This window comes from Lentzea albidocapillata subsp. violacea (genome assembly GCF_900100275.1).
Classification (GTDB): Bacteria; Actinomycetota; Actinomycetes; order Mycobacteriales; family Pseudonocardiaceae; genus Lentzea; species Lentzea violacea.
On sequence record NZ_FNET01000001.1, the window covers coordinates 632,727 to 1,084,636 of the forward strand.

Below are 451,910 nucleotides of genomic sequence, written 5' to 3' on the forward strand. Positions count from 1 at the left end.
ACATCGGACTCGGTCTGCCGCGGGTGGTGCGATGATCGACATCGAGAAGGAGGCCGCCCGCATCGCCGAACAGGGCGAAAGCGCACCGCGCCTGGCGCGTGACCCGGTCAACCAGCCGATGATCAACAACTGGCTGGAGGCCATCGGCGACGAACACCCCGGCTACACCGAGGTCGCGCCGCCCGCGATGGTCCAGGTGTGGACGATGGCCGGGCTGCACGGCCAACGCACCCTCGACGACCCGCTCGGCGCGATGATGACCATCCTCGACGAGGCCGGCTACACGTCGGTCGTCGCCACCAACAGCGACCAGACCTATCACCGGTACCTCAAGGTCGGCGAGCACCTCTCGGTGACGACGAGCCTGGAGGACGTGACGGGGCCGAAGAAGACAGGGCTGGGCGAAGGCTGGTTCGTGACGACCCGCAGCACCTGGTGGGTCGGGGACGAGGCCGTGGCCGAGATGCGGTTCCGGGTGCTGAAGTTCAAGCCCGCGCGCAAACCCGAACCGAAGCCGGAAACTCCGAGGGCGCAGGCGATCCGGCCGTCCGTCAACCGCGACACCGAGTACTTCTGGGAAGGCACCCGGCTGGGCGAGCTGCGCATCCAGCGGTGCGGCGGCTGCGGCCTGCTGCGTCACCCGCCCGGCCCGATGTGCCCGGAATGCGGTGCCACCAAGCCGAAGTACCTCGTCTCGGAGGGGTACGGCGTGGTCTACAGCTACGTCGTGCACCACCACCCTCAGGTGCCGGGCAGGCAGACCCCGTTCGTCATCGCCCTGGTCGAACTGGACGAGGGCGTGCGGATGCTGGGCGAACTGGACGGCGAGCCCAGCATCGGGCGACGAGTCGAGGTCGTGTTCACCAAGGTCGACGACGAGCTGACGATGCCGAGCTGGAGGCCCCGTGCGGATCGGTGATTCCCTGCCAGAGTGGCACGTCGAGGCCACCCCGACGTTCGTGATCAGCACCGCGCTGGCCACCCGCGACTTCCAGGACGTGCACCACGACCGCGACCTCGCGGTCCAGCGCGGCTCGAAGGACATCTTCATCAACATCCTCACCACCACCGGCCTGGTGCAGCGCTACGTCACGGACTGGGCGGGCCCGGAGGCGTTGGTGCGGCAGGTGAACATCAAGCTCGGCGCCCCCTGCTTCGCCTACGACACGCTGAAGTTCTTCGGCCAGGTCGTCGGACGCGAACAGCAGGACCTGACCATCGAGGTCGTCGGCCGCACCGCGCACGGCGACCACGTCACCGGAACCGTGAAGATCGAGGTGCCCGCGTGAACGCCGCGATCGTCGGGATCGGCGCGACCGACTTCTCCAAGGACTCGGGTCGCAGTGAACTCCAGCTCGCCGCCGAGGCAGTGAGAGCGGCACTACAGGACGCAGGCCTCGAACCGTCCGATGTGGACGGCCTGGTCAGCTTCACCATGGACACCAACGCCGAGATCGCGGTCGCGCGCGAACTCGGCGTTCCGGAGCTGACTTTCTTCAGCCGCGTGCACTACGGCGGCGGGGCGGCGTGCGCGACGGTCCAGCAGGCCGCGATGGCCGTCGAGACCGGCGCGGCGAAGGTCGTCGTCTGCTACCGGGCGTTCAACGAACGCTCCGGGCACCGGTTCGGGCAGGTCCAGAGCGCTGCGGCGGCCAACATCGACAACAGCTGGTCGTACCCGATGGGCCTGGGCACGCCGGCCGCGATGGTCGCCATGTTCGCCCGCCGGTACATGCACGAGTACGGCGCCACGAGCGAGGACTTCGGCCGGATCGCGGTGATCGACCGCAAGCACGCCGCCACGAACCCCCACGCGTGGTTCCACGACCGGCCGATCACCCTGGACGACCACCAGTCGTCGCGCTGGATCGCCGAACCGCTGCGGCTCCTGGACTGCTGTCAGGAAAGCGACGGCGGGGTCGCGCTCGTGGTCACGTCGGCGGAACGCGCCCGCGATTTGCCGAACAAGCCCGCGCACGTCAGGGCGGCGACGCAGGGCAGCAGCGTGGACCAGTTCACGATGACCAGCTACTACCGCGACGACCTGACCCGGCTGCCCGAGATGGGCGTGGTGGCCAGGGGACTGTGGGAGAAATCGGGCATCGGTCCGTCCGATGTGGACGTCGCCGTGCTCTACGACCACTTCACGCCGTTCGTCCTGGTCCAACTCGAGGAGCTGGGCTTCTGCGGACGGGGCGAGGCCAAGGACTTCGTCGCGTCCGGAGCCCTTGAACTGGACGGAACGCTTCCGCTCAACCCGCACGGCGGCCAGCTCGGCGAGGCCTACCTGCACGGCATGAACGGCATCGCCGAGGGCGTGCGCCAGATCCGCGGCACCGCGGTGAACCAGGTCGCCGAGGTCGAGCACGTCCTGGTCACCGCCGGCACCGGCGTCCCGACCAGCGGCCTAGTCCTCGGTCAGGGTTAGCACCGCGTCAGCGAGAACGGGACGGTCCCCGGCCGAAGTCGTCAGCACGAGCCGGGGCCCGTCCCGCCACACCTGCGTCGTCAGCGTCTCGCCGGGGAACACCACGCCCGCGAACTTCGCCCCGAACGACGCCACCTGCTCCGGTCCGTCGAGGACGGCGTCGACCACGGCCCGGCACACCACGCCATACGTGCACAGCCCGTGCAGGATCGGTGCGTCGAACCCGGCTCGCTGTGCGAACTCCGGATCGGCGTGCAACGGGTTGCGGTCACCGCAAAGCCGGTACAGGTAGGCCTGCTGCGGCAAAGTCGGTGTCTCGATCACGAAGTCCGGCTCGCGTTCAGGCACCTCCACCCTGCCCGACGGCCCCCGGTCGCCGCCGAACCCGCCCTCGCCGCGAGCGAAGATGCTGGACCGGGTCGTGTACAGCGCGGTCCCGTCCGGCGCCACGGCCGTCGACTCCTGCACGATGACCGCGGCCTTGCCCTTGTCCCACACGTCCGCGATCCGCGTCCGCAACACCGCTTCGCCCTCGGCGGGGAGAGGAGCGTGCACGGTGATCTCCTGCGTGCCGTGCAGGACCCGGGCCAGGTCGATGTCGACACCGGGGAACGAGACGGCGGGCGGCGCGGTCTCGTGGAAGCGCGGCGCCACCACGCCGAACGTCGGCAGCACCCGCAAGCCCTGCTCGTAGACGTAACGGAGCTCGGTCGCCCCCAGCGCGAGGTGGTAGAGCAGCACGTCGGACTCGGTCCAGGAGAACTTGATCTCGGGCAGCTCCGCCCCGACGGCGACGGAAGGATCGATCGGCATCAGGCGCCCCTCACTCGTAGGTGATCTTCACGGTGTCGGTGACCGGAACCGACTGGCACGCCAGCACGATGCCCTCGGCGATGTCCTCGGAGTCGAGCACGTCGTTGTTGAGCATCTTGACCTCGCCCTCGACCAGCCGGCACGCGCACGCGCTGCAGGCACCCTCGCGGCACGAGTATGGCGCGTCGAGTCCCTTCTCCAGCAACAGGTCGAGCAGCTTCGTCCGCGCGGGCCACGGAAACCGGTGCTGTGCACCGTCCAGCTCGACCTCGACGACGGCATCCGGCCGGTCGTCGATCACCGGGACCACGGCCGAGAACGGATCACTGGACAGCGACACGAACTTCTCGACGTGCACGGCTGACACGTCGTGCAACGCCTTGCGGGCAGCGTCCATGAACGGCCCGGGCCCGCACACGAACGCCTCGTCGCAGTCCCGGACGAACGCCCGTAGCGCTGCCACCGAGGGCAGTCCCTGCACCGACTCCAGCCAGTGCACCACGGTCAGCCGGTCCGGATACGAGCGAGCGAGGTCGGAAAGCTCCCGCGCGAAGATCACCGACGCCTCGTCCCGGTTGGCGTACAACAGGAACACCCGCCCGGACCCCTCACGGAGCACCGCCCTAATGATCGACATGACCGGCGTGATCCCGCTCCCGGCCGCGAACGCCAGCAGTGACCCGTCCAGTGAGGAGGGCGTGAACACCCCGGCCGGCGCCAGCACGTCGAGTTCCATGCCTTCACACAACGACGAGCACATCCAGTGCGACCCGTACCCGTCCGGCGTCCGCTTGACCGTGATCTTCAACGGCTCACCCGGCGCGCTGGACAGCGAGTAGCAGCGCGCCACGTCACCGGCCCGCACGGTCAGGAACTGCCCGGGTTTCACCGCGAAGTCCACCCCCGACAGCACGAACGAGCGCGCGTCGGCGGTCTCCTCGATCACGGCGTCGACCCGCAGCCGGTGCACCTCAGCCATCGGCGACCTCCAGCGTTCCCTCGCGCACGGCCTTCTCGATGCTGTCGCGCAACCGCAGGCACGTCGGCACGAGCGCCGCCCGCGCACCGCACAGTTCAGGGCAGTCACGGGTGTCGGACAGCCACTGCACGCTCGTGTGCTGCGGGCTGTTCTTCTTCACCAGCACCCGGTTCCCGCAGTCGCAGCCCACCGGCACCATGCCGCCGACGAGGAACTCGTCGCGCTCGGTCACGTCGCCGACTCCTGGCGCGCGAGGTTCTCCGCGACCTCCTTCTCCCACACCTCGATCGCCCGGCTCGTGTCGACCTCGAACTCGAAGCGCCGCACCATGTCGTCGCTGACGTCCTCGACGTCGACGTAGAACTGCTCGTACCAGCGGCGGAGCTGGTACACCGGCCCGTCCTCCTCGCACAGCAACGGGTTGTCGACGCGCGACTTGTTCTGCCAGATCTCCACGTCCTGCAGGAACCCGACCCCGATGCCGCGCGCGAACTTCGCCGCGATCTTGTCCGCGTGGATGTCGTCCACACCGGGCAGTTTCTTCACGATCGCGCCCCACTGGAGCTTGAACGAGGTCGGCGAGATCGGATAGTGGCAGTTGATCAGCACCGTCTCGATCTCGATGCCCTTGTAGTCGTTCCACAGGTAGTCGATCATGTAGGACGGCCCGTAGTACGCGGCCTCCGACCGGACTTCCACGTCACCGGTGTAGTTCGAGCCCATCGCCACGTCCGGACGGCCGCGCGTGGTCAGGTACTGCGAGGCGACGTGGCCCTCCATCACGTTCTTGAAGTACGTCGGGAACGCGAAGTGGATGTAGAAGAAGTGGGCCATGTCGACGACGTTGTCGATGATCTCGCGGCAGTTCGCGTTGTCGATCACCACCGAGTCCCAGGTCCAGTTGCTCCACTCGTCGCTGAACGCCGACTCGATGCGCGGGATCGTGATGTGCTCGGGCGGCGGGTTGCCCTGCGGGTCGTTCCACACGAACAGCTGCTTGTTCTCTTCCAAGGTGATCCACGACCGGGTGCGCGCCCGCAGCGGGACCCGCTTGGCGTAGGGGATGTCGACGCACTTGCCGTTGCCCGCCCAGCGCCAGTCGTGGAACGGGCAGGCGATGTTGTTGCCCTTGATCGTGCCCTGGGTGAGGTCGCCGCCCATGTGCCGGCAGTACCCGTCCAGGACGTTGATCCTGCCGTCCTCGGTCGCGAACACCACGAGCTTCGTGCCGAACGCCTCGATGGCATGGGGTTTGCCGTCACGGAAGCTGCTCGCGAGGCCCAGACAGTGCCAGCCGCGCGCGAACCGTGCCGGCGGCGTGCCCGCGTCGATCGTCCGCACGCTGTCCTGCGTCATCGCTCTCCTCCAGAGATGTCGAGGCCGGCGAGGTATCCGAACGTCATCGCCGGTCCGAGGGTGGCGCCCGCGCCCGCATAGGTGTGGCCCATGACCGAAGCACTGGTGTTGCCCGCCGCGTACAGGCCGTCGATCACCGAACCGTCCTCGCGCAGCACGCGTGCGCGGGCGTCGGTGCGCAGGCCGCCCTTGGTGCCGAGGTCGCCGGGCACGATCCTGACCGCGTAGAACGGGCCGGTGGCCAGCGGCGCGAGGTTGGGGTTCGGCTTGTTGCGCGGATCGCCGTAATACCGGTCGTACGCGCTGTCACCGCGGTGGAAGTCGACGTCCTTGCCGTCCACGGCCAGTGTGTTGAACCGCCGGACGGTCTCGGTCAGCTCCGGCAGGTCGGCCTCCTGGGCGAGCGCTTCCAGGCTCGGCGCGGTGAGCACGGAATCCTTCCAGCGCCGGGGAAGCGGGCGGCGGGGCGGGATGCCGCAGAACGGGTAGCGGCTGCGGTAGGAGTGGTCGAAGACGAGCCAGGTGTCGCCGGTCATCGCGTTGACCACGTCGATGTAGGGCGCGGCCTCGTTCACGAACCGGCGGCCGGTCTTGCCGACCAGCACGCAGCCGGGCAGGGACCGTTCCGCGAGCAGGAAGAACGGGCCGCGCGGCAGTGGAACCGACGGGCCCCACCATGCGTCGTCCATCAGCCCGACGGCCGCTCCGGCTCGTTGACCGGCCTCGATGCCGTCACCGGTGTTGGCCTTGGCGCCGACTGTCCACTCCGTACCGATGTCCTGGTGTTGCTTGCGCATCCGTTCGTTGTTCTCGAAACCGCCGGACGCCAGCACCACGTGCTTCGCCAGGATCAGCTTCTCACCGACGAGAACTCCGGCGACGCGGCCGTTCTCGTAGTGCAGGTCGGTCATCGCGGTGTTGAGCCTGACCTCGACGTTCAGTGCTGTGAGCCCGGCGCGCAGCCCTGCGGAGAGCGCCTGGCCCATGGTCAGCCTGCGGCCGGGCAGGAACCGGCGCGCGAACACCTTGGCGGCGGTGACGATGCCGCGTGGATGCCTGCCGATCAGGGTCAGCCACCTGTAGTCGGTCTGGGTGATCACGATGCCCGCGGGCGTCGGCACGTACGGCGGTTCGAGGTCCTTGATCTCGTCGCCGAGCAGCGCCGCGTTGAACGGCAGGGGCTCGACCGAGCGGCCACGTGGTTGCCCGCCCGGCGCCTCCGGGTAGTAGTCGGAGTACTCGCGGACCCAGCGGAACTTCAGCGGCGTGTGGGCGCAGACGAACGCCAGCATGTCGGGTCCGGCAGCCAGGAACGCCTCCCGCAGTTCGGCCGGGACCTCACTCGCGATGTGCGCGAGATAGGTGCTGGCCCGCTCCGGCGAGTCGGGTATGCCGTTGGCGGCGACCACGGCGTTGTTCGGCACCCAGATGCCGCCGCCCGACCGCGCGGTCGAGCCGCCGTAGTGCGCGGCCTTCTCGATGATCAGGGTCCGCAGGCCGTTTCGAGCGGTGCAGAGCGCGGCTGTCATGCCCGCCGCGCCGCTGCCGACGACGATCACGTCGTACATCGCACCTCCCCGGAGTCCAGACTAGAACAGGTTATAGTTCTGAGGCGGTTTGGCGCTATGGTGTAGGAGTTCCAGGCAAGTCGACTCACCAAGAACCTGTTTCTTGCCAAGAACGTGTTCCAGGAGGTTGCGTGGAAGTCACCGCTGACGTGGTCGTCATCGGCTTCGGCGCGGCCGGCGCGTGCGCCGCCGTCGAGGCCGCGACGGCCGGTGCGTCCGTGGTGGTACTGGACCGGTTCACCGGTGGTGGCGCGACCGCGCTGTCCGGCGGCGTCGTCTATGCGGGCGGCGGGACGCGGCAGCAGGTCGAGGCCGGTGTCACCGACTCGGTCGACGCGATGTACTCCTACCTGAGGCACGAGGTCCGGGACGCGGTGTCCCCGGAGACCCTGCGGCGGTTCTGCGAGGACAGCGCCAGGATGCTGGCCTGGCTGGAGGACCAGGGCGTGCCGTTCGACGCGCGGGTCTCGCCGTTCAAGACCTCGTACCCGACCGACGACCACTACCTGTACCTGTCCGGCAGTGAGGACGCCTGGCCCGATCCGGCGCCGCGCGGGCATCGGACCAGGGCGAAAGGCACCTCGGGCAAGGCTTTCTTCACTCGTCTGGCCGAGGAGGTCCGGCGCGCGGGCGCGCGGGTCATGCCGCAGACCCGCGCGGTCGAGCTGATCGTCGCGGACGGCCGGGTGACGGGCGTGCGGTGCCGGACTCTCACCGGTCTTCCTCGCGCCCTGCACAGCGCGTTGTCCAAGGTGGGCGCCAAACCCTGGCTCTACTACCCGCCGCTGGGCAGGAAGCTGTTCGGGCTGGCAGCGTGGCTCGAACGGTTCGGCCGGCCGCTGGTGGTCCACGCCGGGCAGGCCGTGATCATCGCGGCAGGCGGCTTCATCGCCGATCGGGCCCTGGTCCACGAGCACGCCCCGGCCTACCGCGGCGGTCTCGCGCTGGGTACGCCCGGTGACGACGGCGCCGGCATCCGGCTCGGCGTCGCCGCCGGGGGCAGAACCGCGCGCATGGACAAGATCTCGGTCTGGCGGTTCGTCACGCCGCCCAGCGCGTTGCAGCGCGGCGTCCTGGTCGACTCGGCCGGGCAGCGCTTCGGCGACGCGACCCTGTACGGCGCGGCCAACGGAACTGCGATCGTCGAACGCGGTGGCAAGGCCTGGTTGCTGATCGACGACGAGATCCTCCAGGTCGCACGGACTCAGGTGAAGACGCAGACGGCGCCGTTCCAGCGCTGGCAGGTCCGCTACCTGCTGGGACGGGGCCTCGTCACCGCGCCGACGATCGAGGAGGTGGCGGCCAAGGCAGGCATCGCGCCGCCCGAACCGTTCGGGACGCCGCCCTATTCGCTGATCAACGTGTCGGTGCGCGCGGGGTTCGGCTACCCGTGCCCGATGCTCACGCTCGGCGGGCTCGTCGTGGACGAGGACACCGGTCAGGTGCAAGGAGTCGCAGGCCTGTACGCGGCCGGCAGGTCGGCGGTCGGGGTGTGCTCGGAGTCCTACGTCAGCGGCCTCGCGCTCGCCGACTGCGTCTTCTCGGGCCGCCGTGCGGGGCAACACGCAGCGAAGGAGGCCAGGTGCTGACGATCCAGTCCAGGGAGGCGGCCGCCGAGTTGCTGCGGGCGGCGGAACGCGACCGCGTGCCGATCAAACCGCTGGTGGAGCTGTATCCCGAGATCGACGTGGTGGACGCGTACGAGATCCAGCTGCTCAACGTCCGCCACCGCAACAGGGACGTGATCGGCCACAAGGTCGGGCTGTCGTCGCTCGCGATGCAGCAGATGATGGGCGTCGACGAACCCGACTACGGCCACCTGCTCGACGACATGCAGCTGGCCGGCACCGCGGACGCGTCGGCGTACCTCTACCCGCGGGTCGAGGTGGAGATCGCATTCCTGCTGGCCCGCGACCTGCCCGGCGAGGGCTGCACGGTCGAGGACGTGCTGGAGGCCACCGAGTTCGTCGCGCCGGCCATCGAGCTGATCGACAGCCGGATCGAGAACTGGCGGATCGGTCTACAGGACACCATCGCCGACAACGCGTCGTCGGCCGGGTTCATGCTCGGCTCCGAGCGCGTCCGTCCGTCCGAACTGGACATCGGCGCCGTCGCGGCCACGTTGCGGCGCAACGGCGAGCTGGTCGCCGAAGGCCGCGGTGACGCCGTGCTGGGCGATCCGGCGATCGCGGTGGCGTGGCTGGCCGCGAAGGTCGCGAGCTTCGGCGTCCGGTTGCTGGCCGGCGACATCGTGCTGCCCGGTTCGTGCACGCGTGCCATCGACGCCCGGCCGGGTGACGAGTTCCGCGCCGAGTTCGCCGGACTCGGTTCTGTCGACCTGAAATTCGAATGAGGTGACTGGGTGAAGGCGGCCATCGTCGGCTCCGGCAACATCGGCACCGACCTGCTCTACAAGCTCCTGCGCTCGCCGGCGCTGGAACCGCGCTGGATGGTGGGCATCGACCCGGCCAGCGAGGGACTCAAGCGCGCGGCTTCGCTGGGCCTTGAGGTCTCGGTCGACGGCGCGGAGTGGTTGCTGCGTCAGGACGAGCTGCCGGACATCGTCTTCGAGGCGACGTCCGCGGCGGTGCACCGGGCCAACGCCCCGCGCTACGCCGAGGCGGGCATCCGGGCGATCGACCTCACACCGGCCGCGGTCGGGCCGTACGTCGTGCCGCCGGTGAACCTCGGCGAGCACCAGGACGCACCCAACATCAACCTCATCACGTGCGGTGGCCAGGCCACGATTCCCATGGTGCACGCGGTGTCCCGGATGGTTCCGGTGGCGTACGCGGAGATCGTCGCGAGCGTCGCGTCGGTGTCGGCGGGGCCGGGCACGCGGGCGAACATCGACGAGTTCACCCGCACCACCAGCCGGGGCATCGAGGCGATCGGCGGGGCGGGGCGCGGCAAGGCGATCATCGTGCTCAACCCGGCGGACCCGCCGATGATCATGCGCGACACGATCTTCTGCGCGATTCCCGAGGACGTCGATCCGGATCCGATCACGGACTCGATCGCCCGGATGGAGACCGACATCCGTTCGTACGTGCCGGGATTCCGGCTGCTGCGCGAACCGCAGTTCGACGCCGGCCGGGTGGCGATCTTCGTGGAGGTCGCGGGCGCGGGCGACTTCCTGCCCGAGTACGCCGGGAACCTCGACATCATGACGGCCGCCGCGACGAAGGTGGGGGAGGAGATCGCCCGTGCACCAAAAGAATCCAACACTGCGGTTGACCGACACGTCATTGCGTGACGGCTCGCATCACAAGCGACACCAGTTCACGGTCGACGACGTGCGCTCGATCGTCGCGGCACTCGACGGCGCCGGGGTACCGGTGATCGAGGTGACGCACGGCGACGGGCTGGGCGGGTCGTCGTTCAACTACGGCTTCAGCCACACGCCCGAGCAGGAGCTGATCAAGGTCGCCGTCGAGACGGCTCGGCAGGCCAAGATCGCCGTGCTGATGCTGCCGGGTGTCGGGGTGAAGGACGACATCCTGGTGTCGCAGGACAACGGCGCCTCGATCGTCCGGATCGCCACGCACTGCACCGAGGCCGACGTATCCGTGCAGCACTTTCAGCTCGCTCGCGAACGCGGCCTGGAGACAGTCGGCTTCCTGATGATGGCGCACTCGCAGCCGCCGGAAGCGTTGGCTCGTCAGGCAAGGATCATGGCCGACGCCGGATGTCAGTGCGTTTACGTGGTCGACTCTGCTGGCGCTTTGGTGCTGGAACAGGTTTCCGACCGGGTTTCCGCGCTGGTCGCCGAGCTGGGGTCGGATGCCCAGGTCGGGTTCCACGGGCACGAGAACCTCGGGCTGAGCGTCGCGAACTCCGTCGCCGCGGCACGAGCCGGGGCAAAGCAGATCGACGGCAGCGTCCGCGGATTCGGGGCAGGCGCAGGGAACACGCCGCTGGAGGCGTTCGTCGGGGTCTGCGACAAGCTGGGTTTCTCCACCGGCGTCGACTTCTTCAAGATCGTGGACGCGGCCGAGGACGTCGTCCGGCCCGTCATGCCCGACGAGTGCCTGCTCGACCGGATGGCGCTGATGATGGGGTACGCCGGCGTCTACTCCAGCTTCCTCAAACACGCGTACACGCAGGCGCAACGCTACGGCGTGTCCGGCGCGCAGATCCTCGTGAGGGCAGGCGAACGCAAGCTCGTCGGCGGGCAAGAGGACCAGCTGATCGACATCGCACTGGAGCTGAGCAGGGAGAAAGTCCGATGAGCGAGGAAATCCTCGGCAAGGTGCGGGAACTGCTGCCCGCGCTGGCCGACCGCGCGGCCGAGGCGGAGGAACTGCGCAGGGTGCCGCCGGAGTCGGTGAAGGCGTTGCAGGAGACCGGTTTCTTCCGGATGCTGCAGCCCGTGCGGTACGGCGGCTTCGAGTCGCACCCGCTCGACTTCTACACCGCGGTCAGGATGATCGGCAGCGCGTGCGGCTCGACGGGCTGGGTGGCGTCGGTGCTGGGCGTGCACCCGTGGCACGTCGGGCTGTTCGACGTGGCGGCGCAGGACGAGGTGTTCGGCGAGGACCAGGACACCCGCATCTCGTCCTCCTACGCGCCGACAGGCCGTGCGACGGCGGTGGAGGGTGGCTTCCGGTTCAGCGGCAAGTGGAGCTTCTCATCCGGCTGCGACCATGCGACATGGGTGCTGCTCGGCGGCCTCGTGATGAACGACGAGGGCAAGCCGATCGACTTCCGCACGTTCCTGCTGCCGATCGCCGACTACACGATCAACGACGTGTGGGACACGGTCGGTCTGCGCGGCACGGGCAGCAACGACATCGTGGTGGACGACGTGTTCGTGCCGGAGCACCGCGCGCTGAGCATGATGCACACGGCGCGCTGCATCTGTCCTGGCCAGGAGGTCAATCCCGGCCCGTTGTTCCGCATGCCGTACGGGACGATCCACCCGTACGCGATCACCGCGCCGATGATCGGCATGGCGACCGGCGCGTACGACCTGCACGTGACCGCGACCCGCGAACGTGTCCGGGCCGCCTACCTGGGCGAGAAGTCGGTCGACGACCCGTTCGCCCAGGTGCGGATCGCCACGGCGGCCAACGACATCGACACCGCGTGGTGGCAGCTGGAGAAGGACATCAACGACGAGTGGGAGCACGCCGTCGCCGGCACGAAGATCCCGATCGAGCTGCGGCTGCGGGCAAGGCGGGACCAGGTGCTCGGCAGCGCGCGGGCGATCTCCGCGATCGACCGGCTCTTCGAGAGCGCGGGCGGCAAGGCGATCAACGCCGGTCTGCCGTTGCCCCGGTTCTGGCGCGACGCGCACGCCGCACGCGTGCACGCGGCCAACGACCCGGAGCGCGTGCTCGTGCTGTACGGCAAGAACGAGCTCGGCATCCAGGTCCGCGACGGCTTGTTCTGAGGGGGCGTTGATGAGCGTGCGGTTGCACTACCACGAAGCCGGTACCGACAACGCGGAAACGCTGGTCCTGCTGCACGGCGGCGGGCCCGGCGCGTCGGCTCTCAGCAACTTCCGCGCGAACATCCCGGTGTTCGCGAAGTCGTTCCGGGTGCTGGCGGTCGACCTGCCCGGCTACGGCCAGTCGGACAAGCCGGCCGAGCACGACCAGTACTTCTCCTTCGCCTCCAGGGCCTTGAAGGACCTGCTGGACTCGTTGGAGATCGAGCAGGCGCACATCCTGGGCAACTCGCTCGGCGGCGGCACCGCGGTCCGGTTCGCTCTGGACCACGGTAAACGCGCCGGGCGTCTGGTCCTGATGGGGCCAGGTGGGTTGTCTCTGAACGTGTTCTCGCCCGATCCCACCGAGGGCGTGCGCAAGCTCAGCGCGTTCGCTCGCACACCCACGCGGGAGAAGATCGAGGAGTTCCTGCGGATCATGGTGTTCGACCAGTCGCTGATCACCGACAAACTGGTCGACGAACGGTTCGAGGCCGCGTCGAAGCCGGAGTCGTTGCGCGCCATGGCCGCGCTGGGCAAGTCGTTCTCCGGTCCCGACTTCGAGCAGGGCATGCTCTGGCGTGAGGCGTACCGGTTGCGCCAGCGCGTGTTGCTGGTGTGGGGCCGCGAGGACCGGGTGAACCCGCTGGACGGCGCGTTGCTGGCGACGAAGCTGATCCCGCGCGTCCAGCTGCACGTGTTCGGCGGGTGCGGGCACTGGGCGCAGCTCGAGAAGTTCGACGAGTTCAACAGGCTCGCCCTCGATTTCCTGACGGAGGCGTGATGGGCATCCGTTCGCTGGCATATCTCCGGATCGAGGCCACCGACATGAACCGGTGGCGCGAGTTCGGTTTGAAGGTCCTCGGCATGGTGGAGGGCAAGGGTTCCGTCGAAGGCGCCTTGTACCTGCGGATGGACGACTTCCCGGCACGTCTGGTGATCGTGCCCGGAGGGGTCGATCGGTTGCAGGCTTCCGGCTGGGAGGCCGCCACCGAGGCAGAGCTGGAAGAGGTCGCGAAACGGCTGGCCTCGGCCGGTGTCGCGTACGTCGAAGGCTCGGCCGAGGACCTGGCCGAGCGGCGCGTGAACGGGCTGATCCGGTTCGAGGACCCGTCCGGGAACGTGCTGGAAGTCTTCCACGGCGCGGCTTTGGAACACCGGCGAGTCGTGTCACCGTACGGGCACCGTTTCGTGACGGGAGAGCAGGGCCTCGGGCACGTCGTCCTGTCCACTTCGGACGACGAGGCCGCGCTGCACTTCTACCGCGACGTCCTGGGGTTCCGGCTGCGCGACTCGATGCGCCTGCCCCCGCAGTTCGTCGGCAGGCCCGCCGACGGACCGCCCGCGTGGCTGCGGTTCTTCGGCTGCAACCCGCGCCACCACAGCCTCGCGTTCCTGCCGATGCCGACGCCGAGCGGGATCGTGCACCTGATGGTAGAGGTCGAGAACACCGACGACGTGGGCCTGACGCTGGACCGGGCGACGCGGCGCAAGGTACCGATGTCCGCGACCCTGGGCCGGCACGTCAACGACCTGATGTTGTCGTTCTACATGAAGACACCCGGCGGGTTCGACGTCGAGTTCGGTTGTGAGGGACGGCAGGTCGACGATGAGGACTGGATCGCACGCGAGAGCACGGCGGTGAGCCTGTGGGGACACGACTTCAGCGTGGGCGTCCAGAAGTAACGGCCCGCTACCGTTCCGTTCTCGGTCACTTCTGCACCGGGGTGACCGTGGTGACCGGCATGTCCGAGGACGGCCCGGTCGGGTTCGCCTGCCAGGCGTTCGCCGCGCTCTCGCTGGACCCGCCGCTGGTCGTCTTCTGTCCACAACGGACCTCGCGCAGCTGGGCGGCGATCGCGTCGGCCGGTTCGTTCTGCGTGAACGTGCTGGCGGAGGACCAGCGCGAGGTGTCGACGGTGTTCGGGAGGGCGGGTACCGACAAGTTCTCCGCGGTGTCGTGGACGCCGTCCAGCACGGGTGCTCCGGTGCTCGACGGCGCGTTGACGTGGGTCGACTGCCAGGTCACGGTGGTGCACGAGGCCGGCGACCACCACATGGTCGTCGGCTCGGTCGTGGAACTCGGTCCGGTGCGCGAGGCGCAGCCGCTGCTGTTCTACCGCGGCCGCTACGCCTCGCACGCCGAGCTGGATCCCCGCGGCTGGTCCGGGGAGGTCCTGGACAACCTGCTGACCTGGCAGCGCCAGTCAGAGTGGAGTTAGCGCTGTGACCTCCTGCCTTCACCGCGTCTGTCGGCGCTCAGCAGGACACCTCGCGGCACCGGCCCCGCCGGCACCACGATGCGCCCGTCTGCCCGTCGACAGACGGGGCGAAGGCAGACGGTCACAGCGCTCGCGCGGTGACCTGCCAGCAGGCGCCCGGAATCCGCACCTTGTCACCGTGCACGAAACCGTCGAACGCACCCCGGACGCTTGCCATGATCCGGGGCCGATCGGACTCCTCGGCCTCCCGCAGCGCACGGGCGATCGGGCCGAGGTTGCTCAGGTACGGGACCAGCAGCGACTCGGGCACACTGCGGATCTGGTCGATCGGCTGGATGTCGATCCCGGTCCAGCCCGCCTGTTCGAGGATCTTGCGGGTCCTGTCGGGGTCCGCGAGCGAGAACGGTCCGGGCCCGTCCGGATCCGGCGCCGGCGCGTCCGGGAACAGCGGCGCGGCGGCCTGGGTCGCGGTGGTCATGAACGGGTTCTCGTCCGCGCTGCGCCAGGCGATGAAGCACAGTTGGCCGCCGGGTGCCGACGCTCGCAGGAGGTTCCGGAACGCGGCTGCGGGGTCGTTGAAGAACATCACCCCGAACCGGCTGACGATCAGGTCGAAGCTCTCCTCGAACCTGTGCACCTGTGCGTCGGCCTGGACGAACTCCGCCTTTCCGTGCTCACGGGCCGCGGCGAGCATCGTCGGGGAGATGTCGACGCCGACGCAGACCGCACCGGTCGCCTCGGCGATCGCCCTCGTGACGTCGCCGGTGCCGCACCCGACGTCGAGAACCCTGTCGCGCGGTCGTTCGGCCGCTGCCTGCACGAGCAGGTCCTGGAAGGGCCGGAGCATCACGCTCACGATGTCCTGGGCGTTCACCCAGCCCTGCGCCGCGGCGTCCCACCAGGCTGCCTGCTCGCTGTTGACCTCTGATGTCATGCTTGTACCGTCCTACTTCAAGTCGACTTGAGGTCAAGTGTCATGCAGGAACTCGGCATCGGCGAGGTGGTGCGGCGGTCCGGCGTGCCCGCGTCGACCCTGCGCTACTACGAGGAGCGGGGGCTGATCGGCTCGGTCGGGCGGCGCGGGCTCACCCGGGTGTTCGACGAGACCGTTTTCGAGCGGCTGGCGTTGATCACCGTCGGGCGTTCGGCCGGTTTCTCGCTGGACGAGATCGCGCTGATGTTCGCCGCCGATGGGCGGCCGCGGCTGGATCGGGCGATGCTCGCCGGGAAGGCGGACGAGTTGGACGCGACGATCGTGCGGCTGACGGTGATGCGGGACGGGTTGAGGCACGCGGCTGTCTGTCCGGCGGCCAGTCACCTGGAGTGTCCGACGTTTCGACGCATCTTGCGTGAGGCTGGTTCTGGCGGCTGATCGCGGTCCAAGCAGGTTGCCGCGAGTCGTGCGAGGTGCACCTGGGGGCTGCCGAACAGCTGCGTACTGCCGTGCGCGCGCTTGAGGTACAGGTGCGCGTCGTGCTCCCAGGTGATCGCGATGCCGCCGTGCAGCTGGACCATCTCTGCCGCGACCTTGAACAACGCCTCCGAGCAGTACACCTTCGCGACCGCCGCGGACACCTCGTCCGTGGCGGCTAGAGCTGCTGACCGGGCGGTCTCCACGAGGACGTGCATGTCCGCCATGCGGTGCTTCAGCGCCTGGAACGAGCCGATGGGCTTGCCGAACTGGACCCTGGTCTTCGAGTACTCGACGGTGAGTTCGAGGGCCCGAGCGGCGGCGCCGACCTGTTCCGCTGCCAGCGCGGCCAGCGCGATGTCACGAACGTGGCGTGACCACGGACCCAGCAGGGTGGCGGCGCCGGTCAGGTGGATCGTGGCCAGGCGGCGGGTCTGGTCCATCGTCGGTGTGTGCTCGCGGGTGACGCCGGCGAGGTCGATCTCGTACAGGCCGGTGCCGTCGGTGGCGAGGACGATCTCGGCGAGGTCGCCGTCCAGGACGTAGCGCGCCGTGCCGTCGAGGCTGCTCCGGCCGTTGTCCCACGGCCAGACGAGGGTGGCGACGGTTCCGTCCGCGATCCGCGGCAGCAACCGGTCGCACGCCTCCTCGTTCCCCGTCGCCAGCAACGCCCGCGAGGCGATCGTCGAGGCCAGCAGCGGTGACGGGGTGAGGGTGCGGCCGAGTTCTTCCAGCGCGATATGGGTCTCGGCCCGGCCGGCGCCGGATCCGCCGTACCGCTCGGGGATCGGGAGCGCGCCGATGTCGCACAGCCGCGCCCACACGTCCTTGTCGTAGCCGTGCGGGGTCTCGATGGCCGCGCGGACGTCCGAGTGCTTGTCGAGCAGGCTGCGGACGGTGTCACGCAACGCGAGTTGTTCCGGTGTCACAACGCCTCCAGCACGCGTGCTCGGTGCATCGACGGACTGCCCCACGCCGTGCGCAGGGCTCGGGTCTGCAGCAGGAACCGGCCGAGGTCGTGCTCGGCGGTGTAACCGATGGCGCCGTGCACCTGCAACGCGATGCGGGCGGCCTGCCACGCGGCGTCGGACGTGGCGACCTTGGCCGCGGAGACATCCCGAGGCGCCATGGTCACGGCCGCGCCGAACACCAGCGGGCGGGCGAGTTCGAGGCCGATCAGGACATTCGCGAGGTGGTGTTTGACCGCCTGGAACTGGCCGATGGGCCGGCCGAACTGGGTGCGTGCCTTGGCATGGGCGGTGGTCAGGTCGAGCATCGCGCGGCCCAGTCCGAGGAGTTGCGCCGAGCAGGTCAGGACGCCGAGGTCGAACGCGCGGGCGGCGGGCACGTCGGTGGCGATCACCGCGCCGGCGGAGAGTTCGAAGAGGCGGCGGCCGGGGTCGACGGACTGGAGTTCGGCCGTGGGGGAGGCTTCGCGGAGGGTGTCACCCTCGACCAGGAAGTACCGGTCGGCCTCGACGGCGTGGGGGACGTGCGGTGGGAAGGCGACCGAGCCAGGGCCGGCGCCGAGTGCCGGGAGCACCGCGAGCGACTCGATCAGCGGGCCGGCGACCGCATGATGTCCCAACTCCTCGAACACCACCACGAGGTCGACCGGATCGGTCACCTCGTCCAGCCCGAGCGAGGCCAGGTCCGTCTTGCCCGCGGCCAGGAAGCCGTGCAGCACGGAGGCCAGGTCCGTCTGCTCGGACGACAGCGTGAACATCATCGCGGCAGCCCCAGGATTCGTTCGGCGATCACGTTGCGCTGGATCTCGTTGGTACCGGCGTAGATCGGGCCCGACAGCGAGAACAGCCACCCGTCCCGCCACCCCGGCGCGACCTCGCCGAGCAGGTCGAGCGCTGTTTCGTGCAGGGCGACGTCCAGTTCGGACCAGAACACCTTTGTCACGCTGGCCGCTGGTCCGGACCGAGGCTGGGCCAGCGCGCCGAACGTGTGGAGGCGGTAGGCCTGCGCGCCGATCCACGCGTCCACGACGCGGTCACGCAGCGCCGGATCGGGGTTCTTCCGGTACAGCTCCACCAGCCGGGACGCGGCCGCGGTGAAACGGCCTGGGCTGCGCAGGGTCAGGCCGCGTTCGTTGCCCGCGGTGCTCATCGCCACGCGCCAGCCGTCGCCGACCTCGCCCACGACGTCGCGGTCCGGCACGAACACGTCGTCCAGGAAGATCTCGGCGAAGCCCGGTTCGCCGTCGAGTTGGTCGATCGGGCGCACGGTCACGCCTTCGGAACGCAGGTCGAAGAGCAGGTAGGTCAGCCCCCGGTGACGTTCGCCGGGGCCGGTGCGGAACAGGCCGAACGCCCGGTCCGCGAACGCCGCCCGCGAGCTCCAGGTCTTCTGGCCGCGCAGCAGCCAGCCGCCGTCGCAGCGAACGGCCGTGCTGCGCAACGACGCGAGGTCCGACCCGGCCTCAGGCTCGGACCAGGCCTGCGCCCAGACCTCGTCACCACTCGCCATCGCCGGCAGGATTCGCGAACGTTGTTCGTCACTCCCGAAAGCGAACAAAGTCGGCGCCAGCAGGAAGATGCCGTTCTGCGAGACACGGCCTGGCGCGCCCGAAGCGTGGTATTCCTCCTCGAACACCAACCACTGCAGCAACGACGCCTCCCGGCCACCGTACGTAGACGGCCACGAGACCACCGACAGCCGTTCGGAGGCCAGCAGCCGTTCCCAGGAACGGTGCTCCTCGAAGCCGTGTTCGGTGTCCATTGAGGACAGCGGTCGGACGTGCGCCGCCAGCCACGAACGCACCTCGGCCTGGAACTCCAAGGTCTCAGCGTCGAGTGAGAGATCCATCAGCCGGAGGCCTTCTTCATCGCACGGGCGTCCATGCCGGCCAGCGCGTCGGAGCTCACCTCGGCGTTGTGGGCGTGCGCGAAGTGGTGCAGGCCGAACACGGAGTCCATCCCGGCACGCATGCCCATCAGGTCCTCGGACTGGTTGACCGCCTTCTTGGCGAGCGCGAGCCCGAACCGCGGCATCGCCGAGATGCGGGAAGCCAGCTGGAAAGTGGATTCCTCCAACTCCGCGCGAGGCACGACGCGCGACACCATGCCCCACTCGTAGGCGCGCTGGGCCGAGAAGCGGTCGCCGGTGAACAACACCTCCTTCGCGGCGCGCGGGCCGAGCATCCACGGGTGCGCGAAGTACTCGACGCCCGGAATCCCCATGCGCACCACGGGATCGGCGAAGAACGCGTCCTCGGCGGCCACGATCAGGTCGCACACCCAGGCGAGCATCAGGCCGCCGGCGACGCAGGCGCCCTGCACCATCGCGATCGTCGGCTTCGGGATCTCCCGCCACCGCCGGCACATGCCGAGGTAGACCTCCATCTCGCGCGCGAAGCGGAGGTCACCGCCCTCCCGGCCGACGTGGTCCCACCACAGCACGGCCTTGCGCTCGAAGGACGTGTCGACGTCACGGCCGGGCGAGCCGATGTCATGGCCCGCGGAGAAGTGGTCGCCGGCGCCCGCCAGGACGATCACCTTGACCTCGTCGTCGTCCACCGCGCGGGTGAAGGCCTCGTCCAACGCGTAGGTCATCGCCGAGTTCTGCGCGTTGCGGTACTCCGGGCGGTTCATGGTCACGACGGCGACCGCGTCCCGCCGCTCATACGAGACTGTCACGCGTTCTCCTTGCGCAGTTGGATTTTGAGGACCTTGCCCATGGCGTTGCGGGGGAGCGCGGGGTGGAACTCGACGGCACGCGGCACCTTGTAGTTCGCCAGCCGTTCCCGGCAGAACGCGATCACCTCGTCCGAGGTCAGCGCGAAACCGGGCGCCGTGACGATGTGCGCCACCCCGACCTCACCCAGCCGGGAGTCGGCCATCCCGACCACGGCCGACTCCGCGACCCCCGGCAGCCGGGCGAGCGCCTGCTCGACCTCGGCCGGGTAAACGTTGAACCCGCCGCAGATGTACATGTCCTTGAGCCGGTCGGTGATCGAGAGATAACCCCGCTCGTCCAAGGCGCCGACGTCACCCGTGTGCAACCAGCCGTCGGCGTCCACAGCCTCGGCGGTGGCATCTGGATCGTCGAGGTAGCCGAGCATCACGTTCGGGCCGCGCAACAGCACCTCGTCCCGTTCGCCCAGCTGGAGCTCGAACCCTGCCATCGGCACGCCGCACGTGTGCGCGACCGTTTCCGGCGAGTCGCCGGGGCGGCACATGGTGGCGACGACGGCCTCGGTCAGCCCGTAGGCGGTGAGCACGGTCAGCGACAGCTCCGCCCTCAGGCGCTCGATCAGCACGACGGGGACGACCGCGGCGCCGGTGACCACCAGCCGCAGACTGGACAGGTCGAACGAGCCGCGCTCGGGATGGTCGAGCAACGCCTGGAAGATCGTCGGCGGCCCCGGCAGCACGGTGATCCGTTCCCGTTCGATCAACCGCATCGTCTCGGCGACGTCGAACACCGGCTGCGGCACAATCGTCGCCCCGGTCAGCACGCAGGCCAGGATCCCGGCCTTGTAACCAAAGGTGTGGAAGAAGGGGTTGACGATCAGGTACCGGTCGGCGGACGTCAGCTCACCGCAGGCGGCCCAGGCCTCGGCCACCCCGAGCGACTGCCGGTGCGCGCTCATCGCCCCTTTGCTGCGCCCGGTCGTGCCGGAGGTGAACATGACGTCGCAGAGCTGGTCCTCGGTCAGCTCAGGAAGATCGACGTCCGCGGCGACCCACTCGGCCGGTAGTCGCACCACCGAGGGGAGTTCCGACGACAACGCCCGCAGTTCCGCCTCCCGGTCACGCCCGAGGAACTCGCCCTCCACGATCAGGACGCGCGCGGCACTGCGCTGCACCACGTCCAACGTCTCCGTGGCGGTGAACCGCGTGTTGATCGGTACCAGCGCGGCGCCCGCGCGCAACGCTCCGAGCGCCGCGACCACCCATTGAGCGGAGTTGGGCGCGCACAAAGCCACCCGATCGCCCGGCCGCACGCCCATCCCCACGAGTGCACGCGCCGCGTCCAGCGCCGCCGAACGCAACTCGAGCCAGGTGAGGCGAACCTCCCCGTCCACCAACGCCTCCGCGTCGATGTACGAAGCAGCAGCGCGGTCGAGTACGGCTGAAACCGTTTGCCTGCTTGGAACGTCCGCCATCACGCCCTCCAAAGCAAGTGCTTGGTAGGTTAGAGTATGGCCCATGGAGTCCTTCCGGCGCGAGGTGCGGGAATGGTTGTCCGCCAACCTCGTCGGTGAGTTCGCTGAGCTGCGCGGCCTGGGTGGACCGGGTCGCGAGCACGAGGCGTTCGAGGGACGGCTGCGGTGGCACCGGCATCTCGCCAGGAGCGGGTGGACGTGCCTCGGCTGGCCGGGCGAACGCAGCGTGGAGGAGCAGGTGATCTTCCACGAGGAGTACGCGGAGGCCGACGCCCCGGCGAAGGTCGACATCGTCGGCGAGGGTCTGCTCGGGCCGACACTCGTCGCGTTCGGCACGCCCGAGCAGAAGGAGCGGTTCCTGCCCAAGATCCGCTCGCTCGAAGAGCTGTGGTGCCAGGGCTACTCGGAACCGGGTGCCGGCTCCGACCTCGCCTCAGTAACGACCAGGGCCACCCTCGAAGGTGACCAGTGGGTGATCAACGGCCAGAAGATCTGGACGTCGAACGCGCACTACTCCGACTGGATCTTCGTCCTGTGCCGCACCGAACCAGGATCGCAACGGCATCAAGGCCTCTCGTACCTCCTCGTGCCGATGGACCAGCCGGGCATCGAGGTGCGGCCGATCCGCCAGCTCACCGGCACGTCCGAGTTCAACGAGGTCTTCTTCGACGGCGCGGTGACGCCCAAGGAGAACGTCGTCGGGCAGCCCGGCGAGGGCTGGAAGATCGCCATGGCGACGCTGGGCTTCGAGCGCGGCACCGCCATGCTCGGCCACCAGGTCGGCTTCCGCCGTCAGCTCGACGCGATCATGGCCAAGGCACCTCAGGACGAACGCCTCACCAGGGCGTGGCTCGAACTGCACGTCATGCGCTCGCACACGATGAGAACCCTGAACGACGAACCAGGCCCGGAGGCGTCCGTGCTGAAGCTGTTCTGGGCGGGCTGGCACCGCAGGCTCGGCGAGCTGGCGATGGACTCGCTCGGCCCCGAGTCGATGATCGACGACAACGAGTGGCAGCGGATGTTCCTGTTCAGCCGCGCGGAGACGATCTACGGCGGCTCGGACGAGATCCAGCGCGAGATCATCGCCCACCGCATCCTGGGGCTGCCGCGATGAACGGCCACGATCTGCTCGAGGACAAGATCGTCGTCGTGACGGCGGCGGCGGGCACCGGCATCGGCTCGGCGACCGCGAAACGCTGCCTCGAAGAGGGCGCCACGGTGGTCATCAGCGACTGGCACGAGCGCCGCCTCAAGGAGACCCACGAGGCGCTGGGCACCGACCACGCCGTGCCGTGCGACGTCACTAACGAGCAGCAGGTGCAGCAGCTGATCGACGAGACGGTCGAGCGCTACGGCCGCATCGACGTGATGGTCAACAACGCCGGCCTCGGCGGCGAGAAGTCCGTGCTGGACATGGCGGACGACGAGTGGTCCCGCGTCCTGGACGTCACGCTGAACGGCACCTTCCGCTGCACCAGGGCCGCGCTACGCCAAATGGTCGTCCAACGAAGCGGTGTCGTCGTTAACAACTCCAGTGTGATCGGCTGGCGGGCCCAGCAGGGTCAAGCCCATTACGCCGCAGCGAAAGCGGGAGTCATGGCGTTGACCAGGTGCGCCGCGATGGACGTGGCCGAGCACGGCATCCGGGTGAACGCGGTCGCCCCGAGCTTGGCGGCGCACCCGTTCCTGGCCAAGGTCACCAGTGAGGAGTTGCTGACGGAACTGGCGTCCCGCGAGGCTTTCGGGCGCGCCGCCGAGCCCTGGGAGGTCGCGAATGTGATCGTGTTCCTCGCGAGCGACTACTCGTCGTACCTGACGGGCGAGGTCGTCTCGGTGAGCAGTCAGCATCCGTGAGGAAGGAACGACCGATGAGTAGCCGGAGGGCCGAGCTGCTGGAGCTAGCCGCGAGGATGTTCGCCGAGCGTGGCTACGGGCAGACCACGGTCAGGGACATCGCGGACGCGGCGGGGATCCTGTCCGGCAGCCTCTACCACCACTTCGACTCGAAGGAGTCGATGGTGGACGAGATCCTGCGGACGTTCCTGGACGAGCTGTTCACGCGCTACCGGGAGGTCGTCGAGGCAGGCCTCGGCCCGAAGCAGACGTTGAAGGCTCTGGTGGTGGCGTCGTTCGAGGCGATCGACACCCGGCACGCCGCTGTCGCGATCTACCAGAACGAGGCCAAGCACCTCACGCCGCTCGAACGGTTCTCCTACATCGAGGACCGCAGCGTGGAGTTCCGCAAGCTGTGGACGGTGTTGCTGGAGGAGGGCATGAGCACGGGCGTGTTCCGCTCCGACCTCGACGTGGACGTGGCCTACCGGTTCATCCGCGACACGGTGTGGGTGGCCGTGCGGTGGTACCGGCCGGACGGCGGCCTGGCCGCGGTCGAGGTGGCCGACCAGTACCTCGCGATCCTGCTCGACGGCATCGCCACGGGCCGGCGGAAGAACTCCAAGACGTAGAAGGAGGGCCCTCGTGGCCGAGGCGTACATCATCGAGGCTGTGCGGACCCCGGCGGGCAGGCGTGGTGGCGAGCTGAGCCACGTGCACCCCGCCGATCTCGGTGCGCATGTGATCACGGCGCTGCTCAACCGCGTCGACGTCGACCCGACGGACGTGGACGACGTGATCTTCGGTTGCGTGGACACGGTCGGCCCGCAGGCGGGTGACATCGCGCGGACGTCCTGGCTGGCGGCCGGTTTCCCGGAGCAGGTGCCGGGCGTGACGGTCGACCGGCAGTGCGGATCGAGCCAGCAGGCGCTGCACTTCGCGGCGCAGGCGGTGATGAGCGGCACGGCCGACGTCGTGGTCGCGGGCGGCGTGCAGAACATGTCGCAGGTGCCGATCGGCTCGGCCATGACGGTCAGCCCGTTCGAGGGCTGCGAGGGCTGGCGGCACCGGTACGGCGACGAGGAGGTCAGCCAGTTCCGTGCGGCCGACCTGATCGCGGTGCGGTGGGACCTGTCGCGGCGCGAGATGGAGGACTTCGCGCTGCAGAGCCATCTGCGGGCGATCACCGCGATCAAGGAGGGCCGGTTCGACCGCGAGATCGCGCCGGTCAACGGGGTCGCGGCAGACGAGTGCCCGCGTCCGGACACCAGTGCGGAGAAGATGGCGAAGCTGCAGCCGTTGCGGCCGGGCGGGCGCACGACGGCGGCGTTGTCGTCGCAGATCTCCGACGGTGCCTCGGCGGTGCTGGTCGTGTCGGAACAGGCCGTGCGCGAGCACAGGCTGACGCCACGGGCCCGCGTGCACCACATGTCGGCCCGCGGCTCCGACCCGATCTACATGCTGACCGCGCCGATCCGAGCCACCCGGTACGCGCTGGAACGCGCCGGAATGTCCCTTTCGGACATCGACCTGTTCGAGATCAACGAGGCGTTCGCGTCGGTCGCCATGGCGTGGGCCAAAGAGCTCAAGATCGACATGGGACGCGTGAACGTCAACGGGGGCGCGCTCGCGCTGGGCCATCCGATCGGCGCGACGGGCACCAAGCTGTTCACGACGCTGCTGCACGAGCTGGAGCGGACCGGTGGGCGGTTCGGGCTGCAGACGATGTGCGAGGGCGGCGGTCAGGCGAACGTGACGATCATCGAACGTCTCTGAGCCGGTCGATCGCCGCCGCGGCGTCCTTGACGATCCCCTCGATCAGGTCCGCGCACGTGGGCAGGTCGCCCAGCAGCCCGGCGACCTGACCCGACGCGAGCACGCCCGCGTCCGTCCTGCCCTCGACGAGGCCGGCGCGCAGCAGCATCGGCGTGTTCGCGGCCATGATCACCTGCGACCACGTGAGGTCCTTGCCGTGCTTCATGGCCAGGCCCTCGCGGATCATCGCGCGCCAGCTCAGTCCGGTGTGGTGCCGGAACTTGGCCGCGTTGGTCACGGCCCTCGCCAGGCTGCTGACCCGACCGGACTTCTCGAGGTGCTCGACGAGGTCCGACCGCAGGACCCGGTGCGGCAGGCCGTCGACGCGTGTGGTCACGACCGTGCCGTTCAGATCCCGTTGCAGGTACGCGTGTTTCACCGCGTCCGGGACCGTGCTCTCCTGGGTGAGCAGGAACCTGGTGCCCATCGCGATGCCAGCCGCGCCGTACGCGAGCGCGGCGGCCAGTCCCCGGCCGTCGAAGAAGCCACCGGCCGCGACCACCGGGATGTCGACGGCGTCCAGCACGCTCGGGAGCAGCAACGTCGTGGCGACGCCACCGGTGTGGCCGCCGCCTTCGCCGCCCTGCACGATCACGGCGTGGGCGCCCCACTTCGCGACCTTCTCGGCGTGCCGGGCCGCCCCGATCGACGGGATCACGACGACCCCGGCGTCGTTCAGCTTCGCGATCATGTCCGGTTTCGGGGCCAGCGCGAAGGAAGCGACCTTCACGCGTTCGCGGATCAGCAGGTCGATCCGTTCCGGAGCGTCGTGCGCGTCCGCTCTCAGGTTCACGCCGAACGGCTCGGACGTGCGGGAGCGGGTCTCCTTGATCGCGGCTTCGAGCTCGGCGTACGTCATGGTGGCGGAGGCCAGGATGCCGAGCCCGCCCGCCTCGGCGGTCGCGGAGACCAGGCGTGGCCCCGCGACCCAGCCCATCCCGGTCTGCACCACCGGGTGCCGGACGCCGACCAGGTCGGTGAGCGCGGTCCTCACTGCGGGACTTCCCTGTCCCGCTTGCTGCCCGGATCGAGCCTGGTCCGGATCAGCTCCAGCTCCTCGTCGGTCGGGAGCCGGGTCTCGGTGACGTCCTGGACGACGAGCGGGAACGACGTCTGCTTCTGGACCTCGTCGACCGACACACCGGGATGCACGGAGACGACGCGCATCGAGTGATCAGGGGTGTCGAAGTCGAGTACAGCGAGGTTCGTGACGACGCGGTGGACGTCGTGGAACGGCCCGGCCGCACGGTCGTAGCCGACGCCGGACACCACGTCCACGGCCTCGACCAGCACCCGCGTGCTGTGCCGGGGCACCCAGTAGCTGGTGCGGTGGTTGACGGTGTTGCCGGGAGCGCCGCGGAACCCGAGCAACTGCCGGGTGGGCCTCGCGTGGTCGCCGATCGCGGAGATGTTCTGGTTGCCGAACCTGTCGACCTGGTTCGCGCCCATCACGACGTGCCGGCGGCCGTGCGCGACTACGTCGAACACCTTCCGGTACGGCAGCCAGCCCTCCACAGTGGACTGGGGCGTCAGCAGGAACGCCTCGCCGTCGCTGAGCAGGAGGTCGGGCTCGGTGGTCAGGCGGGCGAGTTTCGCGCCGAGGGACGGGATGAGGCCCATCGGGCTGGCGAGCGTCTCCCCGGCCCCGAGGAACAGGTCGGCACACGCGGCCACGCAGACCTCGGCTCTCGTGATGTCGCTCATCCCACGAACCTCTCGTAGAAGTCCGGCCATTTCTCCAGGTCAGAGGCTGCTTCCGCGTACTCGCGCTGGAGAGCCTCGTCGCGGCCGTAGTCGGGTACGCAGCTGGTGAACCCCGCTCCGCCGGGTGCTTCCACCACACCGTCGACCATCATCCGGTTGAGCAGCAACGTCTGCGGCGGCCCGTCGAACGTCTCCACGATCTGCTCGCACGACACGTATCGCCGGTCCGCGGCCAGGCAGAACAGGTCGTCGAAGTACGGGTCGGGCCCGAGGTACTGGGCGTTGCCGTGCCTGTCGGCGCGGTTGAGGTGGACCAGGGCCACGTCGAGCTTCAACGCCGGCATCGCGACCAGTTCTTCGCCGTCGTCGTAGGGCGACCTGATGGTCTTGAGTTCCGGCGCGTACTTCAGCACGTCCGAGCCGAGACCCGCCCTGATCGGCAGGAACGGCAACCGGTGCCCGGCAGCGCGCAGCCCGGTCTGGAACATGCCCTCGTCCAGTTCCAGGACCTCGATCGAGGCGGTCTCGCGCGCCCGTTTGAACCACGGGTCGTAAGGGATCGAGTCGAGCGAGACGAAGCCGTAGACCAGCTTGCGGACCTTGCCCGCCGCGCACAGCAGCCCGGCATCGGGTCCGCCGTACGTAACGACGGTGAGGTCTTTGACGCCGGATCGCAGCAGAGCCTTGACCAAGGCCATCGGCTTGCGCCGTGAGCCCCAGCCGCCGATGCCGACGGTCATCCCGTCCTTGATCTCGCCGACGACCTCGTCAGCTGTCATTCGCTTGTCGCGCATGGTCTCCGTCCAGGAAAGCCTGCCGGGCGTGGTCCGACACGCCGGTGAGGTTCAGCTCGAAGGTGAAGCCCTGCTCGAAGCGGTAGCTCTGGTGCACGCGCTGCGGGTCGATGCCGTTGATGGCCTCCTTGGCCGCGCGGATCACCGACGTGTCCTTCTTCGCGATCTCCTTGGCGATCTCGCGCGCCGCGTCGTCGAGCTGTGCGCGCGGCACGACCTCGACGACGCTGCCGTGGTGGTGCAAGGTCTGCGCGCTGACGTTGCGCGCCGTGTAGTAGAGCGTCCGCATCAGGTGTTGCGGCACGAGCCGGGCCAGGTGCGTGGCCGCGCCGAGCGCGCCCCGATCGACCTCGGGCAGCCCGAACGTGGCGTCGTCGGACGCCACGATGATGTCCGCGTTGCCGACCAGCCCGACGCCGCCACCGAGGCAGAACCCGTTCACCGCGGCGATCACCGGCACCTCGCAGTCGTACACGGCCGCGAAAGCCTTGGCGCAACCCCGGTTCGCCGCCACCAGCGCGTTGTAGCCCTCGGCCCGCTGGATCTCCTTGAGGTCGACGCCCGCGCAGAAGCCACGGTTCTCGGCCCTCAGGATCACCACCCGTGCCTCCGGGTACTCACCCGCGGCCGTGACGGCCCTGGCCAGCTCGAACCAGCCCTGCGAGGGAATGGCGTTGACCGGGGGATAGTCGACGGTCACCTCGATGATGCCGTTTTCGGTGTGGCTGCTGGAGATTCCCATGGAGCCGCCTTCCGAACCAAGCGATTGCTTGGTAACTTAGCAGTGCCGGAGCGAGCGGGGTAGGTGCTGGTGGAACTGGACCTCGACGGAGCAGTGGTTCTGGTGACGGGCGGCGTGCGGGGTGTCGGTCTCGGCATCACCCGTGCGTTTCTTGCCGCCGGAGCTGTCGTCGTGACGTGTGCTCGGCGTCCGGCGGAGGTGGAGGGCGCGTCGTTCGTGCCGTGCGACGTGCGCGATGCGGATCAGGTCTCTGAGCTGGTGGCCGGGATCGTCGCCGAGCACGGCCGGCTCGACGTCGTGGTCAACAATGCCGGTGGGGCGCCGTTCGCGTTGGCGGACAAGGCCTCGCCGCGGTTCCACGCGAAGATCGTCGAGCTGAACCTGCTGGCGCCGTTGCTGGTGTCCCAGGCGGCGAACGCGGTCATGCAGAAGCAGGATTCAGGCGGGGCGATCGTGAACGTGAGCAGCGTCAGCGGACGGCGTCCGTCTCCCGGAACCGCCGCTTACGGCGCCGCGAAGGCCGGGCTCGACAACCTGACCTCGTCGCTGGCCGTCGAGTGGGCCCCAAAGGTGCGGGTCAACGCGCTGGCCGTCGGCATGGTGCGCACGGAGCAGTCGCATCTGCACTACGGCTCCGAGGCCGGGATCGAAGCCGTGGCGAAGACCGTGCCGTTGGGACGTCTCGCTTCGCCGGACGAGGTCGGCGCGTGCGCGGTGTTCCTGGCTTCACCGCTGGCGTCCTACGTCAGCGGCGCGACGTTGGTCGTGCACGGCGGGGGAGAGGCACCCGCGTTCCTGACCGCTGCCGATGGGGGCACTCCATGAACCGGGTTGTGATCGTGACAGGGGCCGGGCGTGGCATCGGCCGTGCCCACGCGCTGGCGTTCGGCGCCGCAGGGGCACGGGTCGTGGTGAACGACCTGTCCGCGGCGGTCGCGGGCGAGGTGGCGGCGCTGATCGGGCCACGGGCCGTCGTCAACACCGACGACGTCGGCACCTGGGCAGGTGCGAAACGGCTGGTCGACACCGCCGTGTCGGAGTTCGGCGGACTGGACGTGCTCGTCAACAACGCCGGCATCGTGCGGGACCGCATGGTCGTCGGCTGCAGCGAGGACGAGTGGGACGAGGTAGTCCGAGTTCACCTGAAGGGCCACTTCGCGACGCTGCACCACGCCGCCGCGCATTGGCGTGCCGTGCACAAGGCCGGTGGCGCGGTGTCCGGCCGGGTGATCAACACATCGTCCGGCGCCGGACTGTTCGGCAGCGTCGGGCAGGCGAACTACTCGGCGGCCAAGGCGGGCATCGCGTCGCTGACGCTGGTGGCGGCCGCCGAACTGGCCCGCTACGGCATCACGGTCAACGCGATCGCGCCGGCCGCCCGGACCAGGATGACCGAGGCGACGTTCGCGGACCTGATGGCGGCGCCGGAGGACGGGTTCGACGCGATGGCCCCGGAGAACATCTCGCCGCTGGTGGTGTGGCTCGGCAGCGAGGAGGCCGGGGACGTGACCGGGCGGATGTTCGAGGTCGACGGCGGACGCGTCTGCGTCGTGCACGGGTGGCAGCGCGGGCCGGAGATCGACAAGGGCGAGCGGTGGTCGCCGGAGGAGCTGGGCAGCGTCGTGCGGAAGCTGGTCGCCGACGATCACCCGACCCCGGTCTACGGAGCCGAGTAGCTTCGATCATGTGACCCGTCTGGACTCTTACAGGACCGTCTCGGCCGCGTTGTCCCTGCTCAGCGACGGCGAACTCGGTGACCTGGTGAACCGCGCCGAGCCGAGAGGGCCGGGAATCGGCGGGCCGACGGCGTTGGCGGACGTCGGCGGGACCCCGGTCTTCGTGAAGCGGCTGCCGCTGACCGACCTGGAACTGCGGCCAGAGAACGTCAGGTCCACGGCGAACCTCTACGACCTGCCCGTGCACGCCCATTACGGCGTCGGGCTGGTCGGGTCGGCAGGCTTCGGCGCCTGGCGTGAGCTGGCCGTGCACACCATGACGACGGACTGGGTGCTGGCGGGTGAGCACGAGGGCTTTCCGCTGACGTACCACTGGCGGGTCCTGCCGCACCCGGACCAGACGTTGTCCGCGGAACTGGATCAGGCGGTCGGCTACTGGGGACCGGAGGTGAGTCCCCGCATCGACGCGCTGAAGAAGTCGACCGCGAGCATCGCGCTCTTCCTGGAGTACGTCCCGCAGAACCTGCACGACTGGCTGAACGGCCAGGACGACCTCGAAACCGCCTGCGAGATGGTCGAACGGGAAATGACGGCCGGGGTGGAGTTCATGAACTCCCGCGGCCTGCTGCACTTCGACGGCCACTTCCAGAACGTCCTGACCGACGGCGAACGCGTGTACTTCGCCGACTACGGCCTCGCGATCTCCTCCCGGTTCGACCTGTCCGAGGAGGAGATCGCGTTCTTCGGCGAGAATCTGGACTACGACCGTTACTACACCGTCACGCACCTGGTGATGTGGTTCGCGTACCAGCTGCGCTCGCAGGGAGTTCCGCCACGGGTCGCGGCGATCCTCAACCGCCACAACGACGTCGCAGCAGTGATGAAGGACTTCTACCGCCGCTTCCAGCACGAGAGCCGGCGGACCCCGTACCCGGCCGCCGACCTCAGATCCGTTCGATGATCGTGCCGGTGGCCATGGCCCCACCCGCACACATCGTGATCAACGCGGTCGAAGCGTCCCTGCGCTCCAACTCGTGCAGCGCGGTCGTGATCAGCCGCGTCCCGGTGCTGCCCACGGGGTGGCCAAGAGCGATCGCACCACCGTTGACGTTGACCCGGTCCAGGTTCGGCCGGTGCACCGCCGCCCACGACAGCACGACGGACGCGAACGCCTCGTTGACCTCGAACAGGTCGATGTCGGCCATCTTCATGCCGCTGCGCTTCAGCAACCGCGCGGTGGCGTCGACCGGCCCGTCCAGGTGGTAGTACGGGTCCGACCCGACCAGGCACTGCGTGACGATCCGTGCGCGAGGGCGCAACCCATGAGCCCGTGCGAACTCCTCGTCGACGACCATCACGGCCGACGCGCCGTCCGAGATCTGCGACGACGTTCCGGCGGTGTGCACGCCGTCCGGTACGACGGCCTTCAAGGCTGCCAACGCCTCCAGTGACGTCTCGCGCAGGCCCTGGTCGGTGTCCACGAGGTCCTCGCCGACCTTCACCGGCACGACCTCGGCGGTGAACCGGCCCGCCGCCCACGCCGCCCGTGCCCGGTTCTGCGACTGGACGCCGAACCGGTCGACCTCCTCGCGCCCGATGCCGCGCCGTTCCGCGACCCGTTCGGCTGCCACGAACTGGTTGGGCAGGTCGATCGTCCACGAGTCGGGGCGCGGCATGCCGGTCTCGCCGATGTTGCTGCGTAACGGCACGCGGCTCATCGCCTCGACCCCGCACGCGATGCCGGCGTCGATGGCGCCGGCCGCGATCAGGCCGGCGATGAGGTGCGTGGACTGCTGGGCCGACCCGCACTGGGCGTCCACGGTGGTGCAGCCGGTGGTCTGTGGCAGGCCCGCGTGCAGCCAGGCCGTCCTGGTGATGTTGTTCGACTGCTCGCCCGCCTGGGTGACGGTGCCGCCGATGACCTGTTCGACGGTGGACGGATCGACACCCGTCCGGTCGAGCAGTCCCCGTTGTGCCGCGCCGAGGAGCTCGGCGGCGTGCAGGCCGGACAACCAGCCGTTCCGCCTGCCGATGGGCGTGCGCACCGCTCCCACGATCACCGGACTGCCCACGCGAGCCTCCTTCGCCAGAAAACTAGAACACGTTCCTGTCAGACTCCAGATTGGCCGCGTGGGGGCTTCAACACAAGCCGCAACCGTGTTTGAATCGGATAGAACGCGTTCCACCTAGGAGGTTCCTGTGGGCAAGCCGCGCATCCCGGATGGCTTCGACTTCACCGACCCCGACATGTACGCGAACCGGCTGCCGTTCGAGGAGTTCGCCGAACTGCGTCAGACCGCGCCGATCTGGTGGAACTCCAAGCCGCTGGGCGAGGGCGGGTTCCCGGACGAGGGCTTCTGGGTGGTGACGAAGCACCGTGACGTCAAGGAGATCTCGCGCAACAGCGAGCTGTTCTCCAGCCGCGAGAACACCGCGATCATCCGCTTCAAGGACGACATGCCGCGCGACAACATCGAGATGCAGCGGTTGTTGTTGCTGAACATGGATCCGCCGACGCACACGAAGCAGCGTGCGATCGTCTCGCGCGGGTTCACGCCTCGGGCGGTGAACAGCCTGCGGGAGGCACTCGCCTCGCGCGCCGAGCGGATCGTCGCGGAGGCGTTGGAGAAGGGGAGCGGGGACTTCGTCACGGACGTGGCCTGTGAGTTGCCGTTGCAGGCGATCGCGGAGCTCATCGGCATCCCGCAGGACGACCGCCGCAAGATCTTCGACTGGTCGAACCAGATGATCGCCTACGACGACCCCGAGTTCGAGATCGAACCGCTGACCGCCGCGACCGAGCTGCTCGGGTACTCGTGGACGATGGCGGAGGACCGCCGCAAGTGCCCACGCCAGGACATCGTCACGAAGCTGGTCCAGGCGGACGTGGACGGGGCCGGGCTGGCTTCCGAGGAGTTCGGCTTCTTCGTGCTGCTGCTCGCCGTGGCGGGCAACGAGACCACTCGCAACGCCATCACGCACGGCATGAAGGCGTTCTTCGACCACCCCGAGCAGTGGGAGCTGTACAAGGACTCCAGGCCTGCCACCGCCGGCGACGAGATCGTCCGGTGGGCCACGCCGGTGGTGTCGTTCCAGCGCACCGCGATGGCCGACACCGAACTCGGCGGCGTGGAGATCAAGCAGGGACAGCGCGTCGGGATGTTCTACTCGTCGGCCAACTTCGACGAGGAGGTCTTCGAGTCGCCGGAGATGTTCGACATCACCCGCGACCCCAACCCGCACCTCGGGTTCGGTGGCAGTGGCGCGCACTTCTGCATCGGTGCGAACCTCGCGCGGCTGGAGATCGACCTGATCTTCAACGCGATCGCGGACGCCATGCCGAACATCAGGCAGATCGAGGAACCGCGGCGACTGCGGTCCGGCTGGCTCAACGGCATCAAGGAGTTCCGCGTCCAGTACGCGTGAGAGACGACTGAGGCCCCTCCACCTGCGGGATGGAGGGGCCTCATGCTGTGTGGCGTCAGGCCTCGACGCGCAGAGTCGCGAGCGCTCGTTCGGTCTCCCAGAACGCCCGCATCGACTTGATCAGGCCGTCCTCGCCCACGTTGTAGACGAACACGCCCTCGGTGTCCACGCGCGCCCCACCGGGCAGGAACGCGCTGATCGTGCCCACGTTCGCGCACTCCGAGCCCGCCGCGAACGAGTCGTGCATCGCGAACTCGAACCGTTCGACGCCTGCGATCGCGAGGTCCCAGAAGGCCGCGATCGCCTCCCTGCCGTGATGGCCCTTGCCCTCCGCGTCGAACATCGACGGGCCCACCGGGTCCTCGACCACGGCGTCCTCGGCGAACAGGGCCAGCCACTCGTCCTTCGCACCGCGCGACACGCAGTCCATCGAACGCCACGAGGCCACGCGGGCAGGGGTTTCGGTCTTGGAAGCCGTCCAGGTAACTGCGGTCACGCGAACTCTCCGATCACCTCGTCGGCGAAGCGCCGAAGTCCGTCCTTCTTGGCCTGCAGGCTGCCGTCGAAGCCGACGCCGTAGAACAGCCAGGGCACGACGATCGTGTCGGTCACGCCGATCTCGTCGAGCTGCTGGTAGCCGTCGAGCCCGAACCGGTCGATGCACACGGCCTGGATCTCGAACGGCCGCTCGAAGCAGCCGAGATCGGTGAGCTGGGCGATCACCGACTTCAGCTCCTCGAACTTGATCATCGCCGATGTCCAGCCGTCGCCGACGCGAGCGGCGCGCTTCAGCGCGGCCGGGGAGTGGCCACCGACGTAGAACGGCACCGGCGAAGTGGGTGCCGGCGACATCTGCAACCGGTCGAAGTCGAAGTAGTCGCCGTGGTACTCGACCATTCCGCCGGCGAGCACGAGCTTCAGCACGTCGATCATCTCGTCCACGCGCGCGCCGCGGTTCTTGAACGGGACGCCGCACCACTCGAACTCCTCCGGCGACCAGCCGAGGCCCACGCCGAAGCCGAACCGGTTGCCGGTCAGGTGCGCGACCGAGCCGACCTGGCGGGCGAGCAGCAACGGGTTGCGGGAGCCCAGTTTCAGGACCTGCGTGTAGAAGCTGATCCGGGACGTCACCGCGCCCATCGCGGCGGCGGCGACGAACGGGTCCACCCACGGGGTGTCGGCGTTCCACATGCGGGAGCCGTCCGGGGTGTACGGGTAGTCCGCGGAGACCTTCTCCGAGAAGAACAGGGAGTCCGGCAGCGCGATCGAGGCGTAGCCGCACTCCTCGGCGCACCGGGCCAACTCGGTCAGCTGGTCGAGCGGGCTCATGGCGATGCCCACGGTGAACTTCACGGCTTCTCCGATCCGACGACCCACATGGCGAAGAACTGCGAACCACCGCCGTACGCGTGGCCCAGCGCGACCCGCGCGCCGTCGACCTGGTGCTCTCCCGCGGTGCCCATGACCTGCATGGCCGCTTCGGCGAAGCGCAGCAGACCGGAGGCGCCGATCGGGTTGGACGACAGCACGCCGCCGCTCGGGTTCACCGGCAGACGGCCGCCGATCTCGGTCTCGCCGGCCTCGGTGAGCTTCCAGCCCTGCCCGATGTCGGTGAAACCGAGGTTCTCGAGCCACATCGGCTCGAACCACGAGAACGGCACGTAGATCTCGGCGGCGTCCACTTCGGACAGCGGGTCGGTGATGCCCGCCTGCCTCCACAACGCCCTGGCGGCGTCCTGGCCCGCCCGCGGGTTGACCTGGTCGCGACCGGCGAACGTCGTGGGCTCGGTGCGCATCGCGGTCGCGCGGATCCAGGCTGCCTGGCCCGACGTCGGTTCCGAGGAGATGACGACCGCGCAGGCGCCGTCCGAGGACGGACACGTCTCGTCGTACCGGATCGGGTCCCACAGCATGGTGGACGCCTGCACCGACTCGACGGTGATGTCCGGTTGTTTCAGGTGCGCATAGGGATTGCGGGCACCGTTGCGACGGTCCTTGGCCGCGACCATCGCGCCGATGTGCTCGGGGGCGCTCGCCCGGCGGATGTAGGAACGCACGTGTGGCGCGAAGTAGCCGCCCGCGCCCGCGTGCACGGGCATGGTGAACGGCGTCGGCACGGACAGCGCCCACATCGCGTTCGACTCGGACTGCTTCTCGAACGCCACGGCCAAAACGCGGTCATGCACGCCGGACTGGACGAGTGAGGCCGCCACGTTGCCCGTGCTGCCGCCGACCGAACCGGCGGTGTGCACGCGCAGCAACGGTTTGCCGACCGCGCCCAGCGCGTCCGCGAGGAACAGTTCGGGCATCATCACGCCCTCGAACAGGTCCGGTGCCTTGCCGAGGACCACGGCGTCGATGTCGGACCAGTCCACGCCGGCGTCGGCCATCGCGCGGTCGATCGCCTCCCGGCACAGGCCGGCCATCGACACGTCGAGGCGCTTCGCGGCGTGGTGCGTCTGGCCGGTGCCGACCACTGCTGCCGGTCGCATCACTCACGCCCTTCCATCACGCAGACGAGGTTCTGCTGGAGCAACGGTCCGCTGGTGGCGTGCCCGAGAACCTTCTGAGCTGTGCCGTCGTGGATCCGGCGCGCGGCCTCGCCGATGCGCGCCAGCCCGGCCGCGAACATCGGGTTGCCCGCCAGCACGCCGCCGGACGGGTTCACGGTCACCTCGTCACCGAGCCCGAGTGCCTGGCGCAGCAGGATTTCCTGGTGGGTGAACGGCGCGTGCAGCTCCGCGACCTGCACGCCGCCGGCGCCCGCCGCTTTGCCTGCGGCCACGGCAGAGGGAGAGGTGGTCAGGTCGCGTGTGCCGAACGACGGCGAGTCGGTGCGGTGTTCGAAACCGGTGATCCACGCCGGACGTTCGCACAGCTCCCGCGCTTTGTCGCCTGCCGCCAGCACAATTGTCGCCGCGCCATCGGTGATCGGCGCGCAGTCGTGCCGCCGCAACGGATCCGCGACGTAGGGGAGGGCCAGCAGTTCGTCGGCGTCGACCTCGCCGGACAGCTGGGCGAGCGGGTTCGACAGGGCGGCGGAACGGCTCTGCGCGGCCACGGAGGCCATCGCGCGTTCGTCCCACAGGCCGTTCTCGATGCCCATTCGCGCCTGGATGCCCGCCAGGCCAAGAGAATCCGGCCACAGCGGTGTCACGAGGTACGGGTCTAGCTGCATCGCCATGACCCGGCGGAGCTGCCCGGCCGACGACTTGCCGAAGCCGTAGACCAGCGCGGTGTCGATCTCACCGCAGAGCAGCTTCACCCACGCCTCGTAGAGCGCCCAAGCGGCGTCCATCTCGACGTGCGACTCGGTGATCGGCGGGAAGGCGCCGATCGCGTCGACCGCCGAGACGAACGAGAACGCGCGCCCGGCCAGGTAGTCCGAGGAGCCCGAGCACCAGAACCCGATGTCGGTCTTGGTGATCCCGAGCCCGCCGAGCACCTCGTGGAAGATCGGCACCAGCATCTCGACACCGTTGGTGGTGCCATCGGTCTCGCGCACGCAGGGCGTCTGCGCGAAGCCGACTACCGCAATGTCACGCACGCGAGCCTCACAGGTGCTGGGAGTAGGAGTCGAACGGCGCGTCGGGCTCGCCGGACGGCTTGAAGTGGTCGATGTTCTGCATCGTGGGGCCCCACTCCTCGCGCGGCTTCCACACGGCCTCCACGCGCATGCCCATCCGGACGTCCTCGGGCGCGACGCCGAGCAGCAGGTGCAGGAACGGGATGTCGGCGCCGTCGAGCAGCACGTACGCCGAGACGTAGGGCGGCGGGATGCGCTGGCCGAGGAACGGCACGTTGACCACGCAGTACGTCGTGATGGTGCCGTGGTCGGACAGCTCGATCTGGTCCGTCGTCGGCACGCCGTCCACGGGACAGGCCGGGCGCGGCGGGAAGTAGACCTTCTCGCACACCGGGCAGCGCTGGGCGATCAGCCTGCCTTCCATGAGACCGCGCAGGAACGGGTCCTCGGTCGGTGACGCCGAGTGGGTGTAGTGCAGGTTCACCGGCGTCGTGACCATGGTGACGTCGTCGGCTTCCGTGGGCGGGTCGGCCGGCTCGTCGGAGATCTCGAAGCACTCGATGTCGGTGATCGCGCCGACGCGTTCGTTGCGCCACCTTGCGCGCACACGTGTTCCGGTCGCCATCCGATCCGGCGAGCCGGCGTCGACGGCGTGCAGCAGTGAGGTGTCCGCGCCGTCGAGCTGGATGAGCGCCCACGCGAACGGCCGGTCGAGCGGCTGCCCTTCGAGGGGCTCGGGAATCCACGACCACCCGCGCACGACACCGGTCGCCGTCACGTCCACGAACTCGTGCAGACGTTCGGCGGTCACGGGGTCGTACTCGAGCGGCGGCACGTGCACACGCCCGTCGCTGCCACGGATCCCGGTCACCCTGCGGCGGCGGAGATCCGAGAGGAACCGGCCCAGCGTCGGGCCGAGGGAGCGCGTGTAGTCGAAGCCAACGTCGAGCGGAGCACTCAGCGGCCGAGTCACAGATCAAAGTGAAACAGGTTCTCGAAATGGTGGCAAGATGGGTGCATGAAGCTCGGTCTGCAGCTCGGGTACTGGGGCGCCGGTCCGCCTCAGAACGCCGCCGAACTCGTGGCGGCGGCGGAGGAGTTCGGCTTCGACGCGGTGTTCGCCGCCGAGGCGTGGGGCTCGGACGCGTTCACACCCTTGGCGTGGTGGGGTTCCGGGACTTCGCGCGTGCGGCTCGGTACGTCCGTCGTGCAGATGTCGGCCCGTACGCCGGCTGCCTGCGCGATGCACGCGCTGACCTTGGACCACCTCTCCGGCGGGCGATTCGTGCTCGGTCTGGGTGTGTCCGGCCCGCAGGTCGTGGAGGGCTGGTACGGACGGCCGTTCGCGAAACCCCTGGCCAGGACCAGGGAGTACGTGTCGATCCTGCGGCAGGTGATGGCCCGCGAAGCGCCCGTGCGCAACGACGGCCCGCACTACCCGTTGCCCTATCAGGGACCCGGCGCTCTGGGGCTCGGCAAACCCCTCAAGCCCATCACCCACCCGCTGCGCGCTGACCTGCCCATTTGGCTCGGTGCGGAGGGTCCGAAGAACGTCGCGCTGACGTCGGAGATCGCGGACGGGTGGCTCGCCATCTACTACGCGCCCCGGCTTGCCGGCATGTACGACGAGTGGTTGGACGAGGGGTTCGCCAAGTCAGGCCGTAGCAGGGAGAACTTCGAGGTCGCGGCCACCTGCCAGGTCGTCGTGACGGATGATCCGGCCTCGGTCAGGGCGATGCTGAAACCGTTCGTCGCTTTGTACATCGGCGGAATGGGCGCGCCTGGCATGAACTTCCACGCGGAGGTGTTCACCCGCATGGGATACGGCGAGGTCGTCGAGGACGTCGGCAGGCTCTTCCAGGCCGGGCGCAAGGACGAGGCGGCACAGGTGGTCCCGGACGAGCTGGTGGCCGAGATCAGCATCGTCGGCAACGCCGAGCACGTGCGCGACGAGGTTCGCCGGTGGGAGAAGGCCGGCGTCACAACGCTGCTCGTCGGATGCCGCGACGTTGCCTCGATCAAGGCCTTGTCGGAGGCTTGTCAGTAGGTGAAACGCGTTCTACTTTGAGGGTGTGGTCACAGGACTCTGGAACATCGCTGCCGATCAGCCGGACCTGACCGCGCTGGTCGATCCGAGTGGTCGAGAGATCACCTACTCGGAGCTCGCGGGCACCGCGAACCGCTACGGACGCGGGTTCCGGGCCCTGGGGCTCGAACCCGGCGACAGCATCGTGCTGATGCTGCCCAACAGCGCCGACCTGGTGGCGGTGTACTTCGCCGCCTACCAGACCGGCCTCTACGTCGTGATGGCCAACTGGCACCTCACCGGGGCCGAGGTCGCGTACCTCCTGCAGGACAGCGGTGCCAAGGCTTTCGTCACCCACGAACGGTTCGCCGCGGCGGCCGTCGAAGCCGCGGCGGGCCTTCCGTCCGAGGCGCGGTTCGCCGTCGGTGAGATCGCGGACTTCACGCCGCTGGCGAAGCTCGGCGAGGGCGAGGAAGGCAGGCCCGACGGCCGCACCGCGGGGTCTCCGATGCTCTACACCTCCGGCACGACCGGCCGGCCCAAGGGTGTGCGCAGGCCGTTGACCGGTGCCGACCCGGACGTCGTGCCGCCGTCCGCCGCCTGGTTCTTCGGCATCTTCGGCATCAAGCCGCACGACGGGCACGTGCACCTGTGCGGGTCGCCGCTCTACCACACCGCGGTGCTCAACTTCGTCGTCATCTCGATCCAGCTCGGCCACACCACCGTGCTCATGGACCACTGGGCGCCGGAGGACATGCTGCGGCTGATCGAACGGCACAAGGTCACCCACAGCCACATGGTGCCGACCCAGTTCCACCGGTTGCTGGCTCTGCCGGACGACGTGAAAGCCAAGTACGACATGGGTTCGCTGCGTGCGATGATCCACGGCGCGGCGCCGTGCCCGCTGGAGGTCAAGCGCCGCATGCTCGACTGGTGGGGGCCGGTCGTGATCGAGTACTACGCGGCCACCGAGGGCGGTGGCACCGCGATCACCGCTCAGGAGTGGCTGCGCAAGCCGGGATCGGTCGGTCTGCCGTGGCCGACGTCCGAGATCAGGATCCTGGGCGAGGACGGCACCGAGCTGCCCGTCGGCGAGCAGGGCCTGGTCTACATGCGGATGGGCGACGCGACGTTCGAGTACCACAAGGACGCGGAGAAGACCCGGGCCGCACGCGTCGGCAAGCTGTTCACGTTGCAGGACATCGGCTATCTGGACGAGGACGGCTACCTGTTCCTGTGCGACCGCAAGAACGACATGATCATCTCCGGCGGTGTGAACATCTACCCGGCGGAGATCGAGGGCGAGCTGATCTGCCACCCCAAGGTCGCGGACGTGGCGGTGTTCGGCGTGCCGCATCCGGACTGGGGTGAGGCGATCAAGGCCGTGGTGCAGCCTGCGGACGGGATCGAGGTTTCCGAGGAACTGACCGAGGAACTGCTGGAGTTCGCGCGGACCCGTCTCGCGAAGTTCAAGCTGCCACGGACGATCGAGTATCTCGCCGAACTTCCGCGCGACCCGAACGGCAAGCTGTACAAGCGGAAGCTGCGCGATGCGTGACGCGATCAGGATGACGGCCGCCGAGGTCGAGACCTTCCTCCAGGGCCAGAAGACGTTGATCGTCGCCACCATCGGCCGCAACGGCCTTCCGCACCTCGCGCCGATGTGGTTCGCGTGGGTGGACGGCGAGCTCGTGTTCTGCACGGACCGCAAGTCGCAGAAGATCCTGAACCTGCAACGCGATCCGCGCTGCAGCGTGCTGGCTGAGGCGGGGGAGAGCTACGACCAGCTGCGCGGCGTGCACATGGAGGGCGTCACCGAGTTCACCCCGGACCTCGGCCGGGTCGTGGACGCCGTGGTGGAGCGCAACTTCGGTGAGGTCGGGGACGATCCCGAAGCCCGCGAAGCCCTGCGCAAGGCGATGTCGAGGCGCGTCGCCGTGATCTTCCGTCCGACCAAGATCGCCAGCTGGGACCACCGGAAGACGATGTCTGGAGTGAACCCGTGAACCTGAACCGCCGTCAGGTGCTCGCCGGAGCCGGTCTCGCGCTGGCGTCCGGACTGGTCAGGCCCGCCACCGCCTCCGCCGATCTCGGCGAGTTCGACGTCGTGGTGGTCGGCGCGGGCGCGGCGGGCATGACCGCCGCGCTGACCGCCGCCAAACGCGGCCTGAGCTGCGTGGTCGTGGAGAAGGCGCCGACCTACGGTGGCTCGGCCGCTCGCTCGGGCGCGGGCATCTGGATCCCCAACAACGAGGTGATCCTGGCGGCGGGCGTTCCGGACACACCCGCGAAGGCCGCGCAGTACCTGGCGGCGGTCGTCGGCGACATCCCGCTCGTGCGGCAGCAGGCCTACCTGACGCACGGGCCGCAGATGATCTCGTTCGTCATGCGCAACAGCCCGCTGCGCTTCCGGCACATGGACGGCTACAGCGACTACTACCCGGAGTACCCCGGCGGCATCGTGAAGGGCCGTTCGATCGAGCCGGAGATGCTCGACGGCCGGGTCCTCGGCGCCGAACTGGCGAACCTGAACGCCCCCTACCTGGCCACACCGGCCGGCATGGTGATCTACGGCGCGGACTACAAGTGGCTCGCGCTGGCCCTCGTCAACGCGAAGGGCGCGGCGACCGCGGCCGCTGCCCTGGCGCGCGGCACCGCGGCCGCCCTGGCCGGGCAGAAGCCGCTGACCATGGGCCAGGCACTGGCCGGTGGTCTGCGGGCCGGTCTGCTGCAGTCGAACGTCCCGGTGTGGCTGAACACCGGTCTGGCAGACCTGATCGTGGAGAACGGCGCCGTCAAGGGAGTGCTGACCTCGCGGGGTGCCGTGCGCGCACGACGTGGCGTGATCATGGGTTCCGGCGGCTTCGAACACAACGCGGCGATGCGCGCCCAGTACCAGCGCCAGCCGATCGGTACTCAGTGGACGGTCGGCGCGAAGGAGAACACCGGCGACGGCCACCGCGCGGGCCAGCGGGCGGGCGCGGCGCTCGACCTGATGGACGACGCCTGGTGGGGCCCGGCGATCCCGGTGCCCGGCACCCCGTACTTCTGCCTCGCCGAACGCACGCTGCCCGGCGGCCTGATGATCAACGCGGCCGGCCGCCGCTTCGTCAACGAGGCCGCGCCCTACAGCGACGTCGTGCACGTCATGTACGACAAGAACCCGGTAGACCCGTGCATCCCGGCCTGGCTCGTCGTCGACCAGAACTACCGCAACAGGTACCTCTTCGCCGACGTGGCACCGACCCTGCCGCTGCCGGACGGCTGGTACCAGTCCGGCGCCGTGGTGAGGAACTGGTCCCTCGACGGCCTGGCCTCGGCCATCGGCGTCCCCGGCGCGAACCTCAAATCGACCGTCAGCCGGTTCAACAACCAGGCCCTGAGCGGTCGCGACCCCGACTTCAAGCGCGGCGACAGCGCGTACGACCACTACTACACCGACCCGGCCGTCTTCCCGAACTCGTGCCTCGCCCCGCTGTGGGCGCCGCCGTTCTACGCCTTCAAGATCGTGCCAGGCGACCTCGGCACCAAGGGCGGTCTCGTGACGGATGCGCGGGCCCGTGTGCTGCGGCCGGACGGCTCGGTGATCCCCGGGCTGTACGCGGCGGGCAACGTCAGTTCGGCCGTGATGGGGCGGAGTTATGCCGGGGCGGGGTCGACGATCGGGCCCGCCATGACGTTCGGGTACATCGCGGCCAACGACGTGTAGGGACAGCGGCAGAGGAGGTCCCAAGCCCAGAAGGCTACCGGCCCTTGAACTCCGGCTTGCGCTTCTCCGCGAACGCCCGCGGCCCCTCCTTGGCGTCCTCACTGGAGAACACCTCCATGCCGAGCCGAGCGTCCACTGTGAACGCCTCGTTCTCGTGCATGACCTCGGTCTCCCGCATGGTCTGCAGGATCTTCCGCACCGCGACGGGCCCGTTGGCCGTGATGAGCGCGGCCAGTTCCAACGCCTTGTCCAAAGCCTGACCGTCCGGCACCACGTGCCCGATCAGCCCGATCTCCTTGGCCTCCGCCGCCCGGATGTGCCGTCCCGTCAGCAGGAGGTCGGCCGCGACGGTGTAAGGAATCTGGCGTGGCAACCGGACCGCCGAGCCGCCCAGGGGGAACAGGCCCCAGCGTGCCTCCGAGACGCCGAACCGCGCGCTCTCGCCGGCGACGCGGATGTCGGTCGCCTGCAGGATCTCCGTGCCCCCGGCGACCGCCGGACCTTCCACGGCGGCGATCAGCGGTTTCGTCAATCGACGTCCTTTGAGCAGTGGCTCGATGACGGAGAAGTCGAACCTGCCGGCGTTCTCGCTGGGGTGGTTGGACGTCATCGCCTTGAGGTCCGCGCCCGCGCAGAACGCTCCGCCCGCGCCGGTGAGGATGCAGACGCGGACGTCCGGATCGGAGTCCACCCGGTCCCACGCCTCCTTCATGATGGCCAGCATCGGGCCGGACAGGGCGTTGCGGACCTCCGGGCGGTTCATCGTGACGACCAGGACGTTGCCGGCCAGCTCCACCAAGGCATGTGGTTCCGTCGTGGTCGTCATTCGCGCGCCTCCTGGATCGAGTCTGACCGCACGGGGGATTGTCGGGAACAGTAACACGTTCTACTTTGTCTGCCATGGCCCTCAACGTCGCAGACCTCGTTGAACACGCCGCCGACACCGTGCCCGACAGGACCGCGCTCGTGTGCGGGTCCAAGCGGGTCACCTACGCCGAGCTTGAGTCGCGAGCCAACAAACTGGCTCACCACCTGGCAAAGAACGGCGTGACGCAGGGTGCGCACGTGGGGCTCTACGCGCGCAACTCGATCGAACTCGTCGAAGCCATGCTCGCGGTCTTCAAGCTGCGCGCCGTGGCGATCAACGTGAACTACCGCTACACCAAGAACGAGTTGCAATATCTGTTCGGCGAAGCGGATCTGACCGCTCTCGTACACGAACGGCGGTACTCGCCGTTGGTCGCGGAGGTCGGCGCGCCCGGCCATACGGTCGTGATCGACGACGAGACGGACGAGGATTTCGCCGGCGCCGCCTACGAAACGGCACTCGCCGAGGAGTCCGGTGAACGGGACTTCGAGCCGCGCAGCCCCGACGACCTCTACATCCTGTTCACGGGTGGCACGACCGGCATGCCCAAGGGTGTGATGTGGCGGCACGAGGACGTGTGGCGCACGCTCGGCGGCGGCATCGACTTCGTCACCGGCGAACGGCTGACGGACGAGTGGCAGCAGGCCAAGGCGGGCAAGGACTACGGGCTGATCAGGCTGTGCCTGCCGCCGTTGATCCACGGCGCGGCGCAGTGGGCCGTGCTGGGCGCGTTGTTCAGCGGCAGCACGGTGGTGCTGGTGCCCAAGTTCGACCCCGCCGAGATCTGGCGGGTGATCGAAAGGGAAAAGGTCCAGGTCGCCGTCATCACCGGCGACGCGATGGGCCGGCCGTTGATCGAGGAGTTCCAGCGCGGCACCTACGACGGCTCGTCGCTGTTCATCCTCAACAGCAGTGCCGCCCTGTTCTCCTACACCGTCAAGAAGCAGTACCACGAACACCTGCCGCACACGACGCTGCTGGAGTCGATCGGGTCGAGCGAGACCGGGTCCACCGGCATCGGCGCGGTGCCCAAGGAGATCGTGAAGACCGACGGCACCAAGGTGAAGCTCAACGAGGACACCATCGTCATCGACGAGGACGGCAAGAAGCTGGAGCCGGAGCCCGGCGTCATCGGCAAGCTGGCGCGCGGCGGGCACATCCCGCTCGGCTACTACAAGGACCCCGAGAAGACCGCGCGGATGTTCGTCGAGGTCGACGGCAGGCGGTTCACCGTGCCCGGCGACTTCGCCCGGTTCGAGGAGGACGGCGACATCACGTTGCTGGGACGCGGCAACACCTGCGTCAACACCGGCGGCGAGAAGGTGTTCCCCGAGGAGGTCGAGGGGGTGCTGAAGTCGCACCCGGACGTGTTCGACGCGCTCGTGATCGGCATCCCGGACGACCTGCTCGGCCAGCGCGTCGGCGCGATCGTCCAGCCGCGCGACGGCACGGCGCCGACACTGTCCGAACTGGACGCCCACGTCCGCGAGACCCTCGCCGGCTACAAGGTGCCGCGGTCGTTGTGGCTCGTCGCCGAGATCGGCCGTACCCCCAGCGGCAAACCCGACTACCAGTGGGCGAAGCGCCACGTGGAGGATCATGCGCACCAGCCTGTGTGACGAGCTGGGCATCGAACACCCCGTCTTCGGCTTCACACCGTCCGAGCACGTGGCGGCGGCGATCAGCCGGGCGGGCGGGCTCGGTGTCCTCGGGTGCGTGCGGTTCAACGACGCGGAGGACCTCGACCGCGCGTTGACGTGGATGGACGAGAACACCGGCGGCAAGCCGTACGGCGTCGACATCGTCATGCCCGCCACCGTGCCGAAGGAGGGCACGCAGATCGACCTGGCCGGGCTCATCCCGCAGAGCCACAAGGAGTTCGTGCAACAGACGTTGCTGAAGCTCGGCGTGCCACCGCTGCCCGACGGCGAGGGCGGCGAGGGCGTGCTCGGCTGGCTGCACTCGGTGGCGCGGTCGCACGTCGACGTGGCCCTGGAACACCCGATCCGGCTCATCGCGAACGCCCTCGGCTCACCACCTGCCGACGTCATCGAGCAGGTGCACGCGGCCGGTGTGCCGGTGGCCGCGCTGGCGGGCAAGGCCGAACACGCTCGCCGGCACGTGGCCAACGGCGTCGACATCGTGGTGGCCCAGGGCTATGAGGCCGGCGGGCACACCGGCGAGGTCGCCACGATGGTGCTGGTGCCGGAGATCGTCGACGCGGTGGACGTCCCCGTGCTCGCCGCGGGGGGCATCGGGTCGGGACGGCAGGCCGCCGCCGCGATGGCGCTCGGCGCGTCCGGCGTGTGGATGGGCTCGTACTGGCTGACCACCGCCGAGTACACGCTCGGGAACTCCAGCACGCAGGAGGCGTTGCTCGCCGCCGGGTCCAGCGACACCGTCCGCACCCGCATCTACACCGGCAAACCGGCGCGGTTGCTGAAGACGCGGTGGACCGAGGCGTGGACGGCCGCGGAGGCACCGGAACCGTTGCCGATGCCGTTGCAGAACCTGCTGGTCAGCGAGGCGCACCTGCGCATCGCCCGGTCCGACGACCCGTCCGTGGTCTCGATGCCGGTCGGTCAGGTCGTCGGGCGGATGAACGAGGTCAGGCCGGTGGCCGAGGTGATGGCGGACCTGCTGGCGGAGTTCGGCGCGACGGTCGAACGCCTCACCAAGCTGCGCTGAGTTTCAGGAGCTGGGCGGTCGCACCGCCCAGCTCGAACTCGTTGCGCTTCGCCGCCGTGAAGTAGCGGTGCACGTCGTGGCTCATGTCGATGCCGGTGCCGCCGTGAACATGCACGGCGGTGTGCGCCACGCGGTGCCCGGCGTCGGCGGCCCAGAACTTCGCCGTCGCCACCTCCTGCGCCGCGTCCAGGCCTTCGGAGAGGCGCCAGGCGGCCTGCCAGAGGGTCAGCCGGATCGCCGCGACGTCGATGTACGCATCAGCCAGACGTTGCGCCACGGCCTGGAAGCTGCCGATCGGCCGGTCGAACTGCACGCGGATGCGGGCGTACTCGGCCGTCAGCTCCAGTGCGCGTTCGGTGACACCGAGCTGCAGAGCGCACAACCCCAGCGTGTACCGGGTGATCAGCCAGTCGGGCGACAGGCCGGGCACCACCTCGCCGGTGCCGGAGAACGCGAAGCACCCCGCGTCCGAGCCGTCGACCAGTTCCTGCGGGGTGATCTCCAGCTGCTCCGCCCCGACGAGGAACACCTGCCCGTCGTGCGCCACCAGGAACGCGGCCGCCTCCGACGCGAACGGCACCGTCGTCTGCACGTCGCCGGCTTCCGACAGCGCCACGGTCAGCACTGTTCCCGGCTTCAGCCAGCGGTCACGCTGGTCCGGGGTTCCGAACTCCGCGAGCGCCGACGCGGCGACCGTCGTGGGCAGGTAGGGCACGGGGGAGACCGCACGGCCCAGCTCGACCAGCACCGAGCACTGTTCCAGCACGCCGAACTCGTCGGGCTGCTCCGGCACGACGCCCGACTTGACCAGGTCGAGCCAGGGTGTGTCGGACGAGTCGAGGATCTTGCGGGTCAGCGCGGCCAGCTCGCGCTGCGCCTCGGTCAGGGTGAAGTCCACGGAGTCTCCTTACCGAGGCACGGCGGGCAACCCGAGGCCCACCCGCGCGATGATGTCCCGCTGGATCTCGTTGGTGCCGCCGCCGAACGTCAGGATCAGCGACGACCGGTGCATGCGTTCCACCCGGCCGTGCAGCAGGGCCCCCGCGGAACCCGTGCGCACGATTCCGTTGGCGCCCAGCACCTCCATCAGCAGCCGGTAGCCCTCGGTCGCGAACTCGGTGCCGAACACCTTGGTCGCGGAGGCCTCCGCCGGTGACGGTGCCTCGTCGGAACCGGACGCGATCCGCCAGTTGATGAGCTTGAGGAACTCGGTCTTCGCGTGCACGCGGGCGAGGTGCAGGCGCACCCACTCCTGTTTCACGGCACCGGTTTCGTCCGCCCATTGACGAACTTCGCGCAGTGCGGTCTGCAGCGGCGCGGCCGAGCAGAGGGCGACGCGTTCGTGGTTGAGCTGGTTGGTGATGAGCTTCCAGCCCTTGTGCTCCTCGCCGATGAGGTTCGCCGCGGGCACCCGCACGTCGTCGTAGAAGGTGGCGCTGGTCGTGGGCCCGGACATGGTCGGCACGGGCGTCCAGGAGAAGCCGGGAGCGGTGGTCGGCACCATGATGACGCTCAAACCCCTGTGCCGCTGCGATTCCTGGTCGGTGCGGCACGCCAGCCAGACGAAGTCGGCGTACTGGATGAGGCTCGTCCACATCTTCTGGCCGTTGATCACGTACTCGTCACCGTCGCGGACCGCCCGCGTGCGCAGGCCCGCGAGGTCGGTGCCCGCCTCCGGTTCGGAGTAGCCGATGGCGAAGTGGAGCTCGCCGGACGCGATTTTCGGCAGGTAGAAGGCCTTCTGCTCGGGCGTTCCCAGGGACATGATCGTCGGGCCGATGGAGTTCAGCGTCAGGAACGGCACCGGCGCGCCGGCCGCGGACGCCTCGTCCAGGAAGATCAGCTGCTCGATCATGGGGCGGGCACGGCCGCCGTACTCCTCCGGCCAGCCGATGGTGAGCCAGCCGTCCAGCCCCATCTGGCGGATGGTGTCCTTGTAGGCCGCGCCGTCGCCGTAGTCGCCGCCACCGGCGAGCCCGGCCCTGCGTTCGGGCGTCATGAGCGCGGCGAAGTACGCCCGCAACTCCTGGCGCAACTGCTCCTGTTCGGGCGTGAAACCGATGCGCATGACCGCTACTCTAGAACAAGTTCTACTTGATGTCAGGAGGCCGCGATGAAGGTCGGCGTCGACCCTTCGCTGTGCGAGGCGCACGGGGAGTGCATGTCCATCCTGCCCGAGGTGTTTGACCTTGACGAGGACGAGGTTCTGCAGATCCGGGACGGTGAGCTGGCCGACGGGGAGGAGGCTCTGGCGGAACGCGCCGTCGCCTCGTGCCCCATGGGCGCACTCCGCCTCTCACGCTGATGGGCCTTGTCACGAACAGGAACAGATTCTAGTGTGCGACAGGCACTAGGCCGTGAGCTCAGCGAGGAGTGATACCGGTGAAGGCAGCCGTGCTCAACCAGGTAGGCGACGACAAGCTCGAGCTCCGCGACGACGTGACCACGGCGCCGGTGGGGCCGCAGGAGATCCGCATCAGGATCAAGGCCTGCGGGGTGTGCCACAGTGATCTGTCCGCAATGGACGGAACGCTGCCGGCCCTGACGCCCGGCGTCGTCGGTCACGAAGGCGCCGGTGAGATCGTCGAGATCGGGAGCGCCGTGACGTCGCTCGCGGTCGGTGACCACGTGGCGATCACGTTCGTGCCGCCGTGCGGCAAGTGCGCCCAATGCGTTACGGGCCAATCGCATCTGTGCCTCGTGCACACCATCTCCGCGTTCACGTCACCGAGGTTCGTCGTCGGTGGCAACCCGGCCTTCGGGTACGCGGGGCTCGGCGCGTTCGCCGAGGAGATGGTCGTTCCCGCGGACGCCGCCGTGAAGGTCGACGACGACGTGCCGTGGGAGATCGCGGCGCTGCTGTCGTGCGGCATCCTCACCGGCGTCGGGGCCGTGCTCAACACCGCGAAGGTCGAACCGGGCTCCAGCGTCGCCGTGATCGGCTGCGGTGGCGTCGGTGTCGCGGTGATCCAGGGCGCCCGGCTCGCCGCCGCCGCACGGATCGTCGCGGTCGACCCGGTGCTCGAAAAGCACGAGGTGGCGCAGAAGTTCGGCGCGACGCACGCGACGACGCCCGACGGTGTCGTGGACCTGAACAACCAGCTGAACTTCGGCATGGGCTTCGACTACGTGTTCGACGTGGTCGGCCTGCCCGCCACGATCCGCCAGGCGTGGGACCTGACCCGTCGCGGTGGCCACACGGTCGTCGTCGGCGCGGGCCGGGCGGACGCGATGGTGTCGTTCAGCGCCCAGGAACTCTTCCTGCACGACAAGACGCTGCACGGCTCGTTCTACGGGACGGCGAACTTCCGCCGCGACATCCCGCGCATGATCGCGCTGTGGCGGCAGGGCCGGCTGGACCTCGAAGGCATGATCAGCAAACGGATCAGGCTCGAGGACGTGAACGAGGGCCTGCAGGCCCTGCGTGGCGGTGGATCGCTGATCCGTCAGGTCATTCTGTTCGACTGACACATCTCTTCTGGGAGTCTTTTGTGGACCTTTCGGGGAAGGTCGCCGTGGTCACCGGCGCCGGTGCCGGGCTCGGCCGCGCGGAGGCGCTGGAGCTCGCGAGGGCCGGTGCGTCGATCGTGCTCAACGACCTGCCGGGCTCGGCCGACTCCGCTGCGGCCGAGATCGGCGAGCTGGGCGCGAAGTGCGTCGTGGTCGAGGGTGACGTGGGCGAGCGGAGTACCGCCGACGCCCTCGTCACCGCCGCGATGGAGCAGTTCGGCGGGCTGCACGTCGTCGTGAACAACGCGGGTGTGCTGCGCGACCGGATGCTGTTCAACATGACCGACGAGGAGTGGGACCTGGTCGTGCGGGTGCACCTGCGCGGCCACTTCCTGTTGTCGCGCAACGCGGTCGCGTTGTGGAAGCAGCAGTCGAAGGCGGCCGGCGAACCGGTTTACGCGCGGATCGTGAACACCTCGTCGGAGGCGTTCCTGCTCGGTTCGGAGGGCCAGGCCAACTACGCGGCGGCCAAGGCGGGGATCGCGGCGCTGACCGTGGCGACCGCTCGTGGCACAAGTCGTTACGGCGTGCGCGCCAACGCGATCTGCCCACGTGCCCGCACCCAGATGACCGCGCACGTGTTCGGTGACGCACCGGCGGGCGACGACTCGCTGGCGCCCGAGCACGTCGCCAAGTTCGTCGCGCACCTGGCCGGACCGTCCGGCGACCGGATCAACGGCCAGGTCTTCGTCGTACATGGCGGCATGGTCGCGCTGATGGCACCACCGACCGTCGAGCAGAAGTTCGGCGCGTTCACCGATCTCGACGGCTACTTCGCCGATCGCGATCCACAGAGGACTTTCGCCTGTACGGAAACGATGGCCCTGTAGGAGGAGCTGTGACGCTCACCGTCCAACCGCACCGCGAGACGCTGGGACTCAAGGACGGCCGGCTGCTCATCGGAGGCGAGTTCCGCGACACCGACGAGACCTGGACCCACCACCACCCCGCCACCGGCGAGGAGATCGGCAGCTTCGCCGTCGCCTCGGTGCAGGACGTGGACGCGGCGGTGCGTGCGGCCCGCAAGGCGTTCGACGAGGGCACCTGGCCGCGCAGCCGGGCGGGTGAGCGCATCAAGGTCCTGCGCAGGTACGGAGATCTGCTGCGGGAGCACTCGGACGAGCTGCGCGGACTGCAGGCACTGGACAACGGCGTGCCGCTGTCGTTCGGGCAGATCTACGCCACCTCGGTCGGCATCGCGGCGGACATCTTCGACCACCACGCGGGCTGGATCGACAAGGTCGGCGGCCAGACCCTGCCGCCTTACCAGGGCGGCGACCACCTCGCGATGACCTTCCGCGAACCGGTCGGCGTCGTCGCGGCGATCCTGCCGTGGAACGCGCCGTTCGTGCTGTTCGCCCAGAAACTCGCGCCCGCGCTGGCCGCCGGCTGCACGGTCGTGGTCAAGCCGTCGGAGTACGCGTCGTTCTGCGTGATCCGCATGGTCGAGCTGCTGATCGAGGCCGGACTGCCGGAGGGCGTCGTCAACCTCGTCACCGGCCCCGGCAACCCGACCGGCGAGGCGCTGATCACCCACCCCGCCGTCGACAAGATCAGCTTCACCGGCAGCCGCGCCATCGGCCGCCGGATCGTCGAGGCCTCCGCCGGGACGATGAAGCGCGTGTCCCTGGAGCTGGGCGGGAAGTCGCCGGCGATCGTGTTCGCGGACGCCCCGAACGTCGGCCTCGCCGCGATGACCTGCATGGGCATGGTCACGATGGGTCTGTCCGGCCAGGCGTGCGTGGCGCACACGCGGGCGTTGGTGCAGCGGGACGCGCAGGACGAGTTCATCGCGATGGCGCAGATGCTCGCGGGCGCGGTGACGTTCGGCGACCCGTTCGACCCCGCCGTGCTGGCCAGCCCGCTGATCAACGGCAAGCAGCTCGAACGCGTGCTCGGCTACATCGAGCGCGGACAGGAGGAGGGCGCCCGCCTCGTCACCGGAGGCACCCGGCTCGACGGCGACTACGCGTCCGGGAACTTCGTGGCACCAACGATTTTCGCCGACGCCAACAACGACATGGCCATCGCGCGTGACGAGATCTTCGGCCCGGTGCTGACAGTCGTGCCGTTCGACGACGAGGAAGAAGCCGTCCGCATCGCGAACGACACCGAGTACGGCCTGGGCGCCGGCGTCTACACCAACGACGTCCGCCGCGCGTTCCGCGTCTCGAAGGCCCTGCGCGTCGGCATGGTCGGCATCAACGGTTTCCAGCTCGAACCGCACATCCCGTTCGGCGGCTACAAGCAGTCGGGCCTCGGCCGCGAGGGCGGGCAGAGCGCCTACGAGGCCTACACCGAGCTCAAGACCGTGATGATGCCGCTGACCGACGAGATGATGTAGATGCGGCTCGACGGAAAGGTCGCCCTGATCACCGGCGCCGCCCGGGGTCAGGGAGCGGCCGCGGCACGCCGGTTCGCCGCCGAGGGCGCGCGGGTGATGATCACCGACGTCCTCGACGACCAGGGCAAGGAACTCGCCGCCGAGCTCGGTGCCGAGTACTGCCACCTGGACGTGTCCTCCGAGGACGGATGGGCGGACGCCGTCGAGTTCACCGTCGCGACGTTCGGCGACATCACGGTTCTCGTCAACAACGCCGGCATCCTGCACTTCTCCGCGTTGGCGGACACCACGCTCGCCGACTACCAGCGGGTGATCGGCATCAACCAGGTCGGCACGTTCCTCGGCATGCGTGCGGTCGTGTCGTCGATGAAGCAGGCCGGCGGCGGGTCGATCGTGAACGTGTCGTCGGTCGAGGGCCTGGGCGGCATGCCGTACCTGGTGGCGTACACGGCGTCGAAGTTCGCGATCCGCGGCATGACCAAAGTCGCCGCGATGGAACTGGGGCAGCACGGGATCCGGGTGAACTCCGTGCATCCCGGTGCCATCGACACCCCGATGGTCAGCCAGGCCCTGGGCCGGCCGATCGACGTCTCGCCGATAGGCAAGAAGCTGGCGTTGCGCCGGATCGGGCAGCCGGAGGACGTCGCGAACGTCGTGCTGTTCCTGGCCAGTGACGACAGCGCCTACTGCACGGGCGGCGAGTTCGTGGTCGACGGAGGGGCGACGGCGACGCACGCGTTGAACGGTTGACGGTTACCCCAGGTGAACTACGTTGGGTTCATGCTGAACCCGCTGACCCAGGTGTCCTTGGAACGGTTACGGCGGCGCACGAGCGTGAAGTGGCGGCAGTTCCCGGACGACGTGCTGCCGTTGTGGGTGGCCGAGATGGACGTCGACCTGGCTGAGCCCGTCAGACAGGCCGTCCTCGACGCCCTGGACCTCGGCGACACCGGCTACCCGGCCGGCACCGACTACCAGGAGGCGCTCGCGGCGTTCGCGCGACAGCGCTGGGGCTGGAACCTCCCGGTGGAACGCACGGCGCTCGTGTCCGACGTGATGCTCGGCATCGTCGAGCTGATCAAGCTGGTGTCCGGGCCCGGTGCCCCCGTGATCGTCAGCCCGCCGGTGTACCCGCCGTTCTACCTGTTCGTCAGGAGCATGGGCCGCGCGGTCGTCGAGGCACCGCTGCGGCACGGCCGCCTCGACCTGGAGGTGCTGGAGCGGACGTTCCAGCACGTCAAAGCCGATCGTCCGGTGTACCTGCTGTGCAACCCGCAGAACCCGACGGGCACCGTCCACACCGCCGAGGAGCTCACGGCCCTCGCGCGGCTGGCCGAGACGTACGGCGTTCGCGTGATCGCCGACGAGATCCACGCCCCGCTCGTCTCCAGGGGCACCCGGTTCGTGCCGTACCTGAGCGTCGACGAGAACGGGATGTCGCTCATGTCCGCGTCGAAGGGCTGGAACCTGGCGGCCATGCGGGCAGCGGTCGCGATCTCCGGCACCGACGACCTCGCGAGGCTGCCCGAGGAGGTCAGCCACGGACCGAGCCACTTCGGCACGATCGCGCACGCGGCCGCGCTCAGGCACGGCGGCGAGTGGCTCGACGCGCTGCTGGCCGGGCTCGACGACAACCGGAAACTGCTGAAGAACCTGCTCGCCGAGCACCTGCCCGAGATCGGCTACGAACCCTCCGAGGCGACCTTCCTGGCCTGGCTCGACTGCCGGGCCGTCAGCGCCGACCCGGCCGCGTTCTTCGTCGAGCGGGGCAAGGTGGCCCTGATGTCGGGCGCCGGGTTCGGCAGCGGGGGAGCGGGCCACGTCCGGTTCAACATCGGCACCTCACCCGAGATCATCACCGAGGCCGTGCGCAGGATGGCTGCCAGCCGCTGACAGCGTGCTGTGCGTGGTCTGTCAGCGGCGCGGCGCACAGTTCCCCCTGAACACAGGGAGGAACGATGGCACTCGCGATCAGGGCAGAAGGCCTGGTCAAGCACTACGGGGAGACCAAGGCGCTGGACGGCGTGGACCTCGAGGTGCCGGAGGGGAAGGTCGTGGGGGTGCTCGGGCCGAACGGCGCGGGCAAGACCACGGCGGTGCGGGTGCTGGCCACGTTGCTGCGCCCGGACGCGGGGCACGCCACGGTCCACGGCCACGACGTGGTGAAGGACCCGCGGGCGGTCCGGTCGCTGATCGGGCTGACCGGGCAGTACGCGTCGGTGGACGAGGACCTCTCCGGGACGGAGAACCTCGTGCTGCTGGCCCGGCTGCTCGACTTCTCCCGTGCGGGGGCACGGGCGAAGGCCGCCGAGCTGCTGGAACGGTTCGAGCTCACCGACGCCGCGGGACGGGCCGCCAAGACGTACTCGGGCGGTATGCGCCGGCGGCTCGACCTCGCGGCCAGCCTGGTCGGCAACCCGTCCGTGCTGTACCTGGACGAACCGACCACCGGGCTGGACCCGCACGCCCGCAACGAGGTGTGGGCGGTGGTGCGCAAGCTCGTCGCGAACGGCGTGACGGTCCTGCTCACCACGCAGTACCTGGAGGAGGCCGACCAGCTCGCGGACTCGATCACGGTGTTCGACCACGGCCGCGTCGTGGCCGAGGGCAGGCCGGACGAGCTGAAGCGGCGCGTGGGCGGGCAGACGCTGCAGGTGCGGCCGACGTCGTTGCGCGATCTCGACGTGGTGTACCGGATTCTCGGTGACCTGACCGGGGTCCGGCCGACGAGGGACGACGACACGGGACTGCTGACGGCGCCGGTGAACGACCCGGTGCTGTTGTCCACTTTGGTCCGCAAGCTCGACGAAGCCGGCATCACCGCGGACGAACTGGCGCTGCGGCTGCCCTCGCTCGACGAGGTCTTCCTCTCGCTCACCGGCAAGCGGAACGAGGGGAGCCTGGTATGAGCACGATCGCGTTGGACAGGGGAGTGCGCCACGGCTTCGCGCTGGCCTGGCGGGGCATCCTCAAGATCCGCAAGAACCCCGAGCAGCTGGCGGACGTGACGATCGCGCCCATCATCCTGCTGGTGATGTTCACCTATCTCTTCGGTGGCGCGCTCGCCGGGAACACCGACGCCTACCTGCAGATGCTCGTGCCGGGCATCCTGGTGATGAACATCCTGCAGGCGAGCATGACCGCGGGCGTCCAGCTGAACACGGACGTCTCCAAGGGCGTCTTCGACAGGTTCCGGGCGATGCCGATCGCGAGGTCGGCACCGTTGGTGGGCGCGGTGCTGGCGGATGTCGTGCGGTACGTGGTGTGCGTCGTGGTGCTGCTGATCATCGCCACGGTCATGGGCTACCGGGTGCAGACGGGGCCGGCGGAGCTGCTGATCGCGGCGGGGCTCGCGATCGCGTTCGGACTGTGCTTCTGCTGGGCGTCGGTGTTCGTGGGCATGCTGCTCAAGACCCCGCAGGCCGTGCAGGGCATCATGATCGTGCTGATCATGCCGTTGACGTTCGGCAGCAACGTGTTCGTCGGCACCGAGACGATGCCGGGCTGGCTCAGGGCGTGGGCGGACATCAGCCCCGTGAGCCTGCTGTCGGACGCGCTGCGCGGTTTGCTCAACGGCGGTGCGATCGCCGGGCCGCTCGTCGGATCGCTGATCTGGATGGCAGGAGCGGTCGCGGTGTTCTTCCCGCTGGCGATGTGGGCCTACCGCAGGCGCGTGTGATCAGGAGGCGGGCCTGAGGCCCGCCTCTTCGCGCACCCGTTGCAGCGCCTCGGCTTTGGTGATCGTCAGCGGTGCGGGCTCGCCCAGTTCGGCGACGAGGCGCCGCACGTCCGGATCACCCAGGTCGAGCCGCCCGCGGATGAGCTGGGCGAGAGCCATCAACCGCCGCGCGGCGTCGTCGCGGCCCTGCAGGTGCCGCAGGTGGGCAAGAAGTTCCGTCACCGTCGCGAGATCCGGCATGTCGCCGCGTTCGGACGTCGTCTCGACGGCCACCGCGGTGAACGCCTCGGCGTCGCCGAACCTGCCGTCGGCGAGCGCGATGCGCGCGTCGAGCATGGCCACCCACTCCGCGACGAACGACCCGAGCAAGGACGACCTGGTGGCGCGCTGGGCGAACGAGACGCTCAGCGCGCGTGCCTCCTCGATCCTGCCCGCGCGCAGCACGACCTCGGCCTTCGCGTAGCCGAGCATCGTGGACAGTTGGTCGTTGCCGACGTCCCGGACGAACTGCTCCGCCGCGACCACCTCGCGCGCGGCCGCGGCGTGATCACCCATGCGCGCGTACTCCACCGCGAGCCGCCACCGCTGCTGCGCGGCGTCGTCCTGCGACCGCAGTTCCGTCGCCGCCTCCAGCCCGCGCTGGTAGAGGTCGATCGCCGCCTGGTTGTCTCCGGTCTGCGAGACGAACGCGGCCTTCATGCCGAGCGTCATCGCCGAACCCCACCGGTCCCCGATGGCCGTGAACTGGTCGTACGCGCGGTCGCGGGCCTGTTCGGCGCCTTCCAGGTCACCTTCGTCGGCCAGCATGAAGCTGTGCGCCCACTCCGCGCCCGCCCTGGCCCACGGGTCCTCGCTCGCCGCCGCCCGCGCCACCTCGCGCCGCGCCAGTTCGGCGTTCTGGCTGAGGAACGCGAGCATCGGCAGCGCGATCGCGAGCGAGGGGTACTTCTGGACGGCGCCGGAGTCCACGCAGTGCTCGATGACCGCCGCGGCCTCCGCCGCGTCCGTCACCCCGGGCAAGGCGGCCATGATGAGCTGCATGGCCCGGAACGTGGCGAAGCGGTCGGCGGGCAGCAGGTCGCCGAGCGCGAGCACGTCGCGCACCGACATCTCCGCGCGTTCGTTGTCGCCCTTGACGAGCCAGTACCAGAACGTGTCACCGAGCAGGTCCGCCGCCAGCTCGACCTCGTGGTCGTCGATCGCTCCGCGCAACGCCGCCACGACATTGTCCTGCTCCGCCTCGTAGACGTCGATCGCCTCGAGCTGCCGCGCGGTGCGGGTGAGCGGCTCCCAGCGCGCGGTCAGTTCGCGGTAGTAGTGCCGGAACCGTCCGACGACCTCCCGCTTCTCGCCGGACGCGTCGAGCTGTTCGGCCGCGTAGACCCGGATCGTCTCCAGCATCCGGTACCGCGGCTCGCCCTCGATCTCGATGACGTCCACGATGGACTTCTCGACCAGCGACGTGAGCACGTAGAACGGGTCCGGCAGGCAGACGGCCTCGATCGCGGCGAGGTCGGCGCCGGCGGGGAACACCGCGAACCGCCGGGCCAGCAGCAGCTCCTCCTCGGTCAGCAGGTCCCAGCTCCACTCGACGACCGCGCGCAACGTGCGCTGGCGCGGCAGCGCGGTGCGGCTGCCCGAGGTGAGCAACCGGAACCGGTCGTCCAGGCGCTGGGTGATCTGCCGGACCGTCATCGACCGCAGCCGCGCCGCCGCCAGTTCCAGCGCGAGCGGCATGCCGTCGAGCCTGCGGCAGATCATCCGCACGTCGTCCACAGTGGACCCGTCCAGCCGGAACCCTGGCTTCACCGCGCTCGCCCGGTCGAGGAACAGCCGCACCGCGCCGAACGCGGACACGTCCGCCTGGCCGTTGGGCACGGCGAGCGGGCCGATCGGGCACAGCGACTCGCCGTCGATCGCGAGCGGTTCCCTGCTGGTCGCGAGCACGCGGAGGTTCGGTACCCGGCGCAGCAGCTCGGTGGTGAACTCGGCCGCCGCCCCGATCAGGTGCTCGCAGTTGTCCAGCACCAGCAACGACTCCCCGGCGCGGAGCACCTCGGCGATCCGGTCCATGCCCTCGCTGGTCCGCCGCCGCGGATCCCCGGCGAACGTCACCTCGAACGCGCTGAGCACCGCACCGGCGAGGTCCTCGGCCGCCCGGACACCGGCCAGCGCCGCGAACCACACGCGGCCCTTGCCGTGCAACGGATGCCGTGCCGCGACCTCGGTGGCGAGCCGCGTCTTGCCCGCGCCGCCCGGCCCCGCCAGCGTCACCAGCCGGGCCCGGCCGAGCAGTCCGGCGATCTCCACGAGCTCGTCGTCGCGCCCGACGAAGCTGGTGAGCCGCACCGGCAACCGGTCGATCACCGGCCGCGGCCCGAGTTCGCCGCGCAGTGCCGCGAGGTGGACGTCCTGCAGTTCCTGGGAGGGATCGACCCCCAGTTCGTCGGCGAGCCTGCCGCGGACCTCGGCGTAGAGGCGCAGCGCGTCGGACTGCCTGCCCTGCGCGCACAACGCCCTCATCAGCAGCCCGGCCAGGCGTTCGCGCAGCGGGTGCGTCTCGTGCAACGCGGTCAGTGCGGCGACGTCGAGTTCGCCACGGTCCTCCTGCGCGGACAGACGTGCTTCCTCGAGCCGTGCGGCCGTCGGCGCGGCGAACGGCGCCTCCCGCACGTCGGCCAGCGCGTCACCACGCCACAGCGCGAGCGCCTCGTCCAGCCGGCCCGCGGCGCGCAGCCGTTCGAACCGGAAGACGTCGACGTCCTCGGTCGTCACGCCCAGCCGGTAACCGCCCGGTTCCAGCGTGACCGGGCAGACCTTGCGCAGCCTCGACACGAGCGACTGCAGCGCGTTCAGGGCGTCGGCGGGCGGCTGCTCGCCCCAGAGGTCGTCGATCAGCGTCGTCGTCGGCACCGGGCGGCCGGGGTCGAGCGCGAGGCGTGCGACGAGCATGCGGACGCGGGCGCCACCGATGTCGACCGGTGTGCCGTCCTCCGTCTCGACGGTCGTCGGGCCCAGCAATGCCACGCGCACGGGTTCCAGCCTTCCAGATCACCTGGGGACCATGCTCAGGATCACCTCTCGTCCGACTGCGACCGGGCATGCAGGGCGTCGAGCACCACGGTGATCGCGGCGCGCGAGTCGCGGCGCACGGCTGCGGTGATCCTCCTCGTCACCGGAAGCTCTCTCGTGACCACGTCGAACCTGCGGTCGACGGCCAGCGCGGGCAGCACCGCGACCGCCAGACCGGCCTCGACGTGCTTGAGCGTGAGCATGTAGTTGCTGAACCGGCCGACCACGCGTGGCTCGAACCCCGACTGGCGGCACAGGCGCGTCGCCAGCTTCGCCATGTACGAGCCGGGGATGTCGAACGCCCAGGGCTCGTCCTTGCACGCGGCGATGTCCGCCGCGGGGTGGTTCGGCGGCGTGACCAGCACGATCGGGTCCTGGCCGAGCGGCACCACGTCGATGTCGCCCGGTACCGGCAGCTCCACGAAGTCGGTGGTCGTGATGATCACGTCGACCTCCCCGGCGAGCAGCGCGGGCATGCTGGCGTGCGGTTCCAGCTCCACGATCTCGACGTCGAGGTGCGGGTGCCGGAGGGCCTGGATCGCGGGCACGGCGAGCGTGTGGATCGAGCTCTGGAACGCGCCGAGCCGGATGAGGCCCGACGGTTCGTCGTTCAGGCCTCGCAGCTCGGCCTCGACGGCGTCCATCTGGTCGAGGATCGACCGCGCCCTCCTGGCCAGGATCAGCCCGGCCGACGTGAGCCGGACGCGCCGCCCGGTCCGTTCGATCAACTGCGTGCGCGTCTCGCTCTCGAGTACCGCGAGCTGCTGGGACACGCTCGAAGCACTCAGGTTCGCGGCCTGCGCCACGGCCCGCACGGTGCCCAGCGCGTCGAGCTGGCTGAGCAGGCGCAGGCGCCACGGGTTCAGCGTCATGCTGTGCAGTATTTCCGAACAGCGAGCGTGGAATTGTGAGATGGACCTGATGCTCGGCGAGTCCTAGTTTTTCCACATGGACACCTTCTGGGACGACGTCGACCGCCACCTCGTCCGCTACGGCGGCACGTTCACGCGCGAGATCATCGACAGCGCGTCGGGGAGCTTCCTGTTCACCGAGGACGGCCGCCGGATCCTGGACTTCACGTCCGGGCAGATGAGCGCGATCCTCGGCCACTCCCACCCGCGCATCGTCGAGACGGTGCAGCGCCAGATCGCGAACCTCGACCACCTGTTCAGCGGCATGCTCAGCCGGCCAGTCGTGGACCTGGCCCGGCGGCTGGCCGGGACGCTGCCTCCCTCGCTCTCGAAGGTGCAGCAGCTCACCACCGGCGCGGAGTCGAACGAGGCCGCGCTGCGCATGGCCAAGCTCGTCACCGGCAGGCACGAGGTGGTGGCGTTCGCCCGCTCCTGGCACGGCATGACCGCCGCCGCGGCCGCCGCCACCTACAGCGCGGGCCGCAAGGGCTACGGTCCCGCCACTCCCGGCAACTTCGCGATCCCGGCGCCGTCCGGTGACTGGCAGGCACAGCTCGACCTGGCGTTCGGCCTGGTCGACGCGCAGTCGGTCGGCTCGCTGGCGGCCTGCATCGTCGAGCCGATCCTGAGCTCCGGCGGCATCCTCGAACCGCCGCCGGGCTACTTCGCCGCGTTGTCGGCCAAGTGCCGTGAGCGCGGGATGCTGCTGATCATGGACGAGGCGCAGACCGGACTGTGCCGCACGGGCAACTGGTACGCGTTCGAGCGGGACGGCGTGGTGCCCGACATCCTGACGCTGTCCAAGACCCTGGGCGCCGGGCTGCCGCTGGCCGCCGTGATCACGTCCGCCGAGATCGAGGCGGAGGCGCACGCCCGCGACTACCTGTTCTTCACCACGCACGTGTCGGACCCGCTGGTGGCCGCCGTCGGCAACACCGTGCTGGACGTGCTGGCCGAGGAACGGCTGGACGAGCGGGCGGCGAAGCTCGGGGCGTTCCTGCGCAACGGGCTGGACGACATCGCCGCCCGGCACTCGCTGGTGTCGGACGTGCGCGGGCGCGGGCTGCTGGCCGGGCTGGAGATCGCGGACGAGTCGCTGAGCGCGCCGATCACCCAGAAGTGCCTGGACCTGGGGCTGCACATGAACATCGTGCAGATCCCGGGGATGGGCGGGGTGTTCCGGATCGCGCCGCCGCTGACCGCCTCGGAGGAGGAGCTGGCCCTGGGGCTCGGCATCCTGGATGAGGCGATCGGCTCGGTCTGACCACCTGGCCGAGCTGGCCTTGGGGCTCGGCATCCTGGACGAGGCCATCGGCTCGGGCTGACCAACTGGCCGAGCCGGCCTTGGGGCTCGGCAATCTGGATGAGGCGATCTCGGCCTGACCATCTGGCCACCTGCCTCGGCTGGACGGTCGAGGCAGGTGGTCGCGCCAGCTCCTAGGATCGGCCGGATGGGGGAACTCCGCCGCAGGCCGCTCGTCATCGCCACCGTCGTCATGGTCGCCGCCGTGTTCGTCGTCACGGGACGGATCATCGGCTTCGGCCGGGCGCTGCACCTGATCAGCGGGCCCGGCGTCGGCGAGACGTGGTTCGACCACCCGGTGTACACGGTCGCCGAGTCGGCGGTCGTGCTGGTTCTCGTGTTCGCGCACGCGTGGCGCACGCCGGTGCTCGTGGCCGTGCCGTCGATCCTGGCACTCGTGCTCGTCGTCGAACACGCCGCGTTCTACCGTCCGCACATTTCGCTGTCCCGCGCGGACGCCGTCCAGCTGATGCTGATCCTGAGCATCATCATGGTCGCCGGCGGCCTGCTGTTGCGGATGCGGGAACGGTCACGGGCGGCGTTGGCAGCGGCCGCGGAGGAACGGGCCCGGCGCGACGAACGCCTCGACATGGCCCGGGAGCTGCACGACGTGGTGGCCCACCACGTCACGGGCATGCTGGTGCAGGCGCAGGCCGCGCTCGTGGTGGCGGCACAGGACAAGGACAAGGCGTGCGCCATGCTGCCGGGCATAGTCGAGGGCGGCACGGACGCGTTGGGGGCGATGAGCGCGATGGTCAGGACGTTGCGGGACAACGGGGCCGCCGGCGCGACCACCGATCTCACGGCCGACCTGCACCGGCTCGCGGAAAGGTCGGGCCTGCCGGTGCGGGCGAACGTCGAACTGACCGCGGACGTGCGGCCGGAGCTGGGACGATCGGTGCTGCGGCTCGTCCAGGAGGCGCTGACCAACGCCCGCAAGCACGCTTTCGACGCCACGAGCGTGGAGGTGGACGTGCGGCTGACCTCGGACCTGGTACTGCTGTCCGTTGTGGACAACGGAACGGTGAGACCTTCGCATTCGGGCGGGTTCGGGTTGGTGGGTATGCGGGAACGGGTGCACGAGCTGGGCGGGCGGTTCTTCGCGGGCCCGACCGGAGAGGGCTGGCTGGTCACTGCAGAGCTGCCGCTGGAGGTGCGCGCGTGATCTCCGTGCTCATCGCCGAGGACCAGGACATGGTGCGGGCCGGGTTCCGGCTGATCCTGGAGGCGCAACCGGACATCAGCGTGGTCGCCGACGTCGCGGACGGGATCAGCGCGGTCCAGCGGGCTCGCGAGCTCGAGCCGCGGGTGTGCCTGGTGGACGTCCGGATGCCGGGGCTCGACGGCCTGGAGGTCACGCGGCAGCTCGCCCCGCACACCCGTGTCGTGGTCGTGACGACGTTCGACAGCGACGAGGTGCTGAACAAGGCGCTGGACCTGGGCGCGTGCGGGTTCCTCACGAAGGACGCGAGTCCCGGTCTGCTGGCCGAGGCCGTCAGGTCGGCGGCACGCGGCGATGTCCTGGTGTCGCCCCAGGTGGTGCTGCGGGTGCTGCGCCGATCGGTGCCGCCGGTGGCGAGCGCCGATGCCCAGGTGCTGAACCCGCGTGAGCTGGACGTGGTGCGGCACGTCGCGAAAGGCCTGAGCAACAACGAGATCGCGGCCTCCCTGAAGGTCTCGGTGTCGTCGGTGAAGGCCTACCTGGCGTCGGTGCAGGCGAAGGTGGGGGCGCGCAACCGCGTCGAGATCGTCGCGTGGGCGTTCCGCGCGCACGTGGTGGCCGACTGACCATGGCCAGGTGGCCAGTTCGGCTCCGCGGGCTGCCTCAACGGCCATGATCTTCGTGCTCTCCGGCCGATCTGGCGGAACGCCGTCGCACAGCAGTGTTCTGTCCTGTGAGAAACCTCTGGGGCGCAACGGTTGCCGGTCTGCTCGTCTGGGTCTTCGTACGGAGCTTCGGCACCGGTGTGCTGGACCTGCGCGTGTACCTCGCCGGCGGTGAGGCGTGGCTCGCCGGCACCGACCTGTACACCGCCGGCTTCCACGGCCCGAGAGGACTGCCGTTCACCTATCCGCCCTTCGCGGCGATGGTCTTCGGCCTTCTGGCGCCACTTCCCCTGGCTCTGACGGCGGTTCTGTTCACGGCAGCGGGCATCGGTCTCTTCACGGCGGCGGCCCGCAGGTGGGCGGGTTTCGGCCTGGTCGCGCTGTGCCTGCTGCTCGAACCACTGCGGATCACTCTCGACATGGGCCAGGTCAACCTGATCCTGTTCGGCCTGGTCGCCGCCGACTGCCTGCTGCCGCGCACCCCGTGGCCACGCGGCCTGCTCATCGGACTGGCCGCCGCGATCAAGCTGACCCCGGCGATCTTCGTGCTGTTCTTCCTGTCCCGCAAGCGATGGCGGCCCGCGCTGACCGCCGCGGCGGCGTTCGCGGGGTGCGGTCTGCTCGCCTGGGTCCTGGCACCGGGGCAGTCGAAGCAGTTCTGGTTCCACGCGATGCTCGACCCGGAACGCGTCGGCGGCCTCGCCTACAGCGCGAACCAGTCGTTGCGGGGCCTGTTGTTCCGGCTCGGGGCACCCGAGGCCGTGTGGTTCGCCGCCGTCGCGGCGGTGCTTGTGCTGACCGTCGTGCTGTTGCCCCGGCTGCGCGACGACCTCACCGCCGTCGTCGCGGTCGCGGCAGCGGGTCTGCTGATCTCGCCGGTGTCCTGGTCGCACCACTGGGTGTGGATCGCGCCCGCGTTGCTGCTGGTGAACGGCCGCGTGCGGATCGCGGTCGCGGCGGTGTTCGCGGTCGGCCCGCACTGGCTGCTGCCCACGGCGGGCGACCGGGAACTGGCGTGGACGTGGTGGCAGCACGTCGTCGGCAACGCCTATGTCTGGCTGGGTCTCGCGTTCCTCGGCTGGTGCGCTTGGCGAAGTGTCGTGCGGGGCAAGGTTGAACGGGACTCCCGCCTGGAACCCCGTTCCGCCGTCGGCTTCTAGCGCGCGAACTGGAACCGGTTCATCGCCGCGGTCGTCCTAGCGGCACCAGGAGTCCACGGTCTCCACGAAGCCGGGGAACTCCTGGCGCGCGGCCGTCAGCACCTCAGCCGGGGTGCGCGGCTCGATCCCGGAGTACTTCTCCGCGACCGCACGCAGTTCCGCGTTCGGCACACCGCTGTCCGCCCCGAACTGGACGGCCTCCAGCGGCCCCACGCCGCCCGCGAGCAACCAGAGGAACTCGCCCAGGCTCGACGCGACGGGCCCGACCTCACCCTCCGACCCGAAGAACATGACGGGCTGTGCGGTCAGCGGCCCCTCCCGCACCAGCCACAGCACGGCGAGCCCGCCGGTGCCGTCCTGCCCGAACGTCCGGAACGCGTCGCCGTCCAGGTCCTTGTTGCCCGTCCACGACCTGATCCAGTCGGTCGTCTCCGCCGCGGACTCGAACTCCTGGTACGGCTCGTAGTCGATGTTGCTCGGTGACGGTTCGTCGGTCTTCTCGTCGTACTCCCACGGGAAGCCGATGCCGCTGAGCGCGGTCAGCGCGGCGGGGAAGGCGCGGTCGTCAGTGATCTGCACGCGCGCACGCTACTTCAACAACTCGGCTCTCGATCGCGTCTTGGAGCAGGAGAGGAGTCCGACATGCCTATGCCCAGATGGTGGGGCCACATCAACAAGCGCCTGTTCAACCCGCGCGCGGTGAAGAGCGGCAAGTGGGCGGTGCTCACCCACGTCGGCCGCAGCTCGGGAATGCCCTACCGCACCCCGATGGAGGCGCACCCGGTCGAGGGCGGCTACCTGGTCGTCCTGGTCTACGGCTCGCGTTCGGACTGGGTCCGCAACGTCCTGGCGGCCGGGCGGGCGAAGCTCACGATCAACGGCGAGGAGGTCGAGGTGACCGCGCCGCGCGTGGTGAGCGAGGCGGAGGCGTTCGAGGCGCTCGCCGTCGACGTGAAACGGCCACCCAAGGCGCTTCGCATCACCGAGTTCCTCCGGATGGACACAGCCCTGGAGCGGGACGGGTGATCCAGGCGATCGGCGACCTGCCCGCTGCCGATATCGTCCTGATCATCTGATCGGGAGGGTGCCGTGCCGGGGTTCGTCGCGGGCTTGGAACGTCACCAGGTCGCCGTCTACCTCGGCGCGTTGGCGGCGGGAGGGGTGGCCGGCTGGGCGGCCCCCAACGCCGGCCCTGCCCTCGAACACGCCATCAATCCCGTGCTGGCGGTCCTGCTGTACGTGACGTTCCTGCAGGTCCCGGTGGCCGAACTCGGGCGCTCGGTGCGGGCCGGCCGGTTCCTCGGGGCCGCTCTCGTCGTGAACTTCGTGGTGGTGCCGCTGGTGGTGGCCACGCTCTTCACGTTCCTGCCGGACGATCAGGCCGTGCGGCTGGGCGTGCTGTTGGTTCTCCTCACACCGTGCGTCGACTACGTGATCGTGTTCAGCGGACTGGCCGGCGGTGACAGCCGGCGCCTGCTCGCCGCCACGCCGTTGCTGCTGCTCGCGCAGATGGTGCTGCTGCCCGGTTACCTGTGGCTCTTCCTCGGCTCTGACCTCGCCATCGTCGAACCCGGGCCGTTCGTGGAGGCGTTCGTCGTGCTGATCGTGGTCCCGCTGACGCTGGCGTGGCTCACCCAGGCGCGGGCGGGGCGGATCATCGGCGCGATCAGCACCACGATGGTGCCGTTGATGGCCGCGACCCTGTTCACGGTGGTCGCGTCGCAGGTGCCGAAGCTCGGCGACGACCTGCCGCAGGTCGCGCGGGTGGTGCCGTTCTACGTGGTGTTCCTCGTGGTCATGGCCTTCGCCGGGCCGGCCGTCGCCAAGGTGTTCCGCCTGGACGTGGCTTCGGGTCGCGCGATCGTGTTCACGGGGGCCACGCGCAACTCGCTGGTGGTGCTGCCGCTGGCGCTGGCGTTGCCCGGTGACGTCGCCGGGGTTGTGGTGGTGACGCAGACGTTGGTGGAGGTGGTCGGCATGGTCATCTATGTGCGGGTGGTGCCGCGGTTGCTGCCGTGAGCCGGTCAGGAATCGAGAAGCACCGGCCCCGGGGTGGCGCCTAGCGTTTCCGGCATGACCTCATTCGACGCGATCACCCTCGAAGTGGCCGACCTCGCGGCCGCCGAACGCTTCTACGCCAACGCTTTCGGGCTCGGTTCCCGGCTGCGCCTGCGGGCCTCGCAGGAACCGGCCACCGGCTTCCGCGGCTTCACGCTGTCCCTCACGGTGGCGCAGCCCGCGGACGTCGACCTGTTGATCGGCGGCGCGCTCGACGCCGGCGCGACGGTGCTCAAGCCCGCCGGGAAGTCGATGTGGGGCTACGGCGGGGTCGTGCAGGCGCCGGACGGCACCATCTGGAAGGTCGCGACCTCGGCGAAGAAGAACACCGGACCGGCCACCGGGCAGATCGGCGACGTCGTGCTGCTGCTCGGCGCGACGGACATTGCCGCGAGCAGGCAGTGCTACGTGGACCAGGGCTTCACCGTGGAGAAGAGCTTCGGCCGCATGTACGTCCAGTTCGCCGCGGCCGGCACCGTGAAGCTGGGGCTGTACCGGCGGCGTGCGCTCGCCAAGGACGCCGGGGTGGCGCCCGAGGGTTCGGGTTCGCACCGCATCGTGATGATCGGCGCCGGCGACTTCACCGACCCCGACGGGTTCGCGTGGGCGTCAGGGCAGCCGGCCGGCCAGCTCGGCGCGTGAGCGGATGCCGAGCTTCGTGTAGACCTTGCGCAGGTGGTACTCGATGGTCTTCGGGCTCAGGAACAACGCGGCGGCGACCTCGCGGGTGGTCTTGCCCTCCGCGAGCAGGAGTGAGACCTGCAACTCCTGCGGGGTAAGGGTTTCGCCCTGGGCGCGACGGTTGATCGTCTCGCCCGTCGCGCCGAGTTCGACCGCGGCGAGGTCCGCCCACCGGGCCGCACGCAGGTTCTCGAACGTCTTTAGCGCGGCGTGCAGGTGCGGCCGGGCGTCCACCCGCCGCCGGGCGCGGCGCAGGCGGGCACCGTAGGCGAGCCGGGTGCGCGCGGTCTCGAAGTCGTCCAAAGTCCTGTGGTGCAAAGCCAGAGACGCCTCGAAGTGGCTGTCGAAGCCGTCCTGGCTGAGCATGCCCAAGGTCCGTTCGGCGCGTCCCATGGCCCACGGCTCGCCCTTCGCGGCTGCCTCGGACCGGTAGCGCCGGGCCACGACCACGGCCTCGTCGCGCCTGCCCAGCCGCACCAGCGCGTCCGCGAGTTCGGGAGCGGGGGAGAGGTCGGGATCGGTGAGCTGGAGCCCGTCGAGCAACGCCGCCAGTTCCTCGAGGTGGGTGAGCGCGCCGGTCGCGTTGCCCAGCCCCAGTTCCAGCTCTCCCAACGCGAACAACGACCAGACCCGGCCGATGTGGATGTCGCGGGCACGGCAGATCGGCAGCGCTTCCGCGACGAGTGCCCGGCACCGTTCCTCGTCGCCCAGCCGTGCCCGCAACCAGGCGAGACCGGCCAGGCACATCGCGAGGTCGGTCTCCTGGCCGGTCTCGCGCGCCAGCCGGGTGGCCTCGTCGTAGGTCGCTTCGGCGCGGACCCACTGGTTCGTTGTCGCCTCGTCCCGCGCGACATGGAACAGCAAGGCGGGCAACGTTCCCACGGCGGCCTGCTCCCGGACGTCCGCGACGATGCGGCGGAGGTCCGCGCCGGAGTCCGCGTCGCGCAGGAACAACGGCCCGATCATCAGCCACGACAGCCTGCGCCGGTCCTCACGGAGTAGCCCGGACGAGCCGAGCAGGTCGACCGCGGCCCGGATCTGGTCGGCGCCACCGCGGTTGGCGAGGATCCGCGCGACGCCCGCCGCCATCTGACCCAGCCCCCGCGCACGAGCGGACGTCACCTGGTGCAGCAGCTGCTCGATCTCGTGCGCCAGCTCGACCCCGGTCGTGGTGTCGCCGAGGTAGAAGCACGCGCTCACGGCGTCCGCCAGCAGCAGGACGCCCGCGTCGGCGGTCGCGGACCCCGTGGCGGCGATTCGGCAGAGGTCGCGCGCCTCGGTCAGCGAACCGGTACGCGCCGCGATCGCCGCACGCAGTTCGACGGCCCGCAGCCGTGCCTCCTGTTCGTGCAGGTCACCGGCCTCGTCCAGCAACGAGACGGACCGTCTCGTCTCGCCGGCCAGCCATGCCGACTCCGCCGCGGCGACGCACAACGAGGCATGCTGCCGGACGTCCGGGCTCAGCCGCGCAGCTCGTCCGTAGGCGGCCGCGGCGACGTCGTAGGCGCTCCGTTCGTGCGCTCGCCTCGCCGCCTGGACGAGAAGATCGGCGACGCGGGCGTCCGGGCTGACGGCTGCCTCGGCGAGGTGCCAGGCGTGCCGGTCGGCGTCGCCGGGACCGATCGCCTCGGCAACGGCGCGGTGGATCGATCTGCGGCGCCGCGGATCCGCGTCCCCGTAGACGGCCGCACGGATCAGCGGATGCCGGAACTCGACGCGGCCGTCCGCCATCCGCACGAGCCCGGCGCTCTCGGCCTCGGCCAGCGAGTCCACGGCGACCCCGAGCACCCGGCACGCATCGGCCACCACCCGCAGATCGGTCCCGGCCACCGAGGCCACCTCGAGCGCCGCCAGTCCCGCCTCGCCGAGCGACCGCGCCTGGGCGGCGAACTCGTGGGCCAGCGCCGCCGACACCGGCAGCGGCGCCTCGGGCGAGACATGCGCCATCCGGTGCGCCCCAGCGGCCAGTTCGATCAGCGCGAGCGGGTTCCCGGCCGTCGCCCGGTGCAGCCGCGCGATCAGTTCGGGCGACGCGGCCACGCCGGACCGGCTCGACACCAGCTCACCCGCGGCGGCGAGGTCGATACCGGCCAGCGGCAGCGTGGGCAACGGCGGATCCGGCGATCGCGTGGTGGCCAGCAGCACGATCGGATCGGCCGCGAGCCGGCGCGCCGCGAACGCCAGCGCGTCCGCCGACGGCCGGTCGACCAGATGCAGGTCGTCGAGCAGCACCGCGACCGGCCGGTCCTCGGCGAACCGGCAGAGCAGGCTCAGCGTGGCGGCCCCGACCGCGAACCGGTCGACGGCGGGCCCGGACCGCAGCGCGAGCGCGACGGACAACGCCTGTGCCTGGGGCCCCGGGATCTCGTCCAGGCGGTCCAGCGCGGGCCGCAAGACCTGGTGCAGGGCACCGAACGGGATCTCGCGCTCGGGTTCGCTCCCCGCCGCCTGCAGGACGTGCATCCCGGTGGCGCACCCGGCCGCGAACCGCAGCAGCGCGGTCTTGCCGACCCCGGGCTCGCCGGTGACGGCGAGCGCGCCACCGTGCCCGAGCCGGGCGCTCGCCACGAGCCGCTCGACCTGTCGACGCTCGGACTCGCGTCCTATCAGCACACGGGGCAGTGTAGGCAGACCGAGGTAACTAGGTGGGGCACCTGATGCGACTGTCCCGTTGGCGCTCATAGGTTCCGACCCTCACTCAGGAGGGAAGAGCACATGACCACGACAAGACCGGAAATGGACACGGACAAGCTCATGCAGTTCGTGTTCCGGGCCGTCGACGAGGTCGGCGCCACGCTCAACGCCGCACTCGTCGTCATGGGCGACAAGCTCGGCTACTACCGAGTCATGGCGTCCGGCGACCCCATCAGCCCCGCCGAACTCGCCGACCGCAGCGGCACCGCCGAGCCCTACGCGCGGGAGTGGCTCAACGCCCAGGCCGCCGGCGGTTACGTGACCTACGACGCCGTGACCAGCCGGTACACGCTGCCGATCGAGCACGCGGTGGCGCTCACGGTCGAGAACAGCCCCGCGTTCCTGCCCGGCATGTTCCAGATCGCGCTGGGCACCGTGCACAACGCCGGGCGGGTGCTGGACGCCGCGCGCAGCGGGTCCGGGGTGGGCTGGCACGAGCACAACACCGACGTGCACGTCGGCTGCGAGCGGTTCTTCCGGCCGAACTACGAGGCGAACCTGATCGAGGGCTGGCTGCCCGCACTCGACGGCGTGACGGCGAAACTGCGGACCGGCGCGCGGGTCGCCGACGTCGGTTGCGGCCACGGCGCATCAACGATCCTGATGGCACAGGCGTTCCCGAACTCGTCCTTCACCGGTTCGGACTACCACCCCGAGTCGATCCGGGTCGCGCGCGAACGGGCCGCGGCCGCGGGTGTCGGCGACCGCGTGACGTTCGAAGTCGCGTCCGCCAAGGACTTCGGCGGCACGGGCTACGACCTCGTGACCATGTTCGACTGCCTGCACGACATGGGCGACCCGGTCGGCGCGGCCCGGCACGTCAGGGACGCGGTGGCGCCCGACGGCACGTGGATGATCGTCGAGCCGATGGCCGGAGACCGCGTCGAGGACAACCTCAACCCAGTCGGCCGCACCTATTACGGCTTCTCCACGCTGCTGTGCACGCCGGCCTCGCTGTCGCAGGACGTCGGACTCGCGCTCGGCACCCAGGCCGGGCCCGCGCGGATCCGTGACGTGGCGGTCGCCGGCGGGTTCACCCGGTTCGCCGGGGTGGCCCAGACCCCGTTCAACCAGGTCCTCGAAGTCCGGCCGTGAACGCCGAGCCGCGCCCGGTGCGCGAGGCCGACCGGAGGGGGCACGCCGAGCGCGCCGGCGTGCGGCTCGCGTTCCAGGTCTACGACAATCCCGGCAAGCCAACAGTGTTGCTGATGCCTACCTGGTCGATCGTGCCGTCGAGGTTCTGGAAGACGCAGGTCCCTTACCTGGCACGGCACTTCCGGGTGGTCACCTTCGACGGCCGGGGCAGCGGCGACTCCGGTCGTCCGGCCGGCAGCGAGTCCTATGCGGACTCGGAGTGCGCGGCGGACGCGATCGCGGTCATGGACGCGACCGACACGGAACAGGCCGTGCTGGTGGCGTTGTCACGCGGCGACGCCTGGTCTGTGCTCGCGGCCGCGCACCATCCGGAACGGGTCACCGGCATCGTCGCGATCGGCCCGGCCAGCGGGTCGCTCATCGGCATCCAGGAGCAGGAGAGGAAAGCCTGGGAATCGGCCGAGGGCAAGTACAACCGGCAGTACTGGCTCAACGGCGGCTACGACGACTTCGTCGACTGGTTCTTCGCGAGGATGTTCGCCGAACCCCATTCCACCAAGCAGATCGAGGACGCCGTGCGGTGGGCGCACGAGATCGAGCCCGCCACACTCGTGGACACGACCGCCGGTCGCCTCAGTTCCGCGTCGATCGAGGACGACTGCCGCAAGGTGCGCTGTCCGGTACTGGTGATCCACGGGACCGACGACCGAGTCCGCCCGCACGCCATCGGCGAACGCCTCGCCGAGCTCACCGGTGGTTCGCTGGTGCTGGTCGACGGCGCGGGCCACGGTGTACATGCCCGCGATCCGGTGCGGATCAACCTGCTGATCAAGGAGTTCGTCGACCGGGTGCACCCCGTGGCCCGGCGCACGAGGACGTCCAGGACCAGGCCGCCACGGGCGCTCTACCTGAGCTCGCCGATCGGCCTCGGCCATGCCCGGCGTGATCTCGCCATCGCGTCCGAACTGCGCAAGATCCATCCGCGCCTGCAGATCGACTGGCTCGCGCAGCACCCGGTCACCGAATTGCTCGGACCCGCGGGGGAGCGGGTCCACCCGGCCTCGGAGTGGCTGGCGAACGAGTCGTCCCACGTGGAGGACGACGCGGGCGAGCACGACCTGCACGTGTTCGAGACGTTCCGCCGCCTGGACTCGGTGCTGGTGAACAACTTCATGGTGTTCAACGACGTGCTCGACGCCGAGCGGTACGACCTGGTGATCGGCGACGAGGCCTGGGACGTCGACTACTTCCTGCACGAGAACCCCGAGCTGAAGCGGTTCTCGTTCGCCTGGCTGACGGACTTCGTCGGCTGGCTCCCGATGCCCGATGGCGGTGCCCGCGAACAATGCCTGACCGCCGACTACAACCTCGACATGATCGAGCAGCGCGCCCGGCTACGGCGCGTGCGCGACAGGTCGGTGTTCGTCGGCAACCCGGACGACGTGGTCTCGCTGCCGTTCGGCGAGGGCCTGCCCGCGATTCGCGAGTGGACGGAGCAGAACTTCGACTTCTCCGGCTACGTCACGGGATTCGACCCGCCGGACGAACGCGAGCGCGCGGCGTTGCGCAGGAGGCTCGGCCTGCGCCAGGACGAGAAACTGTGCGTGGTCACGGTCGGCGGTTCCGGCGTGGGGGAGTCGTTGCTGCGGCGCGTGCTCGACGCCGTGCCGGCCGCGACCGAACGGGTGCCGGGGCTGAGGTTCCTCGTCGTCACCGGCCCCCGCATCGACCCTGACTCGCTGCCGAGCCGCGGTGGCGTCGAGATCCGCGGGTACCTGCCGGACCTGCCCCGGCACCTCGCCGCCTGCGATCTGGCAGTGGTGCAGGGCGGCCTGACCACGTGCATGGAGTTGACGGCCGCCCGGCGCCCGTTCATCTTCGTGCCGTTGCGCCACCACTTCGAGCAGAACTTCCACGTCCGGCACCGGCTCGAACGCTACGGCGCGGGCCGGTGCATGACCTACGACGAGGTCGCCGATCGTGACGTCCTGGCCGCCGCCATGGCCGAGGAGATCGGCAGGGAGGTCGGCTACCGCGAGGTCGAGGCGGACGGTGCCGCCCGGGCCGCCGCCCTGCTCGCGGAGTTGCTGTGAGGAGTCAGCGGCGCCGCGCGAGGTAGACGGTGTTCGTCGAATCCCTTTCCTGCAGTGGATTCGGGAAGGTGACGACCTCGGCCCGCACGTCGGTGAAGACCGTGGCGAGAGTGGCGGTGTACTCGTCCTCGGGCGGGTCGTTGGACCACAACGCGAACACCCCGCCGGGCGTGAGCAGCGCGGCGAGACGCTGAGCGCCTTCGGCGGTGTAGAAGTCGGCATTGGACGGGTGCAGCAGGTGGCGTGGCGAGTGGTCGATGTCGACGACGATGGCGTCGAACAGCCTGCCGGGCTCCGCCGCGTCGAAGCCCTCTCCGGAGCGGGTCAGGGCGAAGAAGTCGCCATGGACCAGCCGGCACCGCTCGTCGGCCGCCAGCGTCCTCCCGGCGGGGATGAGGCCCTGCTGATGCCACTCGATCACCTCGCCGAGGGCGTCGACGACCAGTAGCGAGCCGACGTTCGAGTGTTCCAGCACCGTCTGGGCCGTGTAGCCGAGACCGAGGCCGCCCACGACCACGTTCAGCGAGTCCCCGGACAGTTCCGCGAGTGCGAGGTGGGCCAGTTCGACCTCGGCGACGGTGAACAGGCTCGACATCAGGAACTCTTCGTTGAGCTTGATCTCGTGGATCTCCCTGCCGGTGCCGGGTTCGAGCCGGCGCCGCAGGCTCAACTCACCCAGCGGGGTCTGGCGGTAGTCGAGTTCCTGGAAGCGCGCACTCATGCGGCGGCACGCTACCCCGTGTGCACGAACAGGTGACCGCCGCGCTCGCCGACCTGGCGCCGTTGCTCGATCAGGCGCGGGTGCGCTCGTAGTGCCGGGCGACCCGGGCCCGGTTGCCGCACACGTTGGCGGCGCACCAGACCCGGCGCTTGTTCTCCGCCAGGAACAACATCGAACACGCCGGGTTGGCGCACGCGCGCACCATGTCCAGCCGTGTCCGGTCGGCCAGCAGCCGGATGGCCTCGCCCGCGATCGCGGCCAGCGCGGGGTGGCCGTTGTAGTCGTCGTGCCACCGGACCCCTGCCCGCGCTTCGGCCCCCCAGCCGTCGAGACGCGGGCTCGTGGGCACCGCGGCGGCGACGGCGTTGAGGTCCGCGATCAGTGCCGGATCAGGCGTGCGCTGGGTCAGGTGGGCGTCGAACAACTCCCGCAGCACGGCTCGGAGCCGGCGGGTCGCGCTCATCGCCGGCGGCGTCGTGCCGGGCAGCCGATCCGCCTGCAGCGCCCACCACGTCGCGTGCCCGGCCTCGTCCGCGAGCAGATCCCGGACCGGGTCCACGCACAGCGCGTGCGTGTCCACCAGGTCGAGCGCCACGAGCGGCTCGGCGCCCATGGGGAAGCCTGCCGCCTGGAACTCGGGCAAGGTCGCGGCCACACCGTCTCCTAACGGTTGAAGCAACAACCGAGACGTTAGCAGATTCTCGTCCGGAACGCTTGCGAGGCGTGATCTAACGCGTATACGGTCATTCTACCCATTAGAACGAACCGAGGAGAACGACATGCCCGCGATTCGCCACCGCCACGTCGAGGTCGACGGCCTGAAGGTGTTCGTGCGTGAGGCCGGTGACGCGAGCAGGCCCGTCATCGTGCTGCTGCCCGGCTTTCCGTCGAGCACCCGCGCCTACGTGCGGCTGATCGACCGCCTCGCCTCCGACTGGCACGTCGTCGCGATCGACTACCCCGGCTTCGGCTCGTCCGACCCGCTGCCCGGCGTCCCGACGTTCGACCGGCTGGCCGAGGTCACGGGCCAGGTCATCGACCTGCTCGGCATCGGCGACTACGCCGTCTACATGTTCGACTTCGGTGCGCCCGTGGGCTTCCGGATCGCGCTCGAGCACGACCGGCGGGTCAAGGCCGTGATCACGCAGAACGGCAACGCCTACGTCGAAGGCTTCGGCCCCGATGCCGAGCCGTTGAACGCGTGGTGGAGCGAGAAGGCCAAGTACCAGGACGCCGTCGACTGGGTCGTCAGCCTGGAAGGCACGCGGCACCAGTGGCTGGTGGGCGCGAAGGACCCCGAGAACATCGACCCCGAGCAGGCGCTGGCCGACCAGGCCGTCATCGACCTGCCCGGCCGCGCCGACTACATGTTGTCCCTGTTGTGGGACTACCAGACCAACCCCGGCCGTTACCCGTCCTGGCAGGCCTGGTTGCGCGAACGGCAGCCGCACCTCCTCGCCGTCTGGGGCCGCAACGACACGTTCTTCGTCGCGGCCGGCGCCGAGGCCTTCCGCCGGGACGTGCCCTCCGCCGAGGTCGTGCTGCTCGACACCGGTCATTTCGCCTTGGAGGAGGCCGTCGACGAGATCGCCGATCACGTGCACAAGGCGCTGGCGAAGACGTTCGCCTGACCCGTTACATCAGGATGAAGTAGGGCGAGTACGCCGCGCCGGTGCGATCCTTCCAGTCCTTGCCCTGGACGATCTGACCGTTCTGCGGCTCGATGACCTGAACGGTGCCGCTGGTGTCGATGAAGACGTTGACGGCGTGCGCGCTGGTCGCCGTCGTCCCGAAGATGATGCCGACCGCGTAGCCGTACTCCGGACCGACCGCGTAGGCGTCCTTCGAGGACTGTGCTTTGTAGACGTAGCTGAAGTCGTCGCAGTCGAAGTAGTTGGCCTTCCAGTTGTACTGCGCGAGTCCGGAGTTCTGGTAGGTCGACATCACCTGCGAGGTCGTGACGGCCTGGTAGTGCGAGTCTCCGGTGTTGAGCTTCAGGTCGTAGCTCGCATCGGGCCACGCGGCGCTGAACAGGCTGTCCAGCTTCGTCCTCTGCACGTAGAACTTGTGGAAGGTCAGCGCGGCGGCGGAGTGTGTGCTCGAGACGTACGCCCAGTTCCACGAGCCGGAGTCCGAGCACAGGCTCATGGTCGTTCCGCCGTTGTTCCACGACAGGGTGTAGGTCTGGAAGCCGTCCGCGTTGAGCTGGGCGGCCTTCGCGGACAGGGACATCACCGGATAGCTGCTGCCGTAGTCGGACGGCGCCCAGAAGGCGTACTCCCACGAGGTCGCGGTGCCGTTCGAATGCAACGGCCAGTTGCGCGCCTGCATGGTGATCGAGGAGGGTTTGTCGACCGGGTTCCCGGAGAACCGCAGCGGGAACACGTCGGTCCAATAGCTGTTGTACGCGCCGAAATACGCCCATTCCCAGGCGCCGCTGCCCGCGTCCTGGACGTTCAGCACCCGCCCGTAGGCGTCCTGGATCACGTAGGGCGTGTTCGCGTCGATCTGGTCCGCGGGGATCGGCTCGCTCAGGGTGATGATCGGGCCCTCGCCTCTGACGGGGCCGGACGAGTCCTGGCCTCTTCTCGGGGCGTGGAGGTGGCCGGCGAGCAGATCGCCCGGGTCGGCGTGCGGCTCGCGCTGGGTCGGGACGAGGAGTTCGGTGGTCTCGGTCGGGGTGATGCGCAGAATCGTCATGGCGGCCTCGAAAAGGAAGGGGTTTGGACCCGTTCAACGTTCCGCCGACCGCCGTGGCGCGACAAGATATCTATTGGTGGGACAACGAGGACTCGCGTGAGGTCGCGGTCCGGCAAGCCACCCGGACGTGTGTCGGCACCGGGTGAAATCCGCCTCGTGCCCACTTGACCCGGTCAAGCAGTGCTATCGCAGCGCGGCCTCGATCGCCTCGGTGATCGCGGCGTCCTCGGGCTCGGTGCGCGGCCGGAACCGCGCGATGACCTGACCATCCCGTGAGACGAGGAACTTCTCGAAGTTCCACTGCACGTCACCGGCGGTCCCGTCGGCGTCCGCGTGCTTCGTCAGCTCCTGGTAGAGCGGGTGCCGGTCAGGCCCGTTGACCTCGATCTTCTCGAACAGGGGGAACGACACGCCGTAGGTGGCCGAGCAGAACGTGGCGATCTCCTCGGACGTGCCCGGCTCCTGGCCCATGAACTGGTTGCACGGGAAGCCGACCACGGAGAAACCCTCGGTCCCGTACTTCTCCTGCAACCGCTCCAGACCCGCGTACTGCGGGGTGAGGCCACACCGCGAGGCGACGTTGACCACCAGCGCCACCTTGCCCCGCACCGCGCTCAGGTCGCCGGGCTCGCCCGCGAGCGTGTGGACAGGGATGTCGTAGATCTCCATGCCACCAACGTAGTTCATGCCTCCCGCCCACCGGGAGCGGCCAGTCCTCGACGGTTCGTTGCACAACGAGCACATTCCGCTGGCCGTCCGGCGACATCGCTCGTGAACGCTCGAAGTCGTGACCGGTAAAGGAATTTGGACGGTGCTCCTGCTCGCGATGGTGACGGCCTGCACACCCGCCGGACCGCAGGCGGCGAGCGTCCAGGTGCAGATGACCGACGACGGCAGCATCCCGGAGAACGAGAGCATCTCGCTGGACGACGACCAGCACGCCGCGATCGCCCGCCTCGATCCCGCGCTGCTCACCGCCATGCGGAAGGCGGCGGCGGACGCGAAGCTCGCCGGGGTCGAGTTGCGGGTGACGTCGGGCTGGCGCAGCCCGGAGTACCAGCAGCGGCTGCTGGACGAGGCCGTCGAGCTGTACCGCAGCGAGGAGGAGGCGCGGCGGTGGGTGCACCCGCCGGACAAGTCCGCGCACGTCACGGGCAAGGCGATCGACATCGGGCCGACGAACGCCGACGACTGGCTCATCCAGCACGGCGCGGACTACGGGTTGTGCCAGGCCTACGCCAACGAGATGTGGCACTTCGAGCTGCTGACGACCCCTGGTGGCCAGTGTCCGCAGCCGCAGAGCAACGCCGGCTAACGGCCGTGGATCACGGCCAACGCATGCTCACGGGCCGGTGCGCTCAAAGTGGTGTTGAGCTGCTCGAACAAGGCCTCGGCCGTGACGCCGTTCCAGCCGGGAGGCAGCAGCGAGAGAGGAAGGCCGGGGTCGCTGTACGGCAGGCGGCGCCACGCGGTGAGCATCGGCACGTACGTCTGGAACGCCTGCTCGGGTGAGGTGATGCCGGCATCCAGGACGGGGCGGTGGCGGCGCAGGAAGTCGGCGTACAGGTCGGCCAGTTCGTCCAGGTCCCACCAGGCACGGACCTTGGAGCGCAGGTCGCCGAACGCGAAGTGGTCGCCGGTGAAGATGTCCACGTACTCGGACAACCCGCGGCGCTCCAGCGTGCGGCGGGTCTCGGTGGCCAGGTTGCCCGGTGCCACCCACACGCCGGGGGCCGTGGTGCCGAAGCCGAGCTGGGTCAGGCTGGTGCGCAGGGCGTGGCGCTTCTCGCGTTCGGACTCGGGCACGGAGAACACGACCACGAGCCAGCCGTCCTCGGTGGTGGCCCGGCGGCGTTCGAAGATGCGGGTGTCGCCCTCGGCGAGGGTCTCCAGCGTGGACTCCGAGAGGGCGTAGCCGGCGCCGTCGCGGCGTTCTGCCCGGACGACGCCCCGGCGCTTCAGGCGGGAGATCGAGGACCGGGCGGCCTGGCCGTCCACGCCGAGGTCGGCCATGAGCTGGACGACGGAGGCCACGGAGAGCCAGTTGTGCTCGCCGCGCGCGTAGAGGCCGAAGATCGTGATGATGAGCGGGCCGAGCCGGTCGCGTCCGGCGGGAGCCGCGGCTTCGACGGTCATGTCCGCGACGTTCAGTGCCCTCTCCTCACCTTGATCAGCCGAGCTTAACGCGCGCCGAGGTCGGTCAGCGTGACGGTGTTGCGCAGCTCGCCCAAGCCGCTGACGCGCGTGACCACGACGTCGCCGTCGCGCAGGAAGAGCTGCGGTTCGCGGGCGTTGCCGACGCCGCTGGGGGTGCCGGTCAGGATCACGTCGCCGGCGCGCAGGGTCATGCCGTGGCTGAGCTCGGCGATGATCCGCGCGAAGGAGAACGCCATCTGCGCGCTGGTCGCGTCCTGCAGCAGGACGCCGTTGACCTCGCACTGGACCCGCAGCCCGCCGAGGTCGCCGATCTCGTCGGCGGTGGTCAGCCACGGGCCGAGCGGCATTGTGGCGTCGAGACTCTTGCCCTTGAGCCATTGGCCGCCGTGCGCGCGTTGGAGATCGCGCTGCGATACGTCGTTGGCGACGAGGAAACCGAACACGTGGTCCAGCGCCTTCTCCTCCGGGATCGAACGGCCGTCGCGCCCGATGACCATCGCGATCTCGGCCTCGTAGTCCCACTTCTGGGACAACCCAGGGTCGTAGGCGATGGCGTCGTGCGGCCCGACGACCGTGTCCGGGCCCTTGGTGAAGAAGGTCGGGCGCAACGGACGAGAGACCGGGTCCTGACCCTCGCGCTTGCCGGCGGACTCCTCGAAGTGGTCCCAGTAGTTCCAGCCGGTGCAGAGGACGTCGCGGTTGAACCGGTGCAGCGGCGCCTCCAGCCGCACTTCCGCCAGCGGCAGGACTTCGCCGGTCTCGACCGGAGCGCCCCGCACGACATCGTCGACCGTGCCCGACAGCAGCGCGATCGACTCCCCGTCGACGACACCGCCACGACGGACGCCGCCGACCGTCACAGAAGCGAGCTTCACCCGCGAACCTCCTCGACTATCGCGTTCACGTTGCGTAGATCATGAAAGCGCTATCGATTCAGCTGGGCCTGACCAGCCGGTCTTTCGGGATCACGGCGACGCCGAGGATCTCGATCAGTGCTTCCGGCTGCCACAGCGCGGTGCAGCCGATGCCCGCCATGGCCGGGTAGACGGGGCCGGCGAGCTCGCGCCACACCTTGCCGATCTCCCTGCCGTGAGCCTGGTAGTCCGGGATGTCGGTGAGGTAGATCGTGATGCTGACCAGGTCTTCCGGCTCGCCACCCGCCGCGCGCAACGTCGTCAGCACGTTGCCGAACGCCTGGCGGAACTGCTCGACGATGCCGCCGGGAACGATCTTCATGTCGGCGTCGAGGGCGGTCTGCCCGCCGAGGTGGAGGGTGTTGCCGGCGAGGGTGCCGTGGGAGTAGCCGCTCGGCGCCGGAAGGCTGGCCGGGTTCACTGCTGCTGGCCTCATGAGTATTGACACTATCTGACGGTCGTGAAGAATACGAGATATGGAGCCCGACCTGAGCAAGTACCAGCTCGACGGCGACAACTCGATGTACCGGCTGCCCAGCGGCCTGGTCGCGCCGGTCGTGACACGCGGCGGTGCCGAGAACCCGGACACCGCGAACTCCGGCGGCGCGGTCCGGATCTCGGGCGTGAGCATCCAGCACACCCCGGCGACGAAGCTGTGGTTCGGGAAGGTGACCAACGAACCGGGCTACCGCTCGGTCACCCACCACCACGGCGAGGCCGAGACCGGCGGCTACGTGCTGTCCGGGCGTGCGCGGATCTACTTCGGCGAGAAGTTCGAGGACTACGTCGACATGGAGGAGGGTGACTGGGTGTTCGTGCCGCCGTTCATGCCGCACATCGAGTGCAACCTCGACCGCAACAGGTCGCTCACGTGGATGACCACGCGGACGCCGGAGAACATCGTCGTGAACCTCGACGACGTGCCGGACGAGGACCTGCGCGATTGGCTGACCCGATGACGCCCGTGCCGACTTCGGCGATCTTCACCGAGGCCATCGCGCTGGAGAAGGCCGATCCGGAGCACTTCGACCTCGCCTTCACCGCCGTCACCCAGCCCTGCCCGTGGCCCAAGGCCTACGGCGGGGACCTGGTCGCGGCCGCGGCGGCCGCCGCCATGCGTTCGGTGACGGACGGCAAGACGCTGCACTCGATGCACAGCTACTTCCTGCGCCCGGCCGACATCGGCGCCCAGGTGCGGTACGAGGTCGAGCTGCTGCGCGACGGCCGCGGTTACAGCACCCGGCAGGTCCGCGGTTACCAGAACGGCAAGCCCCTCTACGCCTGCCTCGCGAACTTCGCCGCGGGCGAGCCGGGCGGCGGGTATCGGGCCGAGTTCACGGGCGACCTGCCCGGCCCGGACGAGCTGGCCAGCTCCGCGGACTTCCTCGCGGGACGCTCCGGCGGTTCGATGACCGAGGAGTCGAAGGCCTACTGGTCCGGCGGCCGCAGCTTCGACATGCGGCACGCGCCCGGCCCGGTCTACCTCGCGGTCGAAGGCGAGAAGGTCCCGCACCAGGCCGTGTGGATCAAGCCGTTCGACGCGCTGCGCCCGGTCGACGGCCTGACCGACGCCCAGCGCGACCTCGCCGCACTGGCCTACGTCTGCGACTACACGATCCTCGAACCCGTCCTGCGGGTCCTCGACCTGCCGTGGGCCCGGCCGGGGCTCGTCACCGCGAGCCTCGACCACGCGATGTGGTTCCACCGCGAGGGCCCGGTCGACGACTGGCTCCTCTACGTGCAGGAGGCCGTCGCCGCCGACGCGGGCCGGGGCCTCGGCCACGGCCGCTTCTTCACCCGCGATGGTCTCCACCTCGCCACCGTTGCCCAGGAGGGCATGATCCGCGCTTCCTGACCCGCCGCCCGGGAAGGACTTCACCCATGGACACCTTCGCCCGCGACCACTTACCTCCCGCGGCACTGTGGCCCGCCATCGAGTTCACGACGCCGGAGCTGGACTACCCGGCCCGGCTCAACGCGGCCACCGAGCTCATCGACGTCCCGGTGGCGAGGTTCGGCCCCGACCGCCCCGCGCTGCGCACGCCGGCGGGGGAGACGTGGTCCTACGGCGAGTTGCTGACCCGCGCGAACCAGGTGGCCCAGGTGCTGACCGAGGAGCTCGGTCTCGTTCCAGGACAACGGGTTCTGCTCCGCTCGCCCAACAACCCGTGGACCGTGGCCGCGTGGCTCGGCGTCCTCAAGGCGGGCGGTGTCGTGGTGACGACCATGGCCGCGTTGAGGACTCGCGAACTCGCGCCGATCGTCGAACGCACCCGTCCGTCGATCGCGTTGGTGGACCAGCGGTGCACGGAGGACGTCCGAGACCTGCCGTCGCTGACCGTCGTGGACTACGACGACCTCCAGGTGCTCGCCGCGACCAGGTCGGGGCAGTTCACCGCCGTGGACACCGCCGCCGACGACGTGGCGTTGCTGGCGCCCACGTCCGGCAGCACCGGCACGCCGAAGATCACCGCGCACTTCCACCGCGACGTCCTGTCCATCGACAACACCTTCGGCCGGCACGTGCTGCGGCTGACCGGGGACGACCTCGTCGCCTGCACCGCCCCGTTCGCGTTCACGTTCGGCCTGGGCATGCTCGTCGTCTTCCCGCTGCGGGCCGGCGCCTGCGCCCTGCTGACCGAGGCCGCCACGCCCGCCCAGGTCGCGGACCTCGTGCAACAGCACGGAGTCACGGTGCTCGCGACGGCGCCGACCGCGTACAAGGCGATCCTGCGCGACGGCATCGAGGCGAAGCTCGGCGGCCTGCGGACCGCGGTGTCGGCCGGCGAGCACATCCCCCAGGACACCTGGCAACGGCTGCGGGACCGGCTGGGGCTCAGGGTGATCGACGGCATCGGCGCCACGGAGCTGTTGCACATCTTCATCTCCGCCGCCGGTGACGACATCCGGCCCGGCTCCACCGGCAAACCGGTGCCGGGCTACCGCGCCACCGTGCACGGCCCCGACGGCGAGGAACTCGGCCCCGGCGAGCCGGGACGCCTCGGCGTGATCGGCCCCGTCGGCTGCCGCTACCTCGACGACGAGCGGCAGAAGGACTACGTGGTGGGCGGCTGGAACGTCACCGGCGACGTCTTCCACCGCGACGAGGACGGCTACTTCCACTACCACGCCCGCAGCGACCACATGATCGTCTCCTCCGGCTACAACATCGGCGGCCCCGAGGTCGAGGAGGCCATCGACACCCACCCGGACGTGCTGGAGTCCGCCGTCGTCGCCAAGCCCGACGACGAACGCGGCGCGATCGTGTGCGCCTTCGTGGTGCTGCGCGACGGCGTGCCGGGCTCCGACGCGAAGGCCAGGGAGATCCAGGACCACGTGAAGCGCACCATCGCGCCCTACAAGTACCCGCGCGAGGTGCGGTTCCGCACGTCGTTGCCGCGCAACGCCAGCGGCAAGCTGCAGCGCTTCGCACTCCGCAAGATCGTCGAGGACGAGGTGCGTGCATGAGGATCGCGGCCAGAAAGATCGCCATCGTCGGAGGAGGCCCCGGTGGGCTCTACCTGGCCGCGCTGATGAAGCAGCTCGACCCTTCGCATGATGTCACCATCTGGGAACGCGACGCTGCCGACGTGACGTTCGGCTTCGGCGTGGTGTTCTCCGACGAGACGCTCGGCGGGATCGAGAACGCCGACCCGGAGTTCGCCGAGGCCATGTCACGCCGGTTCGCGCGCTGGACGGACATCGACATCCACTACCGCGGCGAGACCCACACCGTGGGCGGGCAGGGGTTCGCCGCGATGAGCCGCAAGGAACTGCTCGGTCTCCTGCAGCGGCGGTGCCGCGATCTCGGCGTGGTCGTGCACTTCTCGACGCCCGCGCCCGCCGTGGACGTGTTGTGCGAGTCGCATGACCTCGTGGTCGGCGCGGACGGCGTCAACTCACTGGTGCGGCAGTCCTTCCCGGACGTCTTCCGCTCCACTGTGGACCCGCGCCGCAACAAGTACATGTGGCTCGGCACGGATCGGGTCTTCGAGGCGTTCCAGTTCTTCATCAAGGACACGCCGTGGGGGACCATGCAGGTCCACGGCTATCCCTACTCCGACAGCGGTTCCACGTTCATCGTCGAGATGCACGAGGACGTGTGGCGCCGCGCCGGCTTCGACACCGCCCAGGAGTTCGCGCCGGGTGTCTCGGACGAACGCGCCGTCGACCGCGTCCGCGAGCTGTTCGCGGAGGAGCTGGCCGGCCACCAGGTGTTCGCCAACAACTCGAAGTGGGTCAGCTTCACCACCGTGCGCAACGAACGCTGGCACCACGGCAACGTGGTCCTCGTGGGCGACGCCGCGCACACCGCGCACTTCTCGATCGGCTCGGGCACCAAACTCGCGATGGAGGACTCGCTCGCTCTCGCCGCGTGCCTGCACGAACACAGTGACGTCGAGACCGCGCTGACGGCCTACGAGACCGAACGGCGCCCCGTCGTCGAGTCGACCCAGCGAGCCGCCCAGGCGTCCCTGGAGTGGTTCGAGAACATCGGCATGTACGCGGACCAGGAGCCGACCCGGTTCTGCTTCAACCTGCTCACGCGCTCGCGCCGGATCACCTACGACAACCTGCGCACCCGCGACCCGGAGTTCGCCGACCGAGTCGACGCCGCCTTCGCCGCGTCCCAGGGACTCCGGAGCACGGCCCCGGCGATGTTCCAGCCGTTCCGCCTGGGACAGCTGGAACTCAAGAACCGCGTGATCGTCTCGGCGATGGACATGTACTCCGCCGTCGACGGTGTGCCGGGCGACTTCCACCTCGTTCACCTGGGGTCGAAGGCCATGGGCGGCGCGGGACTGGTGATGACCGAGATGGTCTGCGTCTCGCCCGAGGGCCGCATCACGCCCGGCTGCACCGGTCTGTGGACCGACGAGCAGCGCGACTCCTGGGCGCGGATCGTGGCGTTCGCGCACGAGCGCAGTACCGCCCGCATCGGCCTGCAGCTCGGCCACTCCGGCCGCAAGGGCTCCACCCGCCTGATGTGGGAGGGCATGGACGAACCGCTGCCCGAGGGCAACTGGGGCGTCATCGGCCCGTCTCCGCTGCCGTACGGCCCCGGATCGCCCGTCCCCGCCGAGGCGGGTCGCGAGGACCTGGACCGGATCACCGCGGAGTTCGTCGCGGCTGCGGAACGTGGTGCCGAAGCAGGGTTCGATCTGCTCGAACTGCACTGCGCGCACGGCTATCTGCTGTCCTCGTTCCTCTCGCCGATCGCGAATCAGCGCACGGATGAGTACGGCGGCTCGCTGGCCAACCGGCTGAGATTCCCCCTGGAGGTGTTCGACGCCGTCCGCGCCGTGTGGCCGGCCGAGCGCCCGATGATCGTGCGCATCTCCGCGACGGACTGGATCGAGGGCGGCAACACGGAGCACGACGCCGTGGAGATCGCCCGCGCGTTCGTGGCCCACGGCGCGGACGCGATCGACGTCTCCACCGGCCAGGTCACGGCCGACGAGCGCCCTGCGTACGGCCGCAGCTACCAGACGCCGTTCGCGGACCGCATCCGCCACGAGGTCACGGGTGCGGCCGTCATCGCGGTCGGCGCCATCGCCTCCTATGACGACGTCAACTCCATCCTGCTGGCGGGTCGCGCGGACCTGTGCGCGATCGGGCGCACCCACCTGTACGACCCGCACTGGACGCTGCACGCGGCGGCCGAACAGGGCTACCAGGCCGAGTGGCCGGTTCAGTACCGCGCCGGCAGCCGCAAGCCGCCGTCCGCGCGCACCGACGCCGTCCGGCCGCGGTTGTCCCTGCTGCGGGCCGACCCGCCGGACCGGACCGTGCACCTGCGCTGGACCCCGCACCGAGAGCATTCGCTTCTCGCATAGGCACTTAGGCGGCGTTCAGGTGAAACTTGATTCGGCAACGAAATGGAATCTCTTGTCCGGTCAGATGTTCAGCATTCGCGCATTGGTCTGATGGTGCAGACATCCCGTGCACGCGGGTGAGGGGGTTTTTCCCGCACAGAGGACGTCCCTAGCGTCGGCGGTCGGTTCCCGAACGAATCCGCCACCGAAGGGATCATGCTCGTGCGAAGACGTTTGCCGGCGCTGGTGCTAGCGGGCGTGCTCGCTGGCAGCACGCTCACCGCCGCAGTACCCGTGGCCGCCCAGCCACCCGTGTCCACTCTGGCCAAGTCCGTGCAGGGCGTGTCCGATCCCGCCTCCCACGGCGATGTCGCCTCCTGGGTCGTGTCCTACACGAACGGTGCCAACGGTGCCGCTTCGATCACCGACCCCATCGGCGCGGGCCAGACCTTGCTGGCCGGCTCGCTGCAGGTACCGCCGGGCTGGACCGGCACGGAGGGCAACCCGGTCACCGCCACCCACCCCGGCGTGCGCAACGGAGGCAAGTCGCTCTCCAGTGTGCTGACGCCGCCGGTGCAGGCCAGCGCGAGCAGCACCGGCGGTGACGGCTTCATCCCGATGCTGCATCGCACGCCGGACGGGCGCCTGCAGGCGTGGAACGTCTATCACCACCTGGGTCTCACCGATCCGAAGCTGGTGTGCACCGATCTCGCGACGAGCTCGCTCTGTGCGGGCGGTCCGTGGCCGAAGCCGCTCAACACGGCACCCGGCCCGCTCGGGACCGGGTACACGGGCGACCTCTCCAGCCCCCTCGCGCCGCAGTACGTCCGCGACCCGGCGAACCCCGCCCGCGTGTACTACTCGGCCACCACGGCGTCCTCGATCGGCGTCGGCTGCCTCGACCTCGCCGCGCCGGGCAACTGCGGCTACTGGCCGCTGATGAACCGGACCGGGCAGACGTTCGAGCTGGCGGGACTCGTCCAGGTCGGCGGAAACCTCTACGGCGTGGCGAACTCCGGTCACGTGGTGTGCTGGACGGCCGCCACGCAGAGCCCGTGCGGGGGCCAGCCCTACGCGCCGATCGTGCCGTTCACCAACCACGGCGGCTACTACCTCGGCGCGCTGGCCGTCGCCGGAGGCAAGCTGTTCGCGTCGTCGTCGCTGTATGGCAGCGGTGTGCCCGTGATGGGCTGTTTCGACCCCGGTACGACGAGCGTGTGCGCGGGCTGGCCGGCCCCGAAGACGCTCGGTCCCCCGGCCAACTACACCTACAACGCCTACACCGCCTACAGCACAACGGGTGCGGAGACCGGTGCGTGCGCGAGCACGTCCGGAGCCACGAACGTCACCACCTGTTACGCCATCGACGGTTCGCCGTTGTCCGGTGGCATGGGCGCCCTGGAGAGCCACACCTGGGTGTTCACCCCGGAGGTGGTGCGCACCGGAGACCGCGTGCGCAGCTACTTCGGCATCTGGAGCGGCCCGTACGTGGGCGCGACGGTGTGCCACGACTGGAGCACCGGGACGACGTGCGCCGGAATGCCTTCGCGCATCACACATCCGACCGTCAACAACGGCATCACGAGAGATTACGGCTACGCCTACGACGCTCCCACCGGCTGTCTGCTCGGGCTGGGAGACGCGGGCGTGCTGTTCTCACTGGATCCTGACACGGGGGCGTCGCCGTGCGTACGCAGTGGCGCCTCCGTGTCGCTCAACCCCTCGCAGTTCTACTGCGACGGCAAACCGCACGCCACCACCTACAGCAAGGCGCGGCTCGTCGGCGTGACACCGGCGAACGTGAACTTCGGCGCGTCCACCGTGAAGGCCGTGGACGGCGGCGGGAATCCTGTTGCCACACCGGGGTTCGCCCCGGACGGCACGGTGGACCTGACCGGAGTCACCGCCGGTTCGCTGACGCTCACCGCGTCGCTCGTGCTGAACAACGCCGCGGACTTCGGCGGCGGCAACCAGCCGTCCCTGGCCGTGGAGTTCAATGGTGACGCGCCGCAGATGTGCTTCCGCACCACGATCTCCGCGGAGTGCGCGGTCACGTCCGTCGCGAACACGGCGAACGGGACCGACGCGACCGGCGGCTTCTCGTCCAACACGGTGACCCGTCAGGTCGCACCGGGAACGGCGTGCCTGCCGAACGTGGTGGTGAACAAGGAGATCTGCGGTTCGTACACGTCGGCCAACTGCAAGGCGGGCGGCTCTGGCCCGTGGCTGAAGCAGGCACCCGTGGGCGTCCTCGGCCTGCTGAACGCGACCGCGTACTGGCGGGTCACCGTGACGAACAACGGCCCGATCCCGATCGTCGACGCCTACGTGGTCGACGACGTGGAACCGGCCTGCCAGACCGGGCCGTTCACGCTGCAGCCCGGTCAGTCCAAAGTGGTCCACTGCTCGACGTACGCGTTGCTGTCGCTGTTCCCCCTGACCAACAAGGCGAAGGCGAAGTACACGCCGGTCGGGGCCGGCCGCCTGTACAGCGAGTGGTCGTCCGCGAAGGCCTGTTCACTGCTCTGCGTGCTGGGCTGAGGTCGTTCGAGCAGCTCGTGTCAAGCCGCAACTCGGACGATAAGGTAATCTGGATGTTCAGAACATCTCAGTTGCCTTCGGCGAGGAGTGGCGATGGTTCGGCTGACTCGAGTGCAGCAGCAGGCGCGCACGCGTGCCGCGGTGCTGGCGGCGGCACGGGAGGAGTTCGCCGAGCAGGGTTTCCTGCCGGCGAAGGTCGACCGGATCGCCGAACGGGCGGAGCTGACCCGTGGGGCGGTGTACTCGAACTTCCCGAGCAAACGCGCGTTGTACCTGGCGGTGCTGATCGACCTGGTCGAGCAGGCCTCAGAGCCCTGGGTGACGGTGTCGCCGACATCGCGAGTCGACGCGCTCGGGGTGTTCGCGAGGGTCTGGCTCGAACGGCTGCCGCTGGTGGGCGACGCGGCGCCGGGCGGGCGGCTGCGGTTGCGGTCGCTGGACGGTGTCTTCGAGGACGAGCGCGGTCCGGCCGTGCTGGCTCAGCTCGCGCGGCTGGAGGCGTTGCTGCTGGCCATCGCCCTCGAACGAGGTGCGCCGGCCCGGCGGGTGCGGCTGGCGGAGCTGGTGCTGACGATGCTGGACGGCGCCGGTCACCGGGCAGAGACGGCGCCGGGGTTCGGTGACCCGTTCGACGTCGCGCACGCGTGCAGGCACATGGCCGAGATCGACCTGGAGGACACCTGGGCGCCGCCGCACCTGCCGTACGTCGCCCCGGCGCGCACGTGTGCGGACGCCTGGACCGCGCCTGAGGGTCTCGTCGACCAGATCAGCGGTGAGCGGGTCGAGCTCGCGAACGGACTGGTGGTGGTGCTGGGCGCGAGCCGTCTCGGCGCGGCCGAGGAGGCCGTGCGGTCCGCGAAGCCCGGTGAACAGGTCACGCTGGCCGTCGTCACGGGCGATCCGGAGGAGACCGGGCGCCTCGTCCGGCTCCGGGTCACGGATGCCGTCGGCTGTCTGAGGCGGGTGTTCGCGCCCGAGGTCTGGCAGCACGTCCGGCTGGTGCTCGACGACGACGCGCTGGTGGCGTCCGCGATCGGCGTCACCGATCCCGGCGACGACACCGAGTCCGCGGTCAGCGTGCGGGACGGCGTGATCGTCGCGCGTGCCCACGGCCGCGGTGCCGGGTACGCGGCTGGCGCGCGCCGGCGGGAGGCGACGTCGTGAGCAGAGATCTGCTGGTGCTGCACGCGTTGCGCTGCGTCGGTACCACCGGACTCACCCGCGTGGCGTCGTTCACGGGGCTCGATGAGTCCGATGTGGAGTCCGAGCTGATCGATCTGGCGGTCGCCGGTCTCGTCACACACCACAGGGGTTTCGGCGGGTGGGCGCTGACGGAGTCCGGCCGGTCCGCCGACGCCGCCCGGACCAAGGCCGAGCTGGAGTCGGCCGGCACCCGTCCCGCGCTGGCCGAGGCGTTCGACGCGTTCCTCGTGCTCAACCCCGAACTGCTCGACCTGTGCACGGCGTGGCAGGTCCGGTCCGCCGACGGCGTCACGACCGTCAACGACCACAGCGACACCGCCTACGACGCCCGCGTCCTCGCCTTGTTCACCGACTTCCACGCCCGTGCCGTCGTGGTGATCGCCGCTCTGGCCGCCGCCGTGCCACGGTTCGGCCGTTACGACGCGCGCCTGTCCGAAGCCCTGGACCGCGCCCAGGCGGGGGAGTTGGAGCGCCTGGCCGACACCATCGACTCGTTCCACACGATCTGGGCGGAACTGCACGAGGACCTGCTCGCCACGTTGGGAATCGCGCGATGGAGTGGGTAAGGCACCTCTCCGGCGCGCTCGGCGAACCGCCGGAGGTCGTCGGCGGCAAGGCCCACGGCCTCGTGCTGCTGCACCGCCTCGGCCTGCCGGTGCCCGCCGGTTTCGTCGTCACCACCGAGGCCTGCAGGGTCTTCCTCCGCACAGGCCGGTTTCCCGGCGGTCTCGCCGGCGAACTGGCCTCCGCCATCGAGGTCCTGGGACCGTCGACGGTCTCGGTGCGTTCCGGGGCCGCCGTGTCGATGCCCGGCATGATGGACACGATCCTCAACCTCCGCCTCACGCCGGACTCGCTCGACGAGGCGCTGAAGTCGGTGTTCGCGTCGTGGAACACACCCCGCGCCCGCACCTACCGCACCCTGCACGGCATCCCGCACGACCTGGGCACGGCCGTGGTCGTGCAGCGGATGGTCTTCGGAGACCGCGACGACCACAGCGGCTCCGGCGTCGCGTTCAGCCGCGACCCCGGCACAGGCGAGAACGCGCCGTTCGGCGAAGTCCTCTTCGGACACCAGGGCGACGACGTCGTCTCCGGCCGGACGCTGACACTGCCCCTGCACACCATCGCGAACCGTGAACCCGCCGTCTGGCAAGACTTGCTCGACGCCCTGAGCTGCATCGAACAGCACTACCGCGACGCGTGCTACGTCGAGTTCACCTTCGAGTCAGGCGTGTTGTGGCTGCTACAGGTGCGGCCGGGCAGGTTCACCGGCGCCGCCGCCGTCCGCCTGGCCACCGACCTGGCCGACGCCGGTGCGATCACCCGCGCCGAAGCACTCCTGCGGTTGGCACCGCACCACCTCCGGCACGTCCGCGTACCCCGAATCGAACCGGATGCCGACGTCATCGCACGCGGCCTGGGCGTCTGCCCGGGAGTGGCGGCGGGCAGGGTGGCGGTCACGTCCGACGAGGCGGTACGCATGGCCGCCGACGGCCCGGTCGTCCTGGTGCGTCCGGAGACGTCACCGGAGGACATCCGCGGCCTGGCGGCGGCCACCGGCATCGTCACCGCGCGGGGCGGCCCGGCAAGCCACGCGGCCGTCGTAGCCCGCTCGATGGGCAAACCCGCCGTCGTGGGCGTCGCCGACCTCCACGTGGGCAGCGACTCGGTGGCGATAGGCGGGCGCACGGTTGGCGTGGGCGCGATGGTGACCATCGACGGGACCGGCGGTGAGGTCGTCCTCGGCACGCCGCGCGTCGTCACGGGAGGTGCGGACGGGCACCTGCGCCGGTTGCTGGGGTGGGCGGATGAGGTGTCCGGGGATGGGTCGGAGCGGGGCGAGGCCGAGCGCCTGGAGGCGGCGCAGGTTGTGCTTCGGCGGCGTGAGGGTGCTTGAGGGCGGTGCGTTCCGCGGCCTTGGCGAGCAGAGGGTCGGGGGAGGCTCTGGTCGGACGAGTCCGCGTATCTGCCGCGTGGTCGAAGGTGCTCAGGCGGCACGGAAGCGGGGGCATGGCCCCTGCGGGAGTGGCGTGCGGCGGTTGGGTGGCGTGCGCGGGCGGCTGGGTGTGGTCCGGCGGTGTGCGGGGGCGGCTGGGCTGGGGCGTGGTCCAGCGGAGTGTGGCGGCGTGCGCGGGCGGCTGGGCTGGGGGCGTGGTCCGGCAGAGTGTGGCGGCGTGCGCGGGCAGCTGGGTGAGGCGTGGTCCGGCGGAGCATGATGTGGCGGGCGGGCAGCCGGGCACGAGGCGCGCTCTCGCGGAAGTGGAATGCGGCCGCGGCGTGCACAGGCGTCTGGGCGAGTGGGCCTGCTTCGGTGCGGCGGCCGGGCGTGCGGGCGACCAGCCAAGGACGCGCGCTGGACGCGGTTCAAGGCCGGGCGCCTGGGCCGAAGCCCGTCCAGCGCAGCTCCTCCGGCAGGTGGCTCATGTCGTTGTACAGCAGCAAGGCCGGTGGCGTGCCGTCGCGGAACTGGATGACGGTCAGCGCGGTGTTGCCGCAGCTCATCGCCAGCCAACGGTCCGGCGGTGCGCCCAGGGCGTGCCGCACCAGCCATGCCACCTGGTAGGCGTGCGTGACCAGCACCTCGTGGGTCTCGGTCTCGGCCGGACGCGCGAACCGGGTGGTCAAGGACTCGGCGAGGCCCGCGCCCGCGGCTGCTTCTGCCGCGTCGTAGCCGTCGAAGAAGCCTGCCCACGCGGGCGGGGGATCGGCCGGCACGTGCGGTACGTGGTCGACCAGTTCGGGGGCCTCGGTGACGGGGACGCCTGGCAGGTGCTCGCCCAGGAGCTGGGCTGTGCTCTTCGCTCTGGCCAGGGGCGAGTGCAGGACGGCGTCGATCGGTGACCGGGCCAGGCGTTCGCCCAGCAGGTGCGTCTGTCGTTCGCCGGTGCCGGTGAGCTGGCCGAACGGGTCTGCTGCGCCGTGACGGACCACGTAGAGGTGCCGAGTCGCCATCGTTAACCCTCCCAGGTTGTCAACATCGGGATGTTACCAACATCTGGAACGGGCCTCGAATGCGATGGTGCGGACGGGTGAACCGCGGGCCACTCGTCGTGCAGCGCGAGCCCGGTCGTTTGACCATGGCTGAGTTGCGGTGGTGGCAACACAGAATTCAGTGTGCGGGGCGCAGTCGGGGCCGATCGCGAAGGAGACCGGGAGTCGATGCATCGACTCGATGAAGTGCAGGCCAGGGAACTGACCCTGGCCGCGGTGGGTGCGGTCAACAGGCGTGATCACCTGTGGTCCGTCGACGCCGTGCGGTGCCTGGTGTCGGACGAGCGGACGCGGGTGGTCGCGATCGACACGTGTGCGGTGATCCTGCTGCGTGGTGTTCCGCGCGGCTCGCTCGAGCGGTCCGTCCGCATTCCGATCTCTGTGCCGGCGACGCGGGGTGACGCGACCTGCGCGCGGGCCTCCGAGGTCGCCTCGGAGGTGCTGAGTGGACTGGCGTGTGGTGACGATCAGCGCGTCGCCCTGGTGCTGGCGAGGTTGACCGAGGACCAGCAGTTCGACGCGGTGCTGGTGCTGGTTCGTGCCGCTGCGGCGTGGATCGACACCTACGTGGGCATCGACGGTGACACCGTGGACGCCTACTACGCGATCTCCAAGACGGAAACGACCTGACCGCGGAACCTCGATCTGCGCCGTTGTGCAGACTCGTCGCGCCGCCCATACGGTCGTGGTGGGAGGTCGGTGATGCGAAGCCAGTACGAATACCTGATGGTGCTGGGCGTGTGCGTGCTCATCACGCTGCCGCTGGAGTGGATGGGACGCGGTGTCTACCGCCGTGGCCCGGACCTGGCGCGTGCCATCGCGCCCGTGCTGCTCGTCCTCGCCGTCTGGGACGTCGTCGCGATCGTGCGAGGGCATTGGAGTTTTCATCCCGAGGCGACGACCGGGGTGTTGATCGGTGGCGTGCTGCCGATCGAGGAAGTCCTGTTCTTCGTGGCGATCCCGCTCTGCGCGGTGCTGACCTACGAGGCCGTGCGCGGGCATTCGGAGCGCTGGTTGCGTGATGGTTGAGGAGTACTCGTTCGCCGCGGTGGCGGCGGTTGCCGTGGTGCTGCTGCTGGAGTTCTTCTTGCTGCGCACGGGTTTGTTCAAGCGTCCGGCGTACTGGATCACGATGGCGATCGTGCTGGGGTTCCAGGTTCCGGTGGACGGATGGCTGACGAGGCTCGACGCGCCGATCGTGTTGTACGCGGACTGGGCGATCAGCGGGGTGCGGGTGCCGTGGGACATCCCGGTGGAGGACTTCCTATACGGGTTCGCCATGGTCACCGCCGTGTTGTTGCTGTGGGAACGGGGAAGGCCGGCACGTGAACAAGCTTGAGGTACCGGGGAAGTTCGACCGGGCGGCCCGCGGTTACGACTTCCTGGTTGGACTGAACCCCGGCTATCACCAGGCGCTGCGCCTTTCCGCGCGAGCGCTCGGCCTGCGCCCCGGCATGCGGGTGCTCGACCTGGGCTGCGGCACGGGCGCCTCCACCGCCGCGCTGGTCGCGGCCGCGCCCGGCGTGGAGATCGTCGCTGTGGACGCCTCGGCGGGCATGATCGCGCGGGCGCGGGAGAAGCGCTGGCCCGCCACGGTGAGGTTCGTGCACAGCCGCGCCGAGGACGTGGACGAGGGCGAGTTCGACGCGGTGTTCGCCGCGTACCTGGTGCGCAACCTGCCCGAGCCGGATGGCACGCTCATCCGGATCAGGGACCTGCTGAAACCCGGCGGAACGCTGGTGTTGCACGAGTACTCGGTGCGCGACTCCCTGACAAGCGCGGCATTGTGGACGCTGCTGTGCGGGTTCATCGTCCCGGCGGGATGGCTGGTCACCGGCGACCGCTCGCTCTACACCTACCTGTGGCGCAGCGTGATGGACTTCGACGGCGCGACGGCGCTGCGGGACCGGTTGCGGCGCAACGGCTTCGTCGGCGTGCGCAGCGCGCCGCTGCCGGGCCTGCAACTCGGCGTGGTGCACACCTTCCGCAGCCACGTGCCGGAACAGGAGCAGCGGTGAGGGATCGCAAGGCGGTGCGGATCCCGGCCCCGGCCGGTCGCGCGCAGTTCGACGGGACCGCGCCCGTCGTCGCCGTGGTGGGCGGTGGCATCGCCGGACTCTCCGCCGCGACGCTGCTCGCCGAACGCGGGGCACAGGTCGTGCTGTGCGAACGGGAGGACTACCTGGGCGGCCGCGTCGGCGGCTGGAGCACCAGGCTCGCGGACGGCAGCGACGCCACCATGACGCGCGGCTTCCACGCGTTCTTCCGGCAGTACTACAACCTCCGGGCCCTGCTCGACCGCGCCGACCCGGCCGGACGAGCCCTGGTCGGACTGCCGGACTACCCGTTGCAGCACGCCTCCGGCCACCGGGACGGTTTCGCGAACCTCCCGAAGGCGGTGCCGTGGAACGCTCTCGCGTTCCTGCGCGGCAGCCCCACGTTCCGCTGGCGCGACCTGCCCGACGTCAACGCGCGGGCCGCGCTGTCGTTGCTCGACGTGTCGGTGCCGCGGATCTATGAGGAGCTCGACGGCATCGACGCCGCGACCTACCTGGAGCGGATCCGGTTCCCCGAGGCCGCGCACGCCCTCGCCTTCGAGGTGTTCTCCCGCAGCTTCTTCGCCCACCCCACCCGCATGTCGGCCGCCGAGCTCGCGGTGATGTTCCACATCTACTTCCTCGGCTCCAGCGAGGGGCTGCTGTTCGACGTGGCCGCGGACCCGTTCCCGCACGGCCTGTGGGAGCCGCTCGGGCGCCACCTCGCCCTGCTGGGCGCGACGGTGTGCACGGGCACCGAGGTCAGGTCCGTGCTGCCGGGCGAGCACAGGCGGTTCTCCGTCACCATCGGCGACGGCGCGATCGAGGCGGACGCCGTGGTGCTCGCCGCCGACGTACCGGGCCTGCGGACCCTCGTCGGCGGCTCGCCCGCGCTCGGCGACGCCGCGTGGCGCGAGAAGGTCGGCGGGCTGCGCACCGCGCCCCGGTTCCTCGTGTCGAGGTACTGGCTGGACACGCCGGTGGACGCGGACCGGCCCGGTTTCCTCGGCACCGGCGGCCACGACCTGCTCGACAACATCGGCGTGCTCAACCACTACGAGCACGAGGCACGGGCCTGGGCCGCCCGCACGGGTGGCTCCGTGGTGGAACTGCACGGCTACGCGCTACCGTCCGATGTGGACGAACAGGACGCCCGCGCCCGGCTCTGGGAACAGCTCACCGAGGTCTACCCGGAGACCAAACGGGCAGGGGTCGTCGACGAACGCCACGAGCTGCGCGAGGACTGCCCGCTCTTCCCGGCCGGTGGGTACGCGGGACGGCCGGGAGTCACCACACCGGACGACTTCCTTGTGGTGGCAGGCGATCTGGTGCGCATCGACCTGCCGGTCGCGCTCATGGAACGCGCGGCCACCACCGGTTTCGCCGCCGCCAACCACCTGCTGAGCCGCTGGGGCGTCGCGGGCACGGATCTGTGGACGGTGCCGGCCGAGGGCCGCGTTCCGCTGCTGCGCTCGGTCGCCCGACGCTGGCGGACGTTGTGATCGTCATGGCGGCAGCTGGCTGACGACGGCGGTCAGCTCGGCTCGTGGTTCAGCACGAGCCCGATCGCCTCGCACAGGGACTTGGGCCGGCGCACGAACGACGGCAGGGCCACGCCATCCCACCCGGAACCGGCGACCGCGATCACCGCGCCCGAGCGCGTGCCGAGCTCCTCCAACGGAACACGAAGCGCCAGGTCCTGCCGGTGCGCCCAGACCAGCACGACCTCGGGGCACAAGCGGGTCACCGCGTCGCGCAACGCCTCGGCGGGCACCCGTGCGCCGAGGTTGCCCCACCTGCGGTCCTGTTCGGACAGTGCCGCGCCGAGAGCTTCCAGGGGAAGCCAATGCTGCTCGTCCGGTGCGCACGACATCAACACGGAGAGCGGACCGGGACCGCTGGTGCGCGGGATCCCGCGTAACGCGTGCAGGATGCTTCCGCTCGCCAGGTGCTCGATCTCCACGCCCTGACCGCTCGCGACGACCAGTTCGCCGAGTTCGACCAGCGCCGGTACGAACACCCCGTCCCACGCGGCCACGACACCGTGCGCGGCGAGGAGCTTCGCGGCGAGATCGGCCATCGTGGGTTCGTCGAGACGTTTCGCGGCACCCAGGAAACTCTGCTGTGCCATCAAGGCTTCCGCAGAGCCGATCGGAGTGCGTTCGCCCTCGGGCGGAGCCACCGGCTGCTTGCGCGCCAATACCGCCGCGGCGGACGCCGCCACACCCTGTGCGGTCAGCCCCACCATCCGGCGCAGCACCTCGATGTCCGCGTCCTCGTAACGGCGGTGGCCGCCGTCGGTGCGGACAGAGGGCCCCAGGCCGTAGCGCTGGTCCCAGGTTCTGAGCGTGGTGGGGGCGATGCCGAGCATGCCGGCCACGGCGCGAGGCGTGTACGTCACGTTCTACGTGCGCGTTTCGACAGCATCGCCCTCAACTCACTCTCGCCGAGTCCACCCCAGATGCCGAAGGTCTCGTGCACCTCCAGCGCGTGCGCTCGGCATTTTTCCATGACCGGGCAGCGCCGGCAGATGGCCTTCGCCGCGGCCTCGCGCCGGTCACGCGCGGAGCCGCGTTCGTTGGGCGTGTGGAAGAAGTAGGCGCTGTCCATGCCACGGCACAGACCGGCCAGCTGCCAGTCCCACGACTCCACGACCGGCTGAGGCAGACGGGACAGTTCAGGCATGACGAGCACGTCCTCCGGTGAGTCGACCTGGATGGGGACATCATCGTAAAATCGACTCAGAAACGACGCAACTCGGGTGCTCAGTCGGGAAATCGACCCTTCTGGCGTAGTTCGTACCGTCGCTCGGCGTAGGCAAGGTCGTCGCGCCACAGCCGCGCCGCAGCCCAGCGCATGACCGGCCGCAACGCCCCCGCGACCGGCTTGGCCAGCGCGAACCCGGGCCGCTCCGAGTGCGCGATGGTCGCCTCCACCACCGCTGTGCGGCCGTCGCGGATCGGGGTCGCGTGCGTCTCGACGACGCTGCCCTCACCCTCGCCCTCGACGATGTGCATCACGACGGTGCGCGGCTCCGGGCAGGTGAACGCGGCGATGACGGGGACACCGACGCGGCCGGCGAGCCGGAACGTCACCTCCACCAGGAAGCGGTCGTCCGAGTCGGTCGGGGTCTCCAGGACGTGCAGGTTCGCGAACGAGTAGGGGTGGAACCACGCGCCGTGCCACGGATCGAGGCGGTTCGCGACCACGTCCTCGGGATCGCAGCGGCCGATGAGCGTGGCCACCGCGTCGATCGATCCCGCGGGCGGCCGTTCCGGCAGCACCGGGGCGGACAGGGGTTCCTCGCCCCCTGCCTGGTCGAGGCGGACCCACACCAGCACGCCGTCGTCGTGCGCGGGGAACGGCGTCCAGGCACCGAACCGCTTGCCGTCGAGCGCGAGGCCGTGCCAGCGGCAGATCAGCCTGCCCTCGGCCACGGCGCCGTCGCACAGCGGAGCGCCGAGGTGCGGACACGAGCCCGAACCGGCCATGAGCACGCCGTGGGGCCCGCGCCAGAGCACGACCTCCTGACCCGAGATGGTGCGACCATGCGGTTTGCCCTTCACGACGTCGCGGCTCGCACCGGCGACGAACCAGTTGCCGGACGGTCGGGCGGTGGCGCGCTTGAGTGCCGACTCGATCAGCGCGGGTTTGGCGTCCTGCCACGTCGGCCGCTGCTCGCGCCACGGCGGGCTGGAGTAGACCCGCAGCGGGATCCGGTCACGCAGGGACTTCCTCTCAGGCCGCACGGGCGAACACCGCCCTGGCCAGCGCGGGCAGGGCGACGGCGAGGCGCCTGCCGTTCGACACGACCACGCGGCGCGAGAGCACGTCGCAGTCCGCGTGTTCGACGAGGTCGAGGATCCGCCCGTACAGCCGGTACGCGGTGAGCACGCACGGCCTGGAGCGCGGCGCGAGCATGCCGATGCCCGGCCAGGCCCGCTCGTAGACCAGCCGCGCCCTGCGCACCTGGTCCCGCAGGGCGGCCCGCACCTGCTGGTCGGCCTTGCCCTCCGCCCGTGCGCGCAGCAGCCGTTCGCGGTCGACGCCGAACGCCGCGAGCTCGTCGGCGGGCAGGTACACCCGGCCGCGGTCGAGGTCCTCGCCGATGTCGCGGATGAAGTTGGTGAGCTGGAACGCGACGCCGAGTGCGGCGGCCGCGGGCTCCGCCTCCTCGCGGGGCACACTCGTGCCGAGCACCGGCAGCACCTGCAGGCCGATCACGGCGGCGGATCCGTGCACGTACCGTTCGAGATCGGCCGACGTGGGGTAGTCGGTGACGGTGAGATCCATCCGCATCGACTCCATGAAGTCCTGGAAGTGCCGGACCGGGATGTCGTAGCGGTGCACGGTGTCGATCAGCGCCGCCAGTACCGGGTCGTCCGTCGCCCCGTCCCTCAGCGCCGTCTGGAGGCGTCCGTCGATGGCCAGCAGCGCGGCGGACTTCTCGTCCGGTCCACTGTGGAGGTTGTCGACGACGTCGTCCACCCAGCGGGCGAACCCGTACAGCGCGTGCACGGCGGGCCGTTGCTCCGCGCTGAGCAACCTGGTTGCCAGGTAATAGGTCCGGCCGTGCTGCGCGTTGAGCTCACGGCAGCGCCGGTACGCGTCGCGCAACGCCGGCGCGGTGACACCCGCGGCGTCCAGTTCGCGTTCAGCCGACATCAGCGGTCCTTTCGCGGAGGAGGTTCCTCCACGCTAAGTCCGCGAGTTGCCCTTCGCACAACGGCGCCGCTCATCATGCAGACCCCCTGCCGCGCTGCTTAGCTCGAAAAGCCGAACACCGACCCACTCCCAGGGGAACGCCGATGTCGCTGCTGACCAGCGTGGACGCTCGCACGTCGCAGGTGGACGACTTCCGCGTCCTGCTCGACGGCGCACTGCGCGACTTCCTGCTCGCCAGGCAGGACCTTGCTCCCGAGCTCGCCGCCGAGCTGCGGGAGCTGATCCTCGCCGGTGGCAAGAGGATCAGGCCGACGTTCGCGTGGTGGGGATGGCGGGCGGGAGGCGGCTCGCCGCCGGTGGACGCCGTGGTGCAGGCGATGGTGGCGCTGGAACTGCTGCAATGTTGCGCGCTGGTCCACGACGACGTGATGGACCGCTCGGCGACCAGGCGGGGCAGGCCGTCGGTGCACGAGTCCTTCGCGGCGCGGCACCGGCGGGAACGGTGGGCCGCGAGCGCCCGTCAGTACGGCGACTCCGCGGCGATCCTGGTCGGCGACCTCGCGCTGGCGTGGGCGGACGACGCGCTGGTGACCGCGGGCCTGTCCGCCGAGGCGCTGGGCCGAGCCTGGGGTCCGTGGCAGGCGATGCGGACCGAGATGATCATGGGACAGCACCTCGACCTCCTCGCCGTCGCGCGCCGCGAGGAGTCGCTGGAGCATGCCGTTCGTGCGGCGGCGCTGAAGACCGCCGCCTACACCGTGGAACGGCCGCTGCACCTCGGCGCAGCCCTCGCGGGAGCCGACGCCGATGTCGTGGACTGCCTGCGCGCGTACGGTCACGACATCGGCGTCGCCTTCCAGCTGAGAGACGACCTGATCGGTGTCTTCGGTGACTCCTCCGCCACCGGGAAACCGGTGGGGGAGGATCTGAGGGAGGGCAAGCGGACGCCGTTGATGTCCATCGCCCTCTCGCGCGCGCAGGGCAAACCCGCCGCGCAGAGGCTGCTCCGGCGATGCCTGGAAAGTGGCACCGTCAGCGACCGGACCGTCCACGACGTGCGCGCACTGCTCGTCAAGCTCGGAGCGGTCGCCGCTGTGGAGAACCTGATCGAGAGGCTGGCGGGAACGGGGATGGCGGCGCTGGACCGCGCGGCCATCCCCGAAGATGTGCGTGACGAGCTGGTGCGCCTCGCCGGCCGTGCCGTGACGCGAACGACCTGAGGGGAACGCAGTGGTGCACCTGGTGAAGGGCCGCACGGACCGGGTGGTCGTGGTCGGCGCGGGACTCTCGGGGCTCTCGGCCGCGCTGCACCTGCGCGGCGCGGGGCACGAGGTGACGGTCCTCGAACGGCACCCGCACCCCGGCGGACTCGCGGGCCGGCTCGACGTCGGCGGCCACCGGATCGACACCGGCCCGACCGTGCTGACGATGCCGGAACTGCTCGACGACGCGTTCGCCGCGGTGGGTCACCAGCGCGAGGACCACCTGGAGCTGCTGCCGCTGCACCCCGCCTACCGCGCGACGTTCTCCGACGGCACGGCGCTGGACGTGCACACCGACGCGGACCGCATGGAGCAGGCGGTGCGCGACTTCGCGGGGGACCGGGAAGCACAGGGGTACCGCGATCTGCGGGCGTGGCTCACGAAGCTGTACGAGGTTGAACGCGACAGGTTCATCGGCGCGAGCTTCGACTCGCCGCTCGACCTCGTGGGCCCCGATCTGGTGAGGCTCGCCCGGCTCGGCGGCTTCGGCTCGCTGGCGAAGGCGGTCGGACGGTTCCTGCGCGACGACCGGCTCCGGCGCGTCTTCACCTTCCAGTCTCTCTACGCCGGCGTCGCACCGAAGGACGCTCTCGCCGCTTATGCCGTCATCGCCTACATGGACACCATCGCGGGTGTGTGGTTCCCGCGCGGCGGCATGCGCACTGTGCCGCAGGCGTTGGCCGACGCGGCCGCCGAAGCCGGGGTCCTGTTCCACTACGGCGTCGAGGTCGAGGAGCTCGAACGGACCGGTCACCGGGTGAACGCGGTGCGCACGGCCGAAAGCCGGTTCGCCTGCGACGCCGTCGTCCTGGCCACCGGGCCCGCCCAGAGCACCCGGCTGCTGCGCGGCGAACCGCGCCGCGTCGTGCCCCTGCGCTGGTCACCGTCCGCGGTGGTCGTGCACCTCAGCTCCGGTCGGGTGGCCGATGGCCTCGCCCACCACACGATCTCCTTCGGCGACAAGTGGAACGGCACGTTCGACGAGATCATCCGGCAGGGAAAGCTGATGAGCGATCCGTCGTTGCTGCTCACCACGCCCACCCTGACCGACCCCGCGCTGGCGCCGGAAGGCAGGCACCTGCAGTACCTGCTCGCGCCCTGCCCGAACCTCGACGCCGCCCCGCTGCGCTGGGACGCGCTGGCGCACCGCTACGCCGAGGAACTCGTCGACGAGATGGCGGCCCGCAAGCTCCTCGTCGACGCCGAACCGCTCGCGGTCGTGACACCGGACGACTGGGCGCGCGACGGCCAGGCCGCCGGCACGCCGTTCTCCGCCGCCCACACGTTCGGCCAGACCGGTCCGTTCCGGCCGGGGAACCTGCCGTTCCGGGACGGCAACGTCGTACTGGCGGGCAGCGGCACCACACCCGGCGTCGGCATCCCTCCGGTGCTGATCTCGGGCAGGCTGGCGGCCGAGCGCCTCCGGCGGTGACTGGCACGAGGTTCCCGCGGTCAGCCGTCCTGCCGTGCCTCGGTGATGAAGTCGCGGTACCAGTGGTAACTGGCGCGCGGTGTGCGTTCCAGCGTCCGGTAGTCGACGTGCACCAGGCCGAACCGGTGCTTGTACCCGTGCGCCCACTCGAAGTTGTCGAGCAGCGACCAGCAGAAGTAGCCACGCAGGTCCACGTCCGCCGCCCGCGCCGCCGCGATGTGGTCGCGCAGGTAGGAGATGCGCTCGGTGTCCTCGAAGCCTTCCACGTCGGGGTAGACGCAGCCGTTCTCGGTGACGTAGACGGGCGGCAGGGCGGGGTGCCGTGCCTTGAGGTCCGCCAGCGCGGTCGTCATGCCGGCCGGTTCGACGGGCCAGCCCATGCCGGTGCGCGGGACGTCCGGCAGCCGGCTCGTGTCGACGCCGATGTCGTGCGCCGTGCGCTTGGCGGGGTCGGGCTCGCGATGCGGTGCGTCGGCGACGTGCAGCCGGTAGTAGTAGTTGAGACCGACGTAGTCCAGCGGCTGCCCGATGATCTCCAGGTCGCCGTCCTGCCGGAACGAGAAGTCGCTGATGTCGCCGAACATCGACGTCAGCTCGTCCGGGTAGGCGGAGCCGAACAGCGGATCCGTGAACTGCCTGCGCAGCAGGACGTCCTGACGGTTCGCGGCGGCGACGTCGGCGGGTGAGTCCGTCACCGGCACGGCGGGGGACTGGTTGAGCACGATGCCGAACTCCTGCTCGGGCAACCCGTTCGCCCGCATCGACTGCACGGCGAGGCCGTGGCCGAGCAGGAGGTGGTGCACCGCCGCCAGCGCGCCATGACCTTCGCGCGCGCCGGGGGCGTGCCGGCCTTCGCCGTAGCCCACGATCGAGGAGCAGTACGGTTCGTTCAGCGTGGTCCACTTCCTGACCACGTCACCGAGTTCCGCGTGCACGATGGCGGCGTAGTCGGCGAACCTGTGGGCCGTGTCGCGGTTGCGCCAGCCGCCCTCGTCCTCCAGCGCCTGGGGCAGGTCCCAGTGGTACAGCGTCAGGAAGGGCTCGATCCCCTTGCCCAGCAACGCCTCGACGAGCCGCCGGTAGAAGTCGAGACCGCGTTGCTCGACCTTGCCGTGCCCCTCGGGCAGGATCCGCGACCACGACACGGAGAACCGGTAGGAGTCGACACCCAGGCCGGCGAGCAGCCCGACGTCTTCTGTCCAGCGATGGTAGTGGTCCGCGGCCACGTCCCCGGTGTCGCCGGACGCGACGGCACCGGGCACCTGGGCGAAGGTGTCCCAGATGGACGGACCGCGGCCGTCGAGCCGCGCCGCTCCTTCGATCTGGAAGGCCGAGGTCGCCACGCCCCAGCGAAAACTGTCCGGAAAGCTCACAGCAGTCTCCAAAAGAAAGTCAGCCCTTGACGGCGCCGGACATGATGCCGCCGACGATCTGACGGCCGAACAACAGGAACACGGCCAGCACCGGCACCGTGCCGATCGTCGCGGCGGTCAGCACCAGTGTGTAGTCGGTGGTGTAGCCACTGGCCAAAGTGGACAGAGCGGTCTGCACGGTCGGGTTCTCCGGCGTGAGGACGACCAGGGGCCAGAAGAAGTCGTTCCACGCCTGCATGAACGTGAACAGGCCCAGCACGGCCGCCGCCGGACGGGCCGCGGGCAGCGCGACGTGCCAGAACAGCCGCAGCGATCCGCAGCCGTCCATCCGGCCCGCCTCCAGCAGCTCGTCCGGGATGGCCCGCTCGAAGTACTGGCGCATGAAGAACACGCCGAACGCGGTCACGAGTCCCGGCACGATCACCGCGTGGATCTCACCGGCCCAGCCGAACTCGGCCATCATCATGTAGAGCGGGATGATGCCGAGCTCGGTCGGGATCGCCTGCGTGCCGATGATGAGCAGCAGCAACACGTTGCGGCCGCGGAACTTCAGCTTGGCGAACGCGAAGCCCGCCAGCGTCGAGAACAGCACCACCGAGATGGTCACGGTGCCCGACACCACGATCGAGTTCACCATCGCCAGCGCGAAGTCGGTGGTGTCGAAGACGCGGGCGATGTTCGCGAAGAGGTGTCCGCCCGGCACCAGGACGGGCGGCACGCTGTCGATCGCGTCCGGTGTCTGTGAGGACACCACGAACGACCAGTACACCGGGAAGGCCGACCCGGCCAGCACGGCGATCAGGGCGGCGTAGGTCCACGGCCCCCCGACGCGCCGGGCCAGCCTGCGCGCCCTCGTCGCGGGACCGGCAGGCCGCACCGGCGCGGGGCGTTCCAGCACAGCGGTCATGGGGTCACTCCGTCCGGATCCGTTTGGTCGCCAGGTAGCCGAGACCGGCGACGACGACGGTGGCGATGGCCAGCACGACCGCGATCGACGAGCTGTAGCCGAAGTCGTACTTCGTGAAGCCCTGCTCGTAGAGGTACAGCGCGGCGGTCTGGAACTGCCGGTCGGAGCCACCCGTCGCGGCCGCGGCGCCGGGGTTGAACAGCAGCGGCTCGGCGAGCAGCCGCATGTTGCCGGTGGTCGCGATGATCGTCGTGAAGATGATCTGGGGCCGCAGCAACGGAACCGTGATGCGCCAGAACTGCTGACGGCCGTTCGCACCGTCCAAAGTGGCCGCTTCGTACAGAGTCGACGGGATCGCCTGCATGGAGGCCAGGAAGATCAGCGCGTGGTAGCCGGTCCAGCGCCACACCACCATCACGGCGATGGCGACGTGCGAGCTGGCCGTGCCCGCCTGCCAGTCGATCTGTCCCGCGCCGAACAGCTCCAGCACCCAGTTGACCAGGCCGAAGTCCCGGCCGAACAGCTGCGCGAAGATGATCGTGACCGCCGCCACCGAGGTGATGTTCGGCAGGATCACGCCCATCCGGAACAGCGTGCGGGTGCGGACCTTGCGGTTGAGCAGCTGCGCGATGAACAGCGCGAAGAGGATCTGCGGGACCGTGGTGAGCAGCCACAGGCTGAGCGTGTTGCCCATGGCGTTCCAGAAGTACGGGTCCGCCATCAGCTTGGCGTAGTTGGCGAACCACACGAAGGTCGCCGCTTCGGACTCCAGCAGGTTGCGGTCCTGCAGCGAGACCCAGATCGTGTAGAGGAGGGGGAACAGCCCGAAGACACCGAAGATCAGGAAGTAGGGCGCCACGTACCCGTACGGCGCGAACTTCGTGTCCCACCGGTGCCTTCTGGCCGTCTTGTCCATCAAGACCATGTCAGCGCGTCACTTCTGGACGTCGCCGACGAACTGGCGCCACGAGTCCTCGCCGTTCTGCTTGCCCTGCTCGACGCGCTGCATCGCGTTGCCGATCGCGGTCTGGATGTCGCCCGCCTTCGGCCCCTGGTACTGCGGGTTCAGCTTCTTCGCCGCGTCGGTGAACAGCTTGCCGATGGGGGCGTCGTTGAAGTACGGGTTCTTGTAGTCGACGATCGACGGGTCCTCGTACAGCTTCGGGATCGACGGCAGCAACCCAGCGCTCTTGAACACCTTGGCCTGCTGCTCGGGCGCGGTCAGCCACGCCGCCAGCTCCACGGCCTTGTCGATGTTCTTGCCCGACTTGGGAACCGTGAGGTACGAGCCGCCCCAGTTGCCGCCACCGCCCGGCACGGACGTGACGTCCCACTTGCCGGCGGCCTCCGGACCGGCCTGGTCCTTGATCTTGGCCATCTGCCAGGCGGGACAGGTGACGGTCGCGAACTGGCCCTGCTTGAAGCCGGTGTTCCAGACGGGCGTGGAGTAGAGCAGCTTCGAGGACAGACCGGACTGCACGCCGTCGACGACGAGGTCCCAGCCGGCCTTGATCTCCTTGTTCTCGCCGACGACGATCTGGTCGGACCTGTCGTAGTAGCCGACGAACGCCTGGCCGACGATGGCGTTGAGCACGGTCGGGCCGCCGTCGAACCACTTCACGCCCTCGGGCGCCTTCTCCTGGAACTTCTTGCCGGCGGCCATGAAGTCCTGCCAGGTCGGCCACAGCGCGGCGACCTGATCGCGGTCGGCGGGCAGCCCGGCGTTCTGCAGCAGGTCGCGGCGGTAGCAGATGGCCAGGCCGCCGATGTCGGTGCCGTAGCCGATCTGCTTGCCGTCCTTGCTGAGCGAGGCCTCCCACTTCCACGGCAGCCAGCGGTCCTTCAGCTGGCCGCCGCCCTTGGTGTTGAGGTCGACGAACTTGTCCGGCGTGGCCTTGAACTGGTTGACGTAGCCGGTGTCGACCGCCTCGATGTCCGCGGCGCCGCTGCTGGTGGCGAGGTGGGCGGCGAGGTTCTTGTGGTGGTCGGAATACGACGCGGTGCGGTCCGAGATCTCGACGTCCGGGTGCGCGGCGGCGTACTCCTCGAGCAGCTCGGCGTACCCGAAGTTGCCGAACAGCCCGATGGTCAGCTTGGTCTTGCCGCCGGACGCGGTGTCGCTGCCGCAACCGCTGAGCACCACGGCGGTCGCCAGTGCCGCGCAGCCGAGTACGAGTGCTTTGGGGCGCATTTTCCTGGCCTCCGTTGGTTTTTGGGCGCGCTCAACCAGAGAAGTGGTTCTCCGGGAAGATTTGTGTGGCGCCTATGACAGCGGTGTTACGCGCCTCCAGTCAAGTAACGAAACGATAAACAGATCAACTCGCTCGGGCGTTTGACTAGGAGAAGTGCTGCTTCTAGGGTCTATGTAACCGCTTACGGTGAAACGGGAGGTCCGATGGCGACCGGGCGAGAGATCGCCCAGCTCTGCGGCGTGTCCGTGGCGACGGTGTCGCGCGTCTTCAACCAGCCGGAAACGGTGAACGAGGAGACGCGAGAACGCGTGCTGCGCGTCGCGAAAGAGCTGGACTACCGGCCCAACGAGTCCGCGCGGGCGTTGTCTACGAAGCAGTCGACGATGATCGGACTGGTCTGGGACACCGACCACCGCAGGCCCGGCTGGCGGCACCCGTACCTGCAGGACCTGTTGATAGGCCTCAAGTCCGCCCTGAGCGCGCACGGCTACCACCTGCTGATGCTCGCGACCAGCGGCGACGCCCGTGAGGTGGGCGCCTCGCTCGCCGACCCGGTCGGCTACGTGAACATGACCCGCCGCCACCACCTCGGCGGGCTCGTCCTGATCGACAGCGGCTCCGACGCCGAGGCGTTCGAAGCCTTCGCCCAGTCCGGAGTTCCGTGCGTCGCGCTGGACGTGGCCGTCGACGGACCCAGGGCCACCTACGTCACGTCGGACAACTCCGGCGGCGCCCGAGCGGCCGTCGCCCACCTCGTCGGCCTGGGCCACACGCGGATCGCCACGATCACCGGCCCGCCCGGCAACCAGCCGTCCGACGCCCGGCTTTCCGGCTACCACACGGCACTGCGGGACGCGGGCGCCGAACCGCACGCCGGTTACGTCGTCGCCGGCGACTTCTACCGGGCGAGCGGAACCGCTGCCATGCAACGCCTTCTGGCATTGGACGAGCCACCGACCGCGGTGTTCGCGTCCAGCGACGAGATGGCGGTCGGCGCGCTGCTCGCCGCCCGTGCGGCCGGGTTGCGGGTGCCGCGGGATCTGGCGCTGGTCGGGTTCGACGACATCGAGATCGCCTCGGTGGTCGATCCGGCGCTGACGACGGTGGCCCAGGACAAACCGGGGTTCGGGGTGGCGGCCGCCAAGGCGATCATGGCGATGATCACCGGCGGTGGGCCGGAAGGGCCCGTGGTTCTTCCGGCCCAGCTGGTGGTCAGGGATTCCTGCGGAGCACGCTGGCGGCGGTGATGTACGCGGGTGCGGTTCCGCGGTACGAAGGAGCCCTGAGCCCGACGAGAGCCAGATGGTCGCCTGCTGAGCCCGCTTGGTGCCGCACTCGCGGCCTGACGGGCGGCCCTACTGGGCGCGCTGGTCCTCTGTGGACGTTGCCGCCGCGATGAGCGCGATCAGCTGCTGCCGGAAGTGTTCGTAGTCCTCCACGGCACCGAGCAGCGTGTCGGACTCGCGTTCCTCGCGGCGGACGGCGGCGAGGGCGCGGCGGCCCGCCGGAGTGATCTTCACCGACGTCCGGCGGCGGTCCTTGGTGTCCTGGCTGCGCACGACGTGGGCGCCTCGGTCGAGGTGTTCGATCGTGCGGCTCATGGTCTGGTCGGTGACGCGGCAGAGCAGGGCCAGTTCGCGTTGTGAGCGCGGGCCGTCGGCCAGGTGGTGCAGGGTGATCATGCCGGCGTGGGTGAGGCCGCGGGTCGCCAGGAAGTCCTCGAAGCGCTTCTCGACGACGCGGGCCGCCACGGACAGGAGCCTGCCGGTGGGCCAGGTGGCGACGTCCGCGCCCACCTGGTCCGGGCGGTCGGCCACCGCCAGCTCGTCTCCCTCGGCCACGGCCCCATCATCCCAGACCCGCCCGATCACCCGACGGGGGTCCCGAACGGCATGCTGGTCACGGGCGTGTCGCCCGCGATCGCCGACGCGATGGCGGCTGCCGCCGGTGGGTAGGCGAGTTCGCCGAGACCTCCCAGCGGAGCGTTCGACGGCACGATGGTGACGTCGATGTCCGGTGTCTGGCCGATCCGCGCCCACCGGTAGTCGCCGAACGACGACTCCGCCACCCCGCCGTCCCGGACGGTGATCTGCGCACCGAGCACAGTGGACAGCGCGTCGATCACGCAGCCCTCGACCTGGGCGCGGACGCCGGACGGGTGCAGCGCCACGCCGACGTCGACGGCCGCGTGCACGCGCAGCACTCGGCGCGAGCTCGGCTCGGCGACGGCGATCACCGCGATCGCGGAACCGTATTCCTCCAGGCACGCGACGCCACGTGAGGTGCCCGGTGCGGGCGGCCTGGTCCAGCGGGCGCGGTCGGCGACGGTGTCGAGCACCTTGTGCAGGCGCGAGTCGGCGGGCAGCAGTGAGCGGCGCAGTGCGACCTGGTCGAGGCCGGACCTCCTGCCGATCTCGCTGAGGAAGTTCTCCTCGGCGTAGACGAACTGCCCCGCGTAGACGGACCGCCAGAACCCGGTGCGCAGCGGTGCGGGCCGCACGATGACCGAGACGTTCCCCGGCACGGTGTAGGGGAAGTGGTCGCCGCTGGCCTTGATCAGGGCGGGGTTGCCGAAGAACGGCAGGACGGTCAACGGCCAGGTGACAACCTCGTGGGCCCTTCGGATGGGCAGACCATCCGAACCGATCTCCGCGGACATCCGGTGCACGGACATCGGCCGGTACGAGTCGTGACGCATGTCGTCGGCCCTGGTCCAGAGCACCTGGACCGGAGCGCCGGCTCGCCGTGAGCAGGCCACCGCCTCCAGCACCGGGTCGGGTTCGATGCGCCGCCCGAACGCGCCTCCCGCCGCCGTCGCCTCCACCCGCACGGGCACGCCGAGCTGGCGGGTCAGCTGGGTGCGCAGGCCACCGGGATCCTGTGTGGGAGCCCAGATGGTCACGCCATCCGGACGGACGTGCGCGGTGGCGTTCATCGGTTCCATCGGCGCGTGCGCCAGCAACGGCATGGAGTAGACCTGCTGGACTCCGTCGATCGGGCTCTGCGCAGGCAACGCCGCGCGCAGGTCCGCGAGCCACGCGCGGCTGTCGGCGGTGGGTGTGCCGCCGCGCCAGGTGATCCGCAGCGCGTCGCGGCCGCGCAACGCCTGGTGGGTCGACCGGGCGATGACCGCGACGCCGCCCTGCCCGTCGGCCGGCGCGGTGAGCGTGAGGACGTCGACCACGCCAGGCAGACCGCGGGCGGCGCTGTCGTCGATCGTGTCGGGAACCGCGCCGATCCACGGCGGGCGGGCGACCACGGCGACCAGACCTCCAGGTGGCCGCGCGTCGATGCCGTACGTGGTGCGGCCGGTCACGACGTCGCGGGCGTCCACGCGTCCGCCGCGGGTCTTGCCCAGCAGCCGCCACCTCTCCGGTGGCGTGAGCTCGACGGGCACGGTGGCGGGATCGAGCGCGGCCGCGGCCCGGACCAGCGCCCGGTAGGGCAGCTTGCCCCCACGAGGGTGGCACACGAAGCCGTCGCGAGCGGCGCACTCGGCGACCGGCACGCGCCAGCGCTGCGCGGCGGCGGTGACGAGCAGGCAACGCGCGGTCGCGGCGGCCGTGCGAATCGGCATGGCGAGCTGCCGCACCGAGGCCGAGTTCGCCACGGCCTGCGAGCCGAAGCGCTCGGTGTCACCGTGTGCCTGCTCCAGCGCGACGTCGCCGGCCTCGACCGCCAGTTCCTCGGCGACCATCAGCGCCACGACGGTCCGCACGCCCTGGCCGGTGTCCGGGCGGGGCACGGTAGCGGTGATCCGGCCCGCGGCGTCCAGCCGCACGAAGACGTTCGGCACGAGCCCCTCCGCGGCGAGCGCGGGCACCGGCACCGCGACGACCAGCGCGCCGATTCCCGCGCCGCGCAACAACGTCCGCCTGCTGATCACTGTTCCTCCCGTGTGAGCCGGCTCGTGCGGCGCGGCGACGTCGGCCTGCTGGTCACTGTTGGTCCCGCGTGATTCGGTTGGCGCAGCAACGTCGGCCTGCTGGTCACTGTTTCTCCTGCGTGATTCGGCTGGCGCGGCGCAGCAACGTCGGCCTGCTGATCACTGTTTCTCCTGCGTGATTCGGCTGGCGCGGCGCAGCAACGTCGGCCTGCTGATCACAGTTCCTCCCGCGTGAGCCGGCTGGCGCGGCGCAGCAACGTCGGCCTGCTGATCACAGTTCCTCCCGCGTGAGCCGGCTGGCGCCGCGCAGCAACGTCCGCCTGCTGATCACCGTTCCTCCCGCATGATCTGGCTAGCGCGGCGCACGGCGGCGCGGATGCGGGGGTAGCTGCCGCAGCGGCACACGTTGTCGCGCAGGGCTTCCTCGATCGCCGCGTCGTCGGGATCGGGATCACGGGCGAGCAGCGCCGCCGCGGCCATGACCTGGCCCGGCTGGCAGTAACCGCACTGCGCCACGTCGAGCTCCCGCCACGCCCGCTGCACGGGGTGGTCCCCGTCGCGGGACAGCCCCTCGATCGTCGTGATCCGGGTCTGCGCGCTGTCGGCCGCCGTGCGCACGCAGGGCCGCGCCGCCGCACCGTCCACATGGGACGTGCAGGCACCGCACAGGCCGACCCCGCACCCGTACTTGACCCCCGTCAGCCCCAGCTCGTCGCGCAGCACCCACAGCAGGGGAGTGTCTCCGTCTACGTCGACCTCGCGTCGTTCACCGTTGACGCGCAACAGATATCGGGCCACCGCGATACCTCCTGATTTGCTCAGCGCACTGAACGTAGCACGCCGGTCGATGCATAATGCTCAGCATGCTGAACGAATTGCGACGGCGGCCTGGTCGCGGTGTTCTCGTGTGGGGAGTAGTGGCGAGTGCGCTGCTCACCGGCCTGGTCTGGCTGCTGGGCCAGCGGCTGCACGGCGTCGCGCTGCTGCCCGACCAGGGAGCCTCCTGGTACTACTGGAAGCTGCCGGACCCCACCTTCTGGAGCAGGGCGTCCGCCTGGGTGGGCTACGCGGCGCACCAACTCGTGTCGTGGGGCCTGATCTACTACGCGCAGACGCGGATCCGGCGCAACGCCACCGGCCTGCATCGCATCAACGTCGTCGCCCTCGCCGCGAACGGCGCGTTCATCGGCCTGCACGCTGTGCAGACCCAGGTGTTCTACGACGGCCTCGCCCAGGACGTCTCGATCTTCAGCTCGCAGGGTTCCGTCGTGCTGCTGCTCGTCGTCGTCCTGTTGATGGAGAACCGCCGCCGTGGGCTGGTGCTGACCTGGTCCGCGCCGATCTCCGCACAGGTCGTCGGGTTCGCGCGCCGCTACCACGGCTACCTGTTCAGCTGGGCCGCGATCTACACGTTCTGGTACCACCCGATGGAGTCGAGCAGTGGGCACCTCATCGGGTTCTTCTACATGTTCCTGCTGCTGGTGCAGAGCAGTCTGATGTTCACGACATCCCACACGAACCGCTGGTGGACGCTGACCCTCGAACTGCTCGTGGCCGTGCACGGCACGCTGGTCGCCGTGATGAACTCCGGCCCCGGCGGCATGTGGCCGATGTTCTTCTTCGGCTTCGTGGCGATCTTCGTGCTCACCCAGATGCACGGCGTCGGGCTCAGCACGGCGGCGCGGTGGTGGATCGGTGGCACGTTCGTCGTCGGCGCGCTCGCCGTCTACTCGTGGCGCGGTCTCGGCAGGATCGACGAGGTCGTGCGCATCCCGTTGATCGAGTACCTGCTGGTGGCCGTGCTCGCCCTGCTGATCTGGGCGGGCATCAGGCTCGCCCGCCGCTCAGTGTGAGCCGGTGAGCTGGCCGGACAGCTTGGTGTGCAGCTGTTCGCTGCGCGGGTTGAGGCCGATGATCTCCGCTTCGACGCCGCGCGAGGCGAACTTCGCGGTGACCGCGTCTAGGGTGGCGACCGCCGAACTGTGCCAGACGTGGGCGCCGGAGAGGTCGATGACCACTTTGGACACCGCGTCCGTGTAGTCGAACGCGTGCATGAGTTCGTTGGTGGAGGCCAAGAACAGCTCGCCGGTCAGAAGCCCAGCGGCTTCATGCGCATGATCACGCCCAGCCGCTGGACGTCCGGCTCGGTGTAGGGACGGAACCCGCCCTGGCTGCGTGCGCTGGGCACGACCAGGCCGACCTCCTCGTAGTAGCGGATCGTGCGCAGGGACAGACCGATCCGTTCGGCCTCACCGATCTGCATGTGCTCGCCCACCACGTCCCGTTCGCGCCTGCCGTGGTCGCTCATTCTCCTATGCCCGCAGGCTCCTTCTCGCCGCGAGCGACGGGCTCGCCGAACCAGCGGGTGAGGTGGTCGTCGAGGTCCTGCTGGTGCTCGCCGACCCAGGCGACGTGCCCGTCGGGACGCACCAGCAGGGCCGGGACGTCCAACGCGGCGGTGGCATCTGCGACGAAACCGACCCGGTCCGTCCAGCCGTCGGCGGTCAGGCGCCCGGTGCGGTCGAGCACCAGGCCGCGGCCCTCGCGCAGGTGGTCGTAGAGGCGTCCCTGCGCCAGGTCGAGGTCGCGCAGGCGGCGGCCGAGCAGGTCGGGTCCGGGACCGAGGTCGTACCGGATGCCGATCGCGGTGATCTTCTCGATCAGCCGCCGGTTCACCTCGTTGATGTCCATCAGTTCGGTGAGCAGCCTGCGCACGGCCTGCGCGCCCGGTTCGCCGGACGCCAGCGCCACCTGGGCGCGGGTGTTGTCGAGGACGTCCGCGGCGACCGGATGACGTTCGGCGTGGTAGGTGTCCAGCAACGTGCCGGGTGCCCGGCCGCGGACCTGCGCGGCGAGCTTCCAGCCGAGGTTGACCGCGTCCTGGAGGCCGAGGTTCAGGCCCTGGCCACCGGCGGGCGGGTGGATGTGCGCGGCGTCGCCGGCGAGCAGCACCCGTCCGGTGCGATAACGCTCGGCCAGCCGGGTGGCGTCGCCGAAACGGGACAACCAGCGCGGCGAGTGCACGCCGAAATCAGTTCGGGCGATCACCCGCAGCTGTTGTGCGAAATCGTCGATGGTAGGCGGGCCCTCGCTCCTTCCCGTGACCGGAATCACGACGCGGTAGATTCCTTCACCGAATGGCCCGAAACTGAACACCTTGTCGGTTTCGCGGATTTCGGCGACCTTGGCCGCGATTTCCTCCGGCGGCGCGGCTGCCGCCATTTCGCCCATCAACGTGTCGTTGCGGGACGGTTCGCCGGGAAATCCGACGCCGAGGAGTTTCCGTACGGTACTTCGCGCGCCGTCGCAGCCGACCAGGTAGCGCGACCGCAGCCTCTCGCCGCCGGCCAGTTCGACCGTCACGCCCTCGTCGTCCTGCTCGAGCCCTGTCACCGCGCAACCGGGCCGGACCTGCGCGCCCAGTCCGATCGCGTGATCCCGGAGCAGGTCCTCGACGATCGGCTGCGGAATCCCCAGCAGCGACGTGTAATCGGAGTCCAGACCTTCGGGAGTCGGTTTGGGGATGCCGGCGAAGGAGCCTCCGACCGGACGTTGCCTGCCGCGTTCCAGAAAACGGTCCAGCAGCCCGCGCATCGCCAGGATCTCGAGACTGCGGAGGTGCAGACTGACTATTCGAACGAACGACGAAGCGGGCTCGGGCTCCTTCTCCAGGACGAGCACCCGCACGTTGTGCAGCCGGAGTTCGGCGGCCAGCATCGCGCCGGTCGGCCCGCATCCGGCGATGACGACATCGAACATGAACCACCCGTTTTTCGCAGTTTCCGGTGTCAGCCGCACAGTGTGGGACGCCGTGGGAAGTGCCGCAACCGAAATACCTGGGTGAAAACGTGGTCTGCCCCTGCTGGCCGGCAGCCGCATCTGACGTTTTGTTCTTGCCACGAAAGGGTATTCGCCGATCCCGATGAGCAGGACGGTGTGACGTGGCGGGACCGCCATCGAAGGACATGTGGTGTCCCACGGTGGGTGTGGAGGAGGAGTTCCTCCTCGTGGATCCGGAGACCGGTGTCCCCGTGAACCGGGCGGACGAGGTGGTCGCCGTAGCGCGCGAGCAGTTCGGTCTCGAACTGGAGCACGAGCTCACCGGCGCCCAGGTGGAGATCAACACGACGGTGTGCCGCGATGTGGAGCAGGCCCGGCGTGAGCTGGTCGAGGCTCGCCGTTCGGTCGCGCGGGCCGCGCGCACGGTGGGATGCAGGGCCATCGCGGTCGGGGCGCCTCCGCTGGGCGACGAGACGGGGGAGGTGACGGACAGCCTGCGGTACCGGCGGATCGCGCGCGAATTCGGTGCGCTGGCTGAACAACAGCTCATCTGCGGCTGCCACGTGCACGTCGCCGTGCCCGGCCGGGAGACCGCCGTCCAGGTGTGCAACCACGTGCGTCCGTGGTTGCCCGTGCTGGCCGCGGTGACCGCGAACTCGCCGTTCTCCGGTGGCGAGGACACCGGCTTCGCGAGCTGGCGGTCGACGGTGTGGTCGCGCTGGCCCGTGTCCGGGCCGCCGCCGGTCTTCACCTCGTGGCAGCACTACGAGGAAGTCTGCGACACCATGATCGAGGCGGGCACCGCCCTCGACCGCGCGATGATCTACTGGGATGTCCGGCCCGCCACCGACCTGCCGACGGTGGAGGTGCGTGTCTCGGACGTCGCGGCGACCGTGGACGAGGCGGTGCTCCTGGCGGCGCTCGTCCGGGCACTGGTCGCCCAGGCCGTCGCCGACGTCGGACGCGGGGTGCCGGCGGAACCGGTCCCCCAGGAGACGTTGCGGCAGGCGTGCTGGGGAGCGGCCAACGAAGGCCTGCGCGGCAGCACGCTGGACGTGCTGTCCGGCGAGTCCCGGCCGTTGCGACGGCAGCTCGACGACCTGGTGACCCGGTTGACGCCGGTGTTCGAAGCCAACGGTGATCTGCGTGCGGTGCAACGAGGTCTGCGACTGCTGGACGGCCGGGGAACGGGTGCCGACCGCCAGCGCCAGGCGTTCCGCGCGGGGCAGGTGGGGTCGTTGCTGGACCTGCTCGACATCGACAACGCCGACCGCGCCGAACCCTAGGGCACGGCCGCGTACCTGAACCGCTGACCTCACACGTGGGTGTCAGAGGTCTCTTCGTGCTGTGCCTGGGCTTTCCGTCGTCGTTTCCGGTCCAGCAACCACATGACCGGGGACGCGGAGACCCCGTGCAGGAGGATCGAGCCGATCACGACGAGCCCGACGATCTGCCACAGCACGGTCTGCTCGGCGAACTCGCCGTGCTGCAGGGCGTACACGAGGTAGAACAACGAGCCGACCCCACGCACACCGAAGAACGCGATGACGGTCCGTTCGCGTGGACCGGTCCTGCCGCCGAGCAGGCCGATCCACCCCGCGAGTGGCCGCACGAGCAGCAGCACCGCCGCGGCGACGAGGACCTGCCGCCAGCCGACGCCCGCCAGCAGTCCGGTGGCGGCGGCACCGCCGAGCAGGAAGACGATCAGCACGGTGAGCATGCGCTCGGCCTGCTCGACGTAGCGGTGCAGGACCTGGTGGTAGCCGTGACGGCGTTCGCCCGCCCGGACCGCGCACGCGCACACGAAGACCGCGACGAACCCGTACCCCTCCACCAGTTCGGTGATCCCGTAGGCGAGGAACGTCGCCGCGAGCGCCACGAAGCCCTCCGCGTGCTCGGCCAGGCGGAACTTCTCCGACGGCGCCGAGAAGAACAGCTTGCCCAGCGCCCAGCCGATCAGCAGGCCGATGGCGACCGCGGCCGCGAGCCGCCACAGCACGTCCACCGCGAGCCAGTGCCCGAGCCACCGCGACGGCGCCGCCCCGGCCAGGCTGATCGCGATGGCGGCGTAGGTGAACGGGAACGCCAGCCCGTCGTTGAGCCCCGCCTCCGAGGTGAGCGCGAACCTGGCCTCGTCCTCGTCGGACTCCGGGTGCTCGGCGGGTTCGGCGACCTGCACCTCGCTGGCCAGCACCGGGTCGGTGGGCGCGAGCACGGCCGCGAGGAGGACGGCGGCCCCGGCGCCGAGGCCCAGCGCGCCCCAGCCGAGCAGGGCCACGGCGAGCATGGACAGGGGCATGGTGATGGCGAGCAACCGCCAGGTGCTCGCCCAGCCGCGCAGGCTGACCTGGCGGTTCAGCGCGAGGCCCGCGCCCATCAGCGAGATGATCACGCAGAGCTCGGTCAGGCGCAGGAGCACGCCGCTGTGCGCGACGGGGTCCGGATCAGGCAGGTCGCCGGCCACCGTGAACGTCAGGGCGCCCGCGCCGAGGAACAGCATCGGCATGGAGATCGGCGCGCGGTCGAGCAACCGGGGGAGCAGTGCGGCGGCGAGCGTCGCCAAGCCCGCACCGGCGTACAGCAGCGGTCCTGGATCCACCGTCTGCCTTCCGTCGAGCCGTTGGAGATCTGATCAGGTACCCGCGCCGGGCCGGGCGGCAAACGCCGCTCAGCGGAGGGGCCGCGCGGGTACCGGGTCACCATGTCCACTGGAACCCGGCCGGCCGGTGCGTGTTCAGCTCCACTGTGAACCCGACACCGGTCCGCGCGGAGACCGGCGGCAGCGGCAGCGAGGCCAGGCGGAACCTGACCCGGTCGTCACGGTTATCCCGGTCCGGCCGGGGTATTTCGGACCATGGCCACCACACCGTCAGCGCCCCGCGGCGAACCACCCCGGCCGCCGGGCAAGCGAAAGCCGGTATCCGAACGCGGGGGTACCGTCACCGAGCACCTCGAGAACGGTGCCGTCGTGACGTACTTCGATCCCGCCCCGTCCGCCGAGCCGCCGTTCCGGCGTGCGGTCGCGGTCGGGCCGGAGATCGTCGACCCCGGCACGAACCTGCGGTGGATCCCGGTGATCCGCAGCGACCTGACGCTCGACATGGTGATGTGGCCGCTGGTCGTGGACATCGCTCCCAGGTAGGCCGGACCGCGGGCGAGGCAGCGTGGTGCCGCCCCGCCCACGTGCGGTCTCACCGGATCTGCGCACCCAGGACGGGCTCCAGCAGCGCCAGCATCTCCGGCAGGTCGAAGTGCCGGGCGACGTCGAGCGCGGACCTCGGTCCGAGAGCGGGGTCCGCCCCCGCGGCGAGCAGCAGGCGGACGATGCGCTCCGAGCGCCGGAACACCGCGGCTCCCAGGGCGGTCTGTCCCCGGTCGTTGATCCTGCCGGTGTCGGCGCCCCGCTCCAGCAACGCCTCGACCGAGTCCGGATGGCGGTGGTATGCGGCGAGGATCAGCAGGGTGTCGCCCGCACCGTTGGTGAGGTTGACCGGTATCCCCGCGTCGATCGCCTCGGTCAGTCGCGCGGTGTCACCGGCGCGGGCCAGGTCGAACATCGAGCGGAGGAAGGCCAGTTCCTGCTCGGTGAGCGCTTCCTGGCCGCTCATGCGATGGCCGGGGGGAAGCGGTCCCACACGCGGTGGGCGCCGAGCAGCGTGGTGACCTCCGCGAGGACCTTCGACGGGTCGTCGTCGATCACGATTCCCGGTCCCGTCCCACATCCCGCGGCGTCCAGGGCGGTGCGTCCGGTGCCCCACGCCCCGATGGCCTTGGCATGGCGGAAGCACTCCTGGATCAGGAGGGCGACGCGCGGGTCGGTGGCGTTGCCCGTGACCAGCAGTGCGTCGAACTCGATCGATCGCGCGGTGTGGAACGTGCGCTGCGCGACCAGATCGCTGTCGCCGAGCGGCCCGCCGGTCGGAGCGATCAGCAATGGCACCATGCCGCCCGCCAGAACGGTCTCGCGCACCGTGCGCACGCCGTCGAGATCGGCCGGGTCGACCACGATTCCGATGATGCGACCATCCGACGGCCACGTGTGCCCGAGCTGCGACAGGGCCGGACTGGGCGTGACCTTCTTCAGCCTGGCCGTCGGCGGCACCGGCAGTCCCAGCCCCCTGGCCACCTCCGCGCACAGCACGGCGTCGACGCCTGCCAGCACCAGCAGCTCGCGTTCCTTGATCGCCTGCTCGTAGCACTTGCCCAGTTCGAAGGTGAACGCGTTCACGAGGTGTTCCTTCTCGACCGGCGACAGGCTCTGCCAGAACAGCCTCGGCTGCGTGAAGTGGTCCGCGAACGACTTCGGCGCCTCGCGGAGCTTGACGGCCCTCGGCAACGGTTGCGCCACCTCGACGAGCGGCCGGTCCTGGGCCTTCGCGACGAACGGGTTGCCGCCGTCGAGCGTGTTCGGCCGGTAGGGGGCGACGCCCGCGTGCACCGCGTGCTGGTGGAACCCGTCGCGGAGCATGTCGTTGACCGGCGCGTGCGGGCGGTTGATCGGGATCTGGTTGAAGTTCGGGCCCGCGAGCCTGGTCAGCTGGGTGTCCAGGTAGGAGAACAGCCGGGCCTGCAGCAGCGGGTCGTCGGTGACGTCGATGCCCGGCACCAGGTTGCCGACGTGGAACGCCACCTGCTCGGTCTCCGCGAAGTAGTTCTGCGGGTTGCGGTTGAGCGTCAGCATGCCGATCGGCTGCACCGGCGCGAGCTCCTCCGGCACGATCTTCGTCGGGTCGAGCAGGTCGATGCCCTCGAAGGTCTGTTGTGGACTGTCGGGCATGATCTGCAGGCCGAGCTCCCACTGCGGGTACGCGCCGGACTCGATGGCGTCGGCGAGGTCGCGGCGGTGGAAGTCGGGGTCGACGCCGCCGGCCAGCTGCGCCTCCTCCCACACCAGGGAGTGCACGCCCAGCTTCGGCTTCCAGTGGAACTTCGCGAGCACGGTCTCGCCCTCGGCGTTGACGAGGCGGAACGTGTGGACGCCGAAGCCCTCCATCGTGCGGTACGAGCGGGGGATGCCGCGGTCGGACATGTTCCACATGACGTGGTGGGTGGCCTCGGTGTGGGTCGAGACGAAGTCCCAGAACGTGTCGTGCGCGCTCTGCGCCTGCGGGATCTCCCGGTCCGGGTGGGGCTTGCCCGCGTGGATCACGTCCGGGAACTTGATCCCGTCCTGGATGAAGAACACCGGGATGTTGTTGCCCACCAGGTCGAAGTTGCCCTCCCGGGTGTAGAACTTCGTCGCGAACCCGCGGGTGTCCCGCACGGTGTCCGCCGAGCCGCGCGAACCCAGCACGGTCGAGAACCGCACGAACACGGGCATTTCCACGCCGTCGCCGAGAAAGCCGGCCATGCAGACGTTCGACGCGGTGCCGTAGCCGACGAACACGCCGTGCGCCCCGTACCCACGCGCGTGCACCACGCGCTCCGGAATGCGTTCGTGGTCGAAGTGCATGACCTTCTCGCGCAGGTGGTGGTCCTGCAGCAACGTCGGCCCGCGTTCTCCGGCCTTCAGCGAGTGGTCGGTGTCGTGCAGCCGCGCGCCGGTGGAGGTGGTGAGGAACTCACCCTGCTGGCCCCGCGACAGCTGGGATGCTCCGGTCGGGGCGCCCGTCGGCGACACCGTCTCCGGTCCGGTCTGGTCGTGCTTGGGCGGCAACGGCCCCCGCGGCTCGGTCGGCTCGTCGAGTGACGGCGGCTCACTGCCCGGGGCACCGGGGATCGGTGGGTTCACCAGTTCGGTGACCTTGTCGACCGCCTTCTCGAGCGCTGCCTTCACGAGCTTGCCTGGCTTGTGGCTGACCACTGCATCCTCCTACCGCACAGGAATGTCACTCAGGCGTACCCCGCGATTCGCAGACGCCAACCACTCGAACACAAACGTTTGACGCGACTTCGCGGGGGTAAGCCGATCGCGTCCGAAGAGGGCTCATATCTGAGGGAGTCGTCATGTCCCGAACCGAAACGGCGCGACGTGGCACCGTCCAGATCGCCGCGATGGTCGTCGCCGCAGTGTTCACGCTGGTGGGCATCGCCGGGTTCATCCCAGGCCTGACCACGAACTACGACATGCTGGAGGTGGCCGGCCACGAGTCCCAGGCGTTGCTGCTGGGCCTGTTCGCGGTGTCGGTCCTGCACAACATCGTCCACCTCGCCTTCGGCGTGGCCGGCTTCCTGATGGCCCGCACGCCCGGCGGCGCGTACTGGTACCTCGTCGGCGGCGGAGCGATCTATCTGGTGCTGTGGCTGTACGGGTTGGTGATCGACCACGACAGCCAGGCCAACTTCGTGCCGCTCAACAACGCCGACAACTGGCTGCACCTGTTCCTCGGCCTCGGCATGATCGCCCTCGGTCTGGCACTGGGCCGCGGCCGCGTCGCGCGCACGCGCTGAATTCTTGGTGACGGAGAAACGGTGGGCATCGCAATGGCGATGCCCACCGTTTCTCGGCTGCTAACCGGCGGGTTGCAGCAGGACCTTCTGAGCGCCGTGGAGCTTCTTCTGGAACATCTCGTAGGCGCGCGGGGCTTCCTGCAACGGCAGCCGGTGGGTGGCGAAGTCGTCGACGCCGAGAGGATCGTCGGTGCCGGAGAGCAACGGCAGGATCTCGTCGACCCAGCGGTGCACGTTCGCCTGTCCCATGTGGAGCCTGATCTGCTTGTCGAACAGTTCCATCATCGGCATCGGGTCGATCATGCCGCCGTACACGCCGGACAGCGAGATCGTGCCGCCGCGCCGCACGGAGTCGATGGCGGCGTACAGCACGCTCAGCCGGTCGATGCCCGCCTTCTCGGTGATCAGCGCACCGACGGCCTTCGGCAGTGCGGCCACCAGGTTGTGCGTGATCCTCGCGGCCGGTGCGCCGTGCGCCTCCATGCCCACCGCGTCGATGACCGAGTCCGCGCCCCGGCCCGAGGTGAGCGCGCGGACGGCGTCGCCGATGTTGTCGTGGTCTCGTGTGTCGATCACCGTCGCCCCGTGCGCCTCCGCGCGGGCCAGGCGTTCGGACACGAGGTCGATCCCGATGACCAGGCCGGCGCCCTTGTGCAGGGCGACGCGGGCGCACATCTGCCCGATCGGCCCGAGGCCGAAGACCGCGACGGAGCCCCCCGCCGGGATCTCGGCGTACTCGACCGCCTGCCAGGCCGTCGGCAGCACGTCGGACAGGTAGACGAACCGGTCGTCCGGCGGGCCGTCCGGCACCTTGATCGGCCCGTACTGCGCCTGGGGCACCCGCAGGTACTCGGCCTGGCCGCCGGGCACCTGCCCGTAGAGCCTCGTGTAGCCGAACAGCGCCGCGCCCTTGCTCTGGCTGGTGACCTGGGTCGTCTCGCACTGCGACTGCAGACCGTGCTCGCACATGAAGCAGTGGCCGCAGGAGATGTTGAACGGCACGACCACCCGGTCTCCGGCCTTGAGCGAGGTGACCTCCGCGCCGACCTCCTCGACGACGCCCATGGGTTCGTGTCCCAGCACGTCGCCCTCGGTCATGAACGGGCCGAGCACCTCGTACAGGTGGAGATCCGAGCCGCACAAACCGGTGGAGGTGACTCGGATGACGGCGTCCGTCGGAGACACGATCCGGGGATCGGGCACCGTCTCCACCCGGACGTCGCGCTTGCCGTGCCAGGTGACCGCCTTCATCGAGGCTCCTTCCCGAAAAAACACAGTTGTGAGGCGGGTGCCCCCGTAACCGGCTCGCAAACACGCGCTGTCAGCTTGTTTCAAGGCCTTGTGGCAGGCCGATTCCACGTTCGTGATGTTGCTCAGGACGCGGGGCGTGTACGCGCCCCAAGACGACACCGCGCTTCTGCTTGAAGCGCTCCACGCGGCCGCGATCCCCAGGGGCGCCCGCGTTCTGGACATCGGGACCGGCACGGGCGCGCTCGCGCTGGCCGCCATGCGCGCCGGTGCCGCCGATGTGACGGCTGTGGACGTGTCCCGGCGCGCCGTGTGGATGGCGCGGATCAACGCGGTGATGAACCGCGCGCCGATCCGGGTCCGCCAGGGCAACGTGCTCGACGTCGTGCGAGACGAGACCTTCGACCTCGTGCTGGCCAATCCGCCGTACGTGCCCGCGAACTGCGTCGCGCGAGGAAGGGCGAGGGCGTGGGATGCCGGGCTGGACGGCCGCGAGCTCCTGAATCCCTTGTGCGCCTGGTCCTTCGACCTGCTCGCGCCCGGCGGCGTGCTGCTGATGGTCCACTCCGCACTGTGCGGAGTGGACCTGACGTTGCGGCAGTTGCGTGAGTGCGGGCTGAAGGCCTCTGTCGTGCAACGGCGCCGGGTGCCGTTCGGGCCGGTGATGCGGTCCAGGACGGCGTTCCTGGAACGGCACGGCCTGATCGAGCCCGGACAGGTAGACGAGGAACTGGTGGTGATCCGCGGTGACCGAAGCCCGCTCGCGCAGGGTGACGATCGTGCCGAACGGCCCCGTGCTGGTTGAGGGGCCGGTCGAGCTCGTCACCGACGACGGCGTGACCCACACGAGCGACAGGTTCGTCGTCGCGGTGTGCGCGTGCCGCCGTAGCAAGCGCTATCCGTTCTGCGACACCAGCCACCGCCGCCGGGTCCGCAGTGACGACTCACCCGAGTCCCAGGACGACAACAGGTGAGCGGCGAGCCGTGACTCGAGGTGTTCCGTCGCCTGGATGCCGAACACCACGTCGGCCCTGAGCGACGGTTCCTGCTCCAGCAACGAGCCGATGACATCGTTGCGCATGATCTGCTCGTGCACGGCGTCGGCCTCGATGTGCTCGGTGAAGAACTCGACACATCGCGGGTCGGCGCCCAGGCGCTCCAACGCCTGGGCCATCCGCCGGGCACTCGGCGCCGTCGTGATCTCGGCCGCGGCGAAGTGGCCGACCAGGGCGCCGCGCGACGACCGGTGCAGGCCGAACAGCGACATCATGTTGACGATCGCGATGGCGGGCGCCGGCACGTCGTCGAGGTAGTGCAAATAGCCGGCGGACATCCCCGCGCCGTCGAGCAGGTCGGCGTAGAGCCGGGAGTGCATGCGATCGGCCCGTCCGCCGCCGAACTCGTCGAACTCCACCGCCACCAGCGCGGCCTTCGCCCTGCCCCGCAACCGGGGGATGACCCAGGCGTGCGGGTCGGCTTCCTTGTGGTGGTACACCGAACGATGCGCGAAGTACTCGCACATCTGGTCCCAGGTCCCGTTGTCGCGCAGGTGGTGTGACACCCCGCTGCCGGGAACGTGCTCGACCAGCAGGTCTCCCAGAGCCGTGTCGAGGTCGTCGCCGCCGTCCACGTCGGACCGGAGCCGGGTGAGGAACACGTCCTCGATCCGAGCCCGCAGCCGCAGGAGTTCCGGATCCCACTCCCAGGCCGGGTGCACGCCGTCGAAACCGCCGTAATGCAGCTCGTACAACGTGTGCAGGGCGATGGTCAGGTCTTCGCCGTACGGGTCGGCGTCGGCGAACTCGATGACGTGCCCGTCGGGTTCACCGTTCAGCGTGGCGACGACCCGCTCCGACAGGGGGCCGCGCGGCGATGGTAGTTGCACTCCGGTGTCATACCCGCGCGGCGACCAACTCACGCACGAGCACCAGTTCGCGGCGCTCCTCCAACGCGGGCGTCACGTACTCGACCAGGCCGTCCAGCAGCACGGTCGCGGGCACGCGGCACTCTCGCCACGGGTCGACCCCGACACCGTCGATGCCGTACCTGGACGCGGTCCACACGGCGGCGGCGAGCACGTCGTCGCGCACAGCGGGAGGTCCCGCGCCTTTCTGGACGTCCTCGTGGGCGGCGTGGACGAGAGCACGGGACAGTGCGGCTTGCAGCACCGCACCGCCGACCTCCGCGGCGGCGTCCGCCGCGCGGAACTCCACGGTCGGCAGCCGGGATGCCAGCCGCACCAGCCAGAACGACTGCGCCGCGTCCACGAGCGTTCCGCAGGTCACCATCCGGGCGACTTGGGCGTCGTAGTCCCGCGCGTCGCGGAACAGCGGAGGCACGCCCGAGCCGGGAAACCTCGACTGCAGCACCATCCGCCAGCTCGCGTAGCCGTGGCCGGACGAGTTGGCGGACAGCGCCAGCAGCGTCGGCAGCCACGGCCGCACGTGGTTCAGCACGGCCACCGCGGTCTCGCGGTCCGGCACACCGACGTGCACGTGGCAGCCGCACGCCTCGTAGTCCTCGACGACGCCCGCGTACATGTCGAGGACGCGGTGGAACCGGGCGCCGTCCGCGATGACCGAGCGTGTCGCGGCTTCGACCGGCGTGCCACGGGAGATCAGCTCCACGCCTTCCGCACGGGCGGCGTCGGCGAGCGTCGCGCGGGCCTGCGTGAGCGCCTCACCCAGAGCGGCCACGCCGGTACACGGTCCGGTCGCGGCCTCCACCTGCGTTCCGGCCAGCTCCGCGTGGAACTTCGTCAGTTCGGTGTCCCGCACTCGCGCCAGCACGGCGTGCGCGCGCATCACCGTCCGCTGGGACGCAGCGTCGACGAGCAGAAACTCTTCTTCCACCCCAACGGTGTCAGCGCACGCATCCGGCAAGTGCCCATCTCCGCTCTTCTGGACCTCGCCGCCCGAGTACCCGTGCGGGATAGGGGCGAACCACAACGGGGTACTCGGGCCGGTATGGACGACAAGACGATCGAGGCGCTGGGCAAGCTCCGCAAGGCGCTGGAGACCACGGAACGCGCCCGTGGTCACCTGTACTCGTTCCACCAGCTCACCGGCACCGCCGACTTCGAGCTCGGTGACGCGGTCACGGCGCTGCGCGAGGCGGGGCACACCGACCACGCGAACCGCGTCCAACGCGAGCTGCTCGGCCGCAACGTCCTTCCTGGACGGTGGACCTTCCAGATCGTCGAGGACTACGACGACATGTACCACGACGTGTTCCGTGACGTCGAACGTGCCGTGCGGGACGACCTGGCGGACGGCGAGCGGCACGGTTTCGAGAAGCAGCTCAAGCGCGAGCGTCAGCGACTCAGTGCCGCCGCGTACTCAGAGAACACCGACCGGTGAGCGAACACGTCTTTTCGGCCGTTTACACATCGATCTCGGGAAAGTGACCTATCGGGTGATCTTGCCCGCGTCCGGCCGTGCGGATCCGGCGCGACGTTCCTACGGTCCTGCCAGCGGTCGTGAGACCGCCGCACCACCAGGGTTCGCCGTGCGCTCACCTGTCCAGCGGCACGCCCTGTCCATGCCATGGACGAATTCCTCGTCGGACAGGCGCCCCTCGCGGGCGAGAGCGGGACGGGGTTCAAAGGGACATGCGTCATCTCCGTGGCAACTTCACCAGTCGCGCCGTGCTCATCGCCTTCTCCGCGACGGCGCTCGTCACCACAGGCGGCACGGTCGCCTCAGCCTCGGCGCCGGTCGACTGGGACCGGATCGCGAAGTGCGAGAGCGGCAACAACTGGTCGACCAACACCGGCAACGGCTACTACGGCGGACTCCAGTTCAGCCAGTCGACCTGGCAGGCCAACGGCGGCTCCGGCCACGCCCACCAGGCGTCCCGCGAGGAGCAGATCCGCGTCGCCGAAAACGTTCTGCGGACTCAGGGTCTGGGCGCGTGGCCCGTGTGCGGACGACGTGCCACCGGCGGTGAGCAACCAGTGCGCAAGGGGCAGGTCCCGGCCGGTCGCAAGGCCGCGTCGCGCGTGGTGCCGGCGCGCGTGGTGCCGCTGGCCGCGCCGTCCACGAGCAATCCCGACGGCGACTACACGATCAAGTCCGGCGACACGCTGAGCGGCATCGCCGCGGAACTGCGCGTCGACGGGGGCTGGCAGGCGCTGGTGGCCAAGAACGCCCGCTACCTGACCAACCCGGACCTCATCAGGCCGGGCGACAAGATCGCGACGAAGTGACGTCCGGCGCGGGGCCTGTCAGCTGACAGGTCCCGCGCCGTTGTTCCTCAACGAGGTCACGGCCGGGTCGTGCCGGACGGCAGCGCGGCCACGACCTCGGACGGGGAGGAGTAGCGGCGGTGGGGCAGGTGGTGCAGCCGCCGGCGAAGGTCGGTACCGAGGTCGTGGACTTCGGCACAGATGACGATGCGCACCTTGTCGGCCGGGTAGGACAGTTCGTCCAGCACCCGGCGCAACTCGGCCTCCCCGTCGTCCTCCGTGGTCTCCATGTCGGTCGAGTACCCAGCGTTGAACTGCGAAAACCAGCGCGGCCGCACCGCGAAACCGTTGCGCGCGGCGGCATCCTAGGAGTTCGTCCAGCGGACCATGTCCGCGAACGTCACGTTCCCGCCGCACACCACGATGCCCAGCCGCGCGCCGGGACCGACCCGGTCGAGCACGGCGGGCGCCGCCGCCACCAGGCACCCGGCGGCGGGCTCCGCCCACACCTTCTGCGTCTCGGCCAGCGTGACCGACCCCCGCACGGCGTCCGCGTCGGACACCACCAGGACGTCCTCGACCAGCGCGACGGCGTGGTCGTACGTCAGCTGCGACACGTGCGGCGCCGAAAGGGTCGAGACGATCGACGTCGGCGCGATCTCCACCGGACCACCCGCGGCGAGTGCGCGGTGCATCGCGTCCGCGCCCTCGACCTCGACGCCCCACACGCGCACGCCGGGCACCAGCGCGTGGAACGCCGTCGCGACGCCCGCGACGAACCCGCCGCCGCCGATGCTCACCAGCACGTCGGTGACGTCCGGCGCGTCGGTCGCGAACTCCAGGCCCGCGGTGCCCTGCCCGGCGGCCACCACCGGGTCGTCGTAGGGGTGCACGAGCGTCGCGCCCGCCTCCACCAGGTCGTTCAGCAGCGCGAACGCCGCCGCCAGGCCGTCGGTGAGCCGCACGTCCGCACCGGCCGCCCGAGCGCGCTCGACCGAGCGCGCGGGCGCCGTGGAGGGCATCACGACGGTCGCCGCCACGCCGAGTTCATGCGCGGCGACGGCCAGCGCGATCCCGTGGTTGCCGCCGCTGACCCCGACCACACCGGCCGCCCGCGCCTCTGCGGACAGCGAGAGGATCTTCGCGAACGCGCCGCGCGTCTTGAACGAACCGCTGCGCTGCAACAGTTCCAGCTTCACCGTCGTCGGAACGCCCAGCAACGCGGACAGTCCCGGCGAGGGAAGCGTGGGTGTGCGCAGCACCCGTCCGTCGAGCACCTCGGCCGCGGCCCGGACGTCGTTGATGGTCAGCAGCTCCGCCATGAAGCCAGCCTAGGGTGCTCCCAACCGCCACGGCATGCTGCGGCAGCGATCCGCAGAAGCTCCTTCAGGGTGGTCGTTGCATCCGTAGAAGCGGAACCTAAGATGGGGGAGTGCCGAATCTGCGGATCGGCTGTGAAGTCGACCGCCGGGAGGCCGGGACCATGTCCAGAATCGCGAACAGCGTGCTCGTGGGCGCCGCGCTGATGCTCGCGGGGTGCGGCTCCGGCGGCCAGGCGGCCACCGCGTCCGGGACCGTCACCGGTGACGTCACCGTGTTCGCGGCGGCGTCGCTGACCGAGACGTTCACCCGGCTGGGCGAGGACTTCGAGGAGGCCAACCCCGGCACGAAGGTCAGGTTCAACTTCGGCGGCAGTTCGGCGCTCGCGCAGCAGCTCGACCAGGGCGCGCCCGCCGACGTGTTCGCGAGCGCCGCCCCTGCGAACATGAAGCAGGTGACCGACACGAGGACGATCACGGACGCGCCGAGGACGTTCGCGCGGAACAAGCTCGCCATCGTGGTGCCGAAGGGCAACCCCGGCGGGATCTCGCGACTCGCGGACTTCGCCGACGCCGGCAGGAAGATCGCGCTGTGCGCGGAGCAGGTGCCGTGCGGTGCCGCGTCGCAGAAGGTCTTCGAGCTCGCCAAGGTCACGCCCGCGCCGGACACGCTGGAGCAGGACGTCAAGGCGGTGCTCACCAAGGTCTCGCTCGGCGAGGTCGACGGCGCGCTCGTCTACCGGACGGACGTGCGGGCCGCGGGCGACAAGGTCGAGGGCATCGAGTTCGCCGAGTCGGCGCAGGCGGTCAACGACTACCCGATCGCCCCGCTGGCCAAGGCACCCAATGCCGTGGCGGCCAAGGCCTTCGTGGACTTCGTGCTGTCCGGCGAGGGCCGTGCGGTGCTCAGCGCGGCGGGCTTCGACCACCCGTGACGCGCAACCGAGTCCGCGGACGGCTGCCCGTCGTCCTCGTCCTGCCCGCCGTCATCGGCCTGGCGTTCTTGCTGGTGCCGCTCGCCGGGCTGCTCATCAGGACCCCCTGGGCTTCACTGTCCACCTCGCTCAGTGCCGAAGTCGGTGAGGCGCTGCGGTTGTCGCTGATCTGCGCCTCGCTGGCGACGGTGCTGTGCCTGTTCCTCGGCATCCCGCTGGCCTGGCTGCTGGCTCGGTCCGGCCTGCCGGGACGGGGGTTCCTGCGCGCGCTCGTCACCGTGCCGCTCGTGCTGCCACCGGTCGTCGGCGGTGTCGCGCTGTTGCTGGTGCTGGGCCGGCGAGGGTTGATCGGCGAGCACCTCGACGCCTGGTTCGGCATCTCGCTGCCGTTCACCACCGCCGGGGTCGTCGTCGCGGAGGCGTTCGTGGCCATGCCGTTCCTGGTGATCTCGGTGGAGGGCGCGCTGCGAGCCGCCGATCCGCGTTACGAAGAAGCGGCGGCCACGCTGGGTGCGTCACGGTGGCTGACGTTCCGGCGGGTGACGCTGCCGTCGGTGCTGCCCGGCGTGGTGGCGGGGGCGGTGCTGTGCTGGGCGCGGGCGCTGGGGGAGTTCGGTGCGACGATCACGTTCGCGGGCAACTTCCCCGGCGAGACGACGACCATGCCGCTCGCGGTCTACCTGGCCCTGGAAACGGATCCGGACGCGGCGATCGTGCTGAGCATCGTGCTGCTGCTGGTGTCCGTCGGTGTGCTGGCCGGTCTGCGCGACCGGTGGATCAGCGGGCCGACGTGACCCTGAAAGCGGACCTGCGCGTCACGCGCGGCACCTTCACTCTCGACCTCGGCCTGACCATCGCACCGGGCGAGGTCGTCGCGCTGCTCGGCCCGAACGGTGCCGGCAAGTCGACCGCGCTCCGCGCCCTGGCAGGCCTGCTCCCGTTGACGTCAGGGCACATTACCGTCGGTGAGTCCACATGGGACGGTGCGGACGCGTTCTTGCCCGCCGAAAAACGGCCGATCGGCGTGGTGTTCCAGGACTACCTGCTCTTCGCGCACATGTCCGCGCTGGAGAACGTCGCGTTCGGCCTCAGATCGCGTGGCACGCGCCGGCATGAGGCACGGGCCGAGGCGGCGCGCTGGCTCGGACGGGTCGGGCTGGACGGCTACGCGCAGACCAAGCCGCGTTCGTTGTCGGGCGGGCAGGCGCAACGGGTCGCTCTCGCTCGTGCTCTGGCCACCGGCCCAAGCCTGCTGCTGCTCGACGAACCGCTCGCCGCGCTGGACGCGAGCACCCGCCTGCAGGTCCGCTCGGAACTGGGCCGGCACCTCGCGGACTTCGGTGGCCACACGCTGCTGGTCACGCACGATCCGTTGGACGCCATGGTGCTGGCCGACCGGCTGATGATCCTGGAAGGCGGCCGTGCGGTGCAGACGGGGCCGCCGGCGGAGGTCGCCCGCCAGCCGCGCACCGACTACGTCGCCAACCTCGTCGGCCTGAACTTCTACCGCGGCACCGCAGCCGGCACCGAGGCCGGCCTGGACGGAGGCGGCACGTTCACGATCCCGCGGCCCGTCGACGGACCGGTACACGTCGTGTTCCCGCCCAACGCGGTGAGCCTGCACGCCGAACGGCCGGGCGGAAGCCCGCGCAACGTCTGGCCGGTCACGGTCGACGGGATCGAACAGCACGCGCACACCACCCGTGTCCGTCTGGACGGCGCGCCGAACGTGCTCGCGGACATCACCACGGCCACGCTCGCCGACCTGCGGCTGCGTCCGGGAGACGCGTTGTGGGCGGCGGTGAAGGCGACCGAGGTCCACGTCTATCCGGCCTGAACCGCCCGCGCCCCGCGCCGAACTGCTCCGCCTGCGCGGCCGCAGTCCAGCGGCCATGTGATCCAAACCCCGCGGCACGACGGTGGCCGAGGCGGTGCGCCAGCGCTTACGGTGGACGGGTGACGATCACAGCGGAGGTTGTGAGCCAGGCGGACGAGAAGATCCGGCGCCTGGAGTCCCAGCTGGTTCGCGAGTACGGCGACGTGCCACCGAGCCTCGTGCACGAGTGGATCGAACGGGCGCGGGCACGGTTCGGAGGTGCGCGGCTGCAGGACTACGTGCCGCTGTTCGTGGCTCGCGAGGTGCGGGCGTCGGCGCGGGCGTTCCCGGTTGAGGCGACGGCGGGAACGTTCCTGTCGACCTGGGCGCGCAACACCGCCCGCCGCCTGCTCGCCGACGAGCTGCCCCGTCGCTGGGCGCACACGGCCGGGGTGGCACGCCGTGCCGAACACGTGGCGCGCGTCCTGCCCGAAGAGGAACGCGAGCTGCTCGTCGCCGCGGCCTGGGTGCACGACATCGGCTACGCCGCCGAGGTGAGCGACACCGGCCTGCACTCGCTCGACGGGGCCCGCTACCTGCGCAGGGCGGGCGTGTCGGAACGGATCTGCGGCCTGGTCGCGCACCACTCCGGCGCGGCGGCCGTGGCCGAGCTCATCGGGCTGGCAGACGCACTCGGGGAGTTCGCGGACAACCGCGGCCGCCTGCGGGACGCGCTCTGGTACTGCGACATGAGCACCGGTCCCGACGGCAGCCCGACGACGGTGCAGGGCAGGCTCGCCGAGATCCGGCAGCGAAGGGGACCGGACGACCCGGTGGTCCGCGCCCTCGCGATGAACGGCGACGAACGCCTCGCGGCGGTCCGGCGCACCCACCGGCTGCTGCGCCGGGCCTGAGCCGGACGGTCGTCTACGGTGGCGGCATGCTGGACCTGAGCCCACGGCCGGGCGACCTGGAGGCCATCGAAACCGCCTCGATCGACGAGTTGCGGGCGCTGCAACTCGAACGGCTGCAGTGGTCGGTCCGCCACGCCTACGAGAACGTGCCGCACTACCGCGCCTCCCTCGACGCCGGCGGTGTGCACCCCGACGACGTGAAGTCGCTGGCGGACCTGGCGAAGCTGCCCTTCACGGCCAAGGCCGACCTGCGGGACAACTACCCGTTCGGCATGTTCGCCGTTCCGCGCACCGAGGTCGCCCGCGTGCACGCCTCGTCGGGAACGACCGGCAAGCCGACCGTCGTCGGCTACACGAAGGCCGACCTGGACACGTGGGCGAAGGTCATGGCGCGCAGCATCCGCGCGGCGGGCGGCCGGGCCGGGCACGTCCTGCACAACGCCTACGGCTACGGGCTGTTCACCGGCGGGCTCGGCGCGCACGCGGGCGCGGAACTGCTGGGCTGCACGGTGGTTCCGGTGTCCGGTGGCATGACCGAGCGCCAGGTCCAGCTGATCCGCGACTTCGAGCCGGACGTCATCATGGTGACGCCGTCGTACATGCTCTCGATCATCGACGAGATGGAGCGGCAGGGCGTCGATCCGCGCTCGACGTCGTTGAAGGTCGGCATCTTCGGCGCCGAGCCGTGGACGAACGACATGCGCCACGAGATGGAACGCCGCCTGGACATGCACGCGGTGGACATCTACGGGCTGTCCGAGGTGATCGGGCCGGGCGTGGCGAGTGAGTGCGTGGAGACCAAGGACGGCCTGCACGTCTGGGAGGACCACTTCTACCCGGAGATCATCGACCCGGTCACCGGCGAGGTGCTGCCCGACGGCGAGGAGGGCGAGCTCGTCTTCACCTCGCTGACCAAGCAGGCGATGCCGATCATCCGCTACCGCACGCGTGACCTGACCCGCCTGCTGCCGGGCACGGCTCGGACCATGCGGCGGATCGAGAAGATCACCGGCCGCACCGACGACATGATCATCCTGCGCGGCGTGAACCTGTTCCCGACCCAGATCGAGGAGCTGATCCTGCGCGTTCCCGCGCTGTCGCCGCACTTCCAGTGCGTGCTGAGCCGCACCGGCAACCTCGACGACCTGACCGTGCTCGTGGAGCACCGCGAGGACGCCGTGGCCGGCGGCGCGGGGGAGGAGCTGCGGCGGCTGGTGAAGAACTCGATCGGCGTCACGGTCGCGGTGGACGTCGTCGCGCCGGGCGGGATCGAGCGGTCCGTCGGCAAGATGAAGCGGATCGTGGACCGCCGGCCGAAGCGCTGATCGGGGCGTGACGCACGAGGCACAGCATTTACTTGAACATTGAACTATCTTGGACGGCATGAAGAAGATCGGTTTTCTGTCGTTCGGGCACTGGAGCGACAGCCCGCACTCGCAGACGAGGTCGGCGGCCGACACGTTGCTGCAGTCGATCGACCTGGCCGTGGCCGCCGAGGAGCTCGGCGCGGACGGTGCCTACTTCCGCGTGCATCACTTCGCCCGCCAGCTCGCGTCGCCGTTCCCGCTGCTCGCCGCGATCGGTGCGAAGACCGACCGCATCGAGATCGGCACCGGCGTGATCGACATGCGCTACGAGAACCCGATGTACATGGCCGAGGACGCGGGCGCCGCCGACCTCATCGCCGGCGGCAGGCTGCAGCTCGGCATCTCGCGGGGATCGCCCGAGCAGGTCATCGACGGCTGGCGGCACTTCGGCTACGGACCCGGTGAGGGCGAGACCGACGCCGACATGGCCCGCATGCACGCCGAGCTGTTCCTGAAGGTGCTGGAGGGCGGCGGCTTCGCGGAGCCCCACCCGCGCCCGATGTTCCCGAACCCGCCCGGCCTGCTCCGCCTCGAACCGCACGCGCCGGGCCTGCGCGACCGGATCTGGTGGGGCGCGGGTTCCAACGGCACCGCCGCCTGGGCGGCCCAGCAGGGCATGAACCTGATGAGCTCCACCCTGAAGTTCGACGAGGGCGGCGCGCCGTTCCACGTGCAGCAGGCCGACCAGATCAGGGCGTTCCGCAAGGCCTGGACCGAGGCCGGCTGGGAGCACGAGCCGCGCGTCTCGGTGTCGCGCAGCATCTTCGCGCTCACCACGGACCTCGACCGCATGTACTTCGGCGGCGACGGCAAGAGCACCGACCAGGTCGGTTTCATCGACGGCCCGAACAAGGCGATCTTCGGCCGTTCCTACGCGGCCGAGCCCGACGTGCTGGTCGAGCAGCTCGCGGGGGACGAGGCCATCGCCGAGGCGGACACGCTGCTGCTGACCGTGCCGAACCAGCTCGGCGTCGAGTTCAACGTGCACGTCCTGGAGAACATCCTGACGCACGTGGCACCGGCACTGGGCTGGCGCTGACGGGTCAGCAATCTCTATTGCTTCAGTGTTGACCAAAAAGAATCATCGACGACGGTCCCGCACGTAGACCGCCGACTTCTTGCCCTGAACGCGGCGATCGACCTCGAACAGCGTCGTCGCGGTGATCAGGTCGCTGAGCTTGGAGTAGCCGTACGTGCGGGAGTCGAACTCGGGGCGCTGCTTGGTGATGATGCTGCCGACCGCGGCGAGCGAGGCCCAGCCGTCCTCGTCGGACGCCGCCTCGACGGCGTTGCGCAGCAGCTTGACGAGGGTGGTGTCGCCCTTGAGCTGGGCGACGGACACCGTGGACTTCCGCGCCAGCGGCGTTTCGGTGGGGGCTTCGGCCTCGGGGTAGGCGAGGTTCTCGACGTAGATGAACTTGTCGCAGGCCGCGACGAACGGCTTGGGCGTCTTGCGTTCGCCGAAGCCGTAGACGGTGAGGCCTGACTCGCGCAGGCGTGCGGCGAGGCGGGTGAAGTCGGAGTCGCTCGAGACGATGCAGAAGCCGTCGAAGCGGTCGGAGTACAGCAGGTCCATCGCGTCGATGACCATCGCGGCGTCGGTCGCGTTCTTGCCGGTCGTGTAGGCGAACTGCTGGATCGGCTGGATCGACTGGGCCAGCAGGTGGTCCTTCCAGCCCTTGAGGTTGGTGCCGGTCCAGTCGCCGTACGCGCGCTTGACGTGTGCGGTGCCGTACTTGGCGATCTCGGCCAGCAGCGCCTCGGTGATCGAGGGCTGGGCGTTGTCCGCGTCGATCAGCACCGCGAGTTTGACGGCGCTCTCATTGGCAGTGACCACGGTCGTTCGCCTTTCGGATGTCCAGCAGCCGGCTGAGCCACGTCAGCGAGGCGGTGATCTGGTGCGGGGAGAGGCCGCGGCGCCGTTGTTCCTGGTAGATCTCGGGGGCCAGCGGCGCGAGCAGGACCTCGACCAGGCCCTCCGGGCCGGGCACGGCCGCGTCGCGCAGCAGTGTCAGCACGTGCAGCCGCCAGAAACCGTAGGCCCCCGTCCGGAACCGGGCGTCACCGGTCTCCGCTCCGAGCACCAGGTGCAGGTGCCGCTCCAGCAGGCCCGTCATGGCCGTGTAGAACGCCGCGAGGCGTTCGGCGGGCGGTGCCCCTGGTCCCAGTGGTGGCGGGCCGCCCATCAGCTGTTCCTGCAGGACGCGTTCGTGCTCGTCCAGCAGTGCGGCGGCGACGGAGGACGGGTCGGGGTAGCGGCGGTAGAGGGTGGCGCGGCCGACGCCGGCGGCGCGCGCGATCTCGTCCATCGTGACCTGGCGGGCGTCCTTGGCCGCGAACAGGTCCTCGGCGGCGGCCAGGACCCTCGCCCGGTTGCGCGCGGCGTCGGCGCGTTCCTTGGCCATGGGCGGATCATACTCGATCATCAAGTAAGTGGACAGTGCGTCCACTTCATGCCTACCCTGGATTAGCGGACATCGTGTCCACTTATTGGGGGTCGTCGTGCACTTCGTTCTTCTGGGCTCTGCTCTGCTCGCCGGGTGCCTGCTCGCCGTGCAGGCGTCGGCGAACCTGCAGCTGACCAAGGCGGTCGGCACGCCGTACGGAGCGTCGGCGCTGCAGCTCGGACTCGCCGCGGTGCTGCTCGCGGTGCTCGCCGCGGCGACCGGCACGATCGGGGCGGTGGCGCTGGTGCCGGACGTCGAGCCGTGGCACCTGGCCGGCGGACTGGCCAGCCCGCTCTACATCACCAGCGGCATCCTGCTGTTCCCGAGGCTCGGCGCGCTCGCCGCCGTCGGGCTCTTCGTGACCGGCCAGATGTTCGCGTCGGTGGCGCTGGACCTGTTCGGGCTGCTCGGCGTGCCGCAGAAGCCGCTGTCCGCGGGCATCGTGATCGGGGCCGTGGCGGTGCTCGCGGGCATCACCGTGCTCTCCCGGCCGGTGCGGGCCACGCGGGCCGGCTGGATCGGGCTCGGCATCGTGGCGGGCGCGGTGCTGCCCGTGCAGGGCGCGATCAACGCCAGGCTGCGCGCCGACCTGCACGCGCCGATCGCCGTCGCCCTGATCAGCTTCGCCGTGGCGACGCTGGCCATCGCGGTGGTGCTGCTGCTCAACCGCACTCCGGCGCCGAACCCGGTGCCGCTCAAGGACATGCCGTGGTGGGGCTGGCTCGGCGCCGGGTGCGCGGCGGCCTACGTCACCGCGACGTTCCTGCTGATTCCGGAGATCGGTGCGGCGACCACGGTCGCGCTCACCGTCACCGGGCAGCAGATCGCGTCGGCGGTGATCGACCACTGTGGACTCTTCCGGATGCCGCGCAGGCCGTTCACCTCCGCGCGGGTCACCGGCCTCGCGCTGCTCGTGGCGGGCTCCCTGCTCGTCCAGTTCGGGTGACCGGCGGTCTCTTGCGACACGATCGGTCAAAGCGGCACGAACGCCCTGTTCCCGCATTACGGTGGTGGCGGCAACGGGCGTGAGAGAGGCGGAACCGGGCGTGACGTCCTGGGTTGAAGTGATCAACTATGTCCGGCTGCGGTACGAGGTGCTGGAGGAGTCGGACGCCTGGCTGCGCTTCCGCCTCGACACCGACGGCGCGCGGACCCAGCAGGTCTCCGTGCACCACCTGCCGGACCTCGGCGGCGCGGCGTGGGTGGAGATCTCCTCGCCGGTCGGCCGCGCCGCGGACGTCGACCTGCGCCGTTTCCTCGAGCTCGCGGGCGAGTCGCAGGTGGGTGGGGCGGCGGTGGTGGACGGTCTCGCGCTGCTCAAGCACATGGTGCCGCTGGAGGACCTGAGCGTGCGGGAGGAGTTCGAACGCCCGCTCGCGTTGCTGGTCGCCCGCGCGGACGCCATGGAGCACTCGCTGACGAGCGGCGACGACTTCTGAGGGTATAGCACGCCGGCTGGCCGCACTCCTGGTCCGAGGACGGCTGGACCATCGGCGGCAACGCGTGTTTCGTCTACCCCGGCGGCTGGACGCGGTACGGCGAGCACGGCTGGCGTGCCCCGACCGGCGTCCTGCACTGGGCGGGGACCGAGACCGCGTCGGTCCGGAACGGCCACGTCGACGGCGCCCTCACCTCGGGCGACCGTGCCGCCGACGAGGTGCTCTCCGTGTCGAAGCCCTGAGTCTCCACGGTGAATCCATTCCAGGGGTCGTCAAAGTGGTGAAATAGACTTCTGAAAACGTTGCAGATTCCCTAATTCACATATCTGATGTTCACATGCTCGAACATTTCTGCGAATCTCGCACGAATTGTTGACGGGGACTTCGTGGGCTATTCACAATTCGATTCCTCGGTGTGAGCCGCCCCACAACCGCGGTCCGAAGAGTCCCTGGAGGCATGCGTGTCCCGAAGTCAAGGCCTACGTCGAGCAGCGGTGCTCGGCATTGTGGGCACAGTCGCCGCGGCGGGTATCGCCGTGCTGGTGAACACGGCCGACGCGGCCCCTGGCGCGGGCGCGCTCACCGGGTTGGACACCTCGGCGGGCAATCGCCGGGCACCCGTCAGCGGGTTGTACGACTGGAGCAGGGCCGGTTATCGCGGAGGTCAGCACCTCCCCGGTCCGAGTGAGGTCAACTCCAGCGCGGCGTGCCAGATCACCGCCGCCGAACTGGCGAGCCAGTTCGCTGTGAAGCCGAACGACGGACTGGACGACTCGGCGGGTCTGCAGGCGGCCATCGACTCGATCAGGACGACCTGCTCGCCGTCGGCGAGCTACTCCAGGCTCAGCCTGATCACGCTGCCCGCCGGTGAGCTGGCGGTCTCGCGCGAACTGCACGCCGACGCGGACTACCTGATCATCCGCGGCGCCGGCAGGGACGCCACGAAGATCACCTTCCGGCCGGACGCGAACACCCTGTACGACTCCCTGACCCCCGACGGTTCGGACTGGGACGAGGACGGCATGACGTCCGGGCAGGGCAAGGGCGGCTGGCTGTGGCCGGGCCGCGGCCTGTTCCGGGTGCAGTCACGTGGCGTGCACTCCAGCTACGCGAGCGACTACGCGGCGGCGCCGGAGAACCGCAAGGACATCTTCGAGGGCACGGTCAACGTGCACTGGAAGGCCGGCTCGAAGCTGCGCGCGAAGCCGGGTGACGCGGTGAACTCCGCCAAGCAGGGCGACCGCGTGGTCCACCTGGCGACGAACGCGAACATGGCGGCCATGACCGTCGGGTCGTTCATCAACATCCGCGCGGCGAACTCGGTGAAGTTCTACGAGCAGCAGAAGGCCACCGGCACCGCGTTCCCGATGCTGAACATGCACATGCGGGCGCAGATCTTCACGATCTCGGCCGTCGACACGGCGAACAAGACCGTCACGCTCGACAAGCCGCTGGAGTACGACGTCCCGGTGACGTCCACTTCGGACGGTTCCGCGCCGATCGCGGGCGCCGTCTACGACTCCAAGGCCTCCCCGCTGGTGGACCCGGTCGTCGGCGTCGGCTTCGAGGACTTCGGCTTCTCCCAGGCGATGCCCGGCCTCGACCAGGCCGACTCGATCAACAACTACGGCAACATGGCTCCCGCCGCCGAGATGCACGGCATCGTGTTCAAGTGGGCGGCGAACTCGTGGGTGAAGGGCATCCGCGCGGAGATGACCGGGTCGCACCCGATCGTCACCGAGGAGGCCAAGAACCTACAGATCGTGAACAACGAGCTCGACGGTTCGTGGAACAAGGGCAAGGGCGGCAACGGTTACTTCCGCGGCTCTCGGGTGTGGGACTCGCTCTACGCCGGCAACACCTCGCGCAACCTGCGCCACTTCACGTTCCAGTGGTCCGCCTCGGGCAACGTCGTGATCGGCAACGACTTCGACTCCGACCTGAACCTGCACGGCGGCTGGGAGCGCAACAACCTCTTCGAGCTGAACACCGTGCGGGTGCCCTACGCCCACCGGTCGGCCAACTGCCGCGCCAACTGCGGTGAGGAGGGCGGCGGCGGACCCGACAGCTCCAGCTGGTTCCCGATCTGGTGGGGCGCGGGCAAGAAGGCCGTCAAGTGGTCCGGCGCGTCCGGTCCCCGCAACGTCTTCTTCAACAACACCATGACGAAGCAGACCGCGGCCGGCGGCCCGTTCAACGACTACTACGCCGACCACGCGCGAATCTACCAGTTCGGCTGGAACGGCACGGGCTACCAGCACCTCGACATCGGCGGCACGCCGATCAGCGACTGGGCCTCCAACGAGCAGCGCGACTTCACCGGCGGCCACGGCGTGGACGCCACGAAGACCGACTCGGCGGCGTCGCTGTTCCTCAGGTCGATCAACGGCACCCCGCCGACCAGCACGACCACGTCGTCGACGACGACTACCACTACGACGACCACGAGCACCACGACCACGACGACCAGCCCGCCGTCGGGTTCGTGCCTCACCGCCAAGATCACCCAGACCTCGGTGTGGAGCAGCGGTTACGGCGCCGACGTGACGCTGACCAACGGCTGCGCCACCGCGACGTCGTCGTGGACGATCGAGTTCGACCTGCCCTCCGGGACCACGGTCAGCAGTTCGTGGAGTTCGGTCCGCACGTCCACGGGCCAGCACCACAAGTTCACCAACGTGGGCTACAACGGTGCCATCAAGGCCGGCGCCAGCACGAAGTTCGGCTTCAACGCCTCGGGCACCGGTCTTCCCACCGGCTGCACCGTGAACGGCAACTCCTGCGGAGGCAACTGATGGGCACCAGGGCACTGGCACTGGCCGGGGTCGCCGCGACCGTCGCGGCACTGCTCAGCGGCGCGTCCGCGCAGGCGGCGGCACCCGTGCTGAAGGCCGCGGTCACCCAGACGTCGGTGTGGAACGGCGGTTACGGCGCGAACGTGACGATCACCAACTCCGGTGACGCGGCGAGCACCTCGTGGACGGTCGAGTTCGACCTGCCGTCCGGCACCACGGTCAGCAGTTCGTGGAGTTCGGTCCGCACGTCCACGGGCCAGCACCACAAGTTCACCAACGTGGGCTACAACGGTGCCGTCAAACCCGGTGCCAGCACGAAGTTCGGCTTCAACGCCTCCGGCGGCGGCCTGCCGACGAACTGCACGATCAACGGTGTGTCGTGTGGCGGCGGCACCACCCCGCCCGTGGACACGCAGGCGCCCACCGTGCCGACCGGCCCACGATCCACCGGGGTGACCTCCAGTTCGGTGTCGCTCGCGTGGACGGCGTCGACCGACAACGTCGGCGTCACCGGCTACGAGGTGCTGCTCGGCAACGCGGTCAGCACGACCGTCACCGGCACGTCGGCGACCGTCAGCGGCCTGTCGCCGGCCACCGCGTACTCGTTCTCGGTGCGAGCCAGGGACGCGGCGGGCAACAGGTCGGCGGCGAGTACCGCCGTGAGCGCGACGACCAGTCCGGGCAGCGGCGGCGGCAGCACCGTCGACGTGTCCACCGCGGCACAGCTCCAGGCAGCGTTGGCGGCGGCCACTCCCGGCCAGACGATCAGGATGGCGGCGGGCACGTACCGCGGCGCGTTCGCCGCCAACGGCCGGGCGGGCACCGCGTCCCAGCGCATCACCCTGACCGGCCCGCGTGACGCCGTCCTCATCAACGACGGCCCCAGCGGCGTCGCCCCGTCCTGCCCCGCGCCCACCGCGGGCTGGGACTCCGGCTACGGCCTGTGGCTCTTCGGTTCCCCGTACTGGAACCTCACCGGGTTCACCGTGCAGGAGTCGAAGAAGGGCATCGTCCTCGACAACTCGCACCACACCACGATCGACGCGGTCTCGGTGCACCACCTCGACGAGGAAGCGGTCCACTTCCGCCGTTCCTCGTCCGACGGCATCATCCGCAACTCCACGATCACCGACACCGGCCTGGTGCAGCGCGGCTACGGCGAAGGCGTGTACCTCGGTTCCGCCAACTCGAACTGGGCCTGCCATGGCAACAACGGCGGCATCGACCGCAGCGACCGCGTCCAGGTGCTGAACAACAGAATCGGCCCGAACGTCGCGGCCGAGGCCATCGACGTCAAGGAAGGCACCTACGACGGCGTCATCCGCGGCAACACCTTCGACGGCCAGGGCATCAGCGGCCAGAACTCGGCCGACTCCTGGGTCGACGTCAAGGGCATCGGCTACCTGATCGAGGACAACACGGGCACGTTCCGCAGCCCCGGCACCTTCGCCAACGGCTACGAGACGCACAACACCAGCACCACCCCGGCCCTGCCCAACGGCTGCGGCAACACCTGGCGCAACAACCGTTCGGACCTCGGCGGCGTGGGCCAGTACGCCATCTACGTCACGTCGGTGTCGAAGTGCTCGGCGCTGCCCAACGTCGTCCATGCCTCCAACACCGTGACCGGGGCGGTGAAGGGCCTGACCAACGCCCCCGTCACCCCGTAACACCTCCGTGCCCGGCGCTCCACTGTGGACGCCGGGCACGGTCGTGTCACGAGTGCTGTGCGAGGAAGCGAGCCGTCGCCCGCGGACTCCGGAACACGTGCAGCCGCGCGTGGCCGGCGTGAGCCGCGATCGCGTTCAGCAGGAGCGGCCGGTACCTGCGACGCCACGACCACACCCAGCGCCAGAAGCCGGCGCTCTCGCGGGACCTGAGCAGTGCGCGCCAGGCGCAGCGCGGGAAGGAGTAGTCGAGCAGGACGACGGTGTCCGCCCTGCGCAGCCGGACCTCGAGCACGTCGTGGGGGCCGAGGTCGCCGTCCATGATCCACCGGTCTTCGGCGGCCAGCTCTCCCTGGACGATGGCCCAGAGGTCGTGCGGGGTCGGTTCCAGGTCCGGTCCCCAGAAGTGCTGGTCGAGTTCGACGACGGGCAGCCCGGACGCGGCGCCCAGGGCCGTGGCGAGGGTGGACTTCCCGGCGCCGCCACGGCCGAGGATGACGACGCGTTCCATGACCGCGATCGTGCCAGAGCAACCATGCGCGCAGGACCTAGACGTGCGCGGGTGTGGCGACCGGTTCCACTTTCTGGCGTTCGGCGCGGACCGAGGCGATGCCACCCAGGATCAGCAGGCCGCCGAGCAACTGCAACGGCGAGAGGCCCTCGCCCAGCAGGAGCCAGGCGAACAGCGAGGCGGAGACGACCTCCAGCAGCGCGATGAACGACGCCAGCCGTGAGCCGAGGATCCCCGAGGCGGTGATGCCGCTCGCGTAGGCCAGCGCGGTGCCGATGACCGCGACGACGAGCAGTGGCACCCACCAGGGCGTGGGGGTGCCGAACAGCGGCACGTCGCCGAACGTGGCGGTGAACGGCAGCAGGCCGGTGGCTCCCACCAGGGCCAGCACCGGTACGGCGAGCAGCAGGCCGGCGCCGGCGAGCGCTACCGGCGGCAGGCCGTTGTTGGGGCGTGCGGCGATCACGAAGTACACGGAACACCCGATGGCGGCACCAAAAGCGGCGGCCAGGCCGATGGGGTCCACGGCCTGGATCGCGCCGGGGCCGATCACCAGCACCAGGCCGCCGACCGCGAGGACCGAGCCGACCAGGACGACGGGTGCGGGTGTGCGCCTGCTGACCGCCCAGGTGAAGCCGACGAGGAGGAGCGGGGCGAGGAACTCGATGAGCAGTGCCGTCGCCACCGGAATTCGCTGGATGGCCGCGAAGTAGAGGACCTGGGTGACCGCCACGCCGACCAGGCCCATGCCCAGCACCGGCCAGCGAGCCTGCCGCAGCAACGTCCAGCGGCCGCGCATCAGGACGAGGACGAACGGCAGCAGCACCAGACCGGCGGTGAGCGCGCGGACCGTGACGGCGGCGGCGGGGGACCAGCCGGCCTCCAGCAGCGGTTTGACGAACGCGCCGGAGGTGCCGAACGAGATGAACGAGACCGCCGCCGCGATCAGGCCCGTGGACTTCGACGGAATCCCCATCGTCGCGTGCCTCCCGGTTCCGGACGGTGTCATGGTCTAACGTGGTTCATGACCCTGACGCTAGGCCGGTCTCGGTAAGGAGTCAATTTGCGTTTTGCCCCTGACACCGAGGAGTCGCTCGCGTTCGTCGTGGCGCTGTGCAACACCGACCCGTCGGCGTCGCGTGGTGGCGACGACGAGCTGGCCACCGTCGGCCAGCTGACGGCCCTGCTCGGCCGGTTCCACTACTCGGGGCGCATCGATGGCGACGAGGCGGAACTGCGGGACGTCCACCTGACGCGCGCGCTGCTCAGGCGTGTGTGGTCACTCGGTCGCGATGACGCTGTCGAGGCCGTCAACAAGATGTTGCGCGACGCGAAGGCGCTGCCGCATCTCGTGCGGCACGACGACCTCGACTGGCACATGCACGCCACCGAGCCCACCTCGCCGCTCGCCGAACGCATGCGGGTCGAGGCCGCGCTCGCCCTCATCGACGTGATCCGGATGAACGAGATGGATCGTCTGCGGGTCTGCGCGGCCGACGATTGCGAGGGGTTGCTGCTCGACCTGTCCCGCAACGGGTTGAAGCGGTTCTGCACGGTGCGGTGCGGCAACCGGATGAACATGATCGCGTTCCGCGAACGGCGCGCGGACGGCCGCTGAGACGGGGTCGTCACGTCACCCGCGGCGCATCACGCGCTGGGCGAGGCGCGTGGCGAAGCCGGTGAACGGCGGCTGCGCGAGCCGGAGGGTGTCGAACGCGAGCGGCTTGCGCAGCACGGGCTTGAGGTGGGAGAAGGCGTTCCACGAGTACCGGCCGTGGTAGGCGCCCATCCCGCTGGCGCCGACGCCGCCGAACGGCAGTCCGCTCGCCGCCACGTGGATCAGGCCCGCGTCGTGGACGACCGCGCCGGAGGACGTTCGCTGCTCGAACAGGCGGCGGGTGCGGGCGGACGACGTGAACACGTACAGCGCGAGGGGCTTGTCCCAGGCGTTGACGACGTCGATCGCCTGCTCGGCCGAGTCGGCCGCGACGACGGGCAGCACGGGGCCGAAGATCTCCTCGCGCAGCACCGGATGGGCCGCGTCCGGGCCGACGGACAGGCGGTCGCCGCTCAGGGTCACGACCGTGGGCGCGAGGTACCGCTCCGCCCGGTCGTGGTCGCCGCCGATCACCACGTTCGTGCCGTCCAGCAGGGACACGAGCCGGTCGAACTGCCGCTCGTCCACGATCCGGCCGTAGTCCTCGCTCGCCCTCGGGTCGGCACCCCACAGGTCCGTGATCGCCCGACCGAGCGCCTCCACGAGTGCGGGCACCCGGTCGGGGGTGGTCATCACGTAGTCGGGGGCGACGCACGTCTGGCCCGCGTTGGTGAACTTCGCCCACACCAGCCGCCGCGCCGCCTGGTCGAGGTGGGCGTCGTCGTCGAACCAGACGGGTGACTTGCCGCCCAGTTCCAGCGTCACCGGCGTCAGGTGCTCGGCCGCGGCTCGCATCACGATCCGGCCGACCGTGCCGCTGCCGGTGAAGACGATGTGGTCGAAGCGTTGCGCCAGCAGTTCGGTCGTCTCCGGGACAGCACCCTCGACCACGCGCACGGTGCCGTCCGGGAAGTAGGCGGGCACGAGCCGCGCGATCAGCGCCGACGTCTCCGGCGCCAGCTCGCTCGGCTTGAGAACCGCCGTGTTGCCCGCCGCGAGCACGCCGACCAGCGGGTCGAGGAGCAGCTGCATCGGGTAGTTCCACGGTGCGATCACCAGCACCACGCCGAGCGGCTCGGGCACCAGCCGCGCCCGCGCCGGCCACAGCCCCAGCGGCACCGGGCCGCGCCGGGACCGCGACCACCTCCGCAGGTGGCGCAGCGTGTGGCTGATCTCCGCCAGCACCACGCCGATCTCGGTCAGCTGCGCCTCGCCCGCGCCTTTGTGCAGGTCGCTCCACAGGGCGGCCTCGAACGCGGCCTCGTTCTCGGTGAGCATCGCGCGCACCGCCCGGAGACCGGCGATGCGGGCGGCCAGGGGACGGGTGACGCCGGAGTCGAACACCTCGCGGGCGCCGGAGACGGTCGCGGCGATGTCAGCTGTCGTCGTGGGCATGCGCCCACCGTACCCCAATACGAAACAGATCCTTTTCGTTTCTTTGCCCCGGTATGCTGGACGGGATGACGACGCACGCGGCACAGGGGCGCCCCAAAGACCCGCGGGTGGACGCGGCCCTGATCACCGCGGCGATCGAGGTCCTCACCGAGTCGGGGTGGGCCTCCTTCACCACGACCGCCGTCGCCAAGCGCGCGGGCGCCTCGACCGCGTCCCTCTACCGCCGCTGGCCCTCCAAACAGGCCCTCGCCGGAGCCGTGGCCCGGCACATCGCCCAGGCGGAGCTGACCGGGATCGACACCGGCACCCTCGAGGGCGACGTGCGGGAACTCCTGGCGCGCAAGCGGAAGATCCTCGAAGCCGCCACCGGCCCCGCGTTGCTCTCGCTGATGGGCCAGGCCGCGCACGACCCGGAACTGCGCCGGATCCTGCACGACGACGTCTACCTGGCGGTGCGCGGCGAGCTCGGCGCCCTAATCGACCGGGCCACCGGCCGCGGGGAGCTCGCGAACGCCGTCTGCAGCGCGCAGGTCGACGTGCTGACGCTGGTGCTGATCGGCACCGCCCTGGCCCGGTCGGTCTTCGTCGAGACCGGCGCCCACGACGCCGGCGAGGCCGAGCTCCGCCTTCTGCTCGCGGCGATCAGCCTCGCCTGATCCGCGTTCAGCTACACCGTGTCCGCGACCTTGATCGTGCCGTCGATGATCTGGGCCCTGTAGCCCTCCAGGATGCCCTGCAGCTTCGCGTCGATCTTGCCGCCCGACGTCGCGTAGCCCACGCCGTCCGACTTCAGGTCGAAGACCTTCGGCAGCGACGCGAGGTCGTTCGCCGCGGCGGCGTGGAAGAAGTCGTAGACGGCGACGTCCACGCGCTTGAGGCTGGAGGCCACGATGACGTCGCGGTTGGCCGCGACGGCGGGCTGGTTGTACTGGTCGGCGTCGCAGCCGATCGCCAGCACGCCCGCCTCCTTCACCGCCGCGAACACGCCGATGCCGGACGCGCCCGCCGCCGGGTAGACGACGTCGGCGCCCTTGTCGATCAGGCCCTTCGCGGCCTCCTGGCCCTTGGGCGGGTCCTGGAAACCGGTGAAGTCGCCGGCCGGGGTGATGTACTTCTTGTCGATCTTGACCTTGGGCGCCGCCGTGCGAGCGCCCTGGTTGTAGCCCGCCTCGAACTTCTGGATCAGCGGGATGTCCACGCCGCCGACGAAGCCCACGTGGCACTTCCTGCTCTGGTACGCGGCGACGACGCCCGCGAGGAACGCGCCCTCCTGCTCGGCGAAGACCAGCGGCGTCACGTTCGCGACACCGTCCACAGCAGAGTCGACCAGGCCGAACTTGACGTTCGGGAACTCCGGCGCGACCACCTTGAGCGACTCGGTGTAGGCGAAACCGACGCCGACGATCGGGTTGAAGCCCTCGGACGCGAGCTGGCGCAGGCGGGTCTGCTTGGCCGACTCGTCCTCGTTCGGCGCCGCGGACAGCTCGCGGGTGTTCTCCTTCTGCACACCCATGTCCGCGATGGCCTTGTCGAAGCCGGCGGCGGCCAGGTCGTTGAACGACGCGTCGCCACGGCCACCGATGTCGTAGGCCAGGCCGATCTTCAGCGCGCTGCCGTCGACCTTCTTGTCGTTGGCGGCGCTGGTGCTCGACGTGGCGGGCGCGGTGGGCGGCGCCGAGAACTCGCAGCCGTTGCCCGACGCGGCCGGGGTGGTGCCACCACCGGAGTCCTTCGCACAGGCGCTCACCACCATGAGGCTGGTCAGCGCGATCGCGGCCACGGCGGTGCCACGCATACGACGACGCACGGTTCGTCTCCTCTAACTCGGCTTGGAGAGCCGGACGCTACCTCGCACCTCGGCCAGACCGGTTGAGAGTTCACTTACTGGGATCGAGGAATTTACGGAAGACCAGGAAATCGCACGGACACGCGAGGTGCGGCACCAGGAACGGATAAGCGCTTTCCAGGCTGTCCTTGCGCACGAGCCGATAGCCGACGCGCGTGTACCAGCCGCGGAGGAACTCCTTCACCGGGTGCTCCCACGTCTGCGGGACGAGCAGTTCCAGCTGCATCTCCGCGAAGCCCCGCGCACGCCCCCAGTTCTCGGCGAACGACACGAGGTCCGTGCCGATGCCGGTGCCACGCTCCTCGGGCGCGGCGACCAGCATCCCGAACTCACCCACGCCGTCCTCGATCTCGTGCACGCGCACGGAACCCACGATGCGATCGCCGGACCGCACCACCGCGATCTGCCCGGTGGCGACGAGTTCCGCCACCTCGGCCTCGGTGGTCCGGGACTGGCCTTCGAGCCAGATCCCCTTCTCGGCGTCGCAGTACACGCGGTTGATCAGGGCGGCGATCTCCGCGGCGAGTCCCGTGTCGGAGATCAGGACCGGACTCACCACGGCGACGGCTGGGTGATCTTGGCGAGCTCGTCGGCGTGCTGAAGCACCCCCAGTTCGCGCAACATCCGATCGCGCTGCACCGGGTCATGCGCGACGTGCGAGGCGTGCAGTGCCTTGCGCAGCCGGGCTTTCCGGCGCGGCGTCCAAGGGCTGGCGATGGCGAGCTTCGCGGCACGCAACGCCGCCTTGTCCCGGGTGCGCGCCAGGGCGTCGCGTCCGTCGTCACCCAGGCCCAGCAACGACAACACGCGTTCGCGCAGCTCACGCCCGACGCGTGCCCAGGTGGTCGTGCGCTGGCGGGAAGCGCGGATCTCGATGCCGAGCGCCAGGTGCAACATCACCAGGCCCAGGACCGGTCCGAGCAGGACACGGGCGGTACCGGCGACCGGGCCGGACAGGCTGAAGGCCGCGAACGCGGCGAACGCCGTCAGCGCCCACGCCACGAGGCGAGCGGGACCGGGACGGCCGTTCTGGCGCACGCCACCGCGCATCGCCCAGCCGCACGCCACGAGCGCCGCCTCCATCACGGAGAACAGGACGACCCGTTCCACGACGTCGGTGATGCCCAGGCGCTGCTCGAAGAACCGCCACGAGGTGTCGACGCTGACGCCGATGCTCATCAGCGCGACGGCGTAGAAACCCTTGGCGCCGGCGGGCTTCGCGGGCTCGGCGGCCGGTTCCGGAGAGGGGGTCTCCGCTCTGTCGAGCTCAGCAATAAGTTCCGGCGTGAGCAGCACATTGCCGTTCGTGTCGCTCATGCGGTTACTGGCGCGCCACTCGTTCACGATCGTCCTGGTGTGGGAACTGCTGGGCACCGGCTGGCCGTGCTTGTGCAGCCAGCGGCGAACGTCCTCGACTGTGCAGTCGCGCGGAAGGCAGTGGTCCAACACGTATCGGATCTTGGCCGACTGCGTCCTCAGCCGGCCTAACGCGGCGCTGTGGTCAGTCAGGGTGCCGACCTCGTCCGTGGTCACTCGTGCTCTCCGTACTCATGTGGGGTGGCTTGCAAGGGGCGCGCGGACGCGCCGGACCCTACCCGGCTACCGGGCGTGAACATCATCAGGTTTACGACGTTGACACTGTCACGGTTGCAGTGTCAGTATCAAAGGGTGTGGACGCTCGACGAGTTGCTGGACCGCGTCTCCGCCGCACTGACGGCGGAGTACTCGGGCGCGCCCAACGGCCGCGTCCGGGACGTGCCCGACAAGCGGGCCGTCCGCTGGTACGCGACGACGGGGCTGGTCGACAGACCGTCCGCGATGCGCGGCCGCACGGCGTTGTACGAGAAGCGCCACCTGCTCCAGCTGGTGGCGGTGAAGAGACTGCAGTCGCAGGGGAGGGCGCTGGCCGACATCCAAGCCGAGCTCGCGGGCGCCACCGACACGACGCTGGCGGCCATCGCCCGCGTGCCGGAAGACCTGCTCGCCACGGCTGAAGCACCATCGCCGCAGGCCGTTCGCCCGAGGTTCTGGGCCGAACCCGCGGCCGCGCCACCCGCACCTGCCGCGCCACCCGAACCTGCCGCGCCACCCGCACCCGCCGCGCCACCCGCACCGGCCGAGGCGTCCGCGCTGAACGGCGTCGCGCTCGGGGGAGGTGCCGTCGTCCTGGTGCCGGGGACGCCGACCGCCGCCGACCGCGCGGACATCGCCGCCGCCGCCCGGCCACTGCTCGACCTGCTCGCCGCCCGCGGCCTGCTCAACGAAAGGGAACCGTCATGACCTTGTCCGTCGCCCCGATGAAGGCCGCCGAAGCCGACCGCATCGGCCGGACGACCGAGGACGCGGGTCTGGGCGCGTTGCGCACCGAACGCGGCAACCTGGCGTTGGAGCGCCTCGGCGTGCGGGCCTCCATCACCGGTCTCGTGGGCCGCGTGGTCCTGACGACCGGGTTCGTGAACACCCATGACACCGCTCTCGAAGCGACCTACGTGTTCCCGCTGCCCGACCGCGCCGCCGTCACCGGCATGAAGATGACCGCCGGCGACCGCACGGTGGAAGCCGATCTGCAGGAACGCGCCCAGGCCCGCCAGACGTACGACGACGCGATCGCGGCGGGCAAGAGAGCGTCCATCGTGGAGGAGGAGCGGCCGGACGTCTTCACCATGCGCGTGGGCAACATCCCGGCCGGCGAACGGGTGACCGTCGAGCTGACCCTGGTGGGGCCGCTGGTGTTCGAGGACGGCGCGGCCACGTTTCGGTTCCCGCTCGTCGTGGCGCCTCGCTACGTGCCGGGTTCGCCGCTGCCCGGACCGTCCGTCGGCGACGGGCACGCCCAGGACACGGACCTCGTGCCGGACGCGTCGCGGATCACGCCGCCGGTGCTGCTGCCGGGCTTCCCGAACCCCGTGCGGCTCGGCATCGACGTGGAGATCGACCCCGCCGGACTGGACCTCGGCGAGGTGCGGTCGAGCCTGCACACCGTGGTCACCGAGGGGAACACCGTGTCGGTCTCGCCGGGCGAGCGGGTCGACCGCGACTTCGTGCTTCGCCTGGCGTACCAGGGGAACAGCTCGGCGGTCGTGTGCGTGCCCGACGAGGACGACAGCGGTGAGGGCACCTACCAGCTGACGGTGCTGCCGCCCGAGCCCGAGGCCCCAGTCCGCCCGCGTGACGTCGTGCTGCTGCTCGACCGGTCCGGCAGCATGGCGGGCTGGAAGATGGTCGCGGCCCGGCGTGCGGCGGCCCGCATCGTCGACACGCTGACCGCGGCCGACACGTTCTCCGTGATCACCTTCGACCACCAGGTGGAACGGCCCGACACGCTCGGCCCGGGGCTGGTCACGGCGACCGACCGCCACCGCTTCCGCGCCGTCGAACACCTGGCCGCCATGCAGGCACGCGGCGGCACCGAGATGTACGAGCCGCTGCGGCAGGGTCTGACCCTGCTCGCCGACGCGGGCTCGGAGCGTGCCCCGGTCCTCGTGCTGGTGACGGACGGTCAGGTCGGCAACGAGGACCAGATGCTGCGCGACATCACACCGATGATCAACCGGACGAGGATCCACGCCGTCGGCATCGACACCGCCGTCAACGCGGGCTTCCTCGGCAGGCTGGCCGCCGCCGGGGCGGGCCGGTGCGAACTCGTCGAGAGCGAGGACCGGCTGGACGACGCGATGTCGCACATCCAGCGGCGGATCGGCGCGCCGGTCGTCACCGACGTCGTGGTGTCGCCCGGATCGGACCTGCCCCGGTTGCCCACCGCGATCTATCCGGGTGTGCCGCTGGTCGCCTTCGGCCGCTACCGCGGCGCCGCACCGGACTCCTACACCGTGCGCGGCCGGACCCGGGACGGCGCCGACTGGCAGGAAACCGTGGCCGTACAGCAGCACACCTCGCCGGCCGTCCGGTCGCAGTGGGCCCGAGCCGCGCTGCGTGATCTGGAGGACCGGTACGCGGCCGGCGACCGGACGCTGGAGTCGTCGGTCGTGGAGACTTCACTGCGGTTCGGCGTGCTGTGCCGCTTCACCGCGTTCGTGGCGGTGGACGAGCGGGTCGTGTCCGACGGGACGGTGCACCGGGTGGTGCAGCCGGTCGAACAGCCCGCGGGCTGGGAGATGCGGGCTCCGGGCGGCCCGATGCCGCTGTTCGCCGGTGGCGCGCCCGCGTTCGCCGCCGCCCCGGCGCCGTTCGCCGCCGCGCCCGCCGCCTTCGACGGGCCTCCTCCCTCCGCGCCGCGGGCCATGCGCGCTCGTTCGGCGGCGCCGCTGTCCCTGCCCGGATCGATGCCGGTACCTCCGGCCGCCGACCCGGCGGACCTGCGGGAGGTCGTGACGCTGGAGATCCACCGCCTGGAGAAGGACGCCTCTCTGCCGTCGTGGGAACGCCGTGACCTGCTCGCCGACCTGGCCAGCCGGCTCGGCATCCTCATCGCCGGCCGCACCGGCCCGGCCTACGGGCCGATGCGCGGCCTGCTCGCGGAGATCACGGCCGGTGGTGACGTCGACCGGTTGTGGGCGCGGACGCTGGAGGTGCTGCGGGAGTTCGTCGCGGACGGGACGCCCGCCGAGCCGGAGCGGCGCAGGAGGTTCTGGCGCTGACGATTGCCCGTGAGCGCGTTCGGGGGCTCCTCGGTGTACCTCGATTCGGTGAATGGGCGTGACGAACCGGGAACCTCCGTGGTCCTGACCGTCGCCCCGTACGAATCGCCCGAGGAGTCCTCGTTGTCCAGCCCCAGCCACCGAGTCGTCCAGCTGCGCACACCCATGACCGAGGACCAGCGGCTGTCGCTCGTGGAGCAGACCGCCCTGTGTCACCCGGCGGTGCACAGCGTCGAGCTGTCGTCGGATGCCGAGATCCACGTGGAGGTCGTGGTGTGGCGCGGAAGTTCGCCGCAGCGGACTGTGCACGACATCGCCGCGGCACTCGACGCCGTGCTGCCAGGCGTGCCGGTGTGCGTGTCGGTGTCGGCCGTCGCCTACCGGAGGCGCGCGACGACGCTGCTCGCGGTTTACAAATAGCGCCCTCTTGTCAAACTGACTTTACGTGCCCTACCGTTCTGTCAACCTCCTGAGGAGCGTGGCATGAGCGACAAGAAGGCAACGGTGCCCGTCGGCTCAACCGAGCAGTGGACGGACGGCAAGCGGTACCTGTGGCTGCTGGGACTGGTCGTGCCGTCCCTGGCGTTCCTGGCGATCGGGATGCACGCGGCGACGGGCTGGGGCGTGTGGTTCTGGATCGGCCCGATCGTGGTGCTGGGCATCGTGCCGGCGATCGACCTCTTCGCCGGGCTCGACCGCAGCAACCCGCCGGACGACGTGATCGAGCGGCTGGAGAACGATCGCTACTACCGCTGGGTCACGTACCTGTTCCTGCCGATCCAGTACGCCGGGTTCGTGGTGGCGTTCTGGCTGATCGCGCGCGGTGACCTGGCCGTGGTGGACAAGATCGGGCTCGCGGTGTCGATCGGCTGCATCGGCGGCATCGGCATCAACACCGCGCACGAACTGGGCCACAAGAAGGAGAGCCACGAGCGCTGGCTGTCCAAGATCGCGCTGGCGCAGAGCTTCTACGGCCACTTCTACATCGAGCACAACCGCGGTCACCACGTGCGGGTCGCGACGCCGGAGGACCCGGCGAGCAGCAGGGTGGGGGAGAGCTTCTACCGGTTCTGGCCGCGCACCGTCTTCGGTTCGATCGGCTCGGCGTGGCGGCTCGAACGCAAGCGCTACGCGCGCCGCGGCCGGCATCCGTACCGCCTGGGCAACGACGTGCTCAACGCGTGGCTGATGTCTGCGGTGCTGTGGGCGGCGATGCTCGGGTGGCTCGGCGTCGGAATCCTGCCGTACCTGCTGATCCAGGCGGTGATCGGCTTTTCGCTCCTGGAGGTCGTGAACTACATGGAGCACTACGGGATGTTGCGGCAGATGGTCGGGGCGCCGGGCCGCAGGCGGTACGAGCGAGTCGACCCCAGCCACAGCTGGAACTCCAACAACATCGCGACGAACGTCCTGCTCTACCACCTGCAGCGGCACAGCGACCACCACGCCAACCCGACCCGGCGCTACCAGACGCTGCGCGACTTCGCCGAGTCGCCGGTGCTGCCGACCGGCTACGCGGGCATGATCCTGCTGGCCCTGGTGCCACCGCTGTGGCGGCGGGTGATGGACCCGCGGGTGCGGGGCCACTTCGGCGGGGACATCGGCCGCGCCAACATCCAGCCCGGCAAACGCGCGAAGGTGCTCGCCCGCTACGGCGGCACCGAGGCGGGCTCGGACGTCGTCGCGGACAGCCGTGGTGACGCGACGGCGGGCGGCATGTGCCCCGGTTGCGGCTACGTCTACGACGAGAAGACGGGCGACCCGCGCGAAGGCTTCCCCGCCGGAACGCCCTGGGCGGACATCCCGGACACCTGGTGCTGCCCGGACTGCGGGGTGCGCGAGAAGATCGACTTCGTCGCACCGGGAAGGGTCACGGCCTAGGATCGTGACCATGGGCGGGACTTCTCCAGCGGCGGCCTCGGGCCGCCGGCAGCCGATCATCGAGGCGGCGATCGAGATGACGGCCCGCGACGGCTGGGCCGCGGTCACCATGACGCGGCTCGCCGAGCAGGTCGGCGTCAGCCGCCAGACCGTCTACAACGAGATCGGCTCGAAGAACTCCCTCGCCGACGCCATGCTCGCGCACGAGCTCGACCGGTTCCTGACGGCGATCAGCGCCGCCTTCGACCGCCACGCCGACAACCTGGTCGAGGCCGTCCACGACGCCGTCCGCGACGTCCTCGAACTCGCCCGCGGCAACCTCCTGGTCCGCGCCATCGCCTCCGCGACGCACGGCGCCGACACCGAACTGGTGCCGCTGCTGACCACCCAGGCCGAAACCCTGCTCACCGACGTCAAGGCGATGCTCGCGGCACGGGTCGAGGCATACCGGCCCGGCTTGACGGGCGAGCAGATCGAGGTGCTGGTCGACCTCATGACGAGGACGGTGCTCAGCCACGTCGTCCAGCCGACGGGCACCCCGGCCGGCACCGCCGACGGGCTCGCGTGGCTGGCGTCACGTGTGCTGGAGGAGCCCGCGAGGAAACCGCTCCGCTTCGGCTGACGAACACCGGAGGTGAACGGACTGACCAGCGTGCTCGACACCGTGGCCGACCGGCTCGTGATCCCCGGCTACTCGAAGTGGGGTTACCGGCTCCGCAGGAAGAGCTGGTCCGGCCTGGAACCGGACGCGCTGCACGGCGCCAGCGCCGTCGTGACCGGAGCCGGTTCGGGCATCGGCAAGGCGACGGCACTGGGCGTGGCCCGCCTCGGCGCGGACGTGGTGCTGGCGGTGCGCGACGAACGCAAGGGCGAGGCGGCCCGGGCCGAGATCGTCGCCGCGGTCCCCGGCGCCACCGTCCTGGTCCGGCACTGTGACGTGTCGAGCCTGGAGTCCGTGCGCCGGTTCGCCGCGGAGATCGACCGCCTGGACGTCCTGGTGCACAACGCCGGAGTCCTGCCGCAGGAGCGCACGGTCACCACGGACGGACACGAGCTGACGTTCGCCACGCACGTGCTGGGCCCACTGCTGATGACCGACCTGCTGCGCTCACGGCTCGCGGCCTCCGCGGACCCACGGGTCGTGCTCGTCTCCTCCGGTGGCATGTACACCCAGCGTCTCCGCGCCGACGACCCCGAGTACCGAGAGGGCACGTACCAGGGAGCGGCCGCCTACGCGCGCACGAAACGCATGCAGGTCACGCTCGTCCCACTGCTGACTGAGCGCTACGCGGCAGAGGGCATCGCCGTGCACGGCATGCACCCCGGCTGGGCGGACACACCGGGTGTCGCCGGCTCGCTGCCGGGGTTCCACCGGCTGGCCAGCGCGTTCCTGCGCACGGCCGAGGAAGGCGCGGACACGGTCGTCTGGCTCGCCGCGTCGAGCCCCGCTCCCCGCGCCGGACGCTTCTGGCACGACCGTCGTGCACGTCCGACGCACCTGCTGCCGGGCACCGGGGACAGGCCGGCGGACGTGGCGGCCTTCTGGCAGTACTGCGCCGGCGCGGCCGGCCTCAGCTGACGAACTTCTGGTACTGCTCGCGGTCCAGGTCGTACACCTCGAGCGTCACCTGGGTCGGCAGCCCTTCCACCGGCTTGAGGTGATCGCGCGCGATCCCGAGGGCCATCTGGCCGACCTCCTGCTTGAGCTCGACCGACCGGCCCGTCAGCAGCCCCACCCTGATGTGGATCATCGCCGTGGGCGAGCCGTCGCCGATCACGGACTCCTCGATCACGCGGAACCGCGTCTTGAACGACGCCACCTCCGCGCTGACCAGCGGCCCCACGGTGCGGTGCAGCGCGAGGGCGAACGCGCGGCGGTCGAAGGCCTCGCTCAGCTCGGCGGAGTGCTCGACGGTGATCTGTGGCATGGGCCCATGCTACCGGCGCGGTGATCACTTCCCGTGCGGGTCCTGGGCGTTGAGCGCTGCGACCACCTGGTCGTAGTCGCCGCGCGCCTCGCCGTAGCGCAGGAACTTCACGCGCTCGACCTGGATCTCGCGGGCGTCGGGCCGGGTCTCGATGATGCTCATGACCTCGGCGATGTACTCGTCGAGCGGCATGGCGTGCTCGTTGTCCGCGTGGCCTGGCATGAGGTCGGTCTGCACCGACGGCGGCTCCAGTTCCACGACCTGCACCGACGTGTCGGCGAGCTGCAGCCGCAGGGTCTCGCTGAGCATGTGGATGGCGGCCTTGGACGCGTTGTAGCTCGGCGTGACCTTCAGCGGTGCGAAGGCGAGTCCGGACGAGACGGTCATGATCGTGGCGTCCGGCAGCGTCTGGAAATGCTCGACGAACGCGGCGATCAGGCGGATCGGGCCGAGGACGTTGGTCGTGACGGTGTCCTCGGCGGACTCCAGGAACGACTCGGGGCGGTGCCAGTCCTCGACGCGCATGACGCCCGCCATGGTGATCAGCACGTTGACCGACGGGAAGCGGGCGAGGACGTCCTTGGCCGCGGCCTGGACGCTCGCGGCGTCGGCGGTGTCGATCCGGACGGTCTCGACACCGGGGTACTCGGCGGCGATCCGGTCGAGCAGTTCGGTGCGCCGGCCGCCCACGACCACGGTGTTGCCGCGCTCCCGCAGGGCGAGGGCGAGCGCCAGGCCGATGCCGCTGGTGGCTCCGGGGATGAAGACGGTGTTTCCGGTGATGTCCATGGCACTGAGCCTCTGCCGGTTTCCGCCGCTGCGGCAGAGAGCCCTTATCGGGGGATCGGCGATCCCTGGTTCACGACGCGCCGGCCCGGATACTGGGGTTCATGGATCGAGTGGAACTCGCGGGATTCCTCAGGCGCCGCCGGGAGCAGCTCAGGCCGGAGGACGTCGGCCTGCCGGCGGGCGCGCGCAGGCGGGCGCCGGGGCTGCGGCGCGAGGAGGTCGCGGCGCTGGCCGCCATGTCCACGGACTACTACACGCGCCTGGAGCAGCAACGCGGCCCTCAGCCGAGTGAGCAGATGCTGGCCGCGCTCGCCCGCGCGCTGAGGCTGACCGACGCCGAACGCGACTACCTGTTCCGCGTCGCCGGCCGCAACGCCCCGTCGCCCCGGGTCACCGCCACCCACGTGGCGCCGGCCCTGCAACGGGTGCTCGACCGGCTCGACGACACCCCCGCGCTGATCCTGTCGAACCTCGGCGAGGTCCTGGTGCAGAACCGGTTCGCCGAGGCGCTGTACGGCGACTCATCGCACTTCACCGGGCATGCCCGCAGCGGGATCTACCGCTGGTTCACCGACCCCGACGAGCGCCTGATCTACCCCGCGCAGGACCGCGACCGGCAGGGCCGCGCCCAGGTGGCGAACCTGCGCGCCGCCTACGCCTCGATGGGCCCACGCTCACGGGCCGGTGAGCTGGTTCGCGCGCTGCAGAAGGAAAGCGCGGAGTTCGCCGAGTTGTGGGAACGGCACGAGGTCGGGAAGCGGTTCGAGGACCACAAGGTGCTGGTCCACCCCCAGCTCGGCGAGATCGAGGTGGACTGCCAGGCGTTGTTCACCGAGGACCAGTCGCAGGCGCTGCTGGTGCTGACCGCGCCGCCGCGCACCGAGGCGTTCGACAAGCTGCAGCTGCTCGGCGTGCTGGGCACGGAGAAGTTCGTCAGCTGAGGATCAGGATCGTCTCCTCGATCTCGGACTTCCTGGCCGCCGCATAGCCGATGTCGGTACCGACCGGCTTGAACCCCGCCCTCGTGAGCACGCGCATCGACGCCGCGTTGTCACTGGCCACGCGGGCGTGCAGCGGCCGGACCGTCACCTGTCCCAGCAGCAACGCCACCGCCCGTCCGGCGACGCCCTGGCCCCAGACCGCGCGGTCGACCCAGTAGGTGATCTCGGTGTCGCCCTCCATCACGAAGCTGGCGATGCTGCCCACGACCACGCCGTCGCCGAGGATGACCTGGTTCAGGGTTTCGGGGTTGCCCCGGATCTTGCGCCAGTGCGCGTCGAACGCCTCCCGGTCGTCGGGGTCCTCCGCGGTGAACGCGGCCATCCGCACCGCTTCGGGATCACGCATGAACTCGAACAATATGTCCAAGTCCGCGTCCTCGACGCCTCTCAGGGCCACTTCACTGATCATCGAGCGAGCCTAGTCGTGAGCCACGACGAAGACAGCGAATATCGGAGGTCCGTGTGACCCCGGTCACCTTCCGGCCCGGTTTCTGTGACCTGAGGTGAGACTCGCCGGTCTCCCATGGCGTACAGGACGGTCGGCGAAGGGTGCGGAAGTGACGGGTCGGGAGTGGCTGGGGCGGGTGGACGCGGAGCAGGTGCAGGCCGCGCGGGCCGGTGATCGGACGGCGCTCGACGCCGTGGTCGCGGGTTGCCTGCCGCTGGTCTACAACGTCGCCGGTCGGGCGCTGCACGCCGATTCCGACGTCGACGACGTGGTGCAGGAGACGATGGTCCGCGTGATCCGCGGCATCGACGCGCTGCGCGAGCCGGACCGGTTCCGGTCGTGGCTGGTCGCCGTCACCATCAACCAGGTCCGCGAGCACTACCGCCGCCGCGACCTGGCCCCGGCCCCGCTGGAGGAGTACGACCGGGCCGATCCGGGCGCCGAGTTCGTCGAGGTCGCGTTGTCCCGGCTGCACTTCGCCCAGCAGCGCCGCGAGGTCGACGAGGCCGCGCGCTGGCTGGATCCCGGCGACCGCGAACTGCTGGCGCTGTGGACGCTCGAACGCGTCGGGCAGCTGACCAGGGCCGAGGTCACCGACGCGCTCGACCTCGGCGCGCACGCGGTGACGGTGCGCGTGAGCAGGCTGAAGGGCCGCCTGGAGACGATCAGGCACCTCGTCCGCGCGTTGTCGATGGAGCCGCGGTGCGCCGGGCTCGACCGGGCCGCGCAGGGCTGGAACGGCGAGCCGAACCCGTTGTGGCGCAAGCGACTCCTGCGGCACGTCGACGACTGCGGCCGCTGCCGGCGCGGCGTGGACGACGCGATGCCCGTCGAGCGCATCCTGACCGGCGCCGCGCTGCTCGTGGTCCCGGCCGCCTACCTGCCCCGGCTGCTCGCGACCCTCACGGACGTCACGCCGGACCCCGTCGCGCTCGAGTCCGACCTCGGCGCGGTGTCCACGCACCTCGCCGAGCCGGCCGGTGTGTTCGGCATGCTCGCGGGCAAGCCCGTCCTCGCCGTGGCGGGCGCCGTGGCCGTGTGCGCGCTCGTCGGCGTCGTCGGCACGATGGTGCTGCTGCCCTCCGATCCACCCGCGGCCGTGGCCGGGCCGAACACCACCCAGGGACTGGCGCTCAGCACGTCCTCGTCGCAGCCGGCGGAGACCACGTCCGCGACGTCCACCACGACCACGACCACCACGACGACGACCACAACAGCGGCGCCCGAGCCGGCCCGCGCCGCCACGCCGGAGGAACGCGTCCTGGCGCTGATCAACCAGACCAGGGCGAAGGCCGGCCTGGCCCCGCTGACGGTCGACCCGGCGCTGGTCACCGCGGCCGACCGGCACACCAGGGCCATGATGAGCAACGGCTGCGGCCTGTCGCACCAGTGCCCCGGCGAGAGCGGCCTCGGCGAGCGCAGCACGGCGGCGGGCGTGAAGTGGAGCTCGGTCGCGGAGAACGTCGGCATGGGCGGCCCGGTCAAGGACAACATCGAGGCGATCTCCAAGATGGCGCTCGGCCTGACCCAGAGCATGATCGACGAGAAGCCGCCGAACGACGGCCACCGCAAGAACATCCTGAGCAAGTCGTCCACCCGCATCGGCATCGTCGTGATCCGCGACGCCAAGGGAACCGTGTGGATGACGCACGACTTCGCCGGAAGTTGAGCTGAGACGCAAAACTAAAAAAGATCATCCTGAAGTAGTACGTGGGAACGCGACCACAGTCGGACGCGTGACGATCTGTCCGCACAGCACTGTCTCTCCGTGCAGACCGTCACGTACCGCTGGCCGACCGCGGTCACCACCGACACCCCGGAACTGTTGCGCTGGACCGGTTTCGGCGGTGCGCTCCTGCTCACCGCCGGTGCCTGGGCCGTGAGCGCCAGAGCCGGCGGCGCGGTGGCACTGGGCGTCGCGATCGCGGGTGCCGGACTGGTCGTGCTGACGTGGGCGCTGCTCGGCCGCACCAGGCCGGACCCAGGGTGGCTGCGCCGGACGCTGGCCTGGTGGTGCGCGCCGCTGCTGGTGGCCCCGCCGCTGTTCAGCGCCGACGTATTCAGCTACCTGGCCCAGGGCGAGGTGGCCGCGAACGGGCTCGACCCCAACGTGGTCAGCCCGGCGGCCGGCGCGAGCGCGGAGGCAGTGGCACGTGTCGGCGTCTACTGGCGCGAGACGCCGTCGCCTTACGGGCCGTTGTTCACCACGGTCGAGAGGGCGATCACCGAGGTCACCGGCGGTGATCCCGTCCTGGGTATCGGTCTGTACCGGCTGGTCGCCGCGCTGGGACTGCTGCTCATCGTGTGGGCGGTGCCCAGGCTCGCCGCGATGACGGGCGTGCGGGAGCGCACGGCGTTGTGGCTGGGCGTGATGAACCCGTTGGTGCTGTGGCATCTCATCGGCGGTGTCCACAACGACGCGCTGATGCTCGGTCTCATGCTGTCCGGCACCGTCGTCGCGTTGGACGCGCTGCCGGAACTCAAGTGGTGGCAGTACACGGCCGGTGTCGTCCTCATCGGACTGGGCGCGCAGGTCAAGCTGCCCGCGCTGGTGGCGCTCGCGGTCGTGGGCACCGCACTGGCGCGCAGGCTGGGTGGCGGCTGGGTCCGGTTCGTCACGGCGGGCTTCGCCATGGTCGCGGCCGCCGGGGTGGTGTCGGCCGTGACGTCGCTGGCCGGAGGGTCCGGTTTCGGCTGGGTGCGGGCGCTCGGCACGCCGTCGAAGGTCAACAGCTGGATGGCGCCGACGAACTGGCCCGGCTATCTGGCGGGTGCGGTGTTCGGCCAGGAAAGCGGTCAGGCGATGATCTCCTCGGCACGGATCGCGGGGTTCGTGCTGATCCTGTGCGGGGTGGCGGTGGTGTTGGGTCGCCAGCTGCGCGGACGGATCTCCGATGTGACGTCGCTGGGAATGATGATGAGCCTGATCGTGGTGCTGGGGCCGGTGATCCAGCCGTGGTACCTGCTGTGGGCCGTGCTGCCGCTGGCCGCGTGCCTGCCGGTGGGGACGTGGCGGACGCGGGTCGCCGTGCTCGCCGGGGTGTTCGCGCTGCTGGTGCCGCCGCTCGCGGGCAACTTCGCCGGTCGGGTGCCCGAGCTGATCGGCGCCTACGTCGTCGGGGTCGCTCTCGTCGGTGGCGCGTACCTCGTCCTGCGCCGGGCGAGGGTGTCCGTTGCGCAGGCCTGACCTCGCCCGTTACGGCGCGGCGGCGGTGGCCGGCGGCGCGCTGGCCCTGAGCTTCCCGCCGCGCACGCTCTGGTGGCTCGCCGTTCCCGCCTTTGTGGTGTTCTGGCTGGCGGTGAGGGGCGCGGGCGCCCGGCGGAGCGCCGGTCTCGGGTTCGCGTTCGGGCTCGCGTTCTTCCTCCCGCACCTGTGGTGGATCCAGCACTTCCTGGGCGACGACTTCGGGCCGTGGCCGTGGCTGGTGCTCAGCGCGTTGATGGCGTTGTTCATCTCCGGTGTCTGCACGCTGTTCCCGCTGGTCGCCCGGCTACCGGCGGCTCCGGTGTGGGCGGCGCTGCTGTTCGTGCTGCAGGAGACCCTGCGCGGGCTGATCCCGTTCAACGGCTTCCCGTGGGGCCGCGTCGCGTTCGGCCAGGTCGACGGGCCGTTCGCGCGGCTCGCCGTGCTCGGTGGAGCGCCGCTCGTGACGTTCGCCGTCGTGTTCACCGGGTTCGGCCTGGCCGCCTGGTTCCCGAGGTGGACCCGCGCCTGGGCGCTGGTGCCGATCGTCGCCGCGCTCGCCGTGAGCCCGCTGATCTCGATCGAGGCTCAGACAGGGCAGCGGACCGTCGCGGTCGTGCAGGGCAACGCCCCCGACCTCGGCCTCGGCCTGCTCACCGAGGGCGCCACCCTGCGCGACAACCACCTGCGCAAGACCGCCGAACTGGCCGCGCTGGTCCGCGGCGGCGCACTGCCGAAGCCGGACCTCGTGGTGTGGCCGGAGAGCGCGACCAGGACCGGTGACCGCGACCCGGTGCTCGACGCCGCCATCGCCGACCTCGGCGTGCCGACCCTGGTGAGCGCGCTGCGCGACGGGCAGAACTCCGTCATCACGTGGGACCCGGAGACCGGCGCGGGGGAGTCGTACGCGAAGCAGGAGCTCGTCCCGTTCGCCGAGCACATCCCGCTGCGCCCGCTCGCCCGGATCTTCACGCCGTTCGCGGACCAGGCCGATCTCGACGCGGGCACCGAACCGGGCGTGCTGGACATCGCGGGCACGCGCGTCGGTGTCGGCATCTGCTACGAGGTCGCCTACGACTACGTCCTGAGGGAGAGCGCCGGCGACGGCGCCCAGCTCCTGGTGGTGCCGACGAACAACGCCTGGTACGGCCGCGGCGAGATGACCTACCAGCAGCTCGGGATGGCCCGCCTGCGCGCGATCGAACACGGCCGCGCGGTCGTGGTCGCGGCGATCAGCGGCGTGAGCGCCGTGGTGCGGCCGGACGGCAGCGTCGTGCGGTCGACCGGGATGTTCACCGACGACCTGATGGTGGACACCGTGCCGTTGCGCACGGACCTGACGTTCGCGACCAGGTTCGGCGGCGCGATCCACGTCGTGCTCACGGGCTTGGCGCTGGCCGCGTGCGCGGTGGCTTTGTGGTCGCGGCAGCGAGCACGACGGGCAACGGGCTCCCGCCCCCGGCGCACCGGCGAGGACTGAGTCCCGAGCGCAACCGGGCTCTGGTGGCTGCTGTCCATGGTCCGGATGTATCGATCTGATCCACATCCCCCGAACCAGACGAATGACGGTTCACGGGGAGTGCCTGCCGCTCCTACGGTCTGTTGGTGACCGGGAACCCCCTGCTTCCCGGTGCTAAGGAGCCCAACTACATGAAATCCCTGCGCATGGGGGCGCTGGCCGTCTTGACGGTCTCAGTGGTCGCCCTCTCGATGACGGGCGCCTCCGCCCACGACCCCAACACCGCCGAGGGCCAGGCCGCCGCCAGGGCGTTCCTGGCCGACCACCTGCCCGCCGACCGGCACGCCGTCTCCGGCCAGGCCGCCGGCGTTCCGTGCGTCAACGGCAAGGCCGACATCTATCCCTGCAAGAACGTCGACCTGCTCAGCGTGCTGCCCCTGTCCGCGATGGGCGGTGGCAACGGCAACGACATCTGGGGCTGGACCGACCCGTCCTCCGGCAAGGAGTACGCCATCGTCGGCCGCACCAACGGCACCGCGTTCGTCGACGTCAGCACGCCCACGGCGCCGAAGTTCCTGGGCAACCTGCCGTCCAACGGCGGCAGCAGCACGTGGCGTGACATGAAGGTCTACAAGGACCACGCCTTCATCGTCGCCGACTTCATCACCGGCCACGGCATGCAGGTGTTCGACCTGACCCGCCTGCGGACGGTCACCACGCCGCAGACGTTCACCGCCGACACCCTGTACAAGGAGTTCGGCCCGGCGCACAACATCGCCATCAACGAGGAGACCGGGTACGCGTACGCGATCGGCTCCAACACGTGCCGCGGCGGCCCGCACATGGTCGACATCCGCACGCCGAAGTCGCCGAAGAACGCGGGCTGCGTCTCCCAGGACGGCTACACGCACGACAACCAGTGCGTGGTCTACCGCGGGCCGGACGCGACCTACCGGGGCCGGGAGATCTGCTTCAACGCCAACGAGGACACGCTGACGATCGTCGACGTGACCGACAAGGCCAGGCCGGTGCAGATCTCGCGCAAGGCCTACTCCGGCGCGCAGTACTCGCACCAGGGCTGGCTGACCGAGGACCAGCGGTACTTCCTGCTCGACGACGAGCTGGACGAGTCGCGCGGCACCGACAAGCGGACCAAGACCTACATCTGGGACCTGGCGAGCCTCGCGAACCCGGTGCACACCGGCGTCTACAACTCGCCCGCGACGGCGATCGACCACAACCAGTACATCAAGGGCAAGTACTCCTACCAGGCCAACTACCAGGCCGGGCTGCGCATTCTCGACGTCAGCAACGTCGCCTCGGCGCAGCTGACGGAGGCCGGGTTCTTCGACATCTACCCGGCGGCGAACGAGGCGAAGTTCAACGGGGCGTGGAGCAACTACCCGTACTTCGCCAGCGGCATCGTCCTGGTCAACGGCATCGAGCAGGGCCTGGTCGTGGTCAAGCCCAACCTCGGCGCCGTCGAGCCGCCCCCTGGTGGCAAGTTCGAGAACACCGCGGACGTGCAGATCCCGGACAGGGGCGCGGCGGTGACGTCGTCCGTCTCGGTCTCCGGTGTGCCCGGCAAGGCCCCGGCCGCGCTGAAGGTCAACGTCGACATCAAGCACCCGTACCGCGGTGACCTGGTGATCGATCTCGTCGCGCCGGACGGGACCTCGTTCCGTCTCAAGGGTTCCAGCAGCGACTCCGGCGACAACGTGCTGACCACCTACGAGGTCGACGCCGCCGCCGAGGACGCCGCCGGTTCCTGGCAGCTCAAGGTGCAGGACGTCGCCAGCGCCGACGTCGGCTACATCGACGCGTGGAGCCTGCAGTTCTGACCCTGACGCGGGTGGGCGGTTCCGCCGCCCACCCGCGCCGCTAGGAGTTGTCATGCGCAAGCTCACTCTTGTCGACTGGATGTTCGCCCTGCTCGCCGTCGCCGTGGTGGCAGGCGGCGGCATCATGGTGTTCGCCAGGTCCGCACCGCCGATGCAGCACCAGAACATGGGCGCCGTGGTCCCCGCCGCGCACAGCGACGGACTGTCCGATGTGGAGAGTGGCTACCGCTTCGAACGCGTGATCATGCCCGAGACGCGCGGCACCGCCGTGCCGGTGGCGTTCCGGATCCTCGACGGCGCGGGCAAGCCCGTCACCCGGTTCCTGGACAACCAGACCAAGCAGATGCACTTCTTCTCCGTGCGCGAGGACATGTTCGTCTTCGAGCACCTGCACCCCGTGCTGGACGGCGACACCTGGCGCACCACGCTGTCCCTGCCCGACGGCGGCGCGTACCGCATGTTCGCGGAGTTCGTGCCACTCGACACGGCGGACCCGCGCCACCCGGTCGTGCTCGGCGTGCCGTTCAGCATTCCCGGTGACACCACGTGGGCCCCGGTCCCCGCGCCCGAAGCCGGTGCGGCGGCGACCGACGGCTACAGCGTCGTGCGGGTGGACGAGCCGGCCCAGCCCAAGGCGATGACCCAGCAGACGCTGCGGCTGTCGATCCGCGCCCCGGACGGCACACCGGTCAGCTCGCTGGAACCCCACCTCGGCGCCAACGGCCACATGACCGGGTTCCACACCATGCTGCTGTCGGCCACGCACCTGCATCCCGTCGAACTGGCGGGAGTCCCGCTGAACAACGGTGAGCTGAGCTTCCAGGCGGTGTTCGCCGACCGGGGCGAGTACCGGCTGTTCCTGGAGTTCGCGCACGGCGGCAAGCTGCGCCGGGCGGCGTTCACGGTCTCCGTCGGCTGAGCCGCGGCTCACCGGACCGGCGACGGGGCCCGGACGTCGGCCCCGGCCTCCAGGTGGTCGGGCAGCGACGCACGGTAGATCGGCATCGCCGCCGCCGTCGTGACGATCGCGACGGCGACGAGGATCGCGAACATCTCCGGTGTCACCAGGTCGTAGGCGAGGCCGATGTTGATGAAGATCAGGATCATCAACCCGCGGGCGTTCATCAGGCCGCCGACCGCGGAGGCGTAGCGCCACGAGTAACCCTGCGCGCGGACCACGAGACCGCAGCCGAGGTACTTGCCGGCGAACGCCGCCAGCATGATCACCGCGAGCGGGAACCAGAGCGCACCACCCGAGCCGAAGCCGTCCAGTTGCGTGTTGAGGCCGCTGAACGCGAAGAACACCGGCAGCAGCAGGATGGAGTTCAGGTCGGAGAGCTTGGTCTCCAGCTCGTGGCGCACGACCTTCGACTTGGGCATCGCGAGACCGGTGATGAAGCCGCCGAACACCGAGAACACGCCGATGTAGTCGGTGTACCAGCCGGCGACCAGCACGATCAGCAGGATCACCGCCACCATGTCGCGGCTGAGTTTGCCGTCGCGTTCGGCGCGTTCTCCGATCTTGGCCAGCCACTTGCGGCCCAGCGTGAGCATCAGCGCCGCGAAGATCGCCGCGCCGAGGATGGTGCGCAGTGCGCCGGACGGGCTGCCGGACGCGCCCACGGCGATGATCAGGGCGAGGAACGCCCACGCCACCGCGTCGTCGATCGCGGCGGCGACCAGGGTCAGGCCGCCGATGGGGGTGTTGGCGATGCCGCGTTCCTGCAGGATCCGGGCGAGCATCGGGAACGCGGTGATCGACAGGGCGCCGCCGACGAACAGCATGAACACCCACAGGCTGGAGCCTTCGGGGCTCAGCGAGTCGAAGAAGATCACCGCCGCGCCCGCGCCGAGCAGGAACGTCGGCACGATGCCGGAGGCGGCGAGCACGGACGCCTTGCGCGCGTTGGCACCCGTGGTGAGTCCGTGGTCCAAAGAGGACCCGACGAGGAACATGTAGAACGTCAGGCCGATCGTGCTGAGGACGTACAGGGTGCTCTTGACGTCGGCCGGGAAGAGCTGGGCCTGCACGCCGGGGGCGACGGCGCCGAGCAGCGCGGGGCCGAGCAGGACGCCGGCGACCATCTCGCCGACCACCCTGGGTTGTTTGACCAGCATGGCGAGGCGTCCGCACACGGTGGTCGCGACGAGCACGACCGCCAGCGCGGCGAAGACCTGCAACGCGAAGTGGATCTGGTTCACCGGGGATCTCCTGGGGTCAGTGCCGGACCGGGCAACCCTGCGTGTCGTGCGTGTCGAAGTAGCGCCCGGCCGGCCGGAGGCGGTGGGCGTGCAGCACCATCGCGGTGCCGAGCACGAGCTGGACGACGCTGCGCCAGACGTCCTCCCAGCGGTCGCGCACGCGCATCAGTACGAGCCTGAAGCGCGGCACCGGGCCGTCGCGGACGAGCAGGCACGGCCCGCGGCTGGGCAACGAGCGGGTGTGCGTGACGGAGGAGTGCGGTGTGACGCGGCGCAGCACTTCCCGTGCGGACGCGCGCATCGCGATGGGGGACAGGCGCCACGCCGGGCAGGGGCGGTTGGCGGCGACGCCGAACGGGATGTGGTGTTCGTTGCGCGCCGCCGTTGTCTCCCAGCGGCCGGGGTCGAACACGTCGGGGTCGTCGTACCCGGTGGCGTGGTAGGCGGGATAGTTGAAGCACAGCACCGAACCCGCCGGGAAGAACGTCCGGTCGTCCAGTTCGATGTCCGCGGTCGTGATGCGGTGGGCGATGCCGAACAACGGGTAGAGCCGGAAGGTCTCGTCGAGGACGTGGGCGAAGTACCGGTCGTCGTCGACGCGCCGGGCCGCTTCGGGGTGCTGGGCCAGTGCGAGCAGCAGGTGCGCCATCGCCTCGGCCATCTGCACGACCGCGGTGTTGAAGTAGGTGCCCTGCAGGTAGTGCACCTGCTCGGTCTCCGACAACGTCCGCGGCAGCGGATGCCGGACGTCCGCGAGCCGGGCCCGCAGGTAGCGGGTGAGGCGGGCGCGGCGGGCGGGATGGCGTAAACCGGTGCACTTCAACGAGGTCACGACGTCGGTGGCGTGCGCGACGATCAGGTCACGCGCGTGGCGCGGGCACGGTTCGCCGAACACCAGCTCGTAGAAGTACTCGGCCCACACCGGCATCATCAGCTCGCGCAACCGCACGGCGGTGACGCGGCCGGTGATCACCTCGTCCAGCACCTTCGCGGTGCAGCGCGTCGCGGCCGCCGACAACGCCTCGCTCGATCCCGCGAGGAACGTGCGGGTCGCGCGGGCCACGTCGTCGTAGCGCGGCCCGGCCTCCAGGTGCTCCTGGTGCACCTCGGGACCGGGGGACAGCCAGTACCAGAACAGGTCCGAGAGCCCGGCGCCCTTGCTGCGGCCGTTCGCGGCGGGATGGCTGTAGAGCTCCTGGAAGCGGCCGGGGCCTACCTGCTCGTTCGGGAACGTGATGGCGTTGTCGCCGTTGACCTTCTCGAACACCTTGGCGCGCAACGCGACCACGCGTGCGGGCAACCAGTTCAGCACCGGGCCACCACCATGTCCCTGGACAGCTCGCCGCCGCACATCGCCAGGACGTGCTGGAACTCGTCGCGCAGCACGTCGAGCACCCGCCGCACACCCTGCTCGCCGTCCGCCGCCAGTCCCCACAACACGGGCCTGCCGATGCCGACGGCCGACGCCCCCAGTGCCAGCGCCAGCGCGATGTCCCCTCCACTTCGGACTCCGCCGTCGAGCACGACCGGCACCCGCCCGGCCACCGCGTCGACCACGGCGGGCAACGCGTCGAGCGACGCCGGCACGAGGTCGAGCTGGCGTCCGCCGTGGTTGGACACGACGATGCCCGCCACGCCGTGCCCGGCCGCGAGCGCCGCGTCCTGCGGATGCAGGATTCCCTTGACCCACAGTGGAAGCGTGGTCATGTCCCGGATCCGGCCGAGGTGCTCCCACGACACCGCCGGCGACATCTCGATGTTCCGTAGTGTGGCCCCGGCCAGGTCACGCATGTTCTCCGCGGCCAGGCCGGCGGGCAGGTCGTGGAAACCGTGCGCGATGTCTCGCCGGTGGCGGCCGAACACGGGGGAGTCGACCGTCACCACCAACGCCGCGCAGCCCGCCCGTTCCGCCCGCCGCACCAGAGCCTCCGTGACGTCCATGTCGGGCTGGACGTAGAGCTGGAACCACACCGGCCCGCTCGCGGCCGCCACGACACTGGCGATCGGCACGGTCGAGGCCATGCTCGACACCAGCGTCGTGCCGCCCGCCGCCCGCGCGGTCGCCAGTTCGCCGTCGGGGTGAGCGAGCTTGTGGAACGCGGTCGGTGAGATCAGCACCGGGAAGTCGTCGCTGATCTCGTTGCCCCGCAACACCCTCGGCAGCAGCGCGAGGCGCCGGAACGCGGCCTCGTTGTCCGCGAGCACGACCTCGTCCCCGACCCCGCCCGCGAAGAAGTCGTAGTGGACGGGGTCGAGCACCGCGCGTGCCTTGTCGTGCAGTTCCGCGAGCACCGGGTTCACCGGAGGTACTCCCGCAGCGGAGCCTTGTGCACGGCCTCGCTGTCCCACTCGTTCTCGAGGTTCTCGGTGATGTGGTGCTCGTCGACGAGCACGCCGCCGCGGAACCGCCGCACCACCGGGTGCAGGTAGCGGCCGTCGAGCCCGCTGGTGTCGTCCTGCGAGGTGCGACCGGCGGTGATGTCGAACGGGTTGACCTTGTCGTGGTCGGCGCCGTACTCCAGCGTCACCGTCAGGTACGACGCGACGTCGCCGAACTCGCCGCGCTCCACGGCCTCGTGCAGGTGCGCCAACGGCACCTCCTCGACGTAGCGCACCGAGCCGTCCTCGCCGGTCAGCACGGCGTCGGCGAGGAACGAGAACAGCTGCCACAGCGCGGAGGTCCGGTTGACCCGCTCGATGACCGCCTCGGTGACGGCCTCCGGCGTGGGGTCGACGGAGCGGCTGGGCCAGTCCACGCCGTGGTAGCGCTGTTCCGCGATCCGGTGCAGTGCGCGCACTCCGTAGCGGAAGCCGTGGATGAACCCGCTGGTCGACTTCTTGAAGTCGCGCATCTGCGTGATCGTGCCCGCGAAGAACATGTCCGGGACGTTCACCGACTCCCACGCCGCCGTCTGGTCCGGGAAACGCGACCTGATCGTGAGCTGTGGCCGGCACTCCGGCGCGAAGATCGAGGCGTCGAACCGGAACCCGGTCGCGAGGATCACCCGGTCGTAGCGGATCTCCTTGATCACCTCGTCGACCCGCTGGAAGCTGACCTTCACCAGGTAGTCGTCGCCGTCGCGGCGGATGCCCGCGATGTGGCCGTCCAGCACGGCGTTCTGCGACTTGAGCTGGTAGGTGTCGAGGAAGTTGTTGTTCACCGCCCGCAGGTGGCCGACGAAGTGCGTCTGCCACGCCAGTTTCAGCGAACCGGGCCCGGCGACGTGGATGACCGAGGCGGTCTCGACGAGGGCATCGGCGGTCTCGAACGCCGAGTTGCCGCGCCCGATGATCAGCACCTTCTTGTTCGTGAAGTTCTGCGGGTCGACGGAGACGTCGTAGTAGTGCTCGGCGTGCTCGACGCCCTCGATGTCCGGCACGTACCGCTGCGAGACGCCCGTCGCCACGATGATCCGCTTCGCGCGGTAGGTGCCGCCGTGCTGGTCGCGCACCACGAAGTCGTCCGGCCGCGTGACCGAGACGACCTCGGTGTCGTAGCGGACCGGCAGGTCGTTCTTCACGGCGAAGTCGCCGAGGTAGCGGACCATGTCGTCGGCGTCCGGGAAGTACCTGGGCGTGTAGCCGGTGAACAGCAGCGCGGGATCGTCGGACAGCAACGAGTTCCAGTCGACGCGCAGGTTCAGCTCGGGGTCGTCCCAGCCGGTGTGGATCTTGTTGATGGAGATCAGCTGCCGGTGCCGGGGGAAGCGGGTGAAGAACGTTCCCGCCGCCGCGCCGGACTCCAGCACCAGGTGGTCACGCCCCGCCTGGTCGAGCAGGTAGGAAGCCTGCAGCCCGGCCGGACCCGCACCGATCACGAGACACTCGGTCGTTACCTCGCTGGACACGACGTTCTCCTTCACGCAGTCAGCTGACGCTTGTCGGGTTTGCCGCTGGGAGCGACGGGTGGTTCGGAGATCGCGGTGACCCGCACAGGAGCGCAGGCCGCGCCCAGCCGTTCGGTCACGAGCTTCCGGATCTCGTCGAGTCCGGGGACGCGGCCGGCTTTCGGGACCACGAAGGCGTGCACGGCCTCGCCGGTCTCGTCGTCCGGTACCGCGACGACGTAGGCCTCGGCCACGTCCGGGTGCTCGGCGATGACCTGCTCGATCGGGCCGGCGTAGTGCAGGTTCGCGTTGACGATCACGACGTCGCGGGCCCGGCCGGTCAGGCGCAGGTAGCCGAGGTCGTCGAACCGGCCGAGGTCGCGGGTGCGGACCCAGCCGTCGACGAAGACCTCGGCCGACTCCTCCGGGTTGCCCCAGTAGCCGCAGGCCTGGCCCGGCGTGCGGACGAAGAGCTCGCCGTCGCGGATCTCCACGTCCACGGGCGGTTTTCCCACTGTGCCAGGGGGATCGTCCGGTGTGGCCATCGAGATCATGCCGGTCTCGGTCTGGCCGTAACCGTGGAACAGCACCGGTCCCAGGGTGTCCAGGGCCTCGCGGTGCCGATCGGGAGTCAGGGGAGAGCCGGACACCAGCAGCGCTCGCAACGTCGACAGGTCGGCGGGTGCGCGCTTCTGGGAGGCGACGAGTTTCGCCAGGCCGGGCACGGTGATCACGCGTGCCGTGGCCCGGAGACGGGTGATCGCGTCGGCCGGGTCGTCCGCGACGACGACCGTGCCTCCTGCCGTGAGGGTCAGGACCGCGTACTCGAACATCACCTGGCTCGACAGGGAACCGAATACGAGGTACCGGTCGAGTCGTGAGGCCAGCTCCCGGATCGCGGGAGGCCAGGCGTCGGGACGGGTGGTCCAGGCATCGGTCATGGACGCGTAGGTCTGGGCGCAGGCCTTCGGAGCGCCCGTGCTGCCGCTGGTGTGGATGAGCCGCGCGATGTCATTGGGACGGCCGTCGCACCGCAGGGGTCCGGGTGAGGAGGCGAGCAGATCGGTGAGGTCGGCGTCCCAGAGCACGAGCTTGATGTCCAGGCTCAGCAGGTGCTCGACCTGCGCGTCCGTCAGTCCCGGCCGCACCCCGGCCACCCGCGCGCCCACCGCGTGGGCCGCCAGGATCGTCGCGAACGCCTCTACGGTCACGCCGAGCAGCAGCGCGACGCCGTCACCGGGGCCAAGTCCCTTGCCGCGCAACCCGTTCGCGATACGCGCGACCAGGTCGAGCAACTCCGTGCCGGTCACCACGCGGGTGCCGTGCTCGAACACCGGCCGGTCCGCGGCGGCGCCGAGCACGTCGAACACCGCCCGTGGGAACGGCTCGGCGTCACGCGCCGGCAAGGCATTCCTTCACGAACACGCCGAGCGGCTGCTGGTGCACCTCCGGCAGGTCCCAGTGGTTCTCCAGGTTCTCGGCCAGGTGGTGCGTCGCGGCGAGCACGCCGTGCCGGTAGTAGCGGACCACCGGGTGCAGGTAGCTCGCGTCGGCCGCGTGCACGGGGTCGTTCTCGGCGACGCGGGGAATGCTGATGTCGAACGGGTCGACGGTGTCGTGGTCGGGCCCGTACTCGAGCGTCGCGACGAACCGGTGCTCGGCCGGGCCGAGACCGCCGTCCGCCACGAACGCGACCGGCACCTCCTCGGAGTACCGCGCGGCGGCGCCGTCGACGCTCACGACGTCGCCCATGACCGCGAACTGCTGCCACAGGCACGACGACCTGTTCACCCTGGCGATGACGGCCTCGCTGATCGCCTCGGGCGAGAGCTCCAGATCGGTGCCCTGCCACGGGGTGCCGTGGTTGCGGGCGCTCAGCACGCGGTGCAGCGCGCGGGCGCCGTAGCGGAAGCCGTGGATGAACCCGCTGGTCGACTTCTTGAAGTCGCGCGACTGCGTGATGGTGCCCGCGAAGTACAGCCCGGGGATGTTCGCCGACTCGAACGCCGAGGTCTGCCGCGGGAAGCGGTCCTTGATGATCAGCGCCGGACGGCAGTTCTCCGCGAAGATCGAGGCGTCGAACTGGAACCCGGTGCACGCGATGATGCGGTCGTACTCCAGTTCGCGGACGTTCTCGACCGTGCGCGCGTAGCGGAACTGGATCCGGAAGCCGCCTTCGGGCCGTTGCTCGATGCGTTCGACCGTGCCGTCGATGACCGCGTTCTCGGACTTGAGCTGGTAGGTGTCCAGGAAGTTGTTGTTCACCGCCCGCAGGTGCCCGACGTAGTGCGTCTGCCAGGCGAGCTTCACCGAGTGCGGCCCGGCGACGTGGATGACGGCGGCGTGCTCCACCAGCGCGTCGGCGGTCTCGAAGCCCGAGTTGCCCTTGCCGATCACGAGCACCCGTTGTCCGGTGAACGACTCCGGATCCGTGTCGAACGTGTCGTAGCGCTCGGCGTGCTCTATGCCGGGGATCGGCGGCACGTACAGCTGCGAGACCCCGGTGGCCATCACGAGGTTCCCGGCGTGCCACGTCCGTCCACTGTGGTCGGTGACCGCGAACCCGTCGTCGTCGCGCGAGATGCTGGTGACATCGACGTCGTAGTGGACCTTGAGGTTCGCCGCGCAGTCCTGGAAGTAGCGGACGATGTCGTCGGCATCCGGGAAGTACCGGGGCGTGTAGCGGGTGAAGAGGAGCTCGGGGTCGTCGAGCAGCAGCGAGTTCCAGTCCATCCGCATCCGCTGCTCGGGATCGGTGAACCCGGTGTGGACCTTGTTGATGGAGATGAGCTTGCGGTGCCGCGGGTAGCGGGTGAAGAACGTGCCGGCCCCGCTGCCGCGTTCCAGGACGGCGTAGTCGCGACCGTCCCGCTCGAGCAGTGCGGCGAGCTGCAAACCGGCCGGTCCCGCGCCGATGATCAGGTAGTCGTGAGCCATGGACGGGGAAGCTACCCACGCGATCTCAGAGTTTTCTGAGATCGGCTGCCTACCGTCCGTGCGGTGACCACGACCGCCTCAGACACGTCCGTGGACCTGGGTTCGCCCCTGACCGTTCCGCACCTTCAGCGTGCTTCCGGGCCGCTACCCGTGCTCGTCGGATCCGACGTGCTCGACCGAGTCGAACGAGGCCGCGCCTACCTGCGCACGGTCCTGGCCGACGACGAGCGCCCGGTGTACGGCGCCAAGACCGGGTTCGGCGCCCTGGTGGGCTTCGCGGGCAGATCCACCGAAGCCGACCAATGCGACAACACCCTCGCACACCTCGGCGCGGGCCAAGGCCCCGACCTGCCCCTGGACATCGCCCGAGCCGCACTCCTCGTGCGCACCTGGTCCCTGGCGCAGGGCCTGTCCGGCGTGTCCGCGCACGTCGTCGCGGGCCTGTCCGCGATGTTCGCGACGACGTTCGTCCCGGCCATCCCGCGTTACGGCTCCGTCGGCGCCAGCGGAGACCTCATCCCGCTCGCCTACGCCGCCCAGGCGTTGCGCGGCCGCGGGCACGCCTACCTCGACGGCGTCCGCCTCCCCGCCGCGGACGCCCTGACCTCCGCCGGGCTCTCACCGTTGCAACTGGACGGCCGCGACGCCCTGGCCCTGGTCAACGGCACCTCCGTCACGACCGCGGCGCTGGCCCTCGCCCTGTCGTCCGTGCGTTCCTCGCACCGGGCCCTGGCCGACCTGACGTGCCTGCTGGTCGACGTCGTCGGCGCCGATCCCGGCTTCACCGACCCACGCCTGATCTCCGCGTTCGGCCATCCCGGAGCGGTGACGGTGGCGTCGTGGATGCGTGCCATGCTCGACGGCACCACGCCCAGCGGCCTGCGCGCGCTGCAGGAGCCGTACAGCATCCGCTGCGCACCCCAGCTCCTCGGCGCCGCCGAGGACGCCCTGCGCTACGCCGACAGCGTCGTCGCCTCGGACCTGGGCGGCGTCAGCGACAACCCGCTGTTCTTCCCGGACGACGACCTCGTCGCCCACGGCGGCAACTTCTTCGGCCAGCCCGCGGCGTTCGCCGCCGACGTCCTGGCCATCGTCACGGCCTCCCTCGGCAACCTGGCCGAACGCCAGCTCGACCTGCTCGTCGACCCGGCCCGCAACACCGGTCTCCCACCCATGCTCGCCGCCGGACCAGGCCGCCAACACGGACTGCAGGGCGTCCAACTGGCCACGACGGCGTTCGTCGCCGAGATCCGGCGCGGTGTCCTGCCGGCCAGCACGCAGAGCCTGCCGACCAACCTGCACAACCAGGACGTCGTTCCGTTCGGCACCCAGGCCGCGCTGCGCGCCTACGACCTCGCGGAGTTGCTGCGCCTGCTGTGCGGTTCGCTCGCACTGGGGCTGCGCCAGGCCGTGCACGTGGGCGGCCGCCGGCCTACGGCACCGCGGTGCGCGGCGTTGCTGGACGCGCTGGCTGCGGCCATCGAACCGGTGGACCCGGACCGGCCGCTGGACGCGGACGTCCGGGTGGCGGCGGAGGTGGTGGTCAGCCGGCAGTGGTGAGGGGAGCGTCTCGCGGGCAGGCGCGGGCGATCCGCTCCCGCACCGCCGGCACGCCGGCCCCCGCCACCGGAATCCGCAGCGTGAACCGAGCCCCCAGCCCGGGCCGTCCCACGGCCTCCACCGTCCCGCCGTGCCCGGTCACGATCTCCCGCACCAGCGCGAGCCCCAGGCCGAACCGCCCCTCACCCGCTCCCCGGTGGAACCGCTCGAACAACCGCTCCGCCTGCCCGGCCTCGAACCCCTCACCGTCGTCCGCCACGACGAGCTCGGCCACCCCGCCGCCGGTCCGCACGGCCACCGAGATCCGCCCGCCCTCCGGCGTGTGCCGGACGGCGTTGGCCAGCAGCTCGTCGACGGCCCGCCGCAGCCCGGTCTCGATGCCCTGGACCACCACCGGGTGTCCGGGATGGTCCAGCGACAACGTGATCCGCCGCTCGGCGGCGCGTTCGGTCTCGCCCACCACCGCGGCCTCCGCGACATCGGCCAGGTCCACGGGCTTGCCGTCGAGCCGCTGCGGAAGCTGTGCGGAGGCCAGCAGGTCGTCCACCACGTCGGCGAGGCCGCGGATCGACCTGGCCAGTGCGTCGAGGTCGGTCCGCTGGTCGTCGGGCAGGTGGGAGGCGAGCAGTTGGGCGCGCAGGTACGCGCGGGCGATCGGGGTGCGCAGCTCGTGGCTCGCGTCGGTGACGAACCGGCGTTGCCGCGCCAGCGCTTCCGCCAGGGGCCCGACCGTGCGGCGGCTGATGCCCAGGCCGATCAGCGCTGCCACGAGCAGGCCGCAGACCAGTGCGATCGCCAGTGCTTGCAGCAGGTGCGCGCGGTCGGCTAGCTGGTAGCGCATGTCGAACACCGCCTGCACCGTCGTGCCGTCCGCGCCGGGTGCGGTGAGCACGCGGTACTCCGTGCCGTTCGCGGTGATGTCGCGCGGTATGGCGGTGCCCGACCTGTGCACCGCGTCGATGTCGTCGCGCAGCGGGAACCCGTCCGGCACCGGGAGCTCGCCCTCGTGCAGCACGCCGTCCTCCAGAACGAACACCCACGCGCACCGGGGCGCGATGCCCGGCACGCCGTACAGGGCGTTGTAGCGGAGTTCGCGCGACACCTGGGTTTCCTGCGCGTGGGCGATGACGACGTACGCGATCGCGCCGACGAACGCGATCATCAGCGTGATCGCCAGGCCCACCAGCACGCTGACCCGCAGCCGCGCCCGGCGGACCTCCGCGCGCTCCGCCTCCGCCCACGACCTCACAGCGCCCCCAGCCGGTAGCCGATGCCCTGAACCGTCAGCACGACCGAACGTCCCACCTTCGAGCGCAGGTAGTGCACGTAGGTGTCCACAATGGACTGGGAGGGCGCGTCGCAGAACACCGTGCGCCGCAACGCCGCCCGCGTGTGCACCGTCTCGGGATGCGTGGCGAGCACCCGCAGCAGCGCGAACTCCCTGGTGGTGAGCGGCACCTTCTCACCGTCGGGCAGCACGACCTGGTGTTGTTCGAGCTCCAGGCGGCCGGCGCCGATGCGCAGCACCACGGCCAGTTCCGCGGCCCGCCGGCACAGCGCCCGCAGCCGCGCGGTCAGCTCGCCCAGGTCGAACGGCTTGGCGAGGTAGTCGTCGGCGCCGGCGTCGAGGCCGTCGATCCGGTCGTGCACCGACCCCATCGCGGTGAGCATCAGCGCCTGCGTCCGCACGGACCGGGAACGCAACCGGGACACCAGGTCCAGCCCGTCGACGACCGGCAGGACTCGGTCGATCACGACCACGTCGTAGGGCCGGGTGAGTGCGAGGTGCAGGCCGCGTTGCCCGTCGAAGGCGACGTCGACTTCGTACCCCTCGCCGCGCAGCACCGCGGCGAGCAACTCCACCAGTTCCCGGTCGTCGTCCACGAGCAACAGCCGGAACCGGTGGACTGCCAGCGACTTCGTAGAGGCCCGCACGAAGCCACGATCGCACGTGATCAGCGTCGATTCAGGTGCCAACAGCCAACGGACAGGTTCACGGACGTGACCGAAAGGCTTGGTACGACGCAACTTCCCCGGTCGGACGGCTTCGGCGCACCCACGGCACCCGCCGGCGAAAGTTAAACATGTGAACCTCGGTCGTCGCGTGACCTGCGATCACGCGACGACTGTGAACGACCTACCAGGCGGGCGCGACGGCCGAGGCGGTGCGCAGTTCGCCGACCCAGCCCGCGGTCGCGATGGCGCGCAGGACGTCGTCCCCCTCGGCGAGCTTGCCGTGCGGGCCGAGGACGGCCGCGTCGCCGTGGTGCCAGCGGACCGGCAGCTTGCCGTGGCGTTCGAGCAGACCGGCGAACTTCGTCGTCAGCCTGGAGGTGCCGATGTGCACCCAGCGGCTCGGGAACAGCTCCAGCAACTCGGCCGTCGCCGGCCCGAGCTCGGGCACCACGGTGATGCCGTGATCGCGGCCGTACTCGACGAGGTCGCGCAGCGCGTCGGGATCACCGTCCGGGAAGACGTGCAGGACGTTGAGCTTGTAGGCGGCCATCCGGTCGATCGCCCTGCGCATCTCGGCCGGCGGCAGCAGCGCGCTCGACACACCGCGCCACGCGAACGCGGGGGAGTCGCGCACGTCGGCCGCTCGGACCGTGCCGTCGCGGGTCATCAGCTGCCGGAACGACTGCACGCCGTGCCGCAGCCCGGCCTGGGTGCCCGCGCGCAGCATGATGGCGTCGTTGCTGACCAGCAGCGCGTACCCCTCGGGGCCGAGGCCGCGCATGGCCGGGTCGTGCGACACCATCAGCATGCCGTCGGGCGACTCCGCCAGCAGGTAGCCGGTCTGCCGGAAGACGTGCTCGCGCAGCATCGCGGCCGCGGTGCGCGCCTGCCCGGTCACCCGGACGGTCACGTCTTCGGTCAGTACGAACGAGCCCGTGCGACGGGGCGCGCTCGTGGGCATGGGAACAATCAACGGTTTCCTCTCCAGCGACCTAACGCTGGGTGTATCAGCTGAGTTCCGGCAATCGGACGCGGAACGTGGTTCCGGCGCCTGTCGCGCTGGTCACATCGACCGTTCCGCCGTGCGCCTCGACGAGCTTGCGGACGATCGCGAGCCCCAGTCCGCTACCGCCCGTGGCGCGGCTGCGCGACTTGTCCGCGCGCCAGAACCGGTCGAACACGTGCGGCAGATCGTCTTCGGAGATGCCCGGACCCGTGTCGGTCACGGTGATCACGACCTCGCCGTTCCCGGCCGTGCCCCCGGCCGTCACCGACCCACCGGCGGGCACGTGCCGCAGCGCGTTCGAGACGAGGTTGTCGAGGACCTGCCGCAGCCGCAGGGCATCGGCCCGGACGGTGAGGGAGGCGTCGGCGGACACCGTCAGCGTGACTCCGGCCTGCGCGGCTCGTGCCTCGTGCGCGGCTTGGAGCTGCTCCAACGCGACCGCGACGTTGAGCCGTTCGGGTGTCAGGCGCAACGAGCCCGCGTCGGCGACGGCGAGGTCCTGCAGGTCGTCCACCACGTGCTGCAGCACGAGCGCTTCCTTGAGCAGCAACGCCACCAGGGCCGGATCGAGGTCGCTCACCCCGTCCTCGGCCGCCTCCAGCCAGCCCCGGATGTTGCTCAACGGCGTCCGCAGCTCGTGCGCGACGTCGCTGACCATCGCCTTGCGCGCCCGCTCCAGGTGCGCCCTGTTCGCCGCCATCGTGTTGAACGCCCTGGTCAGGCCCGCGATCTCGTCCTGCCCGCGCACCGGCACCGGCGGGATGTCGCTGCCGGCGGACAGGTGCGTCGCCGCCGCGGTCAACGCCCGCAGCGGCCGGGTGATCCGGGCCCCCGCGAACGCCGCCACCCCGATCGCCGCCAGCAGCACGGCCGCCGCGGCCCCCACGACCTGCAGGCCGTTGCCCGACAACGAGATCGCGGTGGTCGGCGTGCCCGCGGGGTTGGTCAGGTACAGCAGGACCGGCGGCGCCACGTACTGGGCGAGCTGCTCCTTGCGTGCCGCGGCCACGCACGCGGCGACGGCCGGTTCGTCCGGCGGCGGCACGCCCGAGGACTGCTTGCGCGCCGGGGTGAAGTCCGGATCGAGGTCCGCCGGTGGCAGCGAGCGGCGTGCCAGGCAGGCGTTGGTCAGGTCTTCCAGGTCGAGCAACGCGAAGAAGTCCGCCGCGGTGTCGAACGGCAGGTCCCGCTCCCGGCAGTCCAGCCGGGCCTCCTCCTTCCTGACCAGCCGCAGGCAGTACAGCGTCCCGGTCCGGTCCTCCCGGTCGCGGAAGTCGATCGGCGTGCGGAACGGCCCCAGCACCCGCTTGTCGATCCGGTCAGCGGGCGCGCCGGGCACCAGGACCGGGTCTACGTCCAGCGGGTCCACCACGGCCGAGGCCCGGTCCGGCAGCCGGCCGCCGGCCGCGCCCAGGTCGGCGACCGTGCGGCCGTCCTTGGTGACCAGCACGATGCGCCGGCCGGGCTGCCCGGACACCAGCGCCTCGACGTAACCGTCTATTCCGGACCAGTCGCGATGGCCGGCCGCGTAGTCGAGCAACGTCGTGTAGATCCGGTGGTCCGAGGCGAGCTCCCGGCCCTGCTCGCGGGCGATCGACGCCTGGGTCAGCTGCGTCGCCAGCCACGCCGTCGCGGCGATCGAGCACACCGCGATCAGCACCACCACGACGAGCAGGCGCGTGAAGACGCTACGGCGCATCGGCGCGTCCCGCCGTGAGCTTGTAGCCGATGCCGTACACGGTCACGAGGTGCGCGGGCGCACGCGGATCGGTCTCGATCTTGCGCCGCAGGTTCTTCACGTGCGTGTCGATCGTCCGCGCGGTCAGGAAGCTGCTGAGGCCGTGCATCCGCCGCAGCAACTGCTCGCGGCTGAACACCCTGTCCACTCCGGACGCCAGCACCTCCAGCAGGCCGAACTCGCCGGGCGTGCACTCGACCGCTTCGCCGCGCACCCTCACCTCGTGCCGCAGCTGGTCCACCACGATCGGCCCGACCTGCAGCACCGGCTCCGGTTTCGCGGCGGGCACGCGCCGCAGCAACGTCCGCACCCGTGCCACCAGCTCGCGCGGGCTGAACGGCTTGGTCAGGTAGTCGTCCGCGCCGATCCCGAGACCGTGCAGCAGGTCGTCCTCAGTGGACCGTGCCGTCAGCATCAGCACCAGCACGTCCGACTCGGCCCGCAACGCCCGGCACACGTCCAGCCCGCCCAGTCCCGGCAGCATCAGGTCGAGCACCACGAGCGCGGGGCCGTGCGCACGGACCACGTCGAGCGCCTGGCGTCCATCGTGGACGACGAGCACCCGGTGGTGGTCCTGCTCCAGGTACCGGCGCACCAGCTCGGCCTGGTTCTCGTCGTCCTCCGCGACCAGGATGAGAGCGCTCACCCGCCGATCATATGGACGCCCTCACCGCGATCACCGGTCCGACACAGGATCCTCACAAGTGCCTCCGAAGATCCACGGCATGCGCAGGACAATCATCGGGGCCGCGGTGCTCGTCGTGGTCATCATCGCCGTGGTGCTGGTGGTGCGGGCGCGGCCACCGGAGCCCGCCGCGGCCCCGCCACCGGCGGTGAAGACCACGACCGTGCGAAAGGGAGACCTCACGAACACCCGCACAGTGCAGGCCCAGCTCGGTTTCGGCGCCGCCCGGCTCGTGAAGGGCGCCGCGGGCACCGTCACGAAGCTGCCCGCCACCGGCCAGGCCACCGAGCTCGGCAAGGAGCTCTACCGCGTCGACGACCAGCCCGTCGTCGTGTTCTTCGGCGCGACGCCCCTGTTCCGCGCGCTGGACACCCCTGGCATCAAGGGGTCGGACGTGGCGGTGGTGATGGACAACCTCGCCGCCCTGGGCTACTCGGTCGGCACGCGGCCCAAGGACGTCACCAAGGCCGAGTTCACGCCGCGCGTCGTCGAAGCGCTCAAGAAGTGGCAGAAGGCCCTCGGCGTCGAACAGACCGGCACCCTGGCGCCGGGCCGCGTGCTCGTCCTGGACCGCCCGATGCGCGTCGGCGCCGTGAAGGCCCAGCTGGGCGAGCCGGCCACGGAGGAGCTGTTCGAGGTCACCTCCACCACGCGCCTGGTTACGCTGCAGCTGCCGGTGACCGAGGCGGGCGTGCTGAAGGCGGACCTGCCGGTCACGATCGAGCACCCGGACAACCGCCCGGTGCCCGCCAAGGTGACCTCGCTGACCCAGGTGGCCGCCCCCGCCGAGAACGGCGGCGGCCCGAAGGTCGACATCGTGGTCACACCCGACAACCCGGCGGACGTCGCCGACCTGGACACCGCCCCGGTCCGCCTCACCGTCACCACCGAGAGCCGCACCGGCGTCCTGACCGTGCCGCTGGCGGCCCTGGTGGCGCTGAAGGAGGGCGGCTACGCCGTGCAGCTGCCGACCGGCGGCCTGAAGGCCGTCCAGACCGGCCTGTACTCGCAGGACAAGGTCGAGATCTCCGGCGACGGCGTGGTGGACGGTCTGGAAGTGGTGACCGCCCAATGACCCCGGTACTCGCCCTGCGCTCGGTGACCAAGCGGTACCCCGGCGGCGTCACGGCGCTCGACGACGTGTCACTGCAGGTCGCCTCGGGCGAGCTGCTCGCGATCGTGGGCCCGTCCGGCTCCGGCAAGTCCACGCTGCTGCACCTCGTCGGCACCCTGGACCTGCCCTCGTCGGGCACCGTGGAGATCGACGGCCAGGACGTGTCCCGCCTGCCGGACCGCCGCCTGTCCGCGTTGCGCGGCAGCCGGCTGGGGTTCGTGTTCCAGCAGTTCCACCTGTCCGACGGACTCACCGCCACCGAGAACGTGGCTACCGGCCTGCTCTACGCCGGTGTGCGCCGCAAGTACCGCCGCCCGCTCGCGATGGAGGCCCTGAACCGCGTCGGCCTCGGGCACCGGACCGACCACAAGCCGCAGCAGCTGTCCGGCGGCGAACGCCAACGCGTCGCCATCGCGCGTGCCGTGGTGAACAACCCGGCCCTGGTGCTGGCCGACGAGCCGACCGGGGCGCTCGACACGGCCAACGGGCTCGCGGTGCTGGACCTGCTGCGGGAACTGAACGGACAGGGGACGACCATCGCGCTGATCACGCACGACCGCGACATCGCCGCATCGTTGCCACGCCGGGTCGAACTGCGCGACGGGCGGATCGTCGCGGACACCGGAGACCAGCCCACCATCACGTTCCCGAGCCTCAACGGCGTCACCGGATGAGCCGGCTGTCGCCCGCCGACCTGCTCGCCCTCGGCTCCCTGGGCATGCGCACCCGCAGGCTCCGCGCGGCCCTGTCCGCACTCGGCATCGCCCTGGGCATCGCGACCGTCGTCGTGGTCACCGGCATCCCGGCCTCCAGCCAGCAGGCCCTGCTCGACGAACTGACCGCCCTGGGCACCAACCTCCTGCGCGCCCAGCCCACCCCACGCCAGGACGACCCGGTCCTGCTGCCGGAGTCCTCGGTGGTGATGGTCGGGCGCATCGGCCCGGTGACCGCCGCCGCGGCCGTCGCCAACACCCACACCCGAGTCCGCCGCAACGACCTCCTGGACCCCGGCCACAGCTCCGACATCACCGTCCTCGCCGCCACCCCTGGCCTGCTGGACACCGTGAACGGCCACGTCCAGAGCGGGGAGTTCCTGCCACGGCCGGACTTCCCGGGCGTCGTCCTCGGGCACGTCGCCGCCGAACGGCTCGGCATCCCCGACGCAGGCGAACGTCCGGCGATCTTCGTGGGGGAGAAGTGGTTCACGGTGACAGGCGTGCTCGGCCCCCTGCCACTGGCCCCCGACGTCGAACGCTCGGTGCTCGTCGGCTGGGACGCCGCCCGCACGCACCTGGGCTTCGACGGCCACCCGACCGTCGTCTACGTGAAGGCCCGCGAGGAGTCCATCGAGGACGTTCGCGCGATCCTGCCCGCCACGCTGTACGGCGAGATCCCCGGTCTGGTGCAGGTGAGCCGCCCGTCCGACGCGCTGGCGGCCAAGCGCGCCACGCAGAACTCCTACAGCGCGTTGTTCCTGGGACTCGCGGGCGTCGCGTTGCTCGTCGGCGGCGTCGGCGTGGCGAACACGATGGTGATCTCCGTGCTCGAACGCCGCAGCGAGATCGGCCTGCGCCGCGCCCTGGGAGCCACCCGCGGCCACATCCGCGCGCAGTTCCTGACCGAGGCCGTCCTGCTCTCCGGCCTCGGCGGGCTGGCCGGCACCGCCTTGGGGGCGCTGGGCGTCGCCGGCTACGCGACGCTGCACCGCTGGCCGCTCGTCATCCCCCTGGAAGTCCTGGCCGCGGGCGTGCTCGCCGCGTTCGTCGTGGGCGCCGCCGCCGGCCTCTACCCCTCCATCCGCGCCTCCCGGCTCACCCCGACCCAGGCGCTCGCCGCGTGACGAAAGGAAATTCCACGATGAAGAAGGCCACCCTGGCCCTCCTGCTGCTGCTCCTGGCCGCGTGCTCCAAGCCCGAGGCCCAGCCCCAGGTCGCCTCGATCTCGACGCCACCGAGCAGCGCGGCCCCGACGTCGGCCTCCCAGGAACAACGCCCCCGCGAACGCCTCGACATGACTCCGGAGGACCTCGAGGCCCTCAACGTTCCGTACAACCAGTGCATGGCGAGCCACGGCATGGACCAGAAGGGCCGCGCCCCTGCGGGGAGCGGCCAGCCGCAGCCCACCAAGGAGGAGCTCGACAAGGCGCTCCAGGCCTGCGCGTCGAAGGAACCGCTGCCCCCGTGGGAGAAGGACTCCACCAACCCGGAGGCCGTCGACTTCGCCAACCGCGTCGTGCAGTGCCTGCGCGGCAAGGGAGTCCGCTACGTCGAGGTGAACAACGAACCGGGCTCGGAGATGATCAGCTACGCGCTGGGCGGCCCGAACAACGACGCCGCGTCGATCTCGCTAGGCCTGGAGCACGCCAAGGCGTGCGAGATCGCCTCGTCCAAGAAGTGAGGTGAGGGGGCTGGAACCCAGCCCCCTCACCTCACGCGAGCATGTCGCGCACCATCGGCACGACCTTCGTCCCGTACAGCTCGATCGTCCGCATCAGCGACTCGTGCGACAGCCCGCCGATCCCGTACTTCAGGTCGAACCGGCTCGCGCCGAGCTTCTTCATGGTGCGCGCCATCTTCTCCGCGACCGTCTCCGGCGACCCGACGAACAACGCGCCGTGCGGTCCCACCTCGTGCGCGTACGACTCGGGCGTCGGGGTGGCGAACCCCCGCGTCCTGCCGAGCCGGCCGATCATGTCGAGGTAGTGCGGCCAGAACTCCTCCCGCGCCTCCTCGTCGGTCGGTGCCACGTGACCGGGGGAGTGGATGCCGATCGGCAACGGGTCGCGGCCGAACTTCTCCAGCGCGTGCTGGTAGAGCTCCGAGAACGGCGCGAACCTGCCGGGGTGGCCGCCGATGATCGCGAGCATCAGCGAGAAGCCGTACGAGGCCGCGCGCACCACGGACTGCGGGCTGCCGCCGACACCGATCCACGTCGGGAACGGCTCGGTGTACGGCACGACGTCCTGCTCGTGCAGCGACGCGCGGGTCTTGCCCTGCCAGGTGATCGGGCCGCCCTTGAGCAGCTCGGCGAACAGGTGCGTCTTCTCCTCGAACAGGTCCTCGTAGTCCGCGAGGTCGTACCCGAACAGCGGGAACGAGTCCACACTGGACCCGCGGCCCAGGATGACCTCCGCGCGGCCGTCCGACACGGCGTTCAGCGTCGAGAAGCGCTGGTACACGCGCACCGGGTCGTCCGAGCTGAGCACCGTCACCGCCGAACCGAGATGGATCGACGACGTGCGGGCGGCGATCGCGGCCAGCACCACGTCGGCCGCCGACAGCGGCATGTCCGGCGTGTGGTGCTCACCGATACCGAAGAAGCCGAGGCCGACCTGATCGGCGAGCACGCCCTGCTCGACCACGTTGCGAATGGTCTGGGCGTGCGTGAGCGGGGTGCCGGAGGCGTCGTGGGTGACGTCGCCGAACGTGTCGAGTCCGAACGTGGTCATGACTGCTCCTTGATGAAGTTCTCGAATTCCTGCCTGCGGGCCGCGACGCCGAACACCGGGCTGCCGGGTTCCAGCAGCCGTCCCGCGGCCAGGGGCCCCACCGGCACCGGGTCGAACCCGATGTGTTCCAGGAACTCCGCGACGGCCCGTACGGCGTCGGGCGAGTCACCGGCGATGCCGACGGCACGGCCACCGGCGGGTTCCATGTCCTGGTAGGCGACGTGGTTCAGGGTCTTCACGACGTCGGCGCCCACCAGCCGTCGTGCGACCTCCTCGCTCGTGCCCAGGGGAGCCTCGGCGGGCGGCCAGTGGTTCATGGAGTCGATGACGACCTTGCCCGCGAACATCCCCGGTTCGAGCGTGGGGAACCGGTGCCACGGAATCGCCAGCACGACGAGGTCCGCGTCCGCCACGGCGTCGGCGGCCGGCAGCGCGACGGCACCGGGCGCGAGGAACTCGGTGATCATCTCGATCCGCGCCGGGTCACCCGAACCCGCGATGCCCACCTCGTAGCCCGCCGCCAGGGCCAGGCGCGCGATGACCGGACCGACGTGGCCCGCACCGAGAACAGCGATCTTCACAGCACACCCGACCTAGCTAGTTGATGTGTCATCTAGCTTAACCGGACCAGCCCCCGGTTATTCCCCGGGGTGCTACGTTCGACTCGTGTGGGGTTTGGGTGACGCGTACGAGCGCTACGTGGGCCGGTGGAGCCGGCCCGTCGCGGCGGAGTTCCTGCGCTGGCTGGACGTGCCGCCCGGCCGGACGTGGCTCGACGTCGGCTGCGGCACGGGCGCGCTGACCGAGGCCGTGCTGGCGCACACGCGGCCGGCCGCCGTCACCGGCGTGGACCCGTCGGAGGGCTTCCTGCAACGCGCCCGCGACCGCGTCCCCGATGCCCGTTTCGCGATCGGCGATGCCACCGACCTGGGCGAACGCACCGCCGACGTCGTGGTCAGCGGGCTCGTGCTCACCTTCGTGCCCGACGCCGCCCAGGCCGTGGGAGAGTTCGCCCGCGTTGCCCCGTGCGTGGGCTCGTACGTGTGGGACTACGCGAGCGGCATGCAGATGATGCGGCTGTTCTGGGACGCCGCGAAAGACGTCGACCCCGCCGCGGCCGCGCACGACGAGGGACTGCGCTTCAGCGCGGTGAGCGGCGCCGAGCCCTTGCGCGCCTTGTGGACCGGCGCCGGCCTGCGCGCCGTCGAGGTGACGGGCATCGTCGTGCCCACGGTCTTCCGCGACTTCGCCGACTTCTGGGAACCGTTCCTGGGCGGCACGGGTGCCGCACCTGCCTACGCCGCGAAGCTGCCGCCGGAACAGCGCGACGCCATCCGCGACCTGCTCCGCTCCCGTCTCCCGGCGCGGGGCCCGATCGAGCTGACCGCGAAGGCCTGGGCCGTCAGAGGTTCGCGCTGAGGAACTGCTGGGCCTCGCAGATAAAGCAGATTCGTACCCGTACCAGCTTTCCGGCGGTGTGAAGCCACGAGTCGTGCTGTTCGACGAACTAACCTCGGCGCGCGATCCGGAACTCGTGGGCGAGGTGCTCACGCGCTGGTCAGGTGATCGCCGACCCGTGGCTGAAATGATTCTTGAGGATAGGCTCGCCTAATTCATCTCGAATTGCGGGGCTCCTGCGGTGGTGGCATCGTCGCGATTACCGAACCTTTCCCACCACGGCAGGAGCGGACATGACCACCCTCGAGAACCCGGCGATGCCCGCGGTCCACGATTGCACCGTGAGCGACTGCTCCTACAACCACGACGGCTGCCACGCGTTCGCGATCACCGTGCGCGGCGACAACGGCGCGGCCGACTGCGGCACCTTCATCCCGTTGGGCACGAAGGGCGGCCTGGACAAGGTCATCGCGCAGGTCGGCGCCTGTTCCCGTACCGACTGCGTGCACAACGCCTCGCTGGAGTGCACGGCGCAGAGCGTGCGGGTCGGTCAGGGCCCAGGCGGCCACCACGCGAACTGCCTGACGTACCAGCCTCGCTAGTCCTCCTCGTCCTTGCGGTCGACGGCCCGGCCCAGCTCCCGCAGCCCGACGTTGACCGCGATGATCGCCACCGTGCCGGCCGCCGCCACGACGTGCAGCCCGGCACCGGCCAGTGAGCCCACCGCGGCCGCGCACCAGAGCGTGGCCGCGGTGTTCAGTCCGCGCACCGACAGCCCGTCGCGCAGGATCACGCCCGCGCCGAGGAACCCGATGCCGGACACCACCTGTGCGGCGACGCGCGTGGGGTCGCCCTGGCCGTCGAAGCCCTGTGCGGACAGCAGGACGAACAACGCGGCGCCCACCGCCACGAGGGCGTTGGTCCGCAGGCCTGCCATCCGAGAGCGGTACTGCCGTTCGAAACCGATCAACGCGCCGAGACCCATGCTCTCGGCAATGCGCAGTGTCATGTCGAAGACGTGCATCGTGTGACTCCCCTTGTGTGCAGGGGTGTGCGTCACACGCCAGAACTGGAGCGTGCGAGGTGGGATGACCTGCGCGGGCTACTGTCGCCTGGCATGTGTCGCTCACCTCGCTTCCTTGTGTCTGGTCGGTTGAACCGGGAGGTCACGCTACCGAACCGGCCGTGAGCCCGGGGTGAGAGTGGGACGCGCGTCTCATTCCGGCGCGAGCAGCACGGTCATGCTCTCCAGCTTGCCGGGTACGTTGGTCCGATGCGACGTGCGGGCCTGATCGTGTTGGTGCTGCTCGTCGTCGCGCTGGCGATCACGGCCCAGCTCGTGGACCTGCCCGACGGTGCGGAACTCCGCGCCCTGGTCGGCCGTGCGGGCCACGCGGCGCCGGTCGTGTTCGTGGCGGTGTGCGCGCTCGGCACGGCGGTGTTCTTCCCGAAACCGGTCCTCGCCACGGCGGCGGGGCTGCTGTTCGGCGTGGGGTGGGGGAGCGCGCTCGCCATCGCGGGGTTCACGGCGGGCGCGATGATCGCGTTCGCGATCTCCCGCGGGCTCGGCCGCGACGCGGTCGAACGCCGGCTCGGGGAACGGCTGGCGGTGCTCGAACGGGTCTTCGCGCGCCGGGGAGTCGAGGCGACGCTCGTGATCAGGTTGTTGCCGGTCCTGCCGTTCACGCTGGCGAACTACGGCGCGGGGGTGACGTCGGTGCGCGGCAGGGACTTCGCGCTCGGCACGGCGCTCGGGCTGGTGCCCTCGACGGTGCTCGCCGCGGTGCTGGGCGACGCCCTGAGCGATCTCGGCTCACCGCGCTCGATCGTCGCGTTGTCGATCTGGGCCGTGCTGGCGGCCGCGGGCGTGTGGTGGGGCCGGAACTTGATCACAGGGGCCGCACGGGCCTCCTAGCCGCCCTTACGACGTGCGCAAAAAGCCGCCCCGGCGGGAGACCGGGACGGCTTGAGGCGTCTGGTGTGGATCAGGCCGTGCGGGTGCGGCGTCCGCGAAGCTCTTCGAGGCGCTCGTCGAGCAGCTCCTCGAGCTCGGGGATCGACCGGCGCTCCAGGAGCATGTCCCAGTGCGTGCGCGGCGGCTTGACCTTCTTGATCTCCGGCTCGACCCCGTCGATGATCTTCGACTCGGTGCCGTGGAGACGGCATTCCCAGGTCGGCGGCAACTCGGCGTCGTCGGAGAACGGGACCTCGAAGTCGTGTCCCTTCGGGCAGGCGTACCGCGCTGCACGGCGCGGAGCGAGATCGTGGTTGCGGTCGGTCTCGTAGCTGACTGCTCCGAGCCGGCTTCCACGCAAAACGCGGTCGGCCATGGCGGTGTCCTTTCGCTCGGCTCAGGGCCGGGGCCCAGGCTGCTTGCTCACCGTGTGCAACGCCCGGATTGCTCCGTTTGTTTCCGGTTCGCTCTCATGGTCGCCCACAGTGACGTCGTTCACTCGTCAACGAAGGCTTCCTACTAATGGATGCGATCGCCACAGGATCGTGACGCGTTATCAAGCTCCTGCGCTCATGCATCACTCTAATGGCCCAGTGGGGCCGGTGGGTAGTCGCTACGCCAACCGAAGCTGACCACTTTGTGCGACGTCAGGGCCCAGGTCGCCCAACCTAAAGTGACGTCGACAGAGCACCTGGTAACGGACAGTAGTTTCCGTGGCGTCGGTTACATCGTTGCTCTCTGTACCCGATCGGTGCTGTTCCGTGTCCGTCGCCGTGTCGGCGACCAGAACCGTGTCGCCGGCCCGGATCACCCGTCCGGCCCGCACTCGCGCGTTGAACCGTCCCGGCACCCCGCACCAGCACAGCACCTCGACCTGAATCGCGTTCAGCTCGTCGGCGAGTTCGAACAACCGCTGCGACCCGGGGAACATCTCGCCGCGGAAGTCCGTGGCGAGCCCGAAGCAGTACACGTCGACCTGGACATCGTCCGCGAGCTCCGCCAGCTGCTCTACCTGATCGGGTGACAGGAACTGCGCCTCGTCGACGATCAGGTAGTCCACGCGCCGGCCCTCGGCCCACTCCGAGCGCACCAACCGGCGGAGATCGTCGTCGCTGATCTCCGCGGCCTCGCGGGTGATGCCGATGCGACTGGAGATCTGCGGCTTGCCCGAACGGTCGTGCCGCACCAGCAGCAGCCCGCGCCGACCCTGACGCGAGTTGTTGTGGTCGATCTGGAGCGCGAGCGTCGACTTGCCGCAGTCCATGGGACCGAAGAAGAACTTGAGGTGCCCGACCACCGGCGTCGAGCGCCGGGAACCAGCGACAGGTACAGCGGAGAGGGCGTCTGTCGGATCGGGAAGGGCGTCCACGGCGGGTCACCCTAGTGCCTGAATCCCGATCATGAGGAATCCCCACGGTCCGCCTCCCTCCTGCTTGCGGCCTTTCGAGTGCGACCTGCTGTTTCCGGACGACATAGCCGCTGCGGGGGAGGCTCAAACCTCACGTGGCCTCGAATCACTCGATAACTTCAGTGTTGTCTGAAGTCAAACCCATCCGCTCGTTACGCTTCCCGATATACCTCGCGCCGCGATATATTCAACGACATGAGTGGTCGGGTCATGTCCGAACAGACGTTCCTAGTGCTCACCGCGCTGGCGGAGGAGCCGTTGCACGGTTACGCGATCGTGCAGGCGGTGGACCAGCTGTCCGAGGGGCGGATGGTGTTGCGGGTCGGCACGCTGTACGGGGTGCTGGACCGGTTGGTGGCGGACGGGCTCGCCGAGCGCGACCGGGAAGAAGTGCACCAGGGGAGGCTGCGGCGCTACTACAAGCTCACCGACTCGGGTGTGCGGGCGTTGCAGGCGGAGGTCGCGCGGCTGAGCGCCAACGTGCGGGCGGCGAGCGCGGTGCTGAAGGGGAGAGGGCTTCAGGCATGGGCGGGTCGGGCATGAGGAATCTGGAGCGGCGGTATCGCACGCTGCTGAAGGTGTTGCCGCGCTGGTACCGGCGGGATCGCGAGGAGGAGATGGCCGGGATCTTCCTGGCCGAGCGGGACGACGATCTCGACCTGGAGCACAGCTGGCCGGGGTGGGGGGAGACGTGGGCGGTGCTCGGGCTCGCGGTGCGCACGCACCTCGCCGCGGGCGCGGGGCTCGGCAGCGTGCCCGCGAAGGTGCTGTGGCGCGGGGAGGTCGTCCGGGCGCTGGGGATGCTCGGCTTGTTGCTCGGGCTGTTCTACGCGACGGCGGCGATCGCGAGCGTCACCGTCGGGCCGGGTGGCGCGTACCCGCCTGATCTGCACTGGTGGCGGCTGCTGGAGCTGGGGCCGTTCGTGGCGTTCGGCGCGCTGCTGAATGGGCGGCGGACGCTGGCCAAGCTCGCGGCCGCCGGGCCGGTCCTGGTGACTGTGGTGTCGATGGCGTTGCCGCACAACCCGCTGCTGTGGGGGCTGTTCCAGCTGCCTTCGTTCGTGACGTTCGCGTGCCTGTGCCTGGGTTTCCACCGGGACGCGCCGACACCGTCCGCGCGCAGGCTGACGTGGTGGGGCGGGGGAGCGGTGGCTCTCGGAGTGCTCGGCGGAGTCGCCACGGGAGTGGGACTGATCTCGATCGGGTTGATCACCGCGGTCGTGCGGGTGGTCGCGTTCGTGCGTGGCGACGCGGTGCTGGGACGCGCACTGTCGTTGTTCGCCGTGCTGCAGCTGGTTCCGCTGGTCTTCCTGATCTTCGCGGATGCCGGGATCTTCGTGCTGGCCGGCGGCTTGGCCGTGCTGCTGGCACTCGTCGCGGTGGCGCCGGTGCGGCGCCGCTCGAAAGCGGCGCCGCAGGTCGGCTAGACGAGTGCGGGTTCTTCGTTGCCCACGGCCTTGATGGCGCGCCGGACGGGCACGAAGATCAGCAGGACGAAGCCCGCGACGAAGAAGATGATCAGGGCGAGGATGGCGGGCCGCAGGCTGCCGGTGGCCTGGCCGACGCCGGCGAAGACCAGTGGGCCGAGCCAGCTGGTGGAGCGCTCGCCGACCTCGTAGAGCGAGAAGTACTGGGCTTCGCGGCCGGGCGGGACCATCTGGCTGAACAGGCTGCGGGACAGGGCGTTGGTGCCGCCGAGCACGATGCCGATGCCCGCGGCGACGAGGTAGAACGACGTCTCGTCGCCCGCCTCGACGAAGAACGCCGCGGTGATCACGACGATCCACACGACGAGTGAGCCGAGGATCGTCTTCTTGGCGCCGACGCGCTTGGCGATGAAGCCGTGCAGCACGCCGCCGACGAACGCGACGAACTGCACGATGAGGATCACCGTGATCAGCGTCTGCTGGGTGAACTTGAGCTCGACGCTGCCGTACTGGGCGGAGACGTTGGCGACGGTGGCGATGCCGTCGGTGTAGATCAGGTAGGTGCCGAGGAACGCGAGGGTGAGCGGGAAGGCCTTGGCCTGCCTCAGCGTCGTGCCGAGTTCCTTGAAGCCGCCGGAGATCACCGAGGCGCCGTGTTCGCTGCCGTGCGGGCGCTGGTGCTCGGTGAGGGCGCGCAGCGGGATGATCGTGAAGGCGGCCCACCAGATGCCGGAGATGACGAACGCGATGCGCGCGGCGTCGCCGGAGGAGATGCCGAGGGAGTCGGCGGACAGGGTGATGCCGAGCTGGATGGCGAGGGCGACACCGCCGCCGAGGTAGCCGAACGCCCAGCCGCGGCTGGAGACGGCGTCGCGTTCGTCGGGTGTGGCGATCTCGGGCAGGAAGGCGTAGTAGACGACGACGCTGGCGCCGTAGCAGATGTTCGCGATGATGAAGAAGAGGACGCCGAGCTTCCAGTTGGTGCCTTCGACGGTCGCGAGCGCGATGGTGGCCGCGGAGCCGGTGAAGGCGAAGAAGCCGAGCATCTTCTTCTTGTTCTGGGTCCGGTCGGCGATGGCGCCCATGACGGGCAGCACGAGGACCTGGACGACGGTCGCGATGGAGAGCAGGTAGCCCCACAGCGAGCCGGAGGGGAACTGCAGGCCGAGGATCGTGACGTCGCATTGGGCGAAGGCGTTGTCGTTGGCGCACGGGTTGGCGCCGTTGAGCGCGGTGTCGGCCTTGGCCGCGTTGGTCGCGATGCTCGTGAGGTAGAGCGAGAGAAAGACGGTGATCACGGACGTGGGGAACACGGAGTTCGCTACGTCGTACCAGACCCAGCCGCGTTGTTCTTTCCTGCGGCGCCCGGCGGTGTTGGCGTCGGCGGCGTCTTCGCCCTTGACCTTCATGTCGGCGGACTGTACTGGTCCGCCGACACGTCCAATGATCGACTGCCCAAGCTGTTACCAGCTGTTGCGCGACTGGAGAACTTCGCGCAGGACGTCGGGCCGGTCGGTGACGAGTCCGTCGACGCCGAGGTCGAGCAGGGCGCGCATGTCGGCTTCGTCGTCGATGGTCCAGACGTGGACTTCGAGGGACCTGCGGTGGGCTGCCTGGACGAAGCGGCGGTCGACGATCTGCAGGCGGCCCTGGCTGACGGGGACCTGGGCGACCTGGCCGCGGACGGCGAGTCCGGCGAGGGGGATGCGTCCGGCGGCCCAGAGCGCGCCGGCGGAGCGGGGGCCCATGGAGGTGAGCAGGTCGGGGCCGGCGATCCGGCGCAGGCGGGCGAGGCGGTTGTCGGAGAAGCTGGCGAGGCAGACGCGGTGCAGCGACTTGGCTTTGCGCAGCAGGGTGATGATGGGTTCGACGGCGTTCTCGGACTTGACGTCGATGTTGAAGAACGTGTCGGGGAGTTCTTCGAGGACGTCGGCGAGGCGGGCGATGGGTTCGCGGCCGCCGACGCGGGCGTGCCGGACCTCGGTCCAGGGGAGTGCGGAGACGATGCCCTGGGCGTCGGTGGTGCGGTCGAGGGTCTGGTCGTGGTGGACGACGACGTGGCCGTCGCTGGTGGCGTGGACGTCGGTCTCGATGTAGCGGTAGCCCTCCTGCACGGCCCGGCGGAAGGAGCTCAGTGAGTTCTCCATGCCGGTGAGGTCGTCGACGTGCCAGCCGCGGTGGGCGAAGGCGCGGGGGCGCGGGCCGGTGAGGTAGGGATGTGTCACGTGCTGGAGTGTGCCTTCCGGCGGTGGCTTCGGGGTGGACGGTGGGTGGCGACACACTTTCTTCTTTATCTCTATTACTTCAGTGTTGCCTGAAATCAACCTGTCGGTCTGCGAGTCCCGGCACCATCACTGACCCAAACCCGCAAAGGAACAGGCCAAAACAACGGAAGTTGATCAAACCCCACCCGAAAGCGACACGAACGGCCCCGCGGGTAGTGTCCGGTTCCCTACGAAGGTCGGGCATTCTGGCGCGTCGCTGGAGACCACCCACCACCATTCGCTACCGTCGCGCGCCATGGAGCGCTCCATGGAGGCGGATGAGCCCAGGCACTGTGCGTGGTGCGGGAGGCGGTTGCCCGGGAGCGGGCGGATCGGCCGGCCGCGCCGGTACTGCGCACAGCCGTGCCGTCAGCGCGCGTACGAGCGCAGGGCGGCGTTGCAGCGTGGTGGTCTGCCGGAGGACGCGGTGGTGCTGAGCACCGCCGAGCTGGCGGATCTGCAGGACAGGTTGTTCCAGCTGCGGTGTGCCGCGGAGGATGTGGTGACGGCGGCGCAGGACGGGGCCGAGAACGAGGAGCTGAGGAAGCTGGCCGCGGAGCTGGTGGAGTCGGCGAAGGGTTTGGAGCGGCTGAGATAGCCGTTCGCACATCAGCGAACTGACCGGCGTAGCGGGTTGCTTACGTCCGGTGATCGGACGATCATGACGCGCGTGACCTCCTACTGCCGCACGGTGCTGGACCGAGCGGGTGTCGGCTATGCCGTGACGGATTCGCGCGGGAACCTGCTGTGGTGCAACCGCGCGTTGGGTGCTGTGCTGGGTGTTCCGGTCGAGCAGGCGTACGGGCGGTCGTTGCCCGCGCTGCTCCCGGGAGTGCCCGAGGTGCCCGCTCCGGTGCGGGAAGTGCTGGTGCCGGGTCCGAAGTGGCTCGAGGTGCGGTGCTCGAAGCTGGGTGACGACCTGATGTACGAGGTCGTGGACGTGTCGGCGTGGCGTGATCGTGAGTTGACGGTGACGCAGGAGGCGGACGCGTTGCGCCGGGCTCAGGCGCTGGGGCGGATGGGTACGTGGGAGTGGTCGATCCGCGAGGACCGGGTGACGTGGTCGGACACGTTGCTGGAGATGTTCGGGTTCGCGGCGGGGACGGCGTTCGACTTCGAGATGTACTCGCGGCTGGTGCACCCGGACGACCTGCCGATGATCGAGGAGACGCTGGACACGGCGCTCAAGGCGGGTTCGGTGTTCACGTACACGCATCGGATGTTGCGGCCGGACGGCAAGGAGCGGGTGTTCGAGTGCTTCGGTGAGGTCGTCGTGGGTGACGATGGCACGCCGTTGCGGGCGCTGGGTACGGCGCATGACGTGACGCAGTCGTCGCGGGTGCATGACGAGCTGGTGCGGATGGCCGAGCAGGATCCGTTGACGGGTCTGCCGAACCGCAGGGCGCTGACGCGTGCGCTGGAGCGGGAGCTGGCGAACAACGGTTCGGGTGCGTTGCTGGTGCTGGACCTGGACAACTTCAAGGACGTCAACGATCTGCGTGGTCATGCGGTGGGTGACCGGGTGATGCGGATGCTGGCGAGTGCGTTGCAGTCCCGTTTGGGTGACAGGTTGATCGCTCGTCTGGGTGGTGATGAGTTCGCGGTGGTGTTGCCGGGGGCGTCGCCGAAGGACGCGTCCGAGGTGGCTGACGGGTTGCGGGACGCGGTGGCGGGTTTCCCGCTCGCGGGGATCGGGACGCCGGCGCGGATCACGGTGAGCACGGGGCTGGCGGAGTTCGGGCCGGGTGACTCGTGGGAGCTGGTGCTGGCGAACGCGGATCTGGCGTTGTACGCGTCGAAGGCGGCGGGCCGGGACCGGGTGACGGTGTACGAGCCGAACCATTACGCGGACACGGTGAAGCGGGTCAGTGTGCTGGACCGGTTGCGGGCGGCGCTGGCGGGTGGCGGTCTGGCGTTGTACGGCATGCCGATGGTGGAGCTGGCGACGGGGCGGGTGCTCGGGCACGAGTTGTTGTTGCGCCTGGAGGACGGGCAGGAGCCGTATCTGGGGCCGGCGGACTTCCTGCCGGTGGCGGAGCGGTCGAACCTGATCCTGGAGGTGGACCGGTGGGTGCTGACGACGGCGATCGACGCGTTGGTGGCGCAGCCGGATCCGTTGTTGCGGTTCAACGTGAACGTCTCGGGCCGGACGCTGGAGGATCCGGATTTCGGGAACTTCGTGCTGGACAAGCTCGGTTCGGCGGGGGTGGCTCCCGGCCGGTTGGGGTTGGAGATCACGGAGACGGCGGCGGTGACCAATCTGGACGCCGCGGTGACGCTGGCGACGCAGCTGCGCAGTTTCGGGTGCCGGATCACGCTGGACGACTTCGGTTCGGGGTTCGGGTCGTTCGTGCACCTGAAGCACCTGCCGATCACGGGTATCAAGATCGACGGTGAGTTCGTGAAGGGCATCGAGACCAACGACGCGGACGCGGTGCTGGTGTCGGGGATCGTGCAGATCGCGAACGGGCTGGGGTTGTCGTCGGTGGCGGAGTGGGTGGAGCGACCGTCGCAGGTGGACGCTCTGCGCAAGCTCGGGGTGCGGGTGGGGCAGGGTTTCCACCTGGGCAGGCCGGTGCCGTTGCGTGACGTGGTGAACGCGGAGCGCATGCCGCCGAATGGTGCATTGTCGTCTCAGGTGGTCGGAGCAGAGGATGGTGCGCGCTCCTGATTTCCGCCCGATGGGATGCCTGTGTCGTCTTGTGGTCTTCGTCGTCTTGAGTTGAGTGTTGCCGAGCCTGAGTTGTCGGTGGATTTCTTCGCGCGTGTTCTCGGCTGGGTGGTGATAGCGGAGCCGGGTGGGTCGTTCTCGGGCTGGGTGGGTGACAGGCTGGCGGCTCAGGTTGTTGCGGGGGAACGTGGTTGGCACTTGTTCTTCGGTGATGCCGAGCCGCGTGGACTCAAGGGGAACTCCTCTGTGGACGGTGGCCGGGTGCTGCACGGTCCGTGGGCGCCGCCGCCGAGGCATGGTGAGCCGTGCTGGGTGGAGTTGATGACCGAGTCGTCCGAGGACGGGTACTGGCTGGCGGAGCTCGGCTGGGACAGCAGGTCCGCGGCTGAGGACTTCGTGTTGTTCACGTCCGCGCGGCATGGTGAGCCGCGTGCGGTGGCGGGGCGTCTGACGACGTCTCGTGCGGAGGGCTGGCAGACGTATTTCGCCGTGGACGACGTCGCGGCGGCGTGTGCGCGGGTGTCCGAGTTGGACGGTCGTGTGCTGGTGGAGCCCACGACCGTGCCGACCGGGTTGATCGCGTTGATCGAGGGCCCGCGTGGCGGCTCGTGTGTGTTGCTGGAGAAGCCGGCGGGCTGGGGCGGGGCGTGGTCCTAGGTCACGAGTCCAGTTCGGGCGGGAAGCCGCCGGTGGCGATGGGCCCCCAGCTGTCGATGGTGATGCGGATGAGGGATTTGCCCTGGCGGAGCATGGCGGCGCGGTACTCGTCCCAGTCGGGGTGAACGCCTGCGATGCAGCGGTAGTACTCGACAAAGTCGTCCAGTGCGTCGGGCAGGTCGAGGACTTCGGCGGTGCCGTCGATCTGGACGTAGGCGTCGTTCCAGTCGTCGGAGAGCACGCAGATCGTGACGGACGGGTCGCGGCGGGCGTTGCGGACCTTGGCGCGCTGGGGGTAGGTCGCGATGACGATGCGGCCGTGGGTGTCGACGCCGCAGGCGACGGGGGAGACCTGCACGCCGCCGGTCGAGGGGCGGTGGGTGATGAGGACGCCGTGGTGTCGGGTGGAGAGGAACTCGAGCAGCTGCGGCCGGTCGACGAGGTCGGCCGTGGCGATCTTCGGCATGATGTGCAGCATGGCACGCTTCACCTCGTTCGACGGCACCGAACTCGCCTATCGGGAGATGGGTGAGGGGGTTCCGCTCGTGGTCCTGGCGGGTGGTCCGGGCAGGGCTTCGGAGTACCTGGAGACCCTCGGTGGCCTGGATGCCGCGCGGCGGCTGATCGTGCTGGACAACCGGGGTACGGGGGCCTCGGACGAGCCGGCGGATCCGTTCACCTACCGCCGCGACATGCTGGTGCGGGACGTGGAGATGCTGCGCCGTCACCTGGGCCTGGACGTGGTGGACGTGCTGGGTCATTCGGCGGGTGCGGGGATCGCGATGGGGTACGCGGCGGACTTCCCCGGTCATGTCGGGAAGCTGGTGCTGCTGACGCCGGCGTTGCGCAGTGTCGGGTTGTCGCCGGAGCAGAGCGACTGGGACGTGTTCCTGGCGGCGCGGGCGGATCGGCCGTGGTTCGAGGCGGCGACGACGGCACTTCGGCGCAACGCGGCGGGGGACGACTCGGTGGAGAACCGGGTGGCGGCGTCGCCGTTGCTGTACGCGCGGTGGGACGAGCGGGCGCAGGCGCATGCGAACGCCGAGCTGGGGCAGTGGAAGTACGAGGTGGCGCTGGGGTACAACGCCGAGGGCGCGTTCGTGCCGGGGGTGTTGCGGCGGGCGCTGGTGGAGTTCGACCATCCGGTGCTGGTGTACGCGTGTTCGGAGGACCCGATCTCGCCGGTGCGGCGGTGTGCGCAGCTGGCGGAGCTGTTCTCGGACGTGACGTTGTACGTGCACGAGGGTGTGGGGCACTACCCGTGGGTGGAGGACCCGGAGCGGGTGTCGGCGCAGGTCGCGGCGTTCCTGGACGGGGTTTAGGCCCTGTCCTGTAGGTCTCGTCCGCGATAGTCGCGGCCGAGGGCCCCGGAGACGGCACCGCCGCAACGCCCGAATACGCCCGGTATGAGGGCATCGCGGCGGCACCGCCGCCGGGACTCTCGGTCGTGACTCTCATCGAACGGACCTGCAGGGTAGGGCCTAGAAGACCTGCGCGGTGGCGACGCGGTCGCGGCCGTTGCTCTTGGCCTGGTAGAGCGCTTCGTCGGCGGCGAGCAGCAGGGGGCTGAGTTCGGTCGCGGTGTCGGGGTACACGGCCGCGCCTACAGAGGCGGTGAGGCCGGCGACGACCTGGCTCTCGCCGAGGCGGTCGAGCACGACGATGTGCAGGCTCGCGATTTCGAAGCGGATGCGTTCGGCGGTGGCGCGGACCTCGCCGTTGCTGACGCCGGGGAGCAGGACGGCGAACTCCTCGCCGCCGAAGCGGCCCACGAGGTCGTAGGAGCGCACGGAGTGTTTGAGGGCGTCGGCGACGGCGAGGAGGACTCGGTCGCCGGCGAGGTGGCCGTAGGTGTCGTTGATCTGTTTGAAGTGGTCGAGGTCGAGGATGAGGACGCCGACGGTGGAGACCAGGCGCCGGGCGCGGGCGATCTCGCGTTGGGCGACGTCGTGCCAGAAGGTGGCGTCGACCAGGCCGGTCTTGCTGTCCGTGCGGGCGGCGATACGGAACTGCGGCAGCAGCAGTCCCATGTGCAGGGCCAGGACGGTGAGCAGCAGGATCGGGGACAGCCAGGGCCGGGCGGTGGCGATGATCGCGATGCCGGAGCCGAGGCCGACCGACGCGGTCACGATGAGCACGTCGGAGGCGTGGCCCAGCGCGGTGCGCAGCGGGTTGGCGGGGTTGGTCATGATGATGGCGCCCACGACCAGGGCGTAGTTGACGAACCAGTAGATCAGTCCCGCCGTCACGAGTGCGACCAGCCCGCGTGGACCGTCCAGGTCGGACGGGTGTGAGGCGGAGAACATGGCCAGCACCCATTGCGCTGCGGCACAGCCAAGTACGACAGTGGCGGCGGAGAACAGTTTCCGGTAGAGAACTGCCCGGCGCTTATACACCCGCAGCCACGCGTGCAGGTAAATGGTCACGACCATCAGGACGACCAGTGGCATCGGGAGAACGAGCACGCCCGCGAACTGCCACACCGATTGCATCTGCGCGTGAGGGACACCCTCAGAGGAGATTTCGCGGATGCGTTCTATTCCGCGTGCCGCTTCGAGGTGGATCAGCGCTGCTGCGGTGAGGGCCACGAACCAGACCCAGTGGCGCACCTCGACAGGGGTAAGCCGTGCGGTCGCGAGCGAGACGAGTGCCGCGGTCACGGCAATCGTCACGACGTAGGTCAGCACGACAGGAGGAAGGGACCATAACTTCCACCGGCGCGGGTCGAGCCTAGGCACGCTGCCACCCCCACCGAAATCCATCAGGAACAAACCACTGTAGCTAGCGGGTCACGCGAAGTCGTGGCTCCATGTGGGGGACCTCACCCTGAGTAGTCCTCGCTTTTCACCCCGTTGCACACCCCGCATCCCACAAGGAGACGGTCATGACGAACCGCGCGCTGTCCACCGACTGGACCTTCACCTCCACCGACTGGACCTTCGCCAAGTCGACCGACTGGACTTTCACCTCCACGGACTGGACGTTCGTCTCGTCGACGGACTGGACGTTCGCGTCGACGGACTGGACCGTCTGAGAACTGAGCATCCCGGTTGCCGAGGAGGGTGTTCCGCCGGCACCCTCCCACCGTCACCGTGACGGTGCCGTCCCCGGTCACGCCCGCCACTGGTTGAATCGACCCCCGTAGTGGCTCGGGGCGTTGTCGGGGGTTTCTGGTGCTCACGTTCGGTGTGCTCGGTCCGCTGGAGGTCCGGCGGGACGGGCGTGCCGTGCACGTCAACGGCCCGAAGCTGCGCGCGCTGCTCGCCACGTTGCTGCTGCGGGCGAACTCCGTCGTGCACAAATCGGTCCTCGTCGACCGGCTGTGGGACGAGGACCCGCCGCCCGCCGGTCGCAAGTCGCTGCAGATGTACGTGCTGAGGTTGCGGCGGATGCTCGGCGACGGCGAGGGGACCGTCATCGAGACCCATCCCGACGGCTACCTGCTGCGGGTGCCGCCGGACGCGCTGGACCTGACAAGGTTCCGGATGGCGGTGCGGGCAGCGTCGGACGCCGAACCCGACGGTGAGAGGGCGTTGCTGAGCGAGGCGCTGCGGTGCTGGCGCGGGCCGGTGCTGCCGGACGTCGGCTCGGAGTCGCTGCACCGGGAGGACGTTCCGCCGCTGGCCGAGGAGCTGCTGCGGGTCAGGGTGCGGTTCTACGACGTGAACCTCGAGCTGGGCCGGCACAGCGAGGTGATCGGCGAGCTGGTCCGGGTGACCGAGGAACATCCGTGGCACGAGACGTTCTGGGCGCAGCTGGTGGAGGCGCTGCACCACAACGGCAGACGCGCTGACGCGTTGCGTACCTATCGGACCGTGCGCCGCAGGTTCGCCGACGATCTCGGTGTCGAACCCGGTGCCCGGCTGCGGCAGGCGCAGCTGGCCGCGTTGGGGGCGGATGGCGGCGGTGCACCCGCGGCGGTGCCGGCAGTCGCCCAGCTGCCTGGGGGCGTGACCCGGTTCGTCGGCAGGCGGAGCGCGATCGCCCGGCTGGACGAGCTGGCGTTCGCGGCCGGCGTCAGCGACCACAACATCGTGATCTCCGGGCCACCTGGAGTCGGGAAGACCACTTTGGCCGTGCACGTCGCGCACCGGTGGCGGGCCCGGTTCCCGGATGGCCAGCTGTATGTGAACCTGCAGGGCTTCGCGGCGGATCCGCCGCTGGCCGCCTCGGCCGCGCTGATCAGGTTCCTCGGGGCACTGGGGTTTCGCCGTGACCAGATGCCCGCCGAGGTGGAGGAGCAGGCGGCGTTGCTGCGCAGCGCGCTGACGGGCCGCCGGATGCTGCTGGTGCTCGACAACGCCGCCGACGCGCGCCAGGTGCGGCCGCTGCTGCCCGGTCAGCCGGGCAGCGTCGTGCTGATCACCAGCCGGCACGACCTGCGTGGCCTGGTCGTCGATCCTGGTGCGACCGGGCTGGTGCTGGAGGTGCTCAGCGGTGCCGAGTCACGTGCGGTGCTCACCGACCTGGTGGGTGCCGGCAGGGTCGAGGCCGAGTCCGACGCGCTCGGCAGGCTCGCGGACACCTGCGGGGGTCTGCCCCTGGCCCTGCGGATCGCCGGCGCGAACCTGGCGGCCGACCCCGGCTGCAGTGTCGCCGACTACGTCACCGAACTGACCGCCCATGACAGGGTGTCCGCGCTCGCGATCGACGGCGACGAACGGTCCGCGGTGCGGGCGGCGTTCGACCAGTCCTATCTGCGGCTCAGCTCGGCCGACCGGATGTTGTTCCGGCTGCTGGGGGTCGTGCCGGGCCAGGACATCGGGGTGGAGGCGGCGGCCGCGCTCGCCGCCCGCGGCACCTCCGAGATCCGCCGGGCCTTCGACCGGCTCGCCGCCGCGGGTCTGCTGCAGCGCACCGAGCCCGGCCGGTGCGGGTTTCACGATCTGATCCGCGAGTACGCCGCGGGCCTGGCCCGTGATGACGACGGCATGGACGCCGACGACGCCATGTCGAGGCTGGTGGCGTACTACCTGCGCCGGGCCACCGCGGCGGCGAGGCTGGCGTTCCCGGTCGCGGCGTTGCGTGATGAGCCCGTGGACCCCGCGCTGACCGAGCCGGAGGCGGTGAGGTGGCTGGAGCAGGAGCGGTACAACCTGCTCGCCGCGATCACCTGGGCGGCGACGCGGCCTTCCGCGCAACGCTCGGCGTGGCGGATGGTCGAGGTGCTGCATGGCTACCTGCGTGCCTGCGGCCACACGAGGGAGGCCATCGCGACGTTCGTGGCGGCGCTGCGGGTCGCGATCGCGGCGGGTAACGACCAGGCGCGTCTGTCGCTGCTGGACCTGCTCGGGCAGATCCTCTACAACCTCAGCGAGTGGGAGCGGGCGGCCGAACACCACGAACAGATGCTGGCTCTCGCCCGTGAGCTGGGCGATCCCGATGCCGAAGGGGAGGCGCTGCTGGGTATCGGCCGGCACATGATCCAGCTCGGCCGGCCGGAGGAAGCGCTGAAGTACCTCCGTTCGTCACTCGTCCTCGTCCGCGGGACCGCCAACGTCGAGCTCGAACTGCGGACGCTGGGGGCGATCGGCAACGCCACCATGTACGCGGGCAGGCCGGATGAGGCACTCGCCTCACACGAGCAGGCGCTGATCCTGGCGCGCGAGTTCGGCGACCGCGAACATACGCACCGCTGCCTCAACGGGCGCGGTATCGCCCGATGGGCACTGGGACAGCTCGACGAGTCGCTGGCCGATCACGACCAGGTGCTCGCCTACTGCAGGCGGGCGGGGCAGAGGATCGGCGAGATCGCGTCGCTGGCCTGCCTCGCCGAGGTCCACCTCGACGCCGGTCGTCTCGACCTGGCCGGCTCCCTCGCGCGCGAGGCCCTCGCGCTGAGCACGGAGCTGGCCGAACGCCGCACCCAGGTCAACGTGATCATGGTGCTCGCCGGTGTCCACCACGGCCGCGGCGAGTACTCCGACGCTCTGCGGTCGTTCCAGGAGACGCTGCGGCGGTCGCGGGAGATCGGGTTCGGGCATGGGCAGTGCCAGTCGTTGCTCGGTGTGGCCGCGGCGCATCGTGAGCTCGGTGACGCCCGGACCGCCCGAGCGTCGGCGGGCCATGCGCTGACCTTGCTGCGCGCGAACCGCCAGCTCCTGCTCGAGGCCGATGTCCTCACCGAACTGGCGCGTGACGACATCGCCCTCGGCGACACAGAGGCCGCCACCTCCGCTGCCGCCGTTGCCGTGGAGGTCGCTGCTCGCCACGGCAGGCGGCTGGCCGAGCGGCGTGCCCGCGCCGTGCTGGCCGAGCTGTCAGAATCTCGGGACTGACCGCCCGGCGGCCTGCTTCCATTCCCATGCCGCGCCTGCCGCGACCAGCGTCCCCAGGCCGGCGGTGGCCGCGATGACGTGGTGGACCGGCCACCACTGCGCCGCCGCTCCGGCAGCCGCGATCCCTACCCCCTGGGACACGCGCAACGCGGTGACGGCCAGCCCGAACGCCTGTCCTCGTGTCGCGTCCGGCACGGACCGCACGAACGTCGCGTTCGCGAGCAGCTGGTATCCGCTCGCGGCCCCCGACAGCCCGAGCAGCACCAGTGACCATCCGAGTCCTGGTGTCAGTGCCATCGGCAGCAACACCGCGCACGACAGGACCGACAGCAACGGCATCCACCGCAGTCCACGCTCACGTGGCAGACGAGCCAGCAGCACCATGCCCACCGCGGTGCCCGCCGAGACCACGCCGAAGATCGCCCCCACCGCCGCCGGGCCGGCGCCGAGCTGAGCCGCCAGCGGTGCCGCGAGAGCCTCCCCGGCGATGTAGAAGCCCGACACGCAGGCGAGCGCGACCAGCGCCCGCAGCCGCCGGTCGCCCCACACCAGCCTCGCTCCGCCGATCAGATCGGCGGGCCACGCGCGGACGTGTGGGTGCCGCGGCGCGGGCCGGTGCAGCAGGAACGCCCCCACCAGCACCGCCGAGACCGCGAACGTGAGCCCGTCGGCCACGAGCACGAGGCCTGCTCCGAGCCAGGCGACCAGCGCGCCGCCGGTGAGGAAACCGGCGACCTGCGCGGCCTGGGTGACGGTGCTGAGCACCGCCTGGCCCATCGGATATCGCTCGTCGGGCAGGATCTGCGGCAGCAGTGCCGCCCGGGCCGCCCCGTGTGGCGCTCCCGCGAACTGCACGAGGACCAGCAGCGACGCGAGCGCCCACAGAGGCAGCCCCGGTACCGCCATGAACAAGAGAAGGACGGCGCGGACCAGGTCGGCGGCCACCATCACCGGTCTGCGGGCGAACCGGTCGGCGAGCCCGGAGAGCAGGGGCCCGCCGAGAAGGTCGGGCAGGAACGTCAGCGCGTAGGTCATCGCCGTGAGGCCGGCGCTGGCGGTGCGGTCGTAGACGTGCACCGTCAGCGCGACCCTGGCGAACTGGTCTCCGGCCACCGACACCACGTGCGCCACGAGCAGGGCGCGGAACTCGCGGTCGCGGGCGAGGTCGCGGTAGCCGGGCATGCGCTACAGGATGGAGGACCAGAACCCGCACTGGTGTTCGCGGGCGAAATCAGTGCCGCCGATTGCTCCGGGCGCCAGCGACTGCACGTCCGGACGCCATCCCGGATCGCCGGTGCGGGCGAAGCGGCCCCACGCGGTGATCATGTAGTCCGACAGCCTGCGCTGGGCGGGCGTGAGCTGCACGCCGGGGAACTCGAACAACGACAGCAGCTCGGAGGCGTGGTAGGCGCCGTAGTCGGGGAACGGCGGCAGGCCGGGGAAGATCAGCGGCGCGTCGGCGTCGGCGAACTCGTAGCCCGAGACCCGCGTGTGGCGGCCGATCTCCTTGCGCGCGGTGTCGGTGGGGCAGGCCCACGACGCGTCGGTCAGCAGCCGGGCGAGCTCGTCGCGGGCGTCGTCGTTGCCGTTGACCGGGTAGCGGGCCACGATCCGGTCGGCCGGTTCCTGCCCGAACAGGCCCGCCACGTGTGCCCGGTAGCCGGCCTCGGGCAGTGGCTGCGTCCAGATCAACGCGGCGAACAGCGTGAACTCGTCGTGCGTGGACCCGATCATCGTCGGTACGCGGTGCAGGCGTCCCGTGCGTTGCGCCACGACCGGGTCGACGGGCATGACGGCGGTGTCGAACGCCGGGCTCGAGAACCGCTCGTGCACGGTCAGCAGTTCCGCGACCGGCTTGGCCCGCAGGCAGGCCACGTCCGCGCAGCCCAGGGTGCCGGTGCCCTGCTGCTCCACGTCGGTGCGGGACTTCCACACGTGCGTGAACTTGCCGGGCTCGGTGAACGTCGGCGAGACCAGCCCGCACGGACCGGACTGGATGATCGCCTTGGCGAACAGGCCCGCCGCCCGCGGTGACGCGAGCTGCGCGCACACGCTCAGCCCGCCCGCGGACTCACCGAAGATCGTCACGTTGCCGGGGTTGCCGCCGAACGCGCGGGCGTTGCGCTGCACCCACCGCAGCGCCGCCTGCTGGTCGGCCAGGCCGAACGCGCCCGAACCCGCCAGGCCGGGGTGGCCGAAGTAGCCGAACACGCCGAGCCGGTAGTTCACCGTCACCACGACGGCGTCGTTGCGCGTCGCGAGCTTCCGGGCGTCGTACATCGACGCGCCACCGCTGGTGAACGAACCGCCGTGGATCCACACCATCACCGGCCGCGGTTTCCTCGGGGCCGTGGCCGGGGTGGTGACGTTGAGGTAGAGGCAGTCCTCGGTCTGCGAGCCCGGCTGGCCCAGCTGCGAGGTCTGCGCGCACAACGGCGCGGGTGTCGTCGCGTCCCGCACCCCCTGCCACGCCGGCGCGGGCTGCGGGTCGCGCCACCGGTTCGCCCCCACTGGCGCGGCGGCGAACGGGATGTTCCCGAACGTCCGGTACGTGTCGGTCACCGTGCCCCGCACGGCGCCCTTGTCGGTGCGCACGATCCCGCCGCCGCCCTCGGCCTGCGCCGGGACCTGCGTGATCGTGCACGCCAGCGCGGCGGCCATGGCCGCCGTCAGCAGTCGTTTCATCAGCTGAACACCCCTCAGTGTTGTTGTCCCCAGAAATCGCACTGGTGGTCCCGCACGAAGTCGGCCGGCCCGATCGCACCCGCCCGCAGCGACTGCACGCCTGCCCGCCAGCCGGGATCACCGGTGCGGGCGAACCGTCCCCACGCCGTGAGCAGGTAGCCGGACAGCTCCCGCTGCGCGGCCGTGAGCGGCAGGCCCTCGAACTCGAAGAGCAACGGCAGCTCCGAGGCGTGGTAGGCCCGGTAGCCGCCGGGGAACGGCGGCATTCCCGGAAAGATCATCGGCATGTCGGGCTGCGCGAACTCGTAGCCCGCCACCGGCATCCGCCGTCCCAGCTGCTGCCGTGTCTCGTGCGTCGGGCACGACCACGACCGGTCGGTCAGCGCCGCCGCCAGCTCGTCACGCGCGTCGCCGTTGCCGTTGACCGGGTAGCGGGCGACGACCTGGGCGCCGAGGTCCTCGCCGAACACCGCCGCCGCCTTCGCCGCGTAACCGGGCTCCGGGATCGGCTCCGGATAGATCAGCCCCGCGTACAGGGTCATCTCGTCGTGCGTCGACCCGACCAGCGTCGGCACCCGGTGCGTGCGGCCGGTGTTCTGCGCGACGTGCGGGTTGATCGGCAGCACCGGTGTGTGGAACGCGGGCTGTGCGAACGCGCCGTGCACCGCGAGCAGCGCCGAGGCCGGCAACGCGCGCAGGCAGGTGATGTCGGAGCAGCCCAGTGGCAGGTCCGCGCCCTGCTTCTCGACGTCCTCGCGCGGCTTCCACAACGTCGTCAGCCCGCCGGGCCGGCCGTCGGGCACGGTCAGCCCGCACGGTCCCGACTGGATGACCGCCTTGCCGAACAGGCCCGCCGCGCCCGGTGAGGCCAGGTGGGCGCACACGCTGAGGCCGCCCGCCGACTCGCCGAGCACGGTCACGTCGCGGGCGTCGCCGCCGAACGCGCGGATGTTGCGCTGCACCCACCGCAGCGCCGCCTGCTGGTCGGCCAGGCCGAACGCGCCCGAGCCGGGCAGGCCGGGGTAGCCGAAGAACCCGAACACCCCCAGCCGGTAGTTCACCGTCACGACCACGGCGTCGTTGCGCGTCGCGAGCCACCGCGCGTCGTAGCTCGACGCGCTGCCGTTGATGAACCCGCCGCCGTGGATCCACACCATCACCGGCCGCGGTTTCCTCGGGGCGGTGGCCGGGGTGGTGACGTTGAGGTACAGGCAGTCCTCGACGTCGGAGGCCGGATCGCCCAGTTGCGGTGTCTGCGCGCAGACCGGCGCGGGCCTGGTCGCGTCCCGCACGCCCTGCCACGGTGTCACCGGCTGCGGGTCGCGCCACCGGTTCGCCCCCACCGGCGCGGCGGCGAACGGGATGTTGCCGAACGTGCGATCAGTGCCGCTCACCGTCCCCGCGACGGCGCCCTTGTCGGTTCTGACGATGCGTCCGCCGCCCTCGGCCTGGGCGATCGGGACCTGGATGACGGCGAGCGTCATCGCGGCGGCCAGTGCCGCCGTCGTTATCCTTGCCATGAGTTGATGGACCCCCTTCGGGCTCGAACGTAGCGAGGTCCGGGGGAGTCGGAAACCAGATAAAGGGGACTTGTCCCATCCATCGAAAGTTGACGGCCGAGATCACCGGTTGCCGACATACCGACCGGTCGGTACCCTCCGAGTCGTGGGTGACTCAACCGGCAACGACCTGCCCGGCGGCCAGCGGCCCGAGGTCGACGCGCTGATCTTCGACTGGGGCGGCGTCCTGACCGTCTCCGTGCCCGAGTTCGTCGGTGCCTGGCTGCACGCCGAGGCCATCGACCGCGAGGTGTACGGCCGCGTCATGCGCGACTGGCTGGGCCGCGACGCGCGCCCGGACAACCCCGTGTTCCGTCTGGAGACCGGCGAGCTCACCGTCCGTGAGTTCGAACGGCTGCTCGCGGCCGAGCTGATCACCACCAGCGGCGCGGGCATCGACGAGAACGGGCTGCTGCGGCGCATGTTCGGCGGCGCCACCCCGGACCCGGCGATGGTCGAGCTCGTCCGCAAGGCCCGCGCCGCCGGCCTGCACACCGCGCTGCTGTCCAACAGCTGGGGCGAGGGCTACCCGAAGGACCTGCTGCTCGAACTGTTCGACACCGTCGTGATCAGCGGCAGGATCGGCCTGCGCAAACCCGACGAGCGCATCTACCTGCACACCCTCGAGCAGGTCGGCGTGCCCGCCGCGCGATCGGTGTTCTTCGACGACGCGCCCGTCAACGTCGAAGCCGCCCAGGCCGTCGGCATGCACGCCTTCCGCCACACCGGTGCGCAGAGCACCCGCGCCCACCTCGCCACCCTCGGAGTGTTCCTGTGACCGACCTTCCCGGCCTCGACCTGCAGGCACTGGCCGCACACCTGGGCACGGGCCCGCTCACCGGCGAACTGTTCCGCGGCGGCCGCTCCAACCTCACCTACCGCATCAGCGACGGCACCCGCACCTGGGTCCTGCGCCGCCCGCCCCTGGGCCACGTCCTGGCCACCGCCCACGACATGGCCCGCGAGTTCCGCGTCATCTCCGCGCTCGCCGGCACCACCGTGCCCGTGCCCGCCGCGCACCAGCTGGTCGAGGACACCTCCGTCATCGGCGCGCCCTTCTACCTCATGCAGGAGATGCCCGGCGCCGCCCTGCGCGAACGCGGCCAGTGCCCGTGGCTCACCCCCGAAGACGCCGCCGCCCTGTCCGAACGCCTCGTCGACGTACTCGCCGACCTGCACTCCGTCGACCCCGCCTCCGTCGGCCTGCAGGACTTCGGCCGCCCCGAGGGGTTCATGGCCCGGCAGGTCAAGCGGTGGGGCAAGCAGCTCGACGCCTCCCGCAGCCGGGATCTACCGGGCATCGAGGAACTGCGCGACAAGCTCGCCGCCACCGTCCCGGACTCGCCGCGCGCCGCGATCATCCACGGCGACTACCGCCTCGACAACGCCCTGGTCACCCGCGACCCGCTCGCCATCAGCGCCGTCCTGGACTGGGAGATGGCCACCCTCGGCGACCCGCTCGCCGACCTCGGCCTGCTCTACGTCTACTGGGCCGGCCTGGGCGTCGACAACGACCCCATCACCGGCAGCGTGCCGTCCCTGCCCGGGTTCCTGAGCGCCGACGAGCTCGTCGCCCGCTACACCGCCCGCACCGGCACCGACACCTCCGGCCTGGGCTGGTACATCGCCTTCGGCTACTTCAAGCTCGCCGTCATCGTCGAAGGCATCCACTTCCGCTTCGCCAGTGGCAAGACCGTCGGCGCCGGCTTCGAAAAGCTCGGCGCGTTCACCGTTCCCCTCGTGCGGCAGGGACTCGCCGCCGCTCACAAGGAGCTCTAATGGACTTCGCCTACGACGCCAAGACCGAGGAACTGCGCACCAGGCTCCTCGCGTTCATGGACTCCCACGTCTACCCGGCCGAAGCGGTCCTCGAACAGCAGCTACGCGACGCCGCCGACCCGTGGGAACGCCAGCCCATCCTCGAGGAGCTCAAGGCCGAGGCCCGCGGCCAGGGCCTGTGGAACCTCTTCCACCCCGAGCACAGCGACGGCCTGACGAACCTGCAGTACGCGCCCCTGGCCGAGATCACCGGCCGCAGCCCCCACCTCGCCCCCGAAGCACTCAACTGCGCCGCCCCGGATACCGGGAACATGGAAGTGCTCACCATGTTCGGCACCGACGAGCAGAAGAAGCAGTGGCTGCAGCCCCTGCTCGACGGCGAGATCCGCTCCGCGTTCTGCATGACCGAACCCGACGTCGCCTCCTCCGACGCCACCAACATCGCCACCCGCATCGAACGCGACGGCGACGACTACGTCATCAACGGCCGCAAGTGGTGGTCCTCCGGGGCGATGAACCCCAACTGCGCCATCTTCATTGTCATGGGCAAGACCGACCTCGACGCCGAACGCCACCGCCAGCAGGCCATGATCCTCGTCCCGCGCGACACCCCCGGCGTCACCGTCAAGCGCGCCATGCACGTCTTCGGCTACGGCGACCACGCCCACGGCGGCCACGCCGAGATCGAGTTCGCGGACGTCCGCGTCCCCGCCTCGAACCTCATCGCCGGGGAGGGCGAGGGCTTCGCCATCGCCCAGGCCCGCCTCGGCCCCGGCCGCATCCACCACTGCATGCGCCTGATCGGCATGGCCGAACGCGCCCTCGAACTGATGTGCCGCCGCGTCACCTCGCGCGTCGCGTTCGGCAAGCCCATCGCCGCCCAGGGCGTCGTGCACGAGTGGATCGCCGAGTCCCGCGTCCGCATCGAACAGGCCCGCCTGCTCGTGCTCAAGACCGCGTGGCTGATGGACACCGTCGGCAACAAGGGCGCCCACACCGAGATCCAGGCCATCAAGATCGGCACCCCGTCGATGACCGAATGGGTCCTCGACAAGGCCATCCAGGCCCACGGCGGCGCCGGCGTCAGCCAGGACTTCCCGCTCGCCGAACTGTGGGCCGCCACCCGTACCCTGCGCCTGGCCGACGGACCCGACGAGGTCCACCGCATGTCGCTGGCGAAGAGGGAACTCAAGAAGTACCTGTAAGGACAAAAAGGGGTGTCACCTCGGCGGAGGTGACACCCCGTGGTCCTTAGTTGTTCAGCGCCTCACGCGCCGCCAGCGCCGCCCGGCAGGCGTGCACGAAGCCCCAGAACACCTCGGTCGTCGTGTGCCGCCGCGCGGGCCGCGAGTTCTCCGAGAACATCGCCGAACGCAGCGGAGTCGTCAGCTCCAGCTGCGCGCCCTGGCGCCCGCGGGTGCGGTTCGCGATGTTCGCCCGGTCGTAGCCACCCAGGATCGGGTGGTCCACCGCGTCGATCGTGTGGAACCCGGCCCGCCGCAGCCGCGTGAGCAGCTCCAGGCGCAGCAACGCGTCGCGGCCGCCGACCAGCACCGCCCGGTCGTGGTCGGCCAGGCCCGCCGCGGCCGCCGTGCAGCCGTGCAGGCCCAGCGCGTGCGAGGCACCCGACACCAGCTGCCGCGCCATCCGGTCGTCGCAGTTCGACGACGTCACGTGCAGCTCGTCGTTCGAGGCGGTGCGCAGGCCCTCGAACATCCAGTAGTCGTGGGCCTGCCCGATCGGCACCCGCGTGGAGGGGTGATAACCGGCGATGGCGAGGCACAGCTCCGAGGTGCCGACCTCGATGCCACCGCCATGCGGGGCCAGCACGACCGACGGGGTGCGGGGCCGGTGACGCTTGAAGCGACGCCGGTAATCCACCCGTTCCACCAGTCGGGGATCTGCGTAAAGGTCGGAATTGGACGCGTAGACGTCCAGCGCCGTCCACTGGGGCTGCGGTCTCATGGCGGGCGGAAGCCTACCGGGCGTCACCCGGACGGCCGCCGCCCGCCGGGGTGATCAGGCGTCGATCTGGCGCGGCGCGTCCTCGCCCGCGGAGATCGCGATCTTGCGGGGCTTCGCGCGTTCCGCGATCGGAATCCGCAGCGTCAGCACACCCGCGTCGTACTTGGCGTCGATGTGGTCGGTGTCGAGCGAGTCGCCCAGGAACAGCTGCCGCGAGAACACGCCCAGCGGCCGTTCCGACACCTGCATCTCGACGTCCTTGCCCACCGGCCGGCGCTCCGCCTTCACGGTGAGCACGTTGCGCTCGACGTCGAGGTCGATCGCGTCCGCCGGCACGCCCGGCAGGTCGAACGCCACCACGAACTCGTCACCGTCGCGGTAGGCGTCCATCGGCATCGCCGTCGGCCGCGACCACGTGCCCGCGGCCCCCATCACCTGCTGCGTCAGCCGGTCCAGCTCACGGAACGGGTCAGTGCGCATCAACATCTGACACCTCCAGTCATCACTCGTAGGACTGTCAATGCGCTGCCCCACCGTTGTAACATGTCGTCGCAACGATGACAAGTCCCCCTGCGTCATCGGGAGGATGACATGACGAACGACTACGACGCGGTCCGGTCCGCGGCCGCCGCGCCCGGTGACGCCACCGAGGTCCTCGCGGCGTTGATGCTGCTCAGGCAGCTGCGCGACGAACTGTCCGGCTGGGAGCCCCAGCTCATCGAGGCCGCGCGGGCACTGGGCACGAGCTGGGCCGACCTCGCCCCGGCCCTCGGCGTCGCCAGCCGGCAGGCCGCCGAGAAGCGCTACCTGCGCGTGCGCCGCACCGGCGAGTCCGGCACCGGCGACGAGCGCGTACAGGCCGAACGCGACCGGCGCGCGGGAGACAGGGCCGTCACCGCGTGGGCACAGCAGAACGCCGCCGTGCTGCGCAACCTGGCCGCCCAGGTGGGCCCGCACGACCCCGCCGTGCAACAGGCACTCGCCGGCGGGGACGCCGCCGGTCTGCTCGGCCCTCTGGCGCAGGCCGGGCCCGGCCTGCGCGAGGGACAGCCCGGCCTGGCGCGGCAGATCGCCGACATCAGCCGGCACACCGACCGGTTGCGCGCCGACGCCCTACAGCAGCGTCAGCCTCGCGGCTGAGGCGTCCAGCACCGCCGGCACCCCCAGTGGCAACGACCACGAGCCCACGCAGTGCCCGAACCCGAAATCGCCCAGGATCGGCACACCCAGCCCCGACAGGCGGTCCGCCAGCACCGCCGACACGTCACCGCAGTCCGTCCACGACCCCAGCACGATCCCCGACACCGGCTCGAACCAGCCCGCCCGCAGCAGCTGCGTCAGGATCCGGTCCAGCCGGTAGGGCTCCTCACCGACGTCCTCCAGCAACGCGATCGCCCCCGGCGCCGGCGGCGCCCACCGCGGCCCGCCCACCGACGCCGCCAGCAACGCCGCGTTCCCGCCCGTGAGCACCCCGCGCGCGGTCCCCGCCACCACCGGCGTTCCCGCCGCCCACGAGCGCGTGCCGGTGAACAGCAGCTCACGCAGCCGTGCCTGGGCCAGCGGGTCGTCGACGAAGTCCGAGGTGCCCGGCATCGGCCCGAACACCGTGGACTGCCCCACCGCGTTGAGCTCCGCGTGCAGCACCGTCACGTCCGAGGAACCCACGAACACCCGCGGCGGCAGGTCCTTCCACGGCACCAGGTCCGTCATCCGCAGACACCCGTAGCCGCCGCGCACGCAGAACACCGCCGCCACGTCGGAGCACCACGCCGCCACGAACTCCGCCGCCCGCGCCTGGTCGGACCCGGCCAGATACGGCAACGACCACGGCCCCACCTGCGGCGTTGCGACCTCCAGGCCCCACGACCGCAGCACCCCCGCACCCGCGGCGATCCGCGAAGCCGGGGCCGGGCCCGCCGGTGACACCAGCGCGACCCGATCCCCGGCGCGCAGCGAACTCACTCCGACAGGTCCAGCACCGGCACACCCGCGGGCACGAACCCGAACGCCTGCCCGTAGAACGACAGCTCCGCCTCCAGCGCCGCCTTGATGTTCTCGGCCATCCGGAACCCGTGCTGCTCACCTGCGAACCGCAGGTACGCGTGCGGAATGCCCGACCCGGCCAGGTCCGCGGCGAACCGGTCCGCCTGCTCCGGCGGGCAGATCTCGTCCTCCAGGCCCTGCAACAGCAGCACCGGCCCCGACACCTGGCGCGCCTTCGTCGACGGCGACCGGTCCCGATAGCGGTCCGCGGCCTGCGGCAGCGTCCCGACCAGGCCCTCGACGTAGCGCGACTCGAAGTCGTGGGTCTCGCCGCCCTGCGACGTCCACCCCGCCAGGTCCAGGATCGGGAACGCGACCATGCCGCACCGGTAGACGTCCGTGGACGTCAGCGACGCCGCCGACGTCCAGCCGCCGGCCGAACCGCCCCGGATCCCCAGCCGCTTCGCATCCGCCGTGCCCTCCGCGGCCAGCTGCTGGGCGACGAACGCGCAGTCCTGCACGTCCACCACACCCCACTGCTCCCGCAGCCGCTCGCGAAACGCCCGCCCGTAGCCGGTCGAACCGCCGTAGTTCACCGCCACCACACCGATGCCGCGGCTGGTCAGGTAGGCGATGTCGCTGTCGAGCTTGGGCAGCGCACGCCCCGTCGGCCCGCCGTGCACGTGCACCACGTACGGCGGCAACTCACCCTCGGGTCCCGCGAAGTCCGGGTTCGACGGCGCGTACACATACGCCGGGATCTCACCGAACATCCGCTCCACCGGCACCGGCAGATACGCGGCCTCGGGGGACTCCTCGCCGTCGGTCAGGTAGGTCAGCTCACCGTTGGACAGATCCAGCCGCACCACCGCGAAGTCCGACGTCGGCCCCGCCGCCGCGCACACCACCACGCCGTCGCGCACCGACAGGTCCGGCACCCACGTCGGCAGGTCGGTCTGCACGTCGGTCACCGTCGCGGACCGTTCGTCGAGCACCGCCAGCTGCCCCGAGCGCACCACCAGGTACCGGCCCGGCGACAGCGTCGCGAACCAGCGGTTGCCCAGCCGCCACATCGGCCCGCCCAGCTCCTCCTCGCACGGCGCCAGGTTCACGCGGGTGCCGTCGGGGGAGACGCGGAACAGGTTCCACCAGCCGTCCGGGTCGGTCAGCGCCAGCAGCGAGTCGCCCTCCCACTCGAACTGGCACACCGCCTCCGTCGCCGACCCCGACACCACCTCGTGGGTGGCCGAACCGACCTCGGCGACGCACAGCTCGGTGCCGTCCCACGGCATCTGCGGGTGGTTCCAGCCGATCCACGCGAACCTCGTGCCGTCCGGGCTGATCTTCGGTCCGGTCATGAAGTGGTGCGAGGCACCGAGCACCCGGACCTCGCCCGCCTGCGTGATCGCCACCAGGTCACGGCGCACGTCGGTGCGCGCGTCACCCGTGACGGTCTCCCGCACGCACCACACCTCGCCGTCCGGGCCCGCCGACAGGTCGGAGTACCGCACCCCGTGGTGACGCCGCGGCGCCTCGGTCAACGGCTTGGGCTCGGGGGAGTCCGGGTCGAACACGTACACGCGCTGGTCGTCCCAGTGCGTGAACGCCACCCTGTCCGGCGCCAGCACCACGAACGGCCGCCCGCCGTACTCGTGCACCCGGTTGCGGGCGTTCCACGGCGCGGGCAGCACCTCCGCGCCGTCACGCACCAACGCCACTCTGCCGCCCTCGGCCGGCCGGCTCTCCGCCCACCACACCTGCTCACCGTGCAGGTCGGCCCACTGGAACCCACCCCCCGGTTTCGAGGTGTCGCCGGCCTTGATCGGCGAGGTCCAGGTCCCGTACGAAGCGATCTTCACCACAGCCCGACCCTATACGCGCGGTGTTTGGTGGGGGAGGACCTGCCGACGATCTCCGCGTGGCCTAGGGTCGTATCTGCCATGGCTCGTGTCATTCACGTATTCCGCGCACCCGACCGGTTCATCGCAGGAACCGTCGGGCAGCCCGGCGACCGCGTCTTCTACCTGCAGGCCTCGGAGCAGAGCAGGTTGATCAGCGTCGCCCTGGAAAAGCAGCAGGTCCAGGTCCTCGCCGAGCGCATCGGCTCGTTGCTCGAGGAGGTGCATCGCCGCTTCGGCACCGACGTGCCCGACGACGCCCCGCCCGACGACCTCGACACCCAGCCCCTCGACGTGCCCGTCGAGGAGGAGTTCCGCGTCGGCACCATGGGACTGGGCTGGGACGCCGAGTCCAAAGCGGTCGTCATCGAACTCCTCGCGGTCTCCGAGGAGGAGGTCGACGAGGCCGTCGTGCTCGACGACACCGAGGAAGGCCCCGACGCCGTGCGGGTCTTCCTGTCCCCGTCCGCCGCCCGCGCCTTCGCCGAACGCGCCGACCGCGTCGTCAACGCCGGCCGCAAACCCTGCCCGCTGTGCAACGAACCGCTCGACGCGGACGGCCACATCTGCCCCCGGCAGAACGGCTACCGCCGCACCGAAGAAGACTGACGTGGACACCTCCGCGGCCCTGCGGTTGCTCGAACACGGCCGCATCGAGGTCGAAGGCCGCCTCGTCGACGCCTCCAACGCCACCTTGTTCTGCAAGATCTCGCTGGACGGCGTCGACGCGCAGTGCGTCTACAAACCCGTGCGAGGCGAACGGCCGCTGTGGGACTTCCCCGACGGCACGCTCGCCGGCCGCGAGGTCGCCACCTACCTGATCTCCGCCGCGTCCTTCGGCGTCGTGCCGCCCACCGTCCTGCGGGCCGGCCCGTTCGGCAGCGGCATGGTCCAGCTGTGGATCGAGACCCGCGAAGAGGACGAACTCGTCGACATCATCGGCGTCGACGACGTCCAACCCGGCTGGATCCCCGTCTTCCACGCCCACGACCGCTTCGGCGACCCGGCCGTCCTCGTGCACGCCGACCACCCGCGCGTCGCCGAGATGTCCGCCTTCGACGTCGTCGTCAACAACGCCGACCGCAAGGGCGGCCACGTCCTGCACGCCCTCGACGGCGGCGTGTACGGCGTCGACCACGGCATCTGCCTGCACACCGAACCCAAACTCCGCACCGTGCTGTGGGGCTGGGCCCGCGAACCCCTGCCCGACCACGTCGTCGAGGCGTTGCGCCGCCTGAGATCCGAGCTCGACGCGACCCTGGGGGAGTCGCTGCACGAGCACCTCACCCGCGCCGAGGTCCGCGCCGTCGGTGAACGGGTCGACAAGCTCCTGGCCGCCGGGGTCTTCCCCGAACCGTCCGGCGACTGGCCCGCCATTCCCTGGCCCGCGTTCTAGGTCCCGTGTTCCAGGTCGCGGACGGCACGCTAATCTGAGTTGAGTGATCGATGACGAGGCCAGAACCCGGCTGATCCGACGCTTCGGCACCGACGTGACCGGGTGGGTCGACGCGCTGCCCGACCTTCTCGCCACGCTCACCGCCCGCTGGGGCCTCACGCTGCTGCACCACATGCCCGGCGGCACCGGCACCACGTTCCTGTGCACCAATGCCGTCCTCAAACTCACCCCGGACCACGACATCGCCGTGCACGAGGCACGGGCACTGGCCGCCTGGGCCCACACGCCCGCCGTGGTCGACCTCCTCGACGCCGACCTCACCCGCGGCGCGCTGCTGCTGGCGCCGATCCGGCCCGGCACCCCCGCCGCCGACCCGGCGGCGGTCGTCCCGCACCTGCACGAGGCGGACCCCGCGGGGTTCCCGCCGCTCACAGCCCGCGTCGACTTCCTGTTCGAAACCGTGCTCACCCGCCGCACCGGCACCTACTACGCCACCGAACACCACCGTGCCCGCAAACTCGCCGCCGACAACGTCAAGCCGGTGCTGCTGCACGGCGACATGCACCCCGGCAACGTCCTGCAAGGCCCGGACGGACCGGTCGCGATCGACCCGCGGGCCTGCGTCGGCGACCCGGCCGTCGACTGGCTCGACTTCGTGCACGGCGGCCACGACCTGCACGGCGCCGACGTCGATCTCGACCGCGTCCACGAGTGGCTCACCGCCTTCAAACCGTTCTACGGCTAACCTTGCGAGCCGTGCGTTCCCACGACTACGGCCGCGACATCCTCTCGACCCGCAAGCGCAGGAAGGTCCCCGAGATCACGGCCGAACCCGGCCTCGTCGTCGAGGACCCCGCCAGCGGCTTCTGCGGAGCCGTCGTGGGGTTCGAGTACGGCCAGGTCGTCCTGGAAGACCGCCACGGCCGCCACCGGCTGTTCCCGCTGCGCCCCGCCGGGTTCCTCGTCGACGGACAGCCCGTCACCCTGGTCACACCCGCACCCCGTCCGGCCAAGGCGAAGATCACGGCGTCCGGGTCGGTCAAGGTCGAGGGGTTGCGCGCGCAGACCGCCAAGGCCAGCCGCATCTGGGTCGAGGGCAAGCACGACGCCGAGCTCGTCGAACGCGTCTGGGGCCACGACCTGCGCGTCGAAGGCATCGTCGTGGAACCCCTGCACGGCGTCGACGAACTCCCGCAGCGCATCACCGAGTTCGGTACCGCCCCGCACCGCCGCCTCGGCGTGCTGGTCGACCACCTCGTCGCGAACTCCAAGGAACAGCGCGTCGTCGATCAGATCCGCGACGACAACGTGCTGGTCACCGGCCACCCCTACGTCGACATCTGGCAGGCCGTGAAACCCCGGGCGGTCAAGATCAAGGCCTGGCCCGTCGTGCCGCGCGGCGCCGACTGGAAGACCGGCGTGTGCGACCGGTTGGGCTGGGGCGAGAGCTGGGAGGGCTGGCAGCGCGTCCTGAGCTCCGTGAGCAGCTACCGCGACATCGAGTCGGACCTGCTCGGCGCCGTCGAACGGCTCATCGACTTCGTCACCGTCCCCCAGGACTGACCGCGCCTCACCCGCAGCGGCGCGGGGGAGCCCACGCGATGAGGTTCATGCCGACCGAACCGGCCGCCAGGACGCCCAGCATCACGCCCAGCACCCAGAACACCTGGTCGTTGTCGGCCAGCGCGGCGTCCACGACCCGGCCGTCGCGCAGGTCATAGCGCACCGTCACGCGTTCTCCGGGATGGTGCGCGGACCCGTTCTCCGACAGCGTCGCCACCTGCTTCGAGCCGTCGGGCAGCGGATACTCGACCTTCACCGAGGCGCTCCTGCCGGACTTCAGCCGCTCCAGCACGGTCGCCTCGGCACTGGCCCAGGACCGCTGCTCGGCCGAGACCTGCAGCACGATCACCAGCCCCACGACCGCGCCCGCGAGCATGAGCCCGGACACGACCCGGCCCGTGCGCGACTTCACCGACTTCGCCATCACGCCTCCTTCGCCCGAACCATCTCCCGTTGATCGATTTCGTTACGGTCGGGCGCCCGGCACGGTGAATCTCGGACCCGGCGGTCCCCGTTGGTGTATGTATGGGCCATGGCCGCCCTGATCTGGCTGATCGTCGGGATACTGCTCGTCGTCGCCGAGGTTCTCTCCGGTGACTTCGTGCTGGTCATGCTCGGCACCGCCGCGCTGGCCGCGGCAGGCGTGTCCGCGCTGGGTGCCCCCGCCCTGGTGAGCGTGCTCGTCTTCGCGGCGTCGTCGGTGGGCCTGATCGTCGCGGCCCGGCCGCTGCTCAAGAAGCGGCTGCAGCTCGGCTCAGGCATCCGGATGCACCACGAGGCACTGCTGGGCGGCAGGGCCGTCGCGGTGACGAAGGTCGACGAGCACGGCGGGCAGGTCAAGATCGGCGGCGACACCTGGAGCGCGCGCACCCTCGACGGGTCCGTGGTCGAAGAAGGCGAAGCCGTCACCGTTGTCGAGATCTCGGGCGCCGTCGCCGTGGTGATAGCCGCGGTGTGAGCGCCCGCAGGAGGGTGTGAACCGAGTTGGACCCGATCACCGCTGTGATCGCCGCCGTCATCGCGATCTTCGTGCTGACCATCGCCGTCAAATCCGTGCTGGTCATCCCGCAGGCGCAGGCCGCCGTCATCGAACGCCTCGGCCGCTACCGCAACACCGCGGCACCCGGCCTGAACATCATCGTCCCGTTCATCGACAAGGTGCGCGCCCGCATCGACCTGCGCGAGCAGGTCGTGTCGTTCCCGCCCCAGCCGGTGATCACCCAGGACAACCTGACCGTGTCCATCGACACCGTCGTGTACTTCCAGGTCACCGAGCCGCGTTCCGCGGTGTACGAGATCTCCAACTACATCGTCGGTGTCGAGCAGCTCACCATCACCACGCTGCGCAACCTCGTCGGTGGCATGAGCCTGGAAGAGACGCTGACCTCGCGTGACCACATCAACGGTCAGCTGCGCGGGGTGCTGGACGAGGCGACCGGCCGCTGGGGCCTGCGCGTCGCCCGCGTCGAGCTCAAGTCCATCGACCCGCCGCCCTCCATCCAGGACTCGATGGAGAAGCAGATGCGCGCCGACCGCGAGAAGCGCGCCATGATCCTCACCGCCGAGGGCCAGCGCGAGTCGTCGATCAAGACCGCCGAGGGCCAGAAGCAGTCGCAGATCCTCGCCGCCGAGGGCGGCAAGCAGGCCGCGATCCTGTCCGCGGAGGGTGAGCGGCAGTCGCAGATCCTGCGGGCGCAGGGTGAACGTGCCGCCCGCTACCTGCAGGCACAGGGCCAGGCCAAGGCCATCGAGAAGGTGTTCGCCGCGATCAAGGCGGGCAAGCCGACGCCGGAGGTGCTGGCCTACCAGTACCTGCAGACGCTGCCGCAGATGGCCCAGGGCGACGCGAACAAGGTCTGGATGATCCCGTCCGACTACGGCAAGGCCCTCGAAGGGTTCGCCCGCATGCTCGGCGCGCCCGGTGACGACGGGGTGTTCCGCTACGAGCCCCCGGCCGCCGACGAGGGTGCGACCTCACGCCCGGAGGACGAGGACGAGTCGGTCGCCGCCTGGTTCGACCTCAAGTCCGACCCGAAGGTCGCCGAGGCCGTCGCCGCCGCGGAGGCGGTCGCGCGCCAGGAGGTGCCCGGCCCGCTCAGCGCCATGCCGCGACCGGTCGCCGGCACCACGCCGCGACCGGAACTGGCCGGCTTCGAGGGCGAGCAGCCCCGGTCGCTGCACCAGCCGGGCGAGCAGGTCTGACCGCACGACACACCGAGCGGCCCATCCCGATCACCGGGGTGGGCCGCTCGGTCGTGTCACCAGCGCGAACAGAAATCTTCCAGGAAATTCCGGGTCTCGTGTCGATCGAACGCCCCGCCCGTTCGACCTGCGCGTGAAAGGGTCCACAACGGACCCGCACGAACCTACTGGGAGACACCGAAATGAAGTTCATGCTGATCTGGCGCGCCACGTCCGACGAGGCCTGGGGCAACCTCGGTGAGATCGACTTCGAGAAGATGCTCGAGACCGTCGGCAAGTTCAACGAGGAGATGATCGAGGCCGGGGTCCTGATCGCCGCCGAGGGACTCGCCCCCGCCGAGGAGGGCGTGGTCGTCGACTTCTCCTCCGAGCCGCCCGTGGTCACCGACGGCCCGTACGGGGAGACCAAGGAGCTGTTCAACGGCTTCTACCTGATCAACGTCCCGACCATCCAGGACGCGGTCGAGTGGGCCAAGCGCACGCCGATGACCGCGGCCGGGTTCAAGACCGAGATCCGCCGCGTCCCCTCGATCGACGAGTTCCCGCAGGACAACGAGTGGATCAAGAAGGAACGGGCCTGGCGCGAGTCCACCGGCCAGCTCTGAACTAGTTTGGGCATCATGAGCGACCCCACGGGACGCAAGGCCGTAGCGGCGGTGTGGCGCATCGACTCCGCGAGGATCATCGGTGCGCTCACCCGCTACACCGGCGACTTCGCGCTGGCCGAGGACCTGGCGCAGGAGGCGCTGGCCGAAGCGCTGGTGACCTGGCCGCGTGAGGGCGTGCCGAACAACCCGGCGGGCTGGCTGCTCACCGTGGGCCGGCGCCGGGCGATCGACGCGTTCCGCCGCCGCAGCGCCCGCGACGAGAAGTACGCCGCGATGGCGCACCACCTGCCCGAGGGCGGCGCGCTGACCGGAGCCGATCCCGGTCCCGCACCGGATGACGTGCTGTGGGACCCGGACCAGATCGACGACGACACCCTCGCGCTGATGTTCACCTCGTGTCACCCGGTGCTGTCGCGCGAGGCCGGGGTGGCGCTGACGTTGCGGGTGATCGGCGGTTTGACCAGCGACGAGATCGCCCGCGCGTTCCTGGTGCCCACGGCGACCGTGCAGGCCCGCATCACCCGCGCGAAGAAGACCCTGGGCGCGGCCGGTGTGCCGTTCGAGGTGCCGCCGGTGGCGCAGCGGCCCGCGCGGCTGGCCCAGGTCCTCAGCGTCGTGTACCTGATCTTCACCGAGGGCTCGTCGGCCAGTTCCGGTGACGAGGTCATCCGCTTCGACCTGGCCGGGGAGGCGCAGCGGCTCGCGCGGATCCTGTCGCGGCTGATGCCGGAGGAACCCGAGGTCCACAGCCTGCTCGCCCTGCTCGAACTCACCGCGGCCCGCTTCCCGGCCCGCTGCGGCCCCGACGGCGAGACGGTGCTGCTGGAGGACCAGGACCGGCGGCGCTGGGACCGTTCCGCCATCGCCCGCGGCCGTGCGGCGCTCGCGAAGGCCGCCGACGCCGGCCGCGGGTACGGCTACTACGGGCTGCAGGCCGCGATCGCCGAGTGCCACGCGCTGGCGTCGTCGGTCGAGGAGACGAACTGGGACCGCATCGTCGCCCTCTACGACGGCCTGGGCCGCCTCGCCCCGTCCCCGGTCGTGGACCTCAACCGGGCCGTCGCCGTCTCGATGGCCCAGGGACCGGCCGCCGCCCTGCCGATCGTCGACGCGCTGGCGTCGGCCGAGGCGTTCAAGGACTCGCACCAGTTACCGGGCGTGCGCGGAGAGTTGCTGCGCCGACTCGGCCGTCTTGATGAGGCCCGCACCGAGCTTGAACAGGCGATTCGATTGTGCGGCAATGAACGCGAACGGGCCGTGCTCACGCGGAAGCTGGCCGAACTGTCCCCATCTGACCACCGAGGGTGAACCTTAAATCCGTTAGGGCGACATCGGTAGCACTCGACCGGGTGGCGCGGGAATGATGTTGTGATGGACTCGCTGCCCGCCGCCGTGGCCTCCGCGCTCGTCGAGTCCGACAGCGAGACCTCCGACTGGCCGGCCCGCTGGCAGGCGCTGACCGCCGTGTCGGTCGAGCTGCAGTCGCTGCTGGTCACCGATCCCGGTCCGCGGCTGGTCGCGTTGATCGAGGAGATCGTCACCCAGCTCGCCGACGGCGTCGCCACCAGCCGCCGCCATCGCGTCGAACTGGCCGAGCTGGCCCACCGCGTGCTGGGCATCCACGCCCGCGCGTGCGCCCAGACCGGCACCGACCCGCGGCGCCTGGCCGACTGGCTGCTCGACCTGCAGTTGCAGCACCCCGACGCGCCCGACGTCAGCCTCGCCGCCTACAGCGGCGCCCTCGACGACGACGGCCTCGCCCGCTACCGGGAACGGGCGGTGGCGCTGTTCGAACCGCTGCCGGTGATCGGGTTCGGCGAGACCGGCCGCTACGACCGCGCCCGCTGGGCGTTGCTGCGCGTCATGGAGGAGCTCGCCGAGTACACCGAGGACGTCGACCTGCAGCTGCTCGTGCTGTCCAAGGACCTCTCCTCGGGCTGGCACTACCTGCAGGTCGCGACGGTGCTGCGGGACAACGGCCGCTCGGAGGAGGCCCTGGAATGGGTGGAACGCGGGCTGCGCGCCGTGGGCGGGCGGGGTGCCGCGTTGCGGTTGATCGACCTCGCGGTGGAGGAACACCTGCGCAGAGGCGCACCACAGCGCGCGCTGCAGGTGTGCCGGGAGGCGTTCTTCGCGCGGCCCAACCTCGACGTGTACCTCAAGATCCGCGCGCTGGTCGTGCACACCGACGAATGGCCGCCGCTGCGCGCGGAGCTGGTGAACCACCTCGTGCAGGACGGCAGCCGCCTCGCCGTCGAGGTGTACCGGCGGATCGTGGAGGTCGAGCTCGCCCGGCGGGGCATCGAGGAGCAGGACCTGGTGATGGACCTGCTCGAACAACTACGCGGCCTGCAGCCCGACGCGTTCGCCGACTACCTGGAGCACATCAGGTCGCGGCACGTGGCCGACCGGGAACTGCTCGACGAGTTGTCCAAGCGCGGATTCTGAATCCTAGTTCGCGTGATCGAGGCCGGAGGGGATCCGGTCCGCCCACGGCCGGGCACGCTCCAGCTGCGCGGACACCGACAGCAGCGTGCACTCGTCGTGCTGGCGGCCCACGAGCTGCACCGCCAGGGGCAGGCCCGCCGACGTGCGGCCGGCCGGAACCGAGGCGGCGGGGTTGCCGACGATGTTCCACAGCGGCAGGAACGTCGTGTAGTGCGCGGCCGCGAGCAGCGCCGTGACGACGTTGCGGCCGTCCCACTCGCCCACGCGGATCGGCGGGCGGGTCAGCGCCGGGGTGAGCAGCACGTCGATCGAGGCGAACACCCGGTTCGCGTACGCGGTGAGCGCCACGTCGTCCTTGGCGGCCCAGCGCACGGCGCCGCGCGGCAGGCGCCGGCCCAGTTCGGCGGCCGCCCGGGTGCGGGGCTCGACCAGGTCCGGGAACTCCATGCCCGTGCGCGCCAGGTAGGCGTTGTGCAGGTAGCGGACGGCGAACTGGGTGGAGGCGGTGACGTCGCGCATCGGCGGATCGAGCCGTACGACGTCGTGGCCGAGGTCGGTGAGCAGCGCGGCGGTGTCCTGCACGACGTCGCGGACCTCGTCGGCGATCGCGATGCCCGGACCCCACGGCCGCAGCGACACCCCGATCCGCAGCCGCCCCGGATCCGTGCGCGCCGCCTGCGTGAAGCTCATACGCGGCGGATGCGCGACGTGCGCGTCACCGGGGACGGCGCCGTGGATCTCATCGGCGACCAGCGCCCAGTCCAGCACCGTGCGAGTGATCGGCCCCGCCACGACGAGACCACCCCACACCTGCGGTTCCGGGGACAGCGACACGCGGCCGCGCTGGGGCTTGAGCCCGAACAGGCCGGTCACGGCCGACGGGATGCGGATCGACCCGGCACCGTCGGTGCCGATCGCGGCCGCCGCCAGTCCCGCCGCCACGGCCGCGGCCGAACCGCCGCTGGACCCGCCGGGGGAGTGCGTGAGCGACCACGGGTTGCGCGTCGGCCCCGCCCAGGAGCTCTCGGTGAAGGGCCACAGGCCCAGCTCCGGCATGCGGGTGCGGCCGATGATCACCGCCCCGGCCGCGCGCAGCCGCGTGACGATCGCGGAGTCCGCCGGCTGCGGGGTGCGCGCGGCGTTCGTGCCCTTGGTGGTGGGCAGACCCGCCAGCGCGATGTCCTCCTTGACCGCGATCGGCACGCCCAGCAGGGGCAGGTCCTCGCCCGCGGACCTGCGTTCGTCGGCCCGCTCAGCCTCATCGAGGGCCTGCTCGGCGAAGACCAGCCGGAACGCGTTGAGCCGCGGATCGATGCGCTCGATGCGGCGCAGGTGCTCGGCGATCAGGTCGCGGGCGGTCACCTCGCCGGAGCGCACGGCGTGCGCCTGCCTGGCCACCCCGGCGAAACACAGCTCCGTCAGCTCCATGAACCGACCCTAAGCGCCCACAGCTGATCTACGGAATGGGCACAGGAGCGTCCTCGCGATCATGGCCGCCGCGCTCGTCGCCCTGAGAACCCGCCGCCGGGTCCTCTTCTGAGCGGGTTCACGCCGGCTGGGCCCGGCTGCGGTGGTTCGCGACGGCGACACGGTTGGCGCACTTGGCCGAGCAGAAACGCCGCCTGCCGTTGCGGCTGGTGTCCACGAACACCGTCTCGCAGCCGTCACGGCCACACGACCCGATGCGCCCCGCGTCCTCACAGAACAACGCCGCCATCCCCGCCGCCGTGTAGGCCTTGAGCCGCACGTCGGTCGGCGCGTCCTCGCGCGCGTAGTGCAGGTGCGGGGCGCGTCCGTCGTGCGTGGAGATGTAGTGCGTGGTCGAGGACTGGGCCAGCAGCTCGTTGAGCAGCTCCACCGTGGGCGCGCGGAACGCGAGGCGCAGCCGTTCGATCCAGTCTCGTACGTCACGTTCCTGCCGTGCGTCCAGCGACCCCAGGGGCTTGTAGTCCGACGCTTTGAGCACGTCCAGCAGCTGTGCGGCCGGATCGGCGTTGACCAGGACCGCGGCGAGTTCGGCGGCCGCCCCACCGTAAGGGTTGAAATGCACTAGACCATGACATCAGGCTTGGCTCATGATCGCCACCTGCCCCGCCTGCCACTGGCCGTCCACCTCCGCCGTCTCCTCCCACGGCGCCGTCGCCTACGTCCGCTGCGTCTGCGGCCTGTTCCTCGTGCTCGAACGCGGCGCCGTCACCGCGACCGCCGGGACCAGCACATTCGCCCCGATCCACCACACCCGTGGTGATCTTGCTAGTGTCCCGGACCGTGAGCCGTCGTGATCTCCTGTGCGACACCGCGATCCAGATCCTCGCGGTGGAAGGCGGCCGGGGCCTGACCCACCGCGCGATCGACCGCGAGGCCGGCGTCCCCATCGGCACCACCAAGAACTACTTCCCGACCCGCGAGGCCGTCCTCACCGCCTGCGCCGCCCGCATGACCTCACTGCACCGCGCCGCAGTGCAACGCCTGCGCGACACGACCCCGGCCGGCATCAGCGCCACCGACGTCGCCGAGCTCTACCCGGCCCTGCTGCGCCGCGCGGTCGACGACGACCCCACGCAGATGCTCGCGATGGTCGAGCTGTACCTGGAGGCCGTCCGCCGCCCCGGTGTGCGCGAGGCGCTGTCGGGCATGGTGCTGGCCAACGCCGAAGCCGCCGCCGCGTTGCAGCAGGCGGCCGGACTGCCCTCGACGGTGCGCGACACAGGCCTGCTCGACGCCTACTTCCTCGGTGTCGCGATCTCGCTGCTCGCGCTGCCGGCGGAGACGCTGCGGACCGTCGGCCTGGACGACCCGTACGCGCTGGGTATCGGCGTGTTCTCCGCGACCGCGCCTGACGGCGGCCCGTCACCGGAACGGCGATCAGCAGGATCAAGCTGACCGCGGATACCGCTCGTCCGCGCGACGATCACCTGGCGTCAGCGCCGTCCTGAGCGTTGGAGCTGCAGTGTGGTGTCAAGCGGGCCGGGGCGGGTCGACGAGTTCGATGCCGATCGCGACGACGCCGAGGGCTTCGCGTTCGGGCGGGTAGATCTGCCGGATGTTGGCGAGCTGGTCGTCGCGGGTGGCGGTGGGGTTGACCGAGGCGACGGGTTCGTGGTCGAACATTTCCTCGAAGCTGCTGTAGCGGTTGACCTTGGTGACGCGGGTCAGGACGTTGTCGCCCTGGCAGTTGAAGCGGATCAGTGAGCCAGGCTTGATGTTGCGGCGGCTGGAGTCGTTGACACGGATCTCGGTGGTCTTGCGGCCGGTGGCGATGAGGTCGAAGTAGCGCTTGTAGATGCCCATCTCGTGGGCGCGGACGGCGGGTTCGGTGGGGCGCATGGTCATGAGTCTGCCGAGTTCCTTGACGGTGAAGGAGCGGAAGAAGTGCTTCGGATCGGTGAGCAGCTCGCCGACCAGCCAGACCAGGGCGTCGACGTAGTCGTCCACGCTGCCGGGCCAGGCGGTGGTGTCGAGCATCCACGGCTCGACGTCGGGCGGCAGCGCCGCGCGGCCCTGTTCGCGCAGCAGCGATTTCGACAGCTTCGCGCCGGTCGGGGCGAGTACCTGCGGGGTGAACACGCGGATCGGCATCTGGGCGGCCGGCGTGCCCAGAGCGCCGAGGGCGCCGTCGACGAGCTGGCAGCCGAAGGCCCAGTCGCCGCCCTTGAGCATCACGTGCAGCACGTCGGTGTCACGGCCGAACGCGCGTTCCTTGACCAGGTTCCGGTACAGCGTCGCAAGGTCCAGGTACGGGGCGTCGTCCTCGGGGTCGATGTGCACCTCGTAGGCGCCGTGATCGAGGCAGACGGCGGTGAAGGTGGCACCGTCCTCGTCGAGGTGGGCGAGTTTGGTGCGGTCGGCGCGTTTCTCGGCCCATCCGCAGTGCGGGCAGGGCACCCGGATGTGTACCACCCCGTGGCTGGGTGCCATCCACCAGCGGATGTCCTCCAAGCGCTCCAGCGTGCGCAGAAACTCCGCCCGGAAGCCCGGCGTGGCCTGCTGGTCGGTGTAGGTCTCCACCGCGTACTCGGTGTCCGTGGCTTCCGACAGCGACCGGAAGAACGCCTGGTAATAGCCCTCGATCAGCTCACTGATCCGGTCCTTGCCCAGGGCGTGGAAGTAGGTCTGCTGGTAGGCGTGGTGTGTCTCGGGATCCAGTTCCACGGTGTACGGGGCATTGTCCAGCGCGCCGAACCGCACGACCGTGTCGATCGAGAACTCCCGGCGGGCGATCTTCGCGAGCAGGAACGCCGCGGCCTGCACCAGGTTCGTCCCGAGGTGAGGGGCGCCGTTGATCTGCGTGCCGACCACGAATTCGATCCGCTTCGGGCGCGCGGCGTGCACACGCGGGCGGAGCAGGTCGACAGAGCGCAGCAGCGCGTTGGCCAAGATGCTGTTCGGCGAGACCAGAGGCGCGGGTTTTCCGTTGCGCGACAAAGGGTTCACGCTCCTCGGCTGGGTTTGGGCAGGCGCAGGTTGGCGCAGATGAAGTCCAGCCGTGCGGATGCGGAGTCGGCGGCGACGAACACCGGCTCGTAGCCTGCGTCGTAGTAGCCCTGCACGATCAGCTCGTGCACCCGGCGGATCTCGCGGTCCTTGGCCCACACGATGTCGTCGGGGTCCTCGAAGGTGTCCAGCGGATCCAGCACGAAGATCGCGTCGTAGCGATAGCGCTTCGTGGCCGACTCGAGTTCCGGGGCTGGCTTGAGGCCGAAGAACCCCTCCCAGCCATAGCCGTCCGGGATACCGCGGTTGTAGAACCGCACACCGTGGACGTGCGCGGTGTACTCGGCGACGAACGCCTCCAGAACCTCCAGCGAGTACTCGCGCCGATCTTCCTTCCGCAGGTGCCGGCCGAGACGTTCGCGATGCTTGCGGTAGATCTCGCGGCCCGGCTCGTCGACCATGCACGGAATCCCGGCGGCGTGCACCGCGGTGATCAGGTCGTCCTTGCCCGAAGACGGGCCGCCGGTGATGACGTAGCGGCGCGGGGGTCCGGCCGCCGCTACGGCGAGCGCGGTGGACAGGTCGCGATTGATGCTGGTCACGGTCGTCCGTTCTCGTGTCGGGATTCGCGGGAGGCGGAGAGGAAGCCTTCGGTCCAGGTGTTGCCCAGGCCGGTCTCGCCGTGCAGATGCGCGACGAACTGCTCACGGGTCGCACCGCCGGCGGCGGCCTCGGTCAACCGGGAGGACTGGGCCTCGGTCAGTGACGGAGTCCAGCCCGCCAGGGCGACCAGTTCGCCGACGTGAAGTTCCGGTGCGAACGCGGTGGTGTAGCTGATCGCCTCGGCACGGGCGACGGCCCAGCGCCAGGCGGCCGTCACCGCGGCGCGGATGACGTCGGTCCGGTCAGCCCGCAGGCTGATCAGCCGTTCCACGGTCAGCAGCTCGGCGCGCGCAGCGTAGATTGCCGACCACAACAAGGAGAGCTGCACTTCCTGCTCGGCGACCTCCCACGCGAACGGGTCGGCCACCACCGGTTGCCGCGCGGTCACCGGTGCGAGCCGGGGCGCGATCAGCGGCGAGCGGGTGAACCGGTCCGAGTCGGCCAGGAGCTCACCGGCCAGCGTCTCGATCAGCTTGGGCTCGACCCGCTTGCGGAAGTGGTGCACCTCGTGACCGGCCTGCTCGGCGGCGAGTTCGCGCCGTGCGGTCAGGTTCTGGCCGGGCGCGGCCGGTGGCAGTCCGAACAGCGCACGCGCCGCCGCTGCGTACCGGGCATCGGGAAATCGGGCGAGCAGCCCGCGCAGTGTCCCGTCCAATGCGGCGGTGCGGCTCACCTCGTCGGCGGGATCCACCGCCCGAGCGACCACGCCGCGCAGATCCAGCAGCACCGGATCCACCGCCGCAAGGGTGGCCGGGAGCCCGCGCCGCAGCAGCTGCTCGACCCCAGCGACTACCTCATCCTCTACTGGGCTTTTTCTGGGCATGGGCCAAGTGAAGCATGATGCCCAGAAAAAGCCCAGTAACCGATCGGCTCGCGTTGTCCCGCGATGACACGGCTCGCTGGGCAGCTGACCAGCAGGGCCTGGCGACAGTTGCGGCGCGTCGGATGGCCGGTGCGGCATGGCTCAGAACATGGCAGTGAGGATCGAGGTCAACGAACTTGTCGCCGGCGTCGAGGTCGAGCGTTGTGGGCGGCGATCGTGGACTTGCCGACGCAGGTGGGGTCGTTGAGACGCCCAGCCGAGATCAGCGGCCGACCCGCACCCGCTCGTCGATCGCCGTCGCCACCAGCGCGATCGCGACGTCCGGCGACTTCCCGCAGCTCGCGGGCCGCGGCGGCACCGGCTGCTCGGTCAGCGCCACCCGCCACTCCCGTCCGTCGGCGTGCCGCACGGTCGCCGAGTCCGGGGTCTCCGCCACGACGGTGAGCACGTCGCGGGTCTCACTGATCTTCTCGCGCACGGCGACCTCGGCGACCTGGCCGCGCGGGGTGAAGCAGGAGCGGCCCCGGCAGCGGTCGGCGACGATGCCCTCGGTGACGACGCGCTGGGCCAACTGGTGGTCGAGTCGCCCGTACAGGTGACCGGTGGGCAGCAGCACGCCGGTGGGCGCGAAGCGGTGGCCGCCGGTGTGGGTGCACTCCCACAGGTTCAGCGCGGTGGCGATCGGGCGGCCGTACAGGGCGCAGCACACGTCGCGTTTGCTGTTCGTGCAGACCAGCAGCAACGGGTCGCGGACCGGGGTGCCGAACGCGGTGGAGCGGCCCGCGCCCAAGGCCTCGAAGTCGAGTTCGAGGGCTTCCTCCGGCGCGGCCAGGTCGGCCTGTTCCAGCCACGAGGCGCCGGGCTTCGCCGAGGCCAGGTACAGGCGGCGGGTCGCGGGGACGTGGTTGTCGGCGTGCCTGCCGGGGCGGCGGATCAACAGGATGCGCACGCCCGTGCCGGCGGCACGGCGTTGCAGTTCGGCGCCCAGTTCGGGGTCGAGGTGGCTCTCGGTGAGGGCGTCGCGGCCCCACGGGCCCGGCTGTTCCAGGCACAGCCACGCCGTCGCGGTCGCGGCCGTGCCGGCCAGCGGTTCGCCCGCGAAGTCGGAGAGTATCGAGCACCTCATCTGCACACTCTATACGGCCGTTCGGGTGATGACTAAGGCGACCCTTAGTTGATCTGCGGCCTGGTTGTGTCATCGGGCGCAGGGCTAGGTTCTCGTTCATGAACGTCGCCGTGTGGATCGTGTCGGGCGTGCTGGCCGCCCTCTACCTGATGGCGGGCTTCACCAAGCTGGCCAAGACCAAACAGGACCTGCTGGCCGAACCGAAGATGGCCTGGGCGGGGGACTTCACGTCCGGGCAGGTCAAGGGCATCGGCGCGGTCGAGGTCGCGGGCGCGATCGGGCTGGTGCTGCCGTGGCTGACCGGCGTCGCACCGATCCTCACCCCGATCGCGGCGCTCGGCCTGGCGCTCGTGCAGGTGGGTGCCGCGATCACGCACATCCGGCGCGGTGAGGGCGCCACGGTGCCGATCAACCTCGTGCTGTGCGCGCTGGCCGTGTTCGTGGCGGTCGTGCGCTTCGGTCAGCTCTGAAACAGACCCTGTTAGGTAGAGGCATGACTACGGTGATCACCGGCGGAAGCCGGGGTATCGGCGCCGCGACCGCGCGCAGGCTCGTGCGGGACGGGCACAAGGTCGTGATCAGCTACCGCCAGGCCCAGGACGAGGCACGTGCGCTGGAGGAGGAGCTCGGCGTGCTCGCCGTCCGGGCCGACACGGCGGACGAGACCGACGTGGCGCGCCTGTTCGACGCGGCCGGCGACGACATCACCGGCGTGGTCAGCAACGCCGGCATCACCTCCCCGTCCGGGACGCTCGCGGACCTGCGCACCGAGGACCTGCGCCGCGTCGTCGACGTCAACCTCGTCGGCGCGATCTTCGTGGCCCGCGAGGCGGCCCGGCGGATGAGCCGGGGCTCGATCGTGAACGTCTCGTCCGGCGCGGCGACGCTGGGCAGCCCGGGGGAGTACGTGCACTACGCCGCCACCAAGGCCGCCGTGGACGCGCTGACGATCGGCCTGGCCAAGGAACTCGCGCCGCGCGGGATCCGGGTCAACTGCGTGCAGCCCGGCACGATCCGCACCGACATCCACCGCCTGTCCGGCGAACCTGGCCGCCCCGACCGCGTCGCCGCCCGCATCCCGCTGGGCCGCCCCGGCGAGGCCGCCGAGATCGCCAACGCCATCGCGTGGCTGCTGTCGGACGAGGCCTCGTACACCACAGGCGCGATCCTGCGGGTCACCGGCGGCATGTGAACCTATGGCCTTTCGCCTCTGCGGGCGGTGTTCGCGCTGCCCCTAAGCTTCTCCGTCATGTCCGCGCCCACGCTCACCGACTTCGTGCTCGCCAACACGACGCTGGCCCCCGTGCCACTGGTGCCCGAGGTGCTGCTGCACAGCGCGGCCGAGGCGATGGACCTGTGGGAACTCACCCACCACGACCAGCCGCCGTTCTGGGCGTTCCCGTGGGCGGGCGGCCAGGCCCTGGCACGGCACCTGCTCGACAACGCCGGACTGGTGCGCGACAAGAAGGTCTTCGACCTCGCCTGCGGCTCCGGACTGGTCGCGATCGCCGCGGCACTGGCCGGAGCGGACGTGGTGACCGCCAACGACATCGACCCGCTGGCACTCGCCGCGGTACAGCTCAACGCCGCCGCCAACGGCGTCACCGTCGGCATCCTGGGCGGCGACCACCTCGACAGCGACGCACACGGCGCCGACGTCGTGCTCGCCGGGGACGTGTTCTACGACGCCGAGATCACCGCGCTGGTGCTGCCGTTCCTGAGCAGGGCCGCGGCTCGAGGCGCGGTCGTGCTGCTCGGCGACCCGGACCGCGCTCATCTGCCCCGCGACCGGTTCACCGCCTGCGCCCGCTACGAGGTACCGGTGCCGCTGACGCTGGAGAGCACCGAGACCCGCTCCGCCACCGTCTGGCGCGCCTAGCCGGTGACCAGACAGAACGGATGCCCGGCCGGATCGGTGTAGACACGGAACCCGCCGGGGGTGTTCCTGGCGGGCCAGCGCGGCGTCGTAGAGCTAACCGATCACCACACCCGGAATCTAACCCAGCCGTTCCACCACGAACGCCGTGAGGAACCCGGCGGTGGTGCACAGCCCGGTGTAGAGGCGGGCCCGCTCGAAGGCCTCGGGGATCATGGTGTCCGCGATCATCGCCAGGATCGCACCCGCCGCCACGGCGGTGATCACAGCGATGAGCTGCGGTGACGCGCCGTCGAGCAGCAGGTTCCCCAGGGCCGCGGACAGCCCGCTCGCCACGGCGATCGCACCCCACACCCCGAACACGTAACCGGGCCCGCGCCCGGCGCGTTTCATACCGGCGACGCTGGAAAGCCCCTCCGGGACGTTCGAGATGACCACCGCCGCCAGCATCGCCACCCCGACCCCGCCGCCGCTGAGCAGCGACACACCCAGCACGACCGACTCGGGCACACCGTCGAGCAGCGCTCCCACGGCGATCGCCGTGCCGCTGCCCGCCTGGTCGGCCTCGGCCGGCTGGTTGCTGCTGCGCTTGCGATGCCGCGCCCCACGCCGCGCGAGCACCAGGTTCGCCAGCACGTAGCCGACCGCGCCGCCGAGGAACCCGGCGGAGGTGGCGAGCAGACCGCCGGTCTTCTCCGCCTCGTCCATCAGCTCGAACGCCGCCGCCGCGGTCAGCACCCCGGCGCCGAACGCCATCACGACGGCCACGACGTCACGGGGCACGCGCAGGAACCAGGCGACGAGCGCGCCCGCCACGAGCGCGCCACCACCGGCCAATCCCCAGAACCCCGCCTCGACCCACTGCGGCATGGCTACATCTTGGCGAAGAACACCTTCAGGTCGCCCGCCAGCAGCTCAGGCGAGTCGTGCCCGGAGTAGTGCCCGCCGGTCTCGAACTCCGACCAGTGCACGAGGTTGCGGTGGTCGCGTTCGGCGAAGCGCCGGATGCTCTGGAAGTCGTCGGGGAACACCGCGACACCCATCGGCACCGTCGTCGGCTCCGCAGGCTGATCCTCGCGGTGCGCGTCCTCGTAGTACAGCCGCGCGCTGGACCCCGCGGTGGCGGTGAACCAGTAGATCGACACGTTCGCGAGCAGGAAGTCCTTCGTCACGGCCGGTTCGCCCATCAGCTGCATCGTCCAGGCCAGCTGGCCGACGGGGGAGTCCACGAGCGCGAACGCCACGTTCTGCGGCCGCGACTGCTGCAGCTTCGCGTAGCCGGACATGCTCTCCCAGAAGTTCTGCAGCACCCCCAGACGCCGGTAGTCGTCCTCGGTCAGGCCCTCCATCTCGGCCGGGTCACCCGAGGGGAACGAGAAGATCTGCGTGACGTGCACACCCGCGACGTGCTCCGGATCGGCCTGCCCGACCTGCGGCGCGATGATCGCCCCCGCGTCGTTGCCGTGCACCCCGTAACGCCGGTAGCCCAGCCGCGCCATGAGCTCCGCGAACGCCCCGGCGACGCGCCCGGAGTGCCAGCCCGTCCGCGTCGTCGGCCCGGAGAAACCGAAACCGGGGATCGACGGGATCACCAGGTGGTGGTCCTGCCGCAGGTGCTCCACGACGTCGACGAACTCCATCACCGAGCCCGGCCAGCCGTGGATCAGCAGCAACGGCAGCGCGTCCGGCTTCGGGCTGGTGACGTGCAGGAAATGAACGTTCGTGCCGTCGATCTCGGTGACGAACTGCGGGAACGCGTTGAGCCTCGCCTCCACCGCCCGCCAGTCGAACTCCTCGGCCCAGTACCGGGCCAACTCCTGGACCTCCGCGACGTCATCGCCATAGCGCGCACCCGCCCCCACGACCTGATCGGTCCACCGCGTCCGCGCCAGACGAGCCCGCAACTCGTCGATGTCGGCGTCGTCGACCGCGATGTGGAATTCCCTGATCTCCGTCATAACCCCGAGGCTAACGACACTTGCGGCCACCCCCTGTCCTAAAGTGTCCGTCCATGCTGGAAACCTCGGCCCGCCTGCTGCGCCTGCTCGCCCTGCTGCAGTCACGCCGCGACTGGCAGGGCAGCGAACTGGCCGACGAACTGCGCATCAGCCCCCGCACCGTCCGCCGCGACGTCGACCGCCTGCGCGAACTCGGCTACCCCGTCAACGCCACCACCGGCTCGTTCGGCGGCTACCGCCTGGGCGCCGGCGCCGAACTCCCACCCCTGCTACTCGACGACAACGAGGCCGTCGCCGTCGCCGCGGCCCTGCGCACCAACGCCGTCACCGGCCTGGAAGAAGTCTCCCTGCGTGCCCTGCTCAAACTCGAACAGGTCCTCCCGTCCCGCCTGCGCCACCGCGTCTCCGCCCTCGAACAGATCGAATCCGTCCCACGCGACTCCCCGGCACCCGCACTGGACCCCGAACTGCTCTCGACACTGGCCGCAGCCTGCCGCGACAGCGACACCCTGCGCTTCGACTACCAGGCCCACGACGGCACCACGACCCGCCGCCGCGCCGAACCCCACCGCCTCGTCAACTGGGGCCGCCGCTGGTACCTCGTCGCCTGGGACGCCGACAAACAGGACTGGCGCAGCTTCCGCGTCGACCGCATCACCCCACCCCAACCCCCGCACGGCCCCCGCTTCACCCCACGCGACCTCGACGCCACCACCTACGTCGCCTCCCGCGTCACCCAAGCCGCCTGGCGCTTCCAGGCCCGCGTCCTCGTCCACGCCCCGGCCGACGCCGTCGCCGCCCGCATCCACGCCGCCATCGGCACCGTCGAAGCCGTCGACGACACCACCTGCGAACTGGTGACCGGCTCCGACTCCGTCGAAACACTCGCCGTATGGATCGGCATGCTCGGCTACGACTTCGAGGTCACCTCACCACCCGAACTCGTGGCACACGTTCGCACCCTTGCGGCCCGCTACGCCCGCGCCGTACAAGACTGAGCATGGCCATCACCGGACGTGACATCGAGCGCCTGCTCTACACCGACACGCCCGACCCGATCCTGGTCGTGCACAACGGCAACACCGAGATCGTGGCCGCCGCCGAACTCGGCGGGCACACCGGCGCCGTCGTCGTGTGCTCGCGCAGCGAGATCCAGCGCCACGTGGGGGAGCGCGACCTCACCGAGGAAGAACTGGCCGGAATGGCGGCAGCGCTGACGGCGGCCATCGGGGACCCAGGTCAGCGGCCGCCGCTCTGGCCCGCCTGATCAGCCCGGGAACAACGGCGGCATTCTCACGAACGCGAAACGGATAGCTCATCCGCATGTGTGCTAGCGTTGCTGTCATAAACGGATCAGCTATCCGGATCGGGGAGTGTCATGACACGCACAGCAGTGGTCACCGCGGGAACCGGAGGCATCGGACTGGAAACCGCCCTCGGACTGGCCCAAGCCGGCTACGCCGTCACCATCGTCGGCCGCAACCCCGAACGAGGCGCCCGAGCCGTCGAGAGAATCAACGCAGGGGGAGGGGAGCCGGCCCGCTACCTGCAGGCAGACCTCGCCTCGCTGCACGAGGTACGCACGCTCGCCGCCCGCATCACGGCCGAAGGGGAACTGGCGGTACTGGTCAACAACATCGGCGCCATGTTCCCCGACCACACCCGCATCAACGGCCTCGAAGCCTCCTTCGTCGTCAACCACCTCTCGCCCTACCTGCTCACCGAATCCCTGCTCCCAGTACTGACCGGCCGCGTCGTGAACGTGACATCCGGCTCCGTCATCGCCGCCAAGAAGATCTTCGACGACGTCGAACCGCCCGGCGGCTACTACGGCTTCCACTGGTACGGACGCGCCAAGCTCGCCAACCTCGCCTACACCCTCGACCTCGCCCACCGGCAGACCAAGGTCTCCGTGCTCGCGGCCGACCCCGGCGGCGCCGCCACCGACATGACCGACGGCACCATGCGCACACCCAAGATCGTGTCACCCGGCCTGCGACTGCTCTGGCCACTCGTCCGCCGTACCTTCGAACGCGCGACCTCCGGACCCGCCTCCGCCGCGGCCCGGCCCTCGATCCTCGCCGCCACCGACGAGACCCTCGCCTCCGGCACCGTCATCGGCCGGCGCGTCACCCCGGTGACACCGAACCGCACCGCGGCCGACCCACGCGTCCAGGAGGCCGTACGCACACTCAGCGAAAGGCACGCGCCACGCGTCCCCGTTCCGGATGGCGTATCCAATTAGTCTGGAAGACATGACGCCGCAGCGAAAGGACGCCGCCCGCAACTGGGAGCACATCCTCACCGTCGCCCGAGAACTCGTCGACGAAGGCACCCCGCTGCAACTCAACGACGTCGCCCGCCGCGCAGGACTCGGCGTCGGCACCGTCTACCGGCACTTCCCGACCACCGAAGCACTCCTCGAAACCGTCGCCACCCCCTGCCTCGAAGCACTCGCCGGCTGCGGCCAACAAGCCCTCACCCACAACGACCCCTGGACCGCCTTCGCCGCCTTCCTCACCAAGGTCGTCGAAAGCCAAGTCACCGACCCCGCACTCGTCAAAGTCGCCGCCAGCGCCCACGACGTGCTCCCACGCACCACCGAACTCAAAGCACAGATCCTCGCCAACGGCGCCAAACTGCTCGCCCGCGCACGCGACACCGGAGCCGTCCGCCCCGACGTCGACGACGCGGACCTCGTCCCACTCATGTGCGGCATCGCCTACGCCACCTACGTCCACAGCGCCAGCCCCGCCGACCGGCTCCCCACCGCACGCCGCTACCTCGACACACTGCTCCGAGGCCTACACGCCTGAACGCGGGGGACCAGCCGCCACGAACGCCCGCAACTCATCAAGCCCCCGAGCGCCACCATCGCTCAGCATCCACGTCACGCCGGCGGCCTCGTACCCGCTCACCTCCGGTAACGCACTGCCACCCCACAACACGACATCACCGTCAGCCGGACCACCCGACGCCACGAAATCCGCCTTCAGCCGAGCGGCATCCGCGGGGGAGAGCACCACCAGACCCTCAGCGCCGAACGTCGCCGGCACCACACCCGCCGCATGCTCCGCCGCACGAAACGGCGTCGACCGAGGCCAGATCCCACCCACCCAGATCGGCACCTCCACCGGCGCGAACCGCACCCCCGACACGTCGAACAACGCACCGTGATGCTCCACCTCGGCACCCGACAACAACGCGCGCAACAGCTCCACACCCTCCGACATCGCCTCAGCACGCGACCCGCGCTCCCCGAAGGGGGAGTAGTCCTGCGGCACACCCGCACCCACCCCCAGCACCAGCCGCCCACCGGACAACCGCTGCAACGTCGACGCCTCCAACGCCACCTTCCACGGACGCCGACGCCCCAGCGACGTCACCAACGGGCCCAGCGAGATCCTCGACGTCCGCGCCGCCACCGCACCTAACGTCACCCAGACGTCAGAGACAACCGACTCACCCGGCACCACCACGTGATCCCACAGGAAGAACCCGTCCCACCCCGACGCCTCGGCCTCGACAGCGAGCGACACCAGCACGGACGGATCACCGAGCTCCGAACCGAACGACGGCACATAGATCGCAAATCGCATGACCCGAGTGTGGCAAGCACCCCCGACAAGATCATCTAGACGCGGGGGAGCAGCGCAAACAGGCCCTCAGCGTCCCTCACCGGTCGCACCGTCGAGCTGCTCCCGCAAGATGTCCGCGTGCCCCGCGTGCCGCGCGGTCTCCGTCACCAAGTGCACCAGCACGTTGAACAGCATGACCGCGGGACGTGGCCACCACGGCACATGACCAGGAGCATCCACCGCGAGCGCAGAGATCGTCGCATCCGAATGCGCCCACACGCGCCGATAGCGACCCACGATGTCCTCACGCGTCTCCGACTCGGCCGCCCGCATGTCCAGCCCGCGCGCCGCCAAGTCGTCCCATCGAGGCAACGGCTCAGGAAACGGCCGCCCGAACACCTCGCCGAAGTACCGCGACTCCGACAACGCCAGATGCTTCACCAGGCCCAGCAGATTCGTCCCCGAAGCCGTCAGCGGACGCCGCACGTCCATATCGGACAGCCCCTCGAGCTTCCACAGCATCACCTCGCGCAACTCGCGCAGATCCGAGTGCAGGTACTCCTTGGCGAACTCATCGATCATGAACGCGAACCATGCCAGAGGAAGCGACGGCGGGAGAGTGCCCCAGGCAGCCCAGATCCACGTTACTTGACATAATGTAGATTATCGGCGAAACGGCGACCTGCGAAGATCGCTTCAGAAGGGGCCGAAACGCCCGTGTTGGCGCGTCTGCAAGTCACAGCCAACGGGCAGGCCGGCTGCGCTTGCAGACGCCACAACATCAGAACCACGGCGATGCCGGAGCGCGGTCGACACCGACGTGTCGTCAGAGAGACGTACGTAGCGAGGCGTCATTACGCTCACGATCCCCGGCAAGTGACGCCACCTGGTCCAGCGCCGTCCCGAGCCGAATCAGAACCCGGCAAAACGGACATTTCATGCATAATCGCCATTATCCAGCACAGAACAGGTTGTCGAACCCACGCCTGAGCGCCGCCGTCCGCCAACCTCGGACCGACACGTTCGAGCGCCGCCCCGCCGTCGGATCGACGGCTCACGTCACGCGCTGACCTGCTGCTGCGCACTCGTCCAAGAACCGCTCGCATGTGAGGCCGAGGAGCACTCCCCTCCCCTGTGCCGCTGCCGTGTCCGGGATTGTCGGTGGTGTGCGGTACAAGATCTATATGCACGTGCTCGCCGCACAGGACGCCTTCTTCCTCGCCCGCCGGACTCGCAAGGACTCGCCGCACACAACGGCCGCCTACCAGCGGGATCTCGCCGGTGTGAACACGCTCCTGGCCGAGACCCTCTCCTGCCCCGCCGAGGACCTGGTCGTCGCTCAGCTCACCGGTGCGAACCTCCGTGAGGCTTTCGGGGTGTTCGCGGACAGCCATGCCAAGAGTTCGGTGCTGCGGGCGTGGTCGACGTGGAACCAGTTCCTGACGTTCTGCGTGGCCGAGGATCTGATCGCCGGTAATCCGATGGGTGCGGTCGCGCGGCCCAGGACGCCTCCGCTGGTTCCGAAGCCGCTGCGGGGTGAGGACACTCCTGAGCAGTTGCTGACGGCCGCGGCGGAGGGGGCTCGGAAGGGGCGTGATCCGTGGCCGGAGCGCGATGTGCTGGTGATCGCGTTGGGGCTGGTGGCGGGGTTGCGCAGTGCCGAGATGCGGACGCTCACGCTGGCGAGTGTCGTGGGGCGGGAGGGTGATCAGCGGTTGCATGTGAAGGGCAAGGGGAACCGGGATCGGAGTGTGCCGATCGAGCCGCCGATGGAGCGGATCGTGGAGGCGTATCTGAGGAGTTGCCGGGAGCGGTTTCCTCAGGGGCGTTTTGACCGGGAGTCGGCGTTGCTGAGGGATCGGCATGGTGAGCCGATCGGGCGGGGTGGGCTGGAGTACCTGGTGAAGTCGTGTTTTCGGTGGGCGGGGTTGAACGACAGGGTGCCGACGGGGGCGAATCTGCACGCGTTGCGGCATACGTTCGCGACGCGGCTGGCTGAGGACGGGGCGTCGGCGAGCGAGATCATGGCGTTGCTGGGGCATGCGAGTTTGGCGACGAGTCAGAACTACATCGAGGCGACGGCGCGGGAGCGGCGGGCGGCGGTGGCGAGTAACAGGACGTATCGGGCGTTGAGGGACATCTAGCGGTGTTCCACTGTTGTGCGGCACTCTCGGTCAGGACGCGTGGGCCGGGGGTTGCTCAGTTGCCGGATCGTTAGGCCGAGTGGGTGATCTGGTGGTGCGAAAACCGCATTTCAGGGGTACCCAATGAGAATGAGATCCGTGTGGCGTGGGGCCATCTCCTTCGGGTTGGTGACGATCGCCGTGCGCCTTTACACGGCTGTCGAGGAGCACGACTTCCGTTTCAACCAGGTGCACCGGGGGGATGGCGGGCGCATCAAGTACAAGCGTGTCTGTTCGGTGTGCGGTGAGGAGGTGGAGTACTCGGAGATCACCAAGGGCTATGAGTTGGATGACGGCCGGATGGTGATCATGGAGAACGAGGACTTCGAGAAGTTGCCGGTGAAGACGGACAAGTCGATCGACGTGCTGGAGTTCGTGCCGGCGGAGGAGATCGATCCGATCTACTTCCAGAAGACGTACTACCTGGAGCCGGACAAGGCGGCGGCGCGGCCGTATGTGCTGCTCAGGGACGCGTTGGTGAAGACGGGTCAGCTGGCGGTCGTGAAGATCACGATTCGGCAGAAGGAGACGCTGGCGACGATCCGGGCGCGGGATGACGTGCTGGTGATGCACACGATGTTGTGGCCGGATGAGATCCGTAAGGCGGAGTTCGACTTCCTGGATCAGGACGTGGAGGTGCGGCCGCAGGAGTTGAAGATGGCGACGTCGCTGGTGGAGTCGATGGCGGGTGACTTCGATCCGGACACGTTCACCGACGACTATCGGGACGCGCTGGAGAAGGTGATCGCGGCGAAGGCGGAGGGTGCGGAGTTGCCCGAGCAGCCGGAGGCCGAGGAGAAGGGCGATGTCATCGATCTGATGACGGCGCTGGAGCGCAGTGTGGAGAAGGCGAAGGCGGGGCGGAAGGGCGAGAAGAAGGCGCCGCCGAAGAAGAAGGCTTCGTCGGCGTAGATGGCCGGGCTCGACGAGTACCGGCGTAAGAGGGATCCGGCCAGGACGCCGGAGCCCGTTCCGAGCGCGGATGTGCTGCCGAGGGGCAATGACGACACGTTCGTGATTCAGGAGCATCACGCGAGCAGCCTGCATTGGGATGTGCGGTTGGAGCGTGGTGGGGTTTTGGTGTCGTGGGCGGTGCCGAAGGGTTTGCCGCCGACGACGGATGTGGTGCGGCTGGCTGTGCACACTGAGGATCATCCGCTGGAGTATGCGGAGTTCTCCGGGGAGATCCCGAAGGGTGAGTACGGCGGCGGTGAGATGTTCCTGTGGGATCGCGGCCGTTATGAGACGGTGAAGTGGTCGGACCGCGAGGTCGATGTGATCTTGCATGGTGGCCGGGTGCAGGGGCAGTTCGTGTTCTTCCGTTCGGGGAAGGACGAGAAGAACTGGATGATGAAGCGCCGGCATGCTCCGGCGCGTCCGGACTGGCAGGTGTTGCCGGGTCAGCTGAAGCCGATGCTCGCTGTTCCTGGTCCTCTCCCCCACGATGATGATGATCATTGGGCTTATGAGTTCAAGTGGGATGGTGTCCGGGCGATCCTGAGGGTCGAGGGCGGGCGGGTGCAGGCGTGGTCGCGGGTGGGCAACGACATCACGGTGGCTTATCCGGAGTTGCAGGGTGTGGGTGAGCAACTGGGGTCGACGGAGGCTCTGCTGGACGGTGAGATCGTCGCGTTGCAGGATGGCCGGCCGAGTTTCAGTGCGTTGCAGAACCGGATGCACGTGACGAAGTCGGAGGCGGCTCGTCGGGCGGCGCGGCAGTTTCCGGTCACGTTGTTGTTGTTCGATCTTCTGCATCTGGACGGCAGTTCTACTGTGCAGCTCCCTTTCCGGCAGCGTCGTGAGTTGCTGAGGGGTCTTGAGCTGCGGGGTCCGCACTGGCTGACTCCCCCGTCCTATGACGAGGACGGGGCGTCGGTGCTGGCGGCGAGTCGTGAGCAGGGTTTGGAGGGTGTGGTCGCGAAGCGGCTGGATTCGCCTTATCAGCCGGGGTTGCGGTCGCCGGTGTGGCGCAAGATCACGGACCTGCTGGCGCAGGAGGTGGTGATCGGTGGCTGGCGGATGGGTGAGGGCAAGCGGGCTGGGGTGATCGGCGCGTTGTTGCTGGGTATTCCGCAGGAGGGCGGGCTGGCGTTCGCGGGGTCGGTGGGCACGGGGTTCGGCGACGCGGAGCTGGCGGTGCTGACGCCGCGGTTGGAGGCGTTGGCGCGTAAGGGTTCGCCGTTCGTGACGGAGATGCCGCGGGAGCGGTCGAAGGGCGCGAGGTGGGTGGAGCCGGAGCTGGTGGCGGAGGTGGTGTTCCGGCAGTGGACGCCGGACGGGCGGATGCGGTTTCCGGCGTGGCGGGGGTTGCGGCCGGACAAGACGCCGGAGGAGGTGCGTCGGGTTGACGGGTGACGCGACTGTGCGGGTCGAGGACCGGGTGTTGAAGCTGACGAACCTGGAGAAGGTGTTGTATCCGGGGTTCGGGTTCACCAAGGGTGAGGTGATCGATTACTACACCCGGATCGCGCCGGTGTTGCTGCCGCATCTGAAGGACCGTCCGGTGACGTTGAAGCGGTTTCCGAACGGGGTGGACGGGAAGTGGTTCTTCGAGAAGAACGCGCCGGAGCACCGTCCGGAGTGGGTGCGGACGATGCGGCTGGAGTCGCCGGGGAGTTCGAAGGGCAACGAGACCGTCAACTACGTGATGGTGGACGAGTTGGCGACGTTGGTGTGGCTGGCGAATCTGGCGGCGCTGGAGTTGCACGTGCCGCAGTGGACGGTGGGGCCGCGGGGTGGGAAGCGGGATCCTGATCTGCTGGTGTTCGATCTGGATCCGGGTGCGCCGGCGGCGGTGGTGGAGTGTTGCCGGGTGGCGGAGCGGGTGCGGATGGTGCTGGACGACGACGGTGTGGACTCGTGGGCGAAGACGTCGGGCAACAAGGGCATGCAGGTGTATGCGTATGCGCCGGCGAAGGACACCTCGGAGTACGCGAAGGCGGTGGCGCAGCGGTTGGCGCGGGAGCATCCGGCGTTGATCGTGTCGACGATGGCGAAGGCGCAGCGTACGGGGAAGGTGTTCATCGACTGGTCGCAGAACAATCCGGCGAAGACGACGGTGGCGCCGTATTCGTTGCGGGCTCGGGAGCGGCCGGCGGTGTCGGCGCCGGTGACGTGGGACGAGGTCGAGGACTGCGAGGTCGTGGAGGATCTGGTGTTCACGGCGGACGAGGTGCTGCAGCGGGTCGGGAGCGTGGGTGACCTGTTCGGGAGTTGATATTCTGGCTGACTGCCTGTGAGGGGGTTTGCCGTGAATATCGAGCTCTCCGAGTACGACCCGGCGTGGCCTGGGCTGTACGAGCGGGAACGGGCGCGGGTGCTGGGCGCGTTGCCGGGTGCGGTGCTGGAGCATGTGGGGTCGACGTCGGTGCCGGGGTTGTGTGCGAAGCCGTTGGTCGACCTGATGCTGGTGGTGGACGCTCCGCTGCGGGAGGCGTTGTACGTGCCCGCGCTGGAGGCGGCCGGGTATCGGGTGGTGGTGCGGGAGGACGACTGGCACGAGCACCGGATCCTCAAGGGCCCGGACACGGACATCAACCTGCATGTGTTCCCGCGCGGGTGTGCTCAGGTGCGGCGGCATCTGTTGTTTCGTGACTGGCTGCGTGACAACGCCGGGGATCGTGAGTTGTACGCGGCGGCCAAGCGGGAGCTGGCGGGGCGGGTGTGGGGTCGGGTGCAGGACTACACGGATGCGAAGAACGCCGTGGTGCTGGAGATCCTCGAGCGTGCCTATGTGGCGCGGCCCGTCGAGGCGGGTGAGGTGGAGTTCGTGACGGAGGCGCCGCCGCACAACGCCCCGGTGGTGCTGCGGGAGCATGACCGGGAGTGGGCGCGGTGGTATGCCGTTGAGGAGGCGAAGATCCGGGCGGCGCTGGGTGAGCGGGTTGTCCGGGTGGAGCATGTGGGGTCGACGTCGGTGCCGGGGCTGGCGGCGAAGCCGTTGATCGACATCCTGCTGGTCGTGCCGGACTCGGCCGATGAGGACGCCTACGTGCCGGCGTTGGTGGCGGCGGGTTACTACCTGCTGCTGCGGGAGCGCACCTGGCATGAGCACCGGTTGCTCAAGGGCACGGTGCCGAACGTGAACATGCATGTCTTCTCCCCTGGGTGTGAGGAGCTGGATCGGATGCTGGCCTTCCGTGACCGGCTGCGCGCTTTCCCGCGCGACCGGGAGGAGTACGAACGCACGAAGCGGGAGCTGGCGGGGCGGACGTGGGAGCGGGTGCAGGACTACGCGGCTGCGAAGACGCGGGTGGTGGAGCGGATCATTGCGCGGGCGCTGGGCTGAAGCGGCGCCGGTAGTCCGACGGGGTGAGGCCGGTGTCGCGGCGCATCAGGGCGCGGAGGTTGGCGGCGGTACCCAGGCCGGTGCGGCGGGCGACGACGTCGAAGCGCCGCTCCCCCAGTTCGATGAGCTGGCAGGCGAGGGTGACGCGTTCCGCGGTGAGCCAGGCGAGCGGTGTGGTGCCGAGTTGTGCCTGGAAGCGGCGGTGCAGGGTGGCGGGGCTGACGGCGCTGCGTCTGGCCAGGTCGGCGATGGTGAGTGGGGTGTCGAGGTGTTGCTGGGCCCAGGCGAGGACGGGGGCGAGTGACTCGTCGGGCAGGTCGGGTACGGGGCGTTGCACGAACTGGCGCTGGCCGCCGTCGCGGTGGGCGGCGAAGACGAGGCGGCGGCTGACGGAGCTGGCGATCTCGGCGCCGTGGTCGCGGCGGACGAGGTGCAGGCCGAGGTCGAGGGCGGCGGCGCTGCCGGCGGAGGTGAGGATGTCGCCGTCGTCGACGAACAGGACGTCGGGTTCGAGGTGTACGGCGGGGAAGCGGGTGCGGAAGTCGTCGGCCCACTGCCAGTGGGCGGTGGCGCGGCGGCCGTCGAGGACGCCGGCTTCGGCGAGGGTGAAGGCGCCGCTGCAGAATCCGACGAGGCGTGCGCCGCGGGTGTGGGCGCGGCGGATGGCGTCGAGGACGTCGGGTCGGCGGGGTGCGTCGATGTTGGGCCGGTTGGGGACGATGAGGGTGTCGGCGTGCTCGGTGGCGTGCAGGTCGGTGACGCCGGTGAGGGTGAAGAAGCCGTCGCGCATCGCCGTGTGCGGTTCGGGTGAGCAGAGGCGGAAGTCGTAGAGGTGGCCGCCGATCTCGGGGCGGTGCAGGCCGAAGATCTCGGTGGCGCAGCCTAGTTCGAACGGGTTGGAGTTGTCGTCGACGATGACGACGACGCGGTGCGAGGATTCTTGCGGCATGTGCGATTCCTAGCACTCACGCGCGGGCTGGGACAGCGGCCAGGCTCGTCCGCATGAACCCCATCGCCCTGGACGACGCCCTGGCCTCGTTCGATGCCCTGTGGAGCCCTCGGATCGTCACCCGTGTCAACGACTACGACGTGCGCGTGACGAAGGTGCGGGGCGAGCATGTCTGGCACGTTCACGACGACACCGACGAGTTCTTCCTGGTGCTCGACGGTGAGCTGCGCATCGCGTTGCGGGAATCGGACGGTGAGCGGACGGTCGTGCTCGCGAAGGGGTCGGTGTTCACCGTGCCGCGCGGGACGTTCCACAAGCCGTCGTCTCCGGACGGTGCGCGGATCCTGCTGTTCGAGCCCACCGGAACGCTGACCGTGGGCGACCGGCACGACGAGGTCCCGGCCCACGTCGACGCGACGACGGGACACGCACTGCGCTAGGTGTTCAGCGCAGTGCCGGTTCTGGTCTCGCCGACCTCCGGACTCGGGAACAATCACGTCCTGTGAGGTTCGGGGTGCTCGGTCCGGTGCTGGTCGACGGTGTGGAGGTCGCGGCGCCGCGGCAGCGTGCGCTGCTGGCGATGCTCGTGTTCGACGCCGGGCGGATCGTGGGGCACGACCAGCTGATCGGCGGCCTGTACGCCGATCCTCCTGCGGGGGCGGCCAACGCCCTGCAGTCGCAGGTGTCGCGGTTGCGCCGCGCGGTGCCGGGGCTGGTGATCGAGCACCACCCGGCGGGCTACCGGCTGGTCGCCGGGCCGTCGGAGGTGGATCACCTGCACTGCGCCGAGCTGCTCGCGGCCGGACGGGCCGCGCAGGCGCTGGCGTTGTGGCGCGGGCCGGCGCTGGCGGACGTCGACGCGCCGTTCGTGCAGGTGGCGCGGCAGAACCTGACCGAGGTGCTCATCGGCTGCACGGTGTCCGGTGGGAGCACGGCGCAGCTGCGGGATCTGCTGGCGCAGCACCCGTTGCGGGAGGACCTGCGGGCGGCGCTGATGCGGTCGCTGCACCGCGACGGCCGCCAGGGCGAGGCGCTGGAGGTGTTCGCGCAGGGGCGGGAGCTGCTGGCCGGGGAGCTCGGCGTTGATCCCTCCCCCGCGCTCGCCGCCGCCCACCTGGAGGTGCTGCGGGCGCAGGCACCGCACCGGGGCGTGCCCGCGCAGCCCAGCAGGCCGAGGCCGTGCTGCACGCGTGTGGCGAGACCCCGCCGCACGGCCACGAGCAGGAGTACGCGCTGTGCCTGCTGATCGCCTGGCCCGTCGCGACCGGTGACCAGAGCGCTCGCATCCGCCAGGCCGACGCGCTCATGGACACGCTCGTCGACCCGCCGCGCTACCCGATCATGACCATGTTGTGGGGCATGGCGCTGGGCGCGCCGCAAGGCGACTCCCAGGTGTGGCACCGCCGCGTCCGGCTGCTCGGCGACGACCCGTGGAGCGCCGCGCTCGCGCTGGCCGGCGACGGTCTCGTGGCGCGCCTGGCGGGCGACCCGGCGGCGGCCGCGGACCTGCTGGCGCGGGCCGCGGCGGCGTTCACGCGGATCGGTGACCGCTGGGGCGCGGCCTTGGCGTTCAACCAGCTCGGTGAGATCGCCCTGACGCGAGGTGACGCCGCGGGTGCCCTGGTCCACATCGAACGGGGCCGGGGCCTGCTCGACGAGCTCGGCGCCACCGAGGACACGGCCGAGGCCGTCATCGGACGGGCGCAGGCCACGCTGCTCGCCGGTGACTTCGACGGGGCGCGCACCGACTTCGGCGTCGCGCTCACCTTGGCGCGGCGTGCCGGAGCGCTCGTGGTGCAGGCCGGCGCCCATCTCGGGCTGGCCGAGCTCGCCCGTGTCACCGGCGACTACGCGACCGCCCGGCAGGAGTGCGACCAGGCGTGGGAGCGGTGCCCGGGCGGCTGGTACGGGCCGGATCAGCTGCGCTGCCACATCGCCGTGGAACGGGGCCGCGTCGCGAAGGCCGAGGGCGATGTCGTGCTGGCCCGCCGGCACTTCGAGGAGGCACTGCGCCGGGCCGTGGGGCAGCGCGACCACGTAACCGAGACCGCCGTGCGCGTGGAACTCGCCGCCCTGCCCGCGACCTGATCCGCCGCCACCACAACCACGCCGGTAACCGGTGGTGCGCGACGAACGTCCACAGGTCGTCCTCGGCCATCTCGTCGGGATGGCGGCGCAGCACCTGCAGGCACTCCCGCGACACCATCCCGTGGATGCGGGCCACGTGCGCCAGTGCCGTCGCGCCCTGGCGGCGGACCTGCAGGCGGTTGTGGTCCAGTGCGCGGGCCACCCGCCGTGACGCCACCAGCGGGTCCGGATGCGACAGGGCCAGGCCGATGACCGCCACGCCGACCATGTCCTCGCCGCGGTCGAACGCCGCGTCGACCTCTTCCGGGCGGGCGACGCCCATCAGCGCCGAGTAGTCGTGCCAGTTCATGCCCTCGCCGCGCATCGCCCGGTCCAGCAGGAACCGCTGCCTGCCGTCGGAGCGTTCCCCGGTGTGCTCGAAGTCGGCGGCCAGATACCGCCACACGGCCGCGGTGTCGGCACGACAGGTCGAGGCCAGGATCCGGCACAGCTCCAGCACGTGCTCGGGATCGCTGGCCTGCGCGAGCTCACCCAGGACACCGGGCGGGCGGCCCAGGTCCTGCCACGCCAGCCGGGCCAGCGCCGGCACCTCGTCGACGGCCACCCAGCCGTCGGCGCCGCCCCGCCCGATCTCGGCGGGCGTCAGCGCCGCGCGGCACCGGGCGTGTTCGAGCGGGATCACGCTCAGACCTGCGGCACCGCGCGCAGCAGGGCGCGCGTGTAGTCGTGAGCCGGCGTGAGGAGGACTTGTTCCACTGAGCCTTGTTCCACGATTTTCCCCTGATGCATCACCGCGACCCGGTCGGCGATCTGCCACGCCAGCCCTAGGTCGTGCGTGATGATCAATGAAGCAAGGCCCAGTTCCCGGCGCAACCGGAGCAGCAGCGCCACGATCTCGCCGCGCACCGAGGCGTCCAGGGACGCGACGGGCTCGTCGGCGACCAGCAGCCGGGGTTGCAGCACCAGTGCCCCGGCGATGACCACCCGCTGCTGCTGACCCCCCGACAGCTCGTGCGGCAGGGCCTCCAGGTACAGGCTCGCCGGACGCAGCTCGGCGCGTTCGACAGCGGCTGTGACCAGGGCTTCCTGGTCGTCGGCCAGGCCGTGCACGCGCAGTCCCTCGGCGACCGCGTCGAACACCGTGTGCCGCGGGTTGAGCGCGCTGGAAGGATCTTGGAGCACCAGCTGCACCTGGCGGCGGAAGGCCTTGAGCGCCTTGCCCGTGCGAGCCACCTCGGCGCCGTCGAAGATCACCCGACCGGAGGACGGCTTCCGCAGCCCCATTATGGTACGTGCCAGTGTCGTTTTGCCGGATCCGGACTGGCCGACCAGCGCCACGATCTCGCCCCGCCCGATCGTCAGGTCGACCCCGTCGACCGCGCGCGTGCGCCCGTAGTCCACCACCAGATCCCGCACCCGTAGCAACGGCTCCGGCGCCGCAGCGGGCTCGGCCCAGCGGTGCGCCGGATCGCCGATCACCGGGAACGCCGCCGTCAACGCCGCCGTGTGCGGATGGCGCGGGTTCGCGATCACCTCGCGGGTGCGGCCCCGTTCGACCACCTCGCCGCGATGCATCACCGCCAGGTCGTCACAGGTCTCGGCGAGCACCGACAGGTCGTGGCTGATCATCAGCAACCCGAGGTCCTGCTCGGCCACCAGGCGTTTCAGCACCGCCAGCACCTGGGCCTGCACCACGACGTCCAGCGCCGTCGTCGGCTCGTCCGCGATCACCAGGCGCGGCCCGCACGCCAGCGCCATCGCGATCATCACCCGCTGCCGCTGCCCGCCCGAGAGCTCGTGGGGATAGGCCCGCGCCTTCTCGCGCGGCAGCTCCACCTGCTCCAGCAGCTCGGTCACGCCGCCGCGCGTGCCGTGCAGGCGCATCGGCTCGGCGATCTGGTCACCGACGCGGCGCACGGGGTTGAGCGAGTGCATGGCGCCCTGGAACACGATCGACGCCGACGCCCACCGCACCGCCCGCAACCGGCCCCACGACATCGTCCGCACGTCGTCGCCGTCGAGCAGGATCTCGCCCTGCACCCGCGCGGCCTTGGGCAGCAGCCGCAGCACCGACATCGCCACCGTCGACTTGCCCGACCCCGACTCGCCCGCCAGCCCGAGCGTCTGACCCGGCGCGAGCGTCAGGTCCACCTCGCTCACGACACGTTTCGGTCCGTAGTGGACGGAGAGGTTCTTCAACTCCAGCATCGGATTCACCTCTTCGGCGTCACAACGGCTTCGAGCGCCCGCCCGACGAGCGTGAACGCCAGCACCACGACCACGATCGCCAGACCCGGCGGCAGCAGGTACCACCACGCCTGCTGCGGCACCGCCCCGTGCAGCTGGGCCTGGTGCAGCATCGCGCCCCACGAGATCCGCGTCGGATCACCCAGCCCCAGAAACGCCAGCGTCGACTCCGCCACGATCGCCGACGCCACCGCCAGCGTCGCGTTGACCAGCACCAGCGGCACCACCGACGGCACCACGTGCCGTGCGATGACGTGGCCGTGGCCGCCGCCCAGGGCCCGTGCGCGTTCCACGAACGGACGCGCCTCGATCGTCAGCGTCTGCGCCCGCACCATCCGCGCGGTCGACGGCCAGCTCGTCAGCCCGATCGCCAGCACGATCGTGCCCAGCCCGCGTGGCAGCACCGTCGACAGCGCGATCGCCAGCACCAGCGCCGGCAGCACCAGGAAGAAGTCCGTGACCCGCAGCAACGCCCCCGCCAGCAGACCACCGAAATGACCGCTCACGATCCCGACGAGCGTGCCGATCCCGACCGACAGGATCGCCGCCGTCAGCCCCACGAACAACGACGTGCCCGTGCCCTGCGCCAGCAGCAACGCCACCGACCGTCCCGTGTGGTCGGTACCCAGCCAATGACCGGCGCCGGGCGCCTGCCACGCGCCGGCCGTCACCCGCGTGACGTCCAGCGCCTCCGCGTCGATCAGCAGCGGCGCGACCAACGCCACCAGCGCCGCCACCGCGAGGACCCCGGCACCGGCCAGGCCTGTCCTGTCGAACCTGCTCATACGACCTTCACCCGTGGATCCAGGACCCCGTGCAGCAGGTCCGCGAGCAGGTTCATGACCACGACCGCGCCCGCCGTCACCACCAGCAGCCCCTGCAGCAGGAAGTAGTCCGGCCCGGTCAGCGCGTCGTAGAACAACAGCCCCAGACCCGGCCAGGAGAACACCGTCTCCGTCGTGATCGCCCCGGCCACCACCAGCCCGAACCGCAGGAACACCAGCGTGATCGCCGGCAGTACCGCGTTCGGCACGGCGTGGCGGCGCCGCACCAGGTCGTCACGCAGGCCCTTCGCGCGGGCCGTGGTCAGGTAGGGGGCGTGCATCTCCTCCAGCAACGACGACCGCATCACCAGCGCGTACTCCGCGCACACCACCGCGACCAGCGTCACCGACGGCAGCACCAGGTGATGGCCCACGTCGAGGGCCTGCGAGACGAAGTCCGGCGCCGTGTCGGTGTCGCGCATGCCCCGCGACGGGAACAGGTCCCCCGTCACCATCATCAGCAGCATGCCCAGCCAGAACGTCGGCACCGCCCACAACGTCAGCGACACCCCCGTCGTGACCCGGTCGAACACCGAGTCCCGCCGCCACGCCGCCCGCACCCCGAGCCACAGCCCCAGCAGCACCGCGATCAGCGTCGCCGTGCCCACCAGCAGCAACGTCGGCCCCAGCCGCTCCCCGATCACCTCGGAGACCGGGCGGCGGAACGTGAACGACGTGCCCAGATCGCCGTGCAGCAGCGAGGTGAAGTAGCTCCAGAACTGCTCGTGCAGCGGACGGTCCAGGCCGAACTGCGCGCGCAGCTCGGCCTGCATCGCCGCCGTGGTCGGACGACCGCGCGTCATCGAGACCACCGGGTCGCCGGGCACCACCCGGAACAGGAAGAAGCCCAGCACCGCCACCATCAGCAAGCTGAGCGCGGCACCACCGAACCGACCGGCCAGACGCACTTACTCGCGCTCCCCTGCCGTCGCCGCGCGCCGCCGCGCCAGCACCACGAACGCCGCCACCAGCACCGCGACCGCCGCGCCGCCCAGCGCGAACCCGGCCCAGCCCGTGCCGCCGGCCCGCGCGGTGCGCTGCGCGGGTTCGGCGCCGTAGTAACCCCACATGCCGTTCTGCGCCATGATCACACCACCCTGCGCGGGCTGCGTGGTGAACCTCGCGAAATGGTCGGACCGGTAGCCCTCCAGCGCGTTCTCGTAGGCCAGCACGACGGCGGGCACCTGGTCGTAGAAACGGGCCTGCATCTGCTTCACGATCTCGACGCGCCTGTCCTCGTCGAACTCCGAGAGCTGCTGGGCGTAGAGCCGGTCGTAGGTCTCGTCGCAGAAGTAGGTGTCGGTCGTGCCGCCCTTGCCGTCCGCGCCCGGCCGTTGCGCGCAGGTGTGCAGGCCCAGCACGAAGTCCGGGTCGATGTTCGTCGACCAGCCCGAGAACGCCAGGTCGTAGGTCGCGGCGGTGGTGGACTCGTTGAGCTGGTTGTCCGACACCAGCCGCACGTCGAGCGGGACGCCGATGTCGCTCATCGACCGCTTGAGGTACTCGCTGGCCTGCTCGTCGTAGGCCCGTCCCGCCCGGCCGATCAGCCGCAGCGGAAACCGGGTGCCGTCGGCCTTGCGCGGATACCCGGCGGCGTCGAGCGCCGCATTGGCCGCGGGCGGGTCGAACGCGCGCGCCTGCGCCTCCGACGGCTGCCAGTGGTACTTGCCGAACACCGGCGGCACCAGGCCGGCGCCCTTCTCCGCGTAGCCGAGGTTCACCCGCGCCACCAGGGCGTCGAGGTCGATGGCCTGCGCGAGGGCCCGGCGCACCCGCACGTCGCGCAGCACCGGGCTGCCGTCGCCGATCGGCTCACCGGTGCGGGTCTGCGCGCCGGGGTTGATCAGCAGCTCGGTGAAGCGGCGGCCCATCGCCTTGTTGCGGGTGACACCGGCCTTGCCGGCCAGCGAGTCGAACTGGGCCGGCGCCATCCGGTTGACCAGGTCGATCTCACCCTTGCCCAGTGCCTGCACCGCGGCGTCGGAGTTCTGGAAGTACACGAAGTGCAGCTCGTCGTACTTCGGCGCGCCACGCCAGTAGGTCTTGTTGGCCTTGAGCTTGATGAACTGCCCCGGCACGTGCTCGGACAGCACGAACGGCCCGGAGCCCACCACCGGCATCCGGTCGTTGGCGAAGTCCTTGATGCTGCCGACCTTCGACCACACGTGCTCGGGCACGATCGGCACGTCCAGCGCCAGCATCGTCACCTGCGGCGTCTTGGTCCGGATGACCACCGTCCGGTCGTCCGGGGCGCTGACCTGGGCGAAGTTGGCGACGAAGCTGCCGTTCGCGGTCCTGGCGACCTCGTCGGTCAGCATCAGGTTGTAGGTGAAGGCGACATCGCGGGCCGTGATCGGCACGCCGTCGGACCACTTCTTGCCCTCGGGAATCGTGAAGGTCCACGTCAGCCGGTCGGCCGAGGGTTCCCATCTGTTCGCCAGGCCCTCGGTCACCGACTGGTCCGCCGCGGCGTAGGCGGTCAGGTAGTCGTACATCAACCGGCCGATCTCGGTGCTCGACTGGAACACCGCGAGGAACGGGTTCATCGAGTCGATCTGCTGCACGATCGCGACCTTCAGGACCACCGGCTGCTGAGCCGATGCCGGAGGTGCCGAAAGCCCCACTGTCGTTGCTATTGCAAGCAACGCGCACAACTTCACCCGCACGAAAACCCCTCTTCCCCAGCAGCCCACCGCTAACTTACCGAGATGTGCGGATCATGATCTCGGCGGACATGGAAGGCGCAACCGGAGTCACCTGGACCGGGGACGTCCTTCCCGGTACCGAACAGTGGCAACGGTTCCGGCGCCTGTTCACGGCGGACGTCAACGCCTGCGTCACGGGCCTCGTCGCGGGCGGAGCGGAGCAGGTGATCGTCAACGAGGCGCATTCCTCGCAACGCAACCTCCTGCTCGAAGACCTCCACGCGTCGGCGCGCCTGCTCACCGGCCGGCACAAACCGTTGTCGATGATGCAAGGTATCGACTCCGATGTGGACGGAGTGGTCTTTCTCGGCTACCACACCGCCGCGGGCACCCGCGGCGTGCTCGCGCACACCTACCTGGAGAACTCGATCACCGGCGTGTGGCTCGACGGCGTGCTCGCCTCCGAAGGCCGCCTCAACGCCGCCCTGGCCGCCGAGTACGGCGTTCCCGTGCTGCTCGTGACCGGTGACGACCTCACCTGCTCCGATGCCGCGTCCTATGCGGGCTCCGCCTGGACCGTGGCCGTCAAGGAGTGCGTGTCGCGGTACGCGGCCGTGTGCCTGCCACCGGCGGTGACTTCTTCACAGATCACAGAAGCCGCCACCGCGGCGATGGCCGGCGCAGGGCGTTCGGATGGGGTCGTGGCACCGCATCGCATCGAGGTCGAGTTCGACGCCTCGCACCTGGCCGACGCCGCCGCGGTCGTGCCCACCGTGGAACTGACCGGGGTGCGCCGCGTCGGGTTCGACGCCGCGTCGATGACCGAGGCGATGAAGGCGTTCAAGATCGTCACCCACGTCGCCGCCGGGGCGATCGAGGGCATCTACGGCTGACTGCGGCGGCGGTTGGGCGCGAGGCCTCCGAGGCCTTCCGCAGGTGCACCGGTGTTTCCCCATCGCGATCGGCACAGGGCCGTCACAATTCCACCCGGCGGCGCCGGATACGGTGGCATTCATGCCGCTGGACGTCGCGCAGGTGTGCGCGCAGCTCATCCGCTTCGACACCACCAACCGCGGTGGCGGCGACTCCGCCGGCGAGCGCGAGGCCGCCGAGCACGTCGCGGCCCTGCTGCAGGACAACGGCGTGCCGCCGATGCTGCTCGAACCGGCCCCGCGGCGCACCAACGTCCTCGCGCGCGTGCCGGGCACCGACCCGTCGCTGCCCGCCCTGCTGGTCCAGTCCCACCTCGACGTCGTGCCCGCCGACCCGGCCGAGTGGAGCTTCGACCCGTTCGCCGGCGAGATCCGCGACGGGTACGTGCACGGGCGGGGCGCGGTCGACATGAAGGACATGGCCGCGATGACGCTGGCCGTGATCAACCGCTGGCACACCGAAGGCCGCCGCCCACGCCGTGACATCGTGCTGGCGTTCGTGGCCGACGAAGAAGACCAAGGCGCCTACGGGGCACATTGGCTCGTGGAGCACCACGCCGCCTACTTCGCGGGGGTGCAGGCGGCCATCAGCGAGTCCGGGGCGTTCTCCTACGACGTCGACGGCGTGCGGCTGTACCCGATCGGCACCGCCGAGCGCGGCACGTCGCACATGAAACTCACCGCCACCGGCCGCGCCGGGCACGGGTCACGGCGCAACGACCAGAACGCGGTGACGGCACTGGCCACCACCCTGGCGCGGATCGCGGCGCACCAGCACCCCGTCCGGCTCACCCCGACCGTCGAGGCGTTCCTCGTCGGCGCCGGCAAGGCACTGGGCGTGGAGGTCGATCTCGACGACGTCGACGCGACGCTGGCCCGGCTCGGCCCCGCCGCGAAACTGGCCGAGAACACCGTGCGCTGCTCGACGACACCGACGATGCTGCAGGCCGGCTACAAGGTCAACGTCATCCCCGGCACCGCCACCGCGCAACTCGACGTCCGCACGCTGCCCGGCACCGTCGACGAGCTCGTCGCCACCATCGACGCACTGCTGCCCCCTGGCGTGACCCGGGAGTTCCTCGAGCACCAGCCGCCCGTCGAGGCCCCCGTCGACACGCCCTGGTTCACCGCGATGGCCGACGCCCTGCGCGACGAGGACCCCGCCGCGGCCGTCGTGCCGTACTGCCTGGGCGGCGGCACCGACGCCAAGGCGTTCAGCCGGCTGGGCATCCACTGCTACGGCTTCTCGCCACTGCGGCTGCCCGTGGACTTCGACTACCGGGCCATGGCGCACGGCGTCGACGAACGCGTACCCGTCGCGGGCCTGGAGTTCGGTGTACGCGTCCTGGACCGCTTCCTGTCGAGCTGACCTCGCGCGCCCGCTGCTCCGCGCTCTTCTCGTAGCTGCGGTTCATCCGCTGCACCCGCAGCTCCGCACTCATCTCGTAGCTGTCGTTGATCCGCGGGTAGCCGTGGCGGCGTCCCGCCGGCGGAACTCCTCAGCGGGGCGGCAGTGGCAGCTCCATGGCGGGCAGGCCGTCGATGCTCGCGATGTTGTACGGCTTCTTGTTCGTGTACTCACGGAACTCGGCGTCGCTCTTGCGGCCGAAGTAGTCCGCGTGCAGCTCCCGCTCCGAGCGGTAGTCCATGAACGGCACCGCGAACCCGCACGTGTCGCTGATCAGCTCCGCCGTCACCACGACCACCGCCCGCAACGCAGGCCCGTCCGCCTCCCCGAACCCCGCCACCAGCCCGGCGAAGCGCGGATCGTCGCGGAACACCGGCTCACCGCGGCCGTGCACGCGCACGATGTTCGGCGGGCCCTCGAACGCACACCACATCAACGTCACGCGCCCGTTCTCCCGCAGATGCGCGATCGTCTCGGCGTGGCTGCCACCGAAGTCCAGGTAGGCCACCGTGCGGTCGTCGAGGATCCGCAACGTGCCCTGCCGGCCCTTGGGCGAGAGGTTGACGTGCCCGTCACCCGCCAGCGGGGCGGTGGCCACGAAGAACACCTTCTGGTTCTCGATGAACTCCTGCAGCCGCGGCTCGATCCGCTCGTATTCCTTACCCATGCTCAGCAGTATTGATCGTCTCGCGGAACCTGTCAGCCACCTTTCCCAGGTGCTGAACCCGCGTCGGCGCCGCGCCCGGTCACGCCTGCCCCGAAGCCCTGCGCGCCTCCAGCTCCACCCGGTCCCAGTGCGCCTGCCAGTCCTGCTGCGGCAGGTTCGAGTTGCCCGCCCGCAACCCGGCCACCCCGTCGAGGCCCTCGCGCAGGATGTCCGCGTGCCCGGCGTGCCGGTTCACCTCGGCGATCTCGTGCACCAGCAGCAGCTGCAACGTCACATACTTGCGCTCCTCCGGCCACCACGGCACCACACCGGGCGCGTCCAGCGGCAGCTCCTCGATGCTGGTGTCGGCGAACGCCGTCGCCCGCGCGAACAACCCCAGCACGTCCTCCCGCGACTCGTCCGCGGTGGCGAACATGTCCGAGTTCGGGTCGGCCTCGACGTCGAAGGGCAGCTTCTCGGGGAACGGGCGGCCCAGGCAGTCGCCGAAGTAGCCCGCCTCGACACCGGCCAGGTGCTTGACCAGACCCAGCAGGTTCGTGCCCGTCGGTGTCAGCGGGCGGCGCACGTCGTACTCCGAGAGGCCGTCGAGCTTCCACAGCAACGCCTCGCGGGCGACCTTGAGGTAGCGGTGCAGGTCGGCTTTCGGATCTGAGGTCATGCCGCTCACCCTCGCAGAGCCCCCCGACAGCGCCCGCACGGCCTCGGGGAAGAACCGGAAACAACCCGGTCCCGCCGTGCCGCTCGCGGAACAACGACCGCACGGACACCTCCGGGAACCACGCCCCGGAACGCCCGCACGAACAACCCGGTCCCCGCCCCCAGGTCCAGCACCGTGCGTCCCGCCACGACGACAACCCCTCGAGGGAAATCTCGCGGGTCACCCGGTGCGAGATGGCCTCCACGACGTCGTAGCGCCAGGTAAACCCCATACGGATGGCGGGATGACAGTGAGCCTTCACACGGACTAAACATTGCGGAGCCATGTCCCTGCCGTGGTACGAAAGGGTTTCCCTGCATGCGAAAGAGCCATCTCAGACCTCTGATCGGGGTCACCGTCGCCGCGAGCGTCGTGTTCGCCATGGGAGGCGTGCCCACCGGTGCGGCTCCCGGCGACCAGGAAACGTCGACGAACTACCAGGTCAGCAACGTTCGCACCGCTGAACAGCGCACCAAGCTCGCCAAGTCCGGTGCCGCCATCGACTCGGTCGAGGAGCACGGCATCGTCGTGATCACCGCGACCGCGCGTGAGGCCAAGAACCTGAAAGCACAGGGGTTCGAGGTCACCGAGCTGCCCAGGCGGATGGACGCGAACTCGGCCATCGGCCCGTTCGACTTCCCAGCGGCGGACTCGAACTACCACAACTACGCCGAGATGACGACGGCGATCAACAACGCCGTCGCGGCATACCCGAACCTGATCAGCAAGCAGGTCATCGGCAAGTCCTACGAGAACCGCGACATCGTCGCCCTCAAGATCAGCGACAACGTCGGTGTGGACGAGAACGAGCCGGAGGTGCTGTTCACGCACCACCAGCACGCCCGTGAGCACCTCACCGTCGAGATGGCGCTGTACCTGATCAACCAGTTCACGACCCAGTACGCGAGCGACGCGCGTATCAAGGGCCTCCTGGACACCCGCGAAGTCTGGATCATCCCGGACGTCAACCCCGACGGCGGCGAGTACGACATCGCGACCGGCAGCTACCGGTCGTGGCGCAAGAACCGGCAGCCCAACGCTGGTTCGGCCAACGTCGGCACCGACCTCAACCGCAACTGGGGCTACAAATGGGGCTGCTGCGGCGGTTCCAGCGGCAGCACCGGTTCCGACACCTACCGCGGGCCGAGCGCGGAGTCCGCGCCCGAGGTGAAGGTCGTGGCCGACTTCGTGCGCGGCCGCAACGTCGGTGGCAAGCAGCAGATCAGCGCGTCCATCGACTTCCACACCTACAGCGAGCTCATCCTGTGGCCGTGGGGCTGGACCTACGACGACGTCGCGCCGGGCCTGACCCAGGACCAGCGCGACACGTTCGCCACCATCGGCCAGCAGATGGCAGCCACCAACAACTACACGCCCGAGCAGTCCAGCGACCTCTACATCACCGACGGGTCGATCCCTGACTGGCTGTGGGGCTCGCAGGGCATCTTCGCCTACACCTTCGAGATGTACCCCGGCAGCGCCGGCGGTGGCGGCTTCTACCCGCCCGACGAGGTGATCCCGGCGCAGACCGCCCGCAACAAGGAGGCCGTGCTGCAGCTGCTGGAACGCGCCGACTGCCCGTACGAGGCCATCGGCAAGGAGCAGCAGTACTGCGGCGTCACCCCGCCCGACCCCGGTGGCAAGTTCTTCGAGAACGCGGCGGACTTCCAGATCAGGGACCACACCACGGTCAACTCCCCGATCACGGTGTCCGGTGTGACGGGCAACGCCCCGTCGACCCTCAAGGTCGCCGTGGACATCAAGCACACCTACAAGGGTGACCTGAAGGTGGACCTGGTGGCGCCGGACGGCACCGTCTACATCCTGCACAACCGCTCCGGCGGCGGCACGGACAACATCAACACCACCTACACCGTCAACGCCTCCAGCGAGGTCGCCAACGGCACCTGGCAGCTGAGGGTCAACGACAACGCCAACCAGGACACCGGGTTCCTCGACAAGTGGAGCCTGCAGTTCTGACCGGCTGAGCGTCAGGGCGTCGCCGTCGCGGCGCCCTGACGCCCGTAGTCCTTGACCCGCATCGAGTCGTGCATCCGCACGCCCTTCGAGTTGAGCTTGGCCAGCGGCCGGATCAGCCACGACGGCAACGACGTCAGCAGCTGCGCGCCCCTCACCAGCCCCGACACCCCCAGCCGGGTGGACGGGATCAACGTCTTCGCGGTGCCGAGCGCGAACGCCCTGCTCGCGTGCACGACGTCGCGCATCTCGTCCTCGTACCGCGCGAACGCCGCCTGGTGATCCGCGCCCGCGGACAACTCGCCCGCCAGCACGTACGCGCCCAGCACCGCGAGGCTCGTGCTGCCACCGACCGCCGGGCCGGGGCAGTAGCCCGCGTCCCCGACCAGCGCCACCCGCCCGCGTGACCACGTGTCCTCGCGCAACTGGGTGATCGAGTCGAAGTAGAACGCCCCGTCGCCGTCCAGGTACTCCAGCCACCCGTCGACCTCGCGGTGCATCCCCGCGAACGCCTCCCGCAGCAGTTGCTTCTGCCGCGCCACGTCGCGGTGGTGATACGAGAGCTCGGGCGAGCGGAACAGGAACACCGCGCGAGCGTCGTCCAGGTGCCGTGCGCCGTACACCGCCGCGGTACGCCCCGGCCCGATGTGTCCGGCCATCTCGCCCGCCACCCCCAGATCCCGCGGTACGGACAACACCGCCAGATACGCACCCACGAACGTCTTGCCGACCTCACCGAACACGAGCCGCCGCACGTTCGAGTGCAGCCCGTCCGCGCCGATGACCAGGTCGAACCGGCGGGGCGCACCGACCTCGAAGGTCACCTCGTCACCGATGGACGTGATCGAGTCGCCGAACACGTACTCGACGTCCGCGCGTGTGGCGTCGTAGTAGATCTCGCTCAGGTCGTCGCGCATGATCTCGACGTGCCGGTCCGACGCGGCTGCGAACAACTTCGCCACGTCGGCGCTGATCGGCTTGCGCGTGCCCTCACGCAGGTACGTCAGCCGGGTGGTCCCCGTCGCCAGCGCCTCGATGCGCGGCAGCACACCCATGCGTTCGGAGATGTCCATGGCCGGGGTGAACAGGTCGACCGCGTGCCCGCCGGTCTTGCGCAGCACCGGCGAGCGCTCCACCACCGTCACCTCGTGCCCGTGCCGCACCAGCCAGTAGGCGAGCACCGGGCCGGCGATGCTGGCTCCGGAAACGAGTATCCGCACGTCACAACCCCTTACTTAACGGTCGGTAAGTCACGCTGCCGACTGTAGCACCGCGGCTTACCGATCGTTAAGTAAGATTCGGACCGTGGCACGACAGAGCGACACCAAGCAGCGGATCATGCAGACCGCCCGGGAACTGTTCGCGCATCAGGGCGTGCAGCAGACCAGCCTGCAGGAGATCGCCGACCGCCTGGGGATCTCCAAACCCGCGCTCTACTACCACTTCGCCTCACGGGAGGAGCTCGTCCGCAGCATCGTCACCCCGCTGCTCGACGACGGCGAAGGGTTCCTCGCGCGCATGGAGCAACGCCACGACGTGCCGCCGGTCGAGTTGATCGAGGGCTTCTTCGACTTCCACCACCGCCACCGCAAGGACATGATGCTGCTGCTCACCGAGCTGACCACGCTCGCGGAGCTGGGCCTGATCGACGTCGTGCTGTCCTGGCGCGCCCGCCTGACCCGGCTCGTGTTCGGCCCCGAGGCGACGCTGGAGCAGCAGGCCCGCGCGGTGCTGGCGTTCGGCGGCATGCAGGACTGCACCATGCAGTTCCCCGACACCCCCGTCGAGGAGCTGCGCGCGGCCACCGTGACGGCCGCGCGCGCCGCCCTGGGCCTCTAGAACAAAAGCCGCCGTTCGGTCGCTGTCGATCGGCGCCGCGAAGGACGACCATCACGCGATGCCAGCTGCGCGAGAGAGCGCGATCACGGCCCCTGCACGCCACTAGATGAGAACGGACTCTCGAAACCGCTCTCGGCCCGTCTGAGCGCGAGGTAGGGTCCAGAAACCGATTAACCGCCGGGAGAGACATGCGCGCCGTCGAGATCAGACCTGGGGTCCGGATCCGCTGGGTCGAAGTGCCGGGTGCCACACCGGCACGGGTCTACCTGCACGGACTGGGCGCCTCCTCGGCTCCCTACTACGCCGAAGCCGTCGCGCACCCGCTGCTGGCCGGGCGCCGCAGCCTCATGATGGACATGCTCGGCTTCGGCATCAGCGACCGCCCCGCGGGCTTCGCCTACTCGCTGGAAGGCCACGCGGACGCCCTCGCCGTCGCGCTCGCGAAGATCGGGCTGCGCCGCTGCGAGATCATCGGCCACAGCATGGGCGGCGCCGTCGCCATCGTGCTCGCCGCACGCCACCCCGAGATGGTGCGCTCGCTCGTGCTCGTCGACCCCAACGTCGACCCCGCCACACCCGCGCTCGGCGCGCCCGGCAGCCGGGGCATCGCCGCCTACGGCGAGGCGGACTTCCTCAGCCACGGCTTCGACCGCGTGCTGCGCGACGTCGGCCCGCACTGGGCCGCCACCATGCGCATGGCCGGCCGCGAAGCCCTCTACCGCAGCGCCGTCGACCTCGTGCGCGGCACGTCACCCACCATGCGCAAGCTGTTGCTGGAACTGGAGATCCCGCGCGTCTTCCTGCACCCCGAGGACGCACCGCCCAGCGGCGGCCGCGAACTCGCCGCGTCCGGCGTGCAGGTCGTCTCCGTGCCGAACACCGGCCACAACATCATGATCGACAACGTCGAGGGCTTCGCGCGCGCCGTCGCCCAGCAGCGGCTGTCGGTCTAGCCGAGCTCACGGGCGATCGCGCCGGCGAGCAGCTCGCGCGCGCGTTGCAGGGTCAGCGAGCCGCTGTGCCAGCGCTCGCTCAACCCCTCGACGAGCGCGGTGAGCCGTTCGGCGGCCGCCCCCGCGTCGAGCTCCGGATTCGCTTGGCGCACAAGGGTTTCCACATCGGCGTTCCACGCCTCGGTCGCTGTGCGCAACGTCGCGCGCAGCTCCTCGTCGAACGCCGCGCTGGCCCGCAGCTCACCCCACGCGACGCTCGTGTCCCGTACGAACGCGGTGTCCTGCAGCTCGCCCAGAAGCATCCGCTCGACCCGTGCGCGCGGATCGCCGGACTCCACGTCACCGGTGTAGGACTGCGCCCGGTGGTTCACGTGCTCCAGCGCGGCACGCAGGATCCCGGCGCGGTCCTTGAAGTGGTAGTAGATCAACGCCGTGGACACCCCGGCCTCGGCCGCGAGCTTCTCGACGCGCAACCCGCGCACGCCGTCCTGCGCGATCACGCGCACCGCGGCCTCGAGCATCTGGGTCCTGCGCTCCGACACGACGCCCTCACTTAGGTTCCTGCTGGGTGGTGCAGTGGATGCCGCCACCGCCCGACGCGATGCCGTCGATGTTGATCTGCACCACCGTACGGCCGGGGAACAGCCGCTCCATCGTCGCCTTCGCCGCGGCGTCGGCCCGCCGGTCACCGAACTCCGGCCCGACCACCGCACCATTGCACACGTAGAAGTTGATGTACCCGGCCGCGAAGTCCTCGTCACTCACCCGCACCGTCTCCGGCCCCTCCATCACCTCCACCCGCAACGGCCTGCCCGCCGCATCGGTGGCCGACCGCAGGATCTCCAGGTGGCGGCGCGTCACGTCGTAATCGAACGACCCGGGGTCGTTGTCCAGCCCCGCCACCACCACGCCGGGCCCGGCGAACCGCGCGTAGAAGTCGGTGTGGCCGTCGGTGATGTCGCGCCCCGCGATGCCCGGCAGCCAGATCACCTTCCTGATCCCGAGCAGGTACGCGAGCTCCTGCTCGACATCGCTCTTCCGCCAGCCCCGGTTGCGGTTGGCGTTGAGCACGCAGCTCTCGGTGATGATCGCCGTGCCCTCGCCGTCGACCTCCAGCGCGCCACCCTCCAGCACCAGGTCCGTGCGAATCCGCCCGGCACCGGCCCGTCCGGCGACGAACCCGGCGACCTTCGCGTCCCGGCGGTGCTCCTGCTTGCCGCCCCAGCCGTTGAAGTTGAAGTCGACCGCCCCGCCGCGCACGAACACCGGCCCCGTGTCACGCATCCACAGGTCGTCGAGTTCCGCGACCACCAGCTCGACACCCGGCATCAGCGACCGGGCCCGCTCCACGTCCTCGGCCCGCACCAGCATCGACACCGGCTCGAACCGGGCGATCGTGGTCGCGATCATCGCCTGGTCGCGCCGGACCCGGGGCAGCAGGTCACGGCCCCAGATCCGCTCGCCGGCCGCGAACGCCATCCACGTCCGCCGATGCGGCCGCCCCTCCTCGGGCATCACCCACGCCCTGCCGGTGTCACCTCGGCAGCCGGCGAGCAGACCGCTGACGGCCGCCGACAGCACGAAGCTGCGCCTGTTCATACCCCCAAGCTATCCCTGACTGAAATTTCAGTCAAAGCGAAACCGCTGGTAGTGACCACGGACATGCCGTGGAGAGGTCAGCGGCGCCGGGCGGGCTCCGCCGTCCAGTGCGAGGGACGCGACAGCGCGGCGGGCAGCTTCGTCTTCGCGTTGCCACGCGCGGCGTTGACCTGCGGCTGGGTCAGGAACAGGCACGTGCTCAGGTCCGCGCCCGACAACTCCGCGCCCCGCAGGTCGGCGCCGATCATGTCCGCCCGCGACAGGTCGGAGTTCGTGAGATCCGCGCCGATCAGGTACGCACCGCGGAAGTCCGCGCTGCTCAGGTTCCTGTTGCGCAGCCGTGCGCCGATCAGGTCGGCGCCCCGGTAGGACTTCGCGCTGGTCCGCAGCCGTTCACTGGTGCGCAGCAGCAGGACGTTCACCTTCGCCCGGATCTCCGCGACGTCGAGCGCCAGGATGGCGTCCGGCGAGGCGACCGTGTGCCGTTCCACCTCGGCGAAGGCCTGGCCGAGGTCGTCGTGCGGGTCGAGACGGCCAGCTTCGGCGAGGTACCAGAGCAGTTCGTGCAGCTGCCGGACCACCGGGAACACCGCGAACATCTGCTGCCGCTCGGCGGTGCGCCAGTCGACGCCCGCGAACACCGTCTGCGACACCCGCTGACCCGCGCCGAAGCAGTCATAGACCGTGCAGCCGGCATAGCCCTTCGGCCGCAGCTGGTCGTGGATGCCGCACCGGTGATCGGCCAGCAGGTTCCGGCACGGCGTGCCCGCGTCCTTGGTGGCCGCGAAGTCCGCCGATTTCGCGAACGGCAGCGCGACGCAGCACAACCCGAAACAGTTGGCGCAGTCGCCTTTCAGCTCGTCCATCACCGATCAGCCTACTGGGTCGCCTCTCGGGACGAGGTCTTCGCCCGCCGTGCCGCCCGCAGCTCCTCCGCCGCCTCGTCCAGCTGACGCTCGGCACGTTCGGCGCGGGTCAACGTCTGCGCACGCGCGTCCTCCACGACCGCGAGCGTCTGCCGCACCGCCGCCACCTGCTCCGCGCTCTCCTGCCTGACCTGCGCGAACCGCGTCTCGAACTCCGCGCGTGAGCGCTCCAGCTCCGCCCGCGCGTCCGCAGCGGCCTGCTCGGCGCGTTCTGCCCGGACCACCGCCAGGTCACGAGCCTTCGCGGCCCGGCTGACGGTCTCCGCCGCCTCCGCCCGCGCCTGCTCCACCTGGGCCGCCGCATCGCCGCGGGCCTGATCAGCGGCCTGTCGAGCGGCGGCCGCCTGCGCCTCGGCCCGCTCGACCACGGCCTGTGCCTCCGCACGGGCCCGTTCGATCTCCGCCTGCGCCTCGGCGCGCGCCTGTTCGATCTCCTTGGCCGCCTGCCGCCGCGCCTGCTCGGCGTGCTTCACGGCGTCGGCCTTGGCCTGCTCCGCCCCGGCCCGGATCTCCTCGATCACGGCCGCCGCCTGCACCCTGACCTCGGCGATCTCCGCCTCGGCCCGCGCGGCGGCGTCGCGTGCGGCCTGCCGGGCCTCGTCCCGTTCCGTCACGGCCGTGTCGACGGCGTCATCGGCTTCCTCCGCCGCCCGCACCGCCTGCTCGGTGGTCTCCTCGGCGGCCTTGCGGGCGCGCTCGGCCTCGTGCCGGCGTTGTTCGGCGGAGGCCAGTTCCGCCCGCGCCTCCGCGACCCGTCGCGCCGCCTCGGCTTCGGCGGCCTGGACCAGGCTCTCGGCGACGCTCGGGTCCGCCATCGCGTTCAGCTCACCGACGGCCCGTCCGAGGGTCTGCGTCATCTGCTCCGACAGCACCCGGAACCGGTCGAGAAGCTCTTCGGCCCTGATCTTGGCGGTACCGGAGACCCTCGGGAGATTCGTCACGGTGACGACCTCCAGGTTTTGCTCGGGGGTTTCCGCCAGCCGCTGCCGTTCCCTCCACGCCCGCCAGCGCGTGTGCTCGGGCAGGTCGCAGTACTCCGAGGGCCTGCCGGGCCCGCCACCTCGAAAAACAGGCCGCTCGCAGCCGGGGAAGTTACAGCTCGTGTCCACAGCCATATCGTAGCAGAATTACGTGTGAATTAACGTTATCCAACGCAACGCTACTCAATTAGGCGCAGAAAATCTGACCGCCGATAAGTGAACATTATCGGCGGTCAGAAAACCGGTGGCGGGGCGCGCGATCATGACCGCATGACGAACGAGCCGTACGAGACAGGCATGCTCGAGGTCGGCGACGGCCATTCGCTGTACTGGGAGGTGCTGGGCAACCCGCAAGGCAAGCCGGCCGTCGCGCTGCACGGCGGTCCCGGATCGGGAAGCTCGCCGAGGATGCGGACCCTGTTCGACCCGGACCGCTACCGCGTGGTCCTGTTCGACCAGCGCAACGCCGGGCGCAGCACCCCTCCGGCCACCGACCCGGTTGTCGACCTGTCGGCGAACACCACCCAGCACCTCATCGCCGACATCGAGGCGCTGCGGGTCCACCTCGGAATCGAGCGCTGGCTGGTCGAGGGTGGCTCGTGGGGCGTCACGCTCGCGCTCGCCTACGCGCAGGCCCATCCGCAGCGGGTGACCGAACTGGTGCTCGCGGCCGTGACCGACGGCACCCGCCGCGACACCGACTGGATCACCCGTGACATGGGGCGGGTCTTCCCGCGCGAGTGGGAACGGTTCCGCGACGGCGTGCCCGCCGGCGAACGCGACGGGGACCTGGCGGCCGCCTACAGCCGGTTGCTGCACGACCCCGACCCCGAGGTCCGCGCCACGGCCGCGCACGAGTGGTGCCTGTGGGAGGACACGCACATGTCGCTGGCCCCCGACGCCGAGCCCTTCCTCTCGGTCGCCGAACCGGCATTTCAGCTGGCCTTCTCGCGCCTCGTGACCCACTACTGGTCCCACGGCTGTTTCCTGGAAGAAGGCCAGGTACTGCGTGACATCAAGCTGCTGCACGGCATTCCCGCCGTGCTGATCCACGGGCGCTACGACGTCAGCGCTCCACTCGGCACGGCCTGGGCACTGCACCGCGCCTGGCCCGGAAGCGAACTCGTGGTCCTCGGCGACACCGGTCACGGCGGCGGCAGCATGACTGCGGCGATCATCGCCGCCACCGACCGTTTCGCCCGCGATCAGAGCGGCGCGTAGACCGTCCGCAGCGTGGCCAGCACCAGGGCCTGGGTGACGGTGACGACCTCGCTGACGCGAACCTGCTCCTGCGGACCGTGCGCGAGCCGCACGTCACCGGGCCCGTACTGCAGAGTGGGAATCCCGGCCCCCGCGTACAGACGCAGATCACTGCCGTACGGCGCGCCTTGCTCGACGGGGCGCGCCCTGCGGGTGACGTCCGCGTGCGCGTCGCCGACCAGGTCCGCGAGTGGATGCCCTGCCGGTAACCGGCCGCTGGCGAACTGACCGCCGGGCCACGTGACGACGGCGGGGTGGGCCCGCAGCCACGGGTCCGACTCGCAGGCCTCGGCCACGCACGCCTCGAGTTCGGCACGGGCCTGCGCCGGCTCCTCCCCCAGTGCCACGCCCAGTCGTCCCTCGGCCACCAGCAGGTCCGGCACGCTGCTCGCCCAGTCACCGGCCTGCAGCGTGCCGACCGACAGCGGGTACGGAACTGGGTAGGCGGACATGAGCGGATCGGCGCCGGCGTTGCGGCGTGCTTCCAGCCGGGCGAGCGCGGCGTGGATGGGCAGGTAGGCGTCGATGGCGCTGACTCCGGCGTACCGCGTGCTGCCGTGCGTGGCCTGGCCGGGGACCTCGATGCGGAAGGTCAGGGCACCGCCGTTGGCGATCATGAGCGCGCCGCCGGTCGGTTCGGTGATGATGCAGGCGTCACCGGTGTGGCCGCGCTGGAGGGTGCCGAACGCCCCGAGCCCGCCGTCCTCCTCGCTGACGACGAAGTGCACGGACACCCGCGGTGTCGCGTTGACCGCGCGGATCGCGGCCAGCGCGGCGAGGATCGCCACCACGCCGGCCTTCATGTCGCACGCTCCGCGGGCGTGCACGACGTCTCCCTCGACGCGCGGGCGGAACGGATCGCCTTGCCACTGCGCCAGGTCGCCGGGCGGAACGACGTCGACGTGTCCCTGCAGGATCAACGTCGGCCCGTCGCCGTGCGAGCGTGTGTTGCCCACCAGCCCCCACGCCTCCGTGCGCGGCGCCTCGCCGCCGGGGAAGTCGTCGTGCGCGCGGAGTCCTGGCAGGTCCATCGACCAGAGATCGACGTCCAGGTCCATCCGTTCCAGATGCCCGGCCAGCACGTGCTGCAGTTCGGACTCCGCGGCGCTGCCCGTCACGCTCGGCACCGCGAGCAGGTCCAGCAGGAGCCGGCCGATCGCGGCCTCGTCCACCGCGGCCAGCGCCGCCGCCTCGACATCGTTGATTCTCACCAGCCGGAGATTAGGTTCGCCGGGCAGTGCAAACAATCGCCGAAACCGGCGCCCGGCAGTGGTTTGTTTGCAAAGATCACGGCCGCGTGGCAATTTTTTGTGCCAGGCCGGATCCTCTGGGCATGGACGACATCGACCAGGCGATCATCCGGTGCGTGCTGCGCAACGGCCGCGCCACCTACGCCGAGATCGGCAAGGCGGCCGGGCTGTCGCCGTCCGCCGCGAAGAGACGGCTCGACCGGCTGGTGGCCACCGGAGCGATCCGCGGTTTCAGCGCGCTCGTGGATCCGCAGGCGATGGCCTGGCACACCGAGGCGTTCGTCGAGGTCTACTGCGCGGGCAACCCCACCCCGGCCGAGCTGGGCCGGGCGCTGGAGGACATCCCCGAGGTCGTCGAGGCCTGCACCGTCTCCGGCGCCGCCGACGCGATGCTCTACATGCTGGCCAGGGACATCCCGCACCTGGAACAGGCCATCCAGCGCGTCCGCTCGACCGCTCCCGTCGAACGGACCGAGAGCGCGATCGTGCTGTCCAGGCTGCTCACCCGGCCACGCGGGCGGGAAGGCGCCCTATCGCCGGAGGCCTGAGTTCAGAAGTCTCCCGGCGAGCGCCACCACGAGGCCGCGCAGCTCGTCCGGCCTTTCAACGACGAACGGCAGGTCCAGCGACGCGAGCACGCCGGGCAGCCAGTCGAGCCGCTCCACCCGCAGTTCGACCCTCGACCAGCCATCGGCGAGAGGCTCCACCACGGCAACGCTCTCGGGCAGCCGGGTACGGATCTGTGCGGTGGTCCCCTGGATCCGCACCGTCACCTCATATCGGTACGCGGCGGTCGCGAACCCGGTCAGAAGCTGGTGCGCCGCATCGAGATCGCCTGGCGGGTCGAACGAGCCGGGCAGCGTCCTGGCCGTGACGATGCGGTCCAGCCGGAACGTCCGGTCCTCGCCGAGCGCGGGATCGGCGCCGGTCACGTACCACCGGCCGGAGTGGGCGACCAGCCCGTACGGGTGCAGCGTGCGTTCGCTGTGCCGGCCGTCGGCGGCGGTGTACCGGATGGCGACGGGCCGGTGGTGGCTCACCGCGTCGGCGATCGCGAGCAGGACCGGAGCATCCGGAGCGGCAGGCGAACCGGGCGGGGTGGTGAAGGCGAGCGATCCGAGCACCGCGTCGAGCCTGCCGCGCAGCCGTGCGGGCAGCACCCGGCGGATCTTGGCGGCCGCCGTCTCGCTCGCCGTGCCCGTCATCAGGCCTGTGACCAGACCGACCAGCACGGCGAGCGCCTCGTCGTCGCTGAGCATCAGCGGCGGCATCCGGTAGCCGGAAGCGAGCCGGTAGCCGCCGTACCGTCCGCGCACCGACTCGACCGGGATGTCGAGGTCGAGCAGGTGGCCGACGTACCGGCGCACCGTGCGTTCGTCCACCTCGAGCCGTGAGGCGAGCTCCGCCACCGACCGGACGCCCCCGGATTGGAGGAGCTCCAACAGGGACAGCACGCGTGCGATCGGCCGGGCCATGGCCGAGATTCTCGCGCACATACCGGGCGGATTCTGTCCGGTATCGCTCCTAGCGTGCAGTCATGGACTTCGCATCTATCCGCGTCATCACCGCCGACGTCGCCCGCCTCGCCGACTTCTACGAACGCGCCACCGGAGTGGACGCGACCTGGACGAACGAGGACTTCGCCGAGGTCAGGACGCCGACCGCCACCCTCGCGATCGGCAGTACCCGCACCGTGGCGTTGTTCGCCGCCGGATCGGCCGAGCCGGGTGCCAACCGCAGCGTCATCATCGAGTTCGAGGTCGACGACGTGGAGGACGTGCACGCGAAGCTGGCCGGCGCCGAGGTCGTCCAGGAACCCACCACGATGCCGTGGGGCAACCGCTCACTGCTGGTCCGCGACCCCGACGGCAACCTGGTCAACTTCTTCAGGCGGGCAGCGCGTCCAGGGCTCTGAGCCACGACTTGTCGCGCTGAAACAAGTTTCTCGGTCCTCGTTCGGCTGCACTCGCAGACGCATCAGCGACGCAGGAGGAGGCACCCATGGTGCAGTCGGCAGAACGAGCCGGAACGGATCTGGCCGAGATCGGCGCCCGCCCGATCCCCGAGTTCGACGGCGTCCACGACGTGTGGCCACGCGGTGAGCGGCTGGCCGCGGTGCGCCGCGCCGCGGCGGCGTACAAGGTGCGCTTCAAGGCACAGGGCCAGGTGCGTGCCGTGAGGTCGGTGGACATCGCGGCGGCGCCCTATCCGGTCAGCTTCGCCTTTCACGGCGCGGTGTCGGTGCCCACGCTGCCGCTGATCTCGATGATCAACCGGATGCTCGTCGTCCAGTACGACGACTGGGACGGCCGGCCACGCACGCTGGTGTTCGAGCCGACGGTCCCGGACGGCTCCGCCGAGGCGCCGTTCTACCGGAACCTCCGGCGGCTCATGGCCAAGGTGCCCGGTGGGCACCTGCTGGAGAAGGTCGTTCTCCGGTACTACAACGAACCCGGCGACGTGCTCGCGAAACTCGGCCTGACCGCCGGCGACATCGACTTCTGCACCTTCGACCACCTGCACGTGCAGGATCCGCGGATGATCCTCGGCTCCACCGAGGTCATCGAGGGCGAGACCGAGCCGCGCCGGCCGCTGTTCGGTGACGCGCGGATGCTCGTGCACCGCCGCGAGCTCGCCACCCTGCAGTCGCTGCACCCGATGCAGTGGGCGTGGTACGTCGAAGGCGGACTCGGCGGCGTGGACCCGGCGAAGTTCGTGACGTTCGACGGCGACATCGAGCTCGGCCCCGGCGTCGCGCTGCTGTGGACCCCCGGCCACACCGACGGCAACCACTCGCTGGTGATCAACACCCCCGACGGCGTCTGGGTCTCCTCGGAGAACGGGATCTCCCTCGACAACTGGCAGCCGGAGCTGTCGAGGATCCCCGGTGTGCGCAGGTACCACGAGCAGTTCGGCCGCGAGATCTGCCCGAACGCCAACACCCTCGAGGACTCGCTGGACCAGTACGACTCGATGGTCAAGGAGAAGACGCTGGCCGACCCCTGCAAGCGGGACCCGCGGTGGCTGCAGATCCTGCCGTCGACCGAGCTTGCCCCGTGGAGGCGTTTCTGGCCGGTCGTGCCCACCTACGTCCACGGCGGCATCGCCTACGGCGAGATCAAGGCAGGGCTGCGATGAACCCCGCCGGTGCCGTCGTCACCGGGGCCGGCCGCGGTCTGGGCAGGCAGATCGCCCGGCTTCTCGTCGCCCGCGGTCACCACGTCCTCGTCACCGATCTGGACGCGGCCTCCGCCCAGGCGACGGCCGACGAGCTCGGCGCCACCGCCATGGCCGTCGACGTCCGCGACCCCGCCCAGGTCGACGCGGCCCGCGACGCGATCATCGCTCGGGCCGGGCGGCTGGACGTGTGGGTGAACAACGCCGGCGTGCTGGTCACCGGCCCGGCCTGGGAACAGGACCCGGCGACCCGGCGACTGATGATCGAGGTCAACACCCTGGGCACGGTCAACGGCACCGTCGCCGCGATCGGCGCGATGCGCGAGGGCGGCGGCCATGTGGTCAACATCGTCTCCCTCGCCGGTCTCACCGCCGTGGCCGGCGAAGCGGTGTACGCGGCGTCCAAGCACGCCGCGATCGGCTTCAGCCTCAGCACGATGGCCGACCTGAAGCTCGCCGGCATCAGCGGTATCGACATCTCCTGCGTCTGCCCGGACGGCATCTGGACTCCGATGCTGTACGACAAGCTGACCGACCCGGCCTCGGCCCTGTCCTTCTCCGGAAAGCTGCTCCAGCCGGAGGACGTCGTCGAGGCGGTCAGGAAGGTTCTCGACAAGCCTCGCCTGGTGACCACGGTTCCCCGGCGGCGCGGGCTCGTGGCCCGGCTCGCGGACCTGGCGCCCCGGCTGGGGCTGGCAGCCGTGCCTCTCGTGGTCGCCCAGGGCCGCCGCGCCCAGCAGCGGCTGCTGGACCGACACGGCGCAGCTCCCGGGGACTGATTCCGAACCAGCGCCGCACGGCGTGGCTCAGGGACGACTGCTCGGTGAAGGCCACGAGGGTGCTGACCTGACTGAACGGCAGGTCGGTGCCGGTGATGAAGCGATGGGCCGCGTCCCGGCGCACGTCGTCCAGCACGGTCTCGAACGACGTCCCCTCCCGCGCCAGCTGCCGCTGCAGTGTCCGGGGATGCGTGGCCAGCAGCCGCGCGACGGCCACGACGGACGGCACGGACGTGCCGAGGGTTTCGGCGATGGCGAGCCGGACTCGGGCCGGGACGGCGCCGGTCGAGTCGGGATGGTGGGTCATCAGATGGTCGAGGGCGATCCCGCGGATCGTCTCGTTCGCTGTCCCGAACCGCTCGTCGAGGACCTGCCGCTCGACGCACAGCGCCCCGGCCTGGGCGCCGAACCTCACGTCGCAGCCGAAGAAGTCCAGGTACCGGCGAACCGGGGACACGGGCCCGTGCGGAAACTCCACCGAGCGCAGGCCCGTGAGGCCGCCGAGCAGCGCCACCGAGACGCGGTGGAACAGCCCGAGGCCCAGTTCCATGGCCTGCGGCGAGTACATCGACTCGCGCAGGTCCTTGTAGTACGTCAGCGCCACCACGCCCCGGCGGCCGTGCGGGTCGGGCCGGACGTCGATGCTGAGGGCGGTGCTGTGCACGAACATGAACCTCGACGCGCACCGCAGGGCTTCGGCCACCGTCGAGGAGGACTCGACCGCGACCGCGAGCGGCCCCAGGACGCCCAGGTCCTGCCGTTCGGCCAGCCGCAGCCCGAAGTCGGGACAGCCCAGCGCGTCGGCCGCGGCGTCGAGCATCCGGTCATGGGCCGTGATCGGGACCAGCTCGTCGTCGGCCTCCAGAGACCGACGGGGGATGCCGAACCGAGCGAGCAGCGCGTCAGGGTCACCGCCCAGCTCCTCGACCAGCGGCACGAACCCGCGCAGACTCGCCGCTCGGATCATCGGGCCCATGCGCCGCAGGATAGGGGACCAAGCGCCCTAGGCCGGCCAGGCCCGCAGCACCGAGTCCAGCGCGTCCAGGGCTCTGAGCCACGACGCCTCGACCCCGCGCGGGTGGCTGTGGAACGCCCCGGAGCGTTCCAGCGACACGAACCCGTGCAACGTGCTGTGCAGCAGCCGCGCGGCATCGGTCAGCTCCGGCTCCCAGAGTTCATAGCCGCGCAGGACCGCGCGAGTCATCTCGGCGTGCTTCAGAGCGCTGTCGGCGGCCGTGTCGGGGTCGAGCGCGATCTGCATCGCCGAGTAGCGGCCGGGGCGCTCCTGGGCGTAGGTGCGGTAGGCGGCGGCGAACGCGACCAGGGCGTCCTTGCCCGAACGGCCCGCGATCGACTCCGCGACCCGGTCCGCGAACTCCGCGAGCGCCAGCACGGCCAACCGGACGCGCAGGTCCTGGGCGTTGCGGATGTGCGAGTAGAGCGAGGCGTCCTTCACGCCGAAGTGCCGGGCCAGCGCGGACACCGTCACGTTCTCGAAGCCGACCTCGTCCGCCAAGTCCGCCGCCGCCTGCGTGAGGCGGTCGGCCGTGAGCCCCGCACGTGCCATCCGTCACCCTTCCTAGGGTCCTTAATTATTTGCCTAGGACCTATAGGTAAGCCTAGCGTCCGTGGTCATGAAGCCGCTGACCGAACACGACATCCGCGCGTCCTTCGTCAATTCCACCAAGGGCGAGGCGAAGCGCATGCACGTACCCAGGGATCTGGGCGAGCGGCCGTGGGACGACCTGGACTTCCTCGGCTGGACCGACCCGGCCGCGCCCGACCGCTCGTACCTGGTGATCGAGCTGGACGGGCGGCTCACCGGCATCGCGTTGCGCAGGGCGGCGCAGGCCGGGCGGGCGCGCAAGACGATGTGCTCGTGGTGCCTGACCACGCATTCCGGGGACGGCGTGTCGCTGATGAGCGCGCGCAAGGCGGGCAAGTCGGGACAACTGGGCAACTCGGTCGGCGTCTACGTCTGCGCCGACCTGGCGTGCTCGCTGTACCTGCGCGGCAGGAAGAGCGCGGGACCGGGCTCGCGGTTCCACGAATCGATCACACTCGACGACCAGGTCGAACGGATGGTGTCCGGGATCAGCGCGTTCCTGGACCGGGTGAACTCGTAGGTCTCAGAGCTCGAGCACCAACTCCGCGGAGCACGCACGGGCACAAGGCCACGGCTCGCCGCACTCGGTGCAGCCGGTCGTGGCGGGCAGGTGCGTGTCGAGCACCTGCACCGCCCTGGTTCGGTAGCGCTCCAGGTCGGTCTCCCAGTTGTGGCGGGAGCCCGCGGTCGCACTCGTCATGGTCATCAGTCCTCGGGTTGAGCTTGGTGCACACAGCATGCACCTGTGACGGCGCTCACGGGCGACAATTTCGCGAATCCCGACCATCGGCGGGTCGTCACCCAGTGGGCCCGGCGAGCTCCTCGAGGTCAGCACGCAGGTGGCCCAGCGCGCTGCGGTAGAGCTGCGGGCCCACGGACACGCGGGCGACCCCGGCCGCACGAAGCGCCTCCAGCGACCCGCCCCGCAACGGCAGCCCGGCGTTCACCGGTGCGCCGACCTCCGTGACGACCGCGCGGAGCTCATCAGGTGAACCTCAGCTCCGCACCGCCCCCGGCGGGGACGATGTCGAACACGATCTCGCTGCCGGTCCACTCGGCCGGGTCCGAGACAAAGGACAGCAGGCTGTCCGTGACCTGCCAGACCACGCGGCTGCCCGGCGTCAACTCGGTCACGCGCTGACGGCTGTAGTGCTGCGGGGGATGCCGGTAGGTGAACTCGGCGCCCACCTCGTCGGTACGTCCCTCGACCTCGCCCGTCCACCAGGCATGAACGTCCAGGACGGCCGCGTAGACCTCCTCCGGCGACTGCTCGACCGTGTACGAGGTGGTGTAGCCGCGTTCGGTGCGCGGCGCCTGCGTCGTCATCGCTGATCCGTTCCCGTCTCTCGATCCGCAGTGCCGCGCTGGATCCGCTCGGCGATCCGCTTGATCCGCTGCAGCCGGGCGTCCCAGGTGGTGCCGACCGCGGTCAACTGGGCGACCGCGCGGGCGAGTTGCGCCTCGTCCACCTCGTAGCGGCGCTCGCGCCCGGCCGGCGTCACGTGCACCAGTCCGACGCGGTCGAGCACGCCGAGGTGCTTGGCGACCGCCTGCCGGGTGACCGGGAGCCGCTCGCTCAGCGTGGTCGCGGTGCCGCCCCCGTCGCTCAGCAGCAGATCGAGCATCCGGCGGCGGGTCGGATCACCGACCGCGGACCAGAGGTCGTCGTCGATCACGGCCGCACGACCAGGCTGTTGGCGCGCGCGACGAGACGCGGCAGGAAGTGGTCCCAGCCCTGGACGTGATCGGCGTAGGCCTGCTCCAGCACGGCCGCCTCCCAGCCACGCTCGCGGAACCCGGTCTCCTTGAAGCGCAGCAGCGTCCCGTCGCCGGACGGCACGAGGTCGATCGTGACGAGCAGCGAGTTGCCCGGCGCCGCCGGCACGCCCCGGTCGTGCACCCAGCGGAACGCGAACCGGCGCGGCGGGTCGGCCTCGACGACGGTGAGGTGTTCGACCTTCGCGTCCGGCGAGGCCGGATCGCCGAAGGTGATCGTGCCGGTGGCGCCGGGCACGGGGTCGAGCTCGGCCTCGTCGGGCCACCACTCGCGCAGGTGCTCGGGAGAGCTGACCACCTCGTAGACCACCTCGGGGGTGGCGTCGATGCGCAGCTCGCGTTCGATGCTTCCGTGCTCCATGCGGTCCTCCTCAAAGTGCAACCATCGGTTGCACTTCAAGTTAACCGGCTGACCCGGCTTGCGCAACCTTCAGTTGCACGAGCTGCCGAGGATCAGGCGAAGGAGCGGTGCCCACTGGTGGGCCGTGAGCGGGAGTTCGACGGAGGGAGCCTTGCTGTCGCGGATGCCGACACCACGGCCCACCTCGACGCAGTTGCCGTCGCTGCCGCTGTAACTACTCTTCCGCCACCTGCTCATGCTGGAACTCCTCACCGATGATGTCGGTGACCAGCTTCCTGGTTTGCGACTCGTCCAACGCCGCCCGTCCGAGTGACGTCAACGCGGTGTCGTAGAGACCGACCGAAGGCTGATCTTCAAGAAAGACGTTAGCCCCCTCGCTCTCCACATAGACGATCGGCGGGATCTTCTTGAACTTCAACAGATCGAAGTCACCCGCGAGCCCGGCGTGCGGCCCGAACGCGGTGGGAATCACCCGAATCGTCAGGTACGGCCGCACCGAAAGTCGCAGCAGGTGGTGGTACTGCTCTGCCATGACCTCCGGGCTTCCGACCGGCAGTCGTAGCGCCTGCTCGTGCATGTAGATCGTGACGGTTCGATAGCCGTCGAGAACGGCGTTCTGACGCGAGATTCGATTGCTGATCACCGTGGGCCGCTCGTCGGCGGACAGCTTGGTCGAAGCGTGCACCACGTAGGGGATGTAGTTGGGAGCCTGCAGCAGGCCGTGCACGACGTTCATGGACCATCCGGTGATGTCCGAGGCGATCTTCTCGTGTTCGCGCAGTGTGCGCGCTCGGTCCGTGACGCCGGACTTGGCGGGCTGCAACCAATCCCGCTGGTGCGTCTCGCGGTGCAGTGCCATCAGGTGGTCGAACTCGTCGGGCGGCGTGCGCAACAGCCCCAGCAGCTTGGCCAGGTCGACGTCGCTGACGCCTTCCTTGCCGTTGACCAGTTCCGAGACTTTGGCTTCCTGCCAGCCCAGCAACTCGGCGGCGGCGCGGTTCGTCAGGTCGGCCGCCCGCAGCAGCGCTCGTATGGCGTCGCCGAACTCGCGGCCGCGCACCGTTGATCTCCGCAAAGGCATGCAGGGACGGTAGAGGTGGTGTTCCGTTTGGCTCCACCCATTCGCCGCAGGTCAACCTGAAAGCATGCTGTTTGGCGGTCTTCCAAACCCCGGGACGTGGTTGGGTGGGCGCATGATCGACGTTCTCGGAGACGGGTCCACGCCGCGGCTCGTCGTGTTCGACCTCGACGGGACCCTGTACCCGAAGGAGGCGTACGCGGAGCAGGTGCTCTCGGTGATAGGCCGGATGTTCGTGGAGCTGCGGGGCGCCTCCGTGGCGCACGCGAACGCGAAGGTGGCCGAGCTGCGGGAGGCCATGCGGACGAACTGGGCCGGTACGTCGACGACGTCGTTCGTGCGGGCCAACGGGTTCGACGTCGCGCAGTGGCTGGAGTACCGCGAGACGCATCTGTCCATCGCGGACGGTCTGGCGCGCGACGAGGGCGTGGTCCGGGAGCTCGGCAGGCTGCGCGAGGTGGTGCCGATCGTGTTGCTCACCAACAACACGAGGGGCTCCATGACGGCGATCCTGGACAAGGTCGGCCTCGGGGTCGCGGACTTCACCGAGGTGTTCACCTCCGAGGACTCGCGTGACACGCCCAAGCCCGATCCGGGCGCGTTCCGGGTGGTGCTGCAGCGGTGCGGGGTGCCGGCGGCGGGGACGTGGAGCGTCGGGGACCGGGTGGACATCGACATCGAACCGCTGCGGCGGCTCGGAGGCTCCGGCATCGCCGTCGACGGGCCCGCTGATCTGGGCGCGGCCGTCGACCACCTCATCGGGCTGGTGCGTCGGGGGTGATGGTGCCGTCCGGCTCGACACGGAAGCCGGGGAGGTCGAGCACGGCCTTGTGGTTCGTGAGCTTGGCGCCGAGGAACCAGCGCGTGTCGCGGGAGCGGACTCCGCCGAAGAGGACGTCGTCCTCGAAGGTCACGCCGGTGAACCGGCTCGTGCCGCGGAAGTCGGCGTCGACGAACCTGGCGACCCCGGCGAAGCGGGCGTCGGTGAAGCGGGCGGTGCCGATGAAGACGGCCTTCTCGCAGTTGAGGCCGCCGGTGAACACGCAGCCGCGGGCGTTGAAGTCGACCAGTACCGCGCGGCTGAGGTCCAGCGTGACGCCCCAGAACTCCGGTTCGCGCAGGTGGGTGGTGAGGATCGTGCCCGCGGAACGGCGGACGTGCAGTTCCTGCTGTGTCTCGAGGTCCTCGTCGCCCTCGGCGAACGGCATGCGCAGGTAGGCGCTGATCACGTCCGTCACGACCTGGCGCTGGTGCGGGTTCTCCTGGGCGAGACGTTCCAGCGCGTAGAGGCCGGCGATGCGGACCTGGGCCAGCGGTGAGCCCAGATGCTCGGTGCCCTTGACGTAGAGGTCGGTCAGGCGGCGTTCGTCGGCGTCGCGGGCGGTGACGACGGCGACGACCTCCTGGTGCCACTGCCGTCGCACCGCCAGGAACAGCACGATGCTGCCACCGCCGGCCAGTCCGACGGTGAACCCGGTCTTGATCGCCTCCAGCCGGCGTCCGGGGTCGCTGCCCGCCTCGAAGAGCAGCCAGGCCAGCACGGCCGAGGTCAGCACGACGACCACCGCCGCGCACACCACGATCACCCATCGGCGGAGCGGCCGTAACGCCATCTGGTGCTGCCTGATGCTCATGGAACTTGATTTTGGCCCGCCGCTGGTTTGCTCAGTCGTGCTAATTTTTGCTCATGCGAGCAAAGTCCGTGACCGAGCAGGCCCGGCGGGCGCAGATCGTGGCGGCGGCGATCGCCACGATCGCGGAGCTGGACTACGCGGAGACGTCGTTCAAGGCCATCGCGGCGCGTGCCGGGCTGAGCAGCACGGGGCTGATCTCGTACCACTTCAGGAACAAGCAGGAGCTCGTCGACGTGGTGTTCGCGGACATCTTGGAGCGCTTCCAAGAGTTCGTGCACGCGCGGATGGGCCAGGGCGGCGCTCGCGAGGAGCTGCGGGCGTTCCTGGTCGCCAACATCGCGTTCCTGCGCGAGCACCGCGCGGACATGGTGGCGTTCCTGCGGATCAGGGCCCACGCGGCGGTGACGGACGGGGGCATCGCCGACTCCGATCACGTGGCGCTCGCCGGTCTGTTGAGACAGGGGCAGCAGGCCGGCGAGTTCCGCGTGTTCGACCCGGACGTGATGGCGGTGTTCATCCTCGCGATGCGCAACGGCGTCGTGCTGCGGTCCGGGTCACTCGATCTCGACGTCTGCGAACGGGAGTTGGTCGCGGCCGTCGATCTAGTGGTGTGACCCGGCCCGTTGGCGAGGTAATGCACGCTCAGCAGGGCACCACGATGCACCCGTCTGACCGCGCATTCCCCGGCAACGTTCCGGGCCACACCACTAGCCACCGGAGGTTGATCATCGTGCGTCGGGGCACGTTGCTGGTCGCCGCAGTGCTGCTGGTCAGCGCATGCGGGAAGGGGGAAGCCATGCCGTCGGACGTGGTCACGACCGACACCGGGCAGGTCAAGGGGGAACAGCGCGACGGGCACCTGCGGTTCCAGGGCGTCCCGTACGCGGGCGCGCAGCGGTGGAAGCCACCGGTGCGCGCCGCGGCGTGGAGCGGAGTGCGGGAGGCCTTCGAGCCCGGCAGCCCGTGCCCGCAGGTCGGGTCCGGTTACTCGGAGACGAAGAGCACGAACGAGGACTGCCTGTTCGCCAACGTCACGACACCGTCGGTCACCGGCCGCAAGCCGGTGCTGGTGTGGGTGCACGGCGACGGCGCGATCGGGGCCGGGCACTACTTCGACGCGGAACGCCTTGCGCGGCAAGGGGATGTCGTCGTGGTGACGTTCAACTACCGGATGGGGGTGTTCGGCGGGTTCGGGCTGCCCGGACTCGAGCACTCCGGTGAGTTCGGGCTGCTGGACCAACGCGCGGCGTTGGAGTGGGTCCAACGCAACATCTCCGCTTTCGGCGGAGATCCGGGCAACGTGACGTTGTTCGGGGTGTCGTTCGGCGCGACCGCTGTCGGCGCGCACCTGATCGGGCAGCGGCCGCTGTTCCACAAGGCGATCATGCACAGCTCGTTCACGCTGGTCGACGTGCCTCGCGGTGCCTGGTTCCCGGATCTGGAGGCGTTGCCGTCGCTCGCGTGGCGGCCGGTGCCGGAGATCCAGGAGATCGGCTCGATGATCAGCACCGAACTGGGCTGCGCGGACGTCGAGTGCCTGCGAAAGCTGCCGGCGGAGAAGCTGCTGGGCTACCCGCAGATCATGAACATCTTCCAGCCCGTCGGCTACGGCGGCTCGGTGCTGCCACGGCTGCCGGGCGACTCGCTGGAGGCGGGCGAGTTCGCGAACGTGCCCATGCTCGTGGGTGCGACCCGCGACGAGCACAACAGCTTCGTCGGGCTGTTCCGGCCGGACCCGATGTCCACTGAGGACTACTCACGGCTGGTGCGGGAGGCGTTCCCCGATCGCGCGGCCGAGATCGAACGCGAGTACCCGGCCGGCGCGTTCGCGTCGCCGAAGCAGGCGTGGGCGACGGTGCTGACGGATCGCGTGTGGGCGCGTGCGACGTTCCGGCAGAACACGCTGTACGCGAAGAAGGCGCCCGTCTACGCGTTCGAGTTCGCTGACCGCAACGCGGCCACGAATCCGGAGTTCCCCAAGGAACTGCACGGCGCGAACCACTCGTCGGACATCGACTACCTGTTCCCTGACGAGGACTTCACGAAGGACCGCGGCCTGTCCGACCACATGATCAGGACGTGGACGGACTTCGCCCGCACCGGGACGCCAGGGTGGCCGCGGTTCTCGGAGGGGCAGTACGTGCAGTCACTGGCTCCGGGCGCGATCGGGCGTGTCGACTACGCCGCCGAGCACAGGCTGGCGTTCTGGCGCTAGCGATCCGGTTCGGGCGGCTTCTCCCCCGTCCGCACGAGCCCGGAGCCGAGGTGGCTACCCTGGATCACGTGCCCGGCACCCGCAGCTCGCGAACCCGCGCGTATCTCGCGCGGGTTTTCGCCGTGCTCGCGCTGGTCGCCGGGATCGCGATGATGCAGGGCACGCCGTGCGAGACGGAGTTCGCCTGGACCGCGCAGTGCCCGACGTCGAGCACCCACGCGGTCGCCCACTCCGACCTGACCGACGACGGCGGGCTGGTCGAGGGCCTCCTGGTCGCCGGTGCCTGCCTGGTGGTGGCGCTCGCCGTGCTGATCGGGTTCGCCGTGTTGCGGCGGTCCGGCTCGTTCCACGTACTGGTGGTGCGCCTGCCTGCCGTTCTGTCTCCCCCGTCACGCCGGCTGGAAGTGCGGCTGACGCAGCTCTGCGTACTGCGCGCGTAGACCGAACCCGTTCCGCGGGTCCGTCTTCCTTCGCCACACGTGGAGTTCTCCCATGTCCAAGAACGCTCGTCTGTCCCTGATCATCGTCGCCGTCGTGGCGGTCGTGGTCGCCGGCTTCTTCCTGTTCAACCGCAACGACACCACCGCGGCACCCCAGTCCGCCGACGGCAGGGTGACCGTCGTCGAGTACCTCGACCTCTCGTGCCCTGCCTGCGCCGCCACCTATCCCGGTGTGGAGAAGCTGCGGGCCGAGTACGGCGACCGTGTGACGTTCGACGTGCGGCACTTCCCGATTCCCAGCCACCGCCACTCCGAACTGGCCGCCGTCGCGGTCGAGGCCGCTGGCGCGCAGGGCAAGCGGGACGACATGTTCCGGCTGATGTTCGACGCGCAGCAGGAGTGGGCCGGGCAGCAGACGTCGCAGCGCGCGGCGTTCACCGGCTTCGCCCAGCAGCTCGGCCTCGACCAGGCCGCGTTCGACCAGGCGCTGGACGACCCGGCGCTGCGCGACCGCGTGCTCGCCCAGCGCGCCGAGGGCAGCAAGGCCGGCGTCACCGGCACGCCGACGTTCTTCGTCAACGGCACCAAGTTCAAGGGCACGCCCTCCTACGACGGCCTGAAGGCCGCGATCGACAAGGCGCTTTCGTGAACCGGATCGTCGCCTGGGTCCTCGCGGCCGGCGGGTTCGTCGGGCTGGTCGCGTCGTTCGTGCTGACGCTCGAGAAGATCGCGCTGCTCAAGGACCCGTTCTACGTGCCGACGTGCAGCATCAACCCGGTGCTGAGCTGCGGCTCGATCATGAAGACCGCCCAGGCCGAGCTGTTCGGGTTCCCCAACCCGTTGCTCGGCATCGCGGGCTTCGCGGTGGTGACGACCCTGGGCGTGCTGCTGCTGGCCGGGGTGTCACTGCCGTCGTGGGTGTGGATCGGGCTGCAGGTCGGCGTCACGTTCGGCGTGCTGTTCGTGCACTGGCTGATCGTCCAGTCGCTGTACGAGATCGGCGCGCTGTGCCCGTACTGCATGGTCGTGTGGGCCGTGATGATCCCGATCTTCTGGTACACGACGCTGCGCAACATCCGGCCTGGGTTCCAGTTCCACAGCGTGGTGCTGATCCTGTGGTACCTGGTGATCGTGGCCGGTGTGCTGCAGGCGTTCTGGTTCTACTGGTCATCACTCGTCTAGCGCCGGCGGTCCCAGCCTGGCGTTCGCGGAGAACGTCAGGCTGGGACCGAGCCGCGCGCGCAGCCCGTCGATCCCGGTGAAGTGGTGCCCGCGCATCCCGGCCAGCTCCGCGGCCCGCACGTTCTCCAGCCGGTCGTCCACGAACAGGATGTCGTCGTCGCCCAGCGCGTCGCGGCACCATTCGAAGGCCGCGCGGTCCGGCTTGGCGTGGCCGATCCGGCAGGAGAACGCGCGCACCTCGAACAGGTCGAGCCACGCGTAGGTGCGTTCGAAGTGCTGGGCGTGGTCCTCGGGGATGTTGGACAGCAACGCGATGCGCCGGCCCGCGTTGTGCAGTTCGTGCAGCAGCGCGACCATCTCGTAGTCGACACGGTTCCAGCTGGCCACGTCCTTCTCGACCAGCGGCGGGTGGCCCACGAGGGCCCAGTACTCGCTCGCCGTCACGTCGCCGCGGTCGTAGGCGGGGCGGTGGGCCCAGTAGGCGTCCCAGAACTCCGGCGCGGTGCTCATCGTGGCCATGACCTCGGGTGACTGGTCGCGGGCGATCACGCCGAACATGTCGAACAGCACGATCATGCCGTCACCACCGCGACGCCGGCGGCGGCCAGGCCCTCGGCGCTCTCCGCGTCGGTGACCACGGCGTCCAAAGAGGACACGGCTGCCACGTGGGCCAGGGCGGTGCGGGTGAGTTTCGAGGCGTCCACGGCGGCGATGACGCGGCGGGCCGAGGTGATGGCGGCTCGTTTCACCGCGGCGTCCTCCAGGTCGAAGGCGGTCAGGCCGTGTTCGGCGGAGAGGCCGCAGCAGCCGATGACGGCGGTGTCGAAGCGCAGCGACTGCAGCGAGGCCAGGGTCAGCGGGCCGGTGAGTGCCAGCTCGCCAGGGCGTGGGCGGCCGCCGGGGACGAGCAACGTCAGAGTCGAAGAAGAAGACAGGGCGTTCACGGCGTGCAGGGACAACGGCATGACGGTCAGGCGTCGGTCGTGCAGCAGGCGGGCCACTTCGAGGCACGTGGTGCCGCTGTCCAGGACGACCGACTCGCCGTCCGCGATCAGGGCGGCCACAGCGGCGGCGATGCGGCGTTTGGCGGCCGTGTTGTCGTCCGAGCGCAGCGCGAACGGGGGTTCGGAACCGCGCAGGAGCAGGCTCCTGGCGCCGCCGCGGTAGCGTTCGAGGACGCCCTGAGCTGCGAGGATCTCCAGGTCGCGGCGGATGGTCATCTCGGAGGCGCCGGTCAATGACGCCAGGTCCGCCACACCGAGCGAGCCGGCGTCGCGGACCGCCTCGGTGATCTGCTTCAGTCGGGACACGATCGTGATTGAACAACAGTGATGTTCGAAACTCAACCTTTCGAACACGCGAATCGTTCGTTAGCGTGAGGCAAGTGAACGCTCTCAAGGCCGCGCGGGTCGCCACCTTCACGTACTTCGCCCTCAACGGGTTCCTGCTCGGGCTGTGGCTCGTGCACATCCCGACGGTCGAGGACCGCACGGGCATCAACCACGCCGAGCTCGGCCGGTTGCTGCTCCTGCTCGGGCTGGGCGCGTTCGTCGGGATGCGGCTCGGCGGCAAGTTCACCGACCGCGTGGGCGTGAAGCTGGTCGTGCCGCTCGCCGGTGTCGTGTGCAGCGTGACGGCGTTCTTGCCCGGTGCGGCGGTCAACCAGTGGACGCTCGGTGCGGCGCTGCTCATCTTCGGCATCGGCAACGGGCTGATCGACGTCAGCATGAACGCGCACGCCGTGGTGGTGGAGAGGCACTACCAGCGTCCGGTGATGTCGGCGTTCCACGCGACGTGGTCGCTCGGCGGTGTGGCGGCCGCACTGACCGGTGCGCGCACGCTGAGCTGGGAGCTCTCCCCCGCCACGACGCTGGGCGCCGCGGCCGTGCTCGGCGTCGTCGTCAGCCTCGTGACCGCCCGGTTCCTGCTCGACGAGAAGGAGTCGCAGCACGCCACCGAGCAGACCGGCAAGCGCAAGGCTCCCCGCCGGATCTGGATCATGGCGGTGCTCGCCCTGCTGGTGATGCTGAGCGAGGGTGCCGCGAACGACTGGAGCGTGCTGCACCTGCGCGACGTCCTCGACGCGTCCCCGCAGATCGCGGCGCTCGCCTACGGCGCGTTCGCCACGACGATGACCATCGGGCGGCTGCTCGCGGACCGGGTCTCCGCGAAGACCGGGCCGATGGCGGTGCTGCGCTGGGGCTCGGTGATCGGTGCCGCCGGCATCGCGACGGCCGCGCTCTCACCGTGGATCTGGCTGGCGCTGGTGGGCTGGGCGATCGCCGGGATCGGCCTGTCGGGCACGGTGCCGCAGCTGTTCAGCGCGGCCGGGCACGCCGAACCGGGTGCCGCCGGCGCGAACGTGTCGCGGGTCGCGGGGCTGGGCTACCTCGGTGTGCTGGCCGGACCGGCGGTGATCGGCTGGCTGACCCACGTCGTGCCGCTCAACATCGCGTTCCTGCTTCCGGTGGCGCTGTGCCTGGTCGCGGCGCTGTCCGCGGGCGTGTTGCGCGCCGAATCCGCCGAGGAGAAGGTCTCGGCGTAAGAATTGCGAGCATGGATCTCGCCACTCTGGATCTCACCACCGCACACCTCGCCGACGCGTGCATCCGGTCGGACATCCCGGTCCGCACCGTCTCCCTGACACCGGTCATCCCCGGCGCGAAGACCGGCGGCCGCGTGCTGCCCGCCCGGCACGCGGGCAGCGTCGACGTCTTCCTGGAGGCCATCGAACGCAGCGAGCCCGGCGACGTGCTGGTCGTCGACAACGACGGCCGCACGGACGAGGCCTGCGTGGGCGACCTGATCGTGCTCGAAGCGCGGAAGGCAGGGCTCGCGGGCGTCGTCATCTGGGGTCTGCACCGCGACACCCAGGACATCAGGGCGATCGGGCTGCCGGTGTTCAGCCTCGGCGCGAACCCGACGGGGCCGCTGAGCCTGCGTGACCGTGCGCCCGAGGCTCTCTCGACGGCCGAGATCGGCCCGTGGACCGTGACGTCCGACGACATCGTGTGCGGTGACGACGACGGCGTGCTGTTCGTGCCGGCGTCCGACGCCGGTGCGCTCATCGAGAAGGCGCGCGGCATCCGCGACGTCGAACGAGCGCAGGCGGAGCGCGTGCGGCAGGGTGAGTCCCTGCGCGGCCAGCTGCGGTTCAGCGAGTACCTGGAGAGCGGGCTGACGTTCCGCGAACACCTGCGCAAGATCGGCGGCGCCGTTGAGGAGTGAGGCCATGACATCGATTTCGGCCAGATACCGGGCTCGTGCGGACGCCTTCGAGGCGAAGGTGGCCCACGTGAAATCCGACGCGTGGGACAACCCCTCACCGTGTGCGCAGTGGACGGCACTTGAGGTCGTGGACCACGTCATCGACATGCACGGCGTGATGCTCGGCCATCCGATCCCACGCACCGAGGACCCGCTCACGGACTTCCGCGAGGCCCGTCGCCAGGTCCAGGAAGCATTGGACTCCGACCGCGCCCACAGCGAGGTCTCCACGCCCGCCGGCCCGATGACGCTGGAGGACCACGTCGACCAGGTCGTCAGCGACGACCTGGTGCTGCACGGCTGGGACCTCGCCCGCGCCACCGGCCAGGACGAGACGATCCCGGCGGCCGACGTGGAACGCCTCTGGGCAACGGCGACGTCGGTGCCCGCCGAGCTGATGGAACGCTTCCGCACACCCGGCGCGTTCGGTCCCGGCATCGAGGTCTACGGCGCCGAGATCCGGGTGCCGCAGGACGCTCCTCTGCAGGACAGGCTGCTCGGGTATGTGGGCCGGGACCCCATGTCGAAAAGTCCCTGAGCACTTCGACGGCTGCGTGAAGGACAGCCGCTGAGAGGAATGACATGGACTGGACCCTGGAAGTCATCGTCGTACCGGTGTCGGACGTCGACCGCTCGAAGCGCTTCTACGAGGAGCAGCTCGGTTTCAAGGTCGACCACGACACGACGTTCAGCGAGGACACGCGCGTCCTGCAGCTCACCCCGCCGGGCTCCGGCTGCTCGATCGTCATGGGCAAGGGCATCGCCAAGGGCGAGCCGGGGACGTTGAAGGGTGTACAACTCGTCGTGTCGGACCTGGAGAAGGCCCGCGCGCAGCTCGTCGAGCGCGGGGTCGAGGTCGGCGAGATCGTGCGCATGAACGAGGCGGACGGCGGGTCGTTCATCTTCTTCGACGACCCGGACGGCAACAGCTGGGCCGTGCAGGAGATCAAGGCCCGCGCTACCGGTGGGGAGTGGAAGTGAAGTACATGCTGGTCAGCTACGGCGGCAGCCAGGAGGACTGGGAGGGCGTCGCCGCCTGGTCCGACGAGGACATGCATCGCATGATCGCCTACATGCGCGACCTGGACGCCGAGCTGCGCGCGTCGGGTGAGCTGCTGCAGTCCGAGGGTCTGAGCGGTCCGGCGCGGGCGTTCGTGGTGCGGGGCAGCGACGACGGGCCGGTCGTGGTCGACGGTCCGTTCGCGGAGTCCAAGGAGGTCATCGCCGGGTACTGGGTGGTCGACGTCGCCAGTGAGGAACGGCTGCTGGAGATCGCCCGCAAGGCCTCGGCGTGCCCTGGGCCGGGCGGGAAGCTGCTGAACCAGCCGATCGAGGTGCACCCGATCATGGGCGCGCCCGACGTGGACCAGGAAACGCTGGCGCCGTACCGGAAGTAGCGGTGAGGGGCCGGCGCGAACCGGCCCCTCACGCGGTCACCTCAGGTCGTACGCGCGGATGATCGTCTGCTGGACGTCACCGCCCGCGTCCGCCGCCCGGGCCTTGAACGACACGTTCTTGGCCCCGTGCGGGTGGATCAGCGTGACCTGCCAGCCCGCCCGCGTCTTGCGCAGCGGCACCGGCTTCCACGTCCTGCCCTCGTCGTAGGACACCTGCACCGCCGGGTCCTTGATGTCGGTGACGGTGCCCGTTCCGTTGCGCTGCACCGTGATCGGCACGGTGACGACGCGTCCGGCGCGGTTGTTCTCGTCCAGCGCGGGTGCGAACCGGACGGCCAGCAACGGCACCGGCTGGTACTCCTCGCCGGGGACGTTCTCCGAGTAGAACGACCAGTCGGCGCTGACCTGCGACGAGAACGAGTCGCGGGCCGCCTCGGTGTGGACGGTGTAGCGCTTCCTCTCCGCCGGCACGTTCGGGAGGTAGGCATAGCCGGGTTCGGGCTGGTCGGAGATGACCTTGCCGTCCAGCGTGACGGTGGTGCGGCCGGTGCTCGGGGAGGAGTAGCCGTACATGCCCTGCGCGCTGTGCACGGGCAGGTCGAGGCGCAGCAGGTTGCCCACGCGTCCGGCGAAGCGCACGGTTCCTGGCGCGTGCGGCACGCCGGGGCCGTAGACGGCGCTGTTCCAGTGCTCGGTGGTGGTGCGGCCGAGCTTGAACACGCGGGGTGTGACCGAGAACTGCGAGCCGAGCGGTGGCCACTCGCCGAGCTTCGTGAACTCCGTCAGCGAACCGGACCACTCGACGCCCGGCGTGTAGTACTCCTTGAGCCGCAACGGCAGCGGGCCGGAAGCGCCGTTGTCGCGCTGGCCGATCGAGCCCGGCACGCGGGCGTGCGTGACGGAGTTGACGCGGGCCAGTTCGCGGTCCTTCACGGAACGCTGGAGGTTCGCCGGCACGCGGGTCTTCTCGCTGATCCGCACGTGGTACTGGTACGGGCTGCCGTCGAACTTGCCGCCCGCGTCCGGCTTGGCGAGCACGGACTCGGCGTAGAAGTCGAACTTCGGCCACGACGTCGTCGACGGGCGGACGCGGACCGAGTCGAAGTTGCCGAGGTGCCAGGTTCCGCCGGTCGCGCCCCAGTTGGCCTGCATCAGGAAGCCGAGGCCCGCGGACGCCGACTTGGCTTCCTTCTGCTCGACGGAGATCACCGGCTGGATGCCCTGCCGGGCGTCGAACACGATCTCGGTGTCGCCGGTGACGTCGAGCGCCGGTTCGGTCAGCGTGGTGATCAGGCCGCCCTTGGCCGGGTCGGGGTCACGCGTGCTGATCGTGCCGTCGAGGAAGAATTTGCCCTTGGGCAGGCGCTGCACGAGCGTGCCGGACGGGTCGTGGCGGAAGTGCGCCTGCGCCTGGTCGACGTTGACGAACCGGTAGTCGTAGTACTGCGTCGCCGCGCCGTTGTGGTCGAGGAACGTGAGCTTCACGTCGTAGCTCTCGACCTCCTTCACGACGCCGATGGGCACCCGCACGCCGTCGGAGGACAGCACCACCGCGCCGTAGACACCGTCCGCGACGGCGGCCTTGGTGTCGGCGGTGACCGTGGCGTCGGCCGTGCCACCGGCCGGGATGGTGAGCTTCGCCGGCGAGACGCTGAACAGGCCCGCTCCGGCGGGTTTCACCTCGGCGACGCTGAGGTCGATCGTCACGTCGGACGTGCCGTTGTTGCGGTAGGTCAGCTTCTGCGTGATGGGCTTGTCGTCGTCGTGCGGCCACTGCGCGGTGCCCAGCGAGAAGCTGCCATGGTTCGTGGAGACCCCGGCGGACACGGCACGGCCGACGTCGAGACGTCCGGCGCCCTGGTCGTAGATGCTCAGCAACGGGTTGGGATTGGCGCTGTTCATCAGCGCGGCCTTGATGTCCCCGGCCTTCCACGCCGGGTTCTTGGCCGCGAGGATCGCCGCGGCGCCCGCCACGTGCGGGGTGGCCATCGACGTGCCGGACAACGCGACGTGCCCGTCGCCGACCGGCGTGCCGATCTGGCCGTTCCTGGCCTTCGCGGCCACGATGCCGACGCCCGGCGCGGTGATGTCGGGCTTGACGGCGTTGTTCACCCAGCGCGGGCCGCGCGAGGAGAACTCGGCGAGGGTGTCGTCCCGGTTCACGGCGCCGACGGTGAGGGCCGCGTCGGCGGACGCGGGCGAGCCGATGGTGCCGCCGGAGTTGCCCGCGGCGACGACGAACAGCGCGCCGGTCTGCTCGGTGATGCGGTTGAGCGCGAGCGACATCGGGTCGGTGCCCTCGTCGGGCCACGAGCTGCCGAGGCTCATGTTGACGACCTTGGCCAAGGCCCCGGCCCACTCCATGCCGGCGATGATGTCGCTTTCCCGGCCGCCGCCGTAGTCGCCGAGCACCTTGCCGTTGATGATCTTCGCGTCGGGCGCGATGCCCTTGTACCTGCCGTCGCCGGTGACGGTGGACGCGACGTGCGTGCCGTGGCCGACCCGGTCGTCGGTGGTGTCGCTGTCGGAGAAGTTCTTCGACTCCACGACGGCGCCCGCGAGGTCCGGGTGGGTCTCGTCGACGCCGGTGTCGAGGATGGCGACGGTGACGTCCTTGCCGGTGAAGCCCTTCTCCCACGCCTGGGGCGCGCCGACCTGCGCGGCGCTGCGGTCCAGTGACGCGGTGACCTTGCCGTCGAGCCAGATCCTGCCGGTGCCCGCCGCCCGGGCACCGGCCCAGAACGAGCCGTCCTTGCCGACCGTGATCGCGTGCGCGCCGATGCTCGGCAACGACTCGGCGTTCGCCGCGCTGATCGGCTGCCCCTGCACGATCAGCGGAATCGTCTTGCTCGCCGCGTCGTCGTAGCCGGATCTGGCGAGCAGCGAGACGTCGAACAGCCGCTCGTCCAGCTCGCCGGAGTTGAGCCCCGCCTGGGCGTCGAGCGGGACGACGTGCAGGTCGCCGCGCGGGTCCGTGAACGAGCGGAACCCGACGTTCTCCCTGCCCTGTGCGGCTCTGGCGTGGACCTTGCCGTTGTTGACGGTGATCTCGTCACCGGTGACGAGCGTGACCTTCGTGGTCAGCCCGCCGGCCCGCACCTGCTGCTCCTGCGGTGCCGCTGAAACGGGAACGGCTGCCGTGGCGGCAACCACGACAGCCGTCAGCCCTGCGGCGATGTGTGATCGTTTCAACGCGAACTCCCCTAGTTCACTGAAGAAGGAATAGCCCTCAGTGACTAAGACACTTCGTACGGTGGCCGAGTTGCGGTCTGGATCACATCACTTGTTCACAGAGTTGTCTGGATTGCCCGTTCGACCGCTGCCTCCACGTGCAGGCGGGTCGTCGGGAACACCGGAAGTGGCACGTCAGCCTGGGTGATCAGCAGCTCGATCTCGGTGCAGCCGAGGATGACGCCTTCCGCCCCTTCGAAGCGTGCGATCACGTCTTGATAGGCGCGGCGGGACTCCTCGCGGACGACGCCGACGCAGAGCTCGTCGTAGATGATCCGGTGCACGGTCGCGCGGTCCTCGGCCGAGGGCAGCAGGACTTTCAGGCCGTGCGACTCCAGGCGTTCGCGGTAGAACGGCTGGTCCATGGTGAAGCCGGTGCCGAGCAGACCGACCGTCGTCAGGCCGGCGCGCTTGATCGCCCGCGCCGTCGTGTCGCCGAGGTGGATCACCGGGATGTCGACGGCGGCCTGGACCTGGTCGAACACCTTGTGCATGGTGTTGGTGCAGATCAGCAGGAAGTCAGCGCCTCCTGCCTGCACGTGTGCGGCGGCTTCGGCGAGCGCCTTGCCCGCGTCGTCCCACCGGCCCTCGACCTGCATGCGTTCGATCTCGGCGAAGTCGACGGAGTGCAGCACGATCTTCGCCGAGTGCAGCCCGCCGAGCCGTTGCCGCACGAGCACGTTCGCGAGCCGGTAGTACTCCGCGCTGCTCTCCCAGCTCATCCCGCCCAGCATCCCGATCGTCAGCATGGCGCCAAGTCAAGCACTCCAGCGCGGGTCACGGCCGGTGGTGGCCAGCAGCTGCTCGAACGGCGACGCGTCGGCCGGTGCCTCGGCGGGTTCCTTGAAGACCTTCCACTCGACGGCCATCGGTCCCATCCGGGCCACGAGGCCGGCGACCTCGGCGAACACCTCGGGGTCTGGCTCGAAGCGCTGGCCGGTGGCCTGGGCGAGGTCGGAGGCGTGGACGGTGAGGTCGAGCAGCGCCAGCCCGCCGACCGTCTGCGCGGGCATCTGCATGCTGCCCGAGATGCCCTCGGTCGCGCCGGGCTGAGCCCAGGCGTCGACGAGCTTCGCGGACTCGGCCGGATACTGGGTGCGCCAGTCCGGGTAGGACGGGGTGTGGCTGAAGTCGGCGTCCTGCTTCGCGGCGAGCTTCTGGAACTCCACGATGACGTGCAGGAGGTGGTCGAGCAGGGCGCGGACGTCGTAGTCGGCACACGGGGTGGGCTTGGCCAGGTCGTCGTCGGTGATGTTCGCGATGACGGGCAGTGCGTGGTCGCGGGCTCGGTCGAGCAGAACGCTGAGCTTCATGGAGTTGACGTTAGAACCGCGTGGTTCACCGCTCTTGAAGAAACGCGCCAACCTAGGATTCGCGGTGTGCAGGGGCCGCGTCGTGACACTCGGGGGATCGTGGACGCCCGCGAGTTGTTCGCCCGCGTGCGGTTCCGCCGTCGCATGCCCTGCGTGGAGTTGCGGCCGTATCTGGAGCACTACTGGCTGATCGACGGACAGCTCGACGCCCCGTACACCACGCACGTCGTGCCGCACCCGTCCGTGAACATCGTCTTCGAGCGTGGATTCGCCCAGCCGGAGATCGCGGGCGTGGGGCTGGGGTTGTTCAGCCGGGTGCTCGACGGGCGGATCCGGGTGGCGGGCGTGCAGTTCCGGCCCGGTGGGTTCCGGCCGTTCCGCGCCGAGCCGGTGTCGGAGTGGACCGGGCGGCACGTGCGCCTCGACGTCCCGTCGTCGCTGGTGCTGGACGTCGAGGACGAGGACGCGCGGGTGGCCGCGCTCGACGCGTTCCTGCTGGGGCTCGGACCCGTGGCCGATGCCCAGGCGACGCTGGCGATGGAGCTGGTCCAACGGATCCGGGACGACCGGGAGATCCGGCGGGTGGCGGACTTCGCGCGGGACTGCGGCGTGGCGGTGCGGACGATGCAACGGCTGTTCGCGGACTACGTCGGGGTGAGCCCGAAGTGGGTCATCCTGCGGTACCGCATCCACGAGGCACTGGAACGGGCCGAGGCGGACGTCGAGTGGGCACATCTGGCCGCCGACCTCGGCTACAGCGACCAGGCCCACCTCGTCCGGGACTTCACGCAGACCGTCAGTGTCTCGCCCACGGCGTATGCGCGGGCACTCACGTGAGGTACTCGCACAGTTCGATGAGGATGCCTTCGGGGCCGCAGACGTAGCAGGTCCTGACGACGTCCTTGTACGTCTCGATGTTCTTGACCAGCTTCGCGCCGTGCGGTTCGAGGCGGGCGAGGGTGTCGTCGAGGTCGTCGATGGTGAAGGCGATGTGCCGCAGGCCCAGGGCGTGGATCGGCGCGCGGGAGCCGCCGTCGATGCTGCGCGGGGCGTGGAACTGGCTGAACTCGATCCGGTACCGGCCGTCCGGGGTCTTCATCATGGCGATGTCGCTGTTCGAGCCTTCGAGTCCGATGACGCCGTCGACGAACGCGCCCTCCATGTGGGCCTTGCCTTCGAGCTCCATGCCGAGCTCCTCGAAGAACGCGACGGCGGCCGCGAGATCGGTGACGGTCATTCCGACGTGGTGCATGCTCTTGATGCTCATGCCTCAGGGACGGAGCCGCCGCCGGGTTCTCGACGCCGGAAGTGGTCCAACTTCAAGAGCGATTTGTGGCTCTGTCAACTGGACCGGTTGCACGGCAGAGTTCACCGCATGAGCCTCGCCTTCCTGATCACGACGTTGATCGCGGTCGCCACTCCCGGCACCGGTGTGCTGTACACGCTGTCCGCCGGTCTCGCGCACGGGCGCAAGGCGAGCGTGATCGCCGCGCTCGGCTGCACGCTGGGGATCGTGCCGCACGTGCTGGCGACGGTGACGGGGCTGGCGGCGTTGCTGCACGCGAGCGCGCTGGCGTTCGAGATCGTGAAGTACCTGGGTGTCGCGTACCTCGTCTACCTGGCGTGGTCGACGTTGCGCGACAGGAGCGAACTGGTCGTGGACACCGCGGCGGCACCGGCGTCGGCGCGCAAGGTCGTCGTGTCGGCGGTGCTGATCAACCTGCTCAACCCGAAGCTGACGATCTTCTTCGTGGCGTTCCTGCCGCAGTTCGCGACCGGGTTCGGGCAGATGGTGACGCTGAGCGCGGTGTTCATGGCGCTGACGTTCGTGGTGTTCGCCGTCTACGGGGTGTTCGCGGCGTCGATGCGCGACCGGGTACTGGCGCGGCCGCGGGTGATGGTGTGGCTGCGGCGGTTCTTCGCCGCCTCGTTCGCCGCGCTGGGCCTGAAGCTCGCCCTGACCTAACAGGCGGCGGCGCGTTGCAGCAACAGGGTCCGTTCGCGTTCGTTGCGGGTGAGCGCGGCCGCCTTCTCGAACTCGGCCTTGGCCTCGGCGCCCCGCCCGAGCTTCATCAGGAAGTCGCCGCGCACACTGGGCAGCAGGTGGTAGCCCTGCAACGCCTTCTCGCCCGCGATCTCGTCGACCAGCGCGAGACCGGCGGCGGGCCCGAAGGCCATCGACAACGCCACGGCGCGGTTGAGTTCGACGATCGGGGACGGTGAGATGCTCGCGAGCACCTGGTAGAGGGTGGCGATGCGCTGCCAGTCGGTGTCCTCCGCCTTGCGCGCGCGACCGTGACACGCGGCGAGGGCGGCCTGTACGTAGTAGGGGCCGGGCGGCTGGTTGAGGGCTTCGGCGCGTTCGAGGGCCTTGAGGCCGCGGCCGATGAGCAGCCAGTCCCAGCGGCCCCGGTCCTGGTCGAGCAGCAGCACGGGTTCGCCGCCGGGGCCGGTGCGGGCCTTGGTGCGGGAGGCCTGGATCTCCATCAGCGCGACCAGGCCGTGGACCTCGGCCTCCTTGGGCGCGAGTTCGGCGAGCACGCGGCCGAGCCTGAGGGCTTCGGCGCACAGTTCCGGGCGCAGCCAGTCGTCGCCCTGGGTGGCGGAGTAGCCCTCGTTGAAGATCAGGTAGATGACCTCCAGGACGCTGGCGAGCCGGGTGGCGAGTTCGGGCCCTTCGGGCACCTCGAACGGCACCCCGGCGTCGGCCAGGGCCTTCTTCGCGCGCACGATGCGCTGGGCCACGGTCGAGTCGCTGACCAGGAACGCGCGGGCGATCTCCTCGGTCTTGAGGCCGCCCAGCATCTTCAGCGTGAGCGCGACGCGCGCCTCGGTGCCCAGGACCGGATGGCAGGCGGTGAAGATGAGACTCAGCAGGTCGTCGCCGATCTCGTCGTCGATGCCCTCGCTGGCGTCCGGCGTGGCCTCCTGGACGTCACGGCCGATCTCCTCGACCTTGCGGTTGAAGTTCTCGCGCCGGCGGATCTGGTCGATCGACCGCCGCTTGGCCGTGGTCATCAGCCACGCGCCGGGGTTGCGCGGCACGCCTTCCGCCGGCCACTGCTCCAAGGCCGCGACCAGCGCGTCCTGCGCCATCTCCTCGGCGAGCCCGACGTCACGGGTGTACCGGGCCAGCGCGGCGATGACCTTCGCCGACTCCATCCGCCAGACCGCGTCGATGGTGCGGTGCACCGAGGTAGCCCCCATGGGGGAATCACACCACAGCCACCTGACGTATTTCCACGACGCACGCCGGGAGGGCGATGCGCTTCATCCGCTCGACCGCTTCCTCCCGGTCGCGCACGTCGATCAGCCAGTACCCCGACACCCCGCACGCGTCCGGGACGAGGTCACCCGCGTCGAGCAGCACGCCCGCGCGCAGCAGCGCGTCCCCGTGCAGTGCCGTCAACGGGCTCGGGCTCCTGACCAACACCATGAACCGCACCGGGCCTCCTCGTTCGCCGTCTATTAGGACGTCGAACGAGGACGGGCCGAATCGACGCGGTGATCAGCCTCGGAAGTCCGCCGCGTGATCCCGCGCCCACTGCGCGAAACTCCGATACGGCCGGCCCATGACCTTCTCGTAGTCCGGCGACACGACGAACTCGTAATCGGTGAAGTCGTCGGGTTCCCCGCCCTCGTACCCGCCGATGCCGAGGATGTAGCGCGCGATCTCCTCGGGCAGGCCGACACTCACGTAGTAGGCGAGCGCCTCCTCCACGGTGACGTCGCGGAACGTCAACGAGCGGCCGATCGCGGCGCCGATGTCGCGTGCCATGTCCCGCTGGGTGAGCTGCGGCGGGCCGGACAGGTTGTAGGCCTCGCCCGCGTGGCCGTCCTCCTGCAGCACCTTGATCGCCACGTCGGCGATGTCGGCCTCGTGGATCGGCTGCCCGAACGCGTCCGGTTCGGGGTGCACGATCGTGCCGTCCGCGCGGATCGACGGGCCCCAGAGGTCGATCTTGTTGACCGCGAACTCGCCCGGCCGCAGGTGGGTCCAGTCGGCACCGGACGCCTCGACGGCCTGCTCGACCGGGAGGTGGTGGCCGGTGTCGTAGCCGTAGGTCACCGCGCCCGAGGACAGCGTGACGATCCGGCGCACGCCTGCCCGCACCGCGCGGTCGACCACCTCCTGCGCGGTCGGCGGGTGCACGAACAGGTAGAGCTTCTCCACGCCGTCGAACGGAATGCTGTCCGGGTCGTCGAGGTCTGCTTTCACCGTCTCCACGTGGGCCGGGAAGCCGGCCTTGGCCGGGTCGCGGGTGATCGCCCGCACGTGACCGCCGAGACCCCGCACCACCAACCGGCCGACGTTGCCCGTCGCGCCCGTGACCAGCGTTGTCATCGCATGCCCCCTTCGATGCCGTCCAGCAACCTGTCGAGCCCGTAGTTCCATGAGTGGTGCATGTTCTGCGCGAGGGTCCCCTCGGTGTCGTAGGCGCCGGCGTTCCACAGCGCCGTCATCGCCGGGTAGCGCTCGACGTCGAAGTAGTCGTCCCAGAACACCTGCCGCGCGCCCCACCACGAGTCGCCCGACTCGCCGGTCGACGCCGCGAGCTGTTGATCGTCCACTTCGGACGCCGCGGCGCCGTGCACGAAGCCCTCGACCGCGACGTGCGCGACGGTCACCTGCCTCGGTTCCAGCCCGGAGTCGGCGAGGGCGGCCAGCAGGAACTCCTGGCCGTCCATGAGTCCCGGCCCGAGCGGCGGCCGCACCATCGACACGTCCCGCATCCACGGATGTGCCTGGTAGACCGCACGCGTGCGGTCGGCGTAGTGCTTGACGCGCTCACGCCAGGTGCCCTCGGGCGTGAGTTCGCGTTCCTGCAGCACCGCGTCGGCCATGAGGTCGATCAACTCGGCCTTGCCGGGCACGTGCGTGTAGAGCGACATCGTGCCGACGCTCAGTTCCTGCGCGACGCGGGCCATCGACATCGCGCCGAGCCCCTCGCGGTCGGCCACCGCGATCGCCGCGGTGACGATCTGGTCGACGCTCACCTTGGGCTTCCTGCCGACCGGCTTCGGCTCCTGCGGCGTGCGCCAGAGCAGCGCGAGCGTCCTGGCCGGGTCTCCCCCGCCGCTGCGTTCGGCGGCCATCCGTCCACCCCATTTCCGTAGGCCATACGGAAACAATACCGTATGACGTACGGAAATGGGGTGGCTAGTTCACGTACCAGGTCACCTCGACCGTGTCGGCGGAGATCGTCTTCGGCTCCGCGCACACCTCGTGCGTGAACGCGACTCCGACTTCCCGGCACATCCGCTCCGGCGTCCGGGCCGTGTACCCCCGGGATTCGAGGTGCCCGCGCACGACGTCGGGCGCGCGGTCTCCGGTCATGGTCACCTCGCGCGAGCAGTTGCCGGAACCGCAGTAGCCGGGACCCTCGACCACCCGCAGCCCGGGCGGCCCTGGAAGCACACCCTCGTCACGGGGCTTGGCCTCCAGCTCGTCGAACAGGACGACCCCGGTGATGAAGAAGCCCACTCCGACCATCGCGAACAGCCACCCGGCACCGGCCAGGAGCCGGCGTTGGAAGGCCAGGCCGACGGCGCAGACGAACGCGGTGACCAGCGCGTAGAGCCAGAACCTCTCGACGTACGAGGGCACCCACGGCCCGGACCATCCCAGCTGACGCGGCAGCACGAACCACGCCAGCAAGGCCACCAGGGTCATCCCCACGACCAACCCGGTCCGCCAGGTGTGGGCGAGCACGCACCACAGCAGGATCGGGACCATTCCGAACAGGCTGATGCCCGACGCCACCACGCTCACCGACAGCCCCGCGACGAACGGCACGATCCGCCACCAGTGCGCCCCCCAAGTCGACATGCCGCCAGTAAAGCCGAAACGCCGCCCCGAAGATCGGGACGGCGTTTCTCTGTGGTGGGAGCGGGTCTTCTACGAGCGCAACGCGAGCGAGGCCAGCATCTCCTTGCCGCGTTCGGCGCTGCGCGGGTGGCTGAGCACGTCGTAGCGGCCGGCCACGAGCTGGGTGACCGAAGCGAAGTCGCGGCGGCCGCGCGTGGCGGCATACCGGGTGGCGGCGCTGGCCAGGCCGAAGACCGTACCGACGACGAGACCCGTGATGATCGGGGCGAGGGCGCCGCCGGTCGAGAACAGGCCCAGCAGCAGACCGACGAACAGACCGAACCAGGCACCGGACGCGGCGCCTCCGCCCAGGACGCGGCCCCAGGTCAGGCGACCGGTGACACGTTCGACGATCATCGGCTCGACGCCGACGATGGTGACGTCCGCGACCGGGAAGTCGTTGTCCGCCAGGTGGTCCACGGCTCGCTGTGCCTCTTCGTAGGTTCCGTAGGAACCGATGGGCCAGCCCGTGGGCGGGGTGGGCAGTGCGTTGGCGCGCGCGGAATTCGCTCCCGTGGCGAACGGAGTCGCGGTGGTCATTTCCAACACCTCCGAATTGCGATCCCTACACCAGGTATTACGAACGCGCTCCCACCTTTGTTCCCAAAGTTGAGCTGATGTGACTCAGCTCCCTGTCGGTAAGTGTGATGTCCAGCGATTCCAGCGTTTTCCCGAGGTCTTCTACCTGAGAATTCTCAGGTTTCTCCCCTGGGCGTTCGGCGGTGAACTGCGTGCCGACAAGGCGGCGGCTCAGACCCGGTTCGAGACGCATGACGACGAGCTGGCGGCTGAACGGCGACCGGTCGTGCGTGGCGACGTAGTAGTTGGCGGCCAGGTAGTCGACGGGGCGCTGCTCGATGCCGGTCTCGAACGCGTGCTGCAGGTCCCAGCCGTCCGCCGACTGCTTCTCCAGCACCCAGCGGCCGTCCTCGCGGCGCAGGCGGTGCGGCCATCCGGCCTGGTCCACGATCGCGCCGTCGACCAGCGGCATCGGGTGCAGCATTCCGGCGCCGAACCCGACGTCGACGAGCTGGTCGTCGACGATGGACATGAAGTGCGTGCGCGGCCCGGTCATCACCCGGCTCATCTGCCTGCTGACGGTGTGGCCCAGACGTTCCAGCACGGCCGTGAACAGCAGTTGGTGCTCGTAGCAATAGCCGCCGCGGCGCCGTCCGAGCATCTTGTCCTGGATGTCGCCGAGGTCGAGTGACGGCACGTGGCCGAGCATCACGTCGATGTTCTCGAACGGAATGGCCCGCACATGCGCTTCGTGTAACTCCGTCAGCGAACTCGACGCCGACGTCCCCGTACGTGCGAAGTACGCGCCTAAGTCAACAGATTCCGTCTGCCACATGCCGTTCCCCCTGGGCTCGCTGCCATTCCTCCTTTGTCAGCGCGTACTCGACCTCTCCGTATTCCGCACCGGGCAGCGGATCGGGAAAGCCGGCGTGGAACGTGCGAACGTGCCGCAGCCCGCACTTCTCCAGCACGCGCCGCGATCCGGCGTTGACGAACATCGTGGTGGCGACGACCCGCTGCACATCACCGGCGCTGAAACCGTGTTCGATCAGGGCTTTCCCGCCCTCGGTGGCGTAGCCGAGGCCCCAGAACGCGCGGTGCAGCCGGTAGCCGAGCTCGACCTCGGCCGTGCCCTTGAACTCGAACCAGCCGACGAACCGGCCGGTCGTCTTCTCGACGGCGGCGTGGAAGCCGTCGCCGAGGTAGTACTCGACCGGTGCCGGGTCGAGGTACCGCATGACCTCGGGGTCGGCGTGCAGCGCGCGCAACGAGTCCACGTCGGACCGGCTGAGGGGCCGCAGCGTCAGGCGTTCGGTTTCCACGAGACGATCCTGACGCTGCCGTCCACCGCTTTTACCTGTTTACGACGGGTTCTGTGGCGTGATCGTCTCCAGGACGGTCCCGGCGGCGTCCCGCACGACCACGCGGGCGTCGGGGTGCCGGTCGGACAGCCGCGCCGCCAGTACGAACGTGCCGTCGCCCATGGTGGCGGGCACGTCCGCGGCGCCGGGGCTGGTGTAGGTGATCGACGCCGCGCGGGGGTCGAGGACCAGGCCGACCGCCGCGGCACTGGTGCTGCCGCCGTCGTAGTACTCGCCCTGCTCGTTGACCTTGAACGGCTTGAAGTCGTAGAACGCCGTCATCGCCGCGACGGTCGTGCCGCGGATCTCGGTCAGGTCGTCGAGGTCGTACACCGATCCGGGTGTCGGGTCGTTCTCCGCCTCGCGGCAGTAGAGCAGCAGGTCGCCGAAGCGGCCGGTGATCATCGTGTCGGTGGCGCTGACCTTGGCGGTGAGGCCGTGCGCGAACTGGTCGGCGTCCGGGACCGCCCGGTTTTTCAGGCAGGCGCCGAACCGCGCGGTCTCGGGGGTGTCGCGGGCGGCGGGCGGCAGTGGCCGGTCGACGACGGACGCGGTGGGCCCCGGCACGCCCCGCACGGCGGACTCCTCGCCGTTGACCAGTGCCTTCGTGCCGTTCTCCGCCTTCTGGAACCCGCTGGGCGCGAGGAACAGGCCGTCCACCAGCGCGGGCATCGTGGTGCTCAGCCCGGAGTCGGCGATCTGCGACAGGCTCAGGAACCTGACGTCCGGCGAGACCAGGCCGGCCATCGTGCCGGACGGCGTGGTGAACAGGATCTTCACCTTGCGGCGGCCGGCCTCGATCCGGACCGGGTCCGGCGCGGAGATCGTCGTGGTGGTGGCGGTGTTCGCGCAGAAGAACACGCCGGCCGGAGCGCGGAACGCGGTGAGGACCGTGCCGTTCTTGTGGCCGGTCGCGATCGGCTGCCACTGGCCGGCGGGCGGGTGCTCCTTTGCGGCGGCGGCGCAGCGGGCCAGCGCGTCCGGGGCGACCTTGCCGGTTTCGATGTGGTTGACGAGTTTGCGGTCCTTGCCGACGAACTCGCCGTTGTACTGCATCGGCGGGGCCGCCGTGTCGGCCGAGCTGCCGAGGAGGGCCTGGCTCGCGAAGACCGCTCCGGCGGCGAGCATGCTGACGCCGGCGGCGATCAGGATCGGCCTGCCGGTGCGGGCGGGCGGGCTCATGCCCTCGGACAGGCGCCGGCGGGCCCGCATGCGGACGTCGTCGGGCATGGTGCGGTGCTCAGGCAGCTGGTCGATCATCCGTTGTCCTCGGGGGTCAGGTCGCGCAGCCGGGCGCGGGTGCGGGAGACGCGGGCGCGCACGCTCGACTCGGCGATACCGAGGAGCGCGGCGGCGTCGGCGGTGGACACGTCGCCGAGCAGGCAGAGCTGGGCGATCTCGCGTTCGGAGGCGGGCAGCTTCACGATGGCGGCCACCACCTCGGCGAGCCTGCGCTGGGCGTCGGTGCGGGCGGCGACCTCGTCGGCGTGGTCGCGTTCGTCCTGCGGGGTCAGCTTCGTGACCAGCCGCAACGCTCTGCGTGAGGCCCGCCATTCGGTGCGGGCGCGGTTCGCGGTCACCGTGTAGAGCCACGGCAGCGCCGAGTCGCGCACCAGCTGGGCGTCGCCGCGTTTGCGCCAGGCCGTCAGGAACGTCGCGGAGAGCAGGTCTTCGGCCTGCGACCAGGACGCGGTCAGGCGGTAGGCGTAGTTCCAGACCGCTTCGGCGTGGCGTTCGAACAGCTCGGTGAACGCGGCGTGGTCGCCTTTCGCGATCTGTTCCCAGAGGCGCGTGTCGGGCGGCCCGACGTTCGCGCGCTCGGTCGTCTCAGTCATCACACTCCGCCTGGGGCCGTCACCGGCCAGTGTGCTGCGTGACGCGCGTCACCCGGCGGGGAGGGAGCCGCCCCTCATTCGAGGCGTGCATGGCGCCGATGGCAAGATCTTCGGCGTGCCGATCGAGCAGAAGCAGCCCGGCAATGTCGAGGCGGAGACCCAGGTGTTCGCGAAGATCACGATCCCGGAGCAGGACGCGGCGACGATCCCGGGCGTGTCCCCGGTGACGCCCGCACCCGCGGTGGCCACGCCACCAGCACCCGCGGCTACGGCCGCGGAGAGCAAGAGCAAGTCGCTGACCCGGCGGCTGGCCCGCCGGATCCTCGGCCCGACCTTGATGACGAAGAAATAGGCCCTGCGACAGCTATCGGTCCGGGACCTGCCCCAAGCCTCCGCAGACTCGGCAGGCGGACCGGTCCTCGTTGAGCCCAGAACCAAGGCAACGGCTGCACTCCTTCACAGAAGAAAAGTGTCCGCTTCTACTCCAAGTGGCGGCATCCGCCAAGCAGGGACCCTCCCGGCAATAATGGGTGACCCCCATCGTTCACGCTCGGTGATCAGGCCTGGGTGGACGGACCGGCCGGGATCTCGTTGGCGCGTGCGACATTGCCTGCGACGATGCCTCCGCTGTCCCCGTGCGGGAGCTTCCACCAGCCGGAGCATCCGCGCGGGCACGGGTGCGACATCTCGTGCAGCACAAGGCCTTCGGGACCGGGAACGGGTTGCTGCCACGACATGGTTCCGGACCCCGCGCACAGCAGGCAGGTGTCCTCTTCGCACTCCACACCTGTAAGTACTCCACACGGGACACTTCAGGCAATCGCTGGATCGAGGGGAGATCACCGATGGCAGTCGCGGTCGTGACGGGAGCGGGTTCCGGGGTGGGGCGCGCGGCGGCGCGAACCCTGCTGGGGGCGGGGTTCCAGGTGGCGCTGGCGGGCCGGCGCGAGGACGCGTTGATCGAGACCGGAGAGGGCTTTCCCGACTCGGCTCTCGTGGTGCCGGCCGATGTGTCGCGTGAGGACTCGGTCGTCGCGTTGTTCGAGGCGGTCGTCGCGCGCTTCGGCCGTGTCGACGTGTTGTTCAACAACGCCGGTATGAACGTGCGCGCGACACCGATCGAGGAGTTCAGCCTCAGCGCGTGGGAGAAGGTCGTCGGGGTGAACCTGACGGGCGCCTTCTTGTGTGCCCGTGAGGCGTTCAAGGTGATGAAGACGCACGGCGGTGGCCGGATCATCAACAACGGCTCGATCTCGGCGTCGGTGCCGCGCCCGCACGCGGTGGCGTACAACGCGACCAAGCACGCGATGACGGGGCTGACCAAGTCGTTGTCGCTGGAGGGCCGCGCGTTCGGCATCGCGTGCGGACAGATCGACATCGGCAACGCCGCGACGGAGATGACCGAGCGGATGGGCGCGGGCGTGCTGCAGGCGAACTTCGAGGTCGAGCCGGAGCCGACGTTCGACGTGCGGCACGTGGCCGACGCCGTGCTGTACCAGGCTCAGTTGCCGTTGAACGCCAACGTGCAGTTCATGACCGTGATGGCGACGACGATGCCTTACATCGGGAGGGGTTGAGCTTGGTACAGGCCGCCGCCGCGTTCGAGCAGACCGAGGTCGACGAGGTAGCGGCGGATGGTGACGTGGTCGACCTCTCCCCCGTCGCACCACGCCACGAGCCGCTCGTTGATCTCCTTCTCCTCGTAGTAGGTCTGCGCGGTGAAGGCGTGCGCGGCGACGTGTTCGAGGATCTTGCGGCGGCGGTCGTGCGCGACCGGCAGTGAGATGAGCTTGTCGCCCCGGATGAACGGCGCGAGCCCGTCCGCGGGCATCGCCTCGGTGAGCGTCGCCGCGAGTGGTTTGAGATCGGCGGGCCGGGCCGGTTCCCCTTCGACCAGCCCGGCCTCGCGGAGCTTGCTCAGCGCGGTGCCGGCGTCCTTGACCTTCAGCCCGGACGCGGCGGCGATGTCGGCCAGGGTGCCCGCGCCGAGGACGACGGCGGAGAAGGCGCGCAGCCTCGCGGGTTCGGCCAAGGCGCGCACGACGGATTCCGGAGTGGTCATGTCTGCGAACCTAACGCCGAAGTCCACCCGTTTTCAGCGAGCGGCGGACCCCTGCCACTCCTCGCTCATCGGCCCACCATGCCTTCGGCCATGACGTCGCCGAGGTAGCCCTCGAAGTCCGGCGTGTCCGGTTCCAGCACGTGCCGCACCCACGCCGTGCGTTCGTGGGCGAGCGGCGGAAGCTCCCAGACGCAGCCGATGAGGTCCTTCGGGATGACGGTGAAGCGCGTGAGGTCCGGGTCGGTCGAGCCGAGGAACGGCTGGTCGCCGGACACGGCGGTGCGGCAGTGCAGGACGTTGTCCCAGACCCAGTTGTAGGCGTTGAGGTACATGCCCGCCGCGCTGCGGTGCAGGACCGTCACGGTCGCGGGCGGGGTCGGGTCCTCGAAGTCCGGGTAGATCTTCGGCAGGAACGCGTAGGCGGCGTCGCGGATGTCGTCGGTGATCTCCAGCCCCGGCGTGACCACCTCGTAGCGCTTGACGTGCCTGCCGGCGACGACCAGCGGTTCCTTGACCGCCAGCTCCTTCTCGTAGAAAGCCATGGGGTCGAACATATGAACTAACCCTGACAGGGTGTGTCAGTGTATGGCGCGTGCGCGCGAGTCGATTGGTGTCGTTGTTGCTCCTGCTGCAGAGCAAGGGGCGGATGACGGCGCAGGCGCTGGCCGACGAGCTGGAGGTGTCGGTCCGCACGATCTACCGGGACGTGGAGTCGCTGCACGCCGCCGGGGTGCCGCTGTACGGCGACGCGGGCCCGTCCGGCGGCTACCAGCTGCTCGACGGCTACCGCACCCGGTTGACCGGTCTGACCGAGCAGGAGGCGGAGTCGCTGTTCCTGGCCGGCCTGCCGGGGCCGGCGGCGGAGCTGGGCCTCGGGGACGCCGTCGCGGCGACGCAGCTCAAGCTGATGGCGGCGCTGCCGTCGCCGATGCGCGACCGGGCCTCGCGGATGGCCAAGCGGTTCCACCTCGACGCCCCCGCCTGGTACTACGACCCGGAGCGTTCGCCGTTCCTGGGGCTCGTGGCCGACGCGGTGTGGCGGGAGCGGCTGCTGGAGGTCAGCTACCGGCGGTGGCGCGCGCCCGAGGACGTGACGCGCGTGCTGCGGCCGCTGGGACTCGTGCTCAAGGCCGGGCGCTGGTATTTGGTCGCGCAGGGGGCCACGCGGATCTCCACGTACCGGGTGTCGCAGATCCAGTCGGCCACCGTGTCGGAGGAGTCGTTCTCGCGGCCGGAGGGGTTCGACCTCGCGGCGCACTGGGCGGCGTCGCTGGAGGACTTCCAGGCGCGGCAGTACACGGGTTCGGCGGTGATCAGGCTCTCGCCCGCCGGCTGGGAGGCGTTCGGGTCGCACGTGCTGCCGGTCGTGGCGCGGGCGGCGGAGGAGTCCGTTGTGGACGACGACGGTTTCTTCGTGGCGACGATCCCGATCGAGTCGGTCGCGCACGCGACCGGGATGCTGCTGCGGCTGGGCGGCGAGGTCGAGGTGCTGGAGCCCGAGGAGCTGCGGAAGCAGATCGCGGCCTCGGTGCGCCGGCTGGCGTCGATTTACCTGTGAACTGGGATTCACGCGGTTACTTCTGTGAGCGTCGAAGCCGGGTGGCAGCGGCTACGACCGGGCTGAGCGCGGCGGTGGCCACGGCGCCGAGGGTGGTGTCGGTGGCCAGGATCAGCCGGACGGTCTTCATGGCCGCGGTGAGGACCTCACCGCCACGCTGACGCAGCTGTGCTTCGTAGCGGCCGATCGCGTCGGTGATGGCCGTGGTGCCGTCGAGCTGGGCGAGCAGGTCGGCGGCGTCCTGGATGGCCGCGCCGGCGCCCATGCCCGCGGTGGGTGGTGTGGCGTGCACGGCGTCACCGAGCGCGGTGATGCGGCCCGCGGCCCAGGGTGTGAGGTCGGCGGCGCGGGTCGACGCGGCGTTGAACCGGAACGCGGCGACGCTGCCGGGATCGGTGCGCGCGATGACCTCCAGCGTGTGGCCGGCCCACCGGTGCTCTCGGAACCGGTCGAGCAGAGCGGTGCGCAGCGCGGTGCCGTGCAGGTCCCGCAGGAAGTCGGTCCGGGCGGATTCGGGGAACATCGCTCCCCAGATGTAGGTCGGGCCGGTGGTGATCGACGTGCTCAGCTCGGGGGCGTCGAGCGCGGCGTTGCCGACCGGGTCGAGGAACCCGACGTAGAGCGCGGCGCCCCGCGGGCCGATCGCCATGGACGAGCGTGTTCCGAGCCGGTGCCGCTCGGCGGCGGTGAGGCCGGCCCGCGGGGTGCGGCCGGAGAATCCGATGATGCCGGCCGGGTGGCTGGTCGGGCCTGCCGCCAGGTAGCGCGCCACGACCGAGTGGGTTCCGTCGGCGCCGACCACCAGGTCCGCGGTGACCGAAGTGCCGTCGGCGAACATGACCCGCGGCATGCCGTGTTCGTCGACGGCGATACCCGACACGGCCCGCCCGAGGTGGAGGTCCTCGCCGGCGGCCTCCGCCAGCAGCGTGCGCAGGGTGATGCGGTCGACGTCGATGCTCGCGCTGCCGGACAGGTCCGGGCCGTGTCCGAGCACGCGGCCGCGGTAGTCCCAGAACATGTCACGGTCCCGCAGGCGCAGCGCCGAGCTCGAAGCCAGCAGCCGACGCATGATCTCCGGTGCCACCAGCCGCCGCAGCGCCGACTGGGCTCGCTCGTCGAGGGTGATGTGGTAGCCGCCGGTCGCGGCGACGTCGGTGTCGCGGTCGAACACCGTCACCTCATGGCCGCTGCGGCGCGCTCCCGCTGCCAGAGCGAGTCCGCCGATCCCTCCACCTACCACGACAACGCGCATGCTCAACTGCCTTTCCGTCACCTTTGCTGGTGACGCAGACGGTGCCAGCGGTAGTGGACACGGGATGGCCAGTACCGCTGGCACGATGAGGCAATGGCGAGTACGTCACACCGGGCGCTGCAACTGCTGTCCCTGCTCGGCTCGCGCCGGACGTGGCGGCTGCGGGATCTCGCCGCCCGCCTCACAGTCAGCGAACGCACCGTGCGACGCGACCTGGACACCTTGCGCGAACTCGGCTACCCGGTCCTGACCGTCCGCGGCCCCGACGGCGGTTACCGGCTCGGCACCGGACACGCCCTGCCACCCCTGCTGTTCGACCACGACCAGGCACTCGCGATCGCCATCGCGCTGCAGACCGCACCCAGCTCGGTGTTCGGCCTGCAGGACGACACCGCCAGAGCCCTGGCCACCGTGCAGCAAGCCATGCCCGACACGCTCCGCGCCGCCATGGAATCCCTGCGCCTGACCAGGCTGCGCAACTACTGGGAGTTCCCCGCGCCCCCGATCGACCCCGCCGCGCTCACCACCGTCGGCGCCGCCGTGCGCCTGCGCCGAGTTCTCGTCACCGAGGTCCTGCGCCCGGACGGGACGCGCGCCGCCCCCGGCGAGGCGGACTTCGCGGCAGCTCGCCGGCTCGAGCCCCACCATCTCGTGGTGTGGGCGGGCCGGTGGTACCTCGTCGCCTACGACCTCGAGGACCGGCACTGGCGCGTACTTCGGGTGGACCGGCTGCACCCGCAGCACACCACCCGCGCCTTCGCACCCCGCGAACCCCCTGGTGACGACCTCGCGCACTTCGTCATGAGCAGCCACGACCGCGGCGACACCCTCGCGGCCTGGCCGTGCACCGGCAGCGCCCGCCTCGACCTGCCCGCGCACGTCGTGGCCCGCTGGGCACCCGGCGGCTCTGTCGTCGAACACCTCGACGCCGGCCACTGCCGCCTCACCCTCGGCGCCTGGTCCTGGGCCGGGATCGCCGGAATCCTCGCCACCTTCGACACCGGCCTCACCGACCTGCAGCCACCGGAACTCCTGCGGGCCTGCCGTCACATCGCTCGTCGCTATGCCGGCATCCGAACCCACCGGCTCAACGCTGACGAGCCAACTCGCGGTCGTGCGCGCGCCGCAACACCAACTGCGCGACCAACGCCCCCACCAGGGCCATGAACATGTCCCACTGCGTGTCCCACACATCGCCCTGGGTGCCGAGGAACTCGTCCGCGCCCGAGCCGGCGACCACGGCCGCCAGCCACTCGCCCAGTTCGTAGGTCGCGCTGAAGGCCAGGCACACGCAGACGACGAGGAAGAACAGCCACCCACCGGGCCGCAGCGGTGTCCGGCGCAGCAGGATCTCGCGGGCGAGCACGGCGGGCACGAACCCCTGCACGAAGTGGGCGAACCGGTCGTAGTGGTTGCGCGCGAGGTCGAACCAGTCCTGCACCCAGAACCCGGCCGGCACGCGCGCGTAGGTGTAGTGGCCGCCCAGGATGAGCACCAGTGCGTGCAGGAAGATCAGCCGGTACAGCAGCGGGGTCAGTGGGAACCGCCGGTACGTCGCCACCAGCAGCGCCCCGGCGAGGACGACGGGGGCCACTTCGAGGTACCAGGTGGCCCGGTCGTGGGGGCTGATGCCCGACGCGACCAGGGCCATGGCCGTCAGTCCCAGCAGGATCAGCGGGTCGAGAAGGCGTTTGTCATAGCTCACGGATCACCTTGCAGGGATTGCCGACGGCCAGGACGCGCGGCGGGATGTCGCGCGTGACGACGCTACCGGCTCCGATGACCGAGTTGTCGCCAATGGTGACGCCGGCGCAGACGATGACGCCGCCGCCGAGCCACACGTTGTCTCCGATGGTAATGGGGGCGGCGGACTCGTAGCGCCGGCGGCGGGCCTCGTGGTCCTCGATGGGGTGCAGGGCGGTGAGCAGTTGCGCTCGGGGGCCGATGGAGACGTCGTCGCCGATGGTGATGGTGGCGCAGTCCATGAGGATGGCGTCGTAGTTGAGGAAGCTGTTGGCGCCCATGTGGATCTGGTAGCCGTAGTCGCACTGGAACCGCGGCATGACCCACGAGCCCTCGCCGAGTGAGCCGAAGAGCTTTGCGATGACGTCGCCGGAGCGGGTGGCGTTGAACTCGTCCACGAGCCGCTGGGCAGTTTGGCGTTCGGCGGCGAGTTCGGGGTCGGAGTCCTGGTAGAGCTCGCCGGCCATCATCTTCTGCTTCTCGGTGATCACCCTTCGAGAGTGCCCGAACGCAGCAGCGCGCGTGCCCGGGACGCGGCGATCTCCATCAGTGCCACGATGTCCGCCGCCTCGAAACCAGGCGGCGGTTCAACGGCGAGCACCACAGGTGTGGTGGTCGGCAGCGCAGGACGAGGGGGCAGCTGACCTGCCGGTTCGACGGAAACCACCACAGGTGTTCTGGTGCCGACGGGGCCGGCGACGCGCCGGCGCAGGGCGTCGAGGAGTTCCTGTTCCGGTTTTCCCTTGAGCAGCAGCAGGACGAACGGGTCGGCGTCGAGCAGCCAGCCGACCTGCAGGGCGAGGGCGGCGGCGTGGCGGCACGGGAGTTCCCAGCCGTCGCAGTCGCAGTCGGGTTCGAGGTCGCCGATGCCGGGCAGCAGGTCCACTCCGGACTCTTCGGCGGCGAGGACGAGGTCGCGTGGCATGTCGTTGTCCAGCAGTGCGGCGATGTGGCCGGCGTGTTCGGCGACGCGGTCGAGGAACCGTCCCCATTGGACCTCGGTGAGCATCGGGAGGCTGACGGTGGTGCTGTAGACGGTGTCGTCGTCGTGGACCTGGGCGTGCAGGCGGCCGGGGCTGACGGTGATCGGGCCGACGACGCCGGCGTGGGCGTAGCGGCGGCCCAGGCGGATCAGGCCGCTGTCGAGTGCGGTGTCGGACAACGCCTTCACCCAGGCCTTGCCCCACCAGGTGGCGGCGACGCGGCGGGTCACCTTGGGGAAGGCGGCGAATCCGCGGGCGGTCACTGTGCGCTCCTGAGTTGGACGAGCTCGGCCAGTTCGGCGTCGGTGAGTTCGGTGAACGCGGACTCTCCGCCGTGCAGGACGGCGTCGGCGAGGTCGCGCTTGTCCTGCAGGAGCGCGGCGATGCGTTCCTCGACGGTGCCCTCGGTGACGAGCTTGTGCACCTGCACGGGCCTGGTCTGGCCGATGCGGTAGGCGCGGTCGGTGGCCTGGTCCTCGACGGCGGGGTTCCACCAGCGGTCGAAGTGGATGACGTGGTCGGCGCGGGTGAGGTTGAGGCCGGTGCCGGCGGCTTTGAGCGAGAGCAGGAACACGGGTGCGCGGCCGTTCTGGAAGTCGTCGACCATCTTCTCGCGCTGGGGCACGGGGGTGCCGCCGTGCAGGAACCGCGTGGGCTGCGTGATGTGCTGCTCCAGCAGCCGGGCCATGCCGACGTACTGGGTGAAGATCAGCGCCGAGCCGTCCTCGGCGACGATCGTGGCGAGCAGTTCGTCGAGCAGGTCGAGCTTGCCGGAGGTGCCCTTCAGCGTGGGGTGGCCGAGGTAGTGCGACGGGTGGTTGCAGATCTGCTTGAGCCCGGTCAGCAGTTTGAGCACGAGGCCGCGCCGGGCCATGCCGTCGCTCGACGCGATCTGCTCGAGGGTCTCCCTGGTCAGCGCCTCGTACAACGCCGCCTGCTCCACGCTGAGCGAGACATAGCGGTCGGTCTCGGTCTTGGCGGGCAGTTCGGGGGCGACGCCGGGGTCGGACTTGCGGCGGCGCAGCAGGAACGGCCGCACGACCTTGGCGAGCGTGTCGTCGGGTTGCGGCCAGCGGGTGCGGAACGCGCGGTGCGTGCCGAGCAGGCCCGGTGTCGTCCAGTCCAGAATGGACCACAGTTCCGACAGCGAGTTCTCGACCGGGGTGCCCGACAACGCGACGCGCGCGCCGGCGGGGATCGAGCGCAGTGCCTTGGCGGTGCCGGAGTGCGGGTTCTTGACGTGCTGGGCCTCGTCGGCGACGACCATGCCCCACGGGTGCGCGCGCAACGCCTCGGCGTCCAGGCGCATGGTGCCGTAGGTGGTGAGCACGACGCCTGCGGAGGCGAGGGTCCGTTGTGGACCGTGGTAGCGGGTGACGGGTGTGCCGGGGGCGAAGCGGTGGATCTCGCGTTCCCAGTTGCCCAGCAGCGAGGCCGGGCAGACGACGAGCGTCGGCTGGTCGTGGCGGCGGTGCAGGTGCAGGGCGATGAGCGTGATGGTCTTGCCCAGGCCCATGTCGTCGGCGAGGCAGGCGCCGAGTCCGAGGCCGGTCATGTGGGCGAGCCAGCGCAGTCCGTGCAGCTGGTAGTCGCGCAGCCGCGCCTGCAACGCCGCGGGCTGCGGGAACTGCGGGATGGTCGTGACGGCCGTGGTGAGGCTGTGCGGGGCGACCTCGACGTGGTCGCCGCCGATGATCGCCACGCCGGTGAGGGCGGCGGTGACGGCCTGGGCCGCGGTGATGGGTTCGAGTCGTTGCCGGGCCCTGCGGCGCAGCTTCGGGTCGATCAGCACCCACTGGTCGCGCAGCTTCACGATCGGCCGGGACGCCTCGGCGACGAGGTCCATCTCGGCGTCGGTGAGCTGCGAGTCGCCGAGCGCGATGCGCCAGTCGAACGAGAGCAGGTCGCCTGCCCGCAGGGGGCCGCTCGGTTCGCCGATGACGGCCTTCGCGGACAGGTTCGTGGCGAGGTCGCGCGGCCAGTGGACCTCGATGCCGGTGCCGAGCAGTTCGCCGACCTCGTCGTCGGTGAGGTCGGCCTGGTCGAGCAGGCGCTGCAGCGGCGGCCAGTCGACGCGGGCCATCGCGCGGATGGCGTCGAGCTCACGGCCGGAGCCGCGCACGTCGCGCGGGTAGGGGTCGGTGACGGCGCGGACCTGCACGATCGCGCGGAACCGCAGGTCGTCGGTGGTCTCGATGCGCAGGGACAGGGTGATCTGCTCGTCGGCCCACGTCTTGAGCCCGGAGACGTCACAGGCGTCGGCGCCGGCGAACGGCCCTGTGCCGGTGCGGGGCAGTGTGTCGGCGACGGCGTCGAGGAACTGGCGGAGCAGGTCGTAGTCGCCGTGCGCGGCGAGCTGGCGCAGGTGCAGCTCGTCGGCGTGGTCGAGCGGTCCGACGCGCCAGGTGTCGTGGCCCCCGGCCGTCACGCCGGGCACGATCCGGCCGCGGGCGACGAGGGTGAGCGCGGTCGCGGCGGCCACCGCCCAGTAGTCGTCGCCGGACAGCACCTCGGGTAAGGCTTCGAGCAGGGGCTTTCCGTGAAGCTGGCCGAATCTGGGCGGGTCGGCAGGCACGAACATACTCTGTACCGTACACCATACGGTACGGTAGTGTCGGGTTCGTGATCGAACACACGGGCAGCGGTGACCCGGCGCGGACGCTGGCGTTGCTGTGGCGCACCCAGGAACGCGTGTCACGCAAGGGCAAGCCGGACCTGAGCGTGGACCGCATCGTGCGGGCCGGCATCGCGCTGGCCGACGCCGACGGGCTCAGGGCGCTGTCGATGCGGCGCGTGGCGGAGTCGCTGGGCGTGGGGACGATGTCGCTCTACACCTATGTGCCGGGCAAGGGCGAGCTGATCGACGTCATGGTCGACACGGTGCAGGCCGCGACCGGGCGGGAACCCGCCGAGGGCTGGCGCGCGCACCTCGCCTACGTGGCGCGGGAGAACCTGGCCCTCTATCGGCGGCATCCGTGGTTGCTGCAGGTGGCGCCGTCGCGCACGGTGCTGGGCCCGCAGGTGGCGGCGAAGTACGACTTCGAGCTGCGCGGGCTGGACGGCATCGGCCTGTCGGACGTGGAGATGGACTCGGTGCTCGAACTGGTGCTCGGGCACGTGCAGAACTCGGCACGCGGGCTGACGGCGGCGGCGGTGACCGAGAAGGAGACCGGGCTGACCGACCAGCAGTGGTGGGACGCGGCGGCGCCGGTGCTGATGACCGTGTTCGACCCGGCCCGCTACCCGGTGGCGGCGCGCGTGGGCGGCGCCGTCGGGCAGGCGCACCAGAGCGCGTTCAGCCCGGAGCACTCGTTCGAGTTCGGCCTGGAGAGGATCCTGGACGGGGTCGATCGGCTGATCGAGTCGCGTGCGCGGTAACTCCTGAGTGACACCTGCCGGGGATGCGCCGTTAATTCCCACGCGGTGCCATCGAGGTGCCTACAGTTACGCCACGCCGATCAACTTCACCGCTGGGAGGCCCGCTCGTGGTGATCGACTCCCGTCCCCGGCAGGCGCTGGTGCGCCGGTTCACCGGCCTGGCGCGGTCGACCCCTGGGCGGCTGAGCCTGATCGTCGTGGTGCTGGTCGTGGCGAGCCTGGCGAGCGGCTGGCTGACGACGTGGAGCGTGAACCGCCAGGAGCGGGCGCTGGAGGACCTGGCGACACGGTCGGAGCCCCTGGCGCACGCGGCACAGGAGGTCTACCGGGCGTTGCAGGACGCGGACGCGACGGCGGCCAGCGCGTTCCTCTCCGGCGGGCTGGAGCCCTCCCAGCTGCGCGAACGCTACGAGGCGGACATCGCGCAGGCCCAGGCGGCGCTGTCGGTCGCGACGGCCTCCTCCCCCGATCTCACGGCGACGCTCGCGGCGCAGCTGCCGGTCTACACGGGCCTGATCGAGACGGCGCGTTCGAACAACCGGCAGGGTTTCCCGGTGGGAGCGGCCTATCTGCGTGAGGCGTCGGGGCTGATGCGCACGCAGCTGCTGCCGGCGGCGCGGGAGCTGTACCGGGCGGAGACCGACCGGGTGGCCCGCGCGCAGGACGAGGCGAACTTCCCGGTCGTGCCGGTGCTGGTGGCGCTGGCGTTCGTGATCGGGCTGGTGCTGATCCAGCGGTACCTGACCCGCCGGACGAACCGGCTGCTCAACGTCGGGCTGCTGGTGGCGACCGGGGCGGCCACGCTGTCGTTGCTGTGGGTGACGACGGTGTCGGTGCTGGTCATGAACGACGTGGCGGACTCACGCGACGCCTCGGAGAAGGTCGACGTGCTCGCGCAGGCGCGGATCGCGACGCTGACCGCCCGCGGCGAGGAGACGCTGACGCTGGTCGCGCGGGGTTCGGGCCAGTCCTACGAGAAGAACTTCGTCGAGGTCGCCGAACGCCTCGAAGGCCTGCTGGAGCGCGCCAAGGCGCTGGAGAGCACCGAGGCCGCCGATCAGGCGATGCGGGAGTTCCGGCAGTGGCAGCAGGTCCACCAGCGCATCCGTGAGGCCGACGACGCGGGGCAGTACAACGACGCGGTGGCGCTGATCGGCAACCCGTACTTCGACTCGCTGGATCAGGCGCTGGTGCGGGGGATCGGGCAGGCGCGGCAGGAGTTCAGCGACGAGGTGGCGGTGGCGCGGGCGTCGCTGGCGGGCACCGCGGTCGGGATGCTGGTGCTCGCGCTGATCAGCGCGGCGGGATCGACGATGGGGCTGTGGCAGCGCCTGAAGGAGTACCGATGAGGCGACTGGCGCTGGCGGCGGTGCTGCTGCTCGGTGCGTGTTCGGCGGGACCGGCGCCCAGCGAGGTGGTGCCGCGCAGTGCCGCGGCCCCGCAGCCGGCGAACGCGAGCACGGTGTCCGCGGCGCCCAGCAGTTCGGCGGCGCCGCCGGCGTGTGACGCGACGGCGAGCCTGCGGCCGGGCCCGTTGCCCCAGGCCGGTCAGATGCCCGCGGGATCGACGATGGCGACGATCGCGCAGCGCGGCCGGTTGATCGCCGGGGTGGACCAGAACTCGTACCTGATGGGGTTCCGCAACTCCTTCACCGGCGAGATCGAGGGCTTCGACGTCGACGTGGCCCGGCAGATCGCGAAGGCGATCTTCGGCGACGAGAAGAAGGTGCAGTTCAGGGTCGTGACGGCGGCCGAGCGGATCCCGATGCTGCAGAGCGGCGCGGTCGACGTCGTGGTCCGCACGATGACGATCACGTGCGAGCGGCTGCGGGACGTGGACTTCTCGCAGGTCTACTACCAGGCCGGGCAGCGGGTGCTGGTGCGCCGCAACTCCGGGATCGCCGGGGTGGAGGGGCTCGCGGACAAGCGGGTGTGCGTGGCGTCGGGGTCGACGTCGCTGGGCAACGTGGTGAACCGGGCGAAGACGACGGTGAGCGTGCCGAACTGGACGGACTGCCTGGTGATGCTGCAGCAGGGGCAGACCGACGCGATCTCGACCGACGACACGATCCTGGCGGGACTGGCGGCGCAGGACCCGTACACCGAGGTCGTGGGGGCGCGGTTCACCGACGAGTCCTACGGCGTCGGGGTGCCCAAGGGCCAGGAGGACCTGGTCCGGTTCGTCAACGGCGTGCTGGAACGGATGCGCGCCGACGGCACGTGGAGCGCGATCTACGGGCGGTGGCTGACACCGCTGGGCCCGGCACCCACGCCGCCGGTCGCGCGTTATCGGGACTAGGAGGGGGTCCGCCGATGAATGAAGAGCTCGATCTGCCCGGGACCGGGCCGTCGACGGCGCCGGGCACGGCACCCTGGTCGGTGTCACAGGAGATGTCGCGGTCGAACTCGGGCCGCACGCGCCGCGGCAGTGCCCGGTCGATGAGCCGCGGCCGGCTGGGTGCCGGGCTGGTCGAGGTGCCGCGGGTGCCCTACCGGGATCCGAAGACCGCGGTGCTGGAGAACCCGGAGGTCCCGGAGGCCAAGCGGTTCTGCTCGAAGTGCGGCAAGAAGGTCGGGCGGCGCAAGGACGGCAAACCGGGCCGGGTGGAGGGGTTCTGCCCGCAGTGCGGGCACGCCTACTCGTTCACGCCGAAGCTCGCGCCGGGCGAGGTGCTGCACGACCAGTACGAGGTGCTGGGCTGCCTGGCGCACGGCGGCCTGGGCTGGCTGTACCTGGCGCTCGACCACGCGGTGAGCGACCGGTGGGTGGTGCTCAAGGGCCTGCTCGACTCCGGTGACGCCGACGCGATGGCGGCGGCGCTCGCGGAACGCCGGTTCCTGGCCGAGGTCGAGCACCCGAACATCGTGAAGATCCACAACTTCATCCGCCACGAGAGCAGCGAGAGCGGCAAGCTCGTCGAGTACATCGTGATGGAGTACGTCGGCGGCGAGTCGATCAAGGACATGATCACGTCGCGGCGCCGCGACGGCCGCGGCGACGAGGCGTTGCCGCTGGCGCAGGCCATCGCGTACGTGCTGGAGATCCTGCCCGCGCTCGGCTACCTGCACGGTGTCGGGTTGTTGTACTGCGACTTCAAGCCGGACAACATGATCCACACCGAGGAGCAGCTCAAGCTGATCGACCTGGGCGCGGTGCGGCGCATCGACGACCACCACTCCCCCATCTACGGCACGATCGGCTACCAGGCGCCGGAGATCGGCACGATCGGCCCGTCGGTGTTCTCCGACATCTACACGGTCGGGCGCGCGCTGGCGGTGATGAGCTTCCCGTTCGACTTCCGCGGCCGCGGCAAGGACCGGCTGCCCACGGTGGCCGAGCAGCCGCTGCTGGGCCGGTTCTCCTCGTTCCACCGGCTGCTGCTGCGCGCCACGAACCCGAACCCGGAGCTGCGGTTCTCCTCGGCGGAGGACATGGCCGAGCAGCTCACGGGCGTGCTGCGCGAGGTGCTGGCGATCGAGGACGGTGTGCCGCGGCCGGGCCCGTCGCGGCAGTTCACGCCGGAACGCCGCCGATTCGGCGTGGAGGGCGCGCTCGACCTCGCCGAGGTGGCGCTGGCGTTGCCGGCGCCGAGCGTGAACACCTCGGACGCGGCCGCGTCGTGGCTGGCCACGGCGACGGCACCGGATCCGGCGGCGCTGCGCAAGGCACCGGAGGTCACGGTGGAGGTGCGGCTGCGGATCGTGCGGGTGCTGATCGAGTCCGGTGACACCGAGGCGGCGATGCGTGAGCTGGAGTCGCTGACGGCGCCGTCGATGTTCGACGAGCCCGAGCTCGACCCGGCGGAGGACTGGCGCCCGGACTGGTACCGGGGCCTGGCGGCACTGGTCGACAACAAGCCCGAGGACGCGCTGCGGTTCTTCGACGCGGTGTGCTCGGCGGTGCCGGGTGAGGCGGCCCCGAAGCTGGCGCTGGGCGTGTGCGCGGAGGCCGTCGGCGATCTGGAGGGCGCGGCGGGCTGGTACGAGCTGGTGTGGCGCACGGATCACTCGTACGTGTCGGCGGCGTTCGGGCTGGCGCGGGTGCTGCTGGCGCGCGGTGACCGAGCCAGGGCCGTCGAGGTGCTGCTGTCGGTGCCGGACACGTCGTCACAACACCTGGCGGCGCAGATCGCGGCGGTCCGCGCGCAGCTCGGCGACTGCGGCGCGGAGGACCTCGTCGCGGCCGGGGAACGGTTGCACGCCTTGGACATCGACGTCCACTCGCACACGCAGCTCTCGGCGGAGGTGCTGGAGGCGGCGTACGACTACGTGACCCGCAATCAGGCCGCCGAGGGCAGGGTGCTGGACTGTGCACTCTCCGAACACGAGCTTCGGCTGGGTCTAGAGGCGCGCTACCGCACGCTGGCCCGGTTCGCGGCCACGGCGGAGGAACGGATCGCATTGGTGGACCGCGCGAACGCGGTAAGGCCTAGGACGTTGGTTTGATGGACACCCTGAAGTGCCCGGAGTGCTTCGCGCCCGTCGCGGCGGAGGACCGGTTCTGCGAGGCGTGCGGACGCAACCTGCTGGTGCGCCGCACGCCGCTGGGCGGACCGACCGGTCCCGCGCAGGCCTCGTGCATCCTGTGCGGGTCGCCCGACATCGACGACGAGGACTACTGCACGCAGTGCGGCCGGCACCAGCCCTCGGCGCGGGACCGGGTCGAGTACACGCTGGGCGCGGTGTCGGGTGTGTCGGACCGGGGCAAGCGGCGGGCGCGCAACGAGGACTCGATGGCGTTCGGCCACGTCGCGGGCAAGGGTGTCGCCGCTGTCGTCTGTGACGGCGTGGCCTCGTCCGAACGCGCGGAGCAGGCCTCGCAGGCCGCCGCCGACGCCGCGGTGGACGTGCTGCTCAACGCGCTGATCGACACCGCGGACGCCGAGCAGGCGATGGTCGACGCGGTCGCGGCGTCGTGCTTCGCGGTGGAGCAGCTGGTGGAGAACGAGCCGATGGAGCCGGGCGCGCGGGGTGTCGCGCCGTCGTGCACGTTCGTGTCCGCGCTGGTCACGGGTTCGTCGGTGACGATCGGCTGGGTCGGTGACTCGCGGGCGTACTGGTTGTCCGCCGAGGGTTCCAAGCAGCTCACGTCCGACGACACGTGGGCGGCTCAGCTGGTCTCCGAGGGCGTGCTGACCGAGGAGCAGGCGCGCACGGACCGCCGCGCGCATGTGCTGTCGCGGTGGATCGGCGCGGACGCCGGGCGGGTCGAGCCGCAGGTCGTGACGCTGAAGCCGACCTCGCCGGGGGTGTTCCTGCTGTGTTCGGACGGGCTGCACAACTACCGGCCCGAGCCCGAGGACCTGCAGCCGCTGCTGCCGTGCGGGCCGGAGGAGTTCGTGAAGGTCGCGCTGGAGGCGGGCGGGCACGACAACATCACCGTGGTGCTGGTGCCGTTCTCGCCGCACGTCGCGGAGTAGTCACGGCGTGAGCGGTGCCCGGCCTGAGCAGGCCGGGCACCGGTGGGGCTCAGGCGGCGTCCACGAACCAGAGCGTAAACGGATGGTCGTCCTGGCAGAGGTAGATCTGCATCTGGACGAAGTCGCTCGAGTCGCCCTTGGCGTCAAGGCATGTGGTGTCGCCGCTGACCTTGCTGTAGAAGAACTTCGGCACGGTGTTGGGGCGCGGGGTCGGCGGGACCCAGCGCTGGTTGCTGTTCGTGTTGCACGTGAACTGGACGACCGGGGACCTGAGCGTGCTGTTGTTGGAGACGTTGAGGCACTTGCCGCTGGCCAGGTTCACGACCGAGAGCGTCCCTTTGACGTTCGTGGTGAAGGTCCACTTCTGGATGTTGTTGGTGTTGCACGGCAGCTGCACGACCGGGCTGTCGTTGCCGAACGGGTTGCCGGGGTGCGGCTGGATGCACTTGTTGCTGCCGAAGTTACGAATGCGGAACGGGCCGTCCGCGTTGGCCTGCGGAACAACGACGAGCAACGTGGCCAGCGCGAGCACCGCGCTGACGGCGCCTATGAGCTTGTTTCGGGTTGTCACGGGTTCCCCTCTCTGGAAACTGTCAGGGCTGACCGTGCCGGGCGCTGCTGCGTTGTCACTGCGCCAGCGCTGAAACGACGCGCAACGCTTCGCCTCCGGCGGACGACCCTGTATGCGACGAGGGGGATCGCATGCAGGTGAGGATTCTGGGCCCGGTCGACGTCGTCGTGGACGGGGTGCCGAGACCGGTGCGGGGGTTGCGGCGCAGGGCGGTGCTCGCGCTGCTGGCGTTGCGGGCGGGCGAGATCGTGAGCACGGACCGGCTCGCGGACGTGGTGTGGGCCCGGCAGCGGCCGCCGGCGCCGAACACGGTGCAGACGCACGTGTCGGCGTTGCGTGGGCTGCTGGGTGACCGGGCGGCGATCGAGGTCCGCTCCCCCGGCTACGCGCTGGAGGCGGCGACGGACGTGCGGGAGGCACGGCGGCTGATCGAGTCGGGCCTGCTGGCGCCGGATCCGGCGACGAGCGCGGCGCGGTTGCGGGAGGCGCTGACGTTGTGGCGGGACCGGTCGCTGGCGGACGTGACGGAGCTGCCCGAGCTGGCGCAGGAGGCGCACCGGCTGGACCTGCTGCGGCTCGACGCGGTGGAGGCGTTGACCGAGGCGCGGCTGGCGCTGGGTGAGCACGCGCGGCTGGTGCCCGAGCTCGAGGCGCTGTGCCGGGAGCATCCGTTCCGGGAAGGGCTGCACCGGCAGCTGATGCTGGCGCTGTACGCGGTGGGGCGCCAGGCCGACGCGCTCGCGGTGTTCGAGGGGCTGCGGCGGTCGCTGGACGAGCAGCTGGGGGTCGGGCCGGGGCCGGCGTTGCGGGAGGCGCACGCGGCGTTGCTGCGGCACGACACGCGGCTGCGGCCGGCGGCGGTCAGGGTGGAGCCGAACCGGTTCTGCACGACCGGCGAGGGGGTGCGGGTCGCCTACAACTGCGCGGGGTCGGGTCCGCCGCTGGTGGTACCCGCGGCGTGGATCGCGACGCTGGAGATGGGCTGGCAGGATCCGCACCTGAGAACGTTCTACGCGACGCTGGCGGCCCGGCACCGGGTCATCCGCTACGACGGTCCGGACACGGGCCTGTCCGGACCGTGGCACGGCGAGCTGTCTCTGGAGTCCGAGGTGGAGGTGCTGCGCACGGTCGTGGACGCGCTCGGGCTGCAGCGGGTGGCGTTGCTGGGCGTGTCGAAAGGGGCGCTGGTGGCGCTGGCGTTCGCGGCGTCGTACCCGCAACGGGTGGACCGGCTGGTGCTCTACGGCGGCTACCTCGACGGCACCCGGATCACGACCGCCCAGGCGCGGGAGGCGTTCGTGGCGCTGGTGCGGGAGAACTGGGGCATGGGGTCGAAGCTGCTGGCCGAACTGCTGCTGCCCGACGAGGACGCGGAGGCCAGGGAACGGTTCGCCCGCCTGCAGCGCGCGTCGGCGCCGGCACCGGTGGCGGCGCGGCTGCTGACCGGCTGCTACGAGCTGCGGGTCACCGACATCGTGGACAGGGTGGTCGCGCCCGCGTTGGTGCTGCACCGTCGCGATGATCAGCTGGTGCCCTACTCGCTGGGCCGGGAGCTGGCGACGGTGCTGCCCGACGCGAGGTTCGTGCCGCTGGCGGGACGCAGTCACTTCCCGCACATGGGCGACGCGCGGGCGGTGCTCGACGCGATCGGGTCGTTCCTCGATTTACCGCTGGATAACCGGTCACCGGCAGCCTTGCCGGGGTGAGATTCGTTTCTGTCGCGGCCGTGGCCGCGTTCACGCTGGCCGGCCTGTCCTCCGGGATCGCGCACGCGGAGTCGGCGCCGGGCTGCGGACCGGTGACGCAGATCGGCCGGACCGCCTACATCGACCAGGGCGGTGGTCCGGTGGCGTCGGTGAAGCAGTTCAAGGGATGCGGCAAGAACTGGGCGTACACCTACGTGTGGGACTCGTTCCACAACAAGGGCCACCAGTACTACGTGACGGCGGGCATCATCGCCGGCGGCGGTTCGAAGGGGCATGTCAAGGGCACCAACCGCGACCGCGAGGTGTGGTCGACGGGCACCGCCACGTTGTCGGTGTGCACGTACGCGCAGGGATCGCTCGTGGACAACCCGGAGCACGCCTACACGGCGAACACGGACACGCGCTGCTGAAATGAGCTTGGGCAGGGTGGTGATCTGATCGCGGTGGCGGTGGTGGTGGTCACCATCGTCGCCCTCTAGTTTCCCTTCCATGGGTAGGCCGGTGTTGGTCGCGGTGGCGGTGCTTGTCACCATCGTCGCCGTGGTCTTCGCCTTTCAGCGCAAGCTGGTCTACTTTCCCTCCCCTGGTCCGTTGCCGTCCGCCGAGGAGGTTCTGCCCGGTGGGCGGGACGTGCGCCTGGTGACGGCGGACGGTCTGCTGCTGGGCGGGTGGCACTTCGAGCTGCCGGACGCGCCCGCGACGGTGATCGTGTTCCCCGGCAACGGCGGCAACCGGCTGGGCCGGGTGCCGCTGGCGCGTGAGCTGACCTCACGAGGTCTGTCGGTGTTGTTGTTCGACTACCGCGGCTACGGCGACAACCCCGGCAAGCCGTCGGAGGAGGGGCTGACCTTCGACGCGCGGGCGGCACTGGACCTGATCGACGGGCCGGTGATCTACTTCGGCGAGTCGCTGGGCGCGGCGGTGGCGGTCGAACTGGCGTCCTATCGCGTGCCGGTGGGGCTCGTGCTGCGCTCGCCGTTCACCTCGCTCGCCGCGGTCGGGTCGCACCACTATCCGTGGCTGCCGGTGAGGATGTTGTTGCAGGACAAGTACCCGGTGGTCGAGCGGGTGTCCGCTGTGGACGTGCCGGCGGTGGTGGTGCTGGGAACGGCGGACTCGGTGGTGCCGCCCGCGCAGAGCCGTGAGGTGGCGGCAGCGGCGCGGGCGAGGCTGGTCGAGGTCGGCGGCGCGGACCACAACGACGAGGCGCTGCTGGCGGGCCCGCAGGTGATCGACGCGGTGCTGTCAGTCCGTTGATCTCGGGGCGCCGGCGGTGCCGAACGGGTTGTCGATCACGTACCGCCACCGGCCGTCCTCGCCCCGGCGAGCGACGTCGGTGGCGGTGCCTGTCACGTCCCCGATGGTCCAGTCGACGATCAGCAACGCGATGCCGTCGTGTTCGTAGACGTGCCGCGGCCGGACGTCGACGGGCAGGCCGAGATCGAGAAACCGCTGGTTGGCGGCCTGCCTGGCGGCCGCGGTGACGGTCTGGCCCGGTTGCGGGACGAACAGGCCGCCGGGTTCGTAGACGGCGTCGACGGCGTGTGCGTCGCGGGAGTTGAACGCGCGGGCGAACTCGTGGGCCACACTGGCGGGATGCATGCCGACAGCGTTTCCCACGCCGGAGTGGGTCACCAAACGGTGACCTGGGACCGGCCGGTCGCGGACTGCCCGGTGGAGGTGGCGCTGGCGGCGATCAGCGGCCGGTGGGCGACGCTGGTGCTGCGCGACCTGATGCACGGGCCGCGGTCGTTCTCGGCGTTGCGCGCGGGGCTGCCGTCGTTGAGCGCGAAGGTGCTGACCGAGCGGCTGGACTCGCTGGTGGCGCAGGGGCTGGTGGTGTGCTCCCGCTCCGCCGGATTCCCCGTGCGGACGTCCTATGCGCTGACGGACAAGGGCGTGTTGCTGCGGCCGTTGCTGGAGCAGCTGTTCCGCACGGGCGAGGCACTACTGGACGCACCTCACAACGGCACCGCGTCCAACGCCTTGTAGATGCGCTTGTCGCTGACCGTGTACCGGGTCTTGATGGTCTGCGCGAAGTAGGACAGCCGCAGTTCCTCGATCATCCAGCGGATCTCGTCGAGTTCGGGCGAGGGCTCGTCGGCCGGGGTCTGCGCGCGCAGCTCGCGGTATTCGGCGTGGACCTGGTGAACCTGCCCCGTCCAGTCGAGGTCGCGGCGCGGGTTCTCGGGCAGTTTCTCGATGCGCCGCGCGATGCCTTTGAGGTAGCGCACGAGGTCGGGCAGCCGGTCGTAGCCGGTGTGGGTGACGAATCCCTTGTACACCAGCGAGTTGAGGTGTGCGCGGATGTCGTTGGCCGAGTCCGGGGCGCCTTTGAGGCCGGTCAGTGCCAGTTCGGCCTCGTGGGCGGCTTCGAGGACCTTGCGGACCTCCTGCACGACGACCCAGGTGGTGTCGTTCAGCGCGGCCTGGACCTTTTTGAGCTGCGCGGCGTAGGACTTCGCGTCCCAGGCCGGTTCGCCCATGAGCCGGTCGACGGCGGCCATGATGCAGTCCGACAGCAGCGCGGCGACGCCGCCGTGGGGGTTGCGGGTGAGCGCGAGTTTGGCGGCGTTGTCGAGGTGGCGCTGCAGGTGCTTGACGGGCGAGTTGATGCCGAGCAGCAGGAGCCTGCGCACGCCGCGGCGGTGAGCGTAGGCCTGCCGGCCGGGCGTGTCGAGGACCTTGATCGCGACGCTCTCACCCTGGTCGAGCAGTGACGGGTAGGCGGTGACGGTGATGCCGGACTGCCGTTGCTCGATGGTCTTGGGCAGGGCGTCGAAGTCCCAGGTTGTGAGCCCGGCGCGTTCGAGGTGCCCGGCGGCCTGGCTGAGCGATTCGCGGACCTCGTCGCGCAGCTTCTCCTTGAGCACCGCGATGTCCTTGCCCTCGGCGAGGGTGCGGTTGTGCTCGTCGACGACCTGGAAGGTGAGCTTGAGGTGGTCGGGGACGGCGTCGAACTGCCAGTCCTCGCGGCGCACGGTGACACCGGTGAGTGCTTTGAGTTCGCGTTCGACGCCGCTGAGCAGGCTGGACTCGCTGGGTTTGATACGCGCGAGAACGGCGGTGGCGACGTCGGGGACGGGCACGAAGTTACGGCGGATCTGCTTGGGCAGCGAGCGGATGAGCGCGACGACGAGGTCGTGGCGCAGGCCGGGGATCTGCCAGGAGAACGCGTCGTCGTCCAGCGCGGTGAGCGCGGGCAGCGGGAGTTGGACGGTGACGCCGTCGTTCTTCGTGCCGGGCTCGAAGTGGTAGCTCAGCGGCAGCGTGAGCTCACCCTGGCGCCACTGGTCGGGATAGGCGTCGGGGGTGACGTCGGCGCGGTCGTTGACCAGCATGTCCTTGGTGAAGGTGAGCTGGTTCTTGTCCTTCTGCTTCTTCCACCACGAGTCGAAGTGCCGCGCCGAGACGACCTCGGTGGCGACGCGTTTGTCGTAGAACTCGAACAGCGTCTCCTCGTCCACGACGATGTCACGGCGCCGCGCCCGGTTCTCCAGCTCGCCGACCTCCTCGAGCAACGCGCGGTTGGTGTGGAAGAACCGGTGGTGCGTGGTCCACTCCCCCTGCACGAGCGCGTGCCGGATGAACAGCTCACGCGAGAGTGCGGGGTCGATGCGGCCGTAGCTGACCTTGCGGCCGGCGACGATCGGCACCCCGTAGAGCGTGACCTTCTCCAGCGCGACGACGCTGCCGCGTTTGCTCTCCCAGTGCGGTTCGCTGTACTGGCGTTTGACGACGTGTTCGCCGAGACGCTCAGCCCATTCGGGTTCGATCTTGGCGGCGATGCGGCCCCACAGGCGGCTGGTCTCGACCAGTTCGGCGGCCATCACCCACTGCGGTGGTTTCTTCGCGAGCGCGGAGCCGGGGAAGATCGCGAACTTGGCGTTGCGGGCGCCGAGGAACTCGGTGAGGGGACGGCGTTTCTCGTTCGGCGCCTGCTTCTTGAGGACATCCTTGACGCCGATGTGGCTGAGCAGCCCGGACAGCAGCGCGATGTGGATGTTGCGCGGGTCGCCGGGCTGCTCGTTCGGGTGCAGGCCGATCTGCTTGGCGACCTGACGCAGCTGCAGGTAGATGTCCTGCCACTCACGCACGCGCAGGTAGTTGAGGAACTCGGCCTTGCAGCGCTTGCGGAACTGGTTGCCGCTCAGTTCCTTCTGCTGTTCTTTGAGGTACTGCCACAGGTTGAGGAACGTGACGAAGTCGGATTCGGAGTCCACGAACCTGGCGTGCTGCTGCGTCGCGGCTTCCTGCTGGTCGGCGGGGCGTTCGCGGGGGTCCTGGATAGACAGTGCCGCGGCGATGATCATGACCTCTTGGAGGCAGCCGGTGGTGTCGGCTTCGAGGACCATGCGGCCCAGCCGCGGGTCGACCGGGAGCGCGGCGAGTTTGCGGCCGGTCGCGGTGAGCTTCTTCTCGGCGGCGTTGATCGCGCCGAGCTCCTGCAGCAGGCCGATGCCGTCGTTGATGTTGCGGGAGTCGGGCGGGTCGATGAACGGGAACTTCGCGACGTCGCCCAGGCCGATGTTGGTCATCTGCAGGATGACGCTGGCGAGGTTGGTGCGCAGGATCTCCGCGTCGGTGAACTCCGGGCGGGCCTCGAAGTCCTCTTCGGAGTACAGGCGGATGCAGATGCCTTCGCTGACGCGGCCGCAGCGGCCCTTGCGCTGGTTCGCGGACGCCTGGCTGATGGGCTCGATCGGCAGGCGCTGGACCTTGAGGCGGTGGCTGTAGCGGGAGATGCGGGCGTTGCCGGGGTCCACGACGTACTTGATGCCCGGCACGGTGAGGCTGGTCTCGGCGACGTTGGTGGCCAGCACGACGCGCCGGCCGGTGTGCCGCTGGAACACCCGATGCTGCTCGCCCACCGAGAGACGCGCGTAGAGCGGAAGGATCTCGGTGTTGCGGAGGTCCTCCTGTTTGAGGGCTTCGGCGGTGTCGCGGATCTCACGTTCGCCCGACAGGAACACCAGGACGTCGCCGGGGCCTTCGGCCTGCAGCTCGCGGACGGCGTTGATGATGCCCTGGGTCTGGTCGTCGTCCTCCTCCAGCGGCCGGTAGCGGGTCTCGACGGGGTAGGTGCGGCCGGAGACCTCGATGACCGGGGCGTCGCCGAAGTGCTGGCTGAAACGCTGCGGGTCGATCGTGGCGGAGGTGATGATGATCTTGAGGTCGGGGCGGCGCGGCAGCAGCTGCTTGAGGTAGCCGAGCAGGAAGTCGACGTTGAGGCTGCGTTCGTGCGCCTCGTCGATGATGATCGTGTCGTAGCGCGACAGGGTGGCGTCGGTCTGGATCTCGGCGAGCAGGATGCCGTCGGTCATGAGCTTGACCAGCGTCTCGTCACCGGACTGGTCGGTGAACCGCACCTTGTAGCCGATCGTGTCACCGAGCTTGGTGCCCAGCTCCTCCGCGACGCGTTCGGCGACGGTGCGCGCGGCGATGCGACGCGGCTGGGTGTGCCCGATCTGGCCGGTGATGCCGCGGCCGAGTTCCAGGCAGATCTTGGGCAGCTGCGTGGTCTTGCCCGACCCGGTCTCGCCGGCGACGATCACGACCTGGTTGTGCTCGATCAGGTCCTTGATGTCGTCCTTGCGCTGACTGACCGGCAGCTCGGCCGGATAGCTGATCTGGGGAACGGACTCCCGGCGCAGCGCGACCTTGAGCGCGGCCTCGTCGATCTGGGCGGCGATCTCCTCGGTGATCTTCTTGCGCGCCAGCGGGTCTTTGACCTTGCGTGCGCTGTCGAGGCGCCTGGCGAGCCGGCGTTGATCACGCGGCATGAGCTCGGGCAGGCGTTTGTGCAGTTCAGCGTGCGGGGTGTCCATTTGGGCTCAAGGATAGACAGGGCGCGCGGGTTCGCTCGCGTCAATAACCGTCAGACCCCGCCGCCGGCACGTGAGATCGCCTACTCCGCGATGCCGTGCCGCCGCCGGGGCCGGTGGCCGGACGCGGCATTCCACAGCTGCCGGAGTTGCCCGGAAAAAGCCGCTGGGCAGCTTTCCCGGTGCTCCGTCCGGCGGGTGCCGCGAATTGTCAGACCCCTTCGATAACGTCACGGGTATGGATCTCGACGTCTTCTGGGCACTGCTCGACCAGTCGGCTTCTGCCTCCTCTGACCAGCACGAACGCCGCGTGTGGCTGACGTCGAGGCTGGCTTTGCTGCCGCCGGGCGACATTTGCGGTTTCGAGACTTTGCTGAGCGCTTCACGCGGTCGCGTGAACACGTTCTTACACTGGCACGCGGCTTATGTCGTGTGTGATGGATTGTGTTCCGCCGACCGTTTCTTCGAGTTCCAGTCGTGGGTGATCGGGCTGGGCCACGAGGTGCTGGCCTCGGTGGCGGCCTCACCGGACGCGCTGGCCGGCGTGCCGGCGGTGCGGACGCTGCTGGCGGTCGGGGCGCAGTCGTGGCCGGACGCGGCGTGGCCGTTGTGGGAGGGGCTGTCCGGGGTGGCGCGTGAGGCGTTCTTCCTGGCGACGGGGCGGTCGCTGGACAACGCGCTGGCGATCCTGGGCCACGTGCCGGTGACGGACGCGGGGCCGTTCACCGGTGAGGTGTGGGATCTGGACTCGCCGGTGGAGGCGGCGGTGCGGCTGCCCCGGTTGTGGGAGCTGTCCGGTGGGCTGGAGGAGGCGGCGTGACCCAGCCGGTCCGCAGCGCCCGGATGAACAGGAAGACCGGGTGTTGAGCACCTCGGCGATCCTCGGCGTGAGCACGTGGTGGGCACGTGGTGGGAACCATGCCGGGTGGATGCATGCCTGGTGGGTGCAGGTCGGCGTCCTCGACGCGGGCACGGTCGCCGGGCCGTTGCCGGCGAGGCGTCGCCCACGGTCCGGGGCCTGGCACGTTCGGCCGGGGTCGTGCCCGATCGGCACCGCCGCCCGATCGGCACCGCCGCCCGATCGGCACCGCCGCCCCGATCGGCACCGCCGAGCGTCGGTCGGCACCGCCGACCCTCGCGGCGCGACGGCTCTCGCCGCCCGAAGGCCCATCCGCCCGGCATCGTGCGGCCTCTGACCTGCACTGATGTCGAGGCTTCAAAAATTGTCAGACCCTCTCGCTAGCGTTCTCGGCATGGACCTGAACGCGTTCTGGGGCCTGGCGGAGTCGTCCGGCGTGGCGGCTTCCGATCAGGACGGCCGGCTGGAGTGGCGCACCGCCGCCCTGGCCGCGGTGCGCGCGATGGCTCCGGTGGATGAGTCGTGGGATCGCGGTGGCTCCGGCGGGGGTCACCGCGCGGGTTCCGCGGACGAGCGCGTTGTTCGGGAAGGTGGCGTGATGGCCGTGCCCGTGGCTGTTCCGGTCGACGTGGTGGTGTGGCGGGCTCCTGGTCCGGCGTCCTTCCCGGAGGCGGCGGCCCGCTATGCGGAGTTGCGGTCCTCGCCGTTGGGGGCGTTCGAGCCGGCGGTGGCGGCGTTCGTGCGGGAGTTACGGCGCACGTCACCGGATCCCGCGTCGCCGGTGTCGTGGGACGAGGCGCTGACGGTGGGGGTGGACGCGGTGATCGTGCACGTGGTGTGGCCGGGGCAGCGTCAGGTGCTGGATCTAGTGGCGTTGCTGGCGTCGCGGCACGGGCTGGTGTGTTTCGAGCCGGCCCGCCAGGCCGCGATGTCCTGACGCAGCAAGGTTTTCGTGTCCTCCGGCGCGAAGGACGCGTCGACGGCGTTGGTGGCGATGCGGGCGAGGGCGTCGTCGCCGAAGCCGAGGTGTTCGCGCAGCAGGCGGTACTCGCCGGTGAGCGTGATGCCGGTGGAGGCGGGGATGTCGGTGCTGAGCGTGACGGTCAGCCCGGCGTTGATGAGCAGTGGCAGCGGATGAGAGGAGAGAGATTCGACCAGTCCCAGCGCGACGTTCGACGACGGGCAGACTTCGAGCGGTATGGCACGGTCCCGCAGCAGCGCGACGACTTCCGGATCGTCGAGCGCCCGGAACCCGTGCCCGATCCGGTCGGCGAGCCCGACGGTCACGGCTTCGGCGACACTCGGCGCTCCGCAGCACTCCCCGGCGTGGTGCACGAGTCCGACCCCGGCGTCTCGCGCGGCGCGGAACACGCCGGCGAACGGGGTGAGCGGGTAGTCCTCCGCTCCGGCCGTCCCGATCGCCACGACCTGTGGGTGTGCCGTCGCGAGCCGCAGTGAGTCGCGCAGTCGCGCTACCGATCGCTTCCTGGGGTGGTCCACGATCACACGGCATTCGATGCCGTGGGCGGCCTGTCCTGCGGCGAGCCCGGACAACACCGCCTCGAGCGGCATGTCCGGATCACCGAGTCGTTCTCCGTGCGCTGCCGCGGTGAACGTGACCTCGGCGTACCGGGTCCCCTGCGCTGCTTCCTCGGCGCAGAACTCGTACGCGATCCGGTGGAAGTCCTCGGCTCGCCGCAGGCAGTCCCGCACTGCCCCGTTGTGGGCGGCGAACTGCGCGAAGCCGTCGAACGCCCCGGCCTGCACGGCGGGAACGTCGACGCCGTGGTGCTCGGCGAGTTCCGCGAGGGTGTCCGCGCGCACGGTGCTTTCGAGGTGCACGTGCAGGTGGGCTTTGGGCAACGTCGCGAGGTCACGCATGTGGCGCGACGCTACCCAAGGCCCGTCAGCGGGCGCCCGGCATTTTCGCGGGCGTCATCTGGCCGGGCGCCATCCGGCGAGGAACGTCACCGCGCCGGCAGTCGGTGCGCGGGGCCGGTGATGGCCGCCGTCGCGCGCACCAGGGGTGCGGTGTGCGCCGTCGCGCGCACCAGGGTGTGATGGCCGCCGCCGCGCGCACCAGGGGTGCGGTGTGCGCGGCCGAGGATGCCGGGGCTTGTTTGTGCTGGCCACCTTCCGGGGTGACTGCCAGAGCGATCCCGTGACGACGCGCTGAAAACGTCAGGCCGTGAAGAAGAGGGACCGCCCATCTGGGTTGACCGAGTTGACGGGCTTACCTCCCCTGGCGAATTGCGTGCGCCGAGCCCGCGCGTGCGCCGAGCCCGCGCAACCGGTGATCACCGGGCGCGCGCGGGTATTCGGCGCGACATCGGGCGGGTGCCGCCACTAGGTTCCGGTGCCATGCCTGATGTTGTGCAGACGCGCCACGGCGCGACGGTGCTGATGTGCGCCGAGGAAGGTCCCCGCATCACCGACGAGCAGTCCGCCGTGGACCTGATCGGCACCTTGTGGGGTCAGGACGTGCGGTGGCTGGTGTTGCCGGTGGCGCGGTTGTCCGAGGACTTCCTGGTGCTGCGCACGCGGGTGGCGGGTGCGGTGGTGCAGAAGTTCCAGCAGTACGGGTTCGCGGTCGCGGTGGTCGGGGACATCACGGAGCAGGTCGCGGCGAGCACGGCGCTGCGGGACTTCGTGTACGAGTCGAACCGGGGCCGGCAGCTGTGGTTCGTCGCGGACGAGGCGGAACTGGACGCACGGCTGAGCGCGGCGGCCTGACCACGCCGAACAGCCCTATTGCACATCGCTGGCAATAGGTAGGGTTGCGGGTATGGACATCCGTCGTTCGCTCTCGCAGCACAGTGGCCCGCGCAGGTCACCGCACGAGGTCCTCCGCCGTCTCGCCGAGCAGGTCACGCCGCGGACGCGGCCGGAGGACCCGGTGCGGGAACTGGAGGAACGGGTCGCGGGCCTGCTGGGCAAGCCCGCGACCTTGTTCTTCCCGTCTGGAACGATGGCGCAGCAGGTGGCGTTGCGGGTGCACGCCGACAGGACGGGCCGCCGGTCGTTCGCGGGGCATCCGCAAACGCACCTGCACGTGTGGGAGAACCAGGGCTACAACGCGCTGCACGGCCTGCGGTTCCATCCCGTGGGCGACCGCAACGAACTGTTCGGCCTCGATGATCTGAAAGCGGTGCACGAACCGCTCGCGGCGGTGGTGTTCGAACTGCCGCAACGCGACATCGGCGGCGTGCTGCCCGCGTTCGCCGACCTGGCGGCGCAGACGGCGTGGGCGAGGCAGTCGGGGGCGGCCGCGCACTGCGACGGCGCGCGGTTGTGGGAGGCGCAGACCGGCTACGACGCCACGTTCGCCGAGATCTCCGCGTTGTTCGACACGGTGTACGTGTCGCTCTACAAAGGACTCGAAGGCGTGCGGGGCGCGGTGCTCGCCGGAGACGGCGAGACGATCGGGCAGGCGGCGGTGTGGCGGCGCCGGATGGGCGGGGCGATCGCCGACGCGTGGCCACTGGCCGCGATCGCGTTGATGGGCATGGACGTGAACCTGCCGAGGATGGGCGAGTTCCGCGACCACGCCCAGGCCCTCGCACGGGCGATCAACGACGACGGGTTCGCGCACACGACACCGGACGTGCCGGCCACTCCCCTGTTCCACGTCCACCTGCCGCTGTCGCGCCACGACGCGCAGCGGGCCGCTGAGCACCTGCTGCGGGAGACGGGGATCAGGCTGTTCCTGTACGCGCGGTCCAATCCGGATCCCCGCCGGTGCAGCTTCGAGGTGAGCGTGGGGATCAGCGGGCTGGAGTTCACGCCGCGCGAGGTGGCGGAGTTGATCAGAGGGCTACCATCGCGGGTGTGAGCCTGCCCGAACCCGTCCAGCACGCGCTGGTCAGGGTCTCGCACTCGGTCCTGATCGACGTCGACGCGCTCGCGGGCGTGCGCGAGAGGTTCGACGACGAGCAGGCGGCGTCGCTGGCCGGGTACCTGCGCAGCGCGCAGTCGCCGAACACGGTGCGGGCGTACCGGTCGGACTGGATCGCGTGGGCCGGGTGGTGCCAGGTGGAGGGCCGTCAGGCGTTGCCGGCCGATCCTCTGGACGTGGCGGTCTATCTGGCGGTCGCGGCGGACACGGTGAAACCGGACGGGTCACCGGCGTTCGGGGCCTCGACGCTGGAACGCAAGTCGGCGGCGATCTCGGCGGTGCACGCGGCCAACGGCCTGCCGAGCCCGACGCGCAGCGACGTCGTGCGGCTGACGCTGCGCGGTGTGCGGCGCACCCGCAAGTCGCAGCCCCGGCGCAAACGGCCGGTGCTGCTCGACACCCTCGAAGCACTGCTGAACGAACGACCGCAGGCGGGCCCGGCGCGCGCGAGGGACGCGTTGCTGCTGCTGGTGGGGTTCGCGGGCGCGTTGCGGCGCAGCGAACTGGCACAGATCGAGTTCTCCGACGTCACGGTGGACGTGGATCCGCGCACGCACGAGCCGTTGCTGCTGATCCGGCTGGGCACGACGAAGACCGACCAGACGGGCAAGCACCAGCAGTCGGTGGTGCTGCCACGCGGGAGCAGGCGGCCGACGTGCCCGGTGTGCGCGTTCGCGGACTGGGCCGACGTGCTCGACGGCAGGGAGCCCTCCGAGACCGGCCTGCACCGCTGCCACGGCTTCGAGGCGGGCGTCCGGCAGGGGCCGGTGTTCCCGGTGGTGAACCGGCACGGCGGCATCGGCACCAGGGCGATGTCGGGGCGTGCGGTGGCGGAGCTGGTGAAGCGGTACGCGGTGCGGGCGGGCCTGGATCCGGCGTTGTTCGGCGGGCACTCGCTGCGGGCGGGGTTCGCGACGCAGGCGGCGCTGGGCGGGGCGAGCGACCGGGAGATCATGCGGCAGGGCCGGTGGACCAACCCGCGCACGGTGCACCGCTACATCCGCACCGCGAATCCTCTCGAGGACAACGCCGTGACCCGCCTGGGCCTGTGAATCTGTGACCCAGCTCTCACTCTCTGTGGTTAACTATAAACAAGATCCCCTCCGGTAGGGCTGCACCACCCGGACTAGTGGATTGAGCCGAAGGAACGCAAGGACCGGGAAGTTTCCGTTGTGTTTCCACGCCGTTTGAGCTGCTCTTTTGTTCCACCATCCGGACAAAACCCGGTGTCCTGACCAGCGACTCAGCCCAATTTATGAAGCGATCTCGCATTTTGGGAGTGGCTGGTCGCCTGCACCGAGAGCAATACGATCACCACACCCGGTCATAGCCGACGGCCAGGCTGTGAAACCCGGCACCCCTGTAACGGAACAAACATCAAGCAGACTCCGCCGCCGAAGAAGCGCCGAGGCCCGGACCGACCCCCTGCACGGTCCGGGCCTCGGCATGATCGTGTGCTCAGGGCTCCAAATCGGTCGCCGCCAGGAACGACCCGTCCATATGGAACGGCACCGAGTCATGCGCATGCGTCACCAGCCACCGCCCGTCACGCCGCTGCAACCCCACCGTCGTGCGCATCCACATCGAGAACCCCTCGGGATAGCCGACCGGCACCGCCGCCAGCCGCGCCAGCCCGTGCACGAACGCCACGTCACCGGACACGACGACCGTCAGATCCCGGTGCTCCAGCGTGATCGGCCCCGTGAACCCGGCCATCCACCCCGCCAACGCCTCCACGTCCCGCGCGCCGGGCCCGGAATTGCGCAACGGAGGCGCCAAAGTGCACGTCACCACGTCCTCGGCGTAGCGGGCCACGATCCGCGCGGGATCACGCAGCCGCATGCCCTCCTCGTGCTCGGTGAACACCGAGCGGATGGCGACCTCGTCCTGCACCAGCGTGTGAGTCATCTCGAAACCCTCCGTCGAAATCGGCTGACACACCGGTGTCGAGACATGGCCCGCGGTCTCGACATGACGGTGAGAAGATTTTTCCGCCAGCCAGCCACGAGCCGGGAGGCCGCACGTGAAGTACCTGATCCTCATCTACAGCAACCCGAAGTCGCGGGCCGCGTGGGACAAGCTCACCGAAGAACAGCAGGCCCAGTTCGGCAAGGACCACTACGACCTGACCGACAAGCTCCGCGCCTCCGGTGAGCTCATCGTCAGCGAAGGCCTCCCCGGACCCGAGACCGGCAAGGGCGTCAGCATCAAAAACGGCGAGGTCGTCGTCACCGACGGGCCCTTCGCCGAGGCCAAGGAGTACCTCGCCGGGTTCTACCTCGTCGAAGCCGACTCGATCGACCAGGTCATCGCCCACGCCGCGACACTGCCCGACGCCCACAACGACGGCATCGAGGTCCGGCCGGTCTGGGACATGTCCATGCTGGACGGCCTGTGAACCCTGAGGTGGAGGGCCTGCTGCGCACACTCGCGCCGCAGGTCCTCGGCGTGCTCGTGCGCCGCCACGGCCAGTTCGACATCTGCGAGGACGCCGTGCAGGAAGCACTGCTCGGCGCCGCCCGGCAGTGGCCGGCCGACGGCGTCCCGGACAACCCCAAAGGCTGGCTCATCACCGCCGCGTCGAGGAGATGGATCGAGCAGTACCGCTCCGACATCGCCCGCCGCCAGCGCGAGGACAAGGTCGTCGCCCTCACCCCGACACCACCCGACCCGGTGCCGGCGCAGGACGACACCCTCACCCTCCTCGCCCTGTGCTGCCACGAATCACTCACCACCGCCTCACAGATCGCCCTCACGCTCAGAGCGGTCGGCGGACTCACCACCGCCGAGATCGCACGAGCGTTCCTCGTCCCCGAAGCGACCGTGGCGCAACGCATCAGCCGCGCCAAACAGAAGATCAAACAGTCCGGCGCCCAGTTCCGGCCACCACAGGACCTCACCGCCGTCCTGCACGTGCTCTACCTGATCTTCACCGAAGGCTCCACCGCCAGCTCAGGCGACGACCTCGTACGCGTCGACCTCACCGCCGAAGCCATCCGCCTCACCCGGCAACTGCACAAACGCAGACCAGCCGACGGCGAACTCACCGGACTGCTCGCGTTGATGCTGCTCACCGACGCACGCCGCCCCGCCCGCACCGACTCGAACGGCGCACTCATCCCACTCGCCGAGCAGGACCGCACCCGCTGGGACACCGCAGCGATCGAAGAAGGCACCAACCTGGTCAGCAGCGCGCTCAAGACCGCCCAAATCGGCCCCTACCAGCTACAAGCGGCCATCGCGGCCGTCCACGCCGACGCCACCACAGCCGAAGACACCGACTGGCACGAAATCCTCGGCCTCTACGACCTGCTCACCGTCACCGCACCCGGCCCGATGGTCTCACTCAACCGCATCGTCGCCGTCGCCATGGTCCACGGCCCGCACCGAGCACTCGACGAACTGTCCACACTGGACCTCGACCACTACCGCGTGCACGCCGTCCGAGCACACCTCCTCGACCTGCGAGGAGACCACGACCAAGCACGCCAGGAATACGAGAAAGCCGCCAAACTCACCCTGAGCGCACCCGAACAGCGCTACCTCAGGTCCCGGTCGCGCCACCCACGGTAGCGTCCGACGACGGAGCCTCCTGCGGCGGCGCCACCGGCACCACACCCGACAGATCCCCACCATTGTCGTTGGTGCGCAACACAAAAGGCCGCGTCTGCGTGTACTGCACCACCGAGATCGAACACGGATCCACCACGATCCGCTGAAACCCGTCCAGATGCACACCCAACGCGTCCGCCAGCACAGCCTTGATCACATCACCGTGCGAACACAACACCCACACCGCACCAGGACCGTGCTCCGCGGACACACGCGCATCATGCGCCCGCACCGCCGCCACCGCACGAGCCTGAACGCGCGCCAGCCCCTCACCATCCGGAAACACCGCGGCGGAAGGATGCTGCTGCACAACCGCCCACAACGGCTCGTCGTACAGGTCCTTCAACGCCTTACCGGTCCACGCCCCGTAATCCACTTCGGACAGATCCGGCTCCGCCACCGCCTCCAACGACCGATCCGCCAGCAACGGCGCCAACGTCTCCTCACACCGCTGCAAAGGAGACGACACCACCGCACTGACCGGAACGTCCTTCAACCGCGACACCAGAGCCGCCGCCTGCGCCTGCCCACGCTCGTCCAAACCCACACCCAGCGAACGCCCGGCGAGCACACCGGAACCATTGGCGGTCGAACGCGCATGCCGAAGCAGGATCACCGTAGCCACGACCCCACCTTAGATCGGCTGCAGCAACCCCATCGACAGCAGCCCCATCAGCACCAGACCCAGCATCAACCGGTACCACACGAACGCCGAATACGAATGCTTCGACACATACTTCAACAACCACGCGATCGTCGCGTACCCCACCACGAACGAGATCAGCGTCGCCACGACCATCTGCGGAATCGACGCCTGCGCACCCGTACCCGAACGCTCCAGCACGTCCGGAATGGAGAACAACCCCGCCCCGAACACCGCCGGAATCGCCAGCAGGAACGAGTACCGCGCCGCCGCCTCACGGTTCAGCCCCAGGAACAGACCCGCCGTCAACGTGCCACCCGAACGAGAAACACCCGGGATGAGCGCCAGCGCCTGCGCCAGCCCCATCCCGATCGCGTCCTTCATCCGCAACTCGTCACGCTGCTGCTTCGCCAGATGGTCCGCCAGACCCAGCAGCAGACCGAACACGATCAACATCGTCGCCGTGATCCACAGGTTCCGCGCCGACGTCCGGATCTCGTCCTTCAGCAGATAACCGAGAACCGAGATCGGCACGGAACCGATGATCACGTACCAGGCAAGCCGGTAATCCCTCTCCTTACGCGCCTCCGCGCTGAAGAGACCACGGAACCAGGCGCTGACGAAGCGCCCGATGTCCTTGGCGAAGTAGATCAACACCGCCACCTCGGTACCCAACTGGATCACCGCGGTGAACGAAGCACCCGCGTCGTTGCCGAAGAACAGCGTCGACGTGATCCGCAGGTGCGCACTGCTGGAAATCGGCAGGAATTCCGTCAGTCCTTGGACCAGTCCGAGGACCAGAGCCTGCAACCAGCTCAACTACCCACTCCTGCCAGATCCAAAGCCTCGGCCGCGGTCCGAAGACCAGCGATCCCCTGCTCCAGATCTTGCAGCATCGGCGAAACGGACAGCGTGGTGACCCCCGCCGCGGCGAGCGCCTTCATCCTGTCTGCTATGCGCTCCTTCGGGCCCAGCAACGACGTCGCGTCCAGGAACTCCAGCGGAATCGCCGCCATCGCACCGGCGTAGTCACGAGCCAGGTACTTCTCCTGGATCTCCTCGGCCTGAGCCGGGAAACCCATACGCACCATCAGGTTGTTGTAGAAGTTCTGCTTGCGCGAACCCATGCCGCCCACGTACAGCGCCGTGTACGCCCTGACCGGGTCCGCACACGCCTTCCAGTCCTCACCCACGATCAACGGCACCGTCGGCACCACGTCGAAGCCGTCCATCGTCTTACCGGCCTTCTCCCGACCGGCCCTCACCGACGCCAGCGACTCCGCCGAGTACTCCGGCGAGAAGAAGATCGCCAGCCACCCGTCCGCGATCTCCCCCGTCAGCTCCAGGTTCTTCGGGCCGACAGCGGCGAGGTAGATCGGGATCTGGTCACGCACGGGATGCACCGTCAGCTGCAACGCCTTACCCGGACCATCGGGAAGCGGCAGCGTGTAGTGCTCACCCTCATAACGCAGCTTCTCCCGCGTCAGCGCCAGCTTCACGATCTCCACATACTCACGCGTGCGCGCCAACGGCTTGTCGAACCGCACACCGTGCCAGCCCTCCGACACCTGCGGACCCGACACACCAAGACCCATCCGGAACCGGCCACCCGACAGGGTGTCCAAAGTAGCCCCGGTCATCGCGGCCATCGCCGGCGTCCGCGCCGGAATCTGGAAGATCGCGCTACCGACGTCGATACGTTCGGTCTGCGCGGCCACCCACGCGAGCACCGTCGGCGCGTCGGAACCGTAGGCCTCCGCGGCCCACACCACCGAAAAACCGAGTCGGTCGGCCTCCTTGGCCAGCTCAAGGTTCGCGGCGTCGTTGCCGGCGCCCCAGTATCCGAGGTTCAGTCCGAGCTTCACACGGCAAGACCCTACCGGTCAGTAACACCGATTGCCAGGCTCAACCGATGATCACCCCTTAGCATCGCGCACGTGGAACAGCGATACCTCGGCCGCAGCGGCCTCCGCGTGTCCAGAACGGCACTGGGCACGATGACATGGGGCCGCGACACCGACGCGGACGAGGCCGCCACCCAGCTCATGGCCTACGCCGACGCCGGCGGCACCCTCATCGACACCGCCGACGTCTACTCCGAAGGCGAAGCCGAACGCATCCTCGGCACCCTCCTCGGAGAAGTCGTCCCCCGCGACGAACTCGTCCTCGCCACCAAAGCCGTCGCCCGCCGCACCGAAGGCCCCTTCGGCGGAGGCGCCTCCCGCGGCGCACTCCTCTCCGCCCTCGACGGCTCCCTGCGCCGCATCGGCGTCGACCACATCGACCTCTGGCAACTCCACGCCTGGGACACCGGCGTCCCCATCGAGGAATCCCTGTCCGCCCTCGACCACGCCATCTCCTCCGGCAAAGCCAGATACGCCGGCATCTCCAACTACAGCGGCTGGCAACTCGCCACCGCCGCCCTCACCCCCACCACGTACCCGCTCATCTCCACCCAGGTCGAGTACTCCCTGCTCGAACGCGGCATCGAACGCGAAGTCGCCCCCGCCGCCCTGCACCACGGCCTCGGCCTCCTGCCCTGGGCACCCCTCGGCCGCGGCGTCCTCACCGGCAAGTACCGCAACGGCACACCACCCGACTCCCGCGGCGCCTCCGCCCACTTCGCCGGCTACGTCGAACAACACCGCAACGACCGCGCCGCCCGCATCGTCCAGGCCGTCTCCACCGCCGCCGAAGGCCTCGGCACCTCCGCGCTGTGCGTGGCCCTGGCCTGGGTCCGGGACCGCCCCGGAGTCGTCGCGCCCGTGGTCGGCGCCCGCGACACGAACCAGCTCATCGCCTCGCTGGAAGCCGAGCAGCTGACGTTGCCGCCGGCGATCAGGGCCGCGCTGGACGACGTCAGCGCCATCGAACTGGGCTACCCCGAACGCCCCATGCCCTGACCTGTCCTTGCTGGTTGTTGTGACCGGTGTTTGGAGGCGGTCGGGACTGTGAATCAGCATTAATTTCAGACCACACTGAAACTATAGAGATAAGTACCAGAAAGCCGCCGATCGAGGTTTCACCCCACCCCTTGCGTGACCTTCGACCGAACGTCGTGGATGCTGGAAAAGACCACGACGTTGTACGGAGGAACCGCTCTTGCGCCGGCTCGCTGCTCTGATCCTGACCACCGCCGCTCTGACAGCGTGCGGCCAGAGCGAGGGGTCACAGGATCCGCTGCAGGTCGCCGAAGTCCTCGAGGCGGCCAAGCCCGCCCTCTCCCCCGCCCAGAACGGCACGCCGCCCGGCGCCATCACCCCCGGCGGCACGTTCTCCGAGGGCGGCACCACGCTGAAGTTCCAGGTCAACGGCCGCAACGTCGAACTCGACCGGCTGCGCAGCGCGGTCTTCGAGATGACCACCGACGACAAGGGCACCGAGACCAGGGGCGCCGGCCTGCGCGCGGGCGACGGCGCCACCAACGGCGTCCCCGACCGCTTCGGACGCCTGCTCGTCGTCGACACCCGCGGCGGAGAGTTCATCGCGTTCTCCATCAACCCGCTGATCATGCGCCAGCGCTACCCGATGCCCGGCACGCCCTACGGCATCGCCTACGACGCCAAACGCGACATCGCGTGGATCACGCTCACCGAGCGCAACGAGGTCGTGGGACTCAACGTCGCCGCCGGAGAACCGGCCGAGAAGTACCGGTTCCCCACCGTGCGTCAGCCCAACACCGTCAGCGTCGACCAGGAATCCGGACGCGTCACCGTCACGTCCGGCGACAACGGAGGGATACAGGTGATCTCACCATGAACGAAGGGGTGATCGACGGGGACTGGGAATACCGGCCGCTGCGTCTGCCGCCCGGCATCTCCCGCCGCACCGCGACCACGCAGCTGGCCATCCACGCCGAGTTCGCGGGCTGGGAACTCTCCAGAACGCTGCTCTACGGCGACGGCTCCCGCAAGATCTGGCTACGCCGCAAGCGCCAGCCCGCCCTGGTGCCAGGCCTCATCACCTGACCACCAGCCCGTCGCCGAACGCCGCCGGCTCGCACTCGGCGATGAAGTCCGCCGGAAAGCCCCGCTCGAACGGGGCCGCCGCCTCCAGGCGCGCGACCGCTTCCGGCGGCAGCACGACCTCGCCCAGACAGTCGAGCACCTGCTCCGGAGTCCGCGCGCCCACCAGCGGCAGCGCCCCGGACGCACGCACCCACGCCAGCGCCACCTGAGCCGGCGTCGCGCCCAACTCCTCCGCGACCGCCCGCACGGCCCCCGCCACACCCTGCTCCCGCTCGGACAGCGGGCCGGACCGTTGCGTGCCACCGGAGAGCTTCCCCGCGGCCAGCGGCGCCCACGCCGCCACCGTCAGCCCCAGCGCCGACGCCATCGGCAACAACTCCCGCTCCACATCCCGCTTGAGCAGGTTGTACGGCACCTGCAACCCCGCGAACGCCGTCCAGTCCCGCCACTCCGCCAGCGTGTTCGCCCGCGCCACGAACCACGCCGGCGCGTCCGACACCCCGACGTAGAGCACCTTCCCCGCCCGCACCACGTCGTCGAGCGCCCGCATCGTCTCCTCGACCGGCGTGTGCCGGTCCCACAGATGCACCCACAGCACGTCCACGTAGTCCGTCCGCAACCGCCGCAACGACTGCTCCAGCGACAGCACCAGGTTCTTGCGGTGGTTCCCGCCCGCGTTCGGATCCGCGGCGTCCCGCGACAACGCGTACTTCGTCGCCAGCACGAACCGGTCCCGCCGCGTCAGCACGGCGCCCAGGACCTCCTCGCTCTCGCCGTAGGCCGAAGCGGTGTCGAGGAAGTTGCCACCGGCGTCGCCGTAGGCGTCGACCACCCGCCGCGCGAGGTCCTCCGAACGCAGCGTCATCGTGCCCAGCAACAACTCCGAGACGCGCAGGCCGGTCCGGCCGAACAGTCGATATCTCATGATCCACAGCATCGCCGCGACCGGCGAACCGAGGGAGACCGGCTCAGGGCCCCTCTAAACTCGCCGATCATGGCCGACAACGCACTGGGCCGCTTCCTGCGCGCCCGCCGGGAGGCCACCGCTCCCCCGGCCACCGGGCGCCGCCGTACCCCCGGCCTGCGCCGCAGCGAACTCGCCGACCGCGCCGGCATCAGCGTCGAGTACCTCACCCGCCTCGAACGCGGCACCGACCGCTCCCCCTCCGGCCAGGTCCTGTCCGCCCTCGCCGATGCCCTGACCATGACCGCGGACGAGCGTGTCCACCTGTACCGCCTGATCAAGGCCGGCACGAACTGCACCCCTGCCCCGCCTCCGCCGCTGCGCCCCACCGTGCAGGCGATGCTGGACACCCTCGAACCGGCCGCGGCCGCCGTGCTCTCCCCCGCCGGCGACGTCCTCGCGAGCACCGCACGGTTCCGCGAGATTTCCGGGCTGGACGACGAACCCAACCTCGTCCGCTTCGCCTTCAGCCCGCAGGCCTTGGCCCACTACCCCGACTGGGACCAGGTCGCGAACGACCGCGCCGCCACCCTCCGCGCGGCCGCTGACCTGGGCGATCACGCCGCGGCAGCGCTCGCGTTCGAACTCTCCCTCACCGCCGGCGCCGCCTTCACGGATCGCTACGACGCCGCGTCGTCCCTGCCCGCGGCCACCGGCACCGAGCGCTGGGGCGCCCACCTCCTGGCGTTCGAGACGCTCTACCTGGCGGGTGAAGGTGAGCATCGGTTGGTGATCTATTTTGGTCAACACTGAAGTTATAGTGATAATCGGCCCACGAACGGATGAAAGACTCGCGTCATGCCCCGCCCGGAAAGACCGCTCGACCCGTTCGCCGGGCCCGTGGAACAGTTCGCCTTCGACCTGCGCAAGCTCCGCGAGAAGGCCGGCTCCCCCGGCTACCGGGAGCTCGGCAGGCTCAGCCACTACTCCGCCAGCACCCTCGCCGACGCCGCCCGCGGCCAGCGGCTGCCCAGCCTCGCCGTGTCGCTCGCGTTCGTCCGTGCCTGCGGCGGCGACGAAGAGGCGTGGGAACAACGCTGGCGCGAGATCGGCGAGGCCGAGCCGCGGCAGCCCGGGGGCGACTCCCCCTACGTCGGCCTCAAGGCGTTCACCGAACACGACGCCGACCGCTTCTTCGGCCGCGAACGGCTCGTCGGCAAGCTCCTGGGCAAACTCGAGCACCACGACACCGTGCTGGTCGTCGGCGCCTCAGGCTCGGGCAAGTCGTCACTGCTCAGGGCCGGACTGCTGGCCCGCAGTCACGGTGAGCTGATCACCCCGAGCACCTGCGAGACGCTCCCCGTCGTCGAGGGCCTGCTGGTGGTCGACCAGTTCGAGGAGATCTTCACGCTCCCGCACCGCGACGAGTTCATCGCCGCGCTCACCGGACGCGACGGCCAGACCGTCATCGGGCTGCGCGCCGACTTCTACGGCCACTGCGCCCGCTATCCCGACCTGGTCAGGGCCATCGAGGACGCTCAGGTCGTGGTCGGCCCCATGACCACCGACGAGCTGCGCAAGGCCATCACCCAGCCCGCGGTCGAGGTCGGCTGCGCGCTCGAGACCGGACTCGTCGCCCGCCTCATCGCCGACGCCACCGGCGAACCCGGCGTCCTCCCCCATGTCAGCCACGCACTGCTCGAAACGTGGCAACGCAAGCGCGGCAACACCCTCACGCTCTCCAGCTACCACGAGAGCGGCGGCATCGCCCGCGCGATCGCCAACACCGCCGAGAACGCCTACACAGGCCTGGACGAGCACCAGCGCGTGCAGGCCCGTCAGGTCTTCCTGCGCCTGATCACCCCGGGTGAAGGCACCGAGGACACCAAACGCCACGTCAAACGGTCCGAACTCGCGGCCGACGACGTCGTCGAACACCTCGCCGGCGCGCGCATCCTCACCGTCCACGACGACGGCGTCGAGATCAGTCACGAAGCCGTCATCCGCAGCTGGCCCCGCCTGCGCGACTGGCTCGCCGAAGCACGCGACGACCTGCGCGTGCACCGCCGGCTCACCGCCGCGGCCGCCTACTGGGAGGCACACGGCCGCGACCCCGGCTCGCTCTACCGGGGCGTGCCGCTCACCCAGGCCACCGACTGGTCACAGCGCGAACCCGGCGCCCTCAACGCCGAGGAGCAGGCGTTCCTCGACGCCAGCAAGGCCGCGGTCGAACACGGCCTCGCCACCGAGAAACGCCGCACCACCAACCTCCGCCGAGTCGTCGCGCTGCTCGCCGTGCTGCTGCTCGTGGCCACCACCGCGTCGGTGTTCGCCGTGCGCGCCCAACGGCAGACCACCGAGCAACGCACTATCGCGCTCGCCCAGAAGGCCATCGCCGAGGCCAACGGCCTGCAGGACCGCGACCCCGGTCTCGCGAACCAGCTCCGGCTGGCCGCCTACCGCCTGACCGGCCTGCCCGCCGCCCGTGACAGCCTGCTCAGCACCTTCGCCGGGCCCCAGGTCACCATCGCCAGAGGCCACACCGACGCGACGTCGTTCGCGCTGTTCAGCCCGGACAACAAGCTCATGGCCACGGCAGGCGACGACAAGCAGCTGATCGTCTGGGACATGGCCGACCGCCACCACCCCACCGAACTCAGCCGTGTGCACGCCGGTGACGACGCGATTCACGGCATGGCGTTCAGCCCGCGCACAAGGCCGACACCGTGTGGGAGATCCAGTTCTCCCAGGACGACCGCACGCTCGTCATCGCCAACGGCAGCCGCGAACTCCAGCTCTGGGACATCGGCAACCCCGCCAAGCCCCGCGCCCACCCCGTGCTGCGCACCGACGACAATCCCGACCCCATCCGCCGCGGCGGGCAGGCCGGGCGCGAGGAGGTCATGACCGTCGTCATCCACGGCGACGTCATGGCGTTCGCGAACATGGGCAGCAGCGGCGCGCTGTACGACATCAGCGATCCCGCGCAGCCGCGCAGGCTCAGTTCACTGCCCAACGACGGCGGGCCGCTGCAACGCCTCGCCTTCTCCCCCGACGGCACCCTTCTCGCCGCCGGCACGACCGACGACGTGATTCGTGTGTGGGACGTGCGCGATCCCCGCAACCCCCAGGTGCGGGCAGTGCTGCACGGTCACACCGAGCGGGTCTGGGGCGTGGCCTTCTCCCCGGACAACCGCACCCTCACGACCACCGGTACGGATCGCACCATCCGCGTCTGGGACATCGACGTCGAGGCGACCGCGGCCCGCGTGTGCGCCACTACGACGGCGCACCTGTCCACTCGTCATTGGGAGCAATACTTCCCCGGCGTCGAGCCGAGGCCTCTCTGCTGAACAACACCGCTCACCCTTCCCTCTCGCCCTAGTTGTAGTGCGGAAAGGTTGTGCGGTGTCGACGCCGGGGCGTCGTACAACAACGTTCGTGCAACGCGAGCGGTCAACCGGTCGAAGATGACTCGTCAGTCAACACTGAAGCAATAAAATTTACCGAACTGGTTGCCGATATGATCAGATTCTGGGTCATGGAGCTCGTGCCGCAAGAAGTCGGGGTCGCTCACAGCGCACTGCCGCACGACGAAACATCCGCCCGTGCCCTGCTCGCACAAGCCGCGGCCCAGGGCCTGCACACAGTCGTCGTCACCGCCGAGGAAGGTGACGAACGCGCGATAGCCGTCCTGCGCGAGCTGCGCGCGGAATGGCAGACGGAGGGCGGCCGGATCACCGCCCAGCTCGACACGGACGCAGAAGGCCAGTTGCAGCACCTCTGGGGCCTCACGGCGGACGAGCGGGCCGCGTGGCTCGCCGCGTTCCCCCGCCACGACGACCCGAACTGGTGGATGCACCGGCTGCTGGTCCTCAACCACCACCCGGAGTGGTCGCCGCTGAAGGACTGGCTGGTCGACGAGCACGTGCGGCTCTTCGGCCGCCCGCCCGGACGCCGCCGCTCTAGCGCGGCAGGCCGCTGAAGTCGGGCTGGTGGAACCGCAGGATCGGGGGGATCGGGTCCTCCTTCGGGGTGTCCCGGTCCGGCTGGACCGCGGCGAACGTCAGCACCGGCACCCTCGGCACGCCCACGGCGATCACGTCACCATGCGTCCCGGCGATCCACATGACGCCGGTGTCGGCGATGTTCGCGACCACGCTCAAGTCCGGCAGCACGAACTGAACCAGCGCGAGCCCGCCGGGCATCTCCGCGAGCCCGGCGACGTGCTGGTTGGGCTGCCACGGAAACAGCGTGATCGCGACGGGCGTCCACTGTGCCGAGTTCTCCACCGCCAGCACGGCGTCGCGGTACCAGCGGCTGATCTCGACCGACGTCGGAATGCCGAGCAGCCCTGAGACCAGCAGGAGCCCGCCCACGACCAGCCCGGCCGGGGCGAACGGGAACAGGCTGAGCAGGACGAGCACTCCCCCGGCGACCGCGGGCACGGCGGACCACAGCCAGGCCCGCATGCCCCACCGCATGCCCTTGAAGGCCCGCAGGGTGGCCGCGTCGTCCAGAGGCCTGCCGAGCGGCCGCTCCACGCGCTTGCGAACCGGGTGTTTCGCCGCGCCCTCACCGTGATCGACCTTGGCGTTCTCCATCTTCGCGAACCCCGCGGCGCGCAGGACGGCCCTGCCCCCGGCGTCCGGGCCGCAGACGAAGACCTCCTGCCGTTCCAGCACCATGTCCGGAAGGTCCTCGAACCAGCCCTTGAGCACGATGCCCTCGACCAGCAGCCGATCGGTCCCGTCGGCGTGCTTCTCCAGCACCCCGGCCGGAACCCGGCGCCACGGCCCCTCCAACAGCCCGCGCCGCTGGGCCTTGGTCTCCGAGCGGTACATCAACGGACCCAGCCCGCCCACGAGCGTGATCAGCGCCAGCACCACGAAGGCGCCGATGCTGCCCGGCGTCGACGGCAGCAGCCAGCACGTCACCGCGCCGGCGCCCGCCACGACGGCGATGCCGCCCAGCGTCCTCGCGCCCCAGCGCAGGTCCTGCAGGATCAGCCCCGTGGACCAGTCGTCCTTCGCGGCCACGTCCGTCCGCGGTTCCAGGTAGTGCAGCACCAGCCCCCAGCTATGCCTTGGCGGCCACTTCCCGAATCAGGTTCGCGAGCTCGGCCGGCCGCTCCAGCGGAAGCATATGTCCCGCGTCCGACAAGATCACCGACGTGCCGCCGAACTTGACCGCGTCCGACTCCGGCACCAGCCGGTCCTCGTCCCCCACGACGGCGACGAGGGCCTTCTCCTTGGCCACCGTCAGCCCGGCCTCGCGGTCGTAGCGGTCCACGGCGGGCCGGAACAGCGCGACCGTCTCGGGCCAGTGCCCCCACACCATGTCCGCGGTCAGGTCGACGTCCTCGTCCGCCGGCTGGTCACCGAACAGCCACCAGCGCAGTCCCGCCGTCTTGGCCGGCTCGATCTTCTCCCGCACCGCGCGCACGATCGGCCCGAACGCCCGTTCCAGCTCCCGCACGAGCTTCCCGACGGCCTTGGGCCACGCCAGCGACGTCTCGGACATGCCGCTCGCCGCCGTGGACACGAACACGTTGCCCAGCACGCGCTGCCGGAACAGCCGCGGCCTGCGTTCCGCCATCGCGAGTGCCGCCATGCCGCCCATCGAGTGCCCGGCGATCACGACCTGGCCCTGGGGCACCGCGCGTTCGATCAGCTCGCCCAGGTCCTCGCCGAGCTGGTCGATCGTGGCCGTCTCCTTGGACGCGCCGCCCGACCTGCCGTGGCCGCGGTGGTCGTAGGCGATGACCTGGAACTCGGGGCTCAGTCGCTCCACGACCTTGTGCCAGCTGCGGTGGTCGAGCGCGTAGCCGTGCGCGAGCACGACCGTCACCGGCGACTCGGGGTCGCCCGCGCGCAGCACGTTGAGCTCGGTTCCGTCTTCCAGCCGCACCATGCGGAGTCCTTTCGCCGTGTCGTCTGTTCGTCCTAACGAGACGACACGGCGCGAGGACACGCCCTAAACGCGGCCGAGCACCACAGGGGGCGGCAGCTGGCCGCCACCGACGCCCGGCACACCGCGGAAGTCGTAGGCCGTCGCCTTACCGCCGGGCTGGATGATCCAGGCCTCCCCCGGCCCGCCCTCGGTCAGCACCGACTGCACGGCCTCCGCGACGTCCGAGGGCGTCAGCAACGGGAACCCGGCCGCGGCGAACTCCTCCTTCGCCCCGCCCAGCAGCAACGTGTCGACGAACCCGGGGCACAACGCGGAGACCGTGATGCCATCGCCCGCCAACGCCTTGCCCGCCGCCCGCGCGTACCCGACGACCGCGTGCTTGGTCAGCGTGTACAGCGGATCGGACGGCATCGCGGTGATCCCCGCCAGCGACGCCGTGATCACGACCTTCCCGCCGCCCTGCCGCCGCAACGCCGGCACGGCCGCGCAGAGCCCGTACACGACGTGGTCGACGTTGACGCCGACCAGCTTGCGGTAGCGGGCGACGTCCAGCGCGTCGTCCACACCGGCCTGACCGCCGCCGATGCCGGCGTTGAGGTGCACGACGTCAAGGCGGCCGAGCTCCTTCTCCACCTGCGCCACTGCCTCGGGCATGGTCGCGGGATCGCTGACGTCACCGGCGATGGCGATGCCGCCCACCGCGGACGCGACCCGGTGCGCGCCGGCGGCGTCGAGGTCGAGCACCGCGACCTTCGCCCCGAGCTTCGCGAGCCGGTGCGCGACGGCCGAGCCGATCCCTCGCGCACCGCCTGTGACCAGCGCGACCCGTCCGGTCAAGTCCACAGTGGACACGGGACCTCCTCAGCTGTTCCGCAGGAATCGGTCGAGAACCCGGACGCCGAACTTCAGGGCGTCCACCGGCACGCGCTCGTCCACGCCGTGGAAGAGCCCGGAGAAGTCGAGGTCGGCGGGCAGCCTCAGCGGCGCGAAGCCGAAGTTGCGGATGCCGAGCGTCTGGAACGACTTGGCGTCCGTGCCGCCGGAGAGCATGTAGGGCAGCACGCGGGCACCGGGGTCCTCGGCGATGATCGACGCCGTCATCGCGTCGACCAGGGCGCCGTCGAACGTCGTCTCGACCGGCGGCAGGCCGATCCACTCGCGTTCCACGTCCGGGCCGAGGAGTTCGGCGAGCTCGCGGTCGAACGCCTCCTCGCGGCCCGGCAGGATCCGGCAGTCCACAGTGGCCTCGGCGGTCGACGGGATGACGTTCGCCTTGTACCCGGCGGAGAGCATCGTCGGGTTCGCCGTGTCGCGCAGCGTCGCGCCGATCATCCGCGACAGCGCGCCGAGCTTGCCGATCGAGCCCTCGATGTCGTCCTCGGGGAAGTCGAGGCCGGTGATCTCGGTGACGCCGTCGAGGAACTCGCGCACGGACGGGCGGATGATCAGCGGCCACTGGTGCTGGTCGAGCTTGGTGACGGCGGCGGCGAGCTTCGCCACGGCGTTGTCGCGGTGGATCATGCTGCCGTGCCCGGCGGTGCCCTTGACGCGCAGCTTGAGCCAGCGGATGCCCTTCTCCGCGGTCTCGACGAGGTACGCGCGGACGTCGTCCTTGAGCGTGATCGAGAAGCCGCCCACCTCGCTGATCGCCTCGGTGACGCCCTCGAACAGCTCGGGCCGGTTCTCCACCAGCCACTTCGCGCCGTAGAGGCCGCCCGCCTCCTCGTCGGCGAGGAACGCGAACACGATGTCGCGCGGCGGCACGACGTTCTCCCGCTTGAAGTGCCGGGCCAGGGCCAGCGTCATGCCGACCATGTCCTTCATGTCGACCGCGCCGCGGCCCCACACGTACCCGTCCTGCACGGCGCCGGAGAACGGATGCACCGACCACTCCGAGGCGTCGGCGGGCACCACGTCGAGGTGACCGTGCACGAGAAGCGCGCCACGGCTCGCGTCGGCGCCCTGAAGGCGCGCGACGACGTTGCCGCGGCCCTTGGCGCCCGACTCCACATAGGTCGTCTCGTAGCCGACCTCGGACAGCTTCCCGGCCACCCACTCGGCGGCCTCGCGCTCCCCCACGACCGTCGCGGGATCACCCGTGTTCGTCGTGTCGATCCTGATCAGCTCACTGACGAGGGTCACGACCTCGTCTTCCGCCACTGCCAGTGCGTTCCCCGTTGTGCTCACCCCGTCTTCCTACCACCCGTCAGAACACAGACCAGCCCGTCAGAGTGGTGAAACGGTCCAGCGCCTCAAGACCCGCGACGGAGTTGCCGCGTGCGTCCAATGCTGGACTCCAGACGCAGATCGCGCACTTCCCGGGGACGACGGCGATGATCCCGCCGCCGACACCGCTCTTGCCGGGCAGGCCGACGCGGTAGGCGAACTGGCCGGCGGCGTCGTAGGTGCCGCACGTGAGCATCACGGCGTTGACGCGCTTGGCACCGCTGACGCCGAGCAGCCGGGTGCCGTCGTTGCGGACGCCGTGGCGGGCGAGGAAGAGCGTGGCGCGGGCAAGATCGGCGCAGCTCATCGCGATCGAACACTGCCGCACGTACTCATGCAGCACCACGTCGACAGGGTTGCGCATGTTGCCGTAGGAGGCCATGAAATGCGCGAGCGCGCGGTTGCGATCGCTGTGGTCCAGCTCGGACTTGGCGACCTCGGGGTCGACCCCCAATGCCGGGTTGCCGCTCTCCTGCCGCAGGAACTCGAGCAGCCGGTCCGCGGCGCCGAGACCCAGGTGGTCGGTGACGACGACCGCGCCCGCGTTGATGAACGGGTTGCGCGGGATGCCCTGCTCGGTCTCCAGCTGGACCAGCGAGTTGAACGGCGACCCGGACGGCTCCCGGCCGACGCGGGTCCACACGTCGTCGTTCTCGGCGAGGGCCAGAGCCAGCATGAACGCCTTGGAGATGCTCTGGATCGAGAACGGCGTGTCGTACTGCCCCGCGCCGAAGACCTCGCCGTCCAGGGTGGCGACGGCGAGGCCGAAGGCGTGCGGGTCGATCCTGGCCAGTGCCGGGATGTAGTCGGCTACGGCGCCACCTGGCGTGACCTCTGAGGCGATCCGGTCCACCAGCTGTTGCAGCTCCATGCCGTCATCCCATCACGGGACAGGCGTCACGCCACCTGGAACTCGTAGAACTTGGTGGGCTGGCCCGCGACGACGGTGCAGGGGACGTGGACGACGCCGATCCAGGTCGGGTCGCCGTTCTCGTAGCGCGGCGTCAGCGCCAGGTCGGCGTTGCCGAGGTTGATCGACGTCGTGCCGGCGTTGGCCAGCGTCAGCGCGGGCAGGGTGCCGCTGGCGACGACCTGGAACGTGCCGGACGGGGGAACCGGCGTGTTGGGGATGGTCAGTGTCGACGTCAGGTTCTGGACGCTGCCGGCGTTGTCCACGGCGATGTTCGTGGTGAGCGTGCCATCGACGGAACGGCCGCCGATCCACCACAGCGTGTTGCGGACGTCGTCGGACACGGTGGACGTCACCGTCGCCGACGCCGGCGCGGTCGGCACCCCGACGGCGGCCGAGTCCGGCATGTCCGGTGAGGTGACCACGGTCGGCACGTCGTGCGTGCCCGCGACCGAGAACTGGCACGAGTAGATGAGGCTCAGCTCGGCGGTCGCGGCGGAACTCGTGCCGGCCGTCGCCACGCTCAGCGCTCCGGCGACCATCAGAACCGCGGCTGCGCGCGTGAAAAGTCCGGTCTTCATCTGCAGGGACCTCCTGAGAACGTCATTGAACTGCAAGAAGGCGGTGTTGCTTTACTCGCCAGTAAAGTAACCGCGCCGCATTCCGGGAGGCAAGCAAAAACGCACTTTTGTCATCCGCGTGCGAAATTGCTTCCGGTGATTTGTCAGTCCCGCAGCAACAAATAGTGCGCGCGCAGTGCCAGTTCGAGGTTGAACCGCTCCTCGGCGTCGTGCATTCGGTCGCCGAAGAGTTCGTCCAACTGGTTGACGCGGTAGCGCACGGTCTGCGGATGCACCTTCAGCCGGGCCGCGACCTCGGGCGCCCCGCCCCGCGCCGACAGCCATACCAGCAGCGTCTCGGCGAGCTTGGTGCGTTGCAGATCGGTGAGCGGGGCGAGCGGCGCCAGCGCCCGTTCGGCGAGCTGCCGGGCCAGGAACTCGTCCGCGAGCACGGTCAGTTCGACGAGGTGGTCGGCGCAGTCGAGGACCGGCCGGTCCGGCAGCACCTTCTCCCCGGCGAGGGCGAGGACCCGGCGTGCGCAGGCCAGTGACCTGCGCACGTCCTGAGGAGCCACGGGCAGACCGACCGCCGCCCGCCATCCCGGCAGGGCCCCGCGCAGCCAGCGCGTCACCGCGGCCGGGTTCGGCACCAGCAGGTACGGCGTGGCGTCCTCGAAGTTGACCAGCACGTCGGCCGGCAGGTCGTCCGCGGGCGCGGCGGACGGCTCCAGCGCCACCGCCACCAGCCGGTCCGGCATCGGCCAGGCCGCCGCCCGCGCCGCGTCCAGCACCACCTGCCAGTTGCCGGGGGAGTCGGCGACGAGCAGCTCCATCAGCTTGCGCCGCTTGCGTTCCAGCGTCCCCGCCGCACTCGCCTGCGCGGCCGCGTACCCCTCGACCGACAGGCTCACCAGCTCGTCGACGTGGGCGAACATCGCCTCGCCCAGCACCGACACGAGCCGCAGCGACAGCTCACGCCGTTCGGCGAACCCGCAGACGTGCCGCCACGCCACCCGCGCGCCGATCCGGTAGGCGGCCTGCAGGCTGTCGAGGCTGCGCCCGGACTTGAACTCCCACGCGCCGAGCTTGCGGTGGATGTCGTCGTGCGGATCGGGCTCGGCATCCGGCGCGGCAATGCGGTCGACGAACTTCACCAGCGCCTGCCGGATTCCGTCGACCACGTTGCCCCGGAACGTGCTGTATTCCGGAATCGATTTCTCGATCGCCTCGAAAATGCTCACCGAAACGGGCGCGACTTCCATTCGGAGCAACGGCGCCAGTTCCCGCGGGACCGATCTGCGCGGATCGTCCAGCCCAGTCACGCAGGCGAGTGTAGGAGTAAAACGGAACCGGGTCGTTCAGCCAACTGGACCAAATGGTTCACAGGAAGAACAGCCGGGCGACAGCATCGCGGGCGACCAGGAACCCGGCGATACCGAGAATCCAGCCCGTCGCGCCCGCCCCCTTTTCCGCGAACCAGGTGCTGATCCGGGTCAGGAACGGCTCGATCCTCGCCCGGAGCGCCAGCCTGCCGCCGAGCAGCAGGAGGGCGGGCACGATCATGACCAGGCAGTATCCGGCGAGGAGCAGCCCGATCTGGCCCGCGTTCAGGTCGGCGGCGCTCATCATCCCGATCGCACCCAGGTAGGGCAGCATCGTCGCGAGCTCGACCACACCCGCCAGCACCGCCACGCCGGCAAGCGCCGCCACGGACCCGTTGGCGCGGTTCTGCCACTTGCCGGTGTCCAGCTTCTTCTTGCTGTCGAAGCGGAAGCTGACCGCGAACAGGAACACGCCGATCACCAGTTGGACCCAGATCGCCACCTGACTGTCGAGGTGGCCGATCACCTGCGAGGCGCCGAGCACGATCAGTACGCCGACCACGAAGTAGAAGACCGTGATCGTTCCGAGGTAGACGGCGAACCTGCTCAGCTTCAGCCGCCCCGGCGTGAGCATCAGCCAGATCGGGACGAACAACGTCCCGATGCTCGTCGAGTCGAGCAGCGCGAGCCCCGCCAGCGCCGCCACCAGTCCCAGTGTCATGTGCTCCCCCACAGTCGTTCGAGGTGGCGGGCGATCACCCGCTCCGCCACCTCCCCTGTCATCACTTCCGGTTCCAGCGCGCGTTGCGCCGTCACCCCGTCGACCAGAGCCGCGAGCCCGACGGCCTCCCCGCCGTCCAGACCCGCGGCCTCCAGCACGTGCCGGCACAGATCCCTGATCTCCCGCGCGCCCTCCACGTGCCGTTGCAGCAACACGGGATTCGCCGCCGCACGAGCCGCGAACGCGAGCCACACCCGTGCGCGTGCCGCGTCGTCCACGAGTGCGATGGCGCACAACGCCTTGCGCAGCCGTTCCTGGAGACTCCCCTCTTGCCCCAGGACCGTCCGCACGCTCGCCGTGAGTTCCTCGGTGAGCTGGTCCTGCGCGAACAGCAGCAGCTCGTCCTTGCTGCGGAAGTACTTCTGCAGCAAGCCCGTGGTGGCGTTCAGCTCCCGGGCGATCCTGGGCAGGCTCGCCGCGTCCAGCCCCTCGGCGTCGACCACCCGGTAGAGGGCGGCCACCACCTGCTGACGCCGTTCGGCGGGATCCGCGTGTTTTGGCACGGTCGTCAGATTACGACCTTAATCTGATCTGGGCAACTCATGACATCTGTCATGAGGAACTGATGTGGGACGGCACTGCCGATCCACCGTTCCTCCGGAGATCGTTTACTCATGACAGCGATCGAGGTGCGGGGGCTGACCCGCCGGTACAGCGGAGGTTTCGAGGCTGTCCGGGGCGTGTCATTTGACGTGGAGCGGGGCGAGATGTTCGCCCTGCTCGGCACGAACGGTGCGGGGAAGACCTCGACGGTGGAGGTGGTGGAAGGGCTCTCACGCCCGGCCGAGGGGTCCGTGCGCGTGCTGGGCCACGACCCGTTCGCCGAGCGCAAGGTCGTCCGGCCGCGGATGGGCGTGATGCTGCAGGAAGGCGGTTTCCCGCCCGACCTGACCGTGAGCGAGGCGGCGCGGATGTGGGCGGGCACGCTGACGTCGCCGCGGCCCGTCGACGAGGCGTTGTCCCTTGTCGACCTGGCCCATCGGGCGTCGGTGCGGGTGAAGCAGTTGTCCGGTGGTGAGCGGCGGCGGCTGGACCTGGCCCTGGCGCTGCTGGGGAAGCCGGAGGTGTTGTTCCTCGACGAGCCGACCACCGGACTCGACCCGGAGAGCCGGCGCAACACGTGGGAGCTCATTCGCGCCCTGTTGCGCGAGGGCGTGACCGTGCTGCTGACCACGCACTACCTGGAGGAGGCGCAGGCGCTGGCCGACCGGCTGGCGATCATGCACCGCGGCCGGATCGTGGCGCAGGGAACGGTCTCCGAGGTGGTGGACGCGTATCCGTCGCGCATCTCGTTCGTGCCGCCGCCGGGGATCGCGCTACCCGTCGTCGCCGACGTGGAGTCGTCGGGGCGCGTGACCGTGCGGACCAACGAACTGCAGTCCACCCTGCACGAACTGCTGGTGTGGGCTCAGCACCACAACGTCGAACTGTCCGGTTTGGACGCCCGGTCGGCGTCGCTCGAAGAGGCGTTCCTGGCGATCGCGGAGGAGGCGGCATGAGGGCCGTGGCTGTGGGACAGGCCGAGCTGAAGTTGTTCTGGCGCAACCGGACCGCGCTGTTCAACTCGTTGCTGCTGCCGTTGTTGCTCGCGCCGGTGCTGTACTCGGTGGACGCCGACGGCGTGCCTCTGGTCGTCGGGTTGATCGGGTTCGCACTGCTGATGGCGGTGTACTACAACCTCGTGACCACGTTCGTCGCACGGCGTGAGGAGCTGGTGCTCAAGCGGCTGCGCGTCGGTGAGCTGACCGATCCGGAGATCCTGGCCGGCGCCGCCCTGCCGTCCGTCGTGGTCGCCTTGGGGCAGATGGTGCTCTACACCGTGGTCGTCGGGGTGATCACCGGCGTGGCGCTGCCGGCGCGGCCGTGGTTCCTGCTGCTCGGCGTGCTCGGCGGCGTCGCGGTGTTCGTGCTGCTGGCGGCGGCGTCCTCGGCGTTCACCCGGACCGTGGAGATGGCGCAGGTGACGTCGTTGCCGGTGCTGATGGCGTGCATGTTGGGCTCCGGCCTAATTTTCCCGCTCTCGGTACTGCCCGGCGGGATCGCCTCCGTGCTGAAGTACCTGCCGCTGACGCCGGTGCTCGAACTGCTGCGCGCCGGGTGGGCCGACGGACCCGTGCTGCAGCCGTTGATCGTCCTGGCGGTGTGGATCGTCCTGGGGACCTACGCTGTGCAGCGGTGGTTCAGGTGGGATCCCCGGAGGTGAACTTGCTCGGCTGGTGGCGGTCGCGTGGCAGCGCGGCGCGGTTCGACCTGTTCGTCCGCTACACGTTCTACGTCAGTTACGTGTTCCTGCCACCGTTGCTGCTCATCGGCCTGGCCCCGGAGATCGGCACCACCGCCCTGCTCGTGCTCGTCGCGGTGGTGCTGACCTACGTGGTCCTGAGCTGCCGCCTGGCCCACCTCGGCATCGAGTACCACCTCGGCCGGAGCCCGTTCCCGCGCACCCTGCTGACGGCCTACCTGATCGCCACCTGCGCGGTGCTCGCCGCCGGCGAACTGACGCACCCGGACCCGTTGCCCGGCAAGCCCGACAGCCCGGGCGACGGCATCTCGGTGATGTTCCTGATTCTGGCGATCACCACCCTGTCCGCCGTGCTCCGCCCGCGCTACGTCGTGCTGGCGGCCGCGGCGGGCGGCGTCTGGATGCTGCTCACCGCCCCGCCGGGCCACGCCCTGTTCATCACCCTCATGCTGCAGTTCCTGGTGGTCGCGTTCCGCTCGACCCTCTGGATGCTCGCCATCGTCTGGGAACTCGACCGCTCCCGCGAGGTCCGCGCGAACCTCGCCGTGGCCGAAGAACGCCTCCGCTTCGCCCGCGACCTGCACGACGTGGTGGGCCGCAACCTCTCCGCCGTGGCCCTGAAGGCAGACCTGGCGGCCCAACTGGCCCGCCGAGGCCGTTCCCCGGCGGCAGTGGACGAGATGCTGGAGGTCCGCCAGATCGCCCAGGACTCCCTGGACGAACTCCGCGCCGTGGTCAGCGGCTACCGCACAGCCGACCTCTCGGTGGAACTGGCGGGCGCCCGCTCACTACTGGCCTCCGCCGGCATCGACTGCCGCGTGATCGGCGACGTGACGTTCGACGGCGAACCGGCCGGCGCCCTGGGCTGGGCGGTCCGCGAGGGCGTGACCAACGTCCTGCGCCACAGCGACGCCACAACGTGCACGATCACGTTGCGCGGCAAGGTTCTCACGATGACAAACGACGGCGTCCCGCCAGACGCGTTCCGCTTCGGCAGCGGCCTAACCGGCCTGCACGAACGCGTAGCGGCCCTGGGCGGCTCCGTAACCGCCACCCCGGAAGCCCCCAACCGCTTCGTCCTCACCGTGGAGCTCCCGTGATCCGCATCCTCCTGGCAGACGACGAACACCTGATCCGAGGCGCCATGGCGGCCCTGTTGTCACTGGAAGACGACCTGGAGGTAGTAGCCCAAGCAGCCACCGGCGCCGAAGCCATAGCCACCGCCCGAGTAGTCCGCCCCGACGTAGCCGTGATCGACCTGCAAATGCCAGACCTGGACGGCGTAGCGGTAGCCCAATCCCTAGCGCGAGAACTACCCACATGCTCCACCATGATCGTCACCAGCCACGGCCGCCCAGGACACCTGAAACGCGCACTGGCAGCAGGAGTACGAGGCTTCCTACCAAAAACCGTCTCTTCAGACGTCCTGGCCACAGTGGTAAGAACCGTCCACACAGGCGGCCGCTACGTAGACCCGGCCCTAGCAGCCGAGGCCATCAGCGCCGGCGACAGCCCCCTGACCCCACGAGAAGCAGACGTCCTGGAACTGGCACTGGAAGGCGCCCCGATCGAGGAAATAGCCCGCCGCGCCTCCCTCTCCCCAGGCACAGTCCGCAACTACCTCTCCTCAGCCGTGGGCAAAACCGGCGCCTCGAACCGCCACGAAGCAGCCCGCTTCGCCAGGGCAAAAGGCTGGATCTAACTCTCCCCCGCGTCCCGTCCGCACCCTGAAGCCCCACCAACCGAGCCCCGAGCCCGAGCAGCACCCCAAACAGCCTCAGGCGCCCCCACCAGATCCCGCTCGACCTGCCACCGCAAGGCAGGGTCGGAGCCAAGCAGCCACCCAGTAACCTCAACCACCCACCGACCTAACCCGCAGACCGCCGACCAGCACAGACACAAGCGCGTCCCCCCGATTTTGGCGCGCGCTGACGATCATGTAACCTATGCACACCACGGTGCGAGCCGGGGCACAACCGAATACGTCCGGGTGGCGGAATGGCAGACGCGCTAGCTTGAGGTGCTAGTCCCCGAAAGGGGGTGGGGGTTCAAGTCCCCCCTCGGACATTCTCTTACCCCACGGGGATTCACCAGAATCCCCGTGGGGTAAGTCATTTTACGACCACTTCTATATCACCGCTCCAATTCGAAGCGAGCGCTGACTGAACTGGACGACGAGCCGGTTCCGCAGTTTTCGACGTTAGTGGAGTGGATCGAATTTCGATACGCTGGTCGCAATAGTGAATCTGCAGACGTTGCTCGCGGACCTGATCGACCGAGTCCTTGCTCGCACCTTCCTCCACCGACCGAGCGGTCCGCTCGAGTAGATGTGGCAGCACCTTGAGCAGATGGTCCTCTCGGACGTAGAGATTCCGCGGTTCGCCGTCGGAGCGGCGCTTGGCACTGGTGAAGCCATGCCGACATCGATAGCCTGCTCGCCCATGAACCCAGTGCCCGTCCATCCGCCGACCACACAGCCCACATAAAACGAGGCCTGCAAGCAAATAAGTCCGGACCTCGCCGTCCTTGGCCGGCTTCGCTACTCGCATCCCCTGCACCGCGACGAACGTCTCGTCATCGACGAGTGGCTCGTGCGCGATCCGCTCGGACACCTCCCACTCGCTAACCGGGTTGTATCGCAGTGCCCCCGAGCCGCGGCCGCCAGCACGTCCGCCCGGCCCGTGGCCGGTTGTGCTGCTTCGGTTCCACACCTGCCGGCCGGTGTAGCGCGGGTTCTCCAGAATCATCGCCACCGTCCGGACGATCCACCGCTCCCCCGACCTGTGCGCGTTCCGCTCGGGGTCGGCGCCCGACGGGCACACCACGCCACGCTCGTTGAGCTCCCGTGCCAGTGACGCCACCGTGCGGCCGCGGGCACGTTCGGCAAATATCCATCGCACCCACGGTGCCGTCACCGGATCCGGTCCCAATACCTGCACACGCCGACCCCACCGCCCATGCACAGGGTTCGGATGCCGACCACCATCAACAAGCCGATAGCCATACGGTGGCCGCCCGCCCAGGAAACGACCCTGCAGCCGCGTCTGAGACCGCATCGCCGCGAGCACCCGCTGACGAGCCCGCGCCACCTCGCGCTGCGCCTGCGCACCCAGCAACACCATCAACGCCTCATGCACAGGGCTCCCGAGTTCCACTGGGCCGCCTGCTTCCGGCAGCCATACGTCGACACCCAGTGCGTTCAGCCGAGCCACGACCTCGCGGAACTGATCACCGTGAAAAGCACGCTCGTACTCACCGACGACCACTGCGTCAAAGTCGCGATCAGGGCCCGCGGCAGCCGCTAGCAACGCCGCAGCCTCCGGACGGTCCGGCCACGACCACCGCCGCGACACGCCCACATCGAAGAACTCCGCGACGACCGAGCCGACACTCTCGATCAACTCATCCGACACGGCGCGCTGCCACGCACGCGACGTCTGGACGTCCTGGAACGTGCTCGTCGACATCCGGCCGTAGAACGCAAAGCGCAGGCCCGGCTCCTCAGACGGCGCCACTGGACGGCGACGTCCCGTCAACGCGGCAACCAGTTCGGCGTTCGTCAACGTGGCCACAGTCAGCTCCCTCGGTCAAAACCGAGACCCAGCTGCCAAAGGCATCGTGACGACGTCCTGTCCATCTCCACCCGAACAGCCCAAGAGCAAGCCACACCAGACATTAGGCCAGCTCATCGTCACGGAAAGCCAACTCAGATGTCACCTAACGGTGCTGCAGACCCCCTCGTCCGTTTCGGGTAAGTCCACTTCTTAGCGACCAGGCGCCGATGCCACCGCAGCACGGTACCCGGAGACACCAACCCGTGGTCCCGCAACCAGACAGGCAACCGCTGCACCAACGCGGCCCGCACCGCGCGATCAGCCCAATTCAACCGAGGACGGCGCTGACCTCGACGCAACACCGCGACTCATGCCGCAACACCAACAACTCGACGTCCTTAGCCGCCGAGGACCGGCCAAGCAGAACCAGCCAGCCAGTGAGCCGAACAAGGATGAGGTACAGCAGTCGCAGTACCACGCCCACGATCACGCCTGCAGGACGACAGAACCTGATCACAGCAGTCCAGCGTGTGACTGCAAAGTTCTGGCACCCACAGGCCACCGACTCCTGCTGCCCGACACCCCGCATGGCCACCACCTTGCGCGCGGCTGCTCCTCCAAAGGGCGCTCACCACCTCGTACCGCTGCGCGGGCATCTGCGCGGCTTGCTTCCAGGTCGCGTCGTCGGTGTGGTTGATCAGGCCGTGGTGCAACCGGCTCGCCACCGCGTACGCCTCCGCCTGCCAGTAGGGGTCGGTCGAGCGGAGATCCGGCTCCACTTCGGTCAGGTAGCGCCGCAACAAGGGCTTGGCTGTTCGGCACAACCCCACCGAGACAGCGAGAGACCCCGCTCGGCGAGCGGGGCCTGCGCAATTGAGGGCTCAGCCGACCGGCGGGGACATCGTGAACCAGTTGAAGCCCTCGACCAGCGGCTTGTTCTGGTCGGCGTACGCCGTGCCGGACAGCTCCCAGCGCTCGACCGAGCGGTACGTGCCGGGCTGCAGGCTCTCGTCGGCTGGCGTCGCCTCGTCGTCCTTCACGGGCAGGTACTCGTAGACCGACCGGCGCGTCAACGTCACGGCCAACGTCTCGTAGGTGGACTGCGTGTCGAGGTAGCCCGGCTTGCCGTGGTCGGCCGCCTCGGCCGGGTCGGCCAGCCGCAGCTGCACGAAGTCACCGCCGAAGGAACCCTTGGCCGACACCACCGTGACGAGGTGCCCGCCGTCGCGCTTCAGGCTGTTCTGCGGACCGGCGACGTAGCGGCCGTACCACATCTGCACCGGGCCCTGGCTGAGCTTCTTGGCCAGGTCACCAGCGAAGTCCGGGCCGGTAGTGGTGCTGATCCCGCCAGTCGCCGTGGACCACCCGGCGTCCCGGGCGGGCTTGGTGGCGATGTTCCACGCGGTGCGCAGGTTGCCCGAGTAGGTGCCGTCCTCGACGCTCCATTTGGAATCCGTGGCGATCCGACCAATCGAGTTGGTGACAATGCCGTAGTCGGCCGGGTTCCTGGGGTCGAGGTTCCGGACCTTGGTGGTGAGCCAGCCGACCGGTGCCTGCTTCTCGTGCCCCCAGTAGTGCAGCACGTTGTAGAGCGACGACGGACCGCAGTGGGTGCCGCCGTTGGCCGCGAAGCCGGCGCGGTACTGGTCGACGTCGCTGACGCCGCACTGCTTGACCTCGAAGTCGGGGCCGGTGATGTCGGCGATCTTCACGCACGGCGGCGGCGTGCCGATGATCGGGTCGGCGGCGGCGAGGCCGGGCAGGACGACGGAGCTGACGGCGGCGGTGGCGATGGTGGCGATGGTGGCGATGCGCAACATGGGATTCCTGCCTCCTGTGAAATGGGCCATCTCCCGTGGCCCCTTCGATGGGAGAAGCTTGATCTGCGCAGACGTCGATGGCATGAGGGTCGACCCCTCAACTTCGGCCGCGAAAAGATGGGTGTATCAGGCCTACCCCCACCCGACTCCTACACAGTCAGGCAAGAGCCCTCGCGCGGCACGAGATGCTCGTGCGCGGGGCCGATCAGCGCGAGCAGTACCGGGAAGCAAAGCGCCTGACCGGTGGGACATCGCGGTCGGTTGGATGAATCTCGCCAGTACCGACCGTTGGTTCGGTGGTGTGGTGGAACGTTGGAAGCTCCAGTCGTGGGGATGATCGGAGAGGTGGCCTGCGTGGCGATGCCCGAGCCGACCGGGCCCGACTATCCCTGGCCTTGTGCGTGCCGAGAACTACGTCCATCCAGGTTAAGCCGCATGGCGATACTCGTGGACGACTCCATCGAGACGATCTTGCCGATCGGCCCCGAGGCATTCGCTCTGATCGAGCTCGGGAGGCTTAGGCCGGCTCCGCAGGGGTGCCGCAGCGGCGAGTGATCGGTGGTGCGGTGCTCGTTGTGGTGCCGCTCGTACTCAGGCAGTGCGTGCCGCAGATGGGTCTGATTTCCAGATCAACGTGCGGTCCAGCAGTCGCCGCGAACTTTCTTGACCCCGGTCAACAGAACTTTGCGGCGAAAGATTGAATCGTGTCGACTGGCCCTCTATACCAGATTCGAGCTATCCAATAGCGCATGAACACAGGAACTACGCAAGCTTGCTAAGCATGGGAACTCAAGTCCCCATGGACATTCCCTTACCCCACGGGATTCGCCAGAATCCCGTGGGTAAGAGTGCTTGGGTTGCCCTCACCGTACCCACCCAATCCAACGCAAGCGTCGGCTGAATCGGTCGACAGATAGCTTCCAAGGTATTTGCAACCCGCGGGGCGGTCCACAGCTCCATTCATTTATCCCTGTATTCGATCTGCAGTCCTTGGTCACCAAGCCGATCAACCAACTCCGGCTAGTCGTCCTTCTCCGCCATTCCGCAGGCAGTCCGAGCAGGCTTGGCAGCGCATCAAGCAAGTGATCTTCTCGGACGTAGCTGTTGCGCGGCGCGGTGTCAGGGCGACGTTTGGCGCTGGTGTAGCTGTGCCGGCATCGATATCCCGCACGCCCGTGAACCCAGTGCGCGTCCATTCTCCTGCCGCAAATGCCGCACACCACAAGGCCGGCCAGCAGGTAGCGCCGGACCTCTCCGTCCTTGGCGGACTTTGCCACACGCAGGCCTTGGATTACAACGAATGTTTCGTCGTCGACGAGCGGCTCGTGAGCGATCTGCTCGGAGATCTCCCACTCGGTGACCGGGTTGTGCCGCAGTGCTCCTGAACCGCGGCCGCTGGCACGCCCGCCTGATCCGTAGCCAGTTGTGCTGGACCGGTTCCACACCTGTCGGCCGGTGTAGCCGGGTTCTCGAGAATCGTCGCCACCGTCCGGCCGATCCACCGTTACCCTGACCTGTGTGCGTTCCGGTCGGGATCGGCGCCTGACGGGCAGGGCACACCGCGTTCGTTGAGTTCGCGCGCCAACGACGCCACCGTGCGTCCGCGGGCGCGTTCGGCGAACATCCATCGCACCCATGGCGCCGTCGCAGGATCCGACACCAGCACCTGCACGCGACGCACCCAACGCCCGTGCACTGGGTTCGGGTGCCGGCCACCATCGGCGAGCCGGTATCCATAGGGCGGACGGCCGCCGAGGAACCGGCCTTTCAGCCCCGCCTGCGCTCGCATCGCCGCCAGGACGCGTTGTCGAACACGTGCCACCTCGCTTTGCGCCTGTGCACCTAACAACACCATCAACGCCTCGTGCACCGGACTGCCCAGCTCCACCGGTCCGCCTGCTTCCGGCAGCCACACCTCGACACCCAGCGTGTTCAGCCGGGACACAACCTCACGAAACTGGTCGCCGTGGAATGCCCGCTCGCACTCGCCCACCACGACCGCGTCGAACTCACGACGAGGGTCCGCGGCAGCTGCCAGCAATGCTGCCGCCTCCGGGCGATCCGCCCACGACCACCGCCGCGAGACACCCACGTCGAAGAACTCCACAACCACGGCGCCAACACCCTCGATCAACTCATCCGACACCGCGCGCTGCCACGCACGAGACGTCTGCACGTCTTGGAAGCTGCTCGTCGACATCCGGCCGTAGAAAGCGAAGCGCAAGCCTGGCGGCTCGGCCGATGGCGCACAACGACGACGTCCCGTCAGCGCGGCAAGAAGTTCAGCGTTCGTCAGCGATACCACCGGCGGCTCCTTCGATCGGAGCCGAGACCCCCTGCACCAGCGGATCGGTGACGACATCGCGCTCGCGTCCACCCGAGCAGCGCAGCGCATGCACGAACGATGAGTACCAAATGAGTGCTAGAGTGCCTTTGGAAGTGCTCATTGAGCACTCAAAGGAGGGTGTATGTCGGGCAATCCGATCAAGGAGCGCCGCGCAGAGCTGAGCCTCACGCAGCAGGAGGCAGCACGGCGCGCCGACGTGTCGCTGGCCACCTGGCGGCGCTTCGAGAACACCGCAGGGGACTCAGGCGCACTGGACGGGTTCCGGGCGGACAACGTGCAGGGATTCGCGCGAGCGTTGAAGCTGAGCGTTTCCGCGTTGCGGCAGTTGGCCAGCGAGTCCACCAGCGACGAGACCCCGGGCCTGGGCGAGGGACCTGATGCAGCCGACCCGCGGACCGCCGAAGTCGTGCGCCTCTTCAACACCTCGTTCACCGGCAACCCGCTCACACCGGCCGACGCCATGGCGCTGTCGACCACCATCGACTTCTCCCCCTTCGTGCCCACCAACTCAAGCGACGAACTACGCCTCGACGACTCGTTCACCTACGAATTCGCCGCGTTTCTCAAGGGCGAGGCGACCATTCGCGAGGTCAACCTGCTCTGCGACCTCCCCGAACTCGCACTCACCCAGGTCAACAACCACTGGCTGGTGCGCATGGGCGAACGCATCACACGAATCGGCCGCGAGCTCAGCAAGGGACGAGTCCCTCGCCCGCAATGCCTCGCCGACGAGTACGCGCTCTGGATCGTTATCCAGAACACCGAACCACCTCAGCTCGGCGAGGTCCTCCACGTCTTCCCCGAACTGCGCACCGCCGAAGACGTGTTCGGCTACGACCCGGATGTAGACGACCCCGACGATGAAAACGCGATCCGGGACGAATGGATGAACCGCGTCACGGGCGGGCTCCTGCCACCCGACCACAGTCACGACCACCGCCGCTACGACCTGACCATCATGGAAGCGCTCGGACAGGGCATCTACGACATCGCCGACCCACGCCACCCGATACGCTGGTTCGATCGCGACGACCTCCGTGAACGATGCGAATCCGAACTCGCGTTCGTCAGACTGTCCAAGGAAGAGCAGAACGCGCAGACAGCCGAAGCACTCAAGCGGGTGTCTGCGACACTCTTTTCGCCGACTCGTGATGCCTGAGGAACCAGGACACCTGGACGGCTGACGCCGAGTCAGGTGACCGCGGACACTGGATGGGAAGGCATCGACAACTCGAAGATTGTACCCCCCCAAAGGGATGGCGGTGGTGTTCGTGCTGTTCGGCGACGGCGGCATCCCCAGGTTCATCGGCTTCACCGAGCAGTTCCGCTCTCGCGTGAAGTCGTTGCACCGCGGTGGATCCCCACGAATCTGACCGGGGAGCCAACCGACGTGTTGCTGCTCGGTCTGCTATCCGAAAGCCTGTCAGAGGAAAACAGTGCACGACTCACCACCAACCTGCGCGAGCGAGGCACAGCGCGAGACGGGGGAACGGACCGCAGCACCGTTCAGCGCCATCGTTCACGATCGCGTCGTCGTCACCTATGCCCGAGACACCGCGGCCAGCCCTGGGATCTCGTAGACGTCGATCGCTAGTCGCCCCACCTCCACCAATCGATTTCGTCGACACCACCTGCCTCAATATCAACCGGAGTGAACTGATGGAAAACGGAGGCGGCGGCGCCAATGCCCGAGGTATCAGGTTTCAGAACCTGTGCGCTCTGGACTACGCACTGCGGGAGTTGGAGTGCGACGACAGCCGGATCACCGCGATCTCCGTGGAGAGCAGAAGGTGTCCTTCGACCGGGACGGTCTTCCACGAGCTCGATTTCTCACTTCTCGCGGACGACGCTCCCGTCGTGGACGCGCAGGTGAAGAGCGGTACGACGCCAGCGGCGTACTCTCTGCCAGGCGTGTGGCGTGAGTTGTGGCGGCTCACCGGCCGGAATGCTGAGGAGTACCTCCTCGTGACGAACCGACGGCCGGCACGGACCGTCCTACAGCTGGCCGAGCTCCTGACGACACACCGCGGAAGCCATCAGCAGTTCGTCGAGGCCCTCAGCGAAGTGTGCGCCGGTGTCCGTGGCGCCCGCGCTCAGATCACCTCCGCGAGTCCGGACCGACTTGACCGGCTCAGGCGGACCCGGCTCGTGCTTTCCACCGACGACATTGATTCGCTTCAAGAGCATCTGCGGGACCGAATCCGCGTACTGCGCCACTGTTACCGCAAAGGCTCGGGGACCCGATCCACCGGCCTCGTCTTCCGCAACGTGCTCGACCTCATCGCGGACCGCGCCGCTGACCCGCACGACGTGGTGCTGTCGCTGAACGAACTCGGCTACGAGCTCGGCGCCGATGAGCGCGCCGTCGCCGAGGCCTTGAGCGAACGGGACTGGGACGTGCATGCCGGCCTCGCCCCGGTCATACCGGACGTCGCACGACCTGACCTCCTGGACTCCATCAGTAGGTGTTTGACCGAAAACCCAGACTACAAGGGGATTCCTTGCGGCGTGTTGTTCGGCCTATCAGGGATCGGAAAGACTTCCCTGGCAGCCAGCTGGGCGGCTGAACACGCCTACGAGTTCGACAGGGTGTTCTGGGCGACGGCCCAGGACCCGGTGAGCCTGCGCAGATCTTTCCTGATGATCGAGGACGCACTGTTGCGCTGGACGGGACAGACCGACTCACGGAAACCCAGGTCAAACGGATCCGAGGATGTACGCCAACGGGTGCATCGCCTTCTCAGTGCCTGCCCCGGGCCGTGGCTGATCGTGTTCGACAATGCGACCGACGCCAAGGTGGTGCAGCCGTGGATTCCCCGTCGAGGTTGGGGACGTGCGCTCATCACCACGATCGAGCAGGGACGCTGGCACGGCAACGGCATTACGGCGATCGAGGTCCTGCCCATGAAACGCGGCCAGGCGATCGAACTCCTCGGCAACCGCCTGCTAAACGGGTCGGACGATCCCACAGCGACCAAACGAGAACAACTCGACCGCTTGTCCGCCTTCATGTGCGACTGGCCCCTCGGCCTGGAACTCGCCGCTGCGTACCTGTCCAGCACCGATGCGGGCGTGGATGGAATCGATCGGTACACGGCCGAGGTCGGGATCCGGCAGCGATCGTTGGCCGATGCGCAGCGAGGTCCACGCGACTACGAGGGCAGCCTTGTCGGGGCGATCGAGCTTGCTGCCGACCGCATGGAGGACTTTCCGCGCGCAGACCTCACCTCCATCCCCGATGCCATCGCGGAGACCATGATCTATCTGGCGGCCTACGTGGACGAGCACCAGATTCCACTCCAGCTACTGATCGTCGCCGCCGTCCACGACGCGGCTGTGATGGCGGGTGTGGCTGCGGGTGTGCTTCGCCGCTTGCCTGTCGAACCGCACACCACACACGGCGAGATTCTCCGATCGGTGGTCCGGTTCTCGCTGGTGCGCCGAGACCAGGACATCGAATGGCTGAGTAGTCCCGATTCGTCCGCCTCGAATATCTCCATCCACATGAACAAGATCGTTCAACAAACCATGCGCGAGCGAATCATCCGGCTCGATCCGACTCGGGAGAAATGGCTTTTCCGTCAGATGACCCACCACATCACCGAGTGGCTCAGATACAGCCAGGACAACCACGAGTCAATGCACTCGGGTACTCTACTGAACCACGCTCTTGCCGTGTCGAAGATTGCGACCGAACGCAACATTGAGAACAAGTACGTCATCAACCTCCAGCAAAGCATTGGAGCCTGCGCCAACTCCACGGGAAACAGCCGGATCGCGCAGTCACACCTCCAACGAGCACTCACCCTAACAAATAGGGTCCAGCCCGAAAAAACCCGGCTCAGGCGATTCCAACTACATCTCGAACTGGCCGCGTCGCTCGTCGCCGGCGGCTCCAGGTACGGCTGGAATGAGGAATCGTTCCACCACCTGAAAGCCGCGGTGCGGGAGTTGGACGCGGTCGCCGACATTAATCCCGAGGCAGCCGCGTCTTTCGCCGCAATGATTCTGACCTTTCCCACCATTCGATTGGGCCAGAGCAAACCCGAAGTCACCGAGGTCATCAAGAAGCTCAGGCGATTCAAAGATCAGATTAAAGATGGCGTCGATTTCTTCAACTCTCCCGACGTTCCCTACGACGCCGCACTGAGGCGCGGAGATTTCGCAACCGCCGCCAGCGTGTGCGAGCGAGCTCTCCAGCTCGCACCCAGCATCGAAAAAGAACAAGAACTTCTTGCAATGGCGATTCTGCCACTGGAACGCATGGAAGCATGGGACCGAATCCTCCCGTTGCTGGAACGCCTGCTGACCAGCCATGTCAGGCTTGGCAGGCTGTACCCGTCCACCGGAATCGAGCTCATGCGAGCTTTCGGCCCCATATGCGTCGGACGTTCGTTGATGTCAGGAGAAGACCCCCGCATCAAAATTGCACTGGGCAGCCTCGTCGAGATGATCCCGATCCTGCGCAAACAGGCGCATAAGGATGTAGGACTGGATTTTCTTGCGGTGATCGAGGCAGCCCATGCCTTCCTTCAAGGCGACGTCGAGAAGGCCGGTAACCTCATTGCGGCAGTACCGCAGGGAGGCCATCCGGACCCCGTGGAGGAACTTGTTTGGCATGGCCTTCGAGGATCTGTCGAGAACATGGTGCGCAATAGCACACCGCAGTGAATCACCCAGGCGGCATCTGGCACCACGCTGACGATCTTCGCGGCAGCGTAAGGCCAGTGGCCCACCGCCGTTGCCGCTGCGTTCAGGTCGACCTCGCGGAAAAGCCCGACTTCGCCGAGAAGATCGAGTCGGTCTATGGTGAAGCGTTCGATCTGAGCGGGTTCGAAAGGCTGAGGCTGGACCCACAGGAGTGCCGCGCCAGTGGGTGTTCGGTGTGCGGTGCTCGTTGTCGTCCCGCTCGTACGCACACAGCGCTTGCTGCAGATGGACCCAATTCCACACCGGCGTGCCGTCCAACAGCTCGCCGCGAAAATTCATGGACCAAGTCAACAGAACCTAGCGACGAAAGATTGAATCGTGTCGACTGGCCCTCTATACTAGGTTCGAGCTATCCAATAGCGCATGAACACACAAACTGCGCAAGCTTGCTGCGCATGGGAACTCAAGTCCCCCCTCGGACACGAGCGTTATTCACCCCCACGGGGTTGATGGAGACATCAGCTTCGTGGGGGTTTTGCTTGTACCGAACTTGCAGGTCGATCGCCTCGTACAGTTCTTCCAGTCTCGTTGGCGCGCTGCCTCTCAGTGCCGCGGTGACGTCGCCTATCAGGTCGATCGCCGCGTAAATCTCAGCGACGTCCACCTCCACCGGTGCTGGGACGTTGTCCAGGGCCGCTCGTGACGCGAGCCTCTCGGCCTGCGCCTCGTTGATCGCCTCGACCAGCGCCGCAGGATCCACACCGGCCATGATCGCGTTCTGAAACCTGGTCAACTTGGCTTCCGCCTCGGCGAGCCGCTTCTTCGCGGCATCGCGACCGATCTGGATGACCGGCTCTTGCGAATCCATCAACGCGGCAACGGTCCGGTCGCGGTTCTTCCTATCGAAGACGTGCCCCAGCCAGCCATTCACCGCATCCTGAAGAGCGTCCTCCCTCAAATAGACCGCGCCAGGATGCGACGTGAGCACTGGCGATCCCGGAGCCAACGTGCGCGCAGGACACCGGTAATACATCGCCTTCTTTCGCGGACTGCCCTCCATCTTCCGACCGCAGATGTCGCACCGGATACGACCGCGGAACAGGTAACGGTGTTTCAGCGCACGCCCAGACCGTTCCGTCTTCCGCGCGCTCCGCAAGCTGCCCTTCGACTTCCGCAGAAGCTGCGCAGCCGTGAAGTCCTCAATCTCCACGATCTTCGGGTGCGCAGGATTACGCGACCGGACCACTCGATCCGGACTGGCCTTCCGAAACCGCACCACGTGACCGGCCGACACGTCGTCAGGGTCGAGCAGCGTCTCGAACTTCGTAGAGCGACCGAAGAACGCATAGCCCGTGTAACGGGGGTTCTCCAGGATCGCCCGCACCGTGCCGCCTTGCCAGCCGTCGCCAGGCCGGTGCCGGTTCTGGTCCGGACGTCGCGCGGACGGACACTGAATCCGATCGTGGTTGAGAGCGTTGGCAATGGCCCGGTCGCCCTTGCCGCTCAGGTACTCGGCAAAGATCCGCTGCACGACCCACGCGGACTCGTCGTCGATCGCGAGCACTCGCAACCGGTACCCCTCCGCCGACTTGCGCGGATTCGGATGCGGCCCTCCGTCCACCGTGACGTATCCGTACGGCGCTCGGCCGCCCTGGTGCCGTCCCTCGTTGAGAACCTGTGTGTCCATCGCTGCCCGAACGCGCGCCTGCACGTGCTGACGTTCCGACTCGCTCATGCCGCCAAGCACGCTCATCAGCATCTTGTGCGACGGATTCCGCGGTTGTTGGAGCGAGCGTAGCTGTTGCTCGAAGACCTCGGCTGGAGTCTTCCAGTCGAGCCCCTTTCGGGGCCGGTTGTTGAGCGCAAGAGCGACGGCTTCGAGGTCCTTGGGTGACCAGCGAGAGAGGTCGGTGCCCTTCGGGAAGTACTGGCGCAGCAGCCCGTTGGTGTTCTCGTTCGTTGGCCGCTGCCAGGGCGAGTGGGGGTCGGCGAAGAACACCTTCGTGCCCGTCTCGAGCGCGAACTGGGCATGTGCGGAGAATTCTTTGCCGCGGTCCCATGTGAGCGTCTTGCGGAGCTGTTCGGGAAGCTTGGTCATCGTCGCGATGAGCGCGGCGTTCATCGCGACGGCGCCCTCGCCTACGCGTGGACCTCGACGCGAGGCCACGACTCATCGTGATCATCGACAACCTACGAGAACGGATCCGTGAAGCCGAGATGAACCGGTGGCTCGGTGAAGCGCAAGGCCTACGCAGCAGCCTGGACAAAGCAACGCAAAACCGGTCAGCATCGACCGCGCCCGCGATCGGCACGCGCGTGGTCCGGTGCACCTTGGTGTCCCGATCATCGGCGGCGGCTCGAGGTGACGCTCAGGGCGCAGGATTCACAGCTCCAAGCCATGGGATCGAGGTCGGATCGGATTCAGTGCACGCGGGTCCGAAGGCAGTTGCTGAACGAATCGATCGATGCTTCGCCCCCATAGCGGATGCTGCGGTCCGTTCGACCGCCTGGGGTTGCAGCTCTCGTCCCGCGTCCGGGACCTGGGCAAGATCACCCTGTACCCGGCCAGGATCGAAATCCGAGGTGGCTTCGGCGTTCTCGCCGGCCGGACCGCTGCTGACCCAGCGCTGCGCTCTGGACCTGGTCGCTGCCCACTGGGACGACTTGGTGTCCTTGTCCCGCTGCTGATCAACTCGGTCGCCGCAGGGAGTCGACATACTGGTGCGCTTCGCGGACGATGTCTCGCCAGAGGGCTAGTGTCGCCATGCGGTCTCGCAGGGCGGGGAGCTCTATCCACTCCCGCATCGTCCGTTTGCCCATGACGACCTGCCTGGCCTGTCCGGCAGCGATGAGTTCGCTGACCCGGTCGCGGGGGACCTTCACGATGAGGTCGCCGTGGCGGCCGAGGAAGGCGAAGATCTTGCCGCCGACGCGGAGCCCGGGGCCTCGGAACATCGTCCCCGTGGCGACGTCTCGGTCGTTCGTGAAGTCCTCGGCGATCCGGTCGAGCAGGTCGCTGTTGGGTACGTCAGCCATCGGTCCTCCCGGGTAGCACGCGTTCGAGGGCCGCGACGGAGCCGTCGACGGCCAGTCCCATGGTCATGGCCGTCCGCAGGGTCACCGCCGCGGTGAAGAGCGCGACGAACACCTGCGGCGGTGCGGTGATCCTGGCGTCGGGCCGACGGTCGGTCGAGCAGGGGCGTACGTCGATCCGGCCGCGGTCGGCGATGATGTCGCAGCCGTCGCCCAGGTCGCCGAGGCGCACGGTGCTCGCGGGCTCGTCGGGTGCGCCGTCGCGGCACAGGTGGCGCAGTGGCAGCGAGAACCAGTGCGCCCGGAACGCGTCGCCGTCCGGCGGGTCGGTCATCAGCGGGGCGCCCCAGCGGGTCAGCTCGCGGACGACGCCGCCGAGGTCCCGGCCGCGGTCGGTGAGGCTGATGAGGGTGGCGGCGACCGGTGGCGGTTCGTCGTGTCGGGTGATCAGCGCGGTGCTGTCCATGTCGCGGAGGCGCTCGGCCAGCAGGTTGCTGGCTATGCCGGGCAGCCCGCGGCGCAGGTCGGAGAAGCGGCAGGGTCCCTGGGTGAGCAGCTCGCGGACGATCAGCAGGGTCCAGCGGTCGCCCACCAGGTCGAGAGCGCGTGCCATAGAGCAGTACTGGTTGTACGAGCGCATGTCGGCAGGCTAGCAGGATGGTTGCGAATCTCTACCATCTGGTTGAGTTTTTCAACCATATTCTGAGGTGAGGGAGATCGCCATGACCGTTGTCAGTGACAGCGCGCCCGCCATGCTCAGGGAGTACTACCGGATCCTCACGGGCGGGATCGAGCACTACGGAGACGGCCGAGACTCAGTCTCTGATGCACGTCATCTGTGAAGGCTGTCGCCGGGACGTGCGCGGAGGTTGAATCCGCGCACGCCGTCGAAGGGGCTTCACCATGCGTTTGATGAGCACGACCGCGGTCACCGCCGTTCTTCTCGCGGTGGCCGCACTGCCCGCATCCGCGATCAACTCCTACAACGCCACTCCCGCACCCGAGCGCACCGAGGTCGGCGCCCTCGTCGCGACCTGGGACAACGACGACAACCCGGCGACCCCGGACCGCGTCGACTGGGTCTGCAGCGGAACCATGATCGACGCCGACACGTTCCTCACCGCCGCGCACTGCACCAGTGACTGGCCGGCGAACGTGAGGTTCTACGTGTCACTGCACCAGGACGTCCAGTCCGCGCTGGACAACGCCACCGGCACCCCGGCACAGATCGCCGCCGCGGTCGCCGTGCCCGGTACCGCGCACAACCACCCCGCCTACCCCGGTTCGGCCGACGACACCCACGACATCTCCGTGGTGCAGGTGCCGGCGCAGCAGATGAGGGCACGGTGGTCGTTCACACCGGCGACGCTGCCCACAGCGGACCGGCTGGGGCAGCTCGGCCCGCAGGGGCTCGACGACACGCCGTGGCAGGTCGCCGGTTACGGCACGCAGGAGGCCCGCCGCGGTCCCGGCGGACACACCCACCCCGGTGGCGGTGTCCGGATGAAGGCACCAGTGGCGTTCAACGCGCTGAACAACGCGTGGGTGCGGCTCGCCATGACCGCGCCGCAGGGCAACGGTGGCGCCTGCTACGGCGACTCCGGCGGCCCGAACTTCGCGACGATCGACGGCAAGCTGACCCTCGCCGCCACGACGATCACCGGTGACACGCCGTGCTACGCGACCAACGTCGTCTACCGGCTCGACACCCCCGCAGCGCGGGACTTCCTGCGCCCCTTCGTCACGCTGCCCTGATCGAGCACCACCCGCGGTGAGGCGGCGGAAGTCCGTCTCACCGCGGTTCGGGCACCCGCTGATCCTCGCCAACACTTCAGGCGACCGATGCTTCGTCCCGTGATCAGCGGTTCTGTCTTGCTTGACTGACGTCCAGCAGTCCACGACCGCCGCTTCCAGCAACGCGGGCAGGGACAGAGTCAGCTGTCCCCCAGCTCCACGCTCATCTCCCCGCCTTGGGGGCGTGGCTCCCGGGCCAGGGACACGTGTAGATCAAGCTGTCCCGCGTCCCTATTGCGCAGATACTTGCTGGTAGCTGCCAGCAAACACAGTGCATGAGGCCCGTCCGGCGTGACCACTGCGGGACGGGCCTCGTGTGCCGAACGGGCCAGGTTGGCCTACTCAAGGCCACGAAGAGCTACGTGGGTGAATAGTGTGCGACTTCGTCCTCGGACACAAAAATGTGGCATGTATGCCACGTCTACGTGGCAGGTGCTCAAGTACGCTTGAGCACCTGTTTTGCGTTTCGGCGCCACTTCCAGGTGGCGTTCGATGACCATTTCCTTCATCCGCCCCATCGTTCCTGACACAGCGCCGGGAAACACAAGGGGCGCATCTGCCCGCATTGCCGGTCAGCCCCTCCCGCTTATCGCCGTTCCGGTATCACCGCCGCAACGGCTGAGCAACGTCCTGTACAGCGTCGCCACGGTCGACGACCGCGGCCGGGTCGCAGACCGCCACATGACCGCCGCACTGAACTGGACCGCCGCAACCCGGCTGAACATCCGCGAACACGACGGCCTGTTGGCCGTCACCGCCGATCCGCACGGCGTCTTCAAACTCACCAAGCAGGGACACGTCCGGCTACCAGCCGACGCACGTCGAGCAGCACGCCTGAGGTCCGCCGACCGAGTCCTCCTCGTCGCCCACCTCGACCGCCAGACGGTCACGGTGTTCCCACCCATCGCGCTGGACCAGCTGGTGCTGCCCGCCCTGCACGGCGGTGAGGACCTGTGACCGGCGCACCGACCCAGGCTGAGCTCGACGCCGCGCGCCTGGTGCTTGATCGGATGGGAGTGACCGCCGAGGACCTGCTCAACTCGGTGAAGCCGTCGGCTCCCACCTTCGGCGAGTACATCCCGGTCGTGGCCGCGGCCGTGAGCGACGGCACTCGGCGCGCCTACAGCCCGTATTGGAACCGCGTGCTCGACCAGTGGGCGGACATCTCGCTAAGCGACCGCACGCCCACCGACATCCAGCGGCCTGCCATGGGCCGCGAAGCAGGGGGTCAGTACGCACTGGATCCGGTACACCACCCTCACGTGGGTCGAACGGCACTTCGGCTACGCCGTCGCCCGTGCTTTCGCCGGACACAACGACACCAACAGCGACGCGGGCAGCACCACGACCTACGTCAGGGCGACCCTTGAGGAAGTCGCCACAGCGCTGGCCGCGCTCACCGGTGAGCACCACCCACTGGCCGCGTAACTGACGCCGGGACAAGACGGGGACTGTCTGCTCATCGTGTGATGGACAGACGGTCCCCGTTCAACACCTCGCGCTTCCTAGAGGGACGCGTCGACAAACACCGCCGTCGGCAACCCATCACGTCCCGTGGAGTCGGCGGCGGAGAGACTCTCCCCAAGGCGGCACAGCATCGCTTTCGACTGCTCCGCGTCCAGGCTGGCTCGGTCGAGTGCACGAACGACCTGTTGGTAGGCCTCAACAGCTCCGCTGGCTTCTTCGATGAGCATCGAATGTTCGTGCTCCAGGAAGATCAGCGGCTCGTGCGCTCGGAAGGTCAGCCGTGTGAAGGCCTCGTTCATGCCCGCGTGAACACCGACCGCCGTCGGCACGATCTTGATCGTGATGTTCGTACGAACACCCATCAATAGCAGGTGGTGTACCTGGCTGACGTGGACGTCATGGCCGCCGACCGGCAGATGCAGCGCGTGCTCATGGACGTAGAAGGTGCACTGCAGGCCACGTCCGACGAGCAGGTCCTGCAACTCCTGCCCCGCCTTGAGGCGTCGGTCCGTGTCCTCGTCAGGCACTTTCGGAGACGCAGCGATGGCCGCACGCATGTAGTCCACCGACTGCAGGTACACCGGGAGCCCGTGCGGGTGCCACGTGGTCAGGTTCTTGGCCGACTTGAGGTTCTGGACGAGCGTGCGATGCCGTTCAGACGCGCTCAAGCTGTGCTTCTGCCACCAGCCTTTGACGTGGGTCGCGGGCCGGAGTACCACCAGGTGGTCACGTTCATCCGCGGGCGTGCGACAAACTCCCAGCAGAAGGGCAAGTTCTGTCTCCGTGCACCCGATCTTGCCATTCAGGAAGTCCGACAGCTTCGCCTCCTGCCAGCCCACGAGCTCAGCGACCCGGCGCGCGGGCATACCAGAGGCCTTAATGGCCGCCCGCACGCCTTCACCGAACTCTCGGCCACGAGCCGTGGAACATCTCTGCGGCATGGGAATTCCTTGCAGTAGCTGGGATCTGTTGTGCCAGGCACAATCAGCCAACTGCTCCAGCGCAGGTTAGACCAGCTCACCAATCGCGCAGCGACCCAGCACGAATCCCGCAACTACTAGCTCTCGCCTGCAGAAACACCCCCGGTAGCCCAATCGGGTGTTTACGCCATCGCGAGGCCGCTCACGTCAGCGTTTCGACGTGGGTCGAAAGCACCGCGGCGAGGTCCGGATGATCACCCTTGTCCATCCGGCGGAACAGCCGGGAAGCGACGTAGAGCTGGGCAATCCGGCCCGACTCTGACTCCAGCACGTCGCCGAAGACAGAACGGACCCGCTCGACCATCTCCGGGACGAGCAGGCTGTAGCAGAGCAAGGTCGCGGCGTCCGTGCCCGCTGGACCGCGTCCCCACCATTCCCAGTCGAGGAGGCCGAAGGCCGGTCCCATGAGGTTCGCCCAATGCAGGTCGCCGTGCACCGTTTCCCACTGGGAGACAACGGGAATCATGGCATCACCGAACCGCTGCCGGATTCGCTTGCTGACCAACTCCTGGTCCGCGTTGACCCGATTTGTTGGCGTACAAGCAACCGCGTCGATCGTGCGGCGAAGTTCAGCCCACCAGGCATCCGGCAGGTCGATCGGCTCACGAAGCGCATCGGTACGGGAGCACGGCGAACCCGGCAACAAGGTCAGCACCTCCGCGCGCTGCTGCCGGTACTCCTCCCACTCGAACACGTCCAGCACGCGCGGTTTGGCCAGCCCGGTCAACACGTTGGCGTCGAGGTTGCCGGTCCAGAAGGCGCCGTCGATCCACTGCTTGTTCTCAGACACCACCCGCAACCAGAACCGCTCCTCACCACGGCCGGCGAGTGCACTGATCGAACGGTCCATCCAGCCGAGTCGCGGCTCGCCAGCGAGATCAAGTCCGAAATGCGCCGCAGCGCGCTGGAGGTTCTCGCACATCCATTCGCGGAACTGGGCGTCGGCGTCGCTGAGGTCCTCGGGCACCGCTACTCCTCGGTGACGTAACGCAGGTAGGCCTCAGGCGTCGCCATGTACCGGCGCCAGTGGTCGACCAGCGCCAGGTCCTCCCACTTCGACCGCTGGAAGCCGTGCTCCCCCACCTCGATGATGTCCGCGTCCGGTGTGGACGCCAGAATCGGCGAGTGCGTCGCACAGATGATCTGCGCGCCCGACTTGCCGAGCTCGTACATCAGGTGCATCAACCGCAGGCAGGACTCGAAAGACAGCGCGGCCTCGGGCTCGTCCATCAGGTAGAAGCCGGGCTCGCGGAACATCGCGGCGAACACGGTGAGGAAGCCCTCTCCGTGGCTCATCTCGCTCGTGTCCTCGTCCCAGTACCCGTTCATGCCGCTGACCGCGTTCATGAACCCGAACGCGGTCTCGGCACGCAAGAAGTAGCCCTTGCGCTTCGTCCGCGGGCCGATGCGGTGCCGGGCGCCGAGGGCGGTGGTGTCGAACCGCACCATCTCACCGAGCTCGGACTTCGGCCTGTCGTTGACGTACTTCCGCCCGGCCCGCCCGCCCTGCGCGTCCAGCCCCCAGGCCTCGGCGAAAGCCTCGACCAGCGTGGATTTGCCGGAGCCGTTCTCGCCGACCAGGAAGGTCACCGGCCGCTCGAACGTCATGCCTTCGTCGGCCAGCTGGGCGACGCACGGCACGTCAAGCGGCCACGGTCTCCGGGAGCCACGGGGCAGCGACTCTTCGGGGATGTACGCGCGGCGGGCGAGCATAGATGGAAGATCCTTCGATCAGTCGTAGTTCGGAGCGCAGGCTCCCGTAGGTACGCAGTTGCCGGCCGGTCGACACGCCGGGCTGCAGCTCGGCCCGCACTGCGGATCACACATGTTGGGCACGCACGGGTTCAGAGGTCGCCGGGCGAACTCCGTCGCGAGCACTGATGCGGTCTCCGTCATCCTCGATCCCGTCAGGATGTCGGCGAGCGACTCCTCCCGCACGTTGCCCACCGACAGCCAGCGGGAGAACACGCACGGCCACACCGACCCGTCCGGTGCGATCGCGACCCTACAGTCACCACACTGACCACACAGTTCACCCAGGTCAGGCCCACCATCCCGAACACCACGACCGACCTGCCGCAGACGATCGACCCGCACCTCGCCGCCGATCCCGAGACCTCGCAGCTGGGCCACTGCCTCATCGACACGGTGTCCCTCATCGACGTCGATCACGCCCACCCGCACCGGGATCGATCGCCGAACGGCTTCTACAAGGTTCGACCTCGTCCGCTCATAGCTGCGCTGACCTCGTGTGATCCGCTCGTGCTGCCTGGCGTCATCCGAGTAGTAGCTGCTGGCGAGCTGGACACCGGACCGCGAGAAGACCTCCCACAGCTCCGGACGGACGTGCACCAGGTTCGTGAAAACCTCGACCCTCAGTCCTCGGTCGAGGGCATGCTGGACGAGAACAGGCAGCGCACCGGCTGTGCCAGCAGCCACAACGGCTCCGGGCACCACTTCTCCACACCGCTCATCGTTGATCAACGATATCGCCCACCTGCTGCGGGTCGGTACCGCGGACGTCGGCCACCACGGTGGCCGCCTGGGAACGGTCAACAGACCGTGGTGCACATCGCCTGTACAGCCGATACCCGCCGAGCATCCGCTCCGGCGTGCCAGCGGGCCGGACCGCTCGTAGTGGCTCTGGTGTGCACGAGCATGTCCGCCCTGACATCGCGTCGTGGAGTGCTGCCGGTTGATCCCGACTCGCCTCTGGTGGACGATCACGCTCCTGAGGGCGTCGATTGGCGCCACGGCGGACGGTAGCCCTGGCCCAGGGCTTGGTCCCAGCCCTCGAAGATCTGCATCACGCCGATCGCGGACTCGTCGTCGAGCAGGTTGCGCGGGCCGGACGCCACTGCCAGCAGGGCGTAATAGAAGATTAGGCAGGTCTGCTTCTCGGGTGATGCCTGGTACGTCTCCAACTCGCCCAGTACCGCCGGGATCAGGCGGTTCGTGAGGTGTCCTATGCCGTCGACACCTCGTCCCGCGAAGTCGTGCGCGCCCCGCACCACCTGCTCACGAGCGATCTTGATCTCCGAGGTGGGGGCCGGGACTTGAGCAGGCGTGAAGCTGGCCGCGTTGACGATCGCACCGAACAGGCCGCTCACGATGCGGCTGCCGTGTTCGACTGTGTACGGGGGTTGCAGCGGGCCGGAGCCCATGAGGTAGGCGGCGATGTCGTCCAGGAGCAGGACTTCCACCGCCGGCATCGTGTCCACGGACAGTGCTGACAGTCCGTTCAGGCTGTCGTGCTGCCACTGGTCGGTCATGGTGCTCCAATCGAAAGTCTGGGAGGCCGCCCGCCGCGACACGGGCGGCTCGCCCGCACGATCCGGCGGCGCACGTGCCTCGGTGGTCATGAGATGGTCACGAGGTGATCTGGTGAGCGATCGCCACGATCGCGAGGACGACGCATGCCAGGTACAGGTAGCCCGCGTGCGCCTGCCACCACTCGATCCTGCGTCGGCAACCCGCGGGCAGGAAGTCGAGGTCCACCACCACGATCACCCGCAACGAACACCACATCGTCGCGGACGCCAGGACCGCGGGGGTGAGCAATGCGACCACCAGTTCGGTCATCGGCTACCCGACCAGCAGATCAGTGATCACGAAACCGTTGAGCGCCAAGACGACCAATGTGACGACGACGCCGAAGGCGGTCGTCCGGACCCGGTTCGCGAACGCGCCCATGACCTCACGCCGTGCGGTGAAGACCATCAGCGGCACCAGCGCGAACGGCAGGCCGAAAGCGAGTCCGACCTGGCTGAGCACCAGTGCCTCCGTCGGGTCGCTCACCAGCGCCAGCACGACCAGCGCGGGCACCGCGGACACCGCCCGCCGCAACCACACGCTGCTGTTGCGCTTCAGGAAGCCCTGCATGACCGCCTGTCCACTGTAGACACCAGCGCACGCCGAGGCGAGCCCGGACGCGAGCAGCGCGATCGCGAAGACCGTCGCGAACACGGTGCCCGAGCGGTCGAGGAATGCGGTGTGCACCGCGACGAGCGAGTCGCCGGTGCCCGCCGGCAACGAGGTTGCCACCAGCAGCATCAGCAGGTTCACCACACCCGCCAGGCTCAGTGCGACGACCACGTCACGACGCAGGAATCGCAGCACGGTGGTGGTGCGCGACGCGCCGAGGCCGCCGATCAACGACGAGTGCAGAAACACCGCGTGCGGCATGACGGTCGCCCCGATGACACCGCAGGCCAGCAGGGCGCTGTGCGCGTCCGGCAGGCGCGGCACCAGTCCGGAGACCGCAGCGACCGGGTCCAGGGGCGAGTTCACCACCAGGTACAGAAACGCGAGCGCGAGCACGAACAGCAGCCCGACCACGACGACGGAGAACCCGTCCCTGCCACGCAGGCGCAGCCGCAGGATGAGCATCGTGGCCACCGCCACGACAAGACCGCCGGTGAACAGGTCCAGGCCGAACAGCAGGTTCAACGCGACCGCGCCGCCGACGAACTCGGCGAGGTCCGTCATGATCACCACGGCCTCGGCGACCAGCCACAGCCCGAGCCGCACCGGTGTGGTGGTGCGTTCGCGGCACACCTCGGCGAGACTCAGCCCGGTGGCGAGGCCGAGTTTGGCCGACAGGTACTGGACGAACATGGCCATCAAGCTCGCGCAGACCACGGTCCACACGAGCACGTAACGGTAGTCGACGCCGGCGCTGATGTTGGTGGCGACGTTTCCCGGATCGACGAACGCCACAGCGGCGACGAAAGCCGGTCCGATCAGCCCCAGGACCCGGCCGCGGGCGAGGAACCCGCGGCCCGTTTTCGGGTCGACGCCGGGCGGTTCCAGGCTGGGTGGCGCCGCGAGGGCGACACCGCGGAACGGAACATTCATGTCGACTCCTGTCTCGGGGTTCGCCGTTACGGGATGTTCGACGGCCGCACGAGACCTTCCGCGAGGTCACCGAATCCGGGTGCGTAGATCGCGCCCGGATTGCCGACGACCTCCTCGACGATCAGCGTCTCGGTGGTAAGCAGCAGTGCCGCGATGGAGGCGGCGCTCTGCAGGGCGGAGCGGGTCACCTTCAACGGGTCGATGATGCCGAAGTCGAACATGTCGCCGAACTCGCCGGTGACCGCGTTGAACCCTTGTCCTGTCGCCAGTTCCTTGACCGAGCCGACGATCTCGTCGCCGTCGTAGCCCGCGTTGATGGCGATCCAGCGCAGCGGTTCGACGAGGGCGTCGCGCACGATCCGGGCACCAAGGCCCTTCTCCCCCGGCAGTCCCAGGGCGTCGATCGCGGTGCCCGCGTGTACCAGCGCGGAGCCGCCGCCCGCCACGATGCCCTCGTCGAGCGCGGCCCTGGTCGCCGACAGCGAGTCCTCGACCCGGTGCTGCTTCTCGGTGAGCTCGACGCCGGTGGCCGCGCCGACGTGGATGACCGCGACGCTGCCCGACAGCCGCGCGATCCGGGCCTGCAGGGCGTCCTTGTCGTGGTCGTTCTCGGCTCGTTCGAACTCCGTCTTGAGCTGCTCGATGCGCGCGGACACCTCGCGGTCCGGGCCGATGCCGCCGACGAGCGTGGTCGTGCTGTCGGTGACGGTCACCTTGCGGACCTGGCCCAGTTGCTCGAGTCGCACCGTGTCCAGCGAGAGGCCGGCGTCAGAGGTGATGACCTGTCCGCCCATCCAGATCGCCAGGTCGCTCAGCTCGGCGATGCGCCGGTGGCCGAATCCGGGCGCACGCACGACGACCGAGCGGAACGTGTTGTGCACGTTGTTGGCCACCAGCATTCCCAGCGCGGGGCCTTCGACGTTCTGGGCGAAGACCAGCAGCTGGCGACCGGACCTGGTGACCTGCTCCAGTACCGGCATCAGCTCCTGGACCTTCGAGATCTTCTCTGACGTGAGCAGCACGTACGGGTTGTCCAGAACCGCTTCCATGCGTTCGCGGTCAGTCACCATGTAGGGCGAGATGTAGCCGTTGTCGATCTCGACGCCGTCGACGTAGGTGATGTCGAGCCCGAAGCTCGGCGACTCCTCGACGGTGACGACGCCGCGGTGGCCGACCCGGCCGATCGCCGACGCGATCACCTCGCCGATCTCGCGGTCGTTGTTGGCCGACAACGTCGCCACGCTCGCCAGGTCGGCCGGACCTCCGACTTCGCTGGCCTCGCTTGCCAACCGTTCGAGCACTGCCTCGACCGCGGCCTCGATGCCGACCTTGAGCAGCATCGGGTTGGCGCCCCCTCCCACCGCCAGCAGGCCTTCGCGGACCATGGCCTGCGCCAGCACGGTCGCGGTGGTGGTGCCGTCGCCCGCCACACCGTTGGTTTTGGTCGCCACTTCCTTGACAAGCTGCGCGCCCATGTTGGCGAACGGGTCGCGGAGCTGGATCTCCCGCGCGATCGTCACGCCGTCGTTGGTGATCGTGGGCGCGCCGACCAGCTTCTCGATGACCGCGTTGCGCCCCTTGGGACCGAGAGTCACCTTGACCGCGTCGGCGAGCGCGTTCACACCGATCTCCAGCAGTTGCCGCGCTTCGGCGTTGAACCGCAGATCCTTGGCCATGACGTCCTTCTTCCAGTGTGTGGTGGCGGTGGAGGCCTAGGGCACGAGGATCGCCCGGCCGCGGACCTCGCCGCGGTCGAGGTCGTCCAGCGCCTTGGCGAAGTCGGACAACGCGTATGTGGACGTGTGCAGTGCGACCTTCCCTTGTCCGGCAAGGACCATCAGCTCGGCCAGGTCGTTGTAGGAGCCGACGAGGTTACCGATGAAGTTGATCTCGGTGGAGATGATGTCGATCGTCGGCACGTTGAGCGCGCCGCCGTAGCCGATGACGTAGTAGTTGCCGTTGCGACGCAGGCTCGCGACGCCGTCCTCGATCGCCCCGCCCTCTCCGACGAAGTCGATGACCGCCTCGGCACCGTTCCCACCGGTCAGTTCCCGCACGGCCTCGACCTGGTCGCCGTCCGCGAGCACGGTGTGGTCGGCGCCGAGTTCCCTGGCCAGTGCCAGGGCGTCGGCGTTGCGGTCGACGACGATCATCTCCACCGAGGACAACGCGCGCAGCACCTGGACCCCGATGTGGCCGAGGCCGCCCGCGCCGATGACCACCGCCCTGTCGCCGGGGCGCAGGGCGCGGGCCGCCTTGGCCACGGCGTGGTAGGCGGTGAGCCCGGCATCGGCGAGCGCGGCCACGTCGGCGGGCTGGAGCGAGTCGGCGAGCCGGATCGTCGACCGTGCCGTGGTCTTCAGGTACTCCGCGTACCCGCCGTCGGTGTCGATGCCCGGGAACGAGGAGTTCTCGCAGTGCACGTCGTCGCCGAACCGGCACGCCCGGCACAGGCCGCAGGTCACCAGCGGGTGCAGGATCACCGCGTCGCCCACCGCTACGTTCGTCACCGCGCTGCCGACAGCCTGCACCCAGCCCGCGTTCTCGTGGCCGATCGTGTACGGGAGGTCCACATCGGACTTCTCCGCCCACTGACCCTCGATGATGTGCAGATCGGTCCGGCACACGCCGGCCCCACCGATCCGGACGATCACGTCGAACGGCGAGGTGATCTCCGGATCGGCGACGTCGACCAACTCCGGTGTGACGTGGTACTTCCCGAGCTGGACGGCCTTCATGCGGACGCCTCCTGTTCCGGGTGACGAGGTCGCTGGTCGGCGGCCGCGTGCGGATAGCGGGTGGTGAGCAGGCCGCGGCAGAAGTGCGCGTTGCCGTCCATGCTCACCCGGACGGTGCGGGCGAACTTGAGCCGAAGCGGAACCTGGTCCGCGGGCACGGGTTCGCCGCCGTCGTCGACGAACACCGGCGAGTCCTCCGCCACCGGCAGGCCGATGTCGGCACGGCGGCGCAGCAGGCTGTCGCGCTCCGGACTTTCCGGGAGGTCGCTCAGGTTGGCGAGGGACAACCCCTCGATGGTCCAGCCGTCCTTGATCAGTCGCCGGCACGCCCGTTCCAGGCACGCGGTGTGCGCCTTGCGCTGGAAGTTGCGGCGCAGATCGTGCAGTTCGGCCACTGCCTCGCCGGGGAACGAGCCGACGAAGCCCGCTCCCGCCGCGACCCCCGCGTTGATCTCATCCGACGCGAAGTGCTCCTCCAGCACCACCGCGACGTGGTCGACGCCCTCGACACCCATCGCGGCGTCGTAGGCGTCGGCCACCATCAGGTAGGCGAAGTTGGGTGCGCAGAAATACGTCGGCAGCCGGAGCCGCACCTCCGCGCGCCCGTCGGCGACGGTCGTCGCCGTGACGAAGCCGAGGTCCACGATCGACTCGTCCAGCTCCGGATCCCGGACGGTGCCCAACGCTGCGACCACCGCACCGCTCAGGTCCTGGGCGATCATGCCGACGCGCCGACGGCGACCTCGGCGGCGGGCTCCGCCGGGATCTTGATCGCCAGTTCCGGTGGCACCGGGAGGTCGTAGAGCCGCGCCGCGTTCAGGCCGAGGATCTTGCGCTTCACGTCGGTCGTGAGCGGCGCGTACTCGTCCAGGTCCGCCGGGATCTGGAAGTCCACGAACTTCTCCACCAGCCACTTCGGGGTCCAGATCGCGTAATCGCTGGAGAACATGATCCGGTCCTCCCCGATCCAGTAGAGGAGCTCGCCGATGATCTGGGCGAAGTACCGCGGCCTGGTGTGGATGAACGGCATCGCCACGGCAAGACCGCCGTGGACGTTGGGCTCCTGCGTGGCGATCCAGCAGAAGTCCTCCAGGCGCGGCAGGCCGACGTGCTCGACGATGAAGTCGAGGTCGGTGAAGTCCGTTGCCACGGCATCGATGTCGGCAACATCGAACGAGTCGCGGTCCAGCGGGCGGATCGTCGGTCCTTTGTGGACGTGGATGTTGGTGATGCCCAGTTCCTGACACGCTTCGAGGTACTTGTAGGTCCACGGGTCGGTGAGCTTGTAGCCGCGGGAGTCACCGTGCCACTCGGCGGTGTAAAGCTTGACGCCCTTGAGACCGAAGCGCTTCGCGTCGCGCCGCAACTGGTCGAGGCCCGCCTGTTCGAAGCGGGGGTCGAAGTTGTGGTTGTAGGTCAGCTTGTCCGGGTGCTTCTGCGTGAGCGCCCAGGACTCCTCGGTCTGCCCGAACCCGGACTTGTAAAAGGCGGAGAGCGCGGCGGGCTGGAAGATCGCGTGGTCCACGTAGCCGTCGGTGAAGAGGTCCTTCATCAGGCGTTCGCCGCCGTAGTAGGTGTACTCGTCGTAGGGCCACACAGCGTCTTCGGGGCTCAGGTTCTTGTGGTAGTCGTAGAAGCAGTCGATGAACTGCTTGCCGTGGATGTTGCGGCAGTTCTGCTCGCGGCCGTCCCAGAGGGCGATGTGCGAGTCGACGATGTAGTAGTCCTCGCCGTCCTTGCTGTACATGGTCTTCGCTCTCCTACTCGACCGGCTTGAGGTCGAAGTCGATGTACTCGGCGGCGTCCTCGGGATTGGCGAACATGATCGTCTTGTCGTCGAGGTGGACCATGCGGCCGTAGTGGGTCGACATGATCTCCTCGAAGTCCGACCCGTCGAACTCCGTGCCCAGCGCGTCGGAGATCTCCGCGTAGTCGAAGACGATCTTGTTCGGGCCGTCCACGCGGATCATCGACGGGAACTCGGAGATCACGATGCCGTCCTTGGCGCCCATGACCTCCGCGACGACGTAGCCGTTCTGGTTGTTCATGAGCGTGACGCCGCACATGTTGGACGACGTGCGGTTGACGTCGAAACTCGCGGAAGAGGTCACTTCACTGCTCCTTCGACATGACGAGGCCGAGCTCGGTGATCAGGGTCCGGAAGTCGGCGGTCGCGGCGGAGCAGGAGTCCGCGAAGGTGACCGCCCGGTCCGCGGGCTGCGACCAGATCGGCTGCAGCTCGTGCGCGGCGTGTGTGCTGACCGGAACCCACTTGTCGAGCCAGCCCTGCATCACAGCTTTGTTGTGCTCGCCGTGCTCGGGGTCGTTGGTCAGCAACGAGAAAAGGGCGCGGGTGTAGCGCAGGTCGCGGGCGTAGTCGTTCTCACCCGCGCCGATCAGCGTCGGGGTGATGTAGTCGCCGTTGCGCGCCGCGATCTGCATGAGGAAGTCGCTGCGGAACAGCACCCCCACGAGCGGCTCGAACACGACGTTGGTCGCGAACACGGCCTCGGCCCAGTCATCGACCGCGGTCAGGAGTTCGACGTTCTCCCGAACCCCTTGCCACGAAGGGTTGTCCTTCCACGTGGCACGGTGCGCGGCACCGTCGAAGGCCTCGATGGACTGGCTCAGGTCCAGGTTGTACAGCGCCAGGTCCTGCGCGAACCGGAGCCGGTGGACGCTGTTGACGGCGATCGCGTTGTTGATCATGTTGGTGGGCGCGGAACGCTGCGCGGTCACGAAGACGTGCATGCCCAGACCCTGCTCGGCGTGCATCCACGCGCCGACGTTCTCCGCCACGAACCTGGTCCACGTCGGCGACCAGTGCGCGTAGGCGCCGGCCTCCTTGGCGTTCTGGAGGTTGAGTTCGATCTGCCGCACCACGTTGGCGTTGTTGCGGTAGATCGTCTGCTCCCACTCCTCGTTCGGGTCGAGGAAGGCGTGCCAGTTGCCGCTCCTGAGTGCGGTCCAGTCGAGCGGGTAGCCGCCGTCACTCGCTGCGAACCCGTAGATCCAGCCCTGGCTGAGGTGCCGCTCCGGGTCCGGCTGGACGTCGGTCGTCACGTCCTCGTAGACGGTGGCCCGCATCTTCCTCGGCTTGAAGTAGTTGTACGACCTGCTGGTGGAACTGGGGAAGGTCTGCATCCCCGCCTCGGCGCCGGTGAACTCAGGCTTCGGAAAGCTCGCGGGAGCCTCGTGCTTCTTTTCCTTGGCTGGCGTGCTCATGAAACAGCCTTCTTCCTCGTGGTGTGGCTGGCTGTCAGTCGTTGCCGGACTCGGCGGTGATGGTGAACTTGTCGAAGTGCACCTGCTCCTGCGGGACGCCCGCCTCGGTCAGCAGCCCGAGTGCCGCGTCGATCATCGGTGGCGGACCGCACAGGTAGACGTCGCAGGACGACAGGGAATGCTCATGCCGCCCGACGACGTCATGGACGAAGCCGGTGGTGGCGTCGCTCCAACCCTCGGGCCAGGACTCCGACAGGCACGGTACGAACGTCAACTGCGGCAACCGTTCCCGCAGTTCGGCGATCTCCTCCAGCGAGATCAGGTCGGCTTCGGTGCGCGCCCCGTAGTAGAAGACGACCTCGCGCTCGTTGCGGCTCTCGGCCATCTGCCGCAGCAGGGCCAGCATCGGCGCCATTCCCGCGCCGCCGGCGGCGAACACGAGTTTGCGTTCCGAGGAGGCCTTGAGTGTGAACGTCCCGTATGGGCCGGTCACGTCGAGCTTGTCCCCGACAGCCAGCTCACCTTCCAGCAAGCCGGAGAAGTGGCCACCGGGATAGCGCTTGATGATGAACTCGAGCGTCCCGTCCTGGGACGGTGGCGCCGCCATCGAGAACGACCGGTGCTCGTCGTGGGCCGGGATCCGGATGTCGACGTACTGGCCGGGGTAGTAGCGCAGTTCCCCCTCTGCGATCCGCAGCACCAGCCGGGTGATGTCGCGGCTCAGGTCGGTCATCGAGACGATTTCGGTGCTCACCGTGACCACCGGCAGGCCGGAGTGGATCATCTCCTCGTCGAAGTTGATCAGCTCGACCTCGAGGTCGGAGTAGGCGTGCGTCCGGCAGAGCAGGACGTACCCCTCGTCGCTCTCGTAGTCCGCGAGAGCGAACGTCGAATAGCGGTCCATCTGGACGTCACCTTCGACCAGGAACGACTTGCACGCCGAACACTGGCCTTCTTTGCACCCGTGCATGAGCATCACGCCCTGCCGGAACGCCGCGTCGAGCACGGTCTCGTCCTCGGACACCTCGATCTCGATGCCCACGGGCTCGAAACGCACCTTGTGCTGATCATCCATCGCCTGCCGCCCTTCCGACGCGGTTTCAGGACCGAGCGGAGGCGAGGTGGGTGGTGTGCGTCGCCCACCCCGCCTGGTCCGCGGCGTCGTCACACGCCCGAAGGCGTCCGGTTCGGATTGGCGCGGTAGGAGGCCGCCCACGCCTCGCGCTCGGCGTCGGTCATCTCGTTGAGCGTCACGTTCGGGCTGCCGAACGGGATGCCGCGCACGTCGTCGAGCGTCCACAGTTTCTTGGGGTCGCTGAGGTCGAGGTGCGGTTGCGGGATGAGGGTCTTGCCGTCGTCCCGGACGTAACCGAGGTCGGAGATGATGTCGGCGAGGTCCTGGCCGTGGTACAGCGTTTCCCATTCGCGCTTGCCGGTGAGCCGCCCCATGTTCGGGGTGTCCCTGCCCTCGTACTCGGGCCTGAACGCCACCGCGTCGGTCCAGTGACAGGGCTCCGAGCAGTAGGTGCGCCACTGCCCGTCGACCTTCTCTACGACCATGTCCTCGCGGACCAGGGCCGGCACCATGCACGTCCAGCAGCGGTGCGGGTACTCGTAGCCGACGTCCTCGAACGCGATCGGCTTGTTCTTGCCGGGGTAGGCGAGCCTGTTGTAGGCCTCCCACCACTTGCCGAACTGGTCGTACCAGCCGGGGTACTTGTGCTCGAACCACTCGAAGTCCGTGTCGGTCATGGCGTCGATCCGCCAGTAGTTGACCGGCCAGCCGGTCGCGAAGAACTGCGCGACGCGGTGCACGTAGTGCTGGTTGTAGATCCGGTCCCACGCCTTCTCGACCAGGTCGTGCGGGATGACCAGACCGTACTTCTCCAGCGGGATCAGGTAGCTGCGGTAGTAGTCGTCGTAGATCCAGCGCCGCCACATCTCGGCGTAGGAGTCCCGTTCCTTGCGGCGGTCCTTCGTGCCGTATTCGATGAACGTGCCGATCGCCGCGTCCACGACACAGTGGTTGTTCCACCACGCGTAGCGCAGGTCCCGCTCCAGCAGCTGCCGGTTGTCCTCGTCTGCCAACGCCATCAGCAGAATCGAATAGCCGTTGCTGATGTGCCGCGACTCGTCGGACTGCACCGAGTGGAACACCGTGGGCAGCAGGTAGTCGCCGTTGGCTGCCGCCTCGGACGGCATCGCCACGAACAGCGTGTTCGTGAACGCGGTCTCCGCGACCAGCGTCAGATACACGTTCGCCGCGGTGATGGCGTCACCGGTGATGAAGCCTTCGCCGAACTGGCGGCCGATCGTGCCGCAGTAGCTGTTGGCGAATGCCTTCTCGGTGATGTCGAACCCGGCGGGGTCGATGTAGTGGTTCATGTACAGGCGCTTGAGGTTCATCTGGATCGTCGAGTGCCGCACCTCGTCGATCATCTGCACCGCGAGGCCGTTGTGGATCTGGGGGTTCGGCACGGCGTCGATCGCCAGCGGCATCGCCCGCGCCGCCGAGATCTCCGGAAACGGGATGATGGACAGGAACAGCTTCTGCCACTCCATCCAGCGCTCCTGCACCTGCCGGAACATGTTCCCGCGAATCGCGCCGTCCATCGCGCCGAAAACCCGGTTGTCCTTCTCCTCCTCCATCGGGAAGTAGGAGCGCAGAATCTGCTTGAGCGGGTCCTTCTTCGGCGACTTGTCGAACTTGTAGTCGGTGCCGAACTTCTTCGCCGGAGTGGCGAAGGTCGGTTCCCACGACAACTCTGTGATCTTCTCGTGCGCCTTGCTCAGACTCTGTCTGCTCACCGCGTAGTCCTCTTCTCTCGAGACTGGATTCGGTGTGCCGGCCCGGTCGATGACCCGTGGCCCCGAGTCCTGTTCCCGGTGTCGACCTTTGGGGGCCTCGCTCATCACACCCCGTGCACAAGACGGCAACCGTCTCAATCTGAGATCGCCGTCACAGCCAGCTGGCCTACGATGGGTATCGGCCGATCCGAGGAGGCTTCCGTGGCAAAGGCGCCGCGCACGTCCGGCTTGTCTTTGATCTCAGAGGTCTCCATGACCACGGACGTCGAGGTAGGCCACGCCCGCGACAGCTTCCTCAGCGGCAGCCTCACCCCGGCTCCGCGGATCCGGCCGTCGATACTCGCGTCCTGGGAGCGGTCGCGGGAGAACAACGTGGACGTGGACCGGATTCTCGCGCCGTTCATCCGCGATCCCGATCTCGAGACTCCGCTGGCCCGAAGTGCCGCCCCGATCCTCGACCTGTTGCACGAACAGCTCAGCGGGGAGGCCGTCGGCACGATCCTGACCGACCACACCGGCCTGGTGCTCGACCGGCGCTGCTCCACCCACCAGATCGGCAAAGCGCTCGACTCCGTGCAGCTGGCGCCCGGTTTCAGCTATGCCGAGCAGTTCGTCGGCACGAACGGAATCGGTACCGCGATCTCCAGCCGGTCACCTTCCTTCATCGACGGCCGCGAGCACTACTCCGGTGAGCTGGGACAGTTCGCCTGCGCGGGAACACCGATCCGCCACCCGATTCGGGGCAAGGTGATCGGTGTCCTCGACATCACGACGTGGAGCCAGACACCGGGCCCGATGCTGCTGGCACTGGCGTCGTCCACGGCGCGCCAGATCGAAGCCGAACTGCGCGCCCAGACCGGGAGGCGGGAACTGGCACTGGTGCACGAGTACATGACGATCTGCCAGCGCTTCTCCGGCCCGGTGCTGGCGTTGAACAACGACGTCGTGATGCTGAACGACGCCCTGCGCCAACTCGTCGACCCGGCCGAACAGCAAACGTTGATCGGGTACGCGGTCGACACGATGCGTGCGGACAACCGCCACGCGCTGCGCACGGTGGAACTGCCCAGCGGGCGCACCGCACATCTGCGCTACTCCCCCGCGTCGACCGGTTCCGGGCTCGCGGGCGGTGTGTTCCGCATTCGACTCGAACAGCCGTCGGAGGGGCCGGTCGGCGGTGTCTCGCCGCGCCGGCGGCCGGCGGGGCTTGCGGGCAGCGGGCCGGCGTGGACGCGGTCGATTCAGCAGGCGTCCGCGTGCTTCGCGACAGGCGACTGGTTCGCGGTCGAGGGCGAAGCGGGTTCGGGCAAGCTCGCCTTGCTGCGCGCGGTGCACCAGCAGCACGAGCCGGGCAGGCACTTCCGCGTCACGCGGGCGCCCGCGGCAGGTGAGTTCGACGGCTGGCTCGACACCCTGACCGAGGATCTGACCACCCCGGGCGCCACGGTCGTGCTCCGGCACATCGAGCGGCTGACCAGCCAGCAGGCGTCCGCGACGGCGGACCTGCTCACTGACCGCACGTGGGACGCGGCGCGGGTGGTCGTCGCATTGCGGACGCCCGACGCCGGAGCGCCCTTACGGTCGATCTTCCCGCGCACCGTCGAGGTTCCCGCGTTACGCCACCACATCGACGACCTGCCCGACCTCGTGCATCACCTGCTCCGGCAGTTGACCAAGGACGACCAGCTGAGGTGCTCGCCCCAGGCGCTGGCGCAGCTGGCCCGGCTCGACTGGCCGGGCAACGTGAGCCAACTGCGCGGGGTGCTCGCCACCACGATCAAGCACCGTCCCAAGGGCGTCGTCGACGTCGCCGACCTTCCGGCGGAATGCCGGTCCGCGGGCCATCGGCGGCTTAGGCCGATCGAGGCGCTCGAACGCGATGCGATCGTCAACGCGTTGCGGGACAACCACGAGAACCCGACGAAGGCCGCGAAGGCGATCGGCATGTCGCGAGCCACGATCTACCGAAAGATCCGCCAGTACGGCATCGTGTGACCCTCGGCCAGACCAAGGCATCATCGGAACGTCCACGGCCGACCGGTCGAGTTCACCTCCTCCAGCGTGACGACCGCACTGCTGGCCAACAACCGCTCGTGGACGGATCCCGCTGGACCGTGTGGGGTGCCAAAACATGGCGCAACGTGCCTGACCTGCGGATCACGCTGCTCCAGGTTCATACTCGTTGATCAAGCCACCAAGCGCTCGCCGACGACGTACAGATCTACAGCCTGGGTCTCCGATCGGGTGATCGGGTCGTGGTGGAGAGTGGTGTAGCGCCCGGTGTGGTCGCCGCTGGTTGTAGTGGGAGACGTAGCGGTTCAGCACTGACTCCAGGTACCGCTCGTTGATGATCAGCAGCCGATCCGTGACCTCGCGTCTGACAGTGCCGACAAACCGTTCCGCGTAGCAGTTGGACCGCGGACACCGCGGCGGAATCTTCACAACGTCGATCCCGGCGTCCGCGAGAACGGAATCGAACGACGTCGTGAACTGACCGGCGCTGTCACGAACCAGGAAACGAAACTCGCTGGCCCGGCCGTCCAGCCAGGCCCGCCAGATATGCAGGAGAATGCCTGCGTTGCTTGAGCCGTTGAACCGCTTAAGGCTTGGACACCAAGACTACCGATACCTATTTTACCCTGCATCAGAATGTCAATGTCCGATTTCGCAGATTGGCACTCCGGACTGGCGGCGAGCTACCTATAAACACATGAACACACAAACCGCGCAAGCTTGCCACTCACTGGTGTCCAAGTCTCGGACGTTCTCTTACCCCACGGGATTCGTCAGAATCCCGTGGGGTAATTTATATTTCGGCCGTTTTCATCGCCTCACACCATTCCAACGCGAGCGTCGGCTGTACTGAACGACGGGCAGGTTCCGCGGTATTCACAGCCTGCGGGGCGGATCGAAGTTTCACTCGCTGGTCGGCGTATTCGATCTGCAGGCGTTGCTCGCGGACTTGATCAACCATCTCCGCGAGTACGTCCTCCTCCGCAGGTTCAACCGGCAACTCAAGTAGGCCTGGGGAGTGCCTCAAGCAGGTGATCTTCACGGACGTAGAAGTTTCGCGGTGCGCCGTCAGGGCGGCGCCTGACGCTCGTGAAGCCATGTCGGCATCGATAGCCAGCTCGCCCGTGGACCCAGTGTCCGTCCATCCGCCGACCACAGTGGCCACACACCACCAGCCCAGCCAACAGGTACAGCCGAACCTCTCCGACCTTGGTCGGCTTCGCTGCCCGCATTCCCTGCACCGCGAGGAACGTCTCGTCATCCACGAGAGGCTCGTGGGCGATCCGCTCGGACACCTCCCACTCGCTGACCGGGTTCCACCTCAGCGCAACGCCTCGTGCACAGGGCTACCCAGCTCCACCGGACCACCGGCCTCCGGCAACCACACCGCAACACCCAGCGCGTTCAGCCCGGACACAACCTTGCGGAACTGACCGCCGTAAAACGCCCGCTCGTACTCCCCCACGACCACCGCGTCGAAATCGCGACCTGGGACCGCTGCCGCGGCCAGCAACGCCGCCGCTTCAGGACGGTCCTCCCACGGCCAGCGTCGCGACACACCCACGTCGAAGAATTCCGCAACGACCGAACCGACGCCGTCGATCAGCTCCTCCGATACGGCACGCTGCCACGCACGAGACGTCTGAACAGCGCAACGCAGGCAACAGAGGTCCGGCCACGGGACGAACGCCGAACTGCCTACCCGCACGAGCGAACTCCGCCTTCAGCAAACCGTTGTCAAACGACAGGTTGTGACCGACAAGCACAGCACCGTCGAGCTGTTCGGCGACCGCACGCTACGCCGATCGCGCTGCCAGATGAGGCAATGACGCGCGAGGTCGTATTTGGCTAGCCGGACCACCGCGACCATGATCACCGTGACCGCCCGCTCGACGTCGTGAAGAACCCGGAAGCGGTGCCCCCTCGGGATCTTCCACACCGGCGTACAGCGCTGGGGAAACAAGTTCGCCCGCGACATCGGCCACCTCTTCGAGGCGTACGTCGGCCGGCAACTCCAGCAGCTCGCCAGCGCGGCAGTGCACCCATCCATCTCGTACAAGAACACCCGTCGGCTGCTTTGCGACAAGCGTCGACTGGATCGTCTTCTTCGAAGACGTGATCCTGCTCGTCGAGGTCAAGTCGACCAGGACGACCGAATGCTCAGCCTTGCCGGGCGCTCCCCAATCCCGCCGACACCACCGTCGTGGACGAAGCCGTCGCCCTCATGCTCACCCGCTATCTCGCCCGAGCCTGAACCCCGGACTACGAGTTCACGATCTTTCACTCGGTCGGGCCTTCGATCGAGCGGCTCTTCGCGGCGCTCGATCCCCTCCGCCGACTGCCGACCCGGAGTTTTTCTGCAGTGTCACCTGGTGACCATCACGTGTCCGGTGATCGCAGAGCGATTTGCCGAATCCCAGGAAATGATGGGAAAGCGTCACCGTGAGCAACCAGTCGCCGACACGCTGCGCGAACACCTGATCCGCGCCGGAAGGACACGTCATGACAGCCACCGCACCCACGGCCCCGACTACACCAGGGGTGCGGTCCTGGTGGGGAATCCCGTTCGCCACCGCCGAGCGATACCGCCGCCCCGTGCTCGTGGACTTCAATCCGGGCCGCCCGTATGACCGCAAGGGCGTCGCCCCCGTCCAGCCCGACAGCGGCGACTGGCTCGAAGCGGACAGCGGGACTGGCGAGGACTGCCTGAACCTGAACGTGTGGGCTCCCGAGCAGCCGGCGGGGAAGGCGCTCCCGGTGGCCGTGTACATCCACGGCGGCGGATTCGAGTACGGCGCGAACACGCAGATCACCTCGAACGCCGCCGGTCTCGCCGCGTCGGGGCGGGTGGTGGGCGTGTCGGTCAACTACCGGCTCGGCGCGCTGGGTGCGGTCTCGCTCTCGCAGTACGGCGGCCGGCTCGCCGAAGCCAGCAACCTCGGCCTGCAGGACATCATCGCCGCGCTCGCCTGGATCAAGCAGAACATCGCCTCCTTCGGCGGCGATCCCGGCCAGGTCACCGTCTTCGGCCACAGCGCCGGCGCCTACTCCACGTTCGGGCTGCTCGGTGCCTCCTCCGCGGACGGCCTGTACCGGCGACTCGCCGGGTTTTCCGCCGGGCCCACCCGTCTCCAGCCCGCCTGGTGGGCCGAGGAGCTCGCGGAGCGGTTCGTCACCGAGCTCGGCGTGGCGAGCAACCCCGACAAGCTGATCGACCTCGACACCGCCGCCCTGGTGACCGCCCTGCACAAGGTCACCCCGACCGACCTCGGAGTCCGCGGCGGGATGGACAGCAAGAGCCTCGGCGTCGTCCTGGACACCGACCAGCCCGGCGCGGTGCTGCACGCCCACCCCATGGACGTCCTCGCCTCCGGCTCGCACCGGGACATCGACGTACTCCTGAGCATGGCCACCGACGACATGGGTTGGTGGGTGGCGAACAACCTCGACCGGTTCGACCCGCACACCGTGGACCGCATCACCGACGAGGTCGCGGGCTGGCGCATTCCCCGCTCTCGCGCCAAGAAGATCGTCGATGCTTACGACCAGGGCGGCCGCACCCCCGCCGAGGTCCGTGCCGCGCTCCTGACGGACTACATCTTCGGGCTCCCCGCGGCCCGCGGCGCCCTGGCCCACGCCGCCGCCGGCGGCAACGCCCACCTCCTCACGATCGGTCCCGCGGAGGGCAGACCCGCCGTGCACGGCAGCGAGATGTATGCCCTCGTCGGCCAGGAACAGCCGGGCCGCAGCGCGGATCAGGCCGAACGCGACACGCGTATCCGCGACATCGTGCTCGACTTCGTCACCGGCGAGCAGGCCCGTCTGTGGCCCGCCGTCACCGACCGGCCCACCTCGGGAAGCGTCGGCAACCCGCCCTTCGAGGCCACCGCCCACTACCAGCAGGCCCTCGACCTGTGGGAGAACATCGACCGCCCCTGACGAGTCACCACGCCACTGACTGAGCACCTGGGCACCTGCGCCTGGAGCCCCGGCTCCGCCTTCACATTCCCAGGGGACGAACAGAACACGGAGTTCGGCATGAGCCAATCGACAGCAACCGGCGGCGTCGCACCGGCGACGATGCGGGCCGTCGTCGTCACCCGGCCCGGCGGCCTCGATGCACTGGAGATCAAGGACGTGCCGGTGCCCGTCCGCGAGCCCGGCTGGGTGCGGATCAAGGTGAAGGCGTTCGGCGTCAACGAGTCCGAGGTCACCACCCGCAAGGGTGAGTCGGACGCGGTGGTCACCTACCCGCGCGTGCCCGGCATCGAGAGCGTCGGCGTGGTCGACGAGGCCGACGAAGACAGCGGGCTGCGGCCAGGTCAGCAGGTGGCCACGATGATGGGCGGCATGGGCCGCTCCTACGACGGCGCGTACGCGCAGTACGTCACCGTCCCCGCAGGGCAGGTAATCCCGTTCGAGACCAGCCTGCCATGGGACGTCGTCGGCGCGCTGCCGGAGATGTTCCAGACCGGCTACGGATCCCTGACCACCGGACTGGACCTCAAGCCCGGGCAGACGCTGCTGATCCGCGGCGGCACCTCCACGGTCGGACTGAGCGCGGCCACCATCGCGAAGGACCTCGGCGCCACCGTCATCTCCACCACCCGCAGCCCCGGCCGGGCCGGGGAACTGCGGGCCGCGGGCGTCGACCATCCCCTCATCGACAACGGCACCATCGCCGACCAGGTGCGCGAGCTGATCCCGGACGGCGTCGACGCCGCACTGGAGCTGGTGGGCTGCTCGGTCCTCGCCGACACTCTCCGCACCGTCCGCCGGCACGGCACCGTCTGCTTCACCGGAGCCCTGGGAGGCCAGTGGACGATCCCCGGTTTCACCCCGTTCATGATCCCCTTCGGGGTGCGCCTCACCTCCTACGGCGGTAAGGCCAGCGACCTCCCGGCCGACGTCTTCGCCCACCAGCTCCAGGCCATCGCCGCCGGACGCCTCAACGTCCCGGTCACGAAGGTCTACCACGGCCTGGAACAAGTCCGAGACGCCCAGGCCGACCTCGAGTCCGGCACCACGCCGGGCAAGCACGTCGTCGTCCTGGACGACTGAAAGAAACACATCCCTGGTTCGCCGATAGGCGCCGGCTGGGGCATGCACAAGGAAAAGAAGGACGCCGTGGGCGTCAACAAAGAAGAAGTCAGCAAAGCCATCATCGAGCTGGAGAAGTCGTACAACGAACGCTTCAGCGTCGGCGACCCAGGCGGCTACCTGGACGGCTTCGCGGACGAGGTGAGCTACTTCGACCCGATCCTCGAGAACATCGTCGTAGGCAAGGAGAAGACCGTCGCGTGGCTGTCGTCCATCTACTCCAACCCGCACATCGTGCGCAGTGAGTACCTCAACCCGACGGTCCACGTCGGCGACAGCGGCGACTTCGCCGTCCTGGCTTACAACCTGAAGACCTACGTGCTCGACGAGGACGGCAACGAGAAGCAGCGGCGCGCCTGGAACGCCACGCACGGGTACCGGCTCGTCGACGAACAGTGGCTCATCGTGCACTCCAACTGGGCGTTCTCCCAGACCGTGACCGAAAGGATCGCCTCCTGACCGCGGCGGAGCCTGTGGGCCCCAGCCTGACCAAGTGGACCTCCGAGTCGATCGGGAGTCCCGCGGCATAAACGCCTGGAGGTCAGGGCCGCACTCCGCTCACGGTTCGGGCGTGGCTTCGCGGGCCGCGAAGGCGGCCGGGGTGAGTCCGGTGCGGTCGCGGAAGAAGCGGCCGAAGTTCGTGGGATCGGTGTAGCCGAGGTGAGCGGCCACAGTCCGGGCATCCCACCGGGCGCCTCCCAGCAGGCGCCGGGCTTCGAGCAGCCGCCGCTCGTTGATCAGCTCACGTACCCCGTTGCCGGTGGCGTCCTGGGCGGCGCGGCTGAGGGTGCGGACCGAGCAGCCGAGCAGTGCGGCGTAGTCGGCGGCCCGGTGCAGTTCGCGGAAGTGCAGCTCCAGGGCGTCCACGAACCGTCCGTAGGTGTCACCACGGCCCGTGCCGGCCGTCGTGTCCGCGGGGGCGACGCCGTGGGCGTTGGCGAGGCGCAGCAGCAACGATTCGAGCAGGCTGCGGCGCAGGGCGTGGTGGACATCGAGAGGGCGGCGCCCGAGCGCCCGGTGTTCGTCCAGGAGCTGGAGTGCCGTCTGCTGGAGCCAGGGGGCGTCATCGGGGTGCGGGCTCAGCACGGCAGGGGCCTCGTGCGCGGTGAGCGAGGCCAGGAGGTGCGCGGTCCCGGGCATCAGCACGTCGGGCTCGAACAGGATGAACGGGCCGCGGGCGACGCCGGGCGGATGCCAGCGCAGGGCGTGTCCGGCACGCACCCACAGCCACTGGCCCAGCGCGATGGTCCGCGTGACGTGGTCGACATCATGCAACAGCTCACCCTCGGTGACCAGGATGAGGTAGTGGAAGGTGGTGCGGATCGGCAGGGGTGGGTTCCACGGCCAGTCGTCGTGCTGGGCGAAGAAGTCCTCGATGGTTGTCACCTCGAGCCCGTACGGGGTGCCGACCGGGGGCTGGAACCCGTACAACCGAACCGCGGTCGCCTCAGCTTGACCGCGCGTGCGGGAGCGTCGCTTGTGGACCATCACGTGTCCGCAGCCTACTACCCGTTTCTGCCTGTTTCAGGGAAAGGATGGGCTGCGTCGCCGCGACCGCGGCGCGCCCGCCGCGTCCTTCGATGCCACAGCCCGTCACCGCCCGAGGAGGCAACGCTCCATGAACGAATCGATCCTGCAGAAGACCGCCGCTGACCGCGCCGAGGAACTTCCCGGAGCCCGGCTGGAGCATCCCTTCGGCCCTGACTGGGAAGTCTTCAAGGTACGAGGCAAGGTGTTCATGCTGATGACCGAGATCCCAGGGCGTCCCGTCGTGATCCTCAAAGCAGACCCCGGCGAGGCCCTTGCCCTACGGGAACACAACAACCACATCACCCCCGGCTACCACATGAACAAGAAGCACTGGATCACGCTGGAAGGCGGAGAAGGCGTCACCGAGGAGTTCGTCAGGGAACTCGTCACCGACTCCTACCGGCTCGTCGTCGCTCACCTGCGCAAGGCAGAACAGCCCGTCGACCCGGACACCTACGGCGGCGCAACGCGGGCGGCCCGGTGAGCGCGGCCGGCGACCGGCTCCAGGACACCGCCCGCCAGGCGGCCCTCGCCCTCCCCGGCGTCAGCCACGGACGTCCCTTCACCCCCGAACTCGACGTGTACAAGGTCGTGGGCAAGGTGTTCCTGATCGTCACCGACAACCCGGATGAGCAGATCATCACGGTCAAGTGCGAACCCGACTACGCCCGCGCGTGAGAACGCGACCACGCCTCAATCACACCGGGCCGCTATCTCGACAAACGGCATTGGATCTCCCTGGGGCCAGGCGCCGGCATCACCGAGCGACTGATCACCGACGCGGTCGAGAACTCCTACGACCTGGTCGTCGAGCAGCTGCCGCGACGCGACCGCCCTGATACTCGATGAGCGCCGCGAGCTTTCCCGCCGGCGGCTGAGCTCTCAATTGTCGGTGTCCCGTGCAACGCTCGCCACGCCCCGCGCACGTCCCGCCTCCCACCCGAGAGTCCGATGGAACCGATCGAACCGACCCTGCCGCTCTTCGACGAGGAGCCCGCCCGGCCACTCGCCGACCGCCTGCGCCCGACCCGGCTGGAAGATGTCGTCGGGCAGGACCACCTCCTGGCCCCGGACGCCCCGCTGGGCCGCATGGTCGCCCAGCAGCGCCTCGGCTCCGCCATCCTGTGGGGACCGCCCGGCGTCGGGAAAACGACCATCGCCCGGCTCCTCGCGGACGGCAGCAACCTGGCCTTCGAATCAGTGTCGGCCACCTTCTCCGGTGTGGCCGAACTGCGGAAGGTCTTCGCCGCCGCACAGAACCGTCGCCGTGTCGGCCAGGGCACCCTGCTGTTCGTCGACGAGATCCACCGCTTCAACCGCGCCCAGCAGGACAGCTTCCTTCCCTACGTCGAGGACGGCACGATCGCCCTGATCGGCGCCACCACGGAGAACCCGAGCTTCGAACTCAACGGCGCCCTCCTCTCCCGCACCCAGGTCCTCGTGCTCAAACGCCTCGACGAAGCCGCGCTGTCCACGCTGCTCAACCGCGCCGAGCAGCTCACCGGCCACCGGCTGCCCCTGGACGACGACGCCCGCCACGCCCTGATCGCCATGGCCGACGGCGACGGCCGCTACCTCCTCAACCTGGCCGAACAGCTCCAGGCCATCCCGGATATCGCGACACCCCTGGACACCACCGCGCTCGCCCACCACATCCAGCAGCGCGCCCCGCTGTACGACAAGGCGCAGGAGAGCCATTACAACCTGATCTCCGCGCTGCACAAGTCGATGCGCGGCTCCGACCCGGACGCGGCTCTGTACTGGCTCGCCCGCATGCTCGACGGTGGCGAGGACCCGCTGTTCGTGGCCCGCCGGCTGGTCCGCTTCGCGAACGAGGACATCGGCATGGCCGACCCGCACGCGGTTCAGCAGGCCCTCGCCGCCTGGGACGTGTACGAGCGACTCGGCTCCCCCGAGGGCGAATTGGCGATCGCCCAGGCAGTTGTCTACCTCGCCACCGCCCCGAAGTCCATCGCCGTCTACCGCGGCTTCAACGCAGCACATCACGCAGCCCGACGCACCGGCTCGCTCATGCCACCCGCCCACATCCTCAACGCCCCGACCCGGCTGATGAAGGACCTCGGCTACGGCAAGGACTACCAGTACGACCCCGATACCGCCGACGGCTTCTCTGGCGCCGACTACTTCCCCGGCGGCATGGACCGCGAGACGTATTACCAGCCCACCCAAAACGGCCACGAGGTCCAGATCGCCGAGCGCCTGCGCCACTGGGCTGCCTCGCGTGCTCGCCGACAACGCGGATGACCGGCCGACCGCCACCGAAGCGGGTCGAATCAGGCGAACAGGACCCTCCTGGCTTGTCGTGCCGCGGGTGGCCGCCGCTGTGCTGTTCAGCGGCTGCGCTGCCTGGGCTTGGAGTCAGATCCCACTTTCGTCGGCATGACAGCGCGTTGCGATCGGGGATTTGCCCTCGATACCTGATCAGATGGTCATCTTGTGGTGATCTGCGGGCGGAAGTGGTCAAGTGTGCGCGGTAGCTACAGCTCTACTGGTTCGTGTGGTCGCGTCGCGCCGTAGTAGTCGTCGCCGTTCCAGCGGTAAGGGCTGATCTGGACCACCTGACCGAAGGTGGGCGCATGGATCATTTTCCCGGACCCAACGTACAAGCCCACTTATGTGGGTGATCGAGTCAAGCGCAGAGCGCTAGTTCTCTGTGTTGGCGGGCGCTGCTGGTGGTGCGTCGGCGTCGATGACGTCCAGCCCCTGGCGAACGGCACTGGCTTCTTCGTCGAGCAGATGGCGAGCACGGGTGGCCCAGTCTGCGTCGATGCGGAAGCTGTCGCCGCGGAAGCGTGGAAAGACGTGCAGATGGAAGTGGAAGATCTCCTGGAAGGCGGCTTCTCCGTCGGCGAGGAACACGTTGACGCCCTCGCAGCGCAGGCCAGAGCGTCGAAGGGCGCGGCCGACGCGGTGGCCGATCCTCCAGACGTGTGTGCTCGTCTCCTCGTCCAGGTCTTCCAGCCCGATGGCATGCAGCCGTGGCACTACGAGGACGTGCCCCGGCGTCACCGCGCCGAGGTCCATGAACGCAACGACTCGATCATCTGCATATGCCACGCTCGCCTCGGCCTCTCCGGCGACGATGGCGCAGAAGACGCATTTCTCGGGCCTCTGGTCATTCACGCGCAAAGCGTTGCAGCTGCGTCGTGGGCGACGCGAGCGAGTTTCTCTCGGGTCTGAACGCATGGTCACGACGTGGCTGGCGCCGCCGAAGGTAAGCCGGTCGACGATGGCGGCGCAGAGTCTGGGGTCGGTCAAGGCCTTGCCCCACAGTGACATCCACTCAGACGGACAACTGACAACCCACAAACACCGTCAGAGCCATCCTTGCGAAAACCATTGGTCCCAGGCTTGCTCCGCTGATGGACTGGCGTCCTACCGTGAGTCCGCCGTGTGACGGAGGTAGTAGTTGTGACAGGTTATGACGTGCTTGCCGAGGTGTACGAATGGCTCATCTCGGATGCAAAGTTGCCTCCAGCCGAGTTCGCTGCGTCGTTCGACGACGTCCTCAATCTCCTGCCGTCGAACGCTCACGTCCTGGACTGTTCGTGCGGAACCGGGCAGTTGGCGGTTGGCCTCGCCGGTCGTGGCATGCAGGTTGTCGCCACTGACGCCAGCGAGGCGATGGTTCGTCGGACTGCAGAGTTGTCTGAGGAGTTCGGGGCATCCGTCCGGGCCGTGCGGGCGCACTGGGAAGAGTTGCCCGACCATTTCCAGGACAACACGTTCGACATGGTGTTCTGCGTTGGCAACTCGCTTCACCATGCCGCGGGCGCGACAGGCAGGGGTACTGCTCTGGAGTCGATGTCACGGCTTCTGCGCCCCGGCGGGCGCTTGGTACTCACATCCCGCACTTGGGAACTCGTGAGGGCCAGAGGTTCCCGCCTGGACATCGGTGACCGACTCGTCCGCCGAAACGGTCGCTCTGCCGTCGTGGTCTACCGCTGGGAGATCGCGCCGCATTGGGAGGACGAGCATCACATCGAGATTGCGATCGCGCAAGTTGATGCGACCGGGTTGGTTCTTGTCCGTTCGGAACTGCTGTCCTGCTGGCCCTACCGGTACGAGGAACTCGAAGTCGAGCTGCACCGGGTCGGACTCCAAACGGAACTGAGCACGTTCGATCTTAAGGCCGAGAACTACATGGTGGTCGCGAGCAAGGTATAAACACCGGACTCTCAGTCCCAGACCGGACCGCATGGTTGCTCGCAGGACGCTTTCACCCTCTCATCGGTGCCTCGGACGAGGAGTACTCGTCGATGAGACGGCGGTAAATCCGGGATGACGGTGTGGCGCTGTTTCGTGGTCGCGTCCAGATCAATGAGCAGGATCTCGTCGATCAGCAACTTGAAAGGATCCAGCTTCGACAGCCCCGCCGAAGCGGTTATCGTGCGTGGCTGCGGCCAAGCCGAGGCCAGGGCCTTATTGACCGCGCTCCAAGTGACGCCGTACTTGCACTGCCGCGGGAGTCGCGCCGCAGCGCGGCGTATAACTCGACCTTCGACTGACCAGGCGGCATCGGGGGTGCTTTGGCGGCGAGTGATCGGTGGGTGCGGTGCTCGTTGTAGTGCCACTCGTACTCACCGCGAACAATAGATTGGTCCGATTCCAGATCAGCTGCGGTTCGCGAAAGTTCTTGGCCTCAGTCGACAGAACTTAGCGGCGAAAGATTGAATCGCGTCGACTGGCCCTCCAGACTAGAGTCGAGCTATCCAATAGCGCAGGAACACACGAACTGCGCAAGCTTGCTACATATGGGGACTTAAGTCCCCCTCGGACACGGACGTTAAACACACGCGGAGAAGTCGTCGCATAGACAGCCTCTTCTGCTATGTCGTACCTGAGTTCGACGCCGAGGTCTTCATAGAGCTTGGCGAGCCTTTCCGGCTTCCCTTCCGTGATGATCGTCGTCACGTCGTCGAGCCCGAGCATTACGAGGCGCAGATGGGGTTCCGGATGGGCAGCCGGAACACGTTCCCGATCGAGGCGGGCTCGAACCCAACGGGCTGGGCGACTGAAGCATCATGGTCCACAGTGGACGTCATAGGCGGCGCCATCGGGATTTCCGTTGGTCCGCTCGGGTCCACCCGGTTACACGAACCGCGATGGCGACGAATGATCTCGTAGGGAGATCAATCGAGGGAGGACCGCGATGGTGGGCGTTGTGATCGGGCACGGCTCGCACGAGGGCAAGGATCGGGTAACGGTGCCGGCCGGGCTGACCCTGCACTTCTTCGCCGACGAGGACACCAGGCTCGCGACGGTGAACGTGCTGGAACTGATCAAGAAGGACCACCACCGCACCCCGATGCACGTCGCGAACGCAGGAACGCCGGTGCCCAACTACAAGTACGAGCCCTACAAGGCGCACGAACTGCGGGCGATCGCCGCGCTCTACGAGTGCGACGCGCCCGTGCTCGTCGCCGGGTCGAAGGAGACGCCGGGCACCCTCAGGCTGTGCACGAGCCACGGCGGCTGTCCCACAACGGGCCCGCACACCTGCGACGGCCTGTTCGGCCGCGCCGCCCGGGAGCAGTGGAAGCTGCTGCTGATCGTGTCCTGCCGCGTCGACACGACGAGGGAGCCGGAGCCCGAGCCGACGCTCGACATCATGACGAAGGACGGCCGGCGGGACCGGCGGGTGCACGATGAACTGGTCGCCTGGGTGCAGAAATTCGTCGGCACGAGCACGGCCCGGCAGGACGAGATCTGGAACGCGTTGCCCGAGAAGGAAAGGCTGCGGCTCGCGGCCTCCGACGACGAGGTCTGGGAGTGGGACGAGTGCCGGGCCGCCCGCGCGATGGACGGCGTGCTCGCCGGCGCGGCCGACCTGGTCAAGGTGCGGCTGATGCGCGACTACCCGGAGCATCGGGCGGCGGTCCGCGCGGGGCTGCGGCTTGAGGGGGACGACGCGACGAAGATCGCGGAGTTCCTGCCCAAGCCGTTCAACGACAGGGCCGACACCTGGGCGGCACTGGACGTACGGAACCAGGCCCGCTGGATGCTCAACGACGACGTCGTGCACTGGGCCGCCGGGTACAACGCCTTCCAGATGTTCCGCATCGGCATGCCGGACGAGCTGTTGGTGGGGCTGCTGCGCAGGCTCGAACCGCGGTCGCTGGCGGTCGCGACGTCCACCGTCGGATTGAGCGAGCACCTCGCCGAGAGGTCCTTGCAGGTCTGAGCACTCCGCGCTGAGTTTTCCGCTGGATGCCGTCATACAGGTCGGCGAAGCGAGGAGATCGGTTGTGAGCACGGACGAGGCTGTCATGGCGGGCGACGAGCAGGCGTTCACCGAGGTCACAGCTCCGGCAACCGGTCGTCGCGCAGCTCGCTCAGCTCCCGCCCCAGAGAGCGGCGCGGGCGCGCCGACAGCCGCGCACCGACCACCGACAACGCCACCGGCAGCCCGCCGCACAACCGCGCGAGCTCACCCGCCGCGTCGGGTTCGGTGGACGTCCGGTCATCCTTGATGATCATGTCGAGCAGACGCACGGAGTCCTTCAACCCCAGCGGCTCCACCTCGACGAACCGAGCGCCCTCGATGCCCAGCGGGCTCAACCGCCACCGGCTCGTCACCACGACCGTGCCCGCCGCCGGCAACAGCGGCCGGACCTGCGCGGCGGAAGCCGCGTTGTCAAGCAACATCGCGAACGCCCGTCCTGCGGTGGCGGAGCGGAACATCGCCTGCCGCACGGCCAGCGACTCCGGAACATCCGGCACACCCAACGCGTGCAGGAACCACTCCAGAACGGTCTCGGGTGGCACCGGCCCGTCCGGCGTGTGGGCCCCCAGATCGACGTAGAGCTGTCCGTCCGGGAACTCGGTCCGCCGATCGTGCAACCACCGCAGTGCCAGCGAGGTCTTGCCCACGCCACCGGGGCCGCTGACGACCAGCAGGGACCAGCCGTCGAGCGCCGCCAGCTCGTCCTCTCGGCTGACGAAGCAACGCGGCGCGGGTGGCAGCTGGAACGGCACAGGCACGGGCCTTTCCCCGTGCAGGTGCACCACGCCGACTTCGGCCGCTTGCACCACTTGCCCCGCCCTACCCGACATCACATTCCGCACAGTGTTCGCCTCCCCGCTCATTCACGCTACGGGTTGGAGGGCCCTCTATCAGCCGTCACACGAGCGGTGTCTTTATTGGGTCAACACTGAAGTAATCGCGCCGACTGACACGTGGGCAGAACTGTCATGTCTCGCGTTCGTTGATGATCAGCAGCCTGGTCGTTGCAGGCATCGAGGGCGATGGCCACTGCCGATGCCCTACGAGATCTGCCTCACTTCCGGCGAACTGGACCAGCTCGACCCCCGCCTCCGGCACCTCCGCGCGCGCATGAGCGGCGCTGCGCGTGTGGAGGAACGCGGTGTCCTGGGGTGAGTCGGCAGTCTCGCCGAGATGGAGGTCCGCCTCGCCGTGGACCGCCCGCTTCGAGGCGTCGTAGGACCGTCCCGGACGGTCAGGCATGCTCGACGGCATCGGCCTGCGGGCCCCGGTCGCTCTGCCGGATGCGGAAGCGCACCCGCTCGCCGGCCACCAGGGGCTCGCCGGAGACCACCGAGACGTGCACGAAGAGGTCGGGCCCACCCGCGTCGGGCGTGATGAAGCCGAAGCCGCGGTCCGCGTCGTAGCGGGCCACCGTGCCGTCGCCGGCGCGAGCCGCGGGCCGGGTGGCCGGACGGGCCTGGCTGGGGGTCGCGGCGGCCTCCACCGGCTCGCCGGTGGCCACGAACCGCACCTCGCGCGCCTGACGACCCTGGTCCATGGTGACCGTGGTGAACGAGACCCGGTCGCCCTCGGCCGGCAGGTACACCTCGTCGACCAGGGCGCGCACGTGCAGGTAGACGTCGCCCGCCCCGTCGTCGGCGGCCACGAAGCCGAACGACTTCTCCTCGTCGAACCACAGGACGGAGCCGTCGGCGCCGTCGCCAGGCGCGACCAGAGGGGCTCGGCGGACCCCGGCGTCGAAGCTCAGCGGCACCAGGTGCTGGGCCTGCGGCCCCTTCTCCCCGGCGGTGACGACGAAGGCCACCCGCTGCCCGGCAGCGAGGACGCCCCCGGTGACGATGGCGGAGGAGTGCACGAACACCTCCGCACCCCCGCCGTCCGGCGCGGCGAACCCATAGCCCTTGGCCGGCTCGTACCAGGAGACGGTGGCGAGCACACCCAGGGCCGCGTCGGGCGCGACGTCCCCGGTGACGGCGACGTGCAGCGCCTGCGGACCGCGGGGTCCCTCACCGGTTTCGAACTCCACCGTCTGGCCCTCGCGCAGCGCCCGGGCCGCGCCCTCGCCCTGCACCTGCGAGACGTGCACGAAGATGTCGTCGCTGCCGTCGTCGGGGGCGAGGAAGCCGAAGCCGCGCTCGAGGTCGTACCAGCGGACGGTTCCCTGCTGCACGGTGCACTCCTGGTCTCGCGGGTGGTCGGGGGTCCAGTGTCCCAGGCGCCGTATGTACATCCTGATCCCGACCCGCGGCAGCTCCGCCGTGAGTACATCGCCGAAGTCACCGGGTTCGCGCGCCGTCACCAGCCGTTGCCCGCCACCCACTGACCGCGTAACTGATTCCAGAACCGTCGGGGGCTGCCTGCCCATAGCAGGCAGCCCCCAGCTGGCATCGCTCGACCGCGATCTTGGAAGTTCCGTTTGACAGCGGGTCAGCGGTGACGTGCGCGACGATCGAAGCTCAATTTGGTCGGCACTGAAATGACTATGAACGCAGTGGCAGGAGTGCGTACCGCCGCGTGACGATGAAGTAGCTCGTCAGTTGGTGAACGAGGTGGCAAGCAACTCGCTCACCAACCTCCCCGATTGGGGCATACCCCCTTCAGCTCCTCGCTTGGAGTGTTTCCAAGCGGTACCAACGAACTCGCACAGCGTGCTCGGTGAGCACCAAGGCGAGGGGATCCCGTGTCCGAACAGCTTGACCACCCACCCGTGCTCGACGCCGACGGCGGAACGTTGCGCGTCGACTTGAGCGAAGCCGACGCGCGGTTTCGGCAGTGGATGCACGAGAACCTCGGCCATGCTGCCGTCCACTTCGGTCTCACCGTTGCCGGGCAAGCCCGGCTCGGCTGGCTGGACCGGTCGATCAGCGCACCTGTACAAGCAGCCGGCCGGTGGCTCTGGCTTCGAGTGGTGTCCGAGGACAAGCAGTGGACCGGCGGTGACTTCTGGACCGGCAACCTCGACGCCAACGTGTTCGCCACGCTGCCCAAGCCGCAGGTTCTCGACGTCTACGAGTGGGAGGAATGGCGGCAGCAACGTGCCGAGGTGATGACCCTGGCACCAGGTTCACCCTGCTCCCCCACCGACATCCTGCGCCACGCGATCGACCTTCCCGATGAATGGTGGGCCGAACTACGCACAGCGATCGAGGTGGTCGCGGCGACGCAAACCGACCGGGTCCATGCCGATCAGGCTTTGATCACCGGAAGGATCCAGCAGCACTTCGGAAACTCGGTGAACCCCGTGGTCCGCCAATGGGAAACCGTGCACGGCGACCTGCATTGGGCGAACCTGATGGGACCGGACTTCATGCTGCTGGACTGGGAGTTGTGGGGCCGCGGTCCAGCAGGGACAGACGCAGCCACGCTGCTCTGCCACAGCCTTCTCGTGCCGGAGACTGCTGAACGAGTGCGCGACGCCTTCGGCGGCGTGCTCGACACCGACGCCGGCCAACTCGCTCAGCTTTACGTGGCATCCCGCCTGCTGCACCGGGTCCAGAAGGGCGACCACCCGGACCTCGCCGGACCGCTCAGGAAACTCGTCGAGACCTTGTGAACCGCCGTCAGGTACTCCGCATGACGTGCAGCGACGACTTTTCAAGCGGCACACGCCAGGCTGCGCGGCTCACCACGAGCCATACCTCAACGCCCGGATCCGCCGCCACGACCCGCGCACGCCGTCCTGAGGAGCCTCCGGAACCCGAATGAGACGGGTGCTCTCGGTATCTTCCAGGCGGGGGTGGTCCGCATGGACTTTCGCGTGCTCGGGCCGTTGCAGGTGTGGGACGGGGAGACGAGGCTCGCACTGCCGGGCAGCAGGCACCAGAGGGTGCTGGCCGCGCTGCTGCTGACACCGAACGCCGTGGTGACGATCGGCAGCCTGATCGAGGCGACCTGGGACGGCGAACCACCCGCGACCGCCACCAAGCAGGTCCAGAACTGCATCTCCGCGCTGCGTGACCGCCTCGGCGACACCGGCCAGCGGATCATCGTGACCGACGGACCCGGCTACCGCGTTGCGGTCGGCGAGAACGATCTCGACCTGCTGCGCTTCGCCGCCATGGTGACGCGGGCGCGGCAGGCCGCCGGGCGCGGTGCGTCGCGCGAGGCCGTGACCGAGATCCGGGAGGCGTTGCGCCTGTGGCGCGGACCGGTGCTCAGCGGGCTGGGCGCGAGTGCGCTCGACGGCCGGGCGGCGCGGCTGGACGAGCAACGGCTGGACGCCTTCGAGGCCTGCGTCGACTGGCAGCTCGCGCTGGGACAGCACCGGGAGGTGGTCGACGAGCTGACGGAGGTCGCCGCCGAGAACCCCCTGCGGGAGCGGGTGCACGGGCAGCTGATGCTCGCCCTCGACCGCTGCGAACGGCAGGCCGACGCGCTGCGCGTGTTCGAGAGGCTTCGGGCGACCCTGGCGGAGGAGCTCGGCCTCGATCCCGGCCAGGAGATCCGGGATCTGCACGAACGCGTGCTGCGTGGCGAGACGAGACCACCGACCGCCCATGCGGACGTCGACGGGTTCGCAAGGCCCGGCGAGCTCGACCGGGCGGCGAAGGAGCTGGCGGCGGCGATCAGCAGGCAGTGGACGGCCGAGGTCGAACTGCGGTCGCTGGACCGGCCACGACCCGTGCCGCTGACGTGGGCGAGCACCGGACGCGAGGTGGCGGCCGCGGCCTCGTCGGTGCTGGGCACGCGGCCGGGCGAGGTGCCGGAACGGCTGGAGCTGAGCGGTGACCTCACCGACGTCGTCGGGTCGTTGCGCAAGATCCCGGCACGCCAGCTCGTGGTGCTCGGCGAGCCGGGAGCGGGCAAGTCGGTGCTGGCGATCCTGCTGACGCTCGGGCTGCTCGCGGACCCCCGGCCGGGCGAACCGGTGCCGGTGCTGCTGTCGCTGACGTCGTGGAACCCGCACACCGAACACCTGCACTCGTGGCTCGCCCGCCGGTTGGTCGAGGAGTACCCGGGGCTCGGCAACGCCGGCACGTACGGCCGGGACGCGGCACTGCGGCTGGTGCTCGAGGGTCGGGTCATGCCGGTGCTCGACGGCCTCGACGAAACGCCACCGGGCCTGCACGCGGCCGCGATCGACGCGATCGACAGGGCCGTCGCGGGCGGACGGCCGCTCGTGCTGACCTGCCGGGGCGACGAGTACGAGGCGGCGGTGCGCGCGGAGGGGGCGTTCCTGGTCCGCGCCGCCGTGGTGGAGATCGAGCCGGTGCGCGCGCAGGACGCGATCGACTTCCTCACCGCGCGACGGCGGACCGGCGAGACGCGGTGGCAGCCGGTGGTGCGCGCGCTGCGGCAGGAACCCGACGGCGCGCTCGCACTGGCGTTGCGCACGCCGTTGATGGTCGACCTGGCCCAGACCGCCTACCGCGATCCCGCGAGCGATCCCGGCGAACTCCGCGACACCGCGCGGTTCCCCGACCGGGCGGCAGTCGAACGGCACCTGCTCGACGCGTACCTGCCCGCTGTCTACGGCGACCGTCCGGTTCCGCCCGGCACCCGAGCACGCCACTACGACTTGGCCGACGCACGGCGCTGGTTCGGCTTCCTCGCCCGCCACCTGGGCGGCACCCACGACTTCGCCTGGTGGCAGCTCGACCGCGCGGTGCCGCCCGCGATCGCCGGCCTGCTGCTCGGGCTGCCGCCCGCGGTGCTGTTCACGCTCACCGGCTGGTTCGCGGCCGGTCCCGCGATCGGGATCGTCTACGGCGTCTCGTTCGGCGCCGCCGGGTTCGTCACGCACCGGGCGATGCGCAGGCCGGGTCCGCTGCGGGTCGAGGCGAGGTTCGCGGGAACCGCGGCCGGGTTCGCCCAGAGGTTCGCCATCGGCGCGGTGATCGGTGTCAGCCTCGGATTCGGCTGGTCGCTCCCGGTGTGGGTGACGTGCCTGATCTCGGTGGTGTTCGGCCTCGCCGTCGGAGTGCACGTGTGGCTCGACACCCCGCTGGACGCGAACCGCGTCTCCAGCCCCGGCACCGTACTGCGCGACGACCGCAGGGCGGCGCTCGCGCTGACCGCCTCGTTCGCGGTGTCGCTCAGCCTGTTCTTCACGCTGGCGCTGCTGCTCACCCCGGACGACCCCACGACGGAGATCCTGGACGGCCGCTTCGACGTGGTCCTGGGCATTGCGGGCGGGGTGGCCGCGGGTCTGCTCGGCTGGTTCCTGGTCCCCCGTCCCGGCGGTCTCGCCTATGCCGTCGCGGGCGCGATCATCGGCGGGCAGGTTTTCGAACCGACCAGGAGCGTCGCGCAGGCGTGCCTCGCCGGAGGGCTGTTCGGGCTCTCGGTGGGATTGAGCGTCTGGTTCGCCAGGGCGTCCGGAGCGCTGGGTCCCTCAGTCGTCTGGCTCGCCGCGCGGGGCCGCGTTCCGTGGCGGTTCTTGACGTTCCTCGATGACGCCCACCGTCGTGGCGTGCTCCGCCAGGTCGGTGCGGTCTACCAGTTCCGGCACGTTCGGCTGCAGGAACGGCTCGCCCAGGCGCAGGTCAGCGGTGGCGAGGACGAAACGATGACGAAACGATGACGGTGGCTGCGTGTCATGGAGACGGCCGGCAGGGGGTCGGCCAGTGGAGAGGAACAACCTTGATGCGCATCCTGAAACGAGCCGGACTCGCCCTGGGGGCCATGGCGCTGCTCGCCGTCACGACCGCGGGGACGGCCAGCGCGGCCCCGTCCTCGTTCGACGTCGTGGTGAAGCACAGCTCCGGCGTGATCGTCGGTCGCCTCACCGGGAACATCGCCTGGTCGTCCTCCGGGAGGACGGTCATGCTCACGAACCAGTACCTGTCCGTCAAGACCGGCGAGTGCGTCGAGGGCGCCTTCGCCGGTTACCAGGGCAACACGGTGGTGGCCGGTCCGGCCACCCTGGCCCCGCAGTGCGCCAGCACCCCCGTCGGCGACGTCTCCCTGGGCACGACCGTGGTGGGTGGCATCCACCGGGCCAACATCCAGCTGATCGACTACGTGCACCGGAACAAGGCGTCCGTCGCCTGCCACAGGACTGCCTCTGTGTGCACGCCCTGACAGGTGACGCGCCCGTGGTGCCGGTGCACGACGGGCGCGTCGGTCCGTCAGACGAAGCCGCGGTCCTCCATCGGTGTGATCCGCAAGGGCGCCGCATGCCGTCAACCCAACGCGTGCGCGACCTCACGGCGAGACCGCAGGCCCAGCTTCCGCAGGACACTGGCCACGTGGTGCTCCACCGTGCGGCGGGAGAGCAGCAGGGTGTCGGCGATCTCCTGGTTGGAGCGGTCGCGGGACAGCAGGTCGGCCACGTCCCGCTCGCGTGGTGACAGGACGCGGGGGCCTGCGCGGTGCCAGCGGCGGGTGTGGATGGCCGAGCCGTGGTCGCGCAACAGGTGGCGGCCTCGGTTGGCATCGCGGGTGGCGCCGAGCTGGTCGTAGTGCGCGATCACGTCGGTCAGAGCCTCGATGGCCGTGGAGTCGCCCAGACGCAGCCGTGCGTGGATCGCGTCCTCGGTGTGACCGGCCGCGAGGTGCGGAGCACCCATTCTGGCCGCGTGGTGGCGTGCGCGCTCGAAGTGGATCAGAGCGCGTTCGTCGTCGCCTTCAGCGGTGGACACGGCGCCTATCGCGGCGTGGCTTGCGGTGAGCAGTGCCGGTGCGTCGAGCCGGGCCGCCGCCGCGGCCAGTTCGTAGGCGAGTTCACGGGCTTCCGCTGCTGCGCCGGTGTGGAGCCACGCGCGCACGATGGCAGGTACGACGTCTGCTGCCCACGCCCAGTTCTCCTTGCGGTGGAAGAGGTCTGACGCGCGGTCTGCGGTGACCGCGGCGGTGGCGGTGTCGTCGCGGTCCAGCGACATGCGGATCAGTGCCGCGCTCGCGGCGAGGACCACGGGGCTGATCGCGTCCTCCGGAGTGTCCAGGCCGGTGCGGGTGAACCACCGCTCCGCGGTCGGCCAGTCGCCGGTGGCGACCGCGAGCGACGCGCGCACCAGTGCGGCCTCGGCGGCGTCCGGCTGCGTGTCGGCACCTGCTTCCGCTCGCTCCGCCAGGCCGGCCCATCGTCCTGCCCACCAGTCGAGGCGCAGGGCCAGCCCGGTTCCCGTTGTCCCACCGGACAACCTGCGGGCGATGTGGAGGTGGGCGCGCGCTCGTCCCGCGTGTCCGCTCCAGGAAAAAGCGGATGCCACGGTGAGGTGTGCGTCGGCGAGGTCCAGCCGGTCGCACGCGTTGTCCGGAGAACGACGCACCAGGTCCGGTACGTCGTGGTCGGCGGTGTGCACCAGGGTCGCGGTGGCCGCGGCGAGGAGGGCCGGCTCGTCGTCGGTGATCACACGCGATACCCACGCCTGGTGTTCTGCCACGGGCCTTCTGCCCAGCGTCGGGTCGGCGAGGATCGTCATCGCGCGTGCCGCGTGCGCTCCCAGGTCCGCGACGGCGAGAGCGAGTTCCGTTCTGCCCTCCTCCACTCGGCCTGGGCGCCGGACGAGCAACGTGCCGAGGGCCAGCCGCGCCTCACCGCGGGCCGCCGTGCCCAGGCGGCGGTCCTGCACCAGGCCGTCGAGCCTGGTGATGCTGTCAGGATCCGGAAATCGCCGGGCGATGCGCGCGTAGTGGGTCACGGCACGGCACCGGAGCTCAGGCGGCAGCGCTGGTTCGTCGAGGATCTCGCCGAGTGCGGCGGCCGTGCCGGTGTCCTCCGCACAGGCCAGCCAGTCGGAGAACCTGCCGGCGGCGCGAGCGTGCGCGGCGAGTTGCGCGGGAGGTGTGGCCGGGTCTGCGCGCAGGACGTGCAGCGCACGCAGGTGGACGCGCCTGGCCGCGGGTCCCGCGAGTCCTTCCCGCACGCATCGTCGGACCACTCCGGGTTCCACGCTGTACCGACCGGCCCCTGACTCGGCGAGCAGGCCGGTCCGGACGGCTTCGGTCACCGCGTTCGCCGCCGCGGCCGTGGTGGTTCCCGCGATCGGCGCCAGGACTTCCAGCGACACGGGGGTGCAGGTCACCGCAGCGGCTTCGACCACCGCGCGGGCGACCGTGGACAGATTTCCCAGGAGCGAGGCGGTGTTCAGGCGCACCGCAGCGGACGGCGGTACTCCGTCCAGGGTCGCCTCACCGGTGCGCAGCAGGCCGATCACCGCGCTGATGACCAGATCGGGCCGTCCCCCGGTGTACGCGGCCAGCTCTTCCAGCACGCCGCCGGACAGGCCGGGTACCAGCGACAGCGCGAGCTCCGTCACGCCATCACCGTCCAAAGGAGACAGCTCGAGCACGTGTTGACGCGGCAGTCCAGCCTGCCCCGTGACGACGACGGACAGCTCTTCAACGGGATGGGATGCCAAGTAGCGCAACAGGGTGCGCGTGTCGTCGTCAGCCCACCGCACGTCCTCCACCACCAGCACTGCGGGCGTCAGGGCCTCCAGCAGATCGCGGACCGCCCGGACCAGGCGATGCCGTTCGGCTGCCGGATCGGGCAACGGCGGCAGTGCGGCGGGAAGGTACGCGGCGATCTCCGGCAGATAGGCGGCGAGCGCCCCGGTCACCGGGCTCGGCTCCGCCCGCGGCCTGGCAGCGCGCAGTGCGTCGAACACCGCTCCGCAGGGAAAATCCCCTCCTGGCAGACACACTCCGCGCAGGACGGTGCGCGTCCGAAGCTGCCGGTCCGCCAGAATCTCGGCCACCAGCCTGCTCTTGCCGACTCCGGCGGGCCCGGTGACGCACAGGATCGCGGGTGGTGTCAGGACCGCGCGCACGCCCTCGGCCAGGTCGTCCCGCCGCCCCACGAATCCCGCCGTTGTCATGGGACCGACGCTAGGCGATCAAGAGGCGTCGTCCGGCCGCGCGCAAAAGTTGGGGGCCACTACCCAATTCAGCACGGATGGTTCGCGCCCCGATGGGGGACAAGGTGCCCGGAGGCGGCCGCTCGTTTCACCACTCCCCTGCCCGCGGCCGTCTCGCCGCGCCTGCGGCGGTGGTGAACGGAGCACATCGATGGGTTCGAGCAAACCAGTCCGCCTCGCGGTGATGGGCGTGTTGGCGTCCGCCGCGCTAGTGGCCGCGCTGCCGGCGGCGTCCGCGGCACCACCGGAGGCGCCGGTGCGCGGTGCGGACGCTCCCGGCGCGGTGAAGGACAGCTACATCGTCGTTCTCAAGGAGGACAAGCAGGTCGACGCGACCTCCGGTGACCTGGCCGCGAGGTACGGCGCGAAGCGGAAGCTGACGTACACGGCGTCGATCAGCGGCTTCTCGGCGACGATGCCGGAACAGCAGGCCAGGCGGTTGGCGGCCGATCCCAGGGTCGCCTACGTCGAGCAGGACGGCATCGCCCGCGGATTCGGCGAGCAGGCCAATCCCCCGTCGTGGGGCCTGGACCGGCTCGACCAGCAGTCCCTGCCTCTCGACAAGAAGTACGCCTACCCCAACGACGGCGGCGGCGCGACCGTCTACGTCATCGACAGCGGAGTCAACAACCACGCCGACTTCAGCGGGCGGCTGACCTCCGGCCGGGACTTCATCGACAACGACAACGACGCGTCCGACTGCCAGGGCCACGGCACGCACGTCGCGGGCACCGTCGGTGGTACGAGCTACGGCGTGGCCAAGAAGGTCAGGCTGGTCTCGGTGCGCGTGCTCGGCTGCGACAACTCCGGCGCGTGGTCGGCGATCATCGGCGGCTTCGACTGGGTCGCGCAGAACGCCGGCGCCAACTCCATCGCCACCGCGAGCCTCGGTGGCAGCGCGAACACGTCGGTGGACGACGCCGTGAAGCGCGTGCTGAACAAGGGGATCACGGTCACGCTCGCGGCGGGCAACTCCAGCCAGGACGCCTGCGGCACCAGCCCCGCTCGCGTCGCCGGTGCGATCACCGTGGGCGCGAGCGACGACCAGGATCGCCGCGCCACGTTCCCCAACGGTGCCATGTCGAACTACGGCTCCTGCGTCGACCTCTTCGCTCCGGGCAACTACATCGTCTCCACCAGCAAGAACGGTGGTTCGCAGACGATGAGCGGCACGTCGATGGCCACCCCGCACGTCGCCGGCGCCGCCGCGATCGCACTCACCGCGAAGCCAGGTGGCAGCCCGTCGGAGGTCGCATCGGCGATCGTCGGCGCCGCGGTGTCCGGCAAGATCACCAACCCCGGCAGCGGCTCACCGAACAAGCTGCTCAACGTCACCGGCCTCGGTGGCCCGCAGCCCGGTGAGTGCACCGCACCCGCCAACACCACCGCACTGTCCATTCCGGACGCCGGATCCGCCGTGGAGTCGCCGATCACCGTCAGCGACTGCACCGGCAACGGTTCAGCCACCACGGCGGTCAAGGTCGACATCGACCACGCCTACTCCGCCGACCTCGCGATCGACCTGGTCGCACCGGACGGCTCGGCCTACTCGCTGAAGAAGGCCGGTGGCGTCGGTGAGAACGGCGTCCACGCCACCTACACCGTCGACACGTCCAGCGAGGCCAAGAACGGCACCTGGAAGCTGCGGCTGACCGACGTCTACCGGTTCGACACCGGCTCCCTGACCTCATGGTCGCTCACCCTCTGACGATCCACCGCGAAGGACAGCACATGTTGAGACACAAGCGGATCGCGTTGATCGCGGCCACACTGGCGCTCGGCACGGCGGTCACCGCCGCGAGCGCCGCCCCGCACGACAGGGGCAACTCCTACGCCGACAGCTCGGTGTCCACCTGGGACGGTGCGTCCGGGCAGATCTACCAGGGCCAGGACGCCACCGTGGCGGAGTACCCCGGCGTCATCGCCAACCTGCGTTCGGAGGGCGGCAGGCCCAAGGGCCAGTCCTGCACGGGCGCGGTGATCGGCCCTCGTCACATCCTCACCGCGGCGCACTGCAAGGACCTGGCCGGCACCAAGACGTTCCTGTACGGCCTGGACGACCTGGCGGCCGGCACCGGCACGACACTGACCACCAAGTCGTACGTCAAGCATCCCCAGTACATCAACTGGGACCAGGGCTACGACGTCGCGGTCATCACGACCAACGAGGACATCCCGCTGTCGCCGGACAAGTGGGCGAAGTACGCCACCTCCGCCGACGCGGGCATCTGGAAGGTCGGTGACACCGGCCGCAGCTACGGCTACGGCAAGAAGACCCACGACGACAGTCCGGCCGACGTGTCGCTGGACAAGCAGGACTTCCCGATCGTCGACGGTGTCAACCAGTGCCAGGGCGTCGCGGCGGGCTACAAGCTCGCCACGATGATCTGCGCCGGCTACCCGGACGGCCGCACCACGATCCTGCCGGGTGACAGCGGCGGCCCGTTCGTCGTCAACGGCAAGATCGTCGGGCTCGCGTCCTGGAGCCGGTCGGACTTCCGCTGGTACGGCGTCTTCGCCCGGCTCGACAACGACATGGGCGACTGGGTCAAGCAGCAGGTCGGCGACACCCAGCCAGCCGAGTTCGGCGTCAGCGTCGACCCGTCGTCGTTGCGCGTCACGGCGGGGAGTGCGGGATCGGTCGCGGTGAAGACGACCGCGGGTTCCACCGCCGAGGACGTCGCACTGTCCGTCTCCGGGCTGCCGTCCGGGGTGCAGGCGTCGTTCCAGCCGTCCTCGGTGAAGTCCGGCGAAGGCTCGAAGTTGTCGGTGTCCGTGGCCTCCGGCACCCCGGACGGCACGCACCAGGTCACCGTGACCGGGCGGGCCGCGTCCGGAGTGTCCAAACAGGCCACTCTGACGCTGACGATCGGGGCCGGCAGCCCCGGTTCCGACTTCGCCCTCGGCCTCAGCCCGGCCTCGGTGAAGGCCGCGCCCGGCGGTCACGTGTCGACCACGGTCACCAGCCAGGTGGTCGGCTCTCCGGCCGACATCTCGTTGAGCGCCAGCGGGTTGCCCTCCGGAGCGCAGGCGGTGTTCCAGCCGTCCACGATCACCTCCGGCGGGACGGCGAAGCTGACGGTCACCACCTCGTCGAGCACACCGGCCGGAACGTACTCGGTGAAGGTGACCGGCACCTCCGGGTCGGTCAGCAGGGACGCCACTCTCACGCTGACCGTCGGTGACGGCAACCCGCAGCCGGGTGGTCTGACCGTCGCGCTGTCGCCGCCGACCGGCAGCACCTTCAAGGGCGGGGCGGTCTTCCCGTCGATCTCGGTCACGGGAGCGACGGGTCCGGTCACGCTGACCGCGTCCGGTCAACCGGCCGGCGTCACCGTCTTCTTCAATCCCGCGACGGTGAACCCCGGGCAGACCTCGTTGGCACACATCGCCACGTCGTTCTCGACACCGCCGGGGACCTACCGGATCAAGATCACCGCCAGCGGTGACGGGAAGTCCGGCAGCGCGGACTTCACGCTGACCGTCACATAGCACGGACCAACTGGCCGCAGGGAAAACACTAGGGCCGCCTGGCGAACTGCCAGGCGGCCCTAGTGCTTTCATCGGGTCAGAGCGTGAGGCTCCAGCTCTCGACAGTTCCGGTGTCGTAGCGGTAGACGTCCTGCACGCTGAGCTTCCAGTCGCCGTTGCGCGCCTCGGACGACAGGTTCACCGTGAACGTCTGGCGCACGTCGTCGGCGTGGTCGACGGTGCTGGACTCCTTGAGCCGGTAGGAGGTCCCGTCCGGTGCCACCAGCGAGACCACCAGGTCGCCGCGGTAGGCGTGCGAGATCGCGACCTCGACCTGCGCGGCCGACGACCCGTTGCCCTCGCAGCCGGAGATCGAGATCGTGCTGGTGACCGCGCTTCCCGCGTCCGGCACCACGACGTCGGTGTCGTTGGACTTCGTGGCGCACTCCGGCCCAGGGCCTCCGGTCAGCCCCTTGGTGTACAGGAGTTTGTTCGGAGAGCCGTTGCCCGCGTTGGTGACCTTGCCCGGCGTGGCCGAGTCGATGATCGCCTTGTTCACCTCCGCCTGGTTCGCGTTCGGGTGACCCTGCAGGTAGAGCGCGACCGCACCGGTGACGAGCGGCGCCGAGAACGACGTGCCCTGGTCGGAACGGGTCGCGGTGTCGCTGCTGTGGCCGGCGCCGGTGTTGCTGCCGCCCGGTGCGAACAGGTCGACGCAGCTGCCGGTGTTGGAGAACCCCGAACGCGAGTCGTTGCGTTCGGTGGAGGCCACGGTCAGGCCCTCGGTGACCCGTGCAGGGCTGTAGCCGCAGGCGTCGGCACCGTTGTTGTTGCCGGCGGCGAAGACGTAGACGAAGCCCTTCGCGATCGACGCCCTGATCTGCTCGTCGCCGATGCCCGCCTGGAACTGGCCGAGGCTCATGTTCACCACCGCGGGCTTGCGGCCGTTGGCGTCGATCCACTCGACCGCGTCGATGACCAGGTCGTCGGGGCCGGAGTTGCCGCAGTCGAACACGCGCAGCGCGACCAGCTTCGCCTTCTTCGCCACGCCGTAGGTCTTGCCGGTCGACGTGCTCGCGGTGTGCGTGCCGTGGCCGTGGCAGTCCTGGGCGATCGCGTCCTTGTCGAAGAAGTCGTAGCCGTTGGACGCCCTGCCCTCGAACTCCGCGTGCGAGACGCGGGTGCCGCTGTCCATGTTGTAGACCGTCACGCCCTCGCCGGTGGCGTTGTACTCGTACTTCGTGTCCAGCGGCAGGTTCGCCTGGTCCACGCGGTCGATGGTCCACGGCGCGTTGCTCTGCACCTCGGCGCCACGCGCGGTGCCGGTCTGGTAGACGGTCTTCACCGCCGGGTTCGCGGCGAGCCTCCTGGCCGACTGCTCGGACAGGCCGCGCACGGAGAAGCCGCGGATCGACTTCGTCCAGGTGGAACGGATCGTGCCGCCGTACTGCGAAGCCAGCGACCGCGCCGCCGACTGGACCGAAGCCGCACTCGCCCCGGCCGTGTCGTGCAGCCGGACGGTGTACCAGCCGGCGGCCCAGGGCTGGGCGGCCGGCACCACCGCGCCCTCCTGCGGCGCCGCCACCGCCTGCGGAACGACGGTCCCCAGCGCGACGACCACCGCCGCGAGCAGGGTGCACTTCGTGTGCTGTTTCATCTGCGTGGCTCCTCGTCCGAGCGGCAAAGGCAGGGTGCCGCCGCTCGTCCTCACCCTGAAGCCACCGCGGACCCCGGCACATCGGAGCCGGAATTCATCGGGGATACCCAATCATTGCGACATCCGGCGCATCGGTTACCGCCCAGTACCATCGCTGTGCATGACGGTCAGCCTGTCCGCGGCCCAGCCGCCGCGTTCGATCTTCGTCGGCCGGGCCGCCGAACTGGCCGAGCTGGCACGGGTGGCGATGCGCCCACCTGCCCTCGCGCTGGTCGAGGGCGAAGCAGGCGTCGGCAAGACCCGGCTGGTCAGGGAGCTCGTGCGCCGCCCGGAGCTCGTCGGCCGCACCATCCTGGTGGGCTGCTGCCAGCCGATGCGCGAGCCGTTCCCGTACGGGCCCGTGGTGGATCTGCTGCGGGACACCGCGCCACTGCTGACCCGCGTGGCCGGTTCCCTGTCACCGATCGTGGGCGCGCTGCGGCCGTTGCTGCCCGAACTGGCGCCGCTGCTGCCACCGGAGCCGCCCAAGGGTGACGCGGCAACCGAGCGTCACCGGGTGTTCCGCGCCGTGCGTGAGCTGCTGGCCGCCTACGGACCCGCGGTGCTCGTCATCGACGACCTGCACTGGGCCGACGAAGGAACGCAGGACCTGCTCCGGTTCCTCATGACGCCGCCCACCGAGAACCTCGCGCTGGTCGCCACCTGCCGCCGTGACGTGTACGGCGCCGGAGCGTGGTCGGTGCTGGAACCGGCGCACCGCCTGCTCTCCGGCGACCAGACGGCCTTGCTCCGGCTGCGCCCGCTCGAACCCGCCGACGTCGGCGTGCTGGCCGCCGGGCTGCTGGGCACCCGAACCGTCGGAGCCGACTTCGCCACCTCCCTGCACCACCGCACCGCGGGCATTCCGTTCGTGATCGAGGAGGTGCTCCGCGAGTTCCGCGAGATCGGCGCCGAACCGCGGTCACGCACTCTCGACCTCGTCGACATCCCGGTGTTGTTGCGCGACACCATGGCCGAACGGCTGCGCCGTCTCGGCCCCGCCGTGGCCGCGGTCGTGCACGCCGCCGCCGTCCTCGACACCCCGGCCACCGAGGACGACCTCGCGGCGGTGTCCGCCCTGCCCACCAACAGGGTCGCGCGCGCCGTGACCGACGCCCTGGCGGGCGCGGTGCTGTTCGAGGTGGGCACCGGCCGGTACGCCCTGCGGCACCCGCTGGCACGCCAGGCCGTGGACGTGTCCATTCCCAGCCCGCAACGGCGCAAGCTGCACGCGCGCGCGGCCGAACTGCTGTCCGCACGCTCCGACCGGGTGCCGGTGCGGCTCGCCCACCACTACCGCCAGGCCGGTGACCTTCCGAACTGGGTGAGCCGCACCGTCGCCGCCGCCGACCACGCGACCGAGATCGGCGACACCGCGCTGGCACTGCAGGTGCTCGAGACCGCGCTGGCCGACGAGGCGCTGCCCACGCGGTCGGCCCGCACCCTCGCGGTCCGGCTGAGCCGGGCAGCGGTCACCGGGATCGCCCAGGTCAGCACCGTCGAACGCCTCCAGGCGCTGCTCCTCGACGGATTGCTCACCGGTACCGCCCGCGGCGAGGTCAGGATCAACCTCGGCCGGCTGCTGATGAACCAGACCGGCCGCATCGAGGAGGGCCAGAGCGAACTGGAGATGGCCGTCCTCGACCTCGCCGACCGACCCGCCCTCGCCGCGCGCGGAGCCGCTGCCCTCACGTTGCCGACCTTCGGCTGGCGGCCGGTGCCGCACCAGTTCGACTGGCTGGAGAAAGCGACGAGGCTGGCGGCCGCCGCACCACGCGACGAGGAACTGTCCATGGTCGTCCGAGCCAACCACCTGGCGTTGCTGGCCGGTGTCGGCGACCGGTCGCTGCAACCACTGCTCTCCCAGCTGCCGCGCACGTCCCGGTCCCCGCGGACACGCCGCCAACTCGCCCGCGCGTTCAACAACGTCGGCGACGCGCTCGCGTGGACCGGCCATTACACACAGGCCCGCGAGCTGCTCCAGGTCAGCGACACGCTCATGTCCGACAACGACGTGCCGTACCTCTCGACGTTGCGCACCGGCACCAGGCTCCGAATCGACGCCCTTACCGGAACGTGGGCAACGCTGGAAACCGACGCCGCACAGCTCATCGAGCAAGCCGGCGAAATGCCGTCGCTGGCCATGGACGCCTTCCTCGCACTGGCGTGGACCGCACTCGCCCGTGGCGATCGCGACGCCGCGGGGTGGCACCTCGACGGCGCCCAGGCCTCAGCCCCGGAAACCCCTCCCCTGCAACTGGCGGTATCCGCGGCACGCGTGGCACTCGCACTGGCCCGCAACGACGTCGCCGCCGCCGCGGTCGGCGCCGACCGTGCCCTGAACCGCGTACGCGCGAAGGAGAACTGGGTGTGGGCCGCCGATCTCGTACCGCACGCCGTGCGCGCGTTCACCCGCGCGGGCCGCAGTGCCGACGCCCACCGCCTCGCGGACGAGTACACCCAGGGTGTCGCCGGCACCGACGCACCGCTCGCCGCGGCAGCCGTGGTACTCGTCAAAGCACTGGTGGCAAAGGATTCCAGCGAGGCACTCGACGGCTACCGGAACGCTGCCGCCGCCTACACCGCACTCCCTCAGCCGCACACCGCGGCGACCATCCACGAAGCCGCCGCGTCCGTGGCCGTCACCCTCGGCGACCCCACCTCGGCGCTGGCCCACTTCACCGCCGCCGCGACCGGCTACACCGAACTGGGCTGCATCCGCGACGCCAACCGGTGCCGCCGAGCGTCCCGTCGCTTCCGACCGGCCCGGCCACGCGGACGCAAGGGCTACGGCGGCGAACTCTCGCCCCGCGAGCGCGAAGTCGTCGAACTCGTCGCCGCCGGTCGCACCAACCGCCAGATCGCCGACGAGCTGTTCCTGTCTCCTCGCACCGTCGAACACCACGTGTCCCGTGCCATGCACAAGCTCAACGTCGGCTCACGCGCCGCATTCCAACCTGGCGGCCTGCAGGGCTGATGCTGCTCGAATGCCGGTCGACATCCGGCCGTGAACACGAAGCGGACACCTCAACTTGCCGGCAGAAGGAACAGCCTCTGCTCCTCGCCGTGTCAGAGCTTTGTCAGCGCCATGTCGGAGCCTTGTCCAAGCCGCACGCACATGATTCCCGGCGCTGGACCGAGGCCGGGCTTTGACAGAACGGAAAAGAAACACCGCATGAAGACAAAGACGAAGCCCCGGGGCGCCATTGCGGCGCTGGCGACCTTCGCTGCCCTGGGCTGCCTGACGTTGAGCGCGACGCAGGCTTCAGCCGTATCCCCACAGGCGCTGCCCGTCGTCAACATGGAAGCCACCGTCCTGGCCGCCCAGATCGATCCCCGGCGAGCCGACAACACGCTGACCCCGGGCGCCAAGGATTCCGTGCTGGCCGTCGAACGGGCACTCCAGGCGCGCAATCTACTGGACGCCCGCTGGGTCGACGGCTACTTCGGAACCACGACCATCTCGGCGTACGCGGCCTACCAGCGTTCGCTCGGATACACCGGACTGGCCGCGAACGGGCTGCCCGGCGCGAGTTCGCTGACCACGCTCGGACAGAGCCGGTTCACCGTCTCCCGCGTGCTCAAACCGGGCTCGAAGGTCCAGCGTGACGGGTACGTGGTCAACACCCGTACCCAGGCGATGCTCACTGAGGCCGAACGTCTGCTGGGGCGTCGCCTGGTGCTGTCGCAGGGCTCCTACAACCCCGGCGGCGACCCGACCTCCGCCGGCACCCACGACGGCGGCGGCGCCGTGGACCTCAAGGTCGACGGCATGTCCGCGGACACCCGTACCGCCGTCGCCCGTGCGCTGCGCCAGGTCGGCTTCGCCGCCTGGGTCCGCAGCCCCGCCCAGGGCGACTGGCCGTGGCACATCCACGCGGTAGCGATCAACGACACCGACCAGGCCACCCAGGCCCAGAACCAGGTCGGTGACTACTACCTGGGCTTCAACGGCCTCGCCAACCACCGCCCCGACGACGGGCCCCGGATCCCGATCCGGACGTGGGAGGACTACCAGCGCACGCACTGACCAAACCCCGATCGAGTGCTGATGTGCCGCAGAACGAGCAACTCCACGTCTTCGGCCGCCGAGGACCGGCCGAGCCCCTGATCGATTCGAGCCACGAACCGCTTCGGCGGCCCTAAAGTGATCGATGGCGCGGCGCAGCGATCGGAAGGTGGCTCGTTCATGACGGAGTTCAGCGCGGCCGTCCGGTTGTCCGGCGGGCACGGATCCGCCCTCGACCCCGACGCCGCCCGCGAGTTCGCGGAGAGCTTCTACGCGGCGGTCGCCGAGCTCGGCGTGCCGGCCGAGCCCGACCCGTTCGACGCCGACCTGGAACCCTTCGGCGCGGCCGGGCGCTATGCCGCCGCGCACCAGGAGCCCGACAAGAGCGGCACCTTCCTCACCGTCGTGCTGGTGGTGACGGTGTTCGTCGGCACCGAACTGGGCAGCTGGGCCGTGGCGCGGTCGGCGAACACCTTGTGGGACAAGGTTTCCCCCGCACTCGGCCGGCTGTTCGCCCGCCTGCGCCCCCGCAAACAGGTGAACCCGGCCCCATCGGACGCCCGGATCGTGCTGCGCACCGTGTACGGGGCCGACCAGGTCGTGGTCGAGCTGGAGGCGCCGGTCGAGGCGCTCGCCGACGGCCAGGTCGGCAAGCTGCTGGAGCAGGCGCACGAGTTCGCGCGCAAGGCCGTGGCGGCATCTCCGGAGCTGGGCGTGAAAGTCGTGCGCTGCAAGGCCGGCGGCACCGGTGTCGACGGCTCTGTGGAGACGGTCGATCCCCGGTGAGTTCCTACGCGCAGGTCGACGCGCTCGACGTCGGCGAGGCGTTGGCGCGCTTCCTCGCGCTGCGCTCACCGCGGCGGGCCATGCAGCTCCTGGAGGCGTACCCGGCGTTGCTCACCGCGCCCGCCGGACCGGCACCCGCGGCACCGCTCGCCCGCTACCGCTGGATGGTGCTCATGGCGGCCCGGCGGTCCGGGATCGCGGAGGCGTTCGACCACTTCCTGTACGCCACCGGAGCCGACGAGGACGAGCCCGGCCGGGCGGACGACGAGCTGATGTCGGCCGGCAGCACCGAGCGGATCCGGGAGGTTCTGGAGGCCTACCCCGGGCTGGCCGCGACGACCGTGGCAGGCCGGTACGGCGAACGGGCAGAGGCGGCGGACAACGAGCACGAAGCGATCATGAGGGACAGCCGCCGTCATATCGCACACCTGGTGTTCCGCCTGGGTGTGCCCCTGGGGCTCGCCCTGGCCGAGTTCGCGCAGCGCATGCTCCGCACCGAGGCCGCGTGGGACGAACTGGAGGACGTGACCGACCAGGAGTCGCTGGAGGCGCTGCTCGATCTGGTCGGTGACTTCTGCTCGCCGGAGACCCCGCTGGCGGAACGGCTGGAGCTGCTCACCGGACGGCCGGAGCTCGGCCGGTCCGACGCCCGGCAGCTCCTCGAAGCCGCGCTGTCGTTCGAGCAGCCGGAGGAGGTGCGGGACGCGTTCGACCTCGCGCTGTGGACCCTGACCGACTACGCCCAGGCCGTGGCGGACGGGCAGGACCCCGTCGAGGCGGCGCGGGACATCGTGCGGTCGGTCGGCGCGGGCTTCGTCGTCACGGCCGCCACGGAGGTCGAGGCACGGCACCGCGCGACCGAGTACGTGGACGTGTTCGGGCTCGACGACCCCGGCGCCATCCGGGTGGTGGCCGAGCCGGACGACCCCGCCCGCGTCGACGAGGCCGGCGCCCTCCTGGAGCAGATCGGCACCCGCCGTTTCGAGTACCTGGCGGACGTCCTGGGCGCCCTGCTGGACGCCACGACGGTGCCCGACGCCCGCGCCCTCGTGCTGGACCACCCCGCTCTGCTGTCCCCGCTGGCCACGCGGATGCTGGAGGAACAGGCCGAGCAGGTGGCGCAGGAGCCGTCCATGATGGCCGGCGAGTACGCCTTCCTGTTCCAGAGCAGGCTCCGGTTGCTGCGCGAGTGCCGGGAGCTCGGCATCGAGGCCGCGACGCTGAACCTCAGCGTGGCGTACGCGGAACGCGTGGCGCGCGAGCTGATGGGCGACGGGCCGGTGATCGTCATCCCGCCCGGCTCGTTCAACGCTGTCGCCGACGAGGACGCCAAGTCGGCTGCCGAGATGATGGCCGCCGGACCGGCTCATCGCGAGGTCGCGGAGCTCTCCGGCCGGGCAGTCACCGTGGCGGAGCTGGACAGGGTGCTCGGCAACCTCGCGTACGCGCTGGCGCTGACCCGGCCCGGTGGAGACGTCCGGATCACCTTGCTCAACGACCGCGCGTACGTGCTGCGAGTTCGGTTCGGCCTCACCGGAACCATCGCCGACCTCGACGGCGCGGTTGCCGATCTGGAGGACGCCCGGCACGCCCGGACCGATGACCCGCTGCTCGCCGCCAACCTCGGCGATGTGCTGGTGCAGCGCTATGAAGCCGGCCAGAACCAGAACAGGGAAGACCTCGGGCGCGCGGTGCTGCTGCTCGGCGAGGCCGTGCGCGACGACGAGCACCCGAACCACGTCCGGCACCTGGTGTCGTACGCCCACGCGTTGTTCGACCTGGCGGTGGCGGGCAACAGCCCCGCGGAGATGAACCGGTGCGTGGAGGTGCTGGACGAGGCGCTCGCACTGGAGCCGGACGAACCGGCCGTGCGCCTCGGCCTCGGGCTCGCGCTGTCCACGCGCGGACTCGCCGAGAACGACCACGACGACCTGCGCCGGGCGGTGGAGTTCCTGCGCGGCGTGGACGACGTGCTCGCCCGGCTCAACCTCGCCGTGACGCTGCTGGATCTGGGCGAGCCTGGCGAGGCGGAGGGCCTGCTGCGGCAGGTTCTCGACTCGTCCGGACCGTCGTCGCTCCCGTCGTCGGCCGAGATCGGCCGCCGCGCGGCCACGCTGCTCGCTCAGGCCGCGGAACGACGGCAGGACTGGCCGGAAGCCGCGGCCATGTACCGGCGGCTGCTCCGCGGCGGGTGGGCGTCCGGCGGTAGTCAGCTGCTGCGCGCCCACACCGAGGCGGAACTACGCCGCACCACGGGGCTCGCGGCGAGAGCGGCGCTGGCGTTCGAGGCGGCCGGCAGCCCGCTGGAGGCAGCCGAGGTGCTGGAACGCGGTCGCGCCGTGCAGATCTCGGCGGCGCTGCGGCTGGACTCCGCCGATCTGGCTCGCGCGGGAGCGAGCGGGGACGTGGTGCGCGAGTTCACCGCACTACGCCAATGGTTGCGCGACAACGAAAGGCTGGAGATCGGCCGCCGGACCGCCGCCGCACCCGCGTTCCGCAGCCTCTCCACGGTGCGGCGCAAGCAGGACGAGCTGGCCGGCGTGATCTCCCGCATCCGCGCGTTGCCCGATCTGGCGGACTTCCTCACCACCCCGTCGACCGACACGCTGTTCGGCGAGCTCGCGCAGCCACTGGTCTACCTCGCCCACGCGAGCACCGGCGGGCTGGCGCTGATCGTGCGGTCGCCGCACGACATCGTCCCGATCCGGCTGCCAGGCCTCACCGACGACGCGGTCACCCCGCACGTCCGCCGGCTCGCCGCCGACCCCAGGGCGGCCCTCGACGAGTGCACGAAGTGGTTGTGGCACACGGTTATGGCGTCCGTGATCGAGCAGCTGGCGGACGTGCCGCACGCCGTGCTCGTGCCGACCGGGCTCCTCGGCCTGCTGCCGCTGCACGCCGCGTGGACGCCGGATCGCGACCGCCCGACCGGTCGCCGTTACGCGCTGGACCACCTGCTGCTGACCTACTCCCCCAACACCGAGACCCTGCGCGCCTCAGCCGGGGCGGCCGCGCAGCGCACCGGCCGGACCGCGGCCGCAGTGGACGAACCGCTGCCGGTCAGCGCGTCACCGCTGCCGTACTCCGCGCTCGAATGCGCGGCGGCCCTGGACGGGATACCGGACGCGACGACGGTGCGCGGCGGTGACGCGACCCGATCCGCGGCGCTGGGCGTGTTGCGGTCACAGGCTTTCACGCACTGGTCGTGCCACGCCTACGCCGACGCGGAAGATCCACTGCGCAGCGCTCTGCTGCTCGCCGGCGACAGCGAGCTGACCATCGGCGACCTGCTCTCGCACCGAGCGCCCGAGGCCCGGCTGGCCGTGCTGTCGGCGTGCGAGACCGCGCGGATCGGCGATCGGCTGCCCGACGAGGTGCTCGGTTTCCCGGCCGCGCTGCTCCAGGTCGGGGTGCCTGCGGTGATCGGCAGCCTGTGGTCGGTTCCGCAGGCCGCGACGGCCGAACTCATGGTGCACCTGTACGAGGGCATCCGCCGAGGTGCGACGTTCGCCCACGCGTTGCGCGACGCTCAGCGCGTGGTCCGTGACGGCACTGTCCGCGAAAAGCTCGCCGTGCTCGGCGATGTGAGCGAGCTGCTGCTGCAACCGCCCGGTGCCCGGCCGCACGCGCACGCCTTCCACTGGGCGGCCTTCAGCTTCTACGGGGCAGACGGCCGACGCTGATCAGGGCTCGACGCCGAGCGGTTCGAGCCTGCGGGGTGCCAAATTCCCGTCTATTGGTCTGACCTGCGCGTCAGACGGATGAGGGGATCCGGTGGTAGAACTCGGCTGCCGGCACCACGAAGCCGGGCCACTACAAGGGCGAATTCACCACAGGAGGTCCCGCAGCCGATGTCGACCGAGGTCGGCAACTCTCCCTCCTGCATCGCTAGCCGGCGGTCCAAGGCGGGAAGATCGACAGTCGTTCACCAGCACGGTCCCGCGAGGTAGCGAGTTAACCGACCTCTTCCTGCTGTTCCGGCACGACGGGGGTTGTACCGCTCTCCCGCCGGACGATTCGCTCGGATGCCCACGGCATTGCCTCTCTGTCAGCCGCGAGCCGGACCATGATCGGGATTCCTGTTCCCGAGTTGTAACCCACTCGTCGGTCCGCACGATGAGAGGACCGCGAGCGGAGGACGTGGTGTTAGGGATGTCCGCCAGCCAGAGCCGGTTCGGGCCTTCGGCGGTGAAGTCACGGCGGACGAGGTCGTCATGGACCGCCGGACCGGTCTTCTTGCCGTTGCGGCCGCGTTTTGCCGAACGCGCTCCACCAGCCCACGGACGAGCAGATCCGCCACGCCGTCCGATCCGCCATTCACACGCCGGCGTCACGGCGTCGTCGGCCAGAAACCGGTAACCGAACTCTGGATCGTCGCGGTGAGCGTCGGACAACGCGTCCGCCCGATACGCCCGCTCGAATTCTGCCGCGGTGACCGGCCAGGCACGCCACCGGCAGTACGGCTGTCGAGCGATGTCGAGTACCGGCACGTCACCGCGACGGGAATCCCGCCGGCGGTCAGCTCTGCACGAGCGGGTACAGTCTTTCTCGGCAGGTTCGCCTGCGACAGATACGCCGTCGCGCGGCGTAGGACCTCGTTCTCCTGCTCCAGCAACTTGATTCGCTTGCGGGCCTCGCGCAGCTCGGCTGGCTCACCGCGGCTCACGCCGGGTTGGACGCCTTCGTCGATCTCGGCCTGGCGCAGCCACTTGAACAGCGTCATGGGGTGTACGCCGAAGTCCTTCGCGATCTGCTCGACTGTCACACCGTGCTCACGGTCGCGAGCGGCCCGCACGACATCGTCGCGCAACTCCTGACGGTACGGCTTGGCACAGCGACATGCTCCCCAGCTCACCATCACGGCAAGCCAACTCGGATGCCACCTACGCCGACCGCGTCCGCGCGAGCATGGACTTCCAGCAATATTGCCATTGAGGCTAGTCCAACTCGGTCGCCAGCCCGCGGATCAACCTGGCCAGCTGCGGCAGCGAAGGCAGCAAGAAGGTCACCTCGTGGATCCACATCAAGCGCTGATCGCTCGGGGGCAGGGCAATGCGGTCATCACCAGCTCGCACACGTGCAACCGCCTTGTACAGCGCGGCCAGCGGGTGCGGCTCCAGCGCCGTCACAGCCTGGGTGAGCGCGTGCGGGGACGCGACCGACGCCAGCGCGCGCAGGATGTCCGTGGTGCGCTCGGGGTCCTCCTGCGCGTCCAGCACGAGGTCGAGCACCTCGGCGTCCTCCTCGGCCAGCAGCAGCAACGCGTGCACGGGCCGGTTGTCGCGGACGTTCTTCAGAACTTCCTTGTCCAGCAGCTCTTCCAGCTGGGTCGACCTCCACTTGGGCAGTTCGCGGTCGACGAACCCCTTGAGCGCGAGCGCGGAGACCTGGTTCGCGCGCCGCCAGTCGTAGGGGAACTCGAAGTAGTTCGACGGCGCGCCGTCGACGGCGGGATCTCCCACGACGAGGTCGAACGCTTCGTTGAGCCGCCGGCGCAGGGGCCTGTACTGGTTCAGCGAGGCGATTCCCGGCACCGCGACGGGCGTGCCGATCAGACCGGTCGCGACGACCCCGTCCCGGTGCTCGGGATCGTCCAGCTTCCCGGGATCACCGGCGAGGCGGGCGAGTACGTCGTGCCGGTTGCGCAGCACCGCCCCCGCCATCGCCAGCGACGGATCCCAGACCCGGGCCGTCGGCGGTCCTCAGCACGCTGCCACCGATTCCGGGCAGCACCACGATCACGTCGTCGAACGCAAGCCGGTCGGTCATCGCGCACTCCGCGTGGTCGGGGGACGTCAGGCCTGCGTGCCGTTCACCGCTGGGAAGGCCATGTTCTCGAAGTAGCTCCTCGCCTCGTGCTGCCGCAGTTCACCGAGCTTCTCGATGAACACGTGGGCGGACTTCTCCTGCTCCGGCGTCGCCGCCTCGTCCCCCGCCGGCAGGTTTCCCGGCGTCATCTTCCACGCGAGGTATGCCGCGGTCACCGCCATCTCGCTGTTGCGCAACAGGATCCACGACTGGTCCCAGCGATAGAACGCGCGCAGGCCGGTCAGACCGGCCACGAGAACACCGGCCAGCGAGATGATCACAGGCTTGCCGGGGTAATCGAGGCTGGTGAGCACGGGCAGCGCGGCGCCCACCAAGATCACCAGCAGGCCGCTGGACCGGTAGAAGCGCCGGTGCCACTTGGCCCGCACGTCGTAGAACGACCGCAGCCACGAACCGTAGGCGTCCGCAGCGGTCACCACTCCGCCCTTCATCGCAGCGAGGTCCGGCGGGAACTGCGGAATCCGCTTCACATGACCCAGGATCGCATCCAATCAACCACCTGTTACACAACGTGTCGAAAACTGTCACGATCTAACTGATGCGCGCTCTCCGGTCAGGACACAATCCAACCGCGGACGACCATGCGTACGACGCGACCTCATGTCGCAACACCAGCAACTCGACGTCCTTGGCCGCCAAGGACCGGCCGAACAAAACCAGCCAGCCACCTAGCTGGACAAAGATCCAGTACGGCAGTCGCAGCGCCACGCCCACGATCATGCCGTCAGAACAACAGAGCCCGCCCACCGCAGTCGCGACGATCCTCGGCCGCGTCTACAGGGATCGGATGGCCACCACAGACGCTACAACGTCTCCCAGTGCGGCTGAGTGGGCGCCGCACCTGACACACGAGTTCGTTGAGTACCTCACGCACACTGGCGTCGATCTCGACTGGAACTCGCCCGGAGCGAACGACATGATCCGGTGGCGGTGCCGACTGCGGACACGAGTGGAAGGCGACCATCAACGATCGAACCAGGGCAGGCGACGGGTGTAATCGGTGTGGAACCCAGGAGGCCGCCCGAAAACGCGCGATGCTGGAACCCGAAGAGTCGCTCCTGTATCTGCGAACCCGACATCGCAGCAGAGTTCGTACAATGCCTTGACGGTCCAGGACTGGGGCCCTCGGACATGCGGCCAGGCTAACCCAGATACCGCGAATTCAGATGCCGAACCTGCTCGCACGTCTGGAAGACATATCTGACGAACCACACCAGGAACGGAACTGGCTGCCTGGTCGGCAGGACGAGAAAAGGATCACTGCGGGCCCATACTCAGCCACCCACATGAACTGCAGCGTGAACGAGCCGAGGAACCGCCTGTGCGGCAACGTCCAGAGGGCCAGCAGCATCGGCACTGGCGGACCCTCCGTCGCGTGCGGGTTGCCGGGGTCGATGTACTCGCCGGCGCTACTGTCGCGGATATCCACCTTCGATGAAGAAGATCATGTCCACGACCTTGGCTCGGGTGTAGAGCCGCGTGGTGGGCTGCCCGGTCGTGAAGTCGAGCGTGGGCTGGCGCTGCCGATCAATGATCGATGCGGTCGCCCGGTAGAACTCGCCAACCCGTCGTAGCGATCCCTTGCTGAAGGTGGAGACGCCGAAACCCTTCATGAAGTAGGTGTCGAACGCCGGGACGCAGCCGAAGACACCGAGCATCACCTTGGTGACCAAGGTGTCGGATGCTTCGACCGGACGGAGCGCACGACGAACATCCAGAGCAGTTCGGAGAACCAGATCAATGCCCTCTCTGTCATAGCCGTCGAGATCGAGGTCCCACACCTCCGCAGGAGCGTCGGCGAGGGTCTCGATCAGAGGTACCAGATGGCGGGCGCTTCGCTGCAGAAGACCGGACGACCCCCGCAACATCCCCCAACTGGCGAGGTAGAACCCGAGCTGGAGGCAGCTGACCTCCATGCCGGTAGGCTCACCCCAGGCCGCGACCCCTGTCCGATGCTGCTGGAAATGGTTGAAGCAGTAGTCGAACGACGTGTACCGCGCACTCCGGTCACGATCGTGGAGGTACCTGCCGACAGCTGCCTCGATGTCCACGTCGAGCGCACGCTGCGTCATCGCCGTGTCGCGGGTGGTGATCTGGTTCGGCTGCATGGGCCCGGGATCGCCATCGAAACGGCGGTACAGGCCGTGTTCGATCCGCGTGATCAGCGGCCGCCGGTTCACGAACATGCCCCGCGATGCCGGGGAAGCGTTCGAGGTTGCGATCTGGATGTGCGCCCGAAGTGACTGCTCCTTCACATCCGGGTAGTGGCGGCGGAACCAGCCGACCATCTCGGAGGCGCGAAATGGCTCCGAGAGGTCCTGTACGCACTCTTCGAGTCGATCCCAGATCGTGTCGGCCACGGACCGATCTTCGCCCACAAATGCCGCCGCTATGGCCGCGTTGGCCCACTCGTAGCTGAAGCGGGACCGGTTGGTGCTACTGGACTCCGGTCCCGAGGTGGTCGGCATCGCCTCGCAGCCGTTCTGGCTGTTCTTCACCACGCCGGAGGGCGGCCCGATCGCACGCCCCGGACTACTTCGCCCCGCCCCGCCTCGCTGACGGCTCGGCGCTACACGGGTGGTCTCGCTGTGCCCTCACTATGCGGTCGCCGCGCCAACGCTCGGGATGACGGAGACGATCACCTCACGCCGGCATCCGACGACCTCATACTCGACGACCGGGACCTCTACGAGTAGGAAAGTAGTCCACTAACGGGTTAATGGGACGCGGCGTAGGCGTGCAGGCGGCAACCGCCTGTCTACGCTTCTCGCACGCATCCCTGGGACTACATCAACGTCGAGCTGGACTCGTCCGCGGTCCGCCAGCTCGGGCAGCACGGCTCCGGATCCTGACTGAGAGAGCGGCGATGGCGAGATCTCGTGGCAAGAAAGGCCACACCGGCGCCTCGATGGGCGGGGCGATCGTGCGGATCCCGCGCGCCGACCCGTTGCAGCGTAACGACAAGTCGTGCCCGGTATGCTACTCGGTCGCCCGTCAGCCGTGCCGTCAGGTGGTGTCCAAGCCGGGGGCGACGGTGCTGAAGCTGGGCAGGCCGATCCCGACGATGCACCGCGCCCGCTCAGGCAAACCCGCGTCGGACACGCCCCAGCAGCCCGAACCACGCCGAACTCCCGCACACAGGCGTTCACAGGAACCGGTACCGATCGAGCGCCTGCACCCAGACCGGGCAGGGTTCGTGCCGAAGAACCTCCGCGACGGCGGACCGCTGGCAAAGGCGTGGAACCGCAACAACTCCGACGCACTTCCGCGAGCTACGGACCCCTGACGAAACCCGTGCTGCGGCACAACGGCTACAGGTCGACGTACTCACCGCGATCGAGCGTCCACGACTGCACTCGTGCTCGTCGTAGCGCTGGCGTGCGGCGTCGGTCGGTGAGGTCGGCGGTCAGCCTGCCTCACCGGCGCGAGCCTGCTGCTCCGCCTCGTCGAGGCCGCCATGCGCCGCGGCGTGGTCGACGAGTTCGGCAACTGGTCAAGGAGGGCGCCGAGTTCCTCAGCATCCGGCAGTGCCCCTCCATCGCTGTACCGAGCAGCGGGTCGCGGGCTTTCCAGCCGCTTCATCGCCGGGTACCAGTCGGGCGACCCGTTACCGTCCCGCCGCGTGTACCAGTTCAACCACGTCAGGCGGGCTCCGTGTGAGGCCCGGTTCTGGGCCGGCACGACGTGCAGCAGGTGTAACGCCTTCACTGCGAGCTCGGCGGCCGCGAACGCCGCCTCCACGGCGGGGCTTGGTCGGCTCGCGGTGACGGACTCACGCGCAGCGGCCACGAAATCCCGTGCAAGAAGCACGTGGTCACGCACCCGTGGCTTGCCCCGGCGCAGGTCGAACGTCACGATGTGCCCGTTGCCCGGCACGGCGGCGAAGGCCATCCAGCCCTCAGCCCAGGGGCGAGCATTGTGCGTGACCGCAGCTCCAAGCCACAAGCCCCGAGTGGCGACATGCGCCACTGTGAACGCACGTCTTGTCCACATAGGTCACGAGGCGCTCAAGTCGTTTCACAGCGCGAAGAGCGCCGACGCGAGCGGACCGGCGACCAATCGCAAGAGTGACGCGGGTCAGCACGGCTGATCGCCGTACGGAGGCTCGCGCCGCGCGAACGACAACGGGTCACCACGGCGAGGACTGTTGGTCGTCGGCTTGATCGACGACCGCCTCGACATCGTCTCCCAGCCTGCCGTTTGCCCACCGTCGCGTGAGCTCGGCGGCCTGACCGCGCTCGAGCTCATCGCAGGTTCGTCGCGCCCGCCTGGCTGACCGGAGGCTGTGATCATCCGATGTCGTCGAACTCCAGGCGTCGTCTGGCCAGTTCGGCGAGCCGGTCCAGCAGCTCCTCGGGCCGGACCTTCTCGCCTCCCGAGAAGGGTTCTGGCGCCGGATCCATCGGGATGACCAGGTCCGGCTCACGGCTGCCGCCGCTCAGCCACAACGCCATGAAGTAGAGCGCGGGCACTCGCAGGACGCGGACCTCGTAGTCGTCTTCAGCCGTCGCGGGGTCCTGCTCGGCGACGGCGACCGCCCGTGCGGTGCCCGCGACGAAGGGGCCCTCGGTGGCCGTGAACCCGTCGTCGCGGGCGACCTCGGCGCTGGCGACGGCGTCGCCGCCCGCCATGACGAGGAACCGCCTGCCGACGAGCTGGGCGTCATCGAGCGTGGCACCGCGGACCAGCTGGTCCAGGCCGAGTGAGTAGACGTCGTGCGGAAGTGCGAGCGCCACGTCGAGGGGATTGACTCGCGCCAGTGCGCGATGGCGGTATGCCGCACGGCCTGCCAGCTCGGACAGGTTGTCGCGCACCGCGAGGACGCTGTCCTCACTCACATCGGGAACGCGCAGACTCATCGCTGCTCACCTCCCGCGGCGCCTACCGGCTGCGCCTTCTCCCTGGGTTTGCTGATCTCCTGCCAGATGACCCAGGGGAACTCGAATACCAGCTCGTTCTCGAACACCCACGGGAACGGCTGCCGCTTGGTGAAGTACGTGTGCGTCCAGGTGCCCGTGCCCTGGTATGTGCCACCGGTCAGGGTCGTGAGCGCCACGTCCGACTCGCCGTACCAGGGGTCGTCGACCGCGACCCAGTGGCTACCGAGGACGCGGTAGCCCTCGATGACCGCGAAATGGCCGCCCCCGCCCGACCATCCGATCCGCCAGGCCACCGGCCGGCCGGCCGCGATCTCCGCCTGGAGCTCGGCGTAGGTCACCGTCGCGCTCACCATGTGGTCGAGCACCTCGGCCCGGCTCAGTGGGGCGTTCAGGAAATGTGGCTGATTGCAGGCGTCGCTGGATCCGTTGGTGCAGCAGGTGTTCTGCCCCATCTCGGCGTTGACCATCGCGCACTGGGTCCAGGTGCTCCACGAGCGGTAGTACCTGGCCACGCTCACCGAGGTGGCAGCCCAGCACCATTGCGTCTGCTGCTGGTGTTGCATCGTGAAGTCGAGACGCTTCCAGATGGGAATGTGCTCCCACCACCGAACGAGCGCCGCCGCGAGGACCTCCGCGACGGGGGCCTCTGGCCGCACCACCACCCGTTCACCGCGTCGTGGCGGTACGAAGTCGTCAAGGTCGATCCCACGCTCGCGCGCCACCTGCGCAACGTGCTTGGCTGGCAGCAGGGATATCGGAATTCGGCTGGTTGCGAGTACTCCGTCCATGCGCACTCCCTGATGAGATGGACTGGCCCCCTCCCCTGCAGGGTCGGCACTCGCTCAGACCCCGTTACATTTCGTGCTGATCGGATCACGGTGGAGGCGAGCGCCCAGCCTGGGGCTGCAAGTGCTCCTCGCGACCTTGGCCGGCGTGTTGTCGCATGACGTGAAGCGAAATATCCCCGCCCGCGGAACTCGCGGACGGGGATCTGTCGTTCGTGCCTTCCAGCTCAGCCGGTCGCGAGCACTTTGGTCGCGTTGTCGAGGCGGACCTGCATACCGCGGTCGAGCGCGTCGAACTGCGCCGCTCGCTCCGTGATGGCCCGGCGCTGGTACGCGGTCTCGACGGCGAGCCAGGTGTCGACGAGCTTGGTGCGCTGACGGCAGGTCACGTCGGTCTTGGCGGTGTCGATCTCGACCTGCGTCGGCGTTTCCGAATCCCAGCGGATGTCGTTGTTGGCCGCCCACACGTCGGTGTAGTTGTAGCCGGAGTCGGCCATGCACTTCCGCCAGTTCGCCATGGCCTGCTGCACTCGGTCGTCTTGTTGCGCCCGCTCGAACATCTCCTGGTCGAGGCGGATGAGTTCGGTGGCCGGGATCGTCGCGGGCACCCCTCGTTCCAGCTCGCGGCGCGCCTTGCCCAGGCAGCCGCCGTCGGGGATGCGTTTGCCGCCGATGGACGTCGTGCCCTTGCCGGTGTAGATCATCATCGCTTCCGGCGTGGGCTCTGGCCGGTCTTCCGGCTGCTGCGGTGCGCTTTCCGGCGGGTGGTAGCCCGACTTGGCCACCTGGTCGTGTTCGATGAGGCCGTACCGGGAGGAACCGGTGCTCGCGGGCACCGGTGGCGGGTCGGGCGGCGCCCAGGTCTGGCCGAAGTCGTTCAGGCACTGCCTGGCCAGCACGGCGGTGGCGCGGTCGATCGTGGTCAGGTCGGCCGGCGAGTGCTGGTAGCGGTCGAGCGGCAGGGTGATGTCCTTGGCGGCGTGCACCGGCCGCACTTCGCCGACCGCCGGCGGCGCGGCGGCGACCTGGTTCCGGTCTACCAGCGTGATCGTGCCGGCCGCCGCGACCACGGCGGCGGTGATCAGCCAGATCGCGTGTACTCGTTTCACAGTTCCCCCTGGCGATGCGGCGGCCCCCGCCGGTGACGGGGGCCGCCGCTGCTGATCAGCCGTAGATGGTGCCCGTGCAGTTGGTCGGGTTGAACTTGTGCGAGTTCATCCGGTCGTTGGCGTCGCCGCCGATGGACAGCCGGATGGTCTGGAAGTTCGGCACGTTGCCGTTCGGGCGGATCCGGAAGCACGCTCCCCGGTGGCCGGAGTTGTAGTACACGGCGATGTACGAGTTCGGGTCCCTGTTCTGCATGGAGCTGACGTTGAGCTGCGAGCCGTCGCCGCGGTACAGCGCGACGCTCGAGCCGTTGTAGGTGATCTGGCCCCAGTTCGTCCTGCTGCTGAAGTCCTCGCGCTTGAGACCCGTGTAGTTCGACGCGGAGTACATGCAGGCGTAGTCGGCTCGGCAGGCCGCGTTCGCGGCACCTTCGGCCGCGACGAGCGAGACCCCGGCCACCCCCACGGCGGCGAGCACGGATGCGATCTTCCTCATGGTGTTGCCGTTCCCCTCTTCGTGTGGAGAGGCGGTGGGCGCCCCTCCGGCGAGATCGACGATGCCGAGCCGGCCGTGCCAGACGGCTGAATCCGACCGAATCCGAACGCCGCATGCCGCTCCCCCACTAGCGTGACGGCTCATGTGCCCCGCACCCGCTCCGCTGCCAGATCCCGGGCAGGCCGTGACGCTCGACGACCTGGTGGAACGGTTGCGGTTGTTGAAGGTGTGGGCGGGAGCGCCCTCCTACGAGCGGATCACCGCGGGCATCAACGCCGAGTGGGCGCGCGAAGGTCGTCCGGAAGCCGAGATGGCGCGCAAGACGACGGTGGTCGACTGCTTCCGTTCCGGGCGCAAGCGGCTCAACACCGACCTGGTGATCGCGATCGTGCGGGCACTGCACCCCGACCAGGGCTACGTCGCCCAGTGGCGGCAGGCGTTGCGGGCGGTGGCCGGCGAGATCGTCATGGCCGCTCAGGTGCGGGTCCACGACGAACTGCCCGGCGGGGAACCGGGTTTCGTCGGCAGGGAGACCGAGCTGGCGCGGCTGTGCGAGGCGGCGGCGGGCGGGTCGGTCGTGATCTCCGCCCTCGAAGGCATGGCCGGGGTGGGGAAGACCCAGCTGGCGCTCCGTGCGGCGACCCGGCTCGCCGGTGCGCATCGGCGGGTGCTGTTCGTGGACCTGCGGGGATTCGACCCGAAGCAGCCCCCGGCGGCTCCGAGCGCGGTGCTGGACGGGTTTCTGAGGATGCTCGGCGTGCCCGGCACCGAGGTTCCCCACGACCTGCCCTCGCTGGTCGGCGCCTACCGCGAACGGGCCGCGGGTGTGCTCGTGGTGCTGGACAACGCCGCCGACGAGGAGCAGGTGCGGCATCTGCTGCCCGGTGCGCCGGGCAGCGTCGCGATCATCACGAGCCGGCGCAGCCTGACCGGCCTGCCCGCCATCACCCACCTGGCGCTGGCCGTGTTCACCGCCGCCGAAGCGGTCGCGTTCCTGGAGCACGCGGTCGGCGACCTTTCCCTGGGCAACGACCCGAAGGCGTTGTCCCGCATCGCCGAACGGTGCGGTTTCCTGCCGCTCGCGCTCAACCTCATCGTCGGGCACATCCGCGCGGTGCAGGGCTGGACGCTCACCGACCACGCGGACCGCCTCGACGACCGGCATCAGCGGCAGCAGCTCGACGACGGTGTCCAGCTCGCGCTGGACGCCTCGTACCAGCGGCTGCCGGAGGAGCGTCGCCGAGTCCTGCGCCTGGTCGCACTGCATCCGACCGGCGAGTTCGACTCCTACGGTGCGGCCGCGCTGACGGGCCAGGACCTGGACGACACCCGCGCCCACCTGGAAGGCCTGCGTCGCGACCATCTCCTCCAGTGCGCGTCAGGGCGGTACTTCTTCCACGACCTGGTGCGCGAGTACGCGGCCGGGCGAGCGTCCGACGAGGACCCGCCCTCGGTGCGGCAGGGCGCCCGCAGCAGCCTGGCCGGTTACCTGCTGGCCACCGCCTCGCTGGCCATGGACGTCCGCTACCCCGCGGACACCCGCCGCCGGCCGCGGGTGGCGGCCGCCAAGACCGCGACGCCCGACCTTACCGACCCGGACGCCGCCCTGACGTGGCTGGAAGCGGAACACCCGGCGCTGGTCACGTCCGTCGAGGTCGGTGAACCGCGGCACGCGGTACAGCTGTCGCTGACGGTGTTCCGGCACCTCAACCGCGACCGCTGGAGCACCGCGCTGACGGTGAGCACCTGGGCTCTCGCCGCCGCGCGCTCGCTCGGTGACCCGGTCCAGATCGCCAGAACGCTCCACGACGTGACCGCCGCCTTGCTCGAACTGGGCAGGCCGGAAGACGCCCTCCACGTCCTGGAGGAAGCCGCGGAACTGCTGCGCACCACCGACGACCGCGACGGCGAGATCCGCACGCTGGTCCTCCTCGGGGTCACCGACACCAGGCTCGGCCGGTTCCGCGAGGCCGCCGGCCACTACTACCAGGCCCTGGAGCTGAACAAGGCCACGGGCGACCAGGCCGCGGAGGCGCACGCCCTGGTCAACCTGGGCGCGGTGGAAGAACGGCTGGGTCTCAACTCGTCGGCCGCGCGGCACCTGGAACGAGCCCAGCGCCTGTACGCGGACATGGGCGACGTGGACGGTGAGGCCTGGGCGATCAGCGGCCTGGCCTCGGTGGAGATCGAACTGGGCCGCTACGACTCGGCGCTCGAACACTTCACCAGGATCCTGGACATCTACCGGCAACGCGGCGACGTCGATGCCGAGGCGTGGTGCGTACAGGGTTTCGGCCTGCTCTTCTCCCGGTGGGGTGAGCGCGATCGGGCGAAGCAGGAGTACACCCGAGCGCTGACGATGTTCCGGGAAGTGGGCGATCGAACCGGCGAGCTGTACGTGCTCAACGGACTGGGAGAGGCCACCGACGACGTCGCCCTGCTCACCGAGGCCCTGGCCCTGGCCACCGAGCTCAGCTCCGTCGACCAGCAGGCACGAGCCCACGCGGGCCTCGGCCACGCGCTCGGCTCGCGTGAGCACTACGAGCAGGCGGTGGAGCTGTACACGCGGCTGGGTGCGCCCGAAGCGGAGCCGCTGCGGGCATTGCTGGCCACAGCGCAATAGGTACTGCCGTGGGCGGGGTGGCGAGCTCACTCCCAGGGGTTGCTGCCGGCCACCGTGATGGGGGTCGTGCCGGCGACGGCGTGGGCGGTCGTGGCGCCGAGGGTGGTCAGGGCCGCGAAGGCGAGGGCGGCGGCGGCGATTCTGGTGATGACGGTGCTGACCATTTTGGACTCTCCTCGGTAGTTTCTCCGGCGATGAGACAAACGTTATGAGGCTCGATAATCGCGGAGCTATCACGCGGTTTATCCCAGCGCTATCACGGTGAAAATAACGGCATCAAATATGCCCTGAGCTGGGGGAATGCCGGATTGTCCCGGTGTTTTGCAGCCGGGATATACGCGGGGATGGCAGCGTGATAGCGGGGCTGCAGACGATTGGCCCGACAAAATCACCCGCGTGAAAGAGGATGCCGAGATGGCCATTCCGCCCGCCTTGGACCCCGGACTTCCGCCCTTCGCCCAGCTGTTGCGCAGACACCGCAGCCGGGTCGGGTTGACGCAGCGGGAGTTGGCAGATCTGTCGACGGTGAGCGTGCGGGCCATCCGGGACCTGGAGCAGGGGCGGGCGTTACGACCGCGGCCGGACACCGTGCGGCTGATCGCCGAAGGGTTGCGGCTGGGCAGCCGGGCGCGGCACGACCTGGAGGTGGCCGCCGACCCGGACCGGCGCGCCGAGGTCGACGCGGCCGCCGCCGTCCCGCCCACCGCGCTGGCCGCCCAGGTGGGGCGCGACCTCGAGACCGGCGCACTGGCCGCCGAACTGGCCGGCGGGTGCCGGCTCGCGACCGTCGTGGGTCTGCCCGGCGTGGGGAAGACGCGGTTCGCGGCGGCGGTGGCCGGGGTGCTGCACGCCAGGATGCCGGTGCTGTGGGCAGGGCCGGACGGCACGCCGCTGCGGGACCCGCGGCTGGCCGGGCTGGTGACGGCGTGGTCGACGGCCGTACGCACGGGAGGACGGGCGGACGACGACCTCGCCGAGGTGGTCGGCGCTCGTGCCGCGCTGGTGGTGCTCGACGGGATCGACGGGCCGGTCCGCGGGGACGGCGTGCTGCGCCTGCTCGCCGACTGCCCCGGTGTGCGGGTGCTGATCACCGCGCCCGCACCGTGCGGGCTCGCCGGGGAACGGGTGTTCCTCCTCTCGGGCCTGGAGCCCGCCGACGGGGCCCGGCTGCTGCTCGCCGGCCACCCCGGCGCGGCGGACCCGGTCGATGTCGATCGCCTGTGCCATAGCCTCGACGGCCTTCCCGCGGCGCTCGCCGCCGTCGGTTCGTGGCTGTCGGTCTACCCACTGGCGGAGCTGGCCGCCACCGACCCGGCCTGCCTGCTCGACGACACCCTCCTGCGCGCCCTGGCCGGCGCCGCCGAGCCCTACCGCCGGGTCCTGGAGAGCCTCCCGCCGCGCTTCGGCCCGTCGGCCGACACCGGCCGCCTGCTGCGTGATCTCCTCCAACGCGGCCTGGTGCGGCCCGTCGAGACCGAGACCGGGCGCAGCTTCACCGTCTCCCCTCTGATCCGCTCGGTGCTGGCAGCCGCACCGCCGACGCCCTGACCCGGACACCGGGCCGCCCTCGCGCGCAGTGGTCGCCGGTGCCGACACCGAGTCCGGCGAGGGGCCAAGCCTGGCTTCGGGCGTGTCCCCGACACGCCCCCGGCCTGCCTCCCCGACTGCCGAGGACGCCGCCTTTCCCGTGGTGGACTGGTTCCGACGCCGAGTCCGGGAGCGTGACCCATGGCCCACATGACCGACAACGGTCCGATAGGCGTCGCAACGGCATCCCCTGTGCACGCCCTCTTCGTTCCCGCCGGCCCGGAGTTCCTCAGCGTCTGGCCGCCCACCCCGCACGCCCGCCGGGCGGCGGCATGGGCCCTGCGGACGCTGGGGTACGACCACCTGGGCGGCCTGGTCTGCCTGATCGCCCCCACCTCCGACGCCCGCGCGGAGTGCCTGGCGACCGCACTGGCCGTCGCCGACGCGGCGGCAGGCGGCCACCGGCCACCGGGACCGCTCCCGGACCTGGCCGTCCGCCTGCGAGCCGATCCGGTCCACCTGTGCGGCCTTCGTGCCGCCGCGGGACTGGACTGAGCGAAGCCCGCACCGGACATCGGTGCGGGCACGTGACGTTCCCGGGAAACCATCCTCTTAGGACACAGAAGTGACCCGCCCCCTTTCTTCGGGGCGGGTCACTTCTACCAACTGCGCTATCCCTGCGCCGCCACCAACCGGCCGGCGGGAACCGGCCAGCCGGCCGGGGACCACAGGTCCTCAGTGGACAGTGCGGCCGGATGGTACTTGCCCAGTGCGCTGATGAGGAGACGCAGTTCCAGGGTCATCGCCTCCACCAGGCGGATCAGGCCCGAACCGGGGTTCTCGTCGACCGCCAGCAGGGCCGCCCGGCCGAGGCCCGTGGCGGTGGCCCCGGCGGCCAGGCACTTCACGGCGCGCAGTCCCTCCCAGACCCGGCCCGACACCAGCAGGCAGCCGCGCGGGGAACCGATGCGGCGCAGGCACTCCGCCAGGGGGAGGCCGACGCCCGCCAGCGACGCCGTGGGGGCCCATCCGGTGCCACCCTCGGCCCCGTCCACGGTGACCGCGTCCGCGCCCGCCTGCCACGCCACGTCCGCCGCCGCGGCGACGTCGCGTCCCGGCGGGAGCTTCACCCACACCCGCGCCCGCGGATAGTTGTTGCGCATCAGGCGGACCTGCTGCCGGAGGATCTCCTCTGTGAACGTCCCCGGGCTGGCGCAGCGCAGCACCCGGTCCCCGGCGGGGTCGATCAGCGGTTCCAGGGCGAACTGATCGGCCAGGCGGTCCGCCTGGACGCGGTCGACGACGGTCAGGCCGCCGATCCCCGGTTTGGCGCCCTGACCGACCTTGAGCTCGAAACCCAACCGTCCCGACTCCAGCAGGGGGCGCGTCGCCGGGTCGCTGTAGACGCGGTTCCAGACCTCGGCGTCGGCGTCCTCCGTGCTCTGCTGCACCACGACGCCGCCCACCCCGTCCGGGACGTGGCCGGCGTAGGCGGAGATCCTGGCCAGCAGGGATCGTTCGCCGGTGTAGCCGTCGACCGGCACGACGTTCTCGCCGACGACCATCGGTATGCCGAGGGCACCCGCCTGGGCGGCGGCGGCACGGCCCAGGTCGGTGCCCACGGCACGGGTCGACCCGAAGGCCGACAGGTACAGCGGCAGGCGTGCGGCGAAACCGCCGACGGTGGTCTCCAGGCCGACGTCGCCGTGCAACGGTTCGCGGGCCAGGTCGATGAGCTTCTCCAGGCGTCGCGGCATGAACACCGGCGGCACCAGGCGGGTGGCGTCGAGGGCGTCGCCCGGCGAAGAGGCCTCCGGCTCGCCCAGCAGGGCGCCGCCGTAGTCGGACAGCGGAGGGAACGCCGCCGCCGCGCCGGTGCGGGCCCGCTCCCGGACGGCTTGTTCCGGGAAGGTGTCGGCGCGCAGCGCGGTCACGGGGACACCACGCCGGGGATCTTCGGAAAAGCGCTCGCCTGCCAGACCGCGTCCAGCCCGCACAGGTAGCGGACCAGCCGCTCCAGGCCGATGCCGAAGCCCGCGCTGGACGGGATACCCTCGCGCACCATCTTCAGGTACCAGGCGTACTTGGCCGGGTTCTCGCCGGTTTCCCGCATCCTGGCGACGATGGCGGCGTACTCGTGTTCGCGTTCGCTGCCGCTGCACAACTCGCCGTAGCCCTCCGGGGCCAGCAGATCGAAGTTGAGCAGGTGGCCGGGGGCGGCCGGGTTCTCGCGGTCGTAGAAGCCGCGGGAGCCCTTGGGGTAGTCGGTGAGGAAGAACGGCCTGCTGGCCTTGGCCGACAGGACCGCCTCCCCGACCCAGTCGATCTCGGCGTCGGGGTTCTGGGCGTGCCCCGTGTCGTGCAGGTCGGCGACCGCGGCGGCGTGGCTGCGTCGCTCGAAGGCGCGGCCGGACAGCAGGTCCGCGAAGGCGTCCGGGTCGCGGCCCAGGACGTCCAGCTCGGGGGCGCAGCGCTCGACGATCCGGCGCACGACGTGCACGACGAGGTTCTCGGCCACCGTCGTCGCCTCGTCGCGGGAGGCGCCGGCGACCTCGACGTCGATCTGGTGGAACTCGGCGAGGTGCCTGCTGGTCGAGCTGGTCTCGAGCGGCTCCAGACGCACGTTGGGGGCGATGCAGAAGATCCGGTCGAAGGCGGTCAGCGACGCCTGCTTGTAGAGGATCGCGCTGGTCATCAGTTTGTAGCGGTGGCCGTAGTAGTCGACGTCGACCTGCTTGGCCCCGCGCGCCCCCGGATCGGTGACCGGGCCGATGACCGGGGGAAGCATCTCGGTGAAACCCTGCCCGCCCAGGTGCTCGCGCACGGCGTCGAGCACGCGGTGCTGGACGCGCAGCACCGCGCGGGTGGCCGGTGAGGTCAGGTGGGCGCGCGGATCCGCCGGCGCCGTGGTGATGGTGTCCATTGTGGTCACTCCTGGGGGACGGGGGCAGGGGTCAGCCTCGGTCGAAGGCGCGTTCGACGTGGGTGAGCGAGCGCAGCAGCTCGTCGGCGGTGGGATCGGGGGCCGGGACGGCGCTGCCGGCGGGCAGCGGCAGGGCGCCGGTGCGCGACCACCGCAGCCGCCCGGCACCGTCCACGAACGCCCGCGTGCGGCCGGCGTTGTCCTGGTGCAGGCAATAAGGCACGTCGAGGTAGCCGCGCTCGACCGCGCGGACCAGGGCGATACCGACGTCGGGCGCGAGGTCGAGCACGGCGTCCACGAGCGCGCGGGCCTCGGCGAGCACGCCGGTGTCCTCGACCACGCCGCCCGGCTCGGCGCGCGCCGCCGCGGCCCCGGCGGTCACCAGCGCGGCGACGTTCTCGGCGACGGTGGGGATGCGGTGCGCCTCCGCCGTCGTCTTGACGATCAGCCTCTCCGCCCCGGTTCGCACGGCCAGCTCCGCCGAGCGTTGCAACAGGGCGGTCGCGCCATGCGGGGTGCGCGGGAACACGCCCATGTACGTGTAGAGCACGACATGCCAGTCCACATCGGACAGATGTTCGGCGGCGAGGGTGCGCAGTGCGGCCATGGCCTCGGCATCCTGGTCCGGGTCGGTCTGCTGGGCGTAGCTCAACGACATGCTGTCCACCCCGTGCTGGCGGAAGAACAGGCCCTCCAGCACGCTGATCGCCACCAGCAGGCTCGGCGGGCACAGCTGGCCCATCATGCAGCCGCCGAAGGACTCGAGGTGCGGCCGGGCGCCGCGCTCGCGGGCGTCGGACAGCAGCAGGCAGGACTCGGCCCACGCGCGCACCGACTCGGCGACCGGGACCCGGCTGTAGGGCAGGCAGTACGACAGCGGCCCGCCCTCCGTCGCGTCCAGACCGGCGGCCAGCAGGGCCGCGACGATCTTCTGCGGACACGCGGAGCCGTGCCGCACCTGCACCGGGAAGTCCGCTCCGTGCAGGCCGTTCAGCACGGAGCGGGTCGTCTCGGGCGAATGGGCGGCGATGGGGTAGCCGTTGAGCTCGGCGCCGGTGGCCAGCGCCTGGTGCACCGCGAGGTGGTCCCCCACGCGCGTGAAGCTGTCAACGGTGATCGTGCCCGCCGCCCGCACCCCGGCCCCGCGCACCGCGGCGAGACCGGCCCGCATCCCCTCTGGGCCGGGCACGCCCATCCTGGGCTGCACGACCAGTTCGCCCGCGGCGGCGGCACGGGCGACGAAGTCGCCGAACGAGCCACCGGTCACGACCGCACCCCCGCGGCGAGCCGCTCGACGTAGCCGCGGAACGCCGCGATCGCGTCGGCGTTCTCGAACACCGCGTCGAAACCGGCGGCCAGCAACGCCTCCGCGTGGCCGCCGGTGCCGTCGACGCCGAGTTTGCCTCCGACGACGACCGGGGTGCACGCCAGCCGTGCGCGCAACGGTCCGATGACCCGCCTGGCGTCCTGGAACCCGTGCCCGTTCACGCTGCTGAGCACGACGAGGTCCGGGGCCGCCTGTCCGCACCGGGACGTCAGCAGTCCGTCGGGGACGCACGCACCCAGGTTGGTCACGCGGTGCCCCATCTCCTCCAGCACCAGCTGCAGGTACACGAGGTTCCAGGTGTGCGCGTCGGAGGCGAGGCCGGAGACCACGATGTCGAGGCGGGCTGCGTCCGGCCGGGCGGCGTCCAACTCCATGGGCGAGCTCCCTGTGTCGCGGGTGGTTCCCTGCCCAGAAACTAGAAGCCCCGCTCCGCGCCGCCAGGCAGCGGCGACGGCAGCCGTCCGGCAGTTCCCGCTATAGGGACGGTGGATCGTCGTAGTAGAACCGCCGGTTGCACAGCAGCAGTCCCTCGTCCGACAGGGTCACCACGTCGGCGAACTCGGACGGGGTGCGGCACTCCGCCTCCGGAGGAGGGGTGTAGCGGCCCACGACGACCACGGTGTCCTTGCCTGCCACGACTTTGTGGATGTGGTGCCGGCCCCGCAGGGCGGGGATGGTGGTCAGCAGCCGGACGGTGTGGTCGCGGCCGTGTCCCGGTGGCGCGTCGCGGCGTTTGAGCTGCATGTCCGGGTGCAGCAGCGAGGCGTACCCGTCCAGATCCCCCATGTCGAGGTACTCGTAGGAGAGGCGGACGTGGTCGACGCCGGCGGCGGTGCTCATGGCGGTTCTCCTCACGCGATGAACGACAACGGTCCCGCCGCCGGGCAACCTGCCGATATCTCCACGCTATCGCCGGGTTGTACTTCTTCGTGACCGTCTGCTTACCTCGGGACATCTCGAACCGGGAAGGGTGGCCGCGCGCTATGTCTCCAGGGAGGTTCCGGGTTCTCGGCCCGGTGGAGGTCGACGGTCCCGGCAGCGCGGCACGGATCCCGCCCGGCAGGCAGCAGGTGATCCTCGGGCTGCTGCTCGTGGAGGCCAACCGGATGGTGAGCACCGAGACGCTGGTCGACGCCCTGTGGCAGGAGAGCCCGCCGGACACCGCCCGCACGCAGGTGCAGATCTGCGTCTCCCGGCTGCGCCGCACCCTGCACGGGGCGGGCATGTCCGCGGTCATCGACACCCGTCCGCCGGGCTACCAGCTGCGGCTCAACGAGGACACACTGGACCTCGCCGACTTCCTCGCCCGCACCGCCGAGGCCCGCGTGCTGGTCAAGGAGGGCCGCACCGCCGAGGCGGCCGCGCTGCTGCGTGAGGCCGCGGCGCTGTGGCGCGGGCCGTGCCTGGGCGGGGCCCCCAACCGGTCGCTGCACACCCGTGCGCTGCGACTGGACGAGGACCGGCTCACCTGCGTCGAGGACCACCTGGAACTGGAGCTGGAACTGGGCCAGCACCACCAGCTCGTCGGGGAGGTCACGCGCCTGGTCCACGAGCACCCGTTGCGGGAGCGTCCGCGCGCCCTGCTGATGATCGCGCTGCACCGCTCCGGCAGGCAGGCCGAGGCCCTCGACGTCTACCGCGCCGGTCGTACCCAGCTGATCGAGGAGCTGGGGCTGGAGCCGGGGGAACGGTTGCGGGCGCTGGAGGCGGCGATCCTGGCCGGCGAGGTCCCCGACCAGTCGCGTGCCGACCCCGCGCCGAGGGACTCCGGCACCACGCGAACGGCACGGCCGCGGCAGCTGCCCGCCGACACCGCCGACTTCGTCGGCGACGAGGAGATGTTGCGTGGCGCGGAGTCCGTGCTCGTCGGGGGCGCCGCGCGCACGGCCGTGGGGGTCGTGGTGATCACGGGGCGTCCCGGCGTCGGCAAGAGCACGGTGGCCGCGCACCTCGCGCACCGGGTGGCGCACGAGCACTTCCCCGACGGACAGCTCTACTGCGCCCTGCATGGCACCGGCCAACCGTCCGCTGTGGACGATGTGCTGGGTCGTTTCCTGCTGGCCCTGGGGATCCCCGGTCCGGTGATCCCCGACGGCCTCGACGCCAGGCTGGAGATGTACCGGACGCTGCTGGCCGACCGGCGGGTGCTGGTCGTGCTGGACGACGCGGCCACCGAGGGGCAGGTCCTGCCGTTGCTGCCGGGCAGCAGCACGTGTGCGGTGGTGGTGACCAGCCGGTCGCGGCTGACCGGTCTCCCCGGTGCCCGCCAGGTCGAGTTGGACGTCCTCGACGCCGGACAGTCGCTGCGAATGCTCGGCCTGGTCGTCGGGGAACAGCGGGTGGCCCGCGAGCCCGAGGCTGCCGCGGCACTGGTGCGCACCGTCGGCGGACTGCCGCTGGCGTTGCGGATCATCGCCGCCCGGCTGGCCGCGCGTCCACATTGGACGCTCGCGTCGATGGTGCTCCGGCTCGCCAGCGAGCGGCACCGGCTCGACGAGCTCGCGCACGGCGAGCTGACCATCCGCGCCAGCCTCGGGCTGACCCATGACGGCCTCGACCGCCGGTCCCGGTTGTTGTTCGGGCTGCTGAGCCTGACCGACGGTCCCGTCGTCCCCGGCTGGGTCGCGGGCGCGGTCCTCGACGACGACCGGCCGTTCCCGTCGGACCTGCTCGAACCACTGGTCGACGTGCAGGTGCTCGACGTGGTCTCGGTCGAGCCGACCGGCGAGTTCCGCTACCGCTACCAGGACGTCCTGCGTCTGTTCGCCAGGGAGAAGGCGGAGCAGGAGATCCCCGCCAGTGACCGCGCCGCCGCGGTGTCCCGTCTGCTCGGCGGATGGCTCGCACTGGCCGAGCAGGCGCACCGGAGCGTCTACGGCGGTGACTACACCGTTCTGCACGGAACCGCACCGCGCTGGCAGCCCGCAGTCGTTCCCGGTGATCCCTTGGAGTGGATGGACGGCGAGCTGGAGAACCTGTGCGCGGCCATCCACCAGGCGGCCGCCGCCGGTCTGGACGAGCTGTGCTGGGACCTGGCGGTCACCTCGGTCACCCTGTTCGAGTCACGCGGCTACCTCGACGACTGGGAGCGGACCCACGCCGAGGCCCTGGCCGCCGTCCGCGCGGCGGGCAACACCCGCGGCACCGCGGCGGTCCTGAGCTCGCTGGGCACCCTCCACATCAACCGCGGCCGCCTCGACTCCTCCCGCTCCGCGCTGCTTCCGGCCACGGAGCTGTTCGAGGAGCTGGGCGACGTCCACGGCCTGGCCCTGTGCCACCGCGACCTGGCACTGATCGCCCGCAACACCGGCGACGACACCACCGCCCTGAGCCTGTACGACCGTTCCCTCGCCGGCTTCACCGCGGTCGACGACATCGTGGGCCGCGCGATCGTCCTGACCCAGCGTGCCTTCATCCTGGCCACGAACGGCGAGATCGCCCAGGCCCGCACCGATCTCGCCGAGGCGATGGCGGTCCACGAGTCCGTCGGCTACACCGGCGGCGCCGCCCGCACGCTCAACCGGATCGGCCAGGTCCAGGCCATGGCGGGCGAACACGCCGCCGCCACCACGACCATGCGCCGCGTCCTGGACATGGTCCGCGACACCCGTGACGTCATCGGCGAAGGCCAGCTCCTGCGCAACCTGGGCCAGGTGAGCGCCGCCGCCGGTCGTTACGCCGAAGCCCGCACCTATCTCGAGCAGGCGCTCTCCATTCGCGAACGAATACTGGACCGCACCGCCGCGACCACGATCCGCGCCGAACTGGCGGCCCTGCCCGGACAGCAGGCCCTCGCCCCGACCGGCTGACCGTCGGTGGCGCCACGACTCGTCCTCTCGTCCCGAAGACGTGGTGAGCGCGGAAGCCCTGGAGCCCCCACGCCCGCCCGCTCCCTGATCACACCCCGGCGGGAACGGACTCCAACGCCGGGATGAACCGGGGCAGCGACCGCCACACCTCCTCGGTGTAGAAGTGCCCGCCCGGCAACTCCACGTGCCGGTACTCGCCGCCCGCCAGCGCCCGCCACTGCGCCGCCGTGTCCGCGACGATCACGTCGTCGTCGGCTCCCGTCAGCACCTGCAGCGGCACACCGACCCTGGTCCCGTCCGTGTAGGCGAACGTGTCCCGGACGCGGATGTCGGCCCGCATCAGCTCCAGCGCCATCTCCCGCAGCTCCTCGTTGCCGAGGACGTAGTCCGCGAGCAGCCCGTTGACCGTCATCCACGACAGCAGGCCCGCGTCGGTGTCGCTCTGCGCGGGGAACATGTCGCGCGGCGTCAGTCCCCGGCTCGGCGCGTTGGCCGACGACACCACCAGGGCGTCCGGGGTGCGCCCGCCGGCCCGCTCGATCCTGGCGGCCACGTCGAACGCCATCCACCCGCCCATGCTGTGTCCGAAGAGGACGTACGGCCGGGTCGCCGCCGCGAGCACGGCCTGCGTGGCGTCGGCCGCCAGCGCCTGCCAGTCCTCGGCGTGGTCCTCCAGGAACCGCCCGTCGCGCCCTGGGTAACAGATCGCGGCGAGTTCCACGTCGGCCGGCAGGACGTCGGCCCAGGGCAGGTACGGTCCCGCGCCGCCGCCGCAGAACCCGAGGCACACCAGCGACCGCGCGGCCTCCGGCTTGCGGCGGGGCCGGACGACCACGTTGTCGATGTTGTCCACCGTTCCTCCTAATGGTGTGTCGCTGCTAGTGGTGTGGCCCGGAGCGTTGCCGGGGGAATTCGGGGTCAGACGGGTGCATCGTGGTGTCGCCCCCACGTCCTCGTACTGGGGCGTGGGGGCGGCGCCGCGAGGCGCCCTGCTGAGCGCGGATCACCTCGCCGACGCTCCGGGTCGCGCCACTAGACGCGCAGGGACTCGACGTGCCGGGCGAGGTCGGTCAGGCGGGGGTGGCGGTAGACGTCGCGGGCGGACATCTTGAGGCCGAAGGTCTTCTTCACCTTCGACACCACCCGCAGCGCGACCAGGGAGTGGCCGCCGAGGGCGAAGAAGTCGTCGTCGGCGGACACCGAGTCGCGGCCGAGGACCTCGGCCCACACCCCGGCGATGAACCGCTCGAACTCACCCTCCGGGGCGATGCCCGCGACGACGGGCGGCGCGGGCAGCGCGGCGGTGTCGAGCTTGCCGCCCGGAGTGAGCGGCAGCGCGGCGACCTCGACGAACGCGGCCGGGACCATCACCTCCGGCAGGGATGCCGCGGCGTGCTCGCGCAGACTCTCCGCGCCCGCCAGCCCCGAGGGCACGTAGTAGGCGACGGGCTGGCCCGCCAGGTCGTCGCGGACGACGACGGCCGCCGCGGCGACAGCGGGGGAAGACCGCACGACGGTCTCGATCTCGCCCAGCTCCACCCGGTGGCCGCGGATCTTCACCTGGCGGTCAGCGCGACCGTGGAACTCGAGCAGGCCGTCCGTGGTGCGGCGCACCAGGTCACCGGTGCGGTACATGCGCGCACCCGGCTCGCCCGAGGGGTCAGGCAGGAAACGGGCACCGGTCAGGCCGGAGCGGCCGAGGTAGCCGTGGGAGACACGAGGCCCCGCGATGTACAGCTCGCCGAACTCGCCGTCGCCGACCTCGCGCAGTGAGGAGTCGAGCACCAGAAGCCTGTTGCCGGGCAACGGGTCGCCGATGCTCGGGTGATCGCCCTCGACCACGGCGACCGTCGCGTCGACGGTGCACTCGGTCGGGCCGTAGAGGTTGAACGCCTCCAAGGTGTCGGCGGCGGCCAGTTCCCGCCACACCGGCACGCTGATCGGCTCGCCGCCGATGAACAGGCGCAGCCGCCTGCCGTCGGAGCGTGCGGGCAGCAGGTGCTCGCGCAGCATCTCCCAGTGCGTGGGCGTCATGTCCACATCGGACACACCGCACTCGTCCAGCCACGCGGTCAGCTTGGCGGGCTCGGTGCGGTGCGCGTCCTCCAGGACCACGATCGTGTCGCCGCGGCAGACCCTGGCCCACTGCTGCACGGACGCGTCGAAGGACGCACTGGCGTTCCACGCCACGACACGGGGCTCGGCCGCGTACACGGCCATCTGCTCCAGTCCGTCCACAAGGGACGCGACGCCGCCGCGGGTGGCCTGCACGCCCTTGGGCAGGCCGGTGGAGCCGGAGGTGTAGATCACGTAGGCGGCGTCGTCGGCCGAGACGGCGACGTCGGTGTACGCGCCGGCGACGGCCGGGGCGAAGGTCGTGGGCGCGGCGGCATCGCGAGTCCCGGCCAGGCTGTCCGGGGCGAAGGTCGTGCGCCCGGCGGCATCGCGAGTCCCGGCCAGGCCGTCCGGGGCGAAGGTCGTGCGCCCGGCGGCATCGCGAGTCCCGGCCAGATCCTCCGGCGTCACGGTCGTGCGCACGGCGGCGTCGGTGGCCATGTGGGCCAGCCGGTCGGCGGGGTAGGCCGGATCGAGCGGCACGTACGCCGCCCCGGCCCGCCACACCGCGAGCAGCGAGACAAGGAGTCCGCTGCCGCGCGGCACACTCACGCCCACGCGGTCGCCACGGCGCACCCCGCGGGCGGCGAGCACGACGGCCAGCGCGGCCGTGCGGGCTTCCAGTTCGGCGAACGTCAGCGCGCCCGCGGTGTCGCGCACGGCGATCCGCTCGGGCGCGGTCCGCACGACCTCGTGGAAGCGGGACACCAGGTCCGTCATCGATTCTCTCCGCTCACCGGGGTCGCCGACGGGGCGACGGTGGGGGCGCAGTCCAGCACGGAGACCGGCTCGCCCATGGCGACGACGATCTTGCGGTCGCCGCGGAAGGGGTCCCGGCCGTGCGTGGACAGGATGTTGTCGACGAGGAGCAGGCCGCCGCGCTCCCAGCGGCGGCGGGTGGTGGCGGCCTCGTAGGCGGCCTGGATGGTGGCGAGCTCCTCGCGGCTGAGCGCGGTGCCGTCACCGAAGGCGGTGTTGAACGGCAGATCCTCGACGCCGAGCTCGTCGACCAGCGCGTCGCGCAGCTCCTCGTCCAGCGCCCACTCGTTCCAGAACGCCATGTGGTTGAACCACACCTCGGCACCGGTCACCGGGTGCGTGATGATCCCGGGGCGCAGCTGGGTGGTGCGCAGGTGGCCGTCGGACTGCCACTGGCAGGACACCAGGTTCTCCGCGCCGTAGGCCTCCACTTCGTCCTTTGTGGACGCTCCGAACGCGGTCTGCCACGACGTGGAGATGTGCTCGGAGTAGCTGCGGTTGAGCAGCCAGCCGACCGAACGCATCTTGGCCACCAGCTCCGCCGGCAGCGACGCGAGCACCTTGCGGCAGTCGGCCACCGGGGTCGCGCCGCCCTCGGGCGGGGCGATCAGGCAGGCGAACATGAGCAGACCGGGGAAGGTCAGGGTGTAGCTGTTCTCGTTGTGCATGTGGATCGGCTGCGCGGCGGGCAGGTCGGTGGAGGAGAACACACCGTTGCCGAAGTCGCTGCGCGGGGTGGCCTTCTCCCGGTACGGGGTGCGCTCGGGCATGAGTGTGTCGCGCACGAGGCCGAAGTCGTCGACGTCGTGCACGGGCAGGCCGCGGACGTACACCGCGGCGTGCTCGTGCAGCAGAGCGCGCAGGGCGTCGGCGTTGGCCCGCAACCACTCCGCGGCCTGCTCGATCGAGTGCACGTCCTCGGCGTCGACGGTGGCGGGCGCGCCGGGCTCGATCGTGCACAGCAACGGCGTCGTTCCTGACAAAGCAGTGGGGCTCATCGCACTTTCCTCTCTGCTGGCGTGGTGCCGACGCTAGGGACGCCGTGAACCCTTGTGCGGCAGGCGGTGCGGCAGCTGCTGGGGCAGGTGGCTGCTTCCGCCAAGGTGCCGCCCGACCTGCCGATCCGGCGGTTGTCGCGCGCCTAGCTTTCGACTCGAACGTCCACCGCGCACCGATCCGGAGGGTGACATGTCGCTGCACGAGGAGGTCGGCCGCATCGCGTCCGCCGCACCGGATCGCACCGCGGTGCGATCCGGGGGAAGGCCGACCGGCTACGCCGAGCTCGACCGGCTGGCGGGCGCGCTGGCCGCGGAACTCGCCGGCGCGGGGCTGCGGCCCGGCGGCGTCGTCGCGGTGCGCAGCCGTTCGCGGTCGGACTACGTGACCGCGATGCTCGCCGTGTGGCGGGCCGGCGGCGTGTACCTGCCGCTGGACCCGGAAGCCCCCGCGGGACGCACCAAGGACATGCTCGACGACGCGGGCGCGACCCTGCTCGTCGAGGACGGCGTGGTCCGCGAGACCGGGGTCGCCGCCCGCGGCGCGACGGCCGGCCTGGCTTACCTGATCTACACCTCGGGCACCACCGGCCGTCCCAAGGGTGTCGCCGTCGGCCACACGGCCCTCGCCGCGCACGTCCCGGCCGTCGCGGAGCGCTTCGGGATCACCGGCCAGGACGTGGTGCTGCAGATGGCGGGCCCGTCGGTCGACGTCGCCGTCGAGCAGGTGCTGACCGCGCTCGCCGCCGGCGCGTGCCTGGTGCTGCCCGAACGGCGGTTGCTGTCGGTCGACGAGCTGCTGCGCCTCATCGAGGACGAGCGGGTCACCGTGGCCAACCTCCCGGCGGGCTACTTCCACGACTTCGCCGCCGCGCTGGACCGGGTGCCGCCGTCGCTGCGCCTCATGGTCTCCGGCAGCGACCGGCTGTCCCCGGCCGCGGCGGCGCAGTGGTCCCGGCGCACCGGGGTGCGGCTGCTCAACGCCTACGGGCCCACCGAGACCGTGATCACCGCGACCGTGCACGAGACGGCAGGGGAAACCGGTTCGGTACCGATCGGCACGCCGGTCGGCGGGCGGCGTGCACACGTCCTCGACGGCCTGCGCCCGAGCGTGGAGGGCGAGCTGTACTTCGGCGGCCCCGAGCTGGCAGTGGGCTACCTGGGCAGCGCGGCGCAGACGGCGGCCCGCTTCCTGCCTGATCCGTCCGGCCCGCCGGGGTCGCGGATGTACCGCACAGGCGACACCGTCCGCCGCGGACCCGGCGGCGTGCTCGACTTCGTCGGCCGCGGCGACGACCAGGTCAAGGTCCGCGGCTACCGGGTGGAGCTGGGCGAGGTGCAGCACGCCCTCGCCGCGCACCCCGCCGTCGAGACCTGCGCGGTCGTCCCGCACGGCACCGGCCTCGCCGCCTACGTCACCGGCGCGGTGGACACCGCCGAGGTGCGCGACTTCCTCGCCCTGCGACTGCCCTCGCACATGGTTCCCGCCTCGGTCACCACGCTCGACCGGCTGCCCCTCACCGACGGCGGCAAGGTCGACCGCGCCGCGCTGCCCTCCCCTGCCTCAGCACCCGCCCCTGCCGAGGAGGACGCACCCCGCGACCACACCGAGCAGTTGCTCGCCGGGATCTGGGCCGACGTCCTGGGGGTTCGCCAGGTCGGCCCGCACGACAACTTCTTCCACCTCGGCGGCGACTCGCTGACCGCCGTCCGGGTCGCGAGCCGCGTGTTCGAAGTGTTCGGCCCGGTCTCTCCGTACCTGGTCTTCGAGGCCCCCACGCTCGCCGGGTTCGCGGCCGCTCTACGCGCCGGGTCGGCACCCGCCCGGCCCGGTCCGGTCGCCCGATCCGGTGCCCCCACGCCGTTGTCGCGGTTCCAGCGCGGCCTGTGGCTGCGCGAGTGCTGGGAGCCCGGCGGCTCGGTCTACAACGTGCCCTGGCTGTTCCACTTCACCGGCCCGCTCGACACGGCGGCGTTGCGCCGAGCCCTTCAGGCGGTGGCCGACAGGCACGACGCGTTGCGCTCCACCGTCGGCACGGACGCGGACATGGCACCGGTGCTGGTCGTCCACGACCGCGTCGAGGTCCCGTTCACCGAGACCCACGCGGAGCTCGAGGAGCAGGTCGCCGCCGTGGCGCAGCTCCCGTTCGACCTGGCCTCGGGGCCGCTGCTGCGGGCCCGCCTGGTCCACACCGGCCCCGGCGAGGCGACCCTCGTGCTCGTCGTGCACCACATCGTCTGGGACGAGGGGTCGCTGCGGGTGCTCGACCGCGAACTGCGCGAGTGCTACCTCGCCGCTGCCGCGGGCCGGGTGCCCCGCCTGCCCGAGTTGTCCTTCCAGTACAGCGACTACGCCCGATGGTCCACAGAGGATCCGTCTGAGTCCGATGTGGACTACTGGGCCGAGCACCTGCGCGGCGCACCGTCGACGCCCGCCATCCGTCCCGACTACGACGGCACCGCGGGCACCGGGCGCGGCGGGGTCCTGCCCTTTGCCTTCGAACCGGAACTGGCCGAAGGGGTGCGGGCCCTCGCCCGCGCCGCCGGCGCCACCCCGTACCTCGTCCTGCTGGCCGCCCTCGTCGAGGCGCACCGGCGCCGCGGGATTGGCGACGTGGTGATCGGCACCCCGGTCAGCGTCCGCGACCGCGCCGAGCTCGACGCGCTCGTCGGCTACTTCATCAACCTCGTCCCGCTGCGCTTCCGGCCCGGCGGGGAGGAGCTGACCGGCCGCGACCTGCTCGACCACGTGCGTTCGGTGGCGCTGGACGGCTTCCGCCACCAGGGCGTGCCGTTCGAGGAGATCGTCGCCGCGACCTCCGGCGAGCGCAGCGGTGCGGGCACTCCCCTGTTCCAGCTGGTCTTCGAGATGCACACCGCCGACGCCGGGACGGCCCCGTACGGCCCGGTCGCCGTCGAGAAGCGGTTGCACGCCAACGAGTTCTCCCGGTTCGACCTGTCCTGGTCGGTCGAGGACGACGGTGCCGGCCTCCACGGCCGCGTCGAGTACGCCGCCGACCTGTTCGACCCCGCTACCGCCGCGGCGCTGGGCGCGCAGTGGCGGGCGGTGGTCGAGGAGCTGGTCGCCGACATCGACGCGGAGCTGCCCGCCCCGGCCGTGCCCGCCGACATCGACACCCCGGTGCACGTCCGCGTCGCCGAGCAGGCCGGGCGGACCCCCGGCGCGACCGCCCTGGTGTCCGGCGCGGAGTCACTGACCTACGCGGAACTCGACGCCGCCGCCAACCGCGTCGCCCGGCACCTCGCCGCGCTCGGGGTCGTCCCCGGCGACGTGGTGGCCGTCCGCATCCCCCGCGACACCGCCCTGGTCGTGGCGCTGCTCGCCGTGCTCAAGGCAGGCGCCGCCTACACGTTGCTCGACCCCGACCTGCCCGCTACCCGCCAGGACCAGGTGATCACCGACGCCGGCGTGCGTCTCGTCGTCACCGCCGAGACGGTGGCCGGAGCCTCGGGCGACGGCGGCGACTTCGACGTGCCGGTCGAGGCCGATGCCGTCGCCTGCGTCATGTACACGTCCGGCTCCACCGGTCGTCCCAAGGGCGTCGCCGCCACGCACCGGGCGCTCGCGGCCACCTACAGCGGCCAGGACTACGCCGGTTTCGGTCCGGACGAGGTCTGGCTCCAGTGCTCGCCCGTGTCGTGGGACGCGTTCGGGCTGGAGCTCTACGGGGCGCTGCTGTTCGGCGGGACCTGCGTGCTGCACCCCGGCCAGCGGCCCGACCCGCAGACCATGGCCGAGCTGGTCGCCCGGCACGGGGTCACCCAGCTGCAGCTGTCGTCGAGCCTGTTCAACTTCCTGGTCGACGAGCTCCCGGAGGTCTTCGCCGGCCTGCGGGTGGCGTTCACCGGCGGTGAACGCGCCTCGGCCGCCCACATCGCCCGCCTCGCCGAGCGGTACCCGCACGTGCGGGTCGTGAACGGCTACGGGCCGGTGGAGAGCATGGGCTTCACCACCACCCACGACGTGGCCGTCACCGACCTCACCGCGGCGGTGCCCATCGGCAAGGCCGTGGCGCACAAGGGTGTCCACGTCCTCGACGACAAGTTCCAGCCGGTCGGCGGCAGCGAGCAGGGCGAGATCTACGTGACGGGCGCGGGCCTCGCCCTGGGGTACGTCGCCCAGTCCGGGATCACCGCCGGGCGGTTCCTGCCCGACCCGTTCGGCCCGCCGGGGTCCCGGATGTACCGCACCGGCGACATCGGCGGCTGGAACGCGGACGGCACCCTGGCCATCACCGGCCGCGCCGACGACCAGGTCAAGATCCGCGGGTTCCGGGTGGAGCCCGGCGAGGTGGCCACCGCGCTGGCGGGCTGCCCAGGGGTCGGCGACTGCGCGGTCGTGGCCCACGAGCCCGTGCCAGGCCGGCCCAGTCTCGCCGCCTACGTCACCGTCCGCGGCGACGTCGTCCCGGACCTCGCCG

446 protein-coding genes, 1 tRNA gene and 7 pseudogenes (2 of these 454 cut by a window edge) are annotated in these 451,910 nt (G+C 69.8%); 229 read left to right on the forward strand and 225 right to left on the reverse strand.

Annotation, left to right across the window (positions count from 1 at the left end):
* The 4 genes in view from BLR21_RS02575 to BLR21_RS02590 are tightly spaced (each overlapping or abutting the next) and all read left to right on the forward strand, a layout consistent with a single transcriptional unit that may run on beyond the window.
* Positions 1-35: the end of an acyl-CoA dehydrogenase family protein gene (locus tag BLR21_RS02575; RefSeq protein ID WP_090003988.1), read on the forward strand. 1,093 nt of this gene lie to the left of the window's left edge; only the last 35 of its 1,128 coding nucleotides appear in the window; its start codon lies beyond the left edge, outside the window; it ends in the stop codon at positions 33-35.
* Positions 35-919: a bifunctional MaoC family dehydratase N-terminal/OB-fold nucleic acid binding domain-containing protein gene (locus BLR21_RS02580; RefSeq protein WP_090004465.1), complete on the forward strand. Its 885-nt coding sequence runs from the start codon at positions 35-37 to the stop codon at positions 917-919. Before BLR21_RS02575 ends, BLR21_RS02580 begins: the two co-directional genes overlap by 1 nt.
* A complete protein-coding gene (locus tag BLR21_RS02585) occupies positions 906-1,289 on the forward strand; it encodes a MaoC family dehydratase (protein ID WP_090003989.1) in 384 nt (127 codons plus the stop codon). The genes BLR21_RS02580 and BLR21_RS02585 overlap by 14 nt, the downstream gene beginning before the upstream one ends.
* Entirely contained in the window at positions 1,286-2,428 is a 1,143-nt protein-coding gene (locus tag BLR21_RS02590) for a lipid-transfer protein (protein WP_090003990.1), read from the forward strand. The genes BLR21_RS02585 and BLR21_RS02590 overlap by 4 nt, the downstream gene beginning before the upstream one ends.
* On the opposite strand, the gene BLR21_RS02595 is transcribed toward BLR21_RS02590, so the two are convergent.
* The 5 genes from BLR21_RS02595 to BLR21_RS02615 are packed head-to-tail and all read right to left on the reverse strand — an operon-like array spanning position 2,408 to position 7,144.
* Entirely contained in the window at positions 2,408-3,241 is an 834-nt protein-coding gene (locus tag BLR21_RS02595; protein ID WP_090003991.1) for a MaoC/PaaZ C-terminal domain-containing protein, read from the reverse strand. The two genes, BLR21_RS02590 and BLR21_RS02595, sit on opposite strands and share 21 nt — an antisense overlap.
* Positions 3,242-3,251: 10 nt before the next feature.
* Positions 3,252-4,220: a ferredoxin--NADP reductase gene (locus BLR21_RS02600; protein ID WP_090003992.1), complete on the reverse strand. Its 969-nt coding sequence runs from the start codon at positions 4,218-4,220 to the stop codon at positions 3,252-3,254.
* Positions 4,213-4,452 (reverse strand): hypothetical protein, encoded by a 240-nt coding sequence (locus BLR21_RS02605; RefSeq protein ID WP_420843848.1) that lies wholly within the window; start codon positions 4,450-4,452, stop codon positions 4,213-4,215. Before BLR21_RS02605 ends, BLR21_RS02600 begins: the two co-directional genes overlap by 8 nt.
* Entirely contained in the window at positions 4,449-5,576 is a 1,128-nt protein-coding gene (locus BLR21_RS02610) for a 3-ketosteroid-9-alpha-monooxygenase, oxygenase component (protein WP_090003993.1), read from the reverse strand. The genes BLR21_RS02605 and BLR21_RS02610 overlap by 4 nt, the downstream gene beginning before the upstream one ends.
* On the reverse strand, positions 5,573-7,144 hold the full coding sequence (locus BLR21_RS02615) for an FAD-dependent oxidoreductase (RefSeq protein WP_090003994.1): 1,572 nt from the start codon (positions 7,142-7,144) through the stop codon (positions 5,573-5,575). The genes BLR21_RS02610 and BLR21_RS02615 overlap by 4 nt, the downstream gene beginning before the upstream one ends.
* A 131-nt stretch (positions 7,145-7,275) precedes the next feature.
* Between BLR21_RS02615 and BLR21_RS02620 the strand changes: the two genes are divergently transcribed.
* The 8 genes from BLR21_RS02620 to hsaB are packed head-to-tail and all read left to right on the forward strand — an operon-like array spanning position 7,276 to position 14,797.
* Entirely contained in the window at positions 7,276-8,733 is a 1,458-nt protein-coding gene (locus tag BLR21_RS02620; RefSeq protein ID WP_090003995.1) for an FAD-binding protein, read from the forward strand.
* Positions 8,727-9,497 carry a 2-keto-4-pentenoate hydratase gene (locus BLR21_RS02625; RefSeq protein WP_090003996.1) on the forward strand — a complete coding sequence of 257 codons (771 nt, stop codon included), beginning with the start codon at positions 8,727-8,729 and terminating at the stop codon, positions 9,495-9,497. Before BLR21_RS02620 ends, BLR21_RS02625 begins: the two co-directional genes overlap by 7 nt.
* 9 nt (positions 9,498-9,506) lie before the next feature.
* Entirely contained in the window at positions 9,507-10,400 is an 894-nt protein-coding gene (locus tag BLR21_RS02630) for an acetaldehyde dehydrogenase (acetylating) (RefSeq protein WP_090004466.1), read from the forward strand.
* Positions 10,351-11,376: a 4-hydroxy-2-oxovalerate aldolase gene (gene dmpG, locus BLR21_RS02635; RefSeq protein ID WP_090003997.1), complete on the forward strand. Its 1,026-nt coding sequence runs from the start codon at positions 10,351-10,353 to the stop codon at positions 11,374-11,376. Before BLR21_RS02630 ends, dmpG begins: the two co-directional genes overlap by 50 nt.
* On the forward strand, positions 11,373-12,539 hold the full coding sequence (gene hsaA, locus BLR21_RS02640) for a 3-hydroxy-9,10-secoandrosta-1,3,5(10)-triene-9,17-dione monooxygenase oxygenase subunit (protein ID WP_090003998.1): 1,167 nt from the start codon (positions 11,373-11,375) through the stop codon (positions 12,537-12,539). Before dmpG ends, hsaA begins: the two co-directional genes overlap by 4 nt.
* A 10-nt stretch (positions 12,540-12,549) precedes the next feature.
* Positions 12,550-13,359: a 4,5:9,10-diseco-3-hydroxy-5,9,17-trioxoandrosta-1(10),2-diene-4-oate hydrolase gene (hsaD, locus tag BLR21_RS02645; protein WP_090003999.1), complete on the forward strand. Its 810-nt coding sequence runs from the start codon at positions 12,550-12,552 to the stop codon at positions 13,357-13,359.
* Entirely contained in the window at positions 13,359-14,261 is a 903-nt protein-coding gene (gene hsaC, locus BLR21_RS02650; protein WP_090004000.1) for an iron-dependent extradiol dioxygenase HsaC, read from the forward strand. The genes hsaD and hsaC overlap by 1 nt, the downstream gene beginning before the upstream one ends.
* Entirely contained in the window at positions 14,225-14,797 is a 573-nt protein-coding gene (gene hsaB, locus BLR21_RS02655; protein WP_256334400.1) for a 3-hydroxy-9,10-secoandrosta-1,3,5(10)-triene-9,17-dione monooxygenase reductase subunit, read from the forward strand. Before hsaC ends, hsaB begins: the two co-directional genes overlap by 37 nt.
* A 121-nt stretch (positions 14,798-14,918) precedes the next feature.
* Here the strand turns inward: hsaB and BLR21_RS02660 are convergent, their stop codons facing one another.
* Positions 14,919-15,731 carry a class I SAM-dependent methyltransferase gene (locus BLR21_RS02660; protein ID WP_090004001.1) on the reverse strand — a complete coding sequence of 271 codons (813 nt, stop codon included), beginning with the start codon at positions 15,729-15,731 and terminating at the stop codon, positions 14,919-14,921.
* Between the two features lie 42 nt (positions 15,732-15,773).
* Here BLR21_RS02660 and BLR21_RS02665 point away from each other — a divergent pair, with 42 nt between their 5' ends.
* Positions 15,774-16,169 (forward strand): helix-turn-helix domain-containing protein, encoded by a 396-nt coding sequence (locus tag BLR21_RS02665; protein WP_030481689.1) that lies wholly within the window; start codon positions 15,774-15,776, stop codon positions 16,167-16,169.
* On the opposite strand, the gene BLR21_RS02670 is transcribed toward BLR21_RS02665, so the two are convergent.
* From BLR21_RS02670 to BLR21_RS02690, 5 genes are read right to left on the reverse strand one after another with little or no spacing between them, the layout of a single operon-like run.
* Positions 16,112-17,137 (reverse strand): acyl-CoA dehydrogenase family protein, encoded by a 1,026-nt coding sequence (locus BLR21_RS02670; RefSeq protein WP_090004002.1) that lies wholly within the window; start codon positions 17,135-17,137, stop codon positions 16,112-16,114. The genes BLR21_RS02665 and BLR21_RS02670 overlap by 58 nt on opposite strands.
* On the reverse strand, positions 17,134-17,937 hold the full coding sequence (locus tag BLR21_RS02675; protein WP_090004003.1) for an acyl-CoA dehydrogenase family protein: 804 nt from the start codon (positions 17,935-17,937) through the stop codon (positions 17,134-17,136). Before BLR21_RS02675 ends, BLR21_RS02670 begins: the two co-directional genes overlap by 4 nt.
* Positions 17,934-19,025, reverse strand: coding sequence for an acyl-CoA dehydrogenase family protein (locus BLR21_RS02680; protein WP_090004004.1), 1,092 nt, complete (start codon positions 19,023-19,025; stop codon positions 17,934-17,936). The genes BLR21_RS02675 and BLR21_RS02680 overlap by 4 nt, the downstream gene beginning before the upstream one ends.
* Positions 19,025-19,855, reverse strand: coding sequence for an enoyl-CoA hydratase (locus tag BLR21_RS02685; RefSeq protein WP_090004005.1), 831 nt, complete (start codon positions 19,853-19,855; stop codon positions 19,025-19,027). The genes BLR21_RS02680 and BLR21_RS02685 overlap by 1 nt, the downstream gene beginning before the upstream one ends.
* Positions 19,852-21,327: a FadD3 family acyl-CoA ligase gene (locus tag BLR21_RS02690; RefSeq protein ID WP_090004006.1), complete on the reverse strand. Its 1,476-nt coding sequence runs from the start codon at positions 21,325-21,327 to the stop codon at positions 19,852-19,854. Before BLR21_RS02690 ends, BLR21_RS02685 begins: the two co-directional genes overlap by 4 nt.
* 43 nt (positions 21,328-21,370) lie before the next feature.
* Here BLR21_RS02690 and BLR21_RS02695 point away from each other — a divergent pair, with 43 nt between their 5' ends.
* The 4 genes from BLR21_RS02695 to BLR21_RS02710 are packed head-to-tail and all read left to right on the forward strand — an operon-like array spanning position 21,371 to position 24,939.
* The gene (locus BLR21_RS02695) at positions 21,371-22,444 is read left to right on the forward strand and encodes an acyl-CoA dehydrogenase family protein (RefSeq protein ID WP_090004007.1); all 1,074 of its coding nucleotides are present in this window, start codon (positions 21,371-21,373) and stop codon (positions 22,442-22,444) included.
* Complete coding sequence (locus BLR21_RS02700; RefSeq protein ID WP_090004008.1) at positions 22,441-23,184, forward strand: SDR family oxidoreductase; 744 nt, start codon at positions 22,441-22,443, stop codon at positions 23,182-23,184. Before BLR21_RS02695 ends, BLR21_RS02700 begins: the two co-directional genes overlap by 4 nt.
* Before the next feature lie 14 nt (positions 23,185-23,198).
* Positions 23,199-23,795 (forward strand): TetR/AcrR family transcriptional regulator, encoded by a 597-nt coding sequence (locus BLR21_RS02705; RefSeq protein WP_090004009.1) that lies wholly within the window; start codon positions 23,199-23,201, stop codon positions 23,793-23,795.
* A gap of 13 nt (positions 23,796-23,808) precedes the next feature.
* Positions 23,809-24,939: an acetyl-CoA C-acetyltransferase gene (locus tag BLR21_RS02710; RefSeq protein ID WP_090004010.1), complete on the forward strand. Its 1,131-nt coding sequence runs from the start codon at positions 23,809-23,811 to the stop codon at positions 24,937-24,939.
* Here BLR21_RS02710 and BLR21_RS02715 read toward each other — a convergent pair.
* The 4 genes from BLR21_RS02715 to BLR21_RS02730 are packed head-to-tail and all read right to left on the reverse strand — an operon-like array spanning position 24,923 to position 28,218.
* Positions 24,923-25,972, reverse strand: a complete 1,050-nt coding sequence (locus BLR21_RS02715) for an NAD(P)H-dependent flavin oxidoreductase (protein ID WP_090004011.1) — start codon at positions 25,970-25,972, stop codon at positions 24,923-24,925. The two genes, BLR21_RS02710 and BLR21_RS02715, sit on opposite strands and share 17 nt — an antisense overlap.
* Positions 25,969-26,682, reverse strand: a complete 714-nt coding sequence (locus BLR21_RS02720) for a CoA-transferase subunit beta (RefSeq protein ID WP_090004012.1) — start codon at positions 26,680-26,682, stop codon at positions 25,969-25,971. Before BLR21_RS02720 ends, BLR21_RS02715 begins: the two co-directional genes overlap by 4 nt.
* Positions 26,679-27,476 carry a CoA transferase subunit A gene (locus tag BLR21_RS02725; protein WP_090004013.1) on the reverse strand — a complete coding sequence of 266 codons (798 nt, stop codon included), beginning with the start codon at positions 27,474-27,476 and terminating at the stop codon, positions 26,679-26,681. Before BLR21_RS02725 ends, BLR21_RS02720 begins: the two co-directional genes overlap by 4 nt.
* The gene (locus tag BLR21_RS02730) at positions 27,451-28,218 is read right to left on the reverse strand and encodes an enoyl-CoA hydratase family protein (protein WP_090004014.1); all 768 of its coding nucleotides are present in this window, start codon (positions 28,216-28,218) and stop codon (positions 27,451-27,453) included. Before BLR21_RS02730 ends, BLR21_RS02725 begins: the two co-directional genes overlap by 26 nt.
* 63 nt (positions 28,219-28,281) lie before the next feature.
* On the opposite strand from BLR21_RS02730, the gene BLR21_RS02735 reads away from it, so the two are divergent.
* The 3 genes from BLR21_RS02735 to BLR21_RS02745 are packed head-to-tail and all read left to right on the forward strand — an operon-like array spanning position 28,282 to position 30,855.
* Entirely contained in the window at positions 28,282-29,043 is a 762-nt protein-coding gene (locus BLR21_RS02735) for an SDR family oxidoreductase (RefSeq protein ID WP_090004015.1), read from the forward strand.
* Positions 29,040-29,894, forward strand: a complete 855-nt coding sequence (locus tag BLR21_RS02740) for an SDR family oxidoreductase (protein WP_090004016.1) — start codon at positions 29,040-29,042, stop codon at positions 29,892-29,894. The genes BLR21_RS02735 and BLR21_RS02740 overlap by 4 nt, the downstream gene beginning before the upstream one ends.
* Before the next feature lie 10 nt (positions 29,895-29,904).
* Positions 29,905-30,855 carry a BUD32 family EKC/KEOPS complex subunit gene (locus tag BLR21_RS02745; RefSeq protein WP_090004017.1) on the forward strand — a complete coding sequence of 317 codons (951 nt, stop codon included), beginning with the start codon at positions 29,905-29,907 and terminating at the stop codon, positions 30,853-30,855.
* On the opposite strand, the gene BLR21_RS02750 is transcribed toward BLR21_RS02745, so the two are convergent.
* Positions 30,839-31,966 (reverse strand): steroid 3-ketoacyl-CoA thiolase, encoded by a 1,128-nt coding sequence (locus tag BLR21_RS02750; protein ID WP_090004018.1) that lies wholly within the window; start codon positions 31,964-31,966, stop codon positions 30,839-30,841. The two genes, BLR21_RS02745 and BLR21_RS02750, sit on opposite strands and share 17 nt — an antisense overlap.
* A gap of 127 nt (positions 31,967-32,093) precedes the next feature.
* Here BLR21_RS02750 and BLR21_RS02755 point away from each other — a divergent pair, with 127 nt between their 5' ends.
* A complete protein-coding gene (locus tag BLR21_RS02755; RefSeq protein WP_090004019.1) occupies positions 32,094-33,320 on the forward strand; it encodes a cytochrome P450 in 1,227 nt (408 codons plus the stop codon).
* 55 nt (positions 33,321-33,375) lie between these two features.
* Here BLR21_RS02755 and BLR21_RS02760 read toward each other — a convergent pair whose 3' ends face one another.
* From BLR21_RS02760 to BLR21_RS02780, 5 genes are read right to left on the reverse strand one after another with little or no spacing between them, the layout of a single operon-like run.
* On the reverse strand, positions 33,376-33,816 hold the full coding sequence (locus BLR21_RS02760) for a nuclear transport factor 2 family protein (protein WP_256334403.1): 441 nt from the start codon (positions 33,814-33,816) through the stop codon (positions 33,376-33,378).
* Positions 33,813-34,673, reverse strand: a complete 861-nt coding sequence (locus BLR21_RS02765) for a TIGR03619 family F420-dependent LLM class oxidoreductase (protein WP_090004020.1) — start codon at positions 34,671-34,673, stop codon at positions 33,813-33,815. Before BLR21_RS02765 ends, BLR21_RS02760 begins: the two co-directional genes overlap by 4 nt.
* Positions 34,670-35,812, reverse strand: a complete 1,143-nt coding sequence (locus BLR21_RS02770) for a thiolase domain-containing protein (RefSeq protein WP_090004469.1) — start codon at positions 35,810-35,812, stop codon at positions 34,670-34,672. The genes BLR21_RS02765 and BLR21_RS02770 overlap by 4 nt, the downstream gene beginning before the upstream one ends.
* Entirely contained in the window at positions 35,812-36,867 is a 1,056-nt protein-coding gene (locus BLR21_RS02775) for a thiolase domain-containing protein (RefSeq protein WP_090004021.1), read from the reverse strand. The genes BLR21_RS02770 and BLR21_RS02775 overlap by 1 nt, the downstream gene beginning before the upstream one ends.
* A 7-nt stretch (positions 36,868-36,874) precedes the next feature.
* Positions 36,875-37,819: a Zn-ribbon domain-containing OB-fold protein gene (locus BLR21_RS02780; protein WP_090004022.1), complete on the reverse strand. Its 945-nt coding sequence runs from the start codon at positions 37,817-37,819 to the stop codon at positions 36,875-36,877.
* Between the two features lie 45 nt (positions 37,820-37,864).
* Here BLR21_RS02780 and BLR21_RS02785 point away from each other — a divergent pair, with 45 nt between their 5' ends.
* Genes BLR21_RS02785 through kstD form a run of 4 tightly spaced genes read left to right on the forward strand, consistent with a single transcriptional unit; the run spans position 37,865 to position 42,581 of the window.
* Entirely contained in the window at positions 37,865-38,893 is a 1,029-nt protein-coding gene (locus BLR21_RS02785) for an LLM class F420-dependent oxidoreductase (RefSeq protein ID WP_090004023.1), read from the forward strand.
* A 25-nt stretch (positions 38,894-38,918) separates the two neighbouring features.
* The gene (locus BLR21_RS02790) at positions 38,919-40,430 is read left to right on the forward strand and encodes an acyl-CoA synthetase (protein WP_090004024.1); all 1,512 of its coding nucleotides are present in this window, start codon (positions 38,919-38,921) and stop codon (positions 40,428-40,430) included.
* Positions 40,423-40,878: a pyridoxamine 5'-phosphate oxidase family protein gene (locus BLR21_RS02795; protein ID WP_090004025.1), complete on the forward strand. Its 456-nt coding sequence runs from the start codon at positions 40,423-40,425 to the stop codon at positions 40,876-40,878. The genes BLR21_RS02790 and BLR21_RS02795 overlap by 8 nt, the downstream gene beginning before the upstream one ends.
* Positions 40,875-42,581: a 3-oxosteroid 1-dehydrogenase gene (gene kstD / locus BLR21_RS02800; RefSeq protein WP_090004026.1), complete on the forward strand. Its 1,707-nt coding sequence runs from the start codon at positions 40,875-40,877 to the stop codon at positions 42,579-42,581. Before BLR21_RS02795 ends, kstD begins: the two co-directional genes overlap by 4 nt.
* A 34-nt stretch (positions 42,582-42,615) precedes the next feature.
* On the opposite strand, the gene BLR21_RS02805 is transcribed toward kstD, so the two are convergent.
* Positions 42,616-43,407, reverse strand: coding sequence for a crotonase/enoyl-CoA hydratase family protein (locus tag BLR21_RS02805; protein ID WP_090004027.1), 792 nt, complete (start codon positions 43,405-43,407; stop codon positions 42,616-42,618).
* 74 nt (positions 43,408-43,481) lie between these two features.
* On the opposite strand from BLR21_RS02805, the gene BLR21_RS02810 reads away from it, so the two are divergent.
* Entirely contained in the window at positions 43,482-45,068 is a 1,587-nt protein-coding gene (locus tag BLR21_RS02810) for an acyl-CoA synthetase (protein WP_090004028.1), read from the forward strand.
* A complete protein-coding gene (locus BLR21_RS02815) occupies positions 45,049-46,137 on the forward strand; it encodes an NAD(P)H-dependent flavin oxidoreductase (protein ID WP_090004029.1) in 1,089 nt (362 codons plus the stop codon). Before BLR21_RS02810 ends, BLR21_RS02815 begins: the two co-directional genes overlap by 20 nt.
* Here BLR21_RS02815 and BLR21_RS02820 read toward each other — a convergent pair.
* Both BLR21_RS02820 and BLR21_RS02825 read right to left on the reverse strand, forming a co-directional pair.
* On the reverse strand, positions 46,121-47,035 hold the full coding sequence (locus BLR21_RS02820; protein ID WP_090004030.1) for an acyl-CoA dehydrogenase family protein: 915 nt from the start codon (positions 47,033-47,035) through the stop codon (positions 46,121-46,123). The genes BLR21_RS02815 and BLR21_RS02820 overlap by 17 nt on opposite strands.
* A gap of 9 nt (positions 47,036-47,044) precedes the next feature.
* Positions 47,045-48,205 carry an acyl-CoA dehydrogenase family protein gene (locus BLR21_RS02825; protein WP_090004031.1) on the reverse strand — a complete coding sequence of 387 codons (1,161 nt, stop codon included), beginning with the start codon at positions 48,203-48,205 and terminating at the stop codon, positions 47,045-47,047.
* 45 nt (positions 48,206-48,250) lie between these two features.
* Between BLR21_RS02825 and BLR21_RS02830 the strand changes: the two genes are divergently transcribed.
* From BLR21_RS02830 to BLR21_RS02865, 8 genes are all read left to right on the forward strand, one after another.
* Positions 48,251-48,442 carry a ferredoxin gene (locus BLR21_RS02830; RefSeq protein WP_090004032.1) on the forward strand — a complete coding sequence of 64 codons (192 nt, stop codon included), beginning with the start codon at positions 48,251-48,253 and terminating at the stop codon, positions 48,440-48,442.
* Positions 48,443-48,519: 77 nt separating this feature from the next.
* Positions 48,520-49,605 carry a Zn-dependent alcohol dehydrogenase gene (locus BLR21_RS02835; RefSeq protein WP_030475437.1) on the forward strand — a complete coding sequence of 362 codons (1,086 nt, stop codon included), beginning with the start codon at positions 48,520-48,522 and terminating at the stop codon, positions 49,603-49,605.
* A 23-nt stretch (positions 49,606-49,628) separates the two neighbouring features.
* A complete protein-coding gene (locus BLR21_RS02840; protein WP_090004033.1) occupies positions 49,629-50,477 on the forward strand; it encodes an SDR family NAD(P)-dependent oxidoreductase in 849 nt (282 codons plus the stop codon).
* 8 nt (positions 50,478-50,485) lie between these two features.
* Positions 50,486-51,991: an aldehyde dehydrogenase family protein gene (locus tag BLR21_RS02845; RefSeq protein ID WP_090004034.1), complete on the forward strand. Its 1,506-nt coding sequence runs from the start codon at positions 50,486-50,488 to the stop codon at positions 51,989-51,991.
* Positions 51,992-52,741: a glucose 1-dehydrogenase gene (locus BLR21_RS02850; protein ID WP_090004035.1), complete on the forward strand. Its 750-nt coding sequence runs from the start codon at positions 51,992-51,994 to the stop codon at positions 52,739-52,741.
* Positions 52,742-52,771: 30 nt separating this feature from the next.
* The gene (locus BLR21_RS02855; protein WP_090004470.1) at positions 52,772-53,884 is read left to right on the forward strand and encodes a MalY/PatB family protein; all 1,113 of its coding nucleotides are present in this window, start codon (positions 52,772-52,774) and stop codon (positions 53,882-53,884) included.
* A gap of 65 nt (positions 53,885-53,949) precedes the next feature.
* A complete protein-coding gene (locus BLR21_RS02860) occupies positions 53,950-54,900 on the forward strand; it encodes an ATP-binding cassette domain-containing protein (protein WP_090004036.1) in 951 nt (316 codons plus the stop codon).
* Positions 54,897-55,670: an ABC transporter permease gene (locus BLR21_RS02865; protein ID WP_090004037.1), complete on the forward strand. Its 774-nt coding sequence runs from the start codon at positions 54,897-54,899 to the stop codon at positions 55,668-55,670. Before BLR21_RS02860 ends, BLR21_RS02865 begins: the two co-directional genes overlap by 4 nt.
* On the opposite strand, the gene BLR21_RS02870 is transcribed toward BLR21_RS02865, so the two are convergent.
* Positions 55,671-58,703, reverse strand: coding sequence for an AfsR/SARP family transcriptional regulator (locus BLR21_RS02870; protein ID WP_090004038.1), 3,033 nt, complete (start codon positions 58,701-58,703; stop codon positions 55,671-55,673).
* Between the two features lie 41 nt (positions 58,704-58,744).
* Positions 58,745-59,614 carry a LysR substrate-binding domain-containing protein gene (locus BLR21_RS02875; RefSeq protein WP_090004039.1) on the reverse strand — a complete coding sequence of 290 codons (870 nt, stop codon included), beginning with the start codon at positions 59,612-59,614 and terminating at the stop codon, positions 58,745-58,747.
* Positions 59,615-59,690: 76 nt separating this feature from the next.
* Here BLR21_RS02875 and BLR21_RS02880 point away from each other — a divergent pair, with 76 nt between their 5' ends.
* The 4 genes from BLR21_RS02880 to BLR21_RS02895 all read left to right on the forward strand — a co-directional run bounded on the left by BLR21_RS02880 (position 59,691) and on the right by BLR21_RS02895 (position 63,943).
* A complete protein-coding gene (locus tag BLR21_RS02880) occupies positions 59,691-60,917 on the forward strand; it encodes an aspartate aminotransferase family protein (protein ID WP_090004040.1) in 1,227 nt (408 codons plus the stop codon).
* A 187-nt stretch (positions 60,918-61,104) separates the two neighbouring features.
* Complete coding sequence (locus BLR21_RS02885) at positions 61,105-62,121, forward strand: sensor histidine kinase (protein WP_090004041.1); 1,017 nt, start codon at positions 61,105-61,107, stop codon at positions 62,119-62,121.
* The gene (locus BLR21_RS02890) at positions 62,118-62,744 is read left to right on the forward strand and encodes a response regulator (protein WP_030475425.1); all 627 of its coding nucleotides are present in this window, start codon (positions 62,118-62,120) and stop codon (positions 62,742-62,744) included. Before BLR21_RS02885 ends, BLR21_RS02890 begins: the two co-directional genes overlap by 4 nt.
* A gap of 107 nt (positions 62,745-62,851) precedes the next feature.
* Complete coding sequence (locus tag BLR21_RS02895; RefSeq protein WP_090004042.1) at positions 62,852-63,943, forward strand: glycosyltransferase 87 family protein; 1,092 nt, start codon at positions 62,852-62,854, stop codon at positions 63,941-63,943.
* Positions 63,944-63,979: 36 nt separating this feature from the next.
* On the opposite strand, the gene BLR21_RS02900 is transcribed toward BLR21_RS02895, so the two are convergent.
* Positions 63,980-64,522 carry an SMI1/KNR4 family protein gene (locus BLR21_RS02900; RefSeq protein ID WP_090004043.1) on the reverse strand — a complete coding sequence of 181 codons (543 nt, stop codon included), beginning with the start codon at positions 64,520-64,522 and terminating at the stop codon, positions 63,980-63,982.
* A gap of 63 nt (positions 64,523-64,585) precedes the next feature.
* Here BLR21_RS02900 and BLR21_RS02905 point away from each other — a divergent pair, with 63 nt between their 5' ends.
* The 3 genes from BLR21_RS02905 (at position 64,586) to BLR21_RS02915 (ending at position 66,643) form a co-directional block, all read left to right on the forward strand.
* Entirely contained in the window at positions 64,586-64,969 is a 384-nt protein-coding gene (locus BLR21_RS02905; protein WP_090004044.1) for a nitroreductase family deazaflavin-dependent oxidoreductase, read from the forward strand.
* Positions 64,970-65,032: 63 nt separating this feature from the next.
* Positions 65,033-65,962 carry an arsenic resistance protein gene (locus BLR21_RS02910; RefSeq protein WP_090004045.1) on the forward strand — a complete coding sequence of 310 codons (930 nt, stop codon included), beginning with the start codon at positions 65,033-65,035 and terminating at the stop codon, positions 65,960-65,962.
* A 54-nt stretch (positions 65,963-66,016) separates the two neighbouring features.
* Positions 66,017-66,643 carry a VOC family protein gene (locus BLR21_RS02915; protein ID WP_090004046.1) on the forward strand — a complete coding sequence of 209 codons (627 nt, stop codon included), beginning with the start codon at positions 66,017-66,019 and terminating at the stop codon, positions 66,641-66,643.
* On the opposite strand, the gene BLR21_RS02920 is transcribed toward BLR21_RS02915, so the two are convergent.
* Positions 66,611-69,295 carry an ATP-binding protein gene (locus BLR21_RS02920; RefSeq protein WP_090004047.1) on the reverse strand — a complete coding sequence of 895 codons (2,685 nt, stop codon included), beginning with the start codon at positions 69,293-69,295 and terminating at the stop codon, positions 66,611-66,613. The two genes, BLR21_RS02915 and BLR21_RS02920, sit on opposite strands and share 33 nt — an antisense overlap.
* A gap of 102 nt (positions 69,296-69,397) precedes the next feature.
* Here BLR21_RS02920 and BLR21_RS02925 point away from each other — a divergent pair, with 102 nt between their 5' ends.
* Positions 69,398-70,471 (forward strand): class I SAM-dependent methyltransferase, encoded by a 1,074-nt coding sequence (locus tag BLR21_RS02925; protein WP_090004048.1) that lies wholly within the window; start codon positions 69,398-69,400, stop codon positions 70,469-70,471.
* On the forward strand, positions 70,468-72,564 hold the full coding sequence (locus tag BLR21_RS02930) for an alpha/beta hydrolase (protein ID WP_256334408.1): 2,097 nt from the start codon (positions 70,468-70,470) through the stop codon (positions 72,562-72,564). Before BLR21_RS02925 ends, BLR21_RS02930 begins: the two co-directional genes overlap by 4 nt.
* 4 nt (positions 72,565-72,568) lie before the next feature.
* On the opposite strand, the gene BLR21_RS02935 is transcribed toward BLR21_RS02930, so the two are convergent.
* Both BLR21_RS02935 and BLR21_RS02940 read right to left on the reverse strand, forming a co-directional pair.
* On the reverse strand, positions 72,569-73,285 hold the full coding sequence (locus tag BLR21_RS02935) for a spermidine synthase (RefSeq protein WP_090004049.1): 717 nt from the start codon (positions 73,283-73,285) through the stop codon (positions 72,569-72,571).
* A 70-nt stretch (positions 73,286-73,355) separates the two neighbouring features.
* Positions 73,356-73,940, reverse strand: a complete 585-nt coding sequence (locus BLR21_RS02940) for a CGNR zinc finger domain-containing protein (RefSeq protein WP_256334409.1) — start codon at positions 73,938-73,940, stop codon at positions 73,356-73,358.
* Between the two features lie 124 nt (positions 73,941-74,064).
* On the opposite strand from BLR21_RS02940, the gene BLR21_RS02945 reads away from it, so the two are divergent.
* A complete protein-coding gene (locus BLR21_RS02945; RefSeq protein WP_090004050.1) occupies positions 74,065-74,916 on the forward strand; it encodes an alpha/beta fold hydrolase in 852 nt (283 codons plus the stop codon).
* A gap of 4 nt (positions 74,917-74,920) precedes the next feature.
* Here BLR21_RS02945 and BLR21_RS02950 read toward each other — a convergent pair whose 3' ends face one another.
* On the reverse strand, positions 74,921-75,985 hold the full coding sequence (locus BLR21_RS02950; RefSeq protein ID WP_090004051.1) for a lectin MOA-related protein: 1,065 nt from the start codon (positions 75,983-75,985) through the stop codon (positions 74,921-74,923).
* A gap of 183 nt (positions 75,986-76,168) precedes the next feature.
* Positions 76,169-76,654 carry a glutathione peroxidase gene (locus tag BLR21_RS02955; RefSeq protein ID WP_090004473.1) on the reverse strand — a complete coding sequence of 162 codons (486 nt, stop codon included), beginning with the start codon at positions 76,652-76,654 and terminating at the stop codon, positions 76,169-76,171.
* Positions 76,655-76,772: 118 nt separating this feature from the next.
* Here BLR21_RS02955 and BLR21_RS02960 point away from each other — a divergent pair, with 118 nt between their 5' ends.
* Positions 76,773-77,300 (forward strand): M15 family metallopeptidase, encoded by a 528-nt coding sequence (locus BLR21_RS02960; RefSeq protein WP_256334410.1) that lies wholly within the window; start codon positions 76,773-76,775, stop codon positions 77,298-77,300.
* Here the strand turns inward: BLR21_RS02960 and BLR21_RS02965 are convergent.
* Genes BLR21_RS02965 through BLR21_RS02975 form a run of 3 tightly spaced genes read right to left on the reverse strand, consistent with a single transcriptional unit; the run spans position 77,297 to position 79,492 of the window.
* On the reverse strand, positions 77,297-78,121 hold the full coding sequence (locus tag BLR21_RS02965; protein WP_090004052.1) for a PaaX family transcriptional regulator: 825 nt from the start codon (positions 78,119-78,121) through the stop codon (positions 77,297-77,299). The two genes, BLR21_RS02960 and BLR21_RS02965, sit on opposite strands and share 4 nt — an antisense overlap.
* A gap of 44 nt (positions 78,122-78,165) precedes the next feature.
* Complete coding sequence (locus BLR21_RS02970; RefSeq protein WP_090004053.1) at positions 78,166-79,017, reverse strand: fumarylacetoacetate hydrolase family protein; 852 nt, start codon at positions 79,015-79,017, stop codon at positions 78,166-78,168.
* Positions 79,018-79,075: 58 nt separating this feature from the next.
* Entirely contained in the window at positions 79,076-79,492 is a 417-nt protein-coding gene (locus tag BLR21_RS02975) for a RidA family protein (protein WP_090004054.1), read from the reverse strand.
* Between the two features lie 40 nt (positions 79,493-79,532).
* Between BLR21_RS02975 and BLR21_RS02980 the strand changes: the two genes are divergently transcribed.
* The 8 genes from BLR21_RS02980 to BLR21_RS03015 all read left to right on the forward strand — a co-directional run bounded on the left by BLR21_RS02980 (position 79,533) and on the right by BLR21_RS03015 (position 90,516).
* Positions 79,533-80,015, forward strand: coding sequence for a cupin domain-containing protein (locus BLR21_RS02980; RefSeq protein WP_090004055.1), 483 nt, complete (start codon positions 79,533-79,535; stop codon positions 80,013-80,015).
* Positions 80,012-80,911 carry an acyl-CoA thioesterase gene (locus BLR21_RS02985; protein WP_090004056.1) on the forward strand — a complete coding sequence of 300 codons (900 nt, stop codon included), beginning with the start codon at positions 80,012-80,014 and terminating at the stop codon, positions 80,909-80,911. The genes BLR21_RS02980 and BLR21_RS02985 overlap by 4 nt, the downstream gene beginning before the upstream one ends.
* 26 nt (positions 80,912-80,937) lie before the next feature.
* Complete coding sequence (locus tag BLR21_RS02990; RefSeq protein ID WP_090004057.1) at positions 80,938-82,524, forward strand: AMP-binding protein; 1,587 nt, start codon at positions 80,938-80,940, stop codon at positions 82,522-82,524.
* Entirely contained in the window at positions 82,521-84,893 is a 2,373-nt protein-coding gene (locus tag BLR21_RS02995) for a bifunctional salicylyl-CoA 5-hydroxylase/oxidoreductase (RefSeq protein ID WP_090004058.1), read from the forward strand. The genes BLR21_RS02990 and BLR21_RS02995 overlap by 4 nt, the downstream gene beginning before the upstream one ends.
* Positions 84,894-85,094: 201 nt before the next feature.
* On the forward strand, positions 85,095-87,413 hold the full coding sequence (locus BLR21_RS03000) for a DUF7617 domain-containing protein (RefSeq protein WP_256334411.1): 2,319 nt from the start codon (positions 85,095-85,097) through the stop codon (positions 87,411-87,413).
* A gap of 93 nt (positions 87,414-87,506) precedes the next feature.
* Positions 87,507-88,577, forward strand: a complete 1,071-nt coding sequence (locus BLR21_RS03005; RefSeq protein WP_090004476.1) for a TetR/AcrR family transcriptional regulator — start codon at positions 87,507-87,509, stop codon at positions 88,575-88,577.
* Positions 88,574-89,182, forward strand: a complete 609-nt coding sequence (locus BLR21_RS03010; RefSeq protein WP_090004059.1) for a transcriptional regulator — start codon at positions 88,574-88,576, stop codon at positions 89,180-89,182. The genes BLR21_RS03005 and BLR21_RS03010 overlap by 4 nt, the downstream gene beginning before the upstream one ends.
* A complete protein-coding gene (locus tag BLR21_RS03015) occupies positions 89,170-90,516 on the forward strand; it encodes a PEP/pyruvate-binding domain-containing protein (protein WP_090004060.1) in 1,347 nt (448 codons plus the stop codon). The genes BLR21_RS03010 and BLR21_RS03015 overlap by 13 nt, the downstream gene beginning before the upstream one ends.
* Positions 90,517-90,983: 467 nt before the next feature.
* Here the strand turns inward: BLR21_RS03015 and BLR21_RS03020 are convergent, their stop codons facing one another.
* Positions 90,984-91,571, reverse strand: coding sequence for a histidine phosphatase family protein (locus BLR21_RS03020; RefSeq protein ID WP_090004061.1), 588 nt, complete (start codon positions 91,569-91,571; stop codon positions 90,984-90,986).
* Positions 91,572-91,778: 207 nt separating this feature from the next.
* On the opposite strand from BLR21_RS03020, the gene BLR21_RS03025 reads away from it, so the two are divergent.
* From BLR21_RS03025 to BLR21_RS03045, 5 genes are all read left to right on the forward strand, one after another.
* Positions 91,779-92,240, forward strand: a complete 462-nt coding sequence (locus tag BLR21_RS03025) for a hypothetical protein (RefSeq protein WP_143027584.1) — start codon at positions 91,779-91,781, stop codon at positions 92,238-92,240.
* Positions 92,241-92,312: 72 nt separating this feature from the next.
* Complete coding sequence (locus tag BLR21_RS03030; protein WP_090004063.1) at positions 92,313-92,639, forward strand: lycopene cyclase domain-containing protein; 327 nt, start codon at positions 92,313-92,315, stop codon at positions 92,637-92,639.
* A complete protein-coding gene (locus tag BLR21_RS03035; RefSeq protein WP_090004064.1) occupies positions 92,632-92,949 on the forward strand; it encodes a lycopene cyclase domain-containing protein in 318 nt (105 codons plus the stop codon). Before BLR21_RS03030 ends, BLR21_RS03035 begins: the two co-directional genes overlap by 8 nt.
* Entirely contained in the window at positions 92,936-93,628 is a 693-nt protein-coding gene (locus BLR21_RS03040) for a class I SAM-dependent methyltransferase (protein WP_090004065.1), read from the forward strand. The genes BLR21_RS03035 and BLR21_RS03040 overlap by 14 nt, the downstream gene beginning before the upstream one ends.
* Entirely contained in the window at positions 93,625-95,148 is a 1,524-nt protein-coding gene (locus BLR21_RS03045; RefSeq protein WP_090004066.1) for an FAD-dependent oxidoreductase, read from the forward strand. Before BLR21_RS03040 ends, BLR21_RS03045 begins: the two co-directional genes overlap by 4 nt.
* 32 nt (positions 95,149-95,180) lie before the next feature.
* On the opposite strand, the gene BLR21_RS03050 is transcribed toward BLR21_RS03045, so the two are convergent.
* The 4 genes from BLR21_RS03050 to BLR21_RS03065 form a co-directional block, all read right to left on the reverse strand.
* Positions 95,181-96,047, reverse strand: a complete 867-nt coding sequence (locus BLR21_RS03050; protein ID WP_090004067.1) for a MerR family transcriptional regulator — start codon at positions 96,045-96,047, stop codon at positions 95,181-95,183.
* The gene (locus BLR21_RS03055) at positions 96,044-96,331 is read right to left on the reverse strand and encodes a WhiB family transcriptional regulator (protein ID WP_090004477.1); all 288 of its coding nucleotides are present in this window, start codon (positions 96,329-96,331) and stop codon (positions 96,044-96,046) included. The genes BLR21_RS03050 and BLR21_RS03055 overlap by 4 nt, the downstream gene beginning before the upstream one ends.
* Before the next feature lie 80 nt (positions 96,332-96,411).
* Positions 96,412-97,395, reverse strand: coding sequence for a Rieske (2Fe-2S) protein (locus BLR21_RS03060; protein WP_256334412.1), 984 nt, complete (start codon positions 97,393-97,395; stop codon positions 96,412-96,414).
* A complete protein-coding gene (locus BLR21_RS03065) occupies positions 97,385-98,311 on the reverse strand; it encodes a phytoene/squalene synthase family protein (RefSeq protein WP_090004068.1) in 927 nt (308 codons plus the stop codon). The genes BLR21_RS03060 and BLR21_RS03065 overlap by 11 nt, the downstream gene beginning before the upstream one ends.
* A 143-nt stretch (positions 98,312-98,454) precedes the next feature.
* On the opposite strand from BLR21_RS03065, the gene BLR21_RS03070 reads away from it, so the two are divergent.
* On the forward strand, positions 98,455-99,531 hold the full coding sequence (locus tag BLR21_RS03070; protein WP_090004069.1) for a polyprenyl synthetase family protein: 1,077 nt from the start codon (positions 98,455-98,457) through the stop codon (positions 99,529-99,531).
* Between the two features lie 13 nt (positions 99,532-99,544).
* On the forward strand, positions 99,545-101,005 hold the full coding sequence (gene crtI, locus BLR21_RS03075; protein WP_090004479.1) for a phytoene desaturase family protein: 1,461 nt from the start codon (positions 99,545-99,547) through the stop codon (positions 101,003-101,005).
* Positions 101,006-101,025: 20 nt separating this feature from the next.
* Here the strand turns inward: crtI and BLR21_RS03080 are convergent, their stop codons facing one another.
* Genes BLR21_RS03080 through BLR21_RS03095 form a run of 4 tightly spaced genes read right to left on the reverse strand, consistent with a single transcriptional unit; the run spans position 101,026 to position 105,476 of the window.
* Complete coding sequence (locus BLR21_RS03080; protein WP_090004070.1) at positions 101,026-102,378, reverse strand: GH1 family beta-glucosidase; 1,353 nt, start codon at positions 102,376-102,378, stop codon at positions 101,026-101,028.
* Positions 102,379-102,397: 19 nt separating this feature from the next.
* A complete protein-coding gene (locus tag BLR21_RS03085; protein ID WP_090004071.1) occupies positions 102,398-103,285 on the reverse strand; it encodes a carbohydrate ABC transporter permease in 888 nt (295 codons plus the stop codon).
* A 4-nt stretch (positions 103,286-103,289) separates the two neighbouring features.
* Positions 103,290-104,201 (reverse strand): carbohydrate ABC transporter permease, encoded by a 912-nt coding sequence (locus BLR21_RS03090; protein WP_176929424.1) that lies wholly within the window; start codon positions 104,199-104,201, stop codon positions 103,290-103,292.
* An 18-nt stretch (positions 104,202-104,219) separates the two neighbouring features.
* Positions 104,220-105,476, reverse strand: coding sequence for an ABC transporter substrate-binding protein (locus tag BLR21_RS03095; RefSeq protein WP_090004073.1), 1,257 nt, complete (start codon positions 105,474-105,476; stop codon positions 104,220-104,222).
* 204 nt (positions 105,477-105,680) lie between these two features.
* Here BLR21_RS03095 and BLR21_RS03100 point away from each other — a divergent pair, with 204 nt between their 5' ends.
* The gene (locus BLR21_RS03100; RefSeq protein ID WP_090004074.1) at positions 105,681-106,724 is read left to right on the forward strand and encodes a LacI family DNA-binding transcriptional regulator; all 1,044 of its coding nucleotides are present in this window, start codon (positions 105,681-105,683) and stop codon (positions 106,722-106,724) included.
* 108 nt (positions 106,725-106,832) lie between these two features.
* On the opposite strand, the gene BLR21_RS03105 is transcribed toward BLR21_RS03100, so the two are convergent.
* From BLR21_RS03105 to BLR21_RS03115, 3 genes are all read right to left on the reverse strand, one after another.
* Positions 106,833-107,318 carry a MarR family winged helix-turn-helix transcriptional regulator gene (locus tag BLR21_RS03105; RefSeq protein ID WP_256334413.1) on the reverse strand — a complete coding sequence of 162 codons (486 nt, stop codon included), beginning with the start codon at positions 107,316-107,318 and terminating at the stop codon, positions 106,833-106,835.
* A 26-nt stretch (positions 107,319-107,344) separates the two neighbouring features.
* Positions 107,345-109,363: a xanthine dehydrogenase family protein molybdopterin-binding subunit gene (locus BLR21_RS03110; RefSeq protein WP_090004075.1), complete on the reverse strand. Its 2,019-nt coding sequence runs from the start codon at positions 109,361-109,363 to the stop codon at positions 107,345-107,347.
* 327 nt (positions 109,364-109,690) lie between these two features.
* On the reverse strand, positions 109,691-110,161 hold the full coding sequence (locus BLR21_RS03115; RefSeq protein WP_090004076.1) for a (2Fe-2S)-binding protein: 471 nt from the start codon (positions 110,159-110,161) through the stop codon (positions 109,691-109,693).
* A gap of 65 nt (positions 110,162-110,226) precedes the next feature.
* On the opposite strand from BLR21_RS03115, the gene BLR21_RS03120 reads away from it, so the two are divergent.
* The gene (locus tag BLR21_RS03120; protein ID WP_090004481.1) at positions 110,227-111,216 is read left to right on the forward strand and encodes a hypothetical protein; all 990 of its coding nucleotides are present in this window, start codon (positions 110,227-110,229) and stop codon (positions 111,214-111,216) included.
* Here BLR21_RS03120 and BLR21_RS03125 read toward each other — a convergent pair.
* From BLR21_RS03125 to BLR21_RS03135, 3 genes and pseudogenes are all read right to left on the reverse strand, one after another.
* Positions 111,208-111,456, reverse strand: a complete 249-nt coding sequence (locus BLR21_RS03125) for an STAS domain-containing protein (RefSeq protein WP_420843851.1) — start codon at positions 111,454-111,456, stop codon at positions 111,208-111,210. The genes BLR21_RS03120 and BLR21_RS03125 overlap by 9 nt on opposite strands.
* Positions 111,456-111,671 (reverse strand): annotated as a pseudogene (locus tag BLR21_RS03130) (MerR family transcriptional regulator); the annotation flags it as partial. The pseudogene BLR21_RS03130 and the gene BLR21_RS03125, both read right to left, overlap by 1 nt.
* Positions 111,668-113,122, reverse strand: coding sequence for an FAD-dependent monooxygenase (locus tag BLR21_RS03135; RefSeq protein ID WP_090004078.1), 1,455 nt, complete (start codon positions 113,120-113,122; stop codon positions 111,668-111,670). The pseudogene BLR21_RS03130 and the gene BLR21_RS03135, both read right to left, overlap by 4 nt.
* Positions 113,123-113,343: 221 nt before the next feature.
* Here BLR21_RS03135 and BLR21_RS03140 point away from each other — a divergent pair, with 221 nt between their 5' ends.
* On the forward strand, positions 113,344-114,429 hold the full coding sequence (locus BLR21_RS03140; RefSeq protein WP_256334414.1) for a carboxylate-amine ligase: 1,086 nt from the start codon (positions 113,344-113,346) through the stop codon (positions 114,427-114,429).
* Positions 114,430-114,458: 29 nt separating this feature from the next.
* On the opposite strand, the gene BLR21_RS03145 is transcribed toward BLR21_RS03140, so the two are convergent.
* The gene (locus BLR21_RS03145; protein ID WP_218130718.1) at positions 114,459-115,742 is read right to left on the reverse strand and encodes a cation:proton antiporter; all 1,284 of its coding nucleotides are present in this window, start codon (positions 115,740-115,742) and stop codon (positions 114,459-114,461) included.
* Between the two features lie 369 nt (positions 115,743-116,111).
* On the opposite strand from BLR21_RS03145, the gene BLR21_RS42240 reads away from it, so the two are divergent.
* Positions 116,112-116,285 (forward strand): hypothetical protein, encoded by a 174-nt coding sequence (locus BLR21_RS42240; protein WP_176929426.1) that lies wholly within the window; start codon positions 116,112-116,114, stop codon positions 116,283-116,285.
* A gap of 49 nt (positions 116,286-116,334) precedes the next feature.
* Here BLR21_RS42240 and BLR21_RS03155 read toward each other — a convergent pair whose 3' ends face one another.
* Positions 116,335-116,751 carry an ankyrin repeat domain-containing protein gene (locus tag BLR21_RS03155; protein ID WP_090004081.1) on the reverse strand — a complete coding sequence of 139 codons (417 nt, stop codon included), beginning with the start codon at positions 116,749-116,751 and terminating at the stop codon, positions 116,335-116,337.
* Entirely contained in the window at positions 116,748-118,946 is a 2,199-nt protein-coding gene (locus BLR21_RS03160; RefSeq protein WP_090004082.1) for a catalase, read from the reverse strand. The genes BLR21_RS03155 and BLR21_RS03160 overlap by 4 nt, the downstream gene beginning before the upstream one ends.
* A gap of 143 nt (positions 118,947-119,089) precedes the next feature.
* Here BLR21_RS03160 and BLR21_RS03165 point away from each other — a divergent pair, with 143 nt between their 5' ends.
* Positions 119,090-119,533, forward strand: coding sequence for a DUF4383 domain-containing protein (locus tag BLR21_RS03165; RefSeq protein ID WP_090004083.1), 444 nt, complete (start codon positions 119,090-119,092; stop codon positions 119,531-119,533).
* A 60-nt stretch (positions 119,534-119,593) separates the two neighbouring features.
* Here the strand turns inward: BLR21_RS03165 and BLR21_RS03170 are convergent, their stop codons facing one another.
* The gene (locus BLR21_RS03170) at positions 119,594-120,784 is read right to left on the reverse strand and encodes a zinc-dependent alcohol dehydrogenase (protein WP_090004084.1); all 1,191 of its coding nucleotides are present in this window, start codon (positions 120,782-120,784) and stop codon (positions 119,594-119,596) included.
* A 112-nt stretch (positions 120,785-120,896) separates the two neighbouring features.
* Here BLR21_RS03170 and BLR21_RS03175 point away from each other — a divergent pair, with 112 nt between their 5' ends.
* Both BLR21_RS03175 and BLR21_RS03180 read left to right on the forward strand, forming a co-directional pair.
* Complete coding sequence (locus tag BLR21_RS03175; protein WP_090004484.1) at positions 120,897-121,586, forward strand: HemK2/MTQ2 family protein methyltransferase; 690 nt, start codon at positions 120,897-120,899, stop codon at positions 121,584-121,586.
* Positions 121,528-121,755: a CDGSH iron-sulfur domain-containing protein gene (locus BLR21_RS03180; RefSeq protein ID WP_090004085.1), complete on the forward strand. Its 228-nt coding sequence runs from the start codon at positions 121,528-121,530 to the stop codon at positions 121,753-121,755. Before BLR21_RS03175 ends, BLR21_RS03180 begins: the two co-directional genes overlap by 59 nt.
* On the opposite strand, the gene BLR21_RS03185 is transcribed toward BLR21_RS03180, so the two are convergent.
* On the reverse strand, positions 121,677-122,666 hold the full coding sequence (locus tag BLR21_RS03185) for an iron-containing redox enzyme family protein (protein WP_256334415.1): 990 nt from the start codon (positions 122,664-122,666) through the stop codon (positions 121,677-121,679). The genes BLR21_RS03180 and BLR21_RS03185 overlap by 79 nt on opposite strands.
* Before the next feature lie 7 nt (positions 122,667-122,673).
* A complete protein-coding gene (locus tag BLR21_RS03190; protein WP_176929428.1) occupies positions 122,674-123,633 on the reverse strand; it encodes a carboxylate-amine ligase in 960 nt (319 codons plus the stop codon).
* 114 nt (positions 123,634-123,747) lie between these two features.
* On the opposite strand from BLR21_RS03190, the gene BLR21_RS03195 reads away from it, so the two are divergent.
* Both BLR21_RS03195 and BLR21_RS44355 read left to right on the forward strand, forming a co-directional pair.
* Positions 123,748-124,140 carry a hypothetical protein gene (locus BLR21_RS03195; protein WP_090004485.1) on the forward strand — a complete coding sequence of 131 codons (393 nt, stop codon included), beginning with the start codon at positions 123,748-123,750 and terminating at the stop codon, positions 124,138-124,140.
* 251 nt (positions 124,141-124,391) lie between these two features.
* A complete protein-coding gene (locus BLR21_RS44355; RefSeq protein ID WP_090004088.1) occupies positions 124,392-124,988 on the forward strand; it encodes a LysM peptidoglycan-binding domain-containing protein in 597 nt (198 codons plus the stop codon).
* 56 nt (positions 124,989-125,044) lie between these two features.
* Here the strand turns inward: BLR21_RS44355 and BLR21_RS03205 are convergent, their stop codons facing one another.
* Complete coding sequence (locus tag BLR21_RS03205; RefSeq protein ID WP_143027585.1) at positions 125,045-125,257, reverse strand: DUF2795 domain-containing protein; 213 nt, start codon at positions 125,255-125,257, stop codon at positions 125,045-125,047.
* Between the two features lie 75 nt (positions 125,258-125,332).
* Positions 125,333-126,289 (reverse strand): threonine ammonia-lyase, encoded by a 957-nt coding sequence (locus BLR21_RS03210; RefSeq protein WP_256334416.1) that lies wholly within the window; start codon positions 126,287-126,289, stop codon positions 125,333-125,335.
* Positions 126,290-126,450: 161 nt separating this feature from the next.
* Between BLR21_RS03210 and modA the strand changes: the two genes are divergently transcribed.
* From modA to BLR21_RS03240, 6 genes are all read left to right on the forward strand, one after another.
* Positions 126,451-127,221, forward strand: a complete 771-nt coding sequence (gene modA / locus BLR21_RS03215; RefSeq protein ID WP_090004487.1) for a molybdate ABC transporter substrate-binding protein — start codon at positions 126,451-126,453, stop codon at positions 127,219-127,221.
* Positions 127,218-128,015 (forward strand): molybdate ABC transporter permease subunit, encoded by a 798-nt coding sequence (modB, locus tag BLR21_RS03220; protein ID WP_090004090.1) that lies wholly within the window; start codon positions 127,218-127,220, stop codon positions 128,013-128,015. The genes modA and modB overlap by 4 nt, the downstream gene beginning before the upstream one ends.
* Positions 128,012-129,058 carry an ABC transporter ATP-binding protein gene (locus tag BLR21_RS03225; RefSeq protein WP_090004488.1) on the forward strand — a complete coding sequence of 349 codons (1,047 nt, stop codon included), beginning with the start codon at positions 128,012-128,014 and terminating at the stop codon, positions 129,056-129,058. Before modB ends, BLR21_RS03225 begins: the two co-directional genes overlap by 4 nt.
* 119 nt (positions 129,059-129,177) lie before the next feature.
* On the forward strand, positions 129,178-129,951 hold the full coding sequence (locus BLR21_RS03230; protein WP_256334418.1) for a three-helix bundle dimerization domain-containing protein: 774 nt from the start codon (positions 129,178-129,180) through the stop codon (positions 129,949-129,951).
* A 26-nt stretch (positions 129,952-129,977) separates the two neighbouring features.
* Entirely contained in the window at positions 129,978-131,276 is a 1,299-nt protein-coding gene (paaK, locus tag BLR21_RS03235) for a phenylacetate--CoA ligase PaaK (RefSeq protein ID WP_090004091.1), read from the forward strand.
* A 58-nt stretch (positions 131,277-131,334) separates the two neighbouring features.
* Entirely contained in the window at positions 131,335-132,357 is a 1,023-nt protein-coding gene (locus tag BLR21_RS03240) for an LLM class flavin-dependent oxidoreductase (RefSeq protein WP_090004092.1), read from the forward strand.
* A 42-nt stretch (positions 132,358-132,399) separates the two neighbouring features.
* Here BLR21_RS03240 and BLR21_RS03245 read toward each other — a convergent pair whose 3' ends face one another.
* Positions 132,400-133,155, reverse strand: coding sequence for an NYN domain-containing protein (locus BLR21_RS03245; RefSeq protein ID WP_090004093.1), 756 nt, complete (start codon positions 133,153-133,155; stop codon positions 132,400-132,402).
* Positions 133,139-133,723 (reverse strand): TetR/AcrR family transcriptional regulator, encoded by a 585-nt coding sequence (locus BLR21_RS03250; RefSeq protein ID WP_090004490.1) that lies wholly within the window; start codon positions 133,721-133,723, stop codon positions 133,139-133,141. The genes BLR21_RS03245 and BLR21_RS03250 overlap by 17 nt, the downstream gene beginning before the upstream one ends.
* A 97-nt stretch (positions 133,724-133,820) precedes the next feature.
* Between BLR21_RS03250 and BLR21_RS03255 the strand changes: the two genes are divergently transcribed.
* The 5 genes from BLR21_RS03255 to BLR21_RS03275 all read left to right on the forward strand — a co-directional run bounded on the left by BLR21_RS03255 (position 133,821) and on the right by BLR21_RS03275 (position 139,669).
* On the forward strand, positions 133,821-134,711 hold the full coding sequence (locus BLR21_RS03255) for a DMT family transporter (RefSeq protein ID WP_090004094.1): 891 nt from the start codon (positions 133,821-133,823) through the stop codon (positions 134,709-134,711).
* Between the two features lie 100 nt (positions 134,712-134,811).
* Complete coding sequence (locus BLR21_RS03260; RefSeq protein ID WP_090004491.1) at positions 134,812-135,204, forward strand: hypothetical protein; 393 nt, start codon at positions 134,812-134,814, stop codon at positions 135,202-135,204.
* Positions 135,205-135,254: 50 nt separating this feature from the next.
* Positions 135,255-135,446 (forward strand): FAD-dependent oxidoreductase, encoded by a 192-nt coding sequence (locus BLR21_RS03265; RefSeq protein ID WP_143027608.1) that lies wholly within the window; start codon positions 135,255-135,257, stop codon positions 135,444-135,446.
* Between the two features lie 252 nt (positions 135,447-135,698).
* Positions 135,699-137,999, forward strand: coding sequence for a cellulose binding domain-containing protein (locus tag BLR21_RS03270; RefSeq protein ID WP_256334420.1), 2,301 nt, complete (start codon positions 135,699-135,701; stop codon positions 137,997-137,999).
* Complete coding sequence (locus tag BLR21_RS03275) at positions 137,999-139,669, forward strand: cellulose binding domain-containing protein (RefSeq protein WP_090004096.1); 1,671 nt, start codon at positions 137,999-138,001, stop codon at positions 139,667-139,669. Before BLR21_RS03270 ends, BLR21_RS03275 begins: the two co-directional genes overlap by 1 nt.
* Before the next feature lie 46 nt (positions 139,670-139,715).
* Here BLR21_RS03275 and BLR21_RS03280 read toward each other — a convergent pair whose 3' ends face one another.
* Complete coding sequence (locus tag BLR21_RS03280) at positions 139,716-140,177, reverse strand: P-loop NTPase family protein (RefSeq protein WP_090004097.1); 462 nt, start codon at positions 140,175-140,177, stop codon at positions 139,716-139,718.
* A 37-nt stretch (positions 140,178-140,214) separates the two neighbouring features.
* Positions 140,215-141,153 carry an EamA family transporter gene (locus BLR21_RS03285; RefSeq protein WP_090004098.1) on the reverse strand — a complete coding sequence of 313 codons (939 nt, stop codon included), beginning with the start codon at positions 141,151-141,153 and terminating at the stop codon, positions 140,215-140,217.
* Between the two features lie 87 nt (positions 141,154-141,240).
* On the opposite strand from BLR21_RS03285, the gene BLR21_RS03290 reads away from it, so the two are divergent.
* Positions 141,241-141,795: a CGNR zinc finger domain-containing protein gene (locus BLR21_RS03290; protein ID WP_090004099.1), complete on the forward strand. Its 555-nt coding sequence runs from the start codon at positions 141,241-141,243 to the stop codon at positions 141,793-141,795.
* 15 nt (positions 141,796-141,810) lie between these two features.
* Here the strand turns inward: BLR21_RS03290 and BLR21_RS03295 are convergent, their stop codons facing one another.
* Positions 141,811-143,229: an aldehyde dehydrogenase family protein gene (locus tag BLR21_RS03295; RefSeq protein WP_090004100.1), complete on the reverse strand. Its 1,419-nt coding sequence runs from the start codon at positions 143,227-143,229 to the stop codon at positions 141,811-141,813.
* Positions 143,230-143,294: 65 nt separating this feature from the next.
* Between BLR21_RS03295 and BLR21_RS03300 the strand changes: the two genes are divergently transcribed.
* A complete protein-coding gene (locus BLR21_RS03300) occupies positions 143,295-143,885 on the forward strand; it encodes a TetR/AcrR family transcriptional regulator (RefSeq protein ID WP_176929429.1) in 591 nt (196 codons plus the stop codon).
* Positions 143,886-143,896: 11 nt separating this feature from the next.
* Here BLR21_RS03300 and BLR21_RS03305 read toward each other — a convergent pair whose 3' ends face one another.
* The 3 genes from BLR21_RS03305 to BLR21_RS03315 all read right to left on the reverse strand — a co-directional run bounded on the left by BLR21_RS03305 (position 143,897) and on the right by BLR21_RS03315 (position 146,608).
* Positions 143,897-145,024: a BMP family lipoprotein gene (locus BLR21_RS03305; RefSeq protein ID WP_090004102.1), complete on the reverse strand. Its 1,128-nt coding sequence runs from the start codon at positions 145,022-145,024 to the stop codon at positions 143,897-143,899.
* Between the two features lie 82 nt (positions 145,025-145,106).
* Positions 145,107-145,631, reverse strand: coding sequence for a GNAT family N-acetyltransferase (locus BLR21_RS03310; RefSeq protein WP_256334422.1), 525 nt, complete (start codon positions 145,629-145,631; stop codon positions 145,107-145,109).
* Positions 145,628-146,608 (reverse strand): hypothetical protein, encoded by a 981-nt coding sequence (locus BLR21_RS03315; RefSeq protein WP_090004103.1) that lies wholly within the window; start codon positions 146,606-146,608, stop codon positions 145,628-145,630. The genes BLR21_RS03310 and BLR21_RS03315 overlap by 4 nt, the downstream gene beginning before the upstream one ends.
* A 135-nt stretch (positions 146,609-146,743) precedes the next feature.
* Here BLR21_RS03315 and BLR21_RS03320 point away from each other — a divergent pair, with 135 nt between their 5' ends.
* From BLR21_RS03320 to BLR21_RS03345, 6 genes are all read left to right on the forward strand, one after another.
* Positions 146,744-147,355: a MerR family transcriptional regulator gene (locus tag BLR21_RS03320; RefSeq protein ID WP_090004104.1), complete on the forward strand. Its 612-nt coding sequence runs from the start codon at positions 146,744-146,746 to the stop codon at positions 147,353-147,355.
* On the forward strand, positions 147,352-149,673 hold the full coding sequence (locus BLR21_RS03325) for a VIT domain-containing protein (protein ID WP_090004105.1): 2,322 nt from the start codon (positions 147,352-147,354) through the stop codon (positions 149,671-149,673). Before BLR21_RS03320 ends, BLR21_RS03325 begins: the two co-directional genes overlap by 4 nt.
* A 9-nt stretch (positions 149,674-149,682) precedes the next feature.
* On the forward strand, positions 149,683-150,093 hold the full coding sequence (locus BLR21_RS03330) for a hypothetical protein (RefSeq protein ID WP_090004106.1): 411 nt from the start codon (positions 149,683-149,685) through the stop codon (positions 150,091-150,093).
* A gap of 63 nt (positions 150,094-150,156) precedes the next feature.
* Entirely contained in the window at positions 150,157-151,554 is a 1,398-nt protein-coding gene (locus BLR21_RS44360) for a fatty acid desaturase (RefSeq protein WP_090004107.1), read from the forward strand.
* A 10-nt stretch (positions 151,555-151,564) separates the two neighbouring features.
* Positions 151,565-152,176, forward strand: a complete 612-nt coding sequence (locus BLR21_RS03340; RefSeq protein WP_090004108.1) for a TetR/AcrR family transcriptional regulator — start codon at positions 151,565-151,567, stop codon at positions 152,174-152,176.
* 12 nt (positions 152,177-152,188) lie between these two features.
* Positions 152,189-153,133, forward strand: a complete 945-nt coding sequence (locus BLR21_RS03345) for an SDR family NAD(P)-dependent oxidoreductase (RefSeq protein ID WP_090004109.1) — start codon at positions 152,189-152,191, stop codon at positions 153,131-153,133.
* Here BLR21_RS03345 and BLR21_RS03350 read toward each other — a convergent pair.
* On the reverse strand, positions 153,126-153,482 hold the full coding sequence (locus tag BLR21_RS03350) for a 5-carboxymethyl-2-hydroxymuconate Delta-isomerase (protein WP_090004110.1): 357 nt from the start codon (positions 153,480-153,482) through the stop codon (positions 153,126-153,128). The genes BLR21_RS03345 and BLR21_RS03350 overlap by 8 nt on opposite strands.
* Before the next feature lie 24 nt (positions 153,483-153,506).
* Positions 153,507-154,271 carry an SDR family oxidoreductase gene (locus BLR21_RS03355; RefSeq protein WP_090004111.1) on the reverse strand — a complete coding sequence of 255 codons (765 nt, stop codon included), beginning with the start codon at positions 154,269-154,271 and terminating at the stop codon, positions 153,507-153,509.
* Positions 154,272-154,372: 101 nt separating this feature from the next.
* Between BLR21_RS03355 and BLR21_RS03360 the strand changes: the two genes are divergently transcribed.
* A complete protein-coding gene (locus tag BLR21_RS03360) occupies positions 154,373-155,212 on the forward strand; it encodes a helix-turn-helix transcriptional regulator (protein WP_090004112.1) in 840 nt (279 codons plus the stop codon).
* Here BLR21_RS03360 and BLR21_RS03365 read toward each other — a convergent pair.
* Complete coding sequence (locus BLR21_RS03365; RefSeq protein ID WP_256334423.1) at positions 155,205-155,681, reverse strand: GNAT family N-acetyltransferase; 477 nt, start codon at positions 155,679-155,681, stop codon at positions 155,205-155,207. The two genes, BLR21_RS03360 and BLR21_RS03365, sit on opposite strands and share 8 nt — an antisense overlap.
* Before the next feature lie 148 nt (positions 155,682-155,829).
* On the opposite strand from BLR21_RS03365, the gene BLR21_RS03370 reads away from it, so the two are divergent.
* The 5 genes from BLR21_RS03370 (at position 155,830) to BLR21_RS03390 (ending at position 163,123) form a co-directional block, all read left to right on the forward strand.
* Positions 155,830-157,389 (forward strand): sigma-70 family RNA polymerase sigma factor, encoded by a 1,560-nt coding sequence (locus BLR21_RS03370; protein WP_176929430.1) that lies wholly within the window; start codon positions 155,830-155,832, stop codon positions 157,387-157,389.
* 99 nt (positions 157,390-157,488) lie between these two features.
* Positions 157,489-158,907, forward strand: a complete 1,419-nt coding sequence (mptB, locus tag BLR21_RS03375) for a polyprenol phosphomannose-dependent alpha 1,6 mannosyltransferase MptB (protein ID WP_090004114.1) — start codon at positions 157,489-157,491, stop codon at positions 158,905-158,907.
* Positions 158,894-160,384, forward strand: a complete 1,491-nt coding sequence (gene lnt, locus BLR21_RS03380; RefSeq protein ID WP_256334424.1) for an apolipoprotein N-acyltransferase — start codon at positions 158,894-158,896, stop codon at positions 160,382-160,384. Before mptB ends, lnt begins: the two co-directional genes overlap by 14 nt.
* Before the next feature lie 170 nt (positions 160,385-160,554).
* Positions 160,555-162,204 carry a choice-of-anchor B family protein gene (locus tag BLR21_RS03385; RefSeq protein WP_090004494.1) on the forward strand — a complete coding sequence of 550 codons (1,650 nt, stop codon included), beginning with the start codon at positions 160,555-160,557 and terminating at the stop codon, positions 162,202-162,204.
* A 52-nt stretch (positions 162,205-162,256) separates the two neighbouring features.
* Entirely contained in the window at positions 162,257-163,123 is an 867-nt protein-coding gene (locus BLR21_RS03390; protein ID WP_090004116.1) for a hypothetical protein, read from the forward strand.
* Positions 163,124-163,131: 8 nt separating this feature from the next.
* On the opposite strand, the gene BLR21_RS03395 is transcribed toward BLR21_RS03390, so the two are convergent.
* From BLR21_RS03395 to BLR21_RS03420, 6 genes are read right to left on the reverse strand one after another with little or no spacing between them, the layout of a single operon-like run.
* Positions 163,132-164,406: a cation:proton antiporter gene (locus BLR21_RS03395; RefSeq protein WP_090004117.1), complete on the reverse strand. Its 1,275-nt coding sequence runs from the start codon at positions 164,404-164,406 to the stop codon at positions 163,132-163,134.
* Between the two features lie 16 nt (positions 164,407-164,422).
* Positions 164,423-165,718, reverse strand: coding sequence for a cytochrome P450 (locus tag BLR21_RS03400; RefSeq protein ID WP_256334425.1), 1,296 nt, complete (start codon positions 165,716-165,718; stop codon positions 164,423-164,425).
* The gene (locus tag BLR21_RS03405) at positions 165,712-166,707 is read right to left on the reverse strand and encodes an alpha-hydroxy acid oxidase (RefSeq protein ID WP_090004119.1); all 996 of its coding nucleotides are present in this window, start codon (positions 166,705-166,707) and stop codon (positions 165,712-165,714) included. The genes BLR21_RS03400 and BLR21_RS03405 overlap by 7 nt, the downstream gene beginning before the upstream one ends.
* The gene (locus BLR21_RS03410; protein ID WP_090004495.1) at positions 166,704-168,254 is read right to left on the reverse strand and encodes an NAD(P)-binding domain-containing protein; all 1,551 of its coding nucleotides are present in this window, start codon (positions 168,252-168,254) and stop codon (positions 166,704-166,706) included. The genes BLR21_RS03405 and BLR21_RS03410 overlap by 4 nt, the downstream gene beginning before the upstream one ends.
* Positions 168,255-168,265: 11 nt before the next feature.
* A complete protein-coding gene (locus BLR21_RS03415) occupies positions 168,266-169,639 on the reverse strand; it encodes a class I adenylate-forming enzyme family protein (protein ID WP_218130722.1) in 1,374 nt (457 codons plus the stop codon).
* Positions 169,626-171,170: an NAD(P)-binding domain-containing protein gene (locus BLR21_RS03420; protein ID WP_090004120.1), complete on the reverse strand. Its 1,545-nt coding sequence runs from the start codon at positions 171,168-171,170 to the stop codon at positions 169,626-169,628. The genes BLR21_RS03415 and BLR21_RS03420 overlap by 14 nt, the downstream gene beginning before the upstream one ends.
* A 63-nt stretch (positions 171,171-171,233) precedes the next feature.
* Between BLR21_RS03420 and BLR21_RS03425 the strand changes: the two genes are divergently transcribed.
* Complete coding sequence (locus BLR21_RS03425) at positions 171,234-172,730, forward strand: aromatic amino acid ammonia-lyase (RefSeq protein ID WP_218130723.1); 1,497 nt, start codon at positions 171,234-171,236, stop codon at positions 172,728-172,730.
* On the opposite strand, the gene BLR21_RS03430 is transcribed toward BLR21_RS03425, so the two are convergent.
* From BLR21_RS03430 to BLR21_RS03450, 5 genes are all read right to left on the reverse strand, one after another.
* Positions 172,714-173,979 carry a sensor histidine kinase gene (locus BLR21_RS03430; RefSeq protein WP_256334426.1) on the reverse strand — a complete coding sequence of 422 codons (1,266 nt, stop codon included), beginning with the start codon at positions 173,977-173,979 and terminating at the stop codon, positions 172,714-172,716. The two genes, BLR21_RS03425 and BLR21_RS03430, sit on opposite strands and share 17 nt — an antisense overlap.
* Entirely contained in the window at positions 173,976-174,665 is a 690-nt protein-coding gene (locus BLR21_RS03435; protein ID WP_256334427.1) for a response regulator transcription factor, read from the reverse strand. Before BLR21_RS03435 ends, BLR21_RS03430 begins: the two co-directional genes overlap by 4 nt.
* Before the next feature lie 202 nt (positions 174,666-174,867).
* Complete coding sequence (locus BLR21_RS03440) at positions 174,868-175,659, reverse strand: beta-N-acetylhexosaminidase (protein WP_256334428.1); 792 nt, start codon at positions 175,657-175,659, stop codon at positions 174,868-174,870.
* Positions 175,660-175,693: 34 nt separating this feature from the next.
* Positions 175,694-177,391 carry a HAMP domain-containing sensor histidine kinase gene (locus BLR21_RS03445; protein WP_090004122.1) on the reverse strand — a complete coding sequence of 566 codons (1,698 nt, stop codon included), beginning with the start codon at positions 177,389-177,391 and terminating at the stop codon, positions 175,694-175,696.
* Positions 177,381-178,076: a response regulator transcription factor gene (locus BLR21_RS03450; RefSeq protein ID WP_090004123.1), complete on the reverse strand. Its 696-nt coding sequence runs from the start codon at positions 178,074-178,076 to the stop codon at positions 177,381-177,383. Before BLR21_RS03450 ends, BLR21_RS03445 begins: the two co-directional genes overlap by 11 nt.
* Positions 178,077-178,155: 79 nt before the next feature.
* Between BLR21_RS03450 and BLR21_RS03455 the strand changes: the two genes are divergently transcribed.
* From BLR21_RS03455 to BLR21_RS03470, 4 genes are read left to right on the forward strand one after another with little or no spacing between them, the layout of a single operon-like run.
* Positions 178,156-179,190 carry an efflux RND transporter periplasmic adaptor subunit gene (locus BLR21_RS03455; protein ID WP_176929431.1) on the forward strand — a complete coding sequence of 345 codons (1,035 nt, stop codon included), beginning with the start codon at positions 178,156-178,158 and terminating at the stop codon, positions 179,188-179,190.
* Positions 179,187-179,903, forward strand: a complete 717-nt coding sequence (locus BLR21_RS03460; protein ID WP_090004125.1) for an ABC transporter ATP-binding protein — start codon at positions 179,187-179,189, stop codon at positions 179,901-179,903. Before BLR21_RS03455 ends, BLR21_RS03460 begins: the two co-directional genes overlap by 4 nt.
* Positions 179,900-181,069: an ABC transporter permease gene (locus BLR21_RS03465; protein ID WP_090004126.1), complete on the forward strand. Its 1,170-nt coding sequence runs from the start codon at positions 179,900-179,902 to the stop codon at positions 181,067-181,069. Before BLR21_RS03460 ends, BLR21_RS03465 begins: the two co-directional genes overlap by 4 nt.
* A gap of 17 nt (positions 181,070-181,086) precedes the next feature.
* The gene (locus BLR21_RS03470; protein WP_090004127.1) at positions 181,087-181,626 is read left to right on the forward strand and encodes a hypothetical protein; all 540 of its coding nucleotides are present in this window, start codon (positions 181,087-181,089) and stop codon (positions 181,624-181,626) included.
* Between the two features lie 31 nt (positions 181,627-181,657).
* Here the strand turns inward: BLR21_RS03470 and BLR21_RS03475 are convergent, their stop codons facing one another.
* Both BLR21_RS03475 and BLR21_RS03480 read right to left on the reverse strand, forming a co-directional pair.
* A complete protein-coding gene (locus BLR21_RS03475) occupies positions 181,658-182,677 on the reverse strand; it encodes an LLM class flavin-dependent oxidoreductase (protein WP_090004128.1) in 1,020 nt (339 codons plus the stop codon).
* On the reverse strand, positions 182,674-183,258 hold the full coding sequence (locus BLR21_RS03480) for an NADPH-dependent F420 reductase (RefSeq protein WP_090004129.1): 585 nt from the start codon (positions 183,256-183,258) through the stop codon (positions 182,674-182,676). The genes BLR21_RS03475 and BLR21_RS03480 overlap by 4 nt, the downstream gene beginning before the upstream one ends.
* Before the next feature lie 85 nt (positions 183,259-183,343).
* Here BLR21_RS03480 and BLR21_RS03485 point away from each other — a divergent pair, with 85 nt between their 5' ends.
* The 3 genes and pseudogenes from BLR21_RS03485 to BLR21_RS03490 all read left to right on the forward strand — a co-directional run bounded on the left by BLR21_RS03485 (position 183,344) and on the right by BLR21_RS03490 (position 184,677).
* The gene (locus BLR21_RS03485) at positions 183,344-184,096 is read left to right on the forward strand and encodes a class I SAM-dependent methyltransferase (RefSeq protein ID WP_090004130.1); all 753 of its coding nucleotides are present in this window, start codon (positions 183,344-183,346) and stop codon (positions 184,094-184,096) included.
* Positions 184,092-184,226: pseudogene (locus BLR21_RS41540) on the forward strand (ectoine/hydroxyectoine ABC transporter ATP-binding protein EhuA); the annotation flags it as partial. The gene BLR21_RS03485 and the pseudogene BLR21_RS41540, both read left to right, overlap by 5 nt.
* 142 nt (positions 184,227-184,368) lie before the next feature.
* A complete protein-coding gene (locus BLR21_RS03490) occupies positions 184,369-184,677 on the forward strand; it encodes a DUF1540 domain-containing protein (RefSeq protein ID WP_090004131.1) in 309 nt (102 codons plus the stop codon).
* Here the strand turns inward: BLR21_RS03490 and BLR21_RS03495 are convergent.
* A complete protein-coding gene (locus BLR21_RS03495) occupies positions 184,674-185,099 on the reverse strand; it encodes an MgtC/SapB family protein (RefSeq protein WP_090004132.1) in 426 nt (141 codons plus the stop codon). The two genes, BLR21_RS03490 and BLR21_RS03495, sit on opposite strands and share 4 nt — an antisense overlap.
* Before the next feature lie 249 nt (positions 185,100-185,348).
* Between BLR21_RS03495 and BLR21_RS03500 the strand changes: the two genes are divergently transcribed.
* Positions 185,349-185,990 carry a TVP38/TMEM64 family protein gene (locus BLR21_RS03500; RefSeq protein WP_090004133.1) on the forward strand — a complete coding sequence of 214 codons (642 nt, stop codon included), beginning with the start codon at positions 185,349-185,351 and terminating at the stop codon, positions 185,988-185,990.
* Between the two features lie 70 nt (positions 185,991-186,060).
* On the opposite strand, the gene BLR21_RS03505 is transcribed toward BLR21_RS03500, so the two are convergent.
* Complete coding sequence (locus BLR21_RS03505) at positions 186,061-186,405, reverse strand: RNA polymerase-binding protein RbpA (RefSeq protein ID WP_030475310.1); 345 nt, start codon at positions 186,403-186,405, stop codon at positions 186,061-186,063.
* A 237-nt stretch (positions 186,406-186,642) separates the two neighbouring features.
* Positions 186,643-187,398, reverse strand: a complete 756-nt coding sequence (locus tag BLR21_RS03510; protein WP_090004134.1) for a thymidine kinase — start codon at positions 187,396-187,398, stop codon at positions 186,643-186,645.
* A gap of 234 nt (positions 187,399-187,632) precedes the next feature.
* Between BLR21_RS03510 and BLR21_RS03515 the strand changes: the two genes are divergently transcribed.
* Positions 187,633-187,980, forward strand: coding sequence for a helix-turn-helix transcriptional regulator (locus BLR21_RS03515; protein WP_338061022.1), 348 nt, complete (start codon positions 187,633-187,635; stop codon positions 187,978-187,980).
* Positions 187,977-188,864 (forward strand): hypothetical protein, encoded by an 888-nt coding sequence (locus tag BLR21_RS03520; protein ID WP_143027587.1) that lies wholly within the window; start codon positions 187,977-187,979, stop codon positions 188,862-188,864. Before BLR21_RS03515 ends, BLR21_RS03520 begins: the two co-directional genes overlap by 4 nt.
* Here the strand turns inward: BLR21_RS03520 and BLR21_RS03525 are convergent.
* Together BLR21_RS03525 and BLR21_RS03530 are read right to left on the reverse strand one after the other, a co-directional pair.
* Entirely contained in the window at positions 188,861-190,273 is a 1,413-nt protein-coding gene (locus BLR21_RS03525) for an MFS transporter (protein ID WP_090004137.1), read from the reverse strand. The two genes, BLR21_RS03520 and BLR21_RS03525, sit on opposite strands and share 4 nt — an antisense overlap.
* Positions 190,274-190,327: 54 nt before the next feature.
* A complete protein-coding gene (locus BLR21_RS03530; protein ID WP_256334429.1) occupies positions 190,328-191,089 on the reverse strand; it encodes a glycerophosphodiester phosphodiesterase family protein in 762 nt (253 codons plus the stop codon).
* A gap of 295 nt (positions 191,090-191,384) precedes the next feature.
* Here BLR21_RS03530 and BLR21_RS03535 point away from each other — a divergent pair, with 295 nt between their 5' ends.
* The 3 genes from BLR21_RS03535 (at position 191,385) to BLR21_RS03545 (ending at position 194,456) form a co-directional block, all read left to right on the forward strand.
* Entirely contained in the window at positions 191,385-191,726 is a 342-nt protein-coding gene (locus tag BLR21_RS03535; protein ID WP_030475304.1) for a hypothetical protein, read from the forward strand.
* 72 nt (positions 191,727-191,798) lie between these two features.
* Positions 191,799-193,799, forward strand: a complete 2,001-nt coding sequence (locus BLR21_RS03540) for a putative bifunctional diguanylate cyclase/phosphodiesterase (protein ID WP_256334430.1) — start codon at positions 191,799-191,801, stop codon at positions 193,797-193,799.
* 15 nt (positions 193,800-193,814) lie between these two features.
* Entirely contained in the window at positions 193,815-194,456 is a 642-nt protein-coding gene (locus BLR21_RS03545) for a VOC family protein (protein WP_090004139.1), read from the forward strand.
* A 1-nt stretch (position 194,457) separates the two neighbouring features.
* Here the strand turns inward: BLR21_RS03545 and BLR21_RS03550 are convergent, their stop codons facing one another.
* A complete protein-coding gene (locus tag BLR21_RS03550; RefSeq protein WP_176929472.1) occupies positions 194,458-194,922 on the reverse strand; it encodes a PPOX class F420-dependent oxidoreductase in 465 nt (154 codons plus the stop codon).
* Positions 194,923-194,932: 10 nt separating this feature from the next.
* On the opposite strand from BLR21_RS03550, the gene BLR21_RS03555 reads away from it, so the two are divergent.
* Entirely contained in the window at positions 194,933-195,778 is an 846-nt protein-coding gene (locus BLR21_RS03555) for an alpha/beta fold hydrolase (protein ID WP_090004140.1), read from the forward strand.
* A gap of 159 nt (positions 195,779-195,937) precedes the next feature.
* Here BLR21_RS03555 and BLR21_RS03560 read toward each other — a convergent pair whose 3' ends face one another.
* Positions 195,938-197,143 (reverse strand): GGDEF domain-containing protein, encoded by a 1,206-nt coding sequence (locus BLR21_RS03560; RefSeq protein ID WP_256334432.1) that lies wholly within the window; start codon positions 197,141-197,143, stop codon positions 195,938-195,940.
* A 197-nt stretch (positions 197,144-197,340) separates the two neighbouring features.
* Here BLR21_RS03560 and BLR21_RS42245 point away from each other — a divergent pair, with 197 nt between their 5' ends.
* Positions 197,341-197,490: a hypothetical protein gene (locus tag BLR21_RS42245; protein ID WP_176929433.1), complete on the forward strand. Its 150-nt coding sequence runs from the start codon at positions 197,341-197,343 to the stop codon at positions 197,488-197,490.
* Between the two features lie 139 nt (positions 197,491-197,629).
* Positions 197,630-200,734, forward strand: coding sequence for an AfsR/SARP family transcriptional regulator (locus BLR21_RS03565; protein ID WP_256334433.1), 3,105 nt, complete (start codon positions 197,630-197,632; stop codon positions 200,732-200,734).
* Here BLR21_RS03565 and BLR21_RS03570 read toward each other — a convergent pair.
* From BLR21_RS03570 to BLR21_RS03580, 3 genes are read right to left on the reverse strand one after another with little or no spacing between them, the layout of a single operon-like run.
* Entirely contained in the window at positions 200,717-201,916 is a 1,200-nt protein-coding gene (locus BLR21_RS03570) for an MFS transporter (RefSeq protein ID WP_090004141.1), read from the reverse strand. The two genes, BLR21_RS03565 and BLR21_RS03570, sit on opposite strands and share 18 nt — an antisense overlap.
* Before the next feature lie 3 nt (positions 201,917-201,919).
* Complete coding sequence (locus BLR21_RS03575) at positions 201,920-203,419, reverse strand: carboxylesterase/lipase family protein (protein WP_256334434.1); 1,500 nt, start codon at positions 203,417-203,419, stop codon at positions 201,920-201,922.
* Between the two features lie 14 nt (positions 203,420-203,433).
* On the reverse strand, positions 203,434-204,939 hold the full coding sequence (locus BLR21_RS03580) for a carboxylesterase/lipase family protein (RefSeq protein ID WP_090004142.1): 1,506 nt from the start codon (positions 204,937-204,939) through the stop codon (positions 203,434-203,436).
* Positions 204,940-205,084: 145 nt separating this feature from the next.
* Between BLR21_RS03580 and BLR21_RS03585 the strand changes: the two genes are divergently transcribed.
* Genes BLR21_RS03585 through BLR21_RS03595 form a run of 3 tightly spaced genes read left to right on the forward strand, consistent with a single transcriptional unit; the run spans position 205,085 to position 207,962 of the window.
* The gene (locus BLR21_RS03585; protein ID WP_256334435.1) at positions 205,085-205,756 is read left to right on the forward strand and encodes an HAD family hydrolase; all 672 of its coding nucleotides are present in this window, start codon (positions 205,085-205,087) and stop codon (positions 205,754-205,756) included.
* Positions 205,753-206,757, forward strand: coding sequence for a phosphotransferase family protein (locus BLR21_RS03590; RefSeq protein WP_090004143.1), 1,005 nt, complete (start codon positions 205,753-205,755; stop codon positions 206,755-206,757). Before BLR21_RS03585 ends, BLR21_RS03590 begins: the two co-directional genes overlap by 4 nt.
* Positions 206,757-207,962 (forward strand): acyl-CoA dehydrogenase family protein, encoded by a 1,206-nt coding sequence (locus BLR21_RS03595; RefSeq protein ID WP_090004144.1) that lies wholly within the window; start codon positions 206,757-206,759, stop codon positions 207,960-207,962. Before BLR21_RS03590 ends, BLR21_RS03595 begins: the two co-directional genes overlap by 1 nt.
* A 46-nt stretch (positions 207,963-208,008) precedes the next feature.
* Here the strand turns inward: BLR21_RS03595 and BLR21_RS03600 are convergent, their stop codons facing one another.
* A complete protein-coding gene (locus tag BLR21_RS03600) occupies positions 208,009-208,722 on the reverse strand; it encodes a poly-gamma-glutamate hydrolase family protein (RefSeq protein WP_090004145.1) in 714 nt (237 codons plus the stop codon).
* A gap of 54 nt (positions 208,723-208,776) precedes the next feature.
* The gene (locus BLR21_RS03605) at positions 208,777-209,208 is read right to left on the reverse strand and encodes an Hsp20/alpha crystallin family protein (protein WP_090004146.1); all 432 of its coding nucleotides are present in this window, start codon (positions 209,206-209,208) and stop codon (positions 208,777-208,779) included.
* Between the two features lie 105 nt (positions 209,209-209,313).
* Between BLR21_RS03605 and BLR21_RS42250 the strand changes: the two genes are divergently transcribed.
* A complete protein-coding gene (locus tag BLR21_RS42250) occupies positions 209,314-209,862 on the forward strand; it encodes an HSP18 transcriptional regulator (RefSeq protein ID WP_176929434.1) in 549 nt (182 codons plus the stop codon).
* Here BLR21_RS42250 and BLR21_RS03615 read toward each other — a convergent pair.
* Both BLR21_RS03615 and BLR21_RS03620 read right to left on the reverse strand, forming a co-directional pair.
* Entirely contained in the window at positions 209,836-210,684 is an 849-nt protein-coding gene (locus BLR21_RS03615; RefSeq protein ID WP_090004147.1) for a S66 peptidase family protein, read from the reverse strand. The genes BLR21_RS42250 and BLR21_RS03615 overlap by 27 nt on opposite strands.
* Complete coding sequence (locus BLR21_RS03620; protein WP_090004148.1) at positions 210,681-212,567, reverse strand: prolyl oligopeptidase family serine peptidase; 1,887 nt, start codon at positions 212,565-212,567, stop codon at positions 210,681-210,683. The genes BLR21_RS03615 and BLR21_RS03620 overlap by 4 nt, the downstream gene beginning before the upstream one ends.
* 78 nt (positions 212,568-212,645) lie before the next feature.
* On the opposite strand from BLR21_RS03620, the gene BLR21_RS03625 reads away from it, so the two are divergent.
* Genes BLR21_RS03625 through BLR21_RS03640 form a run of 4 tightly spaced genes read left to right on the forward strand, consistent with a single transcriptional unit; the run spans position 212,646 to position 215,562 of the window.
* Complete coding sequence (locus tag BLR21_RS03625) at positions 212,646-213,212, forward strand: DUF3090 domain-containing protein (RefSeq protein WP_030475286.1); 567 nt, start codon at positions 212,646-212,648, stop codon at positions 213,210-213,212.
* A gap of 1 nt (position 213,213) precedes the next feature.
* Positions 213,214-213,999 (forward strand): SCO1664 family protein, encoded by a 786-nt coding sequence (locus BLR21_RS03630; protein WP_090004149.1) that lies wholly within the window; start codon positions 213,214-213,216, stop codon positions 213,997-213,999.
* A 43-nt stretch (positions 214,000-214,042) separates the two neighbouring features.
* Positions 214,043-214,744 carry a fructosamine kinase family protein gene (locus BLR21_RS03635; RefSeq protein WP_090004150.1) on the forward strand — a complete coding sequence of 234 codons (702 nt, stop codon included), beginning with the start codon at positions 214,043-214,045 and terminating at the stop codon, positions 214,742-214,744.
* Between the two features lie 11 nt (positions 214,745-214,755).
* The gene (locus tag BLR21_RS03640) at positions 214,756-215,562 is read left to right on the forward strand and encodes a DUF3097 domain-containing protein (RefSeq protein WP_090004151.1); all 807 of its coding nucleotides are present in this window, start codon (positions 214,756-214,758) and stop codon (positions 215,560-215,562) included.
* Between the two features lie 7 nt (positions 215,563-215,569).
* Here BLR21_RS03640 and BLR21_RS03645 read toward each other — a convergent pair whose 3' ends face one another.
* On the reverse strand, positions 215,570-215,986 hold the full coding sequence (locus BLR21_RS03645) for a DUF3592 domain-containing protein (protein WP_090004152.1): 417 nt from the start codon (positions 215,984-215,986) through the stop codon (positions 215,570-215,572).
* Between the two features lie 108 nt (positions 215,987-216,094).
* Between BLR21_RS03645 and BLR21_RS03650 the strand changes: the two genes are divergently transcribed.
* From BLR21_RS03650 to BLR21_RS03670, 5 genes are all read left to right on the forward strand, one after another.
* Positions 216,095-216,520, forward strand: coding sequence for an NfeD family protein (locus BLR21_RS03650; protein ID WP_090004153.1), 426 nt, complete (start codon positions 216,095-216,097; stop codon positions 216,518-216,520).
* Positions 216,521-216,555: 35 nt separating this feature from the next.
* A complete protein-coding gene (locus BLR21_RS03655; protein ID WP_176929473.1) occupies positions 216,556-217,764 on the forward strand; it encodes an SPFH domain-containing protein in 1,209 nt (402 codons plus the stop codon).
* 182 nt (positions 217,765-217,946) lie between these two features.
* Positions 217,947-218,369 (forward strand): YciI family protein, encoded by a 423-nt coding sequence (locus BLR21_RS03660; protein ID WP_090004155.1) that lies wholly within the window; start codon positions 217,947-217,949, stop codon positions 218,367-218,369.
* 15 nt (positions 218,370-218,384) lie between these two features.
* Positions 218,385-219,680, forward strand: coding sequence for an RNA polymerase sigma factor (locus tag BLR21_RS03665; protein WP_090004156.1), 1,296 nt, complete (start codon positions 218,385-218,387; stop codon positions 219,678-219,680).
* Between the two features lie 63 nt (positions 219,681-219,743).
* Complete coding sequence (locus BLR21_RS03670) at positions 219,744-220,820, forward strand: hypothetical protein (RefSeq protein ID WP_090004157.1); 1,077 nt, start codon at positions 219,744-219,746, stop codon at positions 220,818-220,820.
* A 3-nt stretch (positions 220,821-220,823) separates the two neighbouring features.
* Here the strand turns inward: BLR21_RS03670 and BLR21_RS03675 are convergent, their stop codons facing one another.
* On the reverse strand, positions 220,824-222,248 hold the full coding sequence (locus BLR21_RS03675) for an amidase (RefSeq protein ID WP_090004158.1): 1,425 nt from the start codon (positions 222,246-222,248) through the stop codon (positions 220,824-220,826).
* Between the two features lie 118 nt (positions 222,249-222,366).
* Positions 222,367-222,870, reverse strand: coding sequence for a CGNR zinc finger domain-containing protein (locus BLR21_RS03680; RefSeq protein ID WP_090004159.1), 504 nt, complete (start codon positions 222,868-222,870; stop codon positions 222,367-222,369).
* Positions 222,871-222,895: 25 nt separating this feature from the next.
* Between BLR21_RS03680 and BLR21_RS03685 the strand changes: the two genes are divergently transcribed.
* Both BLR21_RS03685 and BLR21_RS03690 read left to right on the forward strand, forming a co-directional pair.
* A complete protein-coding gene (locus BLR21_RS03685) occupies positions 222,896-223,102 on the forward strand; it encodes a hypothetical protein (RefSeq protein WP_090004160.1) in 207 nt (68 codons plus the stop codon).
* On the forward strand, positions 223,089-223,703 hold the full coding sequence (locus BLR21_RS03690; protein ID WP_256334437.1) for a TetR/AcrR family transcriptional regulator: 615 nt from the start codon (positions 223,089-223,091) through the stop codon (positions 223,701-223,703). Before BLR21_RS03685 ends, BLR21_RS03690 begins: the two co-directional genes overlap by 14 nt.
* A 75-nt stretch (positions 223,704-223,778) precedes the next feature.
* Here BLR21_RS03690 and BLR21_RS43485 read toward each other — a convergent pair whose 3' ends face one another.
* The 4 genes from BLR21_RS43485 to BLR21_RS03710 all read right to left on the reverse strand — a co-directional run bounded on the left by BLR21_RS43485 (position 223,779) and on the right by BLR21_RS03710 (position 227,866).
* Positions 223,779-225,254, reverse strand: coding sequence for an ASCH domain-containing protein (locus BLR21_RS43485; protein WP_256334438.1), 1,476 nt, complete (start codon positions 225,252-225,254; stop codon positions 223,779-223,781).
* Positions 225,251-225,856 (reverse strand): AAA family ATPase, encoded by a 606-nt coding sequence (locus BLR21_RS03700; RefSeq protein ID WP_176929435.1) that lies wholly within the window; start codon positions 225,854-225,856, stop codon positions 225,251-225,253. The genes BLR21_RS43485 and BLR21_RS03700 overlap by 4 nt, the downstream gene beginning before the upstream one ends.
* Complete coding sequence (locus tag BLR21_RS03705; RefSeq protein ID WP_143027588.1) at positions 225,853-226,740, reverse strand: hypothetical protein; 888 nt, start codon at positions 226,738-226,740, stop codon at positions 225,853-225,855. The genes BLR21_RS03700 and BLR21_RS03705 overlap by 4 nt, the downstream gene beginning before the upstream one ends.
* 262 nt (positions 226,741-227,002) lie before the next feature.
* The gene (locus tag BLR21_RS03710; RefSeq protein ID WP_090004506.1) at positions 227,003-227,866 is read right to left on the reverse strand and encodes a sucrase ferredoxin; all 864 of its coding nucleotides are present in this window, start codon (positions 227,864-227,866) and stop codon (positions 227,003-227,005) included.
* Between the two features lie 98 nt (positions 227,867-227,964).
* On the opposite strand from BLR21_RS03710, the gene BLR21_RS03715 reads away from it, so the two are divergent.
* Genes BLR21_RS03715 through BLR21_RS03725 form a run of 3 tightly spaced genes read left to right on the forward strand, consistent with a single transcriptional unit; the run spans position 227,965 to position 229,745 of the window.
* Positions 227,965-228,336, forward strand: a complete 372-nt coding sequence (locus tag BLR21_RS03715) for a DoxX family protein (RefSeq protein ID WP_090004164.1) — start codon at positions 227,965-227,967, stop codon at positions 228,334-228,336.
* Between the two features lie 23 nt (positions 228,337-228,359).
* A complete protein-coding gene (locus BLR21_RS03720) occupies positions 228,360-229,058 on the forward strand; it encodes an SDR family oxidoreductase (protein WP_090004165.1) in 699 nt (232 codons plus the stop codon).
* A gap of 57 nt (positions 229,059-229,115) precedes the next feature.
* Complete coding sequence (locus BLR21_RS03725; RefSeq protein WP_090004166.1) at positions 229,116-229,745, forward strand: class I SAM-dependent methyltransferase; 630 nt, start codon at positions 229,116-229,118, stop codon at positions 229,743-229,745.
* Between the two features lie 117 nt (positions 229,746-229,862).
* Here BLR21_RS03725 and BLR21_RS03730 read toward each other — a convergent pair whose 3' ends face one another.
* Positions 229,863-230,612, reverse strand: a complete 750-nt coding sequence (locus BLR21_RS03730) for a ZIP family metal transporter (protein ID WP_090004167.1) — start codon at positions 230,610-230,612, stop codon at positions 229,863-229,865.
* 2 nt (positions 230,613-230,614) lie between these two features.
* A complete protein-coding gene (locus BLR21_RS03735; protein ID WP_090004168.1) occupies positions 230,615-231,700 on the reverse strand; it encodes an epoxide hydrolase family protein in 1,086 nt (361 codons plus the stop codon).
* Positions 231,701-231,753: 53 nt separating this feature from the next.
* Here BLR21_RS03735 and BLR21_RS03740 point away from each other — a divergent pair, with 53 nt between their 5' ends.
* The 4 genes from BLR21_RS03740 to BLR21_RS03755 all read left to right on the forward strand — a co-directional run bounded on the left by BLR21_RS03740 (position 231,754) and on the right by BLR21_RS03755 (position 234,516).
* The gene (locus tag BLR21_RS03740; RefSeq protein ID WP_090004169.1) at positions 231,754-232,698 is read left to right on the forward strand and encodes a helix-turn-helix transcriptional regulator; all 945 of its coding nucleotides are present in this window, start codon (positions 231,754-231,756) and stop codon (positions 232,696-232,698) included.
* A 2-nt stretch (positions 232,699-232,700) separates the two neighbouring features.
* Positions 232,701-232,967, forward strand: coding sequence for a hypothetical protein (locus BLR21_RS03745; protein WP_090004170.1), 267 nt, complete (start codon positions 232,701-232,703; stop codon positions 232,965-232,967).
* 111 nt (positions 232,968-233,078) lie between these two features.
* On the forward strand, positions 233,079-233,945 hold the full coding sequence (locus BLR21_RS03750; RefSeq protein ID WP_090004171.1) for an SDR family NAD(P)-dependent oxidoreductase: 867 nt from the start codon (positions 233,079-233,081) through the stop codon (positions 233,943-233,945).
* A gap of 10 nt (positions 233,946-233,955) precedes the next feature.
* Positions 233,956-234,516 carry a TetR/AcrR family transcriptional regulator gene (locus BLR21_RS03755; RefSeq protein ID WP_090004172.1) on the forward strand — a complete coding sequence of 187 codons (561 nt, stop codon included), beginning with the start codon at positions 233,956-233,958 and terminating at the stop codon, positions 234,514-234,516.
* Here BLR21_RS03755 and BLR21_RS03760 read toward each other — a convergent pair.
* On the reverse strand, positions 234,505-235,299 hold the full coding sequence (locus tag BLR21_RS03760) for an LLM class flavin-dependent oxidoreductase (RefSeq protein WP_090004173.1): 795 nt from the start codon (positions 235,297-235,299) through the stop codon (positions 234,505-234,507). The genes BLR21_RS03755 and BLR21_RS03760 overlap by 12 nt on opposite strands.
* A 66-nt stretch (positions 235,300-235,365) precedes the next feature.
* Complete coding sequence (locus tag BLR21_RS03765) at positions 235,366-235,860, reverse strand: DinB family protein (protein ID WP_090004174.1); 495 nt, start codon at positions 235,858-235,860, stop codon at positions 235,366-235,368.
* 584 nt (positions 235,861-236,444) lie between these two features.
* Here BLR21_RS03765 and BLR21_RS03770 point away from each other — a divergent pair.
* The 5 genes from BLR21_RS03770 to BLR21_RS43490 all read left to right on the forward strand — a co-directional run bounded on the left by BLR21_RS03770 (position 236,445) and on the right by BLR21_RS43490 (position 241,749).
* Positions 236,445-237,422, forward strand: a complete 978-nt coding sequence (locus BLR21_RS03770; RefSeq protein ID WP_090004175.1) for a tyrosine-type recombinase/integrase — start codon at positions 236,445-236,447, stop codon at positions 237,420-237,422.
* 129 nt (positions 237,423-237,551) lie between these two features.
* On the forward strand, positions 237,552-238,373 hold the full coding sequence (gene ku / locus BLR21_RS03775; protein WP_090004176.1) for a non-homologous end joining protein Ku: 822 nt from the start codon (positions 237,552-237,554) through the stop codon (positions 238,371-238,373).
* Positions 238,374-239,816, forward strand: a complete 1,443-nt coding sequence (gene ligD / locus BLR21_RS03780) for a non-homologous end-joining DNA ligase (protein WP_090004177.1) — start codon at positions 238,374-238,376, stop codon at positions 239,814-239,816.
* Positions 239,806-240,678 carry a non-homologous end-joining DNA ligase gene (gene ligD / locus BLR21_RS03785; RefSeq protein WP_090004178.1) on the forward strand — a complete coding sequence of 291 codons (873 nt, stop codon included), beginning with the start codon at positions 239,806-239,808 and terminating at the stop codon, positions 240,676-240,678. The genes ligD (BLR21_RS03780) and ligD (BLR21_RS03785) overlap by 11 nt, the downstream gene beginning before the upstream one ends.
* Before the next feature lie 33 nt (positions 240,679-240,711).
* Entirely contained in the window at positions 240,712-241,749 is a 1,038-nt protein-coding gene (locus tag BLR21_RS43490; protein ID WP_256334439.1) for a GrpB family protein, read from the forward strand.
* Here the strand turns inward: BLR21_RS43490 and BLR21_RS03795 are convergent.
* Entirely contained in the window at positions 241,727-242,698 is a 972-nt protein-coding gene (locus BLR21_RS03795) for a GlxA family transcriptional regulator (RefSeq protein WP_090004179.1), read from the reverse strand. The two genes, BLR21_RS43490 and BLR21_RS03795, sit on opposite strands and share 23 nt — an antisense overlap.
* 53 nt (positions 242,699-242,751) lie before the next feature.
* On the opposite strand from BLR21_RS03795, the gene BLR21_RS03800 reads away from it, so the two are divergent.
* From BLR21_RS03800 to BLR21_RS03815, 4 genes are all read left to right on the forward strand, one after another.
* The gene (locus BLR21_RS03800; protein ID WP_090004180.1) at positions 242,752-243,138 is read left to right on the forward strand and encodes a cupin domain-containing protein; all 387 of its coding nucleotides are present in this window, start codon (positions 242,752-242,754) and stop codon (positions 243,136-243,138) included.
* Positions 243,139-243,200: 62 nt separating this feature from the next.
* Entirely contained in the window at positions 243,201-243,944 is a 744-nt protein-coding gene (locus tag BLR21_RS03805; protein WP_090004181.1) for an AfsR/SARP family transcriptional regulator, read from the forward strand.
* Positions 243,878-244,786 (forward strand): tetratricopeptide repeat protein, encoded by a 909-nt coding sequence (locus BLR21_RS03810; protein ID WP_090004182.1) that lies wholly within the window; start codon positions 243,878-243,880, stop codon positions 244,784-244,786. Before BLR21_RS03805 ends, BLR21_RS03810 begins: the two co-directional genes overlap by 67 nt.
* A 229-nt stretch (positions 244,787-245,015) precedes the next feature.
* Complete coding sequence (locus BLR21_RS03815) at positions 245,016-245,510, forward strand: hypothetical protein (RefSeq protein ID WP_090004183.1); 495 nt, start codon at positions 245,016-245,018, stop codon at positions 245,508-245,510.
* Here BLR21_RS03815 and nikE read toward each other — a convergent pair.
* The 4 genes from nikE to BLR21_RS03835 are packed head-to-tail and all read right to left on the reverse strand — an operon-like array spanning position 245,471 to position 250,421.
* Positions 245,471-246,994: a nickel ABC transporter ATP-binding protein NikE gene (gene nikE / locus BLR21_RS03820; RefSeq protein WP_090004184.1), complete on the reverse strand. Its 1,524-nt coding sequence runs from the start codon at positions 246,992-246,994 to the stop codon at positions 245,471-245,473. The genes BLR21_RS03815 and nikE overlap by 40 nt on opposite strands.
* A 5-nt stretch (positions 246,995-246,999) precedes the next feature.
* Positions 247,000-247,818, reverse strand: a complete 819-nt coding sequence (locus tag BLR21_RS03825) for an ABC transporter permease (protein WP_090004185.1) — start codon at positions 247,816-247,818, stop codon at positions 247,000-247,002.
* Positions 247,815-248,765 (reverse strand): ABC transporter permease, encoded by a 951-nt coding sequence (locus BLR21_RS03830; RefSeq protein ID WP_256334440.1) that lies wholly within the window; start codon positions 248,763-248,765, stop codon positions 247,815-247,817. Before BLR21_RS03830 ends, BLR21_RS03825 begins: the two co-directional genes overlap by 4 nt.
* Entirely contained in the window at positions 248,766-250,421 is a 1,656-nt protein-coding gene (locus BLR21_RS03835; protein ID WP_256334441.1) for an ABC transporter substrate-binding protein, read from the reverse strand.
* A gap of 146 nt (positions 250,422-250,567) precedes the next feature.
* Between BLR21_RS03835 and BLR21_RS03840 the strand changes: the two genes are divergently transcribed.
* Positions 250,568-251,395, forward strand: coding sequence for a M55 family metallopeptidase (locus BLR21_RS03840; protein WP_090004186.1), 828 nt, complete (start codon positions 250,568-250,570; stop codon positions 251,393-251,395).
* Between the two features lie 121 nt (positions 251,396-251,516).
* The gene (locus BLR21_RS03845; protein WP_090004187.1) at positions 251,517-252,803 is read left to right on the forward strand and encodes a M20/M25/M40 family metallo-hydrolase; all 1,287 of its coding nucleotides are present in this window, start codon (positions 251,517-251,519) and stop codon (positions 252,801-252,803) included.
* 130 nt (positions 252,804-252,933) lie between these two features.
* On the opposite strand, the gene BLR21_RS03850 is transcribed toward BLR21_RS03845, so the two are convergent.
* Together BLR21_RS03850 and BLR21_RS03855 are read right to left on the reverse strand one after the other, a co-directional pair.
* Positions 252,934-253,509, reverse strand: a complete 576-nt coding sequence (locus tag BLR21_RS03850) for a pyridoxamine 5'-phosphate oxidase family protein (protein WP_090004188.1) — start codon at positions 253,507-253,509, stop codon at positions 252,934-252,936.
* Positions 253,510-253,588: 79 nt separating this feature from the next.
* A complete protein-coding gene (locus tag BLR21_RS03855; protein WP_090004189.1) occupies positions 253,589-254,167 on the reverse strand; it encodes a DinB family protein in 579 nt (192 codons plus the stop codon).
* A 357-nt stretch (positions 254,168-254,524) separates the two neighbouring features.
* On the opposite strand from BLR21_RS03855, the gene BLR21_RS03860 reads away from it, so the two are divergent.
* Positions 254,525-256,186, forward strand: a complete 1,662-nt coding sequence (locus tag BLR21_RS03860) for a M14 family metallopeptidase (protein ID WP_090004190.1) — start codon at positions 254,525-254,527, stop codon at positions 256,184-256,186.
* An 11-nt stretch (positions 256,187-256,197) separates the two neighbouring features.
* Here the strand turns inward: BLR21_RS03860 and BLR21_RS03865 are convergent, their stop codons facing one another.
* Positions 256,198-257,403 (reverse strand): FAD-dependent monooxygenase, encoded by a 1,206-nt coding sequence (locus tag BLR21_RS03865; RefSeq protein ID WP_090004191.1) that lies wholly within the window; start codon positions 257,401-257,403, stop codon positions 256,198-256,200.
* A gap of 85 nt (positions 257,404-257,488) precedes the next feature.
* Here BLR21_RS03865 and BLR21_RS03870 point away from each other — a divergent pair, with 85 nt between their 5' ends.
* Both BLR21_RS03870 and BLR21_RS03875 read left to right on the forward strand, forming a co-directional pair.
* Complete coding sequence (locus BLR21_RS03870; protein WP_090004192.1) at positions 257,489-258,022, forward strand: TetR/AcrR family transcriptional regulator; 534 nt, start codon at positions 257,489-257,491, stop codon at positions 258,020-258,022.
* Between the two features lie 188 nt (positions 258,023-258,210).
* A complete protein-coding gene (locus tag BLR21_RS03875) occupies positions 258,211-258,975 on the forward strand; it encodes an alpha/beta fold hydrolase (RefSeq protein WP_090004193.1) in 765 nt (254 codons plus the stop codon).
* Here the strand turns inward: BLR21_RS03875 and BLR21_RS03880 are convergent.
* From BLR21_RS03880 to BLR21_RS42265, 4 genes are all read right to left on the reverse strand, one after another.
* Positions 258,972-259,517: a TetR/AcrR family transcriptional regulator gene (locus BLR21_RS03880; RefSeq protein WP_090004194.1), complete on the reverse strand. Its 546-nt coding sequence runs from the start codon at positions 259,515-259,517 to the stop codon at positions 258,972-258,974. The two genes, BLR21_RS03875 and BLR21_RS03880, sit on opposite strands and share 4 nt — an antisense overlap.
* Before the next feature lie 7 nt (positions 259,518-259,524).
* Positions 259,525-260,574 (reverse strand): agmatine deiminase family protein, encoded by a 1,050-nt coding sequence (locus BLR21_RS03885; protein WP_090004195.1) that lies wholly within the window; start codon positions 260,572-260,574, stop codon positions 259,525-259,527.
* A 77-nt stretch (positions 260,575-260,651) separates the two neighbouring features.
* Positions 260,652-261,440, reverse strand: a complete 789-nt coding sequence (locus BLR21_RS03890; protein ID WP_090004510.1) for a pentapeptide repeat-containing protein — start codon at positions 261,438-261,440, stop codon at positions 260,652-260,654.
* 11 nt (positions 261,441-261,451) lie between these two features.
* A complete protein-coding gene (locus tag BLR21_RS42265; protein WP_176929436.1) occupies positions 261,452-262,609 on the reverse strand; it encodes a hypothetical protein in 1,158 nt (385 codons plus the stop codon).
* Positions 262,610-262,750: 141 nt separating this feature from the next.
* Here BLR21_RS42265 and pip point away from each other — a divergent pair, with 141 nt between their 5' ends.
* Positions 262,751-263,701, forward strand: coding sequence for a prolyl aminopeptidase (gene pip / locus BLR21_RS03900; protein WP_090004196.1), 951 nt, complete (start codon positions 262,751-262,753; stop codon positions 263,699-263,701).
* Here pip and BLR21_RS03905 read toward each other — a convergent pair.
* Positions 263,686-264,951 carry an ArgE/DapE family deacylase gene (locus tag BLR21_RS03905; RefSeq protein WP_256334442.1) on the reverse strand — a complete coding sequence of 422 codons (1,266 nt, stop codon included), beginning with the start codon at positions 264,949-264,951 and terminating at the stop codon, positions 263,686-263,688. The two genes, pip and BLR21_RS03905, sit on opposite strands and share 16 nt — an antisense overlap.
* A gap of 122 nt (positions 264,952-265,073) precedes the next feature.
* On the opposite strand from BLR21_RS03905, the gene BLR21_RS03910 reads away from it, so the two are divergent.
* Entirely contained in the window at positions 265,074-265,538 is a 465-nt protein-coding gene (locus tag BLR21_RS03910; protein ID WP_090004197.1) for an Lrp/AsnC family transcriptional regulator, read from the forward strand.
* Here BLR21_RS03910 and BLR21_RS03915 read toward each other — a convergent pair.
* Entirely contained in the window at positions 265,521-266,465 is a 945-nt protein-coding gene (locus BLR21_RS03915) for a helix-turn-helix transcriptional regulator (RefSeq protein ID WP_090004198.1), read from the reverse strand. The two genes, BLR21_RS03910 and BLR21_RS03915, sit on opposite strands and share 18 nt — an antisense overlap.
* A 62-nt stretch (positions 266,466-266,527) precedes the next feature.
* Here BLR21_RS03915 and BLR21_RS03920 point away from each other — a divergent pair, with 62 nt between their 5' ends.
* The 3 genes from BLR21_RS03920 to BLR21_RS43495 all read left to right on the forward strand — a co-directional run bounded on the left by BLR21_RS03920 (position 266,528) and on the right by BLR21_RS43495 (position 268,946).
* A complete protein-coding gene (locus BLR21_RS03920; RefSeq protein WP_090004199.1) occupies positions 266,528-266,905 on the forward strand; it encodes a VOC family protein in 378 nt (125 codons plus the stop codon).
* Between the two features lie 86 nt (positions 266,906-266,991).
* Positions 266,992-268,128, forward strand: coding sequence for an MBL fold metallo-hydrolase (locus BLR21_RS03925; RefSeq protein ID WP_090004200.1), 1,137 nt, complete (start codon positions 266,992-266,994; stop codon positions 268,126-268,128).
* Entirely contained in the window at positions 268,125-268,946 is an 822-nt protein-coding gene (locus BLR21_RS43495) for an SDR family oxidoreductase (RefSeq protein ID WP_090004201.1), read from the forward strand. Before BLR21_RS03925 ends, BLR21_RS43495 begins: the two co-directional genes overlap by 4 nt.
* Positions 268,947-268,983: 37 nt before the next feature.
* On the opposite strand, the pseudogene BLR21_RS03935 reads toward BLR21_RS43495, so the two are convergent.
* A pseudogene (locus tag BLR21_RS03935) lies at positions 268,984-269,922 on the reverse strand (AraC family transcriptional regulator); the annotation flags it as partial.
* A 27-nt stretch (positions 269,923-269,949) separates the two neighbouring features.
* Positions 269,950-270,513: a TetR/AcrR family transcriptional regulator gene (locus BLR21_RS03940; RefSeq protein WP_090004202.1), complete on the reverse strand. Its 564-nt coding sequence runs from the start codon at positions 270,511-270,513 to the stop codon at positions 269,950-269,952.
* Between the two features lie 67 nt (positions 270,514-270,580).
* On the opposite strand from BLR21_RS03940, the gene BLR21_RS03945 reads away from it, so the two are divergent.
* The gene (locus tag BLR21_RS03945) at positions 270,581-271,072 is read left to right on the forward strand and encodes an FBP domain-containing protein (protein WP_090004203.1); all 492 of its coding nucleotides are present in this window, start codon (positions 270,581-270,583) and stop codon (positions 271,070-271,072) included.
* Between the two features lie 3 nt (positions 271,073-271,075).
* Here BLR21_RS03945 and BLR21_RS42270 read toward each other — a convergent pair whose 3' ends face one another.
* The 7 genes from BLR21_RS42270 to BLR21_RS03975 all read right to left on the reverse strand — a co-directional run bounded on the left by BLR21_RS42270 (position 271,076) and on the right by BLR21_RS03975 (position 273,770).
* Entirely contained in the window at positions 271,076-271,252 is a 177-nt protein-coding gene (locus tag BLR21_RS42270) for a hypothetical protein (RefSeq protein WP_176929437.1), read from the reverse strand.
* A gap of 97 nt (positions 271,253-271,349) precedes the next feature.
* The gene (locus tag BLR21_RS03950) at positions 271,350-271,499 is read right to left on the reverse strand and encodes a hypothetical protein (protein ID WP_143027589.1); all 150 of its coding nucleotides are present in this window, start codon (positions 271,497-271,499) and stop codon (positions 271,350-271,352) included.
* A 37-nt stretch (positions 271,500-271,536) separates the two neighbouring features.
* On the reverse strand, positions 271,537-271,878 hold the full coding sequence (locus tag BLR21_RS03955; RefSeq protein WP_090004204.1) for an SRPBCC family protein: 342 nt from the start codon (positions 271,876-271,878) through the stop codon (positions 271,537-271,539).
* The gene (locus BLR21_RS03960) at positions 271,875-272,228 is read right to left on the reverse strand and encodes an ArsR/SmtB family transcription factor (protein WP_256334443.1); all 354 of its coding nucleotides are present in this window, start codon (positions 272,226-272,228) and stop codon (positions 271,875-271,877) included. The genes BLR21_RS03955 and BLR21_RS03960 overlap by 4 nt, the downstream gene beginning before the upstream one ends.
* On the reverse strand, positions 272,225-272,689 hold the full coding sequence (locus tag BLR21_RS03965) for an SRPBCC family protein (protein ID WP_090004205.1): 465 nt from the start codon (positions 272,687-272,689) through the stop codon (positions 272,225-272,227). Before BLR21_RS03965 ends, BLR21_RS03960 begins: the two co-directional genes overlap by 4 nt.
* A 69-nt stretch (positions 272,690-272,758) precedes the next feature.
* Entirely contained in the window at positions 272,759-272,926 is a 168-nt protein-coding gene (locus BLR21_RS03970) for a DUF397 domain-containing protein (RefSeq protein ID WP_090004206.1), read from the reverse strand.
* Complete coding sequence (locus tag BLR21_RS03975; protein ID WP_090004207.1) at positions 272,904-273,770, reverse strand: helix-turn-helix domain-containing protein; 867 nt, start codon at positions 273,768-273,770, stop codon at positions 272,904-272,906. Before BLR21_RS03975 ends, BLR21_RS03970 begins: the two co-directional genes overlap by 23 nt.
* Before the next feature lie 112 nt (positions 273,771-273,882).
* Between BLR21_RS03975 and BLR21_RS03980 the strand changes: the two genes are divergently transcribed.
* On the forward strand, positions 273,883-274,548 hold the full coding sequence (locus BLR21_RS03980) for an HAD family hydrolase (RefSeq protein WP_176929438.1): 666 nt from the start codon (positions 273,883-273,885) through the stop codon (positions 274,546-274,548).
* Here BLR21_RS03980 and BLR21_RS03985 read toward each other — a convergent pair.
* Entirely contained in the window at positions 274,523-275,401 is an 879-nt protein-coding gene (locus BLR21_RS03985) for a pentapeptide repeat-containing protein (protein WP_090004209.1), read from the reverse strand. The genes BLR21_RS03980 and BLR21_RS03985 overlap by 26 nt on opposite strands.
* A 53-nt stretch (positions 275,402-275,454) precedes the next feature.
* Here BLR21_RS03985 and BLR21_RS03990 point away from each other — a divergent pair, with 53 nt between their 5' ends.
* From BLR21_RS03990 to BLR21_RS04010, 5 genes are all read left to right on the forward strand, one after another.
* Positions 275,455-276,015, forward strand: a complete 561-nt coding sequence (locus BLR21_RS03990; protein WP_090004210.1) for a TetR/AcrR family transcriptional regulator — start codon at positions 275,455-275,457, stop codon at positions 276,013-276,015.
* Positions 276,016-276,131: 116 nt separating this feature from the next.
* Positions 276,132-277,616 (forward strand): carboxylesterase/lipase family protein, encoded by a 1,485-nt coding sequence (locus tag BLR21_RS03995; protein WP_090004513.1) that lies wholly within the window; start codon positions 276,132-276,134, stop codon positions 277,614-277,616.
* A 50-nt stretch (positions 277,617-277,666) separates the two neighbouring features.
* The gene (locus BLR21_RS04000; protein ID WP_143027590.1) at positions 277,667-278,056 is read left to right on the forward strand and encodes a hypothetical protein; all 390 of its coding nucleotides are present in this window, start codon (positions 277,667-277,669) and stop codon (positions 278,054-278,056) included.
* Between the two features lie 52 nt (positions 278,057-278,108).
* A complete protein-coding gene (locus BLR21_RS04005; RefSeq protein ID WP_090004212.1) occupies positions 278,109-278,705 on the forward strand; it encodes a DsbA family protein in 597 nt (198 codons plus the stop codon).
* A complete protein-coding gene (locus BLR21_RS04010) occupies positions 278,702-279,238 on the forward strand; it encodes a vitamin K epoxide reductase family protein (RefSeq protein WP_090004213.1) in 537 nt (178 codons plus the stop codon). Before BLR21_RS04005 ends, BLR21_RS04010 begins: the two co-directional genes overlap by 4 nt.
* Here BLR21_RS04010 and BLR21_RS04015 read toward each other — a convergent pair.
* Both BLR21_RS04015 and BLR21_RS04020 read right to left on the reverse strand, forming a co-directional pair.
* Positions 279,227-279,814, reverse strand: coding sequence for an HAD family hydrolase (locus BLR21_RS04015; protein ID WP_090004214.1), 588 nt, complete (start codon positions 279,812-279,814; stop codon positions 279,227-279,229). The two genes, BLR21_RS04010 and BLR21_RS04015, sit on opposite strands and share 12 nt — an antisense overlap.
* The gene (locus tag BLR21_RS04020; RefSeq protein ID WP_256334444.1) at positions 279,811-280,548 is read right to left on the reverse strand and encodes a DeoR/GlpR family DNA-binding transcription regulator; all 738 of its coding nucleotides are present in this window, start codon (positions 280,546-280,548) and stop codon (positions 279,811-279,813) included. The genes BLR21_RS04015 and BLR21_RS04020 overlap by 4 nt, the downstream gene beginning before the upstream one ends.
* A 74-nt stretch (positions 280,549-280,622) precedes the next feature.
* Here BLR21_RS04020 and BLR21_RS04025 point away from each other — a divergent pair, with 74 nt between their 5' ends.
* Genes BLR21_RS04025 through BLR21_RS04045 form a run of 5 tightly spaced genes read left to right on the forward strand, consistent with a single transcriptional unit; the run spans position 280,623 to position 283,902 of the window.
* Positions 280,623-281,783, forward strand: a complete 1,161-nt coding sequence (locus BLR21_RS04025) for an MFS transporter (RefSeq protein WP_090004215.1) — start codon at positions 280,623-280,625, stop codon at positions 281,781-281,783.
* 11 nt (positions 281,784-281,794) lie between these two features.
* On the forward strand, positions 281,795-282,466 hold the full coding sequence (locus BLR21_RS04030) for an RraA family protein (RefSeq protein ID WP_090004216.1): 672 nt from the start codon (positions 281,795-281,797) through the stop codon (positions 282,464-282,466).
* Positions 282,467-282,470: 4 nt separating this feature from the next.
* On the forward strand, positions 282,471-283,043 hold the full coding sequence (locus BLR21_RS04035) for a TIGR03086 family metal-binding protein (RefSeq protein WP_090004217.1): 573 nt from the start codon (positions 282,471-282,473) through the stop codon (positions 283,041-283,043).
* Positions 283,044-283,087: 44 nt separating this feature from the next.
* The gene (locus BLR21_RS04040; protein ID WP_090004218.1) at positions 283,088-283,486 is read left to right on the forward strand and encodes a VOC family protein; all 399 of its coding nucleotides are present in this window, start codon (positions 283,088-283,090) and stop codon (positions 283,484-283,486) included.
* Between the two features lie 5 nt (positions 283,487-283,491).
* The gene (locus BLR21_RS04045) at positions 283,492-283,902 is read left to right on the forward strand and encodes a YciI family protein (RefSeq protein ID WP_218130756.1); all 411 of its coding nucleotides are present in this window, start codon (positions 283,492-283,494) and stop codon (positions 283,900-283,902) included.
* A gap of 36 nt (positions 283,903-283,938) precedes the next feature.
* On the opposite strand, the gene BLR21_RS04050 is transcribed toward BLR21_RS04045, so the two are convergent.
* The 3 genes from BLR21_RS04050 to BLR21_RS04060 all read right to left on the reverse strand — a co-directional run bounded on the left by BLR21_RS04050 (position 283,939) and on the right by BLR21_RS04060 (position 288,446).
* Positions 283,939-287,094 (reverse strand): S8 family serine peptidase, encoded by a 3,156-nt coding sequence (locus BLR21_RS04050; protein WP_090004220.1) that lies wholly within the window; start codon positions 287,092-287,094, stop codon positions 283,939-283,941.
* A 95-nt stretch (positions 287,095-287,189) separates the two neighbouring features.
* Positions 287,190-287,882: an aspartate/glutamate racemase family protein gene (locus BLR21_RS04055; RefSeq protein WP_090004221.1), complete on the reverse strand. Its 693-nt coding sequence runs from the start codon at positions 287,880-287,882 to the stop codon at positions 287,190-287,192.
* A 9-nt stretch (positions 287,883-287,891) separates the two neighbouring features.
* Positions 287,892-288,446 carry a TIGR03086 family metal-binding protein gene (locus BLR21_RS04060; protein WP_090004222.1) on the reverse strand — a complete coding sequence of 185 codons (555 nt, stop codon included), beginning with the start codon at positions 288,444-288,446 and terminating at the stop codon, positions 287,892-287,894.
* Positions 288,447-288,512: 66 nt separating this feature from the next.
* Here BLR21_RS04060 and BLR21_RS04065 point away from each other — a divergent pair, with 66 nt between their 5' ends.
* Entirely contained in the window at positions 288,513-289,283 is a 771-nt protein-coding gene (locus BLR21_RS04065) for a helix-turn-helix domain-containing protein (RefSeq protein ID WP_090004223.1), read from the forward strand.
* Here BLR21_RS04065 and BLR21_RS04070 read toward each other — a convergent pair.
* Complete coding sequence (locus BLR21_RS04070; RefSeq protein ID WP_218130726.1) at positions 289,276-289,698, reverse strand: VOC family protein; 423 nt, start codon at positions 289,696-289,698, stop codon at positions 289,276-289,278. The genes BLR21_RS04065 and BLR21_RS04070 overlap by 8 nt on opposite strands.
* A 123-nt stretch (positions 289,699-289,821) precedes the next feature.
* On the opposite strand from BLR21_RS04070, the gene BLR21_RS04075 reads away from it, so the two are divergent.
* On the forward strand, positions 289,822-290,412 hold the full coding sequence (locus BLR21_RS04075; RefSeq protein ID WP_090004225.1) for a LysE family translocator: 591 nt from the start codon (positions 289,822-289,824) through the stop codon (positions 290,410-290,412).
* Here the strand turns inward: BLR21_RS04075 and BLR21_RS04080 are convergent.
* From BLR21_RS04080 to BLR21_RS04125, 10 genes are all read right to left on the reverse strand, one after another.
* Positions 290,409-291,653, reverse strand: a complete 1,245-nt coding sequence (locus tag BLR21_RS04080; protein ID WP_090004226.1) for an RNA polymerase sigma factor — start codon at positions 291,651-291,653, stop codon at positions 290,409-290,411. The two genes, BLR21_RS04075 and BLR21_RS04080, sit on opposite strands and share 4 nt — an antisense overlap.
* Before the next feature lie 7 nt (positions 291,654-291,660).
* Entirely contained in the window at positions 291,661-291,891 is a 231-nt protein-coding gene (locus BLR21_RS04085) for a YciI family protein (protein ID WP_030475193.1), read from the reverse strand.
* 63 nt (positions 291,892-291,954) lie between these two features.
* On the reverse strand, positions 291,955-292,791 hold the full coding sequence (locus BLR21_RS04090) for an NAD(P)H-binding protein (protein ID WP_090004227.1): 837 nt from the start codon (positions 292,789-292,791) through the stop codon (positions 291,955-291,957).
* Positions 292,788-293,543 (reverse strand): TetR/AcrR family transcriptional regulator, encoded by a 756-nt coding sequence (locus BLR21_RS04095; RefSeq protein WP_090004228.1) that lies wholly within the window; start codon positions 293,541-293,543, stop codon positions 292,788-292,790. Before BLR21_RS04095 ends, BLR21_RS04090 begins: the two co-directional genes overlap by 4 nt.
* Positions 293,544-293,607: 64 nt before the next feature.
* Positions 293,608-294,276: a hypothetical protein gene (locus BLR21_RS04100; protein ID WP_143027591.1), complete on the reverse strand. Its 669-nt coding sequence runs from the start codon at positions 294,274-294,276 to the stop codon at positions 293,608-293,610.
* A gap of 69 nt (positions 294,277-294,345) precedes the next feature.
* On the reverse strand, positions 294,346-294,855 hold the full coding sequence (locus BLR21_RS04105; RefSeq protein WP_090004230.1) for a YflT domain-containing protein: 510 nt from the start codon (positions 294,853-294,855) through the stop codon (positions 294,346-294,348).
* 37 nt (positions 294,856-294,892) lie between these two features.
* Positions 294,893-295,669: an arylamine N-acetyltransferase family protein gene (locus tag BLR21_RS04110; protein ID WP_090004231.1), complete on the reverse strand. Its 777-nt coding sequence runs from the start codon at positions 295,667-295,669 to the stop codon at positions 294,893-294,895.
* The gene (locus BLR21_RS04115; RefSeq protein ID WP_090004232.1) at positions 295,647-296,156 is read right to left on the reverse strand and encodes a GNAT family N-acetyltransferase; all 510 of its coding nucleotides are present in this window, start codon (positions 296,154-296,156) and stop codon (positions 295,647-295,649) included. Before BLR21_RS04115 ends, BLR21_RS04110 begins: the two co-directional genes overlap by 23 nt.
* A gap of 39 nt (positions 296,157-296,195) precedes the next feature.
* Positions 296,196-297,455 (reverse strand): hypothetical protein, encoded by a 1,260-nt coding sequence (locus BLR21_RS04120; RefSeq protein ID WP_090004233.1) that lies wholly within the window; start codon positions 297,453-297,455, stop codon positions 296,196-296,198.
* Positions 297,452-298,030: an RNA polymerase sigma factor gene (locus BLR21_RS04125; protein ID WP_090004234.1), complete on the reverse strand. Its 579-nt coding sequence runs from the start codon at positions 298,028-298,030 to the stop codon at positions 297,452-297,454. The genes BLR21_RS04120 and BLR21_RS04125 overlap by 4 nt, the downstream gene beginning before the upstream one ends.
* An 85-nt stretch (positions 298,031-298,115) precedes the next feature.
* Between BLR21_RS04125 and BLR21_RS04130 the strand changes: the two genes are divergently transcribed.
* On the forward strand, positions 298,116-298,382 hold the full coding sequence (locus tag BLR21_RS04130; protein ID WP_090004235.1) for a hypothetical protein: 267 nt from the start codon (positions 298,116-298,118) through the stop codon (positions 298,380-298,382).
* Positions 298,383-298,587: 205 nt separating this feature from the next.
* Here BLR21_RS04130 and BLR21_RS04135 read toward each other — a convergent pair whose 3' ends face one another.
* Positions 298,588-298,815 (reverse strand): hypothetical protein, encoded by a 228-nt coding sequence (locus BLR21_RS04135; protein ID WP_143027592.1) that lies wholly within the window; start codon positions 298,813-298,815, stop codon positions 298,588-298,590.
* A 60-nt stretch (positions 298,816-298,875) separates the two neighbouring features.
* On the opposite strand from BLR21_RS04135, the gene BLR21_RS04140 reads away from it, so the two are divergent.
* The gene (locus tag BLR21_RS04140) at positions 298,876-299,607 is read left to right on the forward strand and encodes an SDR family oxidoreductase (RefSeq protein ID WP_090004237.1); all 732 of its coding nucleotides are present in this window, start codon (positions 298,876-298,878) and stop codon (positions 299,605-299,607) included.
* Here the strand turns inward: BLR21_RS04140 and BLR21_RS04145 are convergent.
* Together BLR21_RS04145 and BLR21_RS04150 are read right to left on the reverse strand one after the other, a co-directional pair.
* A complete protein-coding gene (locus BLR21_RS04145) occupies positions 299,589-300,092 on the reverse strand; it encodes a DUF2087 domain-containing protein (RefSeq protein ID WP_090004238.1) in 504 nt (167 codons plus the stop codon). The genes BLR21_RS04140 and BLR21_RS04145 overlap by 19 nt on opposite strands.
* Positions 300,093-300,157: 65 nt before the next feature.
* A complete protein-coding gene (locus tag BLR21_RS04150) occupies positions 300,158-300,634 on the reverse strand; it encodes a hypothetical protein (protein ID WP_090004515.1) in 477 nt (158 codons plus the stop codon).
* Positions 300,635-300,684: 50 nt separating this feature from the next.
* On the opposite strand from BLR21_RS04150, the gene BLR21_RS04155 reads away from it, so the two are divergent.
* Positions 300,685-301,650, forward strand: coding sequence for a helix-turn-helix transcriptional regulator (locus tag BLR21_RS04155; protein WP_090004239.1), 966 nt, complete (start codon positions 300,685-300,687; stop codon positions 301,648-301,650).
* 16 nt (positions 301,651-301,666) lie between these two features.
* On the opposite strand, the gene BLR21_RS04160 is transcribed toward BLR21_RS04155, so the two are convergent.
* Positions 301,667-302,902: an FAD-dependent oxidoreductase gene (locus BLR21_RS04160; protein WP_090004240.1), complete on the reverse strand. Its 1,236-nt coding sequence runs from the start codon at positions 302,900-302,902 to the stop codon at positions 301,667-301,669.
* 93 nt (positions 302,903-302,995) lie between these two features.
* On the opposite strand from BLR21_RS04160, the gene BLR21_RS04165 reads away from it, so the two are divergent.
* Entirely contained in the window at positions 302,996-304,069 is a 1,074-nt protein-coding gene (locus tag BLR21_RS04165; RefSeq protein ID WP_090004241.1) for a helix-turn-helix transcriptional regulator, read from the forward strand.
* Here BLR21_RS04165 and BLR21_RS04170 read toward each other — a convergent pair.
* The 4 genes from BLR21_RS04170 to BLR21_RS04185 are packed head-to-tail and all read right to left on the reverse strand — an operon-like array spanning position 303,990 to position 308,209.
* On the reverse strand, positions 303,990-304,607 hold the full coding sequence (locus BLR21_RS04170; protein ID WP_256334445.1) for a DUF2238 domain-containing protein: 618 nt from the start codon (positions 304,605-304,607) through the stop codon (positions 303,990-303,992). The two genes, BLR21_RS04165 and BLR21_RS04170, sit on opposite strands and share 80 nt — an antisense overlap.
* Positions 304,597-305,115, reverse strand: a complete 519-nt coding sequence (locus BLR21_RS04175) for a sugar O-acetyltransferase (RefSeq protein ID WP_176929479.1) — start codon at positions 305,113-305,115, stop codon at positions 304,597-304,599. The genes BLR21_RS04170 and BLR21_RS04175 overlap by 11 nt, the downstream gene beginning before the upstream one ends.
* A gap of 17 nt (positions 305,116-305,132) precedes the next feature.
* The gene (locus tag BLR21_RS04180) at positions 305,133-305,891 is read right to left on the reverse strand and encodes an SWIM zinc finger family protein (protein ID WP_090004243.1); all 759 of its coding nucleotides are present in this window, start codon (positions 305,889-305,891) and stop codon (positions 305,133-305,135) included.
* Entirely contained in the window at positions 305,888-308,209 is a 2,322-nt protein-coding gene (locus tag BLR21_RS04185; RefSeq protein ID WP_090004244.1) for a DEAD/DEAH box helicase, read from the reverse strand. The genes BLR21_RS04180 and BLR21_RS04185 overlap by 4 nt, the downstream gene beginning before the upstream one ends.
* Before the next feature lie 41 nt (positions 308,210-308,250).
* On the opposite strand from BLR21_RS04185, the gene BLR21_RS04190 reads away from it, so the two are divergent.
* From BLR21_RS04190 to BLR21_RS04210, 5 genes are all read left to right on the forward strand, one after another.
* Positions 308,251-309,006 (forward strand): TetR/AcrR family transcriptional regulator, encoded by a 756-nt coding sequence (locus BLR21_RS04190; RefSeq protein ID WP_218130727.1) that lies wholly within the window; start codon positions 308,251-308,253, stop codon positions 309,004-309,006.
* A gap of 107 nt (positions 309,007-309,113) precedes the next feature.
* Entirely contained in the window at positions 309,114-310,355 is a 1,242-nt protein-coding gene (locus tag BLR21_RS04195) for a hypothetical protein (RefSeq protein ID WP_256334446.1), read from the forward strand.
* Positions 310,352-311,305 carry a glutamate ABC transporter substrate-binding protein gene (locus BLR21_RS04200; protein ID WP_090004245.1) on the forward strand — a complete coding sequence of 318 codons (954 nt, stop codon included), beginning with the start codon at positions 310,352-310,354 and terminating at the stop codon, positions 311,303-311,305. Before BLR21_RS04195 ends, BLR21_RS04200 begins: the two co-directional genes overlap by 4 nt.
* Before the next feature lie 14 nt (positions 311,306-311,319).
* A complete protein-coding gene (locus BLR21_RS04205; RefSeq protein WP_090004246.1) occupies positions 311,320-313,452 on the forward strand; it encodes a serine/threonine-protein kinase in 2,133 nt (710 codons plus the stop codon).
* Positions 313,452-314,426, forward strand: a complete 975-nt coding sequence (locus BLR21_RS04210) for a PP2C family protein-serine/threonine phosphatase (protein ID WP_090004247.1) — start codon at positions 313,452-313,454, stop codon at positions 314,424-314,426. Before BLR21_RS04205 ends, BLR21_RS04210 begins: the two co-directional genes overlap by 1 nt.
* Positions 314,427-314,475: 49 nt before the next feature.
* On the opposite strand, the gene BLR21_RS04215 is transcribed toward BLR21_RS04210, so the two are convergent.
* Positions 314,476-314,997: an RICIN domain-containing protein gene (locus BLR21_RS04215; protein WP_176929439.1), complete on the reverse strand. Its 522-nt coding sequence runs from the start codon at positions 314,995-314,997 to the stop codon at positions 314,476-314,478.
* A 131-nt stretch (positions 314,998-315,128) separates the two neighbouring features.
* On the opposite strand from BLR21_RS04215, the gene BLR21_RS04220 reads away from it, so the two are divergent.
* The 3 genes from BLR21_RS04220 to BLR21_RS04230 all read left to right on the forward strand — a co-directional run bounded on the left by BLR21_RS04220 (position 315,129) and on the right by BLR21_RS04230 (position 317,960).
* Positions 315,129-316,703 (forward strand): bifunctional AfsR/SARP family transcriptional regulator/alpha/beta hydrolase, encoded by a 1,575-nt coding sequence (locus BLR21_RS04220; RefSeq protein ID WP_090004248.1) that lies wholly within the window; start codon positions 315,129-315,131, stop codon positions 316,701-316,703.
* Positions 316,700-317,113, forward strand: coding sequence for a hypothetical protein (locus BLR21_RS04225; RefSeq protein ID WP_143027593.1), 414 nt, complete (start codon positions 316,700-316,702; stop codon positions 317,111-317,113). The genes BLR21_RS04220 and BLR21_RS04225 overlap by 4 nt, the downstream gene beginning before the upstream one ends.
* A 79-nt stretch (positions 317,114-317,192) precedes the next feature.
* Positions 317,193-317,960 (forward strand): alpha/beta hydrolase, encoded by a 768-nt coding sequence (locus tag BLR21_RS04230; protein ID WP_090004250.1) that lies wholly within the window; start codon positions 317,193-317,195, stop codon positions 317,958-317,960.
* Here the strand turns inward: BLR21_RS04230 and BLR21_RS04235 are convergent.
* Positions 317,949-318,305, reverse strand: a complete 357-nt coding sequence (locus tag BLR21_RS04235) for a YybH family protein (RefSeq protein WP_090004251.1) — start codon at positions 318,303-318,305, stop codon at positions 317,949-317,951. The genes BLR21_RS04230 and BLR21_RS04235 overlap by 12 nt on opposite strands.
* A gap of 39 nt (positions 318,306-318,344) precedes the next feature.
* On the opposite strand from BLR21_RS04235, the gene BLR21_RS04240 reads away from it, so the two are divergent.
* Positions 318,345-318,695 (forward strand): winged helix-turn-helix transcriptional regulator, encoded by a 351-nt coding sequence (locus BLR21_RS04240; protein ID WP_256334449.1) that lies wholly within the window; start codon positions 318,345-318,347, stop codon positions 318,693-318,695.
* Here BLR21_RS04240 and hrpA read toward each other — a convergent pair.
* Positions 318,665-322,531 (reverse strand): ATP-dependent RNA helicase HrpA, encoded by a 3,867-nt coding sequence (hrpA, locus tag BLR21_RS04245; RefSeq protein ID WP_090004253.1) that lies wholly within the window; start codon positions 322,529-322,531, stop codon positions 318,665-318,667. The genes BLR21_RS04240 and hrpA overlap by 31 nt on opposite strands.
* A 235-nt stretch (positions 322,532-322,766) precedes the next feature.
* On the opposite strand from hrpA, the gene BLR21_RS04250 reads away from it, so the two are divergent.
* Both BLR21_RS04250 and BLR21_RS04255 read left to right on the forward strand, forming a co-directional pair.
* Positions 322,767-323,348, forward strand: coding sequence for a DUF4240 domain-containing protein (locus BLR21_RS04250; RefSeq protein ID WP_090004254.1), 582 nt, complete (start codon positions 322,767-322,769; stop codon positions 323,346-323,348).
* A 433-nt stretch (positions 323,349-323,781) separates the two neighbouring features.
* Complete coding sequence (locus BLR21_RS04255; protein ID WP_090004255.1) at positions 323,782-324,324, forward strand: hypothetical protein; 543 nt, start codon at positions 323,782-323,784, stop codon at positions 324,322-324,324.
* Here the strand turns inward: BLR21_RS04255 and add are convergent.
* Positions 324,240-325,268, reverse strand: coding sequence for an adenosine deaminase (add, locus tag BLR21_RS04260; RefSeq protein ID WP_090004256.1), 1,029 nt, complete (start codon positions 325,266-325,268; stop codon positions 324,240-324,242). The genes BLR21_RS04255 and add overlap by 85 nt on opposite strands.
* Positions 325,269-325,748: 480 nt before the next feature.
* On the opposite strand from add, the gene BLR21_RS04265 reads away from it, so the two are divergent.
* The 3 genes from BLR21_RS04265 to BLR21_RS04275 are packed head-to-tail and all read left to right on the forward strand — an operon-like array spanning position 325,749 to position 328,334.
* Entirely contained in the window at positions 325,749-326,120 is a 372-nt protein-coding gene (locus BLR21_RS04265) for a DUF4180 domain-containing protein (RefSeq protein WP_090004257.1), read from the forward strand.
* 52 nt (positions 326,121-326,172) lie between these two features.
* Positions 326,173-327,219 carry a threonine aldolase family protein gene (locus BLR21_RS04270; RefSeq protein WP_090004258.1) on the forward strand — a complete coding sequence of 349 codons (1,047 nt, stop codon included), beginning with the start codon at positions 326,173-326,175 and terminating at the stop codon, positions 327,217-327,219.
* Entirely contained in the window at positions 327,216-328,334 is a 1,119-nt protein-coding gene (locus BLR21_RS04275; RefSeq protein ID WP_256334450.1) for a site-specific integrase, read from the forward strand. Before BLR21_RS04270 ends, BLR21_RS04275 begins: the two co-directional genes overlap by 4 nt.
* A gap of 406 nt (positions 328,335-328,740) precedes the next feature.
* Here BLR21_RS04275 and BLR21_RS04280 read toward each other — a convergent pair whose 3' ends face one another.
* The gene (locus BLR21_RS04280; protein WP_090004521.1) at positions 328,741-329,190 is read right to left on the reverse strand and encodes a YybH family protein; all 450 of its coding nucleotides are present in this window, start codon (positions 329,188-329,190) and stop codon (positions 328,741-328,743) included.
* Between the two features lie 115 nt (positions 329,191-329,305).
* Between BLR21_RS04280 and BLR21_RS04285 the strand changes: the two genes are divergently transcribed.
* Positions 329,306-329,680, forward strand: a complete 375-nt coding sequence (locus tag BLR21_RS04285) for a YciI family protein (RefSeq protein ID WP_090004259.1) — start codon at positions 329,306-329,308, stop codon at positions 329,678-329,680.
* Complete coding sequence (locus tag BLR21_RS04290; RefSeq protein WP_256334451.1) at positions 329,677-330,855, forward strand: RNA polymerase sigma factor; 1,179 nt, start codon at positions 329,677-329,679, stop codon at positions 330,853-330,855. Before BLR21_RS04285 ends, BLR21_RS04290 begins: the two co-directional genes overlap by 4 nt.
* Here the strand turns inward: BLR21_RS04290 and BLR21_RS04295 are convergent.
* Genes BLR21_RS04295 through BLR21_RS04305 form a run of 3 tightly spaced genes read right to left on the reverse strand, consistent with a single transcriptional unit; the run spans position 330,827 to position 333,402 of the window.
* Entirely contained in the window at positions 330,827-331,519 is a 693-nt protein-coding gene (locus BLR21_RS04295) for a histidine phosphatase family protein (protein ID WP_176929440.1), read from the reverse strand. The genes BLR21_RS04290 and BLR21_RS04295 overlap by 29 nt on opposite strands.
* 9 nt (positions 331,520-331,528) lie before the next feature.
* On the reverse strand, positions 331,529-332,356 hold the full coding sequence (locus tag BLR21_RS04300) for an undecaprenyl-diphosphate phosphatase (RefSeq protein WP_090004261.1): 828 nt from the start codon (positions 332,354-332,356) through the stop codon (positions 331,529-331,531).
* A complete protein-coding gene (locus tag BLR21_RS04305) occupies positions 332,353-333,402 on the reverse strand; it encodes an LLM class F420-dependent oxidoreductase (RefSeq protein ID WP_090004262.1) in 1,050 nt (349 codons plus the stop codon). Before BLR21_RS04305 ends, BLR21_RS04300 begins: the two co-directional genes overlap by 4 nt.
* Positions 333,403-333,474: 72 nt before the next feature.
* Between BLR21_RS04305 and BLR21_RS04310 the strand changes: the two genes are divergently transcribed.
* From BLR21_RS04310 to BLR21_RS04320, 3 genes are all read left to right on the forward strand, one after another.
* Complete coding sequence (locus tag BLR21_RS04310; RefSeq protein WP_176929441.1) at positions 333,475-334,440, forward strand: aldo/keto reductase; 966 nt, start codon at positions 333,475-333,477, stop codon at positions 334,438-334,440.
* A 199-nt stretch (positions 334,441-334,639) separates the two neighbouring features.
* Entirely contained in the window at positions 334,640-335,296 is a 657-nt protein-coding gene (locus BLR21_RS04315) for a YncE family protein (RefSeq protein WP_051768856.1), read from the forward strand.
* Positions 335,293-335,505, forward strand: a complete 213-nt coding sequence (locus BLR21_RS04320; RefSeq protein ID WP_030475146.1) for a DUF5703 family protein — start codon at positions 335,293-335,295, stop codon at positions 335,503-335,505. The genes BLR21_RS04315 and BLR21_RS04320 overlap by 4 nt, the downstream gene beginning before the upstream one ends.
* On the opposite strand, the gene BLR21_RS04325 is transcribed toward BLR21_RS04320, so the two are convergent.
* Entirely contained in the window at positions 335,498-336,430 is a 933-nt protein-coding gene (locus tag BLR21_RS04325) for an aldo/keto reductase (RefSeq protein ID WP_176929442.1), read from the reverse strand. The genes BLR21_RS04320 and BLR21_RS04325 overlap by 8 nt on opposite strands.
* A 69-nt stretch (positions 336,431-336,499) precedes the next feature.
* Here BLR21_RS04325 and BLR21_RS04330 point away from each other — a divergent pair, with 69 nt between their 5' ends.
* From BLR21_RS04330 to BLR21_RS04345, 4 genes are all read left to right on the forward strand, one after another.
* A complete protein-coding gene (locus BLR21_RS04330) occupies positions 336,500-337,222 on the forward strand; it encodes a helix-turn-helix domain-containing protein (RefSeq protein ID WP_090004263.1) in 723 nt (240 codons plus the stop codon).
* Between the two features lie 45 nt (positions 337,223-337,267).
* A complete protein-coding gene (locus BLR21_RS04335) occupies positions 337,268-339,316 on the forward strand; it encodes a helix-turn-helix domain-containing protein (protein WP_090004264.1) in 2,049 nt (682 codons plus the stop codon).
* On the forward strand, positions 339,313-339,762 hold the full coding sequence (locus BLR21_RS04340; RefSeq protein ID WP_143027594.1) for a WD40 repeat domain-containing protein: 450 nt from the start codon (positions 339,313-339,315) through the stop codon (positions 339,760-339,762). The genes BLR21_RS04335 and BLR21_RS04340 overlap by 4 nt, the downstream gene beginning before the upstream one ends.
* A 170-nt stretch (positions 339,763-339,932) precedes the next feature.
* Positions 339,933-340,394, forward strand: coding sequence for a hypothetical protein (locus tag BLR21_RS04345; RefSeq protein WP_143027595.1), 462 nt, complete (start codon positions 339,933-339,935; stop codon positions 340,392-340,394).
* Here the strand turns inward: BLR21_RS04345 and BLR21_RS04350 are convergent.
* The 9 genes from BLR21_RS04350 to BLR21_RS04390 form a co-directional block, all read right to left on the reverse strand.
* Positions 340,375-341,478 (reverse strand): hypothetical protein, encoded by a 1,104-nt coding sequence (locus tag BLR21_RS04350; RefSeq protein WP_090004267.1) that lies wholly within the window; start codon positions 341,476-341,478, stop codon positions 340,375-340,377. The genes BLR21_RS04345 and BLR21_RS04350 overlap by 20 nt on opposite strands.
* A gap of 10 nt (positions 341,479-341,488) precedes the next feature.
* On the reverse strand, positions 341,489-342,322 hold the full coding sequence (locus BLR21_RS04355) for an alpha/beta fold hydrolase (protein WP_090004268.1): 834 nt from the start codon (positions 342,320-342,322) through the stop codon (positions 341,489-341,491).
* A 63-nt stretch (positions 342,323-342,385) separates the two neighbouring features.
* Positions 342,386-343,174, reverse strand: coding sequence for an SDR family NAD(P)-dependent oxidoreductase (locus tag BLR21_RS04360; RefSeq protein ID WP_090004269.1), 789 nt, complete (start codon positions 343,172-343,174; stop codon positions 342,386-342,388).
* 9 nt (positions 343,175-343,183) lie between these two features.
* Complete coding sequence (locus BLR21_RS04365) at positions 343,184-344,509, reverse strand: M20/M25/M40 family metallo-hydrolase (RefSeq protein ID WP_090004270.1); 1,326 nt, start codon at positions 344,507-344,509, stop codon at positions 343,184-343,186.
* A gap of 19 nt (positions 344,510-344,528) precedes the next feature.
* Positions 344,529-345,419 (reverse strand): glutaminase, encoded by an 891-nt coding sequence (locus tag BLR21_RS04370; RefSeq protein WP_090004271.1) that lies wholly within the window; start codon positions 345,417-345,419, stop codon positions 344,529-344,531.
* 26 nt (positions 345,420-345,445) lie between these two features.
* The gene (locus BLR21_RS04375) at positions 345,446-346,039 is read right to left on the reverse strand and encodes a DUF6801 domain-containing protein (protein WP_090004272.1); all 594 of its coding nucleotides are present in this window, start codon (positions 346,037-346,039) and stop codon (positions 345,446-345,448) included.
* A 143-nt stretch (positions 346,040-346,182) separates the two neighbouring features.
* Positions 346,183-347,340: a PucR family transcriptional regulator gene (locus tag BLR21_RS04380; RefSeq protein ID WP_143027596.1), complete on the reverse strand. Its 1,158-nt coding sequence runs from the start codon at positions 347,338-347,340 to the stop codon at positions 346,183-346,185.
* A 58-nt stretch (positions 347,341-347,398) separates the two neighbouring features.
* On the reverse strand, positions 347,399-348,061 hold the full coding sequence (locus tag BLR21_RS04385) for a GAP family protein (RefSeq protein ID WP_090004274.1): 663 nt from the start codon (positions 348,059-348,061) through the stop codon (positions 347,399-347,401).
* Entirely contained in the window at positions 348,058-348,624 is a 567-nt protein-coding gene (locus BLR21_RS04390) for a TetR/AcrR family transcriptional regulator (protein ID WP_090004275.1), read from the reverse strand. The genes BLR21_RS04385 and BLR21_RS04390 overlap by 4 nt, the downstream gene beginning before the upstream one ends.
* Positions 348,625-348,735: 111 nt before the next feature.
* On the opposite strand from BLR21_RS04390, the gene BLR21_RS04395 reads away from it, so the two are divergent.
* From BLR21_RS04395 to BLR21_RS04415, 5 genes are all read left to right on the forward strand, one after another.
* Positions 348,736-349,620, forward strand: a complete 885-nt coding sequence (locus tag BLR21_RS04395) for an ABC transporter ATP-binding protein (RefSeq protein WP_090004276.1) — start codon at positions 348,736-348,738, stop codon at positions 349,618-349,620.
* Complete coding sequence (locus tag BLR21_RS04400) at positions 349,617-350,324, forward strand: ABC transporter permease (protein WP_090004277.1); 708 nt, start codon at positions 349,617-349,619, stop codon at positions 350,322-350,324. The genes BLR21_RS04395 and BLR21_RS04400 overlap by 4 nt, the downstream gene beginning before the upstream one ends.
* Positions 350,297-351,463 (forward strand): sensor histidine kinase, encoded by a 1,167-nt coding sequence (locus tag BLR21_RS04405; RefSeq protein WP_218130729.1) that lies wholly within the window; start codon positions 350,297-350,299, stop codon positions 351,461-351,463. Before BLR21_RS04400 ends, BLR21_RS04405 begins: the two co-directional genes overlap by 28 nt.
* Positions 351,460-352,065: a response regulator transcription factor gene (locus tag BLR21_RS04410; RefSeq protein WP_090004278.1), complete on the forward strand. Its 606-nt coding sequence runs from the start codon at positions 351,460-351,462 to the stop codon at positions 352,063-352,065. Before BLR21_RS04405 ends, BLR21_RS04410 begins: the two co-directional genes overlap by 4 nt.
* 282 nt (positions 352,066-352,347) lie before the next feature.
* Positions 352,348-352,430, forward strand: a tRNA-Leu gene (locus BLR21_RS04415).
* Positions 352,431-352,474: 44 nt separating this feature from the next.
* Here BLR21_RS04415 and BLR21_RS04420 read toward each other — a convergent pair.
* From BLR21_RS04420 to BLR21_RS04440, 4 genes are all read right to left on the reverse strand, one after another.
* Entirely contained in the window at positions 352,475-353,935 is a 1,461-nt protein-coding gene (locus BLR21_RS04420) for a recombinase family protein (protein WP_256334452.1), read from the reverse strand.
* An 863-nt stretch (positions 353,936-354,798) separates the two neighbouring features.
* Positions 354,799-355,737, reverse strand: a complete 939-nt coding sequence (locus BLR21_RS04430; protein WP_090004279.1) for a hypothetical protein — start codon at positions 355,735-355,737, stop codon at positions 354,799-354,801.
* Between the two features lie 863 nt (positions 355,738-356,600).
* Positions 356,601-356,933 (reverse strand): hypothetical protein, encoded by a 333-nt coding sequence (locus BLR21_RS44605; protein ID WP_420843853.1) that lies wholly within the window; start codon positions 356,931-356,933, stop codon positions 356,601-356,603.
* A 308-nt stretch (positions 356,934-357,241) separates the two neighbouring features.
* Entirely contained in the window at positions 357,242-357,913 is a 672-nt protein-coding gene (locus BLR21_RS04440) for a recombinase family protein (RefSeq protein WP_176929444.1), read from the reverse strand.
* 292 nt (positions 357,914-358,205) lie between these two features.
* Between BLR21_RS04440 and BLR21_RS04445 the strand changes: the two genes are divergently transcribed.
* Positions 358,206-359,243 carry a helix-turn-helix transcriptional regulator gene (locus BLR21_RS04445; protein WP_090004282.1) on the forward strand — a complete coding sequence of 346 codons (1,038 nt, stop codon included), beginning with the start codon at positions 358,206-358,208 and terminating at the stop codon, positions 359,241-359,243.
* Between the two features lie 500 nt (positions 359,244-359,743).
* Positions 359,744-362,755, forward strand: coding sequence for an ATP-binding protein (locus BLR21_RS04450; protein ID WP_090004283.1), 3,012 nt, complete (start codon positions 359,744-359,746; stop codon positions 362,753-362,755).
* Between the two features lie 442 nt (positions 362,756-363,197).
* On the opposite strand, the gene BLR21_RS04455 is transcribed toward BLR21_RS04450, so the two are convergent.
* The 4 genes and pseudogenes from BLR21_RS04455 to BLR21_RS04470 all read right to left on the reverse strand — a co-directional run bounded on the left by BLR21_RS04455 (position 363,198) and on the right by BLR21_RS04470 (position 366,407).
* The gene (locus tag BLR21_RS04455; RefSeq protein ID WP_176929480.1) at positions 363,198-364,493 is read right to left on the reverse strand and encodes a recombinase family protein; all 1,296 of its coding nucleotides are present in this window, start codon (positions 364,491-364,493) and stop codon (positions 363,198-363,200) included.
* A 21-nt stretch (positions 364,494-364,514) separates the two neighbouring features.
* Positions 364,515-364,886 (reverse strand): annotated as a pseudogene (locus BLR21_RS04460) (IS30 family transposase); the annotation flags it as partial.
* Between the two features lie 536 nt (positions 364,887-365,422).
* Complete coding sequence (locus BLR21_RS04465; protein WP_090004284.1) at positions 365,423-365,770, reverse strand: MmcQ/YjbR family DNA-binding protein; 348 nt, start codon at positions 365,768-365,770, stop codon at positions 365,423-365,425.
* Positions 365,763-366,407, reverse strand: a complete 645-nt coding sequence (locus BLR21_RS04470; RefSeq protein WP_090004285.1) for a winged helix-turn-helix transcriptional regulator — start codon at positions 366,405-366,407, stop codon at positions 365,763-365,765. Before BLR21_RS04470 ends, BLR21_RS04465 begins: the two co-directional genes overlap by 8 nt.
* Before the next feature lie 272 nt (positions 366,408-366,679).
* Between BLR21_RS04470 and BLR21_RS04475 the strand changes: the two genes are divergently transcribed.
* The 3 genes and pseudogenes from BLR21_RS04475 to BLR21_RS44610 all read left to right on the forward strand — a co-directional run.
* Positions 366,680-367,522, forward strand: coding sequence for a trypsin-like serine protease (locus tag BLR21_RS04475; protein WP_256334453.1), 843 nt, complete (start codon positions 366,680-366,682; stop codon positions 367,520-367,522).
* Positions 367,523-368,242: 720 nt separating this feature from the next.
* Positions 368,243-368,518, forward strand: a complete 276-nt coding sequence (locus BLR21_RS04480) for an AbrB/MazE/SpoVT family DNA-binding domain-containing protein (RefSeq protein WP_176929445.1) — start codon at positions 368,243-368,245, stop codon at positions 368,516-368,518.
* A gap of 246 nt (positions 368,519-368,764) precedes the next feature.
* A pseudogene (locus tag BLR21_RS44610) lies at positions 368,765-368,989 on the forward strand (site-specific integrase); the annotation flags it as partial.
* Between the two features lie 77 nt (positions 368,990-369,066).
* Here BLR21_RS44610 and BLR21_RS04490 read toward each other — a convergent pair.
* The 15 genes from BLR21_RS04490 to BLR21_RS04560 all read right to left on the reverse strand — a co-directional run bounded on the left by BLR21_RS04490 (position 369,067) and on the right by BLR21_RS04560 (position 383,636).
* Complete coding sequence (locus BLR21_RS04490; RefSeq protein ID WP_090004287.1) at positions 369,067-369,969, reverse strand: helix-turn-helix domain-containing protein; 903 nt, start codon at positions 369,967-369,969, stop codon at positions 369,067-369,069.
* Between the two features lie 181 nt (positions 369,970-370,150).
* A complete protein-coding gene (locus tag BLR21_RS04495; RefSeq protein WP_256334454.1) occupies positions 370,151-370,975 on the reverse strand; it encodes a phosphotransferase family protein in 825 nt (274 codons plus the stop codon).
* Between the two features lie 2 nt (positions 370,976-370,977).
* Positions 370,978-371,721: an AAA family ATPase gene (locus BLR21_RS04500; protein WP_090004288.1), complete on the reverse strand. Its 744-nt coding sequence runs from the start codon at positions 371,719-371,721 to the stop codon at positions 370,978-370,980.
* A gap of 18 nt (positions 371,722-371,739) precedes the next feature.
* A complete protein-coding gene (locus BLR21_RS44495; RefSeq protein WP_338061024.1) occupies positions 371,740-372,360 on the reverse strand; it encodes a radical SAM/SPASM domain-containing protein in 621 nt (206 codons plus the stop codon).
* Between the two features lie 371 nt (positions 372,361-372,731).
* Complete coding sequence (locus BLR21_RS04510) at positions 372,732-373,280, reverse strand: hypothetical protein (RefSeq protein ID WP_143027597.1); 549 nt, start codon at positions 373,278-373,280, stop codon at positions 372,732-372,734.
* A gap of 97 nt (positions 373,281-373,377) precedes the next feature.
* Complete coding sequence (locus BLR21_RS04515; protein ID WP_090004290.1) at positions 373,378-373,590, reverse strand: hypothetical protein; 213 nt, start codon at positions 373,588-373,590, stop codon at positions 373,378-373,380.
* Positions 373,591-373,593: 3 nt separating this feature from the next.
* Entirely contained in the window at positions 373,594-374,865 is a 1,272-nt protein-coding gene (locus BLR21_RS04520; protein ID WP_090004291.1) for an Nramp family divalent metal transporter, read from the reverse strand.
* Between the two features lie 26 nt (positions 374,866-374,891).
* Positions 374,892-376,541 (reverse strand): chaperonin GroEL, encoded by a 1,650-nt coding sequence (gene groL, locus BLR21_RS04525; RefSeq protein WP_090004292.1) that lies wholly within the window; start codon positions 376,539-376,541, stop codon positions 374,892-374,894.
* Positions 376,542-376,577: 36 nt separating this feature from the next.
* Complete coding sequence (locus BLR21_RS04530; RefSeq protein ID WP_090004293.1) at positions 376,578-377,603, reverse strand: NAD(P)-dependent alcohol dehydrogenase; 1,026 nt, start codon at positions 377,601-377,603, stop codon at positions 376,578-376,580.
* Positions 377,600-378,325, reverse strand: a complete 726-nt coding sequence (locus tag BLR21_RS04535; RefSeq protein ID WP_090004294.1) for an iron-sulfur cluster assembly protein — start codon at positions 378,323-378,325, stop codon at positions 377,600-377,602. The genes BLR21_RS04530 and BLR21_RS04535 overlap by 4 nt, the downstream gene beginning before the upstream one ends.
* Positions 378,322-379,350 (reverse strand): amidohydrolase family protein, encoded by a 1,029-nt coding sequence (locus tag BLR21_RS04540; protein ID WP_090004295.1) that lies wholly within the window; start codon positions 379,348-379,350, stop codon positions 378,322-378,324. The genes BLR21_RS04535 and BLR21_RS04540 overlap by 4 nt, the downstream gene beginning before the upstream one ends.
* A gap of 13 nt (positions 379,351-379,363) precedes the next feature.
* Positions 379,364-379,714, reverse strand: a complete 351-nt coding sequence (mimD, locus tag BLR21_RS04545) for a propane 2-monooxygenase effector subunit MimD (RefSeq protein WP_420843849.1) — start codon at positions 379,712-379,714, stop codon at positions 379,364-379,366.
* A 1-nt stretch (position 379,715) separates the two neighbouring features.
* A complete protein-coding gene (locus BLR21_RS04550) occupies positions 379,716-380,828 on the reverse strand; it encodes an aromatic/alkene monooxygenase hydroxylase subunit beta (RefSeq protein ID WP_090004296.1) in 1,113 nt (370 codons plus the stop codon).
* A gap of 34 nt (positions 380,829-380,862) precedes the next feature.
* A complete protein-coding gene (locus tag BLR21_RS04555) occupies positions 380,863-381,903 on the reverse strand; it encodes an FAD-binding oxidoreductase (RefSeq protein WP_090004297.1) in 1,041 nt (346 codons plus the stop codon).
* Positions 381,904-381,992: 89 nt separating this feature from the next.
* A complete protein-coding gene (locus BLR21_RS04560; RefSeq protein ID WP_090004298.1) occupies positions 381,993-383,636 on the reverse strand; it encodes a ferritin family protein in 1,644 nt (547 codons plus the stop codon).
* A 201-nt stretch (positions 383,637-383,837) separates the two neighbouring features.
* On the opposite strand from BLR21_RS04560, the gene BLR21_RS04565 reads away from it, so the two are divergent.
* On the forward strand, positions 383,838-385,631 hold the full coding sequence (locus tag BLR21_RS04565; RefSeq protein ID WP_176929448.1) for a sigma-54-dependent Fis family transcriptional regulator: 1,794 nt from the start codon (positions 383,838-383,840) through the stop codon (positions 385,629-385,631).
* 162 nt (positions 385,632-385,793) lie between these two features.
* Here the strand turns inward: BLR21_RS04565 and BLR21_RS43515 are convergent, their stop codons facing one another.
* The 3 genes from BLR21_RS43515 to BLR21_RS43525 form a co-directional block, all read right to left on the reverse strand.
* Complete coding sequence (locus tag BLR21_RS43515; protein ID WP_256334455.1) at positions 385,794-386,078, reverse strand: integrase core domain-containing protein; 285 nt, start codon at positions 386,076-386,078, stop codon at positions 385,794-385,796.
* 572 nt (positions 386,079-386,650) lie between these two features.
* On the reverse strand, positions 386,651-386,881 hold the full coding sequence (locus tag BLR21_RS44500) for a recombinase zinc ribbon domain-containing protein (protein ID WP_338061029.1): 231 nt from the start codon (positions 386,879-386,881) through the stop codon (positions 386,651-386,653).
* Between the two features lie 89 nt (positions 386,882-386,970).
* On the reverse strand, positions 386,971-387,357 hold the full coding sequence (locus BLR21_RS43525) for a hypothetical protein (protein WP_256334456.1): 387 nt from the start codon (positions 387,355-387,357) through the stop codon (positions 386,971-386,973).
* 794 nt (positions 387,358-388,151) lie between these two features.
* Here BLR21_RS43525 and BLR21_RS04585 point away from each other — a divergent pair.
* The 3 genes from BLR21_RS04585 to BLR21_RS04595 all read left to right on the forward strand — a co-directional run bounded on the left by BLR21_RS04585 (position 388,152) and on the right by BLR21_RS04595 (position 391,208).
* Complete coding sequence (locus BLR21_RS04585; RefSeq protein ID WP_090004302.1) at positions 388,152-389,588, forward strand: carboxylesterase family protein; 1,437 nt, start codon at positions 388,152-388,154, stop codon at positions 389,586-389,588.
* A 99-nt stretch (positions 389,589-389,687) separates the two neighbouring features.
* The gene (locus tag BLR21_RS04590) at positions 389,688-390,710 is read left to right on the forward strand and encodes an alcohol dehydrogenase catalytic domain-containing protein (RefSeq protein ID WP_090004303.1); all 1,023 of its coding nucleotides are present in this window, start codon (positions 389,688-389,690) and stop codon (positions 390,708-390,710) included.
* A 42-nt stretch (positions 390,711-390,752) separates the two neighbouring features.
* Positions 390,753-391,208, forward strand: a complete 456-nt coding sequence (locus BLR21_RS04595; protein ID WP_090004304.1) for a YybH family protein — start codon at positions 390,753-390,755, stop codon at positions 391,206-391,208.
* A 99-nt stretch (positions 391,209-391,307) separates the two neighbouring features.
* Here BLR21_RS04595 and BLR21_RS04600 read toward each other — a convergent pair whose 3' ends face one another.
* Positions 391,308-392,135 carry a helix-turn-helix domain-containing protein gene (locus BLR21_RS04600; RefSeq protein ID WP_256334457.1) on the reverse strand — a complete coding sequence of 276 codons (828 nt, stop codon included), beginning with the start codon at positions 392,133-392,135 and terminating at the stop codon, positions 391,308-391,310.
* A 232-nt stretch (positions 392,136-392,367) separates the two neighbouring features.
* On the opposite strand from BLR21_RS04600, the gene BLR21_RS04605 reads away from it, so the two are divergent.
* The 3 genes from BLR21_RS04605 to BLR21_RS04615 all read left to right on the forward strand — a co-directional run bounded on the left by BLR21_RS04605 (position 392,368) and on the right by BLR21_RS04615 (position 394,544).
* On the forward strand, positions 392,368-392,763 hold the full coding sequence (locus BLR21_RS04605; protein ID WP_090004306.1) for an MmcQ/YjbR family DNA-binding protein: 396 nt from the start codon (positions 392,368-392,370) through the stop codon (positions 392,761-392,763).
* On the forward strand, positions 392,760-392,957 hold the full coding sequence (locus BLR21_RS43105) for an MmcQ/YjbR family DNA-binding protein (protein ID WP_218130730.1): 198 nt from the start codon (positions 392,760-392,762) through the stop codon (positions 392,955-392,957). The genes BLR21_RS04605 and BLR21_RS43105 overlap by 4 nt, the downstream gene beginning before the upstream one ends.
* A 273-nt stretch (positions 392,958-393,230) precedes the next feature.
* Positions 393,231-394,544, forward strand: a complete 1,314-nt coding sequence (locus BLR21_RS04615) for a replication-associated recombination protein A (protein ID WP_090004307.1) — start codon at positions 393,231-393,233, stop codon at positions 394,542-394,544.
* Positions 394,545-394,943: 399 nt separating this feature from the next.
* Here BLR21_RS04615 and BLR21_RS04620 read toward each other — a convergent pair whose 3' ends face one another.
* Positions 394,944-395,558 (reverse strand): HIT family protein, encoded by a 615-nt coding sequence (locus BLR21_RS04620; protein WP_256334458.1) that lies wholly within the window; start codon positions 395,556-395,558, stop codon positions 394,944-394,946.
* Positions 395,559-395,726: 168 nt separating this feature from the next.
* On the opposite strand from BLR21_RS04620, the gene BLR21_RS04625 reads away from it, so the two are divergent.
* Both BLR21_RS04625 and BLR21_RS04630 read left to right on the forward strand, forming a co-directional pair.
* Positions 395,727-396,467: a class I SAM-dependent methyltransferase gene (locus BLR21_RS04625; protein WP_256334459.1), complete on the forward strand. Its 741-nt coding sequence runs from the start codon at positions 395,727-395,729 to the stop codon at positions 396,465-396,467.
* Between the two features lie 985 nt (positions 396,468-397,452).
* Entirely contained in the window at positions 397,453-398,484 is a 1,032-nt protein-coding gene (locus tag BLR21_RS04630; protein WP_090004308.1) for a putative adhesin, read from the forward strand.
* A 116-nt stretch (positions 398,485-398,600) separates the two neighbouring features.
* Here the strand turns inward: BLR21_RS04630 and BLR21_RS04635 are convergent, their stop codons facing one another.
* The 4 genes and pseudogenes from BLR21_RS04635 to BLR21_RS43545 form a co-directional block, all read right to left on the reverse strand.
* Positions 398,601-399,284: an NB-ARC domain-containing protein gene (locus BLR21_RS04635; RefSeq protein ID WP_176929449.1), complete on the reverse strand. Its 684-nt coding sequence runs from the start codon at positions 399,282-399,284 to the stop codon at positions 398,601-398,603.
* A 208-nt stretch (positions 399,285-399,492) separates the two neighbouring features.
* The gene (locus tag BLR21_RS04640; RefSeq protein WP_090004310.1) at positions 399,493-399,768 is read right to left on the reverse strand and encodes a hypothetical protein; all 276 of its coding nucleotides are present in this window, start codon (positions 399,766-399,768) and stop codon (positions 399,493-399,495) included.
* Complete coding sequence (locus tag BLR21_RS44505) at positions 399,761-400,465, reverse strand: cold shock domain-containing protein (RefSeq protein WP_420843854.1); 705 nt, start codon at positions 400,463-400,465, stop codon at positions 399,761-399,763. Before BLR21_RS44505 ends, BLR21_RS04640 begins: the two co-directional genes overlap by 8 nt.
* Positions 400,466-400,495: 30 nt before the next feature.
* Positions 400,496-400,699: pseudogene (locus BLR21_RS43545) on the reverse strand (cold-shock protein); the annotation flags it as partial.
* Between the two features lie 510 nt (positions 400,700-401,209).
* Between BLR21_RS43545 and BLR21_RS04650 the strand changes: the two are divergent.
* From BLR21_RS04650 to BLR21_RS04660, 3 genes are all read left to right on the forward strand, one after another.
* Entirely contained in the window at positions 401,210-402,082 is an 873-nt protein-coding gene (locus BLR21_RS04650) for an aminoglycoside phosphotransferase (protein WP_256334460.1), read from the forward strand.
* Positions 402,083-402,274: 192 nt separating this feature from the next.
* Positions 402,275-405,052: an AfsR/SARP family transcriptional regulator gene (locus tag BLR21_RS04655; RefSeq protein ID WP_090004311.1), complete on the forward strand. Its 2,778-nt coding sequence runs from the start codon at positions 402,275-402,277 to the stop codon at positions 405,050-405,052.
* Positions 405,053-405,114: 62 nt separating this feature from the next.
* On the forward strand, positions 405,115-405,552 hold the full coding sequence (locus BLR21_RS04660) for a hypothetical protein (RefSeq protein WP_090004312.1): 438 nt from the start codon (positions 405,115-405,117) through the stop codon (positions 405,550-405,552).
* A gap of 101 nt (positions 405,553-405,653) precedes the next feature.
* Here the strand turns inward: BLR21_RS04660 and BLR21_RS04665 are convergent, their stop codons facing one another.
* Complete coding sequence (locus BLR21_RS04665) at positions 405,654-408,293, reverse strand: LuxR family transcriptional regulator (protein ID WP_090004313.1); 2,640 nt, start codon at positions 408,291-408,293, stop codon at positions 405,654-405,656.
* A gap of 190 nt (positions 408,294-408,483) precedes the next feature.
* Here BLR21_RS04665 and BLR21_RS04670 point away from each other — a divergent pair, with 190 nt between their 5' ends.
* Positions 408,484-410,040 carry a S8 family peptidase gene (locus tag BLR21_RS04670; protein ID WP_090004314.1) on the forward strand — a complete coding sequence of 519 codons (1,557 nt, stop codon included), beginning with the start codon at positions 408,484-408,486 and terminating at the stop codon, positions 410,038-410,040.
* A 23-nt stretch (positions 410,041-410,063) separates the two neighbouring features.
* Entirely contained in the window at positions 410,064-411,824 is a 1,761-nt protein-coding gene (locus BLR21_RS04675) for a trypsin-like serine protease (protein ID WP_090004315.1), read from the forward strand.
* A 76-nt stretch (positions 411,825-411,900) separates the two neighbouring features.
* Here the strand turns inward: BLR21_RS04675 and BLR21_RS04680 are convergent, their stop codons facing one another.
* Positions 411,901-413,460, reverse strand: coding sequence for a S8 family serine peptidase (locus tag BLR21_RS04680; protein WP_090004316.1), 1,560 nt, complete (start codon positions 413,458-413,460; stop codon positions 411,901-411,903).
* A 160-nt stretch (positions 413,461-413,620) separates the two neighbouring features.
* Between BLR21_RS04680 and BLR21_RS44365 the strand changes: the two genes are divergently transcribed.
* The 4 genes from BLR21_RS44365 (at position 413,621) to BLR21_RS04700 (ending at position 421,977) form a co-directional block, all read left to right on the forward strand.
* Positions 413,621-416,476: an ATP-binding protein gene (locus BLR21_RS44365; RefSeq protein WP_090004317.1), complete on the forward strand. Its 2,856-nt coding sequence runs from the start codon at positions 413,621-413,623 to the stop codon at positions 416,474-416,476.
* 198 nt (positions 416,477-416,674) lie between these two features.
* On the forward strand, positions 416,675-417,529 hold the full coding sequence (locus tag BLR21_RS04690) for a peptidoglycan-binding domain-containing protein (RefSeq protein ID WP_090004318.1): 855 nt from the start codon (positions 416,675-416,677) through the stop codon (positions 417,527-417,529).
* A gap of 159 nt (positions 417,530-417,688) precedes the next feature.
* Positions 417,689-418,294, forward strand: a complete 606-nt coding sequence (locus tag BLR21_RS42280; RefSeq protein WP_176929450.1) for a hypothetical protein — start codon at positions 417,689-417,691, stop codon at positions 418,292-418,294.
* Entirely contained in the window at positions 418,291-421,977 is a 3,687-nt protein-coding gene (locus BLR21_RS04700; protein WP_090004320.1) for a CHAT domain-containing protein, read from the forward strand. Before BLR21_RS42280 ends, BLR21_RS04700 begins: the two co-directional genes overlap by 4 nt.
* Positions 421,978-422,624: 647 nt before the next feature.
* Here the strand turns inward: BLR21_RS04700 and BLR21_RS43110 are convergent.
* The 3 genes from BLR21_RS43110 to BLR21_RS04715 form a co-directional block, all read right to left on the reverse strand.
* On the reverse strand, positions 422,625-423,104 hold the full coding sequence (locus BLR21_RS43110; protein ID WP_218130731.1) for a transposase: 480 nt from the start codon (positions 423,102-423,104) through the stop codon (positions 422,625-422,627).
* Positions 423,105-423,231: 127 nt separating this feature from the next.
* Positions 423,232-423,957: a hypothetical protein gene (locus tag BLR21_RS04710; RefSeq protein ID WP_143027598.1), complete on the reverse strand. Its 726-nt coding sequence runs from the start codon at positions 423,955-423,957 to the stop codon at positions 423,232-423,234.
* 132 nt (positions 423,958-424,089) lie between these two features.
* Positions 424,090-424,593, reverse strand: coding sequence for a DUF4231 domain-containing protein (locus tag BLR21_RS04715; RefSeq protein ID WP_256334461.1), 504 nt, complete (start codon positions 424,591-424,593; stop codon positions 424,090-424,092).
* A gap of 471 nt (positions 424,594-425,064) precedes the next feature.
* Between BLR21_RS04715 and BLR21_RS44615 the strand changes: the two are divergent.
* Positions 425,065-425,229, forward strand: a pseudogene (locus tag BLR21_RS44615) (zinc-ribbon domain-containing protein); the annotation flags it as partial.
* Between the two features lie 303 nt (positions 425,230-425,532).
* Here BLR21_RS44615 and BLR21_RS04730 read toward each other — a convergent pair.
* A complete protein-coding gene (locus BLR21_RS04730; protein WP_176929451.1) occupies positions 425,533-426,621 on the reverse strand; it encodes a DUF7669 domain-containing protein in 1,089 nt (362 codons plus the stop codon).
* 368 nt (positions 426,622-426,989) lie between these two features.
* Here BLR21_RS04730 and BLR21_RS04740 point away from each other — a divergent pair, with 368 nt between their 5' ends.
* Positions 426,990-427,409 (forward strand): hypothetical protein, encoded by a 420-nt coding sequence (locus tag BLR21_RS04740; protein ID WP_143027599.1) that lies wholly within the window; start codon positions 426,990-426,992, stop codon positions 427,407-427,409.
* Positions 427,410-427,450: 41 nt separating this feature from the next.
* Here BLR21_RS04740 and BLR21_RS04745 read toward each other — a convergent pair whose 3' ends face one another.
* From BLR21_RS04745 to BLR21_RS04765, 5 genes are all read right to left on the reverse strand, one after another.
* Positions 427,451-428,014 (reverse strand): hypothetical protein, encoded by a 564-nt coding sequence (locus BLR21_RS04745; protein ID WP_090004327.1) that lies wholly within the window; start codon positions 428,012-428,014, stop codon positions 427,451-427,453.
* 398 nt (positions 428,015-428,412) lie between these two features.
* Positions 428,413-428,982 carry a hypothetical protein gene (locus BLR21_RS04750; protein WP_143027600.1) on the reverse strand — a complete coding sequence of 190 codons (570 nt, stop codon included), beginning with the start codon at positions 428,980-428,982 and terminating at the stop codon, positions 428,413-428,415.
* On the reverse strand, positions 428,979-429,725 hold the full coding sequence (locus tag BLR21_RS04755) for a papain-like cysteine protease family protein (RefSeq protein WP_176929452.1): 747 nt from the start codon (positions 429,723-429,725) through the stop codon (positions 428,979-428,981). The genes BLR21_RS04750 and BLR21_RS04755 overlap by 4 nt, the downstream gene beginning before the upstream one ends.
* 290 nt (positions 429,726-430,015) lie before the next feature.
* A complete protein-coding gene (locus tag BLR21_RS04760; protein ID WP_090004330.1) occupies positions 430,016-430,897 on the reverse strand; it encodes a hypothetical protein in 882 nt (293 codons plus the stop codon).
* A gap of 55 nt (positions 430,898-430,952) precedes the next feature.
* Entirely contained in the window at positions 430,953-431,390 is a 438-nt protein-coding gene (locus BLR21_RS04765) for a peptidase inhibitor family I36 protein (RefSeq protein ID WP_090004331.1), read from the reverse strand.
* A 142-nt stretch (positions 431,391-431,532) separates the two neighbouring features.
* Between BLR21_RS04765 and BLR21_RS04770 the strand changes: the two genes are divergently transcribed.
* Complete coding sequence (locus BLR21_RS04770; RefSeq protein WP_090004332.1) at positions 431,533-434,013, forward strand: tetratricopeptide repeat protein; 2,481 nt, start codon at positions 431,533-431,535, stop codon at positions 434,011-434,013.
* Between the two features lie 26 nt (positions 434,014-434,039).
* Here BLR21_RS04770 and BLR21_RS42290 read toward each other — a convergent pair whose 3' ends face one another.
* Positions 434,040-434,177 (reverse strand): hypothetical protein, encoded by a 138-nt coding sequence (locus tag BLR21_RS42290; protein WP_176929453.1) that lies wholly within the window; start codon positions 434,175-434,177, stop codon positions 434,040-434,042.
* A gap of 232 nt (positions 434,178-434,409) precedes the next feature.
* Here BLR21_RS42290 and BLR21_RS04775 point away from each other — a divergent pair, with 232 nt between their 5' ends.
* Positions 434,410-435,561, forward strand: coding sequence for a helix-turn-helix domain-containing protein (locus BLR21_RS04775; RefSeq protein WP_218130732.1), 1,152 nt, complete (start codon positions 434,410-434,412; stop codon positions 435,559-435,561).
* Between the two features lie 180 nt (positions 435,562-435,741).
* Positions 435,742-436,095, forward strand: coding sequence for a hypothetical protein (locus BLR21_RS04780; RefSeq protein WP_143027601.1), 354 nt, complete (start codon positions 435,742-435,744; stop codon positions 436,093-436,095).
* Between the two features lie 116 nt (positions 436,096-436,211).
* On the opposite strand, the gene BLR21_RS04785 is transcribed toward BLR21_RS04780, so the two are convergent.
* From BLR21_RS04785 to BLR21_RS04805, 5 genes are all read right to left on the reverse strand, one after another.
* Complete coding sequence (locus BLR21_RS04785) at positions 436,212-437,474, reverse strand: glutamate synthase-related protein (RefSeq protein WP_090004335.1); 1,263 nt, start codon at positions 437,472-437,474, stop codon at positions 436,212-436,214.
* Positions 437,471-438,463, reverse strand: coding sequence for an asparagine synthetase A (locus BLR21_RS04790; protein WP_090004336.1), 993 nt, complete (start codon positions 438,461-438,463; stop codon positions 437,471-437,473). The genes BLR21_RS04785 and BLR21_RS04790 overlap by 4 nt, the downstream gene beginning before the upstream one ends.
* 31 nt (positions 438,464-438,494) lie before the next feature.
* Positions 438,495-439,730 (reverse strand): methylaspartate mutase, encoded by a 1,236-nt coding sequence (locus BLR21_RS04795; RefSeq protein WP_090004337.1) that lies wholly within the window; start codon positions 439,728-439,730, stop codon positions 438,495-438,497.
* Positions 439,727-440,164, reverse strand: coding sequence for a cobalamin B12-binding domain-containing protein (locus BLR21_RS04800; RefSeq protein WP_090004338.1), 438 nt, complete (start codon positions 440,162-440,164; stop codon positions 439,727-439,729). The genes BLR21_RS04795 and BLR21_RS04800 overlap by 4 nt, the downstream gene beginning before the upstream one ends.
* Before the next feature lie 100 nt (positions 440,165-440,264).
* Complete coding sequence (locus BLR21_RS04805) at positions 440,265-440,630, reverse strand: nuclear transport factor 2 family protein (RefSeq protein WP_090004339.1); 366 nt, start codon at positions 440,628-440,630, stop codon at positions 440,265-440,267.
* Positions 440,631-440,773: 143 nt separating this feature from the next.
* Here BLR21_RS04805 and BLR21_RS04810 point away from each other — a divergent pair, with 143 nt between their 5' ends.
* The gene (locus tag BLR21_RS04810) at positions 440,774-443,599 is read left to right on the forward strand and encodes an AfsR/SARP family transcriptional regulator (protein ID WP_090004340.1); all 2,826 of its coding nucleotides are present in this window, start codon (positions 440,774-440,776) and stop codon (positions 443,597-443,599) included.
* Positions 443,600-443,687: 88 nt separating this feature from the next.
* Here BLR21_RS04810 and BLR21_RS04815 read toward each other — a convergent pair whose 3' ends face one another.
* The 3 genes from BLR21_RS04815 to BLR21_RS04825 all read right to left on the reverse strand — a co-directional run bounded on the left by BLR21_RS04815 (position 443,688) and on the right by BLR21_RS04825 (position 447,471).
* Positions 443,688-444,452 carry a thioesterase II family protein gene (locus BLR21_RS04815; RefSeq protein ID WP_090004341.1) on the reverse strand — a complete coding sequence of 255 codons (765 nt, stop codon included), beginning with the start codon at positions 444,450-444,452 and terminating at the stop codon, positions 443,688-443,690.
* Positions 444,453-444,631: 179 nt separating this feature from the next.
* Positions 444,632-446,434: a non-ribosomal peptide synthetase gene (locus tag BLR21_RS04820; RefSeq protein WP_090004342.1), complete on the reverse strand. Its 1,803-nt coding sequence runs from the start codon at positions 446,432-446,434 to the stop codon at positions 444,632-444,634.
* Positions 446,431-447,471 carry a TauD/TfdA family dioxygenase gene (locus BLR21_RS04825; RefSeq protein WP_090004343.1) on the reverse strand — a complete coding sequence of 347 codons (1,041 nt, stop codon included), beginning with the start codon at positions 447,469-447,471 and terminating at the stop codon, positions 446,431-446,433. The genes BLR21_RS04820 and BLR21_RS04825 overlap by 4 nt, the downstream gene beginning before the upstream one ends.
* A gap of 190 nt (positions 447,472-447,661) precedes the next feature.
* Between BLR21_RS04825 and BLR21_RS04830 the strand changes: the two genes are divergently transcribed.
* On the forward strand, positions 447,662-451,910 hold the 5' portion of the coding sequence (locus BLR21_RS04830) for a non-ribosomal peptide synthetase (RefSeq protein ID WP_090004344.1). 386 nt of this gene lie beyond the right edge of the window; only the first 4,249 of its 4,635 coding nucleotides appear in the window; the start codon lies at positions 447,662-447,664; the stop codon falls past the right edge of the window.

Excerpts from the sequence above, each read along its gene's own strand:
- BLR21_RS02595 (WP_090003991.1), bottom strand. The coding sequence starts at position 3,241 with ATGCCGATCGATCCTTCCGTCGCCGTCGGGGCGGAGCTGCCCGAGATC.
- BLR21_RS02600 (WP_090003992.1), bottom strand. The coding sequence starts at position 4,220 with ATGGCTGAGGTGCACCGGCTGCGGGTCGACGCCGTGATCGAGGAGACC.
- BLR21_RS02610 (WP_090003993.1), bottom strand. The coding sequence starts at position 5,576 with ATGACGCAGGACAGCGTGCGGACGATCGACGCGGGCACGCCGCCGGCA.
- BLR21_RS02615 (WP_090003994.1), bottom strand. The coding sequence starts at position 7,144 with ATGTACGACGTGATCGTCGTCGGCAGCGGCGCGGCGGGCATGACAGCC.
- hsaA (WP_090003998.1), top strand. The coding sequence starts at position 11,373 with ATGAGCGAGGAAATCCTCGGCAAGGTGCGGGAACTGCTGCCCGCGCTG.
- hsaD (WP_090003999.1), top strand. The coding sequence starts at position 12,550 with ATGAGCGTGCGGTTGCACTACCACGAAGCCGGTACCGACAACGCGGAA.
- hsaC (WP_090004000.1), top strand. The coding sequence starts at position 13,359 with ATGGGCATCCGTTCGCTGGCATATCTCCGGATCGAGGCCACCGACATG.
- BLR21_RS02660 (WP_090004001.1), bottom strand. The coding sequence starts at position 15,731 with ATGACATCAGAGGTCAACAGCGAGCAGGCAGCCTGGTGGGACGCCGCG.
- BLR21_RS02665 (WP_030481689.1), top strand. The coding sequence starts at position 15,774 with ATGCAGGAACTCGGCATCGGCGAGGTGGTGCGGCGGTCCGGCGTGCCC.
- BLR21_RS02675 (WP_090004003.1), bottom strand. The coding sequence starts at position 17,937 with ATGATGTTCACGCTGTCGTCCGAGCAGACGGACCTGGCCTCCGTGCTG.
- BLR21_RS02680 (WP_090004004.1), bottom strand. The coding sequence starts at position 19,025 with ATGGATCTCTCACTCGACGCTGAGACCTTGGAGTTCCAGGCCGAGGTG.
- BLR21_RS02690 (WP_090004006.1), bottom strand. The coding sequence starts at position 21,327 with ATGGCGGACGTTCCAAGCAGGCAAACGGTTTCAGCCGTACTCGACCGC.
- BLR21_RS02695 (WP_090004007.1), top strand. The coding sequence starts at position 21,371 with ATGGAGTCCTTCCGGCGCGAGGTGCGGGAATGGTTGTCCGCCAACCTC.
- BLR21_RS02700 (WP_090004008.1), top strand. The coding sequence starts at position 22,441 with ATGAACGGCCACGATCTGCTCGAGGACAAGATCGTCGTCGTGACGGCG.
- BLR21_RS02705 (WP_090004009.1), top strand. The coding sequence starts at position 23,199 with ATGAGTAGCCGGAGGGCCGAGCTGCTGGAGCTAGCCGCGAGGATGTTC.
- BLR21_RS02720 (WP_090004012.1), bottom strand. The coding sequence starts at position 26,682 with ATGAGCGACATCACGAGAGCCGAGGTCTGCGTGGCCGCGTGTGCCGAC.
- BLR21_RS02725 (WP_090004013.1), bottom strand. The coding sequence starts at position 27,476 with ATGCGCGACAAGCGAATGACAGCTGACGAGGTCGTCGGCGAGATCAAG.
- BLR21_RS02730 (WP_090004014.1), bottom strand. The coding sequence starts at position 28,218 with ATGGGAATCTCCAGCAGCCACACCGAAAACGGCATCATCGAGGTGACC.
- BLR21_RS02740 (WP_090004016.1), top strand. The coding sequence starts at position 29,040 with ATGAACCGGGTTGTGATCGTGACAGGGGCCGGGCGTGGCATCGGCCGT.
- BLR21_RS02770 (WP_090004469.1), bottom strand. The coding sequence starts at position 35,812 with ATGCGACCGGCAGCAGTGGTCGGCACCGGCCAGACGCACCACGCCGCG.
- BLR21_RS02785 (WP_090004023.1), top strand. The coding sequence starts at position 37,865 with ATGAAGCTCGGTCTGCAGCTCGGGTACTGGGGCGCCGGTCCGCCTCAG.
- BLR21_RS02795 (WP_090004025.1), top strand. The coding sequence starts at position 40,423 with ATGCGTGACGCGATCAGGATGACGGCCGCCGAGGTCGAGACCTTCCTC.
- BLR21_RS02805 (WP_090004027.1), bottom strand. The coding sequence starts at position 43,407 with ATGACGACCACGACGGAACCACATGCCTTGGTGGAGCTGGCCGGCAAC.
- BLR21_RS02810 (WP_090004028.1), top strand. The coding sequence starts at position 43,482 with ATGGCCCTCAACGTCGCAGACCTCGTTGAACACGCCGCCGACACCGTG.
- BLR21_RS02815 (WP_090004029.1), top strand. The coding sequence starts at position 45,049 with ATGCGCACCAGCCTGTGTGACGAGCTGGGCATCGAACACCCCGTCTTC.
- BLR21_RS02825 (WP_090004031.1), bottom strand. The coding sequence starts at position 48,205 with ATGCGCATCGGTTTCACGCCCGAACAGGAGCAGTTGCGCCAGGAGTTG.
- BLR21_RS02830 (WP_090004032.1), top strand. The coding sequence starts at position 48,251 with ATGAAGGTCGGCGTCGACCCTTCGCTGTGCGAGGCGCACGGGGAGTGC.
- BLR21_RS02850 (WP_090004035.1), top strand. The coding sequence starts at position 51,992 with ATGCGGCTCGACGGAAAGGTCGCCCTGATCACCGGCGCCGCCCGGGGT.
- BLR21_RS02855 (WP_090004470.1), top strand. The coding sequence starts at position 52,772 with ATGCTGAACCCGCTGACCCAGGTGTCCTTGGAACGGTTACGGCGGCGC.
- BLR21_RS02860 (WP_090004036.1), top strand. The coding sequence starts at position 53,950 with ATGGCACTCGCGATCAGGGCAGAAGGCCTGGTCAAGCACTACGGGGAG.
- BLR21_RS02865 (WP_090004037.1), top strand. The coding sequence starts at position 54,897 with ATGAGCACGATCGCGTTGGACAGGGGAGTGCGCCACGGCTTCGCGCTG.
- BLR21_RS02875 (WP_090004039.1), bottom strand. The coding sequence starts at position 59,614 with ATGACGCTGAACCCGTGGCGCCTGCGCCTGCTCAGCCAGCTCGACGCG.
- BLR21_RS02880 (WP_090004040.1), top strand. The coding sequence starts at position 59,691 with ATGGACACCTTCTGGGACGACGTCGACCGCCACCTCGTCCGCTACGGC.
- BLR21_RS02885 (WP_090004041.1), top strand. The coding sequence starts at position 61,105 with ATGGGGGAACTCCGCCGCAGGCCGCTCGTCATCGCCACCGTCGTCATG.
- BLR21_RS02905 (WP_090004044.1), top strand. The coding sequence starts at position 64,586 with ATGCCTATGCCCAGATGGTGGGGCCACATCAACAAGCGCCTGTTCAAC.
- BLR21_RS02915 (WP_090004046.1), top strand. The coding sequence starts at position 66,017 with ATGACCTCATTCGACGCGATCACCCTCGAAGTGGCCGACCTCGCGGCC.
- BLR21_RS02925 (WP_090004048.1), top strand. The coding sequence starts at position 69,398 with ATGACCACGACAAGACCGGAAATGGACACGGACAAGCTCATGCAGTTC.
- BLR21_RS02935 (WP_090004049.1), bottom strand. The coding sequence starts at position 73,285 with ATGAGTGCGCGCTTCCAGGAACTCGACTACCGCCAGACCCCGCTGGGT.
- BLR21_RS02945 (WP_090004050.1), top strand. The coding sequence starts at position 74,065 with ATGCCCGCGATTCGCCACCGCCACGTCGAGGTCGACGGCCTGAAGGTG.
- BLR21_RS02950 (WP_090004051.1), bottom strand. The coding sequence starts at position 75,985 with ATGACGATTCTGCGCATCACCCCGACCGAGACCACCGAACTCCTCGTC.
- BLR21_RS02955 (WP_090004473.1), bottom strand. The coding sequence starts at position 76,654 with ATGGAGATCTACGACATCCCTGTCCACACGCTCGCGGGCGAGCCCGGC.
- BLR21_RS02965 (WP_090004052.1), bottom strand. The coding sequence starts at position 78,121 with ATGACCGTCGAAGCCGCGGCTCCCGCCGGACGCGACCGGCTCGGCCCG.
- BLR21_RS02975 (WP_090004054.1), bottom strand. The coding sequence starts at position 79,492 with ATGAGGCCAGCAGCAGTGAACCCGGCCAGCCTTCCGGCGCCGAGCGGC.
- BLR21_RS02980 (WP_090004055.1), top strand. The coding sequence starts at position 79,533 with ATGGAGCCCGACCTGAGCAAGTACCAGCTCGACGGCGACAACTCGATG.
- BLR21_RS02985 (WP_090004056.1), top strand. The coding sequence starts at position 80,012 with ATGACGCCCGTGCCGACTTCGGCGATCTTCACCGAGGCCATCGCGCTG.
- BLR21_RS02990 (WP_090004057.1), top strand. The coding sequence starts at position 80,938 with ATGGACACCTTCGCCCGCGACCACTTACCTCCCGCGGCACTGTGGCCC.
- BLR21_RS02995 (WP_090004058.1), top strand. The coding sequence starts at position 82,521 with ATGAGGATCGCGGCCAGAAAGATCGCCATCGTCGGAGGAGGCCCCGGT.
- BLR21_RS03005 (WP_090004476.1), top strand. The coding sequence starts at position 87,507 with ATGGTTCGGCTGACTCGAGTGCAGCAGCAGGCGCGCACGCGTGCCGCG.
- BLR21_RS03015 (WP_090004060.1), top strand. The coding sequence starts at position 89,170 with ATGGAGTGGGTAAGGCACCTCTCCGGCGCGCTCGGCGAACCGCCGGAG.
- BLR21_RS03020 (WP_090004061.1), bottom strand. The coding sequence starts at position 91,571 with ATGGCGACTCGGCACCTCTACGTGGTCCGTCACGGCGCAGCAGACCCG.
- BLR21_RS03025 (WP_143027584.1), top strand. The coding sequence starts at position 91,779 with ATGCATCGACTCGATGAAGTGCAGGCCAGGGAACTGACCCTGGCCGCG.
- BLR21_RS03030 (WP_090004063.1), top strand. The coding sequence starts at position 92,313 with ATGCGAAGCCAGTACGAATACCTGATGGTGCTGGGCGTGTGCGTGCTC.
- BLR21_RS03035 (WP_090004064.1), top strand. The coding sequence starts at position 92,632 with ATGGTTGAGGAGTACTCGTTCGCCGCGGTGGCGGCGGTTGCCGTGGTG.
- BLR21_RS03055 (WP_090004477.1), bottom strand. The coding sequence starts at position 96,331 with ATGCCTGAACTGTCCCGTCTGCCTCAGCCGGTCGTGGAGTCGTGGGAC.
- BLR21_RS03065 (WP_090004068.1), bottom strand. The coding sequence starts at position 98,311 with ATGTCGGCTGAACGCGAACTGGACGCCGCGGGTGTCACCGCGCCGGCG.
- BLR21_RS03070 (WP_090004069.1), top strand. The coding sequence starts at position 98,455 with ATGTCGCTGCTGACCAGCGTGGACGCTCGCACGTCGCAGGTGGACGAC.
- BLR21_RS03085 (WP_090004071.1), bottom strand. The coding sequence starts at position 103,285 with ATGACCGCTGTGCTGGAACGCCCCGCGCCGGTGCGGCCTGCCGGTCCC.
- BLR21_RS03090 (WP_176929424.1), bottom strand. The coding sequence starts at position 104,201 with ATGGACAAGACGGCCAGAAGGCACCGGTGGGACACGAAGTTCGCGCCG.
- BLR21_RS03095 (WP_090004073.1), bottom strand. The coding sequence starts at position 105,476 with ATGCGCCCCAAAGCACTCGTACTCGGCTGCGCGGCACTGGCGACCGCC.
- BLR21_RS03100 (WP_090004074.1), top strand. The coding sequence starts at position 105,681 with ATGGCGACCGGGCGAGAGATCGCCCAGCTCTGCGGCGTGTCCGTGGCG.
- BLR21_RS03120 (WP_090004481.1), top strand. The coding sequence starts at position 110,227 with ATGCTGAACGAATTGCGACGGCGGCCTGGTCGCGGTGTTCTCGTGTGG.
- BLR21_RS03135 (WP_090004078.1), bottom strand. The coding sequence starts at position 113,122 with ATGTTCGATGTCGTCATCGCCGGATGCGGGCCGACCGGCGCGATGCTG.
- BLR21_RS03155 (WP_090004081.1), bottom strand. The coding sequence starts at position 116,751 with ATGAGCGGCCAGGAAGCGCTCACCGAGCAGGAACTGGCCTTCCTCCGC.
- BLR21_RS03165 (WP_090004083.1), top strand. The coding sequence starts at position 119,090 with ATGTCCCGAACCGAAACGGCGCGACGTGGCACCGTCCAGATCGCCGCG.
- BLR21_RS03170 (WP_090004084.1), bottom strand. The coding sequence starts at position 120,784 with ATGAAGGCGGTCACCTGGCACGGCAAGCGCGACGTCCGGGTGGAGACG.
- BLR21_RS03195 (WP_090004485.1), top strand. The coding sequence starts at position 123,748 with ATGGACGACAAGACGATCGAGGCGCTGGGCAAGCTCCGCAAGGCGCTG.
- BLR21_RS44355 (WP_090004088.1), top strand. The coding sequence starts at position 124,392 with ATGCGTCATCTCCGTGGCAACTTCACCAGTCGCGCCGTGCTCATCGCC.
- BLR21_RS03205 (WP_143027585.1), bottom strand. The coding sequence starts at position 125,257 with ATGGAGACCACGGAGGACGACGGGGAGGCCGAGTTGCGCCGGGTGCTG.
- BLR21_RS03210 (WP_256334416.1), bottom strand. The coding sequence starts at position 126,289 with ATGGCGGAGCTGCTGACCATCAACGACGTCCGGGCCGCGGCCGAGGTG.
- modA (WP_090004487.1), top strand. The coding sequence starts at position 126,451 with ATGTCCAGAATCGCGAACAGCGTGCTCGTGGGCGCCGCGCTGATGCTC.
- paaK (WP_090004091.1), top strand. The coding sequence starts at position 129,978 with ATGCTGGACCTGAGCCCACGGCCGGGCGACCTGGAGGCCATCGAAACC.
- BLR21_RS03240 (WP_090004092.1), top strand. The coding sequence starts at position 131,335 with ATGAAGAAGATCGGTTTTCTGTCGTTCGGGCACTGGAGCGACAGCCCG.
- BLR21_RS03250 (WP_090004490.1), bottom strand. The coding sequence starts at position 133,723 with ATGGCCAAGGAACGCGCCGACGCCGCGCGCAACCGGGCGAGGGTCCTG.
- BLR21_RS03275 (WP_090004096.1), top strand. The coding sequence starts at position 137,999 with ATGGGCACCAGGGCACTGGCACTGGCCGGGGTCGCCGCGACCGTCGCG.
- BLR21_RS03280 (WP_090004097.1), bottom strand. The coding sequence starts at position 140,177 with ATGGAACGCGTCGTCATCCTCGGCCGTGGCGGCGCCGGGAAGTCCACC.
- BLR21_RS03285 (WP_090004098.1), bottom strand. The coding sequence starts at position 141,153 with ATGGGGATTCCGTCGAAGTCCACGGGCCTGATCGCGGCGGCGGTCTCG.
- BLR21_RS03295 (WP_090004100.1), bottom strand. The coding sequence starts at position 143,229 with ATGCCCACGACGACAGCTGACATCGCCGCGACCGTCTCCGGCGCCCGC.
- BLR21_RS03300 (WP_176929429.1), top strand. The coding sequence starts at position 143,295 with ATGACGACGCACGCGGCACAGGGGCGCCCCAAAGACCCGCGGGTGGAC.
- BLR21_RS03305 (WP_090004102.1), bottom strand. The coding sequence starts at position 145,024 with ATGCGTGGCACCGCCGTGGCCGCGATCGCGCTGACCAGCCTCATGGTG.
- BLR21_RS03325 (WP_090004105.1), top strand. The coding sequence starts at position 147,352 with ATGACCTTGTCCGTCGCCCCGATGAAGGCCGCCGAAGCCGACCGCATC.
- BLR21_RS44360 (WP_090004107.1), top strand. The coding sequence starts at position 150,157 with ATGAGCGACAAGAAGGCAACGGTGCCCGTCGGCTCAACCGAGCAGTGG.
- BLR21_RS03340 (WP_090004108.1), top strand. The coding sequence starts at position 151,565 with ATGGGCGGGACTTCTCCAGCGGCGGCCTCGGGCCGCCGGCAGCCGATC.
- BLR21_RS03350 (WP_090004110.1), bottom strand. The coding sequence starts at position 153,482 with ATGCCACAGATCACCGTCGAGCACTCCGCCGAGCTGAGCGAGGCCTTC.
- BLR21_RS03355 (WP_090004111.1), bottom strand. The coding sequence starts at position 154,271 with ATGGACATCACCGGAAACACCGTCTTCATCCCCGGAGCCACCAGCGGC.
- BLR21_RS03360 (WP_090004112.1), top strand. The coding sequence starts at position 154,373 with ATGGATCGAGTGGAACTCGCGGGATTCCTCAGGCGCCGCCGGGAGCAG.
- BLR21_RS03365 (WP_256334423.1), bottom strand. The coding sequence starts at position 155,681 with ATGATCAGTGAAGTGGCCCTGAGAGGCGTCGAGGACGCGGACTTGGAC.
- BLR21_RS03385 (WP_090004494.1), top strand. The coding sequence starts at position 160,555 with ATGAAATCCCTGCGCATGGGGGCGCTGGCCGTCTTGACGGTCTCAGTG.
- BLR21_RS03390 (WP_090004116.1), top strand. The coding sequence starts at position 162,257 with ATGCGCAAGCTCACTCTTGTCGACTGGATGTTCGCCCTGCTCGCCGTC.
- BLR21_RS03420 (WP_090004120.1), bottom strand. The coding sequence starts at position 171,170 with ATGGCTCACGACTACCTGATCATCGGCGCGGGACCGGCCGGTTTGCAG.
- BLR21_RS03445 (WP_090004122.1), bottom strand. The coding sequence starts at position 177,391 with ATGCGCCGTAGCGTCTTCACGCGCCTGCTCGTCGTGGTGGTGCTGATC.
- BLR21_RS03455 (WP_176929431.1), top strand. The coding sequence starts at position 178,156 with ATGCGCAGGACAATCATCGGGGCCGCGGTGCTCGTCGTGGTCATCATC.
- BLR21_RS03460 (WP_090004125.1), top strand. The coding sequence starts at position 179,187 with ATGACCCCGGTACTCGCCCTGCGCTCGGTGACCAAGCGGTACCCCGGC.
- BLR21_RS03465 (WP_090004126.1), top strand. The coding sequence starts at position 179,900 with ATGAGCCGGCTGTCGCCCGCCGACCTGCTCGCCCTCGGCTCCCTGGGC.
- BLR21_RS03470 (WP_090004127.1), top strand. The coding sequence starts at position 181,087 with ATGAAGAAGGCCACCCTGGCCCTCCTGCTGCTGCTCCTGGCCGCGTGC.
- BLR21_RS03475 (WP_090004128.1), bottom strand. The coding sequence starts at position 182,677 with ATGACCACGTTCGGACTCGACACGTTCGGCGACGTCACCCACGACGCC.
- BLR21_RS03490 (WP_090004131.1), top strand. The coding sequence starts at position 184,369 with ATGACCACCCTCGAGAACCCGGCGATGCCCGCGGTCCACGATTGCACC.
- BLR21_RS03495 (WP_090004132.1), bottom strand. The coding sequence starts at position 185,099 with ATGCACGTCTTCGACATGACACTGCGCATTGCCGAGAGCATGGGTCTC.
- BLR21_RS03500 (WP_090004133.1), top strand. The coding sequence starts at position 185,349 with ATGCGACGTGCGGGCCTGATCGTGTTGGTGCTGCTCGTCGTCGCGCTG.
- BLR21_RS03505 (WP_030475310.1), bottom strand. The coding sequence starts at position 186,405 with ATGGCCGACCGCGTTTTGCGTGGAAGCCGGCTCGGAGCAGTCAGCTAC.
- BLR21_RS03515 (WP_338061022.1), top strand. The coding sequence starts at position 187,633 with ATGAGTGGTCGGGTCATGTCCGAACAGACGTTCCTAGTGCTCACCGCG.
- BLR21_RS03520 (WP_143027587.1), top strand. The coding sequence starts at position 187,977 with ATGAGGAATCTGGAGCGGCGGTATCGCACGCTGCTGAAGGTGTTGCCG.
- BLR21_RS03525 (WP_090004137.1), bottom strand. The coding sequence starts at position 190,273 with ATGAAGGTCAAGGGCGAAGACGCCGCCGACGCCAACACCGCCGGGCGC.
- BLR21_RS03535 (WP_030475304.1), top strand. The coding sequence starts at position 191,385 with ATGGAGCGCTCCATGGAGGCGGATGAGCCCAGGCACTGTGCGTGGTGC.
- BLR21_RS03545 (WP_090004139.1), top strand. The coding sequence starts at position 193,815 with ATGCCTGTGTCGTCTTGTGGTCTTCGTCGTCTTGAGTTGAGTGTTGCC.
- BLR21_RS03550 (WP_176929472.1), bottom strand. The coding sequence starts at position 194,922 with ATGCCGAAGATCGCCACGGCCGACCTCGTCGACCGGCCGCAGCTGCTC.
- BLR21_RS03555 (WP_090004140.1), top strand. The coding sequence starts at position 194,933 with ATGGCACGCTTCACCTCGTTCGACGGCACCGAACTCGCCTATCGGGAG.
- BLR21_RS42245 (WP_176929433.1), top strand. The coding sequence starts at position 197,341 with ATGACGAACCGCGCGCTGTCCACCGACTGGACCTTCACCTCCACCGAC.
- BLR21_RS03570 (WP_090004141.1), bottom strand. The coding sequence starts at position 201,916 with ATGCCCGGCTACCGCGACCTCGCCCGCGACCGCGAGTTCCGCGCCCTG.
- BLR21_RS03575 (WP_256334434.1), bottom strand. The coding sequence starts at position 203,419 with ATGAAACGACTGCTGACGGCGGCCATGGCCGCCGCGCTGGCGTGCACG.
- BLR21_RS03580 (WP_090004142.1), bottom strand. The coding sequence starts at position 204,939 with ATGGCAAGGATAACGACGGCGGCACTGGCCGCCGCGATGACGCTCGCC.
- BLR21_RS03595 (WP_090004144.1), top strand. The coding sequence starts at position 206,757 with ATGGACTTCGCCTACGACGCCAAGACCGAGGAACTGCGCACCAGGCTC.
- BLR21_RS03600 (WP_090004145.1), bottom strand. The coding sequence starts at position 208,722 with ATGAGACCGCAGCCCCAGTGGACGGCGCTGGACGTCTACGCGTCCAAT.
- BLR21_RS03605 (WP_090004146.1), bottom strand. The coding sequence starts at position 209,208 with ATGTTGATGCGCACTGACCCGTTCCGTGAGCTGGACCGGCTGACGCAG.
- BLR21_RS42250 (WP_176929434.1), top strand. The coding sequence starts at position 209,314 with ATGACGAACGACTACGACGCGGTCCGGTCCGCGGCCGCCGCGCCCGGT.
- BLR21_RS03625 (WP_030475286.1), top strand. The coding sequence starts at position 212,646 with ATGGCTCGTGTCATTCACGTATTCCGCGCACCCGACCGGTTCATCGCA.
- BLR21_RS03645 (WP_090004152.1), bottom strand. The coding sequence starts at position 215,986 with ATGGCGAAGTCGGTGAAGTCGCGCACGGGCCGGGTCGTGTCCGGGCTC.
- BLR21_RS03650 (WP_090004153.1), top strand. The coding sequence starts at position 216,095 with ATGGCCGCCCTGATCTGGCTGATCGTCGGGATACTGCTCGTCGTCGCC.
- BLR21_RS03660 (WP_090004155.1), top strand. The coding sequence starts at position 217,947 with ATGAAGTTCATGCTGATCTGGCGCGCCACGTCCGACGAGGCCTGGGGC.
- BLR21_RS03665 (WP_090004156.1), top strand. The coding sequence starts at position 218,385 with ATGAGCGACCCCACGGGACGCAAGGCCGTAGCGGCGGTGTGGCGCATC.
- BLR21_RS03670 (WP_090004157.1), top strand. The coding sequence starts at position 219,744 with ATGGACTCGCTGCCCGCCGCCGTGGCCTCCGCGCTCGTCGAGTCCGAC.
- BLR21_RS03675 (WP_090004158.1), bottom strand. The coding sequence starts at position 222,248 with ATGGAGCTGACGGAGCTGTGTTTCGCCGGGGTGGCCAGGCAGGCGCAC.
- BLR21_RS03685 (WP_090004160.1), top strand. The coding sequence starts at position 222,896 with ATGATCGCCACCTGCCCCGCCTGCCACTGGCCGTCCACCTCCGCCGTC.
- BLR21_RS03705 (WP_143027588.1), bottom strand. The coding sequence starts at position 226,740 with ATGCCCAGAAAAAGCCCAGTAGAGGATGAGGTAGTCGCTGGGGTCGAG.
- BLR21_RS03710 (WP_090004506.1), bottom strand. The coding sequence starts at position 227,866 with ATGAGGTGCTCGATACTCTCCGACTTCGCGGGCGAACCGCTGGCCGGC.
- BLR21_RS03715 (WP_090004164.1), top strand. The coding sequence starts at position 227,965 with ATGAACGTCGCCGTGTGGATCGTGTCGGGCGTGCTGGCCGCCCTCTAC.
- BLR21_RS03720 (WP_090004165.1), top strand. The coding sequence starts at position 228,360 with ATGACTACGGTGATCACCGGCGGAAGCCGGGGTATCGGCGCCGCGACC.
- BLR21_RS03725 (WP_090004166.1), top strand. The coding sequence starts at position 229,116 with ATGTCCGCGCCCACGCTCACCGACTTCGTGCTCGCCAACACGACGCTG.
- BLR21_RS03730 (WP_090004167.1), bottom strand. The coding sequence starts at position 230,612 with ATGCCGCAGTGGGTCGAGGCGGGGTTCTGGGGATTGGCCGGTGGTGGC.
- BLR21_RS03735 (WP_090004168.1), bottom strand. The coding sequence starts at position 231,700 with ATGACGGAGATCAGGGAATTCCACATCGCGGTCGACGACGCCGACATC.
- BLR21_RS03740 (WP_090004169.1), top strand. The coding sequence starts at position 231,754 with ATGCTGGAAACCTCGGCCCGCCTGCTGCGCCTGCTCGCCCTGCTGCAG.
- BLR21_RS03745 (WP_090004170.1), top strand. The coding sequence starts at position 232,701 with ATGGCCATCACCGGACGTGACATCGAGCGCCTGCTCTACACCGACACG.
- BLR21_RS03750 (WP_090004171.1), top strand. The coding sequence starts at position 233,079 with ATGACACGCACAGCAGTGGTCACCGCGGGAACCGGAGGCATCGGACTG.
- BLR21_RS03755 (WP_090004172.1), top strand. The coding sequence starts at position 233,956 with ATGACGCCGCAGCGAAAGGACGCCGCCCGCAACTGGGAGCACATCCTC.
- BLR21_RS03760 (WP_090004173.1), bottom strand. The coding sequence starts at position 235,299 with ATGCGATTTGCGATCTATGTGCCGTCGTTCGGTTCGGAGCTCGGTGAT.
- BLR21_RS03765 (WP_090004174.1), bottom strand. The coding sequence starts at position 235,860 with ATGATCGATGAGTTCGCCAAGGAGTACCTGCACTCGGATCTGCGCGAG.
- ku (WP_090004176.1), top strand. The coding sequence starts at position 237,552 with ATGAGATCCGTGTGGCGTGGGGCCATCTCCTTCGGGTTGGTGACGATC.
- ligD (WP_090004177.1), top strand. The coding sequence starts at position 238,374 with ATGGCCGGGCTCGACGAGTACCGGCGTAAGAGGGATCCGGCCAGGACG.
- BLR21_RS03795 (WP_090004179.1), bottom strand. The coding sequence starts at position 242,698 with ATGCCGCAAGAATCCTCGCACCGCGTCGTCGTCATCGTCGACGACAAC.
- BLR21_RS03800 (WP_090004180.1), top strand. The coding sequence starts at position 242,752 with ATGAACCCCATCGCCCTGGACGACGCCCTGGCCTCGTTCGATGCCCTG.
- BLR21_RS03815 (WP_090004183.1), top strand. The coding sequence starts at position 245,016 with ATGCGACAGGGCCAGGCCGATGACCGCCACGCCGACCATGTCCTCGCC.
- nikE (WP_090004184.1), bottom strand. The coding sequence starts at position 246,994 with ATGCTGGAGTTGAAGAACCTCTCCGTCCACTACGGACCGAAACGTGTC.
- BLR21_RS03825 (WP_090004185.1), bottom strand. The coding sequence starts at position 247,818 with ATGAGCAGGTTCGACAGGACAGGCCTGGCCGGTGCCGGGGTCCTCGCG.
- BLR21_RS03845 (WP_090004187.1), top strand. The coding sequence starts at position 251,517 with ATGCCGCTGGACGTCGCGCAGGTGTGCGCGCAGCTCATCCGCTTCGAC.
- BLR21_RS03850 (WP_090004188.1), bottom strand. The coding sequence starts at position 253,509 with ATGGGTAAGGAATACGAGCGGATCGAGCCGCGGCTGCAGGAGTTCATC.
- BLR21_RS03855 (WP_090004189.1), bottom strand. The coding sequence starts at position 254,167 with ATGACCTCAGATCCGAAAGCCGACCTGCACCGCTACCTCAAGGTCGCC.
- BLR21_RS03860 (WP_090004190.1), top strand. The coding sequence starts at position 254,525 with ATGCGAAAGAGCCATCTCAGACCTCTGATCGGGGTCACCGTCGCCGCG.
- BLR21_RS03875 (WP_090004193.1), top strand. The coding sequence starts at position 258,211 with ATGCGCGCCGTCGAGATCAGACCTGGGGTCCGGATCCGCTGGGTCGAA.
- BLR21_RS03885 (WP_090004195.1), bottom strand. The coding sequence starts at position 260,574 with ATGAACAGGCGCAGCTTCGTGCTGTCGGCGGCCGTCAGCGGTCTGCTC.
- BLR21_RS03890 (WP_090004510.1), bottom strand. The coding sequence starts at position 261,440 with ATGGACGAGCTGAAAGGCGACTGCGCCAACTGTTTCGGGTTGTGCTGC.
- pip (WP_090004196.1), top strand. The coding sequence starts at position 262,751 with ATGACGAACGAGCCGTACGAGACAGGCATGCTCGAGGTCGGCGACGGC.
- BLR21_RS03910 (WP_090004197.1), top strand. The coding sequence starts at position 265,074 with ATGGACGACATCGACCAGGCGATCATCCGGTGCGTGCTGCGCAACGGC.
- BLR21_RS03915 (WP_090004198.1), bottom strand. The coding sequence starts at position 266,465 with ATGGCCCGGCCGATCGCACGCGTGCTGTCCCTGTTGGAGCTCCTCCAA.
- BLR21_RS03920 (WP_090004199.1), top strand. The coding sequence starts at position 266,528 with ATGGACTTCGCATCTATCCGCGTCATCACCGCCGACGTCGCCCGCCTC.
- BLR21_RS03925 (WP_090004200.1), top strand. The coding sequence starts at position 266,992 with ATGGTGCAGTCGGCAGAACGAGCCGGAACGGATCTGGCCGAGATCGGC.
- BLR21_RS43495 (WP_090004201.1), top strand. The coding sequence starts at position 268,125 with ATGAACCCCGCCGGTGCCGTCGTCACCGGGGCCGGCCGCGGTCTGGGC.
- BLR21_RS03940 (WP_090004202.1), bottom strand. The coding sequence starts at position 270,513 with ATGGCACGTGCGGGGCTCACGGCCGACCGCCTCACGCAGGCGGCGGCG.
- BLR21_RS03945 (WP_090004203.1), top strand. The coding sequence starts at position 270,581 with ATGAAGCCGCTGACCGAACACGACATCCGCGCGTCCTTCGTCAATTCC.
- BLR21_RS42270 (WP_176929437.1), bottom strand. The coding sequence starts at position 271,252 with ATGACGAGTGCGACCGCGGGCTCCCGCCACAACTGGGAGACCGACCTG.
- BLR21_RS03955 (WP_090004204.1), bottom strand. The coding sequence starts at position 271,878 with ATGACGACGCAGGCGCCGCGCACCGAACGCGGCTACACCACCTCGTAC.
- BLR21_RS03965 (WP_090004205.1), bottom strand. The coding sequence starts at position 272,689 with ATGGAGCACGGAAGCATCGAACGCGAGCTGCGCATCGACGCCACCCCC.
- BLR21_RS03970 (WP_090004206.1), bottom strand. The coding sequence starts at position 272,926 with ATGAGCAGGTGGCGGAAGAGTAGTTACAGCGGCAGCGACGGCAACTGC.
- BLR21_RS03975 (WP_090004207.1), bottom strand. The coding sequence starts at position 273,770 with ATGCCTTTGCGGAGATCAACGGTGCGCGGCCGCGAGTTCGGCGACGCC.
- BLR21_RS03980 (WP_176929438.1), top strand. The coding sequence starts at position 273,883 with ATGATCGACGTTCTCGGAGACGGGTCCACGCCGCGGCTCGTCGTGTTC.
- BLR21_RS03985 (WP_090004209.1), bottom strand. The coding sequence starts at position 275,401 with ATGAGCATCAGGCAGCACCAGATGGCGTTACGGCCGCTCCGCCGATGG.
- BLR21_RS03990 (WP_090004210.1), top strand. The coding sequence starts at position 275,455 with ATGCGAGCAAAGTCCGTGACCGAGCAGGCCCGGCGGGCGCAGATCGTG.
- BLR21_RS04005 (WP_090004212.1), top strand. The coding sequence starts at position 278,109 with ATGTCCAAGAACGCTCGTCTGTCCCTGATCATCGTCGCCGTCGTGGCG.
- BLR21_RS04015 (WP_090004214.1), bottom strand. The coding sequence starts at position 279,814 with ATGATCGTGCTGTTCGACATGTTCGGCGTGATCGCCCGCGACCAGTCA.
- BLR21_RS04030 (WP_090004216.1), top strand. The coding sequence starts at position 281,795 with ATGGATCTCGCCACTCTGGATCTCACCACCGCACACCTCGCCGACGCG.
- BLR21_RS04035 (WP_090004217.1), top strand. The coding sequence starts at position 282,471 with ATGACATCGATTTCGGCCAGATACCGGGCTCGTGCGGACGCCTTCGAG.
- BLR21_RS04040 (WP_090004218.1), top strand. The coding sequence starts at position 283,088 with ATGGACTGGACCCTGGAAGTCATCGTCGTACCGGTGTCGGACGTCGAC.
- BLR21_RS04045 (WP_218130756.1), top strand. The coding sequence starts at position 283,492 with ATGCTGGTCAGCTACGGCGGCAGCCAGGAGGACTGGGAGGGCGTCGCC.
- BLR21_RS04055 (WP_090004221.1), bottom strand. The coding sequence starts at position 287,882 with ATGCTGACGATCGGGATGCTGGGCGGGATGAGCTGGGAGAGCAGCGCG.
- BLR21_RS04060 (WP_090004222.1), bottom strand. The coding sequence starts at position 288,446 with ATGAAGCTCAGCGTTCTGCTCGACCGAGCCCGCGACCACGCACTGCCC.
- BLR21_RS04070 (WP_218130726.1), bottom strand. The coding sequence starts at position 289,698 with ATGCACCACGTCGGAATGACCGTCACCGATCTCGCGGCCGCCGTCGCG.
- BLR21_RS04075 (WP_090004225.1), top strand. The coding sequence starts at position 289,822 with ATGAGCCTCGCCTTCCTGATCACGACGTTGATCGCGGTCGCCACTCCC.
- BLR21_RS04080 (WP_090004226.1), bottom strand. The coding sequence starts at position 291,653 with ATGGGGGCTACCTCGGTGCACCGCACCATCGACGCGGTCTGGCGGATG.
- BLR21_RS04090 (WP_090004227.1), bottom strand. The coding sequence starts at position 292,791 with ATGACAACGCTGGTCACGGGCGCGACGGGCAACGTCGGCCGGTTGGTG.
- BLR21_RS04095 (WP_090004228.1), bottom strand. The coding sequence starts at position 293,543 with ATGGCCGCCGAACGCAGCGGCGGGGGAGACCCGGCCAGGACGCTCGCG.
- BLR21_RS04100 (WP_143027591.1), bottom strand. The coding sequence starts at position 294,276 with ATGTCGACTTGGGGGGCGCACTGGTGGCGGATCGTGCCGTTCGTCGCG.
- BLR21_RS04105 (WP_090004230.1), bottom strand. The coding sequence starts at position 294,855 with ATGACCACCGCGACTCCGTTCGCCACGGGAGCGAATTCCGCGCGCGCC.
- BLR21_RS04110 (WP_090004231.1), bottom strand. The coding sequence starts at position 295,669 with ATGTGGCAGACGGAATCTGTTGACTTAGGCGCGTACTTCGCACGTACG.
- BLR21_RS04120 (WP_090004233.1), bottom strand. The coding sequence starts at position 297,455 with ATGATCGACCAGCTGCCTGAGCACCGCACCATGCCCGACGACGTCCGC.
- BLR21_RS04125 (WP_090004234.1), bottom strand. The coding sequence starts at position 298,030 with ATGACTGAGACGACCGAGCGCGCGAACGTCGGGCCGCCCGACACGCGC.
- BLR21_RS04140 (WP_090004237.1), top strand. The coding sequence starts at position 298,876 with ATGGCAGTCGCGGTCGTGACGGGAGCGGGTTCCGGGGTGGGGCGCGCG.
- BLR21_RS04145 (WP_090004238.1), bottom strand. The coding sequence starts at position 300,092 with ATGACCACTCCGGAATCCGTCGTGCGCGCCTTGGCCGAACCCGCGAGG.
- BLR21_RS04150 (WP_090004515.1), bottom strand. The coding sequence starts at position 300,634 with ATGGCTTTCTACGAGAAGGAGCTGGCGGTCAAGGAACCGCTGGTCGTC.
- BLR21_RS04160 (WP_090004240.1), bottom strand. The coding sequence starts at position 302,902 with ATGCGCGTTGTCGTGGTAGGTGGAGGGATCGGCGGACTCGCTCTGGCA.
- BLR21_RS04165 (WP_090004241.1), top strand. The coding sequence starts at position 302,996 with ATGGCGAGTACGTCACACCGGGCGCTGCAACTGCTGTCCCTGCTCGGC.
- BLR21_RS04175 (WP_176929479.1), bottom strand. The coding sequence starts at position 305,115 with ATGATGGCCGGCGAGCTCTACCAGGACTCCGACCCCGAACTCGCCGCC.
- BLR21_RS04185 (WP_090004244.1), bottom strand. The coding sequence starts at position 308,209 with ATGTTCGTGCCTGCCGACCCGCCCAGATTCGGCCAGCTTCACGGAAAG.
- BLR21_RS04200 (WP_090004245.1), top strand. The coding sequence starts at position 310,352 with ATGAGGCGACTGGCGCTGGCGGCGGTGCTGCTGCTCGGTGCGTGTTCG.
- BLR21_RS04205 (WP_090004246.1), top strand. The coding sequence starts at position 311,320 with ATGAATGAAGAGCTCGATCTGCCCGGGACCGGGCCGTCGACGGCGCCG.
- BLR21_RS04210 (WP_090004247.1), top strand. The coding sequence starts at position 313,452 with ATGGACACCCTGAAGTGCCCGGAGTGCTTCGCGCCCGTCGCGGCGGAG.
- BLR21_RS04220 (WP_090004248.1), top strand. The coding sequence starts at position 315,129 with ATGCAGGTGAGGATTCTGGGCCCGGTCGACGTCGTCGTGGACGGGGTG.
- BLR21_RS04230 (WP_090004250.1), top strand. The coding sequence starts at position 317,193 with ATGGGTAGGCCGGTGTTGGTCGCGGTGGCGGTGCTTGTCACCATCGTC.
- BLR21_RS04235 (WP_090004251.1), bottom strand. The coding sequence starts at position 318,305 with ATGCATCCCGCCAGTGTGGCCCACGAGTTCGCCCGCGCGTTCAACTCC.
- hrpA (WP_090004253.1), bottom strand. The coding sequence starts at position 322,531 with ATGGACACCCCGCACGCTGAACTGCACAAACGCCTGCCCGAGCTCATG.
- BLR21_RS04250 (WP_090004254.1), top strand. The coding sequence starts at position 322,767 with ATGGATCTCGACGTCTTCTGGGCACTGCTCGACCAGTCGGCTTCTGCC.
- BLR21_RS04255 (WP_090004255.1), top strand. The coding sequence starts at position 323,782 with ATGGACCTGAACGCGTTCTGGGGCCTGGCGGAGTCGTCCGGCGTGGCG.
- add (WP_090004256.1), bottom strand. The coding sequence starts at position 325,268 with ATGCGTGACCTCGCGACGTTGCCCAAAGCCCACCTGCACGTGCACCTC.
- BLR21_RS04265 (WP_090004257.1), top strand. The coding sequence starts at position 325,749 with ATGCCTGATGTTGTGCAGACGCGCCACGGCGCGACGGTGCTGATGTGC.
- BLR21_RS04270 (WP_090004258.1), top strand. The coding sequence starts at position 326,173 with ATGGACATCCGTCGTTCGCTCTCGCAGCACAGTGGCCCGCGCAGGTCA.
- BLR21_RS04280 (WP_090004521.1), bottom strand. The coding sequence starts at position 329,190 with ATGACTCACACGCTGGTGCAGGACGAGGTCGCCATCCGCTCGGTGTTC.
- BLR21_RS04320 (WP_030475146.1), top strand. The coding sequence starts at position 335,293 with ATGAACGAAGGGGTGATCGACGGGGACTGGGAATACCGGCCGCTGCGT.
- BLR21_RS04325 (WP_176929442.1), bottom strand. The coding sequence starts at position 336,430 with ATGAGATATCGACTGTTCGGCCGGACCGGCCTGCGCGTCTCGGAGTTG.
- BLR21_RS04330 (WP_090004263.1), top strand. The coding sequence starts at position 336,500 with ATGGCCGACAACGCACTGGGCCGCTTCCTGCGCGCCCGCCGGGAGGCC.
- BLR21_RS04335 (WP_090004264.1), top strand. The coding sequence starts at position 337,268 with ATGCCCCGCCCGGAAAGACCGCTCGACCCGTTCGCCGGGCCCGTGGAA.
- BLR21_RS04340 (WP_143027594.1), top strand. The coding sequence starts at position 339,313 with ATGACCGTCGTCATCCACGGCGACGTCATGGCGTTCGCGAACATGGGC.
- BLR21_RS04345 (WP_143027595.1), top strand. The coding sequence starts at position 339,933 with ATGATCAGATTCTGGGTCATGGAGCTCGTGCCGCAAGAAGTCGGGGTC.
- BLR21_RS04355 (WP_090004268.1), bottom strand. The coding sequence starts at position 342,322 with ATGGTGCGGCTGGAAGACGGAACCGAGCTCAACGTGCTGCGCGCGGGC.
- BLR21_RS04370 (WP_090004271.1), bottom strand. The coding sequence starts at position 345,419 with ATGGAGCTGCAACAGCTGGTGGACCGGATCGCCTCAGAGGTCACGCCA.
- BLR21_RS04375 (WP_090004272.1), bottom strand. The coding sequence starts at position 346,039 with ATGAAGACCGGACTTTTCACGCGCGCAGCCGCGGTTCTGATGGTCGCC.
- BLR21_RS04385 (WP_090004274.1), bottom strand. The coding sequence starts at position 348,061 with ATGACACTGGGACTGGTGGCGGCGCTGGCGGGGCTCGCGCTGCTCGAC.
- BLR21_RS04395 (WP_090004276.1), top strand. The coding sequence starts at position 348,736 with ATGACAGCGATCGAGGTGCGGGGGCTGACCCGCCGGTACAGCGGAGGT.
- BLR21_RS04400 (WP_090004277.1), top strand. The coding sequence starts at position 349,617 with ATGAGGGCCGTGGCTGTGGGACAGGCCGAGCTGAAGTTGTTCTGGCGC.
- BLR21_RS04430 (WP_090004279.1), bottom strand. The coding sequence starts at position 355,737 with ATGTTGCGCATCGCCACCATCGCCACCATCGCCACCGCCGCCGTCAGC.
- BLR21_RS44605 (WP_420843853.1), bottom strand. The coding sequence starts at position 356,933 with ATGGACGCGCACTGGGTTCACGGGCGTGCGGGATATCGATGCCGGCAC.
- BLR21_RS04445 (WP_090004282.1), top strand. The coding sequence starts at position 358,206 with ATGTCGGGCAATCCGATCAAGGAGCGCCGCGCAGAGCTGAGCCTCACG.
- BLR21_RS04450 (WP_090004283.1), top strand. The coding sequence starts at position 359,744 with ATGGAAAACGGAGGCGGCGGCGCCAATGCCCGAGGTATCAGGTTTCAG.
- BLR21_RS04455 (WP_176929480.1), bottom strand. The coding sequence starts at position 364,493 with ATGCTGATGAGCGTGCTTGGCGGCATGAGCGAGTCGGAACGTCAGCAC.
- BLR21_RS04465 (WP_090004284.1), bottom strand. The coding sequence starts at position 365,770 with ATGGCTGACGTACCCAACAGCGACCTGCTCGACCGGATCGCCGAGGAC.
- BLR21_RS04470 (WP_090004285.1), bottom strand. The coding sequence starts at position 366,407 with ATGCGCTCGTACAACCAGTACTGCTCTATGGCACGCGCTCTCGACCTG.
- BLR21_RS04475 (WP_256334453.1), top strand. The coding sequence starts at position 366,680 with ATGAGCACGACCGCGGTCACCGCCGTTCTTCTCGCGGTGGCCGCACTG.
- BLR21_RS04480 (WP_176929445.1), top strand. The coding sequence starts at position 368,243 with ATGACCGCCGCACTGAACTGGACCGCCGCAACCCGGCTGAACATCCGC.
- BLR21_RS04490 (WP_090004287.1), bottom strand. The coding sequence starts at position 369,969 with ATGCCGCAGAGATGTTCCACGGCTCGTGGCCGAGAGTTCGGTGAAGGC.
- BLR21_RS04500 (WP_090004288.1), bottom strand. The coding sequence starts at position 371,721 with ATGCTCGCCCGCCGCGCGTACATCCCCGAAGAGTCGCTGCCCCGTGGC.
- BLR21_RS04510 (WP_143027597.1), bottom strand. The coding sequence starts at position 373,280 with ATGACCGACCAGTGGCAGCACGACAGCCTGAACGGACTGTCAGCACTG.
- BLR21_RS04515 (WP_090004290.1), bottom strand. The coding sequence starts at position 373,590 with ATGACCGAACTGGTGGTCGCATTGCTCACCCCCGCGGTCCTGGCGTCC.
- BLR21_RS04520 (WP_090004291.1), bottom strand. The coding sequence starts at position 374,865 with ATGAATGTTCCGTTCCGCGGTGTCGCCCTCGCGGCGCCACCCAGCCTG.
- groL (WP_090004292.1), bottom strand. The coding sequence starts at position 376,541 with ATGGCCAAGGATCTGCGGTTCAACGCCGAAGCGCGGCAACTGCTGGAG.
- BLR21_RS04530 (WP_090004293.1), bottom strand. The coding sequence starts at position 377,603 with ATGAAGGCCGTCCAGCTCGGGAAGTACCACGTCACACCGGAGTTGGTC.
- BLR21_RS04535 (WP_090004294.1), bottom strand. The coding sequence starts at position 378,325 with ATGATCGCCCAGGACCTGAGCGGTGCGGTGGTCGCAGCGTTGGGCACC.
- BLR21_RS04540 (WP_090004295.1), bottom strand. The coding sequence starts at position 379,350 with ATGTACAGCAAGGACGGCGAGGACTACTACATCGTCGACTCGCACATC.
- BLR21_RS04550 (WP_090004296.1), bottom strand. The coding sequence starts at position 380,828 with ATGAGCACGCCAGCCAAGGAAAAGAAGCACGAGGCTCCCGCGAGCTTT.
- BLR21_RS04555 (WP_090004297.1), bottom strand. The coding sequence starts at position 381,903 with ATGGATGATCAGCACAAGGTGCGTTTCGAGCCCGTGGGCATCGAGATC.
- BLR21_RS44500 (WP_338061029.1), bottom strand. The coding sequence starts at position 386,881 with ATGCGGGCAGCGAAGCCGACCAAGGTCGGAGAGGTTCGGCTGTACCTG.
- BLR21_RS04585 (WP_090004302.1), top strand. The coding sequence starts at position 388,152 with ATGACAGCCACCGCACCCACGGCCCCGACTACACCAGGGGTGCGGTCC.
- BLR21_RS04590 (WP_090004303.1), top strand. The coding sequence starts at position 389,688 with ATGAGCCAATCGACAGCAACCGGCGGCGTCGCACCGGCGACGATGCGG.
- BLR21_RS04595 (WP_090004304.1), top strand. The coding sequence starts at position 390,753 with ATGCACAAGGAAAAGAAGGACGCCGTGGGCGTCAACAAAGAAGAAGTC.
- BLR21_RS04605 (WP_090004306.1), top strand. The coding sequence starts at position 392,368 with ATGAACGAATCGATCCTGCAGAAGACCGCCGCTGACCGCGCCGAGGAA.
- BLR21_RS04615 (WP_090004307.1), top strand. The coding sequence starts at position 393,231 with ATGGAACCGATCGAACCGACCCTGCCGCTCTTCGACGAGGAGCCCGCC.
- BLR21_RS04630 (WP_090004308.1), top strand. The coding sequence starts at position 397,453 with ATGGTGGGCGTTGTGATCGGGCACGGCTCGCACGAGGGCAAGGATCGG.
- BLR21_RS04640 (WP_090004310.1), bottom strand. The coding sequence starts at position 399,768 with ATGCCTGACCGTCCGGGACGGTCCTACGACGCCTCGAAGCGGGCGGTC.
- BLR21_RS04655 (WP_090004311.1), top strand. The coding sequence starts at position 402,275 with ATGGACTTTCGCGTGCTCGGGCCGTTGCAGGTGTGGGACGGGGAGACG.
- BLR21_RS04660 (WP_090004312.1), top strand. The coding sequence starts at position 405,115 with ATGCGCATCCTGAAACGAGCCGGACTCGCCCTGGGGGCCATGGCGCTG.
- BLR21_RS04665 (WP_090004313.1), bottom strand. The coding sequence starts at position 408,293 with ATGACAACGGCGGGATTCGTGGGGCGGCGGGACGACCTGGCCGAGGGC.
- BLR21_RS04670 (WP_090004314.1), top strand. The coding sequence starts at position 408,484 with ATGGGTTCGAGCAAACCAGTCCGCCTCGCGGTGATGGGCGTGTTGGCG.
- BLR21_RS04675 (WP_090004315.1), top strand. The coding sequence starts at position 410,064 with ATGTTGAGACACAAGCGGATCGCGTTGATCGCGGCCACACTGGCGCTC.
- BLR21_RS04680 (WP_090004316.1), bottom strand. The coding sequence starts at position 413,460 with ATGAAACAGCACACGAAGTGCACCCTGCTCGCGGCGGTGGTCGTCGCG.
- BLR21_RS44365 (WP_090004317.1), top strand. The coding sequence starts at position 413,621 with ATGACGGTCAGCCTGTCCGCGGCCCAGCCGCCGCGTTCGATCTTCGTC.
- BLR21_RS04690 (WP_090004318.1), top strand. The coding sequence starts at position 416,675 with ATGAAGACAAAGACGAAGCCCCGGGGCGCCATTGCGGCGCTGGCGACC.
- BLR21_RS42280 (WP_176929450.1), top strand. The coding sequence starts at position 417,689 with ATGACGGAGTTCAGCGCGGCCGTCCGGTTGTCCGGCGGGCACGGATCC.
- BLR21_RS04710 (WP_143027598.1), bottom strand. The coding sequence starts at position 423,957 with ATGGCGGGGGCGGTGCTGCGCAACCGGCACGACGTACTCGCCCGCCTC.
- BLR21_RS04740 (WP_143027599.1), top strand. The coding sequence starts at position 426,990 with ATGGCGAGATCTCGTGGCAAGAAAGGCCACACCGGCGCCTCGATGGGC.
- BLR21_RS04745 (WP_090004327.1), bottom strand. The coding sequence starts at position 428,014 with ATGGCCTTCGCCGCCGTGCCGGGCAACGGGCACATCGTGACGTTCGAC.
- BLR21_RS04750 (WP_143027600.1), bottom strand. The coding sequence starts at position 428,982 with ATGAGTCTGCGCGTTCCCGATGTGAGTGAGGACAGCGTCCTCGCGGTG.
- BLR21_RS04765 (WP_090004331.1), bottom strand. The coding sequence starts at position 431,390 with ATGAGGAAGATCGCATCCGTGCTCGCCGCCGTGGGGGTGGCCGGGGTC.
- BLR21_RS04770 (WP_090004332.1), top strand. The coding sequence starts at position 431,533 with ATGTGCCCCGCACCCGCTCCGCTGCCAGATCCCGGGCAGGCCGTGACG.
- BLR21_RS42290 (WP_176929453.1), bottom strand. The coding sequence starts at position 434,177 with ATGGTCAGCACCGTCATCACCAGAATCGCCGCCGCCGCCCTCGCCTTC.
- BLR21_RS04780 (WP_143027601.1), top strand. The coding sequence starts at position 435,742 with ATGGCCCACATGACCGACAACGGTCCGATAGGCGTCGCAACGGCATCC.
- BLR21_RS04790 (WP_090004336.1), bottom strand. The coding sequence starts at position 438,463 with ATGGACACCATCACCACGGCGCCGGCGGATCCGCGCGCCCACCTGACC.
- BLR21_RS04800 (WP_090004338.1), bottom strand. The coding sequence starts at position 440,164 with ATGGAGTTGGACGCCGCCCGGCCGGACGCAGCCCGCCTCGACATCGTG.
- BLR21_RS04805 (WP_090004339.1), bottom strand. The coding sequence starts at position 440,630 with ATGAGCACCGCCGCCGGCGTCGACCACGTCCGCCTCTCCTACGAGTAC.
- BLR21_RS04810 (WP_090004340.1), top strand. The coding sequence starts at position 440,774 with ATGTCTCCAGGGAGGTTCCGGGTTCTCGGCCCGGTGGAGGTCGACGGT.
- BLR21_RS04820 (WP_090004342.1), bottom strand. The coding sequence starts at position 446,434 with ATGACGGACCTGGTGTCCCGCTTCCACGAGGTCGTGCGGACCGCGCCC.
- BLR21_RS04825 (WP_090004343.1), bottom strand. The coding sequence starts at position 447,471 with ATGAGCCCCACTGCTTTGTCAGGAACGACGCCGTTGCTGTGCACGATC.